The organism is Massilia sp. Dwa41.01b, assembly GCF_014171775.1.
GTDB lineage: Bacteria > Pseudomonadota > Gammaproteobacteria > Burkholderiales > Burkholderiaceae_D > Telluria.
Map to the genome: position 1 here is coordinate 3,527,728 of NZ_CP050454.1, position 458,570 is coordinate 3,986,297.

A 458,570-nucleotide genomic window follows, 5' to 3' on the forward strand; every position below is an offset into this window, starting at 1 on the left:
ACGGCGGTAATGCCCGCTACGAATGGGTGAGCAGCTTCCCGCAGGCCAGCCGCCACCTGGCCGAAAGCGTCTTCGCCGGCATCCAGACCTTCGGCCGCTGGCTGACCGGCGGCCTGCTGCCGCCCGCACGCATCGCGTTTGCCCATGCGCCCGACGCCGGCACCGACCCGGACGAATACCTGCGCGTATTCGGCACCCTGCCCGCCTTCGGCCAGGAAGCCAATGCCGCGCTCTTCGATGCCGCGCTGCTGGCGCTGCCCGTGCCGAACGCCGACACAGGGCTCTATCCGGTATTGCGCGAGCACGCCGAACGCAAGCTGGCCGCGCGCGCTCCCGATGCCCCGGTCATCGTCGGCCAGGTTCGCGCCGCGATCGAACGCAGGCTGGCGCAGGGGAGCGTGCGCCTGGCCTCGATCGCGCAGGAACTGGGGCTGTCCCCGCGCACGCTGCAGCGCCGCCTGCTGGAGGCCGGCACCAGCTTCGGCGGGTGCTCGACAGCGTGCGCTACGCCCTGGCACGGGATTACCTGCGCCAGCGCAGCCTCTCGCTGGCCGACATCGCCTTCCTGCTCGGCTACCAGGAGCAGAGCGCTTTCACCCACGCCTTCAAGGAATGGTCCGGGGTGAACCCGGGCGCCTGGCGCGACCGCGATTGACCCCTGGCGGCAACACTCCTCTGGCGGCAGGCGGTTTTATCGGCGTTATAATGACCCTTTCGCAATCGCTTTTCGGTATCGTCGTGAATCCACATCTCGCACAACTCCATCCCTACCCCTTCGAAAAGCTGCGCGAGCTGTTCGCCGGCGTGACGCCGAATGCGGCGCTGGCGCCGATCAGCCTGGGCATCGGGGAACCGAAGCACCCGACGCCCGCCTTCATCGAAAAAGCCCTGATGCATGCGGTGGCGGGACTGTCGAATTATCCCAGCACCGTCGGCAGCGAGCCACTGCGCGTGGCGATCGCCGGCTGGCTGGAACGCCGCTACGGCATTCCGGCAATCGATCCAGCGAGCATGGTGCTGCCCGTGAACGGCTCGCGCGAAGCGCTGTTCGCGATCGCCCAGGCCGTCATCGACGCCTCCCGCCCGGAGCCGCTGGTCGTCTGCCCCAACCCCTTCTACCAGATCTACGAAGGCGCGGCCATTCTCGCCGGCGCTGCCCCGTATTTCGTCAACTCCGACCCGGCGCGCAACTTCGCCTGCGACTACGCGAGCGTGCCCGAGGAGGTGTGGGCGCGCGTGCAGCTGCTGTATGTCTGCTCGCCGGGCAACCCGACCGGGGCGGTACTCGGCCTGGACGACTGGCGCGAGCTGTTCGCGCTGTCGGACCGCCACGGCTTCGTGATCGCCGCCGACGAATGCTATTCCGAGATCTACACCGCCTCCACCCCGCCATTGGGTGCGATGGAAGCGGCGCACGCGCTGGGCCGCAGCGAGGGCGAGCGTCCGTATGCGAACCTGGTCGTGTTTTCCAGCCTGTCGAAGCGCTCGAACGTGCCGGGCATGCGTTCCGGTTTCGTCGCCGGCGATCCGGCCGTGCTGAAGAAATTCCTGCTGTACCGCACCTACTGCGGCGGCGCCATGTCGCCCGTGGTGCAGGCGGCATCGATCGCGGCCTGGAACGACGAGACCCACGTGCACGACAACCGCACCCTGTACCGCGAAAAATTCACCCTGATCACGCCGCTCCTGCGCGAGGTGATGGATGTCGAACTGCCCGACGCCGGCTTTTACCTGTGGGCCGACGTGCGCCGCAGCGGTTTGTCGGACACGGAGTTCGCACGCCGCCTCTACGCGGAATATAATGTGACAGTTCTGCCTGGCAACTATCTCGCACGCGACGCGCACGGGATCAATCCAGGCCGCAATCGTATCCGCATGGCACTGGTGGCGGGCGTCGACGAGGGGCTGGAAGCGGCCAATCGCATCGTCCAGTTCTGCCAGGGCTTGCGAGCATCCTGAAACCGAGATCCAAGACCATGACCCAACAACTGCAGAACATCATCGACACCGCGTGGGAACAGCGCGCGGAGCTCAGCCCGTCAAGCGCCCCCGTTGAGGTGCGCGACGCCGTCGCCCACGTGCTCGCCGGCCTCGATGCCGGCACCCTGCGCGTGGCGCAGAAGGAAGGCGGCGCCTGGCAGGTCAACCAGTGGATCAAGAAGGCCGTGCTGCTGTCGTTCCGCCTCGAGAATAACGTACCCGTCGAGGGTGGTGGGATGCAGTTCTACGACAAGGTACCGACCAAGTTCGCCAACTACACGGCCGAGGATTTCGCCAAGGGCGGTTTCCGCGTGGTGCCGCCGGCGGTGGCGCGCCGCGGATCCTTCATCGGCAAGAACGTGGTCCTGATGCCGTCCTACGTCAACATCGGCGCCTACGTCGACGAAGGCGCGATGGTCGACACCTGGGCCACAGTCGGTTCCTGCGCCCAGATCGGCAAGAACGTGCACCTGTCGGGCGGCGTCGGCATTGGCGGCGTGTTGGAGCCGATGCAGGCCAATCCGACCATCATCGAAGACAACTGCTTCATCGGCGCCCGTTCGGAAATCGTCGAAGGCGTGATCGTCGAAGAGAACTCGGTGATCTCGATGGGCGTGTACATCGGCCAGTCGACCAAGATCTACAACCGCGAGACGGGCGAAGTGAGCTACGGCCGCGTCCCTGCCGGTTCGGTCGTGGTGTCGGGCAGCCTGCCTTCGGCGGACGGCAAATACAGCCTGTACTGCGCCGTGATCGTCAAGCAGGTCGACGCCAGGACGCGCGCCAAGACCGGCGTCAACGAACTGCTGCGCGGGATCTGATTCGCGTTTGATCGAGCTGCATTGGACGTAGGGTGGACGGCTTGCCCGTCCACGCGTTCAAGCACCGCCTGAACCGTCGCACCACTACAAGCAACACCAGGGAGACCGCCAATGGCCATGGACCGCCTGTTCCAACTGATGAAAGAAAAAAACGCGTCGGACATGTTCTTCGCGGTTAATTCTCCTGTCCACATCAAGATTAACGGGAATCTTATCCCGATCAACCAGAACAAGCTTTTCCAGGACAATATCGCTTCGCTGCTGGCCGAGGTGACGACACCCGAACAGCGCGAGGAACTCGAGCGTACGCACGAACTGAACATGGGTATTTCCGTGCCCAACCTCGGTCGCGTGCGCATGTCGGCCTTCCTCCAGCGCGGCAGCATCTCGGCCGTGTTCCGCTTCGTGCCGGCCACCATCCCGCCGCTGCCGAGCCTGGGCCTGCCGCCGGTGCTGGCCGAGCTCATCATGGAAAAACGCGGCCTGCTGCTGATCGTGGGCGCCACCGGTTCGGGCAAGTCGACCACCATCGCCTCGATGCTCGACCACCGCAACGAACACCGCACCGGCCACATCCTGACGCTGGAAGACCCGATCGAATACCTGTTCAAGAACAAGAAGTCGATCGTCAACCAGCGCGAGATTGGCAGCGACGCCCCCGACTTCGACCTGGCCCTGCGCAACTGCCTGCGCCAGGCGCCGGACGTCATCCTGATCGGCGAGATCCGCGACCAGCGCGGCATGGGCGCGGCGCTGGCCTATGCGCAGTCGGGCCACCTCGTGGTCGCTACCTTGCACGCCAACAACAGCTACAACGCGCTGAACCGCATCATCGGCTTCTATCCGCTGGAAAACCGCCCCGCCCTGCTGCAAGACCTGGCCTCGTCCACGCGCGCGATCATTTCGCAGCGCCTGGTGCGCGCGGCGGCCGGCGGCACGCGCCAGGCGGCCGTCGAAGTGATGCTCAATACCCGCCACATCGCCGACCTGATCGAGAAGGGCGAGATCGGCGAAATCAAGGACGCGATGGACAAGAGCCTGTCGCCGGGATCGCAGTCCTTCGAAACGGCCCTGCTGCAGCTGGTGAAGGAAGGCCTGATCAGCGAGGAAGAGGCGCTGGCGAACGCCGACTCGGCGACCAACCTGCTCTGGCTGCTCAACAACAACAGCGCAGCCGTCAAGCAGACGCCCGAGGAACCGCGCCGCGACGACGACGAGCCGCCCAGCACGACCTTCACCGAGTTCACCCTCAATTCCTGAGCACGCCAGCACGGGCGAGAGACCGGCAGCCGTGCCGCGCAATCTTGCGTGGCACGGCCCCCTTGTCGCCTGTGCTATTCTCGGCGCATCCCAGGTAGGCTTGATCGCAATCTTCTAAGGCAACGACCAGTTTGCCTTGCATTATTTACGTCCATGAAAAAAACCCTCTACGGCATTCCCAACTGCGACACCGTCAAGAAAGCCCGCACCTGGCTGGCCGACAACAAAGTCGAGTTCAGCTTCCACGACTTCAAGAAGGCGGGCCTCGACCGCGCCACGGTGGCGCGCTGGCTGGACGAACGCGACTGGGAAATCCTGGTCAACCGCAAGGGCACGACCTGGCGCAACTTGCCCGAGGAGCGCAAGGCAGCGGTAACGGACAAGGCCTCCGCGCTGGAATTGATGCTGGAAAACACCTCGGTCATCAAGCGTCCGGTACTGGAAGGCGCCGGGCCGCTCGCGGTCGGCTTCACACCTGACGCCTATGCGCGCCAGTTCGGGAGCGGCGCATGATGAAGACGTCGCGTACCCAGGAATTGACCGAAGAGCTGATCGCCCTCGATTCGATCACGCCGAACGACCGCGGCTGCCAGCGCCGCCTGGCCGAGCTGCTGGCGCCGCTGGGCTTCACCTGCGAGACCATCGAGTCGAATGGCGTGACGAACCTGTGGGCGCGCCGCGGCCGCACGTCTCCCGTGTTCGTGTTCGCGGGCCACACCGACGTGGTGCCGACCGGGCCCGTCGAGCAGTGGGAGTCCGCCCCTTTCACGCCCACCGTGCGCGACGGCAAGCTGTACGGGCGCGGCGCGGCCGACATGAAGACCTCGATCGCGGCCATGGTCGTGGCCTGCGAAGAATTCGTCGCCAGCCATTCCGACCATAAAGGGTCGATCGCCTTTCTCATCACGAGCGACGAGGAAGGCCCGGCGACGGATGGCACCGCGATCGTCTGCGACCTGCTGGAAGAACGGGGCGAGACGCTCGACTATTGCCTCGTCGGCGAGCCGACCTCGAGCCACATCCTGGGCGACACCATCAAGAACGGCCGCCGCGGTTCGCTCACGGGCCACCTCGTGATCAAGGGCGTGCAGGGCCACGTGGCCTACCCGCAGCTGGCGCGCAACCCGATCCACCAGGCGGCGCCCGCCCTGGCCGAGCTGGCAGCGCAAGTCTGGGACGAAGGCAACGAGTACTACGCGCCGACCACGATGCAGATCTCGAACCTGCACTCGGGCACCGGTGCGTCCAACGTGATCCCTGGCCACATGACGATCGACTTCAACTTCCGCTTTTCGACCGCGAGCACGGCCGAAGGCCTGGAAGCGCGCGTGCATGCCATCCTCGACCACCACCTGCTCGACTACACGCTCGAGTGGACCCTGTCGGGCCTGCCTTTCCTGACCCCGAAGGGCACGCTGTCGGACGCGGTCTGCAAGGCCATCCATGACGAGTCGGGCGTGACGACGGAACTGTCGACCACGGGCGGCACCTCGGACGGCCGCTTCATCGCCCGCATCTGCCCCCAGGTGATAGAATGCGGGCCTCCGAACGCCAGCATCCACAAGATCGACGAGCACGTCGAACTGCGCTTCATCGATCCGCTCAAGAATATCTACCGCCGGACCCTGGAAAACCTGCTGGCCCGATAGCCCGGCATACCGACCGAGAACCGCGAGAACACGCCATGAACCCGACCACTTTCAGCACCCCGCGCGACCTGCTGCGCTACGCCGTCACCCGTTTCAACGCCGCCAAGCTGTTCTTCGGCCACGGCAGTGCCGAGGCCTTCGACGAAGCGGCCTACCTGGTCCTGCACACGCTCAAGCTGCCGCTGGACCGCCTGGAACCCTTCCTCGACGCGAAACTGCTGCCGGAAGAAGTGCTGGCGGTGCTCGCCGTGATCGAACGCCGCACCAACGAGCGCGTGCCGGCCGCCTACATCACCAACGAAGCCTGGCTCGGCACCTATGCCTTCTACGTCGACGAGCGCGTGCTGGTGCCGCGCTCCTTCATCGCCGAGCTGATCCCGAATTTCTTCAGCCCCTGGGTGCAGGATCCGTATGCGGTGGAGAACGTGCTGGAACTGTGCACCGGTTCCGGCTGCCTGGCGATCATGCTGGCCGACGTCTACCAGAACGCCGTCGTCGACGCGGTCGACATCTCGAAGGATGCGCTGGCCGTGGCCGAGCGCAACATCCGCGACTACAAGCTGGAAGGCCGCGTAAACCCGATCGAGTCGGACCTGTACGAGAACGTGCCCTTCAAGAAGTACGACCTGATCGTCACCAACCCGCCCTACGTGAATGCCGATTCGATGGGCAAGCTGCCGCCGGAGTACCTGCGCGAGCCGCAGATCGCCCTGCACGGCGGCCAGGACGGCATGGACCTGGTGCGCAAGATCGTCGCCGGCGCCGCCGAGCGCCTGACGCCGGAAGGCATCCTGGTCGTCGAGATCGGCAATGAGGCGGAATACGCCGAAGCCGCTTTCGGCCACCTGGGCCTGACCTGGCTGACCACCAGCGCCGGCGACGACGCCGTGTTCCTGCTGACCGCCGAACAGCTGCAGGCGCAATAATCGATGCCCGGCCCGGCCGCTCCCGCGGCCCGGGCCCATGCGGCGGTTCGCCCACGCCGCTTCACCCCGCACCAACCTCTCGCTTTCCACCATGATCCGTTTCCAGAACGTCAGCCTGATGCGCGGCACCAAGCCGCTTTTCGAAGGCACCGACCTCACCCTCAACCCCGGCGACAAGATCGGCCTGATCGGCGCGAACGGCGCCGGCAAATCGAGCCTCTTCGCCATGCTGCGCGGCGAGCTGCATGCCGACGGCGGCGAGATCGACTTCCCGTCCAGGTGGCGCATGGCCTATGTGGCGCAGGAGACGCCGGCGCTCGACCGGCCGGCACTGGAATACGCGATCGACGGCGACGTGACGCTGCGCCGCCTGCAGGCCGAATTGGAAAGGCTGGAAGCGGCGCCGCACACCGACGAAAACGGCGTCGCCATGGGCAACGTGCACGGCGCGCTGATGGATGCCGACGCCTACACGGTGCAGTCGCGCGGCGAACAGCTGCTGCTGGGCCTGGGCTTCTCGCTCGACCAGATGCAGCAGCCGGTGGCAAGTTTTTCCGGCGGCTGGCGCATGCGCCTGAACCTGGCGCAGGCGCTGATGTGCCCTTCCGACCTGCTGCTGCTCGATGAACCGACCAACCACCTTGACCTGGATGCGATCATCTGGCTGGAAGACTGGCTGAAACGCTATCCGGGCACCCTCGTCATCATTTCCCACGATCGCGATTTCCTCGATGAGATCGTGAACGTGGTCGTGCACATCGACGAGCGCAAGCTGAAACGCTACTCGGGTAACTATTCGTCCTTCGAGCGCCAGCGCGCCGCGGCCCTGGTGCTGGCGGCCAGCGCCCAGGAAAAGCAGGCACGCACCCGTGCCCACCTCGAATCCTTCATCAACCGCTTCAAGGCGCAAGCCACCAAGGCACGCCAGGCGCAAAGCCGCATGAAGGCGCTGGCGAAGATGGAAGAACTCGCGCCCTTGCGTGCGGCGGCCGAATTCTCGTTCGAGTTCCGCGAGCCGCTCGCCGCGCCCAATCCCCTGCTGGTGATGGAAGACGTCGATGCGGGTTACCCGATCCTGGACGGCCACGGCGACACGGTCGGCGGCAAGACCATCGTCAAGCGCATCAACTTCTCGCTGCAGATCGGCCAGCGCATTGGCCTCTTGGGCGTGAATGGCGCCGGCAAGTCGACGCTCATCAAAACCATCGCCGGCGAACTGGCGCCGCTGACGGGCAACGCCACGCTCGGCAAGGGCCTGTCGATTGGCTACTTTGCCCAGCACCAGGTCGAGATGCTGCGCCACGACGAATCGCCGCTGTGGCACCTGGCGAAGATCGCGCCGACCGTGCGCGAGCAGGAACTGCGCAACTTCCTGGGCAGCTTCAATTTCCCCGGGACGATGGTGACCAGCCCGATCGCGCCCTTCTCCGGCGGCGAAAAGGCGCGCCTGGCGCTGGCCCTGATCGTGTGGCAGCGCCCGAACCTGCTGCTCCTGGACGAACCGACCAACCACCTGGACCTGGAGACGCGCGAAGCGCTGACGCTGGCCCTGGCCCAGTTCGAAGGCACGCTGGTCGTGGTCTCGCACGACCGGCACCTGCTGCGGGCGACGACCGACCAGTTCATCATCGTCGCCGAAGGCCGCCTGCAGCCTTTCGACGGCGACCTGGACGACTACAAGGAGTGGCTGTTCCAGACCAAGCTGGGCAAGGGCAATGACGCCTTGCCTGGCGCCGCGAAAGCAGCCAGGGCCGCGGCCCCTGCTCCCGTCGCCGCGCTGCCTGTGCCCGCCGCGGACCGCAAGGAACAGAAGCGCATGGGCGCCGAGGAGCGCCAGCGCGTGGCAGCCTTGAGGAAGCCGATCGAGAACCGCATCAAGCGCATCGAGGAACAGATGGCCAAGCTCAATGCGAAGAAGGCCGACATCGACGCGCGCCTGCTCGAGCCGGGCATCTACGACGCGGACAAGAAGGACGCCTTGAAGACCCTGGTCGCCGACCAGGCCTTCTGCGCGCGCGACCTGGGGACGCTGGAGAACGAGTGGCTGGAGTTGCAGGAGCAGCTGGAGGGCTTGGCGGCCTGACGTGTTCGTCGTAGGGTGTGCGGCTCCGCCCGGGTGCGTGGAATCAGCAGCTTTAGCGCCGCACACGCGTTCAACCCAGGTTAGCGTCCACGCGGCCTTACATGCATTCAACCGCGTTGTGTAGCGTCGCGTGTATGCCGCCGTGGTTTGAACGCGTGGGCGGCGCACGCACCATCAATGATCGCACGCCCAAGTGGAGCCGCCCACCCTACGCCACTCGGCGCTGCGCTGATCTATCGATATCAGTAATGTAGGGTGGGCACCCCGTGCCCACCCTACGTTCGTCTCACGCCACCTGGCGCTCGGCGCTGCGCCGATCGATCGACATCAGCCGGTCGATGTCCACCAGGATCAGGCGCCGGCCCTCGCTCACGCCCAGGCCGATCAGGTAATCGATGGCGCCGCCGTGTGAACCGGGGATCGGCGAGATCTGATCAAGCCGCAGGTGCACGACGTCGGTGACGCCGTCGACCACCATGCCCATCACGCAGCTCGACAGCTTGAGGATGATGACGTCGGTATTCGGCGTGGTGGCCACCGGGCGGCCGCTGAAGGCGGCGCGCATGTCGACGATGGGCATGATCACGCCGCGCGACAGGGCGACGCCCTCGACGACCTCGCCGCGCGAAGCGAAGCGCTCCAGCGACTTGAGCACCCGCAGTTCCTGCACCTGGCCGAAATCGAGCCCGTATTCGAGACCGCCGAGCGTGAAACTGAGGAAGTCCTTGCCCGCCGTGCCGCGTGTTTCCTTCTGCATGATCGGTCCTTTCATGAACAGACACCATGCTAGGGCGGCGGCCCCCTGCCCTCGTTGAGGACAGTCAATATTTCCTAAGTGAATATTTTCTGCAAGGTCAGACCGCTCCCGCCGCCTCCGGCGCCGCCACGTTGCTCCAGGAATAGCTGCCGCTGGTGACCGACCCGAGCCGCTCGCCCTCGCTGCCACGCAGCCACAGGCGGATCTCGCGCGCACCCTGGCGATAGGGTGGCGGTCCGTCCGGATCGACCGCACAGCGGCGCACGCCCGTCTCGCCCTGCGCGAGTGCGATCCGGACTTCGCTCGTGCCCGCCCGTTCGGCGCGCTCGGCCGTGAAGCGCGCCAGCAGCGCCTGGCCTTGCGCCAGCTCGGCCTCAGCCGCCTTGCGCGCCGCACCGAGTTCGCCGATCTTCTGCAGGTCAGCCGCGACGGCCTGCCCGATCTGGCGGAACTGCCCGTTCTGGGCGGGCGTCAGCGTCATCTCGCCGCTGCGCACGCGTCCGGCGATGTCGAGGTATTGGCGCACCGCCGGCTGGGAGCACAGCTGCGCCTGCGCGCTCTTGTGGCGGGCAAGGAGCGCATCGAACTCCGCCAGGCGGGCGCCCACCTGCGCGATCACCTCGTCGATGCGTCCGCAATCGGCGCACAGGACATAGACCAGCATCTCGCTGTCGCGCCAGGGCGCGCTGCTCTCGATATCAAGCTTGCGCGCCGCCACCGCACAGCCTTCCGCCAGGCCGATCGTCACCTCGTCGGCGACGATCTCGCAGTTGATGGCCACGTCGATGTGCACGCGGGTGCCGGAGACGACGCAGTTCTCGGCGCGCGCCGGGTCACGCTGCCGGCACTGGCCGCGATCACGGCGTTCGAGGTGACGCCGTCGACGCGGATGTCGCCGCGCTTGTTGTGGGCGCTGCCGCCGACCAGGTTGGCGCACAGGCGCACGCTGCCGCCGCGCGAGACGACTTCGCCGTAGACGTCGGCATGCACCGTGATGCTGTTGCCCTCGATGACGCGCTTTTCCTGGACCTCGCCGAATTCCTCGTAATCGCCGCTCAGCTGCAGGTTGCCCGTCGTGCGGGCGCTAACGCCGTCGCGGCTGATGACCTTGTCGTCGATCGAGACCTGGTGCGTCTTCGGGTCGACGTTGAGAAAACCCGTGCGGGTGGCGACGAGGTACTCGCCGCCGGCAAGGCGTTCGATGCGGGTACCCGCGCCTGTGTAAGCTGCGAAATCGAGTTCGTTCGGCGCGGCCGGTTCGATGCGGATGCCCGACAGCTCGAAGCCGGGCGCGCCCGGGCGCGGGGGCAGCTTCTGCAGCAGGCAGGCGCCGGCAGGCACCTGCGGAAAGCGGTTCTGGAAGCTCATCAGGTCGAGCTTGCCGTTGGCGAGCTGGCGCGGCGCGTCGCTGCGGTGGATGTCGTCCGAAACCTCGACGACGGTGGCGTCCTGTCCGGCCTCGGGCTCCAGGCGGCGCGCCACCACGATCCGCCCCGTGTTCGGATGGTCGATGCCCTGCTTGACGGCGGCGATGTCGATGCCGAAGCGAATCCCCTTCTGCCACATGTCGGCCACGAACTCGTCGACGTCGAGCCGGGTCGGCTGCTCGCCCATGCCATCGGCTGCCGTCGCGAATACCGGCTCGAAACAGTATTCGGCCTGGCCATCGCGGATCTTGACCGAGCGGTACAGACCGCGCCGGCTGGCGTCGAAAGGAAGGATGTCATCCGCCAGCCGGACCAGGGCCTCGCCGCCGGGTCCCACCGGCAATGCCGGGCCGCTGTCGTACAGCGCCTTGATCAGGACCGGGTAGTTCAGGCCGCGGAAAAAGGATCCGCCGCGCAACAGGGCGTCGACCGCCGCAAGCAGGGTCGTGCCCAGTACGGCCGGGTCGGCATAGACGCCGTCGGCACGGTGCGCGATACAGTGCTCGGGACCGGCGCCAGCGAAACGCGTGGCGGGGGCGGCATGGGTAGCGGGTGACAGGACGGGGTCGGACACGTTGATGCTCCAAGGGGTTGACTGGAGCCCCGACGGTACGACGAGGTCAGCCACGCATCAGCCTAGCACGTTGTCAAAAATAAATAAACGCTGCCATAAGATAAATTTCTGGAATGGGCGACAGTCCGTTCGTTTGCGCGCGGGCAAACAAAAAGCCGGGACAGACCCGGCTTTCCTATCCTGCCTCGATGCAGCGCTGTTTAACGACGGCGCGCGTTCGGGTAGATGTCCATCCCCGCCTCGTTGATCTGGCGACGCAGATCGCGCCGCTCGTCAGGCGTGAGGCGGCCACCGCGGCGCTCCGGCGGAGCTTCCTGCACCTGGCGGCGCTGCTGCTCCTCGGCGGCGCGCTGCTGGTCGTAATAGCGTTGCTGGTCGGGATGCGCGGTCGCGCGGCGCTTCAGGCGGCGGCAGGCGTTCGGCGCGCGGCGACGGTGGCGGCTGCATCTGGGCCTCGTCGCGACGGCCGTGATACTGTGCCTGGCGGCACCGATGCCGGCGCAAGCCAGCACGCACACGGCAACACCCTGGCGCGCCACGCGGGCAAGCCGCGGGCCCATGGCCTCGGTTCCTGCATAGATTTTGGTGAGCGCGTGTTTCATGGTGTTCCTCTTCCGCGATGCCGGATAAACAGATAAGCTGTACTTCACTGGTGCCCAGTGTATGTGGATTGGCCCTGGGGTATAAGCCTAATTGGGTAAAGTTTGTAACACATTGTAATGCCCCGTTCACGACACCTGCAGCTCCAGCCATAAGAAGTTACCATAGCGACATGATTCTGACAATTGCATAACCTATGAACCCTTCCTCCTCTACCAATTCGGGCAGCACGGGCACCGGCGCGGGCGGCCATAGCGCCAAGATCATGGTCGTCGACGATGACGTGCGCCTGCGCGACCTGCTGCGCCGCTACCTCACGGAACAGGGTTTCCAGGTCGTGACGGCCGAGAGCGCGCCCGCGATGAACAAGCTGTGGCTGCGCGAGCGCTACGACCTGCTGGTGCTCGACCTGATGCTGCCGGGCGAGGATGGCCTGTCGATCTGCCGCCGCCTGCGCGGCGCGGGCGACCAGACGCCGATCATCATGCTCACCGCCAAGGGCGAAGACGTCGACCGCATCGTCGGCCTGGAGATGGGCGCCGACGATTACCTGCCCAAGCCCTTCAACCCGCGCGAGCTGGTGGCGCGCATCGGCGCGGTGCTGCGCCGCAAGGGCCCGGACGAGATTCCCGGCGCGCCGTCGGAAACCCCGCAGACTTTCGAGTTCGGCCAGTTCGTGCTCGACCTGGGCACGCGCACGCTGAAGAAGAACGGCGAAACCGTGCCCCTCACCACGGGCGAATTCTCGGTACTGAAAGTGTTCGCGCGCCACGCGCGCCAGCCGCTGTCGCGCGAAAAGCTGATGGAACTGGCGCGCGGCCGCGAATACGAGGTGTTCGATCGTTCGCTCGACGTCCAGATCTCGCGCCTGCGCAAGCTCATCGAACCCGACCCATCGAGCCCGCTCTACATCCAGACCGTCTGGGGCCTGGGTTACGTGTTCATTCCTGAAGGCCAGCCGCGCTAGTGCTTCCCTCGTTGTCAACGGCGCCCGGCTCCCCGCAGCCGGGCCATTCGCGGCCCGGCCAATCGCGGCCCGGCCAATCGCGCCCCGGCGGCAAGGGTTGGTTCCGCAGCGGCCTGTTCTGGCGCACCTTCTTCCTGCTGTCGCTGCTCACGACCGTGTCGATGGGTTCGTGGATCGGCCTGATGAACGTGTTCCAGCGCGGCCCGCAGGTGCAGCAGACGGCCGAACTGGTGGTCTCGGTCGTCACCATCACCAAGGCGGCATTGACCCACTCCGCGCCCGACCTGCGCCGCGAACTGCTGCTCGAACTGGTCTCGAACGAGGGCATCCGCATCTTCGCGCTGGAAGACAGCGACCAGGTCGATCCGCCGCCAGCCAATCCCCTGATGCCGGAAATCGCCGCCGCCGTGCGCGAAAAGCTCGGCCAGCAGACGCGCTTTTCCAGCCGCGTGAACGGCGTCGCCGGCTTCTACATCAGCTTCAACATCGAGGACGACCAGTACTGGCTGATGCTCGAACGCGAACGCATCGTCGGCCTGACCCGCATCCAGTGGCTCGGCTGGGCCAGCGTGGTGGGCGTGCTCTCGCTGCTGGGCGCGGCGCTCATTTCCAGCCTGATCAACCTGCCGCTGGCGCGCCTGACCGCGGCCGCGCGCGCCATTGCCAAGGGCGAACGCCCTCCCCCTCTGCCGGAAAAAGGCTCGCAGGAGATCATCGAGGCCAACCGCAGCTTCAACCAGATGGTGGAGGACCTGGCCCAGGTCGAGAACGACCGCGCCGTCATCCTGGCCGGCATCTCGCACGACCTGCGCACGCCGCTGGCGCGCATGCAGCTCGAACTCGAGATGGCCAATCTATCGACGGAAGCGCGCGACGGCATGCAGTCCGATATCGCCCAGATGGACGCGATCATCGGCCAGTTCCTCGACTATGCCAAGCCGACCGAAAGCGCGAGCTTCGTGCCGGTGGACCTGTCCGGCCTGCTGCTCGATTGCGCCCAGCACGCGACGCGCTTGCCGAAGGTGCGCGTGAGCACCGATATCGAGGAAGGCGTGCGCGTGATGGGCAACGAGATCGACCTGCGCCGCGTCATCAACAACATCGTCGAGAACGCGCGCCGCTATGCACGCAATCCCGACACCGACCTGGTCGAGATCGACTTCGCCTGCCACGTGCGCAGCACGGCAAAGGGGCGCCGCGCCGTCGTCGAGATCGGCGACCGCGGACCCGGCGTGCCGCCCGACCAGATCAACCAGCTCCTGAAACCCTTTACCCGCCTCGACACGGCACGCGGCCAGGCCAATGGTGCAGGCCTCGGCCTGGCCATCGTCGAGCGCGTGGTCAGCCGCCACAATGCCGACCTGGACGTGCGCAACCGCGAAGGCGGCGGGCTGCTGGTCGCCCTCAACCTGCCGCTGGCGCCCTGAACCCATCACTTCGAACGAACATGACCGATACCGCCCTCCTCCAGTACAGCGACGTCGAACAGGCCGCAGCCCGCCTCGCCGGCGCCGCCCACCGCACGCCCGTGCTGACCTCGAGCACCGCGAATGCGCGCACTGGCGCCGAGCTGTTCTTCAAGTGCGAGAACTACCAGCGCATGGGCGCGTTCAAGTTCCGCGGTGCCTGGAACGCCATCGCGCGTTTTAGCGACGCGCAGCGCATGGCGGGCGTACTGACCTTCTCGTCGGGGAACCACGCGCAGGCGATCGCGCTGTCGGCGCGCCTGGCGGGCATCAAGGCAACGATCATCATGCCGCAGGACGCCCCGGCCCTGAAGGTGCAGGCGACGAAGGAATACGGCGGCGAAGTGATCTTCTACGACCGCTACACGGAGAACCGCGAAGAGATCGGCCGGCGCCTGGCGCAGGAGCGCGGCATGACCCTGATTCCCCCTTACGACCATCCGGACGTGATCTGCGGCCAGGGCACGGCGGCGAAGGAGCTGTTCGAAGACGTCGGCCCGCTCGACCTGCTGCTGGTGCCGCTCGGCGGCGGTGACCTGCTGGCCGGCAGCGCGCTGGCCGCCAGCGGCCTGGCGCCCGATTGCAAGGTGATCGGCGTCGAGCCGGAAGCCGGCAACGATGGCCAGCAGTCGCTGCGCAAGGGCGAGATCGTGCACATCGGCGTGCCGAACACGATCGCCGACGGCGCCATGGTCACCCATGTGGGCGAGCACAATTTCGAAGTCATCCGCCGCCGCGTCGACGATATCGTGCTTGTTTCCGACGCCCAGCTGGTCGACACCATGAAATTCTTTGCCGAACGGATGAAGATGGTGGTCGAGCCGACCGGCTGCCTGGGCGCGGCGGCTGCGCTCAACGGCATCGTGCCGGTGGCCGGCAAACGCGTGGGCATCCTGATCAGCGGCGGCAACGTCGATTTGTCGCGCTTCGCCCAGTTGGTGGCTTGACAGGATTCGTCCAGTCGGACGGGCTGCCCACGACCTGCCGGACATGATTCGCAGGCATGCCGTCGCCGGCCTGGTTCGCCCGGAAATATGTTTCTTATATTCAATACAGCTTGAAGAGCTAGCCCATCCGTGGTTTTTTTGACAATGGCCACGCACCGTGCAGCACCGAACAGAGTGAGGCGATCTCGGCCAGGACAATGGTTCCATCGTAACGATGGAGGTGACCATGAAGCGCCTGGCCTCTCAGCTCAGTCTTGCCCTTGCGGCCCTTGCCGCTGCCCCCGCCGCGTTGGCGGGTTCCGACATCCTGAAATGCGTCGACCGCGCCGGCCACGTCACGCTGACCGACCAGCCCTGCGAAAGCAATGCGCGCGCCTCGAAGCTGGTGGCGGCGTCTGCGCTCAATAGCGCGGGCGACAGCATGCATGGGTCCAGCAGCGCCGGCGCGACGGGCTCCGGTGGCGGCGACGCAGTGCCAGCCGAGGCCGTCCCCCTGGAGACGGCGCAAGGCACCGTGACCGTGCAGCGCTATGCGGCGACGCCGGCGATGGAACGCCAGCACGACTGGCGCCCGCGCGTGCCGCGCCGCGACCGGCCGCTGGCACGCGACGTTGCCACCCTGAAGGCAGCCCGCGCACAATTGCTGTTGATCGATGCGGACCGCCATCCAAGGCCGCAGCTGGCGACGATCCAGTAATATTTTCAGAGCAGGCGCAATGACGTTCGTAGGGTGGACGGGTTCCCCGTCCACACGTCCACACAGTGCCGGCACAAAGAACGCTCCGATATTTTCCGTGTGCATGAACGTGTGGACGGGAGACCCGTCTCCTCGGCCACGTCCACCCTACAGCTTGACGATCCCGCGCAAGTCCAGCGCACCGATGCTGCCCAGCGTCGGCAGCAGGTCCAGCAATTCCTGGTCCTGGATGAAGCTGGCGGACGAGCTTGCGGCGAGGATGCGCTCGGGCGGCTGCGAGCGCGCCACCGCCCAGCCCTGCACGTAATCGACGCCGATCTCGGCCAGGGTCTGCACCGTGGCCGCATCCTCGGCCCACTCGGCAATGGTCTTCATCCCGAGGTTGACGGCCAGGCTGACGATGGCCTCGACGATGGCGACGTTGGCCGGATGGGCGTTGATGTTGACGATGAAATTGCCGTCGATCTTCAGCACGTCGGCGGGGAGTTCCTTCAGATACGAGAACGAGGTGTAGCCTGCGCCGAAGTCGTCGAGCGCGACCTTCACGCCATAGGCGCGCACCTGGTCGATGAAGCGGCGCGTATTGTCCAGGTCGTGCAGGGCCACGCTTTCCGTGATCTCCATGCACAGGCGGCTGGCCACGTGGACGTGGCGCCCGAGGATCTCGATCGTGTCGGCAATGAAGCGCTCGTCGTTGAGCGAGGCGCCCGACAAATTCATGCAGACGAAGCGGGTATTCGGCAGGCGCGCGATGTTGTCCGCGATCCAGGCCAGCGTGGTCGACAGCACCCAGCGGTCGATGACCCCGGCCCGGCCGGACTTTTCCGCCGCCCCGATCAGCGGGCCGGCCGGCATGATGCGTCCATCGGCGCCGCGCATGCGCAGCAGCACCTCGAAGTTGAGCGAGTCGTGCGGGTTCTTCAGCGACATGATCGGCTGCATCTCGACGAACAAATCGTCCGTGGCCTGCGGCCCCTGCAGCTTGGCCACCAGGTTCAGTTCGGCCTCGCGCTCGTGGAAGGCAGCGGCATTGCGTTCGTACACCACCAGGCCGTCGCTGGATTCCTTGGCTTCGCGGCAGGCGCGGTCGGCGGTGGAAATGGCATCCTTCATCGGCATGCCCGTGGCCACCTCGATCAGGCCGATCGAGCCGCGCACGTGGAAGGCCTTGTCGCCGACGCGGTAAGGCGTGCCGCCGAGGCGTTCGACGATGCCGCGGCAGATCAGCGACGCGAGCGGAATGGCGGTGTCGGGCATGACGATCACGAATTCGTCGCCGCCGACCCGTCCCAGCTGCTGGCCGCCGGCCAGCATCATCGCCATGCGCTCGCACACCTGCTTGAGCACCTCGTCGCCGGCCGCGTGGCCGAACAGGTCGTTGATCAGCTTGAAGCGGTCGAGATCGACGTAGGCCAGCGCCATCGGCCGGCCGGCGGCCTGCGAGGCTGTCGCGGCTTCGAACATGTTCTCGATGCCGCGCCGGTTGTATACCTTGGTGAGGGGATCGTTATCGGCCATGAAGCGCAATTGCTCGGTGGCCTTGTACTTTTCGGTGATGTCCTGCAGCACGCCTTCGATGCGCCCGCGCGCCAGCGTGGCGCTGACCAGGAAACGCTGGCTGCCGTCGCGGTTGGCGATTTCCAGCTCGGCATCGCTGCGGCCGCGCACCTGCTCGTGCAATTCCATCCACACGTTTTCATTGAAGAAATGACGCCACGAAGTGCGGCCGGGTTCGAAGCCGCGCGCGCCGAGCATCTTCAGCACCGCAGGGTTGGCGCTCTGGAAGTGGCCGAACATATCGAGGGTGAACAGGCCAACCGGCATGACCTCGTAGGCCTGCTCGAGCTTGCGCTGGGCTTCTTCGCGCTTCTCGGTCTCGGCCCGCATCTGCTCGGCCACGGCCAGGGCTGCCAGCAGGCTCGAGGCCAGGGCCGCAGTGACACTGTTGAGGACGTCGAGGACGTCGCGTATGCCGAGCGCAGCCGACACGACTTCGGCCAGCGAGGCGACGAAGGTCAGCGCAAACGAAGCGGCGAACCAGCCGGCGACGCGGTTGCGCGAGACGACGATGACCTTGAACAGGCCGACCGTCATCAGGGACAGGCAGCAGGCGCAGATCACCCACAGTATCGGCAGGTACAGGCGGTAGGGCAAGAGGACGGCCGCGGCCAGCATCGGCATGCACAGCCACTGCATGACGCGCATCGGCAGCACATAACGCAAACCGGCCAGGCTGTCGCGCAGCAGCGTCTGATACAGGGTGAGCGTGGCGATGCCGTACAGGGTGATGGTCACCGAACGGCTGACCAGCAGCCAGTCGGCCGGTATCGTCTGGCCCAGCCACTGGATATCCCAGCCGGCCGACAGCGCGCCCACCCGCAGGTTCAGGATCAGCCAGCCGGCAAAGAGCACGTACAGCGGCTGGCGGTTGATGAGCGCGGTCAGCAGCACGAACAGCGCGAGCACGATCATGCCGCCGTCGAGCAGGCCCGACTTGCGATGGTACTGCTCGACCGACAATTCGAACTGCGCCGAAGGCCATTGCGCCACCATCAGCCGCGCCGGGCCGGCGAAGCGGCCGCTGCACAGCACTTGCGCCGGCAGGCGCGGCATGCGCAGCGCAAAGCCCGCCTTCACGGCATCGATCGCCCCGCTCGAATGGCCGCGCGTGGCGTCGCCCAGCGGACGCAAGCTTGTCGCATCCCAGCAACGGACGGCCAGTGCATGGCGCGACGGAAATTCGATGACGTCCTGGTCGACCGAGGCCGTCATCGGTGCAAAGCTGAACCAGATCGGCTGCTCGGCGAGCTGGGTTTCGTAACTCGACACGGTGGGGTAGGACTGCAGGCGCGACAGGATGGCGACCGGGGTGGCGCCAGCGGAGGTGCTGTCGGCATCCTGCACGAGAACGCGCAGCGGCAGCTTGGCCGGCTCGCCCACGTTGTACTGGTTGTGCCAGAACAGCAGTGCGACGAGGGAAAACAGGCCTATTGCCAGGGGAATCAGGTAATACGCGAACACGCCCAGCACTTTTTCGACGGCGACATGGACCGTGGTCCGGGAAGCGCTGGGCGTGGAAGCGGGAGTGTTAGGCATAGGCGGTATCGAGAGCAACCTGCAGCTTACTGCAGCAAACAGCAAAGGCCGCGCACGTCGTGCACAGCCTCGTCAGGCGCAAGGATACAAGCTTAGCGCGATTCCGTGTTGCAATATCGAGTCAGGCCAGGGCCAGAGCGCGCGGCGCCAGGCCTGCCGTGGCGATTGGCACCTGCGGCGCGGAGCACACGCGCGGACGGCTCGGGTCGGGCTTGGGGCCGACGTCGATGTCGGGATGCGCGGTGTTGAAGAAGAAGTTCAGCAGCGGATGGCGCGCGGCCGCCCAGCGCGCCTCGAAACTGGCGATCTCGAAGGCCATGACGCGATGCGCGATGTTGCCGACGTGGCCCAGCGGGATCGGGCCCTGCCCCGGGAAGACATCGACGAACATCAGCTGTTCGTACTGGCGCGCCACGGTCGGACGGCCGGTCGCGACCGACCACTCGATGTCGTTCTGCTGGCAATACAGGTAGCAGGCCTTGATCAGCGCCATCTTGACCATGCGGCCGGTGCGGCCCTCGTCGATGCCGAGGCGGGTCGCTTCGACCAGGCGGCGTCCCTGCAGCCAGTCCGGCAGCTCGACCGATTCTTCCACGCCCAGCGGCCGGAACAGGTTGGTGCGGATGCGGGTGCTGCCCAGCGGCGTGCCGTCGAGCCTGGACTCGGCCAGCAGCACGATGGTGTCGCTTTCGTAGTCGGCCGCTTCCGGCAGCGCCAGCGAGCGGGCGAAGTCCGGCACATGGCGCGCATAGGCGGCATGGCGGATGCGCACGGCCTTGAGCAGGTCGTCTTCGGTCTCGACCCGGCGGATCGTGAACGGCAGGCGCTCGACTGCGCCGCGTGCACCCTGCTGAGCACCCATGTGTCGAATCGCGGGCGCGGTTCCTCCGGTAGCGACGTTTGCGTGGCACAGCTCCATGACCGATAACTCCTAAAGATTGCGTAATTAAGTAAGCCCAAGCAAGAAAACTTGGCACCCGACAATTATCGATCTCCAGGAGAAATATCTAACTGCGGAGCAGGAAGGCTTTTGCCCTTTACTTCCAAATTGACAAAACTCGCGAGTCAGTAAGCATATTGCATAGCATCAATTTGGCAGGCGCGCCGCGCCAGGCGCACCCATGAGTGCAGGCCATACCCCTATTCCAAAGCGGCATCCGCTGCCTGCACGATCGGCGTATGCTCGCATGTTCAGTTGCAACATCACGGGCCGGCCGATGCGAAGATTTCACGCACGCCGCCGTAGGCCAGGCGTGCAGTGTCCGGCACTACAGCGGCCGCGCCGTCCCCGAGACCCGGATCGATCCACCCGCTTCCGCGCCGATGGCGGCACGCAGGCGCGAGCGCATGCCCATGTCTTCGCCCTGCACCACGTCGATGCCGCCGCCGTGCGGCCAGCCGATGTCGCGCAGGTAACCGGCGAGCGCGGCGGTGCCGGCCCCGGTGGCCGGGTCTTCATACACGCCGCCTGCCGCGAACGGGTTGCGCGTATGGAACAGCCGCTCGTTTTCCGCCCAGACAAGCACCACGGTGACTATGCCGAGCTCGCGCATGAAGGCACGGCCCGCATCGAGCTCGTAGCGCATCGCCCCCGGCTTCCCGGCTGCGCAGGGCCAGCACCAGTGTGCGTCGCCCCGCCATGGGCCAGGGCCGGCGGGATGCGCGGGTCGAGATCCCCGCCGCGGTAGCCGAACAGGGCGAGCGCGCGCGCCACCACGTCGGCAGGCGCCGGCGCACTGCGCGTCGGCGGCGACTGCAGGGCGGCCGAGGTCAGCGCTGCACCGTCCGCACTGTCTGCCTCGCGCCGTCCCTCGACGGTAATTGCCGCATCGTTCAGCTGCAAGGCATAGACGCCGTCGCCGCAGCGGGCCGCCAGCGCGGCGCCGAGGGCGATGGTGGCATGGCCGCAGAACGGCACTTCCGCTTCCGGCGAAAAATAGCGCACACGCCAGCCCTCGCCCAGCGGCGCGGCGAATGCGGTTTCGGGTAGCCGATTTGGTGGGCGACGGCTTGCATGCTCGTATCTGGCGGCATGGTTTCGCCGATCCAGACGCCGGCCGGATTGCCGCCCTGAATCCCGTCGGAAAAGGCGGCGATGCGCTGGACTTCCGCGGCGTTCATCGCTGCACCCGCATGCCGATGCTGCGAGCATGCCGCCTGTACGTGGCGCGCCGCAAGGCCGGCACGGCACTGCCGCGGGGCGGTCCGGACGGGTCGTCGAAGGGAGGGTGTGGCGCACGGCTTGCTCCTTTTGCATGGTAGAGCTCAGATGATAGCGCGGCCGGTGACGGCCTGCTCGAGCCGGTCAGGAACGCCGAGGCCATCGGCCGGGGCGTCGGCGCACCGGACGTCTCTGCGCGGGCCTTGCCGAAACATGGGCGTAAACTCGCCGGCGGTGGGCGCGCGCCAGCGAGGCCGGCACGGCTGGCCGCGTCAGGGGTAGCGCACCGGCCTGCCCCGGGATTCGGGCAGCGGGATGAATTCGTGCTCGCCGGGCACCTGCGGGAAGCGCCCTTCCTGCCAGTCGCGCCTGGCCTGTTCGATGCGCTCCTCGGAACTGGCGACGAAATTCCAGACAGGTAGCGCGGCCCGTCCATCGGCTCGCCGCCCAGCAGCATCAGGCGGGTACGGCCGGGCCCGGCGGCGGCAAGCACGACCTCGGCGCCGGGCTTCAATACCACCAGCTGGCCGGCATCGAAGCTGCCGTCGCGGCCCAGGTCGAGCCGTCCCTCGACAATATAAATGGCCTGCTCGGGATACTCGGGCGGCATCGCGATGCGCGCACCGGGATCGAGCATCACGTCGACGTAGAACATGTCGGACAAGGTGGCGACCGGCGCGCGCCGGCCCCAGAAACTGCCGGCGACGACGCGCGCACTGATGCCCTCGCCTTCGAGCACGGGCAAGGCGCCGGCATCGAGGTGGGCAAAAGCGGGAGCGGTTTCCTCGAAGCAGCCGGGCAGCGCCACCCAGCATTGCAGCCCGAACAAAGCGGAGCCGCCCTCGCGCAGCGCGCTGCCGGTGCGCTCCGAATGGACGATGCCGCTACCCGCCGTCATCCAGTTGACTTCGCCCGGACGGATCGCCTGCACGCTGCCCAGGCTGTCGCGATGGAGGATTTCGCCGTCGAACAGGTAAGTGACGGTGGCCAGGCACACATGCGGGTGCGGACGCACGTCGAGGCCGCGCCCGGGCTGGAATACGTGCGGCCCCATCTGGTCGAGGAAGACGAAGGGGCCGACCATGCGGCGCTGGCGGCTGGGCAGTGCGCGCCGCACCATGAAGCCGTCGCCCGGGTCATGCGTGGGCGGCACGATCACGATGTCGAGCGCGCCGATGTCGTCGGTATCCAAACTGTCCTCCTGGCATGGGTAGTGGTTCGGCGCGGCGCCGGCCCGCGGTCCAGTCTACGTGGCCCTTCGCGCTTGCGCAAATGCCCGCGTTCAGCGTGAGGCGGCCGCAGCGGGTTACGGTCGCGGGCCGGCACCGATGAGCGGCTCGCGTCCCCTGCGCCTACGGTACAATATCGCCATCCATTGGGGGAGTAGCCTGCTGCCGCCAGCACCGCTGTGCGTGCAGTGCCCGTATCAACATGCTCGGCGCCAGCGCGCCGTGGTGCGGGCAGCCGTCCGGTTGGCAAGACCTTTGGCATGTCCGCGTGCGTTCGGGCCACGCGGGCCTGCCCTCGCCTCCGCCCGATGGAAGGTTTTCATGAATATCGCCGCTACCGCCTCGCTCGCCCTTGCCATGTCCACCGATGCGTTTGCCGCCGCCGTCGGCAAGGGTGCGGCCCTGCAGCGGCCGCAACTGCGCGAGGCACTGCGCACCGGTGCCATCTTCGGCGTCATCGAAGGCTTGACGCCACTGCTTGGCTGGGCCCTCGGCCAGGCCGCCGCGCCCTACGTGCAAGCCTGGGACCACTGGATCGCCTTCGTACTGCTGGGCCTGCTCGGCCTGCGCATGATCCACGAAGGCCTGCAGGCGCCCGAGACCGGGGAAGACAAGCCCAGCAGCCACGGTTTCTGGCGCCTGGCCCTGACCGGCATGGCCACCAGCATCGACGCGCTGATCGTCGGCGCCGGCCTGGCCTTTATCGACGCTAACATCCTGGTGGTCGCGGCCGCGATCGGCTGCGCCACTTTCGTCATGGTGACGATCGGCGTGATGCTCGGACGCGGCCTCGGCGCGCTGGTCGGCAAGCGCGCCGAGCTGGTGGGCGGCCTCGTGCTCATCGTCATCGGCAGCCTCATCCTGTACGAACACCTGCACGCGGCTGCCGCGTAGCGCGGGCGACCCGCCGCGGCACGCGGCGCGGCTGGGCCCGAACACCCCGGGCCATGCGCCGCGGCCAGGCCAGGACAGCGCGGGCATGCAACGCGGCCAGACCGCACACGCCCGCCGCATGCGCCGCGGCCAGGCCAGGCCCGGCCCGGCCCGGTCAGGCCGGCGTCTGTGCGCACTCCTGCTGTTGGCGCATCATGTCGTCCATCGCCTGCTGCATCTCCTCGGGCGAGACGTCGCGCACATGGGTCGCCAGCGACCAGCGGTGGCCGAAGGGATCTTCCAGCTGGCCATAGCGGTCGCCCCAGAAGGCGTCGGCCAGTTCCATGCGCACGGTGGCGCCGGCTGCGGTGGCGCGCGCCCACATCTCGTCCACGTTCGGAATCGACAGGTGGATGACGACCGGCGAGCCCTTCAGCGCCAAGGGGCTGAGGGAACCGTAGTCGGGGAACTCGTCGGCCAGGAATAGCGGCGAATCGCCGATGCGCAGCATGGCGTGGCCGACGCGGCCATCGGGCATGGGCATGCGCATCACTTCCTCGGCCCCGAAGGCCTTCTTGTAGAACTCGATGGCTTCGCTGCAGCGGGCACACACCAGATGCGGGGTGATGGTGTGCATGCCGTCTTCGACTGGCTTGACCTTAAGACTCATGTTGCGCTCCTTTCAGGGTGAACGAACGTTTTTTTACGGTCCTGTAATACTCTTCTGAGCTTAGCGCCAGACCGAAGTTCGGGCAATCATTCTCGACCTTGCGGTGCACTAAAATGCGCTGCGCATCGCTTGCGCCTGGTCGACCCGGATTTCGCGCCGCCCTGGGATTGAAGCGCTGCACCGGTGCTACGCATCCAGTTCCGGATAGTGCCGGAAGACCCCTTCCTCGCTGAACGGCAGGCGCCGGTGCGACGCCAGGTAGGCGCCAATGCGCGGCCGCCCGGCCACCCGCTGGCGCAGCAGCTCCAGGTTTGGATACGCGGCCAGGGCGCGGGCCGTCGCTTTCGGAAAGGCATAGCGCAGCCCTTCCAGGGTCTGGAACAGCGACAGGTCGGCATAGCCGAGCGCCTGCCCGAGCAGGTAGTCGCCCTCGCCCAGCACGTGCGAGAAATAACGGAGGAACTTGGGAATGCGCGCGGCCGTGAATTCCTGCGCACGCCGCCGCGCTTCCGGCTTCTGGTCTTCGTAATACAGATTGCTGCCGACCGGATGGTGGGTCTCGTGCGCCTCGCCCACCAGGTCGCCGATCGTCAGCTGCAGCTGGTGGGTCCACAGCCGGCCCTGCACATCCTGAGGCGCCAGGCCATGGCGTTCGCCGAGGAACATCAGGATCGCCGCGGTCTGGCCGATCATCATGCCGCCGGCGCGCAGGAAAGGCGGAGCAAAGGCCGGCGTCGGGCCTTCCTTGAGCGCGGCCATCATGGCATCGACGCCACCGGGACCGCGCGCCACGTCCTCGTAGTCTTCTCCCGCTTCCTCCAGCGCCAGGCGGACATATTCGCCGCGTCCCTGGATGCCCGGCCAATAGAACAGTTCGTACGATTGCGCCATGATCGGATCCTCAAGGTTGATCGAAAGGCCATCATGAGCCGGAAACCGGGATCAGGTAAAGCGGCCGCCCCGCACCCGGGCAGGCCTGTCCCGCCGGCGCAACGACCGCCTATCCTGTAGGCAACGTTTGCCGTCAATATGTTACGATCGGGAATCATTCATGCGGACGGCATGCGCGCTGGGGCGACCGGAAACCGTGCTGGCGAGGAACTGTCGGCAGCTGTTTAGCGCGTGATAATCTTGCAATACGGGAACCCGGCGTTCCGCTATAAACCACACCTGAGAGAAGATGCATGTTGACCTTGCGTGACCGTGGCGATAAGAATATTGCCTCAGAGAACTTATTTCCCTTGAGCAATGTCACCGCCGGTAGCAGCCAGGTAAGCCACCATGAACCTGCCTGCAACCCGATGCCTTTAACGGAGCGCCCCATGATCTTCGCTCAACTGACCCGCCATTGGCGGGCCGGCCGCCGCCAGTTGCGTTTGTCATCCTGGCTGATGTCGATCCTGCGCAGCGCCCGCGTGCTGATGTTCTATCGCGATCACGCGGCCCTGTGCCAGCTCGACGTCTACCGCAACTACGTGATGCTGCGGTCCCACGACGACCCCTTCCACCACCTCAGCCACCGCGGCTACCTGGTGCGCGGCCTGAGCGCCAGCGATCGCGTGCGGTGCGTCCTGTCTCACTACCGCTTCGAGGAAACCACCTTCAACGCCGCCTACAAGCAGGCCGTGTACGCGGCCGGCGGGCTGGCCCTGTGGCGCCAGACCGTGGGCGAAAACGAATTCGTGATCCGCCTCGAGATGGCTTCGCGCATGAATGCCGAAGGCGACCTGACCATTGCCCTGGTCGCCGACGGCAAGGTGCTGCACCGCCTGTCGTTCTCGTGGATCGAGGGCGCGGTCGCCGGCGTGCCGTCTCCATTGGTCCCCTTCATCGCCCGCAACCAGGGCCGCTGGACCGATTCGGGCGAAGCCTTCGACGCCTTCGAACGCTGCTTCCCCAACAATTCGCCCAGCTTCTTCACTTTCGCCGCGATGCAGGGCGTGGCGCAGGCGGTCGGCATGGAGCAGGTGGTGGCCGTGAAATGCAGCTCGCACATCGCCTTCGACCCGGACCAGCTGAAGCACTTCACGAATGCCTACGACGGCTTCTGGAAGCTGCTCGGCGGGGTCGAGATGGCCGGCCACGCCTGGCTGGTGGCGCTGCCCTTCTACCTCAAGCCCCTGGCAGACATGCCGTCGAAGCACCGCAAGCGCGCCGCCCAGCGCCGCGAATACTGGCGCGCGATCGGCGACAGCACCCGCGCCACCCTGCAGCGCCACCTGCAGCACGCACGCGCCCACCACGAGCACGCATCGCCGCTGCACGAAGCGGCCGAAGCCTGAGGTCTCACGCGTCCAATTCGCTTTGCCACGCCGCGCCAGCGCGGACGCCTGTTGAACGCGTGGACGGCGCGAACCGGACGGCTCGGGCCCTTGCCCGGTCGAGCCGTCCACCCCACGCCCCTTGACAGAATTACCACGGCCGTCCCCGGCCGTGGTACACTCGCGCCTCGCTAGGGGTCCTGAAGCTTCGCTTCGGGTGAGAGATACCCTTCGTACCTGATCTGGATAATGCCAGCGAAGGAAAGCGCAACGCAGTTCCCCCTTGTTTGCCCTTCCCCCACGTTGGCTCCGGCTTTTTGAAGAAGCGGCGCGCCCATCGTGGCGCGCGAAAACGAGCAAACCCATGAAACCAGTTTTAAAGCACACCTTACTTGCCTGCGCCCTCGCCCAGGCTTTCACCATCGACGCGTCCGCACAGACCCAGGAGCCGGTCGCCTCGGTGCTTGTCACCGGCAATAAATGGACGGTCAGCGACCGTGCCGGCATCGGCGGCTTCGCCGACCTGCCGATCGTCGAGACCCCGGTCTCGGTCTCGGCAATCACCCGCGAACAGATGCAGAACCTCTCGATTCGCAGCGCTACCGATGCGCTGGCCTACGACGCCTCGGTGGGCGATGCCTACAACGCGGTCGGCTATGCCGAGCAGTTCTCGGTGCGTGGCTTCATGCTGAACAATAACTCGGGCTATCGCAAGGACGGCATCGTCATCCCCGCCGATACCCAGATCCCGCTCGAGAACAAGGAGCGCCTCGAGCTGCTCAAGGGCGTGGCCGGCATGCAGGCGGGCCTGGCCGCGCCGGGGGGCATCCTCAACTTCGTGACCAAGCGTCCGACCAACACGCCGCTCCGTTCCGTGACCTTCGAAGCGCGCGAGCGCGGCACGCTCTATGGCGCGCTGGACCTGGGCGGACGTTTCGACGACCGCCGCTTCGGCTACCGCGTCAACGCCGCCGCCGAGCGCCTGCGCTCCTACGTCGACGGTGCCGACGGCAAGCGCCAGTTCGTGTCAGGCGCCTTCGACTGGCAGATCACACCAGACGCGCTGCTGCAGCTCGACATGGACTTCCAGCACAAGGAACAGATCACCGCGCCCGGCTACCAGCTGATCCGCGGCGTGGCGCTGCCGGCGAACATCTCGGCCAAGACCCTGCTCAACGCCCAGCCCTGGACCAGACCGGTCGACACCGACAGCGCCAACTTCGGCCTGCGCTTCGACTATCGCATCAACAGCGACTGGCGAGCGACGGTCGCGGCCAACAAGCACTGGTTCAAGCGCGACGACTTCACCGCCTTCCCCTACGGCTGCAGCAACGAGGGCGAGGGCTTCTATCCGGGCTACTGCTCGAACGGCGATTATGACGTCTACGACTACCAGAGCGTCGGCGAACGCAAGACCCCGTTCGGCATCCAGGCGCAGCTGCAGGGACGCGTCGCCACCGGTGCGCTGCGCCACGTGCTGACGGTCGGCACCAGCTACAGCGAGCGCCATAACCGCTACGGCGACTACGTCTACGACTACGCCGGCTCGAGCAACATCTACCAGAACCAGGTCGTCGATCCGGCGCCGGGCAACCCGGCGACCGGCCCGGTCAGCGAACGCTTCACCGAGCGCGAACGTTCGCTCTTCGTCCAGGACATCCTCACGCTCACGCCCGAGCTGGCGCTGCACGCCGGCCTGCGCTACGTGAAGATCGACACCACCCAGTTGCCGGAACCGGAACTGGGCTGGGTCAATAGCCGCGGCGCGTACGTCCTGCCGAGCGTATCGCTGGTGTATGGCGTCACCCCATCCTGGAACGTGTACGCTACCTTCGCCCGCGGCCTGGACGCCGGCGGCGTCGCCGACATGGGTACCAACAACGAGAACACGGACCTGGGCCAGAACCGTTCGAAGCAGGTCGAACTCGGCACCAAGGGCAGCTTCGGCGACGTCGCCTTCACCGCCGCCCTGTTCCAGATCACCAAGGGCTTCGAGTTCGACGAGGATACCGGCTTGCCCAAGCCGACCTTCGTGCGCAAGGGCGAGCAGGTGCACCGCGGCTTCGAGCTGGCGGCCCAGCGCACGAACGGCGCCCTGACCTATGGCGCCACCCTGATGGCACTGCGCGCGCGCCAGGAAGACACCGGCTCGGCGCGCTACGACGGCAAGCGCGTCACCAACGTGCCGGAACTGAAGACGACGCTGTGGGCGGATTATGCGGTGGCGGCGGTGCCGGGCCTGAAGGTCAGCGGCCAGTGGCAGTACGCGGGCGAAAAGTCCTTCGATCCGGAAAACACCGTCAATGTGCCGGGTTACCACGTGTTCGGCCTGGGCGCGAGCTATGGCGTGAAGATGGGCGCGACGAGCGTTACGCTGCGTGCACGGGTGGACAACCTGACCGACAAGTTCTACTGGCGCGACGTCACCCAGGAACTGGGCGGCTACCTGCTGCCGGGCGCACCGCGCACCTTCCGCATGTCGGCGCAGTTCGACTTCTGAACATGTTCTGGAGCGCCTGAAACGTTTTTCAGGCGCTCCTAATCGATCCCCAGCACATGTAGTGCCCGTTCGACCTGCCGCACGCGCTGCGGCAGGTCCCCCTGCACCAGCACGAACGGGATCCTGCGCCCGGTCAACTCCGCCAGCAGCATCTCGTACACCATCTGGCGCACTTCTTCCGATTCGCGCATCAGGCCATCGGGCATCCAGGGCGTATCCGGTGCGGTGACCAGCGTCAGCGCGTACTCGTGGCGGCTCGCCAGCAGCGCCAGCTCCTCGTCCACCCGTTCCCAGTACACGCGGCTGTACAGGGCCGTCATCAGGGGCGTGGTGTCGCAGAACAGCACCCGTTTCGCCCCGGCTTCGGCAAGGGCGGCCGCCGCATCCTCGCGCGCGCGCTGGGTGCGGGCAATGCCGAACTGGTCGCCTTCGAAAGGCACGCGGCCATGCGTGTCGACGAATTCGCGCAGGTATTCCGGTACCCACGCGGTCGCATAGCGCGCCGCCAGCGCCGCACACAGGGTCGATTTGCCCGACGACTCGGCGCCCAGCACGGCAATGCGGCGCACCGTCATGGCTTCACCCCCGCGATATTGCTCCAGGCGCGCAGGCCGCGCGCGGCCAGCACCACGAAGACCGCATACAGCACCGCCGTCACGTGCAGGTCCTTGAAGATGTACAGGCCCACGTAGAGCACGTCGACCACCAGCCACACATGCCAGTTCTCGACCTTCTTACGCGCCAGCAGCAGCTGGCCGACCAGGCTGCCGGCGGTGAGGAAGCCGTCCGTATGCGGCACGTCGGTGTTGGTGAAGGTTTGCAGGAACCAGGACAGCGCCAGGTAAGCCAGCGCCCAGCCGCCCAGCATCCACGCCCAGCCCGTGCGGTCGAGCCGCGAGACCGCCAGGCGCGTGTCGCCCGCGCCGCGCAGCCACTGAACCCAGCCCCAGATCGAAGCCGCGATGAAGACCAGTTGCAGGCCGCTGTCGCCGTACAGGCGCGCGTCGAAGAAGACGACCGCATAAGTGCTTGATGCGGCGATCGAGAACAGCCAGGCCCAGTGGTTCTGGCGGATGTTGAGCAGGACGGTGGCGACCGCCAGCGCGAAGGAGATCAGTTCCAGTGGAGTCGTGCTGAAGCCGAAGATGGCGAGCGTGTCGAGCATGCGAGGGTGGCGATGGTGGCGGGGATGGTGGCGTTGCCGTGGCAGGTCAACAGTCGATTATGCGAGAGCGCGCCCGAATGCGCAAGCGTACTGTCCGGATCCGGACACCGCTGCCCGCTGGCGGGCAGCGCGGCATGCACATCGCCCTGTTCTCACCCGGGAAAAGGCGCTGGCACGGCGCTTGCAAGGAGAGGAGCACGACCTGCCAGATTTCGCCATGGACCAAGCAATCGACCCTGTTTTCCTGCGCCGCCGCCAGCGCATTCGCCTCCTCGCCGGCCTGTCCCTGTTCGCCGCCGTGGCCGGCGCCGGCTGGGGCCTGAACCGCGCCCTGCGCCCGAGTATCGACGCGGCCGACATCGTCGTCTCGACCGTGCGCCGCGCCGACATCGCCAATACCGTCAACGCCGCCGGCATCGTCATCCCGGTGCACGAGGAAGTCGTGGCCAGCCCGGTCGCCAGCCGCGTGGCCAGGGTGCATGCCAAGCCGGGGCAGCAGGTGGCGCCCGGGGACCTGCTGCTCGAGCTTGACGACCGCGACATCCGTCTCGCGCTCGACGCCCTGCAGGAGCAGCTGGCGCAGCAGGAAAACCGCATGAAGGCGCTGACCGTCGAACTCGAACAGAAGCAAAAAGGGCTGGTCAGCGCCATCGAGCTGCTCGAACTCGACCTGCTGTCGGCGCGCGCCCGCCACGAACGCAACCAGAAGCTGCGCCAGAGCGGCCTGGTCTCCGGCGAAGACCTGCTGGGCGCGGAACTGAACGTCAAGCGCATCGAGGTCCAGCTGCGCCAGCAGCGCGAGCAGATCGTCGACAGCCGCCGCGCCACGGCCAGCGGGATCGACGGTGTCCGCCTGCAGATGGACATCCTCAGGAAGCAGATCGCACAGCAGGAAAGCCTGCTGGCGCGGGCACGCGACGGCGCCGCGTGCCGGCATGCTCACTTCCCTGCTGCAGGAAGAAGGCGCCAGCGTGGCGGCCGGCCAGTTGCTGGCGCGCGTGTCGGAACTGAACAACTACCGGGTCGAAGCGACCCTGTCGGACTTCCATGCGCGCCTGCTCGCGGCCGGCCAGCTTGTCCGCGTCGAACAGAACGGCGAGCGCCTGGCCGGCCGCGTGCAGACCATCCTCCCCGAAATCCAGAACGGCACCGTCAAGCTGCTGGTCGAGCTGGCGCAGCCGCACAACCCGCTGCTGCGCAACAAGATGCGGGTCGACGTCAACATCGTCACCGCGCAAAAAACCGGCGCGCTGGTGCTCGACAGCGGCGCCGCCTTCAACGGCAGCGGGCGCCAGGCCGCATTTGCCGTACGCGACGGCGTCGCACGGAAAACCACGCTGGAACTGGGCGCCAGCGACGGCAAGCTGGTCGAGGTGGTGGCCGGTGCGCGTCCCGGCGAACGCTTCATCGTTTCCGACATCCGCGCCTTTGCGGAACGGGACAGCATCCGTATTGCGGACTAACTCAAAAAAATATAGGGGAAGACATGATCAAGCTCAGCAAAGTCAGCAAGACCTACCGCACCGACAAGGTGGAAACCCTTGCCCTGAAAGACATCGACCTGCACGTGCGCCAGGGCGAATTCGTCGCCATGATGGGCCCGAGCGGCTGCGGCAAGAGCACCCTGCTCAACCTCATCGGCCTGCTCGACCGTCCCGGCCAGGGCGCCATCGAAGTCGGCGGCGTGCCGATCACGCGCTACAAGGACAAGCAGGTTGCCCAGCTGCGCAACAGCACCTTCGGCTTCATCTTCCAGAGCTTCCACCTCATTTCCGACCTGCGCGTGATCGACAACGTCGAGCTGCCGCTGCTGTACCGGAAGATGGCGGGAAGCGAACGGCGCCGGCTGGCGCGCGAGGCGCTCGAAAAGGTGGGCCTGGGCGCGCGCATGGACCACTACCCGAACCAGCTGTCGGGCGGCCAGCAGCAGCGCGTGGCGATCGCCCGTGCCATCGTCGGCCGGCCGCAGGTACTGCTGGCCGACGAGCCGACCGGTAACCTCGACAGCAAGATGGGGGAGGAAGTGATGGACATCCTCCTCAAGCTCAACGCCGAAGGCACGACCGTGGTGATGGTGACCCACGACGAACGCGAGGCGCGCCGCACCAACCGCATCGTGCGCGTCTTCGACGGCCAGCTGGTGGCATAAGGAGAGGCCATGATCCGCAACTACCTCCTCACCGCGTGGAAGGTCTTCATGCGCCGCAAGCTCTTCACGCTGATCAACCTGCTGTGCATCGTCATCACGCTGCTGGTACTGATGGTGATCGCCTCGCTGCTGGAAACGGCCTTCCGTCCCTCCGGCGTCGAGGGCAGGAGCGAGCGCTTCCTGCAGGTCTACGCGATCCGCATGGAGAGCGCGGACCACACCAGCCGCAGCAACAGCCCCCTCGGCTACAAGCTGATCGACAAGTACGTGAAACCGATGCCGGGTGTCGAGCGGGTCGCCGCACTGACCATGCCGGCCGCGGTGTCGGTGTACCAGGGCGGCAGCGTCAGCGAGCTGCAGATGCGCCGCGTCGATGCCGACTACTGGAAGATCCTCGATTTCCGCCTGTTGGCCGGACGTCTCCTCACCCCCGCCGACGATGCCGCCGGGCGCATGGTCGTGGTGCTCAACGCCACCAGCGCGCGGCGCCTGTTCCCGGGCCAGCCGCAGGCCGCCATCGGCCAGCGCATCGACGCCGGCGGGCAGCTGTTCGAGGTCGTCGGCGTGGTCGAGGATGCGATGCACCTGAACGCCTACGCCGACATCTGGGCGCCGATCTCCACCTTCGCGTCGAGCGAGTACCGCAACCAGCTGACCGGAATGTTCACCGCACTGGTGCTGGCCCATCGCACCGGGGACCTGCCGCGCATCCGCGAGCAGGTGGCGGCGATCGCCAAAGGCGTGGTGGCGGACGACCCGAAACAGTGGCCAACGATCTTCTTCTGGGCCGACAGCAAGCTCGATCTGTTCGCGCGCATCCTTCTCGGTAACGACGACAAGCCCGATCCTGGTTCGGGCAAGCTGATCGCCATGGTCGCCGGCGCGATGCTGGTCTTCATGCTGCTGCCGGCCCTGAACCTGGTCAACCTGAACACTGGCCGCATCCTCGAGCGGCGCGCCGAGATCGGCGTGCGCAAGGCCTTTGGTGCCACCAGCGGCCAGCTTGCCGTGCAGCTGATCGTCGAGAACGTGCTGCTGTCGCTGGCCGGCGGCCTGCTGGCGCTTGCCGCCACTGCCGCGGTGCTGTCCTGGATCGAGGGTGCCGGCCTGATTCCCTACCTGAAGGTCGACCTGAATCTCGCCGTGTTCGGCTGGGGCATGCTGATCGCCACCGTATTCGGCCTGCTCTCGGGCGTGCTGCCCGCACTCAAAATGTCGCGCCTCGATCCCGTCCATGCCCTGAAGGGAGCCAACTGATGTTCCGCCACCTGTTGAAACTGACCTGGAAACGCAAGTCCAGGAACCTGATGCTGAGCCTGGAGATCCTGCTCGCCTTCGCCATCGTCTTCGCCGTCGCCGCCTGCGCTGTGCGCTATGCCCAGCTCTACGCCATGCCGCTCGGCTTCGACGGCACCGACGTCTGGTCGGTCAACATCCAGGCCGGCGACGACGGCCAGAAGCGCTTCGACGACAGCACCTACGACAGCCTGCGGCGCGGCCTGGCCGAGCTGCCGGAAGTGCGCGCCGTTGCCTTCATGAGCTTCGAGCCCTACTCGCGCTCCACCATGACGAGCGACCTGCGGCGTGCGAACGGCAAGTCGGTCGATACCGACCTGCTGGAAGCGGACGACACCCTCCCCGCCACACTCGGCCTGCACGTGGTCGAGGGCCGCTGGTTTTCGGCGCTGGATAACGGCAGCGCCGACCGCCCGGCCGTGATCAACCGCCGCATGGCCGATGCCATGTTCGCGGGCGAACGGGCAGTTGGCCAGCGCTTTTCCGACGGCGAAAGCGCCAAGGATTCCATCAGCTACCGCGTGGTCGGCGTGGTCGATGCCTACCGTCCCAAGGGCGAGCTGTCGGCGCCGGTCAACCTGGCCTTCCTCCGGCTCGCGCCCGGCAAGAATGGACGCGACGCGCGCACCATCCTGCTGAAGGTGAAGCCGGGGACGGAGCGCAGTTTCGAGGCCAGCCTGAACCGCCGCCTGAAGCTGATCCGCAACGACTGGTCCTTCCAGATCTCGCCGCTCTCCTCCAGCCGCGCCGGCATGCTCAAGTCGCAGACCACGCCCCTGGTCGTGGTGGCCGTGATCGCCGCCTTCATGCTGCTGATGGTCGCCTTTGGCCTGTTCGGCGCGCTGTGGCAGAACACCACCCAGCGCATCCCGGAGATCGGCCTGCGCCGCGCAGTCGGCGCCAGCGCCGCCAGCATCTACCGCCAGATCGTCGCCGAACAGTTCCTGCTCAGTTCAATTGCCATTGCCGCCGGCCTGGCCCTGCTGGTGCAGCTGCCCGTCACCGGCGTGTTGGGGGAGAGCCTGAACTGGACCGTCTTCACGACGGCGGCACTGCTGTCGATGGCCCTGATCTATCTGATATCCTTGCTGTGCGCCGTGTACCCGGGCTGGCGCGCCAGCCGCCTGAGCCCGACCGAAGCGCTGCATTACGAGTAGCACCCGTACGACTAGCCGAAGAAAGAATCACCAAAGATGCACCTAACCCGCCCCCCGCGCATCCTCGTCGTCGACGACGACGGCGCGGTCCAGGTGTCGCTGGCCCTGCTGCTCAAGCAATCCGGATACGAGCCGCTGCGCGCCGCCAGCGCACCCGAGGCGCTGGCCCTGCTGGCACGCGCCCGGGACGAACGCCATCCGGTCGACCTGGTCCTGCAGGACATGAACTTTTCGCTGCAGACCAGCGGCGAGGAAGGCCTGGCCCTGCTGGCGCAGGTGCGCGAACGCCACCCCGGCCTGCCAGTGCTCTTGATGACGGCCTGGGGTTCGATCGGGCTGGCGGTGGCCGGCATCAAGGCCGGCGCCGCCAACTTCTTTACCAAGCCACGGGACAATGCGCAGCTGGCCGAACTGGTGCGCGCCACGCTGGAGCTGAACAGTTCCATCGGCGACGCCGCCGGCCGCCAGCCGCGGCGCGACCTCGACGCCGGGTTCGACTTCGGCGGCATCGTCGGCGAACACCCGAAACTGCTGCGCGTGCTGGCCACGATCGGCCAGGTTGCGCGCACGCGCGCACCGGTGCTGATCCTCGGCGAAAGCGGCACCGGCAAGGAACTGGTGGCCGACGCCATCCACCGCAACAGCCCGCGCGCGGCGCAGCCCATCGTCAAGATCAACATGGGCGCGATCACGCCGACGCTGTTCGAAAGCGAGATGTTCGGCCATGTGCGCGGCGCCTTCACCGATGCGCGTAGCGACCGCAAGGGCCATGTCGCCAGTGCCGAAGGCGGCACCCTCTTCCTCGACGAGATCGGCGAGCTCGGTCGCGGCGACCAGGTCAAGCTGCTGCGCGTGCTGCAGGACGGGCGCTACCAGCCGGTCGGTGCCAGCCGCAGCGAACAGGCCGACGTGCGCGTGGTGTCGGCGACCAACCGCGAACTGGCCGAACTGGTCGCGACGGGCGAGTTCCGCGAAGACCTGTTCTATCGGCTGAACCTGATCACGATCCGCCTGCCGCCGCTACGCGAGCGTCGTAGCGACATCCCGCTACTGGCACGCCACATCGTCGCCACGGTCGCCAGCGGCTATGGGCTGGGCGAGATCACGCTCACCAGCGGCGCCCTCGAGTGGCTGTCGTCCCAGCCCTGGCCCGGCAATATCCGCCAGCTCAAGCAGACGCTCGAGCGCACGATGCTCCTGGTCCGGCAAGGCGCAGCTGACCCAGGCCGACCTGGCTGCCGCCGGCGGTTTCGACGATGCCGCCGCGCCGTCCAGCCTGCGCCCTGGGCCTGGACGGCATGACGCTGGAACAGGTCGAGCGCCGCATGATCGAACAGGCGCTCGAGCAGCACGGCGGGAACATCTCGCGCGTGGCCAAGACCCTGGGGCTGTCGCGTACCGCCCTGTATCGCCGGCTCGAACGGCACGGCCTGTGCGAACCCGGCGCCGGCGACAGCCAGGAGACCGGCCTGTGACGCTGCGGCTGCGGCTGGGCGGCTACCTGCTCGGCCTGCACGTGCTGCTGTTCGTGCTGGCGGCCGTGCTGCTGCTCGATCGTCCGCTCCTGTTTGTCGGCGCCGAACTGGCGCTGCTGGCGAGCCTGGCGGCCGGCCTGGCGCTGCTGCGCCGCGCGCTCGAGCCGCTCGGCTACACGCGGCGCTTCCACGACCTGCTGCAGGACCAGAACTATGCCAACCGCCTGGCCGCACCGGACTCGCCGGAACTGGCGGAACTGGTCGGCATGTTCAACGCGCTGCTGGCCACGCTGCACCGCGAGCGCCTGGCCGCCGGCGAGCAGCAGGGCTTCCTCGACCGCCTGCTGGAGGCCACGCCGAGCGCCGTGCTGGTCTTCGATTTCGACGGCGCGGTCACCCTCCTCAATGCCAGCGCCCATGCCTTGCTCGGCGTCGACGCGGCGCATGGGCGGGCGCTGGCGGCATGGCTCGACGGCACGGCGCCGCTGGCGCCAGGGCTGGACGCGCGCGGGCGCGAACGCAGTCTCGACCTGATCGCCCAGCTCGACGCCCTGCCCCAGGGCGAAAGCCGCCTGCTGACCGATACCGAAGGCCGCCGCTACCGCGCCCAGCGCGGCCAGTTCTACGACCGCGGCTTCGCACGCCACTTCCTGATGGTCGAGGAACTGACCGCCGAACTGGAAGACTCGGAACGCGCCACCTATGCCAAGCTGGTGCGGGTACTGGCGCACGAGGTCAACAATACCGTGGCGGCCACGCGCTCGGTGCTCGATTCGCTGCTGTTCTACCGCGGCCAGCTCACCGCGCCCGATGCTGCCGACTTTTCCACCGCGATCGACGCCGTCAAGCGGCGCAACGTCAGCCTCGGCGAATTCATCGACCGCTTCACGCGCGTGGTGAAGATGCCGGCGCCGGAGCTGCGCCCGGTGAACATCAGGGACATGGTCGACGACATCCTGTGGCTGAACCGCGAACAATGCGCCAGCCGCGGCATCGGCATCGGCTGGCGCCGTTGCGACGCGGTCGCGCCCCGGCCGATGGACGCCCAGCTGATGGAACAGGCCCTGCTCAATATCGTCAAGAACGCCATCGAGGCGGTGCTGGCGCGCCAGGCTGCGGGCAGCGAAGGCGGGCATGTGGAATTCGCCCTGGACGCGTGCGACGGCGGCGCCCTGCTGTCGGTCAGCGACTCGGCCGACCTGCTGGGCGAACAGTCGCCGCGCCAGCTGTTCACGCCCTTTTTCAGTACCAAGCCCGGCGGCCAGGGCATTGGATTGATGTTCGTGCGCGAGGTGCTGACGCGACACGGGTTTCCGTATGCGCTCGGTTCGACCGGCGCCGGCGAGACGAGGTTCGAGATTCGGTTTCCGTAAGGGCGGCGCAATAAAAAACCGCGGCGGGATCGCTCCGGCCGCGGTTCCGAGACCATCGATCCCCCTTATTTCTTCGGGTACTTGATCGTCATTTCCTTGAGCAGGTTGTCGGCATGGTCGACTTCCTTCATCACCCACAGCATGTAGCGGATGTCGACGTGGATCGCGCGCGTGATCGCCGTGTCGAAGTACCAGTCCTTGGTGATCGACTCGTAGGTCGAATCGAAGTTCAAGCCCACCAGTTCGCCGCGCTTGTTCATCACGGCCGAACCCGAGTTGCCGCCTGTGGTGTCGGCGCTGGACAGGAAATTCACCGGCACGGTGTTCAGCACCGGATCCTTGAACACGCCGTAGCGCCTGGCTTTCACCGCATTAAGCAGCGCCGCCGGCACCAGGAACGGATCCTTGTCGGTCGCCTTCTCGACGATGCCCTCGACGGTCGTGAACGGACCCTTCACCAGCCCGTCGCGCGGCGAGTACGGCGACACGGTCCCGTAGGTCACGCGCAGCGTCGAATTCGCGTCCGGGTAGACCGGCTTGCCCTGCGATTTTTTATACGCGATGACGGCCGCCATGTACTGCGGGATGGTGCGGTCGAGGTTGCCGTCGACTTCCTTGCGGCGCTCCTCCAGGCCATTGGCCACGTCGTTCAGGCGCACGGCAAGCGCGATGAAGGGATCGTTCGACTTGCGGAAGGCGTCGGCGCTTTGCTCCATCCAGGCCAGGCGCCTGGCGGTGTCGGCCAGTTCGGTCTTCTGGTAGAAGGCGTCGAGCTGGCTGGCGTTCGGCAGCAGCGCGTCAAGACCCTGCGGATGCAACTTGGCGTCCACTTTCGCGTAGCGGCCCAGGGCGGCGGCCCAGCGCGCACGGTCCACGCTCGGCACGAAGGACTGTTCGAGGCGGGTCAGGCGCGCCTTGATGAACGACAGGTCGCGGTCCTGGTAGCCGCTTTCGCGCTGGGCGTCCGGCTTGGCGCGCTCCTGGGCCAGGCGGTACAGGATGCGTGCGCTCTTCAACAAGTCGCTGTGGGTGGCTTCCGCATAGGCGCCCTCTTCGCGCGAGAGTGCCATGTCGAGCCCGATGACGGCATCCAGGTCGGTCAGCAGCTTCGGTCCGCTGCCGGTGATCTTGCCACTGCGGGCATACCAGCTGCGGAACTCGGCATCCTGCACGTCCTTGATGGCGGCGATGTCCTTGCGCGCGAAGCCGTCGAGCAGGCCCTGGGTCTTCTTGAGCACGTTGTTCAGGCTTTTCGCCACGCTGGCATAGCGCACGTCCCAGGCCGCATTGCCGCGCGTAGCTTCCGCGATCACGGCGAGATCCGCGGTGATGGTGGCGACCTTGCCGGGGAAGTCGACGTCGCGCGCGAAGCGGATTTCAGACGGCAGCTTGTAGCGGCTGGTGCGGCCCGGGTAGCCGGCCAGCAGGATCGGATCGCCGTTTTTCAAGCCTTCGGCGGAGAGAACGAGGAAGTCCTTCGATTTGTAGGGCACGTTGTTCGGCGACGGGTCGGCCGGGCGGCCGTCCGGGCCGACATAGGCGCGGAGAAAAGAATAGTCGCCGGTCTGGCGCGGCCACTCGTAGTTGTCGATGTCGCCGCCGAAGTTGCCGATCTTGTCCGACGGCGCATACACCAGGCGCACGTCGCGGATCATCAGCTGCTTGATGCGGTAGTACTCCAGGCCGCGGTGGAAGGCCGGCACAGAGCAGCGGTAGGCCTTGTCGCTCTCGCATTCGGCGATGAGCGCCTTGATGCGCGCGGAGATCGCCTCGTTGCGCTCGCGGCCGGACATGTTCTCGCCCAGGCCCTTGAGCACGCGATCGGTGACGTTCTCGACCTTTTCCGTCACGTACACGAGCGTGTTCGGGCCGCCCGGCAGTTCCTCGGCGCGGGTCCTGGCCAGGAAACCGTCGACGATGTAGTTCTTCTCGGGCGTCGAATTGCGCTGGATGGCGTTGTAGCCGCAATGGTGGTTGGTGACCACCAGGCCGTCCGGCGACACGAAGGATGCCGAGCAGCCGCCCAGCGAGACGATCGCGCTCATCGGATGCTTCGACAGGTCGGCCAGCTTCTCGGCCGGCATCGTGATACCGATGCGTTTCAGTTCGGATTTCAGCTGCGGCAGCTGGTGCGGTTGCCACTGGCCTTCGTCGGCGGCGGCATTGGCGGCGGCGCCCAACAGAACGGCGGGCAGGACGATGTACTTGAACAAGGCGGGACCCCGGATGAGTGAAAACAAAGCGCGAGTATAGCCCGGTTGCCACAGCCGCAAAACGGTTTTTTGGCCCGAGGGCAGACGTCAATACAGGGCTTTCTCCGCAAGCGCTAGAATGGCCGTTTTGCCCGCAAGGCCTGCTCTTCGAAAGACCGTCATGGCATCCGTCTCCACCCTCATGCGCCAGATTGCGCACCGATTCGCCATCGAACCCTACACAGTGGCGCTGCTCGGCATGGTCGTGCTGGCGAGCTTCCTGCCGGCGTCCGGCCGGGTGGCCGCCGTTCTCGGCGACCTCACCACGCTGGCGATTGGCCTGCTGTTCTTCCTGCACGGCGCCAAGCTCTCGCGCGAGGCGGTGGTCGCCGGCCTGCTGCACTGGCGCCTGCACCTGCTGGTGCTGGCCTCGACCTTCGTGATGTTCCCGCTGATGGGCATCGCCTTGAAACCGGTGGCACTGACCCTGCTCACGCCCGACCTCTACCTGGGCATCCTGTTCCTGTGCGTGCTGCCCTCCACCGTGCAGTCCTCGATCGCCTTTACCGCGATGGCGCGCGGGAACGTGGCGGCGGCCGTCTGCAGCGCGTCGGCCTCGAACTTCCTCGGGATTTTCCTCACGCCGCTGCTGGCCGGTGCGTTGATCGTCCGTGGCGGCGGCGGCGCCGGCTTCGGCTGGTCGGCGGTAGCGGCGATCGTCGAACAGCTGCTGCTGCCTTTCCTCGCCGGCCAGCTGCTGCGTCCCTGGATCGGCGCCTTCGTCGACCGCCACAAGCCGGCGCTGCGCTATGTCGACCAGGGCTCGATCCTGCTGGTGGTGTACACGGCGTTTTCGGAATCCGTCGGCCAGGGGCTGTGGCAGCAGATCTCCGGCACGACGCTGGCCGCGCTCATCGTCCTGTCCTGCGTCATGCTGGCCATCGCACTGGCCCTGGCAACCTGGACCAGCCGGCGCCTGGGCTTTTCGCAGGAAGACGAGATCACGATCGTGTTCTGTGGCTCGAAAAAGAGCCTGGCTACCGGCGTGCCGATGGCGAAAGTCCTGTTCGCACCCGGCGCGCTGGGGATGATCATCCTGCCGGTGATGCTGTTCCACCAGATCCAGCTGATGGTGTGTGCGGTGCTGGCGCAGCGCTGGGCGAGGCGCCAGGCAGGCGCCTACCGTTGAGCAGCACGCCGACAAAGGTACGGCGCACGAACAGCTGGTAGCTCAGCAGGCATGCGGCGGTCGTTGCGGCCACATTGATCAGCATCTTGACGAGGGGTCCCGCCGGCAGGCTGTAGACCAGGATGCCGAAGCCGATCGTTCCCAGCATGTGTACCAGGAAGACCCAGTAAGAACTCTCGGATACATAGCGCAAGACCCGGTTCTGGCGTGGCAGGTAACGCAGGAACAGCCCGATCAGGGCAAGGCTCCAGAGCCAGCTGGCCAGGTTGTAGAGGAAGGCGATCCACACTTCGATATGGGGCACCGCGCCGGGCCTGGTCACGAAGGTCTTGAACAGGCCGAGCACGACGACGAACACGGCCAGGCCCACGATCGCATGGATCGGCCAGGTCTTCACGAAACGCGGGAACAGGCTGTCCTGGTGGCGGTAGGCGAGCAGGCCGAACACGAAGAACAGGCCGTTGTGCACGGTCTCGGGCAGTTGCGGCATGAAGGAGCCGCTCGAGGCCAGCATGCCGGCGCGATAGAAGGAACCCACGACCGCCAGCGGGATGGCCAGGAGCAGCAGGCCCCACCAGTTGCGCGCCAGCGCCAGGTAGACCGTGTCGACCGCCTGGCGCAGCGCCGGCGAGGCGCGCTCCCACAGCGGTGCCAGCGCCGCCGTCAGCACGCAGAACCAGGTCAGGTAATACAGGAACCACATGTGCATGGTGTTGAAGGGGCTGGCACCGGCGCCTTTCCGCGCCAGCAGCGAGACGTCGATGCCGATCGTTCCGCGTGCCATCACGTGCACGTACACCAGCATCAGCAGCGTCGTGCAGACGATGAGGATGGGCCAGAAGACGACGAAGGGCAGCAGGAGCCGGCGCAGCCGCTGGCGCAGCATGCCCGCATACCCGCGCCGCGCGACCAGTAGCGCGACAAAGAATCCGGCAAGGATGAAAAACACCGGCATGCGGAAGGCGTGGATGAACAGCAGGACCAGGTCGGCCAGCGGCGTGGTCCGGGAATCGCGCCACGGCAGCGGCGACGGACCGGTCGTATGGTTGATGGCGACATGCAGCAGGATGCCGAGCCACATCATCACGGCGCGCAGGTTGTCGAATGCGTGAAGTCGGTCGGCCCCGTTCATGTGTCCCTTTCAAGGTCCCCGTCGCTTGCGGCGAACGGTCGTTTAGCGTGCGCTAATTCTACTTGGAAATGTTTTCTCTTTAGACAATTTTCCGATACATATGCCTGCATGATAGACGAAGTGTTTATGATGGGAAGATGGGAGCGCCAGGCGCTCGAGGTGCACGCTTTTTCGGGGGAAGAGATGACGCAACCACGATTGACCATCGCCGCCATGGCTGCAAGCACGGCCTGCAGCGTGCCGACGATCCGCTATTTCGAGCAGATCGGCCTGTTGCCGCGTCCGCAGCGCGGCGCCAACGGCCACCGCTATTACCGCCCTGCCGACCTGCGGCGCCTGGGTTTCATCAAGCGCTGCCGCGACTTCGGTTTCCCGATCGAACAGGTGCGCGCGATGGCCGCATTGTTCGAGGACGGCGGGCGGCCCTGCGCCGAAGTGCGCAGCCTCGCCCAGTCGCAGCTGGACGAGGTCCGCCACAAGATCGGCGAGATGCGCCGGTTGGAGAGCAGCCTGGCCGCTTTCGTGAACCGCTGCGACGCGAGCTGCAGCGGCGCGCCTGCAAGCGATTGTTTCACCGTCGAGGACATGGCGCTGGCAGGCACCTGCCGCGCGGACTGTGCCTCCGCACTGGCTGCCGCGGCGGCCAGCCTTCCACCTGCCGATGGCGCCGCGGGAGTCGACGGCGCCGGCGCAACAGGGCATGCATGACCCTTGACCTGCCGACGCTGGCGCGCGGCTTCGGCCTGTTCTTCGCGACAGCCGTCGCCGAGCTGGTCGGCTGCTACCTGCCGCTGCTCTGGCTGACCGGTAAAGCGGCGCCCTGGGTGCTGGTTCCGGCCGCCGCCAGCCTTGTGCTCTTCGTCTGGCTGCTCACCCTCCACCCCACCGCCAGCGGCCGCGTGTATGCGACGTATGGCGCCGTCTACATTGCCACCGCGCTGGCCTGGCTCTGGCTGGTCGACGGCCTCACCCCGCGCTGGAGCGATGTTGCCGGGGTGGCGCTGGCCCTGTGTGGCGCCGCCGTCATCGCGGCCGGGGATATGCGCGCCTGATCAGCCGGCCGCGGCACGCACGAAATCGCAGTAGGCCGCCCCCGCGCCGGGGGCATGCAGGGCGCCGTTATGGCCGGCGTCCTCCAGCAGCAGCCAGCGCTTGTCGCTGCGCGGTACGGCATCGAACACGGCCTTGCCCATGCGCGGCGGCGTCGTGCGGTCCTTTCCTGCCGCGATGACGAGCGTCGGTGCCGCAAAGCGTGCCGCGGCCGCGAGGTTGTCGGCCTGGCGCAGCGGCGCGGCCATCTCGATGCTGACGAAGGGCCGGGCATACCACGGCAGCTGCGACTCGACCAGGCCGGTCGCGTTCGTCGCCGTGGTCTCGAGTACCGCCGCCAGTACCGGCCGCGCCTGGGGCCACGTTCGCGGCCATGAAGCCGCCCAGCGACTGGCCATGCACGATGACGCGGCCCGGATAGCGGGCGTTGAGCGCGTCGAAGATGGCGAGGGCGTCCAGCCCCATGTTCTCGACGGTCGGCTGGCCGGGAGTGCGGCCATAGCCGCGGTAGTCGAACATGGCGACATTCGTGCCGCACGCAGCCAGCACCGGCAGCAAGGCGTCCAGGTGCTGGTCGAGGTGGAACATGTTGCCGCCAAAGTAGACGAGCGTACTGCGTGCGCCCGGCTGCTCGAACAGGACCCCATTCAGTGCGACGCCATCCGCTGCCCGCACCGACAGGTCTTTCACCCCTTCGACGGCCATCCGTTCATCCGGCGCCCGGCCGGGCGCATCGGGCCGGATGAACTGGCGTTCCGTCACCCGCACCTGCATGCAGCCCGTCAGTAATGCCCCCGCCAACAAGCCTGCCGCCATGAATCCGATTCGCATCCCGCCTCCTGTTATACTGATTGTCATTAAATAATAAATTAATGTTAAACGATAATAAGTTAATGAATAACAATAAGTCAATGACAAGATACGTCCGCGTCGTGCGCGCGCTGGCGGGCTTGCTGGCCCTGCTGCAGCTGGCCTATTTCATGCTGTCCTGGATGTTCCCGGAACCGCTGCATGCCGGGCCCATCGCGATGCAGTTCTTTCCGCGCGGGCTGGCGCCGGGCGCGGTGGCCGGCCTGGCTCCCCGTTGCGCTGGGCCGGGCTCGCCTGTGCGCTGCCGGTCCTGCTGACGTTCGCTTATGCGCTCTGGCGCCTGGACCGCATGCTGCGCGCCTGCGCCGCCGGGAGCATGTTCGCGCTGCGCACGGTGGGCGACATGAAGGCCTTCGTCGCCGGTATTCTCACGGCCCTGCTCCTGACCGGCATCGAACCGGCGCTGCGCGTGCTGGTATGGCGCCATGGTTTCGGCGCGGCGGCCCGGCCCCTGAATCTCGGCGTGTCGTCGGAAGAGCTCCTGCTGCTGCTCGTCTGCGCCCTGTTCTTCGTGGTCGCGGCGATGATGCACGAGGCGCGCCGCATCGCCGAAGACAACGAGGGCTTCGTCTGATGGCGATCGTGCTGCACCTGGACGTGATGCTGGCCCAGCGCAAGGTGAAATCGAAGGAACTGGCCGCCTATGTGGGCATCACGGAACAGAACCTGAGCCTGCTGAAATCGGGGAAGGTGAAGGGCATCCGCTTCTCGACGCTGGAGAAGATCTGCGAGCGGCTGGCCTGCCAGCCGGGCGACATCATTCGCCATGTGCCGGGCGAGCCCGGCGAGGGCGAGGGGCCCGAGATGTAAGGCGCCGGCGTGGCCCATGCACGCGGATCAGGCTGCGGGCCGCTTGTCGTTCGCAGACGGCGTGTCTGGCATGCCGGCCTTCCCGGCTCCCGCAGGCGTATCGACCACCAGCACCGCATGCGAGGTCTCGCGCGTGGCCTTCTGCTGCACCACCTGCACGGCCACGGCGCGGCCATCGATGACTGGCCTGGGATGGCGGAAGAAGAACATGGCGGGCCCTGTCGTATGGATGAGCACTCGATATGGGCCCGATCCGCCCGCTTTCAAGGATGCGCCGGCGCCTGCCAGCCTCCGCCGAGCGCCTGGATCAGCGCCACCGCCACCGTCTGCCGGTCGGACTGCACCTGCAGCAGCGCGCGGCGTGCGTTCAAGGCCGTCACCTGCGCCTGCACCACTTCCGTATAGCCCACCTGGCCGGCGCGGTAGCGGTTCATCACCTGCTGCTCGACCAGGTCGGCCGCCTGCGATGCCTGGCGCCGCAATTCCTGCTGCTGCGCCAGCACGCGCGTCGCGGTCAGCTGGTCCTCGACATCGGCAAAGGCGTTCAGCACCGTCTGGCGGTAGCGGGCGACCGCCGCCGCATGGCGCGCCTCGGCCGCGGCCACGCCCGCGCGCGTCGCGCCGGCATTGAAGATCGACTGCGCCGCCGACAGGCCGAAGGACCAGGCGGCGTTCGACACCGAGAACAGGTCGGCCACGCGGCTGGCCGCCGTGCCGCCGGATGCGGACAGGCCGATGTTCGGAAAATACGCCGCGCGCGCGATGCCGATCTCCGCGTTCGCGGCGGCGACATCGCGCTCGGCCGCGGCGATATCCGGACGGCGCTGCAGCAGCGTGGCCGGTACGCCCACCGGCACATCGGGTACCGTCACCTGCCATTCGGGCAGCGGCGCCAGCGCGAACGCGCCCGGCGCGCGCCCGAGCAGGATCGCGATCGCATGCTCGAACTGGGCACGCTGGCGCACCAGGGTCAGTTCGTCGCCGCGGGCGCTGGCCAGCTGGGTTTCGGCTTGCAGCACGTCGGTGCGGGCATTGATGCCGACCTTGAAGCGGTTCTGGGTGATCTGCAGTTCGCGCTCGTAGCCGGCGATCGTGCGCTTAAGTAAGGCATGCTGGGCGTCGAGCGCGCGCAGGCTGAAGTAGTTGGCGGCGACTTCGCCCCGGGCCGACAGCCGCGCGTTCGCCAGGTCGGCGGCGCTCGCCGCGGCGCCGGCCTGGGCGCTCGTCACGCCGGCGCGCAGGCGCCCCAGACGTCCGGCTCCCAGCTGCCGCCCAGGTTCAGGCGGTAGCTGCTGCCGGCACTTTCCCCGCGCACGCCGGAGCGGTTGCCGGAGAGGGTGGCATCCAGGGTCGGGAACAGGGTCGCGCGCGCTTGCGCCACCTGGGCGCGCGCCTGCGCATAATTGGCGGCGGCCAGCGCCACGTTCTGGTTCGAGACCTCGACCCCGGCCGCGAGACTGTCCAGCACCGGGTCCCTGAACAGCTGCCACCGGGGCCCGCGCTCGAGCGCGTCCGCCGGTGCCGCCGGCACCCAGCCATCGAGCGCCTTGAAGCTGGCCGGTGCCGGCGTTTCCGGAACGCGGTAGGCCGGGCCCACGGCGCAGCCGGCAAGGCTCAGGGCCAGTGCCAGCAGGGTCAGTCGAAACGGCGTGGTTCTCTGCATACGGTGTCTCATCGTGAAATGGAGGGGACGGCTTCGTCGATCGGATGGCGTGCCAGTTCGCGCTCGCCCGGCGTCTTGCGGCGCAGCTTGTCGAGCAGGACATAGACCACCGGCGTGGTCAGCAGGGTCAGCAACTGGCTGGCGATCAGGCCGCCGATGATGGCAATGCCCAGCGGCTGGCGCAGCTCGGAGCCTTCGCCGAAGCCGATCGCCAGCGGCAGCGCGCCCAGCGCCGCGGCCAGGGTCGTCATCAGGATCGGGCGGAAGCGCAGCAGGCAGGCTTCGCGCACGGCGGCCAGGGCCGGCACGTCCTTCGAGCGTTCCAGTTCGAGCGCGAAGTCGATGATCAGGATGGCGTTCTTCTTGACGATGCCGATCAGGAGGAACACGCCGATCAGCGCGATGATCGAAAACTCCATGTTGAACATCAGGAGGGCCAGCACCGCGCCCACGCCGGCCGAGGGCAAGGTGGACAGCACGGTGATCGGGTGGATCAGGCTTTCGTACAGGATGCCCAGCACGATGTAGATCACGACGATGGCCGCAGCGATCAACAGCGGCTGCTGCTGGTTCGATTCCTGCGCCGCGCGTGCCGTGCCCTCGAAGCTGCCGCGCACGTTGGCCGGCATGGCGATATCGGCTTCGGCCTGGCGTACCGCCGCCTGGCCATCCTCCAGGTTGAAGCCTTCGGCGAGGTTGAACGACACCGTGGTCGCCAGTTCGCCATCCTGGTGGTTCACCGAGGTCGGGGTGGAGCTTTCGGCGAAGCTGGCGATGGCGGACAGGGGCACCATGCTGGCGGCGCTGCCGGACAGGGCGGCGCCGCTGGACGCATCGCGCGTGCCACTGAGCGTGGACGCGGGCGCCGGGGTGCTGCCGCTCGCCGCCGCGTTGGATGCACCGGCGCTGGCCGACGCCGTGGCGGCATTGGCGCTGCCGCCGCTGCCGCGCGCCGGCACATACACATCCTTGAGCGCTTCCGGCGACTGCGCATACTTCTGCGCCACGCCCATGATCACGTGGTACTGGTTCAGCTCATCGTAGATGTTGGCCACCTGGCGCTGGCCAAAGTTGTTGTAGAGCGCATTGTCGACGTCGCGCGTGCTGATGCCCAGGCGGGCGGCCGTCTGCTTGTCGATCGAGACATACATCTCGACCCCGTTCTCGGCCTGGTCGGTATCGACGTCGACCAGCGCGTTCTGGCGTTTCATGGCGTCGGCCAGCTTGCCGGCCCATTCCTTCAGGTCTTCGCTGTTGTCGCTTTTCAGGGTGTACTGGTAGGTGGAATTGCTGGAGCGCCCGCCCATGCGCAGGTCCTGCACCGGATTCAGGAACAGCGACACGCCCGTCACGCGCGCGAGTTTCGGGCGCAGGCGCGCAATCACGGCCTGGCCCTTGTCAAGGCGCTCGGAGGCGGGCTTGAGGTTGATGAACATGAAGCCGCCCCCTGCCCTGCCGCCACCGGTGAAACCGACCACGGTGTCGACGGCCGGGTCGCGCTTGATGATGTTCACCAGCTGGCGCATTTTTGCCTGCATGGCCTGGAAGGAGATACTCTGGTCGGCGCGGATGCCGCCGCTGATCTGGCCCGTGTCCTGCTGCGGGAAGAAGCCTTTCGGCGCGCTTGAAAACAGGTACACGTTCAGGCCGATGACGAACACCAGGATCACCATCACCAGGCCCATGCTGCCCAGCGCCCAGTCGAGCGCGCGCTCGTACACGCGCAGCAGGCGGTTGAAGCCGCCCTCGGCCCAGCGTGCCAGGCGGCCCGGCGGACGCTCGATGGTGTGGCCTTTCTTGAGCAGCCAGGCGCACATCATCGGCGTGGTCGTCAGCGAAATGACCAGCGAAATCATGACCGCGCTTGATAAGGTGACGGCGAACTCGCGGAACAGGCGCCCGACCTGGCCGCCCATGAACAGGAGCGGGATGAAGACGGCCACCAGCGACAGGCTGATCGACAGCACGGTAAAACCCACTTCGCGCGCGCCCAGCAAGGCGGCTGCCATGCGGTCCATCCCCGCCTCGATGTGGCGCGCCGTGTTCTCCAGCACCACGATGGCATCGTCGACGACGAAACCGGTGGCCACCGTCAGCGCCATCAGCGACAGGTTGTTCAGACTGAAGCCCAGCATGTACATGACGCCGAAGGTGCCGAGCAGCGAGACGATGGTTGCCACCGCCGGGATGATGGTGGCGCGCACGCTGCGCAGGAAGACGCTCACCACCAGCACCACCAGCAAAATCGAGAGCATCAGCGTGAATTCGATCTCGTGCAGCGAGGAGCGGATCGAGTTTGTGCGATCGGACGCCACCTGCAGGGTGACGTCGCCTGGCAGTTGCGCCTGCAGGACTGGCAGCAGCGCGCGCACGCCGTCGACCGTTTCGATGACGTTCGCCGCCGGCTGGCGCGTGATCAGCACGATCACGGCCGGCTCGCCGTTGAACAGGCCCAGGGTGTTGATGTTTTCCGGGCCGTCGATGACCTCTGCGATGTCCTGCAGGCGGATGGCCGCGCCATCGCGCCAGGCGACCACCAGGCCGCGGTAGTCGGCGGCGGTCCTGCCGTTCGTCGCGGTGTCGGCCTGCGAATAGATCTGCAGGCGGCGGCCGTCGCCTTCGATGGCGCCTTTCGGGCGGTTCGGATTACTGGCCTGGATGGCCGCGCGCACGTCCTCGGCCGAGACGCCGTAGCGGTTCAGCGCATAGGGATTCAATTCGACGCGCACCGCCGGCAGCGAGCCGCCCCCGATCTCCACTTCGCCCACGCCCGGCACCTGGGCCAGGCGTTGCTGCACGATGTTCGACACGGCTTCATAGATCTGGCCCGGGCTGCGCGTCTTCGAGGTGAGCGCCAGGATGATGACGGGCGCATCCGACGGGTTGACCTTGCGGTAGGTGGGGTTGCTGCGCAAGGTTGCCGGCAGGTCGGCACGGGCCGCGTTGATGGCGGCCTGCACTTCGCGCGCCGCGGAGTCGATCTTGCGGTTCAGGTCGAACTGCAGGCTGACGCGGGTGGAGCCATTTCCCGAGTTCGAGGTCATTTCGTTGACACCCGCGATCACCCCCAGCCGGCGTTCGAGCGGCGTCGCCACGCTGCTGGACATGGTTTCCGGGCTCGCACCGGGGAGCGACGCCGACACCGAAATCGTCGGAAAATCGACCTGCGGCAGCGGCGAGACCGGCAGCACGAAGAAGGCGGCGATGCCTGCCAGCGCCAGTCCGAGCGTCAGCAGGACGGTCGCGATCGGGCGCTGGACAAAAGGCTTCGACAAATTCATGCGCCGACCTCATGCGGTTTGCTCGGCGCACGTCCGGACCAGCGCCGCGACACCCGGTCGAAGGCCAGGTAGATCACCGGCGTCGTGAACAGCGTGAGCAGCTGGCTGACGATCAGGCCGCCGAAGATGGCCAGGCCCAGCGGCCGGCGCAGTTCGGCGCCCTCGCCCCAGCCGAACATCAGCGGCACGGCGGCGAACAGGGCCGCCAGCGTCGTCATCAGGATCGGCCGGAAGCGCAGCAGCGCCGCCTGGCGGATCGCCTCGAGCGGGCTCTTGCCCCCGTCGCGCTCGGCCTCGATGGCGAAGTCGATCATCATGATCGCGTTCTTCTTGACGATGCCGATCAGGAGGATGATGCCGATGATGCCGATCACGCCCAGGCCCTGGCCCGTGATCCACAGGGCCAGCAGCGCGCCGACGCCGGCCGAGGGCAAGGTCGACAGGATCGTCAGCGGGTGGATGTAGCTCTCGTAGAGCACGCCCAGCACGATGTAGACGCACACCACTGCCGCCAGGATCAGCCAGAGCTGGTTCGACAGCGAGTTTTCGTAGGCACCGGAAGCGCCGAGGAAGTTCAGCGTCACCGAGGCGGGCAGCTTGATGTCGCTTGCCGCCTCGCGAATGGCGTCGACGGCCTGGCCAAGCGACGTGCCGGGCGCGGTGTCGAAGCCGATGGTGGTGGCCGGGTACTGGGCCACGTGGGTCACCTGCAGCGGCGCTTCTTCCTCGCGGATGGTGGCCACGGCGGACAAAGGGGTCGGCTCGCCGGAACTCGTGCGCAGTTGCAGGCGGCCGAGTGCCGCCAGGGACATGGCCTCGTCCTGTTGCGCTTCCAGGATCACGCGGTACTGGTTGGTTTCGGTGAAGATGGTCGAGACGATGCGCTGGCCGAACGCGCTGTAGAGGGCGTCATCGATGGAGGACGCCGTGATACCAAGACGGGAAGCGGTGTCGCGGTCGATGTGCACCACGGCGGCCATGCCCTTCGCGCCGGCGTCGGTGGTGACGTTGCGCAGGCGCTTCTGCTGGCCCATCTGCGCGACCAGTTTGTTTGCCCAGTCGATGACCATGGCATTGTCGGCGCCTTCCAGCGACACCCGGTACTGGGTAGGCCCCGTTTCGGCATCGATGGTCAGGTCCTGGGTGGGCTGCAGGTAGAGCGTGACGCCCGCCACGTTCGCAACGCGCTTCCGCAGCCGGTCCATGATCTCATCCAGATCCCCGTCGCGATCGCGCTTGAGGTTGATCAGCATGGTGCCCGTGTGGAGCATCGTGTTGTTGGCGGCATCGACTCCGACATTGGATGCCAGCGACTCCACTTCTGGATCCTCGAGTATGGCTTTGGCCGCCGCCTGCTGCATCTCGGCCATGCGCGCATATGAAATCGCCTGGCGCGCTTCCACCCGCGCCTGCAGCTGGCCCGTGTCCTGGGTCGGGAACAGGCCTTTCGGGATCACCACCCACAGCAAGGCGGTGAGCCCCAGCGTGGCAAGTGCGACGATCAGGGTCAGGCCCTGGCGCGCCAATACCCACTCGAGGCCACGGTCGTACTTGTGGATCACGCGCTCAAAAAAGGCCTGGGTCTTGCGCGCCCACTTGCCCGGTTTTTCTTCCTCATGGCTGCGCAGCCAGCGCGCCGACATCATCGGGACCAGCGTCAGCGACACCAGGCCCGAAATCAGGATGGTAATGGCCAGCGTCACGGCGAACTCGCGGAACAGGCGGCCAACCACGTCGCCCATGAACAGCAGCGGAATGAGCACGGCAATGAGCGACACCGTCAGCGAGATGATGGTGAAACCGATCTGCGCCGCGCCCTTGATGGCGGCCGCCATTGGCTTTTCGCCCTCTTCGATATAGCGCGCGATGTTCTCGATCATGACGATGGCGTCGTCGACGACGAAGCCGGTGGCGATCGTCAGCGCCATCAGCGACAGGTTGTTCAGGCTGTAGCCGAGCAGGTACATCACGCCAAAGGTACCGACCAGCGAGATCGGCACGGCCAGGCTGGCGATCACCGTGGCGCGCACGCTGTGGAGGAAGGCGAAGATCACCAGCACGACCAGCACCACGGCCAGCAGCAGCTCGATCTGCACGTGTTCGACCGAGGCGCGGATGCCCGTGGTGCGGTCGGACAGCACGTCCAGGCGCAGGGCGCTTGGCAGGCCGGCCTGCAGTTCCGGCAGGCGCTCCTTGATGGCGTCGACGGTGGCGATCACGTTCGCGCCGGGCTGTCGCTGCACGTTCAGGATGATCGCGGGTTTCAGGTTGGCCCAGGCGCCCAGGCGCACGTTCTCGGCCGAGTCGACCACGCGCGCCACGTTTTCCAGGCGCACCGGCGCGCCGTTGCGGTAAGCGACGATCAGGTTCTTGTAATCGTCGACGGTGACCAGCTGGTCGTTGGCGTTGATCGCATAGGCGCGCGTCGGGCCGTCGAAGCTGCCCTTGGCACTGTTGGCATTCGCCGCCGTGATCGCACTGCGCAGCGTGTCGAGCCCCAGGCCGTGCGAGGCCAGTGCCTCGGTATCGGCCTGGATGCGCACCGCGGGGCGCTGTCCGCCCGAGAGCGAGACCAGGCCCACGCCCGAGACCTGGCTGATCTTCAGGGCCAGGCGCGTGTTGACCAGGTTCTGGATTTCCGTGAGCGGCAACGTATCCGAGGTAATCGCCAGCGTCAGCACGGGGGCGTCGGCCGGATTCACCTTGGCGTAGACGGGCGGCGCCGGCAGGTCGGCCGGCAGCAGCGAGCCGCCGGCATTGATCGCGGCCTGCACTTCCTGTTCCGCCACGTCCAGCGTCTGGCCGAGGCCGAACTGCAGCGTCACCACCGACACGCCCGCCGCGCTGGTCGAACTCATGCGCGTCAGGCCCGACATCTGGCCGAACTGGCGTTCGAGCGGGGCGGTGACGGTGCGCGACATGACCTCGGGACTGGCGCCGGGATACAGGGTCTGCACCTGGATGGTCGGGAAGTCGACCTGGGGCAGTGCCGACAGGGGCAGGAACTTGTAGCCGACCAGGCCGGCCAGCACGATGGCCAGCATCAGGAGCGCTGTGGCGACCGGGCGGCGGATGAAGGGGCCGGAGGGGCTCATGGGTGCACCATTGACCCGTAGGGTGGGCACTCGTGCCCACGCGGATTGAACGGATGATCGACCACGACCGTGTTCGCACACGACGCGCGCGCGATGCGGGACGGTTTCGACATGGATGCGTCATACCGCGTGGGCTCGAGAGCCCACCCTACGAAACCCATCATTGGCCCGCTCCTTCGCGCTGGCGGCGCGGACGCTCGCCCTGGGCACCCTGGCCACGTGCAGCGCCCTGCCCGCGCTGCCCGCCCGCAGCTCCCTGCGGCCGATCGCCCGGCAGGGTCACCTTCGCTCCATCCTTCAGCCGGTCGGCCCCTTCCGTGATCACTTTCTCGCCCGCCTTCAGGCCCTCGCTCACCTGGATGCGATCGACAGTCGCCTGCCCGCGCTTGACCTTGCGCAGCGAAACCGTGCGCGCGGCTTCATTGAGCACGTAGACGAAGTCGCCGTCGGCGCCGTGGCGCAGTGCGTTCACGGGCACCACCACGGCGTTCTCGATGGTGCGGATCTGCAGGCGCAGGTTGACGAACTGGCTGGGGAAAAGCTTGTTGTCGGCATTGTCGAAACGGGCTTTCGCGCGCACGGTGCCGGTCTGGGTATCGACCTGGTTGTCGAGCGCGGCGAAGCGGCCCGTGGCGAGCGTCGTGCTGCGGGTGCGGTCCAGGGCGGTCGCCGGCAGCTTCGCGTTCTCGGCGATGCGGCCCTGCAGTTCGGGGACCTGGTCCTGGGGCACGGCGAATTCGACGTCGATCGGCGAGAACTGGGTGATGACGGCGATGCCGTTGGCGTCGCCGCTGCCGACCAGGTTGCCGATGTCGACCGTGCGCAGGCCGACACGGCCCGAGATCGGCGCCTTCACCTGCGCGTAGGAGAGGTTCAGGCGCGCCAGGTTCTCGGCCGCGGTATCGGTTTTCACGGTCGCTTCCAGCTGGCGCACGAGCGCGGCCTGGGTGTCGACTTCCTGGCGCGCGATCGAGTCCTGTTCGAGCAGCGTGCGGTAGCGCGAGAGCAGCAGGCGCGCGTTTTCCAGCTGGGCTTCGTCGCGCTGGCGCTGGCCCGTGGCCTGCAACAGGGCGATTTCCGACTGGCGCGGGTCGATCGTGGCCAGCACCTGGCCGGCGCGCACCATCTGGCCTTCGGTGAAGAGGATCTTTGCAGCACCCCGAGACCTGGGGGCGCACGGTGGCCACGGCCGCCGGCGTCACCGTTCCCAAGGCCTCGAGCGTGACCGGAATGTTCGCCTGCTCGGCCGTCGCCACGCCGACGGTGGTGGCCGGCGCCCCGCGCCCGCCGCGGCCGCCGCCCCCGCCAGGTGCGCCGCCGCCACGTCCCCCGCCAGCAGATCCTTGGGTGCCGGCCGCACCCGGTCCGCCCGCGCCCTGCGGCGTGCGATGGGTCAGGTACCAGGCCAGTGCGGCCAGCGCCGCCATCGCCAGCACGGCGACGATGGTGCCGATGCGCTTGCCGCGGCGGCGTTCGGTGTCGGTTTTCGGAGCCTTGTTGGGGGAAACGTTCGAATCCATGCTCATCCTTGTTATTCGGTCTGCGACCGAGCGCGCCTGAGAAAGGCTCCAGTGCAAGGCGCACCGTCGAAGACAGTACGAAAGTACGCCGAGACGATGCAACGCTGCAATGGGGCCTTTATCAGGCGCGCTGAGTGCTATGCAATGAGCTTGGAATGTAGCATGACGAATCGGCACACTATGTTTCGTAACGTACATAGTGCAACCGACATCCGGAGCGGTAAATACAGGCAGGTCGACGTTCTTTACGCCGCTTTACGCCCTGCCTGCCATAGGCCGGATGCTGGAAGCGCAGACGAAAAAAGCCCCGGATTACCCGGGGCCCTCTTCTTACAATTGTAACAACGGATACAAACTCGCTACATGAATCGAGTCGACCTTACGGCATTTCGCACAGGCAGTGCGTCACGGCGGCAAATGGCTTCTTGCCATCGGCCAGCTCGGACAGCCAGCCCAGGTCCCTGGCGACATGCGCCGCCGCGCCGGCCGGCAGCGCGTTCGGCAGGCCGTCGGGGAGCAGGCCCAGCTTCACCGGATGGTGAACACCTGTGCCGCCGACACCCCAAACATGGACAGGAAACGCTCCAGCGCCGTGCCCGGCCGCTCGACGTAGGTGACGCGGAAATCGTCGCCGAGCTTGGCGCGCTTGGCAGCCGAACGCAACGCGTCGTCATAGCTGCCGAGGCGGTCGACCAGGCCGCGCTCCTGGCCTGGGCGCCGGTCCAGACGCGGCCCTGGCCGACTTCGTCGATTTTCGCCGGGGTGGTCTTGCGCGCGACGGCGGCCCCTGGTGGTGAATTCGCGGTAGACGTTGTTGATGCTGGACTGGACCAACTGGCCGAAGCGCGGGTTGAGCGGACGCAGCGGGTTGTAGGCGTCGCCCAGCCAGGTCGTGGTCACGCCGGCAGTGTGCACGCCCAGCTTGTCAGCTACCTTGTCGGCGGTCGGCAGCAGCGCGAACACGCCGATCGAGCCGGTGATGGTGGCCGGGTCGGCGATGACCTCGTCGGATGCCATCGACATCCAGTAGCCGCCCGACGCGGCGACGTTGCCCATCGAGACCACGACCGGCTTGCCGGCCGCGCGCGTGAGTTCCAGTTCGCGGCGGATCAGCTCCGAACCGTAGGCGCTGCCGCCAGGCGAATCGACGCGCAGCACGACGGCCTTGATGCTGTCGTCCTCGCGGGCCTGGCGGATCTGGTTGGCGGTCGAGCGGCCGCCGACCGTGCCCGGGCCGCCCTGGCCGTCGGTGATTTCGCCGGCGGCGACGATCACGCCGACCGCGTCGCCGAAGGCCGGCTGCGGATGGCGCGCGAGGTAGTCGCCATACGACACCTGGCGGAAGCTCTTGGCCGCCTCGTCATAGACGCCGCGCTTGACCATCATGCTGCGCACTTCGTCGCGCGTCTTGATGCCGTCGATGAGCTTCAGGTCGAGCGCGACCTTGGCGGCGTTGCCGCCGCTCGCGTCCATCAATTGCGGCAGCTGGTCGATGCCGCGCGCCAGGGCGCCGGCAGCCATCTTGCGGTTCTTCTCGACGGTGCCCGTATAGTTCTGCCAGAGAGCGCCATACAGGTAGGCGTCGGCTTCGCTGGCGGCCTGCGAAGGGCCGTTGGCGATGAAGGGCTCGGCGGCGCTCTTGTAGGTGCCGACCTTGATCAGGTTGACCGTCACGCCCAGCTTGTCGAGGGCGTCGCGGTAATAATTGCGGTGGTGGCCGAAGCCTTCGATCAGGATCATGCCCATCGGGTGCATGTACACCTCGGTGGCGTGCGAGGCCAGCAGGTAGCGTTTCTGGTCGAAGCTGCCGCCCCAGGCGACGACGGGCTTGCCGGCGGCCTTGACGCGGTCGATCGCGGCGCCGACCTCGTGCAGCATGGCCATGCCGCCGCCGTCGAGTTCGTCGAGCAGCAGCACGACGCTGCCGATGTTCTCATCCTTGCGCGCCGCTTCGAGCACGTTGAGCAGGTCGCGCAGTTCGACGGTACGGCGCACTTCGCCGCCGACGTTCGACAGCAGCGCGTCGCGCAGGTCGCCGCTGTGCTCCTCGACCAGGTCGCCGCGCAGCTCGAGCACCAGCGCGGTCTTCGCGCCCAGCGGCTTCGGACCGCCGCTGCTCAGGGCGACGATCAGGATCACCAGCACCAGCAGGAACAGGGCATTGAGCACGAAGCGCCGGGTGGCGTCGAGGCCGCGCCAGAACGCGCCGAAGCCGCGGCGCAGGGTAGACATGGGCTTGAAGGACATCAGGACTCCGCTAAATGAAATAAAAGGTCAGGCCGTGAGCGCCAGGTTGTCCGCGCTCTCCGCCTTCGAGATTGCGAACAGGCCGGCGAATACGAGTATGCCATTGAGAATCAGCAGTTCAAGGCCCAGTCGGTAGCTTCCGAGCAAATATTGCTGATAAAACTCAAGAACCGCGCAAAGAATCGGTGCGCCGATTGTCACGAAGGGCACCAGGCGGTCGTGCAGCGTACGCCGCGTCAGCATGCCGAAGGCGAACAAGCCGAGCAGCGGGCCATAGGTATAGGCCGCCAGCTTCAGGATGATATTGATCATGCTCGGCTCGTCGATCAGCTTGAAGCCCAGCACCAGGAACAGGAAGGACGCGGCAAAGCCCAGGTGCACGCGCCGGCGCAGGCTTTCCTGGGCGGCCGGACTCAGGTCCGCGCGGCGCTGGATGCCGAGGATGTCGATGCAGAAGGTCGAGGTGAGCGCGGTAATGGCCCCGTCGGCACTCGGAAACAGGGCCGACACCAGCGCGATCAGGAAGATGATCTGCACCGCGCCTGGTAAATGCCCCATCACCACGGCCGGGAAGATCCTGTCGCCGGTGGCCGCCACGCCGACGGTGGGCGCATACAGGTACAAGAGGCCGCCGAGGAAGAGGAAGGCCGACAGCACCACCACCAGCACGGCGGTCAGGCTCAGGAGGTTTTTCTGCGAGTCGGCCAGCGTCTTCACCGAGATCGTCTTCTGCATCATTTCCTGGTCCATGCCCGTCATCGTCAGCACGATGAAGACGCCGGCGACGATCTGCTTGAGGAAGAAGTTGGGACTGTCGAAGTCCGTCGTGAAGATGCGCGCCAGGCCCTCTGAGCGCATCGCGTCCAGGCTCTGGGGCACCGACATGCCCAGCGCATCGAGCAGGAACCAGGCGCAGGCGAAGAGGCCGAACAGCATGCAGGAGGTCTGCAGGGTATCGGTCCAGACGATGGTCTTCACGCCGCCCTGGTAGGTGTACATCAGGATCATGGCGAGAATCACCAGCGTGGTCAGCCAGAACGGAATGCCCAGGCCGTCGAGGATCAGCGCCTGCAGGATGTTCACCACCAGGTAAAGGCGCGCGGTCGAGCCCAGCAGGCGCGAGACGATGAAGAAGCCGGCGCCGCTCTGGTAGGCGCGCCGTCCGAGGCGCACCTGCAGGTAGTGGTAGATCGAGGTGAGCTTCAGGCGGTAGTACAGCGGCAGCAGGATATAGGCCACGGCGATGTAGCCGATGACGTAGCCGATCAGGATCTGGCCATAGCCGAAGCCATCCTTGCCGACCGCGCCCGGCACGCTGATGAAGGTCGCGCCGGAAAGCGTGGTGCCGACCATGCCGAAGGCGACCAGCATCCAGTTGCTGCTCTTGTTACCGATGAAGAAGCTGTCGTTGTTGGCGTTGCGCGAGGTGGCCCAGGCCACGCCCAGGAGCAGCGCGAAATAGGCGATGAGGATGCAGAAGAGGAGAACCGGGGACATGTGTGCGTGGGTGATATACGTTTCGCACAGCAATATACACCCTCGCGCGGTACCCGACTACCGCGGCCGGTGATGATCGTTGGCGGGCGATGCACCGCCATACCCAGGGTGGACACGTCATTGCATTGAAGCTCCCAGCTTCAATGCCCCCCGGCTTCAATGACTCCACGCGGTCTTTCGTGTCGCGGAATACCCGACCAGTTCTCCCTGACGACATGGGTGAGAGCGATTTCGCCGCCATGCACACCGTGATACCGCGTGGACTCGGGGAGTCCACCCTACGGACTGCCGCGGCCAACGATACTCGCGATACGTAGGGTGGACACCTGTGTCCACGCGGTCTTTCGTGTCGCGGAACACCCAATCGGTCAACGCGGACGACAGGTATCGGAGCGATTTCGCCGTCATGCACACCGTGATACCGCGTGGACTCGGGGAGTCCACCCTACGGACTGCCGCGACCAACGATACTCGCGATACGTAGGGTGGACACCTGTGTCCACGCTGTCTTTCGTGTCGCGGAACACCCCATCGGTCAACGCGGACGACACGTATCAGAGCGATTTCGCCGCCATGCCACCCGTGATCCCGCGTGGGCTCGAGAGCCCACCCTACAACCGCCGGAGCCGTCAGCCAGGAATCAGGTCTCCTCCCCCTCCACCCGCTCGAACGGCCCGATACAGGCCTGCATCGTCTCGTCGCTGCACATCAGGAACAGCGCTCCCGACGGATGGAAGCGCACGAAATTCGTCGCCTGGGTGCCCACCTTCATGATCTCGCCGGCGCAATCCTTCTTGCCGTTGTCCTTGACGATGCGGTCTTCCAGCTTGTAGAAGCCCCTGGCGCTGGGTTTGTCGGGGATGCGGTATTCGCTTTCGGACACCTCCTCGGCGGAGGTCACCAGGGTGGTGCCGTCGCCGCGGAAGCGGTAGGTTTCCGAGCAGCGCAGGTCGGGCAGGCTCAGTTTCCAGATCCCGAGGATGGGATGGCTGGCCGCCGGCGCGGGCGGGGCGGCCAGCGCGGGCTGGAGGACGGCAATCAGGGACAGCAGCAATCCGGCAAGCACACGCATGGCGACTCCTTTGTCGACGACGGTTGAACGACCTTCCCTGTACTGCCCGGCCGGTCAGGGCCGCGCCTTGACGCGCGGCCGGGAGCGGTCAGGAATTACCCGACGATCCCTTCGGCTTGGCGGGACGACGGCTGCGCACAGCCGGCTTGCGTGCCGGACGCGCGGGTGCGCCGCGGCCGGCTTTCGCACGCGTGGCGTTCTCGCCGGGCGCCACGTTGCCGTTGACGTCGTCCGGCAAGGCGTGTTCGTCTTCCTCGTCCGCATCATCCATCGCCATCGCCGCCACCGGCGCTGCGACCTCGGCCACGGGCACCTCGGCCGCCGGGGCCTCGTCCGCAGGGGCATCGGCCGGAGCAAGGTCGGCCGGCGCGGCATCCGCCGCCGGTGCTTTCCTGCCCGCCGCCTTGCGTGGCGCACGGCGCTTTTCCTTCTTGGCCGGCTCGGCAGAAGCCGTCTCCGGCAGCGGTGCTGCCTCTTCGGCAACCGGCACCTCCGCCTCGTCGGCCACTGGTGTGGGCCACGACTGGGCAATGTCGAACGCGGCCTCTTCGACGATGGGCTCGAGCACTTCCTGATCGTCCGACGCCTGGACGGCCTCGTCCGGCGTCACCGCCACGAAGGGCACCTCGCCGCGCGTGTTCTTGCGGCCACGGCCGCCACGGCTGCGGCCCTTGGCCTTGTTCTCTTCCCTGGCTTCGACCGGTGGCGCGGCATCCTCGCCAGGAGCTCCCGGCAAGTCGGCCACGCTATCGGCGCTGGCCATCCCTTCCAGCGCCGGCATGGCCGGCGCACTGCTGCTGCGGAACACATAGGTGCCCGACTTCTCGTCGCGGCCGAATTCGAACAGGCCGCGCGCCTGCGCTTCCTCCAGCAGGTTGCCGAAGGTGCGGAAGCCGAAGTACACCTCGGAGAATTCCGGACGGCGGCGCTTGAGGGTGTCCTTCAGCAGCGAAGCCCAGATCTTGCCGGTGTCGCCACGCTCGGAGACCAGCGCGTCGAAGGTCTCGGCGACCATTTCCAGGGCTTGCGTCTTGCGCGCGTCGAGTTCTTCCTTGCGGCGGTCGTCGCCCGGACGCTTGCTTGGCTGCGCCTTGCGTTCATCGCGTTTCGCAGCCGCGCGGCGCACTTCGCGCACCAGGTCGTCGTAGAAGATGAATTCGTCGCAGTTCGCCACCAGCAGGTCGGAGGTTGACTGCTTGACGCCCACGCCGATCACCTGCTTGTTGTTTTCGCGCAGCTTGGAGACCAGCGGCGAAAAGTCGGAATCACCGCTGATGATGACGAAGGTGTTGACGTGCGACTTCGTGTAGCAGAGGTCGAGCGCGTCGACCACGAGGCGGATGTCGGCCGAGTTCTTGCCGGACTGGCGCACATGCGGGATTTCGATCAGCTCGAAGTTCGCTTCGTGCATGGTCGACTTGAAGCCCTTGTAGCGATCCCAGTCGCAATAGGCTTTCTTGACCGTGATGCTGCCCTTGAGCAGGAGCCGCTCGAGCACGGGTTTGATGTCGAACTTTTCGTAATTCGCATCGCGCACGCCCAGTGCGACGTTTTCGAAGTCGCAGAAGACCGCCATGCTGATGTTTTCGGATGAAGCCATGTTTGTTATTTTCTAATTAAGAAGGACGGTTACCCGCCGGATTATACGCACAACGTGAAGCGCTCCCGCGCATGTCCCATCAAGCGTGCCGCCGCGTGCGCCGTGCGCTACGCCCGGCGTGCTGTAAAACTTGCCATGCCCAAAAAAATTTTCCAATCGTAACGTGCATACGTCGCTCGACGGTATACACTTGACCCGCACCGGGTAATCTTTCCGCACCGCAATCAAGATTACCACCGGGTGCGAAATCAGTACCGCAACCTTCACCTGCGAGCCTGCATGACCCCATCGAAGCGCCTTGTCGTCCGTTTACGCCACACCTGCCCACGCTGCCCGCCGCGTGCCGGCGCGGTGGCCTGATCCGTTTCCCCAGCATCCCGGACCCATGCAATCCTGCCTCGACGAGCTCGCCGCTCCCGTCACATCGCCCACGCGCCTGCCTGGCGCAGTGCAGCGCGCGCTGCCGCTGCTGCTGACGGCCCTGCCCCAGGCCGCCGCCATCCTCGCCGGTCCACCGGGCACGCGCGCCTGGCAGATGCTGGTGCTGGCGCTGCCTGCCTGGTTCTGGCTGTGGTGGCCGCTGGGCACCCCGCGCCGGCGCAGCGTGCAGGGCCTGCTCTGCTGCTTCGCCCCTCGGGCTGGGCTTCGTGCTCGACGGCGCCGTGCGCGGCTTCCTGCTCGCCGCCTACGACGCCCTGCCGAACAGTTCGATGGTCCTCTCCGCCGTCGCCAACACCACAGGCGAGGAATCGCGCGAATTCGTCAATATGTACTGGCGCGACCTGCTGGCCTGGGGCGCGTTCGGGCTGTTGTGGAGCGCAGCGCTGGGGCTGGGACAGGTGCTCTGGTGGCGCTCGCCGCCGAAGTTGCCCGGGCCGCGCGGCTGGACCATCGTGCTCGCCATCCTGCTGTTCGCGCTGGTGGTGGGCAGCCTGGTCAGCAAACCCTGGCGCCGCCACCATCCGCTGCTGTTCTGGCCGCAATGGGCCCGGGACGTGGGCGACCTGCGCCAGCAATGGGCCAGCCTCGGCCGCCAGCGCAGCGAACTGCTGGCCGGCGCCGCCGCGATCAAGCCCGTGCTGTCGGCCGACGGTCCCGACACGCTGGTGCTCGTCATCAGCGAGAGCATGAACCGCAGTAACCTCAGCAGCTATGGCTACCCGCGCCCGACCTCGCCCGCCCTGTTCGAGCGCCAGCGCGTGCTGGGCGGGCAGATGCAGGTGTTCCGCCATGCCTGGTCGGTCAACGCCTCGACGGTGCCGGCCCTGCGCAACCTGTTCTATTTCGGCGCGCCGGAAGCGCAGGAGCGCGTGCACCTGCTGGCGCTGGCACGGGCCGCCGGCTACCGCACCTTCTGGATCAGCAACCACAACGACCTCGCCATCGAGCAGGAGCATGCGCGCCTGGCCGACCAGGTGAGCATCCTGAACAACATGCCGGGCCGCGGCTCGCGCGCCCTCGACGAACAGGTGCTGCCGGTGGCACGCGCGGCGCTGGTCGATCCGGCGCCGCGCAAGTTGATCGTGCTGCACATGCTGGGCTTGCATCCGCACTACCGCATGCGCCACCCGGCCGGCCTCGAGCCCTTCGCGGGTGCCAGCGACGGCGTCGACGCGCGCCTGCGCGCAGCCGGGCGTCCGGCCTGGCTGCGCGAACTGCGCAACGACTACGATTCGGCGGTGCGCTACCACGACAGCACCGTGGCGGCCACGCTCGACCTGTCGCGCCAGGCTTCCGGCAAGCAGGTCTGGGTCTACCTGTCCGACCACGGCCAGGAAGTGGGCCATACGATCGACCGCGCCGGCCACAGCGCGACCACGCCGGACGGCTACCGCATCCCGCTGATGCTGTGGAGTTCGTTCGACCGGGCGGCGCCGGCGCAAGGGCTGAGCGCCCCGGTACGCGGCGACTGGCTCGGCTACAGCCTGACCCGCCTGCTCGGCATCGACTGGCGCGGCGCCGAACCGAAACGCGACGTGCTCGACCGCCGCTACCGCTGGCAGGCGCCGAGTTTGCCCCTGAAAATCGACTTCAAGAATTCCTGACACCGCGGCTTCAAAGGCGTTCCAGCGTGGCGGCATCTGGCTCGCCATCGAAGAAGGTGTCGAGGCAGCCCCGGAACACGGCTTCGTCGGGCGCGACGTCGGCGAACAGGGTCATCGAGGAATGGAATTTGCGGTCGTCCGGGCTGTCGAAGATCTCGCCGATGGCGCGGTCGTCGTGGATGGCGACCAGCCTGGCGCACTCGCGCAGGCGCGGCCCCAGCACGGGATGCGCCAGGTAGGCGGCGGCTTCGTCGCTCGAGGCGATCGCATAGCGGCGCGCCATCTCGCTGCTGCCCAGGCCCTGGATCTGCGGGAACACGAACCACATCCAGTGGCTGCGCTTCCTGCCCGTGCGCAGCTCGGCGAGGACGGTGGAATACACGGGGTCCTGGGCGGCGACGAAGCGGTCCAGGTCGAAATCTTGGTTCATGACGATTCTCCCAGTCGAGCGTTCGTAGCGTCCATGCTACGCCTTTCGCACTCTTTGCTAAAGTGGCACCACGATGACACCCGAACACCTGCTCCTGCTTCTCACGCGCGAGATGCCGTACGGTAAATACGAGGGCCGCAAGATCGCCGACCTGCCCGGCCACTACCTCGGCTGGTTCGCGCGCGAAGGCTTTCCGCGCGGCGAACTGGGCGAACTGCTGTCGCTCATGTACGAGCTCGACCACAACGACCTGCGCGGCCTGCTCGACCCGCTGCGTGGACGCTAGCCGCGGCACCCAGCCCTGCGTTGCCAGTCAGCAACGGAAATGACGAATTTGAGTATATTTCCAAGAGGCTGCCCGGCTGGCGCGCCCGGCACCATGCGGGTTGGCTATAATGTTGCCGCAGTCAACCATTGCACTATTCCCGAATCCGTCAGCGCATGCACACAACAGCGGGCCCGGCGCCCACCGTCCTCATCGTCGAGGACGACGAACACATCTCGCAAGTCCTGCGCTTCATGCTCGAGCGCCAGGGCTACCAGGTCGTGCACATGGCCGACGGCCGGGCCGCGTCTGCCCATATTGCGCAGGCCGAGCCGCCGGCGCTGGTGCTGCTCGACGTGATGCTGCCGTATGTCGACGGGTTCGAAATCGTGGCCCTGATCCGCGCCCAGCCGCTCTGGCGCGATATCCCCGTGCTGATGCTCACCGCAAAGAACACCGAGCGCGACACCGTGCGCGCGCTCGACGCCGGCGCCAGCGACTTCGTCATCAAGCCGTTCCAGCCCCGGAGCTGCTGGCGCGCGTGCGCCGCTACCTGCGGCCGGGGGCCTAGCCCGCCTGGACCGGCATTGACGCCGTCCTCCGATGCCTTCATCGCTGCCGCCATCTGGACCGGCCTGGGGCGCTGCTGCTCACGATCCTGCTTGCCCTGCAGATCGTCGGCATGCGCATCGTGCTGCGCCGCAGCGAACGCAACGAGGCGCGCGTGCTGGCGCGCTGGCGCCCGCTGCTCAACGCCGCCATCGTCGGCGAGGCACCCCTCTCCCTGCCGCCGCTGCACCCCGCCGAGCGCCTGCCTTTCCTGCGCCTCTGGGCGCACCTGCAGGGTTCGCTGCGCGGCGAGGCCAGCGATGCGCTCAACGAGGTCGCGCGCCGCCTCGGCATCGACGCCCACGCGCGGGTGCTGCTCGAACGCGGCACGCGCACGGCGCGCCTGCTGGCCGCGCTCGTGCTCGGCCACATGCGCGACAAGGACGCCTGGCCGGCGCTGCTGCGCATGGCCGGCCAGGCCGACAACACCGTCGCCCTGACCGCGCTATGGGCGCTGGTGCGCATCGATCCGCGCGCCGCCGCCGACTACATGGTGCCCTTGTTCATCCAGCGCGAGGACTGGGCGCTGTCGCTGGCGGCCGGCATCCTGCAGCAGGCCATCGCCCCGGCCACCGTCGCGCTGGCGCGCATCCTTCCCGACCTCGAACCGGCGCGCCTGCCGCGCGCGCTGCGCATCGCCGAGGCCCTGCACGTGACCCTGCCGGCCGGCGTGCTGCGTACCGCGCTCCTGAGCGAAGCGATGCCGGTGGTGATCGCCGGCCTGCGCAGCGTGCGTACGCCGGAGACGATCGCGGAAGTGCGCGCGCTGCTGGCGCATGCCGACTGGCAGGTGCGCGTCCAGGCTGCGCGCGCGCTGGGCCGGGTTGGCGGGCGCGCCGATGCCGACCGCCTGCTGGCCCTGCTCGCCGACCGCGAATGGTGGGTACGCTACCGCGCGGCCCAGGCGCTGCTGGAGCTGCCCGCCCTGTCGCGCGCCGAACTCGAAAGCCTGCGCGCTTCCCTGACCGACCGCTTCGCCGCCGACATGCTGTCGCAGGCGATGGCAGAAAGCGGGATGACATGAACACGGGCAACCTCCTCGTCGCTTTCATCACCTGGTTCGTGCTGTGCTTTTTCATCGCACTGAACGGGGGCTATCTGCTGCTGAACCTGTTCTCGCTGCGCACCTTGCGCCGGCGCGGCCAGGAGCAGTTCCTCGACAACCTGCCGCGCGCCTATTCCGGCCTGGAGCCGCCGGTCAGCATCCTGGTGCCCGCGTACAACGAGGAAGCGACGATCGCCGCCTCGATCCGCTCGATGCTGCAGCTGACCTATGCCGAGTTCGAGATCGTCGTCATCAACGACGGCTCGAAAGACGCCACCCTCGACGTATTGAAGCGCGAATTCGCGCTGCTACCCTTCCCCGAGGCCTACCGGCGCCAGATCGCCACCAAGGAAGTGCGCCAGATCTACCGCTCGACGCGCTACCCGAACGTGCGCGTCATCGACAAGTTCAACGGCGGCAAGGCCGACTCGCTCAACGCCGGCATCAACGCCTCGCGCTACCCGCTGTTCTGCGGCGTCGACGCCGATTCGATCCTGCAGCGCGACAGCCTCTCGAAGGTCACCGAGCCTTTCCTGCGCGACCCGACCATGGTCGCCACCGGCGGCACCGTGCGCGTGGCGAACGGCTGCGAAGTATCGGGCGGCTTCCTCACCCGCGTGGGCCTGCCGACGAACGCCTTAGCCCTGTTCCAGGTCGTCGAATACCTGCGCGCCTTCCTGTTCGGCCGGCTCGGCTGGTCGTCGCTGAACGGCATGCTGATCATTTCCGGCGCCTTCGGCGTCTTCCGCAAGGACGCGGTGGTGCTGGCCGGCGGCTACCGCCCCGACACCATCGGCGAAGACATGGAGCTCGTCGTGCGCATGCACCGCACGCTGCGCGAGAAGCGCCAGCCCTACCGCATCGAATTCGTGCCCGACCCGGTGTGCTGGACCGAGGCCCCGGAGGACATGGCGACGCTGAAGAACCAGCGCGTGCGCTGGCAGCGCGGCCTGGCCGAAAGCCTGAACGCCAACTGGGGGCTGATGTTCTCGCGTAACGGCGGCGTGGCCGGCTGGCTCGCCTTTCCCTTCATGCTCTTCTTCGAGTGGCTGGGACCGGTGATCGAACTGGGCGGCTACATCTTCATGACTTACGCCTTCCTCACCGGCCTGGTCTCCTGGGTGGCTTTCGGGGCGTTCCTGTTCGTCGCCCTGGGACTGGGCATCCTGCTGTCGGCCTCGGGCCTGCTGCTGGAAGAGATGTCCTTCCACCTCTACCCGCGCGGCAAGCAGCTGCTGATGCTGGGCCTGATCGTGATCCTCGAGAACTTCGGCTACCGTCAGCTCAATACCTGGTGGCGCCTGATCGGCCTGTGGCGCTGGCTGCGCGGGAAAGAGTCGACCTGGGGCGCGATGAAACGCAAGGGCAACTGGGCGGCAGAGAACGCGCCGGCGCCGGCCACCGCTGCGCCGCCGGCCCCATCCGATGACCCCCTGCCGGCCGACAAAGGGCGCGACGCGCCATGAAACGGCTGCTGCCCGCGCTGCTCTTCCTGATGTCTTCCTGCGCCCACGCCGCCCACCTCTACCGGTGCCCGCCCGATGCCGCGCCGGCCGAAGGCGTGCGCGCCAGGCTGCCTGGCGGCGACGTCCCGTGGTGGCCACCGCCTCCCCGCTTGCCGCGGCCTTGCGCTCGGCGTCGAGGCTGCCCAGGTTGCCGCGCTCTACCCGCTGCCGCCGCAGGAGCGCCCGGCGCGCACCATCCTGCTGTATGGCCCACATGGCAAGCTGCCCTTCGCGCCGTCCAGCCACGAACTGCCCCAGCCCGACCCGCCGGGCGCGACGCCGCCGCGGCGGCCGCAGCCGATGGGCGCCAACCTGCTGGCCGACGCCCGCATCCGTCCCTTCGGCGTCGAGGAACGCGTCCGCGTGGAGCAGGCCGATGGCCGCCTGCGCCTGCAGTGCGCGGCCGGCACGCGCGCCGCCGGGGTGCTGGTCGATGGCCCCTGGACCCTGTCGCGCGCGAACGTGCTTCTGGTGGCCAGCTATGCCGCAACGGGCGTCTTTTCCGTCCAGGCGGCGGACGCCGCGTCGGCCGCGCGCGAAGCCTCGCATCCCCGGGCGAACTGGCCCCCCAAGGCATCGCGGCGCGCACAGCTGGCCTTGCCGGCGGCGCTCGACCGCGCCAGCTGGCGCCAGTTCGTGATTCTCTGCCCGCAGGAGGAAGCAACCCTGGTGCTCGACACGCTGGCGCTCGAAGCCCAGCCGGCCGCGGCGGTCGCGTCGCGTTCGTCCCCGGATCTGGGAGCGCGCCGCCTGGCGCGACGATGCCGAGGGCCTGCTGGCCTGGGCCGGGCGCGAAAAGATCAAGGAATTGTTCATCGTCGTTACCCTCGACGGCGCGCAGGTACGCGAGCCTGCGCGCCTGGCCGCATTCGTCCGCCGCGCCGGGCGCGCAGGCATCGCGGTGACGGCCGTCGAAGGCGACCCGCACATGGTGCTGCCCAACCATCGCGCCGCCACCGTCGACCGCGCCCGCGCTTACGCCGCCTACAACCGCGCCGTCGCGCCGGACGAACGGCTGCGCGCGATGCAGTTCGATATCGAACCCTACCTGCTCGACGACGACGTGCTGGCACCGCGGGACCGCGACCACGTCTACCTCGACACGGCACGCGCGCTGCATGAGGCCGCGGCGGGCACGCCGCTCGAATTCGTGGTGCCCTTCTGGTGGTCGGACAAGACCGAGCTGCTGGACGGCCTGGCCAGCGCGGCGGACGCGATCGCGGTGATGGACTACCGTACCGATCCGGAACAGATTGTCCGCTTCGCCGTCCCCTTCCTCGACTGGGGTGCCCGGTACGGCAAGCGCGTGCGCATTGCGCTGGAAGCGGGCAAGGTGGGGGCCGAAGTGCAGCGCCGCTACGTGCGCGCCGATGATGGCGAAGCGGGCGAACTGCTGCTGGCCGAGCTGGACGGAGCGCGCGCTGCTGGTGCTGCGCGCGCCGGTGAAGGAGGTCACCCTGCCCCGGTATCGCCTGAGCGGCGAGCGCACGCTCGATGGCAGCGCAACGAGCTTTTACGGCCAGCGCGACGCCCTGCGCAAGCTGCTGCCTGGCCTCGAGCGCGATTTTTCGGCCTGGCCCGGCTTTGCCGGAATCGCCCTGCACGGCTGGCGCTAATCCGGCTTCGGCGCTTGCGGGCAAATAGCAGCGCAACGCGAGCGCTAAAGAGGATATATTCCAGGAATGTACGCAATAATGACGCTCGCGGCGGCCGCTTGCCCGTCGCCCTGGCTCATTTTCTTCATTCGACGTCCTGTATCCGGGGGATTGATGCGGCACGGCATTCACCCTCGGATATCTGGCTCGCGATAATCCGGTATCGTTGCAGAATAAAAAAACCGCGGCAATATGCCGCGGTTTTTTATTCGGCGATATGGCTATCAGCCGCCGCTACCACCAGTGGTTCCGCCGGTGCCACCAGTCAAGATGTTTTCACTAGCGTCCTTGCGCACGCTTTCGAGCAGGGTCGCGATCGGGGCGCCATTGGCACCGACCACCTTGGCCGTCTTCAGGGCTTCCAGCACCGCATCCTGGGCATTGCCAGGATTGGTGGCGCTCTTCGGCACCAGCGTGGCCGACAGGAAGTCATTCGGTACGGACACGCCGCCGGCAGCCGTCGAGACGAGCTGGACCACGCGGTTGGCGGTGGCGGTCATCATGGTGGCGTTACCGACGATGACGCGCACATTGGCGTTCTGCGCCAGCTGGGTTGGCGTGGCAGCAACGCCGGCGCCCGACGAGGTGGAAATATAGGCAACGAACATCTCGGTCAGCGGAGTGATGTTGGCCTTGGCGCCATCGCCGGCGGCGATCGAGCGCAGGGTCACGCCGTTTTGGGTGAGCGACAGGATGCACGGACCTTCACCCGGTACCGCCACCTTGACGGTATAGGAGCCGTCGGTGCCGGTGACGGCGGTGGCAGTACCGGTCTTGCAGGTCGCGGTCACAGTGGCACCCGCGATGGCGGCGCCGGTAGCGGCGGTCCCGCTCATCGTGATCGCATAGCTGACCGTCGGCGGCGGCACGACCACAACCGGAGGAGGTGGCACAACCACCACCGGTGGCGGCGCGCTATCGCCACCGCCGCCACCACAGGCTGCCAGGGCAGAGACCATGCCGGCCATCAGCACCAGTTTGCAAGCGGCGCTCAATTGAAAGCTCTTGTTCATCCAATACATCCTTTTTGTGTTGTTATACTTAATTAACGAAGTCGTGCGCGCTGCACTCCGGCAAAAACCGGCTTTCGAACAAATGCGTGGTACCGCCCAGCCAGCCAATCAGCGACAACACTATATAGCAGTGCATTTCTGACAGCAACTTTCCAATTGCCTGGCAATAGACAAGCGATCAATTCTCACCCAAATGTCACCTGCCTCTTTGCCGGCCCAAATGCGCGGAACCGGCGAGGCTATTATTTAAAACTCCTGATTCATCAAGTCCGTATATTCCAGGAATGCATTTCGCATCCGCGGCATCTGGCGCACGATATATTCGCGCCCGATTCGGCCCTGATTGAAATAGTTCGCCCGCGTGCCATATACCATCGGTAATTCTTCCACCACACCCATGTTGATGCAGTTGCACTCCCCGCGGCGTGCGTATTTGGTTTCCACCCGGGCCATGTAACTGCCCGTGCCTTCCACGTGGGTCCAGCCCGGCTTCATGCCCTTGCGCGGCGTCAGCGGCATGGCCAGGCCGAAGCCGATGCGCATTTCGACGTCGCTCTTCTTGAGATAGGCCTGGGCCTGGACATCGCCGAACCAGCGGCTCACCTGCAGGAAGGGCCCTTTGTCCTCCCCACGGTAGCGCTGGTAGCCGGCCTCGACCGACGCATTCAAGGGGGCGTAGTTCCACATGTATGAGACCAGACCCGCTTCGATGTGGTCCGAGCGGTAGCGGAATTGTTCGCGCAGGTGGCTGTATTGCACGCGCACCTGATCGCCAGTACCCGGCACGAACCAGGTCGACTCATTCTGCACGCCGTCGAGGTCGTACATGTACTTGCCGGCCGAGGTGACGTTGACGATGCTGTCGGTCAGCCAGATCGCCTGGCTCAGCACGGCGGTGCGCAGGCCGTTGCGTTGCTGGGCCCACCCCAGGAAACCATGCGCCACGTCGTCGGACTCGGCCACCGTCTGCACATAGTTGGTGTAGACCTCGGCGCCCGTCCATGCCGGCACGATGGTCTGGACACTCGCGGCAAGGCTGTAGTCGAGCAGGCCCTTCTCGGTGCCGACGAAATGCACGGTGCGCGGTTCGACCCGGATGCGGGAATAGCCGCGTGGCCCTTCTTCCACGTCGAGCCACTGGACGCCCCTGCCCGCCTTCGGGCGGAACTGGAAGGACAGCGCCGATTGCGCTTCACGCCACTGGCCGTTCCCCAGGAAACGCAGGTAGCTCGCCCTCTCCACGGACGTCCCGTACAAGGCCAGTCCCGCCCTTTTGGTCACGACGGACACCGTGCGAATGTCGGCCGGCGCCAGCCTGACAGCCGCGCCCAGGGCGACGCCGATGGCATCGACTTCATTCTGGTTATAGCGATGGTTCTCGTATTCGACCACCATCTCGGCGCCACGCTTGCCGATGCGCACGCGCTCCAGGCCAGCCGCCACGAGTGCGTCACGGATACGCGCCATGGCATCGCCGGCAAGCGCGGGCGGCGCCACCGGTGGCAAGACTGGCTGCTTCGATGCGTACGCCGCGTTCGCGTCCATGCCGGCACGGCGCGGCGGCGCGGCCAGCACCGGCCCGGGCGCGGCGGCCGCCGCCGCGGGCGCAGGCTCGGGCGCTGCGCCGGCCTGGGGATAGGCCTGGGCTACGGCAACCGCCGACGGCGCCGGGCGTGCCGGGACATCCCATATCCTGCCGTTCTCGCCGACGGGAATCACCAGGTTGATACCGAAGGCCGAGCGTGCGTAAGGCTTGCCCGCCGGTGTGGAGGTGGCGAAAGCGCGCTGGGCGGTGGCGACGAAGCGCGCATTCGCCAGCACGGGAACAGCCGGACTTTCGTAACGCAGTCCGACATTGTTGGCCGCGCCGTTACGCTCGAGGATCACCGATGCGCCGCTGCGCCACAGCGGCACTTCGGCACTGGCAAAATAATTGCCCAGGTAATCCTCGCCTCGGGCCACGCCGGCAATCCAGCGCACAGGACCGAGGCGGTCGCTCGCCACCAGGTAGGTCGACTTGAAATAGGCCGCACCGCCACTGACGTCGTTGACGCCGAGGGCAATGTCCGGCTGCCAGCGGAAGAAGCGCGGCAGCATGAACTTGACGTTAGCGGACAGGTCGCGTGCGCCGCGCTTGCCGGACTCGACTGGGCTCATTTCCGCAAGGCGGGCTGAAATCTCGAGGTGCGGCAGCAGGCCCAGTGCGAACTGATAGTTTTCCGCGTCGCCGAACTGGGCGAAATTGGGGCCCAGGTAATTGTTCACGCCGAACACCATGGCGCCGTCAGGCAGCGTGCGCCCGTCGGGAAGGTTCAGGGTGCCTGACGAGCCGGATGTCGCCAGCGAGGTCCCTCCCGTGGACAGCCATGCTTGAGGCGGGGTCGCAGGCTGGGCGGCCGCAGTGGCGGTGATGAGCGGCGAAGCAAGTACCGCACAGTAGAGATTACGTCGGGATGTTTTCAATTCGATCAACTTGGCAAAGTATCTAACTAACGAAACCGTAGTGGGCACGCGGACAGCCGAACCGGACGTGATGTTTCCGTACAACAACTGTCAAATTCGAACGGTGCGTGCGACATCAAACGGCTGAGTTCATGTAATATCGAAACTGTGTGCACGCGTGAGAATGTGTGTACATGTTGCAATATTATTTCTAACAGTAACTATCAATTCACAGCAGGAAATCATGGACAAGATCGGACGGCTGCGCTGCATGGCACAGGAAGCCCTTCAGGAATACCAGGCCGCGGTCAGCGCGGGTGGGGAGCCTTCCTTTCCGCAATGGGCCGACGACTTGATGGCCGTCTGTGAAATGGCCGAGTCTGCTACCAGCCCGACGCCGCGCCTGACCCGAGCTGCTGAACACTACAGCCTGCGCCTGAGTTGACACGCCTGCCAGGGCGTCTTGCCGCCACCGCGTCCCTATCCGCTTCTCCTGCACCATCCTGCATTCAGCTGTTGGCAACCAGGTCCGCCTCCTCGCCCTGCCGCAGCTGTTCCAGGTGCACCCAGTCGACAATCTCGTCCGCAGGCCGGTAGCCCGCGACCAGCCCGTGCAGGATCAGCCTGATCTGGGCGACGTTGTTCGCCGCCAGCGCCGCTTCCAGCGTCGCCATCTTCGTCATCAACTGGTCCCAGGCAATTGCATCTTCACGCGCACGCATCACGCGCGGGTGGGCGGTGCCGGTCGGGTTATCGCCAATGAGCAGCTCTTCATAGAGTTTTTCGCCTGGCCGCAGCGCCGTAATGACGATCTCGATATCGCCCTCGGGCTGGTCTTCGTTCCTGAGCGACAGTCCCGACAACTCGACCATGCGCCGCGCCAGGTCGATGATGCGCACCGGCGTTCCCATGTCGAGCACGAAGACGTCCCCGCCCTCGGCCATCGCACCAGCCTGGATGACCAGCTGTGCCGCTTCAGGAATGGTCATGAAGTAGCGCGTGATGTCGGCATGGGTCAGCGTGATTGGCCCGCCGCAGCGGATCTGCTCGCGAAACAGCGGCACCACCGAGCCGCTCGAGCCGAGCACGTTACCGAAGCGCACCATCGAAAAGCGTGTCGCGCTGCCACGCAGCGCCATTCCCTGCAGCACCAGCTCGGCAAGCCGCTTGCTCGCTCCCATGACGTTGGTCGGCCGCACCGCCTTGTCGGTACTGATCAGCACGAAATCACGCACGCCGTATTCCGCCGCGGCCTTGACCGTGACGAGGGTGCCGAGCACGTTGTTGCGCACGCCTTCGGCGGGGTTGTGTTCCACCAGCGGCACGTGCTTGTACGCGGCCGCGTGATAGATCGTGTCGGGCCGCCAGGTGCGCATGATCTCGCGCATGCGCGCGTCGTCGCGCACCGACGCCAGCATCGGCAACACGCGCACGCCGCTGCCAGCCGCGATTGCCTGCAGTTCCTGATGGATGGTGTACAAGGCGAATTCGCTCAGTTCGACGAGGATCAGCGTGAGCGGCTCGAGCTTCAGGATCTGGCGGCACAACTCGCTGCCGATGGAGCCGCCCGCGCCCGTGACCAGCACGATCTTGTTGCGGATATTCCGGTGCAGCAGGTCGTCGTCGGGCGGCACCGGATCGCGGCCCAGCAAGTCTTCGATATCGAGCTCGTGCAGATCGCGCACGCGCACCTTCCCCTGCGCCAGGTCAGCCAGGCCAGGCAGGGTACGCACGTGCAGCGGCAGCTTCATGTCCTGGATGACGCGCATGATCTCGGCGCGCCGGGAGCGGCCCACTGCCGGCAGTGCCAGCAGCAGATCGGTGACGCCTCGTTGCTTCACCAGCGCCGGCAAACCCGCCACCGCGTGCACGCGCAGGCCGTCGATCGTCCCGCCCTGCAGGTTGCGTGCGTCGTCGATGAAGCCACGCACCACCATTTCCTGGCCGCTCGCAAGCGAATTGGCAAGCTGACGCCCCGCCGAGCCGGCGCCATAGATCATCACCTGGGGTAGCGCGCGCCGTCCGGGATTGCGCACGTAGCGCGCACCCAGCAGGTAGCGTACCGACAGGCGGCTGGCGCCGACCGTCACGAACAGCATCAGGGGAATGGCCAGTCCAATGCTGCGAGGCACCCCTGGAATGCCGATAAAAGTGAACAACAGCAGGAAGAACAAGCAGATCGCCGTGCTGGCCTTCACAAGCGCCATCAGTGCGTCGGCACCCGAAAACCGGAAGATCGCACGGTACATGCCCGAGATAACGTAGATCGGCACGGACAGGCCCACGGCAGCGATCAGGACACGCACCTGCGGCTCGGTAGGGAAGGTCCACTCCTCCAACCTGAGGCCGAAGGCAATCCAGACACACCCGACGCACAAACTTACATCCACCAGCAGTGCAAGCCCTCGCTTGACCGAGCGTGGCAGCGCAAGCAATCGATCTACAAACTTACTCATCATCACTTTCAGGGAGGCTTGCGCCTCTTCTATTTATTGCACCTGCCAGCCAGCACAGGTGTTTACCGGTATGTCGGCTGGGTTCGCACGCAGCCGGGTTTTGCTAGAGCGGAGCCGCCTTGCCGGCAGCGGCCGTGAACACCTCGTGGATCGCCGTGCAGGTGCGGTCGATCTCCTGGCCGGTGAGCGTCGGGTGGACCAGGAACATCAGGCTGGTTTCGCCCAATTCCTTTGCCACCGGCAAGCGCTCGACAGGACGGAAACCGGTATCGTCAAAGGCTTTTTCGAGATAGACCTCGGAGCACGAGCCTTGGTAACAAGGCACGCCCAGCTTATTGATGGCCTCGACGATGCGGTCGCGGCTCCAGCCGGGGGCCAGCTTCTCGGGACGCACGTACACGTAGCACTTGTAGTGCGCGTGCGTGAGGTCGTCCGGCAGCTGCGGCACGCGCACGACCTGGTGCATGCGGCAGGTGTTCCAGACCGTGCGGGCGTGCGTCGTGCGCGCCACAGTCCAGGCGGACATTCGCTGCAATTGAATGCGGCCAATCACAGCCTGCATTTCGAGCATGCGCCAGTTGGTCCCGAAGCTTTCGTGCAGCCAGCGGAAACCGGGCGCATGTTCGCGCTCGTACACCGCTTCATAGCTCTTGCCATGGTCCTTGAAGGCCCACATCTGGCGCCAGAGCGCTTCGCTATTGGTCGTGACCATGCCGCCCTCGCCGCCGGTGGTCATGATCTTGTCCTGGCAAAAACTCCAGGCGCCGACATGACCAATGGAACCGAGCATGCGGCCTTTGTACATCGCACCATGGGCCTGCGCGCAATCCTCGATGACCTGGAAGCCGTGCTCCGCGGCCAGGGCCATGATCGGATCCATGTCGCAGGGCCAGCCCGCCAGGTGGACGCAAATGACCGCCTTGGTATTGGGCGTGATGACCTTGGCGATCGTGGCGGCCGACAGGTTGCCGCTGTCGGCTTCCACATCGGCGAACACCGGTGTCGCGCCCGCGTTGGCGACGCAGGAAATGCTGGCGATGAAGGTGCGCGGGGTGACCACGACTTCGTCGCCCGGACCGATGTTCATCGCTGTCAGGGCGACGTCCAGCGCCAGCGTTCCATTGGCGACCGCAACGGCGTGCGCCGTGCCGCACCAAGCGGCGAATTCCTTTTCGAACTGGCGGGTTTCAAGGCCGGTCCAGTAGTTGACTTTGTTCGACAGCAGGACTTGATGGACTGCGGAAGCTTCCTCGTCCGTGAAGCTGGGCCAAGGGGAAAACTGAGTATTGAGCATGTGAACCTGATCTATCTTTTCTGAGCTGTACTGCGTCAATCAAAACGCCATGGCACCAATCGGCCTGGCTGGATTACCAACTACGGTTACCCCATCAGGCACGGGATTCACCACGACCGCCCCGGCCCCGACCATTGCACCTGCGCCGATACGGATGCCCTGGCGCACTGCCGCGCCCACGCCGATCCAGCTGGCGGCGCCCACGTGGACATTTCCGGACAAATGCGCGCCCGGGCTGATATGCACCGCCGTGCCGAGCATGCAGTCGTGGTCGACCGTTGCGCCTGTGTTGACGATTCCGGCGTCGCCAATGCGGGAATCGATGTTCACCACCGCCCCAGCCATGACGACACACCCTGCACCAAGAACCGCATGTGGGCTGACCCAGGCGCGCGGATGAATGATGGTCGCGCACCGTCCTCCCGCGGACAGCAGAACGTCATGCTTTTCCATCCTGACCGTGCAGTTTCCGATCGCGACGATCGCGCCATCGAATTCGCCAATGCGCGCGAGCAGCTGTGCTGTATCGCCGGCCACCTCCCACGGGCCGATCCGCGTCAAGCCAGGCCAGGCATCGTCGAAGAAAACAATTCTTTCCCAGCCGGCCGCAACGGCCGTGTCGGCCACGACCTTGCCGTGACCGCTTGCTCCAAGTATCGCCAGTTGCATGGTCGTTCTTCCCCTAGTCCGCGCCGCCGGTGAAGCGCGGCATGCTGGCATCGCCTGCCGCACTGATTCCTTCGCGGATCAGCACCTTCTTCACGGTGAGCCAGAGGATTTTCATGTCGAGCCAGATCGAGCGGTTATCCACGTACCAGACGTCAAGCCTGAACTTTTCATTCCAGCTCAGGGCGTTGCGACCGTTGACTTGCGCCCAGCCGGTGATGCCTGGCCTTACCTCGTGGCGACGGGCCTGGTCCTGCGTGTACAGATCGAGGTACTCGACCAGCAAGGGCCGCGGCCCGACCAGGCTCATCTCGCCTTTGAGCACGTTCCACAATTCGGGAAGTTCGTCGATGCTGCTCGAGCGGAGAAAGCGCCCGAATCGCGTCAGCCGCACGGAATCGGGCAGAAGCTCGCCTGCTTCGTCACGCGCATCGGTCATCGTGCGGAATTTCACCATCTCGAATACCTTGCCATCGATGCCCGGGCGCTTCTGCCGGAACAGCACCGGCGAGCCCAATTTCCGGCGCAGAACCAGCGCAAACAGCGCCAGCGGCACCGCCAGGACGAGCAAGGCAGTCGCGGCAACCAGTAAGTCAAACAGCCGTTTCAATTCATTTCTCCGTCACGCAATCAGTATAAAAAGACCTCATCCGCTCCCAGTGAGCCGTCCTTTCGAAACGCTCCTGTACGACGCTGCGCGCCCGCTGCCCCATCTGCGACAGGACCTGAGGTTCGACACCCATCGCCTCCTTCATGCAGCTTGCCAGGGCGTCGGCAGAGCGAGGCGGCACAAGCCATCCGTTACTTTCAGGCGAAATCACTTCATTGCAGCCGCTGATATCCGACGCGATCGAAGGAACACCCATCGCACCGGCCTGCAGGACCACATTCGGAAAGCCTTCCCGATAACTCGGCAGGACCAGGACGTCGGCAGCGGCCAAGGCCGGACGCACATCGTTCTGGTATCCGAGGCGATGGATACGCCGGTGCGTCGATATCGCCGCAAGCGCACCCGTTTCTGCAGGCGCCGACAGGTCGACCGCACCGACGATGAGCAGGTGCGCGGACTCCGGCAGCGTACCGAATGCCTCGACGAGCTCCGCAATACCCTTGTCCCGATTGAGGCGCCCAATGAAGCAGAATACGAAGGCGCCGTCGCCGATGCCCAGGTCGCGTCGTAACACGTGCGCCTGGCCCGTGACCGCGCCGGCCTCGGGGGAAAAGAACTGCGTGTCGACCCCCGCAATGTTGCCGTGTCCGATCACCTCCAGCCGCTTGCCGGTGATGCGCGATCCCGTGAGATCCCTGCGCACGCCCTCCCCTTCAGGCACCACGCGCGTGGCACACATGCAGATCAATTTGTCGAGTGCGATGTACAACAATCGCTGCATGCCAACCGCGGTCGGGAAAAGCAGTCCGGTAAAGGTGTGCACGCGCACCGGAACGCGGCAAACCCAGGCGGCAAGCATCGTGATCAAGCCGGCTTTGGGCGTGTACGAGTGAATGACGTCCGGCCGCAGCTTGCGGATATGCGCGATCATCGCCAGCAAGGCCTTCATATCGGCCACCGGATCGATACGCCGCACCATGGGCACTTCGGCGACCGGCACGCATTCGCGCTCGCGAATCGCGTCGACCGTATCGCCAGCGCTCGTCGCCAGCGACACGTCGAAATACGCCGACAGGAAACGGGGCTGGAGACCGAGGATCGAATGCAGGGTTTCGGGGACGGTGGTCGTGATCAGCAGTTTTTTTACATTGCTGCTTGTTTTTTCGACTCGCGAAGTGTCACCTGAGGCACGTTTAACCACAAACAGGTCGCGAAAAACCCTGAGCAATATGGCCGTACGTGCATGAGTTATATGTTTCACTCACCCTACCTTTAAGCAATTGCCGGCAGCAGGAAGGACCCCATTGCAAGCGTAAGAAAGATAGGCAGAATTACCTTGGAGAAGCGGCGAAAGCGTCCTGAGGAAAACAAGATCAATCCGAGTATGACAGACATAAAAATCCAGGCCGGGTACAAGTAGCGATCCGAATAGCCGACGTAGCCGAAAGCGACAAACGGAACCATCAATACCAGATAAACTTTCAAGTTTTCTCGAATGAATATCCGCAAATTGGATTCACTAACCAACCGTGACAGTGCATACATGACTCCAAAAGCACACCAAGTAAAAAGAAGAAAGTCCAGTCGAATCCCCCCTTGGTATTCAGATTCCGCGCCATATGTCAGCATGGCGTTTAGAAACGACAGACCCAACTGTTCGGCCAAAAATACCACTATTATTTGAGTTACGCCCGAGATATACAACACGGAACCCGCGAACACGAATATTACCAAACGCCGGAAACTCAACGCCAGCAAAAAGCATGGCAGCACATACAAGCCGCTGCTGAAGTGAAAGGCGCACGCCAATGCCGAGCTAATCGCAAACCAAGTCCATTGTTTTCGCAAAAATCCTAGCGTCGCCATATATAGAAGAACCGACGCAATACCTTGGCGCAAAATATTGATATGTGAAGAAAGAAAGAAAGGCGAACATAAAAGCGCGCTAGCAATCGAATAGAAAAGGACGCTTCGATCCTGCTTCGATAATGTACTACCTTGTGTGAGTTGGGTGACATACGCCATGTAAAGAGCCCACAAGGTCAACGATATCGCCGAAAAATAGAACTCCGTCCCGAAGCCAAGGCCGGCGATCATAAGCGTGAGATATTGGAAGCCGGGCTCAAATCCTTCGTGAAGACACATGCAACCGCCGATGACACGGTATAGCTCAGCATAATTCTCAGTATCAGTACCCACATCTAAACTGCGCGCACCAATTATTTTTGCGGCCAGTACCAAAATTGACAGAAGAAGTAATGGCATCCGGATTGGCCATAGTATGCTACGCATAGAATTTCCGGAAACGATTACGGATACCAGAGACAGCTATCCGTCTTAACAACTTCAAGCACGAAAATGTAACTGCGAGCGACAATTCGATTGCCGATATATATTTCTGCTTGCGCAAACGCTTCAGCGTCTCTAACTCAGCAGCCTGCATGCTCAACAAGTTACCGCTCAAGCCTGCTTCTCCGAAAGGGGCAGCGAATCTGCTTCCTAACGGTTGGTGGATCAGGGCTGCCTCGAATCCAGAAAACAGCAGCGTCAACCAGAGCAAGTAGTCTTCCGAACGACGCTTCTCAGCATCGAAGCGCACGGGCAAGTCCTTCTTCAACATAACTGAAGACGTTGCAAAACAGTTTCGCAATAAGAGTTTTCTTGCACCGATTAATTCGATACCCTTTTTTTCAGATAATTCTGAAGCTGTTCGCTGAACCTGCGTCATCACGGACACGAGATGGCCCGAAAAGGCGACGTTCGGAATCTGCTCCATCAAGTTAAATTGAACTTCGATCTTCTTCGGATGCCAACAATCATCTGCGTCAAGAAATGCCACATATTTTGTTGCGACCTCGCTCCAGCCGTAATTTCTGGCAACTGAAGCACCACCGTTGACCGGGTTCTGTAAAACTTTTACCGACGAATGAGCGAGCGAAATTGCCGTTATCACATCGTAGGTCTGATCAGTACTTCGGTCATCGATCAAGATGATTTGCTCAGGCAATACCGTCTGTTCTAACACAGAGGTGACTGCGCGACCAATTGTGTCTACGCAGTTATAGCATGGGATCACGACCGTTATCGAAACTGTATTTTTCATCATTTGTTCGTCGCAATCCACGGAGCAGCTGTAAAGTTCCGTTGTGCCTGCAACCGGTATTCTGAGACAGCCATACTCGGTAGATTTCCTGTTGAGCTGAGATGCTCCAATGCGTTACAAATGTCTGTAGCGTTACTTTCAGCATTGAGCCTTAAGCTCACGGACTGCCCGATGTCATCGAGAAAGTCGCTGCATTTCCGGTGATACTCAAGCAGAACAAAAGGCACGCCGCTTAGATAGGCGGCTATTGCACCATGAAGCCGCACACTCACGAACCATGCACACGCTGCAATTTCCCGAAGCGATGCCTCAACACCTTGTCTATTGTTGTAACTGATAACACAATCAACCTTGGCCTCAACCAGGCGCATCTTTAACATTGATGCCAGCTTATCGTCGCCGTCGTTTGCATGGTTATTCAGACTAAAAATCTTAACGGAACAACCTATCTTCTTAGCAGTTCTAACTATCTCACTGATGAGCCGGTCGTTTACTTGAGATCGCACCGATCCAGGAAATTCACACAGCGAAACTCCCAAGACCTTGCATTCACTTCTAGCGAGAAAAATACTTCTTTCAAATCGATCAGCAGCAACGGCGCCAGCGAGATCGGCGGCAAGGACAGTGGTACTCAGCCCCATTTCGATTCCTGCCTCGTAAGACACACGGTCGCGCACGCTCAGAAATTCAAAGGCGGACAGGAAGGTCTTCATTCGGCGCTCTGCGATGAGAGAATCGAACGGTCCGATCGACACCCCCACTGCAGCAAGTCGGATCCCACCAATTTTCAACGCATGCTTGTAGAGGCGAAAGACTCCAGAGTCAGAGTTAACAAAAAGCGATCCTCCTCCGAAGACAACCATCTGGTTATGAATGATCTCTTTCAACACAACCGCAGCGCGTACCAGGCCGCCGGTTTTGGTCTTTGCACAATATAGCTCTGGCGGAAGGATCCGGGGTAATGCTGAGGGAGCGTCGAAGTCGAGCTGCGGTCCAATTACACGGGCACTAGTTCCTGGCCAATACCGCCTTGCACCGTCAACGCAGGCGTATGCGAACAAGTCGTCCCCGAAATTCTGCATGCCATAATAGCCAGCAAACGCTACCGAAAGTGGTTTGGTCATGTTACTTCTCCACATCGTATTTCGTTTATTTGTTTGCCCGTCGTTGGACCTTTACTCAGCAACTGGGATTTCAGCGCGCGGTGGATAAACGCAATCAGTATCACGTACTCGCCAAGAATAGTTGCGGCGACGCCTGCAACTGCTCCGTACTTACTAGCGAACGCTGCCGTGGTTATGGCCACAACAACGGCGGCAGCTGTGAAACAGGCCGCTCGATCTCTCATCTGACCCCTGTCCAGAAATGCCGCGCCAAAAGCGGTCGACAGGTACCTTGCGGGGACACACAGTGCAAGAAGAAGCATTAAAGACGCGGACTCGAGATAAGAATTACCAAATAACAAGGGCATGATCAATGGGCAAATAAAACCCACAAGAGCGCCCACTACGATTCCAAAGATCAACATCAGCTTGATCCCGTTTCGATAAAGGGTCACCAATGTTTGCATATCAAAATGGCGGAGCCGGTGAAATTTTGGTATCAAAAACTTTTGGTAGATTACGGTTGGAAGAAGATATGCAGCCGAGAGTACAGTAACGGACGCGGCAAACACACCCGCCTGGTGCGAACCCGATAATTGAGAAATTATGACGATCGCCGCTTGGAAATAAACCATGTAGATAAAGGGCTCGACACCATAAGGCCACGCAACATGCGCAACGGATAAAATCCTTCGCCAGATGGGCATGGCACTTCCGGCATAGTCTTTTTCGACATTCGAACGCACGGAGGCTGCAAGCTTCGAGATCGGCTTGCAACTCATAGCAACCAGCATTACCGCCACCAAAGAGTAGGCAATAGCAAAATGCATTGCGTTGACTGATGGTGCTAGCAGAATAACTACCCCAACTGCGACGAGCCTCGCGAGATGAGGGAGCGAATTCCAAACCGAAAGTTCAGTATGACGCTCAGCCAATATCAATCTCAAACTAACCAGGTCGTTTGTAGCAGACGCAACAACGATCGACCCCAACACGAGAGAAACAACCAATGAGTAGCCGCCGGCCGACAACGCCGTTGCAGCCAACACAAGAATCGTGCAGCTCACTGCTGTACTTGCGATGACGAAACTGAGGCTATCCGCTAACTTATTCGCTAAGTAACTCGGACCTTGACCAGAGACTTTAACGAGGTAGGTATGCTGGCCGAATCCAGCAAGCGGCGATATCGCAGTGACCAAGGCGAGAGCAGATGCAAACACTCCAAACTCAGCAGGCGTCAGCGCACGCGCTATCATCACTTGCGAGGAAAAGCTCGCCAATGCGCCCAGAATGGCGCCTAGCCACAAGATGACCACGGCCGCTATTGCTCTACGATTCAACAGCAGGGCAGAAAACGGCCGAGCAAAATATTTCATCACTTCTTAATACTTATAGTTGGCGTATCGATATTTACCATGGCGCATCCTGGTACCGAACCGTCGCTCAGAATGGCGCAAGTCATTGAATATCCAGCTCGATACCTTTGCGCCGACAAGCGCGACGCGTTTTTGCGTTTCTTCGATTTCCCCTACCGAGGTCACTTTGCTGCGGACAATATTGATGACCGTGCCCGCGTAAGGCGCAATGATTAAAGCATCAGTTACGGCCAATATTGGGGCAGTATCAACAACAATGAAATCATAACTATCCTCGACCGCAGCAAATACGGATGCAAGATTCGCGTGCTCAAGCAGTTCTGCAGGACGCAAGGGTAAGATTCCTGTCGAGATAAAGTCAAGATTACCCAGAACTTCGCGATGCACGGCACTTTCCAATGGGATCCTGTTAGAAAGAACGTCGGAAAGACCATTCTGACGCTCCAGACCAAAATACCTTTGCAAATATCCTCGTCGAATGTCAGCGTCAATAAGTAATACTCGTTTTCCGGTAGAGGCCAGGACCGCCGCTAAATTGACGGAGACAAAAGATTTGCCAACCCCTGGTGTGGGACCGGAAATCATCACCACCTTATTGTGAGCAGACAACATCAAAAACTGAAGAGACGTTCTGAAGCTTCGTAAACTTTCAATCGCGAGTTCAGTCGCGTCCTCTTCAGCGAGTACCGGTAGTTTGCGCGCGCTAGCCTTGATTTGTAGGCTCGTGGAGCTTTGCTGCGCGCTATGAGGGATCGCGGCGCTAACGGTCAAACCAAGATGCTGTTCGAGCTCGTGCGGATCCTCAATGCCACCGAATAGGAGTTTCCTCGCCAGAGCATACATAACGCCAAGCATCACTCCCGCGATCGCAGCGCCAGCAATAATATACGACTTCCTAGGTCGGATCGGTTCGCGGGGAATTACTGCCTCGTCCAGTACCCGCGCATTTCCAACCTTACTCGCTTTAACCAACTTCAGCTGTTGGGCGCTGTTCAGCAGAGCAGTATACAGATCCGTATTGACCTTGATGTCTCTCGTTAGCCGAACGACATCCTGCTCAATCGCTGGCATTTTTCGAATCTTCGAATTGACGGCCTCGATTTCACGGCTCAACGAGCCAATCTGCTCCTCCACTCCTCGAACAATTGGATTTGCTGGCTGATAGTGCACAAGCAATTCTTCCCGCTTCTGCCTCAATTCGCTTAGTTTGACTTGATTCGCGACTGACTGCTGAAGGATGGATTTCGCTTCTTCCGATAGGTCCACCGTACCACGGCTGTTTCTTAGCTCGTTATATTTCGTTTCTGCCGACTCTAAACTCTCCTTCATACGAGGGAGTTGAGCCTCTAGAAAAGTCAGCGATTTTTGCGCCTCCTCGGACTTGCGATCAATATTTTGGCTTGTATACTCCATACCGATCTCATTCAACGTCCGCACAATAAGCTTTTGATCGACACCGTCCAAGGCGATCCCGATGATTCCGGACTGCTTTCCGCGCTCTGCGATCGAAAGTGAACGCTGCAGAGTCTCCACGGTTTCTAGCATTGGGGCACGCGATATGACGAACTGAGCGCCTGGCTGCGCAACTAGTGACGCCACAGTCAATTCGATTTGGCCAAATTCGGTCTTTGCGGACAAGGGCGCGCCAACGACGCCGATGATGGCGAGACCTCGCTTGCTCGATTCCAGCTTGTATCGGTTCACAGTCATCGCTGTGATCAGGAAGTCTTCCCCTTCCAGCGATTCAGGGACCTTGAATGCCGTTACTGTTGCGGACTCTCCGCCCCATGTATAGCCATCCAGACCTAAAAATCCAGGCTTACTAGGTGTTTCACTTCCGCGTGCAATCCAGTCACCCAACAGCGGTACGCGCTTCGGCTGCAGCGAGAGGTAGAGCTGAGCGTTTTCGACCGCGCGGCCAACAACCGTGCGTGATCGAAGGATTTCGATCTCCGCTGTTGCAGCTGACTTCATATCAAAAGCCCCAGCCAGATCCCCGAACATATTAGCTGGCGATCCTGCACTATCCTCGACCTGAATCAGCATATTCGCCTGGTATATTGGCGTCGCTACGAAGGTATAAAAGATAGCGAGTGCAACTACCAATGCGGCAACGACGATTATGCGCCCACGGTTGTCGATGATTGCATCAATATACGAAGCAATATCCAGTGCAGCATCATCACGTGTGCTCTCTGGATTTTTCAAGATAGTTGTTGAGGCTGATTGATTCATAGAGTTTTTCACCAGTGAGTAAGCAGAGCCGTCAGATCAACTCATTTTCTTAATATTTTTCGCCCATACGTCCGCGCCGATTTTGATCAGCTGCAGTGCGTGCCTGAAGCTTTCAATCCCTTCACGATATGGGTCGGGCACATCGATCTCCTGCTGCTCGCAAATCCGGAAAACCTTACCTCTCGCAGACGTGAATCGAGATTCGATCCAACGTTTCTGCTCTTTATCCATCACAAGAATTAAATCCGCTTGGGACACGTCCAGGACGCTAATTTGCCTAGCGACATGACCGCGTATGTCAATCAGCTCCTCACTCATCAACTGCACCGCATTTGGATCTGCAGATCGCCCTTCGAGAGCACCTACACCTGATGACGTGACGCGGGAACCGGGCAACTTTGCTTGTAGATAAGCCTCCGCCATCGGACTCCGGCAAATATTGCCAATACAAACCACCAGAATATTGTTCATCGGTTGATCTGCCCCACGGAGCTCGCCGCCGTCGCCGCGGTTGGCAGGATCAGGTTGACGATGCGGTTGTAGCGCGCCAGGCCGGCGGCGTCGACATACACCACGTCGCGCGGGTCGAGCTCGAAGCCTTCTGCCATGGCCAGCGCCACCGGCGAACTGGCGTCGAGGTTGTAGACCACTGGTTCGGACAGGTTGGCGCCACGGATCACGTACACCTGGCGTGCGGCGCTGCTCAGCTGGTTCAGGCCGCCGGCCTCACCCAGGGCTGCCGCCAGCGTCAGCTTGCCGTTATGCATGGTCAATGCGGCCGGGCGGTTCACTTCCCCCAGCACATACACCTTGTTCTCGTCGCGGCTGGGCACGCGTACCACGTCGCCCGAGGCCAGCATCAGACGTGTCATGTCCGCGCCCTGGCGCACGAGTTCCGGCACATTGACCGGATAGGACACGCCCTTGCGTGCCACGATCACCTGGCTCTGGTCGGCGGTCGGCAGGAAGCCACCGGCACGGCTCACGCCTTCGAACAGGGTCATCGGCACGTCGTCGATTGCCTGGCTGCCCGGGATCTTGACGTCGCCGTCGATATAGACCCGCTTGCTGCGGTAGGACAGCACGCGCAGCGTCAGGTCGGGGTTCTTGATCGACTCGATCAGGCGCTTCGACAGCAGGCTGCGTGCTTCCAGCTCGGTCATGCCGGCCACCTTGATCGGGCCGACGAAGGGAAACTGGATGATGCCCTGGCTATCGACGACAAAGGCTGCCGGCGACTGGGCGCCAGAGCTCGACAGCGCTTGGGCGCCCGTTGCGGCGATATTGAGTTCAGGGTGGTTCCACACCAGGACCGATAGCAGGTCGCCCGGCCCGATCACGTAGGGGCGGGCATCGGCGAACAGGGCTTGCACGCGCTGGTCGGCATTCTGCTGCCTGGCCGCGCGCTCGCTCTGGATCAGCTCTGGGGTGATCAGCTTGATGACGGGATCGGGCATCGGTGCGGAATGCGTGCTCGGCACGCGGTCCACGTCGATGCGCATGCCTGGCTCCATATTGGCGCAGGCAGAGACGAAAATGGGAAGTACGGCGGCGAAGCCAAGCAGCTTCATCGCCCGAAACAGGGTGACAGACATTGTTTTTCCGGTGACGCTAGGGCTAACAGAATGGAAGATATGCTGGTCTTTTTCTATGTACTACTTTCACCAGCGAACCATTGCAGAGCAAGCGACAGGAAAAGATGACTGAACCAACAAGCCGGTTATTGTACACATGCAAATTTCCACAGTCCAAGCTTTGTTGGCTATGGTTCATTCATTGCATTTCGAAAAATGGCATGCCGAGATGCTTCTGACAGGGCGCCGTGTCACATTTCAACGAATAGTGTGAAATTCCACTTTCGCGGCCGGATAGCCCTGTGATTCGTGAAAAGGCCGGTTCAATACGCTCTCCCGGCATGCAATTTGTGAAATCAGAGATATTAACGCACGGAAACAATCACACAATGTAACGGCCAGATAATTCAAAAACAATTCAATGTGTCGCATTTTTTCCAAAAACTTGGGGCGTATTCCCTCATATTAAGGAGGGAATGCGCCCCAATATTGCGGGTCCGATGGTTCCACACCGGCAGTCCCGTGTACGAGGTTGTAACGGGCGCCGCCCTCCCGCTCTTAATTAGTCCGTTTCGGCAGCCGCGTCCTTGTAGTTCTTCTCGAAGTTGAGCGCGAGCTTGTCCAGCAGCTTGGCGTTCAGTGCGTTGCCAAAATAGGTGTCGCGCGCATCGCGCACCTGTTGCGCGTGGCGGTCGAAGGACGGTCTGTCCTTTTCCAGAAAGGCGATGGTGGCCAATACGAAGGCGTTCCAGCGCAAGGACTTCTGCTGAAGTCCTCGGTATCGAGCAGCGACAGTTTCGCGTACCTGATCGCCTGCGGCCTGTCGTCCTGTAGCGCCCGTTGCTGGGCCACGTGCCAGACCAGGGAATTGCGATTGTCCTTGTTCTTTTCCATATAAGCGAGGATCAGGTCGGCCGCCTCCTTGGCGCAACCGGCGTTCGCCAGCGGCCGCATGCCCTTGCCGAGGGTCTGGTCGAACTCTTCGTAGGACAAGCTGAGCTCAGTTGCGAGGTGACGCTGGTATTCGGCCTCGCAGTCGACCGCGTGCGACGGCATATGAAACAGCGCGAGCAAGACCGCGAACAGGCAGGTGACGATCCTGGTTTTCATGACATCCTTGTTGATTGAATGGCGTGCGGCACACGGCGGCACATTCGCCCATCGCTCCTGCCGATCGCTTGTGAGCCTCACGCTTGCGCGCGCGGAAGGTCGACCAGGAAGGTCGTGCCTGCGCCTGGCGCGGTCTCGAAGCTGATCGTGCCGCCATGTTCTTCCACCAGGCTCTTGCTGATCGACAGGCCGAGCCCGGTCCCGCCCTTCTGGCGCGTATCGGCACCATCGGCCTGGGCGAAGCGCTGGAAGACGCGCGGCCGGAAGGCCTCGGGAATGCCCGGCCCCTGGTCGCGCACGGCCAGCCGCGCGCAGTTGCCGTGCGGCGCCAGCGACAGCGTGACGGTGGCGCCGCGCGGCGTGAACTTGATCGCGTTCGACAGCAGGTTGGTCAGCACCTGCACCAGGCGGTCGCGGTCGATCGCGGCGGCGAGCGTGCGCGCGCCGTCGTCGCCTTCGAGCCGCAGGGCCACGCCCATCTGGTCGGCATAGGCGCGCATGCTGTCGAGCGCCTGGCGCGCCACCGGCAACAGCGGCTGGGCGTGGCGTTCGAAGTGCATGCCGCCCGCTTCGATCTTCTGCAGGTCGAGCACGTCGTTCACCAGGCGCACCAGGCGTTCGCAGCTCTCGTTGGCGATCTGCACCAGGCTGGCAATATCCGGCGGCAGCTCGCCGGCGATGCCGTCGGAGAGCATCGACAGCGAGGCCCGGATCGAGGTCAGCGGCGTGCGCAGTTCGTGAGAGACGGTGGCCACGAACTCGCTTTTCATGCGCTCGACCTTCTTGCGTTCGGAGATATCGCGCAGGAAGACAGCGAGGAAGGCGCCCTCGCCGCTGCTGACCAGGCCGGCCGTCATCTCGATCGGAAACTCGACGCCATAGCGGTTGATGACGATGCGTTCGACGTGCTGGTCGAACAGCGGGCTGGAACCGGTGCTGCGCACGGCGTCGATGGCCTTGTGGGCGCTGGGGCGGAAACGCTCGGGGATGAGCAGCTCGGCCATCGGCCAGCCGAGCACCTCGCTGCGCTCCCAGCCGAACATCTGCTCGGCCGCGCTGTTCCAGTCGGTGACGAGGCCGCGCAGGTCGACGCCGACGAAGGCGTCCTGGGCGGCTTCGACGATGGCGTTGATGCGCTGTTCGCTTGCGCGCACCGAGGCCAGCGCACGCTCGAGTTCGCGGGTGCGCGCCTCGACGCGCGCCTCCAGCGTCGCATTCACGTTCTTCAGTTCATGGCGGCGCTGGGCCAGGTCGGTCAGCAGGGCGTTCAGGGTGTCCGACAGCGTCGCCACCTCGACATAGCTGCCGCGGCCCGAGGCCATGCGCAGGCTTTCGCCGCTGCGGATGCGCTCGGCCTCGCCCACCAGGCGCCCGAGTGGACGGGTGATGTAGCGCGCCAGCACCACGCCGACGATCGAGAACAGGACCGCGAGCAGGATGCCGCTGACCAGGCACGCTGGCGCAGCGCGCGTGCCGGCGTATAGGCTTCTTGCTGGGTCTGGCGCACCAGCACCGTCCAGCCCAGGCCGGGATAGGAATCGAAACCCTTGCTGCGCCCGAAACCGACGAGGTAGGAGGTACCGTCCGGCCAGCGCTCGACCAGGTGCCCGGTTTCCTGGTGCTGCGCCAGGCGCAGGCTGGGCAGGTCCAAGGTCTTGCCCTGCAGCCCTGGCGGGCCCAGCAGCACGGTGCCGTTGCTGCCGATGATCAGGGCATCGACGTGGCCACGCTTGGCCAGCGGCGCGATCACCGAGCGCTCGACGGCGCGCGCCCATTGCCGGGACAGGTGCACGCCGAGCACGCCGGCGGTGCGGCCGTCGGCATCCTGGTAGGGAAAGGCGACATCGACGAAGCGACGCGGCTCGTTGCCCCGGCGCGGCAGCAGCTTGGCCAGCAGCACCGCCTCGTGCACGTCGCCGACATTCACGCCCTGCAGCGCATTGCGGTACCGGGGACGCTGCGCGACGTTGGCGCCCTCCAGCAACCCGCGGCCGGCAACCTGCACCCGCCCGTCGAGCCCGGCCATGCCGATCCAGTCGTAGAAACCGTAGGATTGCTGGATGCTGTCGAGCACGGCGCGGCGCGAGGCCAGATCGGCATTCCCGGGCGCCAGGTCGCGCCGCTGCGCCAGCAGGCGCACCTCGCGGTAGCGTTCGTACATGCCGCGGTCGAGCTTATCGGCGGCCTGCACGGCCAGGTCGCGCAGGTCCGTTGCCGATGCTGGCCTCGACTTCGCGGGTGGCCGCCACGTCGATCACCTCGACCAGCAGCACGGTCAGGAAGATCGACAGCAGCGAAAACGCCAGGGCCAGCCAGGTACCGAGACTGTGGCGGGGCTTGCCCTGCGGCGCCGTCTCGGGCGCGGTGCGCCCATCCTGCGGCGGAGCGACTTCGTGCGGTATGTGGTTCATGGAAGCTGGCTGGTGGCAATGCGACAAGCGTAGCACGGGGCGCTCGCCTCCTCAATTGCCGAGGTGAATCAGTCCTCTGCAGCACCTGGCGCGGCAGGCGCGCTCCCGCGATCAAGGCGCGTTCCTGCGCGGCGCATGGCCGGCCGGTTTTCCCGACGCACACGGCCAAGGCCGATTTCCCGTATACTTACGCGTTACAACCATCCGCACGCCACCACAGCATGTCCGACACCACGCCCGCCACCGCTCCCCTGCTCGACTACGTCACTTCCTGCGCGCTGCCCACGCCCCGGGCCCAGTTCACGCTGCACGCCTTCGTCGAGCATGGGCCGGGCTATGGCCCGGCCGGCAAGGAGCACCTGGCGATGGCGCTGGGCGACATCGGCAACGGCGAGCCGGTATTGGCACGCGTGCATTCGGAATGCCTGACCGGCGACGTGCTGTTCTCGCAGCGCTGCGATTGCGGCGCCCAGCTCGAGGGCGCGCTCAAGCGCATCGCCGCCGAGGGCCGCGGCGTCCTGCTTTACCTGCGCCAGGAGGGCCGCGGCATCGGCCTGGTGAACAAGATCCGCGCCTACCGCCTGCAGGAAGCCGGCGCCGACACGGTCGAAGCCAACCTGCAGCTGGGCTTCCACGCCGATGCCCGCAACTACGAGCTGTGCCGCCCGATGCTGGAACAGTTCGGCATCAGGCAGGTCAAGCTGATGACCAACAACCCGCGCAAGATCGACGCCCTCACCCGCCTGGGCATTGCCGTGACCGAGCGCGTGCCGCTGCTGGTGAACCGCAACGCCTTCAACAACGGCTACCTGAACACCAAGCAGGCCAAGCTGGGCCACATGATGACGGCGCAGCTGGATGCCGTTGCCGAAGATGGCGAACTGTAACGTTCTGCAGACAAACTAGGGTGGTGGCAAGATGGTAGTCATCTACTGCCATCCGCTGACGATCAACGTGGGCATGGCGGCCCGGGCAAGGACGGGCCGCGTGCTCCTTCGCCGCCATGAAACGAGCCGTTCCGTCCCTGCCGCCTGAGCTTCCCTTCTGCCTGCGGCTGTCCTGGCCGCGTTGCCTGGCGCATGCCGCGCTGTGGCGCCTGGCGCGATTCTTCCTGCGGTGCTTGCCGTTCCGCCCCAGGCGGTTCCCGGCCCCCTGCCTCGCGCTTTGCCTGTCGCTCCCTCTTGTTGCAGCGGCCGCCGCGCCGCCCGCCGGCAAACCGGCCGCGGGGCTGGAGCGCACTTCGGCACCGTCGCCGGGCAAGGACAAGGCGGCCACGCCGCCCGTCCCGCCGCTGGTGACGCCGCCCGCGGCGCCGCCGGCCACCACCCCGTCGGCGCCCGGCCCGGCGAAACCGACGAGACCACCACCCTGCCGCCGCCCTCATCGAGCGCCCAGCAGCTGTATTCGTCGGCCCAGGCCGACCTGCTGCAAATCCGCATGCTGCTGAGAAACGGGCGTACCCAGTCGACAGTGGGTTCGGGGTTTCTGGTCGGCACCAGCAATCTCGTCATCACCAACTACCACGTGGTGTCGCAGATGGCGCTCGATCCGGGCGTGTATGTCGGCGAATACGTCGACACCGACGGCAGGCATGGTCCGGTCGAACTGATGGCGGTCGACGTGCTGCACGACCTGGCGGTGCTGCGCGTGAACCGCAACGGCAGCGGCTTTTTCATCGTGCCCGACAAACCCGTCAAGCTCACCCAGGGCCAGGATTTGTATTCGCTCGGCAACCCGCTCGACCTCGGCTTCGCGATATCCGAAGGGGCCTATAACGGCGTGGTCAGCCGCAGCTTCTACGACCAGCTCATCTTCAGCGGCCCGATCAATTCCGGCATGAGCGGCGGGCCCAGCGTGACCGCCGGCGGCACGGTGGCCGGCATCAACGTCTCGAAGCGGCGCGACGGCGAGGCGGTCAGCTTCCTGGTGCCGGTCAAGTATGCGCAGGAACTGCTGCGCCGGGTCGTCGGGGGAGGCCCGCCGCCGAAGGACTTCAATCCCCTGATTGCCCAGCAACTGCTGGCGCACCAGCGCGCCATGGTGGGGAGGCTGCTCGATACCCCGCTCTCGATCAAGAACATGGGGCCGTACCGGGTGCCCGTGCGCGAGTCGGGCCAGGTACGCTGCTGGGGCCGTTCGAACGTGAAGGCCGAGGCCAGCTATAGCTCGGACACGATGAGCTGCGCGATGGAATCGGCGATCTATGTATCGGACACCCAACAGACGGGGCACGTGTCGATGACGCACCAGTACCTGCGCTCGGCCACCCTGCATCCACTGCGCTTCGCCGCGCTGGCCAGCAGCGAATTCGGCCTCGACCGCCTGGGCAGCACGCGCGACACCCGGCTCACCGGACCACTGTGCCGGGAGCGTTTCGTGCGCACGAACACGCTGCCCCTGCGCGCCGTGACCTGCGTGCGCGCCTACCGCAAGTTCCCGGGCCTGTACAACTTCACGCTGCTGACCGCCAGCACCGACAACCCCAGGCCAGCCTGCAGAGCCGCCTGGACGTGGCCGGCGTGTCCTTCGACAACGGCATGCGCGTCACGCGTGCTTTCCTCAGCGCGCTCGGGCGCAGCGGGAAACTATGACGGGCCCCTGGTTCATCGAAACCCTTGCGCGCAACGGCGACGTGCTGCACCGTCACCGGGTCGACCGCCTGCCGATCCGGATCGGCCGCGGCTACGACAACGACTACATCCTCGACGATGCCTACGCGGCACCGCGCCACGCGATGGTGGAACTGGGCGAGGATGGCGGCCTGGTGCTGCGCGACCTCGGCACCCGCAACGGCGTCGTGCATGGGAGGACGCGGCGCACATCGCTGCCGGTCGACGGCAACACCGTGGTCCGGCTCGGCCATACCAGCCTGCGCATCCGCGCCGCCGATTTTCCCGTGCCTGCCGAACTGCTCGACCGTACCATGCACGGCTGGGAGGGCGCCCTGCCCGGCCTGGCCGGCACGGTGCTGGTGGCGCTGGTGGCCTTGTTCACGATGTGGCTGGCCGACACCCAGGCCTATCGTCCCTTCCGCTACCTGCTGGCCCTGGCCTATGGCATGGGCGCGGCGCTGGTGTGGAGCGGCCTGTGGGCCTTCGGCAACCGCCTGTTCGGCCGCCATGCGCGCCTCGGGCGGCATTTGTTCATATTCGGCTGCGGCATCGCCGCGCTCATGCTGTTCCGGCTGCTATCGAGCGCGCTCGGCTATGCCTGGTCGATCGAGGTGTTCACGCGCTATGGTTCGCACGTGGCGATCCTGCTGGTGGCCGGGATGGTGTACTTCCACCTGACCACCGTCAAACCCGAGCCGCGGCGCCGCTTTGCGGTGATGTGCGCCGCGCTCGCCGTGCTCGGTTCCGGACTGGTGTTGATCAGCAATGAACAGCGCAATGGCCGCCTTGCCGACGAACTCTACATGTCGGTGCTGCTGCCGCCGGACATGCGGGCCACCCCCGACGGCAGCGTCGACGAATTCATGGCCGACGTGGCGGCCATGAAAGCCGAGCTGGACCGGGAGCGCCAGGATGGGGACGAGAGCGGCACCGACGGGAGGGAGGGTGCTGCAAACTAGGCCGGGACGCCCCCGCCCCCTCCGGTGGCTGCTCAAGCGTTATGCGATGCCCTGCCGGCCTGGCTGCTTTCGCCGCGCGAGCTCAAGCCGCCTGGCGACTGGCCGGAGTTTGCGCCCTGCGAACCGACGCCGATGCCGCCGTTGCCCTGCGACTGGGCGTGACCGTTGCCGTTGCCGTTGCCGTTGCCGCCGGCCTGCGCGTGCCCGTTGCCGCGGCCGGTGAACGGATCGACGAACTGCTGGACGATTTCCTGCTGCTTGCGCAGGCCGCGCTCGGCCTCTTCACTGGTGGTACGTGCAACCTCGTCGGCCAGCGCACGGGCCGTGCGGGCCGTGTTCTGGGCGTGCTGCTCGGTCACGCGCGCCAGTTCGACCTGGGCATCGGCGGCCAGGCGCGAGATGTGCTGCTGGTAGGCGCGCAGCTTCTCGCTGGCGGGCTGGGCGCGCGACGCGGCTGCGCTGAGCAGCTCGGTCTGGCGGTCGGCGGTGAGGAGCTGCTGGCTTGCCAGCGTCGTTTCCTCGAGCATCGTCTGGGCCAGCTTGATGTTCAGGTCGCACATCTGCTGGAAGGATTGGAACAGGGACTTCGACATGTCGTTCACGAAAGCCGTTTGCGCGTCCAGGTGGGTGCGCACTGCCGGGTTAACCGATTGGGAAAATGGATACATGCGTGCCTCGTTCATGGGAAAAGGTTGTAAGTGTGTCCCGGCAGGGCAAGGCAAACTGCGCACCGCCGCCGCCGGGGAATTCGCCCGGAAACGGTAGAGCCCGGTAGCGGCAAGCTGGCGGGTTCAAGCGTTTTCGCGCGAAGCCTCAAGGCTAGGGGAGCACGGCCATAAACGTTTGCGCTAGATCAAAAGTGCGAGCCCAGCGGCCCAGCTTGCCCCGCGGCATCACCCTCCCGCCATCGGCTTCCGCTCGCTCATGTTTCCGTCAGAATCATGCACGCAGGATTGCCCGGCGCGGCACGGACGCCCCCTGTCAGGCGGCATGGCGCTCGATCCAGGCGGCAAAGCTGTCGACGAAGCTCTGCAGGAAGCCGCGCAGCGACTCGTCGGCCAGCCGCTCGCCATCGAACTTGGCCGCGATGCCGCCGAGATAGGCTTCCGGCGCGGGCATGGCCGGCATGTTCAGGAAGGGCAGCGTCTGGCGCAGGTGGTGGTTGGCACCGAAGCCGCCCAGCGCCCCGGGCGACTGGCTGACGATGGCGCAGGGCTTGCCGGTCCAGGCAGCCTTGCCGTAGGGACGCGAACCGACATCGATCGCGTTCTTCAGCGCCGCCGGGATCGACCGGTTGTACTCGGGCGTGACGAACAGGATGGCGTCGGCCGCGCGGATACGGTCGCGGAAAGCGGTAAAGGCCGGCGGCGGCGAGGCGGTCTCGTCGTCCTCGTTATACAGCGGCAGGTCGCGGATCTCGACGATCTCCATCTCGAGCCCTGCCGGCGCCATCTCCATCATGGCCCTGGCGAGCTTCCTGCTGAACGACTCCTTGCGCAGGCTGCCTACGACGATTGCGATTTTTCTCGTTGCCATGGGAATTCCTTTCCTTGTGCGATCGGGAAGTGTCCATACTAACGAGTGCGGCAGGCATGGCGCGCGCGGCTCCCGCTCAGATGCGCCCGCGCCGGAAGGCTGCCAGGAACTTGCGCGCCTGCGCCGCGCTCAATACCTGTACCGCGTCGCCATGCCGGGCGTAGAGGAAAGGCGTGCCGCCGAGGCGGTCGGTGAGCTTGGCGCGGAGCAGGAAGCGGGTACCGGGCGGATATTGTTCGGGGTCGCTCAGGGCGCGCGCGCACTGCACCCGCATCGTCGGCGCGAAGGCCTGCCCGGGCATCGGCGCGATGCGCAAGCGCCCGCTGCGCGGGTCCGGCACCGAGTGCACGGCCACCTCTCGGTAGGCCCGGGGTCGCGCGCCACCTCAGGCCTTCGCCGCCGGCGCCACGCCGCGCGGCACCGGCGCCTCGCGGATCGGCAGGTTGATCGCGGCGGCGGCCAGCGCCAGGGGCGATGTCGGCGTACCACATCCAGCTGTAGTCGCCAAAGCGCACGAAGGACAGGCCGCCCAGCCAGGCGCCGAAGAAGCCGCCAACCTGGTGCGACAGCAGCGTCAGGCCGAACAGCGTGGCCAGGTAGCGCGTACCGAACAGCTTGCCCACCAGGTCCGGCGGTGGGCGGCACCGTGGCCAGCCAGGTAAAGCCGAGCGCCGCGGCCAGCACGTAGAAGGTGAGCGCCGTCTTCGGCGCCAGCAGATACAGGGCGATGATCACGGCGCGGGCAAAGTACATCAGCGCCAGCAGGTTCTTCATCCGGTAGCGCGTCGATAGCGCTCCGGCGGCAAGGCTGCCGGCAATGTTGAACAGGCCGATGAGGCCCAGCGCGGTGCCGGCCACGCCCACCGGCAGGCCGCACAGTGCCACTTCGCCTGGCAGGTGGGTGACCAGGAAGGCAATGTGGAAGCCGCAGGTGAAAAAGCCCGCATGCAGGAACAGGTAGCTGCGGTCGCGCAGCGCCTCGCGCAATTGCTGGGTCAGGCCGATGCCAGCAATCGGCGCGGCGCCCGCGGCGGCGACGCTTCCCGCGGCCGCCCTCCGCCCTTTCATCAGCCAGGCCAGCGGGATGGTCAGCAAGGTGGTGGCGGCCATCGTGAACATGGCGACGATCCAGCCCGGCCCCGCGATGAGGAACTGCATCAGCGGCGAAAACACGAACTGGCCGAACGAGCCGCCGGCATTGATGAAGCCGGACGCGAAGGGACGACGGCAGGGGCAGGCGCTGGGCGGTGGCACCGATCAGGATCGAGAAACTCCCCGCCCCCGCCCCTGCCGCCGAGAGCACGCCCATGGTGAGCAGCAAGCCCCATTCGGAACTGACGAAAGGCGTGGCCGCCAGGCCGCCGGCCAGCAGCAGCGCCCCGAGCACGATCACGCGCGCCGGGCCGTATTTGTCGGCGATCGCGCCGAAGACGGGCTGCGAGGCGCCCCACATGAACTGGCCGACCGCCAGCGCGAAGCTGATGGTGGCCACGCCCAGGCCGGTCGCGCTGTTGAGCGGCGAGAGAAACAGGCCCGTGGTCAGGCGCGCGCCCATCGTGATCATCAGGATCGCGCTGGCGGACAGGATCAGGAGCCAGGCGGCGCGCGGAGACATGTCGGTGTGGGTGGTCATGGTCGTGGAGGTGAGCGCCGCGCGCCGGCGGGCGCGGATCGAAATGAGGATTCTAGCAACGATGTGGCAAGCATGCTGGCGGCCCCCGACACCACCGCGTGCTACTACTGCCAGTTCGGACGTGGCGAATGGACGCTCGAAGAAGCCGAACTGGACGATCCCAGGCATGGAGCGGCCGTTGTGGACGGCTGGGATGGCCTCGTTCGCCTCATCGGGCGCGTTCGACAGTTCTTCGATCATCCATGGAGCGAACAATGAGCGACACAAAAGCGAAAGGCCCGGCATCCTGTTTTCCGTCCATCGAGCAGAAGTATGGCCATCCCATCGCATACTGGCTCGCGCTGCTGCGGCAGAGGGGCGAGCAGAAGCATATGCAGCTGCTCGCATGGCTGAAAAGCGAGCACGGGATGGGCCATGGGCATGCGAACGCCCTGGTAGCGCACCACATGGGGCTGGCATCGGCGCATGGCGCTGCCAACACCTGGCACGCACTCCACAATTGCCGGGCCGCGGAAGCGAGTGTGGTAGCCCAGCCACCAAAGAGACGACGCGACCAACGTCCGGGCCGCCGCCCCTCGCGAAAGGTGCTTTTCCCCCGCAAATCTGGCATTATTGCTGCAAATAAACATCGGGGCGCTCCGCCCACCTTGCCATGCTCAAACTTGAAGTCGCTTCTTACGACAACGCAGCGCCGGCGGCGCCGTTGGCCGCGCTCTTCGGCCGCGAGCGCCTGACGCTCGGGCGTGGTGAGGACAATTTCTTCGTCCTGCCCGATGCGCGCCATGAAGTCGCACGCACCCAGGCGGCGCTCTGGCATGACGGTACGCGCCACCGCATCGTCAACCTGAGCGACGCCATGCCGCTGTCCGTGAACGGCGAGGAACTGGCGCGTGGCCAGGATGCGCCCATCGGTCCCGGCGACCAGATCAGGATCGGGGTGTACCTGATCGGGGCGCACGCCGCGCCGATTGCCTCGAACGAATTGCAGGCGCTGAAAGAGGCCTTCCTGCGCGGCGCCGGCATCGCGCCCGACGCCATTTCGGCCGAGCTGACGCCGCAGATGATGGAAACCATCGGCAAGCTGATGGCTACCTCGATCCAGGGCACGATCGACCTGCTGGCCCTGCGCTCGCTGGTCAGGCAGGAAGTGAAGGCGGACGTGACGATGGTTGTCGTGCGCAACAATAATCCGCTCAAGTTTTTCAGCGACAGCCAGACCGTGCTGACGCAGATGCTGCGCAAGAAGATGCCCGGCTTTATGGAGCCGCTCGAATCGCTGGAAGACGCCTACCTCGACTTGCGGGCGCACCAGATGGGCGTCGTCGCCGGCGTGCGCACCGGCATGCAGGCGATGCTGGCGCGCCTGAAGCCGACCCATATCGACAGTGGCCTCGGCGCCCCCTCGCTGCTCGACAAACTGCTGCCATGGCGGCGCGAAGCCGGCATGTGGCAGGCCTATGCCGGGCAGCATGCGGCCGTGGCCGGCGAATCCCAGGACCAGTTGTTCGGTCCGGCGTTCCTCGAGGCCTACGAGGCCGAAATCGAGCGCGTGAACGCTCATCCCGGTGCCCATCTCACCGTCAACCGCGCACCCGCGTCACGCGCCAACGCACATGTCGTCCCCGCCAAATAAACCAGTCCAGCTCGAGTACGCAGCGATCAGCGAGATCGGCATGCGCTCGTCCAACCAGGATCACATCGGCCTGGCCCAGCGCGACGGCTTGCGCTGCTTCGTCGTCGCCGACGGCGCCGGCGGCCATCACGGCGGCGAGATCGCCTCGCGCGTGGTGGTCGACGCGCTGCTGGCCAGGTTCGACGCCGAAGCGTCCTTTGGTCCCCGCGCCCTGCTCTCCTATGTGGAACACGCCTCCCGGCAGCTGGCGCTGGCGCGCCGGGGCAAGCCTGAACTGGCCGACATGAGCACCACGGTGGCGGCGCTGCTGGTCGACGGAGCCAATGCGCGTGCCGTGTGGGCGCACACGGGCGACACCCGGCTCTACCTGTTTCGCGGCGGGCGCGTGCATGCCGTCACGCGCGACCACAGCCTGACCCAGCAACTGATCGACGCCGGCTATGCGCGGGCCGACCAGCTGCGCGTCCACCCGCAACGCAACATCCTGCTCGCCGCCGTCGGCACCGAGGGCGAAAGCGCCGCCAGCGCGACCGAAACGGCGGTCGACCTCGTGGACGGCGACGCCTTCCTGGTCTGCACCGACGGCCTGTGGGAATGGGTGCTCGAGCACGAGATGGAGCAGGCACTTGCCGCGGCAAGCGACAGCCAGGCCTGGCTGGCGGCGCTATGCGCCATCGCCGACAATGCAGCGGTCCGGTCGGGCGGCAAACGCGACAATTACTCAGCGTACGCGATCCGCGTGCGATGACAGGAACTCATTACATGAACGCAGACACGCGCAGCACAGCCGCGCGGCACATCAACGCCGGATCGGAAAACTGCCTCCCGATCGGCACCCGCCTGTCCGACTTCGAGATCACGGGCGTGCTGGGCGAAGGCGGCTTCGGCATCGTCTATGTGGCCTATGACCACGCGCTGCAGCGCACCGTCGCGATCAAGGAATACATGCCGGGCGCGCTGACGATGCGCGCCGCCGGCGACGCTGTCTCCCTGCGCTCGGAGCGCCACCAGGAGACCTTCCGGCTCGGCCTGAAAAGCTTCATCAACGAGGCGCGCATCCTGGCCCAGTTCGACCACCCCGCACTGGTGAAGGTCTACCGCTTCTGGGAGCAGAACAACACGGCCTATACGGCGATGAAGTTCTACGATGGCCGCACGGTCAAGGACATCGTCACGAACAGCCCGGAGCTGGTCGACGAAGCCTGGTGCCGGCGGGTGACGGAGCAGATCCTGGGCGCGCTCGACATGCTCTACACGATGCGCATCCTGCACCGCGACATCTCGCCCGACAACATCATCGTGCAGGAAAACGGCGACGCCGTGCTGCTCGACTTCGGCTCGGCGCGCCAGATCATCGGCGACGCGACGCGCGGGCTGACCGTCATCCTCAAGCCAGGCTACGCGCCAGTCGAACAGTATGCGGGCGACGCCTCGCTCGAACAGGGCCCCTACACGGACCTGTACGCGCTGTCGGCGGTGCTGTATTTCGCGATCACGAAGACGCCGCCGGCGACCTCGATCGGCCGCATGATCAACGATCCGATCGTGCCCCGGGGGTGCAGGCGCCGGCGGGCTATGGCGCGGCGCTGCTGGCCGCCATCGACAAGGGCCTGGCGGTGATGGCGCAGGACCGTCCGCAGACGATCGACGCCTTCCGCGCGCTGCTGGGCATTGCATCGGGCGGACCGCTGGCTCCGCGAGGTACGAGCGCCCCGCCGCCGAGCCCGGCCCCGGCCCCGGCCCGGCCGCCACCCAGGCCGAGGCGCCAGCCACGCCGGAGAGCGCGCCGGCTACCAGCGACAAGGCGACGCCAGCTCGGCGGCTGAGCGACCAGGTCGCGCCAGCGGCGACACCGGAGACGGCGCCAGTCCAGGCCGTACCGAATTTCACTCCCGCGCCCGACCGGCGCCGCCTGTTCCCGGCGCCGGCGCGGCGGGCCTGCTGGCCATCGGTGCCGCGGGCCTGTATGCGCTGGTGGAATCCTCGCGCCAGGATACGTTCGTGCTGGCGCAACCGCAGCCCCGCCCGCCCGTGGCGGCGCCCGCTCCCTGACCCGGCCACGCCGGCCGCGGCCGCAGCGCCCCTGGCGGACGCGGAGGCGGCCCCGGACAGCGCAGCACCGACGCCGGGCGCTGCCCACGGCTCGGCGGTCGCTGGCGTGGCAAGTCCGATGCCGGTCGACGGCGTGGCAGCTGCAAGCGCGCCTGCGGCCGCGATCCCCGGCGGGAATGGCGGCGCCGCTGCGAACACACCAGCGGCGACGGCCTCGCCCGCAGTCGCCGGCTCGGCTCCGGTCACGACCGTGTTGAACACGGAACTGGCGATGTTGGAGGACACGTCCCCGAGCGCGGCGCAGAAGGCGGACGCCAGGCGTCCGGCCGCGCCGGTGAGCGCGAGCTACAAACTGCGCATCAAGCCCTGGGGCACCCTGTACGTCGACGGCAAACCGCGTGGCGTCTCGCCGCCGCTGAAACAGATCGTGCTCACGCCGGGCAAGCACACGATCCGCGTCGTCAATCCGGGCTTCCCCGAGTACGTGACGACGATCCAGGTCGGCAAGAACAAGTCCGGGGCCATCGAGCACGATTTCGCTGCCCACTGATGGCCGGCGCCTGGCCAGGCGCCCCGTCGTTCACCAGGGCTTGAAGTACACGACCTCGAATACCGGCCCGGTCTTTTCCTGGCCAAGGGCATTCCTGTACGTGGTAATGGCCGAATAGCGGCCTACGAGATCGAAGCCGCCTTCGATGCGCGCGTTGGCAAAGTACGCTTCCTGCAAGGCCTTCGGTACCAGCACCTTGAAATAGTCCGTGCTCTCGGGGACGTTCAGCTGGCGGCCGATGCCGCGCAGGTTGTACACGGCAAGGTTCATCTGGTCGACCTGCGACATCGTCGGCACGGCAAAGAACACCGGCCTGGCGTCGGCATGCTTGATGCGTCCGTGCAGGTAGTACAGCGCGCCGTCGGGCCTGAGCTTGGGCGAGCTGACGATGCCGTCGCCCGGACGGGCGCCATGCACGATCGCCGCTTCCTCGAGGTTATCCGGCTTGACGCGGCCCGACTTCAGGTCGGCATGCCTTTGCGCGATGGCCTGTTGCTTTTCCAGTTCCGCCGTCCGTGCGCGCTCGGCCTGCGCGATGCGCTCGCGCTCGGCCTCCTGCTGTCCCTGTTTGCGGCTGTCGAACGCGGCGGCGAAGTCCGCTTCACAGGTGTCGAAACAACTGGCGCGCAGGGTGCCCGCCTCTTGCCGGACAGCGGCGCAGAACGACGCGATCGTGTCTTCCGGCTCGATGCGGGTGCGCTCCAGCGCCGACTTCATCACGCCCTTGGCGACGTAGGCGTGTCCTTCGCTGCACTGGTTCGATTTGTCGAAGGTATTGGCGAGCCATTTTCCCACTGGGGATGCCTGCGCGCCGAATTCGAGTGGGGATGCCTGCGCGCCGGAAGGGAGCGACGCCGCTGCCAATGCAAGCATGACGGCCGATGTGGTGATGGATTTCATGGTGAGCTTTCGATGATCGTGAAACGCGCCGTGGCGCGCTGCCGGCAGCCGGCTTACTGCGGCGCCGGCGCCGGATACAGGGCAAAGTGCTTCGGCAGCGTGTCGATGCTGCCGGCACGGTCGAACACGCCCAGGTCGCCCGACGCGGTGACCTGGTAGTAGTCGCCATGGGCGCTGCCGATGACGGCATAGCGCCCGTTCGAGCGCGCCCGCAGCAGCTCGCCACGGTCGCCGCTGGCGCAATAGGCGCTGCGGTCCACCTTGTACACCTTGCCGCCCACGCGTTCGAGACTGGTGGTGAGGTTGAAGCCGAAGGTCACCCAGGTGCCGATGATCTCGCGCTGGCGCACCGGCGGCAGCTTCGTCCCGTCGGTCGATCCGATCCCCGGCTCTTTCGCGTCCACGCAGGCATAACGGTCGCCGCGCTCGTCCTTGAGAAGGCGCCGGTTCAGGTCGATCTTGCGCTCGCCATCTTCTTCCATGCGCGCGATCCAGTTGCCGCTCTCCCCCGCCGTCACGCCTGCGGGATACAGGAACAGCTTCGAGCGTGTCATGCGATACGAGCGGCAGGTCTCGCCTATCCTGCCGGCGAGGTGTTCGAGCGCCGCCGTCACCTGGCTTTCGGTCGGGCGCAAGGCCGGGTCCTGCAGCGTGAAGGAGGCATTGACCCAGGACTGGTCCGCCGTATCGCGCGAGAGGTACTCCGATACCGTCACCCCGCCGAGGCCCGGTACCTCGACGGTGAGCTGGGGGTGCAGGGAGTCGGCACAGGTCGGGGTCGCCGCCACCTGGCGCGGCACCGCGTCTTCGCCATCGACAGAGGCGACAAAGCGGCAGCGCCCTTCCGGCTCGACGCTGCACGAGAAGGTCGTCAGGCCAAGCTTCCTGTCGGCGCCGCCCCGGTCTTCCATCACATCGGCGTGACAGTTGCGCGTCGCCTCGTCGGTTGCGCCCTCGTCGCAGTAACGCGGTTCATAGCGGGTCGCGCGGGTTTGCAGGCCGGCGACGTGGGTGACCAGGTTCGCGCGGGCCGTCTCATCGGCGGTCTTCGGCGGCGGCGCGGGCCGGTCGCAGCCCAGCAATGCTGCGCCAAGGAGGAGTGCTGCGACAAATTTCAGGGCTGGCATCGGTATCGTGGAATGATGCATTCCCGGACGCGGGATGGCCAGGATGATGCGGGAGCAGCATCATACTCGATAGTTTCTCTTGCAAAACTATCGAATTCTCGTGGCAACGATTTTTAGTCGCTGAAACGCCTGGGCGGATTCGGCATCTGGAACCGCGCCGAAGCTCGGCCTGGCGGCCGATGGGTGCCAACCGACTTGATCCGGTTGTACGTTTCATGCGCGTTGTGGCCGGACCGGCCGTGGCAATCCGACTGTCCGGCCAGACTGGAACCTATTCAGGCATGCTCGTCGTGTCGGCGGCAGGCCTGGCGCGCTCGAGCGCAGCGGCCACCACGGCAAGCGTGGGGCAGCTCTCGGCATTGCGGACGATGCTCGTTAGATCAGGATAGAGATCCTGGGCCTGTGCAAAAGCGCTTCCGCCCGTTTCGATATCCTCGGGAGCCTGCGCCCATTTCCGGTACAGGGCGGCAGCGAGCCAATAACGGCCAGCGCCGTAGTCCATGATGTCGAGTGCCTGGCGCCCGTGAATGATGGCGCCTTCGAAATCGGCTTTCCAACACAGCAGGAATTGCGCGTAATCGCCGTGGGTCCAAGCCATATGCGGACGGAATGCAATGCGCTTCCTGTACATCGCATCAGCCTCGTCGAGATTTCCGATGTTGAGGTAATACGTGGTCATGCCCACCAGTGCGGCGCTCATGGCCTTGGTGTTGCGTGTCCCGCTAGCGAGCACGCGCCGATAGCGTACCGCTGCGTCTTCATACTTTTCTTCGTCATTGAGCAAGTCGGCCCAGTTGTTCTCCAGCCATGGATCAGTGGTACCTAGTTTTTCCGCCTTTGCCAGTGCAGCTAGCGCGTCCTGGTGTCGCCCCATCAGCTTGTAGAGATGCCCGTATAGCACGAACGCTTCGGCATAATGGGGACGAATGCTGATTGCTTTCTGCAGTGCCGCGTCGGCTGCCTCCAGTGCACCCGGCTTGAAACGCAGTGAATGCAAGTGGCCTTCCAGCATGAAATACCTTGCCATCTCCCGGTATGCGGGAGCATAGCGAGGATATACCCTCAGTACCTCTTCCAGTTCCTTCCGCACCGCTACCAGCGCTTCGCCATCGCCGTGATATTCGTCGATCAGGTTCACAGCGCGGTCGAACTTCGCGGCATAGGATCGCTTCAATGGAGCGGGTTCGGCAGCCGTTGCGCTTGCGAGCACACAGGCGAACAGCGCCGCAGCGGCGAGACATTTCTTCATATAGATCCAGGTAAAATCCTGCAGGTTATCAGTAGTTTCTGCCAATATGGTAACCTAAAGTAGACTACAGTTAACCATCACTACAGTTGCGCCGGTTCGTTGAAGGCGGGCAGCAGCCTTGCCAGCGCTGATAGCGGATACAAGCTCACCTTCAAGCGCGCTAGCGCCCCGTCCGCCCTGGCATGCCATCTGGTGTACTCTTGCGTAGTCCTTCGATTCCACCGTCTCCCGGTGCCGCCCATGTCCAGCCATTTGATCACCGACCTTGCCGCGCTCGAGTCACTGTTCGGCCCGGTCGCTCCCCCATCCATCGCCAAGGAAACCGACCGTCTGCATCCGGTGTATGCGCGCTGGATCGAACAGGCGCGCTTTGCCCTGCTGTCAACCAGCGGGCCGCAAGGCCTGGACGTGTCGCCCCGGGGCGACGCGGGTCACCTGGTGCGCATCGTCGACGAACACACCCTGCTGCTGCCCGAGCGGCGCGGCAACAACCGCATCGACAGCCTGCGCAACCTGATTGCGGACCCACGCATCGGCTTGCTCTTCCTGATCCCGGGTGTAGGGGAAACCCTGCGGGTGCGCGGCCAAGCGGAAATCAGCGTCGCGCCGGACCTGCTTGATTCGTTCGCGGTGGAGGGCAAGCGGCCGATCTGCGTGCTGCGCGTCGCCGTCGAGAAGGTATTCTTCCAGTGCGCGCGCGCGATCCTGCGCTCGCGGCTCTGGCACGTGGACGAGCACGACAGGTCGAAGGTTCCGACGCCTGGCAAGATGCTGGCGGAACTGACTGCAGGCTTCGACGGCGACAGCTACGACCGTGCCTTGCCGCAGCGCCAGCGTGACTCCCTCTATTGACACCCAGCCGCCGGGCTGCGCCTGGAGGTGGGAAGAATCATGTTCCGCGGAAGCGGATCGGAACGAAAGGATGGTCATGCGCCTGCCGCAACGAGCAGCACTGCTTGCCGTGGTCCTGGGGGGCAGTCCTGTCGGGGCGTGGCCCGCGCCGGCGCCCGAGCCTGTAGTTGCTCCCGCCAAGCGCAATGTGTGCAAACCCTGTGTCATGCCGAGCCTGCCTTCTCCCCTGCCCCGGCGAGGAGCCGTGCTGTCGTACGGCGCGGTCAACAGCCAGGTGTCGACCTGGTACGCGGTCGACCTGGATCGCGGAGAAGCAACGCGCATGCTGGCTCGCCTCGACCGCAGCATGGGCAAGCACGGCGTGCTCGAGCGCGTCACGGGGCGCTTGTCCGCCGCGCAATCGTCGGCGCTGTCGCAACTGACCGCCCGCATCTGGGCGAGCAGCAACCCGCTGCCGACGCAGATGGCGACCGATGTCGTCTGGGATCTGTGGCTGCTGGACGGCGGTGATGTGCGACGGGAGTTCGGTCCGGGCCGGCCCGCTGGCATGGCCCAGGATCTTGCCCGGACCATGCAGGAAGTGGTCGGGCTGTAGAACGCGGCTGTCCAGGAAAACGTTCCGGACTAGCAGACTCATGTAGCGTGGGCGCGAGAGCCCAGCCTACGCAAGCCGGGGTCGCAAGGCTTCGGAAGAATGGATGGCGCAGCGCCAGCTACGCGGCCTTGATCAACAAAGCCACGGCCTCGGCCGCCATGCCCTCTTCCCGCCCCAGGTAACCCAGCTTCTCGTTGGTCTTGGCCTTGACATTCACCTGCTGCGGCGACACGCCCAGGTCTTCGGCGATGCGCGAGACCATTTGCGGGATGTGCGGCGCCATCTTCGGCTGCTGGGCAATGATGGTGGCGTCGACGTTGCCGATGGTGTAGCCGGTGGCGAGCACGCGGTTGGCCGCCTCGCGCAGCAGCACGCGCGAATCGGCGCCTGCGAACATGGGGTCGGTGTCGGGGAAATGCTTGCCGATGTCGCCCGGGGCGGCCGCGCCCAGCAGCGCGTCGATGATCGCGTGCAGCAGGACGTCGGCGTCCGAGTGGCCGAACAGGCCGAGCCGGTGCGGGATGGTCACGCCGCCGACGATCAGCTTGCGGCCCTCGACCAGCCGGTGGCAGTCATAGCCGGTGCCGATGCGAAACGGCGGGGTCGGGTTGTAGGATGCGAGTGCCATGATCGGTTACAGTAATTCGGGTTGGGCGGTCGCCAGGTACATTTCGGCGATGCGCACATCGCCCGGCAAGGTCACCTTCATGTTGCGCGGATGGCCTTCGACCAGTTGCGGCGACAGGCCGAGCGCCTCCACGGCGGAGGCGTCGTCGGTGACCTGGCGCGGGTCGCGCGCCGCATTGCTCACAAAGTCAAGGGCGTCGCGCAGCAGCTTGTAGCGGAACATCTGCGGCGTCTGCGCCAGCCACATCCCTTCGCGCGAGACGGTGCCGACTTCGCCGGCGATGCTGCGCTTGACGGTGTCGACCACCGGCAGCGCGAGCAGGCCGCCGACCGGGTGTTCGCCCGTGTTGGTGATCAGCTTCTCGATCAGCGCTTCGTCCAGTCCCGGGCGCGCGGCGTCGTGCCAGCACCCAGTCGTTCTCGCGCAGGGTGCCAGCCAGGGCCGCGAGGGCGTTGCGGACAGTCTCCATGCGGGTGGCGCCGCCGCAGCGCAGCACGGTCACGCCATGGCTGGGCACGACACTGTCGATGACCGGGTCGTCGGCGCTGACGACGACATAAGTATGGGCGATGAGTTCGCTGAAGAGGAAGGCGTCGATGGCGTGGCGCAGCATCGGCTTGCCGCCGATTTTCAAATATTGCTTCGGCCCGCTCGCAGCCATGCGTGCTCCGACGCCGGCTGCGGGAATGAGGGCGAAATACCGTGGTGCTTGAGGATTCATGTTTTTGTGCGTGTGCTCTTGTTCGGTTTTGCCGGTCTGATAAGAGACTGTACCTCACCTGCGCAAACTTTGCCGAGACGCGCGTATTCAATCGGGGTATCGATTGCCGCCTGTAAACGCTCGACTTTGCCCATTTCCGTCTTGATGAAGGGCATCCAGGTGCTGTCGATTTCGCGCTGCAACAAATCGCGGGCGCGGCCGGCGGGTGCGTACAGCGGCTTGCCCCCGAAGCGGCGGGTCAGCGCGTCGCCGACCGTCTTTTCAGCGCTGGGCAGGAAGCGCAGGTAGGTGTCGAGGTGGCGCATCTCGTGCGCCAGGATTTCGCGGTAGGCGCAGCTGCCCGGCGCGAACTCGCGCCCGACGTAGATGACGATCTGGGGGTAGACCAGCTTGACATCGAGCTGGGGCATGACGCATTCGTAGCCGCTCAGCGGGTCGCGCAGCATGCGCCCGCGGATGCCGATGTTCACGCGCGACTCGGTGCGCGTCAGGCCCAGCACATAGCTGCCGGGCGCACGGTCGCCCTTCAGGCGGGAAAGGCCATGGAAGGAATAGCTGTTGTCGACGCGGTAGCCGTTTTGCTGCGAGGACAGTGCGGCCACGCCGGTGCCGATGCTGTCCTCGCAGCGCGCCTGGAAGGCGGTGCGTGCCTGTGCGCCCGTGGCCGCCATCATGCAGGCCAGCGCGCAGGCCGACACCCGCACGGCTTTCATTCTCAGGCGGGCGACCAGGTCCCGCCCGTGATCTTGTCGAGCCAGAAGGCGCCGATGATGGTTTTCACGTCGGTAATCTCGCCGCGCTTGACCATGTCCAGCAGCTCGGGGACGGTGACGGTGAAGGTTTCGAGGAATTCGCCCTCGTCGAGCTTGGGCGTGCCCGCCGTCAGGCCGCGCGCGAGGAAGATTTCCAGGTGCTCGTCCGAGTAGGCAATCGCGTTGTGGATGGTGCAGACGAAATCCCAGCGGCTGGCGCTGTAGCCGGTTTCTTCTTCCAGCTCGCGTTTGGCGCAGGCGAGGTGTTCCTCGCCCGGATCGATCTTCCCGGCCGGGAACTCGATGAAGACGCGGTCGTTCGGATAGCGGAACTGGCGCTCGAGCAGCACGCGGCCGTCGTCGAAGAGCGGCAGGATCACGACGGCACCCGGATGGCGGATGTATTCGCGGTGGGTGATTTTGCCGTCAGGCAGCTGGATGCGGTCGCGCGAGACTTTCAAGAACTTGCCGTCATAGGCAACCTCGCCGTCCAGGCGGATTTCCTTCAGATTCGAATCCATTCGACTCCTGGGTAAAGCGTTGATCGGAACAATCAGTGGCGCTTACGCAGGTATTGGAAAACGAAGCCCGGAAACGCCAGCACGACGAACAGGCAGCTTGTCACCGCATAGAACTCCCAGCGCTGGGCAAACACGTTGCCGATGCGGGATTCGAGCAGCCAGGCCAGTGCGCCGACGAGGAAGTATAGAACAAGGAGCTCGAGCAGGCGCGCGAGGAAAGGTTTCGTGCGCTCCTGCCCGGTCTGCGCTGGCTTCAGGTGAATGAAGCCGAACACGCGCTCGCTTGCGAACGGCAGGTTCGCCGCCGCGAGCGCGACGGCGATGACCAGCCAGCTGGCAAGCGAGAGATCCACCGCTTACGAAGCCAGCGTCAGCTTGATCGCCTGCAGGCAGGCGCCGAGCAGCGCGCCCGGGACCAGGCCCAGCACGACGATCATGATGCCGTTGATCGACAGCGCCACGCGCATGTCGGTCGGCGCATGGATCGGGCTCGTATCCGCCGCTTCGTCGAACCACATCGTCTTGACGACGCGCAGGTAGTAGAAGGCGCCGATCAGCGAGAACAGCACGGCCACCACGGCCAGCCAGACCATGCCGGTGTTGGCGACGGCCTGCAGCACGGCCCACTTGGCCATGAAGCCCATCATCGGCGGCACGCCTGCCAGCGAGAACATCAATACCGTCATCACGACCGCGAACCACGGTGCGCGGCGGCCCAGGCCCTTGAAGTCGGCGATCTGCTCGGCTTCGAAGCCCGAACGCGCCAGCATCATGATCATGCCGAAGCTGCCCAGGGTGGTGAGCACGTAGGTGATCGACGCGTACATGGCCGACGAATACGCCGCCGGCATGTTGCTGGTGTCGGTGCCGACCACGCCGGCCATCATGCCCAGCAGGACAAAGCCCATCTGGGCGATGGTCGAATAGGCCAGCATGCGCTTGAGGTTGGTCTGGGCGATCGCGGTCAGGTTGCCGATCGCCAGCGACAGCACGGCCAGCACCATCAGCATCTGCTGCCAGTCCTTGGCCATGCCGGGCATCGCTTCGACCAGCAGGCGCATGACGATGGCGAAGGCCGCCAGCTTCGGCGCGCCACCCAGCAGCAGGGTCACGGCCGTCGGCGAACCCTGGTAGACGTCCGGCGCCCACATGTGGAAGGGTGCGGCACCCAGCTTGAAGGCGATACCGGCGACGAGGAAGACCAGGCCGAAGGTGAGGATGGTGTCGTTCGCGCCAAGGGTGGCCGCGCGGGCGGCGATCTCCGGGATGTTCAGCGCGCCGGTGGCGCCGTAGATCATCGAGATACCGTAGAGCATGAAGCCCGAAGCCAGCGAACCGAGGATGAAGTACTTCATCGCCGCTTCGGTCGAGACCGCGTGGTCGCGGCGCAGGGCTACCAGGGCATACAGCGAGAGCGACATCAGTTCCAGGCCCAGGTAGACCGACAGCGTGCTGTTACCCGAGATCATGATCATCTGGCCGAGCGTGGCCAGCAGTGCGATCACATAGAACTCGCCGCCCAGGTTACCGGACAGCATGCCCCGCTCACCGGCGTACTGGCGCGAATACACCAGCGTCAGGCCGACGGCCAGGTAGGTGAACAGCTTGAGCAGGTTCGACATCGGGTCCGACACGTACATGCCATTGAAGGTGTACACGGTCGCGCCCGAGGTGAAGTCGGCCATGGTGATGACCGCGCAGCCGACCAGGGTCAGCAGCGACAGGTAATAGGTGACGTTGCGGCGCGCCCCCTTCAGGTACATGTCGATCAACAGGATCGCGGAAGTCGCGATCAGCAGGAAGATTTCGGCGTACACCGGCACCAGGTTGGTGTCGACGGCCGGTAGCAAAGTGTTGTTCATGGCGTCTATTTCAAATTATTGAGGCAGCTGCGGCAGCTTGCTGACGGACACGTGTTGCAGCAGGTCGGCCACCGAGGTCTGCAGCGTCTCGGCGATTGGCGCCGGGTACAGGCCCATGTACAGGGTGGCAATCGCCAGCACGGCCAGGATCGCGAACTCGCGGCGGTTCAGGTCGACCAGTTCGGCAACGTGCTTGTTACCGATCGGACCGAACACGACACGCTTGACCATCCACAGCGAGTAGGCGGCGCCCAGGATCAGGGCGGTACCGGCTGCCAGGCCGGTCCAGAAGTTGAACTGCACGGCGCCCAGGATGACCATGAACTCGCCGATGAAGCCGGAAGTGGCCGGCAGGCCGGCATTGGCCATCGAGAACAGCACGGCAAAGGCGGCGAACTTCGGCATCGTGTTGACGACGCCGCCGTAGTCGGCGATTTCACGCGAGTGCATGCGGTCGTACAGCACGCCGATGCAGAGGAACATCGCGCCCGACACGAAGCCGTGCGAGATCGACTGCATCAGGCCGCCCTGCACGCCCATCTCGTTGAAGATGAAGAAACCCAGGGTAACAAAACCCATGTGGGCGATCGACGAATAGGCCACCAGCTTCTTCATGTCCTTCTGGACCAGGGCCACGAGGCCGATGTAGATCACGGCGATCAAGGAGAGCACGATGACGACCGGCGCCAGGTAGTGCGAGGCGTCCGGGGCGATCGGCAGCGAGAACCGCAGGAAACCGTAGGCACCGAGTTTCAGCATGATCGCGGCCAGCACGACGGAGCCGCCGGTCGGCGCTTCCACGTGGGCATCCGGCAGCCAGGTGTGCACCGGCCACATCGGCACTTTCACGGCGAAGGCCATGAAGAAGGCGATGAAGATCAGGATCTGTTCCTTCATGCCCAGCGGCTGGACGTGCCATTGCTGGATGTCGAAGGTGCCCGACACGTTGTACAGGTAGATGATCGCGATCAGGGTCAGCAGCGAGCCGAAGAACGTGTACAGGAAGAACTTGAATGCCGCATACACGCGGTTCGGGCCACCGAAGACGCCGATGATGATGAACATCGGGATCAGGGTCGCTTCGAAGAAGAAGTAGAACAGCACGCCGTCGAGCGCGGCGAACACGCCGATCATCAGGCCCGACAGCAGCAGGAAGGAACCCATGTACTGCGCGACGCGGTCCTGGATGACTTCCCAGGCGGCCAGCACGACGATGACCGTAATAAAAGCGGTCAGCGGCACGAACCACAGCGACAGGCCATCGACGCCGAGGCGGTAGAAGATGTTGAAACGCTCGATCCACGGCGCGGTTTCGGCGAACTGCATGCCGTGGGCCGCGCTGTCGAAGTTCATGATCAGCGGAATCGTCGGCAGCAGGCTGACGACGGCGCCAAACAGCGACAGCATGCGGACAAAACCCGCATTCCTGTCGCGGCCGACGGCGAGCACGAGCACGCCGAAGAGGATCGGGAGCCAGATCGCCAGGCTCAGGTAAGGAATAGTTGACTGCATCATTTGTCTTTTTCTTTGCCTGTGATTAGCGCCAGAACGGGAAGAAGTACAGCAGGGTCGCCATGACGCCCACGATCATCACGAACGCGTAGTGATAGATGTAACCGGTCTGGAAAGTACGGGTCAGCAGCGAGAACCAGCCGACCACCTTGGCGCTGCCGTTGACCAGCAGGCCGTCGATCAGCGCACGGTCGCCCACCTTCCACAGGCCGCCACCGAGGGCGCGCGCGCCGCCGGCGAACACCGCCTGGTTGAACTTGTCCATGTAGTACTTGTTGTCCAGCAGGGTGTGCAGGAACTTGAAGTGGCGGTAGAACCAGGCCGGAATCGACGGTTTCAGCATGTAGCAGACGTAGGCGCAGATCACGCCGAGCGCTGCCAGGCCGAACGGCAGGGTCAGGAAGCCGTGGGCACCCATGCCGGCCGCGTTATGCAGGTGGTGGAATTCTTCGCGCAGCGCTTCCATCGCCGTGTGGTTTTCGCCGACGAAGATCACGTTCTTGAAGAACTCGCCATGCAGCATCGGCTCGATGGTGAAGTAGCCGATCAGCACCGACGGGATCGCCAGCAGAACCAGCGGCAGGGTCACGACCCATGGCGACTCGTGCGGCTTCTGGCCAGGTGCCAGGCCGTGGTGGTGGTCACCATGCGAGTCTTCCTCGTGGTGCGCGTCCGAGTCATGGGCAGCCAGCGGGTCGTCGTGCTCGTGGCCGGCAGCGACGGCCTGCTTGTGGTCATCGTGCGGGTGCGCATCGTGGGCGTGGGCCTGGCCGAAACGCTCTTTCCCGTGGAAGACCAGGAAATACATGCGGAAGGAGTAGAAGGCGGTGATGAACACGCCGGCCACGACCGCGAAGTAGGCAAAGCTTGACCCCGGCAGGTTCGACGCGTGCACCGCTTCGATGATCGAATCCTTCGAGTAGAAGCCCGAGAAGAACGGCGTGCCGATCAGGGCCAGCGAGCCGGCCAGCGAGGTCAGCCAGGTGATCTTCATGTACTTGCGCAGGCCGCCCATGTTGCGCATGTCCTGGTCGTGGTGCATGCCGATGATGACGGAACCGGCGCCCAGGAACAGCAGTGCCTTGAAGAACGCGTGGGTCATCAGGTGGAAGACGGCGACCGAATAGGCCGAGGCGCCCAGCGCGACGGTCATGTAGCCCAGCTGCGACAGGGTCGAGTAAGCGACGACGCGCTTGATGTCGTTCTGGATGATGCCGAGGAAGCCCATGAACAGCGCGGTAATCGCACCGATGACCATGACGAAGGACAGCGCGGTGTCCGACAGTTCGAACAGCGGCGACATGCGCGACACCATGAAGATGCCGGCGGTAACCATGGTCGCGGCGTGGATCAGTGCCGAGATCGGGGTCGGGCCTTCCATCGAGTCAGGCAGCCAGACGTGCAGCGGGAACTGCGCCGACTTGCCCATCGCGCCGATGAACAGGCAGATGCAGGCGGCGGTCAGCAGCGGCCAGCCGATGCCCGGCACCGTCATGCCGACCAGCTTGTCAGCTTGCGCAAAGGTTTCGCCGTAGTGCATGGTGCCGGATGCGGCCAGCAGCAGGCCGATGCCGAGGATGAAGCCGAAGTCGCCGACGCGGTTGACCAGGAAGGCCTTCATGTTGGCGAAGATCGCGGTCGGACGGGTGTACCAGAAGCCGATCAGGAGATACGACACCAGGCCCACCGCCTCCCAGCCGAAGAACAGCTGCAGGAAGTTGTTCGACATGACCAGCATCAGCATCGAGAAGGTGAACAGCGAGATGTACGAGAAGAAGCGGTTGTAGCCTTCGTCCTCGGCCATGTAGCCGATCGTGTAGATGTGGACCATCAGCGACACCGAGGTGACCACGCACATCATCATCGCCGACAGCGCATCGATCTGGAAGCCGACGGCCAGTTTCACCGTGCCGACCTGCATCCAGGTATAGATGTCTTCGTTGAAGGTGGCGCCGTCCAGGACCTTCATCAGGGTCATGATCGAGATGACCATGGCGATCGCCACGCCGAGAATGGTCGCGGTATGCGACACCTTGCGGCCGACGACGTTACCCAGGAACTTGGTACCGAGCAGGCCGGCAATCGCCGAGCCTGCCAGCGGCGCCAGGGGCACCGCCAGTAAGAGTGAGGAAGAGAGCTGCTCCGCCATAATAATCTTTAACCCTTTTTATTTATAGCCGAGACCATCAACCCTTGAGGGTATCGAGGTCTTCCACGTTGATCGTGTCCAGATTACGGAACAGAACCACCAGGATCGCCAGGCCGATCGCCGATTCGGCGGCCGCGACGGTCAGGATGAAGAACACGAAGATCTGCCCTGCCGCGTCGCCCAGGTAATGCGAGAAGGCGATGAAGTTCAGGTTCACTGCCAGCAGCATCAGTTCGATGGCCATCAGCAGGATGATGATGTTCTTCCGGTTCAGGAAGATACCGACGATCGAGATCGCGAAGAGGATCGCGCCCAGGACCAGGTAGTGTGCGAGCGATAAAGTCATGGGGTCTCCTTCGTGTCCTGCAGGCTTGATGCGCTGTTGGCGTCATGGCCGGCTGCGCTCACCGCTGCCATCTTGACGATGCGCAGGCGGTCGTTACGCTTCACGCGCACGGCGGCGCCCGGATCGATCGCCTTGCTGTCCTTACGCTTGCGCAAGGTCAGTGCAACGGCGGCGATGATGGCCACCAGCAGGATCACGGCGGCGATTTCGAAGCCGTAGATGTACCTGGTGTAGATCAGGCGGCCGAGTTCGCGCGTACCGCCGATGTTCAGCGCGGCCGCTTCCGGCGTCTGGGCGAAGTTGCCGTAGCCATTCCACAGCACCAGGGCCATTTCGATGACGACGATGGCGCCGATCAGGAGGGCCATCGGCAGGTAGCCGAGGAAGCCTTCGCGCATGCGGTCGACGTTAATGTCGAGCATCATGACGACGAAGAGGAACAGCACCATGACGGCGCCGACATAGACCAGCACCAGCACGATGGCGAGGAACTCGGCCTTCAGCAGCAGCCAGATGCCGGCCGCGTTGAAGAACGCGAGCACCAGGAACAGCGCGGCGTGGACCGGGTTCTTGGCGGTGATGACGCGCAGCGCGGACAGCACCATGATGGCCGCGAAGACGTAGAACAATCCAGTTGTAAATTCCATGACTGACAGGGACCTTTTCTTGTTATTGCCGATTACCGGTACTTCGCATCGGCCGCACGGGCGGCGGCGATGTCGGCTTCGTAGCGGTCGCCCACGGCCAGCAGCATCTCTTTCGTGTAGTAGAGATCGCCACGCTTTTCGCCGTGGTATTCCAGCACGTGGGTCTCGACGATCGAGTCGACCGGGCACGACTCTTCGCAGAAGCCGCAGAAGATGCACTTGGTCAGGTCGATGTCATAGCGCGTGGTGCGGCGGGTGCCGTCCTCGCGCTGCGCCGACTCGATCGTGATGGCCATGGCCGGGCACACCGCTTCGCACAGCTTGCAGGCGATGCAGCGCTCTTCCCCGTTCGGGTAGCGGCGCAGCGCGTGCAGGCCGCGGAAACGGTTGGAGATCGGCGTCTTCTCTTCCGGATACTGCACCGTGATCTTGCGCGACAGCGCATAGCGGCCCGTCAGCGCCAGCCCCTTGAACAGCTCGGTCAGCATCAGGCTGCCGAGGATTTCCTTGATTCGGTTCATTGAATGCGCTTCCTTACTTCCAAATATTCCAGGACGTCTGCATGACGCCAGCGACGAGCACCAGCCAGACCAGGGTCACCGGGATGAAGACTTTCCAGCCCAGGCGCATGATCTGGTCATAGCGGTAACGCGGGAAGGTGCCGCGGACCCAGATCATCAGCGAAACGAGCAGGAACATCTTCAGGAACAGCCAGAAGAAGCCGCCGAATGCGCCGCCGAATTCCAGGAAGGAGAACGGTGCGTGCCAGCCGCCGAGGAACATGATCGATGCCAGGGTGGAGATCAGGATCATGTTGGCGTATTCGGCCAGCATGAACATCGCGTAGGACATGCCCGAGTATTCCACCATGTGGCCGGCGACGATTTCCGACTCGCCTTCCACCACGTCGAAGGGGTGGCGGTTGCATTCCGCCAGGCCCGAGATGAAGTAGATCGCGAACAGCGGCAGCAATGGCAGCCAGTTCCACGAGAACAGGTTCAGGCCATGGCTGGCAGCCATGCCGACGGCCTGGCCGGCGACGATGTCCGAGAAGTTCAGCGAACCCGACACCATCAGCACGACGACCATCACGAAGCCCATCGGGATTTCATACGAAATCATCTGGGCCGAGGCGCGCATTGCGCCCATGAAGGCGTACTTCGAGTTCGAGGACCAGCCGGCGATGATGATGCCGTACACCTCGATCGAGGTGATCGCCAGCAGCAGCAGCAAACCGGCGTTGACGTTGGCCAGCGCCGCACCCGGGCCGAAAGGCACGACCGACCAGGCGGCCAGTGCCGGCATGATCGTCATGATCGGGCCCAGCACGAAGAGCTTGGTGGTGGCTTTCGCCGGGATCACGATCTCTTTCAGCAGCAGCTTGAGCGCGTCGGCGATCGGCTGCAGCAGGCCGGCCGGACCCACGCGGTTCGGGCCGACGCGGATCTGGATCCAGCCGATGAGTTTACGTTCCCACAGGGTGGCGTAGGCGACCAGGCCCATCAGCGGCAGAAGCACGCACAGGATCTTGATCACGGTCCAGATGACTGGCCAGACCGGCGCGATCGGGCTGGACGCGCCGAACTCGTAGAAACTATCGATATAACCGGGCGTTGCCATTAGTTGCCCTCCCCTGCTTTTTCAACTTGGATGGCGCCGAACATCGCGCCCAGACTTGCGGTTGCCGGATGGGCGGCGGCCACGCGCACGACGTTCGCCGGCAATCTAGCGTCGATGTCGGCGACCAGCAGCGCGCTGCCATTGCCTTGCGTGACCTTGACGACGTCGCCGGCTTTCACGCCGAGGCGTTCGGCCAGGGCGCGCGGCAGGCGTGCCAGCGGCTGCTGGCCGTCGGCCGTACGCAGCAGCGGTTCCGAGCGGCGCGCGATGGCGTCGGCGAAATAGATCGGCACGTCGGCGAGGCGTTGCAGGCTGCCCTGCTCTTCAGAGCGTGCAGCAGCTTGCGGCGCCAGCTTGGCCACGTTGTTCAGCTTGGCCGAATGGTCCGTTACACCTTTGCCCAGCGCTTCGTCGCGGATCGATTCGGCGGTGTCGAACTCGAAGCCCGAGAGGCCGAGCAGGTTGCCCAGCACGCGCAGCACTTTCCAGGCCGGACGGGTTTCGCCCAGCGGCTTGACGGTGCCGTTGAAGCTCTGTGCACGGCCTTCGCAGTTCACAAACGTACCGGCGGTCTCGGTGAACGGCGAGATCGGCAGCAGCACGTCGGCATAGTCCATGCCGTGCTTGAACGGCGACATGGCCACGACCATCTCGGCGCCCTGCAGTGCGCCCAGGGCCTGCTGCGGGTTGGCGGCGTCGAGTTCCGGCTCGGCGTTCAGCAGCACGAAGGCTTTCTTCGGCGTGGCGAACAGGTTCTGGCTGGTGGTGGCACCGACCAGGTAGCCGCCGACGGTATTGGCCGCTTCGACGAAGGAACCGAAGCTGGCGCCGACGGCGTTGGCGATCCATTGCGCGGCGGCGTGGATTTGCGAGGCTTGCGGGTGGTGCGTGGCGGCGTTACCCAGCAGCACGGCGCCCGGCAGCTCGCTACCCACGGCAACCAGCGAAGCGGCGATGGCTTTCGCCACGTCGCCGGCCTGCACGTTCTCGAAGCCGGCAGGGGCCTGGACCTCTTTCGCAGCGGCGACAGCCGAGACGATTTCCGACAGCGCAGCGAGCCAGTCGGTCGGCGCGGCGATCATTTTCGCGGCGGTCGGGATCAGGTTGTCCTCGTCCGAACCATGCAGGATCGACAGCTTGGCGCCGCCCTTGACTGCCTGGCGCAGGCGGGTCGCGACCAGCGGGTGATCCTTGCGCAGGAAGGAACCGATGACCAGCACGCGCTTCAGGTTCGACAGTTCGGCGATCGGCATGCCCAGCCATGGGGTGACCTGGCCGTCCAGGGCGAAATCGCTCTGGCGCAGGCGGAAGTCGACGGCATTGACGCCGAAGCCGCGCATGGCCTTGTTCAGCAGGTGCAGTTCTTCGACGGTCGAGTGCGCGGTGGCGACCGCGGCGATGCTGTCGGCGCCGTGTTCATGGCGGATGTTGCGCAGGCCGTGGGCGACGTATTCCAGCGCCGTCTGCCAGTCGGTTTCCTGCCACTGTCCGCCCTGCTTGATCATCGGGTTGATCAGGCGGTCGGCATTGTCCAGCGCTTCGTACGAGAAGCGGTCCTTGTCGGACAGCCAGCACTCGTTGATCTTTTCGTTTTCCAGCGGCAGCACGCGCATCACTTTACCGCCCTTGACCTGGACGATCAGGTTGGTACCGAGCGAGTCGTGCGGGGAAATCGACTTGCGGCGCTGCAGTTCCCATGGACGTGCCGAGAAGCGGAAAGGTTTACTCGTCAGCGCGCCGACCGGGCACAGGTCGATCATGTTGCCCGACACTTCAGAGTCGACGGTCTTGCCCACAAAAGTAGTGATTTCCGAATGCTCGCCGCGGCCGACCATGCCGAATTCCATGACGCCGGCCACTTCCTGGCCGAAACGCACGCAACGGGTGCACTGGATGCAGCGGGCCATCTCTTCCATCGAGATCAGCGGACCGGCTTCCTTCGGGGTGACGACGCGCTTTTCTTCCTGGTAGCGCGAGTTGCCCTTGCCGTAGCCGACGGCCAGATCCTGCAGCTGGCATTCGCCGCCCTGGTCGCAGATCGGGCAGTCCAGCGGGTGGTTAATCAGGAGGAATTCCATCACCGACTTCTGCGCCTGCACGGCCTTGTCGCTGTGGGTGCGCACGATCATGCCGGGCGAGACTGGCGTGGCGCAGGCAGGCATCGGCTTCGGTGCCTTCTCGACCTCGACCAGGCACATACGGCAGTTCGCTGCGATCGACAATTTCTTGTGATAGCAGAAGTGCGGGATATAGGTCCCGAGTTTGTTTGCGGCGTCCATCACCATGGAACCTGGTGCGACTTCGACTTTCTTGCCGTCTAATTCAATTTCAACCATTTGATCGTTACCTGACGGGGCTTAAAGGTAGGTGGGCACGAGGCATTGCTTGTGCTCGATGTGATGAATGAATTCCTCACGGAAGTTCTTGATCATGGCTTCCACAGGCATCGCGGCGGCTTCGCCGAGCGCGCAAATGGTACGGCCCTTGATGTTGAACGCCACATTGTTCAGGAGTTCGATGTCTTCCGGACGGCCTTGTCCGTTTTCGATACGGTGCACCATGCGGTACAGCCAGCCGGTGCCTTCGCGGCAGGGCGTGCACTGGCCGCAGGACTCTTCGTAATAGAAATAGGACAGGCGCAGCAGCGACTTGACCATGCAGCGGGTCTCGTCCATGACGATGACGGCGCCGGAACCGAGCATCGAGCCCGCTTTCGCGATCGAATCATAGTCCATGTCGGTTTCCATCATGACTTCGCCACGAATCACCGGTGCCGACGAACCGCCTGGAATCACGGCCTTGATCTTCTTGCCGCCGCGCATGCCGCCGGCCAGCTCGAGCAGCTTGGCGAACGGCGTGCCCAGCGGGATCTCGTAGTTGCCTGGACGCTCGACGTCGCCCGAGATCGAGAAGATCTTGGTGCCGCCGTTGTTCGGCTTGCCCATGCCCATGTAGTTCTCCGGGCCGACGTTCATGATGAACGGCACGGCGGCGAAGGTCTCGGTGTTGTTGATCGTGGTCGGCTTGCCGTACAGGCCGAACGAGGCCGGGAACGGCGGCTTGAAGCGCGGCTGGCCTTTTTTACCCTCGAGCGACTCCAGCAGCGCGGTTTCTTCGCCGCAGATGTAGGCGCCGTAACCGTGGGCGGCGTGCAGCTGGAAGCTGAAGGTCGAACCCATGATGTTATCGCCCAGGAAGCCGGCGGCACGCGCCTCTTCCAGCGCTTCTTCGAAACGCAGGTATTCCTGGAAGATCTCGCCGTGGATGTAGTTGTAGCCCACGGTGATGCCCATCGCGTAGGCGCCGATGGCCATGCCTTCGATCAGCGCATGGGGGTTATAACGGATGATGTCGCGGTCCTTGAACGTGCCCGGCTCGCCTTCGTCGGTATTGCAGACGAGGTATTTCTGGCCCGGGAACTGGCGCGGCATGAAGCTCCACTTCAGGCCGGTCGGGAAACCGGCGCCGCCGCGGCCGCGCAGGCCCGAGGCCTTCAGGTCGGCAATGACCTGTTCCTGGGTGATGCCGCCTTCGAGGATACGGCGCAGGGCCGAGTAGCCGCCGCGCTTCACGTAATCGTCGAGACGCCAGTTGTCGCCGTTCAGATCCTTCAGGATCAGCGGATTGATGTGACGGTCATGCAGGCTGGTCATTGCTTCTGTTCCTTCAATTCATCCACCAGGGCGTCGATCTTCTCGTTGCTCATGAACGAGCACATGCGGTGGTTATTCACCAGCATGACCGGCGCATCGCCGCAGGCGCCCATGCACTCGCCCTCGAGGACGGTAAACTGGCCGTCTTCGGTGGTGCTGCGGAACTCGACGCCGAGCTTGTCCTTCAGGTGCTTGGCGGCGCGCTCGCCACCGGACAGGGCGCACGGCAGGTTGGTGCACACGGTGATCTTGTGCTTGCCGACCGGGCGGATGTTGTACATGTTGTAGAAGGTCGCCACTTCCTGCACGGCGATCGCCGGCATGCCGATGTAGTCGGCGACTTCCTGCATGGTTTCGGGCGACAGCCAGCCCAGTTCGACCTGGGCGTGGGCCAGCGCGGCCATCACGGCGCTCTGGCGCTGGTCGGCCGGGTACTTGGCCAGCTCGCGATCGATTTTTTTATAGCACTGCTCGGATAACAACATAATCTTTTCTGCCTTTGAGCTTTATCGGTCAATAGAGCCGAACACGATGTCCTGGGTACCGATGATCGTGACGGCGTCGGCGATCATGTGGCCGCGTGCCATCTCGTCCAGGCTCTGCAGGTGCGCATAGTCGGGCGTGCGGATCTTCAGGCGGTAGGGCTTGTTGGCGCCGTCGGAGACGATGTAGATGCCGAACTCGCCCTTCGGGTGCTCGATGGCGGCATACGCCTCGCCTTCGGGCACGTGGAAGCCTTCGGTAAACAGCTTGAAGTGGTGGATCAGCGATTCCATGTTCGACTTCATGTCTTCGCGCGCAGGCGGGACGATCTTGTAGTTGTCGATCATCACCGGGCCCTGGTTCGCACGCAGCCAGGTCACGCACTGCTTGATGATGCGGTTCGACTGGCGCATCTCTTCCACGCGGACCAGGTAGCGGTCGTAGGAGTCGCCGTTGGTGCCGACCGGGATATCGAAGTCGAGGCGGTCGTAGACTGCGTACGGCTGGGTCTTGCGCAGGTCCCAGGCCACGCCCGAACCGCGCAGCATGGCGCCGGTGAAGCCCATGGCTTTCGCGTCTTCCGGCGACACCACGCCGATGCCGACGGTACGCTGCTTCCAGATACGGTTATCGGTCAGCAGGGTCTCGTATTCGTCGACATAGCCGTCGAAGCGCTTGGTGAAGGACTCGATGAAGTCGAGCACCGAACCCTGGCGGTCTTCGTTGAGCTGGTCGATCGCCTTCTTGCTGCGAATGATCGATTCCTTGTGCTTCGGCATGAAGTCCGGCAGGTCGCGATACACGCCGCCCGGGCGATAGTATGCCGCGTGCATGCGTGCACCCGAAACAGCTTCGTAGACGTCGAACAGGTCTTCGCGGTCGCGGAAGGCGTACAGGAACGGGCCCATCGCACCGATGTCGAGCGCGTGCGCGCCCAGCCACATCAGGTGGTTCAGCAAACGGGTGATCTCGTCGAACATGACGCGGATGTACTGGGCGCGCAGCGGTGCTTCGATGCCCAGCAGCTTTTCCACCGCCAGCACATAGCCGTGCTCGTTGCACATCATCGACACGTAGTCGAGGCGGTCCATGTAGGGCACGGACTGCAGGTAGGTACGGGTCTCGGCCAGTTTCTCGGTGCCGCGGTGCAGCAGGCCAATGTGCGGGTCGGCACGCTGGATCACTTCGCCGTCCAGTTCCAGGACCAGGCGCAGCACGCCGTGCGCTGCCGGGTGCTGCGGACCAAAGTTCAGGGTGTAATTCTTAAGCTCAGCCATTATTTCATCCCGTAGGTTTCTTCGCGGATCACGCGCGGGATGTTCTCACGCGGCTCGATCGTCACGGGTTGGTAGATCACGCGCTTCTGCTCGGGGTCGTAGCGCATTTCGACGTAACCCGAGATCGGGAAGTCCTTGCGGAACGGGTGGCCGATGAAGCCATAGTCGGTCAGGATGCGGCGCAGGTCGCCGTGACCGTCGAACAGGATGCCGAACAGGTCGAACGCTTCGCGCTCGTACCAGTTGGCGGCACGCCAGATGCCGGTGATCGATGCGATCAGGGGCATGTCGTCGTCCGGGCAGAAAGTACGCACGCGCACGCGCCAGTTATTGGCCAGCGACAGCAGGTGCACGACGACCGCGTAGCGCGGGCCGTCGTAAGTACCTTCCCCATATTGGGAGTAGTCGACGCCGCACAAGTCGATCATTTCCTCGAATGCGAGCGAAGGATCGTCGCGCAGGGTCTGCATCGCTTGCGCATAGTCGGCGGCCTTGACCACCACGGTCACTTCGCCAAGCGCCGCGCTAATGGCGGCGCCCTCGCCCAGTGCTTTTTCCAGGGCGAGTTGGAGGGCTTCGATTTTCGTTGTCATGGTGAACCCGGCTGTGTTAACGCGCGATGGTGTTGGTGCGCTTGATCTTGTTCTGCAGCTGCATGATTCCGTACAGCAGGGCTTCGGCGGTCGGCGGGCAGCCCGGCACGTACACGTCGACCGGCACGATGCGGTCGCAGCCACGCACCACCGAGTACGAGTAGTGGTAGTAGCCGCCGCCGTTGGCGCAGGAACCCATCGAGATGACCCAGCGCGGCTCGGCCATCTGGTCGTAGACCTTGCGCAGTGCCGGTGCCATCTTGTTGCACAGCGTGCCGGCCACGATCATCACGTCGGACTGGCGTGGCGATGGACGGAACACAATGCCAAAGCGGTCGAGGTCATAGCGGGCTGCGCCCACATGCATCATCTCGACCGCGCAACAGGCCAGGCCAAACGTCATCGGGAACATCGATCCCGTGCGCGCCCAGTTGATCAGCTTATCGGCTGTGGTGGTAATGAAACCTTCGTTTAAGACGCCTTCATGAATAGCCATGGCTTATTCCCAATCAAGGGCACCTTTCTTCCAGATGTACCAGAACCCGACGACGAACTCGGCGATGAACACCATCATCGTCACGAAACCGGTCCAGCCCAGTTCGCGCATCGAGACGCCCCATGGGAAGAAGAATGCCGTTTCCAGATCAAACAAAATAAAGAGGATCGCCACGAGATAGTAGCGAACGTCGAACTTCATGCGCGCGTCTTCGAAGGCTTCGAAGCCGCATTCGTAGGGGGAGAGTTTTGCCGCATCAGGGCGATTCGGACCGAGCAGGTAGCCGAGCACCTGGGGCGCGACACCAACGCCGACACCGATCAGGATGAAGAGAAGAACGGGGAAGTAATTTTCGAGGTTCACGATGGAGCCTATTTGAACGATCGGTTAATGAAACCACTGCATGCCTGCAGCGCCGTATCGCGCAATCCTGGCTGTAAAGCACCCGCCACGGAGCACTTGGCCTGCCACCAGGACCGTACGACTGATCCTCGTAAAAAAGCCAGCTCAGGCATGAGAGCAATCGCTCGTTTGCCCTTGCTGGCTTTTCTGTATCTTGGTGCCGACGGCGAGACTCGAACTCGCACAGCTTGCGCCACTACCCCCTCAAGATAGCGTGTCTACCAATTTCACCACGTCGGCTGGAGACCAGTATTCTACCCTGCCTTAGCACCTTTTTTCAATGCACAAATTGAGGCGTCGCAAGGAAAAACAGGGAATTTTTCAAACTTTCTTCCGTGCAGCCGTCAAAACCACGGCGGAAGGGGCTTGAACACCGGATAAACGCCCAGTTGAGGGCGTCAGCCGGGTACTACAAGGAGGAAACGAGGCGGCTCGACCTGTTTACTCCACGGCCTTGCGGCCGGTTTTGCCTGCGGTGCGGGGCGGGGCTGGGGCGAACCGACCTGCGGTCCGTGCTCCTGCAGGCACCCTGCCTTCCACACCTTGCTGCGATATTGCTTACTGCGCGCTCGCCCCGGGCGCAGCATCAGGCCAGGGCGAACGAACCATCTGGAATTACTGCTGCGTAGCCGGAGCTGCCGGAGCAGCTGGCGCCGGTGCGCTCTGCGCAGGCGCGGCCGGCACCTCGCTCGCCGGGGCGACAGGCACGCCGGCGGTTGGGGACGGGGCGGTCGTGGCAGGTGCCGTCGTGGCGGGAACATTCGCGCCGCCAGGTGCCGGCACGCCATTGCCTGGCTGAGCCATGCGCTCCATCACGCCGCCGCTCGGTGCTGCGCCCGTGCGGTTGTTGGCCATCGAAGCCAGGCCGAGGGTCGACGCGAAGAAGATCGCGGCGGCCAGGGCGGTCGACTTCGACAGGAAGTTCGACGAACCGCTGGCGCCGAACAGGCTGCCCGATGCACCGGAGCCGAAAGCGGCACCCATGTCGGCGCCCTTGCCATGCTGCAGCAGCACCAGGCCGATGATGGCCAGGGCGGAGATGACCTGCACGATCACTACGAGATTGAACAACACGTTCATACCAGTTCCATTCCAAGTTGTACTACGTTGCAAATTCTTTTCAGGCGGCACCTTGGGTGGCGCCTCGGGTCATGCTTCAGGCAGCGTTGACGATCGCCAGGAAATCCGCCGCCTTCAGCGCGGCGCCGCCGATCAGGCCGCCGTCGATGTCGGCTTGCGCCATCAGTTCGGCCGCGTTCTCCGGCTTCATGCTGCCGCCGTACAGGATCGCGACCTGCGCCGCCGCCTCGCTGCGCTGGCGCAGCTGGGCGCGCAGTTGCGCATGCACTTCCTGGGCCATGGCCGGCGTGGCCGTCTTGCCGGTGCCGATCGCCCATACGGGTTCGTAGGCCACCACGATACGCGCGACAGACGCTTCGTCAAGCAGTTCGAGCACTGCCGACAGCTGGCGATTGACGACGGCGGTAGTCTGGCCTGCTTCGCGCTCTTCCAGGGTTTCGCCGACGCACACGATCGGGGTCAGGCCGGCTTCGAGGGCTGCAAGCGCCTTCTGCGCCACCAATTGATCGCTCTCGCCATGGTAGGCGCGGCGTTCCGAGTGGCCGACGATGACGTAGCGGCAAGCGAAATCGACCAGCATCGACGCGGCGACTTCGCCCGTATAGGCACCGCTGGCGTGCTTCGACACATCCTGCGCACCCCATGCGAGGGGCGTGCCGGCAAGGGTGTCGGCACATTGCTGCAGATAGGGAGCGGGAACGCAGACCGCGCAGGCCGCCTTCGCGCCTTCGAGTCCAGCGACGATTCCAGCGAGCAGCGACGCATTGTTCGCGCGGCTGCCATTCATCTTCCAGTTACCTACGACGAGCTTGGGACGCATATTACCCCACAGTCAAATAACCCGCTATTCTAGCTGCCGTTCAGGGGTCGGTCAAACTATGGCTGAGCAAGCGTATTACAAAGGCGTCAATGAGATCCCGAATTCCGGGACGGCCGATCGAGGCCGCCCTAAAACAGGACAGGCGGCACTTGCCGTAGGGTGGACTCTCGAGTCCACGCGGTCTCACCGCATGCAGATGGCAGCGCGGCCACCGGCCAATGTCGTTCGCGTACCCGCCAGCCTCACACCACCTGCAACACGATCTTTCCCACATGCGTGCTCGACTCCATCAGCGCATGCGCCGCCGCGGCTTCCTCCAGCGGGAAGGTCTTGTAGATCACCGGCTTGATCCGGCCCTGCTCGATCAACGGCCATGCCCGCTCGCGCAGTTTCTGCGCGATCGCCGCCTTGAACGCCACCGGCCGCGGCCGTAGCGTCGAGCCGCTGATGGAGAGGCGCCGGCGCAGCACCTGGCCCAGGTCGACGTTTGCCTTCGCCCCGCCCAGCAGCGCGATCAGCGCGATGCGGCCGTCGTCGGTCAGGCAGTCGATCTCGCGCGCCACGTAGTCGCCCGCCACCATGTCGAGCACGACGTCCACGCCACGCCCGCCGGTCAGGTCCTTGACGACGGCAACGAAGTCTTCATTCCGGTAATTGATGCCGCGCTCGGCGCCGAGTGCTTCACAGGCGCGGCATTTCTCATCGCTGCCGGCAGTGGCAAATACCCGGTGGCCAAGGGCACTGGCGAGCTGAATCGCAGTCACGCCGATGCCGGAAGTACCGCCCTGCACCAGCAGCGTCTCGCCCTCGGAGAGTCCCGCGCGGTCGAACACATTGGTCCACACGGTAAAGAAGGTTTCCGGAAGCGAGGCGGCCTCGACGGCGCTGAGTCCGCCTGGCACCGGCAGGCACTGTGCCAAGGGCGCGGCGCAATACTCGGCATAGCCGCCGCCCTGCACCAGCGCGCATACCATGTCGCCCTTCGCGAAGCCGCTGCCGGCAAGAATGCCGTCGACGATCTCGCCCGCCACTTCCAGCCCCGGCAGGTCGGATGCACCCGGCGGCACCGGATAGTGGCCGAGGCGCTGCAGCACGTCGGGACGGTTGATGCCGGCCGCATGCACGCGGATCAGGATCTCGCCATCCTTCAGAACCGGCAGGGGCCGCTCGCAGGGCTGCAGGACCTCGGGTTTGCCGGGCTGGGTGATTTCGATTGCGCGCATGGTTCGGCTCCATGAAAAAGCGCCATTGTACGTCAGCCTTTTCCCCGCCGTTTTCGTTGCTGAGCAACCACTTCCGAGCTCCTCTATTTCCAATTCCTGTGCTCAAACGCAAGCAAATGCTTTGACGCATGAGCTTTTTGGGGAACTTTAGAGCTGGCACAACGAACTCGACTGTAACCACCTTGTCGCCCCTATTCGCGCCGCATAGATTGGAGGACGCGAGCTCAGGCATACGAGCCGTCCCGACCAACCATCGAAGGAGCGAGATCATGTACTCTGCCCTGCTTGACGTCGTCCGCCGCACCGCGGCGCTGTTTTCCCAGCCCCTGCCGGCCGACCGGCGCCGCCGCGGCATGCTGCTTGGCGGCGCTGCGCTGGCCATCGCCCTCACCCTGCCCGTCCCGCGCGCCGGCGCCCAGGACTGGACGAGCGAGCGCTGGGTCGGCACCTGGGGGCACGGCCCCGGCCGGCCCGCCACCCGCCGCCAGCCTGCAGACCTTCAGCAACCAGACCCTGCGCCTGATCGTCCACACCAGCATCGGCGGCAACCGCGTGCGCATCCGCGTGTCCAACGAGTTCGGCACGGTGCCGCTGACCATCGGCGCGGCGCGCATCGGCGTGCGTGCCTCCGGCTCCGACGTCGCCCCAGGCAGCGACCGCGCCCTCACCTTCAGCGGCCGCAGCACGATCACGATTCCGGCCGGCGCCCCGGCGCTGTCCGATCCGGTGGAGCTGAACGTGCCGGCGCTGGGCGACCTCGCCATCAGCCTTTACCTGCCAGGCACGGTTGAGGCGAACACCATCCACGGCACCGCCCTGCAGACCAATTACGTCTCGCTGCCGGGCGATTTCACGGGCGCCGCCACCCTGCCCGTGCAGCGCACCATCACCAGCTGGCCTTTTCTCACCGAGGTCGACGTCGAAGGCAGCGGCCCGGCCATCGTCGCGCTGGGCGATTCCATCACCGACGGCACCCGCAGCACGGTCGACACCAACAACCGCTGGCCCGACTGGCTGGCGCGGCGCCTGCAGACCGTGCGCGACCCGGTGGCCGGCCTGAACGGGCGCATCGGGGTCGTCAACCGCGGCATCAGCGGCAACCGGTTGCTGAGCATTAACCCGGCCAACCTGGTGGCGGGCCGCTCCATCCTCGAGCGCTTCGACCGCGACGTGCTGGCCACAGCGGGCGTGCGCTACCTGACCCTGATGATCGGCATCAACGACATCGGCAACAGCACGGTGACGGGTCCCGGGTCGCTTTCGATTACGGCCGAGGAACTGATTGCCGGCTATCGCCAGGTGATTGCCCGTGCCCACGCGAAAGGCATCGCCGTGTTCGGCGCCACGCTGACGCCCTTCGAAGGCGCCGGCTACTTTTCGCCCGAAAAGGAAGTCGTGCGCCAGGCCGTGAACAACTGGATCCGCTCGAGCGACGAGTTCGATGGCGTCATCGATTTCGACCTCGCCACCCGCGACCCGGCCCACCCGAGCCGCTTCCTGCCGGCCTATGACAGCGGCGACCACCTGCACCCGAGCGACCTCGGCTACCAGGCAATGGGCAATGCGGTGCCTCTGGCCCTGTTCCGTTCGGTGGGCACGGCGGCCTTGAAACCGGCGCAAGCGAAGTAGGGCGATAAGGTAGAAGACGATCAGCTGCCGGAGGCGCGCATGCCTCCGGCAGGCTCCGGCTGTGTCGAAAATGCCAACAGCCGCGCCTGCCTTGCGCGGCTGTCTTGACGCAAATCATTGGCAACCTCGGATGCTTTCCCGGGGGAACATGATCGCTATATGGTAGCCCGGCCAGGAGCGTCCGCCGACACCGCCGCAGCGACGCGGCAAGCTTGCGCAGGACGTGCCGATTCCCTTAACCCGCCAGGAACCATATGAACATCAAGCCATTGATCACCGCTGCCATCTTCCTGCTGATGGGCTCCGCCGCCCAGGCCGGCACCATCCACTACGGCACCGGCACCAACGACCCCTGGAACTCGGCCACCAATGACAGGGCCATGGACAGCGCCTTCGGTGCCGGCAACTGGACCAAGCGCTGGGGATTTTCCACGGGCGTATTCGAGGATGCCGATTTCGTTTTCCTCGATGGCGGCGACGGCAATGCGGTCGACTTCGCCAGCTTCCTGGCCAATAACAGCGCCGTCATCGCCAACTGGGTCGCCGCGGGCGGGCGCCTGTTCCTGAACGCGGCACCGAACGTCGGCGGCTCCTTCGACATGGGCTTCGGCGTGCGCCTGAACTACCCTGGCTATGCCGGCAGCGTGACGGTGACCGACGCCGGCGTGGCCGCCGGCCTGACCGAGGGCGGCTTGACCACCTCGTACTGGGGCACCTCCTTCGCCCATGCCACCGTCAGCGGCGAGATCAGCAAGCTGATTGCCAGCGGGGACGGCGGCACCGTGTTCGGCGCCATGCAGTTTGGCAAAGGCTTCGTTGCCTTCGGCGGCGAGACCACGACCAACTTCCACGGCCCCTACGCCGATGCACAAGCGCTGCGCGTCAACGCGTTGCGCTACGTCGCCCATGCCGCAACGCAGGGGGGAGAGGTGCCGGAACCGGCAACGGTCGCGCTGGTCGGCATGGGTCTGCTGGCCGTCTGCGCCGTACGGCGAAAAGCCGGGCGCGACTGACCGGCGCGTACGATACCTGGACGGGGTGCGCCTGGGCTCCCCCTTTGTTCCTCAGGCGTCGCGCGGCGGCCAGCAATGCACCGCGCCGCCGGTTTCCCCCATCGCCGCGCGCCAGGTCTGTTCGGGGAAATGGCCGCGGCCGATCAGCCTGGCCAGCAAGGCGTCGGCGCCACGGGCCTCCATCGGCACGATCACCGGCCGCCTGCCCTCGCCGAGTTCGATGACCAGGATGTCCGATGCGTAGATGCCTTCGTCCTGGAAGCAGACGCGGCTGATATCGCGCCAGCCGAAACGCTGGGTCCACTCGGCCTGGGCGGTGTCGAGCGCAATCACCCGTGCCTCGTTCGCGTCGAACTCGACGGCAATGAGTTCATCGAGCCGCCGCGGCCGGCGTGCGTTCCACCAGGCCTGCAGGCGCGCCAGCCAGGTGCCGGGTGTCGTTTCCATCTAGCTTCCGCCTGTTTTCGATTGGGTCGGCAGGCTGGTACCCACCTTCCAGGTGCGCGACAGCGCCTGCGCTTCCTCGATCTGCTCGGGCGTCATCTGCCTGGTAATCGCCGCGCGCTGGCTGACCGCGTTGTTGTTGCCGCTGGCCGCCGCGAGGTTCCACAGCATGTAGGCGATGACGGGATCGGCCGGGACGCCCGCGACGTGGTAGCGGTACATCAGCCCCAGCGCATGCTGGGCTTCGGCATGGCCCTGCTCGGCCGCCTTGCGGAACCAGGTGACGGCATGCTTCTGGTCGACCGGCACGGCGTTGCCGGTGTAATACATGGCGCCGACGACGTACTGGGCATCGGCCTTGCCCTGCTGGGCCGCCTTCAGGTGCCAGGCAAAGGCCTGCTTGTAGTCGCGCGCGACGCCGCGGCCCATGTAGTACATCAGTCCCAGCAAATGCTGGGCCTCGGGGTTGCCGGCCCGCGCCAGGGGCGTGACCTCTTTCAGGGCGAGCGCATAGTTGCGTGCGTTATAGGCGCTCGCTCCTTCGGGAAAACCGGCCTGCGCCGCCCCGGCCAGCCCGAGCGCCAGCAGGATCGCTACGGTAAGTTTTTTCATTGTCTCGTGCGTGATACCGGTCACTTCGCCTCATCCATGTCGCCGCCGGCGACGGTGCTCTCCTGCCCTTTCGGCTGCTGCCGGTTACTTCCAGCTGACCTTGCCCAGGCCGTCCACGCTCACCTTGCGGTTGAGCGGCTTGCCGTAGACTGTGACCGAGCCCATGCCCGACAGGTTCAGGTTCGCGCTCTGGTGGGCCGTGACGGTGGCGTTGCCCAGGCCCGAGAGCTCGAGGGTGACGCTGTCGGCGGCAAAGGCCTGCGCGTCCAGCCCGCCGAGCCCGCCCAGCTCCGCTTTGAGCCAGCGGCTGCGTCCGCTTAGGGTGACATAGCCAGCGCCCTGCAGGTCGAGGCTGATGCCTTCGCTGCGCAGGCCGACCAGCTTCATGCTGCCGACGCCGCTCAGGGTGGCCGTGATCATGCGGTAGTCGCTGTTGACGTGCATCGAGCCGGCGCCGTCCAGCGAGAGCTCGAGCTCCTCGCCGCGAAAGCCCGTGATCTCGGTGACGCCCAGGCTTTCGGAGCTCACTTCGCGCAGGTTCGGCAGCACCAGGTCGGCGCGCACCGGGCTCTGGCGCGACATGCGCACGCCTTCCATCTCGCTGCCGAGGTTCAGGGTGTCGCCGCTTTGCATCGCTGTCAGGCGCGCGATCCAGCGCGGGTCGCCGCTCAGCGACAGCGTCGCCGGACTGCCCTGGCGCACGCGCAGGTCGATCACGCCATCGACGCGCACGCGCACGATGCGCGCATCGAGCTGGCGCTGTTCGCCCGCGACCTCGGGCGCGCGCTCGCCGAAGGGCGCGGCGCCGGCCAGGGGCGCCAGCGCCAGGGCCGCCAGGCCGAGGCCCGCCAGACGGGGTTTGAAAGACTTGATCATGCGATGTTCTCCGTATCTGCTGTGACGCGACTGCCCGCACGGCCGGCCAGATCGAGCCTGGCCATCCTTGAACAGTTTGACAATATCTGCATTATGACAACCGCCCCCTTGCGGCGCGCGCAAATGCGACAGACTGCAGAATTGGCGGACCAGACGACAGAAACGGCGCCGGAATCCGTCGTCTTACCTTTCTCTACACTAACATGCATACGTAAAAAATTACTTTTTAGCATGCCGCTACGCTAAGATGGATGACGCCGCGCGTTCGCCGTTGCGGCCGTTTTTCGACTCAACCCATTATTCGACTCAGCTCTATTTCCGAGGTCATCAATGCGCATGCGCCAACTTCCCGCCCTGCTGGCCGGGCTCAGCCTCTCGGTGTCAGCGGTATCCGCGACACCTTCCGCCACGCCTTCGGCTGCACCTTCGGCCGCCAGCGACCGCTGGGACCTGCCCGTCCACACCAAGAAACTCGACAACGGCCTGACCGTGATCGTCACCGAAGACCATAGCTCGCCGACCGTCGGCGTCTCGGTCGTCTACCACGTCGGCATGCGCCTCGAGCCGAAGAACCGCACCGGCTTCGCCCACCTGTTCGAACACCTGATGTTCCAGGGCACGCCGAACGCGCCGAAGGGCGTCTTCGACAAGACGATCACCGGCGGCGGTGGCCGCAACAACGGTTCGACCCGTCCCGACTTCACCAACTACATCGAGACCGCACCGGTTTCCTCGCTCGAGCCGATCCTGTGGCTGGAAGCGGACCGCATGAAGACGCTCGACTTCAACGCCGCGACGCTGAAGAACCAGCAGGACGTGGTCAAGGAAGAAATCCGCGTCAACGTGAAGAACCAGCCCTACGGCGGCTTCATGTGGATCGACATCAGCCAGCATGCGTTCCAGAAGTGGGAAAACAACCATGACGGCTACGGCAGCTTCGAGGACCTCGAAGGCGCCAGCCTGGAAGACGTGCGCAGCTTCCACCGCGACTACTACGGTCCGAACAACGCCGTGCTGGCCATCGCCGGCGACGTGACCCCGGCCCAGGGCTTCGCACTGGCCCAGAAGTACTTCGGCGGCATCAAAGCCCGTCCGGTGCCAAAAAGCGGCGACTTCTCCGAGCCGCTGAACAAGGCCGAAAAGCGCATCGAGCAAAGCGACGCGCTGGCCCAGGTGCCGGCCGTGGCCGTGGCCTGGAAGGTGCCGGAACGCGGCAGCCGCGACCAGGCACCGGTGGCCGTGCTGGCCGAACTGCTGGCCGGCGGCGACGCGTCGACCATGTACCAGGGCCTGGTCAAGGGCCGCGAACTGGCGCTGAACGTCGACGCGCTGTTCGGCCTGGTGAGCCCGTGGGAATACGGCGGCCCGACGCCGCTGACCATCTACGCGATGTACAAGCCCACCACCAACGCCGACGCCATCCTGGCGGCGATGGACGAGGAAATCGCCAAGGTCGTCAAGGACGGCGTCGACGATGCAACCTTGAAGCGCGTGAAGACGCGCATGCTGGCCGACTGGAACAACGGCCTGGAAAGCTTCATCAACCGCGCCGATACCGTCGCCCGCCTGCAGACCATCTGGGGCGACGCGAACGTGGTCAACAAGATCCCGGGCTGGATCGAGGGCGTGACTTCGCAGGACCTGCAGCGCGTGGCCGCCACTTACCTGGTCAAGACCAACCGCACCGTCATCGACCGCAAGCCGGCAGCCAAGCCGGCGCCTGCGGCACCTTCCACCACGCCAGCTGCCGCAACGGCCGCCGGCGACAAGAAATAAGGAGCGCATCGATGAACAAACTGATGCTGACACTGGCGATCTCGATGATGTTCGCCCCCGCCGCCTTTGCCGCGCCTGCCGCCGATGAAGCACAGTCCAGCGCGAAAGCCGCCGCACCGGCAGCCAAGCTGGCCGCCATGCCCGCCTACGGCAAGGACAAGCCGATCCCGACCCCGAAGATCGCCAAGAAGACCCTCGCCAACGGCATGACCGTCTGGGTGGTGCCGCGCCGGGCCTGCCGCGCGTCGACTATGTGCTGGCCGTGCGCGGTGCCGGCTTTGCCGCCGACGACAGCGCCCATCCCGGCTTTGCCAACCTGCTCGCCGGGATGATCAACGAAGGCAGCGCCAAGCGCGATTCGCGCGCGATCGCCGAAGCGGCCCGGGGCATGGGCGGCTCGGTGGCCGCCGGCCCGGCGTCGGACGGCATCGTCGTCCAGGCCAATGCGCTCGCTTCGCAGGCTGGCCCGATGATGGCGCTGCTGGCCGAAGTGGCGCGCACGCCGAGCTTCCCGGAAAAGGAAGTCGAACTGACCAAGGCCAACGCGCTGCAGCAGCTGCGCGCCGCCGAGGCCACGCCGCGCTTCCGCGCCGAGCGCGCCATCAGCCAGGCCGTGTACGGCCAGCACCCCTACGGCCACACCCAGCCGACCGCGGAAGCGATCACCTCGACGACGCGCGAGATGATGGTGACCGAACATGCGAAGCGCTTCCGTCCCGACCGCGCGCTGCTCGTGATCACCGGCCGCATCAGCGAGGCCGAGGCGATGAAGCTGGCCCAGGCTGCGTTCGGCGACTGGAAGGCCGAAGGCGCGGCACTGGCCGACGTGGCGGCCCCGAGCCAGCCCGCCAGGCCGGCGCGCATTTTGCTCTCGCGCGCAGGCAGCGTGCAGTCGACCATCCGCGTCGGCGGCCCCGGGATTGCCGCCAGCGCCGACGAGCAGGTGCCGCTGCGCCTGGCCAGCACCATCCTCGGCGGCGGCTTCTCGAGCCGCGTGAACATCAACCTGCGCGAGCAAAAGGGTTATACCTATGGCGCCTCGGCCGGCGCACGCATGAACCGTGCGGGCGGTGCCATCGTCGGCGGCGCCGATGTGCGCAACGAAGTCACGGGTGCGGCCCTGCTTGAATACCTCAACGAGTACAAGCGCATCGGCAGCGAGATGGTGCCGGCGGACGAAATGACGATGAACAAGCGTTATGTCGCCGGCGGTTACCTGATCAGCAACCAGCTGCAGGGCGCGGTGGCCGGCACGCTGGCGCAGAACTGGCTGGTCGGCCTGCCGGCGGAATTCCTCGGCCAGTACGTGCCGCGGATCCAGAAGGTCAGCCCGCAGCAGGTGCGCGACGTGTCGAAGAAGTACTTCGCGCCGGAGTCGCAGTCGATCGTCGTGGTTGGCGATCCGCAGGCAGTGAGCGCCCAGCTCAAGCAGTTCGGCGAATTCACCGTCACGGAAAAGTAAGGCTCGTTTTGCTCCCTTCGAACGCCCGCCTCGCGCGGGCGTTTTTCGTTGAGGCGTCGGCAAGCAAGGGTAGAATACGGCTTTTGCCCCCTCCCCTGCCGCCATGGAACCGCTCGACCAACGTTATCTCGTCCAACAGAACAAGCTTGCCGACGACGGCAGGAAGCCGCCCGTGTTTGCCAAGGTCATGCGCAGCAAGGAAGGCAAGTTCGAGGGCGTCTCCTTCATCCGCAACAAGGAAAAGGCCACGGTCATGACGATCGAAGAGGCGCAGGAAGTGATCGACTGGGCCAACCGCAAGAAGGAAAACGCGCGCGAGTACGCGACGAAAATCATCTGCCTGGGCCAGTAAACAGGCCCGCTACTGCAGCATCGCCAGCGCTGGCCGCCCGCGCAAACCGGCAAGCACTGTCCGCACCGGCAAATGGCAGGCCAGGTCGGTGTTCGTATGGTGCCAGGCTTGCGCCGGGCGCACCTCCACGGTGATCGCCGGGTCCGAATTCATCGCGCCGAACCAGTCGAGTTCTCCCATCACGTCGATGATGCGGCGGTAGCGCGGCGGCATGGCAATGGCCGCCGAGATCGTGACGATCGCGGTCTCGGCCAGGTCGCCGTCCATCCCTGTGCCCTGGAGCGCATACAGCGCTTCCGAAATCACCAGGTTGCCCTTCGAATGCCCGGTCAGGAGGGCGAAGCGGAAACGCCGGTCGGCCAGCAGCTGGCACAGTGTGCGCGTGTCCAGGCTGGTACGCGCCAGGTTGAAGGGCCGCGGATGGGTGATCTCGAAGGCGGTGCCGCGCGTCAGGTCGTCGAACTGCTCGAACAGATGGCGCACGCGGTTGAGCGTGCCGAACCAGTACCAGCCGCCCGCCGCTTCGGCGAGCATGTCGGCCAGGCCGTAGCCGGATACCAGCGCCGCCACCGGCTCGCCGAACGCGTCGGCCACGTTGCGCGCGAACGCCGCCGTTCCCAGCGCCGAACTGCCGACGCCGGCCACCGCGAGGATGCGCATGCCGGTTCCGCCGCTGGCGGCGAAGTCCTCGATATCGGGACAGATGCGCAGACGCCCGGCCTGCGATGGTGGCACGATCAGGAGCGCTCCCCTCGCGCGCCAGCCAGGGCGCGACGGCAGCCGCCTCGGCAGGCGTGATCACGCCGATGTCGTAGAACAGCGCGTCGAGCGTGGTGTTGCGGCGCCGGTAGCCTTCGAGCACCGCTTCGCGCCAGGGCGCCTTGGCCTGCACCACCTCGGCCGCGGAATTGCGGCGCAGCTGCGCCGATGCGAGCACGAGCGGCGTGCTGTTCCTGCCTGCGTCTGCCATGACGGTCCCCTGGTCGTTGCGGGCCATGGCAATCCGCGGGCCCGTTCGCTTAAGAGCCGGGCGCCGGCCGAAAGTTCACGGCCGCGCTCCCGGCGGGCTGCGCGTCCTCAGGGCAGGAAGCCGCGCAGGTTGTCCAGGTAAGCGTCGGGGATGACGACCGGATACAGCAGGCCGCCAAAGGCCGCCAGGATCAGTCCGGCCACGACAAGGCCCAGCACGGCGCCGGCCTGTCCCATGCGTACGCGCGTTGCGGCAACGACGCGCCCGCGCACCAGCAGGTGCAGCGCGCCGGCCAGGTGGACGAACAGCGCCAGCACCGCCAGGCCATAGTAGGGCACGAAGAAAAAATGGAAAGGCGCCAGGTGCAGGCCGGCCGCGGCGTAATGGAAGTTGGTATCGAGCTTGAACACGAAGCGCCCCGCCAGGACCGAGGACACATGCACCAGCAGGAAGAAGGCCAGGTAGGCGCCCGAAACCGCCTGCATGCGCAGGAAGGGCGGCATCGGCCCGCCGCGGCGGCGCAGCAGGAATGCCAGGCCCGTCCCCACCTGCACCAGCACGCAGGCCAGCAGCAGCGCTTCGACGGCCGGCACCCGGGTCAGGCCACGCACCGCGTCCATGAAGGCGATGTGGCTGGCGACGCCGTCCAGCGCGGCGAGATGGTTCGCCAGGTGCACCAGCGCATACAGCGCCAGCACGATGGCGCTGCCGCGATGGACGCGGCGCAGGCCGTTCATGAGGGCGGCGTGGAAAGGACAGGCCCCCTGCGCCCGCTGCGGCAGCGCGAACTGGCACCGCTGCCGGCTGCCCGCTCGACACGCGCCGTTCCAGCAGCAGGCGCAGCCCGCCGGCCGGCCGCATCGTCACGCCCATGCGCGGCACCGGGACATCCTGGCCCGGCGCCGGGCGCAGGGTGAAGCGCTGCAGCAGCATGGCCAGCGCCAGCGTCATCTCGACCGTGGCGAAGCTGCTGCCGATGCAGACGCGCGGGCCGGTACCGAAGGGCAGGTAGGCGCCGCGCGGAATGCCTTTCGCCGCCTCGCCAGGAAAGCGGTCGGGGTCGAAGTGCTCCGGTTGCGTAAACCAGCGCGCGTCGTGATGCGGCAGCACCGACAGGATCGAGACCACTCCCCTGCGGCACCAGCCAGTCGCCGATGCGGACGTCGCGCGTGGCGCGGCGCGCCAGCACGCCTGGCGAGGGCGAATACAGGCGCATCACTTCCTTCACGACGCTGCCGAGACAGGGCAGTTCCGCAACATCCTGGTAACCGGGCACGCGATTGCCGAGCACCCGGTCGACTTCCTCCGTGGCACGCGCCGCCACGTCGGGATGCGCGGCCAGCGCCCAGCCGGCCCGGGTCAGCGCCGCCGCCGTGGTCTCGTGGCCGGCCAGGAAGGTCGTCATCAGCTGGTCGCGCACGCCATCGTCGCCGAGCATGGCACCGCGCTCCTCTCCCTCCCCTTCCTCGTCGCTTGCCGCCAGCAGCATGCCGAGCAGGTCGTCGCCCAGGTCCGGCGCGGCGCGGCGGCGCCCGATGTGGGCACGCACCAGGTCGTCCAGCAGGGCCAGCGCCGCGCGCTTCTCGTTGCGTCCCGGGTAAGGCAGCCAGCCGGGCAAGGCGAAGGGCAGGGAACATCTCGCGGTAGCCGGCATCGACCAGCGTGCGCACGGCGCGCTCGACTTCGCGCGTACCGATGCCGTGGTCCGCGTCGGCAAAGCGGGCGCTGAACATCGTGCGCAGGATGACGTCCGCGGCCAGCATGTTCATCGTGTGCTCGAAGTCGACCGCGCCGCCGGGCAGCGCATCGAGTGTGCCCGCGATACCGTCCGTCATCCGTCCCGCGTAGGCATCGAAGCGCCGCGGATTGAAAGCCGGCTGCAGCATGCGGCGCTGCCGGCGCCACTCTTCTCCCTCGGAGACGAGCACGCTCTGGCCGTGCAGCTGGGCCAGGATCTCGACGTGACGTTCCCAGCGCACGAAGGCGTCCGCCTCCTCGACCAGCACCGCGCGGATCTGGTCCGGATGCCGGAACGAGTAATAGGGAATGTGGCCCAACTTCACGTACACGGCGTCGCCATGGCGCGCATGCTCATCGCGCCAGAAGCCGAGGAAGTCGCGGCCCATGCGGCGCAGGCTGCGCATGCCGAAGGCGTGGTCACGCGGGCCGGGGGCCGTGTCGTCGGGGGTGTCGTCAAGCGGGTCGTCAGGTGTGTCTTCATCAAGGGGAGCTCCAGTCGGTAGATCCAGTCGGCTTCTTCCAGCGCGACGTCGCGCGCGAGCTGCATCGGCGTGCGTCCGGTCTGGGCCTTGCAATCGCGGACCATGTGCGACTGGTCCGCGTAGTCGTTGGCGAGCGCGTGGTCGGCCATGTCGACCTTGCGCCCGGCGAAGTAGGCGCGTTGCGCAAGCAGGAAGCTGCGCTGGCCACGCCACAGGCGCAACGTGGTCTGGAGGCTGGCGCCGGCCTGGCGCAGCGCCACCCGCTGCAGCTGGCGCGGGCCTACCCCAAGGAGTTTGCTGGCCAGCGCCAGCGTGAGCCGGCCGCCGAGGCGGCGCATGCGCGTCCAGACCGGCAGCGCCGCGGCCTGGCCGTGGCGGGCGACGAAGTCCTCGATGGCGCGGCGGCGCGCGTCGTCGTCGCCCGCCGCGAATACGGCGTCAAGCAGTGCCGGGCATGCACGGGCAGCACCTCGAGGGCGTCGACGAAACGGTTCTGCAGCGCCGCGAGGTCGACCCCGAACAGCGCATGAAAGGCATCCGGGTAGAACATGGCGATGAAGGCGTGCACGTCTCCCTCGTTCTCGCTGGCGAAAGGCGCCGTCTGGCAACCGCCGACCGCGCAGCGCGCGACCGGCCGGCGCACGGTATCGCCGCCATGCGCGACGATGTCGACGCGGCCGTCAAGGAACCAGTTGATCGAACAGTAGGCGCCGGCCGGAAAGCGGTTCAGGCGCGCCGCCCCTTCCAGGTCACAGCCGCGCGCATCGCGGGCGATGAAGGCATAGACGAAGCCGGCCGCGCCGGCGCCGGGCAGCCAGATGCGGGTGACTGGTGAGCGCAGGCTCGGACGGGCGGCGTGGAAAGCGGTCGGATGGCGCATGAAGCCATTCTAACCGTGTCAGCAAGGCAATATAGAACAAAGGCGACATGGCCGCCCTCGCTTGCCCCCATCCACCCAAGCGTCTGGGAACAGCTTCAGAGCAAGGGGCGGCCAGGCGCGCTAGCCGCGCAGCGCCTTTCCAGGTCTTCCAGCTCGGCCGGCTTGACCAGGTGCGCATCGAAGCCCGCCTCCAGCGCGCGGCGGCGGTCTTCGGGCGAGCCGTAGCCGGTGTGCGCGACCAGGCGGATATGGCGCAGCTGCGGATGCTGCTTCAGCATGCGCGCCAGCTCGTAGCCGTCGGCGCCGGGCAGGCCGATGTCGAGCACGATCACCTGCGGCTTGTGCTCGAGCGCCATCGCCTCGATGCGGTCCGGCGTCGAAGGTGGTCCAGGTTTCGTGCCCCATCTCGGCCAGCAGGAAGCCCATCATCTCCATCGCGTCGACATTGTCGTCGACCAGCAGCACGCGCAGGCCGGCGGCGCTGCCCGTTTCCGGTTGCGCCTCGCTGTCGGCGCAGTCGTTGCGGCTGGTGCGCAGCACCGGCAGTTCGGCCGTGAAGGTGCTGCCCATCCCGATGCCGGGGCTTTCGGCGCGCAGTTCGCCGCCATGCATCTCGAGCAGGCGCGATACCAGCGACAGGCCGATGCCCAGGCCTTCGGGTGCGCGGTCCGGCGGCACCGCCGCCTGCGCGAACATGCCGAAGATGCGCGGCAGGTTGTCCTCGGCGATGCCGATGCCATTGTCGCGCACGTCGATGCGCACACTGTCGCCGTCCGGGTGACTGCCAGGCCGATCTCGCCGCCCTTGGGCGTGAACTTGGCGGCATTGTGCAGCAGGTTGCCCACCGATTGCGCCAGGCGCACCGGGTCGCCCGCGATCCACACCGGCAATCCGGCTGCTGTACCGGAGATGGTGCTCGCGCGCGCCGATCAGGGGCGCGGCGGTCTCGATCGCCTGGGCGATGACGGCGCCCAGGTTGACCTCTTCGCGGCGCAGCACGATCTTGCCTTCCGAGATGCGGGCGACGTCGAGCAGGTCGTCCACCAGGTGCGCCAGGTGGTCGACCTGGCGCAGGATGACTTCGCGCGCCCGCGCCTGGCGCTCGGATCCGCTGTCGGCCGTCACGCCCAGCAGCGCGGCCGCGTTGCGGATCGGGCTCAGGGGATTGCGCAGCTCGTGCGCCAGCGTGGCGAGGAACTGGTTCTTGTTGGCGTCGGCCGCGCGCAGCAGCGCTTCCATTTCGCGGCGCGCCGAGATGTCGCTGGTGACGCGGGCCACGCGATAGACCTCGCCACGGAAGTTACGCACCGCGAACAGGCGGTCGCGCACCCAGCGTGTGGCGCCGTCGGGCAGCACGAGGCGGAATTCCTCGTCGTAGTGCGGCTGGGTCGCCAGCGCGGCCCAGCGCCCCTGCATGCGGGCGCGGTCGTCCGGGTGGACGGCGTCGAGCCAGCTGGCATGCTGGCGCCGCAGCGAGTCGACGCTGCGGCCCCAGATGGCGGCGTGGTCGGGCTGACATCCCGAGCGCGCCGTCCGGCGCCGAGAACATCCAGAACACGTCCTCGATGTTGTCCGTCAGCTGGCGAAACCGCTCCTCGCTCTCGCGCAGCTCGTCCTGGGTCTGGCGCATGCGCAGCAGCGCGTTGACGTTGGCGATCAGCTCGTCGGCTTCGATGGGCGCGGCCAGGTAGTTGTCGGCGCCCCCTTCCAGGCCGCGGATCTTGTCGGCGCGCCCGGTCAGCGCGGCGGAGGTCTGCAGCACCAGCACGCAGTTGGTGTCGGGATCGGCCTTGATGCGCCGGCACACCTCGATGCCGTTGATGTCGGGGAGTTTGACGTCCAGCAGCACCAGCGCCGGGTCTTCCTCGCGCACCATCGCCAGCGCGTCGGTGCCGCTGGACGCCTCGAGCACCCGGAAACCGGCACTTTGAAGGATGCGTGTCTTGGCGTAGCGGGCGCCGTCGTTGTCGTCGACGTTGAGGATGAGTGGATTGACAGTCATGGTTCGGCTTTGTCGGGCGCGGCTCAGGAATCGAGGTGCGGCGGATGGGGGAAGCGACGCGGCAGCGTCAGCGTGAAGGTCGAGCCGACGCCGGGACGGCTGGTGACGTCGACGCGCCCGCCCAGCAGTTCGGCCAAACGCCGGCACAGCGGCAGGCCCAGGCCCGTGCCCTTGCTGCGCCGCTGCAGGGGATTTTCCACCTGAGTGAATTCCTCGAAGATCAGCTGCAGGTGTTCGGCATCGATGCCGATGCCGGTGTCGGTCACGGCAAAGGTGATCGTACCGGGCGCCTCGTCGGCGCTGGCAACCACGCGCACCGAGCCGCGCTCGGTGAACTTCAGCGCGTTCGAGATGAAGTTGCGCAGGATCTGGGACAGCATGCCTTCGTCGGAGTCGAACGGCGTGTCGATGCCGCCGTTGTCGAACACCAGCTCGACGCGTTCGGCATCGACCAGCGGGCGCATCATCCCGCGCAGGGCGCGGAACAGGTTGTCGACCACCACCGGCGCCGGCTGGGCTTCCACCCGGCCCGCTTCGATCTTGGCCAGGTCGAGCAGGTCGTTGACCATCTCCGACATCTCGGTGGCGGTGCGTTCGATGAACAGCACCTGGCGTTCCTGCTCGGGCGTGAGCTCGCCGTCCATGCGGTCGAGCAGGAGCTTGGACAGTGCCCGGATCGACGACAGCGGCGTGCGCAGCTCGTGGCTGGTATTGGACAGGAAGCGCGACTTCATCTCGTCGGCGCGGCGCAGGCGCTCGGCCTTGTCCTCGATCTCGGCATACAGCGCGACGATGCCGCGGTTGGTGTCTTCGAGTTCGCGCGTGAGCGAAAGCAGGTCTTCCTGGCGCTCGCGCAGTTCGGCCAGGGTCTCGACCAGCTCGCGGTTCTGCTGCTGCACTTCCCCGAACGAGTTGGCAACCGGCGTCGCCGCCAGCTCGGCGGCGATTTGCGCCAGCCGCGCCGCGCCCACAGCTTGCTGGGGCGGCAGCGTCTTGCGCATCCGTATCGCCGGCTCGTCCGCGCCGCCACCGGAACAGGCGTCCATCAGGCGGTGCGCCGTCACCACCGCGGCATCGGCGAGCGCGGCCGCTTCGCTATAGGGCGGCGGGACGCACGAAGCCGACACCGTCACCTCGAGCTGCTGGCGCGCGTGCTCGTCCAGCAGGGCAAACGTGACCCGTGCCGCCGCCCCGCCGTGGCAAGCCGCGCGCGCCACTTCCGACACCGCGGTGGCGATGCGCACCTGGTCCTGCTTGGTGAAACCGAGCACCATCGACACCTGGCGTGCGCGCTGGCGCACCAGCACCACGTCCATGTCGCGTTCGACCGCCACGACGAGGATGCGCTGGCTCATGCGCGCCTCGCGCGGCGGCGCACGACGAGCACCATGGCATCGTCGCGGCGGCGGATGAAGTCGCGCATCAGCACCGCGGCCACCAGCGCCGGACTGCGCGCGAGCAGGCCCGGGTATTTGTCCAGGTCCCACTGGGTCTGGATGCCATCCGAGTGCAGGATGCACAGGGCGCCCGGCGGGCATGGCACCGAAAACTCCTGCACCTTGCGCATGTTGTGGCCGACGATGCCGTTGTGCGAGACCAGCGCACGGCGGCTGTCGCCGTCGATCACATAGGCGCCGATATTGCCCACGCCGGCAAAGCGGATGGTGTCATGTTCGAAATCGATGCGGGCGGCCGCCAGCGCGGCGCCGCGCGTGACACGCAACGCATGGTGCGCGGCCTCGACCAGGGCCCCCGGTTCCGATTGCGGACGGTGCGCCAGTTCCGCCAGCGCGGCCCGGGAAGCCGCGGCCGCGTCCGGCCCATGGCCGAGGCCATCGGCGGCGAGCAGGGTGGCGCCGGTCGGGCCGCAGGATACGCCCCAGCCATCGCCGCACTCGTCTTCGCCGGCCAGCGGCACGGTCAGGGCGCCGACATCGACCCGGCACAGCCCGGGACCGGCCTCGTCGCGCCACAGGCGCATGAAGAACAGGGCCCCGTTGCCGGGCACGGACCAGACGTCGAACTCGTCGGACAGGCGTCCGAGCGCGCCCAGGCCGGTGCCTGCCGTGCCCGCCGTCGACATGCCGTCGCGCAGGCAGGCATCGAGGTCGGCGATGCCGGGGCCGTTATCGACAGCGAGCACGTCGACACCGGGCACGCCTTCGGACTGCGCCACGTTCAGGTAGAGCGTGCCCTCGCCCGCATGCTTGAGCAGGTTGGTGCCGGCTTCGGTGACGATCAGCGCCAGCGCGCCGGCCCGGGTCTCGCTGAAACCGAGGTTCGTGGCCAGCCTCTGGCCGGCGCGGCGCGCCGCCGCAATGTCGCTGGCGTGCACCACAGGGAAGCTCAGCTGGGTGTCGCGCGAAGTAATCAGCGTTTCCATTTCACGACCGCGATCGCGGTTCCCTCTCCCGTGCGGGTGTCGATGGCGAATTCGTCGACCAGGCGCTTCGAGCCGCCCAGTCCCAGGCCCAGGCCGCCGCCGGTGGTGTAGCCGTCGCGCAGCGCCAGGTCGAGGTCGGGGATGCCGGGGCCGGCATCGACGAACACGAGGCCGACACCGCTACGCAGGCCGTCGACGAGCTTGTCGAGGTGGACGGCCCCCGCCGCCGCCATACTTGATGACGTTACGGGCCAGTTCGCTTGCCGCGGTGATCAGCTTGGTCTGGTCGACCAGCGACAGGCCGATGGCGACGGCGCGTTCGCGCACGTGCCTGCGCAGCCCGACGACGTCCTCGTCGCCACGCAGCGGCAGGCTCGCACGCTCGACGCGGTAGCGCGCATGATGGTCGAGCAAGTGGGTGTCGAACGCAACTGCGGAATCAGTCGCTGAACTCATCTATTCAGGTTCTTTCCGAGCAGGGCCATGCCTTTCTCGACGTTCAAGGCGGTTTTCACGCCGTGCAAGGTCAGCCCCAGCTCGACCAGGGTGATGGCCACCGCCGGCTGCATGCCGACGACGACGGTCCGCGCGTCGAGCACGCGGGCCATGGCCGCGGTATTGCTGATCATGCGTCCGATGAAGGAATCGACCAGGTCGAGTGCCGAGATGTCGATCAGCACACCCTTGGCGCCATCGCGCACGATACGCTCGGTCAGGTCGTCCTGCAAGGTCATCGCCAGGCGGTCGTGCATGTCGACCTGGATGGTGACCAAGAGCAGGTCGCCCATCCTCAGGATAGGAATGCGTTCCATGTCGTTCCGCTTCGATCAGTGCTTGTTGGTGACGACAACCGAGGTGCCGGTACGCTCGAGCGCTACCAGGAACGCGTCGGCCAGGGTCGCCTTGGTGACCACGTCTTCCAGGTTCACGCCCAGGTGCACGATGGTCTGCGCGATCTGCGGACGGATGCCGCTGATGATGCAGTCGGCGCCCATCAGGCGCGCGGCGGCGATGGTTTTCATCAGGTGCTGGGCAACCAGGGTGTCGACCATCGGCACGCCGGTGATGTCGATGATGGCGATCACGGCGCCGGTGTCGACGATCTTTTGCAGGATGTTTTCCATCACCACCTGGGTACGGGCCGAGTCGAGCGTGCCAATCAGCGGCAGCGCCAGGATGCCGTTCCACAGCTTGACGACCGGGGTCGACAGTTCCAGCAGCTCCTGCTGCTGGCGCACGATGATCTGGTCCTTGGCCTTCTGGAACACCTCGATCGTGTACAGGCCGAGCTTGTCGAGCAGCATGCTGATCGACCAGGATGCGGCGGCCAGCGCGCCGGCGTCGTCGCCCAGGCCGGCAGCCATCTGGCTGAACAGCGCCTGCTTCAGCGAAAAGACGAAGGTCGCCGTTTCGCTCGGCGTGGAACCGGTCTTGGCACGGTTCGACGAAATCTCGGCCAGCAGGTCGCGCGCTTCATCCCACGAACGGTGCTCGATGTTTTCCAGCTCGCCGGCACGGGTCGCCTGGGCGAACACCGACAGGAACTGCTGGCAATGGGTACGCAGCTGCTCCTTCGCGCTGGCGCTGCCGCGCATGGTCAGCGCTTCCAGCTGTGCAATCCACTGCGAACCGATCTCGGCTTCGTGTTCGGAGATGAGCTGGCTGATGCGGGCGGCGTTGTCCTTCGTGGTCATCGATTCGTTCCTTGCGTCGTCGGTAGAGGGAGTGCTGCCCGAATCGCACACGAGCAGTTCCAGATTAAAGAATTATTAACTATAACACTTCTTGCCCTGGATTCACGTGACACTTCAGCCGTGCGCGGGTAGCGCGCCATGCGGCGGGCATGAAAAAAACGCCGGGCTCGCGCCTCGGCGGTTCCTTGTAAAGCCGGGTTCGGCGCAGCCCTTTGTCACAGGCCCAGGCTGGCCAGCTCCGGGAAGCGCGACACGCGGTAGCGCACTGGATAGGTGTCCGGCTCCGGCGTCATCAGGTGCCCTGCCGCTGCCACGACCTGCTCCCAGCCCACGATGCCGGCGTGGTGGCCCTTGCCCCCCTCGTCCAGGCGCCCGAACGCGACCCGGTCGGCGCAAGGCAGCAGCGTCTCCACTCCCTCGGTCCAGACCGTTACGCTGAACAGGCGTTCGTCGTCGCCCTTGTAGAGCATGTAGCTCGCCACGAACAGGTCGACGCCCTCCTTCTCGTAGTGCTGGTCGAGCAGGTGCTTCTGGTCGGCATAGTCTTCCTGCAGCGCCTTGCGCCGCAGGTCATCCAGGGCGCGCGCGACCTCCTCGTCCTCGGGCACGAAGCGCTCGGCGCGGCCATCGATGAACGCGTACATCACCGTCGACACGCGCCGTCCTTCATCGTCGATCGCCATGCCGGCGCAGCGCACCAGCTCGAGCAGGTCCTCTTTCGTGCGCGAGGCCGAAAGCAGCATGCGCCCGCGCGTGGGAATCATCGCCACCGGCTGCGTGCCGGCCACGCGGTGCACGAGGTCGGGCAGCAGCAGCCTGGACGAGTCGTAGGCATCGTTCCAGTCGCTGGCGAACAGGGCCGGCGATATCTGGACGAATTTCTCGGCGCCGAGGTCGCGCAGGTTATCGAGCGCAACCGCGTTCGCCTCGGCGACCGCCACACCCCATTCGACGAGCTGCCCGGCGCCGAGCACGTGCGTGACGTGTTCGCTGTCGTAGGCCAGCATCAGCACCGTATCGTCGCTGAAGGCGGTCGTGGCAAAGCCGCCCTCGGCGCCGCCGCGTGGGGGCGCAGGTCCGAGGCCGGCCGCCTGCTGAAAGGCGCGCGTGCGCAGTACCGGCAGCAGGTTGCGCCGGGCCGCGGCGAAGGATGCGGGAATCTCGTTACGAACGAACAGATTGGCATACTTGGCCATCACGTTCGCCCGTCCGGCACGGCTTGCCTGGCAGTAGTCGTGATAGTAATTGTGCAGGTTGACGACGTTATCGCTGCCCATGAGGATGCGGAAATTCGCTTCGTCGAACTCCATGGGGCCGTCGAATCCGCGCTTCCTGGCTTCCTTCATGACGATGTCCGCGAATGCGGCGGGAGTTGGTTTGCGCTTGAAAAAGTCCAGGATTCCCACGGCGTGCTCCGAAATGACGATAGCCCGGCAGTCTAGTGGCTTGCCGCACCGCCGTCCATCGAAGCATGGCAAAAACAAAAAACCGCCAGGCTCACGCACTGGCGGTTTTTGGTTTCAACAGCGGCAGCACCGCTTGCGAAGACTGGTTACTGCGCCGCGCCTTCCACAGGATCGGCAGCCTTCATCGACAGCTTCAGGCGGCCGCGCTCGTCGGTCTCGAGGACCTTCACGCGCACTTGCTGGCCTTCCTTGAGGTAGTCGGCGACGGCGTTCACACGCTCGTTGGCGATCTGCGAGATGTGCAGCAGGCCGTCCTTGCCAGGCATGACCTGCACGATGGCGCCGAAGTCCAGCAGTTTCAGCACGGTGCCGTCGTAGGTCTTGCCCACTTCGACCGATGCGGTCAGTTCTTCGATGCGGCGCTTGGCTTCCTGGCCGGCGGCAGCGTCGACGGACGCGATGGTCACGACGCCTTCGTCGGTGATGTCGATCTGGGTGCCGGTCTCTTCGGTCAGCGCGCGGATGACGGCGCCGCCCTTGCCGATGACGTCACGGATCTTGTCCGGGTTGATCTTGATCGTGATCAGGCGTGGTGCGAAGTCCGACAGTTCGGTCTTCACGCTCGGCACGGCCTTCTGCATCTCGACCAGGATGTGCTGGCGGGCTTCCTTGGCTTGCGCCAGCGCCACCTGCATGATCTCCTTGGTGATGCCCATGATCTTGATGTCCATCTGCAGGGCGGTGATGCCCGCGGTGGTACCGGCGACCTTGAAGTCCATGTCGCCCAGGTGGTCTTCGTCACCCAGGATGTCGGTCAGGACGGCGAACTTGCCGCCTTCCTTGATCAGGCCCATGGCGATGCCGGCGACGTGCGCCTTCATCGGCACGCCGGCGTCCATCAGTGCCAGGCAGCCGCCGCAGACCGATGCCATCGACGAGGAACCGTTCGATTCGGTGATTTCCGACACCAGGCGCACCGAATAGCTGAACTCTTCAGGCGATGGCAGCGCTGCAACGAGTGCGCGCTTGGCCAGGCGGCCGTGGCCGATTTCGCGGCGCTTCGGGGTGCCCACACGGCCGGTTTCGCCGGTGGCGAACGGAGGCATGTTGTAGTGCATCATGAAGTCGTCGGTGTACTCGCCCATCAGCGCGTCGATCTTCTGGCTGTCGCGGGCGGTGCCGAGGGTGGCGATGACCAGCGCCTGGGTTTCGCCGCGGGTGAACAGGGCCGAACCGTGGGTACGCGGCAGCACGCCGGTACGGATAGCGATCGGACGCACGGTGCGGGTGTCGCGGCCGTCGATGCGTGGCTCGCCGTCCAGGATCTGCGAACGCACGACCTTGGCTTCCATGTCGAACAGGATGTTGCCGACTTCGGCCGCATCGGCGCTGACGCCCTGCTCGGCCAGCTGGGCCATGACTTCCGACGACAGCGATTTGAGCTTCTGCTGGCGCGCCGACTTTTCGCGGGTCTGGTAGGCGTCGCGGATCTTTTCCGAGGCCAGCTGGGCCACCTGGCCGATCAGGGTTTCGTTCTTGGCTGGTGCGCTCCACTCGACTTCCGGCTTGCCGCCTTCTTCGACCAGGGCGTGGATGGCGTCGATGACGGCGCGCATCTGCTCGTGGCCGAAGACGACCGCGCCCAGCATGACTTCTTCGGACAGCTGCTGCGCTTCGGATTCGACCATCAGCACGGCCGTTTCGGTACCGGCGACGACGAGGTCCATCTGCGAGGTCTTGAGCTGGGTGGTGCTCGGGTTCAGGATGTACTGGCCGTTGGCGTAGCCGACGCGGGCGGCGCCGATCGGGCCATTGAACGGGATGCCGGCGACGCACAGGGCGGCCGAGGCACCGATCATCGCAGGGATGTCCGGATCGATTTCAGGATTGACCGACAGTACGTGGATGATGACCTGGACTTCGTTCAGGTAGCCTTCCGGGAACAGCGGACGGATCGGACGGTCGATCAGGCGCGAGGTGAGGGTTTCCTTTTCGGAAGGACGGCCTTCGCGCTTGAAGAAACCGCCCGGGATTTTACCGGCAGCGTACGTTTTCTCGATGTAATCGACGGTCAGCGGGAAGAAGTCCTGGCCTGGCTTCGCGTCTTTCTTCGCGACGACGGTAGCGAGCACGACGGTGTCTTCGACGGACACCATGACGGCGCCGCTTGCCTGACGGGCGATTTCACCAGTTTCCAGGGTGACGGTATGTTGGCCGTACTGGAAGGTTTTCGTAACTTTATTAAACATGGGTAATCCCTTTCTATTTGCCGACAGATTTTCAGGGGCTGTCGTTCACCTCTCACCACGCACGGCCAACGAAGTTCCCGCCAAGGGCGCCTCGCAGGCCGCTTATTGCCTTACAAAAACAACAAACGCGCAAACAAAAAATGCCCGCGACAGTCAAACTGACGCAGGCATTTCTTTGACTAAACCGTCTGGCGCAAAAATTACTTACGCAGGCCGAGTTTGGCGATCAGGTCACGGTAACGATTTGCATCCTTACGCTTCAGGTAAGCCAGCAGGCTCTTACGACGGTTGACCATCATGATCAGGCCGCGGCGCGAGTGGTGGTCTTTCTGGTGGGCCTTGAAGTGGCCGTTCAGTTCGTTGATGCGTGCGGTCAGCAGTGCGACCTGGACTTCCGGCGAACCGGTATCGTTCTGGGCACGTGCGTTATCCGCGATGATCGCGGACTTGTTGATGTTTTCTACGGTCATGATGTTACCTTTCACATGCGGTGCAAGAGTCGGAACCCAGCGCACCGTGATTATGTTAAAAAAACCTGCCCTTGCGGACAGACCCGCCAGTATATGCGAAAACGGTGGGCGCCACCAGCCTTTGCGAAGGGTTGGCGGCCGCATCCTGGGTTGTCGATGTGTTTTCGGGGGCGTTTCATGCAGAACCTGACAAGAATGGCAATACTATGCGGCGCGTTGGCCCTGGGCGGCTGCAGCGCGCCGCTCTTCCGCCAGGCACCGGCCGTGGGCGATCCGGTCGCCAGCGTCACCGCGAAGATGGGGCAGCCGACCAACGTGTATCCGCTGCCCGATGGCCAGCTGTTCGAATACGCCACCGGACCGATGGGCCAGTTCACCTGGATGGCGCGCATCGGCGCCGACGGCCGGCTGCAGTCCTATGAACAGGTGCTCACTGGCGAGAAGTTCGCGGCCATCAGGATCGGCAAGGCCACCAAGGACGAGGTGCTACGCACTGTCGGGCGCCCCGCGGAGCATTCGCGCGTGGCCTCGCACGACTACGAAGTGTGGTCCTACCGCTACCGCGAGGCGGGCGTATGGAATTCGCTGATGCACGTGCACTTCGACGCGCACGGCGTGGTGCAGCAAATGCTCAACGGCCCGGACCCGTTGTTCGAAGTGCGCGACAGGAACATGTGGTGAGCCAAGGTTCTTGCTCTATGCAATTTTTTACATATGCATGATCTAAAGGGCAACAACGGCACGTATACTGCCGTGCCATGAACCTGGCACACCCATCGCCGCAAAAACAGCGCTACCTGGCCGGCATCGGCGTCTCGCTGGCTGTCCATGGCCTGCTGATCTCGCTCTGGCAACTGTCGAAGCCACCCCGCGTCCATGAGAACAGGGCGGAGACCGCCATGCTGCTGCGCCTGATACCGGCGCCGCTGCGTGACCAGAGCGTGCAGCGCACCCCTGCCCTGCCCGCCTCGCCCTCGACGGTCCAGGGGCGGGCGAGGCCCGCAGCCGCGAACACGCCCGCTACAGGAAGACCCGCAGCCGGTTGCGATCGCGCCAGACACGTCGGCGGCGTCCGCGCTACCCCCGCCAGCAGCGCCAGAACCGGTGGCGCCCACCGCGCCGGGCGGCAGCGTCCTCGACAGGGCACGCGCCGCCGTGGGTGACATCGACCGCGACCTGCGTAGCGAACGCCCGCGGCGCGGCATCGAAGCGCCGATCGAGACGAAGCAGATGAAGCTGGAACGAGGGATTGCCCGGGCTGCCGAGCTGGCGCCGAACCGCTGGTACCAGGCAGCGAAAACCGAGGAAATCCTCGACCCGGGCGGCTATGGGCGCAAGCGCTACCGCGTGGTGGGCGCCGCGGGTACCTATTGCGTCACCTACGAATCGCACCATGCACCGGACGGCATCGATTCGATGAGCCGCGGCCTGAAGCCGAAAATCACCAGCTGCGAGGAAAGCGAACAGCCGGCAAGGTCCCAGAAATGGAACGACGCGCCCCCGCCCTCGACCCGGCGTCCGCCGCTACGGAACTAGCAAACGCGCCGCTCCACCGGGAGCGGCGCGGCATTTACGCAACCGGCTCGTCGTCGGTCGGGATGATCGATACTTTCTTGCCGCGCGCCCGCTGCAGCACGAACACGACATAGCCCGACAGGCCATAGACGACGAAGATCGGCCACAGCACCTTCGGCGGATCGATCGCCACCAGCGCGAAGCCCAGCGCGATCAGGAACACGACGATGAAGGGCACCGACTTCTTGAAGTTGACGTCCTTGAAGCTATAGAAGGGCACGTTCGAGACCATCGTCAGGCCGGCGAACACGGCGATGCCCCAGCTCACCCAGTCCACCTGGCGCGCGCTGACGTTGATGTCCGGGTCGATCATCATCATGATGAAGCCGACCACCAGCGCGGCCGACGCCGGGCTGGGCAGGCCCTGGAAGAAGCGCTTGTCGACCACTTCGATATTCGTGTTGAAGCGCGCCAGGCGCAGCGCGGCGCCCGCGCAATAGACGAAGGCCGCGATCCAGCCGAGTTTCCCCAGCCCCTTGAGCGACCACTCGTAGATCACCAGCGCCGGCGCGGCGCCGAAGGAGACCATGTCCGACAGCGAGTCGTACTGGGCGCCGAATTCCGACTGGGTATTGGTCAGGCGCGCAATGCGTCCATCGAGGCCGTCGAGCACCATGGCGACGAACACGGCCCAGCAGGCGTACTCGAAGCGGTGGTTCATTGCCATCACGATCGCATAGAAACCGCAGAATAGGGCCCCGGTCGTGAAGGCATTCGGCAGCAGGTAGATGCCGCGCCCGCGCGGTCCTTGCTTGTCCTCGGCGCGGCGGCCGAAGCGCCTCAGGCGGGAGAAACGTGGCGTCCGGGGCGCACCTGCGGTTTTCTTGCGTCGTGGGAAGGCTGGCATAAAGTTCCGTATTCAAATGTTCGCGCAACAGCGCCGTTCTCCGCATTATAGAGGCGGGAACGGCTTGTTAGCGAACGGATACTATTGGAACCTCATCGGAAACGCTCCAGGCGCGCGGCCAGGACGCCGGGGCTGGCCAGGAAAGCCCGGCGCCTGCTCCATGCTGGTCATGTACGCCATGCTTTGTTCGTTCCGACGCCAATGTGGCGGCGCTTACTCTTCCGGGAATGATGCACAGACCTTTAGGGTGGGCGGCTCCACCCCTTCGGCTAGCGAACCGGCAAGGCTGGTGCCGCCCACGCGTTCAACCAGCCGGCGATTCGTCGCGAGGTTTCATAGTGTGCTTGCACGCGTGGGCGGCATTCCAGCAGCGGGCGGGCACGCGTTCGGGTTTAGCCGCCCCCCCTACAGTTCTGTGCATCGTTCCTGGAAGACGTCGTCTTTACTGACTGGCATCATGCGCCTGCCGCTCAGCGGAACTTCACCTTTCCCACCAGGCGCATCTGCAGCGTCGTATCGCCGGGCTCGAAGCTCGGTTCCGGCATCTCCCCGCCCCGCGCCCTTGCCTTCATTTCGGGTGCCGCCATCATCGCCATGTCGTTGCGGCCGCCGCCGTAGTTGCCGGAGGCCTCGAAGTCCACCGTCTCGAGCACGGCCTCGCCGGGCTGGCGTCCCATGGCGCGCGCGATCGAGACGATGCGTTCGTTCAGGTTGCGATAGGTCTCGTTGATGCGCCGGTCGTCCAGCATTTTTTCGCTGGCCGGACTGAGGCCGAACTCGATGCCGTCGATCGCCAGCACTTTCTGGGCGGCCGCCGCCATTTTCGGCAGCCCCTCCAGGTTCAGGGTTTTTACCTGCAGGTACTGGCCCACGCGCCAGCCGATCGGCACCGGTTTCAGGGGCGCGCGGCCGGCAGGCAGCGGTTCGACCGGCGGCTCAGGATACACGGGGTAGGTGAAATAGCCCTGGGTTTTCAGTTCCGCCTTCGGATCGAGGCGGCGCACGATCTCGGTGCCCTCCTTCATCTTCCGGTTCACGCGCGCCGCGGCGGCGTTCTTGTCCTTGTCGTGCTCTTCGACGATGAACATGAGGGTCGCCTGGTCGTTGGCGGCGCGCACTTCGCCCACCGCCGGGACGATTACCAGGGTGCCGCTAGTTGCCGGCGCCGTCTGCGCGCCCACCGGGGCGTGGGCGGCCAGCACCAGGGCCGCGATCAGGAAGGTTCTTGGAAGGGACATGTTTTCTCCTTGTTGGTCATGCGGGACAGGCATGACTTATACGATACCGCTCCCGCAACTTCCATCGTGTTTTTGTAATGGAAAGTTGCAAAAGCGTGCGAACGGAGAAAACGGCGCATGCCGATCACGACACACGCGCAGGGCAGCGGCGGGCCGGCGAGCCGCCGATACCCGCACGACAGGCTACTTGAACTTCACCTTGCCGACGACGTCTATTTCCACCGTCGGACGAGACGTTTTTTCTCCATATAAATAATGCAAATTTGCATCATCCATATCTTATCGCCATGGCGACGCCTGTCGGGCTTTTTGTTGGGAACATCGCATTGCCGCCATGCCGATTTCATATCGCTTACGGATTGCCTTCGACTGGCGTGATCGCACCTGGCGCTGTCGCATTCGGACAAGACAGTGGCAAATTCGTCAACTAAATTGGCCGCTCCACTTCACGAGGAGCCCACCATGTCGGACCGCAGCGTCGAACGGCGTCACTTCATGGCTGCATTGGGAACCCTGGTCGCGGGCGCCAGCCTGCCGACCGGTTCGCAAGCGGCAAGCCTGCCCCCACGCACCGCCTTGAGCCGCAGCGCGGGCGAGCTGCGCGATACCTACGACGTGGTGGTTGTCGGTTCCGGCTACGGGGGCGCCGTCATGGCAGCGCGCCTCGCGACCGGCCGCCGCCTGTGCGTGCTCGAGCGCGGCAAGGAGTGGGCTCCCGGCGACTTCGCGGTCGGCCTGGCCGACACCCTGGCCCAGTTCCGTTCGTCCGCCAAACCCGATGGCTTGTTCGACTACCGCATTGGCGCCACCGTCGACGTCCTGAGCGGCAACGGCATCGGCGGCACCTCGCTGATCAACTGCGGCGTCGTGCTCGCGCCCGACCGCGACGTCTTCAACCGCTGGCCACAGGCGATCCAGGTCGCCTACGCCAGCGGCGCGATGGACGCCTACGAGACACGGGTACGCACCATGCTGGGCGTCGACAGCGTCGTCGAGGGCGATGCCCTGCGCAAGAACTGGTTTCACCTCTCGAGCGCCAAGGCACGCCAGCGCCGGGGGATCGCCGTCACGCCACGCGCCATGCCGATCGCCGTCAACCTGCGCCGCTACCGCGACGCACCGAATGCGCAAGGCGTCTGGCAAGCCGCATGCACCGGTTGCGGCGACTGCGTCACCGGCTGCCGCGTCGGCGCCAAGAACACCCTCGACGTCAACTACCTGCCGCTGGCGCGCAGCGCCGGCGCCGAGATCTTCTCGCGCATGGAAGTCGACTGGATCGAGCGCCTGCCTGACGGCCGCTGGCGCCTGCACGTCCTGTACCGCGCCGATGGTGGCGCCACGGTACAGCGCCAGGTGATTGCCGCCAGCGTGGTGCTGGCCGCCGGCTCCCCGGGCAGCACCGGGATCCTGCTGCGCTCGCGGGCACGGGGCCTGGCACTCTCGCCCGCCCTCGGCACCCGCTTCTCGACCAACGGCGACCTGCTCGGCCTGGCCTACAACACGGCCATCCAGACCAACGTCATGGGCTTCGGCACGGCCCCCGCGCCCTTCGGCGAAGCCAGGGTTGGCCCGACCATCACGACAGCGGCCGACTACCGCAAGCCAGGCACCGCGCTCGAGCAGCGCTTCCTGATCCAGGACGCCGCCATCCCGAGCGCGCTGGTCGACGCGCTGCGCGTCAGCCTGCCGCTGGCGGCCGGGCTGATGCCGGAATTTGCCGCGACCCAGCGGATCGCCCGCGACGCGACCGCGCGCCGCACCGACGGCGCCCTGAACCACAGCATGGTCTATCTCGGCATCGGCCACGACAGCGCCGGCGGCAGGGTCGAACTCGACAGCGCCGGCAACCCGCGCGTGGTCTGGCCGGGCCTGGCCAAGGAGCCGTTTGTCGCGCGCATGCGCGCCGAGATGACCCAGCTGTCGCAGGGTTTCAATGGCAAGTTCACCGACAGTCCGCGCACCAGCCCGATCTTCGGCGGCGCGATGACGACCGTCCATCCGCTGGGCGGCTGCCCGATGGCCGACCGGGTCGAGGACGGCGTCGTCAATGCCGACGGCCAGGTCTTCAATCCGCATGGCGGCGCGCAGGCCGTGTACGCGGGGCTGCGCGTGATCGACGGGGCGATCGCGCCCGCCTCGATCGGCGCCAATCCCTTGCTTACCATCGCGGCGCTGGCAGAACGCGCCGCCGACCACTATCGCCTGTGAGGAACGGATCATGAAACGACTTCTGATACTGGTTGCAATGCTGGTGCTGCCTGTTCTGGCGTGGGCACGCGGCCTGTCGTTCACCGAAGAGATGCATGGCTACGCTTACCATGGGGGCGAATACCGCAAGGTGAGCGTGTATTTCGACATCGTCATCAAGGACATCGACGCCTGGCGCAGCAACCAGAACTACGCGGCCACCGTCAGCGGCAAGGCGGTTCTCGATCGCCTGCCCGCCGTCCCCGTCACGGGAACGCTGCAGATCCTGGCACCTGCGCCGGGCGCGAATTTGACAGGTGATCCGGGTCGCCTGCTGACCTATCGCTTTGCCGGCCCCGGCCTGCAGTTCGTCGGCGTCAAGCACGTCTACAACAACGCCGGCATGGACATGATCGACGACATGACCACGCTGCACGGCGTGTTCCAGGCGGCGGGCCAGCCGCAGCCGACCGTGCAGGAGCTCCTCTACGGCAGCGCCTGGACGTCCGAGCTGCACTTCGAATGGTGGAAGCCGGCGACGATGGCGAGCTTCTCGTTCTCGTTCAAGACCATCGCCACGCCCTGGTACGAAGACCTGGCGGTGCGGATCCTGTTCCTGAAGACGGTGTTCGGCGACCTGGCGAAAACCTTCTTCCCCTGGGCTGTCTGAGGTGAGGGGCACCATCGGATCGAAAGGGATCGGGCGCGGCACGCCCAGCGTGTCGACACTGTATGCCGACGCGCTGGGTGCCTTCCTCGGTGAGCGCGGTTTGCCGCCCGCCACCGCGCCTGCGCGCGTTGGCAGCGATCTGCCCACGCCGCCGCGCCTGTGCGGTAGCAGCTATGACACGCTGATGGGGCGCGCCTCGCGCGAACTGGGCGACAACGCGCTCGGCCTGCGCTTCGGCACCCGCGTGGGCGGCGCCGGCTTTGGCATGCTCGGCATCGCCGCCGCCAGCGCCGCGACCCTGGGCGAAGCGATTCGCCACCTGACCCAGCTCGAATCGATTACCAGCACCCTGGGCCGCGCCACGGTACGCCGACGCGGGGACAAGCTGCACCTGAACTGGCAACCGGTGCTGGCAGTCTCGCCAGCGGTGGTCGAAGGCATCCTGTCCGGCTGGGTGTCGTTCGGGCGCTACCTGCTGGGTGAACACGTCGACGTGGTCCAGGTGTCGCTGCGCCACCGCCGCATCGCGCCGATGGAAATCTACGACGGCGTGTTCGAGTGTCCGGTGCGTTTCGAGACCTGCAGTTATGGCGTGACGATCGCGGCCGAGCTGCTCGACGCCCGCCCGCGCTTTGCCGATCCGGTACTGAGCGCTGCCATCGGCGGCTGGCTCGGACACTGCGCCATCGCCGCCCTGCACGGCCCGGTGGCCGACGGCATGCGCGCCACGCGCCAGGTCGCCGCACTGCTGGGCGGCGCCCTGCCGCTGGCCGATGCCGACGAGGGCAGCGTCGCCGCGCGGCTGGGCATGGGACCGCGTTCGCTGCAGCGCGCCCTGCGCCGTGAGGGCAGCTCGTTTCGCCAGATCCTCAACGCCGCGCGCGCCCAGCATGCCGTGATTGCGCTGATGCGGGGCGAGGCCGCCTTGCCCGACCTGGGCGCCGAGATCGGCTTCGACGAGCAGTCCTCGCTGTGCCGCGCGTTTCGCAACTGGACCGGCTATGCGCCGCTGGCCTTCCGCCAGCGGATGGCGGGCGTGTTCCGGCCGCTGCGCGGCGCGCGGGACGGCTGGACTGGCGGGATGAGCGCATGATGCAGCGTTCGGAAGCAAACCGCTGCCGCTTCGAGCCGGGCACGCCCGCGGGACATTACGAAAGCTATTTCGTGCGCGCCAACCATCCCGAACGCCCGCTCGCCTTCTGGATCCGCTATACCCTGTTCAGCCCCGGGGTGGCCCGACGACGCCAGCGGCGAGCTCTGGGCCGTCTATTTCGACGGCGAACGCGAACGCATCACGGCGGCCCGGGACTGCTTCCCGCTGGCGGACTGCGAGATCGGCGCCGAGGGTCCCGATCTCCGCATCGGCGGCTCCCACCTGGCGATGCCTGCCTGGTCGGCGGCGCAAGCTGCGGCACCAGCACTGGCGGCACTGGAGGCGCGATCGCCTGGATGCTGGGTTACGCGAGCCACCAGGTGCCGCTGCTCCTGATGCCGGAAGCCCTGTACGCGCGTGCCTTCCCGCAGGCGAAAGTGCTGGTGCCGTCGCCAGGCGCGCGCTTCGATGGCGAGCTGCAGGTCGACGGCCAGCAGATCGACATCGACGGCTGGCACGGCAGCCAGAACCACAACTGGGGCAGCCGCCACACCGACAGCTACGCCTGGGGACAGGTGGCCGGCTTCGACGATGGCCTTGACGTCTTCCTCGAATGCGCGACCGGGCGCGTGAAGGCGGGGCCGTTCTGGACGCCGTCGATGACGCCGCTCGTGCTGCGCATCGGCAGCCGCGAGTTTGCGCTCAACGGCATCACCCGGGCATTGCGCACGCGCGGCCGCTTCGACTTCTTCAGCTGGGAGATCGCAGCGGCGACGAAGGAGGTCAGGATCGCGCTGCGATTCTCCGCGCCGCCGGCGCGCTTCGTCGGCCTGCGCTACCCGAATCCGCCGGGCGGCGCGAAGACCTGCCTCAATTCCAAGCTGGCCTCCTGCGAGCTGACCGTCGAACGGCCCGGCCAGCCGCCGCGCCGCTACCACGCACGCCACCGGGCCGCCTTCGAGATCCTGACCGACCGCCATGACCACGGCATCGCCATGCTCGCCTGAGCGGCGCCGCATTTTCACGAACACGACACCCGCCATCACAAGGAGAACCATGAACATCGGATTGACCCGCACCGCCATCGCAGCGACTGTCGCAGGCGCCCTGACCTGGACCGCGCCGGCCCAGGCCTGGCATGGCGAAACGCACCGACGCATCGTCCTCGACGCGGTCGGCTACATGAAGGCCCATCCGGACACGACCAACTACGCCAGGCTGGTCGCGGGGGTGACGAAAGCCGGCTACACGATCGACGGCTTCGCAAAGGCCCTCGCACAGGCGGCAGTCGACGTCGACGACTTCCAGGACACCTTCATCTGCGGCGCCACCACCGGCAACTGCCAGCCGGCGCCGGTCTGGGGCAACCTGAAAGCCGGCGCCTACAGCTCCTACTGGCACTTCCAGAACCACACGGCGGGCAAGGACGTGCACGGCAATCCCTTCGGCGGCTACGACTACGCGAGGAACGCGGTGCACGGCGACGTCGACAAGATCGCCGCGTCCTGGCTGGCCAACGACTACCTCGACGACGGCCCCGGCGGCATGGACGGCTGGTTCGGCGACGGCAGCAAGTACAACAGCTACGGCAAGACCGAAGCGAACTACCGCCTGGGCGGCTACTCGACCCCTGGAATGTACCAGGACTTCCAGACCATGCCCTTCCAGCCGATCGACAACCTGGCCCAGTACTGGTTCGCACGCTTCCTGGCCGCGCCCTCGGCCCAGGCCCTGGGCTTTGCGCTGCATGCGACCGACCTGCTGCAGCCGCACCATACCTGGAGCACCTCCGGCTCGAACCACACCGGCTGGGAAGAATGGGCCGAGGATTACTATTACAGCGAGGGCCTGAACAATCCGGCACTGGTGCAGGCGGCCCTGGGCGACTTCACGCCGCTCGCCGCCACCGCGCAGGACCTGCGCCCGCTGCTGCGCCAGGGCGGCAGCTATTCCTATGCGAACGGCGGCGCGGTGCTCTCGTCGACCGACCATGCCGTTCGCCGGACGGCCGGCCGCAAGATGATCCCGCACGCGATCGCCATGGTCGTGCATGTGCTCAACCGCGCTGCGCTGCGCCTGTAAGCCATGAAGGGATCCTCTTTCGTCCACCCGCTGCGCGCGCTGATCGGGTTGTTCGGCTGCGCCCTGATGCTATCGGCCACCGCGTCCACCTTGCGCACCCTCGACGATCCCGCGCTGGCGGCGCGCGTCAATGGCGAGGCCATTCACGCCTTTACCTTCCAGGCCATGCTGCATGCGAGCCAGGACAGCAAACCACGGCCGACGCCCGCTGCGGTGCTCGACGAACTCGTCGCCGAGCGCCTGTTGGCAAGCTGGGCACGCAAGCGCTTTACCAGCGAGGAGCTGTATCCGGCCACCCGCGTCGGCTTCGCGCGCGAGGCGGCCCTGGACGACAAGCTGGTCGGCCTGCTGCGCAGCATGTACCCCCGCGAGCTGGAAGCGGCGCTGCACGCCCTGCCCGGCGGCGACCTGAATGGCTTGGTCGCCGATAGCCCACGGCTTGACGCGGCCACGCTCGAGCGGCTGTTCGGCAAACCGGGACGGATGCGGCTCGACTACACCCTCGACGCCGGGCAGGAGGCGCTTGCCGCCAGGGTGCCGCTGCTGCGCTACACGCTGGGTGGCCAGCCCGGCACCTTGACGGTGCTGGACGTGCTGCGGCGCCAGAACGTGCAGGGCCGGATGGAGTTCTTCAACCACAACGTCGACTTCATGCAGCAGGGAGCGCGGACCGCGCTGGCGGGCCTGTTCGTCCAGGACTGGGCGGCGCGCCGCTTCGGCGCCCCGGCGCTGGCCGACCTGCGCCGCGCGCTGTCCGACCAGGACGATGTGCACGCAGTGCGCGCCCTGTATGGCCTGGCCGGGCATGCCGAGAGCGAGAGCCGGGTGCAAGCGGGCCTGGCGCAGGGGGTGACACGCGCCGAAATCGGCGCCTATTACGCCGCCAACCGCGAGCAGTTCCGCCGCACGCTGCGGGTCAAGGCGCGCCACATCCGCGTGCCCGACGAAGCGACGGCCGCGCAGGTCGTGGCGGCCGCCAGCAAGGGCCAGGATTTCGCCGGGCTGGCGCGGCGCTTCTCGATTGCGCCCGACGCGCAGTCAGGCGGGGATCTCGGCTGGGTACACCAGACCGGCAACCCCGACTGGCTGTCCTCGCTGGTGCTGCTCCAGCCCCGGGGAAGGTCTCGAGTCCCTTCCGCGCCGCCGTCGACAGCGACCAGGAAGCGACCTGGGAAGTGCTGTTGGTCGAGGAGCGCGTCGAGGGCTTCCACCCGCCGCACTCGGAAACGGTGCGCTACCTGGCGCGCCAGGCGATCGCCCATGACAAGGCGCGGCGCCAGTTCGCCGCCGTGCGCGCCCAGGCGCTGCGCCGGGCCGCCATCGAGATCAACCCCGGGCTGTTCAAGGGCGGCACGCGCCAGGCGCAGCGGGCATCCACGGTAGGGAGCGCATCATGAAGCCGGAAATCCAGCTGGCGGCCGTGGTGGCCGCCGTCGTCTTCGCCACCTGGGTGGCGTGGCCGGACGGCGAGGACGCGCCTGCCTCCGCCGTTACCGTGCACCCCGCCGGCGCCACGGCCGCCGCCAATGCCGCCTCGAACGCAGCGTGGCCCCCGCCCTGGCCCGATCCGGGGCCCGCCGGCGCGCCGCGCACATCCGGCGCCGGCGAACCCAAACCGGCTGCCGTCAGCCTGGCCGAGACACGCCTGCATGGCGACCCCGAAGCGCCGCCAATCGCGCGCGACGAGACGCCGCGCGAGCGTCCGAGTGAAGCCGAGCTGGCCGACCCGAAGGCCTATGCGGCCTACGAATCGCGCCAGCAGGCGCGCCTGTACGCGGCCTATGTCGATGCGGTCAACAAGGAATTGCCGCGCCTGCGCGAAGACATCGAACGCGGCCGCGCGATGGGCATCGCGGCGGACAAGATCGCCAGGGCGGAGGAGAAGGCGCGCGGGCTGGAGGCGATGCGTGCCCAGCTCCTGAAAGATCATCCCGAGCTGGGGAGATGACACGGCCGCCCGCGGCCGTGAAGACCAGCAGACCGGTTGCCGCATGCGCGGCACCGACAACACCAACCTGCGTTGCACATAAAAAGGAAAACACATGAAAACTGCATTCAAGCTGGCACCGGTTGCGATCGCGCTGATCGCCTGCCTGCCCGCGAAAGCATGGAACACGGAAACCCATCGTCGTATCGCCATGGACGCGATCGAATTCATGAAGACGCATCCTGCCCAGACTAAATACGCGAAGCTGCTCGCCGGCGTTACCAGGGCCGGCTACACGATGGAGCAATTCGCCGCGGCGATCGGCCAGGGCGCGCATGATGTCGATTACTTCGAAGATACCTACATCTGCGGCGCGACCACCGGCAACTGCGCCAACGCGCCGCTGTGGGGCCTGGCATCGGACGTGGCCCACTACACCTCGTTCTGGCACTTCCAGAACCGCACCGCGGGCCAGGACGCGCATGGCAACCGCTTCGGCGGCTACAACTATGCCAAGCTGGCCAACCCGGGCGACATCGACAAGCTGGCCGCGACCTGGCTGGTAAACGACTACCTCGACGACGGCGCGGGCGGCATGAACGGCTGGTTCGGCGACGCCACCAGGTACAACAGCTATGGCGTCACCGAGGCGCACTACCGCCAGGGCAGCAGCTCGACGCCGCAGATGTACGAGGACTACCAGAAATTCCCCTTCCAGCCGATCGACAACCTCGGCCAGTACTTCTTCTCGCGCTTCCTGCAGGCGCCGTCGGCGCAGTCGCTGGGCTTCTCGCTGCATACGACCGACCTGCTGCAGCCGCACCATACCTATGGCACGCTGGGCAATGGCCACTCTTCGTGGGAAGGCTGGGTGGGCGACAACTACGACCGGGAAAAGCTGAACGACGGCGCGCTGGTGCTGGCGGCGCTGAACGACTTCACGCCGCTGGCCGCGAGCGCGACCGATATCCGCCCCTTGCTGAACCAGGGCGGCGCCTACTCGTACAAGTATGGCGGCGCGGTGCTGTCGTCGTCGGATAACGAGGTGCGCAAGGCGGTGGCGCGCAAGATGGTGCCGCATTCGATCGCGATGGCGGTGCGGATCCTGGATCGGGCGGCGGAGAGACTGGCGCAGTAAGGCACCGCGGCGCTGCAACGTAGGGTGGGCGGCTCCATCGGTACAGTCGGGCATTCGTGGCGTCGACGCCGCCCACGCGTTCAACCGGCCGTGGAAACCCCGCGACCATGCCCGCGTGCGTTGAACGCGTGGGCGGCGCAGGCCTCGCGTTCTCTCACGCGTTCCCGCTTTAGCCGCCCACCCTACGAGAACACCATCAATTCTTCGACTGATCCACCAGCTTGTTCTTCGCGATCCACGGCATCATCGCGCGCAGCTTGGCGCCGACTTCCTCGATCTGGTGCTCGCTGGTGAGACGGCGGCGCGAGATCAGGGTCGGGGCGCCCGCCTTGTTCTCGAGGATGAAGCTCTTCGCGTACTCGCCGGTCTGGATGTCCTTCAGACACTGCTTCATCGCTTCCTTGGTCGCCGAGGTGACGACCTTAGGCCCCGTCACGTACTCGCCGTATTCGGCATTGTTCGAGATCGAGTAGTTCATGTTGGCGATGCCGCCCTCGTAGATCAGGTCGACGATGAGTTTCAGTTCGTGCAGGCACTCGAAATAGGCCATTTCGGGCGCGTAGCCGGCTTCGACCAGGGTTTCGAATCCCGCCTTGATCAGTTCGACGGTGCCGCCGCAGAGCACGGCCTGTTCGCCGAACAGGTCGGTCTCGGTCTCTTCGCGGAAGTTGGTCTCGATGATGCCGGCGCGACCGCCGCCATTGGCCATCGCGTACGACAGCGCGATGTCGCGCGCGGCGCCGGACTTGTCCTGGTAGACCGCGACCAGGTGCGGCACGCCGCCACCCTGTTTATAGGTGTTGCGCACGGTGTGGCCGGGGGCCTTCGGCGCGATCATGATCACGTCGAGATCGGCGCGCGGCACGACCTGGCCGTAGTGGACGTTGAAGCCGTGGGCAAAGGCGAGCACGGCACCCTGCTTGGCGTTCGGCTCGACGTTTTCCTTGTAGACCTGGGCGATGTTTTCGTCCGGGAGCAGGATCATGATGATATCGGCGTTCTTCACGGCCTCGTCGACCTCGGCGACCTGCAGGCCGGCCTGTTCGACCTTGTTCCAGGAAGCGCCGCCGCGGCGCAGGCCGACGGTGACCTTCACGCCCGATTCGGAGAGGTTCTGGGCGTGGGCGTGGCCTTGCGAGCCATAGCCGATGATGGCGACATTCTTGTTCTGGATGAGGGAGAGGTCGCAGTCTTTGTCGTAGAAAACTTTCATTTTTTGTCCTTTAGTATTTGGCGTTATGGCTGTTCTGTTTGTACGGCAGGTGGCCGATCGGGCGTTCGCGTGGGCAGTTGAGATGGCCGGGGCCATCTCAACGAAGCGCCCACCCTACGATGTTGATCGAAGCCGGTGGCGGATCAGACCTTGAGGATGCGCTCGCCACGGCCGATACCCGAGCCGCCGGTACGGACGGTTTCGAGGATCGAGGCGCGGTCGATGGCGTCGATGAAGGCGTCGAGCTTGCTCTTGGCACCGGTCAGTTCGATCGTGTAGGTCTTTTCCGTGACGTCGATGATGCGGCCGCGGAAGATGTCGGCGGTGCGCTTGATTTCCTCGCGCTCCTTGCCGACCGCCCTCACCTTGAGCAGCATGAGCTCGCGCTCGATGTGCTGGCCTTCGGTCAGGTCGACCACCTTCACGACTTCGATCAGCCGGTTCAGGTGCTTGGTGATCTGCTCGATGATGTCGTCCGAGCCGGAGGTGACGATGGTCATGCGCGAGAGCGTCGCGTCTTCGGTCGGCGCCACGGTCAGGGTTTCGATGTTGTAGCCACGCGCCGAGAACAGGCCCACCACGCGGGACAGTGCGCCGGCTTCGTTCTCCAGCAGGACCGAGATGATGTGTCTCATTTACAGGTCCTCCGAGCCGAGCAGCATTTCGGACAAGCCGGCGCCCGCCTTGACCATCGGCCAGACGTTTTCGCTCTGGTCGGTGATGAAGTTCATGAACACCAGGCGATCCTTCATGGCAAAGGCTTCGCGCAGCGAGCCTTCCACGTCGCCCGGCTTCTCGATGCGCATGCCGACGTGGCCGTAGGCTTCGGCCAGCTTCTCGAAGTCCGGCAGCGAATCCATGTAGGACTCGGAATAGCGCGAGCCGTAGTCGATCTGCTGCCACTGTCTGACCATGCCGAGGAAGCGGTTGTTGAGCAGGATGATCTTCGGGGTCAGGTGGTACTGCTTGCAGGTCGCGAGCTCCTGGATGCACATCTGGATCGAGCCTTCGCCCGTCACGCAGGCGACCGTCGCGCCGGGGTTCGCCATCTGCACGCCCATCGCATACGGCAGGCCGACGCCCATCGTCCCGAGGCCACCGGAATTGATCCAGCGGCGCGGTTTTTCGAAGGGGTAGTACTGGGCTGCCCACATCTGGTGCTGGCCGACGTCGGAGGTAACGAAGGCGTCGCCGCCCGTCACCTGCCAGAGCTGTTCGATGACCGACTGCGGCTTGATGACGAGATCGGACTTCTCGTACTTCAGGCAATCGCGCCCGCGCCACTCGGCAATCTGCTTCCACCAGGGAGCCAGCGACGGCGAGCTGCTGCGCGGACCGGCTGCGTCGAGCTGAGCGAGGAATTCGGTCAGCACTTCCTTGACGTTGCCGACGATGGGAATGTCGACCTTGACCCGTTTCGAGATCGAGGACGGATCGATGTCGATGTGGATGATCTTGCGCGGGTGGCTGGCGAAGTGCTTGGGGTTGCCGATCACGCGGTCGTCGAAACGGGCGCCGATGGCGATCAGGACGTCGCAGTGCTGCATCGCCATGTTCGCTTCATAGGTTCCGTGCATGCCCGGCATACCGACGAAATGCTCGTCGCTGGCGCGCGAGCCGCCCAGGCCCATCAGCGTGTTGGTGACCGGCGCGCCGAGCTTGTCGACCAGGCGATTCAATTCGTTCGAGGCATTCGCCAGGATGACGCCGCCGCCCGCATAGATCATCGGCCGTTCGGCGCCGGCCAGCAGCTGCACGGCCTTGCGGATCTGGCCCGCATGGCCCTTGTCGACCGGCTTGTACGAGCGCATCTCGATCTCGCGAGGGTAGTCGTACACGCACTTGTGCATGCTGATGTCCTTCGGGATATCGACCAGCACGGGGCCGGGGCGGCCGGTGCGCGCGATGAAGAAGGCTTTCTTCATCGTCGTCGCCAGGTCCTTGACGTCCTTGACGAGGAAATTGTGCTTGACCACCGGACGCGTGATGCCGACCGTGTCGCATTCCTGGAAGGCGTCCTGGCCGATCGCGTGACTGGGCACCTGGCCGCTGATGACGACCATCGGGATCGAGTCCATGTAGGCGGTCGATAATCCCGTGACGGCATTCGTCACGCCCGGACCGGAGGTGACGATGGCGACGCCGACGGTGTTGGAGCTGCGCGAATAGGCATCGGCCGCGTGCACGGCTGCCTGTTCGTGGCGCACGAGGACGTGCTGGAATGCGTCCTGCTGGAAGATGGCGTCGTAGATATACAGCACCGCGCCGCCGGGATAGCCGAAGACGTGTTTCACGCCCTCCTCGGCCAGGCAACGCACGACAATTTCAGCGCCCGTCAGTTGACCTGTCGGACCTGAGGCTTCGTTATTCATGAATCGTTCCTTTCAAAACCCATGGGGAGATTGATCGGATGCTCGTTCCTAACGAAATGCGGATTGCCCTACAGCGCTCGAGCTTCCCTTCTTTCTGCGTGCACACACATGCGTTCGGTTACCCATAGATAACCTGCGGACACGGTGCTGGACGCAACTCGTTTGGCTGAGTGTCTGTAGCGGCTCGGCGCATCTCTCGCGCTTGTGGCGCGGGTTGGAGCAAACTGCCTACAAATGAAAGCGTGTCATGCCTGGCGGGCTTTGTGTGCGCGTCTGACTGACGATGGAGCTTCGAGGGTGCAAAGCGTAAGAAACACCTTACTGCGTTGCACCATTTTGGTCAAGAACAAAAATGGAAGAGATACAACGCACGGTGTTGGTGCGCTGTGGGGAGGGTTGAGGCGGGGATATCGTGCAGTGCAATGATGAGTGGCGAAAGTAGGGGCCGGGGGACGCGTTGCCAATGTGCCGACGGTCAGACCGCGTGGAGTCAAGCCTCCACCCTACGTTTCACGACGGCCAACGGTTGCGCGAACTCGCCCGGATCGCTCGATCTCCGTAGGGTGGAGGCGGCCGGCGAGGCTCCCGACTCCACGCGGTCGTGCTCACGCATACCCCACGGCGTGAACTCGCCACGCACCCACGCCCTCACCGCTCCATCCCCCACCTTCTCACCGTCACCCGCTCGAGCGTATGAAACACCAGATGCTCCACCGCCAGCCCGATGATGATCACCATCGCCAACCCGGCAAACACTTTATCGGTGAACAGTTCGTTGCGGCTCTGGAAGATATACCAGCCCAGTCCGCCCTTCCCCGAGGTGGTGCCGAACACGAGCTCCGCGGCAATCAGCGTGCGCCAGGCAAAGGCCCAGCCGATCTTCAGGCCCGACAGGATGGCGGGCAAGGCCGCCGGGATGAGGATCTGCAATACCAGCCGCAGGCCCGTCAAGCCATAGTTGCGCCCGGCCATGCGCAGCGTCTCGGGCACGGCGCGAAAGCCGGCGCAGGCATTCAGGGTCAGCGGCCACATCACCGAATGCATCAGCACCATGACCAGGCTACCCTTGCCCAGCCCGAACCACAGCAGCGCGATCGGCAGCAGGGCAATGGCCGGCAGCGGGTTGAACATCGAGGTCAAGGTTTCGATCAGTTCGCGCCCGATGCGGTGCGACACCGCCAGCCAGGTCAGCAGGAATGCTGCGCCGATGCCCATCAGGTAGCCCTGGGTCAGCACGGCAAACGAGACGGCCACGTAGCCGGGCAGTTCGCCCGACACCAGCCCCTCGCACAGCGCCTGCGCCGTGTGCCAGGCGGTCGGCAGCAGGAGTTCGTTGTCGAACCAGCGCGCCAGCGCTTCCCAGACAATGGCCAGCACCAGCAGGATGCCGGCCTTGCGCAGCCAGGCCAGGTTGGCGGGAACGCGGGTGGCTGCCGCCCCCTGCTGCGTAGGCGCGGCCGCCGGTACGGGCGCGGCCAGCGCCAGTTCGACTTCGGGACGGATGGGTGGTGCGCGGAAGGCGTTCATACATGCAAGACACAGGGTTGAGGAAGCTCGGCAGCAGGGGCGGCATCGGTTTTCGCCTCGCCGAACAGCAGACGGTGAATGCGCGCCGTGGCGGCGCCGAACTCGGCGCTACCGGCATTGCCGAGGTCGAACTGGTGACTGTTCAGCTCGGCACGCACACGGCCCGGATGGGGGCTGAGCAGCAGGATGCGGTTGCCCACCACCAGCGCTTCCTCGATCGAGTGCGTCACGAACAGCATCGTGAAACCGATCTCGTCCCACAGGCGCTGCAGTTCTTCCTGCATCGTGCGCCGGGTGAGCGCGTCGAGCGCGGCAAAGGGTTCGTCCATCAGCAGGATGCTTGGTCCCATGGCCAGCGCCCGCGCAATCGCGACGCGCGCCTTCATGCCGCCGGACAAGGTGTGCGGGTAGGCGTCGAGGAAGCGCGCCAGGCCCACCTTGCCCAGCCAGTGGCGGGCGCGTTCGCGTGCTTCGGCTTTCCTGATGCCGGCGGCGAGCATCGGAAACATCACGTTGCCCTCCACCGTCTTCCAGGGCGGCAACTGGTCGAATTCCTGGAAGACGACGATGCGATCAAGTCCCGGCCCGGTGATCGGCCGTCCGCCCAGGCGCAGGCTGCCTGCGCGCGGCGCGATGAAACCGGCCACGGCTTTCAGCAGGGTCGACTTGCCGCAGCCGGACGGCCCCAGCAGGACGAAACGGTCGCCGCGGTGCACGTCGAAACTCACGTCATCGGTGGCACGCACCACGCCATGGTCGGTCGCGTACTCGAGCGTGACATGTTCGGCGCGCAGCAGCGCGTCCTGGGGCACGACTTGCAGGGTGGACAGGTTCGCGGGCGCATTCATGGGCGGAATCAACTCAGCTTCCCGAGGCCAGCGCCGGGTGGTCGAAGAAATAGTCGCGCCACGAGGCCGGCTTGTTGCGGATCGCCCCGACCTGGTGCAGGAACTGGGCCAGGCCCAGGGTGTTCTGCGGCGCCACCTTGAACTGCACCTTCGGATCCTTGATCACCTTGATGAGCAGGGCGCGGTCGATGCTGCCCTTGTTCACGCGCAGGTAGGCGTCGGCCGCCGCTTCCGGATTGCTGGTGGCCAGGCGAGCCGCCTCCACCAGCGCGTCGAGGAAAGCGCGGTAGGTCTTCGGATTCTCCTTTACATACCTTTCGGTGGCATACAGCACCGTGGCCGAGCTCGGCCCGCCCAGCACCTGGTAGGAGTCGAGCACGATTTTCGCGTTCGGGTTGCCGGCCAGTTCCTGATCCTGGAACGGGGGATTGGCGAAGTGGGCATTGATTTCGGTCTTGCCGGCGATCACGGCGGCGGCCGCATCCGGGTGTGGCAGCGCCTGGGTAAGCGGGTCGAGCTTGCGGAACTCGGCGGGGCCCCACTGCTTGCTGGCCGCCATCTGCAGGATGCGCGCCTGCACCGATACCGTCACGGCCGGTAGCGCGATGCGGTCCTTCGGGCCGAAGTCGGCGATCGATTTCACGGCCGGGTTGGTGCTGATCAGGTAGTACGGGAAATTGCCGAGCGAAGCAACGGCGCGCACGTTCTGCTTGCCGGCGGTACGATCCCAGACCGTCATCAGGGGGCCGAGTCCGGCGCCGACCACGTCCACGGAATTGGACAGCAAGGCGTCATTGGTGGCGGCGCCGCCCGAGAGCTTGACCCAGTCGACATCGATGTCGACGCCGTATTTCTTGCCATGCTTTTCGATGAGCTTCTGGTCCTGCGCGACATTGAGCAGCAGGTAGACCACGCCGAACTGCTCGGCGATGCGGATCTTGCCTTCGGCATGGGCACCGCCGGCGCCCGCCAGCAGGGACAGGGCGACGAGGGCAGCGGCAAACTTTCTGGTATTCAAATCGATTCTCCTGGTCAGAACGGGACGTCGCCCGCGATCGTGGTGCGGTAGAGCTTGCGGCGCTGCTCGGGCGGACAGCCTGCCGCCAGGTGCAGCAGCGAGCGGTTGTCCCAGAACACCATGTCGTGCGGCTGCCAATGGTGGCGGTAGATGAATTCGGGGCGTGTCGCGTGTTCGAACAGCGCCGCCAGCAAGGCGCGGCTGCGCGCTTCCGGGATGTCGACGATGCGGGTGGTGAAATGTTCGCTGACAAACAGGGCGCGGCGCCCGGTTTCCGGATGGGTACGCACGACCGGATGGCGCACCGGCACCACCTCGTCGATCTGCGCCTGGGTCAGCGCGGGGCGCCAGGGGTTCAGCTTGCGCAGGTCCTCGTAGCGTGCCAGGTAGCTGTGCTCGGCCCAGGCGCCTTCCACTTCGCGCTTGAGCGCATCGGGCAGCGTGTCCCAGGCCAGGTGCTGGTTGGCGAACAGGGTGTCGCCTCCTTCGGCTGGCAGCTCCTGGGCGTGCAGCATCGAACCCAGGCTGGGCACCGCCTTGTAGGACAGGTCGGAATGCCACAGGTGGCCAGCGTCCCCCAGGCCGATGGGTTCGCCGTTCTCGCGGATGTTCGAGACGATCAGTACCTCGGGTTCTTCCTTGAGCTGGAACTGGCGCAGCACGTGGATCTGCAGTTCGCCGAAACGGCGGCTGAAGGCGACCTGCTGGGCCGGCGTGATGCGCGCGTCGCGAAACACGAGCACGTGGTGGTCGAGATGGGCGCGGTGCACGCGCGCCAGGTCGGCGGTGGACAGCGGGCGCGACAGGTCGAGTCCGAGCACCTCGGCGCCCAGCGGTGCGTGCAGGGGGCGGATGTCGAAATCCTGGCGGGCAGGTGATCCTGCGGAAAGCGTGTCGAGCGGCATGGTGGGGGCGTTGAGTTGGAACGTGCGATCCAGATTAAGGCCGCGATGTCGGGGCGACAACGAATCGTTTCGACTATCCTCATGCGTTTTTTGACGGCCCGCCTGGCGGCCCCGCCGCGCATTGCTGAGCAATTACGGTGCATGTACGGTGGTTTTTTGCTAGGATTCGTGGGTTTTCCATAAAGCACGGGCTACGTACCCGGAGCGCACCACCCCTTTCCAGCGCATGGCGACAGACAAAGAACTCAACGACTTCCTCGAGAATGTCGAACGGCGCGCCTTCAAGCAGGCCGTGTACGCGGTGCGCAAGGACGAGTCAGCGCTCGACATCGTGCAGGACGCGATGATCAAGCTCGCCGAAAAATACGGCGACAAGCCCGCTGCCGAGCTGCCGATGCTGTTCCAGCGCATCCTGCAGACGACCATCCTCGACTATTTTCGCCGCGAAAAGGTGCGCAACGCCTGGGTCAGCCTCTTCGGGGGGCTGGGCCGCCGCGAAGGCGAGGACGAGGACTTTGATATACTCAATTCGTATGAAGCGGAAGAAGGATCCGCCGCGGCCGAGTCCAGCATGGACCAGGTCGAACGTGCCCAGACCTTGCGCCTGATCGAAGCGGAGATACAAAAACTCCCGGCGCGTCAACGCGAAGCCTTCCTTATGCGTTACTGGCAGGATATGGACGTGGCCGAAACGGCCGCAGCGATGGGATGCTCCGAGGGCAGTGTCAAAACACATTGCTCTCGCGCCACGCATGCTCTCGCCGATGCCCTGCGGGCCAAGGGAATACAATTATGAATACCGACGACATCAACCTGGCGTACAAGCTGCGCCGTGCACTGGACGAGAACCTCGAGGCGCTGCCGGCTTCCACGGCCGAGCGCCTGGCAAGCGCGCGCGCGCAGGCATTGGCACGCAAGAAAGCCGATGCGCCTGCCGCTGCCCGCAAGGAAACGCGCCGCCGCTGGTTCGATGTCGACTTCCATTTTTCAAACGGCGGCCTCGGCCGCCTGGGCGTGGCCATCCCGCTGCTGGCGCTGGCCGTCGGCCTTGGCGGGCTGTACCAGTATGAACAGCAGGAGCGTATCGCCGAGCTGGCCGAACTCGACGCGGCCGTGCTGGCCGACGAACTGCCGCTGACGGCTTACCTCGACCATGGCTTCAATGCCTATCTGGAGTCGCAACAGCGCCGCCAATGACGAGACCTCCTTCCAAGCCCCGCCGCTACGGCTGGTTGGCCGTAGCGGCGGTGGTGGCCGCCATCCTGGCCTGGGCGATCTTCTCGCGCGTACGCACCGACGACCCCGATGCCGCGGTCCCGCGCACGGCCAGCGTGGCCGGTACAAGCAAGGACATCGCCGGCAAACCGGGCGCACAGTTGCTCGATAAACCCCTGTGGCGCGAACTGACGCGCGCACAGCAACTCGCCCTTGAACCCCTGCACCCCGAATGGGACGCGATGGATGGCACGCGCAAGAAAAAATGGCTGGAAATGTCGCGCCGCTTCGCCTCGATGAACCCGGCAGAGCAGGCACGCGTGCACGAACGCATGCGCCAGTGGATCCGCCTGACGCCCGAGCAGCGCAACCTGGCGCGCGAGAACTACAACAAGGCGCGCAAACTCGCCCCCGGCGAAAAGGCCGCCACCTGGGAAAGCTACAAGCAGTTGACGCCGGGCGAAAGGCAGCGCCTGGCGCAGACGGCCGCGCGCAGGAACGCGGCCGGCGCCAAGACCCCGGCGGCCGGCGGCATCGTCGCGCCCACCAGCTGCCCGGCCGGCACCACGCGCCGCGGCGCCTCCTGCATCGCGCTGCAGGCGCCGAACGCCATGCCGCCGGCACCGGCGCTCAGTCAGCCCGGCCTTCAGCCCGGCCTTCAGCCCGCCCCCTCAGTCCGCCCCCGCGGCACCCTCCTCGCCCGCCGCCCCGGCGGCACCGAACCTGTCCACGCCCGCTACTCCTGCCACCGCCGCTCCCGGCGCATCGAATGCAAACGGCTAATCCTCCCGTCGTCGCCACCCCGACCGTCAAGCGCCGCGTCATCGCGATGGTCTACGAAGCGTTCCTGCTGATCGCGGTCGAAGCGCTGGCCGTCTTCCTCTACCTGATCGCCACCGGCAACCGCCAGGGGCCTGCCTACCAGGCGGGTCTCAGCGCTTTCATGTTCCTGGTAGCGGCGGCGTATTTCGTGCATGCCTGGAGCGGCAGCGGCTTCACGCTGGCCATGAAAACCTGGCGCATCAAGCTCGTCAAAGTGGGGCATGCGAAGGTGCCCTTCAAGAACGCGGCGATCCGCTACCTGCTGGCCTGGGGCTGGTTCGCGCCGGCGCTGCTGGTTGGCGGCCTGCTCGACCTGCACCACGTGAAGGAGTGGAGCATTGCCTTCACGCTGGGGCTGGTGGCCTGGGGGCTGACGGCCTTCCTCGACAAGGACCGGCAGTTCCTGCATGACCGGATTGCAGGGACGCGGCTGATCGCCCTGCCCAAGCCTGCCAAGAAATAGACCTTACCGGTTCACCTGTCGGTCGCGGCTGCGTTCGCCGTCGCCGCTGCGCGGGTGCGCCAACGCGTGGAATCGGGACTCCACCCTACGAACGACCAGGGCCGGAGACCATTCGTGGCCACACGTAGGGTGGAGTCCTGACTCCACGGGGTACAAGGCATGCGAGCCCGGATCGCCAACCCTGCGCGGCCGTCATTTCAGAAGCGCTCGTACTCCGCCAGGTAGCGCCACTGCCCCTCGGGCAGCCCGGCCAGCGGGATGCGGCCGACGCGCAGGCGCTTGATGTCGCTGACGGACAAGCCCACCGCGGCGCACATGTGCTCGAGCTGGCCGGGACGCACGCCCTTGGCGGCGAAGCGCAGGCGCCCTTCGCTCTGCCAGCTGACCTTCATCGGGTTGATCGGCTTGCCGTTGAAGGTCAAGCCATGGTTCAGCAGCGCCAAGCCGCCTTCCTTGATGCCGCCCGAGACCTCGACCACATACTCGTGCTCGACGCGCTCGCCGTCGTCGACGAGCTTCCTCACGATGCGAAAGTCCTGGGTGAACACGAGCAGGCCGCTGGCATCGGTTTCCAGCGGCGTGCACAGGGTCAGGCGCGCCAGATGGCGTTTGAGGAAATGCGGGGCGCCGTGGGTCACGAACAAGCTTTCGGGCACCAGGCAGTCCAGCGCAGGACTGCCGCGCATGCCGACGCCGGCATTGCTGCCGGAGGGCTTGTGCAGCAGGATCGTCACCGGCGGCGCCTCCTGGGCGCTGGCGCCCGGCAGCAGCGTCACGGCCTGGCTTGGGGTCACGCGGCTGGCCGGGTCCTCGACCACCGCGCCATCGACGCTCACGCCGCCGTTGGCGATGTAGCGTTCGGCTTCGGCACGCGAACAGCCTGCCAGTTCGGCCACGCGTTTGGCCAGGCGAATTGCGTTGTCGCTCATCAGGCGCGCCAGTCTTTGAAGAATGCCTTGAAGGCGGCGACGACTTTGGCCACATCGTCCCTGGAGACGTCGAGGTGGGTCACCAGGCGCATGCGCGGGCCGACCGTGGCGCGGATGCCCTGGCTGGCCAGCGCTGCGCGCAGCGGCTCGCAGGCCGCGACCGGGACGTCCAGCCAGAAGATGTTGGTCTGCGGCGTAGTCACGCGCAGCACTTCGATCTCCGCCAGCCCTTTTGCCAGCGCGAAGGCGTTGTCATGGTCTTCCGCGAGGCGCTCGACATTGTGCTGCAGCGCGTGCTGCGCGGCCGCGGCGATGACGCCGGCCTGGCGCATACCGCCACCCAGCATCTTGCGCCAGCGCTTGCCCTGCTCGATAAAGGCCTTCGGACCCAGCAGCACCGAGCCGACCGGCGCGCCCAGGCCCTTCGACAGGCAGACCGAAACGGTGTCAAAACCCTTTACGGCTTCGCGCAGGCTGATGCCCTGCTTCACGGCCGCATTGCAGACACGGGCGCCGTCCAGGTGCGTCGCCAGGCCTTTCGCATGCGCCAGCGTGGTGGCAGCGGCAATGTAATCCTGCCCCAGCACGCGGCCGCCGATCGTGTTTTCCAGCGCCAGCAGGCGGGTGCGGGCGAAGTGCATGTCGTCGGGCTTGATGTAGGCTTCGATGTCAGCAAGCGCAATCGAGCCGTCCGCCTGGTTGGCGATCGGCTGCGGCTGGATGGAACCCAGCACCGCGGCGCCGCCGCCTTCGTATTTGTAGGTGTGCGCTTCCTGGCCGACCAGGTACTCGTCGCCGCGCGCGCAGTGCGTCATCAGGGCGATCAGGTTGGTTTGCGTGCCGCTGGCGGCGAACATGCCGGCTTCATGACCGAACAGGTCGGCCGCGAAGTCCTGCAGGCGGTTCACGTCGGGGTCGTCGCCGTAGACGTCGTCGCCGACTTCGGCAGCGGCCATTGCCGCGCGCATGGCTTGCGATGGCTGGGTTACGGTGTCGCTGCGCAGGTCAATCCAGGTGGTGGTATCGCTCATGGTATTCAATCGTCGGTTGAAACGGTGTCGGCCCGGGCCGCGGCGTTTGCTTCCGCTTGCGAGGTATAGAAACGCTGGCCCATCTCTTCCAGTCCCAGCGTGGACAGCACTTCCTGCAGCCGCTCGCTCGGGCGGCGGCGCGGCAGGTTCTTGTAGGTCGCCACGATCAGTTCGTTCTTCATCGAGTGCTCCCAGCCGACCAGTTCCGTCACGGTGACCTGGTAGCCGTGGGCTTCGAGCTGCAGGCAGCGCAGCACATTGGTTACCTGGCTGCCGAATTCGCGCGTATGGATCGGGTGCCGCCAGATCTCGGTCAGCGCGCTCTTGCCCAGGTCCTTGCCCTTGTTCTTGCGCAGGAAGGACGCCACTTCCGCCTGGCAGCACGGCACCAGCACCATGTGCTTCGCCTTCTTCTTCAGCGCGAAGTCGATGGCGTCGTCGGTGGCCGTGTTACAGGCGTGCAGCGCGGTGACGATGTCGATCGATTCGGGCAGCAGGTTCGAGGTCGTCGATTCGGCCACCGACAGCGGCAGGAAGGACATGTGGTCAAAGCCCAGGCGTGCCGCCAGCTCGGTCGATTTGCTGACCAGTTCTTCGCGCGTTTCGATGCCGTAGATGTGGGAGGCGTCGCCCAGGCTTTTCACGAACAGGTCGTACAGGATGAAGCCGAGATAGGACTTGCCGGCGCCGTGGTCGACCAGCGACACGGCACCCTTCTCCGCACGGACGTCATTGAACAGCGGCTCGATGAAGTTGACCAGGTGGTAGACCTGCTTGAGCTTGCGCCGGCTGTCCTGGTTCAGCTTGCCGTCGCGCGTGAGGATGTGCAGCTCTTTCAGCAGCTCGATCGACTGGCCGGGACGGACTTCTGGTGGCAGTTCAAGGCTTGCCACCGGCTTCTTGACGGTGTTCTCGGCGCGCTTCATGGCAATCCTGGTTTCAGTGGTTCTTTTCAGCCGCGTGGTTGATCGTGTACTTCGGGATCTCGACCACGAGGTCTTCGGTGGCGACGATCGCCTGGCAGGACAGGCGCGAATGCGGCTCCAGGCCCCAGGCCTTGTCCAGCATGTCTTCTTCTTTTTCTTCCAGCTCGTTCAAGGATTCGAAGCCTTCGCGCACGATCACGTGGCAGGTGGTGCAGGCGCAGACACGGTCGCAGGCGTGTTCGATCTCGATGTCGTTTTCCAGCATGACGTCGCAGACCGACTTGCCGGCCGGGGCTTCGAGCACGGCGCCTTCGGGGCAGAAGAGCGGGTGGGGCAGGATGACGATTTGTGGCACGTTGTTTACCTCTTAATGATGATCTTGGCCGTAGGGTAGGCGGGTCTCCCGCCTACGCGTCCAACGATCGTATGATCGGTCGGGGCGGCGCTTGTTGTCGAGCGGTGGTACTGATCGCGTTATGTTGACGCTGGCACGGTTTGAACGCGTAGGCGGGAAACCCGCCTACCCTACGTCAAACCTCGTCGAGCGACTTGCCCGCCAGCGCGCTGCGCACGCTCTTGTCCATGCGGCGCGCGGCGAATTCCTCGGTGCCATGGGCCAGCGCCTGCACCGCGTCGTGCAGCGCGTTCTGGCGCGTGTCCGGCTCGAGCGACGTGTCGTTCGAATGGTGGATCGCATCGCGCACGCCGTGCACCAGCTTCGCCAGTGCGTCCTGTTCCTCACCGTTGAGCAGATCGGCATCGCTATCGAGCGCCGACTGCGTCGCCAGCAGGATGCGCTCGGCCTCGACCTGCTCTTCGCGCAGCGCACGCATCTGCATGTCGACCTGCGCGGCGCCATACGAATCCTGCAGCATGCGCGCGACCTCGTCGTCGCCCAGGCCGTAGGACGGCTTGACGGTGATCGAGGCTTCCACGCCCGAACGCGTCTCGCGCGCCGACACCGACAGCAGCCCGTCGGCGTCGACCTGGTAAGTCACGCGGATGCGCGCCGCGCCCGCGGCCATCGGCGGAATGCCGCGCAATTCAAAACGTGCCAGCGAACGGCAATCGGAAACCAGTTCGCGCTCGCCCTGCACCACGTGCACCGCCAGCGCGGTCTGGCCATCTTTAAACGTGGTGAACTCCTGCGCCCGTGCACATGGAATCGTGGAATTGCGCGGGATGATTTTTTCCACCAGCCCGCCCATCGTTTCGATACCGAGCGACAGCGGCGTCACGTCCAGCAGCAGCCAGTCGTCGCCGGCCGCGCGGTTACCGGCCAGCAGGTTCGCCTGGATGGCGGCGCCCAGCGCCACGACCTTGTCCGGGTCGATATTCGCGTGCGGGATGGTGTGGAAGAACTCCGACACGGCACGGCGCACGTGCGGCATGCGCGTCGCGCCGCCGACCATCACCACGCCATCGACGTCTTCCACCGACACGCTCGCGTCGCGCATGGCCTTGCGGATGGCGTTCATGGTCTTGCCGACCAGGTGCTTCGTGATCTCGGCGAACGTCGCGGCAGTGATTTTCACCTGGACGATCTCGCCGGACTTCAGGATGGCGTCGATCGTCGTTTCATCGTTGCTCGACAGCAGTTCCTTGGCCTGACGCGCCTTGACCATCAGCGTGGCCGTGTCTTCTTCCGACAGCGGCGACAGCCTGGCCTGCTCCGTGATCCAGCAGAACAGGCGGTGATCGAAGTCGTCGCCTCCCAGGGCGGAATCGCCGCCGGTGGACAGGACTTCGAACACGCCTTTCGAAAGCTTCAGGATCGAGATGTCGAAGGTGCCGCCGCCCAGGTCGTAGACGGCGTAGACGCCTTCGGAGCCATGATCGAGCCCGTAGGCGATCGCGGCGGCGGTGGGTTCGGACAGCAGGCGCAGCACGTTCAGGCCGGCCAGCTGGGCCGCGTCCTTGGTGGCCTGGCGCTGGGCATCGTCGAAGTATGCGGGAACGGTGATCACGGCGCCGACCAGTTCGTCGCCCAGCGAATCTTCCGCCAACTGGCGCAGCGTGGCCAGGATCTGGGCCGAGGTCTCGACCGGGCTTTTCACGCCGGCGACGGTCCTGATCTGCACCATGCCGGGCGAATCGACGAAGTCGTACGGGAGGTTCTCGGCGTGGGCGATGTCAGCCAAAGCCCGGCCCATGAAGCGCTTGACCGAGACGATCGTGTTCTTCGGGTCGGTGGTGCGGTGGGCCTGCGCCTTGTGGCCGATGTTGGCATTGCCGTTCGCGAGGTAACGCACGACCGATGGCAGCAGCGCGCGGCCGTCCTCGTCGCTCAGCACTTCTGGGATACCGCTGCGCACCGTGGCGACGAGCGAATTGGTGGTACCCAGGTCGATGCCCACCGCCAGCCGGTGCTGGTGCGGTGCGGTCGACATGCCGGGTTCGGAAATCTGCAAAAGTGCCATGTTCGTGTTACCTGGTTGTTATTGTGCTGTAGGGTGGGCGCCCTGTGCCCACGCGGAACGATGCGCCACGTTGACGCCTATATCCGCGTGGGCTCGGGGCGCCCACCCTACATATTCATCCGTCGGTTGAACGCGCGGACGGGAGACCCGTCCCCCCTACGATTTACCCCTCGACCGCCTCGTACGCGTACTGCACTTCGTCCCCGAATTTGTCGAGGAACATCAGCGCGCGCACGCCTTCGGCCGCTTTCTGGAAGTCGCCCGCATCCAACTGCTTGCCGACTTGCGCCAGCAGCGCCTTGCGTTCCATGCGCACCTGCTTGTCCAGCGCGTCGAGCGCGTCGGCATCCTTCGCCGCGCGCGCGTCACCGAGTTCTTCGCGCCACTCCATCTGCTGCATCAGGAAGGCCATCGGCATCGCCGTGTTCGACTCGGTCTGCAGGTCGACGCCGTTCAACTCGCACAGGTACTGCGCGCGTTTTTGCGGGTGCTTGAGGGTTTGATAGGCTTCGTTGGCGCGGGTCGCCCACTGCATCGCGACGCGCTTTTCGGCGTCGGTGGCGTTCACGAAACGGTCCGGGTGCACGCGGCCCTGGACCTCGCGGAAGGCCCTGTCCAGCGCGGCCATGTCGACATCAAACCGGGCCGGCAGGCCGAACAACTCGAAGTGGTTTTGCATCAAGGCTCAGCTCTACATGCGTCAGATACGGAAGCTCTCGCCGCAACCGCAATTGTCCTTGACGTTCGGGTTGTTGAAGCGGAAGCCTTCGTTGAGTCCCTCGCGGGCGAAATCGAGTTCGGTACCGTCGATGTAGGGCAGGCTTTTCGGGTCGACGAAGACCTTCACGCCGTGCGACTCGAAGACATTGTCCTCGCTTGCCGCCTCGTCGACGTACTCCAGCTTGTAGGCCAGGCCGGAGCAGCCGGTGGTGCGCACACCGAAGCGCAGACCGAGGCCCTTGCCGCGACGCTCGATGTAGCGGTTGATGTGCTTCGCCGCTTTTTCGGTCAGTGTGATTGCCATGCGTTCTTCTCCAGCTTGAGTCTAAAACTTACGCGGTTGCGTGCTTCGTCTTGTAGTCGGCGACAGCGGCCTTGATCGCGTCTTCGGCCAGGATCGAGCAGTGGATCTTCACTGGCGGCAGCGCCAGTTCTTCGGCGATCTGCGTGTTCTTGATGGCCAGCGCCTGGTCCAGGGTTTTACCCTTGACCCACTCGGTCACGAGCGAGCTCGAAGCGATGGCCGAACCGCAGCCATAGGTCTTGAACTTCGCGTCTTCGATCAGGCCCTGCTCGTTGACCTTGATCTGCAGCTTCATCACGTCGCCGCAGGCCGGCGCGCCGACCATGCCGGTGCCGACCGACTCGTCGCCCTTTTCAAAGGCGCCGACGTTGCGTGGGTTCTCGTAATGGTCGAGTACTTTGTCCGAATATGCCATGGTAGTGCTCCTTGAATTCTTTAGTTAAGTGAATCGCGAGAAACCGTAGCGAGCGGCAGCAATGTTGGCCGAGAAGCGCAGCTGTACGAGTAGTACAGCGAGCATCGCAGGCCGACAGTGCAACGCGCAGTAGGTTTATCGCGGTTCATTAATGGGCTGCCCACTGGATCGAATTGAGGTCAATCCCTTCCTTGAACATGTCCCAGAGCGGCGACAGTTCGCGCAGCTTGCCGACCTTCGACTTCAGCAGTTCGATCGTGAAGTCGATGTCTTCCTCGGTCGTGAAGCGGCCGATGGTGAAACGGATCGAGCTGTGCGCCAGTTCGTCGCTGCGGCCCAGGGCGCGCAGCACGTAGGACGGCTCCAGCGAGGCCGAGGTGCAGGCCGAGCCGGACGACACGGCGATGTCCTTGATCGCCATGATCAGCGACTCGCCCTCGACATAGTTGAACGAGACGTTCAGGTTGTGCGGCACGCGGTGTTCCATGTCGCCGTTGATGTAGACCTCTTCGATCTCCAGCAAGCCCTTGGCCAGGCGGTCGCGCAGCGCCTTGACTTTCACCAGCTCGGACTCCATCTCTTCCCTGGCGATGCGGAAGGCTTCGCCCATGCCGGCGATCTGGTGGGTCGGCAGCGTGCCCGAACGCAGGCCGCGCTCGTGGCCACCGCCGTGCATCTGCGCTTCCAGGCGGATACGCGGCTTGCGGCGCACGTACAGGGCGCCGACGCCTTTCGGGCCGTAGGTCTTGTGCGCGGTGAAGGTCATCAGGTCGCACTTGGTGGTCGACAGGTCGATATGCACCTTGCCCGTCGCCTGGGCGGCGTCGCAGTGGAAGACGATGCCTTTCGCGCGGCACAGTTCGCCGATCGCGTCGATCGGCTGGATCACGCCGATCTCGTTATTGACCAGCATGACCGAGACCAGGATGGTGTCCGGGCGGATCGCCGCTTCCAGCTGCGCGATCGTGATCAGGCCATTGTCCTGCGGCTCGAGATAGGTGGCCTCGAAGCCCTGGCGTTCCAGTTCGCGCACGGTGTCCAGTACCGCCTTGTGTTCGGTCTTGACCGTGATGATGTGCTTGCCCTTCGTTTTATAGAAGTGGGCGGCACCCTTGATGGCCAGGTTGTTCGATTCGGTCGCGCCCGAGGTCCAGATGATCTCGCGCGGATCGGCGCCGACGAGGGCGGCAACGTGGCCGCGCGCCTCTTCGATGGCGGCCTCGGCCGACCAGCCGTACATGTGCGAGCGCGAAGCCGGATTGCCGAACTGCTCGCGCAGGAACGGAATCATCTTGTCGGCCACGCGCGGATCGACCGGCGTCGTTGCCGAATAGTCCATGTAGATCGGAAAATGCGGCGCGGTCACGAAGCTCTGCTCGATTTGTTTGTCCAAAGGCGCGTTCATCAGTTCACTCCAGTTCTGCTTCAGTTGTGCTCGGTATTGTTCGGTGCGGCTCAGTTCTGTACCGCGACGGCGGCGGGCGTGCGGTGCACCACCACGACGCTCTGTTCCTTCTGCTTTTGCTGGTCGACCAGGTCTTGCAGCGAGACGGAATCGAGGTAATCGACCATCTTGGCGTTGAGCGTGGTCCACAGCTCGTGCGTCATGCAGCGGGTGCCGCTGGCGGCGTCGGCCCCGTGGCAGTTTTCCTTGCCGCCGCACTGGGTCGCGTCGAGCGGCTCGTCGACGGCAATGATGATGTCGGCCACGGTGACTTTTTCCGCCGGGCGGGCCAGGCTGTAGCCCCCGCCCGGGCCGCGCACGGAGTCGACGATGGCGTGGCGGCGCAGCTTGCCGAACAGCTGCTCCAGGTAGGACAGCGAAATGGCCTGGCGCTGGCTGATGCCCGACAGCGTGACCGGACCCGTGCCCTGGCGCAGGGCAAGATCGATCATCGCAGTAACAGCAAAACGGCCTTTGGTGGTCAGACGCATCACAACCCCGGTAATGTTAAAATATTGCTCTTGCTCACTTTTCCCGGTTGTTCTTGCGCTTTCGCAAGCATTTGCATGAAAACCGGATTAGTTGAACGAATTAGTCAAGTATAGCAAATTCCGGGATGCTTGTCTCGGGCGCCCCAAAAACGGCGGGAGCGTCTGCGCCAGGTTTCGTAGGGTGGACAGCTCCACCTCTACCGCGTGATCAATCGATACGCATGCGCTGCCCACGCGGTGATACGCGACCTCCGAAACACCGCGCCCGCGCCTCCACCCGTCTGCAACAATCACCCCGCTCGCAACAGCCGCATCGGCCCGAACAGCGCCTGCATCTGCGCATTGCCAATAAAGCTCAGGTTATACGGATGCTCCGCCGCCACCTGCGGCAACTTCTCCGTCTCCGGCAGCTTCCTCAATTCCTCGGCAATCTTTCCCCACAGCACCAGGGTCGGCGGCGCCGCACGCCCGGCCAGGGTCGCCAGCACCACCTGCAGGAAAGGCAGCCAGGCACGCGCATCGATGACCGGCTTGACGTGGGAACGGAATACGAGCGAGGCGTTCAGCAGCAGGAAGCCCTGCCCGGTCAGCCGCTCCTGCAACTGCGCCAGCGTCCGGATCGCCGCGCCATCCCGCGCCGCCGCCGCGACCGGTGCCAGCGCAGCGCCGCCGGTGTCGCCCGCCTGCAGCTGCCCATCGGCTACCAGCAGCATCTTCATGAAGTTGCGCAGCGAGGTGGCGCGGTTGACGGGTTTTGACAGCCCGGCCTCGCTCCAGAGTTCGCCCACGGCACCGTCCATGAAGCAGACGCCGGTTGCGCTTTCCGCGCGCGGATACGGCCCCTCCCCCACCAGCACGTAACGCACCCGGTCCAGGGGCTGGGCGAAGGCGGCGAACAAGCGGCCCTGGGTGGGCAGGTAATCGTCGTCGACAAGCGTCGGCAGGTAGCCAGGGTTGGCGCGGCTAACCGCTTCCAGCCCGCGCAGCAGGTGGGGACGCCATGAGAGGTCGGCAAGATCCAGCATGGACAGGATGGCGGCGGGGATGGCAACTGATGAAACGGTCTCGGTCATGGCGCGCAAGCTGGCGATAGGGGCAAAAGGAAGCGGATTGTACCCGCCCGGGGCCAGGACGAGCGCAACCGTTCCAGCAGTCAATCTGGCGAGCCCGATCGCGGAAACGCGGCATGATTCGGGCATCCGGAGGCGGCGCCAGGCATGTGCTGCCGGCCTCCACTTGCGCCAACCACACCACAAGGAGAATGCCATGCAAACGATCCAGGACGTGATGACCCGCGACGTACAAACCATTTCGCCGCAGGAAACCGTGCAGCGCGCCGCCCAGCTGATGGATGAACTGAACGTCGGCGCCATTCCCGTCACCGACGGCGACAAGCTGGTCGGCATGATCACCGACCGCGACATCACGGTGCGTTCGGTGGCGGCCGGCCAGAACCCCGTGTCGACCATGGTCACGGATGTGATGAGCACCGACGTGCGCACCTGCACCGCGCGCCAGACGATCGACGAGGTGCTGGGCCAGATGGGCGACGTGCAGATCCGGCGCGTGCCGGTGATCGACGAGGAGTCGCAGCAGATCGTCGGCATCGTGTCGCTGGGCGACATCGCGACCAAGCATGCGGGCGAGGTCGAGAGCACCCTGGACGAGATCTCGACGCCGTCGGAGCCGGACCGGTCGACCCAGCATTGAGGAGCGAGGGGCGGATGGCTTCCCATCCGCCCCGGCGGTTCATTCCGCGTCGGGCTGCTGCGACGGATGCGCTGCCGCGAAGGCGGGCAGCTCGGTGCACATCGCATTGATGCGGGCGATGTTCGGGTAGGCCGGGATGTCGATGTCGAAGCGCTGGGCGTTGAAGACCTGCGGCACCAGGAAGCAGTCGGCCATGGTCGGCGAATTGCCGTGGCAGAACGGGCCGGCGGCCGGGTCGCGCGCCAGGTGGGCTTCGAGCGAGGCCAGACCTTCGCGGATCCAGTGGCGGGTCCAGTCCATCTTGGCGTCTTCGCTCAGCTCCAGCGGGCCGACCAGGTATTTCAGCACGCGCAGGTTGTTGAGCGGATGGATGTCGCAGGCGACGATCTGCGCCAGTTCGCGCACGCGCGCGCGCCCCGCGCAGTCATGCGGCATCAGCGGCACGGCCGGGAACAGCTCATCGAGGTATTCGATGATCGCCATCGACTGCGTCAGCGTGATGCGGTCGTCCTGGAAGGCCGGCACCAGGCCGCTCGGATTGATCTTGCGGTACTCTTCCTGGCGCTGCTGGCCGCCATCCTTGAGCAGGTGCACGGGCACCGCGTCGTAGGTCAAGCCTTTCAGGTTCAGGGCGATCCGCACGCGGTAGGCGGCGGAGCTGCGGAAATAGGTATAGAGCTTCATTCCTTCCTCCCGTGGTAATGCGCGACCTCGTGGTCGATGGCGCCGAAGATGCTGGCGCCGGACGCGTCAAGCATCTCGATGCGCACGCTGTCGCCGAAGCGCAGGAACGGCGTTTTCGGGGCGCCGTGTTCGATGGTTTCGTACATGCGCAGCTCGGCCAGGCAGCAATAGCCGACGCCGCCGTTGGCGATGCTCGAGCCGTGCAGGCTGCCCTGCTTGTTCGACACCGTGCCCGAGCCGATGATGGTGCCGGCGCCCAGTTCGCGCGTCTTTGCCGCGTGCGCAACCAGTTGCGCAAAACTGAAGGTCATGTCGTCGCCCGCGTTCGGCTTGCCGAAGGCCTCGTCGTTGAGCGTCACCAGCAGCGGCAGGCGCAGCTTGCTGTCCTGCCAGGCGTCGCCGAGTTCGTCCGGCGTGACCGCCACCGGCGAAAAGGCGCTGGCCGGTTTCGACTGGAAGAAGCCGAAGCCCTTGGCCAGTTCGTTCGGAATCAGGTTGCGCAGGGAAACGTCATTGACCAGCATCACCAGGCGAATCGCCGCCGCGGCCTGTTCGACGCTGGCACCCATCGGCACGTCGCCGGTGACGACCGCCACTTCCGCTTCCAGGTCGACGCCCCAGTCCTCGCTCATCACGGCGATCGGGTCGCAGGGGCCGATGAAGCGGTCGGAGCCGCCCTGGTACATCAGCGGGTCGGTATAGAACGAGGCCGGCACCTCGGCGTTGCGCGCCTTGCGCACCAGCTCGACGTGGTTGATGTAGGCCGAGCCGTCGGCCCACTGGTAGGCGCGCGGCAGCGGCGAATGGCATTCCATCTCGATGAAGGACTCGGCCTTGTCGGCGGTGCCGGCGTTGAGTTTCTCGTAGACGGCCTGCAGGCGCGGCGCGACCGCATCCCAGTCGTCGAGGGCGCACTGCAGCGTACGCGCGATTTTCGGGACGGCCTGGCAGGTGACGAGGTCGCGGCTGACGACGACCAGGGTGCCGTCGCGGCCGCCGGTCTTGAGGGTGGCGAGTTTCATGGCGTACTCCTTCCGATGTTTTGATTGTTTTAGAACGCCTGACAAAATCGGCATAGCGGCGTTACAGCTCCTGGCCGTACAGTCGTACTGTCTTCGCGGTCCGCCGATGCGGCGCTGCGTCGGTCGGCCGCATCCCTTGCCCTGCCGTTTTTGTCAGACGTTCCTGGTTGCCGCCATTACAAATGAATTCGGACTATCATACAAACAATATTTTCCGCCTGATTTATCAGACTATCTTATGAATCCCACCCTGCGCCAGATGCGCGCCTTCGTGGCATTGGCCAAGACCGGCAACTTCACCTCGGCCGCCCAGGTCATGCACGTGACGCAATCGGCACTGTCCGGGCTGATCAAGGAACTCGAGCAGACGCTGGGCGCGCGCGTCGTCGACCGCTCGACAAGGCGCATCACGCTCACCGACATCGGGCGCGAGCTGTACCCGCTATTTAGCCAGATGATCGATGATCTGGACGGTGCGCTGGCGAACGTGGCGGACCATACGCAGTTGCGCAAGGGCGTGGTGCGCATCGCCGCGCCGCAACTGATGTGCTGCACCCTGGTGCCCGAGGCCATGGCGGCCTACCGCGCGCAGCAGCCCGACATCGATGTGCGCGTGGCCGACAGCGCCGTCGAAAACGTGATCGCGCGCGTGCTCTCGGGCGAGTCCGACATCGGCATCGGTCCCGAGCGCGAGCCGACGCCGCAACTGCAGGCCCAGGAACTGTTCGAACTACCCTTCGCGCTGGTGTTCCCGGAAGGCCATCCGCTCGAGCTGCTGCCGCGCGTCACCTGGCAAGACCTGGCGCGCTATCCCTTCATCGCGCTGCAGGGACAATTCACCGAGCGCCTGCTGGCCGACATGCATGCACTGCCGCGCGCGTTCCCGGTCGAGGTGCCCCTGAAACCGGCCAATGAGGTGACTTTCATGACCACCGCGCTGGCCATGGTCAGTGCCGGCCTGGGCGTGACGGTCTGCCTGCCGTATGCGGAGCCGCTGGTCAGCCTGTACAAGCTGCGCATGCGTCCGCTCGAGGAACCCGTATTGACGCGGCGCTTTTTCGTCTACACACGCGCCGGCCGCTCGCTGTCGCCGGCGGCCGAGAGCTTCATCGACTTCCTGTTTCCGTATGTGGCCGGCAAGCGCGGGCAAGGCTGACCTGCGCCCGCCACGCCACACGGAAGGGCTGCGCTACAATCGGCCATCGTCTTTCTTGATCGCCGCGCCATGTCTCTCAATACCATCGCCATCAACCAGCGCATGGACAAATTCGCCGGCCAGGACCGGGTCTGGCTGTTCGGCTACGGCTCGCTGATCTACAAGGCCGACTTCCCCTACCTGGAACGGCGCCCGGCCCACATTCGCGGCTGGACGCGGCGCTTCTGGCAGGGTTCGCACGACCACCGGGGCACGGAAACGGCGCCCGGCCGGGTGGTGACCCTGGTGCCCGACGAAGGCGCGCTCTGCCATGGCATGGCCTACCTCGTCACGCCCGAGGAATTCGCCCACCTCGACCACCGCGAAAAGAACGGCTACCTGCGCCTGGCGACCACCATCGTGTTCGAGGACGGCAGCGGCGTCGAGGGCCTGGTCTACATCGCCACGCAGGAGAACGCGGCTTTCCTGGGACCGGCCAGCGAGCACGACATTGCATTGCAGATCGCCCGCTCCTGCGGGCCAAGCGGACCGAACAGCGAATACCTGCTGGAACTGGCGCAGGCGCTACGGGAACTGGGCAAGAACGACCCGCATGTGTTCGAGATCGAGCGGCATTTGATGGCCATTGCTGCCGCTGGCGGGCGCCAGGACTCCTGACGTTCCTGGCAAGGAGACCCGCGCAGGTTTGCGCTATCTCATCGCTCCTCTAACGGCCGCGTTCGTACCCTGAGGTCAGCAATTCGGGGGAAACGCACGATGCTGTCCGCCTGGCTCCATTTCTTCGATTCCGTGCCCGCGGCGACGCGCGAGCGCATTGCGCAGGCGCTGGCAGGGGCGCGCGTCGCCACCGTGAGCGTCGCCGACCGTTCGGCGCCCTACGGCCTGGCGGTACTGACCGAGGTCGACGGCGCCGCGCTGGCGCAACTACGGCTGCTGTCGGCGCAGTCCACCGTGCTCGCCATTGCCGCCGGGCCTGACGCGCCGGCCACCAGCGACAGCTGGGCCCTGCTCGGGGCCGGCGCCGCCGACGTGCTTTGCTGGCCGGATGGCGCGATGCAGGTGGAGCAAGTCACGGCCCGGCTGACGCGTTGGGCGGCGGTGCGCAAGCTGGTCGACACGCCGCCGTGCGTTCCACCCTGGTCGGCACCAGCCCGGCATGGCGCACGCTGGTGCGCAATGTGGTCGAGATCGCCGCCTTCACCGATTCGCCGGTACTCATCACCGCTGATGATGGTGAACGACGTGCACAACAAAATCCAGAAGAATTAAACGGGCTGAGCGTGGCTCCGGCCACGCCAGGACAGCTTGCCGATCGCTGGCTGAAGGTCGCTGCGTATCCCCGATGCCACCGCCTCTCATTCTTTCCTTCGCCGTCACCAAATCTGTGAATACCATCCTGCAATTCTTGAGTCCTTACCTGCAGCTATGCTATCTGGCTGCATGGGCATCGCCCAAAATCTCGAAGGGCTAAGAGCCTATCCCGGTAGTCCGGAGTCGCTGCTGGCGCGCCTGACAAACGCGTGCTGCGTTGCTCGTCGTTGCATGGCCAGCCATGCGGCCTCCTCGCGCCTTGCCCGCGCTTGCCATGCATCGCCACCAGCTTTCCCCGGACTACCGGGATAGGCTCTAAGTACTCGACCGAAAATAAATGGGAATTTTGGCAAACAGAACCGGACGTGCCGGTTCGGATGCGGTGCAAGACGGCGAGAGCGCCACAGTGCGAGCACTGCCCCGCAAGCGGACGCGAGCCGACGCAGCAACGCGCCGGTTCTGGAAGCCGAAAACACATTTATTTTGGGGTGAGTACTTAGGTCGATTCGCCATGTCGATACAGCTGTCCAAACGAAAGGCCAAGTACCCGGATCAGGACAATCGTTCCGGCTCGTACGACTGAAAGCCAGCCGACCTAATGCGCTGCTGCTAGAACAGATCGAGCTGCGCGGTCGCCTTTGCCGTCGCCTTGCCCGTCCCCGCCGGCACCACCAGCGGACGCCGGAACTGCGAGGTGTCGAGCCCGGCGAAGCGGCCGCCGAAGCCGCCCAGGTCGAGCCGGTCGACCGTCTTGTTGAAACGCTGGCGGATCAGGTCTGCCCAGACGCCTTCGCCGTGCATGCGCTTGGAGAAGTCGCTGTCGTAGTCTTTTCCGCCGCGCATTTCGCGCACGCGGTTCATGACGCGCCGCGCGCTCGGGGAAATGCGCTTCGAGCCACCCTGGAACAGCGGGTTGACCTCGAAAGGCAGGCGCAGCACCACGTAATGGGCGCCGACGGCGCCGGCGTCGCGCGCGGCCTCGAGGATGCGTTCGATCTCGGGCTCGGTCACGAACGGAATGATGGGCGCGACGCTGACGCTGACCGGGATGCCGGCGTCGGTCAGCGTGCGAATGGTGCGTAGCCGGCGCGCGGGTGCGGCGGCGCGCGGTTCGAGCGTGCGCGAGATTTCCGAGTCGAGCGTGGTGAGCGTGATGGCCGCGCAGGCATGGCCAGCCGCCGCCATCGGGGCGATCAGGTCGATGTCGCGCTCGATCAGCGCCGACTTGGTGATCAGGCCGACCGGATGCCGGCACTCGCTCAATACTTCAAGCACCTCGCGCGTGAGGCGTTTCTCGCGCTCGCAGGGCTGGTAGGCGTCGGTATTGACACCGATGGCGATGTGCTCGGGCTTGTAGCCGGGCCGCGCCAGCTCGCGCCGCAACAGCTCGGCCGCGTTCACCTTGGCGAACAGGCGGCTCTCGAAATCGAGGCCGGGCGACAGGCCGAGGTAGCTGTGAGTGGGCCGCGCGAAGCAATAGATGCAGCCGTGCTCGCAGCCGCGGTAGGGGTTCAGCGAAACGTTGAAAGGCACGTCGGGCGAGGCATTGCGCGACAGGATGCTCTTGGCGATTTCGTCGGTCACCTGGGTCTTGAAGGGCGCGGCGCCGAATGCGGCCCCGGCCTCGGCCTCCCAGCCATCGTGGAAGGCCTCGCGGCCGTTCACTTCATAGCGGCCCTGCAGGTTGGTGACGGCGCCGCGGCCCTTCAGGGCGGCGAGCGGACGCACCTGTACCGGATGCTCGGCACTGTATTCGCGGTCGATAGTTCGTTGGCGCTGTTCCATGGCTCGGCCTTATACTGTATGTTTATACAGTATGGTACGCCGCTATGGTCGAGAATTCAAGCGCGCGGTACGTAGTCGAGTTGTTGTTGTACGAATCCATCGAAGGCGTCGAACAACGCAGCGAAACGCGCCGGGTCACCTTCCACTTGACCCAGCGCATGGGCACCCGCTTCCAGCGTCGACAGCTGGCCGGGAGCGTGCGCCTTGCGAATGCGGTAGCGTGTATCCACATCCTGCAAGCCCAGGCGCGGCAACGCCTGCAGGGCGGGATTGAGGTAAAGCATCTTGCGGCTCTTGCGCCAGGTGGCGTCGAGCAGCACCAGACGCAGATCGCGCGGCGGCGGCAAGGCGGGTCCCGGCGCGGCACCTCGCGCGTCCGGATACAGCAGCAGCGGCTGGCGGCCGCCGGCATGCAGCAGGGCGTGCAGTGCGGCGGCATCGAAGGCCTCCCCCACCGCCAGCACGCTGTTCCCCACGCACAGGTGCAGCAGGCGCGCGCTGTTCTTCGCATTCGCCACCTCCAGCGGATGTTGCAGGATCAGCAGTGCGGCCTGTGCCTCCACGGGACACACCCAGCGGCAGATGCAGGCCGACTGCGCGCGCAGGCAGGTGGCGCAGCTGGGGCGACGGGAGGGAGAGGATTCAGGCATCGGGATTGGTAGCAGAGCCAAAGCCGGAAACGCAAGCGGGCAATTTCCGCCGATTCTAGCAGCCCGGCGCTGCGGCCCGGCGGCAGCGCGGTGAATGCCCGGCCTGGCTAGCGCTCCCCGGCAAGACCGGCCAGCACGCGTACCAGCTGCTCGATGTCGTAGGGTTTGGCGAGGATCTGCACGCCGGGCAGCGCCACTTGCCGCTCGGTATAGCCCGTCGCCAGCAGCACCGGCAGGCCGGGCCAGCGCCGCCTGACGATGCCGGCCAGGTCGATGCCGCTGACCTTGCCGGGCATGACGACGTCGGAAAGACGATGTCGAACGTGGCCCCTCCTTCCAGCCGCGCCAGCGCTTCTTCGCCATTGACGGCGATCTGCACGTCGAACCCGGCCTGGCGCAGCCCCTCGGCTACCGCCTCGCGTACCGGGGCATCGTCCTCCACGAACAGCAGCCTGCCGCAGGCCTGCCCCAGCCCGGTGCCGGCTGCCGGCAGCTGGACAGGCGCGGCCGCCGCGGCGGCGCGCGCAGGTAGATATGCACGCGCGTGCCCGCGCCGGGCGCGCTGTCGAGCAGCAGCAGGCCGCGCGCCTGGGCGGCAAAAGCATAGGCTTGCGGCAGGCCCAGGCCGGTCCCCTCGCCCGGCGCCTTGGTGGTGAAGAAGGGGTCGAGCGCGTGTGCCAGCACCTGCGCGTCCATGCCCCGCCCTTCGTCGCCCACCGTCAGGTGCAGGTAATCGCCCGGGGCCAGGCCCTGCAGCGGCGCGTCCAGCCTGAGCTTGCGCGCCTCGATGCGCAGCACGCCACCGGCCGGCATGGCGTCGCGCGCATTGATGGCCAGGTTCAGCAGCGCCAGGTCGAACTGCAGCGGCTCCACCGTCACCGGCCACAGGTCCGGGTCGAAGGCGGTGTCGATGCGGACCGTTTCGCCCACGCCGCCCCGGATCAGCTGCAGCGCGCTTTCCAGTTGCGCCTGCGCATCCACCGTCACCAGGCGGCCTTCCTGCACCCGCCCGAAGGAGCCGAGCTGGCCGGTGAGCGTGGTGGCGCGGGCGACGGTGCGCTTGCAGGTGTCGATCAGCCCTTGCAGCTTCGTTTCCTTTGCCGTCATGCCGGCCAGCTGCAGCGCCGTGGTCAGGGTTTGCAGCAGGTTGTTGAATTCGTGGGCGATGCCCGCCGTCAGGCGCCCCAGCGATTCGAGCCGCTGGCTGCGCAGCAGCGCTCCCTGCGCCTGCTCGGTGGCATGGATCGCCTCGCGCACGCGCAGCTCGAGTTCGCGCTTCGACCGGCGGATCTGCTTGCTCGCCTCGGCCATGCGCCAGGCCACGTTGTCGACCTCGGACAAGCCGTGGGCGCGGTAGCTGATCTCTTCGCCATTGCCGAGGCGGTCGGCGCAGCGTCCCGGTATTCGATCGGCGCCACCGCGCGCCGGGCGAACCAGCTGCCGGCCGCCACCGCCATCACCAGCAGTACCGTCATGATGGCGGCCAGCAGCGCGGCCGCCTCCAGCGGCACGCGCCGGATCTCGGCTGTCGGCAGGCTGATCAGGACCTTCCAGCCGATGTCCGGCACGCTGTTGACGATCGCCCGCACCGGGATGCCCTCGAGCGTGCGGCTGGTGAAGACCAGTTCGCCATCAAGCTTGCCGATGCGCTCCCGGGTCTCCGCGCGCAGCAGGGTTCCGATGAACCTGTCCGCTTCGCGCGAGCGGGCCGCGACGCGGCCATTGCGGTCGACCACCGAAGCGATCCAGATCGACGGGAATTTCTGGCGCGCGAGCAGCTCCTGGAGGATGCCCACATGCAGGCCCAGCACCAGGTGATAGCGCAGTACGCCGTCCTGGCGCACGGGAACCTGCATGGTGAAATCGTAGCGCTTGAGCGGCGGCGCATAAAAGATATCGGATACCAGCGTGCGCTCGGCGCCGTAGCGCTGCATCAGCGCGGGCAGGTTCGACGGATCGCGTCCGGCCAGGGGCGCGCCGGGCGGGCGCAGGGTGTGCAGCATGAGCTTGCCCGTGCTGTCGTACAGGGCCACGACCGCATGCATGTTGTCGGCGGCGCGGCGGGCATGGTCGTAGAACTCGTCCAGGTCGCCCTCGGCCAGCGCCGGTGAGGCGGCAAGGGTGCGCAGGATGCCCTCCTGGTGCCGCATCTCGTTATCGACGAGTAAGGCAAAGGCCCGGCCTGTCTCGGCGATACCACGCTCCTGGTCCTTTTGTTGTTCAGTGTAGACATAGGCCACCGCCAGCGCGGCACCGATGAAAGACGGTACCAGGATGGCAAGGACCAGGATCAGCAGCCGGTTACGGAATCGCATCGCAGGTTATTCCCTCCAGTAACAAATCTTTTGCGAACAGCTGTCTCGCCCCATGCGCCCGGGCGGTGTCGAGCGCCACTGCACAGCCCAGCCACCCACGCCTTCCGACGGTCTCGCCAGGGCAATCTTGATGCCTTTGCCACGCTTGTTGTGTCTGTCGCACGACGCTTACCCGATCCGTTATTGATGTAGATAAGCATCTTCACCACACACAAAAATTTAGCTCTGGAATTGCCGATTCGGATATTGCCCTGAGCCATTGAGCTGCCTAGAATCAACTTATTCCTTCAAGCAATTCTGTCGCACCGGCAGGCACTTCCAGAGTCTCCCATGTTTAGAGTTCGCGTATCTGTTCGCAAGTTCACCACCGCCCTCCTCGCCAGCCTGGCGCTGCTGCCGGCGCTCGCCATCGAGCAGGAGCTGCAGCTCGACCACCGCATGAACGAGCACATCGTCCAGGTCCCGGCCGGCGACGACGGCCGTGCCATGCTCGAGACAACGGTGTTCCAGCCGAACGGCCCCGGCCCCTTCCCGCTGCTGATCATCAACCACGGCAAGGACCCGGGCCGCCCGAATGCCCAGCCGCGCGACCGCTTCTATTACATGGCGGCCGCCTTCGTGAAGCGCGGCTACGCCGTGATGGTGCCGATGCGCCAGGGCTTCGCCAACTCGACCGGCTATTACCGCGACCGCGGCTGCGACATGACCGCCAACGGCTACCTGCAGGCCGAGGACATCCGCTCGACGGTGGACTACGCGCGCGGCCAGCGCTGGATCGATGCCGGGCACATCGTCGTCGCCGGCCAGTCCTACGGCGGCCTGGCGACGATGGCTCTGGGTACCGAGGAGCTGCCGGGCGTGCGCGGCCTGATCAACTTCGCCGGCGGCCTGCGCGACGACAGCGACCGCTGCGCCTGGCGCTCGGCGCTGGTGGCGGCCTTCGGCGAATACGGCGCCAAGAGCAAGGTGCCGAGCCTGTGGATGTACGGCGAGAACGATTCGCTGTTCGGCCCGGACCTGGCGAACCGCCTGCACGCCGCCTATGAGGGCGCCGGCGGCCGCGCGCGCCTGGTCGAATTCCCGTCGTTCAAGCGCGATGCCCACGGCATGCTGGCCAGCCGCGACGGCGAGAAGATCTGGCTGAACGACACCATGCGCTTCCTGAAGGGCGTCGGCATGCCGACCGAAGTGCTCTAAACGTGCCGCCGCCACCGCTGCCTGCGCGTACCGATTTCGCCCGCGTCGACGATGTCGAGGCCGTGCCCTTCCTGTCGGAAAACGGCCGCCGCGCCTATGCCGACTACCTGACCAAGATGACCCCGCGCGCTTTCGCCGTGTCCCCGAGCGGCGCCTGGACCTGGGCCGAGGAGGGCGAGTCGCCGGAAGCGCGCGCGCTGGCCACCTGCTCGGCGAAAAGCACCGAGGCGTGCAAGCTGTATTCGGTCGACGATTATGTGGTGTGGAATGGCAACCGTGTCGATGCTGCGGAGAAGGCCTCGATGACGGCCTCGATCGCGCCGCCGCCGGACGCGAATGCGCCGGGTGCCGTGGGTAGCACGGTACCGGCGCCGGCGGCCAGGCCGACGGCGCCCTGAGCGCCACGCGCAGACCAGCCGCGGCCGGAGCACCATGGCGGTGCGCCCGCCGCGGCCTTTTTTTTAGCGATTCGTTTTGAAAAGCCGCGTCGAACGCCGCCGCTGTTGCTTTCCTCCCGCCTGTCCCATACGCTCGACATTGCGCAAACCGGGCAGGCGCACCCGCTCCGACAATGAGGCAGTCGACCTCCCGGAGCCCGCGATGCCGCCCCTGATTTGCCCCGTTTTCCGCGTTTTCCTTGCTGCGCTGGCATTCATCCTGGCACTGCCGCCGGCCGCGCACGCCGCCAATAACGATCCCATCGTGCTCGTGCATGGCTTCCTCGGCTTCGGCCCCGACCAGTTTCCGGCCAGCGGCTTCCTGTACTGGGGCGGCTATGGCGACATCGCCGACCACCTGCGCCTTTACAAGGGACCGCATACGGTGCTCACCGCCACCGTCGGCGCGATCGCCTCGAACCGCGACCGCGCGGCCGAACTCTATGCCCAGATCAAGGGCGGCTGCGTCGACTATGGCCGCCGCCATGTGCTGGCGGACGAGGCGGCAAAGCCGGGCGCCGCCTGCTGGGCCGCCGACCCGGCCGACAACCCGCTCGGGCTGCCGCTGGCGCTGTATCCTGCCTGGGACGCGCGCCACCCGCTGCACATGATCGGCCATAGCCAGGGCGGCACGACCATCCGCGCGTTGGTGGAACTCCTGGAACATGGGGATGCCGAAGCGGGCGATGGCGAGCTCTATCGTGGCGGCAAGACCGGCTGGATTCGCAGCGTGACCACGCTGTCGGCGCCGCACAATGGCACCACGCTGCGCGACGCCGTGCTCGACATCCTGCCCGAGCTGCGCACGCCGCTGCGCGCCCTTGTTCGAAGCCGACATGGCGAACTGGGAGCTGGCGCCGGACGGCGCCCGCAGCTTCAACGCCTGGGCGCGCACCTCGCCGCACGTGGTTTACTTTTCAGTGGGAACGCTGGCGACCGAAGCTGGCGCCTGGTGCTGCAACGGCACCGACCGCGCCATCGCGCCGGTCCAGACCTCGAACTACCAATATGCGCGCGCCGACATGATCCCCTACTTCAAGACCTATGCCGGCGAATGGATCGTGCCCTCGATGCGCCAGCACGGCATGGGAGGCTATACCCAGGGCGCGCCGGGCCGGGTACGGGTCGACAGCAGCTGGTTCGCCAACGACGGCGTCGTCAACACGGCAAGCATGCGCGCGCCGAACGGCCACCCGGTGCGCGACTACGACGGCACGGCCATCAAGGGCAGCTGGAATTTCCTCGGCAACTACCCCGGCTACGACCACTTCGACATCCTGAACTGGCCGAACAAGGGGCCGTCGGCCGATCCGGTCTACGAGCGCATCAGCGACATCCTGTTCGCGCTGTAGCCGGTGCCGGACAATCAGTTGGCGGTACGCAGCGCCCGTGCCAGGTCGGCCAGGCGGTAAGGCTTGCTGACGAAGACGTAATCTTTCAGGCAATCCTTGTCGAGCGCCAGTGCCGGCAGGGGATAGCCGGAAGCGAGAATGATCTTCACCTTCGGATAATGTTCGCGCGTGAAGCCCGCCAGCTCGATCCCATTCATACCGTTCGGCATGATGATGTCGGTGAACAGGATGTCGACGTCGCGGCTGGCCAGCAGGTCCATCGCCTCGGCGCCGTTCGACGCGGTGAGCACCTCGTAGCCCATGCTGATGTAGAGGGCGGCGGCCACGTCCATGAGGTCAGCCTCGTCCTCGACGATCAGTACCCGTTCGCTGCCATTGCGCTGCTCTTCCTCGTGGGAACTGGAGGGGGCGGGCAGGAAGATGCGCATCGTCGTGCCTTCGCCGGGCGCCGTGCCGATCACGATCTCGCCGCCCGACTGCTTGATGAAGCCGTAGACCTGGGACAGGCCCAGGCCCGTGCCCTTGCCTACTTCCTTCGTCGTGTAGAAAGGCTCGAAGGCACGCGCCGCCGTCTCAGCCGACATGCCGGTGCCGGTGTCGCTGACGATCACGCGTACATAGGCGCCCGGCGCCAGGCCGCGGACCTCGTTCTCCGCCAGCTCGACGTCGGCCGTTTCGATGCGCAGGTAGCCGCCTTCAGGCATGGCGTCGCGCGCGTTCACCACCAGGTTGAGCAGGGCCGACTCGAAGCGGGCGCTGTCGATGACTGTGGAGCGCACGTCGGGGTCGAGGCGCACCTCGAAGTCGATGTCGGCGTTGACGGCGCGCCGCAGCACCGATTCGAAGCCCGAGATCAGGCGGTTGACGTTGCGCGTTTCGGGCTGCAGCGGCTGCTGGCGCGCGAAGGCCAGCAGTTGCTGGGTAAGCGTGGCGCCGCGGTCGATCGCGCGGCGCATGCTGTCGAAGGTCTTGGCGTCGGCGCCCTGGCCGCGCCCGAGCGCCAGCACCTCGAGGCCGCTCGCCAGTACCGACAGCAGGTTGTTGAAGTCGTGCGCGATGCCGCCGGTGAGCTGGCCGATCGATTCCATCTTCTGCGCCTGGAACAGGGCCGCGTTGGCCTCGGCCAGGGCATCGGCGGCGGCCTTTTTCTCGGTCAGGTCGCGCGTGATCTTGGCAAAGCCGATCAGTTCGCCCATGTCGTCGCGGATGGCGTCGATGATCACGTGGGCCCAGAAGCGCGTGCCGTCCTTGCGCAGGCGCCAGCCTTCGGCCTCGTAGCGGCCTTCGCGCTCGGCCGTGGCCAGGGCGTGGCCGGGCATGTTGATCTCGCGCTCTTCGGGCGTGTAGAACTGCGAAAAATGCGTGCCGACGATTTCCTGCTCGCGGTAGCCCTTGATCCGCTCGGCGCCCACGTTCCAGTTGCTCACCTCGCCCGTCGGCGAGAGCATGTAGATGGCGTAGTCGGTCACGCCTTGCACCAGCAGGCGGAAGCGCTCCTCGCTGGCGCGCAGTTCCTGCTCGGCGCGGCGCTTGTCGGTGATGTCGCGCGTGATCTTGGCGTAGCCGAGCAGCGTGCCCTCTTCGTCGTAGATCGGGTCGATGACGACACTGGCCCAGAAGCGCGTTCCGTCCTGGCGCATGCGCCAGCCTTCGGCTTCGTACTTGCCGTCCTTGAGCGCGGTGGACAGCGCGCGTGCCGGCAGGCCGGTTGCCTGGTCCTCGGGCGTGTAGAAGCGCGAGAAATGCTTGCCGAGGATTTCCGGCGCGAGGTAACCCTTGAATCGCTGCGCGCCAGTGTTCCAGCTGCTGACGTTCCCTTCCGGGTCGAGCATGTAGATCGCGTAATCGCTGATACCCGCGATCAGGTACTGGAAGCGCTGTGATTCGGTTAGTTTTTGCCTCCTGGCAATTTGCTTGGTCATGGGCGGCGAGCGCTATCGTCCGTGTCGTGAAGCGCACCATCATACCTCCATTTCGTTTCCTGCTGCCACGCACAGTTCACAATGTAGATAAAGTGTTTACACACTCGTCAAGCACCGATCCGCCCAAAAAATTAACGATTCGTCACATGGTGCTGTTGCCCCTGCCTGGCCTTGTCTCTTCGCCGCAAGCGCATGTCTTTCAGGCTAGAATAGCGGCTTTGTCACCCCCGCCGTGCCTGCTTGCGCCTCATGACCCCAGCCCCTCTCGCACCGCTCGACCTGTCCGCTTGCGGCAGTGAACCCATCCGCATTCCCGGCAGCATCCAGCCACATGGTTTCCTGCTGGCCTTATCCAGCGACTTGCGCATCGTGCAGGCCAGCGCCAACCTGGCGCACTGGACGGGTGTCGAAGCCGAAGCGGCGCTTGGCCGCGGCCTGGACAGCGCCATCGGCGCCACGGCAAGCGAGCGCCTGGCGAGCGAACTGGGCAAGGAACTGGGCAACCGCCCGCTCTACCTTGGTACGGTCACGGTATCGAACGGCAAGCACTTCGACGTGCTGGGCCATGCCTGGGACCGCCTGCTGCTCATCGAATTCGAAGCGGTCGACCGCGCCGGCCCGGCCGACTTCCGCCACCTGTATCCGCTGCTGGGCGACTTCCTGCTCAGGGTCAACGAGGCGCCGTCGGTCGAGTTGATGGCGGAACTCGCGGCGCAGCAGGTGCGCGCCGTGACCGGCTTCGGCCGTGTCATGGTCTACCAGTTCGACCGCGACGGCCATGGCCACGTGATGGCCGAATCGAAGCAGGACGACTACCACTCCTATCTTGGCCAACGCTTTCCGGGTTCCGACATCCCCGCCCAGGCACGCGAGCTGTATGCGCTGTCGCGCATCCGCCTGATCCAGGACGCCCACTACGTGCCGGCGCCGCTGCTGCCGGAACTGAACCCGCTGACGGGCGGGCGCACCGACCTGTCGTTCGCGGCGCTGCGCAGCGTCTCGCCGGTACACCTGCAGTACATGCGCAACATGGGCACCCTGGCCTCGATGTCGGTCTCGCTGATGGTCAAGGGCAAGCTGTGGGGACTGATTTCCTGCCATAACGAGGAGCCCTGCCCGCTGTCGTTCGAAAAGCGCACCGCCTGTGAACAGCTGGGCCAGGTGCTGGCGCTGTGCATCGAGTCGCGCGAGGATGCGAGCGAATTGCAGTTCCGCCTCGAGGTGCGGCGCATGATGGTGACCATGCTGGGCAACCTGACCAAGGGCGCCGACGTCGTCGAGAACATGAGCGGCGTCTTTCCCGAGCTGCTGCGCTTTGCGCGTGCGGGCGGCGTCGCCATCGTCGCCGACGAGCGCGTGCTGACCTATGGCGACACGCCCGAACCGCACGCGATCGACGCCCTGGTCGGCTGGCTCGAACAGCAGGGCCATGGCGACGAAGTCTTTCATACCGACCAGCTCTCAAGCCTGTATCCGGGCGCGGATGACATCAAGCGCAACGCCAGTGGCCTCCTGGCCATGCCGATCTCGCGCGTGCACAAGCACTATCTGCTGTGGTTCCGGCCGGAGCTGGTGCACACCATCGAATGGGCCGGCAATCCGCATGAGAAGGCCTCGCGCGGGGAAGCCGTCCGGGGCGCGCCAACGCAACTGAGCCCGCGTACCAGCTTCGCTACCTGGCGCGAGGAAATCCATGGCGTCAGCCTGCCCTGGCACGTTGGCGAAATCGAGCTGACCGCCGAATTTCGCAGCGCCCTGCTCGGCATCGCCCTCGAGCGCGCCGAGCAGATGGCGGAACTGGCCGAGGAACTCGGCCGCGCCAACAAGGAACTCGAGGCGTTTTCGTATTCCGTATCGCACGACCTGCGCGCGCCCCTGCGCCACATCGTCGGATTTTCCGACCTGCTGCTCGAGTCCGCGGGCAGCGAGGACAGCGCGATGCGCCAGCGCTTCCTCACCAACATCAAGGAATCGGCGCGCCTGGCCGGCAAGCTGGTGGACGACCTGCTGAGCTTTTCGCAGATGGGCCGCGCGGCCCTGCGTCCGGTCGACGTCGACATGAGCAGGCTGGTCGCGTCCTGCGTCGACAAGCTGGGCATGGATGTCCAGGGCCGCAACATCGAGTGGGAGCTCCCAAGCCTGCCGCGCGTCACCGCCGACCCGACCTTCCTGCACCTGGCCGTGTTCAACCTGTTGTCGAACGCGGTGAAGTTCACCGGCGGACGCGACCCGGCGCGCATCCGCGTCTGGGCCGAACAGGACGAACGCGAAACCGTGTTCCACGTGGCCGACAACGGCGCCGGCTTCAACATGGACTATGTGCACAAGCTGTTCGGCGTGTTCCAGCGCCTGCATCGCATGGAAGACTTCCAGGGCACGGGCATCGGCCTGGCCAACGTGCGCCGCATCATCGAACGCCATGGCGGTCGTGCGTGGGCCGAATCCACGCTCGGCCAGGGCGCCGTTTTTTCCTTCAGTATCCCGCGAAAACTCGCACTTTAACGGACAGCGAGACCAACCATGCTAAAACCCATCCTGCTCGTCGAGGACAATCCGCACGACCTCGAACTGACCCTGGTGGCCCTGGCCAGGAGCCAGCTCGCCAACGAAGTCGTGGTGGTGCGCGACGGTGCCGAGGCGCTCGATTACCTGCTGCGACGCGGCGAATTCGCCGGGCGCCCGGAAGGCAATCCGGCCGTCACCCTGCTCGACCTGAAACTGCCGAAAGTCGACGGCCTGGAAGTGCTGGCGAAGATCCGCGAGACGGCCAGCATGAAGAGCATGCCGGTAGTGATGCTGACTTCGTCGAAAGAGGAACAGGACCTGATCCGCAGCTACGAACTGGGCGTGAATGCCTATGTCGTCAAGCCGGTGGATTTCAAGGAGTTCGTACGCGCGATCGCCGATCTCGGCATCTTCTGGGCGGTGCTCAACGAACCGCCACCGGGTTCGCACCGCTACGTACCGCCGGCCTGAGCCGGCCGGCGATCACGACGTCTGCGCGGGCTGGGCTGTAGCGCCGCCCGCATCGACCTTGCGGTTGCGGCGCAGCAGGTGGCGGATGCGCGCGCTGAGCGCGTCCGGATGATAGGGCTTCTGCAGCAGGTGCACCGAGGCGTCGAGCTTGCCCTCGTGCGCCAGCACCCCTTCCGCGTAGCCCGAGGTATACAGGATCTGCGCTGCCGGCAAATGCCGATGCAGCACGTCCGCCAGTTCAGTACTGCTCATCGGTCCGGGCATGATCACGTCGGTGAACACCAGGTCGATATGGCGCCCGCTCTCGATGATCGCCGCGGCGGCGGCGGCGTCGCCCGCCTGCAGCACGTCGTAGCCGAGCGCGGACAGGATCGCGCAGGTCGCGTTGCGCACGTCTTCCTCGTCTTCCACCACCAGGATCGTCTCCAGCCCGCCGTAGAGCGGCAGGTCGGCATGCACCTCGGGCTCGGCGGCCTCGGTTGCGCTGCGCGGCAGGTAGATGCGCACGCTGGTGCCGCGCCCGACCTCGCTGTCGAGCACGATCTCGCCCCCTGACTGCTTGACGAAACCATAGGCCATCGACAGGCCCAGGCCCGTGCCCTGTCCCACCGGCTTGGTGGTGAAAAAAGGTTCGAAGGCGCGCTGCAGCACTTCCGGCGCCATGCCGCGGCCGGTATCGGCCACTTCCAGCATGACATAGTCGCCCACTGGCAGTGTCCCGTGGCGGTCGGCGCAATGGGCGTCGACATTGCGGGCGCGGATCGTGAGGGTGCCTACGCCCGCCATGGCGTCGCGCGCGTTGATGGCCAGGTTCAGCAGCACGTTGTTGAGCTGGTTGGGGTCGGCCGTGGTGCTCCACAGGCTCGGGTCGATGTCGGTGAGGACGCGCGCGCTCGGGCCGATGACGCGGCGCATCATGTCGTCCATCTCGCGCAACAGGTGTCCCGGGTTGAGCACGATCGCCTGCAGCGGCTGGCGCCGCGCGAAGGCCAGCAGGTGCGAGGACAACTTGGCACCGCGCTCGACACCAGCGAGCGCCATCTCGACGCGGGTGCGCGCGGCATCGTTCAGGTTGCCGACCAGTTTCAGCAGTTGCAGGTTGCCGCCGATGATTTGCAGGACGTTGTTGAAATCGTGGGCGACGCCGCCGGTCAGCTGGCCGATCGCTTCCATCTTCTGGGCCTGGTGCAGCGCCGATTCGCTGGCGGCCAGCTGCTGCTGGCTCACGCGCAGCGAGGCAAACGCCGTGTCGCGCTCGCGCCGGGCCACGCAGGCATCGCTGTGGTACTGCACCCGGGCGACGAGTTCGCGCGGATCGGGCCACTTGACCATGTAGTCGTTGACGCCGGCCGCAAAGGCCATCGCCTTGATCTCCGGATCGTCTTCGGAGGACAGCATGATGACGGGGATGTGTTCGGTCTCGCGTACGGCGCGCAGGCGCCGCGTGAACTCGAAGCCGTCGAGGTCGGGCATGCGCAGGTCGACCAGCACCACCGTGACGTTGAGCTCGCGCGCCAGGTCGACCGCGCGTGCCGGGCTCGACTCGTAGCGCAAGACATGCTTCACGCAGGTCTTCAGCCCGTGCTCGATGATCTGCTGGGCAAACGGCTCGTCATCGATCAGCAGGATCGAACAGGGATGGGAAGCGTTTTCGATCATGGAAGTGGGAGTCTCATCCGTCGTTGCCGACGGCGCCTGCTTGCATTTTGTAAAAAATTTATTCTACACCAATGTTAACGGCTATTTCATCAATTTCACGATTTCGCTTGATAGTCCGGCCCGCGCCTCCATCTACGGCCCATCCGTATTGACAGGCCATCCGGCGAAGCGAGGCATTCCGTGCAGGATCCATTGTGCCCCTTGTGCGGGCGTGAACTGGGGAAGGTCAACATCGACCGCCACCACCTGGTTCCCAAGACCTTCAAGGGCAAGGAACAGTTCCCGATCCATAAGATCTGCCACCGCAAGATCCACTCGGCCTTCACCGAGCGCGAACTGCTGCGCACCTACCATACCTGGGAGGCGCTGCGCGGCCACGAGGACATCCGCGCCTTCATCGCCTGGGTGGCAAAGAAGCCGCCCGACTTCTATGCGCGTACCTGCACTTCCAACAGCAAGAAGAGCCGGAAATGACAGATTTGATTCCAGCTTGACAAGCCCGTACCGCAGTGCGCATGCTGGGCGCTTCGCCTTCCTGGACTGCGCATGAACTTTTCCGATTACCTGCAACACGACGCCACCGCCCTCGCCCAGCTGGTGGCGCGCGGCGAGACCAGCGCTACCGAACTGCTGGACCTGGCACTGGCGCAGCACGCGCGGGTGCACGGGCGCGTCAATGCCCTCGTACGCTCGCTCGAACCGCAGGCGCGCGCGCAGCTTGCCCGTCCTCTCTCCGGGCGTCTAGCCGGGGTCCCCTTCCTGATCAAGGATGGCGTCCAGGATTACGCGGGCGTGCCGACCAGTTTCGGCAGCCGCTCGATGCAGGGCTATGTGCCGGCCGAGCATGCCGCCGTCGTACGGCGCTACCTGGAGGCCGGCCTCGTCATCTTCGGCAAGACCAACCTGCCCGAATTCGCCCTGAAAGCCGTTACCGATCCGGCGCTGTACGGCCGCGCCAGCAATCCCAGCACCTCGGCCATACGCCGGGCGGCTCCAGCGGCGGCGCGACCGCGGCGGTGGCGGCGGGCATCGTGCCCATGGCGGCCGGCAACGACGGCGGCGGCTCGATCCGCATCCCGGCGGCCTGCTGCGGCCTGTTTGGCCTGCGCCCTTCGCGTGGACGGGTGTCCTCCGGGCCTGCCATCGGCGAAGTCTGGTTCGGCGCGTCCAGCGAAGGCGTGTTGTCGCGCAGCGTGCGCGATTCGGCGCTGGCGCTGGACATCTGGCAGGCCGCGAGCCGGGTGACCCTTTCGATATCGCCGCACCCTCTGCGCCGTATCGCGAGCTGATGTTGCGCGCCCCCGGCAAGCTGCGCATCGGCTTTTCCACCGTCTCGCCGATCGGCACCGAGGTCCATCCGGAGGCAGTCGCCGCGGTCGAGCGCACCGTGCTGCTGCTGCGCGGACTGGGCCATGAGGTCGAGGAGGCGGCGCCCGACGTCGACGGCGCGGCGCTGGCGCAGAGTTTCCTGCACGTGTATTTCGGCCAGGTGCCGGCGATGGTCGCGCGCGGCCGTGCACTGGGCGCGCGGCCGCGCGATATTGAACTGATGAGCCGGCTGCTGGCGACGCTCGGCGGCAGCGTCTCGGCGGGGCGGCTGACGATGGAGATGGCGCACTGGAACGGTTTTGCGCGGGCGCTGGCGCGCTTCCACGCGCGCTACGACCTGCTGCTCACGCCCACGCTGGCGCATCCGCCGATCCGCCACGGCCAGGGCGACCCGGGCAAGGGCGAACAGTTCGTGCTCGACCTGCTCGAGCGCAGCGGCCTGTTCGGCATCCTGGCGCGCCGGGCCTGCTCGAAGGCACGGTCGACAAGATCGCGCGCGACAGCCTGCGCTATGTGCCCTTCACCCAGCTGGCGAACCTGACCGGCACGCCGGCGATGTCGGTGCCGCTGCATTGGACGGCCGACGGGCTGCCGCTGGGCGTGCAGTTCGTCGGGCGTTTCGGCAGCGAAGACACCCTCTTGCAGCTGGCGCACCAGCTGGAAGGCGCGGCGCCATGGTTCGACAGGCTGTCGCCGCTGGCGAGGGAAGGCGTGGAGGCTGCAAGCGGGTTGATGCCGGCTTGACGGCAACCGTAGGGTGGACTCCTGAGTCCACGCCGTTTCGCCGGGTAATCAGTGTTGGCTGAGGCAAAGAAGCAGCCCGCTCGACCAGTGCGACGGGGCGTAGGCCTGGCCCGAAACGCAACCGTACAAGCGCGTGGACTCAGGAGTCCACCCTACGTCAACCACGGTCTTGCTGGCGCTGAAAAAACAAAAGGCCACGTTTTCACGTGGCCTTCTGCTTACTACATATTCTGGCTCCCCGACCTGGACTCGAACCAGGGACCTGCGGATTAACAGTCCGTCGCTCTACCGACTGAGCTATCAGGGAATTGAGGCAACATTATAGCGGGTGGCGTGGCGTTTGGCGAGTCCTGTACGAAAATTCAACTTTTGCCCGTCATGCGGGGCTTTGTTAGAGTCGCAGTACGCGCAAGGCCGATAGAGCGCCGGGCTTCCTGACCGAGGAGACGACCATGAACGTTCACCCAGCGTCAAGCAGTGTCCTTGCCCTGTTGCCCCTGTTGTGTTGCCCGGGCCTTGCCAGCGCCGCGCCACCCGACGTCGACAATCCCGCCTGGGGTTGTTATGACGCCATGCCGAAGCACCCCAGCATGGGCGAGAAAGACGCATTCATTGCCGAGCTCGCTCCTGCCGCAGTCGCCGCCGAGGCAAAGGGCGGCCCACCGGCGGCCGGGCTGCTGGCGATGAGCGCGCTCGAGTCCGGCTTTGGCTGGACGCGGACAGCCGTCTTTGCCAATAACCTGTTCGGCTGGAAGTTCGTGTCCCCGGCTGCGGCCGGTGGCCGTGCCAGCTGGACACTGCAGTGTCAGCCGGCCTTCGACAAGAACAAGCGCTACATCGTCTTTCGCGACCGTACCGACGCACTGTCCTTCGTGGCGGAGCGCTTGAGGACGAACGACAGGTACCGCGGCATTACCGCCCGCTACCACGCCGACAAGGCGGCAGGCGTGGATGCGCCCGATGCCGTGGGCACGTGGGTGAAGGGCATCGCGGCGGCCGGCTACAACCCCTTTCCCGACTACCCCGCCAAGGTGCTGCGCCTGGCAGGCAATTACCGGCACCCCGGCTCGGCGCCCTCCCGGACAGTTCCCTGCTGCGCTATTCCAGTGCCCGCGGCGAAGCCGCCGCAGCCACGCCGCCGCCATCCTCCAGCGCACATGACGCGGCCCTGGCCGTGCTGGCGAAACGGCTGCCCGCGGCGCGCTACCTGTCGGCCGCATGCGATCCGCGCCCGCTGAGGGATTGGCCCGGTTACGAAGGCCGCAATGTGACGCGCTGCCGGTACGGTGTCACGAGCGGCGGCAAGACGCTGGGGGCCCTCGTCTACCTGCTCAATCCTTCGGCGGACAATATCGCCTTGCGGGTGCGGGACGCGTGCAGCCACGTCAAGCTGGCGGGCCATGCCGGTTGTGGCCGCTACCTGGCGTCCATGATCGTCAAGCAGAATGGCGGCCAGTTTCCGGTCGCCGGTTTTGTCATCGAGCGCAAGCGCGACGCCGGCGGCACCGGCGAAGATCCGGTGTATCTCGAGTTTCGCGACGGCACCACGATCCAGAGCACGGACCGGCTCAACTTTACCGATCGGCAGCTGACCGTGGAAGCGATGGAACACGCGGCGCGCGCCCCGGTACGCGATAGCCGCCGGATCGCGCGGATTGCCAACGCGACCCGTGCCGACTACCGCAGCGCAGGAGGAACCGAGCCCGTTGGCAGCACTCCGGACGACGACCGGCTCAAGCGCTGGCCGGCGGCAATCCGGGCGAACGAACTGCATGCCCAGGACACCGGCGAGGACCTGCTCTTGCGCGGCGTTGCCGTGCGACTGCGGGCAAGCCTGGAAGGAGCGAAATGAGAAACCCTGCCCTGCGTGAAGCTCAACGAAAAAAGGGCCGCGTGATGAACGCGGCCCTTTTTTTCGACTTCGTATTCTGGCTCCCCGACCTGGACTCGAACCAGGGACCTGCGGATTAACAGTCCGTCGCTCTACCGACTGAGCTATCAGGGAATTGAGGTAGGCATTATAGCTGCTCAGCCGTATTGCGCAAGGGCTGCACGAAACTTTGTCGTGAAAGCAAGGGCAGCCCGATGAAACATGCACGCTGCACGGGGACGAAAAAAAAGCGCCGATTGCTCGACGCTTTTTTCGTATTCTGGCTCCCCGACCTGGACTCGAACCAGGGACCTGCGGATTAACAGTCCGTCGCTCTACCGACTGAGCTATCAGGGAATTGCTTGCTCTTCGATTCAAACTTGCGTTCAAGTTCGAAGAGCCAAGATTTTAGAGGACTTTGGCGATGGCGTCAACGACGAGATCGATGTTTTTCGAATTCAGCGCGGCCACGCAGATGCGGCCCGTGTCCACCGCATAGATCGACTCCTCGCGGAGTTGTCCGACCTGCTCTTTCGTCAGGCCCGAATACGAAAACATGCCGACCTGCTCGCGCACGAAGGCGAAGTCGCGGCCAGGGGCTTTCTCTGCCAGCTTCTGCACCAGCGCCTCGCGCATTTCCTTGATGCGCACGCGCATGCCGGCCAGTTCGTCTTCCCACAGCTGGCGCAGTTCCGGCGTTGACAGGACCGTTGCCACGACCTTGCCGCCGTGGATAGGCGGGTTCGAGTAATTGGTGCGCACCACGCGCTTCAGCTGCGACAGCAGGCGCCCCGCTTCTTCGCTGCTGGCCGCGACCACCGACAGCGCGCCGACGCGCTCGCCGTACAGCGAAAACGATTTCGAGAACGAGTTCGATACCAGCAGCGGCCCGCCCGCGTCGACGAAACGGCGCACGACGGCGCCGTCCTGCGCGATGCCGGCGCCGAAGCCCTGGTAAGCCATGTCGAGGAAGGGAACCAGGCCGCCCTGCTTGACCGCCTCGATTACCTGGCCCCACTGCTCTTGCGTGAGGTCGGCGCCGGTCGGGTTATGGCAGCAGGCGTGGAGAACGACGATGGAACCCGCATCCATCTTGCGCAGGGAGGCCAGCATGCCCTCGAAATCCACACCGTGGGTAGCCGGGTCGTAATAGGTATAGTTGTTGACGATGAAACCTGCCGACTCGAACAGCGCGCGGTGGTTTTCCCAGCTCGGGTCGCTGATGAACACTTCGGCGTCCGGCGCGAAACGCTTGAGGAAATCGGCGCCGATTTTCAGGGCGCCGGTGCCGCCGATGGCCTGCACGGTAATCGCACGCTTCTCTTGAATTACGGCGCTGTCGGCCCCAAATACGAGTTCTTGCACAGCCTTGTCATACGCAGCCAGGCCGTCGATCGGCAGATAGGTGCGCGGCGACAGCTGCTCCATCAATTTCGCTTCCGCCTTCTGCACGCACTGCAGCAGAGGCACCTTGCCATTATCGTCGTAGTACACGCCGACACCCAGGTTGATCTTGGCCGGATTGGTATCGGCGTTGAATGCTTCGGTGATGCCCAGGATCGGGTCGCGCGGGGCCATGTCGATGGCGCTGAAGAGGCTGGCGGAGGCTGTGGAAGTCATCGTGATAAACTGAATTGTCGGTGGGTTCGCAGCAGTTGTATAGAACAGCAGCAGAGATGTTGCAGTGCCGCAGGCGGACTCCCATTCTAGCAAAGGTCTGACAACATGGCTGATATATCCATCGCAACCGGTCCGGAACCGACTGTGATCACCTACCCGAATTCGCCCTTCAAGCTGCACCAGCCTTTCCCACCGGCGGGCGACCAGCCGACGGCAATCGAAGGCCTGGTCGAAGGCATCGAAGACGGCCTGATGTACCAGACCCTGCTGGGCGTGACCGGTTCCGGCAAGACGTACACGATGGCCAACGTGATTGCCCGTGCCGGCCGTCCGGCGATCGTGTTCGCGCCGAACAAGACCCTGGCGGCCCAGCTGTATTCGGAGTTCCGCGAATTCTTCCCGCAGAATGCGGTCGAGTATTTCGTGTCCTATTACGATTACTACCAGCCGGAAGCCTATGTGCCCCAGCGCGACCTGTTCATCGAAAAGGACTCGTCGATCAACGAGCACATCGAACAGATGCGCCTGTCGTGCACCAAATCCCTGATGGAACGGCGCGACGTGGTGATCGTCGCCACAGTCTCGGCCATCTACGGTATCGGTAATCCGAACGAATACCACAAGATGATCCTGACGCTGCGCCACAAGGATAAAGTGGCACAGCGCGACATCATCGCGCGCCTGATCCAGATGCAGTATTCGCGCAACGAGATGGACTTCGGCCGCGGCACCTTCCGCGTGCGCGGCGACACCATCGACATCTTCCCGGCCGAGCACGCGGAACTGGCGATTCGTGTCGAAATGTTCGACGACGAAATCGAATCGCTGCAGTTGTTCGACCCGCTGACGGGCCGCGTGCGCCAGAAGATCCCGCGCTTTACGGTGTATCCGGGTTCGCACTACGTGACGCCGCGCTCGACGGTCCTGCGCGCGATCGAATCGATCAAGGCCGAGCTGAAAGACCGGCTGGAAGAATTCCGCCAGCAGAACAAGCTGATCGAGGAGCAGCGCCTGGAACAGCGCACCCGCTTCGACCTCGAAATGATGGCCGAAATCGGCTTCACGAAAGGCATCGAGAACTATTCGCGCCACCTGTCGGGCGCGATGCCGGGCGAACCGCCGCCGACGCTGGTCGATTACCTGCCGAAGGATGCGCTGATGTTCATGGACGAGTCGCACGTGCTGGTCGGCCAGCTGTCGGCCATGTACAACGGCGACCGTTCGCGCAAGACCAACCTGGTCGACTACGGCTTCCGCCTGCCGTCGGCGCTGGACAACCGGCCGCTGAAATTCGAGGAATTCGAAGGCAAGATGCGCCAGACGATTTTCGTCTCGGCCACGCCGGCCGATTACGAGAACTCGCATGCGGACAACGTCGTCGAGCAGGTGGTGCGCCCGACCGGCCTGGTCGACCCGATCATCATCGTGCGCCCTGCCCTGTCGCAGGTGGACGACCTGATGAGCGAGATCAACGACCGCATCAAGAAGAACGAGCGCGTGCTGGTGACGACGCTGACCAAGCGCATGGCCGAGCAGTTGACCGAGTACCTGAGCGACCACGGCATCAAGGTGCGCTACCTGCACAGCGATATCGAGACAGTCGAGCGGGTGGAAATCCTGCGCGACCTGCGCCTCGGTACGTTTGATGTGCTGATCGGTATTAACCTGCTGCGCGAAGGCCTGGACTTGCCGGAAGTGTCGCTGGTGGCCATCCTCGACGCCGACAAGGAAGGCTTCCTGCGTTCGGAACGCTCGCTGATCCAGACCATCGGCCGCGCGGCGCGTAACCTGAACGGCGTGGCGATCCTGTATGCCGATCACGTGACCGATTCGATGCGTCGCGCCATTGACGAAACCGAACGCCGCCGCGCCAAGCAGATCGCCTTCAATGCGGCCAACGGCATCACGCCGGTGGGTGTGCAGAAGAAGATCAAGGAGCTGATCGACGGCGTCTACAGCAATGCCGCGCAGAAGGCCATGCTCGAGGGTGCGCAGAACCTGGAAGAAGCGGCGGCCGCGGCGAAGGTCGAATCGATGAGCGAGAAGCAGATCAGCAAGGAGATCAAGCGCCTCGAGAAGCTCATGGTCGACCATGCCAAGAACCTCGAGTTCGAAAAGGCGGCGCAGGTGCGCGACCAGCTGCATGTCCTCAAGCAGCAGGCTTTCGGGGCGCCGGGGGCGGACAACGTGGTGTCAATGCTGGGCAAGTAAGCCCGGTATTCCAGGACGGCGCTGCGGCGCCGTTTTTTTTCGCCAATGGGCCGTGACAGACCCCGCCAGTGCGCATACGATGAGACTGCGGGAACCGTCGACGTCGGCTGCGACACCTGACGAGATGAATAGGCCCGATCGGATGAATCGATGTGCACAGGAGTGATCGATGAGCGATCGCGAAAAGAAGCCGTATGCCCTCGATGCAATGGCCGTCGCCCTGACGGTTGCGCTGACCTCGGCTTTGATCCCGCTGATGTTTCCAAAAGAAATATCAGTCTCCCCATTTCTCCTATTCGGCATCATTTTCCTGACGAATCTCGTGCCGCTTTTCTTGCCGGAAGACGCTCCTCACAATGGGCAACAACGCCTCACGCGTTTGTTTTTCACCCGGTTACTGGTCTCCGTGGTCTTTGCTGCGCTACTCATCCTGGTGTGGAAAATTGCGCGTAGTTTCTAGATAGTGGCGCGCAGGATCTACCGAAACAGGTAGCGAGATGCAGGACGAAGCCGGCTGGGCGTATCTTTGGATAGCTGGATTGTTACTCGCCCGTTTTCCTTCGCGGCTTTCACTACTTGCCAGGGCGAATGCGTAGACCGACAATTGTCCGAAACCACCCTCACCCAATACGCATGGCCATTTTCGAACTCGACAATCAACGACTCGCACCACTCGCCGAAGCGGACTTCCACGCCGAAGGCATTTATGAACGGGAGCTGCAACACCATTTAAGGCACAGCATCGGTATCCTGTCGCCCGATCTCATGGTCGTGGCCGAGGAGTATGGCAACTGGGTGGACAGCCAGCGGCGTATCGACCTGCTTTGCCTGGACAAGGAAGCGAACCTGGTCGTGGTCGAAATCAAACGCACCCGGGACGGCGGGCATATGGATCTGCAGGCGATCCGTTACGCTGCCATGGTGTCGGCCATGACTTTCGAGCAACTCGTGGACGGGCATGCGCATTATCTCCGGGCCAATGGACACCCTGCGGATGCCGCCAGGGCGGCAATCCTGCAATTCCTGGACTGGACCGAAGCGGACGAAGAAGCATTTGCGCAGGACGTGCATATCGTTCTCGCGGGTCCCGATTTTTCCAGGGAAGTCACGTCGACTGCCTTATGGCTGAACGAACGCAAGCTCAACATTCGCTGCATTCGCATGAAGCCTTATCGGTCCGCCGACGGGCGCTTGTTCATCGACATTCAACAGATCATTCCATTGCCGGAATCGTCCGATTACCAAACGAAGATTCGCGCCAAGGAACAGGCCGAGCGAGAACAGCGCAGCGAACGCCTTGGCAACCGCGAGCACTTCTTCGCAGGCCTGCTCGACTACGTCAAGCCCCGAATGGGTCTCTTTGCGTCCAAGAGAGCCGCGCATGGCCGCGGATTCAACGCCAATGCCGGCAAACCAGGGCTGCTGTTCGGCTTCCTCGACAAGGGCGACCGCATCGTCATCGAACTCGAAATTTCGCACAGCGAAGAGCGGGTGCGCGCGCTTCGCACACTGTTCTGGAAGGATGCCGACGCTATCGAAACGGCTTTCGGAGAGTCCTTGCACTGGGACGAGGTCGATGGACGGCGCGCAGTCTTCATCCGCCATTATGTGGACGCTTCCTGGAAGGCAGCCGAGAGCGAGTGGCAGCAGATTTACGCGACGCTGACGGAGGACGCAATCAGGATGCAGCGGGCACTGCAGCAAACGATCGACGCGGCTTGAGGCATCGGCGCATCGTCGTGCCAGTGCGCGATCGGCGATGCGTCCTCAGCGCTTGAACATTCGCGGATCGAACCTGAAGCTGCGCGCAATGCTCAGCTTTACGTGCTCGTACGCATGGTGCGCCGGGTTGATCACGACGTTGACGCCCTCGCCCACGATCACCGATGGCACACGCATGTAAAGGTATTCGCGCTTCTTGAGAAAAGCGGTACCGAAGGCGGTGGCGCTGCCGCCGTCATCAAGACTGTCCCAGCCTTCGGGCAAGTCCTCGCGCGGCACGTCGAGGCAGAGTGCGGGATCGTCCGGCAAGTCGATGGCGACCAGCACCAGCGGTTCCTCGTCGACTTCCTCGGTGTGGACGAACTTTTCCAGTACGGCCAGCTCGACGGTCATGGCGGCGTACAGGGCCGGCTGCCCTTCGCTATGCCAGTGGCCGCCACTGGCGCGGGCGCCTTCGCAGTTGCGGTCGAGTGCCGCTTTTTCGATTGCAATTCTCCAGGTTCTCATGCGCTTGCTTGTCAGGTGGCCAATGTCCTTAGCATACAACGAGGCCCGCCCGCAGCTCCGCACGGCTTGCGGGCAGCTTGCGGGCAGCTTGCGGGCAGCTTGCGGGCAGCTTGCGGGCAGCTTGCGGGCAACCCAAAAACAAGAAACGGCCCTTAGGCCGTTTCTTGTCGTGCTATGCGCCGCAGCGCCGCAGGATTACTTCTGCTTGCGACGACGGCTGGCGCCGAACATCAGGCCGCCCAGGCCCAGCAGTGCGATGCTGGTTGGTTCCGGGACCATGGTGATGTTGCCGCCGGTGGCGTTGTACAGGAAGTCCTTGTACGAACCCATGATGATGCCGCCGAAGTAGGTGCCGAAGGTACCGGGGACCTGGTCGCCGAAGCGGCCGCTGAAGGTGTTGTTCGCCACCAGCATCAGTTCGCCGTACATTTCGACGAAGGATGGGCCGCCCGAATCGCCGCCGCCGATGCCGGCTTCGCGGTCGTTCGGCAGCACCGGGGTGCAAACGCCGAAGTCGTCGCAGAAGGTGTCGATGCCTGCGCCGTCGAAGTCGGCGTAGAAGACTTCGCGCTGGCCTGCGAAGCCTTGCTCGTCGTCCCCATCGAACAGGTCGACGTAGTTTTCGCCGCTGCGCTTGACGGTGAAGTCCGGGCCGATGTAGTAGCCGTTGACGCCGTCGCCCGAGGTGCCGTAGCCGGCCATGGTGATGTGGGTGCCGGCGTTGAGCGGGTTCACGGCGACCTTGTAGATTTTGGCGCTGGCCGGGGCGTCTTCACCCAGGGTCAGCACGGCGACGTCGTCGTTGACGCAGAAGCTGTCGACGCCGGCCGGGCAGTTGCCGAAGCCTTTGTATTCCTGGTGCACGTCCACCCTGGTGGCGTTGATCAGGGCGTTGACACTGCCGTTGCTGTTGAAGACGACGCGCACGTCGGTACCCGGCTTATTCAGGTCGACGAAGGTGCCGTTGCCATCGGTGTCGACGCAGTGGCCGGCCGAGACGACCTGGCGCTTGCCTACCAGGGCGCCCGAGCAGATGTAGGATTGGCCGTCGTAACGGATATTGATGCTGACGACGCCGGAGAACTTCGACGACGGCACGTTCGGATCGATGCGGTTGGTCGGGCTGTCTGGCAGTGCACCCGAGGTGATGGCCGGGGTGATGATCGCACCAGGCATGCCGGCGATCGACGCCTGCGCCGAACCCGTACCGAATGCCATACCGATGACGATGATGCTGCCTGCGACTTTTTTCAGCGACAATTTCCGATTCAACATTTCTTTTCCTTTTATGTGAGGTCTCTCTTCACGGGCATTTCCGTCTTCCGTGCAGGACCTTACAAAGCAGTAACTATGCCAGAGGGAAAATAATGCATAAATTCAATATGTTAGATAGCTAACACAGGGGGATCAGGTGTCGGATGTAAGGATTTTCGACACCCCGTTCGAGCCGGGATGTCGAAGTGCTTTGCAGGGCCAGGGCGGGCGCCCCGGCAGGCAGGCCTTTACTGTACGTCGAGGAGTTCGACGTCGAAGATGAGGTTGGAATTCGGCGGGATCGGACCGGCGCCACGCGCGCCGTAGCCCAGTTCCGCCGGGATGATCAGGGTGCGCTTGCCGCCGACCTTCATGCCGACGACGCCCTGGTCCCAGCCCTTGATGACGGTCCCCATGCCAAGCGGGAAGGTGAACGGCGCGTTGCCGACCGAGGTGTCGAATTGCGGACCGTGGCCTTTCGGCGATTTTGGCGCGTACAGGTAGCCGGTGTAGTTGACAGTGACGGTCTTGCCGGCGACGGCTTCCTTGCCCTTGCCGACGACGGTATCGATCTTCCGAAGACCCTGCGCGTTGGCGGCGGGTGCCTTGGTGGCGGTAGCGGTGGCGGGTTTGGTGACGGCGATTGCGCCGCCGGCGAGGCCAAGGCCGAGGATCAGGCCGAGCCCGAGGAATGCGTGTTTCATCGTTGTACCTTCATAGAGTAAAGCGGGGAGTCAGCCACCGGCTGCTGCCGGGCAATAATGGCTGTGCAGGCAGTATTCCCTACTCGGGCGGTTCGCACAAGCTCAGCGGCGGGAACGCTGGGCGGTGGCGAGGATCTCGCTCACCTGGGCCAGGTCGGCCGGCTTGACCAGGTGATGATTGAAACCCGCTTCCTCGGCCAGGCGGCGGTCCTCCTGCTGCCCGTAACCAGTCAGCGCCACCAGGGTCGCCGAGGCCAGTTCGGGAATGGCGCGCAACTGGCGCGCCAGCGCATAGCCGTCGGTATCGGGCAGGCCGATATCGAGCAGCATGACTTGCGGGCGCTCGATGCGCGCATGCCGCAGCGCGCTCTGGCCGTCGTAGGCGACCGACACCGCATGGCCCTGCACTTCGAGCAGGGTTGCCAGCATCTGCGCCGCGTCCTGGTTGTCGTCGACCACCATGACGCGCAGGGGCGCGATCCTGGGCGCATCGCTGCCGCCTTCGGCCAGCGGGAGCGCGAGCGGATCCCGGTCCAGGCGCCGCAGGCGGACCTCGAATTCGCTGCCCTGCCCCGGCGCCTCGCTGCGCACGCCCACGCTGCCGCCGTGCAGCGCCACCAGGCTCTGACCAGTGCCAGGCCGATCCCCAGGCCGCCTTGCGAGCGGTCGGGCGTGCGCTCGGCCTGGGTGAACAGGTCGAAGATGTAGGGCAGCACGTCGGGCTCGATACCGATCCCGTTGTCGCGCACCGTGACGACCACCTCGGTATCGAGGGCGTCGACGCGCAGCGAAATCTGGCCGCCCACGGGCGTGTACTTGGCAGCATTGTTGAGCACGTTCGACAGCACCTGCACCAGGCGCGTGCGGTCGCCCAGCACGTGCACCGGCTCGCCCGACAGCTGGAGCGTCAGCGCATGGCGGCGCCCTTCGATCAGCGGGCGCGCCTGCTCCACGGCGCCGGAGACGACGGCGTTCACGTCCAGCTCTTCCTTTTCCAGCTCGACCAGGCCGCGGGTGACGCGCGAGACGTCCAGCAGGTCGTTGACGAGATCGGTCATGTGCTCGGCCTGGCGCGCGATGATTTCGCTGGCATTGCGCACGGCGCCCGGCTCGAGCGTGCCCATCTTGAGCAGGTGGGCGGCCGTCGTGATCGGCGCCAGCGGATTGCGCAGCTCGTGCGCCAGCATCGCCAGGAACTGGTCCTTCTGGCGGTTGGCGGCGCGCAGCTCGTCCTCGATCTGCTTGCGCGGGGTGACGTCGCTGCCTTCGACGAAGATGCCGACGACCTGGCCCTGCGGATCGCGGATCGGCTGGTAGATGAAATCGAGGTAGCGGCGTTCGAGCGGCCCGCCCGGTTCGCGCGCCAGGTCGAAAGGCACCGCATGGCCGACGAAAGGCTTGCCGGAACTGTAGACGTGGTCGAGCAGCTCGAAGAAGCCCTGCCCTTCGACGTAAGGCAGGGCCTCGCGCGCGGTCTTGCCGACCAGGTCGGTCCGCCCGATCAGCTGCATGTAACTTTTGTTGGTGATCTCGAACACATGTTCAGGGCCGCGCAGCACGGCGATGATGCCTGGCGCCTGCTCGAACAGGGTGACGAGCCGTTTGTTCTCTTCGTCGCGGTAGCGCTCCGCGTGCACCTGGCCGGTGACCTCGACGCAGGCGCAATACACGCCGGCGATGGCGCCATCGTCGTTGCGCACAGGGGAATAGGAAAACGTGAACCAGGTCTGCTCGTCATAGCCATGACGACGCATCAGCAGCGGGAGTTTTTCGAAATAGGTCGCCTCGCCGTCCAGTGCGCGTTGGCTCAACGGCTCGAGCTCGGCCCAGATTTCAGCCCAGATGTCCCCGAACGGCTCGCCCAGCGCGGCCGGGTGCTTGCCACCCAGTACATCGATGTAGGCGTCGTTGTAGAGGAAGGCCAGCTTTTCGCCCCAGGCGCAGAACATCGGAAACTTCGAGTTCAGCATCAGCGACACGACCGTACGCAGGGCCTGCGGCCAGCCGGAGGGTACGCCCAGGGGCGAGGCGGACCAGTCATGCGCACGCATCAGGGCGCCCATCTGCCCGCCGCCGCTGAGGAACATCGGCGACGCAGGAGAGGTATCGCCCTGTGTGCCAGGGCCGGCGCCGCCGCGGTGCGCTTCGTTCATCTCAAAGGGTCTTTACGAATTCGCGTATGCCACCGAGCAGCATCTCGACCGACATCGCCGTCAGGATCAGGCCCATCAGGCGCTCGAAGGCCGTCATCACCTGGGGCCCCAGCTTCTGCTGCAGGCGTTCGGCACTGAGGAACACGGCCAGCCAGACCACGCCCACGGCCGCCAGCGCCGCCACGTGCACGAGCGTTTCGGAGGTACTGCCGGAACTGAACAGCAGCACGGTCGCCAGCGCCGAGGGCCCCGCCAGCGCGGGAATGGCCAGCGGCACGATGAAGGGTTCGCCATGCTCGCTACGCCCGAGCACGCCATCAGGGTGGGGAAAGATCATGCGGATCGCGATGATCAGGAGAATGACGGCGCCGCCGATACGCAGCGCGATCGGCGTCAGGTGCAGCGCGGCCAGGAAGTGCTGGCCGAAGAACATGAAGACCAGCAGCAACAGGAAGGCGATCGCGCACTCGCGCACGACAATGCGCGGACGGCGGTGGACCGGAGTGTCCTTGAGAGCGGTAGCGAACAAGGGAACGTTGCCGAAAGGATCAGTGACGAGGATCAGGAGGATGAAGGTCTGGAAGAAGCTTTGGGTCATGGTTCTTATTGTTCTGAAATACTATCGATCAAGAGCGGCTGACAAAGCCTTCAGGGGCCTAGAGGCCGGGGGCCCCAAGGCGAGGCGCAGCGCCGCATCGGCGGACCGCGAAGACAGTACGCCGGTACGGCGAGACGCTGCAACGCGGCCATGAAGGTTTTGTCAGGCGCTCGAAAGCATTTTTGCAATCTTAACCGATCTGCATGGGTCGCGTTTTACATTTGAAAGAATGAAAAAAGCCGGGGCATGCCCCGGCTTTCTCGTTCATGCACGGCATGGACGGCCGCTGGCGATTACTTCTCGAACTTCTTCATCCAGGCCGACAACTGGTGCGGACGCAGGCCATCGTAGTCTTCGAACGGCTGGTGGATCCACGGGTTGTGCGGCAGGTCTTCCAGGTGGTAGTCCGGCTTGAATGCCGAGGTACCTTTCACCCAGATGACGGCCGAGCGCACTTCGCTCACTTCCGGATAATTCGTCTGCAGGTGCTCGCGTACGCGCTGCAGGGTCACGCCGGAGTCGGCCAGGTCGTCGACCAGCAGGATGCGGCCGGCCAGCGGACCCTTGGTCATCGTCATGTACTTGGCGATGTCCAGGTTGCCCTGCTTGGTGCCGGCTTCTTCGCGGTAGGAGCTGGTCGACAGGATCGCCAGCGGCACGTCGAAGATGCGCGAGATGACGTCGCCAGGACGCACGCCGCCGCGCGCCAGGCACAGGACCATGTCGAACTTCCAGTTTGACTCATAGACTTGCAGCGCCAGGCGCTCGACCAGGCGGTTGTACTCGTCCCAGGAAACCCAGAGGTCGTTGTCGGTCGATGCAGGGGTATTCATTTCAGGCTATTCCTATTATGGGAACCTCGACTGCCGCTCGCGACGGTTGATCGAGGTCCCTGTTGTATTAAGCTGCGAACGGATGACGCAGCACGATCGTTTCCACGCGGTCCGGGCCGGTCGAGACCATGTCGACCGGGATGCCGACCAGTTCTTCGATGCGCTTGATGTAGGCACGGGCGTTGGCCGGCAGCTCTTCCATCGTCTTGGCGCCGACGGTCGATTCGGTCCAGCCCGGCATTTCCTCGTAGACCGGCACGCAGGCGGCGGCTTCTTCGGCGCCGACCGGGAAGATATCGACATCGCGGCCGTCGATCTTGTAGCCGGTGCACAGCTTCAGCGACTCGATGCCGTCCAGCACGTCAAGCTTGGTCAGGCACATGCCCGACACGCCATTGATCTGGACCGAGCGGCGCAGCAGCGCGGCGTCGAACCAGCCGCAGCGGCGGGCGCGGCCGGTGACGGTGCCGAACTCGTGGCCCACGCGCGAGAGGTGCTCGCCCCACGCCGGCATCGGTTGGCAGTTCCGACGGGAACGGGCCCGAACCGACGCGCGTCGTATAGGCCTTGGTGATGCCCATGATGTAGTGCAGCATGCCAGGACCGACGCCGGCGCCGGCGGCGGCGTTGCCCGCCACGCAGTTCGACGAGGTGACGAACGGATAGGTGCCGTGGTCGACGTCGAGCAGCGAACCCTGCGCGCCTTCGAACAGCAGCTTGCCGCCGGCTTTATGCGCCGCGTACAGTGCGGACGACACGTCGCCGACCATCGGACGCAGGCGCGGCACGAGTGCCATCGCGTCGTCGAAGGTCTTCTGGAAGTCGATCGCTTCGCCGCCCAGGTAGTTGGTCAGCACGAAGTTGTGGTACTCGAGGTTTTCCTTGAGCTTCTCGGCAAATCGAGCTTCACTCAACAGGTCGGCGATGCGGATCGCACGGCGGGCGACCTTGTCTTCGTAGGCCGGGCCGATGCCCTTGCCGGTGGTGCCGATCTTGTTGACGCCGCGCTTGGCTTCACGTGCCTGGTCGATGGCGACGTGGTAGGGCAGGATCGCGGGGCAGGCTTCGGAAATCATCAGGCGCGACACGACTTCGACGCCCGCCAGGGCCAGCTTGTCGATCTCCTGCATCAGGTGGGGCACCGAGGCCACCACGCCGTTGCCGATGTAGCAGGCCACGCCTTCGCGCATGATGCCCGACGGGATCAGCTGCAGCGCGGTTTTGTGGCCGTTGATGACCAGCGTATGGCCGGCGTTATGGCCGCCCTGGAAACGGACGACGCCCGCTGCGTGATCGGTCAGCCAGTCGACGATCTTACCCTTGCCTTCATCGCCCCACTGGGTGCCGATGACAACGACGTTCTTTGCCACGTTTGTATTTGACATCACTTAACCTAAGTTTTTGAGAATCCAATTTCCATCTTCGAGGACGAGCACGCGGTCGCACTCGAACTCGTCCTGAACATTATCGTGACCCGGCATGGACTGGATCACGACTTCGCCTGCCTTGCGCAGGTCAGCGATTTTTTCGCGCAGCTCCGGCGCATTGCCCCAGGGGGCGCGGATCGAATGCTTGCGTTCGGCCGTCGGCAGGAGGCGCGCGAGCTCGCGCAAGTCCAGCGAGAAGCCGGTGGCCGGACGGGCGCGCCCGAAGGCTTCGCCCACGTGGTCGTAGCGGCCGCCACGCGCCACGGCGTTCGGCAGGCCCGGCACGTAGAGGGCGAACATGGCGCCGCTTTCGTACTGGTAGCCGCGCAGGTCGGCCAGGTCGATGGCCACTTGCGCGCGGCCAATGGCGCCGGCCGCCAGCGCCGCCAGTTCGGCCAGCGCGCGGGTAATGCCCGGCAGCGCAGGCAGCACCTCTTTCGCGCGGGCCAGCACGTCGACGTCGCCATACAGGTTCGGCAGCGCCAGCAGCGCGGCGCGGGTGGCCGGGGCATAGGCGCGGGTCAGTTCGTCCAGGCCGGGCGTGTCTTTCGCGCGCAGCAGCGCCGTGATCTGGGCTTCGTCTTTTTTCGCCAGCGGGTCTTCGTTCAGCAGTGCGCGCAGCACGCCGACGTGGGCCATGTCGAGGCGCACGTCGAGGAAGCCTGCCAGGGCGACGGACGCGAGGGCCAGTTCCTGGATCTCGGCATCGGCCTCGAGGCCGGCGTGGCCGTAGATCTCGGCGCCGATCTGGATCGGTTCGCGGGTGGCGTGCAAGCCCGACGGACGGGTATGCAGCACGCTGCCGGCGTAGCACAGGCGGGTGACGGAATCGCGGTTGAGCAGGTGGGCATCGATGCGCGCGACCTGGGTGGTCATGTCGGCGCGCAGGCCGAGCAGGCGTCCGGACAGCTGGTCGACCAGCTTGAAGGTGCGCAGGTCGGTATCTTCCCCGGCGCCGGCCAGCAGCGACTCGACGTATTCGAGCAGCGGCGGCATCACGAGCTCGTAGCCGTACAGGCGGAAGGCGTCGAGCATCAGGCGGCGCAGCTCTTCGATCTTGCGCGCTTCGGACGGCAGGACGTCGGCGATATTCTCAGGCAAAAGCCAGTTCGGCATGGGCAACAGCTAATGGATTGTTAAGAACGGAGCAACAGACAAAGCAAGGGCGCGTGCCTGTGCAGTACGAAGCGGGCGCCGAATCGGCAATTTTACCTGAAATTGGGCCGGGACAGGGGGTGGATGATGGCTGATCGGGCAATAGGTTGCCGGATTGCCACTCGAACTTGGTAGGGTGGGCACTCCGTGCCCACGCGGAACGATGACAATTGTTAGCGCGTCTGATGCGCAGAGTTAGCCTGTTCGTCGGGACAACACTGTGCCGAAACACCGCGAACACTGGTCAGACTTCCCCGTGGGGTAACTCGGGCTAAATGCCCGAGTTACGGTGCCCGCCCTGCCGTGCCCCTGCTTCTACCGTAGGGTAGGCGGCTGCGCCGCCTACGCGTTCAACAGCCGTATGCCAACTGCTCTGCGATTCTTCATCTGCTAACCGGTCTGCGATCCTTCAACTGTCCGTTGAACGCGTAGGCGGGAAACCCGCCTACCCTACGCGGCGCGGTGCACATAATCGATCGCGTTGCGGGCGCCTCTAGCGTAGGGTAGGCGGCCATGCCGCCTACGCGTTCAACAGCCGTATGCCAACCGCTCTGCGATTCTTCATCTGCTAACCGCTCTGCGATCCTTCATCTATCCGTTGAACGCGTAGGCGGGAAACCCGCCTACCCTACGCGGCGCGGTGCACATAATCGATCGCGTTGCGGGCGCTTCTACCGTAGGGTAGTCGGCTATGCCGCCTACGCGTTCAACAGCCGTATGCCAACCGGCCTGCGATTCTTCATCTGCCAACCGGTCTGCGATCCTTCATCTGTCCGTTGAACGCGCAGGCGGGAAACCCGCCTACCCTACGCGGCGCGGCGGCCATCGCTCGGTCGCAAAAAAAACGCCGCGGAGTACGCGGCGCTTTTTGCTCACTGGCGGCTTATTTGCTGCCCTGGTTCCTGAAGTACTTGAAGAACTCCGAATTCGAGTCGATCACCATCACGTCGCCGTGGGCCTTGAAGCTGGCGCGGTAGGCTTCGAGGGAGCGGTAGAAGCGGTAGAACTCGGGGTTCTTGCCGAAGGATTCGGCATAGATCGCGGACGCCCTGGCGTCGCCCTCGCCCTTGATCTTCTCGGCTTCGCGGAAGGCTTCGGCCAGGATCACGGTGCGCTGGCGGTCGGCGTCGGCGCGGATCTGCTCCGATTCGGCCGAACCGGTCGAGCGCAGTTCATTGGCCACGCGGGCGCGCTCGGCGCGCATGCGGTCGTAGACCGAGGCGTTGATCTGGTCGATGTAGTCCACGCGCTTGAGGCGCACGTCGACGATGCCGACACCGATCTGCCTGGCTTCGGCGATGACCTTGTTGCGCACCGCGTCCATCACCGCGCCACGCTCGCCGGAAATCACTTCGCGCACGGTGCGCTTGGTGATCTCGTCGTTCAGGGCAGCCTTGACGATCTGCGACATGCGGTTCACGGCAGCACGCTCGTCGCCGTTGAAGCTGACGTAGTACAGGCGCGGCTGTTCGATGCGCCACTTGACGAAGGCGTCGACCAGGATGTTCTTCTTCTCGGCCGTGATGAAGCGGTCGGCATCCGGCGTATCCAGCGTCAGGATGCGCTTGTCGAGATAGATCACGTTCTGGAACGGCGGCGGCAGCTTGAAGTGCAGGCCCGGCTCGGCAATCACCTCGCGCACTTCACCCAGGGCGAAAACGATGGCGAAGCGGCGCTGGTCGACCACGAAGACGGTCGAGGACAGCAGCATCAGGGCAATGAAGCCCGCCACGAAAATGGTTACGAGGCGGTTCATCAGCGGCTCTCCCGGTCACGTTGGGAATCGCGGCTGCGGCTGTCGCGCTGGCGCACCGATTCAATGGTTTGCATCACTTCCTGCGTCGGCGTGGCGGCGTTGGCCCCCTCCTGCGGCACAGCCACGGGACCGGAACGGGCGCTGCCGGTGGCGGCGTCGTTGGCGGCAACCTGGGCGATCAATTTATCGAGCGGCAGGTAGAGCAGGTTCGAACCCGACTTGGCATCGACCATGACCTTGCTGGTGCTGCTGAAGATCTGCTGCATCGTGTCGATGTACATGCGGTCGCGCGTCACGCCCGGTGCCTTGGCGTATTCCACCACCACCTGGTTGAAGCGCGCCGCGTTACCGGTGGCGTTTTCGACCACCATCGAACGGTAGGCTTCCGCATCCTGCAGCAGGCGGAAGGCGGCGCCGCGTGCGCGCGGGATCACGTCGTTGGCATAGGCTTCGCCTTCGTTGCGGGCGCGGGCACGGTCCTGGCCGGCCTTCACGGCGTCATCAAAGGCGCTTTGCACCTGCTCGGGCGGCTGCACCGCCTGCATCGTCACGTTCGTGATCAACACGCCAAGGTTGTAGCGGTCGACGATCTTCTGCATCATCGTGTGGACGTCGACGGCGACCTTCTCGCGGCCTTCATACAGCACGAAGTCCATCTTGCTTTTACCGACCACTTCGCGGATCGCCGTCTCGGCAACCTGGTGCACCGTCAGGTCCTGGTCGCGGTTGTTGAAGACCCAGGCGACCGGATCCTTCAGCGTGTACTGCACCGCGAACTGGATGTCGATGATGTTTTCGTCGTCGGTCAGCATCAGCGCCTCGGCGCCCTGCTTGTTGCGCACGTTGTCGCGGTAGCCGATTTCGGCGGTGCGCACCTGCGAGACGTTGACCGTTTCGTGCGACTGGATCGGCGCCGGCCAGCGCCAGTTGAAACCGGCCCCGGTGGTGTGGGACAGGCGGCCGAAGGTGGTGACCACGCCGACCTGCCCTTCCTGCACGATGAAGGCGCCGCTGGCGAGCCAGATCAGGAGCACGATGAAGCCGATGACGGACGCCGTGATGCCGACGCCCCGGCCTTCGTTGCGGTACGGTGCGCCGCCATCGCCATTGCCACGGCTGCCGAACAGGCGGTTCAGGCGCGCATTGAAATCACGCCACATTTGATCGAGGTCGGGCGGACCTTCGCCCGGGCGGCGGCCCTCCTGGGCCTTGGGGTCACCCTGGGGAGTTTTCCCCCAGCGCGATGGTGCGGCAGACCGCGCGTTCAGCGACAGTTTGACGCCGAACTTCTTGAATAAAGAAACGAGCATAGGCTTTTAGTGGGGCCCGACATGGGTGGAGGTTGGATTACTTTCGCCGGCATCGCTGGACAAGTCGTCCATCGAAAGGTCCGGCGCTGCATCGTCCTGCTCTTCGTTTTTAGGGGTCAGACCGCGGTCGGAGCTGGCCGCCTCGACAATCGCATCGCGCAGCAAATCGAGGCCGGCGCCGCTCCTGGCGCTGATAAAAACGCGGCTGATTTTATCATATTCATCACGCTCGACCCCAGGCTGAAGGTCGGCCGCATCAATCTTGTTCCATACGAGGATTTGCGGAATGTGGTCGGCGCCGATTTCGCGCAAGACCTCGTTGACCTGCTCGATCTGCTCCATGCGGGTCGGCGAGGAACCGTCGACCACGTGCAAGAGCAGGTCGGCGTGGATGGTTTCTTCCAGCGTCGCGCGGAAAGCGGCCACCAGCTGGTGGGGCAGTTCGCGCACGAAGCCGACGGTATCGGAGATGACGACGCTGCCGGTCTCGTCGCCGAGATACAGGCGGCGGCTGGTGGTGTCCAGCGTGGCGAACAGCTGGTTCGCGACATAGACGCCGGCCTTGGTCAGCGTGTTGAACAGGGTCGACTTGCCGGCATTGGTATAGCCGACCAGCGACACCGAGAAAGTGGCATTGCGGTTGCGCGCGCGGCGCTGGGTTTCGTGTTGCTTGCGGAGCTTGGTCAGGCGGGTGCGCAAGGCTTTCACGCGCTCGCCGATCAGGCGGCGGTCGGTCTCGAGCTGGGTTTCGCCAGGACCGCGCAGGCCGATACCGCCCTTCTGGCGTTCCAGGTGAGTCCAGCCGCGGATCAGGCGCGTGGCCAGGTGCTGCAGCTGGGCCAGCTCGACCTGGAGCTTGCCCTCGTGGCTCTTGGCGCGCTGCGCGAAGATGTCGAGGATCAGGCTGGTACGGTCGATGATGCGCAATTCCAGGCGGCGCTCGAGGTTACGCTGCTGCGCCGGGGATAGAGCGTGGTTGAAGATGACGAGTTCCGCGCCAAGCGCCTTGGCGGCAACGCCGATTTCGTCGGCCTTGCCGCTGCCGACGAAATAGGCCGGGTCGGGGGCGTTGCGCTTGGCGGTAATCGTGTCGATCGGTTCCGCGCCGGCAGAGCTGGCCAGCAAGCCCAGCTCTTCGAGGCTGGCCGTGAAATCGACGGCGCCGAAATCGACGCCGACGAGGACGGCGCGGGTGCTGTTGTTGCCGGGGGCGTCAGCCATCGGCCTTACTCGGCTTCGGAGTCGAGGTTGAGGTTGACGGCCCGGGCCGGGACAACGGTCGAAATGGCATGCTTGTACACCATCTGGGTCACAGTGTTGCGGAGCAGGACGACGTACTGATCGAACGACTCGATATGGCCTTGCAGCTTGATCCCGTTGACCAGGTAGATCGAGACTGGGACATGCTCCTTGCGCAAGGCATTGAGGAATGGGTCTTGTAACAGTTGCCCTTTGTTGCTCATAACAGCTCCGTAATGTTGTTGTAGTTTAAAAAATGGAGGCGAGCGCCCCCTTTTCAAGTGCACGGGGCAAGATTCAGCGGATGCGAACGATGGCCTTGAGGTACTTTAACCTGTTTTGCCGCTCCCTGTCGTACTGCTAGGCTTGCGTTTCCAGCAAAACCGCTGCGCTTAAGGATGGGATAAGTTTCCCGCGCAGCGGCTGGACAATCACGCCTTATGCCTTGTCCCTGGCGAACGGGTTCTTGCCGCTCTTCAATTCAATCCGCAGCGGAGTGCCGATCAGGTTGAAGGTGTCGCGGAAGTGCTTTTCCAGGTAGCGCTTGTAGGGCTCGGTGATGCCGTCGAGCGCATTGCCGTGGATGACGATGATCGGCGGGTTCTGGCCGCCCTGGTGGGCGTAGCGCATCTTCGGACGCGAGGTGCCCTTGCGCTTCGGCTCCTGCTTCTCGACCGCTTCCTGGAGTGCGCGCGTCAGGCGCGGCGTCGACAGGTTGGCCGTCGCCGCGGCATAGGCCGTGTCCACCGACGCCATGAGTTGCTTGATGCCGGTGCCCTTCAGCGCCGAGATGAAGCGCGTTTCAGCAAAGCCCAGGAAGTCGAGCTTGCGGTCCATCGTGTTCTTGACCTCGTCGCGCTGGTCGGAGGTCAAGCCATCCCACTTGTTGACCGCCACCACCAGGGCGCGGCCCGACTCAAGGATGAAGCCGGCGATGTGCGCATCCTGCTCGGAAATATCTTGCTGAGCGTCGAGCATCAGCACGACCACATTCGCCTCGGTGATCGACTGCAGGGTTTTGACGACCGAGAACTTCTCGATCGCTTCGAACACCTTGCCGCGGCGGCGGATACCGGCCGTGTCGATCAGCGTGTACTGCTTGCCGTCGCGTTCGAACGGCACCTCGATCGAGTCGCGGGTGGTACCCGGCATGTCGAAGGCGATCACGCGCTGCTCGCCGACCAGGGTGTTGATCAGGGTCGACTTGCCCACGTTCGGGCGGCCGACCAGGGCGATCTTGACGCCGCGGTCCTGGTTTTCCAGTTCTTCCTCATCGGCGGGACGCGCCGCGAAGGCCAGGTCGAGCGCCTCGTTGACGAGGTCGGTGACGCCGTCGCCGTGGGCGGCCGAGATGACGTACGGGTCGCCCATGCCCAGTTCATAGAACTCGGCGGTGACGGACGTGTACTTCATGCCCTCGCTCTTGTTAATGACGAGCATGACGCGGCGGCCGGACTTGCGCAGGAAGTCGGTGATGGTCTTGTCGTGCGGAGTCAGGCCCTGGCGGCCGTCGACGATGAAGACGACGATGTCGGCTTCTGCCACGGCCTGCTTCGTCTGCAGGGCCATCTCGTGCATGATGCCGTCCTTGGCGACCGGCTCGAAGCCGCCGGTGTCGATGACCAGGAACGGGCGCTCGCCGATACGCCCTTCACCGTAGTGGCGGTCGCGCGTCAGGCCAGGAAGATCGGCCACCAGCGCGTCGCGCGAACGGGTCAGGCGGTTGAATAGGGTCGACTTTCCGACGTTCGGGCGACCAACGAGTGCAATTACCGGCTTCATGTAGTGTGTTATTCGACCGCGATGGCGGTCACTGTTCCGTTTTGTGTTTGAAAAATCAGGTTCGATCCGGCGACGACCGGCGTGCCGGTGATGGCGCTGCCGTCGGTGGCGGCGCGCGCCAGGAAGCTGCCGTCCTCGCGCGACAGGAAGTGCACATAGCCCTCGTAATCGCCGACCGCGACCGCGCGGCCATACGAGACCGGGGTCGACAGGCTGCGGAAGGCCAGCTTGTCGTTCTTCCGGCGCTGGCGCCGCCGTCGCGGACGAAGGCGTTCAGCGCGCCCTTGTCGTCGGCGGCGAAGACGAAGCGCTGGTCGACGGCGACGCCCACCAGCGAGGAGATGTCGCGCGTCCAGCGCGGCGTGCCCGAGCTCAGCTCGTAGCAGGCGACACGCCCCGGTAGCTGGCGGCGCAGACGTCGGTTTCGAAGATGGTCGGGGCGCCACCGATGTCGGTCACGCGTTCCAGTTCGGTGGCGCCGCGCGCCTGGCCGACTTCGACTTCCCAGCGCGGCGCGCCGGTGGCGAGTAGGAAGGCGCCGAGCTTGCCAGCCGGCTGGGCGATGATCACGTCCTTGTCGTAGACCACCATGCCCGGCGCGGTGCGCAGCGTGAGCGGCGGCGTTGCACGCTGCACGGTCCACTTCTTCTGGCCGGTGGCGGCGTCGATGCCGACGATGCGGTTGTCGATCGAACGTGCCACGACGATGCCCTGCCCCACTGCCGGGCTCGAGAGGATTTCGCTCGACAGCTGGGTTTTCCACAGTGTCTTGCCGTCCATGTCGAAGGCCATCAGGACGCCATCGGCACCGCCGACGGCGATCACGTTGCCGTCGGTGCCGACGCCGGCGGTCAGCTCGGAATCGGCCTTCACGCGCCAGAGCTGGCGGCCGTCGGCCGCTTCGACGCGGGCGATGGTGCCGTCGGTGCTTGCGACGATCACGGTGTTACCCGCCAGCGCAGGCGAGAACTGGTTGCCGTGCGCCTTGCCGATATCGAGCTTCCACGCGGTGCGCACCGCCATCGTGCCTTTCAGCTCGACGAGGGGCGCAGGCTCGTTGCCTTTCGACTTCGACGAAAACGGATTGAGCGAGCTCAGGGTCGAGCAGCCCGTCATCAGGGCCAGGACACCGGCACCAAGCAGCTTACGGGTAATACGCATTTTTCTTTTTACCTTGTTCTAAGTCTGTTGAGGACGTAAGGGAAACAAAAGATCCAGCAAAGGGCATGAAAGCCACAAAGCCCGCGCTCGCCAGAACGGCGGGCGCGGGCCGCTCCACCGGCAATCGCTCAGGCGGCGGCTTTCGCGGCATCCTTCGCTTCCGGCGCGGTTCCGCCGATGGCTTCGAGCTTGATACGCACCAGCTGGCTGCCCGGATGCTTCGGACCCATCGCGGCCAGCGCCTGGACGTAGGCGGCGCGTGCTTCCGTGATCTTGTTCTGCGCGACCAGCACGTCGCCCTTGCGGTCGGCCACTTCGGCGCTGAACTGTGGCAGGTATTGCGCGTCGAGCAGTTTCATGGCGCCCGCGTAATCCTTTTCGTCCAGCAGCACGCCGGCCAGGCGCAGCTGGGCCACCGATTTGTACTCGTCGTTGCCGTTGTCGATCACCCACTGCAGCTGGGCGCGCGCGGCTTTCAGGTCGTTCGCCTCGAAAGCGGTCTTGGCGGCGGCCAGCGCGCTCATCTGCGCGTAGGCGGTGCGCTTGAATTTCGACTGGATATCGCCGGCGATGCGCTGGGCCTTGGCATTGTCCTTCGCGCCAGCGGCGTCGGTCATGCTTTCGTACAGAGCCGATGCCTCGACCGACTGGTCGCGCTGCATCTTCTTCCAGTAGTTATAAACGGCGAAGGAGCCCAGCGCCAGGATCAGTACCCACATGATCAGGTTGCCGTACTTGGACCAGAATGCCTTGAAAGTTGCAATCTGTTCTTGTTCTTCGAGGTCGTATGCCATGAGTCGCTTCTTCTAATAATGATGGAATGGTGAGTCGGTGGTTCGAATGCCGTCGGCCGCCTGGCTTACGGGTGGTAATGCACGTGATCGTGGTCGTGATCGTGATCGCCGACGATGGCATCGACGACGTGGTCGACCACTTCCAGGAAGGGCACGCTGGCCTGCTGCTGTTCGCCAGCCTCGCCACGCAGCGACTTCACCGCCGCCACGCCCTGCGCCACTTCGTCTTCGCCCAGGATCACGGCAAAGGCCGCGCCACTGGCGTCGGCCTTCTTCATCTGGCTCTTGAAGCTGCCCGCGCCTGTTGGCGTTGCGCAATGTAACACAACGTCCAGGCCTGCATCGCGCAGGCGCTCGGCCAGGATGAAGGCCTGCACCTGCGCTTCCTCGCCCGCGTGCACCATGTAGACGTCGCACTGGCTCGGCTGTGCCGGTTCGCCCAGGCCTTTCATCAGCTCGATGATGCGCTCGATGCCCATCGCGAAACCGACGCCCGGCGTGGCCTTGCCGCCGAAGGTTTCGATCAGCGGATCGTAGCGGCCGCCGGCGCAGATCGTGCCCTGCGAGCCGAGTTCCTCGGTGACCCATTCGAACACGGTGCGGTTGTAGTAGTCGAGGCCGCGCACCAGGCGCGGATTCACCGTGTATTGCACGTTGTTGCGGTCCAGCAGGCGCTTGACGCCTTCGAAGTGCGCGAGCGATTCCTCGCCGAGATAAGACAGCAGCTGCGGCGCGCCGTTCACCATTTCCTGCATGGCGGGGTTCTTGGTGTCCAGGATGCGCAGCGGGTTGGCATGCAGGCGGCGCTTGGCCTCGGCGTCGAGCACGTCCGTGTGCTGTTCGAAATAGGCGATCAGGTCGGCGCGGTGGCGGTTGCGCTCTTCCGCGTTACCGATCGAGTTCAATTCCAGGCGCACGTTCTGCAAGCCCAGGTCGTCCCACAGGCGACGGCACAGCATGATCAGTTCGGCGTCGATGTCCGGGCCGGTAAAGCCGACGGCTTCTGCGCCGAACTGGAAGAACTGCCGATAGCGGCCGCGCTGCGGACGCTCGTGGCGGAACATCGGGCCCTTGTACCAGAGGCGTTTCGGGCCGTCGTACACGAGGTTATGCTCGAGCACCGCGCGCACCACGCCGGCCGTGCCTTCCGGACGCAGCGTCAGCTGGTCGCCGTTCATCGAATCGGTGAAGGAATACATTTCCTTCTCGACGATGTCGGTGACGGCGCCGATGGCGCGCGCGAACAGGCCGGTTTCCTCGACGATGGGCGTGACGATCTTCTGGTAGCCGTAGCTTTTGAGGATGGTCTCGGCGGTGTTCTCGAACAGCTCCCACAGCGGCGCGTCAGCCGGGAGGATGTCGTTCATGCCTTTGATGGCAACGATTTTTTCTGGTTTGGACATATGTTCTTCTACTTTCCGCTTATAGGCGGGGTTGCTTTTCGTAGGGTGGGCATTCATGCCCACGCGGTACGGTATGCGAGCTGTCGGGCTGTCTGAGACATTGCGGCATGCACAAGCACGACCGCGTGGGCTCGAGAGCCCACCCTACAAGATCAAATCGCGACTTCGTTTTGCGTTCCGTAATTCTTCTTCACATATTCCAGCACGATGTTCTGGAACTCATCGACGATCCGCTCGCCGCGCAGCGTCGCCACCTTCTGCCCATCGACGAACACCGGCGCCGCCGGCGATTCGCCCGTACCGGGCAGGCTGATGCCGATGTTGGCATGCTTCGATTCGCCGGGACCATTGACGATGCAGCCCATCACGGCCACGTTCATCGCTTCCACGCCGGGATAGGACTTCTTCCACTCCGGCATCGAATCGCGCAGGAAGGTCTGGATGTTGTCGGCCAATTCCTGGAACACGGTCGACGTGGTGCGGCCGCAGCCCGGGCAGGCGATCACCATCGGGGTGAACTTGCGCAGGCCCATGGTCTGCAGGATTTCCTGCGACACGATGACTTCCTTCGTGCGGTCGCCGCCCGGTTCCGGGGTGAGCGACACGCGGATGGTGTCGCCGATGCCTTCCTGCAGTAGCACCGACAGCGCGGCGGTCGAGGCGACGATGCCCTTGCTGCCCATGCCCGCCTCGGTGAGACCGAGGTGCAGCGGGTAGTCGCAGCGGCGCGCCAGCTCGCGGTAGACGGCGATCAGGTCCTGCACGGCCGAGACCTTGCACGACAGGATGATCTTGTCCTTCGCCAGGCCGATCTCTGCGGCGCGCACGGCGTTCTCGATCGCCGAGGTGATCAAGGCTTCGTACATGACGGCCTGGGCACTGAACGGGTTCGCGCGTGCCGCGTTCTCGTCCATGATGCGCGCCAGCAGGCTCTGGTCGAGGCTGCCCCAGTTGACGCCGATGCGCACCGGCTTGTCGTACTGGATCGCCACTTCGATCATCTGGGCGAACTGGGCGTCGCGCTTGGCGCCCTGCCCCACGTTGCCCGGGTTGATGCGGTACTTCGACAGCGTGCGCGCGCACTCCGGGAAGTCACGCAGCAGGATGTGGCCGTTGTAATGGAAGTCGCCCACCAGCGGCACATCGACCTCCATCCTGTCGAGCTGCTCGCGGATGGCGGGCACGGCGGCGGCCGCTTCCGGGTTGTTGACGGTGATGCGCACCATCTCGGAGCCGGCACGGGCCAGCTCCTTGACCTGGATCGCGGTACCGATGACGTCGGCGGTGTCGGTGTTGGTCATCGACTGCACGACCACCGGGGCGTCGCCGCCGATCCAGACCTTGCGCTCGCCGTGCTGGACCAGCACGCGGCGGCTGGCGCGGCGCGCCAGGGGGCCGGACGGAATTGGCAGGTTCATAGCATTCATTGCATTCATCGTTAAACGTTGGCGTGGGAGCCGCCGGCACACAGGCCAGCCAGCTCCGCGGCTTGTCCGATCCTTACTTGATCGTAATGCGGGAGATCGTCTTGCCCGGCACCGGCGGCAGCGCCACCGCCGCGCCGCGCAGGGTGGCCGTCACGCCTGTCGGATTGCCGACGACCAGGGTCGCCGTGCCCGGAATCTCGACCGTCTCGGTGCTGCCTGCACGTACCAGGCGCGAGATCAGCGCCTTGCCGCCCTGCGGACGCACTTCGATCCGGAATCGGCGTTCACCTTCAGCACCGGGTGTTGGCGCCCGTGGGAGCGGCAGCCGGCGCCGCCGGTGCGGTCGCCGCCGGTGCGGTCGCCGCCTGTGCCGTCGCGGCCGGCGTGGCGGTGGCCGGGGTGGTCGTGGTCACGGTGCCGGTGGCGCCCGGCGTGGCAGCCGGCGCCGCGCCAGTGCCGGCGGCCGGGGCGGCAGGCGTGCCAGCACCGGCAGCAGCGCCGTCGGCAGGCGCCGGCACCGAGATCAGCGGCACCGAGGTATCGTGTTCGGGCACGGCGGCCGGCGCGGCCACGGTGCCGTTCTCGGCCGGCGTGCCCATGCCCGCTTCGTTACCGGCAGGCGTACTCGCGCTGCCCGGCAGCGAGACCAGGCCGAAATGCCAGGCGGCGCCTGCGGCGGCAGCGAGGACGATGACGCCGGCGATCCAGCCCAGCGGCAGGCTCGAGCGCTTGCCGTGGGTCGGATAGCGCGAATGCGAGAACGAGGTCGGACGCGAGGAGGCCCGATCGCGGCGCAGCGCGGCGCCGTCGTCGCTGACGACAGGATTATCCATCGGGATCATCGCCACCAGCGGAGCCGGGTCGAGGCGCAGGATCTTGGCGTAGGCGCGCACGAAGCCGCGCGTCACGGCCGGACCGGGCAGCGAAGCATAATCGGCTGCTTCGATCGCCACCACCTGGCGCACGGTCAGCTTGAGCTGCTCGGCCACCTGCTCGACGCTCCAGCCCATGGCTTCGCGTTGGGCTGCCAGCGTCGCGCCCGGATGGCTGTGGTGGTTGCCTGGCGTGGCGCTCTGGTCTGTGCGCTCAGAAGTCATTCTCGTCTCACTCATCAAAAGCCCCGCGCTCGTACGCCAGGTATTCGGGCGAGCCGGGGAAGCGCCGCCGCAGCTGCGCGACCAGGCTGGCTTCCATCGAGCGTTCGCCCAGTTTACGCTGGACCCGCAGGGCGAGCCACAACGCATCGGCGGGCAGGTTGTCGAGTGTCGACAACTCTGTCAGGCGGTGTATGAAAAAACCGGCGCGCTGGTAGTCGCGCCGCTCGTAGTAGACCCGGGCCAGGCCAGCGTTCACTGCCGGCAGGTCCGGGTTGATGCGTACCGCATTGAGCAGGTAGCGCTCGGCGGCATCGACATTGCGGGTCTTGAAGCTGCACTGGGCGGCGTTGACCTGGGCGCTGACGGGCGTTGCATAGCTGCGGTTGTTCAGGGCCTGCTCGAAGTAGCGCATGGCATCAAGCGGGCGGTTCGCCGACTGGCACAAGAAGGAGCCGTAGTTGTTGGCCAGCTCGGGATTATTCGGCGCCAGGCGCAGCGCCTGTTCGTAGTTGCTTTCGGCCAGGCGCAGCTCGTTCATGGCGGTATAGATCAGCGCGCGCATGCCGTAGGCCTCGGCATAGTTCGGGTCCGCCTTGAGGGCCTGCTTGATCTCGTCCAGGGCGATCTCGTACTTGCCCTGCTGGTAGTAGCCGACGGCCAGCTGCACGCGGATGAAGGCGCGCTTCTCGGCCGTGGTCTGGTCGGACGCGGTCTTGAGCTCGCCGCCGCCGGTGCCGGTGCCGGCACAGGCCGTCAACAGGGCCAGCACGGATGCGGCCACCAGGCGTGCGGCCAGGGCCTTGCCCTTCACGCGCTTCGCCCTTGCGCCAGCTGCCGCGCCGTTCAAGAATCAATCTCCACGATGCGGCCGAAATCGGCGCCGAACTTCTTCTGGTACTCAGCCATTTTTTCCATGCGTTGGGCAACCCGGGTACGGTCCTGCACTTCGCCTGCCAGCTGGCCGCAGGCGGCATCGATGTCGTCGCCGCGCGTCTTGCGCACGGTGGTGACGATGCCGGCATCCATCAGCACCTGGGCAAAGGCCTTGATGCGCGGATTCTTCGAGCGGAACAGGCCCGACTCCGGGAAGGGATTGAACGGAATCAGGTTGAACTTGCAGTTGATGCCGATAGCCGGGTCGTTCACCAGGGCGATCAGTTCGCGCGCATGTTCGTCGCTGTCGTTGAAGCCGTCGAGCATGCAGTACTCGAAGGTGATGAAATCGCGCGGGGCGAATTCGAGGTAGCGCTTGCACGATGCCAGCAGTTCGCGCAGCGGGTATTTCTTGTTCAGCGGCACCAGAATGTCGCGCAGCTTGTCGTTCGAGGCGTGCAGCGACACCGCCAGCGCGACCGGGCAATCCTGGCTCAGCTTGTCGATGTTCGGCACCACGCCCGAGGTCGACAGGGTCACGCGGCGGCGCGACAGGCCGTAGGCGTTGTCGTCGAGCATGAGCTTCAGCGCGGTGACGGTCGGCTCGTAGTTCAGCAGCGGCTCGCCCATGCCCATCATCACCACGTTGGTGATCTGGCGCTCGCCCTTCGGACCCGGTTCGATGCCCTTGGTACGGCGCAGTTCGAACTCGGCCATCCACAGCTGGCCGATGATCTCGGCCACGGTGAGGTTGCGGTTGAAGCCCTGCTTGCCGGTCGAGCAGAAGCGGCAGTTGACGGCGCAGCCGGCTTGCGTGGAAATGCACAGCGTGCCGCGGTTTTCTTCCGGGATGAACACGGTTTCCACGGCATTGCCGTCGCCGACGTCGACCAGCCACTTGCGCGTGCCGTCGGTCGAGGTGTGGTCGCTGATGATGCCCGGCGCGCGCACTTCGGCGCGGGTTTTCAGTTTTTCGCGCAGCGACTTGGCCAGATCGGTCATGTCGTCGAAGCTGCTTGCTCCGAACTGGTGGATCCAGCGCTGCAGCTGCTTGGCGCGGAACGGCTTCTCACCCAATTCGGCGCAATAAGCGACGAGCTGCGCGGGATCGAAGTCCAGCAGGTTGGTGAGAGTCGTCATGATGTTCTTGAAACCTTAAAAATAATGCAGGAAACGTGGTACCGACCCGCTCGCCGGGCCCGGGGCACTGGGCGAGCGGTTCTTGATGCGAAAGTCATGCTTCGGCCGACGTCGTCGACCGGTTACTGCATTACTTCAGTTCTGGGAAGAAGAAAGCGATTTCCACTTTTGCAGCTTCGACAGCGTCCGAACCGTGGACGGCGTTGGCATCGATCGAATCGGCGAAATCGGCGCGGATGGTGCCTTTTTCAGCTTTCTTCGGATCGGTCGCGCCCATCAGGTCGCGGTGCTTCAGGACGGCGTTCTCGCCTTCCAGGGCCTGGATCATGACAGGGCCCGACACCATGAAGTCGACCAGGTCCTTGAAGAAGCCGCGCTCTTTGTGAGCAGCGTAGAAACCTTCAGCCTGTTCGCGCGACAGCTGGGTCATGCGAGCGGCGACGATCTTCAGGCCAGCGCCTTCGAAGCGGCTGTAGATTTGGCCGATCACGTTTTTTGCAACTGCGTCTGGTTTGATGATCGACAGGGTGCGTTCGATTGCCATGAAAAAACTCCAATAAAAAGAAAGGTTTAAATCGAGAAGTTGAAAACTCAATCAACCTTTGATTTTACCATACCTCGCCCCATATAGCCGATATTGCGACGGGGCCCGCCCAGGTGGTAGAGTGGCGGCGAAAAACCGCCTTGTCAATCTGGCGTGCGCTTGTTTGCCACGTGGTGCAAGATCTGGAAACCCCGGAAAACCGTAGCGAGCGGAAGGAGTGTTGCCCGAGAAGCGCAGCTGTACGACGGTACAGCGAGCATCGCAGGGCGACAATCCGACGCGCAGCAGGTTTGCCGGGGTTTCCTGCAGTGTCCGCCGGGAGTTGCCTTATGCATTGCTTAAGGACGTGCTCCCGGTGGGGCCAGCATGCTATGCTGGACGCATGGCTGCATCGACATCGCAGCATGCAAGGCGATCAATCAATCGAACCGGAGGCATCATGAACCCTATCCTGCAAAAGCAACCTGCCTATGACGTGGCCGTCGGCCAGGTCGCGCGCAACAAGGTATTGCGCAACACATTCTGGCTGCTGGCGCTGTCGATGATCCCGACCGTGCTCGGCGCCTTCGTCGGCGTATCGATGAACCTGCCCATGTTCAGCGGCTTCATGGGCTTCATCGTCTTCATGCTGATCGCCTTTGGCTTCATGTTCGCCATCGAAAAGACGAAGGAATCGACGCTCGGCGTGTTCGTCCTGCTCGGCTTCACCTTCTTCATGGGCCTGATGCTCACGCCGCTGCTGCGCCACACGCTCGGCTACTCGAACGGCGCCAGCCTGATCATGACGGCCTTCGGCGGCACGGCCTGCGTGTTCGCCGTCATGGCAAGCATCGCCACCACCACCAAGCGCGATTTCTCGGGCATGGGCAGCTGGCTGATCGCCGGCACGGTCGTGATCCTGCTCGCGGCCGTGGCGAACATTTTCCTGAACATGCCGCTGCTGACCATCGTGATCTCGGTGCTGGCCATTGCCATCTTCTCGGCCTTCATCCTGTACGACGTGCAGCGCGTCGTCAACGGCGGCGAAACCAACTACATCACCGCCACGCTGGCGATCTACCTGGACGTGTTCAACGTCTTCACCAGCCTGCTGCGCCTGCTGGGCATCTTCGGCGGCGACGACTGATTCGGGTTCCTGAACGAAAAAGCCGACCCGCGGGTCGGCTTTTTTTCGTTCGTCATTCGTAGGGTAGGCACTCCGCGCCCACGCGGTGCGATGCATGGGCAATCGAGAGGCATCCCTTGGCTGCACGATTCGGCCGACGAGATGCTCTACAGCGTGGGCACAGGGCGCCCACCCTACGTGGCGCGAATGCCAGCGCAGTGAATCAGGCCTATGCCAGCTCGAACACTCCGATCGACTCGACGTGCGAGGTATGCGGGAACATGTTCACCACGCCCGCCTTCTGCATCACATAGCCGGCGCGGTGTACCAGGATGCCGGCATCGCGTGCCAGCGTCGACGGGCTGCACGACACGTAGACGAGGCGCTGCGGCAGGAATTCGGTCTTGCCGCTTTCGCGCAATTCGGCCAGGGCCAGCGCCAGCGCAATCGCACCGTCGCGTGGCGGGTCGATCAGCATGCGGTCGAAACGGCCCAGCGCGACGAGGTCATCGGCCGTGACTTCGAACAGGTTGCGCGTGTAAAAGGTCGTCTTTTCCGATAGCCCATTCGCCTTGGCATTGTCGAGCGCGCGCGCGCTGAGCACGGTGCTGCCCTCGATGCCGACGACTTCGCGCGCCTGCGTCGCCAGCGGCAGCGTGAAGTTGCCCAGGCCGCAGAAGAGATCGGCCACGCGGTCCTGCGGCTGCACCTCCAGCAGGGTCAGCGCCTTGTGCACCAGGGCGCGGTTGATCTGGTGGTTCACCTGGGTGAAGTCGGTCGGCTTGAAGGGCATGCGCACGCCGAACTCGGGCAGCGTGTAGTACAGCTCACGGTAGTTCGGATCCCCTTTGAGCGGGTAGAACTCGTGGACCGTGTCCGGCCCCTTCGGCTGCAGCCACCAGTGGATGCCCCACTCGTCGGCAAAGGCCTTGACCAGTTCCTCGTCCTTGGCCGACAGCGGCGCCATGATGCGCAGCACCAGCGCCGTGCTTTCCTCGCCGACGGCCACTTCGATCTGCGGCATCTGGTTGTAGATCGACAGCGAACCGACCAGTTCGCGCAGCGGCATCAGCATGCCACCCAGGTGGGGCGGCAGGATGTGGCAATAACGGATGTCGGCGACATACGAGGACGCGCGCTCGTGGAAGCCCACCAGCACGGTGCCCTTTTTCTCGACGTGGCGCACCGACAGGCGCGCGCGGTAGCGGTAGCCCCAGGTCGGTCCGTACATCGGCCGCATGATGTTCTCGGCCTTCACCTTGGACAGGTGCCAGAGGTTGTCTTCCAGCGTGCGCTGCTTGATCGCCACCTGGGCGGTCGGCTCCAGGTGCTGCATCGAGCAGCCGCCGCAATAGCCGAAGTGCTCGCAGCGCGGCTCGACGCGCATCGACGAAGCGCGCTGCAGCGTGACCATGCGGCCGGCTTCCCAGTTCTTCTTCTTGCGCTTGACCTCGTAGCTGACGCGCTCGCCCGGCAGCGCATCTTCGACGAAGATCACCTTGCCCGGGGTGCCGTCTTCGTTCTCGAGGTGGCCGACGCCGCGCGCATCCGCGTCGAGTGACTTAATTTCGATAAAGGTTTCTTGCATAGGTAGCGTGGAGCGGAGACGTATAGGTAGGGTGGGCGCGGCCGGCAAGGCACGCTGTGCCCACGCGGAAGGGTAAACAATGGAAAGCGGATCAGACGATAGACTCGATGGCCCGACCCTGGTCAGCTGCCGCGGCGCGGGACCGCACCACGGCAATATTCAGCTCACAAGACCGGCCGCATCATAGCAAGGAATCGCGCACGACGCCACGTGCCGCCATGGCCCGCTTGAGCTTGACTAGGGCTTCCTGCTGGATCTGGCGCACCCGTTCGCGCGTGACGCCCATCTGCTCGGCCAGGGTTTCCAGCGTGGCCGGATCGTCGTTGTCGAGCCCGAAGCGGCGCATCACGACCAGGCGCTGCTTTTCCGGCAAGCGCGTGAGCCAGTCGCGCACCAGTTGCGTCATCTCGTGCTGCTCGGCACGCGCATCGGGACTATCGTCCATTTCCCCTGGCAACATGTCCATGAGGCTGGAACCGGGATCGTTGTCGAGCGGCGCATCGAGCGAGGCGGCATGCTCGGACAGCGCCAGGATGTCCTGTACCTCCTCCACCGGGCGGCCGACCAGGCTGGCGATATCCTCGCTACTTGCTTCCTTGCCGTCGTGGTGCTGGGCTTCCAGGTGGTATTTGGCGCGCAGCACGGCGTTCAGCTCGCGCACCATGTGCACCGGCAGGCGCACCGTGCGCGCCTGGTTCATGATGGCGCGTTCGATGCTCTGGCGGATCCACCAGGTGGCGTAGGTCGAGAAACGGAAGCCGCGCTCGGGCTCGAACTTGTCGATGGCACGCATCAGGCCGATGTTGCCTTCCTCGATCAGGTCGAGCAGGACGACGCCGCGGTTGATGTAGTGCTTGGCGATCGAGACGACGAGCCGCAAGTTGTGCTCGATCATCTTCTGGCGCGCGTCGAAATCGCCCGCCTTGGCCAGGGTGGCGTAATGCGCCTCTTGCTGGGCCGATAACAGCGGCCGGGTGCCGATCTGGTTCAGGTAGTGCTGGGTGGTATCGGTCGAGAGTTCGGCCGCGAGGACCGTCTTGAGTTCGTCGACACTGTCGGTCTCGCTCGCCGCGCCGGGCGCCAGCGTTTCGGCACCCGCGCCATCGGCCGGCGTGTCGGCTCCGAAGCCGGCGGACGCGCCCTCGCCGTCCAGTTCCTCAGGCAGCTCGTCGGAAGCGTCTTGATGTCCTGAATGCGGCGGCAGCGTCATTTGCCCTCTCTAACGGCTGGGCAAGAACCTCGACGGATCGACTGGCTTGCCCTGCTGGCGAATCTCGAAATGCAGCTTCACCGTCTCGGCATCGGAATCGCCCATTTCGGCGATCACCTGGCCCTTGGCGACGTTATCGCCTTCCTTGACGATAATGGCGCGATTGTGGGCGTAAGCCGACAGCAAGCTGTTGCTGTGTTTGACGATGACGAGGTTACCATAACCCCGGATGCCGCTACCAGCGTACATTACTTTGCCGGCACCTGCCGCCATCACCTGCTGGCCGGCGCGGCCCGCGATGTCGATCCCCTTGCTCTTGCCTTCGTCGAACGTAGCGATGATACGCCCGTCGGACGGCCACATCCAGCTCAGCTTCTCGTCGTCGGTGGTGGCTCACGGTGGCACCGACGCGGGCGCCGGTCGCCAGGCTGGCCGGCGCCGGCACCGCGGCCACGACATTTTCCGCCCGCTCCCCTGCCTTGTCGCGCGGTGCCTCGGCAACCGACTCTTCATAAGGCTTCTTGTCGGCACGCGGGGTGGTCTTGCGCGGTACCGAAGGCCGGTTTTCCGGCGGCATCGGCACCGGCTGGGTCACGACTGCCTTGCTCTCGCGCTCGTTCGGCAGCACGCGCAGCACCTGGCCGACCTTGATGTCGTCAGGATCGGCCAGGTTGTTCCAGGTAACCAGGTCGCGGTAGTTCTGGCCATGGTCGAGCGCGATGCGCACCAGCGTGTCGCCACGGCGCACGGTGTAGGTGCCGCGCGCGTCCTTGCGTTCTTCGGTGCGTACCGGTGCCGGACGGGACTGGCTGCTGGAAGTGGACATCGGCCGCTCGACGATGGGCGCCTGGCGGGTGGTACTGGTACAGCCGGCAACCAGGCCGAAAGTGAGGGTCAGCAGGGCTAAACGGGTTCGTTGTTTCATTCTCATCTATTATCTGTGGCGCCCCTGGCAAGATTCATACAATACCAGGGCGCAAAGGTACGAAATGGCAGGCTTCCAGCGTCTCGCTGGTCCACTCGGCCTTGCCAATGCGGGTTATCCGCTGCAGGTGTTGCACCTGGCCGCCGACCGGGGCCACCAGGCGGGCACCGATAGCCAGCTGCTCGAGCAGGGCGCGCGGCACTTCCAGGCCGGCTGCGGCGAGGATGATACCGTCGAAAGGCGCAACCTGCGCGAGCCCGAGCATACCATCTCCGTAGTGCAAGCGCAGGTTGGACAGGCGCAGGGGCCGCAAATTGGCCTTGGCAAGCTCGTGGAGAGGCTTGATGCGCTCGATGGAATAGACCTCTTTGGCCACGCGTGCGAGCACGGCAGCCTGGTAGCCGCAACCGGTGCCGATCTCGAGCACGCGGTTCATGGTTTTGCCGTCACGCATGGCCTCGATCATGCGGGCGACGATGTACGGCTGGGAAATCGTCTGATGATGGCCGATCGGCAGCGAGGCGTCGATGTAGGCCTGGCCCGACAGGGCCGGTTCGATGAACAGGTGGCGCGGCACCGCCTCCAGGGCGCCCAGCACGAGGCTGTCCTGCACGCCTTGCGCCGCGACCCGCGTGACCATGGCGCGCCGGATCGCCTCGGTGGCCATCATGTCCGAGCTGCGCGGCCGGCGCCGGCTGCGCGGCCGGCAAGGCGTAGCCCGGCAGCTTCGGACCGGGCGCCGGCGCTTTCGTCGGCGCGGCGGTTCCGGCCGCGCGCGCGGCATTCCGGGTTGCCGTCTGCGGCGTGGCGACCGGCGCCGGCGCCACCGTCTTGCGCCCCGCGGGGCTCGTTACCGAAGACAGGGGCAAGGGGAAGGTACTGCGCTCCGGGGTCTTGGTCGGGTCTTTCATGCGAGCCCCCGCGCCAGCAGCTCGAGCTGCGATTTGTGTGTCAGGTCGACCTGCAACGGCGTGATCGACACCATGCCCTGGCTGGTGGCGTGGAAATCCGTGCCCTCGCCGGCATCGCGGCAGGCCCCGGGCGCGCCAATCCAGAAGATCTCGCGGCCACGCGGATCCTGTGCACGGATCACCGGTTCGGCCTGGTGGCGGCGACCGAGCCGGGTCGGCGTCAGGGCGCCCATGGCCTCGACGGGCAGGTTGGGAATATTCACGTTCAGCAAATACGGCGAGGCCAGCACGTCGAAACCGCGCAGCACCACGTCGCGGGCGACCTTCGCGGCGGCGTCGAGATGGGCCCAGCCGTGCTGGACCTGCGAGAAGGCGATGGCCGGAATACCGAACAGGAAGGCTTCGGTTGCCGCCGCCACCGTGCCCGAGTACAGGGTGTCGTCACCCATGTTCTGGCCATTATTGATGCCGGAAACAACAAGGTCGGGCGGCGCGTCGAGCAGCGCCGTCAAGGCAATATGGACGCAATCGGTCGGTGTTCCATTGACAAAATAGAAACCGTTAGCAGCCTTGGTGACCGACAGCGGACGGTCCAGGGTGAGCGAATTCGACGCGCCCGAGCGGTTGCTGTCGGGTGCGACCACGGTAATATCGGCTACCCCGGCAAGGGCATCGGCCAGGGCCTTGATACCAGGGGCGAGGTAGCCGTCGTCGTTACTGATAAGAATTCGCATCACGCGATTTTACCTGAAGCAACGCTTTGATCGCGCGTCCGGGGGAGATAATTTATGGGCTGCGGGGCGTGGCGCCGTTGCCCGAAAACGACGCCACCGCGTTGGCGCTTCCTGTTTTCCTACTGTGGGCGCCTGTTCCAAAGCATGGCCGGCAACGCAAACCTGTCACCTGTTTTCGTGTCCTGACACCGCAGCCGTGTCAATAAAATATGGCGCGCTGCATATGGGGCCGGCAGCAGCGACAGGACGATGGCGCCCTCGGCTGCTGCCCTGGAGCGCCCATCTCCGGCCCCTCCTCCCCGCGAACCGGTCCCGGCGCCTTCCTTGCCGCATCGGCAACAGACACTAGCGCATGGCCAGCGGCCTGCCCCCGGCGGCTTCGATCAGCGCGCCCTCGAGCGCGGCCACCTCGTCCTCGGCGAAGGCCAGCAGCGCGTCCTTGTCGCCATCGTCGAGGTAAACCTGCTTGATCAGGGCTACCCCGCGCCGCCGCAGGGGCCGTGCAACGGTCGGACGCAGGATACTTTCGCGCAAGCTGTCGGCCAGCACACGCGCTTCGCGTGCGCGTCCGCCTTCGACCAGCTTGTGCAGTTGGCCGAGCTTGTGCTCGAGCGGGTCGGTGCCGCCTGGCACAGATGTGGAAGGCGCCCCACCGGGCTCGCGGGTGCCGCGCGGCGCCGGCGGCCGCCCGCCGGCCAGGGGCGCTGCGAAGCCGGCGCCGGCCATGTCGTGCAGGCCGGACGACATGGCACGCAATTGCCGCAAGCGGCTGCCGCCCTCCTCCACGCTCTGCTCGAGACGGCGGGCGGCCAGGCTGTGCCCCTGGCTCGACAGGGTCTGGGCCAGCATCTGCTTGCTGCGCAGGGTTTCATGGTCGTCCATGCCGCGCAGGCGTTCGTGCAGGTTGACGACATGCTGCTGCAGACGCCGCGCCTCTTCGAGTTCGCCCTGCTGGCTGAGGGTGGAAGCGAGCCGCAGCAGGATGCCCGTGGTGTCCGGATGATCCGAGCCAAGACGGCGCGCGCGCCGTCGCCAGCGACTGCTGCATGTCGCGCACGGCGCCGAGATCGCCCTGGGCGGCAAAGATTTCGGCAAGCGCCTCGCGCGCGCCTGCAGGGTGACGGTGGCCTCGATCCCGGCCTGGCGCTCGCGCACCCGCACCACGTTTTCCTGCAGCTTGCGCGCATTGCCGAGGTCGCCCATGTCGCGCAGCAGGGTCGCCAGCTGCTGGGTGCAGCGCAGCGTGTCCTCGTGCTCGGTGCCGAGCACGCGCTGGCGTCCCTCGAGCACGCGCTCGTAGAGCATGCGCGCACGCGAATATTCGCCCTGGTGCGCCAGCGTGCGCGCCTGCCCCGCGAGCGCATCGAGCGTGACGATATGCCCGGGTCCGTACTGGCGCTCGCACAGGGCAATCACCTCGTCGTGCAGCGCCAGCGCGGGCGCGAACTCGTCGAGACGGGCCAGCGTTGCGGCCAGGCCGGAGCGGGCCGCCAGCGTTTCCGGATGCGCCGGGCCGACGCCCGCAAGGCAATGCTCGAGCAGGAGCTCGTATTGCTGGCGCGCCTCGTGCAACTGGCCGGCATCGCGCAGGGCAGCGGCCAGCGCCGCGCGGCCGGCGCGGGTGTCGGGATGGCGCTCGCCGAGCAGTTGCTGGCGCAGCAGGCAACTCTCCGGAAACACTCCTGCCCTTGCAGCGCACGCCCCGCCCTGGCGGTACAGTTCGCCCAGCCGCAGCAGTTCGCGCGCGAGCAGCACGCCGTTCGGGCCGGCGCCGCCGGGCGCATCGGCGGCCAGCGCGGCACGCGCCGCGGCTACCGCATCCAGGAGGCCCAGCTCGGTACGCGACTGCCGGGGAAGCGGCTGTCGGCCGCCCAGGCGAGCAGGCCCTCGATCCCGCGCGTGAGCGACAGGCGGTCGGCATCGCGCTCCGCCGTGAAGCCGGGGTGCTCGACCATGCACGCTCCCGCTTGCAGCTGGACCTCGTCGAGATAGCTGTCGAGCGACACCTGCGACAAGCCGTAGCAGTTGCGCAGCAATTGTTCGAGCACGGGCTGGTAGCCCGCCGGGGCCCGCTGCGGATCGCCACGGCGCCACAGCAGGCGGCGTTCGGCGTCCATGCCGTCGCCGCCGTACGGCACCGGATACACCAGCAAGGGACGCTGTGCTTCCTCATGGCTGCAGCGGTATTCGATGGCGCGCGCGACCACGCCGGCCAGGCCATCGAGGCTGCGGGCCCCGGGGCCGAAGATGCCCACGAGCTTGTCGGGCAGGAGGGTCGTGCAGACGCTGACGGCGGCGGAACGGCCGCTGCGGCAGTCGATGAGGATGTGGCGGAACTGGCGCGCCAGGTGGGCGGCGAAGGCGCGAAACAGCGCCGGGCAGGCGGCGAACAGGCCGTCCCAATCCATGCGGTCGGCGCGTTCGCCATAGCTGTCGTCGAAGCGCCCGGCACGCATCAGGTACAGCGTGCGGCTCTGGTCGACGCGTTCGACATAGGCTTCCCAGTCGATGGCTTCGAGCGTCAGGCGCGCGCGTTCGTCGTCGTCGGCATGGGCGCAGGTGCGCGAGAGCGTCTCGAGCTGCTCGCGGCAGGCCTCGAAGTATTCGAGCAGGCCGGGACGCATGGCGGGCGGGCGCATTCCCGGACGGCTCGCCTCGGGGCGGGCGCTGTCGGGCCGGACCACGTCAGGCCGGGCCACGTCAGGCCGGGTCACGTCAGGCCGGGCCACGTCAGGCCGGGCCACGTCGGCCCGGGGCGTGTCGGGCCGCAGCCCCTCGGGCCGCGCGGTATCGGGGTGCTCGTTTTCGAAGCGCTCGTCACGTGTGGGAAACAGCAAGTGCAGGCCTGGCGCTTCGAGATCCCAGTCGATCATCAGCACCGGCAAGGTGGCATTCTGGCGGCCCGCCAGCAGCACGGCCGTGTTCGCGAGAGCGGCGCTGCGCGCGGCCCCGCTCTCGAACGAATAGAAGGCCGTCACTTCGCCGGGTCCGGTGATGGGCGGAAGCGTTATACGGTTGATTTCCATGTAGCTCCTCATTTTTTTGGGAAGGTGAGATCCGGGACGGCACGCCACTCGGGTGGGACATCGGGGAGCACGAATTGGTTGCAATCATGACCAGCCGGCATATACATTTTCTGGTACTGGTAATGGGTGGCGATGCGCTTGACCATCTTGTTTATGTCAGGCAGGAAGTCGGGGTTCGACTTCAGGTCGGCGGTGGCCATGGTGAAATGCGAAAAATCGACATAGAAGGTGGACGACGCGATCTGCGGCGGCAAGCGGTCGGGGTGCTGGGTCATGATGACCGGGATGATCAGGTGGCTGGGCAAGGTGTACCACTGGCTGCGCTCGGTTTCGAGCTGGCGCATGGCCGCGTATTCCCGGCGCGTGTACGCGTGCGCCTCGTACTTCGGGGTGTAGATGAGGATCATGCAGACGCTCTCGCACATCGCCTTGGCGATCTTGCGGTCGAGGTCGTCGCCGCCGCCGAGCTGTTCGGTATCGACGAAGAGTTCGTCCTCGTTGTCGAAATACGGCTCGAGGTAGCAGCGCAAGGCGTCGGCCAGTGCGGTCTTGAAGCGGTTCATCAACTCGTGTCGCCCATGGGCATAGCTGAAGAAACAGCCGTACCGAATCGTCATTGCCATTCCCCCAGTCAATACGCTCGCTGGCGCGTGCGCATCCATCACTCTAGCGCCGCGTTACCTCGTCATTTTGCGTGCGCACAAACGGGTCCGGGTCGAGGCGGGGTGGCGGCACCCTGGAGAGCCCGACACAGTCTGCAAGGCAAGTAGTGGCGGCCCAGGATCAAACGGCAAGCCTGGAAACTGTCCCCCCTGCGGGCCTGGTCTGGTGCTGTAGGGCATAATCCTGCCTATTCGACAAGCAAAACCACACAGGAGAAGTCATGAAAGCGATCGTATGCAAGGACTGGGGACCACCGGACAGCCTCGAACTGCAAGACCTGCCTGATCCCGCACCTGGCGCCGGCGAAGTCGTGGTGGAGGTGCGCGCGGCCGGCGTCAACTTCCCCGACGTGCTGACCGTGCAGGGCAAGTACCAGGTGCGCCCGCCGCTCCCCTTCACGCCCGGGAATGAATTCGCCGGCGTCGTGCGCGCCCTCGGCGAAGGCGTACGCGGCTTTGCCGTGGGCGACCGCGTGATCGGCTTCACCCGCACCGGCGCTTTTGCCGAACAGGTCGTGGCCCCGGTCGACGCGCTCATGCCCATGCCACCCGGCATGGACTTCGATACCGCCGCCGCCATTACCCTCACCTACGGCACCTCGCACCACGCCGTGGTCGACCGCGGCGCCCTGAAGGCCGGGGAGACGATGCTGGTGCTGGGCGCGGCCGGCGGCGTCGGACTGGCCGCCATCGAGATCGGCAAGGCACTCGGCGCGCGCGTGATCGCGGCGGCCTCCAGCGCTGAGAAGCTCGACGTCTGCCGCGCACACGGGGCCGACGTGCTGATCGACTACACGCGCGACGACCTGCGCGAAGCCTTGAAGGCGGCAACCGAAGGGCGCGGTCCGGACGTGATCTACGATCCGGTCGGTGGCCCCTACAGCGAACCGGCGCTGCGTTCGATCGCCTGGCGCGGCCGCCACCTGGTGGTGGGTTTTGCCGCGGGCGATATCCCGAAACTGCCCTGGAACCTGATGCTGCTCAAGGGGGCATCGGTGGTGGGCGTGTTCTGGGGAGAGTTCGTCAAGCGCGAACCGAAGGCGAACCTGGCGGCGATGCGCGAGATGCTGGGATGGATGGCAGAGGGCAAATTGAAGCCGCTGGTATCGAAGCGCTACCCGCTGGCGGATACCGCCGAAGCGCTCAACGACATGGCGGCGCGCAAGGTGACCGGGAAGGTGGTGATCGTGCCGTGATGGGACGTAGGGTGGAGTCCTGACTCCACGCGGTTGTGCCGATGCGTACCCGGCACTTTCCGTGGATTGCAACACTAGCAATCAGAGTCAAGCGTTGCTGCGGCTCCAGCGCCGTACCGCGTGGAGTCGGGACTCCACCCTACAACGACGCGTGCGGCAACGGCGGGATATGCCGCGTTGTATCAAGAATCCGTTGGACGCGTAGGCGGGGAACCCGCCTACGCTACCTTCAAGCCTCTGGCTTGAAAAACCGGATCACGTCTTCCTGCACGCGCGTACGCTTGAACGGCGGCAGGCTCTGCCAGATGCGGCGGCCGTAGGGTTTACTGATCAGGCGCGGGTCGCAGATCATCAGCACGCCGCGGTCGTCGACATCGCGGATCAGGCGGCCGGCGCCCTGCTTCAGCGTGATGATCGCCTCCGGCAGCTGGTGGTGCATGAAGCCGTTCAAGCCCTGCTTTTCCATCACTTCGATGCGTGCGGCCAGCACCGGGTCGTCCGGCGGCGCGAATGGCAGCTTGTCGATGATTACCAGCGACAGCGCCTCGCCGCGCACGTCCACGCCTTCCCAGAAGCTCTGGCTGCCCACGAGCACCGCGTTGCCGGCATTGCGGAAGGAGTCGAGCAATTCGGTGCGGCCGCGCTCGCCCTGCACGAACAGCGGGAAGTCCAGCCCCCGGTCGGCGAATTCCGCGCGCAGGCGTTCGGCCACCCGGTTGACGGCGCGAATCGTCGTGCACAGGAAAAAGGTGCGCCCGCCGGCCGCTTCGATCACCGGCAAGGCGGCATCGACGACGGCATCGGTGTACTGGAAGGAATTTGGTTCCGGCATGCCAGTGGGTACGTACAGGATGCCCTGCTCTTCGTAGTTGAACGGGCTCGGCCAGGTCAGCGCGGGCTCGCCGCTCAAGCCCATCTGGTCGGAGAAATGCTTGAAATCGTTTTTTACGGCCAGCGTGGCCGAGGTAAAGATCCAGCTGCGCGGCGTGCCCTCGCGCTGGTTCTGGAAGATTGGCGCGATCGACAGCGGCGTCTTGTGAAGCTGCAGCGAGGAATTGAAGGCCTCGACCCAGAGCACGGCCTGGTCGCCTTCGACGAGCTTGCCCTTGGGCGCGGCCTTCCAGGCGTCGTAGGCGGCTTTCAGTTCGACCGCGCGCACGCGGCAGGCTTCCAGCGTCTCGGCACGCGCCGCCTGCTCTTCCAGCACCTCGATCATGCCGTCGAGCTCTTCCTTCAGCTTGTCCAGCGCCGGGAAAAAGGCCGAATTCGGCAAGATCTGCGGCAGCGACATGCGCGTACCGCCCTCGGGGAAGGTCAGGCGCAGGTCGCGCGCGGCCTTTTCGACCACGGTGACGACTTTCGCCCAGTCCACGCCCGCGCGCGCATGCGCCAGACCCTCGGCCAGCACGTCGCGGCACAGTTCCAGCACCTGCGAGGTCGAGACCGACTGGCCGAAGAACAGGGTCGCGGTATCGGGCAGCTGGTGCGCCTCGTCGAAGATGATGGTATTCGCCGACGGCAGCAATTCGGCCACGCCGGTGTCCTTCAGCGCCACGTCGGCAAAGAACAGGTGGTGGTTCACCACCACCACGTCGGCCTGCTGGGCTTCCCTTCTCGCCTTCATCACGAAGCAATCCTGGTAATACTGGCACTCGGCACCCATGCAGGTGTCGCGCGTGGACGTGACCAGGTTCCAGACCGAGGCCGTTTCCGGCACCTTGGCCAGTTCCGCCTTGTCGCCCGAATTGCTCATCTTGATGAAGCGGGAGATCTCGCGCAGGTGGCCGACGTCGTCGCGCGAGGTCAGGCGCCCGTTCTGCAAGGTACGTTCGAGATGGAAATGGCAGACGTAGTTCGAGCGGCCCTTGAGCAGGGCCACCGACACCGGGGCCTTCAGGGCTTGGCGGATGGTCGGGATATCGCGCAGGAACAACTGGTCCTGCAAGTTCTTGGTCCCGGTCGAGACGATGGTCTTGCCGCCCCACAAGAGCGCCGGCACCAGGTAGGCGAAAGTCTTGCCGGTGCCGGTGCCGGCTTCGGCCATGAGCACTTTCTGGCCGTCGATGGCGCTGGCGATGGCTTTCGCCATCTCGGTTTGCGAGGTGCGCGGCTTGAAGGTGCCGACGGCCGGCGCAAGCGGGCCGCCGGTGCCGAACAGTCGATCGAGCTCGGCATCGTACTTGCCTGCGGGCGCAGCCGCAGGGGCGTCGACACCGGAGGCCTCGGCTGCGGCGACAGGCGGGTCGGCGCGCGAGGCGCCGGGCACGGGAAGTTGGTCGGTCAAAATGGGCGGACAGGAAAGCGAAGACTGTTCAGGCCGGGACATCCGGCACGAGTTGCATTTTCAGCAGGGTGATATGGTCTTTCAGTTGCAGCTTGCGCTTCTTGAGGCGGCGCAGCTGCAACTGGTCGGCATGGCCATCGGCCGTCAGTACTGCGATGACCGCGTCGAGGTCCCGGTGTTCCACGTCAAGTTCAATAATGCGGCGCTGGATGTCTTGGACATCGGTCATGATGGCGGTTCCGGACAAGTATTTCGACAAGGTGGGGCGGTGGCGCGCGGCGGTGAGAAGAAGCTTATAACTTGCAACACGGAGGCTTCTCAGTGCATAGTTTAATCTACCCCGACGTTGCCGCCAACAAAGATTGGCCCCTGAGCCACGGAAAGCATCAAAGTTTATGAATCTCTTCAAGATCGAAGCGGGTACCGCGCAACACATCGGTAACCGCCCGCGGCAGAACGATCGCGTCGCCCTGCTGACCGGCGCACGCGCGCCCGGCTACCTGCTGGCGGTGCTGTCGGACGGCCTGAACGGCCCATCTGCCGCCGACCAGGTATTGCATACGGCTAAGCTCATCTTCGATGAGTTCAAGCCGAGCGATACCGCCAATCCCGAACGCCTGGCGCAACTGCTGCGCGACATCGTCCACGAAACCCATCTCGTGGTCCAGATCAATGCCGTGACCGCCGGCGAGGAAACCCATGCCAGCTTTGTCGGGCTGGTGATCTCGCCCCACGGCGAGGCGGTCTGGGCCCACGTGGGCGACTCGCGCCTTTACCGCTTCGAGAACGGCGAACCGAAGCTGCGCACCAACGACCAGGCCTATATCGAGCACCTGGTCGCCCTCGACAAGCTGCCGCTGGAGGCGGCGCGCAACCATCGCCGCTCCAAGCTGCTGGTCAACGCTGTGGGCAATAGCCGCAAGGAGCCTTACGTGACGGTCGGCTGGCAGATGGGCATGGCGCCGGGCGACCAGTTCCTGCTCTGTTCGGACGGGCTGTGGCACTTCTTTACCGACGCCGAACTCGGTGCCGCGCTGGCACGATCGACGCCGCGCCTGGCCGCGGAAAAGCTGATCAACAAGGCTGCCGAGCGCTCCCAGGGCAAGGGTGGCAATTGCTCGATGGCGATCGTGAAGCTGGTCAAGCCGGTGCAGGAGTTCGCGCCGATCTAGCCGGGCCGCGCTGCCTGCCTTGCGGCAGGCCGGCGTGCCCTTCCACCTTATCGACGTTTCAGCGCGCCGGCACCGCCGCCTTTTGCTCGGCCTGCGTCTTCTCGCGTTCGGCCTGCTGGGCCGTGCGCTTGGCGGCGCGCTCGGCCTTGCGCTGCGCCACGGCGCGCTGGCGTTCTTCCGACTTGCGCCGCCGCTCCTCGTAGGCGGCCGCACTGGCCGCGCGCCTGGCGGCGTTCGCCGGCTCCTGCGCGGCTTCCTCGGCCATGCGCGCGTTGCGGCTGGCAACGCGCTTCGCCGCCGGCGAAGGCCGGGGCGGCGGCAGCGGCGTGGTCGCCTTGGGAGTGGGCGGCGCCGTGGTCGCGGTGCGCGCTTCCTCAGCCTGGAACTTGGCCTCGGCTTCGGCAATCGCGCGGTCGCGCTCCTCGACCTTGTTCTTGCGTTTGAAATACTCCGCTTCGATCTCGATTGCGCGCTGGGGGGCGAGCGCCGCGCGGCGGCCTTCTTTTGCCTCGTCGAGACAATGATTGACAAAGAATTTCTTGTAGCACCCGGCTTCGCGCTCGGCGTAACGCGCTTCGATCGCGGCGCGTTCGGCGGCCACGCTTGCCAGGCGCTCGTCAGCCTGGACCACCGACGTGGTCGGCGCGAGCGGGGTCGCGACCTGGGTCGGGCCGTCTGCGGCGCAGGAAGCCAGCAGGGCCGCCAGCAGGCCGGCAATGCCCGCGCGCCGGATGGACCGGGCCATGGTCAGGTTCATGGTGTTCCCTTCTTCATCTTGTTTCCTTCTTCTTGTTCTGTCCGGTCAGCTTGTTATGCGATGGCGGCGGCGGCACCGCGCCGTTCGGCAAGCATGTATTCGCGCGACTGCATCTCAATGATACGCGAGACGGTGCGATGAAATTCGTTTGCGAGCATGCCCTGGGTGTAGAGCGCTTCCGGTTCGACGGCGGCCGACATCAGCAGTTTCACCTTGTGGTCGTAGAAGACGTCGATCAGCCAGGTGAAGCGGCGCGCCTCCGACGACTGCCCTGCCGACATCGCCGGGATGCCGGACAGGACCACGGTGTGGAAGCGCGTCGCCAGTTCCAGGTAATCGTTCTGCGAGCGCGGGCCGCCGCAGAGGGTCGCGAAATCGAACCAGATCACGCCGCCAGCGCGGCGCAGCGCGCGGATCTCGCGGTTCTCGATGTGCACGATCGGGCTTTCGTCGGCGGTATCGGCCACCTTCGCATAGGCTTCGCGCAACTGGCGGTCGGCGGCCGCGTTCAGGGGCGTGTAATAGGCCTGCACCTGCTCGAGGGCGCGCTTGCGGTAATCGTTGCCGGCGTCGACATTCAGGACGTCGAGCTTGTCCTTCAGCAGGGCAATGGTAGGCAGCATGCGGTCGCGGTGCAGCCCGTCCGGATACAGCGTGGACGGCTCGTAGTTCGAGGTCATCACGAAGCTGACGCCGTTATCGAACAGGGCCGTGAGCAGGTTGTACAGGATCATCGCGTCGGCGATGTCCGAGACGTGGAATTCGTCGAAGCAGATCAGGCGGTATTTGCGGGCGATGCGTTTCGCGACCTCGTCGAGCGGATCGGCGACGCCCTTGAGCTCATCGAGTTGGCCATGCACGGCGCGCATGAACTCGTGGAAGTGCAGGCGCGTCTTGCGCACCACCGGCACCACGGAATAGAAGGAATCCATCAGGAAGGACTTGCCGCGCCCCACCCCGCCCCACATGTAGACGCCCTTCGGCACGTCCGGACGGTTGATGAGGCGCTTGAAAGCGGACGACCGCTGGGCCTTGTACTGGACCCAGTCGTCGTACGCCTGCTGCAGGCGGTCGACCGCGGCCTGCTGGGCGGGGTCGGACTGGAAGCCGCGCTCGTTGAGGGCGTGCTGGTAATACTCTTGGACGTTCATGGATGCGATTGCGTTAGCGCTACGGGTGTTAACGTAGGGTGGGCGCCCCGAGCCCACGCGGTGGTCGGCATGCGCACCAGACCGCGTGGGCACAGGGCGCCCACCCTACAAGACCGCCCATTTCGCTGCGCAAGCTTCGCGCACGAACGAGCGGTCTCGATAAAGCAATTAGAAATTCAGCGAACGCTTGTCCACCGCCAGCGCCGCTTCCTTCACGGCTTCCGATAGCGACGGGTGCGCGTGGCAGATGCGGGCGATGTCTTCCGACGAGGCCTTGAATTCCATCGCGACGACGGCTTCCGAAATCAGCTCGGAAGCGACCGGGCCGACGATGTGCACGCCCAGGATTTCGTCGGTCGTGGCATCGGCCAGGAATTTCACCATGCCCGAGGTGTCGCCCAGCGCGCGCGCACGGCCGTTGGCCATGAACGGGAAGGTGCCGGCCTTATAGGCCACGCCTTCGGCTTTCAGCTGCTGCTCGGTCTTGCCGACCCAGGCGATTTCCGGCGAGGTGTAGATCACCCATGGAATCGTGTTGAAGTTGACGTGGCCATGCTGGCCGGCGATGCGCTCGGCAACTGCCACGCCCTCTTCCTCGGCCTTGTGCGCCAGCATCGGGCCGCGCACGACGTCGCCCACCGCCCACACGCCCGGCAGGCTGGTACGGCATTCGTCGTCGACGACGACAAAACCACGCTCGTCCAGCTGCAGGCCAACGGACTCGCCATTCAGGCCGGTCGTGTTCGGCACGCGGCCGATCGAGATGATCAGGCGGTCAAACGTGGCGCTCTGCTCGGCGCCGGTCGAATCGGCGTAGGCCACCGTGACGTTGTTCTCGCCCTTGGTGATCGCGCCGATCTTGCAGCCCAGGTTGATTTTGAGGCCCTGCTTGGTGAACAGCTTGTGCGCTTCCTTGGCGATCTGCTCGTCGACGGCGCCGAGGAAAGTCGGCAGGCCTTCGAGCACGGTCACGTCCGCACCCACACGGCGCCACACCGAACCCATTTCCAGGCCGATGACGCCGGCGCCGATCACGCCCAGCTTCGAAGGCACGGCGTCGATCGCCAGTGCGCCGGTGTTCGACAGGATCAGCTTCTCGTCGAATTCCGCGCCCGGCAGCTGGCGTGCGTTCGAACCGGTGGCAACGACCACGTTCTTCGCCGTCAGGGTGTCGGTCGTCGGACCGGTCACGTTGATGGTGTAGCCGCCTTCCGCCTTGCCGGCGAAGGAGCCGCGGCCGTGGAAGAACGAGACCTTGTTCTTCTTGAACAGGAACAGGATGCCGTCGTTGTTCGCCTTGACGACCGAATCCTTACGCTTGAGCATCTGCGGCAGGTTCAGTTCCAGGCCGCTGACGTTGATGCCGTGCTCGGCAAACGCGTGGCCGGCGTGCTCGAAGTGTTCCGACGACTGCAGCAGTGCCTTCGACGGGATGCAACCGACATTGGTGCAGGTGCCGCCCGGGGCAGGTTTGCCGGCGGCGTTGCTCCATTCGTCGATGCAGGCGGTCTTGAAGCCCAGCTGGGCTGCGCGGATGGCCGCGATGTAGCCGCCGGGACCGCCGCCGATGACGACGACGTCGAATTGTTTTTCGTTACTCATGAATTAATCCTTAGTTATTCTTCGGGCACGAATATCCACATCAGCAGATAGACGAGCAACCCGAACCCTGAAGTAATGAGGGCAAACACGCAGAAGACAAGGCGCCAGACCCAGGCCTCGATGCCCATGACGCCATGCAGGCCGCCGCACACGCCACCGAGCCAGCGGTCGCGGCGCGAACGGCGCAGCGCGCGCAACTGGGTCTCGACATTGCGGCTGGCGGACTCGAAGCCGCTGCCGCTGCCGCTGTAGGCCGTGCCCTTGCCCAGGTTGACGCGCTCGTTCGGCGCCGCGCCGGCAAGGACCTTGGCCTTGGCCTGTTCGAATTCGGCGTCGCTGAGCGCGCCGGCCTGGTGCAGTTCGTGCAAACGCCGGATTTCATCGGAGATCATGGCTGTCCTCACTACGCTTGGGTATTTCTTGACCGTTCGAAAAGGACATGCCCGCACGCGCAGGCATGTCCCCGGTACCGCCGGACCGCTTACAGGTCGAGCAGCAGGCGTGCCGGATCTTCCAGCGCGTCCTTCATCGCCACCAGGCCGAGGACGGCTTCGCGGCCGTCGATGATGCGGTGGTCGTACGACATCGCCAGGTAGTTCATCGGACGGACGACGATCTGGCCGTTTTCGACGACGGCGCGGTCTTTCGTTGCGTGCACGCCCAGGATGGCCGACTGCGGCGGGTTGATGATCGGGGTCGACAGCATCGAGCCGAACACGCCGCCGTTCGAGATCGAGAACGTACCGCCCGACAGGTCTTCCAGGGTCAGCTTGCCGTCCTTGGCTTTCTGGCCGAATTCGCCGATCTTCTTCTCGATCTCGGCGATCGACATCTGGTCGGCGTTGCGCAGGATCGGCACCACCAGGCCGCGCGGCGAACCGACGGCGATACCGATGTCGAAGTAGCCGTGGTAGACGATGTCGTTACCGTCGACCGAGGCGTTCAGGATCGGGTACTTCTTCAGCGCGGCAACGGCGGCCTTGACGAAGAAGGACATGAAGCCCAGCTTGACGCCGTGCTCTTTCTCGAATTTGTCCTTGTACTTGTTGCGCAGGTCCATGACCGGTGCCATGTTCACTTCGTTGAACGTGGTCAGGATCGCGTTGGTCTGCTGCGACTGCAGCAGGCGCTCGGCGATACGGGCGCGCAGGCGGCTCATCGGCACGCGCTCTTCCGGACGGTCGCCGAGTTGTGCGACCGGTGCGGCCACCTGTTGAAGCGCTGGCTTGGCCGCCGCTGGAGCGGCAGCCTGCGCCTGCGCAGGCTTGTTCGCCACGGCGTTCAGGGCGTCGCCCTTGGTGACACGGCCGTCGCGGCCCGAGCCGTCGATGCCGGCGGCAGTCATGCTGTTGTCGGCCAGGATCTTGGCGGCGGCCGGCATGGCCACGCCAGAGTGCGATCCGCCAGCAGCGGCAGGCGCTGCGGCAGTCGCCGGCGAAGCGATCGGCGCGTTCGGCGCAGCCGACGGGATGGCTTTCACTTCCAGCGGGCTGGTCTGTGCCGAAGCTTCGGTGTCGATCACGGCGATGACTTCGCCGGCGACGACGGTCGCGCCGTCGGCCTTGAGCAGTTGCACGATCACGCCAGCCGATGGCGCCGGCAGTTCAAGGACCACCTTGTCGGTTTCGATGTCGATCATGTTCTCGTCGCGCGAGACCGGCTCGCCGACCTTCTTGTGCCAGGACAGCAGGGTCGCTTCGGCGACGGATTCCGACAGTTGCGGGACCTTGACTTCGATTTGTGCCATGTAAAACTCCGTTAAATTGTTCTGTAGTCTTGAAAGACGAAGGCGCTAAAACCGGGCGTCTTGCGACGACCGGTTTGCGCTGACATTTATTTCGTCAGGATGAAGCCCTTGAGCTTCGAGAACGCCGTGTCGAGCAGTTCCTTCATCTGCGCCACGTGCTTGTCGGAGTAACCGACGGCAGGGGCGGCCGATGCCGGACGGCCGGCATAGGCCAGGCGCTGACCTTCTTCCATGTTTTCGAAGATGTTGTGCTGGATCTGGAACCAGGGACCCTGGTTTTGCGGCTCGTCCTGTGCCCAGACGATCTCGACCGCGTTGCTGAACTTCTTCAGCTCGGCCGCGAACGACTTGTGCGGGAACGGGTACATCTGCTCGACGCGGATGATGGCCACGTCCGAGACGCCGCGGGTCTTGCGTGCGCCGACCAGGTCGTAGTACACCTTGCCCGAGCAGGCGATGACGCGCTTGACCTTCGAGGCTTCGATCTTGTCGTCGGTCTCGCCGATGACAGTCTGGAAGCCGCCCTTGGCCAGGTCGGTCAGCGGCGAGCCGGCGTCCTTGTTACGCAGCAGCGACTTCGGCGTGAAGATCACCAGGGGCTTCCTGAACTGGCGCACCATCTGGCGGCGCAGCAGGTGGAAGATCTGGGCGGCCGTGGTCGGCTGCACGACTTGCATGTTGTTGTCCGCGCACAGCTGCAGGAAGCGCTCGATACGGCCCGACGAGTGTTCCGGACCCTGGCCTTCGTAGCCGTGCGGCAGCATCATGGTCAGGCCCGAAGCGCGGCCCCACTTCACTTCGCCCGAGGCGATGAACTGGTCGATGACGACCTGGGCGCCGTTGGCGAAGTCGCCGAACTGGGCTTCCCAGATGGTCAGCGTGTTCGGTTCGGCGGTCGAGTAGCCGTACTCGAAGCCGAGCACCGCTTCTTCCGACAGCACCGAGTCGATGACGGTGAACTGTGCCTGGGTTTCCGACACGTTGGCCAACGGCAGGTAGATGCCCTGGTCCCAGCGCTCGCGGTTCTGGTCGTGCAGCACGGCGTGGCGGTGGACAAACGTACCGCGGCCGGCATCCTGGCCCGACAGGCGGATCGCATAGCCCGAGGACAGCAGCGAAGCGAATGCCAGGTGCTCGCCCATGCCCCAGTCGAGGTTCATCTCGCCGCGGCCCATGGTGGCGCGGTCGGCCAGCACTTTTTCGACCAGCGAGTGCGGCTTGAAGCCTTCCGGCACCTTGGTGATGCGTTCGGCCAGGCGCTTCAGTTCGGTCAGCGGCACGGCGGTGTCGGCCGCATCGGTCCACTTCTTGTTCAGGAACGGCGCCCAGTCGACGGCGTACTTGTTCTTGAAGTTGGTCAGGATCGGGTCGACCGTGTGCTTGCCGGCGTCCATCGCGTCGCGGTAGGCGGCAACGAGCTTGTCGCCTTCGTCGGCCGGGATCGTGTTCTGGGTGGCCAGCTTCTCCGCGTACAGCTTGCGCGTACCCGGGTGCTTGGCGATCTTCTTGTACATCAGCGGCTGGGTCAGCGCCGGGGTGTCCTGCTCGTTGTGGCCCAGTTTGCGGTAGCAGACGATGTCGACGACGACGTCCTTGCCGAACTCGGTGCGGTAGTCCATCGCGATCTGCGAGGCCAGCACGACCGCTTCAGGGTCGTCCGCGTTCACGTGCAGCACCGGTGCCTCGATCATCTTGACGACGTCCGAGCAGTAGATGGTCGAACGGGCGTCGCGCGGGTCGGACGTGGTGAAGCCGATCTGGTTGTTGATGACGATGTGGATGGTGCCGCCGGTACCGTAGCCGCGGGTCTGCGCCAGGTTCAGGGTTTCCATGACCACGCCCTGGCCGGCGAAGGCTGCGTCGCCGTGCACCAGGATCGGCAGCACTTCCTTGCCCTTGCGGTCGCCGCGGCGTTCCATGCGCGCCTTGACCGAACCTTCGACGACCGGGTTGACGATCTCGAGGTGGGACGGGTTGAAAGCCAGCGACAGGTGGACCGGGCCGCCCGGGGTCGAGATGTCGCTCGAGAAGCCCTGGTGGTATTTCACGTCGCCCGACGGCAGGTCGTCGGCGTGCTTGCCTTCGAATTCCTCGAACAGTTCCGATGGCGCCTTGCCCAGGGTGTTGACCAGGACGTTCAGGCGGCCGCGGTGAGCCATGCCGATGACGATTTCCTGGACGCCCTTTTCACCGGCGCGCTGGATGGTTTCGTCCATCGAGGCGATGAAGGATTCGCCGCCTTCGAGCGAGAAGCGCTTGGCGCCGACGTACTTGGTGTGGAGGTAGCGTTCCAGGCCTTCGGCAGCGGTGAGGCGCTCGAGGATGTGGCGCTTCTTCTCGGCCGAGAAGGTCGGGGTCGAACGGATCGACTCGAGGCGCTCCTGGATCCAGCGCTTTTCGGTCGGGTCGCTGACGTACATGAACTCCGCACCGATGGAGCGGCAGTAGGTGTCGCGCAGCATGTTCAGCAGGTCGCGCAGCGAAGCGCTTTCCTGGCCGAAGTAGGTATTCGAGATGTTGAACTTGGTGTCGAGGTCGGCGTCGGTGAAACCGTAGAACGACGGATCGAGTTCCGGGATCGGCGCTCGCTCCTGGCGCTGCAGCGGATCGAGGTTGGCCCAGCGCGAGCCGAGGTAGCGGTAAGCCGCGATCAGCTGGGTGACGGCGACGCGCTTGCGTGCCAGTTCCGGATCGGCTTCGGCAGCGGCGCTGACGGTGCGGATGGCACCCTGCTTGGCGCGCTCGGCGAACGAGGCGATGACGGACGAGTGCACGACGTCCGGACGGGTGCTGCCGTCGACCGCAGGCACGTGCTGCATGTTGTCGAAGTAGGCGCGCCAGTTCTCCGGCACCGAACCTGGGTTGTTCAGGTAGGCTTCGTACAACTCTTCCACATACGGCGCATTACCGCCGAACAGGTACGAGTTGGCGTTATATTGCTGCATCATTGTTGCTCACCTTTCTTCGCGCTTCGCGAGTTTGGCGGGTTGGTTTAACCTTCCGCGACACGGCCTGACCGGTTAGCGGATTGCACACTTCAAGACATCAAGTTGTGAGGGAAGGCCTCTCGGGGTGGCAATAAAGCTACTGCGCGTCGAATTTCCAGCCTGCGGTGCTCGCCGTACTCAAGTACGGCTGCGCGCCTCGGCCGGAACTTCTTCCGCTCGCTACGCTTTCTTGCCATCCCGTGTTGTGTTACCAGGAAGGATCTCTCGATTCTTCGCAAAGTGGCGGGTATTGTAACGCAACATCCGGCGCGCATAGGGGGTGGGGTAAATTTTGTTGACCGGCTAAATGATAATAGTTATCATTTGCGTTGTGTACTCAACAGGAAATTGCATGTCTGCCCAGAACCCGCCGGGTTTACCGTCCAACCCGTCCCAGGGCGGTGCCGCCGCCCTTCCCGGTGCGCGGCGGTCGCTATGGCTCAAGACGCTGCACCAGTGGCATTGGATCAGCTCGGCGATCTGTCTGATGGCGATGCTGCTGTTCAGTATTACCGGGTTCACGCTGAACCATGCGGCGCAGATCGAGTCGAAACCGCAGGTCACGCGCCTCAAGGCGACGGTGCCGGCGGCGCTGCTGCCGGAACTGCGGGCCTATGCCGAAGCGCATGTCGATGGCGAGGCGGCCGTGCCGCCGGCGCTGGTGGCATGGGCGAATGGCGCCTTGCCGGTCGACCTGCGCGGACGCACGGCGGAATGGAGCGAGGAAGACGCGTATATCGCCCTGCCCCGTCCGGGTGGCGATGCCTGGCTGCGAGTCGGGCTCGACGGCAAGGCCGAATACGAACTCACCAGCCGCGGTACGATCTCCTGGCTGAACGACCTGCACAAGGGCCGCAATACCGGGCCGGTCTGGAGCTGGTTTATCGACATCTTCGCCCTGGCCTGCCTGGTGTTCTGCATTACCGGCTTCCTGATATTGAAAATCCACGCGGCCAACCGGCCGTCGACCTGGCCCGTGATCGGTTTCGGCATCGTCCTGCCGGCCGTGCTCGCGCTGCTGTTCATCCATTAATCGTCTCTATATAGAAGGCTCTGCATGAAACTGTCTCCCTCGCTCGCCGCCCTGACCCTGCCGCTGCTGTCCGGCGGCGCCGTGGCCGCGGACTTGTCCGTGAAGTTCGAATTGCCGCAGCTGAACGTGGCCGAGTACCACAAGCCGTATGTCGCGATGTGGATCGAAAAGGCCGACGGCTCCGTCGCCTCGACCCTGGCCGTGCTCTACGACGTCAAGAAAAAGGACAACGCCGGCGAGAAGTGGGTGAAGGACATGCGTACCTGGTGGCGCAAAGTGGGCCGCGAGACCACCCTGCCGATCGACGGCGTTTCCGGTGCCACCCGCGCCGCCGGCACCCATACGTTGAGCTTCGGCCCGGCACGCACCGGCATCGACAAGCTGCCGGCCGGCGATTACAAGCTGGTCGTGGAAGCGGCGCGCGAAGCGGGCGGACGCGAACTGGTGCGCGTGCCCTTCGCCCTGCCCGCCAAGGGCAAGGTGGCGGCCAACGCCGTCGGCAAGGAAGAACTCGGCGCCGTGTCCATCAACATCCAATAATAAAGAGGCAGATCATGCAAAACTCCTTCATCAAGCACGGCGTACTGGGTCTGGTCCTGCTGGCCGCGGCCGGCGCCGCCAGCGCCCACCGTCCCTGGATGTTGCCGACCTCGACGATCGTCGAGAGCAAGGACGCCTGGGTCACGATCGACGGTGCCATCTCCGAAGGCCTGTTCGACGTCGACCACATGCCGCTGCGCATGGATGGCGCGCTTGTTACCGGCCCGGATGGCAATACCGCCCCGGCCCCCGCCGCCGTGATGGGCAAGATGCGCGCCTCGATCGACCTGCCCCTGCCCAAGGAAGGCACCTACCGCATTGCCCTGGTCAGCACCAACGTCATGGGCAGCTACAAGGTCGGTGAAGAGGTGAAACGCTTCCGCGCCAGCGAGGCCGATTTCGCCAGGCAGGTGCCCGCCGGTGCCCAGGACCTGCGCAAGACCATCACCCACCAGCGCATCGAGACCTTTGTCAGCGCCCACAAGACGAATGACGCGGCCCTGAAACCGACGGGCAAGGGCCTGGAGATGGTGCCCCTGACCCACCCGAACGACCTGCGCGCCAACGAGACCATGCGCGTGCGCTTCCTGCTCGACGGCAAACCGCTGCCGAACCTGCCGTTCAGTCTGGTACCAGGTGGCGTGCGCTACCGCGGCGTGGCCGGCGAAATCCGCCTGACCACCGACGCCAAGGGCGAAGCCAGCTTCAAACTACCGGCCGCGAACATGTACTGGATGAACGCGGCCTACCCGCCGAATCCCGGCAAGGGCCCGGCGCCGGACAACGGTCCGGCGGAGACCCGCCGTTATGCCTACACGGCCACTCTCGAAGCGCTGCCGGAGTAAGAAAGCTTGTACCCGGGCGCGCCACATTCGGCGCGCCCGTTTGCTCCCCCCTTTGGCACCCATGCGCGACGTCCTCGTCCCTCTCACCATCGATCCTGCCCCGCCGCCGGCCGGCAGCGCGCTGTTCGACGCCGCTGGTTCCACCATGGGCACGCGCTGGTCGGCACGCCTGATGCTGCCGTCCGGCGTGCGCAGCGAATTGGGCAGCCAGATGCAGCGCGAGCTCGACGGGATCAATGCCGAGATGAGCCACTGGCAAGCCGATTCCGATCTTGGCCGCTACAACCGCGCCGCGCCCGGCAGCTGGCATGCCCTGCCGCCGCGCTTCCCGGAAGTCGTCGACTTTGCGATAGGTGTGATGGGTGAAAGCGGCGGCGCTTACGACCCGTTTGCCGGCGCACTCGTCAACCTGTGGGGTTTCGGCCCCGAGCGTCGTTTTGACCAGCCGGGCTTTTATGCCCCGGCACCGGACGCGGTACAGGCAGTGCTCGCCCGACGCGCGGCGCTGCGGCCCGTCCGTGATGATGAGAACCGCCTGCTGCAGCCGGGCGGCGCCCTGCTCGACCTGTCCTCGATTGCCAAGGGCTATGCCGTCGACCGCCTGGCCTGGTGCCCGGAACAGCACGGCGTCGGCCACTACCTCGTCGAGATCGGCGGAGAACTGCGCGGCGCCGGCATGAAGCCGGACGGGCAGCCCGGTGGGTGACGCTCGAAGGCGTGCCCGGCGCCGACGACATTCCGGCGGTCGTCGCCCTGCATGGCCTGGCCGTGGCCACCTCGGGCGACTACCGGCGCTTCTTTCATCACGGCGCCCGCCGTGCCTCGCACACGCTCGATCCCCGCAGCGGCTACCCGGTGGCGAACGACATCGCCTCGGCCACCGTGGTGGATGCGCGCTGCATGCCGGCCGACGCGCATTCGACGGCGATTACCGTCCTCGGTCCCGAGGCGGGCCTGGCCTATGCCGAAGAGCGCGACATCGCCGCACGCCTGCTGCTGCGCCGGGCCGGGCGCCTCGAAGAACGCGTGAGCAGCGCCTGGCGCGCGCTCCTGCAATGACCCTGCCGCCACCATGATGACCATCGACCCTGTCCGCTGGACGGCCGCCGCCACCCCGGTCCTGGCCTGGGGCGGCCTGTGCGGGGCCATGCTGGGCCGCCGGCGCCAGCCCGCGCAGCCGCAGGACGCCGACTGGCTGGTGGTGCATGCCAGCCAGACCGGCAATGCCGACTACCTGGCCCGGCAGACCGCCGCCACGCTCGCAACCGGCGGCCTGTCTGCACGCACCATCGACATCGCCGACCTCGACGCCGCCATCCTGCAGGGCGCCACCCGGGTGCTGTTCGTCGCCAGCACCTACGGCGAAGGCGACGCGCCCGATGCCGCCGCGCGCTTTGCCGCCGTGACGATGGCAGGGGATGTCGACCTGGCGCAACTGCACTACGGCGTACTGGCACTGGGCGACAGCAGCTACACGCACTATTGCGGCTTCGGCCGCGCCCTCGACGCCTGGCTGCGAGCGCGCGGGGCCACGCCACTGTTCGAACGCATCGATGTCGACCGCGGGAATGCCGACGCCATCGCCGCCTGGCAGCATCAACTGAGTCACCTGGCCGGTACCAGCGACCTGCCCGACTGGGAAGGCCCGGCCTATGGCGAGTGGCGCATCCTCGAGCGTACCCTGCTGAACCCCGGCAGCGCTGGTGCCCCGCTCTACCGCATCGTCCTGATTCCTGCGGCGGGCGGCTTGCCCGACTGGGAAGCAGGCGACCTGGTGCAGGTAAGCGCCCCCGGCGACCCCGACCTGCCGCGCGAATACTCGATCGCCTCGGTGCCGGGTGAAGGACGCATCGAACTACTGGTGCGCCTGCAGCGCCACGAGGACGGCAGCCTTGGTGCAGCCTCCGGCTGGCTATGCCTGCAGGCGACCGGGCACGACATCATCGCCCTGCGCATTCGCACCCATCCGCGCTTCCGCCTGGGCGAGAACGCCGCGCGGCCGCTGATCCTGGTCGGCAATGGCACCGGCCTGGCGGGCCTGCGCGCCCACCTGAAGGCGCGCATCGACGCCGGCATGGATGAGAACTGGCTCGTTTTCGGGGAGCGCAATGCCAATGTCGACTTCCTGCTGCGCGAGGAGCTCGAAAGCTGGCACGCGGCCGGCAAGCTGGCGCGCCTGGACGCCGTGTTCTCGCGCGACACCGCCGAGACGCGTTATGTGCAGCATGCGCTGCTCGAGCAGGCTGACACGGTGCGGGCATGGGTCGCACGCGGCGCCGCGATCTATGTCTGCGGCAGCCTGCAGGGCATGGCGACCGGGGTGCATGAAGCCTTGTGCGCCGTGCTCGGCAGTCAGGCCGTCGACGATTTGGCCGCCGACGGACGCTACCGGCGCGACGTCTACTAAGCGCCCGACAACAGCCCTTGCTTGTTCAGACAGCAACATCGTACACTGAGCCGTTCTGGGCGTCTGCTTTCGGCCACAACCGGGCATTCGAAGGCTTGCAACGTTTGGGCATGGGCCGCTCTTCACACTGGATAGCAAACCATGAAACGAAGTTTGAAGGCTGCCAGGGACGTCTTTGACTACATCGAGATGTTCTACAATCCAAAGCGCCGGCACGGCTTCAAGGAAAAGCTGTCGCCAATCGATTTTGAAAAACGATAAGGTGAACGGCGCGCGAGTGTCCAGGGAACCGTAGTCGATTCAAAGCTTACTTGCGCACGCCATTTTTTTGACCACGAAAATGTTCAATCCGCGGCCCCTCATCCGGTCCATTTCACTGCCTGGCTTCAAGCCATGCGTGGTAATCGACGACTTTCTGCTGGACCCAGAAAAAATGCTGGCATTTGCGGCTGCACGACGTGCTGCTTTCGCTGTCGATGCCGGAAACTACTTCCCTGGGCCCGAGGTGGCCATGCCATCAGACTTTACTGCACTCCTCAGTGAGTTTTTCACGCTACATATACGGCCTCTGCTGGGCGGGCGGCGTACATTGCAAGCTACAAGCCGACTTTCCATGGTCACCAAACCCCCAGGCACATTGCAGCCGCTCCAGCGCATTTGCCACAGCGATACGATGGTGGGTACCCGACGTGTCGACTCACAGGCCGGCGAAGCCATGGCCGCCTCGGTTCTTTACTTGTTCCGTGATCCCGACCTTGGCGGTACGAGTTTTTACAAGCCACGCAGGCCGCCGGAAGAGATCGCCGCCCTTAACTGGGAGGCACGTGCGTTGACCGGAGAGGCGTTCAGTCGGCTCCTGGGTGGGCCACCCGGCTACCTTACGTCAAGCAATGGCTATTTTGAACAGATTGGCACAGTCCCGGCCGCCTACAACCGGGCTATTTTTTACGATGGGGCTATTCTGCATTCGGGGCAGATTGACCGCCCGGAACGCTTATCCAATGACCCGGAAGAAGGCCGCCTTACGCTAAACGGTTTCTTCCTGCATCGTCTTACTGCCTCTGAGGCCGCACGACACCTCTTCAGGTAATTGTGACTGTTTGCGTAAATCCCAGCAGCGTGACACGTTCGTACAAACGGGTGGCCAATGGTGGCAGGCGCTAGCCTTCCACCTGCCACTCATCCGACCGCGAGGGGCCGATTTCGGCCAGACGCGGCTGTCGATAATTTTCATTAACTATGACCCTGTCTGCCTTCACCAGGACCAACCCGCGCATTGTCGGCCTCACCGGCGGCATTGCCAGCGGCAAGTCGCTGGCGTGTACGATGTTTTCATCCTTGGGCGTGCCGACGCTATGCATCGATCTCGTCGCGCGGTCCATGCATCAGGACCCGTCCCATCCCGCCACACGTGCGCTCGCGACCGCAGTTCCTCAGGCGATGACAGCCGATGGTGCACTACGGCGCGGTTCCCTGCGTACACTGTTTGCCCGCGACGAGACCGCCAACACGGCTTTGAAAGAGATTTTCCGCCCCTACGTCCAGCAGGCCGTCAGACAATGGACTGACGCGCAGAGCGCCCTTTACGTGGTGTGGGAGGCAGCTCTCCTGGCTGACCTCGGTCTCTCGGTCGACCGAATCCTGGTCATCGAGGCGCCACCAGAGCTCCGCACAAGTCGCATGCTTACCCGTAGCCCCGGCTGGTCTCGCGACGATGCCGAACACCTCATCGCGGTGCAGGCCGCAACCCCGCTCCCCTTCGCTTCGCCCACCGACATTCTCATGAATACCGGTACGCGGGATGACCTCAGCCAGCGCGTGCGCGCCCAACACGCCTGTTACCTTGCCCGTTGGAGCTGACATGAAAGCAATTGCCTTCTCGGGTACGCTTGACCCCATCACCAACGGTCACATGTGGGTCATCGGCGAAGCCCGCGCCCTGGCGGACGAAGTGATTGTTTTTCTGTCCGAAAATCCGTTCAAGAAACCTCTGTTCCCCGCTGAAGATCGGCAACGGATCGTGGAACGCAGCGTGGCAGAGCGAGGCTGGACGAACGTCCGGGTAATCGTCGTGCGCGGCGACTACACAGCACGCGCGGCCAAGCGGCACGGCATTGACTACCTGATCCGCGGGATTCGCAACACGGCCGACTTCGACTACGAAAACCTGATCCAGCAGGCGAACGTCGACGTTTTACATGGAGCCAAGACGATTTTCGTGATGCCGCCGCGTGACCTCGGCTCGGTCAGTTCCAGTTTCGTTCGCGGCCTGCAGGGCCCAGTCGGCTGGCACTGGATGACGCGACAGTTCATCCCCGGTCCCGCCTACCAGGAGTGGGTTCTGGCGTGGCTGCGCACGGAATGGCGGGCGCTATGGCCTGGCGAGGACCAATGGTTTGAGCGCCTTACCGGCCCCACAGCTTATGGTGGGCCGGACCGGCCCTACCACAACCTCGATCACCTCGTGCACGGCCTGACGGAAATCCGAATCTGGGCTGAGAATACAGGTAGCACTCCGGAAGACATGGCAGTGTTGAAGAAAGCGTTCTGGTTCCACGACGCCGTCTACATCCACGGCCCTCAGGAGGTCAGCAACGAGGAAGCGAGCGCGCGGCTCTGGCTCGGCAGCGGGCTGCCCGACGCGCGGGCGGACGAGGTGGCGGCACTGATCCGCGCGACTGACCATTTCCAGACCGAAGCTATCAACCATCCGCTCAAGCCGGCGATGCTCGGCGCCGATCTGGCGATCCTGGGACAGGACCCGCAACAGTACGACTCCTACGCCGCGGCCATCCGCCAGGAATACGCGGTGGTGCCCGACCCAGTCTACCGAGAGCACCGGACGCGAGCGCTTCGTACGCTGCGAGACAAGGCTGCGCGCGCCGAACTCTTCACGGATGCCTGGTTTGCCAGCCTGTACTCTGAACGGGCACGCGAGAATCTGGAGCGCGAGCTGCACAGCCTGGAGTGACAGATCCCACACGGTAGCTTCCACTTGGCAAGCTGGTATCATCGCTTGACAGGCCGGTTTCGGCCACAAGCGGTCTTTCGCAACTCGAAACGTCTTAAGCGCACCATGACGCGAAAACTAGGTTTCTTATTAGTCGTTGTCGGTTTTGGATGGATGGTTTTATTGCAAGGGGGGCAGTCCCTGCGCGGTGGAATCAGACCAATTCTCGAAGTCGCATACGCTCAGGTAGATTACGGCGGACGCTCGGCCATTCCTTCCAAAGAGGTCATAGAACTGCTAAGCGAAACGGCACGTAGATGCTACGATGCTCAGCCGCTATTTCTGCTACCTGGTGTAACCATGTTAATCGGCGCCATTTTGATTGGGCGACGAAGCGTCGGCATCTCAGATGACAAGCGAACCCATTTTTAAAACCGTCCGCTCAGGGTCGATTCCGGCCGGTCGTCATAGCACAGAGATGTTTTCCATTGGCAAGCTGCTATCATCGACCGACAGGCCGATATCGGCCAGAAGCTGCCCTTCAACATGCATATGAAAATATACCGCTACGTTCTGCTGTGTTCCTACCTTTTGCTAACTCTCCCACAAGCCCTCGCGCAAGATATTGGAGTCCTACATCTCTCTCCGCTTCATTTGGAGTTGCCAGCAACCTGGAGCTTCGACCAGTCAAAGCAGCCAATCGAAGGTCACGGTCTAAATGGTGAAAAGCTTCTTATCTCGGTCATGCGCAAGCGTGCAGGCCCTGCAACCGAGGCTGTGCCGAGCGTAAAAGAAATAGCTCAAAAGTTTGCTCACGGACAGATGAGCAAGCTCGCATCGAAAGGTGGTGCAACGATTGTGCGGCCTCTCAGCGAGTTCCCAGTCCCGGAAGGAAAGGCCGCTTATTCAGTCGCGTCTGAAAAATCAAGCCCGTTCGGCGGGAAAAAATATTTCATCCAGTACATTTTTGCTACTCCGGAAGTGATTATCTTTCTAACGTTCGAGGGAAATGGCGAAGCGCTGAGTGCTATGCGTCAATCAGATACGCTTCTTAATACGCAACGCTGGGATGACTAGACTTGGCTCGCCAGTCGGACCGACAGTCATAGTTGCGACTGTTGGGATAGCGATGATTATGATGCTGATATTGCCGATCATCTTAAAGCGCCGCACCAGCCACAGGTATGACTGCTTTGGGTCGTAAGCGGACGCTACCATAGGTCCGCTAACGACCAGAAACGGACCGACACCAAATGATGTCTGTAAATCTATGATGGTTACTCGAACTGCAAAGGTTTTCGTGCCTTTCGTGCTTTCCACTGTCGCCCTTTGGACGTGGACAGCTTTCGCTATTCAATGGCTGCTTCCGGACTACACCGCATTTGAAATTGTGATTGCCGACGTTTTTGTCACGATTGCTGCAATCGTCGCGTGGTCTGAGCCGGATTTTGCCGACATTACTGAGGCTGGATGGTTGGGTGTCTCTTTGGGTGGGCTGCTCGCCTCGCTTCTCTTCGTGGAGATTAGCTGCTCTGGTGGCTTGCAACTTCGCGCGTCCGGGCCGTACTGCGAGTCTTACAAGCCAGGTGGGATTGGGATGATTTTCGATATCGCGGCTATCGCGCTTACATTGGCCGCGCCGGCATGCGCTGTACGTAAGGCGCTGGAACGAATGGCTTTATAAGGTCCATTCGATACCCAGAGGTTCGTCCACTGAAGGTCTGCAATGGGTCTATTGTGTTGAAAAAGTCGCCAAGCAACTTTTTTGACCTGTTTTCGGCCGGTTAAGAGTCCAACCAGCTGGCGTTCGTTGAACAGGCGCGGTTTTGTGTAGTCGAGGTAACGCTCTTTCGTGGACGGAAGGCAAGCGCTCCGAGTTTTTCAACACAATAGGTCCAGAAGCAATGGGATGGACTCCCCTCCCCCTGAGGGCACGTAAGTGCCAAACTGGAGTTTCCACACAACCAGTTCAGAAAGAAGGAGTCCACCATGAAGATTATCCGTGTTGGGGTCGTTCGACAAGAGTCTGCACTTAACGCACCAAATATTTCGTTAGGCATCTATGCGTCAACTCCGGGGTCCTACCGCTATCTTGCTCTGCGTCGTAGCTGCGCTATTGTTGGCATCCCCACTTGGGCTGTATTGGCTGGGCTTGAGCGGCATAGATGGCTTCCCGCAAAAGCCATTGCAGCTTGCCTCCAAAGAGCAGCAGGTACTTGTTTGGAGAGACGCTCGTGGCGATGGTGCGCCCCGTATCGAAGCAATGAACCCTTACTCGTTCGCCATTACGCTACTAGTTGACAGAAACCCGAGCGCACCTCCTGATCAGCAGATTGTCTGGCGGGTTGCCTCCAGCTATCTCGCAGGCCATCAGCGAAACAAGGGGATGGGCTGGTGGCATCTGTCAGGTGCCGCGCTCACCATTTGGCTGTCACGCAACTGGACTAGCGAGGAAATCTTGTCTGCCGCTGCTCTGTCTCGATAGTCTGCTTCGGGGTCGGTAGGAGACGTTCATTAAGCGCAGCGTGCTCCCCGCAATAATTTCCTTGTCGAAAACCGATCCTGTACACTGACCGCTTACGAACGTGTGCAATCAGCCGGAACGGAGCTTGTCCGTCTATCGATCCGTTGGATGCGGTCTGGAGCTCGGCCTGTGCGATCTGGCTAGCGACTTAATTACGTCAAGGCGGACTGGCCGGGAACGGCGCGGTTCATTGTTCATGTTTCGGGCAGCCGCCGCTTACCTCAACATTAGGTGCGCATGACAAATTCCATCAAACTCCAAAGCTACAAGCAGCACATGGCGGCGAAGGGCGTGGGTGAGTCCACGGCTTTCCCGCCTGCCTGGAGCATGCTCTGGTCCATCGGCTTCAAAGTCCCACCACCTCCTTTCCTCGGTTTCGTTTCGCTCGTCCTGATCTGTGGCGGCTTTTTCGGGCCGGTGTTCGGGATTGGCGTTTGGTTGCTGGGTAATCGCGGTATGCGGGAAATGCCGGCTAATAAGGCTATGTGGGTGGCGCTCATCACTGGCGCCGCGTTCGGCATAATCATGGCCGCGTACTATCGCCACATTGCACGCAGGCATCGGCTGGGCTCTTGGGCTGCGTTTTCGCTTGGAGCGGTGCGCAGCTGACGATAACGAGCGCTTACAAAGCCCTTTGCTTGCCCTCGCAGTAACACCGTACAGTGAACAATTCTGACCGGCCTTCCACCATCGCCTCGACGACGGCCTACTTCTTCACCCACCCATCCACCGCCGCGCGCCCCACCGCCGGATCATCGGTAAAGAACCCATCGATCCCCGCATCGAGATAGGCACGGATCTCGGCCACGGCATTGCCGCGCTGGCTGGCCGAGGCTACCGGCTCGGCGCGCAGGCCGGTCGGCAGGAAGGGGTTCTCTGGCCGCAGGGTCCAGGTGTGCACCAACAGGCCGGCCGCGTGCGCGTTGGCGACGAACCCCGTCGGCGCGGCGAGCTCGTTGGCGCTCGTGCGCGGGATGATGATTTCCTTGTAGGGCGAGACCACGTTGGCATATGCCGCCACTTCCTTCAGGCCCGCCGCCGTGATCATGCTGGCATAGGTGCGGCCGTTCCCGGCCGCGACAAAATCGTAGGGGGCATTGCTCGGGCTGTCGATCAGCTGCACTAGGCGGATATCCGTCATGCTGCGCAGTTCCTTCAGGTTCTCGGTTTCGAAGGACTGGATGAACACCGCCGCCTCCTTGCCGCGGTAGCCGTTGGCGGCCAATACATCGACCAGGCGCTTTTCCAGCGGCAGGCCGATCGACTTGAAATAGCTCGGGTGCTTCGTTTCCGGGTAGAGGCCGATCACCTTGCTGCGGGCGCGGCTCTCCTCGCGTACCAGGTCGATCACTTCCTGCAGGGTCGGGATCTCGAACTGGTCGTTGTAGGCGACATTGGCGGGCCGGTTGGCGGGAATGCGTTCGCGCGCGCGCAGGGTCTTCAGTTCGGCCAAGGTGAAGTCTTCCGTGAACCAGCCGGTGATGGGCACGCCATCGATGGTCTTGATCGCCTTGCGCGCGGCGAACTGCGGCAGTGTCGCCACATTCGTGGTGCCGGAGATCTCGTTCTCGTGACGCGCCACCAGCACGCCATCCTTCGTCGCCACCAGGTCCGGCTCGACGATATCGGCCCCGTCCTCGATCGCCTTGCGGTAGGACGCCAGCGTGTGCTCCGGACGCAGCGCCGAAGCGCCGCGGTGCGCCGTCACCGTCGACCGCGGCGGCCAGGATGCGCCGGGATTGGCGAGATCGGTGTCGCTGCCGCCGCAGCCGGACAGCAGCGCGATGGCGGCGGCAAGGGAAGCGACAGCACAACGGAAACGCGATGGGACGGGTTGCTGCACGGTAGGCTCCTGTTGAGTAATCGTGCAAAAAATATAAGTCCTGAATGTGACACCGCCGTGACGAACGGTGTCGAATCGGTGGCATCGCCTGTGAGCGTCCATCCGGGAGCCCGCCACAGTCGAAGGCTTGGGCCTTTCAAACCACCGTTTTCTTGCGATTGCTCAATCCTGAAGCAGCAACAAAATTACGCTCAAAATCAATGACTTGAGCGATACGGTTCACAGTGCCTCACAGAATTATCCACAGTTTCTGTGTAGAACTTGGGGCGCGCGTCGGCGCTTACCCCTGCGCCGGACACCGGATGAGCTCGAGCCTCGCTGACTCCTACCCGCATTAAATAATGAATACGAATGATAACGATTCTCGTTTACATATTCGAAAACGCTCTCTAGAATGCTGGTCAGTTCAACAACACGGCGCCCCAAGCTTCCTGGGTGAGCGCCATCAACGAGAGAAGAACCGAAGACCATGCAAGCCATCAAAAGCCGCAAGCACGCCCGCTCCCGATCCCACCATGCCGTGAGCGCTGCGCTCGCCGCCATGCTCCTGCCCCTGTCCGCGCAGGCCGCCGAGACCACCCCGCCGGCACTCGACGACACGGCCAGCGGCGCCATCTCGAAAGTCGAAGTTGTCGGCCGCACCGAGAACGATTTCCTGGCCGAGCGTGCGGCCTCGCCGAAGTACACGGAAAAGCTGGTCGACACGGCGCAGTCGGTGCAGGTCATCAAGAAGGAACTGATCGAGCAGCAAGGCGCCCTCACCCTGACCGAGGCGCTGCGCAACACCCCGGGCGTGGGCGCCTTCTTCCTCGGCGAGAACGGCAATACCAATACCGGCGACGCCATCTTCATGCGCGGCTTCGACACCTCCGGCAGCATTTTTGTCGACGGTGTGCGCGACATCGGTTCGATCTCGCGCGACGTCTTCAACCTCGAGCAGATCGACGTCGTCAAGGGTCCGGCCGGCACCGACAACGGCCGCGGCGCGCCCACCGGGTCGGTCAACCTCGTTACCAAGCGCGCGGCGCTGACCGACGCGATGAGCGGCTCGCTCACGGGCGGTAGCGCGAAGCAGAAACGGGCAACGGCCGACCTGAACCGGGTGCTCAGCGACGAACAAGGCATCGCCCTGCGCCTGAACGTGATGGCCCAGGATGCCGGCCGGCCCGCACGCGACGTCGTCAAGGACAAGCGCTGGGCCGTGGCGCCCAGCCTGGCTTTTGGCCTGAAGGGTCCGACCCGGGTTTACCTGGACTTCCTGCACGTCGACCAGGACAACGTGCCGGACGGCGGCGTACCAACGGTCGGCCTGCCGGGCTATTCCAGCCCGGATGCGCGCAGCTTCCTCAACGGCGCGGCGCCTGTCGATCCGCAGAATTTCTATGGCTCGCTGAGCGACTATGACCGCGTGGAAGCCGACATGGCGACCGTGCGCGTCGAGCATGCGTTTTCGCCCAGCCTGAAGCTGAACAACATCAGCCGCTACGGCCGCACGCGCCAGGACTACCTGCTCACCGCCTTCATGAGCAACAGGGCCAATCTGCTGACCCCGAACGAAGCCGATCCGTCGACCTGGACGCTTGCCCGCAGCACCCGTACCTCGAAAGACCAGACCAATAAAATCCTCACCAACCAGACCGTGCTCACCGCGCAGTTCGGCAGCGGCGCGCTCCAGCACACCCTGGTCACGGGTCTCGAACTCACCCAGGAAAGCCAGCTTGCCTACGGACGCACCGGCCTGGGCGCCCCGCCCGCCGCCAACCTCTACCGCCCGAACCCGGCCGAGCCGATTCCTGCGCTCGATGTGCGCCGCAGCGGTGCCTATAACGATGGCGCCGTCGACACGCAAAGCCTGTATGCCTTCGACACCATCAAGCTGGGCGAGCGCTGGATCTTCAACGGCGGCCTGCGCGCGGACCACTACAGCGGCGACTACACCGCCGTGGCGCTGACCAGCAATGTGCTGGTACCGACCCACTTCACGATCAAGGACACCATCGTCAACGGCAAGCTCTCGGCGCTCTACAAGCCGAGCGCGAACAGCAGCGTCTACGCGATGGTGGCCAGCTCGAAGCTGCCGCCGGGGTCGAGCTTCAGCGTCTCCGCCAGCGCCGGCAGCGCGCAGAATCCGAAATACGATCCGCAGTCGACGGTCACGACGGAACTGGGCGGCAAGCTCGATTTACTGAAGCAAAAGCTGGCCCTGAGCGCGGCGCTGTTTCGCACTACGGTGAAAAACGAACTGGAACAGGATCCGGTCGACCTGCAGTGGTACCAGAACGGCGAAAAGCGCGTGCAGGGCGTGGAACTGGGCGCCACCGGCGAGCTCGCGCGCGGCTGGCTGGTCAGCGCGGGCTACCTGTACATGGACACGAGCGTCGAGAAGGGCAAGGTGCTGACCACCCTCGGCGAGAACAACCTCACGTACACGCCGAAGCAGTCGTTCACGCTGTGGACGTCCTACCAGCTGCCGATGGGCCTGAAGCTGGGCGGCGGCGCGCGCTACGCCGACCGCCTGCTGCGCGGCCTGGACGGCGCCATCGGCACCCCGGCCTATACCGAGGCCCACTGGGTGTTCGACGCGATGGCGTCTTGGGAGCTCAACCGCAACTTCGATATCCGCCTGAACGTCTACAACCTGGGCGACAAGGCCTATGTCGCCAGCATCAACAAGAGCGGTTATCGCTACACGCCGGGCACCCCGCGCTCGGCCAGCCTGACGGCGAACCTGCGCTTCTGAGCGGCGTGTTTCATGGTCCCGCCGTTGGCGCGGCCGTGCACCCGCATGCCGGCACCCCGGCCGATGCGGCGCATGGATGACCTGCGCCCCGGCTTGGCCTAGAATGGGCGGCTTTCACCCTTTCCCGGCACACCTTGAAGATATCGATCGGCCTGCGCCTGTTTGCCTCGGTCTTGCTGGCCATCCTGGCGGTGGCCGCCAGCGCCGTCTTCCTGCTGCGCCAGGACGTGCTCGAACGTTTTGGCGACTACGCCGCGCAGGTCGAACTGGACCGCCTGGAAGAACTGTCGGCGACGCTGGCCCGGCGCTATGCGCGCAGCGGCAGCTGGGACTTCATCCCGGCCGCGCACAAGCGCGCGTGGCTGGCCGACGAACTGGCGCGCCTGGAACAGGAACGCGCGATGCGGGTCATGGCGGCGCCCGCACCGCCTGCACCGCCTGCACCACCGGCGGCACCGGCGGCACCGGCGCCGCGCGCGCCGGTGTCCGTGGCGCCGCCTCGCTCGGCCCTGCCGGTAGTGCCGGTCGCGCCGGCGGCGCCGGCGGCTCCCTCAGCCCCGCCGCTGCCACCCCTGCCGCCACCTCCCTCATTCGCGATGCCCCATCCAGACGACCTGGCGCCGCGCCTGCAGGCGCGCGCCAGCCTGCTCGGCCCCGACGGGCGCTGGCTGGCCGGACGCGAGCCGGGCACGCTGCCGCTGGTGCGCCGCGCCATCCTCGTTGACGGGAAAACGGTCGGCTACCTGGCGGTGGCGCGCAGCGCACGCCCGACCGATGCCCTCGCCTACGCCTTCCTGCAGCAGCTCGGCGCCAGCCTGTGGCCGATCGCCGCGGCCGGCGTGCTGCTCAGCGCCCCGGTGGCCACCGCGCTGGCAATCCACTTCCGCCGTCCGATCGGGCGCCTGGCCGCTGGCGCGCGCCTGCTGGCCGAGGGTCGCTTCGACACCCGCCTGCCGCTTGGCCGCAGCGACGAACTGGGCGAACTGGCGGGCCACTTCAATGCGCTCGCGGCGCGGCTGGAAGCAGCCGAGGCCACACGCCGCCAGTGGGTGGCCGACACCTCGCATGAGCTGCGCACCCCGCTGGCGGTGCTGCGCGCGCAGATCGAAGCCATCCAGGACGGCGTGCGTAATAGCGACCCGGAGCACGTCGCCGCGATGCTGCGCCAGTGCTCGCCTTGAACCGCCTGATCGACGAGCTCTACGCGCTGGCGCGGGCCGATGTCGGCGCGCTCGACTGCCGGCGTGCGCCGCTCGACCTGTGGGCGCTGGCGCTGCAGGAAGCCGATGCCTGGCGCGACCGCTTCGAGGCAGCCGGGCTGACCTTCGAGACCGGCGCGGCGCCCGTGCGCACGCGCGCTGGCCGACGGTGAACGCATGCGCCAGGTGCTGGGTAACCTGTTCGAAAACTGCCTGCGCTATACCGCTCCCGGCGGGCGCGTTCGGCTCGATGCAAGCGAAGACGACGGCCGCCTGTGCCTGGTCGTGGATGACAGTGCTCCCGGCGTGCCGGATGCCGCGCTGGCGCGCCTGGGCGAACGCTTCTACCGCGTCGACGCCTCGCGCAGCCGGGCCAGCGGCGGCGCCGGCCTTGGCCTGGCGCTGTGCCTGCGGCTGGTCGAGGCGCAGGGCGGCAGCATCGCCTTTGCCCACTCGCCCCTGGGCGGACTGCGCGCCACGATCGCATTCGACCTGGAGGGAGCATGAACACGGACATCGCCATCGTCGAGGACGAACCGGAACTGGCGGCACTGGTGGCCGACTATGCGCGCGCCGCCGGCTACACGCCGGCCGTGTTCGCCGACGGCGCCGTGGCCCTGGCCGCGCTGCGTGAACACATGCCGGCGCTGGTCGTGCTCGACCTGATGCTGCCCGGGATGGATGGCCTGGCGCTGTGCCGCGCCCTGCGCGCGTTCTCGAACGTCCCGGTCATCATGGTGACGGCGCGGGTGGAAGAGATCGACCGCCTGCTGGGCCTTGATGCCGGCGCCGACGACTACCTCTGCAAGCCCTTCAGCCCGCGCGAACTGGTGGCGCGCATCAAGGCGGTCCTGCGCCGTAGCTGCCCTCCTGTGGAGGCGCCGGTACTGGCAATCGACAAGCAAGCGCACCGCGCCAGCGTGCACGGGCGCCCGCTCGACCTGACGCCCAGCGAATTCGCCTTGCTTGCCGCCCTGGCGCGCCGTCCCGGCCAGGTGTTCTCGCGCGCCCAGCTGCTGGAACTGGCGCACCAGGACCACCTGGACGTGACCGACCGCGCCATCGACAGCCACATCAAGAACCTGCGGCGCAAGATCGATGCGATCGCCCCTGGAGTCGATCCGATCCGCTCGATTTACGGGGTGGGCTACCGGTTCGAGCTGTAGAACGCCTGACTCCCCCGGGAAAGGAGCTTTGCATCGTCTGCCCAGCCTTCCATCAGCGCTGCCGCACGCTCGACGACCCGGGGCAATCTTTCCGTTGCCACCAGGCCAACGCCCGTTTTACACTGGACCAGAGGAAGAGTCCAGCATCGCGGCCCGGGTCTTGACCGCGATCGGCAACACCGCCTACCTCAGTGGCGACTTCAAGACGGCGAGAAAAGCGCTTGCAGCTGGAATGCGTTGTCCCGATGCACCTGGAAATCCGTTCATGCTTCGCACGATACGTGTCAGAAGGAGAACACGAGCGCCGCCGCGGTTTTCGTCCCGTCCGACGTCGGCTTCTGGACCTCGACGCGTCCCGACAGCGCCGGCGTGAACGCGTAGGCCAGGCCGATGCCGTAGACAGCGCCGGTATCGGTCGTGCTGTCGCTGAAGCCATTGCCCTTGCCCTCGGAGGTGATGCTGCTGATGCCCGCGCGGCCGAAAGCGCTCAGCGAGGCGCTCAGCGGCAGGCTGCCGATGACCGACAGCTCGGCCTGGTCGACCGTCAGGTCGACCGGCAGGCTGCCGACATTCGTGTAGGCGCGGGCATCGAGCAGGCGGTGGTAACCCGCTTCGATGGCGACATGGGCGTTGAAGCGGTATCCGGCGAAAGCGCCGAACCCGGTATCGCGGTCCAGGTTGTCGAATTTGGTCGAAGCGGCATCGACGCCGGCATAGAAATGCGAGGACTCGGCGGCGAACGCCTGGCTGGAGACGAGCAGGAGTGCGGTTGCTGCAATGTGCTTGAACATGTAAGGGCCTTGAAGTGACAGCATCAGGAGGACACGGAATTTCCGCAACTCATGATTATTGCATAACAAGATTGCATGAAATGAAGTAGCTTTGCGTTTTCGGCAAAACGCGCGCAGCTGCATCGGCTTGCATTCGTGGCGCGCGATCACCCACCGGCGCGCTGCCACGTCTCCATTTTTCCTCCACATTCGGGGCCTAGCATGCCTTTGCTCGCGCACGGGTCCGTGCGCGCCACACCGAAAGGAAAATCCATGCTTTTACGTTACGTCATCCTGGCCGGCCTGCTGTGCGGGGCCGCCACCGCGCAGGCCGCCGTCCACATCGAGTGCAAGGGCGCCAAGGGCGGCAACTGCGCACTGTCGCCACCGGCCCCACCGCCCGCGCCACCTGCACCGCCTGCGCCACCGGTACCCCATGTCAGCGCGCCTGGAGAGGTCGCACCGCCCGCCTTGCCAGCCGTCCCTGCCCTGCCCGCCATGCCCGCCATGCCGGCCATTCCCGCGCCGCCGCCACCGCCGGCACTGCCCCATGTTCCTGCCGCGGCCCACGCCGCCTGCGCCGGCAAAACCGCCGGCAGCACGGTGTCGTTGCAACCCGGGCCGAAGGAATCGATGAGCGGCGTGTGCGAAAAGGCACATGGACGCATGGTGTTCCACCTGCGCAGCTACCACCGCGAGGACTGAGCACCTATCGGACGGCCGTTTGTTAGCAAAATGATTAGAATGACTCATCAGCTAGCGAGCGGCCGGAGGAATCATGTTCGATATGGATTTGCCGTGGTGGGAGTTCATCGTGCGCGGGGTGGTGGTCTATCTCGTGCTGCTGGTGATGGTGCGCCTGTCGGGCCGGCGCACGGTCGGCCAGTTCACGCCCTTCGACCTGCTGGTCATGCTGCTGCTGTCGGAAGCGGTGTCGAACTCGCTGTCGGGCGGCGACGATTCGCTTGGAGGCGGCCTGATCCTGGCGGCCACGCTGATCGGCCTGAACACGGTGGTCGCCTTGATCTCCGCCCATAGCCGGAGCATGGCAACGGTGCTCGACGGTACCGCCATCCTGATCGGGCGCGACGGACAGTTCTTCGACAAGGTCGTGCGGCGCTGCCGCATTACCGAGGGCGATCTCGAGCAGGCCCTGCGCGCCAACGATTGCGCGCGCCAGGACATGCAGTGCGCCTTCCTCGAGGCAGATGGCGAGATCACGATCCAGAAGAAGAAATAAGCCCGCGCAAGCGTGTTACTACGCTTCTGCGCAACAAGGCGGGCTTCAGCAGCGCCGCCGCCGCCGGGCCCCGGCGGTATGCGGACGTTTGCCCATGCCGTACCCGCACTGCCAGCGGTCCTTCTTGCCCCCGTTCAGTTTCCTTATGAGCGCTTTTGCTCAGCGGCTCCTGCCCAGCCGTATGGTGTGCGCACCTGATGGCCAACATGCTAGTTTTTTGGGCAGCGTCACTCCCGTGGCGCGTTGGATTCTTTCCTGATCAGGAGGTATGCCATGAAACGCAGCTTGACCATACTGGCGCTGGCCGCCGCCGCCGCCTGCGCGCCGGCACTCGCGCAGGATGACCTCATCCGCGCCGTCGCCAGCGGACCGGGCGAAAGCCCGCCGAACGGCTCGCCCGGCTCGAGTGTCGCGACATTCGAAATCGACGGCAACATCATGCGGGCCGAAGTGCCCTTCCGCGACCTGCTGGCCGACACCGTCGCCGGCCACATCCACTGCTGCACGACCGCCGCCTTTACCGGCGTGGCGCCGATCGCGATTCCCTTCGTCGACTTTCCGACCGGCGTCACGGCCGGCGTCTACACCCACGCCTTCGACCTGACCGACGCGGCGATCTACGATCCGGCCTTCCTCGCCGCGTTCGGCGGCACACCGGCCTCGGCCAGTACCGCACTGATCGAGGCCATCAATGCCAACGAGGCTTACCTGAACATCCACACCACGCGCTATCCGCAAGGGGAGATCCGCGGCTTCCTGGTGGCGGCGCCGATTCCGGAACCGGCGACCTGGGGCATGCTCGGGCTGGGCCTGGCGGGGCTCGGACTGAGCGCACGCCGGCGCCGGGCCTAGACGGCGTGCGCTTGCGACCGCCCTTCCCGCTCGGCCAGCATGGCTGACCAGGCGGGGATGGCCGCCCGCCAGAAGCTGGCGAGCGAGCCGGGGCGTTCGAGCTGCAGGCCGAGAAACTGCGCGGCCTGCAGCAAGGCCTCGACCGACGCCGGTTCATCCCCGGGCAGTACCGCCAGCGCACCGGTCTGCTTCGAGAGTTTCTCGCCGTTCGCGTTACGCACTACCGGCACATGCAGGTAGCGCGGCGTCGGCACGCCGAGCAGGCGCTGCAGGTAGATCTGGCGCGCGGTCGAGTCGATGAGGTCGGCGCCGCGCACGATGTCGGTCACGCCCTGGTCGGCATCGTCGACCACCACCGCCAGCTGGTAGGCCCAGTAGCCGTCGGCGCGCTTCAGGACGAAGTCGCCGGATTCGAAGGCAAGCTGCTGGCTGACCGTGCCGGCGAAGCGGTCGTGGAAGGACATCGTGTCCGCGCCGGCGTCGGGCACGCGCAGGCGCAGGCTGCGCATGCTGCGACCGGGCGCGAGGCCGTGGCGGCAGGTGCCCGGATAGATCGCAGCCCCGTCCGGCCCCACGCCCGGGCGCGAGTCGATGATTTCGCGGCGATTGCAGCCGCAGGGATAGGCGTGCGCGTCCAGTTGCCGCGCGGCCGCCTCGTACAGCGGTTTGCGCCGGCTCTGCCAGACCACCTCGCGGTCCGATTCCATGCCGAGCGAAGCCAGCAGCGACAGGATGGCTTCGTCGGCGCCAGGCACGCTGCGGCCTTCGTCGATGTCCTCGATGCGCACCAGCCACTCGCCGCCATGGGCGCGTGCGTCCAGGTAGCTGGCCACGGCCGCCACCAGCGAGCCGGCATGCAGCCGGCCGGTGGGCGACGGCGCGAAGCGGCCGACATAGGGTTTGCCGCCGGCAGGCGGGCTCGTTTCAGTCGTGCCAGGAGCGGTATTGCCAGGATCGGTGTTGCTGCTTGCGGGCGCGTTCATTGCGATACGTCGGTACCAGAAGGGGCATCACGATACCACAGGCCCAGGGAAGCCCTGATCTATTCACGGCGGCGTCTCGGCCACGAGAAAATGCGCCCTGCGGCGTTGCAAATCCTCGCGATACCACGCGGTATCGCTGCGGTTTGCGCCTTGCAAGGCACATTTTTCGTGACCAAGTCCGTCCAGCCGGAATAAATCAGCGCTTCCCTAGCGCGGACCGCCCTTCCAGCCATCCTTCTCTTCGAAGTCGCGGATCAGCTTGGTCACCTGGCTGCCGACCTCGTTCGGCACCGCCATCGACAACTGGTAATGGACGATCTCGAAACTATCGCCCTTGCGCCGCAGGACGCCGCTGGCCTGGCAAATGCCCATGCGGGTGTCGAGCAGCTCGTCGAACCAGACGATGGCGCCGTCCTCGGAGGCGTAGACATGGCGCCGCATCGGCTTGAGGACCCAGGCTGACTTGCGCTTGAAATGGGGCTGTGCCCAGGCCTTGAATTCGTCGCGGCGCCAGCGCTCGCCCTTGTCGGTGCCGATATAAATGCCATCCCTGGCGATCTTGTCGAAATAGACGGGGCGGGAGTGGGCGGCATCGTCGTGCCAGCGGTCGACGAAGGCGTCGACGTGCTTCGTCAGGGTGGAATCGGCGTGCGCGGCCCAGGCGCACAGCAGCATGCAACAGGCAAGGAGCAATCGCTTCATGGTCTGGCTGACTGTTGACTTAAAAGCCGGATTGTACACAGATGTATGTACATCCTTGTAACTAATCGTATGAAGCGGAGAAAACTCCTCCGTTATCGTGTACATTTGGCAACGAGTCATTTCCTTGCCCACTATGCGCACTCTTTCGACCCTGCTGCTCTGTGTTGCCCTCGGCGCCCGCGCCGAGCCGCTCCCTCCTTCCACGTCGCCAGCGCCCGCGCCAAAAGGGCGCACGGCACAGGCCAGCGCGCAGGACGGCCGCCTGCAGCCGCAGGACGAGAACCACGCCGGCGAGGCTGCCTCGCTGCGGGCCCGCATCGACAAGGAGGCGATCCGCGCCGCCATCGCAGGCCTTCCGACGGAGGCCGACGCCTATCCCCGCCGCCACGAGGCCGACACGCTCAGTGCGACGCCTGCCCAATCCTTCGCGCGCGACTTCGCCGCCTCACGGCTGCCGGACTGCCTGCACTCCGAGGGCTTGCGCAACCAGCCGACCTTCTTCCTCACCGGCTTCCTCGCCCTGCCCTTCATCGCCGTGGCGAAGGTACGCGGCGTGTGCCGCTGACGCCCCTGCCCGAGACGCGACCGCCATGCCGGCACACTTCTTCGCCATCCTGCCAATGATGTTCATTGTCCTGGCGGGCGTGCTGCCGCCCCGTGCCGCCGCGGCGCCGGCCCCGATGGCACCGGCCTCGCCGGAGGCACCCCTGCCGCTGCGCGCGCGCCTGGACGACGAGGCGATCAGGCAGGCGGTACGCGAGACGCTGGCCCAGTCCCCGGACCAGTCGGCATCCCCGGCCTCCGGCGACGTCCTCAGCGGTGACAGGTACCAGGCCTTCTCGCGCGACTTCAAGGAAGCGAAGAAGCCCTCGTGCCTGGGCCCGGACGCACTCAAGTTCCAGCCGTCGAGCATCGGCACCAGGAACTGGAATATCGGCCTCGGTGGCCTGTTCGCGCTGCCGTTCTGGGCCGCGGCGATCGCGCGCGGCAAGTGTCAGTAACCGCGTCCCGCCGCGAGGCGCCGGAGCCGTCGTATGGCAGCTCCGATGTGGTCGCGGATCGCCGTGCCCTGGTGCCGCGTCGTGCTGCGTGACGGTCCCCACCGCGCTGGACGAAAAAAAAGCGGGCCGCAGCCCGCTCTTCTCGAAACGATCTACACCGTATTAACGCTTGTCGATCGATGCCACGTCGCGCACCGGCGAGCCGACGAACAGCTGGCGTGGACGGCCAATCTTCTGCTCCGGATCGGCGATCATTTCGTTCCACTGGGCGATCCAGCCGATGGTGCGGGCCATCGCGAAGATACCGGTGAACAGCGAGACCGGGATGCCCAGGGCCGACTGCACGATGCCCGAGTAGAAGTCGACGTTCGGGTAGAGCTTGCGCGAGACGAAGTATTCGTCTTCCAGGGCGATGCGTTCCAGTTCCATGGCCAGCTTGAACAGCGGGTCGTCCTGCAGGCCCAGTTCGTTCAGCACTTCGTGGCAGGTTTCGCGCATCAGCTTGGCACGCGGGTCGAAGTTCTTGTAGACGCGGTGACCGAAGCCCATCAGCTTCACGCCCGAGTTCTTGTCCTTGACCTTGGCGATGAAGGCCGGGATGTTCTCGACCGAGCCGATTTCCTTCAGCATCGTCAGTGCCGCTTCGTTGGCGCCGCCGTGGGCAGGGCCCCACAGGCAGGCGATACCGGCAGCGATACAGGCGAACGGATTCGCGCCCGACGAACCGGCCAGGCGGACGGTCGAGGTCGATGCGTTCTGCTCGTGGTCGGCGTGCAGGATCAGGATGCGGTCCAGGGCGCGCACCAGCACGTCGTTGACCTTGTACTCTTCGCACGGGTTGGCGAACATCATGTGCATGAAGTTGGCGCTGTACGACAGGTCGTTGCGTGGGTACATGAACGGCTGGCCGATCGAGTACTTGTAGGCCATCGCGACCAGGGTCGGCAGCTTGGCGATCAGGCGGATCGCCGAGATTTCGCGCTGCTTCGGATCGTTGATGTCGAGCGAGTCGTGGTAGAACGAGGCCAGCGCGCCGACGGTGCCGACCAGGACCGACATCGGGTGCGCGTCGCGGCGGAAGCCACGGAAGAAGAAGTTCATCTGCTCGTGGACCATCGTGTGACGGGTCACGGTGGTTTCGAACTCGGCCTTCTGGGCCGCGTTCGGCAGTTCGCCGTTCAGCAGCAGGTAGCAGGTTTCGAGGAAATCGCAGTTCACTGCCAGCTGCTCGATCGGGTAACCGCGGTACAGCAGCTCGCCCTTGTCGCCGTCGATGTAGGTGATGCTCGAGTTGCACGCGGCAGTCGACATGAAGCCTGGATCGTAGGTGAATTTGCCAGTCTGGCCATACAGCTTGCGGATGTCGATGACGTCCGGGCCGATCGTGCCCTTGTAGATTGGCATGTCGACCGATGGGCTGCCATCCGAGAACGACAGAGTTGCTTTGGTATCAGAAATATTCATGGCACTTCCTTCTTGGGAGTGGATCTACAAAATATAAAACGAAAATGTGTCGCTTCGGCTTTCGGCTTGCCGTTCGGCTCCAGCGCTTATGCTTGCCGCAGGCGCGCCAGCAGCGCGCGCACATGCGGCAGGTCGACGTCGCCTTCGGGCTCGGCGCGTCCCAGCAGCAGGTCCATCAGCGGGTTGTCCGCCAGGTCCAGCAAGCGGGTCAGCGCATCGACCTCGTCGTCGCTCAGTTCCTGTTCATGCGCATCGAGGAAGCGCGTGAGGATCAGGTCGTTTTCGAGCAGGCCCCGGCGCGCGCGCCAGCGCAGGCGGGCACGGTTGGCGGGGTCGGCTTGATGTGCACCTGGATGCGCACCTTGTTGCGCGGTGTTACGTGGTTCCACACTAGAGTCCGTTGTTCGGTCAACACTATACTCCGGCTGCCATCATTCGGCAGTACCGTACTTTTACTGTATTTATGGCAATACTCGGGACGCAATGAGGCGGAGGATATCCGATTTTTGCGACCGAAGACGGACGTCTGGCTGGTGTCCGTGGTCCTTGTTGCTTCGCGGGCGACGGGTTCAGGCGTCGCCGGATTTCATGCCGTGTACCGCGGAGTCATCCAGGCCAGTGGCCTGAATGACGCGTCCGCCATGCTGGCTGCGGACAGCGTGGGCACGGAGTGCCCACCCTACGGTTGACGTGCCGACTTCGGCGCAGACAAGAGAGCATCGAAGTCCTAACCTCAGCAAACGCATTCAGTAACCGAAGGGCGTAGGGTGGGCACTTGTGCCCACGCTGTCTCACGGCCGGCAAATACGGCGCCGGCCGCAAACAGTTAACCTTAAATCGCCCGGCGAACCAGCAATTCCTTGATCTTGCCAATCGCCTTGTTCGGATTCAGGCCCTTCGGGCAGACTTCCGTGCAATTCATGATCGAGTGGCAGCGGAACAGGCGGTACGGGTCTTCCAGGTTGTCCAGGCGCTCGTTGGTGGCTTCGTCGCGCGAGTCGGCGATGAAGCGGTAGGCCTGCAAGAGGCCGGCCGGACCGACGAACTTGTCCGGATTCCACCAGAACGACGGGCACGAGGTCGAGCAGCAGGCGCACAGGATGCACTCGTACAGGCCGTCGAGCTCTTCGCGCTCTTCCGGGGTCTGCAGGCGCTCCTTCTCCGGCTTGATCGAGTCGTTGATCAGGAACGGCTTGATCGAGTGGTACTGCTTGAAGAAGTTGGTCATGTCGACGATCAGGTCGCGCACCACCGGCAGGCCCGGCAGAGGACGCAGCACGATCGGCTGGGTCAGCTCGTTCAGGTTGGTGGTGCAGGCCAGGCCGTTCTTGCCGTTGATGTTCATCGCGTCCGAACCGCAGACGCCTTCGCGGCACGAGCGGCGCAGGGCCAGCGAGTCGTCGACGTCCGACTTGATGCGCTGCAGTGCGTCGAGCAGCATCTTGTCGGTGTCCTGCAGTTCGACGGTGACGTCTTGCATGTAAGGCTTCGTATCCTTGTCCGGATCGTAGCGGTAGATCTTGAGGTGGACTGTGCGTGCCATGTTTTACCTATGGGTTTTTAAAGCCTGGGAGGAGGTTGAAGCCCTCCTCCCGGCAAAAATCTTTAGAAAGTACGTGCCTTCGGCTTGAAGGTCTCGACGGTCAGCGGCTTCTGGTTCACGGCCTTGTACTCGAGGCGGTTGCCTTCCGAGTAGAACAACGTGTGCTTCATCCAGTTGGCGTCGTCGCGCTGTTCGTAGTCGCTGTGCGCGTGGGCGCCGCGCGACTCTTTACGGGCTTGTGCCGACACGATGGTCGCTTTCGCCGTCTCGATCAGGTTGTCCAGTTCCAGGGCTTCGACGCGCGCGGTGTTGAAGACGCGCGACTTGTCCTTGAACGAGACGTGCTTGCGACGCTCATCGAGCACCATGATTTCCTTGACGCCTTGCGTCAGCAGCGCATCGGTACGGAACACGCCGCAGTACTTCTGCATTGTGGCGCGGATGTCGTTGGCGACGCCCTGCACTTTTTCCGAGCCGGTCGAGGTTTCGAGGCGGTTCAGGCGGTCGAGCGCGAAGTCGGCGGCGTCTTTCGGCAGCGCCTTGTTCGAACGTTCCTTCAGCTTCGAGGCGACGACGTGGTTGCCGGCGGCGCGGCCGAACACGACCAGGTCGAGCAGCGAGTTGGTACCCAGGCGGTTGGCGCCGTGCACCGAAACGCAGGCGCATTCGCCAATCGCGTACAGGCCGTTGACCACTTTCTGGCCGCCGGTACCGTCAGGCGTGACCACCTGGCCGTGGATGTTGGTCGGGATGCCGCCCATCTGGTAGTGGATGGTCGGGACGACCGGAATCGCTTCCTTGGTCGCGTCGACGTTGGCGAACTTGTGGCCGATTTCCAGGATCGAAGGCAGGCGCTTCTTGATGGTGTCGGCGCCGATGTGGCGCAGGTCCAGCAGCACGTGGTCCTTGTTCGGACCGCAGCCGCGGCCTTCCTTGATTTCCTGGTCCATCGAACGCGAGACGAAGTCGCGCGGCGCCAGGTCTTTCAGGGTCGGCGCGTAGCGCTCCATGAAGCGTTCGCCGTTCGAGTTGATCAGGATACCGCCCTCGCCGCGGACACCTTCCGTGATCAGCACGCCCGCGCCGGCCACGCCGGTCGGGTGGAACTGCCAGAATTCCATGTCCTGCAGCGGCAGGCCGGCGCGTGCCGCCATGCCCATGCCGTCGCCGGTGTTGATGAAGGCGTTGGTCGATGCGGCGAAGATACGGCCGGCACCGCCGGTGGCGAAGATGGTGGTCTTCGCTTCCAGGATCATGACGTCGCCGGTTTCCATTTCCAGGGCGACCACGCCGATGACGTCGCCCTCAAGGTCGCGCACCAGGTCCAAAGCCATCCACTCGACAAAGAAGTGGGTACGGGCGCGGACGTTACGCTGGTACAGCGTGTGCAGCAGTGCGTGGCCGGTACGGTCGGCCGCGGCGCAGGCGCGCTGGACCGGCTTTTCGCCGAAGTTGGCGGTGTGGCCGCCGAACGGACGCTGGTAGATCGTGCCATCCGGGTTACGGTCGAACGGCATGCCGAAGTGTTCGAGTTCGTACACGACCTTTGGTGCCTCGCGGCACATGAATTCGATTGCATCCTGGTCGCCCAGGTAGTCGCCACCCTTGACGGTGTCGAACATGTGCCAGTACCAGTCGTCTTCGCTCATGTTGCCGAGCGAAGCGCCGATGCCGCCCTGCGCCGCCACGGTGTGCGAACGGGTCGGGAAGACCTTCGACAGCACGGCGACGTTCAGGCCGGCTTCAGCCAGCTGCAGCGATGCGCGCATGCCGGAACCGCCGGCGCCAACGATGACCGCGTCGAAGCGGCGGGAAGGGATTGCAGTTTTGATTGCTGCCACGATTACACGCTCCAGAGAATTTGCACAGTCCAGGCGGCGCAGGCGAGCAGCCAGAGCACCGTAGCAAACTGCAAGACCAGCTTGATGCCGGCCGGTTTGACATAGTCCATCCAGATATCACGAATGCCGACCCACACGTGGTAGTACAGGCCGAGGAAGGTGACGAGGGCGAACAGCTTGAACCACTGGCGCGCGAACAGCGACGCCCAGCCTTCATAGCTGAAATTCTGTGCGCTCAGGAAGGTGCCGAGCAGGACGAGGGTGAAGACCGCCATCAGGATTGCGGTCACGCGCTGGGCCAGCCAGTCGCGCACGCCATAGTGGGCGCCGACGACGAGGCGGCGCGGGCCGATGTTGTTCTTGGTTGCCATTTTTCAGAATACTCCAAACAGTTTCAGGCCGACGATGACGGTCAGCGCCAGGCTGATCACCAGCACCCAGCGGGCGGTGCGCTGTGCGGCGTCCTTGTCCAGGGCCAGGTGGTTGTCCATGAACAGGTGGCGGATACCGGCGACGAAGTGGTGCAGGTAAGCCCACGACAGGCCCAGCAGCAGGATGCGGACGAAGAGGTTGTTGACGATGTCCTTGAAGTGATAGAAAGACGTCTCCGAAAGCAGGCTCTGCTGCAGCAGGTACAACAGGAACGGCAGCATGAGGAACAGCCCGAAACCGCTGATGCGGTGCAGGATCGACACGATCGCCGATGGCGGCTGGCGATAATTCATCGTAATGTCGGTGATGCTGACATTACGGATCGGCTGTCCTCTCTTTTGCTGCTCTCTTATGGCTTCGGACATACAACACCTCCCTTAACTGACAAAATGTGATTAACCCTTAATTTTCGCCGATTTTTTGAGACACACCAAGATCTCGACCCGCAATATCGGCATATCTTGCACGGAACCGGGTTTTGTTCGGTGCTTTCTGGCAAACAACATATTTTAAACGCATAAGCACGATCGTGCAGAAACCCTGTTCGTTCTGCCGTTGTATCGTAGGGTGGGCACTCGTGCCCACGCGGTCGTACTGGTGCAGGCCGCAAAGCGAGCCGGCTTCCACCTCATTCCCGCTGATGCGATCCGCCCGACGTTTCGATATTCGAATGCTGTTTCGCGTGGGCACCAGTGCCCACCCTACGAAACCCGGACGTCACGACAAATCGTTCTGGTAATGATGCTTCGCCGTCAGATACAGCCCGCGCCGCAACTCCACCGCCTTGTCGCCATAGGTGAACGAGACCCGGTCCGCGCACAGCAGCGGCGTCCCTTCCTCCACGCCCAGGTACTGCGCCGCCGCCGCGTCCGCCGCGACTGCACGGATCTTCTCGGTGGCGCGGATCATGCGCGTCCCGAACTCGGATTCGAACAGCCCATACATAGGACCCTTGTACTCGACCAGGCGTTCCGCGGTCAGGCCCTTGAACAGCTGCCCGGGCAGCCAGAGCTCTTCCAGGATCGTGGGCGCGCCGTCGAAGGACTGCAGGCGCTTGATGTAGACGACCGCGTCGCCCGACTTCAGCTCGAGCAGGCGCGCGACCTCGGCCGGCGCACGGATGCGCTTGACTTCGATGAGGCGGTTGTCGGGATGGTGGGGAACGCCCTCGTCGGGCATCAGCTTGAGGAAACGGAAGTGCGCGCGTTCTTCGTGGTGGGTGGCGACAAACGTGCCCTTGCCCTGGCGGCGCACGACCAGGTTCTCGGCCGCGAGTTCGTCGATGGCTTTGCGCACCGTGCCCTGGCTGACCTTGAAGCGCGCGGCCAGCTCCACTTCGCTGGGCATCAGCTCGCCCGGCTTCCACTCGCCCGACTGCAGGCTTTGCGTGATCAACGCCTTGATCTGCTGGTACAGCGGCCGGAACGATGGCGAGGCATTGTTGCCTGTGCCTTCGCTGGACGGGTTGGTTGGCGCGGGATTCATAGACCACGATTTCACCACAAAACGCCCCTGCCCGTCCAGTGTACGCACGGCAACATATCTGTCTTATATAAGACATATGATATCAATTGACAGGGCCGTTGGCCGAGGACTACACTCGCGGTCGACCGGGCATCCGCTCCCCTGTGCGACTCACGCCACAACACGCTGGATACCCCTCTGGACATGGCGGTTTTGGTATCATTGCGGTTTTCTTCGGCCCACGCCGGGGAAACAGGCGTATCCTCGGCTTCGACCGTTTTCATTCCCACTTTTGGAGATTCATCATGGCTAAAACCCCAATGCGTGTTGCCGTTACCGGCGCCGCCGGCCAGATCGGCTACTCGCTGCTGTTCCGCATCGCTAACGGCGACATGCTGGGCAAGGACCAGCCGGTCATCCTGCAGCTGCTCGAAATCGACAACGAAAAAGCACAGAAGGCGCTCAAGGGCGTCATGATGGAAATCGACGATTGCGCATTCCCGCTGCTGGCCGGCATGACCGCCCACTCGGACCCGATGACCGCCTTCAAGGATGTCGACGTCGCCCTGCTGGTTGGCGCACGTCCACGCGGCCCTGGCATGGAACGCAAGGACCTGCTGGAAGCGAACGCACAGATCTTCACCGTGCAGGGCAAGGCGCTCGACGCCGTCGCTTCGCGCAACGTGAAAGTGCTGGTCGTCGGCAACCCTGCCAACACCAACGCCTACATCGCCATGAAATCGGCGCCTAACCTGCCGGCGAAAAACTTCACCGCCATGCTGCGCCTGGACCACAACCGCGCCCTGTCGCAAGTTGCCGCCAAGCTGGGCAAGCCAGTCGGTTCGATCGAGAAGATGGCCGTCTGGGGCAACCACTCGCCAACGATGTACGCGGACTACCGTTTCGCGACGGTGGATGGCCAGTCGGTCAAGGAGCTTATTGCTGATGACGTCTGGAACCGCGACACCTTCCTGCCGACCGTCGGCAAGCGCGGCGCCGCCATCATCGAGGCACGCGGTGCATCGTCGGCTGCATCGGCCGCCAACGCCGCCATCGACCACGTGCGCGACTGGGTGCTGGGCACCAACGGCAAGTGGACCACGATGGGCATTCCGTCGGACGGTTCGTACGGCATCCCTGAAGGCGTGATGTTCGGCTTCCCGGTTACGACCGAGAACGGCGAGTACACCATCGTCCAGGGCCTGGAAATCGATGAATTCTCGCAAGAGCGCATCAACCTGACGCTGAAAGAGCTGACGGAAGAGCGTGAAGGCGTGGCGCACCTGCTGGCTTAAGCTGCAGATCAGAACCCGAAGGCGCGCATGACCGGCAAAGCCGGGCGCGCGCACCTTCCCTGTGCCGCCGCGTCCCGGCGGCACGGTCGTTTCCAAAGTTCACTTCAACTTCACGCGTTTCGGTAGAAACACCCATGCATCCTTCCGAGGTTTTATTCCAGGGCAAACGCCAGCCGCTCCTGCTTCCCGCCTGCGACCACTACGCCGGCTCGGAGAAGCTGATGCGCAAGTCGATGGCCCTGCAACAAGAGCTTGGTCCCGTCTTCGACATCACCTTCGACTGCGAGGACGGTGCCGCCGCCGGCAACGAAGAGGCGCACGCGCAACTGGTCGCCAGCCTCGTCGATTCAAGCGACAACCGCTTCAACCGCATCGGCGTGCGCCTGCACGACATCGACAGCCCCCATTTCGTGCAGGACGTCGTCACCATCGTTGGCGCAGCGCCGCGCCGCCTGGCCTATGTCGTGCTGCCGAAACCGAACGGCGTCGAGGACGTGCGCCGTGCGCTCGAGATCATCAACCGCGTCGCCATGCCCAACGGGCGCCTGGTGCTGCCGGTGCATGTGCTGATCGAAACCCACGGCGCCCTGCGCGAGGCCTGGCAGATCGCCGCCCTGCCCCAGGTCGAATGCCTGTCCTTCGGCATCATGGATTTCGTCTCCTCCCACTTCGGCGCAATTCCCGCGAGCGCGATGCGCACGCCAGGACAATTCACGCATCCGTTGGTTGCACGCGCCAAGCTGGAGATGGTTGCGGCATGTCATGCGCACGGCAAGGTGGCCTCGCATAATGTGACGACCGATATCAAGGATAGTGCGATTGTGGCAAACGATGCACAGCGCGCTGCCGCCGAATTCGGTTTCACGCGCATGTGGAGCATCCACCCGGACCAGGTCAAGCCGATCATCAAGGCGTTTACGCCACGTTTGTCGGAAGTGAACGAGGCCGCCACCATCCTGCACGAGGCCATGGCGGCGAACTGGGGACCGATCGCCCAGCATGGGCGCTTGCACGACCGCGCCAGCTACCGATATTATTGGACCGTTTTGCAGCGCGCGAAGCTGGCCGGCCTGGCGCTGCCTGAATCCGCGGCGGCAATCGTCAACCAAACGGACTCTCACTGATGGCCATCTCCACCCCAAAACTGCTCTCCGCCGGCGCATTCGTGCTCGCGGCCCTCGGCCTGTGCGCCGCCACCGCATCGGCTGCTCCCGAAAAGAACCATCCGCGCGCCGAAGACGTGCTGAAGGCGAAGGCGAAAAAGCCGGCCTCCTCTTCCGCTGCGAAATCGAAGAAGGCGAAAGCCGCCGCGCCGGCCGCGGCCGCTGCCTTTGTCGACGAACCGGAGCCGGACATCACCGACACCAAGGTGACCGAATACGCTTGCGAGCTCAACAACAAGGTCACGATCTATACCAACGACACCGACGACGCGCACATCGCGCTGCGCTGGAAGAAACGCCTGCACCGCCTGACCCGCGTCGGCACCACCACCGGTGCGCTGCGTTTCGAAAATCCGAATTACGGTCTCATCTGGATCGGCATCCCCTCGAAGGGCATCCTGCTCGACTCGAAGCTGAACCGCCAGCTGGCCAACGAATGCAAGAACGCCGAGCAAAGCAAGCCGATCGTGGCTGCCACGCCGGAAACGAAGAAATCCTAACGCCTACGTTAGCACCCGTAGAGCGTGTGAAAAAAGCCTTCAGGGCAAGGCGCATCGTCGAGACAGTACGTTAGTACGGCGAGACGATGCAACGCAGCCATGGAGGATTTTTTCACACGCTCGAAGCAATAACAAGAGACCCTACTGAAGGAGAGCTTATGTCTCGCAACACCCTGAACACGCTGAAGGACTTCCCGCTTGCTGGCGGTCAGTCCGGCCAGTTCTATTCGCTGCCGGCGCTGGGCGAAAGCCTGGGCGTGAACCTGTCGCGCCTGCCGGTGTCGATCCGTATCGTCCTCGAATCCGTGCTGCGTAACTGCGACGGCAAGAAGGTCACCGAAGAACACGTGCGCCAGCTGGCCACCTGGGGCGCGACCGCCGAGCGCACCGACGAGATTCCTTTCGTCGTTGCCCGCGTCGTGCTGCAGGATTTCACCGGCGTGCCGCTGCTGGCCGACCTGGCCGCGATGCGCAACGTCGCCGCCAAGACCGGTGCCGACCCGAAGAAGATCGAGCCGCTGGTGCCGGTCGACCTGGTCGTCGACCACTCGGTCACCATCGACCACTTCCGCGAGCCGAACGCCCTGGACCTGAACATGAAACTGGAATTCCAGCGCAACAACGAGCGCTACCAGTTCATGAAATGGGGCATGCAGGCCTTCGACACCTTCGGCGTCGTGCCACCGGGCTTCGGCATCGTCCACCAGGTCAACCTGGAATACCTGGCGCGCGGCGTCATGAAGCAGGGCGACACCTACTACCCTGACACCCTGGTCGGCACCGACTCGCACACCACCATGATCAACGGCGTCGGCGTCGTCGGCTGGGGCGTGGGCGGCATCGAAGCGGAAGCCGGCATGCTGGGCCAGCCAGTGTACTTCCTGACCCCGGACGTCATCGGCGTGAACCTCACCGGCAAGCTGCGCGAAGGCTGCACCGCGACCGACCTGGTGCTGACCATCACGGAAATGCTGCGCAAAGAGAAAGTCGTCGGCAAGTTCGTCGAGTTCTTCGGCGCGGGCACCCGTTCGCTGTCGACCACCGACCGCGCGACGATCGCCAACATGGCACCGGAATACGGCGCGACCATGGGCTTCTTCCCTGTGGACGAAGCCACCGTCGACTACTTCCGCGGCACCGGCCGTACCGAAGAAGAACTGGCTGCCTTCGAGAATTACTACAAGGCGCAGGGCATGTTCGGCATCCCGCAAGCCGGCGAGATCGACTACACCCGCGTGCTGGAACTGGACCTGTCGACCGTCACCCCGTCGCTGGCCGGCCCGAAGCGTCCGCAAGACCGTATCGAACTGGGCAACGTCAAGAACAACTTCACCGAGCTGTTCAGCAAGCCGACCACCCAGAACGGCTTCAACAAGGCGCCTGAAGACCTGTCGAAAGTCTACGAGACGACCAACGGCGTGCGCGTGAAGAACGGCGACGTCCTGATCGCGGCGATCACCTCGTGCACCAACACCTCGAACCCGAGCGTGCTGCTGGCGGCAGGCCTGCTGGCCAAGAAAGCCGTCGAACGCGGCCTGACCGTCGCCCCGCACATCAAGTCCTCGCTGGCCCCTGGCTCGCGCGTGGTCACCGAGTACCTGACCGCTGCAGGCCTGCTGCCTTACCTGGAAAAGCTGGGCTTCGGCGTGACCGCCTACGGCTGCACCACCTGCATCGGCAATGCCGGCGACCTGACCCCGGAACTGAACGCCGCGATCGTCCAGAACGACATCGTCGCCTCGGCCGTCCTGTCGGGCAACCGTAACTTCGAAGCACGCATCCACCCGAACATCCGTTCGAACTTCCTGGCCTCGCCTCCGCTGGTCGTCGCCTACGCGATCGCCGGCAACATGACGCGCGACCTGATGACGGAACCGGTCGGCAAGGACACCAACGGTGTCGACGTCTACCTGGGCGACATCTGGCCGACCTCGCAGGAAGTGGGCGAACTGATGCGCTTCGCGATGAACTCGGAAGTGTTCAAGAAGAACTACGCGGACGTCAAGGGCAACCCGGGCGAACTGTGGGAGCGCGTCTCCACCACCGAAGGCCAGGTGTACAACTGGCCCGAGTCGACCTACATCGCCGAGCCGCCGTTCTTCGCCGACTTCGAGATGACCCCGAAAGCGGCCGCCACCGGCATCCAGGGCGCGCGCGCACTGGGCGTGTTCGGCGATTCGATCACCACCGACCACATCTCCCCGGCCGGTTCGATCAAGGAAGACGGTCCTGCAGGCAAGTGGCTGAAGGATCACGGCGTGCTGAAAGCCGACTTCAACTCCTACGGCTCGCGCCGCGGCAACCACGAGATCATGATGCGCGGCACCTTCGCCAACGTGCGTATCAAGAACAAGATGATCCCGGCCAAGCCTGACGGTTCGGCAGTCGAAGGCGGCATCACGATCCACCAGCCGACCGGCGAACAGATGTCGATCTACGACGCGGCGATGAAGTACGTGGCGGAAGGCACCCCGACCATGATCTTCGGCGGCGAAGAGTACGGCACCGGCTCCTCGCGCGACTGGGCAGCCAAGGGCACCCAGCTGCTGGGCGTGAAGGCCGTCATCACCCGTTCGTTCGAGCGTATCCACCGTTCGAACCTGGTGGGCATGGGCGTGCTGCCGCTGCAGTTCATCGGCAACGACAGCGTCGAGACCCTGGGCATCACCGGCAAGGAGACCTACGACCTGAAGGGCCTGGAAGGCGAGATCAAGCCGCAACAACTGGCGACCCTGGTGATCCACCGCGAAAACGGCCAGACGCAGGAAGTCCAGGTACTGCTGCGTATCGACACCCCGATCGAAGTCGACTACTACAAGCATGGCGGCATCCTGCCGTTCGTGCTGCGCCAGCTGCTGGCTGCGTAATCGATGGTCCGTCCGCCGCGCACGCGGCGGATGCAAAAAAAGCCGGATGCCGCACACGCGGATCCGGCTTTTTTTTCACCTGCCACCTTGCTACTTCGGTGCGAGCAAGTGGTTCTGGATATCGACCAATGCCTTGTCCGCTTCGACACAGGTCTTCGGCGCCGTGGACAAGCGCATGAATTTCTCGCGCGTATGCTTGTCGTTCGTACGCGCCAGCCGGGCCAGCAGCCTGGAGAGGATATCCGGGTTCACCTTCTCCTTCTTGAGATAGAGGCACGCGGCGTTCGGCTTGACCGATTCCGGATCGAATCCTCCGGTGCCGAGCATGGAGGCGTACAGCACCTTTCCCAAAGGCGCTGCGGCGTCGAACCGTTCGAGTTCCGTAATATTCCCGCTCGGAACTTCGAGAACCTCGATCTGCCGGAACAATTCGCGTTCGGCGGCACGGCTTTGCAGTGCCAGCGTCACCTCCTCCACGCCGGAAATCAGCCCCTGCTGGGATTTACGTTGGGACAGCTCAGCCACGAAACGCTCGTACGTGAACGCATCCTGGATCCGTCCCGCATCGGCACCGGCATTCTTGACCAGCGAGATCACGACGTAATTCAGTTTTGGGGGCAGCTCGTCGATGATCGTCTTGTCCTGTTCCTTGGGTATCCGCTCATACAGTTCGGCAGTATGCGGCCTGTAGCAGAGGGTATCCCAGGGAATGGCCCTGGCACGGTCGGATTGCCTGATGAAGACGATGTCGCCGGTGCGCAAGGGGGAAGTCGGTTCGTTGTTGGCGCCGGTGCGGTCGTCGAGGACAAAGGTGATCTGCCCAAACAAATCGTCCTTGCTGCGCGCGCCCTGCAGCGCCGACTGGAACAGGGAAGTCAGCGGTTCCTGCAGGTAGCCGGGAACACCGGACGATGCCCGCGTGCCGAGCTCGGCAATGCTCTTGAGCAGGGTATCGGCGAGTTTGTCGCCCTTTTCCTGGTCGAACTCGAGCAGGGACAGTTTCACGCCCAGGCCGCCCCCGCTGTAGAGCACGGGCCCGTAGATGTTCGTGTTGACATCGGGGAGGCGGCGCTGGTTGAGCTGGTGATCGTCGCTGAAGAAAACGCGGCGGCCGGGAATACCAGCGCCGTCGGCCACCGTTACTTTTTGTTTCACCTCGATAATAACCGAGGGGAGTCCAGGAGTTAGCTTTTTTGCATGAACAGTCGACAGGGTCCTGTCGGGCAGCTCTTGAAGGACGGGGAACCCGTTACGGCGGCGCCGATTCCGCGGCAGGGCGATGCCGCTCGAAATGCAGCCGGTCGTGCCAGGCGCCGCCGTGCTCGAAACTGCGGCGCGAATGTCCGTACTGGACGAAACCGTTGCGGGTGAGTACACGTATCGAGGCAGCGTTGTCGATCCGGGCATCGGCCTCGATGCGCATCAGGCCGAGCTCGCCGAAAGCGCGCTCCAGCATCTGGCGCACGGCCACGCTCGCATAGCCCTTGCCGCAGGCAGACTCGGCAATACGGTAGCCCAGCGTCGCCGATTGAAAATGCGCGCGGCGCACGCCGCTCAGGTTGAACCGTCCGACGATCTCCCCGCCCTCTTCCTTCAGCAGGTATTGGTAGCCACGGTCGGCGCGTGCATCGGCGAGGGCCTGCGCCACCGCCGCCTCTACACCGCCAGGCGCGTAGAAGGCCGGCGGACGCGCATTGATGCTCGCTTCGAAGAAAGCGCGGTTGCGGGTTTCGAATATGCCCAGGGCGGCGGCGTCAGCCAGGGCGAGCGGCACGAGGGAGGGCGGCAAGAGAGGCGGGGTCATCTGGCAGGACGGAACGGGACAGCCTTATCCTCGCACGATTCAAGGTGTCAACACAACAATTCTGGAGTGTATCGCCTAATCCACGACTCCCTATGCCGGGTAACTATTGCTTGCCAATGCATAACGAATGGATATGATGAGTTGTCGGTACAAGTGACACATCGGCAATCCGACACCGTGACATTCATTCAGGGGATAACAACAATGACGAAACAGAAGCATCAGCGCACGCTGTTGGCAACCGCCATCATCGCCGCATTCGCGTCGGCACCGGTGGCCGCGCAGCAGACGCAGGACACCCAGAACGCAGAGCAGCCGGCCCAGGTGGTCGTGCTCGGTTCCCGCACTCAGCCCAAGAGCGCGCTCGACACGACGGTACCGGTCGGCCTGGTCAACCTGAAGGACATGCAGTCCACCGGGATGCAGGAGCTGGGCAAGGTGCTGCAAGACCTCGACCCCTCGTTCAACTTCAGCAGCACCTTCATCAGCGACGGCACCGACATCATCCGTCCGGCCACGCTGCGCGGCCTCGGTCCGGACCAGCTGCTGGTGCTCGTCAACGGCAAGCGCCGCCACCAGCAGGCGCTCGTCAACGTGCAGCAGACCATCGGCCGCGGCTCGGCCGGTACCGACATCAACGCCATTCCCCTGTCGGCGATCCAGAGCATCGAGGTGCTGCGCGACGGCGCCGCTGCCCAGTACGGCTCCGACGCGATTGCCGGTGTCATCAACATCATCCTGAAGAAAGGCGCGAACCTCGGCCAGGTCAGCGCCAACGTCGGCACGACCAGCGAAGGCGACGGCGACACCTATTCGACCAGCGTGCACAAGGGCTTCGCGCTCGGCAGCGATGGTTCGCTCAACCTGACGGCCGAATGGCGCAAGCGCAACGAGACCAACCGCGCCGGCCCGGACAGCGCGCGCGTGGATCCGCCGCGCGTCACCCAGCGTATCGGCGACAGCAACGCAACCGACAAATACCTGTGGGCGAATGCCGCGCTGCCGCTGTCGGACAAGGGCGAGTTCTACGTCTTCGGCGGTGCCTCCAAGCGCAAGGGCGATGCCGCCGGCTTCTTCCGTTCGGCCGGCGACGCGCGCAACGTGCCCGAGGTGTACCCGAACGGCTACCTGCCGAACATTGTCACCACCGTCAAGGACGCCTCGCTGGCCGTCGGCTACCGCCACGAACTGGGCAAGGACTGGAGCGCCGACCTGAGCGTGAACCACGGCCGCAGCCAGCTGGGCTTCCACGAGCGCAATTCGATCAACGTCAGCTACTGGTACGAGAACAACGTCCATGAGTCGCCGCGCGAAGCCGACACGGGCACCCTGAAATTCAACCAGACCACCGTCAACCTCGACTTCAAGGGTCCGGTCGACCTGTGGGGCGGCCCGCTGTTCGTGGCCACCGGCTTCGAGTGGCGCCGCGACGCCTACCAGATCGTGGCGGGTGACCCGGTCTCCTACCAGTATGGCCGTACCAATAATCCGGCCATCGTGATCCGCGACGCCACCGGTGGCATCGCCGCCTCCGGTATCCAGGGCTTCCCGGGCTACACGCCATCGACCGAAGTCGACGATGGCCGTCATAACATCGCCCTCTACCTCGACCTGGAACGCAAGTTCGGCGACAAGTTCACGGTCGGCGCCGCCGCGCGCCACGAGCGCTATTCCGACTTCGGCGCCACCACTACCTTCAAGCTGAGCTCCCGCTTCGACCCGTCGCCGATGGTCGGTATCCGCGGCAGCCTGTCGACGGGCTTCCGCGCACCAGGCGTGCAGCAGAAGTTCTACAGCTCGGTGTCGACCAACCTGAACGGCGCCGGCGTGCTGACCGAAACCCTGACCGCGCGCGAGAACAGCGCCGTGACCCAGGCCTTCGGCATCGCCCCGCTGAAGGAAGAAACCTCCGCCAACGCCAGCATCGGCCTGGTGCTGCGCCCGACGAAGAACCTCAACGTCACGGCCGACCTGTACCGCACCGACATCGACGACCGCATCGTCTTCTCGAGCAATATCGCACCGGAAGCCCAGTCCGCCTGCTTGACCCCGGCCGGTTGCCCGATCCGCGGCATTCTCGATCCGCTGCGCGTCGGCCAGGCCCAGTTCTTCACCAACGCGATCGACACCGAGACCGACGGCTTCGACCTGGCGGTCCAGCACACCACGCGCGGCCAGGGCACGACCCTGGTGCTGTCCGGCCAGCTCGGCTTCAACCGCACGAAAGTGAAGGACCGCAAATCGCAGTCGCCGGTCTTGAGCGGCGAGCAGCTCTTCGACGACACCCAGGTGACGCTGATCGAACGCGGCCAGCCACGCCAGCACCACGTGCTGGCAGCCGACTACACGACCGGCCCATGGAACGTGACGGCACGCGCCAATTACTACGGCAAGGTGCAGGGCCAGGGCTTCACCCCGGGCTTCGTCCAGACCTGGGAAGCGAAGTGGATCGTCGACCTGACCTCGCGCTATTCGTTCAGCAAGGCACTGAGCGTGTCGGCCGGCGTCAATAATCTGTTCGACACCTACCCGACCCGCTGGGATACCGAGCGGGCAGCGCCCTTCCCGCAGCTGGGCTTCACCCACTGTTGGGAAACCTGCCCGTTCGGCGTGAACGGCCGCTCGTTCTACGCGCGGGTGGATTACTCGTTCTAAGTAACGGGGGTGGAGATCCGCCTGGTAGGTAGGCGGGTTTCCCGCCTACGCGTTCAAGCGGAAGATGAGAAGACGCGACATTTCATACGGCGCTTGAACTAAGCGCCTAGGGTGGAGGTCCGCCAGGTAGGGTAGGCGGGTTTCCCGCCTACGCGTTCAAGCGGAAGATGAAAAGACCCGACATTTCATACGACGCTTGAACGCATAGGCGGCGCGCACGGCACGTCTGCTCCCCTGTATGGGTGTAGCCGCCTACCCTACGGGAACTACGCGTTCAAGCGCCCGATGAAAAGCCGCGTTTTCTCATGCATGATTTGAACGCGCAGGCGGGAGACCCGCCTACCCTACACCTCCGCCCACATCGCGTAGGGTAGGCGGCTATGCCGCCTACGCGTTCAAGCGCCCGATGAAAAGCCGCGTTTTCTCATGCATGATTTGAACGCGCAGGCGGGAGACCCGCCTACCCTACACCTCCGCCCACATCGCGTAGGGTAGGCGGCTATGCCGCCTACGCGTTCAAGCGCCCGATGAAAAGCCGCGTTTTCTCATGCATGAATGGAACGCGCAGGCGGGAGACCCGCCTACCCTACACCTCCGCCCACATCCTCAGCAGGTTATGGTAGTGCCCGGTCAAGCCGACCGTCGCCTCGGATTCGCCGTGCGCGGCGCGCAGGGCCTGGATGTGGGTATCGAGCTCGTACAGCATCGCCCGCTTGCCATCGTCGCGCACCATGCTCTGGGTCCACAGGAAGGAGGCGACACGCTCGCCGCGCGTCACCGGCAGCACCTGGTGCACGCTGCCGGCCGGGTAGACGATGGCGTCGCCCGCAGGCAATTTCACTTCGTGGGTACCGTAGGCATCCACCACGACCAGCTCGCCTCCTTCGTATTCGTCCGGCTCGCTCAGGAACACGGTCGTCGAGACGTCGGCGCGTAGCGGCGGCAGGCCGGCGCGCTGGGCGCGGATGGCGCCGTCCACGTGCAGCCCGTAATGCTCGCCACCGCCATAGCTGTTGAAGTACGGCGCCAGGATGCGCAGCGGCAGCACGCTGGAAAAGAACAGCGGGTGGGCCATCAGCGCGGCGCTGACGATCTGTCCCAGCTCGAGCGCCAGCGGCGACCCCCTCGGCCAGCTGGCGGTTGCGCTTGACCTGGGCACCCTGCGGCCCGACGCTGGCGCGGCCGTCGACCCAGTCCGTCTCGGCAAGGCGCCGCCGCGCTGCGGCCACTTGTTCCGGATTCAGGACGCCAGGGATGTGCAGCATCATGGTGTGTTTCCCTCCAAACGTGACACGACCCTCCCCGCTTCAAGCAGGGAGGGCCGCTGTAACTTTGATTGCGCTTAGAACTTCAGGTTTGCCGTCAGGCTCGCCGAACGGCCCGGGCCCACGCCCGCATAGTGCGGCGAGGACACGCGGTCGAAATACAGCTTGTCGGTCAGGTTCTGGACGTTCAGCTGGAAGGACACGCTCTTGTTCAGGTTATAGCTGGCCATGGCGTCGAAGCGGGTGTAGCCGGGCGCATGCTTCGTGTTGTTGACGTTGGCGTAGACCTTGTCCACATAGTTCATGCCGATGCCGAAGCTGAAGTCCTTGTTCACGGCATACGAGCTCCACAGCGAGGCGCTGTGCTTCGGTGTGCTCGGGAACACGTTGCCGCTGTAGGGCGAGGCCACGTATACCGGCGCGGCCGTGGTGCCGACGTTCAGGTAGCCGTTGTCGACCAGGACCGCGTCCAGCCAGGTGTAGCCGCCAAAGACTTGCCAGGCATTGGTCAGCTTGCCGGAGAAGCCCAGTTCCACGCCCTTCAGTTCCTTCTTGCCGACATTCTGGGTGGTGCCGTCGGGTGCGGTGACGCGGGCGTTGTTCATCTTGCTCTGGAACAGGGCAGCGTTGAGCGACAGGCGTCCACGCAGCACTTCCCACTTCGTGCCCAGCTCCCAGTTCTTGCTCTCCTGCGGCTGCAGGTTCTGCACGGCGACGCTGAGCGCGTCCAGGCCGTCGCCGCCATCGTTGCCCGGCGGCGTGGCCGAAGTTGCATACGACACGTAGATGCTGCCGTTGCTGGAAGGCTTGAACACCAGGCCGGCCTGGTAGGTGTCGAAGCTGGTATCGACCCGGGCGTGCGTGGCGGCTGCCGTGGCGGTGGCGTTGACGTCGAGCGCCGTCTTGAAATCGTCCCAGCGCGCGCCCAGGTTCAGCAGCCACTGCGGATTGAATTCAATGGTGTCGAAGCCGTACACGGCGCGGGTATCGGTCTTTACCTTGGTGAGTGCCGGCGATACGCTGCGGGTGTAGACCCACGGATCGTAAGGGTTCGGGTTGTGCAGCGGGGCGCAGTTGTAGAGCGTGTTCGCACCCGAGGTCGGGCAGGTGAAGGTGCCGGTCAGCGGGTTGTTGGTGCCCGGCGTAAACAGGTAGGAGCTGCGCTCGACTTCTTCGCGGCTGAACTCGACGCCGATGTTGTAGCTGTGCTTGATGCCGGCGGTAGTCAGCTTGCCGGACAGGGCCGTCGTATTGGCTGCCGTTTCCGTCTCGGTGACGCGGGTGTTGGCGCGGCGCCAGACCGTGCCGTACAGGACCGTGTTGCCTTTCGAATCGTCCGGTTGGGTCCAGACGAAATCGTTTTTCGTCTTGCCGTAGCGGGTGACGTTGCGCAAGACCAGGTTCGGGCTGAACTCATGACGCAGGTCGACCGTGCCGATGTCGCTGCGGGTGTCGCGGAAGTCGCGGTTCGCCAGGCCGTAGAAGGTCTCGCGGTCGACGTTCAGGGGCGTGCCGTTGCCGTTCAAGGGAAGGTTCGGGCCGCTGGCGAAAGGGTTGTTGAACGGGATGCCGGTGTCCGGGATCTCGCTCGATTCCATGTGGTAGTAGCTGAGGGTCGCTTTCGTCGGTCCGTTCAGGCCGAAGCTGACGGTGGGCGCGATGCCCCAGCGTTCGCCGCCGACGACGTCGCGTCCCGCCACGTCGTTCTCGTGCGTCATCAGGTTCAGGCGGAAGGCGGCGTTGTCGCCCAGCGAGCGGTTGATGTCGGTGGTGATGCGGCGGTACTGGTCGGTGCCCAGGCCGACGGTCGCGTTGCTGAAGTTTTCCAGCTTGGCCGACTTGCTCACCAGGTTGATGCCGCCGCCGGCCGAGGAACGGCCGCCGTAGGCCGAGTTCGGCCCCTTCACCACTTCCACCTGCTCGAGGTTGAAGATCTCGCGCGACTGCGAGCCGGCGTCGCGGATGCCGTCGACATAGGTGTCGGTCTGGGCGTTGTAGCCGCGGATGAAGACGTTGTCGCCGACCGGATTGCCGCCTTCGCCCGCGCCGATGGTGATGCCCGGCACCGTGCGCAGGGCGTCGGTAAGCGTCACCGCGGCCGTTTGCGAAATCACTTCCTGGCCGATGACGGTGACCGACTTGGGCGTATCGAGCAGCGGCGCCGTGAATTTATCCGAACTCGACATGACCGGCGCCTGGACGTCGCGGCGGTTCGCACCCGACACTTCGACGACGGGGATCGTCGGATCAATGTCCTTGGCGCCGTCGGCATGCGCCAGCGGCGCGGCCAGCGAGGCCAGCACCGCGAGCGCCGAACCGCCCAGGCAAGGCGCCGCGAGGCGGACGTGCTTGCGGCTGCGGATGAAGGAGTTGGCGCGCGGGACTGCTGGGCTTGCTGTCTTGGTCATGGTGTCGGTCGGAAGGGTTTGCCTGTCCGGTAGCGCTTGTACAAGCGCACGCCCGGAGAAGAAATGAGAACGATTCGCATTATGATTTCTATTGGCGGATTTGGCAAGTATTGTTCAGCCGACGTGCCGGGCTACCACGCTTCTGCTGCCTGCGCGAACGCCCGGCGCCGCTCCTTGCGCCCTCCCCTTGCCCTTCCCGCGTGTTCATGGCATGTAGCCGAATCAACTACAATACCGGGGATATAGGTTTATCATTGACCCCTTGGACTTACGATCCTCACCTTTACAAAGAGACTCTTTCAGCGCCATGCGTCGTCCCTCCAAAGATTCATCCAACAAACTTTCCGCAGAAAGCCAGCGCCTTTCCAGCATTGCCCAGGCCATCGTGCAGTCTGCCAGCCGCGTTGAAGAACGGACCTGGGAGCGCCACCTGGACACGCAGCTGCAAAAACTGCTCAAGACCAATCACCAGGAAAGCATCGACGCCGCACTCAACGCCCTGTTCAAGGACGACCTGGCCGCCTACGACGTGCTGATGGACGGCGTCGAGGCCGTCAGCGAATCGTCGACCATGGTCGAGCAGCAGGACGGCGCCGACGTCGCCTGGCAAGCCCTGCTGGTGGCCGCGCCCATCCTCGCCTGGACCCGTTTCTCCATCGGCTCGGGCACGATCCCCGCGGACTTGCTCACCACCCTGTCGGCGCATTTCTCGGCTCACCTGCTGGCCGAAGGCGTGCAGATGTCGATGGCGCCGACGCTGTACGCGATCGACCAGCTGCCGCGCAGCCATGCCGAGACCTATGCGCTGACCCACAAGCTGGCCCAGGCTGCGCACAAGGGCGGCGGCGTCAAGCCGGCGGTGCGCACGCCGGAAACGGCGCCCTTCCTGGCCGATACCCGCTACCTGCTGGTCGCCGTCGTCGCGCCCGCGGGCGCACCGCTGTTCCGCTGGCAGGAGCCTCAGCACCATATGCACGTCGAAACCGAGCGCGCCAATGCACTGGCCGCCTGGCGCGAGCAGGCCACCAGCAACGTGGCACGCCTGCTGCCGGGCTGCGGCGTCGAACTGCTGCTGCCGGAAGCGTATTACGTGGCCTGCCGCGAAGCGGACAAGGCCATCCGTCCGGTGTCGATCCGCGCCGCCGTGCACTACCTGACCAACACGCTCGACCTGGAAGCGTCGGACCTGCGCGCCGTGATCGCCGGTTTCGGCGAAGAGCCGGCCGACGGCCAGATCGACGAGTACCGCGTCGGCTTCACGCTGCGCCAGAGTTCCGAGGTGGTGTATGGCATCGTCTGGCCCTTGTATGGCCAGGAAGACGAGGAAGGCACGCCGGCCGACGGGCTTGAAGCCGGCCTGCTGCCAGCACCCTTGAGCCCGATCGACGAGATTGTCGCCCTGCTGAACGAGGCCGGTGTCACCCACATCAAACGCATCAACGAGCGCTACGTTGCCGAGTATTGCGACGACTGCGGCGCGCCCCTGTTCGCCGATCCGGTCGGCGACCTGGTGCATGCGGAAATGCCGGAAGACACCCCGGCCGGTACCGAGCACTTCCATTGATCGGCGGGCGGTGCCTTGCCGGGCGCCGTGGAGTCCTGCGCGCGTGAGTACCAGCTTTCTCGGGTTCGCCCCCGGTCCTGCTACTTGCAATCGCAGTGCTTTACAGTCACTTTTCAGGCAACGACAAGGCAGCCTTCCTCGTGTTGTTCGTGCTCGCACTCGATGCCGTTTGGGTGCTGATATTGCTGGCCAGGGCGCTGGGCGGGCGGGCGCCCGGTGCGCTGCGCCATCTGAGGCTCGCGATCCTCCCTGTCCTGTATGGCATGGTTGTTCTGACGCTGGCGCGCCTCGGCCTGGTGGACCAGGCCTTGTTCCTCGGTTTTCGGTGACCTGTCGCGTCGGGAGACACCATGTCTCGACCGGCTGGGCAACGCGGCCAGCATAGGGCCTGTCGCGGCCGGCCGGGCATTGTCCCGTCCAAGAAATTCCCACGAGCAATCATCGCAGTGCATAATCGGCAGGTTTTCAATACCGACCTTGCCCATGATGAAGTCCTGTTTCCTTGCCGCGCTCACCGCCGCAGCCTTCTGCTGCAGCCCGCTCATGGCCGCCGAAGGCACGCCCTTCCAGATCGATCAGTCGCAGCAACGCCTGTCAAACGAGGCCATGGCTTCGCTGCAGGAACAGTTGAAGGTGATCGAATCCGTCGGGCTGCCGCCACAGGTGCTGGCGGCGATGAAACGCACGGTGGTCGTGGTCGATCCGGACCTGCGCGACGGGCAACTTGGCGCCTTTGCCGTCCGCCGCGGCGTCGGCGCCGTGCGCGTTCGTCCGATGGTGTTCGAAGCGGACCGGCCGGTCCTGCTGCATGAATTCCTGCACGCCTACCACGTCAACGTCCTGGGCCGCGACCGGCCGGAGATCAGGCAGGCTTATACCCAGGTGATGGCGTCGAACGTCTTCCCGCCCCTTTTCCGCTCGGCGCACTTCCTCGAGAACGAGAAGGAATTCTTCGCCGTCACGGCCGTCATCTACCTGTTCGGCGATATCCGCCAGCCGCCTTTCCGCTGCGCGGCCCTGGCCAGGCTCGATGCGGCCTACCTGGCCTTCCTGGGCGCCCAGTTTGGACCCGGCGTGTGTGGCATGGGGCGTGCGCAGGTGCCTGGTAGCGCCGATGCCGGCGATCCGGGCGCAGGCGCGCTCAGCGAATAGCCGCGATCACCCGCCTGGTGAACTCGGCGGCATTGCCGCCATGCCAGCGCCAGACCACCACCAGGTCGTGGTCGGGCGAGACGACGATCGTGTTGCTGCCGGCACCGAGTGCCGCGAAGGCGTTGGCCGGCAGGCCCGGCAAGGTCTTGCCCCCGGTGTTGAGCCACCACAGGTAGCCATAGTCCGGACCATGCGCGCTCGGCGTCAAGGCTTCCTTCACATAGCTTGACGGCAGCACGGTACGGCCGTTCCATTGACCGCCGCGCAGCCACAGGTAGCCGAAACGCGCCATGTCCCAGGAATCGATCCACATGCCGCCACCCCAGCGCGTGCCGCCACTGACCGATGGCACCTGCTTGCCGTGCAGGTCCACATAGCTGTTGTGGTAAGGCACCCACTTCCAGCTGTTCGAGGCGCCGATCACGTCCATCACCTGTTCCTGGAACACTTCCGGCAAGGGCTTGTCGAACACGCGCAGCAGCGACAGGGCGAAACGGTTGATGCGCACGTCGTTGTACTCGTAGTGGCTGCCCGGCGCCCCGAGCGTGCGCGGCTTGCGTTCGCCCGCACCGAACGCCGCTTTGCCGACGAAATCGGCATCCTTGCCCCACATGCTGCCTTCCCACTCGCTTTCCTGTTGCAGGTGCTGCTTCCAGGTGACGGAGGCATTGTGGGCGGACGCGTAGCCGCCGTCCTGCACGCGCGCGGCCACCGGTTCGTCGAGCTTGCCGATGCGTCCGTCGCGCTGGGCAACGCCCGCCAGCGTCGAGAGCATGCTCTTGGCCACCGAATAGGTCGGGTCGACGAAGCTGGTATCGCCGAACTCGGCCACCACATAGCCCTTGTAGATCACCAGGCCATTCGTGCGGGCGCGCCGCGTCGGCATGGAACCGAGACGGGTGCCAAAGGTCGCTTCCTGGTCGGAAAAATCAAGCGCGCGTTCGGTTTCGTGCGCCTGCGCGTAGGCGACGGCCGCGGTCAGGGCGGCCGGATCCATGCCGAGCGCGGCGGGCTGCTTGCGTGCCCAGTCCCCGGCCGGCGGGAAGTAGCCCGGCCTGGCGACGGCACGCTTGATGACGCCGGCGGGCGCGGCAGCGGCAGTACCCACAGCGAGGACCAGGGCAAGGCTGGAGACGAGCGCGGTGCGCCTTGAAACGAGGGTCATGCGTGGTCCTTCCAGGTGGAATACGGCTGGCGTATCAGGTTCGAATTGAAGTAGCGGGCGTCGCTTGTCACTTCGCGGCCGACCCAGTCGGGCTGCTCGAAGGCCTCGTTCTCCGAAGCGAGTTCGATCTCGGCCACCACCAAGCCCGCGTTCACGCCAAGAAACTCGTCGACTTCCCAGGTATGGGCACCAACGCGGAGGCGGCGGCGGTATTTTTCGACCAGAGGCTGCTGGCACAGGCCATCGAGCAGTTCAGCCGCTTCCGGCACGGGAATCGGATATTCCCACTCGCCCCGCGTTGCGCCCCGGCTCTTGCCCTTGATCGTGAGGAAAGCCCGCTCGCCGTCGATGCGCACGCGCACCACGCGTTCGGGATCGGCGCTGAGGTAGCCCTGGCGCAGCAGCACGGGCTCGGCCAGGTCGCGCCAGGCTTCGCCCCGCACCAGGAACTTGCGTTCGATCTCGACGCCCATTTACTGGTCCAGCGATTGCAGGATCGGCTGCAGCATGGCCGCACCCAGCGCCGCGCTGCGCGCACCGTTCCAGCCCGTGTAGGGATTGGGCAAATCGGCGTTGTCCTTGAACGGCATTTCCAGCGTCAGCGACAGGCACTTGAAGGTGTGGCCGATGTATTTCGATGCCAGGGTCAGCAGTTCTTCGTTGTACTTGCTGGCAGCATAACCATGGACGTTCTGGAAGTCGGGACTGGCCGCCATGTACTGCGCGACAAAGGCTTTCTGGCGCGCCTCGCGTTCCGGCGTGAAATCGGCCAGCATCTCGTTGCCGGCCACGAAGTTGTAGGGCAGCGCCTCGTCGCCATGGATGTCGAAGAACATGTCGACCCCTAGCTCGTGGATCTTGTTCTTCACGCACAGCACTTCCGGGCTGCGCTCCGGCGTCGGGTTCATCCACTCACGGTTCAGGTTGGCACCGGCGGCATTCGTGCGCAGGTTGCCGCGCACGGAGCCGTCCGGATTCATGTTCGGCACGATGTAGAAGACGGCGCGTTGCAGGAGCTTGTTGGCGATCGGATTGGCGTCGTCGAGCAGCGCATCCATCATGCCTTCGACGAACCATTCGGCCATCGTTTCGCCCGGGTGCTGGCGCGCGATGACCCAGATCTTCTTCTCCGCCTGCGGGTTGCCGATCACGACCAGGTTCATGTCGCGGCCGTCGAGCGTGGTGCCGATGTCATGCACGCGCGCGATCGGATTTTCGGCCACTTCGCCCAGCAGGCGCAGGTGGCGCTCCCAGGTGTAGGGCTCGAAATAGGCGTAATAGATGCTGTCGAGTTCAGGCGTGTGCCTGACCGTCATGACCTGGCCGTCAAAGCTGGTCGGTACCCGGAACCAGTTCTCGGTGTCGTAGCTGGCCGCGACCTGGTAGCCTTCGAAACCCTTGGGATAGGTGGCCTGGCCGGCATTCAGAAAACGGATCGTGCATGCCTGGCCACGCGCGCCCTGCAGGCGGAAGTGAAACCACTGGTGGATATCGGCGTTGTTGTCGCGGCGCAGGTTCAGATCGATCTGCTGCGCGCTCTGTGCGGACACGACCTCGATGGCACCCGAGTCGAAATGCTGGCTGATTTTGATAGGCATGCTGATCCTCTTGTTGGCCTGGTCACAAAGAAGAGAATCATAACGGATTTGCCGTGCCCGACGAAACTGCACGGCAGCACCGCACGGTCGCCGGCGCCACCCTGCGGCCAGGCCTGCGCGGTATCAGGCGTCGAGGTCGATCAGCTCGCGGCTGTACAGCACCAGGATCTGGCGCATCAGTTCGACGTTGCTGCGGTCGAGGATCACGACCACGTCGGGGCCCTGCTCCATCGTGAAGGCCATGCGCAGCTTGCCCGGCAGTTCACGGCAATTCAGGTAGAGCGCGCGTCGGTTCGCCGGATTGCGCCAGTCCTGCTCGGCGATGACGGGCGGTGCCGGCGGCGGTTGCAGGGTCGGGTCCTGGTTGACCGGCAGGTGCTTGAGCAGCCAGAACACGATACTTGCCGGAATATGCAGGCCAATGTCGGCGGCGCCCTGGTTGGAGAACTTGACGAGCAGCGAGTTGCCGACCTTGTCGCACGACATGGCCAGGCTTTTCACTTGACGAATGACCTCTTGTTTCACGACGATAATCCTTGCGGGTTGGTTGAAAAGGCGCAGCGATTCTACCCCATCCCCTGCACGATTTGTGTACGTTCGGAAATAAAACAGGGAGCTCGCGGCTCCCCGTTTCTTTCCTGCCGCACCGTCACGCGGACGGTGCACAAGCGCGTGGTCGCTTACTCTTTCGAGCCGCGGCTGCCGCCTTTCGACGAGCTGCGCGAGCTGCTGCCCGAGCCTGCGTTTGCCGACTGGCGGTTGCCATGGCTCATGCTGCCGGCGCGGCGCGCTTCTTCGGAAGTGAATTCGTGTGCAGTGCCTTTCTGGTGAGCGGCCTTGCCGCCCTGGCTGGCGATTTCGCGCTGGCGCTGCGGATCCATCGATGCGAAACCACGGTTGCGGGTGCCGCCACCAGCGCTCTGGCTGTTGGACTGGTTGCCGCCTTGTTTGTTGCCTTGATTACTCGAAGCCATGATCGTGTTCTCCCTGTTCACTTGTAGAACCGCCGCGTCGTGCGGCAGGCTTTCCCTCCACTCACCCGCTCTCATGCCGATGAGCGATCGGATGAATTCATCTTAGGCATGCGAATTAGATGAGGGTATAGGACGTTTTCAGATGACTTTGTAGGACTTTAGGCGAAAGAAAATGCATGAGTGAAATAGCGCTTCCCCTGATCAATATACCCATCAGTTTTAGTCCTACACACTACCGCTGCGTCTTCCTATACTGAACCCACACGTGCGCGCGCATCATGGTGGAATCATGGGGCAAAGATCAGGCTTCAAGCAATAGCCCGCCCGCGAAATCGTTTTTGAAAGGAACAGACATGGACGCGAACCAACGCAGCGAAATGAATAACCAGACGAATAACGGCGCCAACGAAAAGTGGAACAAGAACGCCAAGGGCAAGACCGCACCGGACGCCCCGCTCGACCACACCTATCCCCAAGGCGCATCGCAGCAGCAGGGCCACCAGGGCGTCGACCAGATGGGCACCCAGCAGAGCGGCATGGGGCCGGACGCGGCGGGCCGGGGCGAGCATTGGGAAATACCCGGCGGCTCGATGCAGTCGCAGCAGAACGGCGGCAGCGGCCCGGTCCAGGGGATTACCGACAGCCACCAGCGCCAGATGGAACAGCATTCGTCTGCCTATGGCCAGCTGGAGCAGCCGGTAGGCCGCCGTCCCGCCGGCACCGGCACCTCGCTCCTCGATCTGCAAGGCGAACGCGCAGGCCATACCGATGCCACCAACCGCATGAATCCCCAGGACGCGCGCCAGCCTGAACTGCAGGGCGGCTCGCTCGGCCACCATCATGGCGTGGGCATGTCGATGCAGTCCGATACCAGCGGCCAGTCGCAGCAGCGCGGCGGGTACAGCAGCGGCACGGGCAGCGCCGGCATGACGGGAGGTCCGGGCGCCGCGGGTGCCACATCGAGCACCGACCGCGGCGGCTCGCAGACAGGTGCCGGCGGACGCGAGACCGGTACCACGGGACGCCAGCCGCACGATCCGGGCACCAGCCTGCAGCAGGAACCGAATGCCGTGCGCGAATCGAACGAGGGACGCGGCATGCCGGCCAGCCCCGGCAACAACGACCCGCAGAACGCGAACGGCGGCTGGCGCGATGCGTCCGCTGCGCGCGCAGACGAAGACATCGTGCACGAATCGAACGACATGGCCGGCGGCCTGCCGCGCAGCCCGGGCAACACCGGTTCGCGCGGCGATGATCCGGGCTGGCGCGCCGGTGCCGGCGCCCAGCAGGACCAGCCCGGCGTGCACGATTCGAACGACGCCGCTGGTGGCTATCCGAAGAGCCCGGCCGGTGCCAACCGCCTGGCTGGCGACCGCAAGATGGACGACGACACCGGTTTTTCGCGCGGCTGACCAGGGGCGTGGCGGGCGCGCACGGCACATGTTGCCGGCGCGCCAGTGCGCCCTGCCGGGGCTGCGGCCGGTGCATCCCGTGCGTACCGGCTGCAGCAATTCCGCGCGCTCCGCCGTAGGACTGATCCTTCTCATTCAATGCAATGTCCCGTCGCGATACCGGCGACGGCGCGCGCGCTTGTCGTGGCACTGCCTGGCGGGTTCCCGAAAAAAACTGAGCCGTACTTGACCCAGCACAGCTAGGGGATGTAACCCAGGCGTTCCATACCTGTCCAACGACCATCGTCTTCGAGGATCGGTCAATGGCGGGCGCTACCGGCAACAATGGGCAAACACGCATCAGCACCGAACTCTGGCAGGTGCTGGCCCGGCACCGTCCACGCATTGCCGCCGCCGTCGGCCTGCTGTTGCTGGCGAAACTCGCCACCGTGGCGGTGCCGCTGCTGCTCAAGCGCATCATCGATGCCTTTCCCGCTGGCGCCATGCCGCTGCATTTGCCCGTTTACCTGCTTGCGGGCTATGCCGTACTGCGCTTTTCGGCAACGCTGTTCAACGAGTGGCGCGACCTGCTGTTCGTACGCGTCACGCTCGGCGCCGTCTCCGCCTACGCCCAGAAGACCTTCCGCCACCTGCATGCGCTCGGCCCGCGCTTCCATGCGCGGCGCAAGCTCGGCAGCTTGCTGCCCGACATCGACCGCGGCACGGGCGGCATCGCCTTCCTGCTCGGCGTCGGACTGTTCACGATCGTCCCCACCCTGGTCGAGATCATCCTCGTGCTGGCCATCATGCTCAGCCGCTACGAGGCCGGCTTCGCCGCCATCATCCTCGTCACCTTCCTCGTCTACACCGGCTTCACGCTGGTCTTCACCGCGCGCCGCGTCGTCTACCAGCGCCGCGTCAACAAGCTCGATTCGCGCGCCAAGGGGCAGCTGGCCGATAGCCTGATCAACTACGAAACCGTCAGGAATTTCGGCAACGAAGCCTTCGAGGCGGGCCGCTTCGCTGCCATCATGGACGACTGGCGCGGCGCCGGCATCGGCAACCAGCGCGCCCTGTTCACGCTGCACGTGGGCCAGAGCGCGATCATCGCCGTGGGCGTCGCCGCCATCATGCTGCTGGCCGGCCAGGTCGGCCGCTGGCGGGCCGCATGAGCGTGGGCGACCTCGTCCTGATCAATGCCTATGCGCTGCAGGTCTGCCTGCCCCTGAATGCCCTCGGCTTCGTCTACCGCGAGGCGCGCGACGCCTGGGTCAACGCCGAGCGCCTGTTCGAACTGCTGCGCGAGCGGCCGGAAATCCAGATGCGCCACAGGCGCCGCCGCTACGCGCCGGCCCCGGTGAAGTCGTGTTCGACCACCTGAGCTTTCACTACGAACCCGAGCGCCCGGTTCTGGTCGATCTCAACCTGCGCATTCCGGCCGGCACCACGCTGGCCGTGGTCGGGCGCAGCGGCTCGGGCAAGTCGACCCTGGCGCGCCTGCTGCTGCGCTATTACGAACCGTCCAGCGGGCGCATCCTCATCGACGGCCAGGACATCCGCGGCGTCACGGCGGCCAGCCTGCGCGCAGCGATCGGCGTGGTGCCGCAGGACACCGCCCTGTTCAACGACACGCTCGGCAACAACATCGCCTACGGGCGCATCGGCAGCACGCGCGAGGAAGTCGTCTTGGCCTGCCGCGCCGCCCAGCTGCACGAGCTGATCGCCGCCCTGCCGCAGGAGTACGACACCCCCGTGGGCGAGCGCGGCGTGAACATCTCGGGCGGTGAGAAGCAGCGCATTGCGATTGCCCGCGCCATCCTGAAAAATCCGCCCATCCTGATTTTCGACGAAGCGACGTCTGCACTTGATTCAGATTCAGAGCACGCGATCACGCAGGAACTCGACCGTTTGTCGCGCAATCGAACCACTCTCATCATCGCGCACCGGCTCTCGACGATCGTCAACGCCCACCTCATCGTCGTCATGGAGCGCGGCCGCATCGTCGAAACCGGCAACCACACCGAGCTGCTGCGCCGCAAGGGCTTGTACGCGAGGTTGTGGCTGCTGCAGCAGCGGATGGACGAGGACATGGTTCCAGGGGAGTAATTCAAAGCGTCTGGCAAAACCGCTATGGCAAGGCGGCGACGAAGACAGTACGACGGGTACGGCAAGGAGCTGCAACGCGGCGATGGCGGTTTTGCCGGCCGCTCTTAGTGGAGAGGAGCATGACCAGAACGACTTCTGCGACAACCAGCGGCACCATCCGCGTCTCGGTCGTGGTGCCCACCTGCGGCCGCATGGACCTGCTCGACCGCTGCCTCGATGCGCTCACCCGCCAGACGCTCGCGCCCGGCGCTTACGAGGTCATCGTCGTCGACGACGAGCCGAACCACAACACCCTGCACCTCGTGGCTGGCTGGCGCGCACGCACGCTCGAGCGCGGCCCGCGCCTGGTCTATCTGGCCAACGCCGGGACCCACGGGCTTGCCGCCGCCCGCAACCTCGGCTGGCGCGCGGCCCAGGCGCCGGTCGTCGCCTTTACCGGCGACGACGCCGTTCCCTCGGGTGCCTGGCTGGCCGAAGCGCTCGACCTGTTCAGCGACGACGTCGACGTCCTGTGCGGCGGCGTCGACGCGCCCCAGTCGGCGGCGCGTCATGGAGCGGCTCCGGCGCAGCCGTCCGTCACCCCGCCCACGCTGTGCCTGGCGAACTGTTTCTGCCGCAAGAGCGTGCTCGAAGCACTTGACGGATTCGACGAGCGCTTCTCGGAAGCCTGCCACGACGATGCCGACCTGCACTTCCGCCTGCTGGACGTCCATGCCCGCATCGTACACGCGCCGCAGGCACGGGTGGTACAGCCCGTGCTGCCCCCGCGCTGGGGCGAAAGCCTGGGGCAGGCACGGCGCGCGGTGTTCGACGCGCTGCTCTACAAGAAGCATCCACACCTGTACCGTGCCCACATCGGCGCGGCCCCGCCATGGGACGACTACCTCGCCACCGCCGCCCTGCTCGTCACACTTGGCGCCTTTCTGTTCCGGCATGACGCCATCGCGATCCTCGCCGGCCTGGCCTGGCTGGGGTTGACGGCGCGCCTGTGCCGGCGCCGCCTGCACGGCCATACCCGCGGCGCCACCCATGTCGCCGAGATCGTCGTCACCTCGGCGCTGCTTCCCCCACTGGCGGTGTTCTGGCGCCTTGCCGGCGCCATCCGCTACCGCGTCCGTTTCACCTGAGGCTCCCATGCGCCGACTCAATGTCCTGACCTGGCACACCCACGGCAGCTACCTGTACTACCTGTCGCAGACGCCGCACGAATTCTTCGTCCTGTCCAAGCCCGGCCGTCCCCCAGGCTACGGCGGACGCTGCGGGCATATTCCCTGGGGCGACAACGTGCATGACCTGCCCGTCGACGCTGCGCGCGACATGGAATTCGACTGCATCCTGTTCCAGGACGACCATCAATGGGAGCACGACCAGTACGCCTGGCTGACGCCGGCCCAGCGCGCGCTGCCGCGCATCTATCTCGAGCACGATCCGCCACGCGCGCATCCGACCGACACGCCCCACCTGGTCGACGACCCGAACGTGCTGCTGGTGCACGTCACGCCATTCAATTGCCTGATGTGGGACAACCGGCGCACGCCGACGCGCGTCATCGAACACGGGGTCCTGATTCCCGATGGCGTGCGCTACCTCGGTGGGCTCGATCGCGGCCTCGTCATCAGTAACCATCTCGGGCGCCGCGGCCGGCGCATGGGTCCGGATCTCTTCCTCGCTGCGCGCGAGCAGGTACCGCTCGACCTGATCGGCATGACCGCCGAGGAGCTGGGCGGCATCGGCGAAGTGCAGCATGCGCAGCTGCCCGCCTTCGCCGCGCGCTACCGTTTCCTGTTCAGCCCCATCCGCTATTCCAGCCTGGGCCTGGCCGTGATCGAGGCGATGATGGTGGGCATGCCCGTGGTCGCGCTGGCGACGGCCGAAATGGCCACCGTCATCGACGACGGCGCCAACGGCTTTGCCGATACCCGCGTCGAACGGCTGGTCGACTGCATGCGCGAATTGCTGCGCAGTCCGTCGCTGGCGCGCGACCTCGGCCAGGCCGCGCGACGCCGTGCCCGGGAGCGATTCTCGATCGACCGCTTCAGCGCCGACTGGGATGCCGCGCTGCGCCATGTCACAGGCCACATGGCGCCTGCCATGGTGGCCAGCCGGGAGCGCCCATGAAACTGAACGAACACCCCGTTCACCCGGTCGGCGGCGTCCTGCGCCGCATTGCCCTCGTCAGCGACCACGCCTCGCCACTGGCGGCGCCCGGCAGCGTCGATTGCGGCGGCCAGAACGTCTACGTGGCCAACCTGGCGCGCGAACTGGCGCTGGCCGGCTATCTCGTCGACGTCTTCACCCGGCGCGACGCGCCGGCGCAAAAACGGCTGGTTGCGCTGTCCGACAACATTCGCGTCATCCATGTACCTGCCGGACCGCCACAGCATGTGCCGAAGGAGCAGATGCTGCCCTACATTCCGCAGTTCGCCCGCTTTGTCGCCCGCTTCGCGCGCCGCCAGCAAGCCCCCTACGACATCGTGCATGCGAACTTTTTCATGTCAGGCATGGTGGCCCAGCACCTGAAGCAGGAGCTCGGGATTCCCTTCGTGATCACTTTCCATGCGCTCGGCCAGGTCAGGCGCCTGGCACAAGGCGCGGCCGACGCCTTTCCTCCGGCGCGTGCACGCATCGAAAGCGCCCTGATGCGCCAGGCGGACCGCATCATCGCCGAGTGCACCCAGGACCGCCTCGACATGGAGCAGCTCTACGGCGCAACGCCGGCACGCATCACCATCGCACCCTGCGGATTCGACCCCGAAGAATTGTGGCCGGTGCCCCAGGCCCAGGCCCGTGGGCGTCTCGGCCTGCCGCCCGATCGTTTCATCGTCCTGCAGCTCGGCCGCATGGTGCCGCGCAAGGGTGTCGACACCGTGATCCGGGGACTGGCAATGCTGCGCGAGCGCCACCATGTCGACGCCGAGCTGCTCGTGGTCGGCGGCGAACATGGCCAGCCGGGCGCCGCGAGCGACCCCGAACTGGCGCGCCTGCGCGCGCTGGCGCAGCAGCTCGGCGTGGAGGAGCAGGTGCGCTTTGTCGGACAGCAGCCGCGCGACGCCCTGCGCTACTACTACAGCGCCGCCAACGCCTTCGTCACCACGCCACGGTACGAGCCTTTCGGCATCACCCCGGTCGAGGCGATGGCCTGCGCCCGCCCCGTGATCGGTTCCGAAGTAGGCGGCATCAAGAGCACCGTGGTCGACGGCGTGACCGGCTTCCTGATCCCGTCGCGCGACCCGCGCGCCCTGGCCGAACGGCTTGCCCTGCTCGCCGCCGATCCGCCGCTCGCCAACCGGATGGGCGAAGAAGCCTGCGCCGCGCCTACCGGCACTACACCTGGCGCTCGGTCGCCCAGCAGGCCGCCGCCATCTACGCGGCGGTACTCGCCGAATACCGCGCAGCTACCCCAACCAGCCTTCCCACCCTCTAGGAGCCACCATGGGATCGACGCAAGACCTTCGCCAAACGCAGCCGACGCAGCCGACGCAGGACGCCGTCGCCGCCGGTCACACGCTGCAAGGCAAGACCGCCTTCATCACCGGGGCCGCCAGCGGACTCGGCGCAGCGCTGGCCACCGTGCTGGCCGCGGCCGGCGCCGCCGTCGTCGCCACCGACATCCGCCCGGCGCAACTCGACGCCAGCACCGAGCGCCTGCGCCAGGCCGGAGCGCGCGTACACACGATCGGCTTCGACGTCGCCGACCCTGAAGCGGCGCGGCGTGCCATCACGGAAGCGGTCGACACCATGGGCCGCCTCGACATCCTCGTCAACAATGCCGGCACCGATGTCACCCTGCCGATCGCCGAGCTGTCCGAGGAAGACTGGCTGCGCGTCATCGACACCAACCTGAACGGCCCCTTCCTGCTGGCCAAGCATGCCAGCGCCCACATGCGCGCACAGGGTGGCGGCCACATCGTCAATGTCGCCTCGACCGCCGCCAAGCGCGCCTGGCCGAATGCCTCTGCCTACCATGCCAGCAAGTGGGGCCTGCTCGGGCTGTCGCATGCGCTGCATGCCGAACTGCGTCCCCACAACATTAAGGTCACCGCCGTCATCGCCGGCGGCATGCGCACGCCTTTCCTGCTCGAGCGCTTTCCCGAACTCGATCCGTCGGCGCTGCAGGACCCCGTTCATGTCGCCCAGGCCATCCTGGCAGTGCTCGCCATGCCGCCCGAGACCGTGATCCCGGAACTGACCGTGCTGCCGATGCGCGAAACTTCCTGGCCCTGACATGAAGGCCATCTTTCTCGACAAGGACGGCACGCTCGTCGACAACCTGCCCTATAACGTCGAGCCGCGCCGCATTCGCCTGAGCAGCGGAGCCGGCCCGGCCCTGCGCCTGCTGGCACGGCTCGACTATCGTTTCTTTGTCGTCAGCAACCAGTCCGGCATTGCCGAGGGCCGCTTTCCGGAAGAGGCGATGGTGGCCGTCGGCGACCGCCTGACGGACCTGCTGTTCCGGGAAAACCTGACGCTCGACGGTTTCTATTACTGTCCCCACCATCCGGGCGGCACCGTGGCGCCGTATGCGGTCGAGTGCCATTGCCGCAAGCCCTTGCCGGGCCTGTTGCTGAAGGCAGCCGCCCTGCATGACATCGACCTGCGCGCATCCTGGATGATCGGCGACATCCTCCATGACGTCGAGGCCGGCAACCGCGCCGGCTGCCGCACGGTCCTGCTCGACAACGGCAACGAAACCGAATGGCGGCTGGGACCGCGCCGCGTCCCGACCCGGATGGCGCCCGACCTGTACGCCGCGGCTGTCCTGATCGCCAGCCACCATGGAGCCTGACTGATGGCCGACAGCGCAGTACTCGCCAGCATCGGGACCGGCTGCATGGCACTCGACAGCACGGCAATCCACGTCATCGGGCCCGATGCCCCGGGGTTCGATGGCGTGGCGCCCGACGACATCGCGTTCGATAGCGTCAGGCTCGACGGCGCGAGGACAAGATGACGACGCCATGGCACACCGCGCGGCACCTGCTGTGCGTCCGGCTCGACTCGCTTGGCGATGTGCTGATGTGCACGCCGGCACTGCGCGCCCTGCGCGCGCAATATCCAGGACGCAGGCTTACCCTGCTGACCTCGCCATCGGGAGCGGCGCTGGCCCCCTATCTGGCCGACGTCGACACCGTCCTTGCCTACGAGGCGCCGTGGATGAAGAGCAGCGCGCCGGAGACTCGGGAGCATCACCTCGCGCTTGTCGAGGCACTGGCGGCACAGCGTTTCGACGGCGCCGTGATCTTCACCTGCTACAGCCAGAACGCCCTCCCCGCGGCACTGCTGTGCCAGCTGGCCGGCATTCCCCTGCGCGCGGCCTACTACCGCGAAAAACCCTACCAGCTGCTGACCGATGGGATCAGCGACCCGGAACCGGGTACGCTGGTGCGCCACGAAGTGCAGCGCCAGCTCGACCTGGTACGCCACCTCGGTGCCGAGACCGCCGACGAACGGCTGGCATTCACGCCGAAGCGCGAGGATGTGGCTAAGGTGCATGCGCAACTGCGCGCAGCCGGCATCGACCCGGCCGGACGCTGGTTCGCTTTGCACCCGGGCGCCAGCGCGCCGGCGCGGCGCTATCCGCAGCGCCACTGGAGCACGCTGCTGCACGAGCTGCAGGAACGCATCGGCTGCCCACTGGTACTGACCGGTGGCGCGCACGAACTGGAACTCATCGAAGGCATCGCGCGCCCGGCCGGCGCACGTGTCTACTCCTTTGCTGGCCGCCTGCACCTGGGCGAACTCGGTGCCCTGCTGGCGCAGGTCTCGCTGGTCGTGAGCAACAACACGGGGCCGGCCCACATCGCCGCCGCCGTGGGCACCCCGGTGGTCGACTTGTACGCGCTGACCAATCCCCAGCACACGCCCTGGCGGGTGCCGAACCGGGTGCTCAACCACGACGTCGACTGCCGCTACTGCCACCGCAGCGTCTGCCCCCAGGGCCACCACGACTGCATGGAAAAGCTGGCGCCCGCCCTGGTGGCCGAGGCCGTGTGCAGCCTGCTGGAACAGACGGAGCCTTATCGTATCCGGGAACCAGCCCTCGGCTGAGCCCGGCATGGAGACGCGACGGCAAATCACGGCGAAGCCGCCGGGGCACGGCTACCAGGACCAGCGCCCCCGGTAGCCGACCTGCTTCACGCGGCCTGTCGCCGTGGCCCGCTTACTTGCCCTGCTTCGCCGCAGCGGGTGCGCTTGACGCGACAGCGCCGCGGAACAAGTCGAGCGGAATCGCATTCGCCATTGCCTGCATGCCGAGGTCGTTCGGATGCAGGTGGTCGCCGCTGTCGTAGGCCGGCAGCATCCGCGTCGGGTGGGCCGGATCGCGCACCACGCGCTCGAAATCGATGACGGCATCGAATTCGTCGCTGCTCCGGATCCAGTTGTTCACCGCCTGGCGCACCGTTTCCTTCTCGGGTGTGTAATACCCCGGGAACACAGTGCCTTCAAAGGGCGTCAAGGTCGCGCCGTAGACAGGAATGCCCTTGGCATGGGCACGCGCGATCAACTGGCGATAGCCGGCGATCAGGTCTTGCGCGCTGACCGCTTCGCTCGCCGGAATGGTACCGGTGCCCGGGTGGCCGATGTCGTTGATGCCGATCAGGACGATCAGGTAGCGCAAGCCGGCAGTCGCCAGGACGTCGCGGTCGAAGCGTGCCAGTGCAGCGCGGCCGAACAACGGCTGCTCGCCCGGATCGCGCAGCAGGCGGTTGCCGCCGATGCCGCGGTTGACGATGCCGAGACGGCCGTTCAGGGCGCGCAGCGCGGCGACAGCCCGGGCACCGGCCTGGTCGCGCGTTGTCTGCAGGCGCAGCGCCAGCAGGTCGGGCCAGCGGCGGTTGGCGTCGACGGTGGTGACGGCGCCGTCGGTAATCGAGTCGCCGAGCGCGACGATGGCACCGGCCCCGGGCGCGCTGACGTCCACTTCCGTCAGGAAGGGCCAGGACGTGGTGGTCCGCTGGGTCGGCAGCGTTTCGGCGTCGGTGAAGTTACCCGGCAGCGAAACATAATTGGTCTGGAAGGCGGAACCGTGGATGGTGGTGGCCTGCACCTGTCCAGGCAGGTACAGGCTCACGGCCAGGTCGGACAAGGCCGGCACGTCCAGGTCGACCGGGTCGGATAGCACCGGTGCCCCGGCGGGAATCGTGATCGATGGCGAGCCGCTGAAGGTCAGCACGCGGTCGGTGCCGGCAACGATCTGCGCACCGGCCCCGGCGCCGGTACTGCGGCGCGCGATATGGGCCGCACCGATCCGCAGCGGCGTCGCGCCGTGTTCGTTCGACACGCGGATGCGCACCTGGCTGCCGCCAATGCTGGTGTGGACGATCAGGCGCAGGGTCTGGTCGTTGAAGGTCTGCGTCTGCGCCGGCAGCGGCGGGCCTGCCGGGGCGGTCCCCCGGTGCCGACCCACTGCTGGCTGGGGTCCCGGGACTCGGCCCGCACCACGTTCGGCGCCGGGCAAGGCTCGACAGGGCAATTGCGCCCGCCGCCAGTAGCGCACGGCGCGTCCGCCGCAGTGCCGCCAGCGATTCGCTGCGCGGGCGTAGCAGTTCGGACAAGGACAGCAACATCGTCTTCATCTTGAGGCTCCTCGAGTTGGATGCCGCCAGCGCCGCGGGCGCGGTCTGCGACAGCAGGCACCAATCTAGCGAGCCCGGCTGTGCCAAACAAGCCGGCCGCGGCACCGATCCTTGCGCTGGATCGCACTCAGGAGGGAAAACTGATGAGTATCGGGAACTTTCTTTAACAAGCGCAATAAAGGACGGTCCGCGGACCTGGCGGCAGACTGGGCGGGCGCCGCGCGCCCAAACGAAAAAGGCCAGCTCGAGAGCTGGCCTATCCGATGATTCTGTTGGTCGGGGCGAGAGGATTCGAACCTCCGACCCCTTGCACCCCATGCAAGTACGCTACCAGGCTGCGCTACGCCCCGACTAGCCAGCAATTATACCTGAGGCAGAAATTTTTTCTCAGGTTTTTATGGTCCCTCAGGCAAGTTTCCCTCATGCCCGCGATCAAAATCAAGCCAGAACCGTTCCCCGCGTAGAGGAAGGCGGGCTCGGCGGCCTGCCTTCCCCAATCTCGCCTATTTCCACTCGCCCCGCAACACCTTTACCTGCTCGTACAGGTATTCCGGCGTTGCCTGCTGCGGCGGCACCGGCAGACCCACCGCCAGTGCCAGCTTCGAGCGCAGGCCGCGCGAGAATGAGCGCTCGAACAGGTTGCCCGGATCGCGGGTGAACACGCTGCCCCACAGGCCGCGCAGCGCCATCGGGATCACGGGCACCTTGTTGCGCTCGACGATCTTGGCGATGCCGCCGCGGAACTCGCTCATCTCGCCCGTGGAGGTCAGCTTGCCTTCCGGGAAAATGCAGACCAGGTCACCCTGGTGCAGCGCCTCGGCGATATCGATGAAGGCACGCTCCATCATGAACGGATCTTCCTTGGCCGGTGCGATTGGGATCGCCTTGGCGGTGCGGAAAATCCAGCCGAGCAGCGGCATCTTGAAGATGCGGTGGTCCATCACGAAACGGATAGGCCGGGGGCTGGCCGCGCCGATCACGATGGCGTCGACGTAGCTGACGTGGTTGCACACCAGCACCGCCGGGCCCTCGTCGGGAATGTGCTCGACATCGACGGTATGCACGCGGTGAATCGTGTGGATCAGCAGCCAGGCCAGGAAGCGCATCAGGAATTCCGGTACCAGCGAGAAGATGTAGACGGCCACCACCGCGTTCAGCAGGGCGGTGACCAGGAACATTTGCGGAATCGTGAAGCCCTGCCCCAGCAGCAGGATGGCGACGCCTGCGGCAGCCACCATGAACAAGGCGTTGAGGATATTCATGCCGGCGATCGTGCGCGAGACGTGCTTCGGGTCGCAGCGGGTCTGGATCAACGCGAACAGCGGCACGATGAAGAAGCCGCCGAAGACGCCGATCAGCACCAGGTCGGCAACGATGCGCAGCGTGCCCGGCAAGGCCAGCAGCGCGAAGGCGTCGACAGTTGCCGTGTTGGCGTAGGCCTGGCTCGCGAAATACAGGTCGATGCCGAACACCGACAGGCCGATCGAGCCAAAGGGCACCAGCCCGATCTCGACCTTGCGGCCCGAGAGCTTCTCGCACAGCAGCGAGCCCACGCCGATGCCGAGCGAGAACACCGTCAGCAGCATGACGAAGACGCTGTGGTCGCCGTGCAGGTAATCCTTGGCATACACCGGAAATTGCGACAGCATCAGGGCGCCGTAGAACCAGAACCAGGAATTGCCCAGCATCGACAGGAAGACCGTGCGGTTCTTGCTCGAGAAACGCAGGTTGCGCACCGATTCGGCCGCAAAATTCGGGGCAACGCGCAGTTCCGGCGCTGGTGCCGGCGAAGCCGGGATGCGCCAGCTTGCCGCCAGGCCCAACAGCGCCATGAACAGACTGGCCGCTGCCACCAGTTCGATGCCGAATGGCTTGTGCGCCACCAGCACGGCGCCGGCCACCTCGCCCAGCAGGATGCCGACAAAGGTGCCCATCTCGATGACGCCATTGCCGCCGACCAGTTCTTCCTGCTTCAGGTGCTGGGGCAGGTAGGCGTACTTCACGGGACCGAACAGGGTCGAATGGACGCCCATGCCGACCACAGCCGCGATCAAGAGCCACAAGGTATGGGTCAGCCAGCCGATGCCGGCAACGAGCATGATCGCCACTTCCAGCAGCTTGACGAAGCGCGCCAGCCTGCCCTTCTCGACCTTGTCGGCGATCTGGCCGGCCGTGGCGGAAAACAGCACATAAGGCAGGATGAACAGGCCCGGGATCAGGTTGTTGAGTAAACCCGGATCGAGCGTGGTCCAGGACAGCGCGTCATAGGTGAGCGCCACCAGCAGGGCCGTCTTGAACAGGTTGTCGTTGAAGGCGCCGAGGAACTGGGTCCAGAAAAACGGCGCGAATCGACGCTGGGACAGCAGGGAAAACTGGCTCGACTGGCTCATGCGATGGGCTGGAAATGAAGAGATGGATAATCTACAACAGCACCCGGGGTGGCACAATCGATATTGCCAACAAACATCATCGGCGCGCAACACTGCACCCGAAGTACCGCCCCTTGGCCCCTTCAAGGGCACCTCGGGCCAGGGAAGGCGCGTGCAGGATCGGCAGAACCGGACTGTTGATTCGCTTTGGAAACCCGTTTGACCACGCACAAAGGAGACGGCCGGCGCCGTTTATTGTGCACTGCAGCGTGAGTAGAATGCTCGGATGAATTCGCCCATCCTCCACACTATCCAGCTCGGCGCGCCTGACGCGCTGTACGACGACATCGAACACGCGCTGCTCGATCTCACCACCGCTTCGCTCGACGACGGCGCCTTGACTGGCGCCATCGTCGACGAGTTCGAAATCGACTTCCTGATCGGCGGTAGTCCCCCGCCGGGCTCGGGCTATTCCTGCTGAGCGCCCTGCCTTAGCTCAGCGTTTCCAGCCTGATCCGGGTTACCTTGCCGACGACGGACGCCAGCGCCTCGATCCGTTCGATGGCGGCGATGACGTTCTTCTCGCGCGTCTCGTGCGTGATCATGATGATGTCGGTGCGGGCGTCGCCACGCGTGCCTTTTTGCAGCACGGCGTCGATCGAAATACCGGCATCGGCCAGGATCCGGGTCAGGTCGGCCATAACGCCGAGCTGGTCGTTGACGTACACGCGCAGGTAGTAGCTGGTCGTGATGTCCGACATCGGCAGGATCGCCACGTCGGTCATCTCGTTCGGCTGGAAGGCCAGGTGCGGCACGCGGCAATACGGGTCGACCGTGGCCAGGCGCGTCACGTCCACCAGGTCGGCGATCACGCTTGATGCGGTCGGTTCGGAACCCGCACCCTTGCCATAGTAGAGGGTGGAACCGACGGCATCGGCCTCGACCAGCACCGCGTTCATCGCGCCTTCGACGTTGGCGATCAGGCGCTTGGCCGGGATCAGGGTCGGGTGCACGCGCAGCTCGATGCCCTCGACGCCGTCGACCTTCGCCCGGCGCGTGATGCCGAGCAGCTTGATGCGGTAGCCGAGCTCTTCCGCGTAGCGAATGTCGTCCGCCTGCAGCTGGCTGATGCCCTCGACGTGGGCCTTGTCGAACTGCACCGGAATGCCGAAGGCGATCGCCGACATGATGGTCAGCTTGTGGGCCGCGTCCACGCCCTCGATGTCGAAGGTCGGGTCGAGTTCGGCGTAGCCCAGGTCCTGGGCCTGCTTCAATACCGTATCGAAGTCCAGGCCCTTGTCGCGCATCTCGGACAGGATGAAGTTGGTCGTGCCGTTGATGATGCCGGCCACCGATTCGATGCGGTTCGCGCTCAAGCCTTCGCGCAGCGCCTTGATGATCGGTACGCCGCCGGCCACGGCCGCCTCGAAGGCCACCATCACGCCCTTCTCCTGAGCGGCGGCGAAAATCTCGTTGCCGTGCAAGGCCAGCAGCGCCTTGTTGGCGGTCACCACGTGCTTGCCGTTGGCGATGGCGCGCAGCACCAGCTCGCGCGGCAGCTCGTAGCCGCCGATCAGCTCGACGACGATGTCGATGTCGGGGCTATCGACGACGAGATAGGGGTCGTCCACGACCTGGCAGCTGCCGCCGGTGATGCGCGCGGCGCGCTCGACGTTGCGGGCGGCAACCATGCGGATCTCGATGCCGCGGCCGGCACGGCGGCGGATGTCTTCGCCGTTGCGCTGCAGGACGTTGAAGGTGCCCGCACCGACGGTGCCGATGCCGAGGAGGCCAACTCTGATGGGTTTCATGGTCATTCGCATAAGTGCTAGCGTGCGTGGCGCCGGCGGTAGCCGTCGAGGAAGCGGGCAATGCGGCCGCAGGCGTCGCCCAGGTCGTCCGAATTGGGCAGGAAGACGAGGCGGAAGTGGTCGGGCGAGGTCCAGTTGAAACCCGTACCCTGCACCAGCAGCACCTTCTCGTCGCGCAGCAGTTCGCAAATGAACTGCTGGTCGTCGGCGATCGGGTAGAGTTTCGGATCGAGGCGCGGGAACATGTACAGCGCCGCCTTCGGCTTGACGACCGAGACCCCGGGGATGTCGGTCAACAACTGGTAAGCGAGGTCGCGCTGTTTCAGCAGCCGTCCGCCAGGGCCGACCAGGTCGTTGATGCTCTGGTAGCCGCCCAGCGCGGTCTGGATCGCGAACTGGCCCGGCGCGTTCGCGCACAGGCGCATCGAGGCCAGCATGTTCAGGCCATCGATGTAATCTTTCGCGTGGCGCTTCTCGCCCGAGACCACCATCCAGCCGGCACGGTAGCCGCAGGAACGGTAGTTCTTCGACAGGCCGTTCAGGGTGACGAACAGCACGTCGTCGGCGAGCGAGGCGATCGACTCGTGCTGATGGCCGTCGTACAGCACCTTGTCGTAAATTTCGTCGGCATAGACGATGAGGCTATGCTGGCGCGCCAGTTCGATGATGTCGAGCAGCACTTCGCGCGGATAGAGCGCGCCGGTCGGGTTGTTCGGGTTGATGACGACGATGGCGCGCGTGTTCGGGGTGATCTTGCGGCGCATGTCGGCGATGTCCGGCATCCAGTCGGCGCCCTCGTCGCAGATGTAGTGCACGGGCGAGCCGCCGGCCAGGCTGACGGCCGCCGTCCACAGCGGATAATCGGGCGCCGGCACCAGCACCTCGTCGCCATTGTTGAGCAGGCCCTGCATCGCCATCACGATCAGTTCCGAGGCGCCATTGCCCAGGTAGATGTCGTCGATGCCGACACCGGCAATCTTCTTTTGCTGGGTGTAGTGCATCACCGCCTTGCGCGGTGCAAACATCCCCTTCGAATCGGTATAGCCGGCCGCGCCGTGCATGTTGCGGATCATGTCCTGCATGATCTCGTCGGGCGGATCGAAACCGAACACGGCCAGGTTGCCGATGTTGAGCTTGATGATCTTGTGACCGTCATCCTCCATCTGGCGCGCCTGCTCCAGCGCCGGCCCGCGGATCTCGTAGCACACGTCGTCGAGCTTGTTCGATTTCAGGATCGGTCGCAAATTGTCACCCCTCGGTTGCCCGCGTTTTGTACGCGCTGGTTGCCTGCATTGTTGCAGTGCGAAAAATACCATTCTGCCGAAAGCGCAGGATTTAAGCAACCTTGCGGCGGGCGAGCACGCCCACAGGGCCGCGCTACTGGAATCTTGGCGAAAAGCTTACAATGGCAGCCCATCTTGCCACCCTGCCCGACTGCGAGCCACGATGAAGCTTCACTCCGACAACACCCAACAATACCAGACCATCACCGGCTACGATGCCTCCGGCGTCGAGGTCAATGCCCAGCGGTTCAACCACAGCCTGCTCGTGATGCCGGAAACGCCGCCGCGTGCCTGGGACGTGCGCCGTTTCGAAGACCTCGAAGCGCGCCACTTCGAACAGATCGCCGCCGACAACCCGGATGTCGTCATCCTCGGCACCGGCGAGCGCCAGCGCTTCGTGCATCCGCGCCTGACGGCCAGCCTGTCGGCGCGCCACGTCGGCGTCGAATCGATGGACAGCCAGGCTGCCTGCCGTACCTATAACGTGCTGATGGGCGAAGGCCGCAAGGTGACGCTGGCCCTGATCCTCGAAGGCAGCGCAGCCGGCTGAACCGATATGCTGCCTCCGCTGATGGTTCCCTATTGAAACTTTCGCGCTTCGTCCTCATATCGGAACAGCCATTGACAAGTTGACATGCTAGACTGGCAGCGTCGTCGATGGCCGATTATGATGACGGGCATGCGGGATGGTACGAGGCCGATCCCGCTCCCCGAATCTGTTCAATCCAGCCCCGATACCAGTCAGGAGAACCCCGTGGCCGTCAGCCCCAGCGCAGCAACCGTAGAGAACTTTTCCGCCGCCATGACCGGCGACCAGACCTTCCAGCTCGGCGGGCGACCGGCCAAGTACACGGTGCTGTATTTCTATCCCAAGGACAATACCCCGGGCTGCACCACCGAGAGCATCGCCTTCCGCGAGAAGCACGAGGAATTCAAGGCGGCCGGGGCCGAGGTCTATGGCATCAGCCGCGACTCGCTGCGTTCGCACGAAAACTTCAAGTCCAAGCTGGGCCTGCCTTTCGAGTTGATCTCCGACCCCGACGAACTGGTCTGCAACCAGTTCAATGTCATGAAGATGAAGAGCATGTACGGCAAGCAAGTACGCGGGGTCGAGCGCAGTACGTTTGTCGTTGACGCTCAAGGCAGATTGGTGAAAGAATGGCGTGGGGTGAAAGTCCCCGACCACGTCGACGAAGTGCTGGAATTCGTGAAGCGCCAGCCCTGAATGCTGGCCCCAGACGCACAACTTGCTGGTCCATACCTTCATTTTGAGTCAACCCGTTTTATCTCAGCATCCATCAATCTGGGAGCCTGCCAGGCCGGCCCCACCGGCCCTGGCCCGCGCCCCGCAATCTGTACCCAGTTGCATCGAACCCGCCCGGCAGCGTGTCCCGCGACCCGCTGGCGCGAGGCGTCCTCCACTTTTTTAGATTGAGAACCTGATGCCACTACCAAAAATGCCAACCCAGCCGGCCACGCTGCTGCCGGTGAACGATTACCCGAAAGCCGAAGCCGGCAAGTCTCCCGTGCGCGCCGTTGCCGCAGCGGCGGTCGAGGCTGATCCGGTCGAAGACCTCATCAGCGGCAAGGCCGTGCCTGCCGCCAAATCCAGCCGCGCCCGCAAGGGCAAGGCCGCGCCGCTCGCCGCCGTGCCCGCCACCACCCCGGCACCGAACGCCCGGCAAGCCGCTCCCGAACGCCCGGGTGGCCGCCAGGACACCCTTGCCAAGCTCAAGGAAAGCGACATGGGCGAGCCGCATCCGGTCAAGCACAAGCCGGTCGAGGTCAACGTCAAGTCCTCGGCCAGCCGCAAGGCCGACCGCGCCGGCGGGACCAAGGTCTTCGTGCTCGACACCAATGTCCTGATGCATGACCCGACCTGCCTGTTCCGCTTCGAGGAGCACGACGTCTACCTGCCGATGATGACGCTCGAGGAACTCGACGACCACAAGAAAGGCATGTCGGAAGTGGCGCGCAATGCCCGCCAGGTCTCGCGCACGCTCGACGCCCTGATCGCCGACATCGACGACGACGCCATCGAGGCCGGCATCGAGCTGGCCAAGCTGGGCAACAAGGATGCCAAGGGCCGCTTGTACTTCCAGACCAGCCTGCTGAATGGCCCCACCCTGCCTGAAGGCCTGCCGGTCGGCAAGGCCGACAACCAGATCCTCGGTGTCGTAAAAGCCCTGGCCGCCGAGCGCGCGAACCGTGCCATCGTGCTGGTGACGAAAGACATCAACATGCGCATCAAGGCGCGTGCGCTTGGCCTGGCCGCGGAAGACTATTTCAACGACCACGTACTGGAAGACACCGACCTGCTGTACTCGGGCATCGTCCAGCTGCCGGACGACTTCTGGGACAAGCACGGCAAGGACATGGAGTCCTGGCAGGAAAACAAGAACGGCAACAGCGCCACTTTCTACCGTGTGACCGGCCCGTTCATCCCGAGCCTGCTGGTGAACCAGTTCGTGTTCCTCGAGCCGTCCGGCGGCGAAGCACCGCTGCAGGCGCAGGTGCGCGAGATCAACGGCAAGACCGCCGTGCTGCAGGTGCTGCGCGACTACAGCCACACCAAGAACAGCGTCTGGGGCATCACCGCGCGCAACCGCGAGCAGAATTTCGCCCTGAACCTCCTGATGAATCCGGAATGCGACTTCGTCACCCTGCTCGGCCAGGCCGGTACGGGTAAAACCCTGCTGGCCCTGGCCGCGGGCTTGGCGCAAGTGCTGGAAACGAAGCTGTATAACGAGATCATCGTCACCCGCGTGACGGTGCCGGTCGGCGAAGACATCGGCTTCCTGCCGGGTACCGAGGAAGAAAAGATGTCGCCGTGGATGGGTGCTTTCGACGACAACCTGGAAGTGCTGAACAAGTCCGACACCGACGCCGGCGACTGGGGCCGCGCAGCGACGCAGGACCTGATCCGCTCGCGCATCAAGATCAAGTCGCTCAACTTCATGCGCGGCCGTACTTTTGTGAACAAGTTCCTGATCATCGACGAGGCGCAGAACCTGACGCCGAAGCAGATGAAGACCCTGGTCACCCGTGCCGGTCCCGGCACCAAGATCCTGTGCCTGGGTAACATTGCGCAGATCGACACGCCTTACCTCACCGAGGGGTCGAGCGGCCTGACCTATGTGGTCGACCGCTTCAAGGGCTGGGCCCACAGCGGCCACGTGACCCTGGCACGCGGCGAGCGTTCGCGCCTGGCAGACCACGCGAGCGACGTGCTGTAAGCCGTTTCGCGTCCGCGAAAACCTGCGCGCCGCAAGGCCCGCAGGTTTTTTTACGCCCGCAGCAGATGCGTAACGTAGGGTGGGCACTTGTGCCCACGCGTTATGTCGGCTGAGCAGTAACGTAGGGTGGGCACCCGTGCCCACGCGGTACGCCGGCTGAGCAGTAACGTAGGGTGGGCACTCGTGCCCACGCGGTATGTCGGCTGAGCAGTAACGTAGGGTGGGCACCCGTGCCCACGCGGTACGCCGGCTGAGCAGTAACGTAGGGTGGGCACTCGTGCCCACGCGGTATGTCGGCTGAGCAGTAACGTAGGGTGGGCACTTGTGCCCACGCGGTACGTCGGCTGAGCAGTGTTTCGGTCCAGTCAAATCCGGATTCGCCAGCGTCCCGGCTTGCGCTCCAGGACCTCACCCGTCATCGGCCGAGACCGCGTGGGCACGAGTGCCCACGCTACGGCACTGCTGTCGACCGTCTCGCCTATGCATGGCATTTGATGCAGATGGTTGCATGCAGGCAACTAGTCGACGAAACTTTGTGTCTTCCGGGTCCGCATGTGCGCCCGGCCTTTCCACCGTTCTCGACCGAGGAAATCGCATGGACACCTTCATTCAAGAGGTCACGCACAGCTTCAAACGCCTCGCGCAGCCTTACCGGCTGCTCGTCTGGTGCACCTTTGGCATCCTGCTTGCGAACCAGGCACTCAACCTCGGCCGTGAGATCGGCCAGATGGCCTACTGCCTGACCCACTAACAGGGGCGATCAGTACTGCAGGGTGGGCACGGGTGCCCACCCTACGGAACAGCAAACAAAAACGCCCGGCACATGGCCGGGCGTTTCCACGTTCAAACGAACGCAATTACATGATCTGCTTGCCGATCCACCAGGCCACGGCCGCCATGAAGGCCGAGGCCGGAATGGTGAAGACCCATGCCCAGACGATGCTGCCGGCCACGCCCCAGCGCACGGCCGAGGCCTTCTGCGAGGCGCCGACGCCGACGATCGCGCCGGTAATCGTGTGGGTGGTCGAGACCGGGATGCCCCAGAAGCTCGACATCAGCAGCGTCATCGCGCCGCCGGTTTCGGCGCAGAAGCCGCCCACCGGCTTGAGCTTGGTGATCTTCTGGCCCATGGTCTTGACGATGCGCCAGCCGCCGAACAGCGTACCGAAGCTGATCGCCGCATAGCACGAGATGATGACCCAGGCCGGGGGATGCGCGTCGGCCGCATTGACATAGCCGGCCGCGATCAGCAGCATCCAGATGATGCCCATGGTCTTTTGCGCGTCGTTGCCGCCGTGGCCCAGCGAATAACCAGCGGCCGAGATCAGCTGCAGGCGCCGGAACCAGACGTCAACCTTGCGCGGTGTCGACTTCACGAAGATCCATGCGACCAGCAGCATGATGATCGATCCGAGCACGAAGCCCAGCAGCGGTGCGATGACGATGAACAGCACGGTCTTGGAGAGGCCGCCCGACACGAGGGCGCCGGTGCCGGACTTCGCCACTGCCGCGCCCACCAGGCCGCCGATCAGCGCGTGCGAGGACGAGGACGGGATGCCGTAGTACCAGGTGATGATGTTCCAGACGATGGCCCCGACCAGGGCCCCGAAAATCACGTACTGGTCGACGATGTGCGGGTCGATGGTGCCCTTGCCGATCGTCTGCGCCACCTTCATGTTGACGACGAAAATCGCCACGAAGTTGAAGAAGGCAGCCATGGCGACCGCGCTCTGCGGCTTCAGCACGCCCGTCGAGACGACGGTCGCGATCGCGTTCGCCGAATCGTGGAAGCCGTTCATGAAGTCGAAGATGAGCGCCAGGACCACCAGCGTACCCAGCACCCACAGGCTGATGTGTAAAGTTTCCATGTTTATTTTTGTTATGCGGAAGCTTACGCGTTCTCGACGATGATGCCTTCGATGATGTTCGCCACGTCTTCGCAGCGGTCGGTGACGGTCTCGAGGATCTCGTAGATCGCCTTCATCTTGATCAGGTTGCGCACGTCCGGTTCGTCACGGAAGAGTTTGCTCATGGCGGCGCGCATGACATGGTCGGCGTCCGATTCCAGGCGGTCGATCTCTTCGCAGATGGCAATGATCTTCTGGGCGTTGCCCATGTCGTGCAGCATGGCGACGGCCGCCTGCACGCGTTCGCAGCAGGCCAGGCACAGTTCGGCCAGGCGCTTCGCTTCCGGAGTCACAGCGTGCAGGTCGTACAGCGAGATGGTCTGGGCCGCGTCTTCCATCATGTCGAGGATGTCATCCATGCGGGTGATCAGCTTGTGGATGTCGTCGCGGTCGATCGGGGTGATGAAGGTCTTGTGCAGCAGGTCGACGCAGGCGTAGGTGATCTTGTCCGCCTGTTTTTCGATGCTTTCCACCGCATGCGTGCGGTTTTCCAGGTCGTCGAAGTTGGTCATCAGGCCAACCATCTCGTGCGCACCTTTCACGCACAGCGCGGCGTGCTGGTTGAACAAATCAAAAAACTTGCCCTCGGTGGGCATCAGGCGTCCAAACATGTATTTCTCCGTTGTAAAACTCTTGGGACTGCGGGGGCCGTGGACCAGTCGGTCCCGGCGACGCAATATCGGCTTAGTCGCCCTGGTAGACGGCGAGGTTACCGCTGTAGTTACCGAACTTGGTGTACTGGCCGATCCAGGTCAGGCGAATCGCGCCGATCGGACCGTTACGCTGCTTGCCGATGATGATCTCGGCGGTTCCCTTGTCCGGCGAATCGGGGTTGTACACCTCGTCGCGGTACAGGAAGATGATCACGTCCGCATCCTGTTCGATAGCGCCCGATTCGCGCAAGTCGGACATCACGGGCCGTTTGTTGGGGCGTTGTTCCAGCGAGCGGTTCAGCTGCGACAACGCGATCACCGGGCAATGCAGCTCCTTCGCCAGGCCCTTCAGCGAACGCGAGATTTCGGAGATCTCGGCGGCGCGGTTGTCGCCCGGCTGGCTGCCCTGCATCAGCTGCAGGTAGTCGACGATGATAAGGCCGAGCTTGCCACACTGGCGGGCCAGGCGGCGCGCGCGTGCGCGCATCTCGATCGGGTTCAGTGCCGGCGTCTCGTCGATGTAGAGCTGGGCATCGTTCATCTTCTGGATGGCGTGCGTCAGGCGCGGCCAGTCCTCGTCGTTCAGGCGGCCGGTGCGCAGGCGGTGCTGGTCGAGCTGGCCGACCGAGCCGAGCATACGCATGGCCAGCTGGGTGCCGCCCATCTCCATCGAGAACACGGCCACCGGCAGGCCCGCCTCGATCGCGACGTTCTCGCCGATGTTGACCGAAAACGCGGTCTTGCCCATCGACGGACGGCCGGCGACGATCACCAGGTCGCCCGGCTGCAGGCCGGAGGTCATGCGGTCGAGGTCGATGAAGCCGGTAGGCACGCCGGTGATCTCGCCCTGGTTCTCGCGCGAATACAGTTCGTCGATGCGTTCGACAACTTGCGTGAGCAGCGGCTGGATCGGATTCCAGCCTTGGGCGCCACGCGCGCCCTGCTCGGCGATGGCGAAGATCTTCGATTCGGCTTCGTCAAGCATCTGCTTGACTTCCTTGCCTTGCGGATTGAACGCGTTACCGGAAATTTCGTCGGCGACGGTGATCAGTTTGCGCAGCACGCCGCGGTCGCGCACGATTTCCGCGTAGCGGCGGATGTTGGCGGCGGACGGCGTGTTCTGCGCCATGGCATTCAGGTATTGCAGGCCGCCGACATCGTCGGCTTTGCCGAGCGACACCATGGCCTCGTAGACCGTGATCACGTCGGCCGGCTTGCCGCTGTTAATCAGACGCACCATCTGTTCGAAGATGATGCGGTGGTCGTAGCGGTAAAAGTCGTCCGCGTGCATGAAGTCGGCAATACGGTCCCATGCCGCATTGTCGCGCAGGAGACCGCCAATGACGGACTGCTCTGCTTCGATGGAATGCGGGGGGATGCGCAGCGATTCGATTTGCGGATCTGCGGGGGTATTCATGGCGGGCATTATACCTGCTCCGGTCATCCGGCTGAAATAATTGGCGAGTTTCCGGGCATAAAAAAAGCCGGGCGAACCCGGCTTTTTCCATATTACAACAGATGCAACTTGTTTGTTACTTAGGCAGCTTCACCCACGACAGCGATCGTGATTTCCACGACGACGTCGGTGTGCAGTGCGACGGCAACAGGGTGCTCGCCGGTGGTCTTCAGCGGGCCGGTCGGCAGGCGCACTTGTGCCTTTTCGACTGCGAAACCTTGCTTGGTCAGCGCTTCGGCGATGTCGAAGTTGGTGACCGAACCGAACAGACGACCGTCAACGCCGGCTTTCTGGGCGATGGTGATGGTCATGCCGCTCAGCTTGTCGCCTTGGGCTTGCGAAGCGCCCAGCTTTTCAGCAGCGGCTTTTTCCAGCTCGGCGCGCTTGACTTCGAACTCGGCCACAGCGGCCTGGGTTGCGCGGCGGGCCATCTTTTGCGGGATCAGGAAGTTACGTGCGTAACCGTCCTTGACCTTGACGACGTCGCCCAGGTTGCCGACGTTAACAACTTTTTCCAAAAGGATAACTTGCATATTTTTCTCCAGGAGTTTCTGATCTGTACGACGGGGATTAACCGTGGTGCAGGTCGGTGTACGGCAGCAGCGCGAGGTAACGTGCGCGCTTGATCGCGGTGTCGACCTGGCGCTGGTAGTGCGCCTTGGTACCGGTCAGGCGTGCCGGCATGATCTTGCCGTTTTCCTGGACGAAGTCCTTCAGGGTGTCGACGTCTTTGTAGTCAACCTGTTCCACGTTTGCAGCGGTGAAGCGGCAGAACTTCTTGCGCTTGAACAGCGGGTTCTGCTGTTTGCGCTTGAGTTTTTCTTTAGCTTTGTTTTTGTCGAACTTTTTACCGAATGCCATTTTGAGGCTCCTGTATATCTAAATGGTGGGCCGCTGTGAAATTAAGCGGCGGCACTGAAATCAATGATGTGAAACACCAGGGCTTTGCTGTTGCGATTCTTCCTGGCCAAAAATCCCGTGAACTGGTGGGCGGAGCCCAGCTCGGCGCCGGCGAAGCGTCCGGAGATTTCGCCCGCGGCAAACGCGGCAATCTCGAACTCGACCAGCCGCTCTTTCCCCGCTTCGACCTGCTGCGAACTGTGCATCAGGATGGCCGAAACAATCGGCACGCCGGCCGGGGTAAAGCGCAGTACGTCGCGTTCAGCGATGGTAGCGACGACTTGTAACTGGTTCACTTCTTTGGGCGCTCTTGCGAGCGTTCACGATTCCTGGCGAAAGAAATTAGGCAGCAGCTGGGGCCGGGGCTGCAGCAGCCGGGGCTTCTGCGCGGTGGCTCTTGGCTGCGTCTTCGCGCTGGACCGACTTCATCATTGGCGATGGAGCGGTTTCAGCTTTCTTCATCTTCACGGTCAGGTGACGCAGCACGGCATCATTGAACTTGAATGCGGTTTCCAGCTCGACCAGGGTCTCGTTGTCGCACTCGATGTTCATGCAGATGTAGTGTGCCTTCGGCAGCTTCTGGATCTGGTAAGCCATCTGGCGACGGCCCCAGTCTTCCACGCGATGGATGTTACCGCCGCGTGCGCTGACGCTGGCCTTGTAACGCTCGATCATCGCCGGGACTTGCTCGCTTTGGTCCGGGTGGACGATAAAAACGATTTCATAATGACGCATGCAACACTCCTTGAGGACGTTTAAACAAATGCCCACCTCGGCGTCAAGACGAGTGTGGGAAGGGAAAGCCGGCAATTATAACGTGAATACGCTGCCCGCGCAATCGCCGGGCAGCGTCGCCTCCCCGCGACATCCTGCCGGGCAGAAATAAGAAAAAAGCGTAGGTTTCCCTTGCATTTGGCCGAGTACTGTACAAAAATACAGGTTGAATCGATAACCCGTGGTACATCCATGCTCAAGCTCACTGCAAGGCAAGAACAGATCCTTAACCTGATCAAGGAAGCGATCGACAACACCGGCTTCCCGCCGACCCGCGCCGAAATCGCGAAGGAATTGGGCTTCAAGTCGGCCAACGCGGCCGAGGAACACCTGCAGGCGCTGGCCCGCAAAGGGGCGATCGAGATCGTCTCCGGCACCTCGCGCGGCATCCGCCTGATCGGCGCTTCGCTGCCGGCCGCGCTGCCGCCCATCCCGCCTGCCCTCCTGATGCCGCTGCCGCTGGTCGGTCCGTGTCGCCGCCGGCTCGCCCATCCTGGCCCAGGAACACGTCGAAGCCACCTACAACGTCGACCCGGCCATGTTCGGCGCCCGTCCCGATTTCCTGCTGAAGGTGCGCGGCTGGTCGATGCGCGACGCCGGCATCATGGACGGCGACTTCCTTGCGGTCAAGAAGGTCGACAGCGCCAAGAACGGCCAGATCGTCGTGGCCCGCCTGGGCGACGACGTCACCGTCAAGCGCTACCGCAAGACGGGCGAGCTGATCGAATTGCTGCCGGAGAATCCGGACTTCAAGGTCATTCGTGTCGAACCGGACGACGAGTTCGCGCTCGAAGGGCTGGCTGTGGGCTTGATGCGCAGCTGGCATTGAGCCGCAAAACGTAAAAAAGGCCGCAGATGCGGCCTTTTTCGTAGGGTGGGCTCTTGAGCCCACGCGGTGGGGCCTCTGCGAAGCCACCAACTCTACTGCCCAGCTGCTTCTGCACAGTGGGCCGCGAACATGTGGTCAAACGGCCAACATCGTAGACCGCAAACGCTTTACCGCGTGGGCACAAGTGCCCACCCTACAACAAACAAAGGCCGCGGATGCGGCCTTTTTCATGCATCGTGCTACCGCCCCGCCCCATCCTTCGGCGCCTTGTTCACGATCGCGTTGTGTTCGGCAATATACGCCTCGGTCGCGGTGCGCCAGACGGCGATATCGGCCAGCACCATCTTCGAGCCCACCTTCGCCTCTTCCGACATGTTCTCCTGCAAGGCGGCCAGACGCGTTTTGGCACGCGCCATCTCGGCCGCGTTCATCAGCTTGGCCACATCCGCCGGAATCTTGTCGGCAAGCGGCGAATGCGCGTTCAGGTTCTGGACGAAAGCGTTGTAGCAGTCCTGCCACTTGTTGATCGCATTCGTGACGCGCTCGATCTCTTCCGTCTGCTTCGAGATCGGCGGAATGCGGGGCGCCGGACAGGCGAACTTGCCGCTCCTGAGGTCGGCGCCATCGTAATCCTTCAGCCAGTAGTCGATGTCGGCGCGGCGCGTCACCCGCTGCTCCATGATCGCGAGCGACTCGACAGCGACCTTGTTGCCCTTGGCCGCGGCCTTGCGGAACCAGGCTTGCGCCTTGGCCTCATCCACCGCGCCGGCCTCGCCATACCAGTACATCTGGCCCAGGTTCTGCTGCGCCTCGACATTGCCCGCATTCGCCAGCTTGGTGTACAGCTTGAGCGCTTCCGGATATTTCTTTTGCTCGAACAGGGATTTGGCGTCTTCCAGTTCGCCGCCGTGGGCGGCGCCCGCCAGCATCAGTCCCAGGCCCAGTGTGATCAACAGTCTCTTCATGCTTGTTCGTTGTTTTGTCGATAAAAAAGCGCGGACGGCGCCGCGCTTGTGACTAAGCTTCCAGTGCCGCCCTGAAGTCGGCCAGCAAGTCCTCGGTTTCCTCGATGCCCACCGACACCCGGATCAGCGACTCGGCGATGCCCATGCTGGCGCGGCGCTCGGCGCCCATCTCGAAGAAGATCGTGTGCGCAACCGGGATGACCAGGGTACGGTTGTCGCCAAGATTACTCGCAGGAATTGCCAGCTGCAAGCGGTTCAGGTAATCGAAGGGATCGATGTCGTCCTTCAGCTCGAAGCTCAGCAGCGAACCGCCGGCCCGGAACAGTTCGCTCACGATGCCGTGCTGCGGGTGCGAAGCCAGGCCGGGATAGTGAACCGCAGCGACCCGGTCGTCGCTTTCCAGCATCCGCGCCAGCGCCAGCGCATTCGCGCAGGTGCGCTCCATGCGTAGCGCCGGGTCTCGGCGCCGACCGCGATATGGTGGGCCGCTTCCGGCCCCAGCGCCGCGCCGAAGTCGCGCAGGGCTTTCGCACGCAGCTGCGCCATGCCCTGGGCGGCGGGTGCCTGCTTGCGGAAGTTGGCGGCGATGTTCGGGTAGGCGCTCCAGTCGAACAAGCCGGTGTCGGTCAGTGCACCACCCAGCGCGATGCCATGACCGCCGATCGATTTGGTGAGCGAATTGACCACCAGGCCGGCACCCACCGCCTTCGGACGGAACAAATACGGCGTGGTCATGGTGTTGTCGACCACGTACAGGATGCCGCGCGCGCGGCACAGCTCGCCGATGCGCGCGAGATCGGCCACCTGGGTACGCGGATTGGCAATCGTCTCGACGAAGACCATGCGCGTGTTCGGCGTCAAGGCCGCTTCGACGTTCGCGGCATCCGTGGCATCGACGAAGTCGACACCGACACCCTGCCCCGCCACCGTCTGCCACAGGCTGTTGGTGTTCCCGAACAGGAAGGAGGACGACACGATGTGGTCGCCTTCGCGCAGCAGCGCCTGGAACAGGGCGCCGATCGCCGCCATGCCGGTGCCGAAGCACAGGCTGGCGACCCCGCCTTCCATCCTGCTGATCTTGTCTTCCAGCGCCGCCACCGTCGGGTTGCCCTGGCGGCCGTAACGAAAGCCCGGCTCCTTGCCCTGGAACACCGAGGCCAGCTGGCGCGCGTCGCCGTAACCGAAGGCGACGGAGGTGTGGATCGGCTTGTGCAGCGAGCCCTGCTCGATCGCCTTGCGGCGGTCGTTGTGCAGGATGGTCGTCGTGAAGCCGTATGCTTTCTTCTCGCTCATGGCCGGACTTACTCCGCCGCGACGGGCGGGTTCAGGTTGAGCTGGGTACGCACCACGTCCTCCGAGGACTTGCCCGAACTCTTGTGGCGCGTCGTTTCCAGCTTGTCGAGATAGGCCGGGGTGACGTCGCCCGTCACGTAGACGCCGTCGAAGCACGAAGCCTCGAAGTTGGTCAGCGCCGGATTGACGTCGGAAATCGAGCGCTTCAGGGCGTCGATATCCTGGTAGACCAGGCGGTCGGCCGTGATTTCGCGGCAGACTTCGTCGACGGTGCGGCCGTAGGCGATCAGCTCGTCACGGGTGGGCATGTCGATGCCGTAGACGTTCGGGAACAGCACCGGCGGCGCGGCCGAGGCGAAGAACACCTTGCGGGCACCGGCGTCGCGCGCCATCTGCACGATCTCGCGGCTGGTCGTGCCGCGCACGATGGAATCGTCGACCAGCAACACGTTCTTGTCCTTGAACTCGGAACCGATGGCGTTGAGTTTCTGGCGCACCGATTTCTTGCGCATGCCTTGCCCAGGCATGATGAAGGTGCGGCCGATGTAGCGGTTCTTGATGAAGCCTTCGCGGTATTCGATACCGAGTTTCAGCGCCAGCTGGATCGCCGCCGGACGCGAGGAATCGGGAATCGGCATGACGACGTCGATTTCCTCGACCGGAATTTCCTTGCGGATCTTGTCGGCCAGGTATTCACCCATCTTCAGGCGCGTGGCATACACCGAGGCGCCATCGATGACCGAATCGGGACGGGCCAGGTAGACGTATTCGAAGGCGCAGGGATTGAGCGACGGATTCTCGGCGCACTGGCGCTCGTGGAAGCTACCGTCCTCGCCGATCCAGACCGCCTCGCCCGGCGCGATGTCGCGCACGAAGCGGAAACCAATGCCTTCCAGGGCCACCGATTCGCTGGCCACCATGTATTCGACGCCGTTCTCGCCCTCGTTCATGCCGAGGCACAGCGGACGGATGCCGTAGGGGTCGCGGAAGGCCAGCATGCCGTGGCCGGCGATCTGGGCGACCACCGCGTAGGCACCGCGCACGCGGCGGTGCACGATGCCGACCGCCTTGAACACGGCTTCGGCGTCGAGCGAATAGCCATTCGCCGCTTCCTGGATCTCGTGCGCCAGCACGTTGAGCAGCACTTCCGAGTCGGAATTGGTGTTGATGTGGCGGCGGTCGTTGCGGAACAGGGCTTCCTTCAGCTCGGCCTGGTTCGTCAGGTTGCCGTTGTGCGCCAGTGTGATGCCGAAAGGCGCATTGACGTAGAAGGGCTGCGCCTCTTCCTCGCTCGAGGAACCGGCGGTCGGATAGCGGCAGTGGCCGATACCGGTATTGCCTTGCAGCGAGCGCATGTTACGGGTGCGGAACACGTCGCGCACCAGGCCATTGGCCTTGTACATCGAAAACATGCTGCTGTGATTGGTTGCGATACCTGCCGCGTCCTGGCCGCGGTGCTGCAGCAGCAGCAACGCGTCATACAGCAACTGGTTAACGGGAGTTTGCGAGACGACGCCGACGATGCCACACATGGTGTGCTCCTAAGAACAGATGACTGTTACGGACAATTTCAAAACGAGGGATTCAAACCGGGAATTCAAAATTTCACGTGCTGCGCCAGGGCAGCAGGGAGAAAGGGCTTGACGGTGCGGGCGCCGGCTTCGGCCAGCGGGGACAGCAGCGCGTCTTGCCAGAATGCTTGACGGGGGATGGCGGTCATTCCACACAAGATGACGACGGCGAGCACGATGACAAGCCCACGCGCCAGGCCGAACAGGCCGCCGAGGCCGCGGTCGGCCAGCGAGAGGCCGGAAGCCTCGATCAGGGCGCCGAGCGCCAGTGCCAGCAGCGCCATCAGGATGCGTACGCCAAGGAAGAGCACGACATAGGCGACGATCAGCCTGGTCGCCTCACCCGGTATCATATCCGGTAACAGCGGCCCGAGGCGCGCGCCATACGCATTGGCAACCACGAAGGCCACGATCCAGCCCAGCAGCGACAGGATTTCCTTGACCAGGCCGCGCATGGTGCTGATCACGACCGACGCCACCAACACGAAGAGCACCAGGTAATCGAAGATCGTCACGCCTGGACCACGTGCATCACATTGGCACCAGGAAGCCGCCGAAGCCCTGGGCGACGAGTTTCGCACGGGCCTTCTCGGCTTCCTCGCGGCTGGCGAACGGGCCGACCTGCACCTTGATCAGCTCGCCCGACTTGCGGGTGCTGGCGCTGACGCCGGCCGCGCGCAGGCGCGATTGCAGGTCCGCGACCTTGTCCTGGCTGGCGAGCGCGGCAACCTGGACCACAGCGTCGGCCCGCGTCCGGGTGGACTGCGTCGGCGCCCTTGTCGGTTCTGGCGACCGTTTCAGCCTTTTCGTGTTTTTCCGGCTTGGGCGCGCTCTTGCCTTCGAGCAGGGCCAGCGCACGGGCGGCCTCGTCGTCGCGCGCGCGGCGCCGGTTTGTCTTCGGTTTTCCGGAGCGGGCTTGTCGGCCTTGCGTTCGGCCGGCTTTGGCTCGGGTTTCGTTTCCGGCTTGCGTTCCGGCGCCTTCGGCTCCGGGCGCGCCATCTTGATCTCGGGTTCGGTGCGCAATCCATCCGGCGACTTCTCCGGCGCGATCTCGATGCGCGGCGCGGGCGTTGCCGGGCGCGTGGGCGGGGTCGCTGCCGAATTCGTGGCGGCAGGCGTCACGATTTCCTCGTCCTGGTCGACGCTGTCGCCGATCGGCACGGGATTGGACGGCACCGGCAGCGGCGGCGCCTTTTCCTTCGACGGGATCTGGATCGACATGTCGGCCACCAGCGGGCGCGGCTCGGAGTCGAGCAGCATCGGCAAGCCTACCGCGGCGCCCAGTGCCAGTGCGATCGCGCCGACCAGGCGCCGGCGTGCCCGCTTCTTTTCCGGCAACATCGGGTCGCCGCCGCTGCGGCTGCGGCTCGAGCCGCCCCGCCCGGCTTCATTGGCATGCGAGGCGCGCTTGGCACGCGCCTGCTTCGAGAAGTCGTCGTCGTCGCGGGAGAAACGGCCACTGTCCTGGGCGGTGCTTTCTTGCTTGTTTTTACTGAAGATCGAGAACAAGCCCATGCGTCTGTATGTCAGTGAAGAGAGTTTTTTCGGGCCGCCATCACGCCGGCGACGGTATAGAACGAGCCAAAGACCACAATTCTATCATTCTCCTCGGCACGGCTCATCGCATTTGCGAATGCCGCTGCCGGATCGGGGAAGCTGGTGACGGAAAAATCGCTCTCTTTCGCCCCTGCCGGACGCAGGGCCCCCAGTTGCTGGACCAACGCATCGCCAGGAGCGGCCCGCGGCGAGTCCAGGTCGGCCACGCACCAGTGGTCGATGTACTGGGCCATCGGTGCCACTACGCCGGCGATGTCCTTGTCGGCCATGATGCCGAACACGGCATAGGTGTAGCGATGAAAGCCCATGTTGCCCAGGTTCTGGGCAAGCGTGGCCGCCGCATGCGGATTGTGCGCCACGTCGAGGACGACGGTCGGGCGGCCTGGCAGCACCTGGAAGCGCCCCGGCAACTCCACCAGGGCCAGGCCCGTGCGCACTTCCTGTGCACCGGCCGGCAACTGCATGCGCAGGGCTTCCAGCGCGGCCAGCGCGGCCGAGGCGTTGAGCAGCTGGTTGGCGCCGCGCAGGGCCGGATAGGCCAGCGAATTGCGGCGCTGGGTGCGTCCGCCATAGCTCCACTGCTGCTGGTCGCCCTGGTAGTTGAAGTCGCGTCCGATCAGCCAGAGGTCGGCGCCGATGTCGGCCGCATGTTTGACGAGCGTGCTGGGCGCCAGCGGATCGCTGCAGATCGCCGTCTTGCCCGGCCGGAAGATACCCGCCTTCTCGAAGCCGATTTCCTCGCGCGTGTCGCCCAGGTAGTCGGCGTGGTCGATGTCGATGCTGGTGACGATAGCCACATCGGCATCGACCACGTTGACCGCGTCCAGGCGCCCGCCCAGGCCCACCTCGAGGATGGCGACGTCGACGCCGGCTTTCGAGATCAGGTGCATGATCGCCAGCGTGGTGAATTCGAAATAGGTCAGCGCTATGTCGCCGCGCTGCGCCTCGACGACATTGAAGGCCTCGACCAGCATGGCGTCGCTCGCCATTTCGCCATTGATGCGGGCGCGCTCGTTGAAGTCGAGGAAATGCGGCTTGATGTAGAGGCCGACGCGGTAGCCGGCATGCAGCAGGATCGATTCGAGCATCGCGCAGGTCGAGCCCTTGCCGTTGGTACCGGCAACCATGATGACGGGGCAACTAAATTGCAGATCCATGCGCTCCTTGACGGCGCGCACACGGTCCAGGCCCATGTCGATATGGGTTTCGGCATGGCGCGACTCGATCAGCGCGAGCCAGTCGGGCAAGGTGGTGGGAAGGCTGGACATGGGATGACTTTGGTGAGGGACAAAAGGGAACGGCCCGCAGTGCGGGCCGTCGGCCGAAGGGGCTTCATGGAGCGCAGCCTGAGACGGGGCTGCGCGCGAATTACGCTACGGCTTCAGCGGCCTGGTTCTGCAGCAGCGCCAGCAGGCGGGCGATTTCTTCGCGCATCTTGCGGCGGTCGACGATCATGTCGACGGCGCCCTTTTGCACCAGGAACTCGGCGCGCTGGAAGCCTTCCGGCAGTTTTTCGCGCACGGTGTTCTCGATCACGCGCGGGCCGGCAAAGCCGATCAGGGCCTTCGGCTCGGCGATCACGACGTCGCCCATGAAGGCGAAGGAGGCGGAGACGCCGCCCATGGTCGGGTCGGTCAGCACACTGATGAACGGCAGTTTCTTCTCCGACAGCTTGGTCAGCATGGCCGTGGTCTTTGCCATCTGCATCAGCGACAGCAGGCCTTCCTGCATGCGCGCGCCGCCGGTGGCGGTGATGCAGATGAAGGGCACCTTCTGCTCGAGCGCAATCTGGGCGCCGCGGGCGAAACGCTCGCCGACGACCGAGCCCATCGAGCCGCCCATGAATTCGAATTCGAAACAGGCCACCACGACCGGCATGCTCATGATCGAGCCGCCCTGGACGATGAGGGCATCGGTTTCGCCGGTGGCTTCCATGGCTTGCTTGAGCCGGTCCGGATACTTCTTGCTGTCCTTGAACTTGAGCGTGTCGACCGGCAGGGTTTCCTGGCCGATCTCGTAGCGGCCGCCTTCGTCGAGCAGGCCGTCGAGGCGCTCGCGGGCACGGATGCGCATGTGGTGGTCGCACTTCGGGCACACATGCAGGTTCGACTCGAGGTCGGCGCGGTAGAGCACCGCTTCGCACGACGGGCACTTGACCCACAGGCCTTCGGGCATGGTCTTGCGGTTGGCGGCATCGGAGCGCTGGATTCTAGGGGGCAGCAGTTTTTCCAACCAACTCATGTTCTCTCCTTTGCGGCATGTCTTAAGTTGCGCGTAGTGTATCTGCTAGCGCCCGGCTTGTCACCGCTTGCCAGTCTGGCAATCAATGGGGCCGATGTCCGCGGCCGTGCACGCCAGGCCGTCGGGACGGCCCCCAACAGGTTATACACCCATCGCCGAAGAGGGTGAGCACGAATCCGAACGTGGTGCAGAGCAAGCGCCAGCGGGAAGGATCGGCATCCTACCCCGTCCGGCATTTTTCTCGCACGGCGGTCAGCGAACGGAATTCTCGGGCGGCGACCATGTCCAAACAGGAGAGCCCCGCTCCGCCCCCGATCGGTGCGGCCGGCCATACAAGGCGAGTGACATGTCACCATCGAAGCAGGCGCTGCTCGGGTGCATGTGCGTGCTCCTGCTGTCGGGGTGCCGCACCGTGCGCGAAGGCGGCGCGCCCGAACCTTCCTTCGACCTGGAAGCCGACCTGCGCATGCTCGACCAGGAGTTTCGCTCGACGGCCAGCATCAAGGACTACTACAGCATCGGCGACCCGGCCCAGAAAGTGACCGCACGCAACCGCTTCGTCATGGGCCGCATTGCCCAGATCGACCTGCGCTATATCGCCTTCATCCGCGGCCTGACTGCCGACAGGCAGAAGCTCGATGCGGCAACCGACCTCGCTTCGCTGTCGATCAACCTGGCCGGCACGCTCGTCGGCGGCGTACGCTCGGGGAAAAACCTCGCTGCGGCCGCCGCGGCGATCGGCGGCGCGAAACAGACGATCGTCAAGGACTTCTATTACGACAAGAGCCTTGATGCGCTGGTGGGCACGATGAATGCCCAGCGCAAGGCGGTGCTCGTCGGCATCCTGCAAGGCCTGAAGACGCCCAGCGTGGAACAGTATCCCTTCGAACTGGCGCTGACGCAGCTGCACGACTACTACATGGCAGGGACGATCAACGGGGCCCTGCGCTTCATTAACAGCGCCTCGGCCGAGCAGGAAAAGAGCAGCGACGCGGCCATCGAGCGCCTTGCCGTGTTGCCGGCCTCGAGTCAGAAGATCTACGAATCGGTCACGCGTCTCGGCGGAGCAGTCAGGGCTGCGGGAGCAAAGGACGCGGCCGCGCTCGACGGGGCCCTGCTGTCTTTCGGCATTCCCTCCAGGGAACTGGAGGGCCTGGACCTGGAGGCGAAGAAGCTGCGCCTGCTGGGCAGGCTCGACGCGATCATTTCCGACCCGAAGACCGCAACCGGGGCCAAGGAAGCCGCGCTCGGCCAGCTCATCGACAAATTCACGGAAAGCGGCCTGTTGAAATAGAGGCGAAGGTGCTGGGAGGCATGACATGGACTTCGATATAGAGTGCAACCATGACCTGCGCGGTTTCGCGCTGATCGTCGGCGGCAAGGAGCAGGTCGGCTTCAGGTTCGTCGACTGCAAGGTGCTGACCTTACCGGGCGGCGGACACATCAACCGGGTGCACTTCGAAGGGCCGACGCTGGATCCACCTTCCTTGCCGCTCGTGTTCGGACCGAGGCCGCCGCATTTCAGCGGGAACAAGCCGGACTGGACGGGGGAAATCTGCGTTTCCGGGCAAGCGCTCGCCGCCGTCGCCTACCGACAAAAGTTCTAAACGATTGATGGCTTTCCAGACGCGCTACAGTCCGCGCCGTTGGACATGGACGTGAAAAACCGGCCCGGGAACAGGTCCGGGGCCGGCTTGGACACGGTTTGGCACATACCGGCCACGACCGACCCGGCCTTGCCGGAGGTCAGCGGGGCACGAGTGCCGGCACCTACTGGCCGTCGAGCGCCGCGCGGATGCCTGCGCAGAAAGCGCGCACCGCCTCCGGCCCCTGCTCCTTCGGCGTATTTTCCAGCTCCTGGATGATGCGGCTGCCGATGACGACGGCGTCGGCCACCGAGGCCACCGCCTTCGCCGTCTGGGCATCGCGGATGCCGAAGCCGACGCCGATCGGCAGGCTGACGTGTTCGCGAATCGCCGCCACGCGCTGGGCAACGTCCTGCGTATCGATGGTGCCGGCGCCGGTGACGCCTTTCAGCGACACATAGTAGGAGAAGCCGCTGCCGTAGCGCGCCACCTGCTTCACGCGCTCGACCGTCGAGGTTGGCGCCAGCAGGAAGATCATGTCGAGGCCGTTGTCGCGCATGGCGTCGGCAAAGGCTTCGCACTCTTCCGGCGGATAGTCGACGACGATGGCGCCGTCGGCACCGGCTTCTTTCGCGCAGCGGATGAATGCGTCGGGGCCGATGCGTTCGATGGGATTGGCGTAGCCCATCAGGACGACCGGGGTATCGGCATTCGTCTGGCGAAATTCGCGGACGTAGTTGAACACGTCGGGCAGGCCGATGCCGAATTTCAATGCGCGCTCGCAGGCACGCTGGATGACCGGGCCTTCGGCCATCGGGTCGGAAAACGGCACGCCGAGTTCCAGCACGTCGGCGCCGCCCGCGACGAGCGCGTGCATCAGCGGGACGGTCATGTCGGGACCGGGGTCGCCGGCGGTGATGAAGGTGACGAGGCCGGTTTTGTTGTGCGCGCGCAGGGCGGCGAAGGTTTGTTCGATGCGGGACATGGTGAGTTCTCTATTCTTGGATGACGGTGGGTACGCAGGGAATCGTTGGATCCGCCTGCGCTACGACTCAGCTGAAGTCCAGCCCCATCCTCTGCGCCACCGTGTGCATGTCCTTGTCCCCGCGCCCTGACAAATTGACCAGAATGTTCTGGTCCGCCGGCAGCGTCGCCGCCAGCTTCACCGCGTAGGCAATCGCGTGCGAGGATTCCAGCGCCGGAATGATGCCCTCGATGCGGCAGCAGTCGTGGAACGCGGCCAGCGCCTCCTCGTCCGTGATCGACACGTACTCGGCGCGCTGCGAGTCCTTCAGCCAGGCGTGCTCGGGACCCACGCCCGGATAGTCCAGGCCTGCCGACACCGAATGGGTCTCGATGATCTGGCCGTTCGCGTCCTGCAGCAGGTAAGTGCGGTTGCCGTGCAACACCCCCGGGAAGCCGGCCGTCAGCGAAGCGGCATGCTTGCCCGAATCGATGCCCTCGCCCGCCGCCTCGACGCCGACCAGCTTCACGCCCGCCTCGTCGATATAGGGATAGAAAATGCCCATCGCGTTCGAGCCGCCGCCGATGCAGGCCACCACATAATCGGGCTGGCGACCGGTCATGGCCGGCATCTGCACCCGGCATTCCTCGCCGATCACCGACTGGAAGTCGCGCACCATCATCGGATACGGGTGCGGTCCGGCGACGGTGCCGATGATGTAGAAGGTGTTTTCGATGTTGGTGACCCAGTCGCGCATCGCTTCGTTGAGCGCGTCCTTCAGGGTCTTGCTGCCGGATTCGACCGGTACCACGGTCGCGCCCAGCAGTTTCATGCGGTAGACGTTCTGGGCCTGGCGCTTGACGTCCTCGCTGCCCATGTAGACCACGCATTCCATGCCGAAGCGGGCGCAGATGGTGGCGGTGGCCACGCCGTGCTGGCCGGCGCCGGTCTCGGCGATGATGCGAGGTTTACCCATGCGCCGCGCCAGCAGGGCCTGGCCGATCACGTTGTTGATCTTGTGGGCGCCGGTATGGTTCAGGTCTTCACGCTTGAAGTAGATCTGCGCGCCGCCGGCCAGCTCCGACCAGCGCTTGGCGTGGTAGACCGGCGACGGGCGGCCGACGAAGTGCGCCAGCTCGTAGCGGAATTCTTCCAGGAATTCCGGATCGGCCGCATAGCGCGCGTAGGCCTCGTTCAGTTCGGCCAGCGCATGCGAAAGCGTCTCGGCGACAAAGCTGCCGCCGTAGGGTCCGAAGTGGCCGCGCGTGTCCGGCAGCTGGTAGTCAGGAGTCTGGAACAGGGGTGCGGCGGCGTCAGGCGCCTGGCCGCGGATGGGAGAACGGTCGTGTGTCATGTGGGTGCTCGCTGTCGATGGTGGCATCGCCCGCCCGCACCGCCGCCACGAAAGCGGCGATCTTGCGGGCGTCCTTGATCCCCTTGCCGGCTTCGACACCACTGCTGATGTCGACGGCATAGGGGCGTACCGAGGTCACCGCCTCAGTCGCGTTTTGCACGCTCAAGCCACCACTCAAAACGACCCGAGGCGCGAGCTCTTTTGGAATGACAGACCAATCGAAGACCTTTCCTGCACCGCCGTAGGACGCCACATGGGTGTCGAGCAGGAGGCTCGAGAACCAGGGGCTGGCGGCGCGGTATGCGAGTTCGCATTCTAGCAGTTCAAGCGGCGTCGTGTCCGGCTCGACGCGGAAGGCCCGCACGAACGGGCGCTTCACGGCCGCGGCAATCGTCGCGCATTCCGCTATCGTTTCGTCGCCATGGAACTGCAGCAGCGCCACCGGTGCGGCGTCGACCACCGCCCTCACCTCTTCCAGCGTGGCGTTGACGAACAGCGCGACCGCACTGACGTAAGGGGGCAGGTGCGCACCGAGCACGGCGAACGCGGCGGGGTCAAGGTAGCGCGGGCTCTGCGGATAAAAGACGAAGCCGAGCGCGTCGGCGCCGCAGGCCACGGCGGCGCGCAGGTCTTCTTCTCGGGTGATGCCGCAGATCTTGATGCGGGTGCGTTGGAGCATTGTTATAACCAGGGCAGTGGCGAGACCGCCTCCTGCGGCAGTCCCCACTTCGGATCGTAATCGATTTTCGCGAAGTACAGGCCGTCCGGCATGAAGGTGGGCGCGGCGGCGTCGCGGTCGCGCGCCGTCAGCACCTCGGCCATCCAGTCGGGCTCGTTGCGCCCCGTGCCCACGTAGACGAGCGCGCCGACGATGTTGCGCACCATGTGATGCAGGAAAGCGCTGGCACGCACTGTAAACACGATGATGTCGCCGCGGCGCTCGATGCTGATCTCCTGCATGTCCTTGATGGGCGTGTTGGCCTGGCAGCCGGACGCGCGGAAGGACGTAAAGTCGTGCAGGCCGATCAGGTGGCGGGCGGCCGCCCGCATGCGCTCCACATCGAGCGGGCGGAACACCCAGCCGGCGCGGCCGGCCAGCAGCGCCGACGGGTTCGGATTGTTGTACAGGACGTAGTGGTAGGTGCGGGCGCGGGCTGAGAAGCGCGCATGGAACTCCTGGCCGTCGGCGTCGGGCGGCACCGCGGCCGCCCAGCGCACCGAGACCGAATCGGGCAGGAAGGTATTCGTGCCGCGTACCCAGCTCTGCATCGAGCGATCGAGTTCGGTGTCGAAATGGACGACCTGCTCGACCGCATGCACGCCCGCATCGGTGCGGCCGGCGCAGGTGGTGGCAAGCCTGGTGCAGGCAAACTTCTCGAGGGCGATCTCGAGGGCGTCCTGCACGGTGTCACGGCTGGGCTGCTTCTGGTATCCGTTCCAGCCGGTGCCGACGTACTGGAGTCCTAAGGCAATACGGGTCACGCGGCCTGCAACCTCACGCGAGCTGGGCGCGCATGGCGCTGGCACGGCTGGACTGTTCGACGTTGCCACCCTTGATGACTTCGTCGAGCAGCTCGCGCGCACCTTCCTTGTCGCCGATTTCCTGGTAAGCGATCGCCAGGTCCAGCTTGGTTTCCATTTCCATCTGGGCCGGGGTCAGCTCGGCGCGCTCGCTGCTTTCCGCGGCGATGCTGTCGGTGCCGGCGTCAGGCAGCGGCTGGGCGGTGATCTCGCTGTCGCCAGATGGCAGCTCGAGGTCGAGGCCGCTCATGTCGAAGCGCGGCACCGGGGTGCCGGGGTTCGGGATGGCTGGCACCTCGTCCAGCGCGAACGGCTCGTCCCGGGCGCGGCCGGTGCTGCAGGCTGGCCGAAGTCCAGGTTGTCGAGGTCGAACATCGCGTCCTTGCCGGCCGCGGCAGGCGCGTCGGCTAGCGGAGCCTCGTGGGCCGGCGCGGTGAGTTCGAGATCGGTGGAGCCGAAGTCGAACACCGGCTCTTCGGCCTGGCCGACCGGGGTCACCGGCGTGGTATCGGCCAGGCCGAAGTCCATCGCGTCGAGGTCGAACAGCGCGTCCTTGTTGTCAATGGCGGCCGGGGTCGCGGTGTCGCTTGCCAGGTCGAATCCGGTCGACGCCGCGTTCGTGTCGACGCCGCCCTGCTGCGCATCTTTCGACAGGTCGAGCACGAAGCCGTCGTCGGCCGCTGCGGTGTCTTGCGCCGCGGCAGGCGCGCTGGCCGGCGCGTCGAAGTTCATGTCGAAGGCCAGGTCGTCCAGGCTGCCGGCGGCTGGATCGACGACCGGCGTACCGGATGCCGGTTCGAGCGGCGCGAATGGCTCCATCTCGAATTGCAGGTCCGGCACCGCGGTCGCGTCGGTGTGGAGGACGGCGGCGCTGTCGGTGGCGGCAACCGGCTCGAAGCTCAGGCCACCCAGGTCGAAGTCGAGCAGGCTGTCGCCCGCTTCGGCGTTGGCGTCCAGGGACGCCGGCAAAGCGGTGGCATCCTGGCCGAGACCCATGCTCTCGAGGTCGAAACGGCTGTTGAGCGGCGCACCGGTCACGGCGTCGACCGTCGACGAAGGCATCAGGAGTTCCGAGTCGCCGCGGTTACGGAAAGCCTGTTCGAGCTGCTGCGACAGCACGGTCTGCGGACCGCCGTCGAGTATCGTTGCCGGGCCGGTCGTCGTTGCGGCAGCAGCAGCGGCGCCGGCGATGGCGGCGGCGCCGGCACCCCGGGCGTACAGCGGGTTGGCAGGATCGAGCGTGTGGCCGAGTGCCGCGGCTTGCGCCCATTCCTCGCCCTGGCCGGCGCTCAAGCTGTAGAGCTCGGTAGCCTGCGCTTCGAACGCGCGCACATCCTTGCGGTTGGCGTAGATCTCGAGCAGCTTCAGGCGCACCGGATGGCGCGTCGGATCGTTGCGCAGGGCTTCCTTGAGGATGTCCTCGGCCTGGGTGTCGAAGTTATAGGCCAGGTACAGTTCGGCCTCGGCCAGCGGATCGACCTCGTTGGTGTCGAGCTGGCTGGCCGAAGGCGCGAAGCTGGAATTGAACACGCTGTCGTGGGTGTCGACCTTCTGGCCGCCGGTCTTGGCGAACAGCGAATTCGACGGCTGCGCGGCGCTGCCGAGGATAGTGGTCGTGGCGGGAGCCGACTTCGGCACCGGCTTTTGCTTGCGGCGCTGCGCCACGCCGAGCGCGGCCAGCAGCAGCACGCCGGCACCGGCGGCGAGATAGGCGATGTTATCCATCAGCATGTCGCCAAGGCCAGGCTCGGCCGGAGCAGCCTTCGGCGCGGTCTTGATTTTCGGGGCAACCGCGGGCGCGGCAGGTGCGGCCGTATCGGCCGCCGGCGCTTGCGCAGCCGGCGTTCCGGCGGCCGGCGCCCCGGCCGCCGTTGCCGGCGCCTTCGCCGCTTCGGCCGCGCGCTGGGCGGCGTCGGCACCGGCACCGTTCTTCACGGTGACGATCTTCTCCAGAGCGTTGACGTTGTTCTCGAGTTCCTTGACGCGCTGCTGGGCGTCGGCCAGTTCCTTTTCCTTCGCTACCGTGTCCTCGGCGGTCGTGGTCGCACCGCTGCCGCTGGCCTTCGTCGGCGGTGCCTTCGACAGGCGCAGCCGGTCGGCCGCTTCGTTGGCGGCGGTCGGGCGTTCCTCGACCTTGGCGGTGATGCGGCCGGTCGCACTCTGGCCGGCGGCGCTCTCGCGCGCCGGGGCGCTGGTGGCCACCTGGCCGGCCAGCTTCGAGCGGTAGGCGTTGAAGTCGGCCGCGTGGGCGACCACGGTACCGTGCGCTTCGCCGGCATCGAGGCCACGCATCGTGTCGGCATCGGGTACCGACAGGATCTGGCCCGACTTCAGGCGGTTCATGTTGTTGCCGATGAAGGCGTCCGGGTTGGCGCGGTACAGGGCGACGAGCATCATGTCGAGCGAGACATCGACAGGCTTCAGGCGCCCCGCGATACGGCCGAGCGTATCGCCGGCGCGGACGCGGTAGCGCGACGGCGTGCCGCCGGCAGCGCTGGCAGTTGGTGCACCAGCCGGGGCGGCAGCGCCCTCGTCGGCACGGGCGGCGCGCGGTGCGCGTGCGGCCGGGGCACCACCGGCGGCCGGCGACGCGGCTGCACCCTGGCGGGTGGTCGCAGCGCCCGCGGCCGCTGCGACCTGGGCCGACTGGGTCGTGCGCAGCTCGGCCGGGTCGAGGAGGAAGGTGTATTCGCGTACCAGGCGGCCGTTATTCCACGACAGCTCGAGCAGCAGGTCGACGAAGGGCTCGTTCAGCGGCTGCGGCGAGCTGATGCGCACGAACTGGCGGCCATTGCGCTGCTCGACCACGAAACGCAGCGACAGCAGGGCTGGATTGAATTCGATGTTGGCGGCGCGGTAGGCTTCAGGGCTGGCGAGTTTGGCGCCGAGACCGGCTGCTTCGTCGTTCGACACCGAGGTCAGTTCGATCTCGGCGCGCAGCGGCTGGCCGAGCGCGGACAGGACGGTCAGCTTTCCCAGTCCCGCAGCCGATGCCGCCGACGACAACAGCACTGCACTGGCGACCGCGGCGGTAATGGTTTTCAACGCGGACGACATGATCTGAGGGCGGCGATTCAATGGCATAGTGAAGTGCGAGATGGTTAGCTGGAGGAAACTACGGTTTCCGGGAGGTCTCAACATATCATCATGCACTGGAGCATGCAAGCTCTGCGGGGCGTAGGAGTCTGAAACTGTCGGTTAAGCGCGCAACCGCTGTTGTTTAGACAACAGCGGCGCGCTCCAAGCTTACTTCGGTGATAACAGATGTGATCAAAATTTTATTAGTCATTTACTCCGCTCAGCCTGTGAAAACGCCGCGAAACATCGCGGCGTCGGGAGGCTGGGCGGCGCCCTGTTTTACTTGTCCAGCACGATGCGCAGCATGCGGCGCAGCGGCTCGGCGGCGCCCCACAGCAACTGGTCGCCAACGGTAAAGGCCGACAGGTAGCTCGGTCCCATCGACATCTTGCGCAGGCGGCCGACCGGAATCGTCAAGCTGCCGGTCACGGCGGCCGGCGACAGGTCCCGCATCGAGGCTTCACGCGTGTTCGGCACCACCTTCACCCAGTCGTTGTGGGAGGCGATGATGTCGTTGATTTCGTCGAGCGGCACGTCCTTCGTCATCTTGATGGTCAGCGCCTGCGAATGGCAGCGCATCGCGCCGATGCGCACGCACAGGCCGTCGACGGGAATCGCTTTGGTGCCGAAACCGTCGCCGCGGCCGAGGATCTTGTTGGTCTCGGCGCCGGCCTTCCACTCTTCCTTCGACTGGCCGTTGCCCAGGTCCTTGTCGATCCAGGGAATCAGGTTGCCGGCCAGCGGCACGCCGAACTGCTTGGTTTCCTCAGGCGACAGGCCATGCTGGGTCGCCAGCACGGTGCGGTCGATTTCGAGGATGGCCGAGGCCGGGTCGTCCAGCAGCGGTTTCACCGCGCCGTTGATGGTGCCGAACTGGGTCAGCAGTTCGCGCATGTGCTGGGCGCCACCGCCGGAGGCTGCCTGGTAGGTCATGGAGGTCATCCACTCGACCAGGCCCTGCTCGAACAGGCCGCCCAGGCCCATCAGCATGCACGACACCGTGCAGTTGCCGCCGATGTAGTTCTTCACGCCGCGCGACATGGCGTTCTTGATGACGTCCTTGTTGACCGGGTCGAGCACGATGACGGCGTCGTCGTTCATGCGCAGGGTCGAGGCGGCATCGATCCAGTAGCCGTTCCAGCCGGCCGCGCGCAGCTTCGGGAAGACCTCGCTCGTGTAGTCGCCGCCCTGGCAGGAGATGATGATCTCGCATTTCGACAGCTCGGCGATGTCGCTGGCGCTCTTCAACCTGGTTTCGTTCTTCGCCATCTTCGGGGCGTCGCCGCCCGGATTCGACGTCGTGAAGAACACCGGCTCGATGAAGGCGAAATCGCCCTCGTCCTGCATGCGCTGCATCAGGACCGAACCGACCATACCGCGCCAACCTACCAGGCCTACTAATTTCATTTTTCGGAATTCCTATAACTATGATCGTCGTTTACTACATCATCGTTCACGCGTGGGGTCATCGAGGCCGGCGGCCTCGATGACGGTGCCCATCCTACGCGAGCACCGGCTTTACCTTAGTGCCTGCACCACCGCGTCGCCCATCTGTTCGGTGCCAACGCGCTGCGTGCCATCCTCAAATATATCCGGAGTCCGCAATCCTTGCTGGAGGACGCGCTTTACCGCCGCCTCGATGCGGTCAGCCTGCTCGGGCTTGCCGAGCGAATAGCGCAGCATCATCGCGCTTGACAAAATCGTCGCCAGTGGATTGGCAACGCCCTTGCCGGCAATGTCCGGTGCCGAGCCGTGCGAGGGTTCATATAGCCCCTTGTTGTCCGCGTCGAGCGAAGCGGAGGGCAACATGCCGATCGAGCCGGTCAGCATCGCGGCCGCGTCCGACAGGATGTCGCCGAACATGTTGCCGGTGACGATGACGTCGAATTTCTTCGGCGCGCGCACCAGCTGCATCGCCGCGTTATCGACATACATGTGTTCCAGCTGGACGTCCGGATAGTCCTTGTGCACGTCGGTGACGATGTCGCGCCAGAACTGGAAGGTCTCCAGCACATTGGCCTTGTCGACGCTGGTGACACGCTTGTCCCGCTTCCGCGCGGCCTGGAAGGCGACGTGGGCGATGCGGCGGATTTCGCCTTCGGCATAGCGCATCGTGTCGTAGCCTTCGCGCTGGCCCTTGAAGGGGCCGTCGGGGCATTCGCGCACGCCGCGCGGCTTGCCGAAATAGATGTCGCCGGTCAGTTCGCGGATGATGAGGATATCCAGCCCGGCCACGATCTCGGGTTTCAGGCTGGAGGCGCCGGCCAGCTCCGGATACAGGATGGCCGGACGCAGGTTGGCGAACAGGCCGAGCTCGCGGCGCAGTCCCAGGATGGCCTGCTCGGGGCGCAGCGCGCGCTCGAGCGTGTCGTATTTGAAATCGCCCACCGCACCGAACAGCACGGCGTCGGCCTCTTTCGCCAGCTTCAGCGTGGCTTCCGGCAGCGGATGGCCGTGCGCGGCATAGCCGGCGCCGCCCACTTCCGCACGCTCCATCTCGAACGATTCGCCCAGCGCATCGAGCACGCGCACGGCTTGCGCCATGATTTCGGGACCGATGCCGTCGCCCGGCAGGATGGCGATCTTGGTCATACGTGTAGCTTCCTAAATGGTGTTGACCAGCCAGGGCTGGCGTGCCAGGTGGCGTTCTTCGAAAGCGCGGATCTCGTCGGCGTGGCGCAGGGTCAGGCCGATGTCGTCCAGCCCATTGGTGAGGCAGTATTTGCGGAAGTCGTCGATGGCGAATTCGCACTTGACGCGCCCATCCGGCGTGCGCAGGACCTGTTGCGGCAGGTCGACGATCAGCCTGAAACCGATGGCGGCCTTGACCTCGTCGAAGAGGTGGTCGATCTGGGTATCAGGCAGCACGATCGGCAGCAGGCCGCTCTTGTAGCAGTTGTTGAAGAAGATGTCGGCAAAGCTCGGCGCGACAATCGCACGGAAGCCATACTGCTGCAGGGCCCAGGGCGCGTGCTCGCGCGAGGAGCCGCAGCCGAAGTTCTTGCGGGTCAGCAGGATCGAGGCGCCGGCATAGCGCGGCTGGTTCAGCACGAAGTCCGGGTTGAGCGGGCGATTGCTGCAATCCTGGCCCGGCTCGCCGTGGTCGAGATAGCGCCACTCATCGAACAGGTTCGGGCCGAAACCGGTGCGCCGGATCGACTTCAGGAACTGCTTCGGGATGATGGCGTCGGTGTCGACATTGGCGCGGTCGAGCGGCGCCACCAGGCCTTCGTGTACGGTGAATGTGTCCATGTTTGCGCGCGCCCGTCGTGTGGGTGGATTGGTGTGGGTGGATTATTTGCCGCCGGCGCCGGTGACGACCTTGCCGACCTTTTGCACGTCGCGGCCGAAACCGGAGACGGTGTTGCAGCCGGCGAGAACGAGGGCGATCAGCGAGAGAGCGAATACTTTTTTCATGGTGGTCCTGTATTACTTGTTCAGTGTGTGAAAATCGGCGGCACTCACAGTGCGCGCACGTCGACGAAATGGCCGGCGATGCCGGCGGCGGCGGCCATGGCCGGCGATACCAGGTGGGTGCGTCCGCCCTGCCCTTGCCGCCCTTCGAAATTGCGGTTCGAGGTCGAGGCGCAACGCTCGCCCGGCTCCAGGCGGTCGGCATTCATCGCCAGGCACATCGAGCAGCCCGGCTCGCGCCATTCGAAACCGGCGGCCTTGAAGATCTGGTCGAGGCCTTCGCGCTCGGCCTGCTCCTTCACCAGGCCGGAACCCGGCACGACCAGCGCCAGCTTGACGTTCGCGGCGCGCTGGCGCCCGCGCACGACGCTCGCCGCCGCGCGCAGGTCCTCGATGCGCGAATTCGTGCACGAGCCGATGAAGACCTTGTCGATGCGGATGTCTTCGATCGCCGTGTTCGGTTTGAGGTCCATGTAGAGCAGCGCTTTTTCGATGGCGTCGCGGCGTACGGCATCCTGTTCGCGGTCGGGGTCGGGCACGTGGCCGTCGATCGCCGTCACCATCTCGGGCGAGGTGCCCCAGGTGACCTGCGGGCGGATCTGCGTGGCGTCGAGCGTGACGACCAGGTCGAAGCGGGCGCCGGGGTCGGTGTGCAGCGTGCGCCAGTAGGCACAGGCCTGCTCCCACTGCTCGCCCTTCGGCGAGAACGGCCGGTCCTTGACGTAGTCGATGGTGGTCTGGTCGACGGCGACCATGCCGGCGCGCGCGCCCGCCTCGATCGCCATGTTACAGACCGTCATGCGCCCTTCCATCGACAGCGAACGGATGGTCGAGCCACCGAATTCGATGGCATACCCGGTGCCGCCGGCGGTGCCGATCCTGCCGATCACGGCCAGCACGATGTCCTTGGCCGTGACGCCTTTCGGCAGCGCGCCGTCGACCTGCACCAGCATCGCTTTCGATTTCTTTGCCAGCAGGGTTTGCGTGGCCAGCACGTGCTCGACTTCCGAGGTGCCGATGCCGTGGGCCAGGCAGCCGAAAGCGCCGTGGGTGGAGGTGTGCGAGTCGCCGCAGACGACCGTCATGCCCGGCAGCGTCGCCCCCTGCTCGGGCCCGATCACGTGGACGATGCCCGGCGGCGGTCGTTCATGTCGAAATAGGTGAGACCGAAGCGCTTCGCGTTGGCATCGAGCGTTTCGACCTGCAGGCGCGAGGTGGGGTCAAGGATGCCGGCGCGGCGGTCGGTGGTGGGCACGTTGTGGTCGGCCACGGCCAGGTTGGCACTCGTGCGCCAGAGCGGGCGGCCCGCCTCGCGCAGGCCCTCGAAGGCCTGCGGGCTGGTCACTTCATGGACCAGGTGGCGGTCGATGTAGAGCACCGTGGTGCCGTCCGCGTCGGCACGGACGACGTGCGATTCCCAGAGTTTGTCGTAGAGCGTCTTCATGCTGTGGTCCCTTGCGCCAGCCCCCTGTTTTGAAGGCGAAATTGATTATGCCATATTTGTGCAGTGCGGCAGTAATCGGGCCATTTTGCATCTTCCTGCTTATTTTTACCACTCCTTGCAAACAAAATTTGCATATAGCTCGCGTAATGCAAATAAAAAAAGCCTGCACAGAAGCTGTGCAGGCTTTTATTGCCAAGGCGCCGGAGCACCTTTTTTTACGCGGTTACCAGGTCAAGCGGCCATGCGCACGTTGCTGCGGCAGCCGTCCATCAGGAAGGACAGGCCCACCACCAGCACCAGTTCGCCTTCGGCCGAACGCGCGGTACCGGTGATGCCTTCGACGGTCAGCGCCGTCATCGGCTTGATCACCAGGTCGGCCGTGCCATCGACCGCTTCCACCGCCAGGATGTAGGGCTGCGGCGCATTGATGACGATGCCGACGCGTTCGACAGCTTCCTCGTAGCCGAGCGAACCGGCCAGCGAACGCACCGGCAGCGGACGGCCCTGGTCCTTCAGCACCGGGGCGCCGCCGACCATCGAGAAGGTTTCCGGCAGCTCGACCACGCGCTCGACCACGGCCATCGGCAGCGCCAGCGAAGCGCCGGACGTGGAGACCAGCATGGTCGGCACGATCGACAGTTCGATCGGCAGGCGGATCGCGAACTTGGTGCCGTGGCCGAGCGAGGAATCGATGCGGATCGCGCCGCGGTTCTTTTCCACCGCGGTCTTCACCACGTCCATGCCGACGCCGCGGCCCGAGACCGAGGAAGCGACTTCCTTGGTCGAGAAGCCCGGCAGGAACACCAGCTGGTAGGCGTCGTCGTCGTTCGGGGCGCCGTTCTCGCCGATCAGGCCCTTGTCGATGGCCTTGCGACGCAGCTTGACCGGGTCCATGCCCTTGCCGTCATCCTGCAGCACGATCATGACGCTGTTCGCTTCCTGCCAGGCTTTGAGCAGGATGAAGGCCTTGGCCGGCTTGCCCGCGGCGACACGTTCTTCCGGCGACTCGACACCGTGGTCGAGCGCGTTACGCAGCATGTGCACCAGCGGGTCGTACAGGCTGTCCACGACGACGCGGTCGACTTCCGTCTCGGCGCCTTCGATGGTCAGCTCGACGTCCTTGCCGAGGTCCTTCGCCAGTTCGCGCACGAGGCGCGGGAACTTCTGGAACAGGCGGCCCACCGGCTGCATGCGCGTTGCCAGCGTGGCACGCTGCAGTTCGGCCGAATAGCGTGAAGCACGTTCCAGCGTTTCGGTCAGCGTCGCCATCAGCGTGGCGGCCTGGCCTTCGAACTTGAACTGCGACAGGCGTTCGAGCAGCACGGCAGCCTGGTTGGCGGCCTGCACCGATTCGCCGGCCACTTCCAGCAGCGCGTCGAGCTTGACGGCATCGATACGGATGCTTTCGTCCTTGGCCGGCGCCGCCGCGGCACGCGCTTCGGCGACCTTGGCGTCGCTACGACGCTCGGTGCCGTCCCAGCCCGGCCGGGCACCGGCAGGGGCCGATGCGGTAACCGACACGGCAGCGGGAGCGGCAGCGGCGGGGGCATCGGCCGGCGTGCTGGCCGGTGCAGGGGCCGCTGGCGCGGCGCCAGTCGGGATCGCGGCGCTGGCCGGCACGACGGCGTTGAACATCGCCGTCCAGTCAAGGCCATCGGCGCCAGGGGCAGGCACGGCGGCAGGTGCGGCCACTACGGGAGCAGCGGCAACCGGGGCCGGCGCAGGCGCTGCCACCGGTGCAGGCGCGGCTTGCGCCTTGCCTTCGATCGCCTCTTTCAGGATGCGTTCCGTGGCTTCCGGCATCGGTGCCAGCGCTTCCGGCGCGGTGCCGTTGTTCAGGTCGTTCAGCTGGTCGGCAACGAAGCCCGATGCCTCCAGCGCCGCTTCGATCGACAGCGGCGTGACCGGCGCGGCGCCGGTGCGCAGCGCGTCGAACAGGTTCTCGGTCAGGTGGCAGGCTGCGACCAGCGCAGGCAAGCCCATGAAGCCGGCACCGCCCTTGATCGTGTGGAAGGACCGGAACACCGCGTTCAGCGTTTCCTTGTTCTCCGGATCGCGTTCGAGGCGCAGCAGGTGCTCTTCAACATTGACCGCCAGATCCATCGCCTCGACGACGAAATCCTTGAGCATATCGTCCATTAGAATCCCAGATCGGCAAGAAGATCGTCGACGTTATCCTGGTCCAGCGCCGCTTCCGGCACCGACGGTCCTTGCATCAGTTGCACGGGCGCGGCTTCTTTTTCGGCCAGCTTGGCGCGGGTTTCTGGCGGCGCGTTGTCGCGCAGCAGCTGGGCCAGCTCGTTCTCGACCGTCTTGGTGATGGTCACGACTTTCTTGATCAGCTGGCCGGTGATGTCCTGGAAGTCCTGCGCCATCATGATTTCCAGCAGGCGCGACTTCTCCAGTTCGGTCGCTTCCGCGACGGCGGCGGCAAACTGGCGCGAATCGCCGGCCAGGGCCTTGAACTCGTCCAGGCTGAGCTTGCCGGAGAACAGGTCGGCCCAGCGGGTCTCCATGTCGGCGGCCTGCTTCGACAGCTTGTCCTGTGCCGGCATGCCTTCGTCCAGGGTGTTGAGCACCTTGTTGGCGGCCTGCTCGGTCAGGGTGGCGACGTATTCCAGGCGGTCCTGGGCATCGTTGATCTGGCTCGACGCCTCGGTCAGCGCGCGGTCGTAGCCGAGCTCGCGCAGCGAGTCGTGCAGCAGACGCACGATGCCGCCGAGGCGCTCGTACATGTTCTTGTCGCCCTCGCCGCCTTCGGTGGCGGCAGGCGCGGCGGCCTGCGCTGCCGGGGCAGCGGCGGCGGGTGCGCTGGTCATTGCCACCTGGTCGAACAGGGCTTCCAGGTCGTCCTCGTCGGCTGCGGGCGCAGCCGCGGCAGGCGCCGGCGCAACCGCAGGCGCACTATCGCGCTGGGCTGCCACTTCCTCGAATAAGGCGTCGAAATCGTCGGCGGCGTCGGTCATAATCCCTGCTTCTCCATAATAAATAAGTGTCGCGTTCAGCGGCTTCGGTCCGGTGGATGCGGACTTCCGTGCGCGTCATGCGTATCGCTGGAAGCCCCAAAATTCAGTAAGCGAGTGTAGCAGCGTAGTTGCCGTAGGTAAATCTCCTAAAACGCACTACACCAAAATGGACAAGGAATCTTAATTCCGGGACAATAAAACCGCGCAGTTCCTGAATATTTTCGCAAGCAAGGTGTTGTTTTGTGGTCGCACCGATTGTGCATGCTTTTTCGGCGTGGCCAGAAGTAGCGGACTCATGTTTGAGCGAAGTCAACTGCTTGCGCCATCACAATCGCCGCGCTGCATAGGACGGGCCACAATATCGTGGCGTTTTCGGAGGGCTCATCATGTACCGGAAGATCCTGATCACCACCGACGGTTCCACCGTGTCGCAGCACACGGCCTGCGCCGGCGTCAAGTTCGCGCACCAGATGGGGGCCGAAGTGCTGGCCCTGTTCGTGGCGCCCGAATACCAATATCCCGTGTATGTCGAAATCATTCCCCCCTCCTACCCCAGCGAGGAGGAATACATCGCCCAGATGCGCCGCACCGGCGAGGAATACATGGGCCGCATCATGCGTTCCTGCGCCCAGGCCGAGCTGCAGCACAGCTGCATGACCGCCTTTTCCGACGCCACCGCCCTCAAGATCGTCGACGTCGCCGAGCAGGAAGGCTGCGACCTGATCTTCATGGGCTCGCACGGGCGCAGCGGCTGGGGCCAGATCCTGCTGGGCAGCGTCACCAACAAGGTGCTGTCGCATACGACCAGGCCGGTCCTGGTGCACCGCCTGATCAACGAACCGGTCGCAAGCTGACCGCCGCTGTTAGCCCATGATTTGCACGCCACCCCGGCGTGCTTGCCATATCGAGCGCGGCCGTCCCGCGCGGGAGAGTAACTCATGATAAGAATCGTCATTGCGGATGACCACACCATCATGCGCGAAGGCCTCAAGCGCATCCTCGACGGCGCGCTCGACGTCGAAATTGTCGGCGAAGCAACCAATGGATTCGAGGTGCTGACCCTGGTGCGCCAGGGCGGCTTCGACCTGTTGCTGCTCGACTTGTCGATGCCAGGCCGCAGCGGCGTCGACCTGATCCGCCAGGTGCGCAGCGAAGCGCCGAAACTGGCGGTCCTGATCCTGACCATGCACGAGGAAGAGCAATACGCGGTACGGGCAATCCGCGCTGGCGCCCAGGGCTATCTCACCAAGGAAAGCGCGGGCACCCAGCTGGTCGGCGCCATCCGCAAGGTCGCCTCCGGCCGCCCGTATATCAGTACCGAAGTGGCCGAGCAGCTGGCGCTGAACATCATGGCGCCAAACGAGCAATTGCTGCACAAACAACTGTCGGACCGCGAGTTCGAGGTCTTTTCGCTACTGGTCGGCGGCAAGTCGATCACCGAAATCGCGAACAACCTGCACCTGTCCGTGAAAACGGTCAGCACCCACAAGACCCGGATCATGCAGAAGATGGGCATGACCTCCTTGTCGGAAATGGTGCAATACGCCGTGGCGCATCGCCTGCTGTCGCCGATGAAGGCCTGACGCGGGGCACGCCGCCGCTGCGGGCGGTCGGGGCACGGTAGGGGGACGCCCCGCGCCCTGCCCCGTACTGCGCCGCCGGACGACGCCTGCGCCGCTGCCAGGCTGCTGGTATCCTTGCTGCCGGTAAACGCGCTGCCCGTGTGCCCTGCCGGTGTCGCCGCTGCCGCGCTTCCGACCCTGCTCCTGCCCGCCGCTGCAGGGTGCCCCGCGTAGGAGTACGCCGTTGAGCGCCCGCCCCACCCGGAAGTCGGGCACGCGCTAACAGTATTGGACACCGCTGCGTGGCATTTTGTGCCATGCCAGCCACGCACTCCTCGGCGCCATGGCCCGCCCAGGGCAACAGGATGCAGCCTCGGGCACCCGGCGACGCCCCGCACCGGTCAGACGATTCCTACAGTCCTACCTACTCTCCTACCTACACATTCAGGCATTGCTGATACCAATGCCGAACTCGTGTTGGCATACTGAATTCAGCGTATCGACTTGCTTGCGATCTAATTTCTCTCCGTAAGCCAAGCCTGCCGCTTGATGAATCCTATTGAAGCACCCGGTAGCGGCTCCCATCCGAGGGTTGCACCAGACAGATTTCTTCACTGGAGAAGAGCATGCAGTCCCAGCAAACGCCAGAACAACGCAACGCCTCGTCGACCATGCATTCCACTCCGATGGAAGCCGGCCGCCAACGCCAGGGCCGCCTGTGGTCCAACCTGAAAGAAGTCTGCGACCTGCTCCATATTCCGGCCGCCGTTTCGATCAATTCCGAAGAGCTCCTGTTCCAGCACGTGCAGTTCAAGACGGGCCAGCGCGTGCACACCATCGGCCAGGCCTTCGACACCCTGTACATCGTCAACTCCGGCTTCCTGAAAACGGTGCTGATCGACGAATTCGGCAACGAACAGGTGCTGAGCTTCCCCATGAAGGGCGACATGCTCGGCGTCGACGGCATCCACACCCGCCACTATGCTTCCGAGGCCGTGGCCCTGTCCGACTGCGACCTGATCCTGCTGCCGTTCAAGAAGCTGACCGCCCTCGGTCGCGTCCACATGGAGCTGGAAAACCTGATGTACGGCGTCATGAGCCGCGAACTGGTGCGGGAACAGGCCATGATCGGCATGCTCGGCGCCCTGTCGGCCGAGGCACGCGTGGCACGCTTCCTGGTCTCGCTGGCGGACCGCTTCGCCGCGATGGGTTACTCGAGCAAGCTGTTCAACCTGCGCATGACGCGCCACGAGATCGGCAGCTACCTGGGCCTGACCCTGGAAACCGTCAGCCGTACCTTGTCGGCCTTCAACGAAATCGGGCTGATCACGGTCGACCAGCGCACCATCGGCATCAAGGATGCGGAAGCACTGAAAACCCTGCGCCGCCTGCCACCTTCGCGCTCGCGCACCAAGGCGGCCAATGCCAAGAAGGCCGAGATGGACGCGGCCGGCGGCGACCAGGTACTGGCCACGGCCTGACCGGGGCAGCGCCGGGTTCGCCCGGCAGGCCGGAACGGCTCCGGCATGGCGGTTTCAATCGAAGCCGCCCTGCCGGAGCCGTCGTTTTTTGTCCGTGCCGCGTGGGAGCGGTTTTACCGCGGCTGCGCCGGCGCGCGCCCCGCCGTGGCCGCAGTGGCTGCGGGCGCGCCTGGCGGCAGACCGGCCAGGTGTTTCTGGACCGCCGTGCTGAACGCAGGCATGTCGAAGTGCTGCGGGTCGTCGTGCCCGTCAGCATAGGCTTGGTCGATCACCGCATGGAAGGCAGGAATAAGCCACACCCCGCTACGCGCGCTTGCCACCACATAGAGCAGCGCGAGCCGTTCATATTGCCGCGGCGTGAAGCCGGGCGTGGGCGCGTCGAGGTCGTTCGGCTCCTTGCCGGGCGCAGGGATCCTCGGCCTGCCGATCCGTGGCTGGATGTTTTCCACGCCGACGAACACACCTGCTTTCGCCGGCACATCGACGCAGGTTTCGAATTTCGTTGTCGCAATCGGGTCGGCAAAGTCGACCTCGGTGATCGAGTCCCCGACGCGGTTGGTGAAGGCATGCGCGATGCGATCGGGAGCCCGCTTTGGATGACCGAGAAAATCCTTGTTGGAAATCCAGCTGGCCTCGTCCCGGTTCGGCGGAAATTCGCCCTGGGTCGGACAGGCAGCCGAGCGCTTTTTCTTCGAACAATTCGGCGCGCTGGTATCGTGAATGATGAAGTAGTTCGCCTGTATCCGCCTGCCAAGGGGCCCGCCGAGGATGCCCGCCCCGGTGCCTTGCGCATCGAGCAGGGTTTGTACCGCACGGATATCCGGCGCGGGCGTGCCGGCCAGTTCCTTCAGGAAGGGCGTGATGGTCTCGCCGCCGATGCTGGCGCCGCGCTTCACCTCGCGCGTCAGGCAGGCGGCCTGCTGCGCCGGCGTTCCCGCGAAGCGTTTCGTGGCGGGGTCGAACTTGCACAAGCCGGCCCTTGCCTGCTGTGCATTGATGCCGGCCTTGAGATCGCATTTTTTTGCGGTCGACGCCGTGGCGTCGATTGCCAGCGCCAGTAGCGCCGCCGCGCCTGCGAGCCGCCCTATTCCCAGGATGCCTGCCATGTCGCCTCCCTGTGTCCGATCGGTGGAATTCCTCTCCGCTCGGCTAGCCAGTGGATCGCGCGCCCGGCGGAACCTGCCAACGCTTGCTCGACTTCCATGGGCGAATACGGCTGCGTCTGCCCACCCGAGCAGTATAGCAGCGAGGCTTATCGAAAAGACCAGAGAACGAGCCCTGCCTGGCCCGAAAAAAGACAGATGGGCAGGCGCATGCATGCGCAGGCACCCTGCTGCGCCACGCCTGGCCGGCGAACCCGGGAACGGCTATCGCCACAGGGCAGCGTGCCGTGCCATGATTTTCCCGCCCGGCGGCGCTCCGCGCTTTTATTGATCGCGCGACAGCACCCCGTTGTTCACCCGCACCGCATCGCCCACGCGGAAGCCGGGATCGTTGTCGTATTTCAGGGTTTGCGTGGCATTGTTCCCGCCGTAGCGCACGACCACCTCGTAGCGCTGGCTGCGGTGCGCATTGCGTTCGATGTTGCGGCCGACGATGCCGCCCCCGACCGCGCCGGCCACCGTCGCCGCCGTACGGCCGCTGCCGCTGCCGACCTGGTTGCCCAGCAGGGCACCGACCACAGCGCCGCCCGCCGTTCCCATCATGCCGGCCTCGCCTTGCACCTGGACGACGTTGACCGCCTCCACGGTTGCGCAATTGGTACAGTAACGCGCCGTCTGCGGCGTTGCGGTCGCGCGTTGCGCCGCCAGCTCGCGTCGCGTCGGCGGGGTCGCACCCTCGCGTACCAACGGCTCGCGCAGGGTGGCGCTGACGAAACGCGGCCCCAGACGCAGGTCGGCACTGGCCGTGCCGCCATTCCTGATCCGGTCGTGCGCGCCGACCGTGTAGCTGCCGACGTAATGGCCGGGATCGAGCTCGGAGAGGCGCAGGTTGCGCGTGGCACCCTCGATTTTCACCGTCGCCTCGGCGCCGGACGTGCCCACCAGATCGAAACGCAGCTCGACTCCAGGGGCGATGCGCCCGACCTCGTCGACGCCGAAACCGCGGATCTCGGGCACCGGCAGCTGGTCGCGCGCGTGCTGCTGGGCCAGGGCCGGCAGCGGCGCCAGCGCCATCGGGCCGAGCGGAAGCAGCGCGCACAGCAGGCTGGACAGGATTGCACGACTTTTCATTATTTCCTCCAACACATAAGCCAGGTCCGGGAGGACCCCAATGAGAGGAAATTACGCCTGTAGGGTTGCGCTCACCGTGCGGGAACGTACCCTGCATGACCGGCAGCGCCATGGCAGGCCGCTTCGCCCGCGTCCGCAACGCTACATCTGCCGGAACAGGTGGGCATAGACCGGGCTCACGCGCAGCTTCTCCGGCCGGTTGCGCACATTCAGCACCACCTTGCCCATGCTGTCGCGCGAGGCGGCAAGGACGTGGCGCAGGTTCACCACCGCGCTGCGGCTGATCTGGCAGAAGCATGCCGGATCGAGCTGGGGCAGCAGCTCTTTCAGCGGCAGGCGGATCAGCGCCTCGCCGTCGGCGGTGACGACGTTCACGTACTTGTCGAGCGCCTGGAAGAACACGACCTCGTCCACCGGAATCATGCGCACCAGGTTGCCGACGGCGGCGCGGATCGTCGTCAGCCGTGCCATTGCCGCCGGCGCCGGCAGCAGGGCCTGGATCTGGGCGACCAGGCTGTCCAGCCCGCCAGCGTCCTGGCGCGCCGCCGGAGCCACCCGGCGCCCACCTCCAGGCGCGCACGCAGGCGCTCGACGGTGCGGGCCAGGCGCGCATCGTTGACGGGTTTCAGGATATAGTCCGCAGCGGCCTGCTCGAAGGCCTGCAGCGCGAATTCGTCATAGGCGGTGACGAACACCACCTGGGGGAACGGTGCCGGACCATCCCAGCGCTCGGCCAGCTCTTCGGCCGCCTCCAGCCCGCTCTGCCCGGGCATCTTGATGTCAAGGAAGAGCACATCGGGGCGCAGGGCCAGGGCCTGCTCGACCGCGGCCACACCGTTCGCGATCGTGGCGACGATCTCGAGTTCCGGCCAGAGCCGCTCGAGGCTGCGTGCGAGGATGGTGGCCAGGATGGGTTCGTCTTCGGCAATCAGGGCGCGGACATGCATGAAGCCTCCAGTGGAAAACGCAGTTGGACAACCGTGCCCTGCCGGGCCGGCGTCAGCTCGACGCTCGCGCGCTCGCCATACAGCACTTGCAGGCGTTCGCGTGTGGTGTGGATGCCCACTCCGCCGCCACGATGGCTGCCGGCCTGCGCCGACTGTTGCAGGCCGAGCCCGTTGTCGGAGACCGTCAAGGTCAGCAGGCCGTCCTGCGCCTCGGCCTGGATGCACACTTCGCCGCCGTCGATGCTGGGCTCCAGGCCATGCACGATGGCATTCTCGACCAGCGGCTGGAGCAGCAGCGGCGGCACCCGCACCGTGCGCAAGTCCGGGGGCAGCTCCAGGCGATAGGCCAGGCGCTCGCCCATGCGCACCCCCATCAACCCGAGATAGGCCTGCATCGCCGTGAATTCCGCTTCGAGCGTGGTGCTGTCGAGGCGCGACGCGCCCAGCGTGGCACGCAGGAACTGGATCAACCCGTCGAGCATCACGCCGGCCCGCTCCGGGTCGAGCGCAATCAGGCCCTGCAGGTTGGCCAGCGTATTGAACAGCATGTGCGGCTCGATCTGGGCTTGCAGCAGGCGCAACTGGGCCTGTACCGCCTGGCGTTCGACGACCTCCGCGCGCAGGCGCGCTTCCTCGTGCTCGCGCCGGATGCGCACACTGCGATCGCGGTATTCGACGATCAGGACCATCGTGCACATGCCCAGGAAAGTGAACAGGATCATGCTGACGCGTCCGATCGACGGATACTCGGCCAGGGTCGGCAAACGGTCGTGCAGCACCGCGGCGCCGATGTGCATCCCGCTGAAATGGCCCAAGGCGGCCGCCGCCAGCATCACACCGAGGAAGGCGAGCCACTGGTGCGCCCGCCGCTCGGAGGCCGGCCACACCAGCAGGCGGGCGAGGTCGACAATGGAAAAGGCGATCAGGCCGATACAGACCGAATAGACCAGCTGTCCATGCAGCATCTGCGGTTGGCCATTCGCCAGCGTGATCATGACGCCGGCGACCAGGCTGACCACCAGGCCGACGCGCAGGTCCGCCAGGAAGCGGCGCAGGAAGGACGGCGCCGGCAAGGCGCGCGCAGCGGAAGGATGGTCATGGACATCGAATGCGTTTCCTGATTGGCAACGCAGCGATTGTGCCGCGCCCGGCAGGCGCCGGCAAGCCGGCTGCGACGAAACCGGTTTCGCGGGGTGCGAAACGGCTGGCACGCGGCGCGAGTCTGGTATGAAACCGGTGCGCAGCCAGCGCGCATCCGGGGCAAATGCGGCGCGGACGGCTCAGCGCACGCCGTGCACGGCTTCGCCCGAGGTCACGAAGATGGCGTCGCCCGGCTCGCGCGAAACCACATGCCCCCGGTGAACGAACCGAAGGACGGCAGGATCATGCGCCCCCTGCCGACCACGAAGCACGGCAGGCGCAGGGCGTCGAAGCGGGTCGCCAGCACCCAGGCCGGGTGCACGTGGCCGGTCAGCGCATAGCCGCCGCCATCGAGGTCGGGGTGGTGGCAGAAGTCGAAGGGGCCAATGCGGTGCGGCTCGTCCACGAGCTCGATGCCGAGCGCGGCGGCCGGGTCGCCCGCATGCTTGTCGTGGTTGCCGCGCACGAGCGTCAAGAGCAGCTCCGGGCGCGAGTGGCGCCAGGCCAGCATCGCCTGCTGGGTGCTCGACGCATGGGCCGCGCGCGCATGCAGGAAGTCGCCGAGGAACACGACGTGGCGGGCGCCATGCCGGTCGATCAATGCGCCAAGCCCGGCCAGGTTCTCTGTCGTCGTCCCGCGCGGCACGGGAATGCCCTGTGCACGGAAGGAGGCCGCCTTGCCGAAGTGGATGTCGGCAATGATCAGCATCGCCTGCGCCGGCCAGTACACGGCCTTTTCCGGCAACAGCAGCAGCGTTTCGCCTGCGACCTCGACAGCGTGAACACTCATACCGCGGCAGCTTTCTCCAGTTCCCTCACCATGCGGGCGACACGGTCGTTGAGCTTTTCGGTACTCACCTTTTCGCGGAAGCGCTCGACCATCAGCGCGAAACCGAAAGGCGTGGCGCGTTTCACCTCGCGGTAGGCCACTTTACGCGCATGCAGTTCCGATAGCGTGTCGCGCAGGCGCGTCAGTTCCAGTTCCTGCTCGAGCACTTCGCGCTGGGCTTGCGTGAGCAGCAGGTTGCCGGCGTCGTGCTTGCGGAAGACTTCGAAGAACAGCGAGGACGAGGCCTGCACTTGCCGGTTCGATTTCGGCTGGCCCGGATAACCCTGGAATACCAGCCCGGCAATGCGCGCCACTTCGCGAAAGCGCTGCTGCGACAGCTGGGTCGCATTCAGGCTCTCGAGCACGTCTTCCAGCAGGCGCTCGGTCTCGAACAGCGGCACATCGACGCCAGTGGCGCCGGCAAATTCAGCCGCCCAATCCACCGGTTCCGCCGACATCAGCTCGAAACCATAATCGTTGATCGCAATCGAAAACGTGATCGGCTGGCGCCGCCCGACCCGGTAGGCGAACAGCGAGGCCAGGCCCATGTGCACCGAGCGCCCGGCGAACGGGTACACGAACAGGTGCCAGCCCTCGCGGCTTTTCATCGATTCCAGCACCAGGGTGTCGATCGTCGGTAGCGCCGACCATTTTTCCTGGATCTCCAGAAGCGGCCGGATCGCCTGCATCTCCGGGCCCTCGAAGCGTCCTTCCGCGGCTTGCCGCAGCTGCTCGAGCGCGGCGTGGGCCAGCTCCGAAGACATCGGCATCCTGGCGCCCTGCCAGCGCGCAATCGCGCCGCGCGAACCGGTGGCACGTTTCACGAAGGCCGTCATCTCGTGCACGCGGATGAATTCCAGGATGCGCCCGCCGAACAGGAAGTGGTCGCCCTGCTTCAGGCGCGAGATGAAGGACTCCTCCATGCTGCCGATGCGCCCGCCGCCCATGTACTTGATCTGGATCGTCGCGTCCGAGACGATGGTGCCGATGCCCATGCGGTGGCGGCGCCCAATCGCGGTATCGGGCACCCGGTACACGCCCTCCTCGTCGGGCAAGACGCGCCGGTATTCCGGATACACCGTCAGGCTCTGGCCGCCGCGCGCAACGAAGTCCAGCGCCCACTGCCATTCCTCTTCGCTCAGGTGGCGGTAGGACCAGGCGGTGCGCACCTCCTGGTAGAGCTCTTCGGAGCGGAAACCGCCCCCCAGCGCCACCGTCACCAGGTGCTGCACCAGCACGTCGAAGGGCTTGTTCGGCACGTAGCGACCCTCGATGCGGCGCTGCGCGACCGCCACCTTGGCGCCGGCCGCTTCCGTGGATCTCCAGGCTGTTGGTGGGAACGAGGGTCACGCGCGAAACCCGCCCCGGCGCATGGCCGCTGCGCCCGGCCCGTTGCAAGAGGCGCGCGATGCCCTTCGCGCTGCCGACCTGCAGCACGCGCTCGACCGGCAGGAAGTCCACGCCCAGGTCGAGGCTGGCGGTACAGATCACCGCTTTTAGTTCTCCCTTTTTCAGGCCCATCTCGACCCAGTCGCGCACCTCGCGCGCGAGCGAACCGTGGTGCAGCGCGATCACGCCGGCCCAGTCGGGACGGGCATCGAGGATGTTCTGGTACCAGATCTCCGACTGCGAGCGGGTATTGGTAAACACCAGTGTCGCGTCGTAGTGCTCGATCTCGTCGATGACGGGTTTGAGCATCTGCATGCCCAGGTGGCCGCCCCAGGGGAAGCGCGCCACGTCCTTCGGGATCAGCGAATCGACGACGATCTGCTTGCGGGTGTCGCCTTCGACCAGCACGCCGCGCTCCTCGCCATTCTCCTCGCCCACGCCCAGCAGCACCTGGCGCGCCAGGTCGAGGTCGCCCATCGTCGCCGACACGCCCCAGACCACCAGTTCCGGGCGCCAGGCCCGCAGCCGCGCCAGCGCCAGCTGCACCTGCACGCCGCGCTTGCTGCCCATCAGTTCATGCCACTCGTCGATGACGATCGTGTCCAGGTGCCTGAACTGCTCCTGGCTTGCGGCGTGGCTGAGCAGCAGCGACAGGCTCTCGGGTGTGGTGATCAGCGCCGTGGGCCAGCTGCGCGACTGGCGCGCGCGCTCGGCCGAACCGGTGTCGCCGGTGCGCGCGCCGACCGTCCAGCCGGGCGCGAGTTCGGCGGCGGATTCTTCCAGCGCGCGCTGGGTGTCGGCCGCCAGCGCGCGCATCGGCGTGATCCACAACACGCGCATGCCGGAGAGGCGCCCTTTCGCCAGCGACCCGCGCTGCAATGCCGCGAACCAGACGGCAAAGGTCTTGCCGGCGCCGGTATTCGCATGCAGCAGGCCAGACTTGCCGGCCAGCGCCGCCTTCCACACTTCTTTCTGGAACGGAAAGGCCTTCCAGCCGCGCGCGGCGAACCAGTCCTTCACGACCGTTGGCGTGGGGCCGCTCGCCAGTTTGCTCGCTGGCGCCTTCATGCACCCGTGGCGGCCGGGATGGCACCTGCGTCGCGGCCGCCACGCCGCGGATTGACCGTGGCACCGGCCTGGTGGCCCGGTTTCGCCATACTGGAACGATCGCGCTTCAAGATTCAGGCCTCATGTTCAACTTCCCCTCGAAAAAGTGCACTGCCGTCCACTTGCGTGCCGTCGTGGCGGTTCGCGCTGCGATGCACGGCCTGCCTGTCCAGTTTAGCAAATGCCTTGCAGGCGAAGCGCCCCCCACCCTGCCCATGCCGCCGCGCCCCCGTTTGTTCCGCCAAAAGGGTTAGGTGATGCGGGACGATGGGTGTATTGTCGTTTTGAAGCCAGGGGTGAATGGGTTGTCGTTCTGGTTTTTCTCGAAAGCCGGTATGCGTGCATGTGCGCGGGCATCGGCGGGCAGGACTCCGTCCCGTGCAGCGTCGAGGCGGGTTTGTCTCGCCATGCAGCCCATCAACCAGGAGCCCAGCAAAATGAACAAGCACACCTCGCCACTGCCGCAAAACGGTAGCAATCAGCTGCGTCAGTTACTGACACTGTCGCGCGAGCTGCTCCAGACCGACGACTACAGCGGCTCACTGTCCCTGATTGGCCGCACCCTGGTCCGGACGGTCGAATGCGACTCCGCCTTGCTCCTCGTACGCGACGGCAGCCTGGATCTCTGCGGCTTCGACTGCAATGGCAATGCCTATCTGGCCCGGACCGAGCATCCCTTGTATTCCGCCGGCGCCGCCCTGTTACCCCATCGGGCAAGAAGGATGGGCCAGGATGACGATGGCGGGCCGCCCGAACCGAGTGAGCGCATACTCGCGCTCGCGGTGCCTGCGCCTGCCGCGATTGCCATCCTCGTCGCCGCCTGGGACAATGACCTGCCCCCTGCCGCCGCCCGTGCCTGCCGGCGCACCATGTCAGCCGTCCTCGAACTGGCCGCGGCGGCCTTGGGCAAGATCAAGGCGCGTGGTGCGCTCGAGCAGCTCGTCAAGGACCTGCGCGAGGAGCTTGCGAACAACGCGATGGTGCATGCCGCCGAACTGAGCCAACGCGATGGAGCCGTCGGCGAAATGCACGTCCTGGCGCTGACCGACGTGTTAACGGGCTTGTACAACCGGCGTGGTTTTTTCCTGCAAGCCGAGCAGATCTTCCGGATTTCGCGGCGCCAGCGCACACACAGCGCCGTCATCTTCGCCGACATCGACGGCCTGAAGCGTGTGAACGACGAACTCGGTCACGACGCCGGCGACGCCTTGCTGAGGGATGCGGCGCACGTGTTTCGTCAGTCGTTCCGCCAGGCCGACGTCGTGTCGCGCCTCGGGGGCGACGAATTCGTGGCCTATACGCTGGACGACGAACAGCCGCAGGTCATCCTTGAGCGTCTGGATGCCAACCTGCGCGCCCACAACCTGATGCAGGAACGGCCCTACATGGTGTCGATGAGTGCCGGGGTCGTGCAGTGCGATCCCGCCAGCGAGCAACCCTTGTCCGACTACGTCCAACTGGCGGATGAGCATATGTATACACACAAGCGCAACCGCCTGCACTGAGCACGTCTGACAAAACCATCCGATTCGGTGCGGACGCTCAGGGACAGCGACTCAAAGAATATGTCGAATCGAGTGGACATCAATCCATTGACGGGCGAAAGAGAACGCTCGCGTCGTCGCTTCAAGCTCAGTAGAAAAATCCTGGTCATCTGCCCCGTGGTGATGAGCCAGAGGACAGCTGACATCGTGCCCGTGGTAGATCGCGAACGTGGACAAGTAGCGCCTTCGAAAAGTCTGAACCGGATTTGCTGCAATCGTGTAACCCTTGTATTGCTCGGTAGGTGTGCTTTGCATGAGGTCTCCGATAGTCAAGCAAGGACCTTAACACGGACGCAGCAGATTCGGTCGCCTCACCGGAAGGTAGTAAGGAACCTGACAACACCCTGGTTTGCACCCTGAATGAGCAAGTGTCCTTGGGCACGAAAGGATCCGATATGGCGCCGGAAGGCGCTGTGGGGGAATGGCTGCGAAGGCTCATCGTGCCCATCCCGGCGTCGCGTCCAGCAGTCGCTATCCGTTGCGCTCCTGCGGCTGGCCGGTATCACTGCTTCTTTCGACTGTTGCGCACTCCGCGCTGTCGCGCCGGCTCTGCATGTCGTCGTCGACGACTTCCGGGGGGTCCAGCATGTCAGTGAGCATGCCCTGCAGCTCGGGTGTATCCCATTCCTTGCCACAGCGCTGTTTTGCATGGATGTAATGCCTGACTTCGCTTTCCTGCGCATCGGTCAACGGAAGACCGCGGAATGTCGATCCGGGATTGCCAATATTCATGGTGTCCACGCTTTCGATAACGCCATGCAATGGATGATCAGGGCCGAGGGAATGGCATGGCGCCGGCGGCAACGAAACGGTGCTGATGCACCATATATAATCAATTTATACCCTATCCACAGGCGCCGGCGCACGCTAGGCTGCGGTGACCGCACTGGCAACTCCCCCGCGCTCGAAGAGGACGATGCTCAGACGCCGGCGGCCAGCAGGCCCTTCAGGGTGTCGAGGGTGTCGGCATCATCGACTGTCTTGTCGTCGCGGCGGCGCAGGATGCGTGGGAAGCGCACGGCAATGCCGGCCTTGTGGCGCGAGGACAGCGCGATGCCCTCGAAGCCGATCTCGAACACCATCGTCGGCTTCACGGCGCGCACCGGGCCGAATTTTTCGATCGTGGTCTTGCGGATCGCGTTGTCGACCTGGGCGATCTCGGCATCGGTCAGGCCCGAATAGGCTTTCGCGAAGGGCACCAGGCGGCGCTCGCCATGGCCTTCATCGTCGTCCCAGACGGCGAAGGTATAGTCGGTGTAGAGCGAGGCGCGGCGCCCGTGGCCCGCCTGGGCATAAATCAGCACCGCGTCGATCGAATACGGATCGACCTTCCACTTCCACCAGGTACCGACATCCTTGGTGCGGCCCACGCCGTACTGCGCGCTTTTCGCCTTCACCATCATGCCCTCGACACCGCGGTTGCGCGACTCGGTACGCAAGGCTGCCAGGGCTTCCCAGCTCTCGGCCTGGACGACTGGCGAGATCTTCAACTGCGCCTGGTTGACGGCAGCGACTTGCGTTTCCAGCAGCGCGCGCCGTTCGTGCTGGGGCAGCTGGCGCAGGTCGACGCCATCGAGTTCGAGCAGGTCGTAGCAGACCAGCACCGCCGGCAGCTCGGCCAGCAGCTTGGCGGACAAGCTCTTGCGGCCGATACGGCGCTGCAGTTCGGCGAAAGGCGCGGGTGCGTCGTTGGCGTGATCCCAGACCAGCACCTCGCCGTCGACCACCGTGCCCTCTGGCAGGCGCACGCTGCAGAGTTCCGGGAAGCGCTCGGAGATCAGATCCTCGCCGCGCGACCACAGGTAGTTTTGCCCGCCGCGCCGCACCAGCTGGGCGCGGATGCCGTCGTACTTCCACTCCACTTGCCAGTCATGCAGTTCTCCGAGCGCAGCCGGGTCGCCTTGCAGCTGGTGCGCGAGGAAGAAGGGATAGGGCTGGCCGCCGCGCAGCTTGTGTTCTTCATCGGACTGGGCGGCGATCAGCTGCAGGAACTTGGTCGCAGTCGGGCGCACGCTGCCGTCGGTCCAGCCCATCAGGCGCTGGGCGATCAGCTTGCTGTCCACCGCGGCGATGTTGGCCAGTGCGCGCGTGACCAGCAGTTTCGACACGCCGACGCGGAAACCGCCGCCGATCAGTTTGCAGAACAGAAAGCGCTCGGGCGTGGTCAGCTCGTCCCAGTAGGTGAACAGGGCTTCACGGATGACTTCAGGGGCGGCTCCTCGGAGCGGCCCGATCCTTTCCATCATCCATTCGGCCAGGCCGACGTCGCTGCGTCTGGTCGGCGGCGGAAGGATGTGGGCGATGGTTTCGGCCATGTCGCCCACCGCATGATAGGACTCGTCGAACAGCCATTCGTCGAGCACCGCGTATTCGATCGCATACTGGCGCAGCAGCTTGGTCGGCACCGCCTGGCGCGGCTTGCCGCCGGCGAGGAAGTACACGGCCCAGGCGGCGTTCTCCGGCGCGGCGGTCGAGAAGTAGCCCTGCAGGGCTTCGAGCTTGCGGTTGGTGGCGGTGGTTTCGTCGAGCTCGGCAAAGAGGCGGGCAAACTCACGCATCGCGCGCCCCCTGCACCTCCGGCTGTTCCCCGGCTGTCTCGGCCGCCTGCGCCGCTTCCTTCACCTCGGCCGGCTGCGGCGCAATGCCGACGTCGTCATCGTCATCGCCGTATTCGGTATCGAAGCCGGCCGCGTCCAGCCCCTGCTGGCACAGCCACTTGACCATCACGGGGATCGAGCCATGGGTGACGATGATGCGCTCGGCCCCGGTGGCGGCAATGGCGCTCATCAAACCCGGCCAGTCGGCATGGTCGGACAGCACGAAGCCGCGGTCGACACCCCTGCGCCGGCGCGCCCCGCGCAGCTGCATCCAGCCGCTGGCAAAGGCGTCGGAGTAATCGCCGAAGCGCTTCATCCAGGCCGAACCCGAGGCGGACGGTGGCGCCACCACGATGGCCTGCTTTAACGCGGCCTTGTCGAGGTCGCTCACCATCAGGGTGGGCGGGAGAATGACGCCGCCCTCGCGGTAGACGCGGTTCAAAGGTTCCACCGCACCATGGCAGACGATCGGCCCGATGGACGGATCCAGGCCGGACAGGATGCGCTGCGCCTTGCCGAAGGAGTAGCCGAAGATGACGCTGCAGCGGCCCTCGGCGGCGTTCTTGCGCCACCAACTGTTGATGTCGTCGAAAATGCGCTGCTCGGGCTCCCAGCGGTAGATGGGCAGCCCGAAGGTCGATTCGGTAATGAAGGTGTGGCAGCGCACCGGCTCGAAGGGCGCGCAGGTTTTATCGGGCTCGATCTTGTAGTCGCCCGAGGCCACCCAGACTTCGCCCCCGTATTCCATGCGCACCTGAGCGGAACCGAGCACATGCCCGGCCGGATGCAGCGAGATGGTGACGCCGTTGTGGGTCGTCGTCTCGCCATACTCCAGGCCATCGACGGAGATCTCGCCCAGGCGCGAGCGCAGCACGTGCACGCCGCTGGCGGCAGTCAGATAGCGGCCGTGGCCGTAGCGCGCGTGGTCGCCGTGGGCGTGCGTGATGACGGCACGCTCCACCGGCCGCCATGGATCGATGTAGAACCCGCCCGGGACGCAGTACAGTCCTTCCTTGCGCACTACCACCATATCTGCCATGCGGGCCTTTCAGCGTTCAGACGAGTTCTACAAAGTCTGCCATAAAGCTCCGCTGTTCGCCGTCCGGGAAGTCGATGGCAACCTGGTCACCCGCTACTGACACGACAACGCCCTCCCCGTACTTCGGCACCTTGACGTGCATGCCCGCTTCGAAATGCGGGCCGCTCGGCTCGGGTTCAGGCGTATGGTCGAATTCATCGTCGCGAATCTCGATGTCTTCCAGCAGCGCCGCCGGCGGGTTCAGGCAGTTATCGCAGCGGCAGCATTTTTCGAAGCCCTCGACCTCGTCGCCAAAGTAATCGAGCATCAGCTTCCAGCGGCAGAAGCCGCTGACGGCATAACCGACCATCTGCTCCAGCGAGGCGCGGTCGTGGTCCTGCTTCTGCACATAGACTTCAGCCAGGCCTTCGAAGGTGGCCGCCTTCGGCTCGGCATTGGTCACGACGAATTCGAGCTTGCGGTTCTGGCGCACCAGCTTGCCGTCTTTCAGCAGCTTGAGGCAGACCTTGATCTTCGCTTCGTTCAGGTCGACCAGCTTTTCCTCGATGCGCTCGGTCGTCACGGCGCCGCTTTCGGCCAGTTCGCAGGCTGCCTCGTACACCGAACGGATCTCGGCTGCGTCCGGGTAGTGCTTCACCAGGAAGAACTGCTGCAGGCGCTTGTCGTCCTGCAGGAACAGCAGCGTGCACTGCGCATCCTTGCCGTCGCGCCCCGCCCTGCCCGACTCCTGGTAATACGATTCGAGATTGGCGGGAATCTGCAGGTGAATGACGAAGCGGGTGTCGCTCTTGTCGATGCCCATGCCGAAGGCGTTCGTCGCGACCATGATGCGCCGCTCGTCGTTCATGAACAGGTCCTGGTTGGCGCGCCGCTCGGCGGCCGGCAATTTGCCGTGGTAAATCGTGACCGACTCGCCCGCCTCTTCGAGCATGCGGTGCATTTCCTCGGCCGCCTTGACAGTGGCCGCATAGACGATGCCCACGCCCGGGGTCTCGGCCACCAGGCGGCGCGCTTCCAGGAATTTGTCCTGCACGTTCGTCACCTGGCGCACGCTGTAATGCAGATTCGGCCGGTAGATGCCGGTGTTGATGACCTTCATGCGCGGGCGGTTGAGCTGACGCCCGATGTCTTCCATCACCTCGTCGGTGGCGGTGGCCGTCAGCGCCAGCACCGGCGGCTGGCCGAGCGCGGCGATCGCTGCCGCCATCTCGATATAGGCCGGGCGGAAGTCGTGGCCCCACTGCGAGATGCAGTGCGCCTCGTCGATGGCGACCAGCACGATCTTCGCTTGCTTGAGTACGGCGAGGAAGTCGGGCGAGGCCAGTCGCTCGGGGGTGCAGAAGACGATTTCGCACTCCCCTGCCGCAATGCTTTCTAACGCCGCGTGCTCTTCCTCGGCATTCAGGCTGCTGTTGACCTGGCAGGCACGGATGCCCAATTCCTCCAGTTTTTCCAGCTGATCCTTCATCAGGGAGATCAGCGGCGAGACGACCACTGTCGTGCCCTTCAGGATGTGGGCCGGAATCTGGTAGCACAGCGACTTGCCGCCGCCAGTGGGCATGATCGCCAGCGTGTCCTTGCCGTCCAGGACACTGTCGATCACGCGTTGCTGGCCTTCGCGCAGGCGTTCGATGCCGAACACGGAGCGCAGCAGCTTGCGGATGGTATTGCGGCGCACCGCGAGGAGGCCGTTATGGAGGAGTTGGGGGTCATGTCGGGTCATGAGGAAACTGTAAGGCGCGCGCGCAAGCCGGACTATAGGACGCCAGCCAAGACCGCCGTAGGAGCCCCACTTTAGAGCACCTAAAAAACCTCCATAGCCGCGTTGCATCGTCTCGCCGTGCAAGCGCACTGTCTTCGCCGACGCGCCTTGCCATCAAGGTCTTGTAGCGTGCCTGACAAAAACCCCATGGCTGCGTTGCGGCGTCTCGCCGTACAGGCCTACTGTCATCGACGCTGCGCCTCGCCCTGAAGGTTTTGTCAGGCACTCTTTAGGCGCTCGCGAGGTGCCTTCCAGCCGTTGAGACAGCTCCGCAAGGTGTTTTCCTACAGAACGGCGGAGTCCTCGCCGATGTCGCAAAAGCGACAGCAGGCCTAAGATGGCACCATACACGAACGAAAAGACAAACAGACGACAGCCCCGGAGAACCATCATGATGCGCTCGATCCCCACTACCCTGACCGCCCTCCAGCTTGCCCTCGCCAGCGTCGCTGCCTGGCTGGTCTATGAAACGAACGCGCTGCAGGGTGCGGCGGTGTTGATGTTTCACTGATCGAAGCACGCATTTGCCGCACGATGCGGCCCTGATGCCGGCATGTAGCCGATATTCGCATTCTACTCAGCCGCGGTAAAAAGCCGCGCACGATAACAAAAGCGCCGTACCACAGCAGTGGCACGGCGCTTTTTCTTTGCTTGCGTGGGGTGGACGGGTTTCCCGTCCACGCTCCCAGCATTGTGCTGGCACCGACGGCATACGGCCGTGAACGCGATCGTTCAAGGCGTGGACGGCAAGCCGTACACCCCATGAAAAACGCCACCCGATTTGCATCGGATGGCGCTTTGTTCATGCATGCTCCGTCAAGCTCAGGCTGCCTTGGCTTCCGCCTCGGCAATTGCCTCGGTCTCGGCCGTCGGCAAACGCATCAGGTAGTCGAAGGCTGCCAGCGACGCCTTGGCGCCCTCGCCTACCGCGATCACGATCTGCTTGAACGGTACCGTCGTCACGTCGCCGGCGGCGAATACGCCCGGCAGCGAGGTTTCGCCGCGCACATCGACTTCGATCTCGCCGTAGGGCGACAGCTCCAGCGTGCCCTTGAGCCATTCGGCGTTCGGGACCAGGCCGATCTGGACGAACACGCCGGCCAGTTCGATGGTCTTCGTTTCGCCGCTGATGCGGTCCTTGTACGAAATGCCGGTCACCTTCTTGCCGTCGCCATGGATTTCCGTGGTCTGGGCACTCTTGATGACGTCGACGTTCTTCAGGCTGTAGAGCTTGCGCTGCAGGACCGCGTCGGCGCGCAGTTCGGCGCCATATTCGATCAGGGTGACGTGCTCCACGATGCCGGCCAGGTCGATCGCCGCTTCGACGCCCGAGTTACCGCCGCCGATCACCGACACGCGCTTGCCCTTGAACAGCGGACCGTCGCAGTGCGGGCAATAGGCCACGCCGTGGTTCTTGTATTCCTTTTCGCCTGGCACGTTGATTTCGCGCCAGCGGGCGCCGGTCGAGAGGATCACCGTTTTCGACTTCAATACCGCGCCGTCGGCGGTCGTGACTTCGAACAGGTTCTCCGCATTGCGCTCGAGCTTGGCGGCGCGCTGCAGGTTCATGATGTCGACGTCGTAGTGCTTGACGTGCTCTTCCAGCGAGATGGCGAACTTCGGCCCTTCGGTCTCCTTGACCGACACAAAGTTCTCGATCGCCAGGGTGTCGAGCACCTGGCCGCCGAAGCGGTCGGCGACAACGCCGGTACGGATGCCTTTGCGGGCGGCATAAATTGCCGCGGCCGCGCCGGCAGGACCACCGCCGACGATCAGCACGTCGAAGGCTTCTTTCTTCGACAGCTCGGCGGCCTTGCGCTTGCTCGCACCGGTATCGAGCTTGGCGAGGATTTCCTCGGCGCTCATGCGGCCCTGGCCGAAGTGCTCGCCGTTGAGGAACATCATCGGCACGGCCAGGATCTGGCGCGCTTCGACTTCCTCCTTGAACAGGCCGCCGTCGATGGTGGTGACCTTGATGCGCGGGTTGATGATGGACATCGAGTTCAGCGCCTGCACGACTTCCGGGCAGTTATGGCAGGACAGCGAAATGAAGGCTTCGAAGACGTAATCGCCGTCGAGGTTCTTAATTTGTTCGATGACGGCGTCGTCGAACTTGATCGGGTGGCCGCCCACCTGCAGCAGGGCCAGCACGAGCGAGGTGAATTCGTGGCCGAGCGGGATGCCGGCGAAGCGCACGCCGATATCGGTGCCGACGCGGTTGATCGCAAACGAGGGCTTGCGCACATTGTCGTCGCTCGCTTCGACGTACGAAATCTTGGCGCTCAACGAGGTGATTTCCCGGAGCAGCTCTTCCATTTCGCGCGCCTTCGGCGACGCATCCAGGGATGCAACGATCTCAATCGGCTGCACCACTTTTTCCAGATAGGCCTGCAACTGCTTCTTGAGATTTGCTTCCAGCATGATGTTTTCCTTGTATTCGGTGAAGAATGGATGCCGGCGGTCTTCCCTGCCAGGCATCCGGGTACTACTGACTACTGACTACTTAGATCTTGCCGACCAGGTCCAGGGAAGGCGTGAGCGTTTCAGCGCCTTCGGTCCACTTGGCTGGGCAGACTTCGCCCGGGTGCGAAGCGACGTACTGGGCAGCCTTGACTTTGCGCATCAGTTCCGACGCGTCGCGGCCGATGCCGTTGTCGTGAACTTCCATGACCTTGATCTGGCCTTCAGGATTGATGACGAAGGTACCGCGCAGTGCCATGCCTTCTTCTTCGATCATGACTTCGAAGTTGCGGGCCAGGGTGCCGGTCGGGTCGCCGATCAGCGGGTAATTGACCTTCTTGATCGCGTCCGAGGTGTCGTGCCATGCCTTGTGGGCGAAGTGGCTGTCGGTCGACACGCCGTAGACCTTCACACCCATCTTTTCGAATTCCGGCTGGAATGCGGCCAGGTCTTCTAGTTCGGTCGGGCACACGAAGGTGAAGTCGGCCGGGTAGAACATCAGCACCGACCAGGTGCCACGGAACTGCTCGTCGGTCAGGTCGATGAACTTGCCTGCGTGGTAAGCGGTTGCCTTGAACGGTTTGATCTGGGTATTGATAAGGGACATGGAAGCTCCTGTTGTGTTGTGTATCAAAGTTGATAAATGCAAGTGTAAAGCGCTTGCTGTCGCTTGTAAAATTAATTGATCGGATAGGATCGATTGATTTCTACTATCGAGAGGATGAGACAAATCCTGCCAGGCAGGGATGTCAGTCTCGCAAGAGACCTGTCAGTGTGCGGGAAACGCACGCGCTTTGCAACCGCGCGCCGTGTAAGGTTTTACATCCAAAACCGCAACCTCCGAAGTGCTGGGGTCAGGTCTGACATTCGGACACAGCCTCGACAGTTCCGAAGTGCTGGGGTCAGGTCTGACATTCGGACACAGCCTCGACAGTAAACCGCTAAAACAGCCGAGCTCGTGTCCAAATGTCAGACCTGACCCCAGCTTTTTTCGTTCAGGCCGGTAAGGCCGCGCAGGTGACGACTTCGTCGCAGGGCAGTGCCAGGCAGAAGGTCGAGCCCTGTCCCGGGGTGCTGGTGACCGACAATTCGCCGCCGTGGGCCGTCGCCAGCTGGCGCGAGATGTACAGGCCCAGGCCCAGGCCCTTCGGTTCGCCGTTGCGGGCGCCGCGTTCGAAGGGCTGGAAGATGCGCTCGACATCGTCCGGCGAAATCCCCTTCCCCTTGTCCGCCACCTTGATGCTGGCCTGACGGCCTTCCACCTCGACGCTGACCTCGACGTCGCAGCCGCCGCCATAGCGCAGCGCATTCGTGAGCAGGTTGACCACGACCTGCTCGATGCGGAACTCGTCCCAGCAGCCGGTGACCGGCGGGTGCGGCGCGAGGGTAATCGCGCAGCCGCTGGCGGCAGCCTGCAGCGACAGGTCGCTCACCACCCGCTCGAGCATGCCCATCAGTTCCACCGGCGCCGGGCGCACCGACAGGGTGCCGTTCCGCATGCGGGTGACGTCGAGCATGTCGTCGATCAGGCGGATCATGGCCTTGATCTGGCGCTCGTCGCGCTTGATCATCGCGCCCATCTGTTCGCCGGAAAAGGCGGCCAGGTTGCCGCGTTTCAGGTGCAGCGTGCGCATCTGGGTTTCCAGGAACAGCGTGTTCAGGGGCGTACGCAGCTCGTGGGCGACGAGCGACATGAATTCGTCGCGCATCTTCAGGGAGCGCTGCAGCTCCGCCTGGGTAGCATTCAGCTCGGCCAGCAGGATTTCCTGTTCGCGCCGGCTCTTTTCCAGCGCTTCCATCTGGCGCCGCGTCTCGCGCCGCTGCTGGTCGAGGGCGACGAACACATTCACCTTGCCGCGCACCGCGTCCGGGTCGAGCGGTTTATACAGGAAGTCGACCGCGCCCGTCTCGTAGCCCTTGAAGGCATAGTTCAGCTCGCGCCCGGCGGCGGAGACGAACACGATCGGGATGTGGCGGGTGCGTTCCGTTCCGCGCATGAGCTCGGCCAGCTCGAAGCCGTCCATGCCCGGCATCTGCACGTCGAGGATGGCGAGCGCGAACTCGTGTTCCAGCAGCAGCGCCAGGGCCTCCTCGCCCGAATGGGCATGGAAGACGAGCCGCTGTGGATCCCGGATCAGGGCATCGAGGGCGCGCAGGTTGTCCGGCAGGTCGTCGACGATCAGTAACTTGCTTGGTTCATTGGTGCTCATGGTGTCTCCAACAGGGGCAGCAGTGCGCGAATGCCGGCCAGCGGCAGGACCAGGTGCGGCTCGCACCGCCGGATCGCCTCAAACGGCATCGTGGCCGCCTGCGCTTCGCCCGGGTCCTGCACGACGGTCAGGCCACCGCGCTGCCTGATCCTTTGCATGCCTTCGGCGCCGTCATGGTTGGCGCCGGTCAGCAGGATGCCGGCCAGGGCCGCGCCATAGGCATCGGCGGCCGACTCCATCAGCACGTCGATGGCCGGGCGCGCATAGTGCACGGGCGGCTCGCAGCTGAGTGAAAATACGCGATCGTGTTCGATCGACAGATGATAGCCGGCGCCGGCGAAGTACACCGTGCCGGGCTCGACGGATTGCTTGTCCCGGGCTTCCACGACGGGCAGTCCCAAGCGCGCATCGAACAGTTCCGCCAGGCGGCTTTCGCGGTCGGCCGGGACGTGCAGGATGCAGACGGTGGCCGGCGCGCCCTCGCGCGGCAGCGCCGGCAACAGCTCGACCAGGGCGTCGACGCCGCCGGCCGAGGCACCGATCACCAATGCCTCGATGCGCCGGCCCGCGAGCGCGCGCGACCGGGTCCGGTGCATCGCCAGGGACGTCGAGGTGCGCGGCGACCTTCATTCGACCGCCTTGCGGAAGATGCGCTCGCGCCGCGCCAGGCTTTCGAAGCGCTGGGCGTAGGTGGAAAAGTCGATGCTTTCCTTGCTGCCCAGCGCCAGGAAGCCGCGGTGGCAGAGCGACTCGTGGAAAAGGCCGAGCACGCGGTTCTGCAGGCGCCGGTTAAAGTAAATCATCACATTGCGGCAGCTGATGAAATGGGTTTCCGAGAACACGCTATCGGTGGCCAGGCTGTGGTCCGCAAAGGTCACGTTCTCGACCAGCCAGCGCTCGAACAGGGCGCCGCCGTAGGCCGCCGTGTAGTAATCGGAAAAGGCGCGCTTGCCGCCGGCCTTCTGGTAGTTCTCGGTGTACAGGCGCATGCGGTCGAGCGGAAACACGCCGCGGCGCGCGTTTTCCAGCGACTCGGGATTGATGTCGGTCGCGTAGATGATGCTGCGTTCGAGCAGCCCTTCCTCGTGCAGCAAAATGGCCAGCGAATAGACTTCCTCGCCGGTGCTGCAGCCGGCCACCCAGAGTTTCAGCGACGGATAGGTCCCCAGGTGCGGGATGACCTGGCTGCGCAGCGCCGCATGGTAGTCGGGATCGCGGAACATTTCGGTGACGGGGATGGTCAGGTATTGCAGCAGCTGGGCAAAGCTTTCCGGCTTGTGCAGCACCCTGGCCTGGAGCTCGGACACGGTGGCGCATTCCATCTCGCGCATGGCCACCAGCACCCGGCGCTTTTGCGATGCGCCAGTGTAATCGCGGAAGTCGTAGTTGTACTTGAGGTACACGGCCTCGATCAGCATCCGCAATTCGATATCGATGTTGTCCGGGGGATGCTTCATGGGCTCGCTCATCGGCTGTCTTAAACGCGTTCCATGGTGGGCATCCAGACCCGCAGCAGCGAGTACAGGCGCGCCAGGTCGATCGGCTTGGCAAGGTAGTCGTTGGCGCCGGCGGCCAGGCATTGCTCCTGGTCGTCCTTCATCGCCTTGGCGGTGATGGCGATGATCGGCAGGCGGTTGAAGCGGCCGTCGGCGCGGATGCGGCGCGTCGCTTCCAGGCCGTCCATGCCCGGCATCATGATGTCCATCAGCACCAGGTCGATGGCCGGCACCTCGTCGAGTTTCGCGATCGCTTCGAAGCCGTTCCGGCCGACCTCGACGTTGGCGCCGCGCTGCTCCAGCGCGGACGTCAGGGCGAACACGTTGCGCACGTCGTCGTCGACGAGCAGGATGGTGCGGCCTTCGAACACGCGGTCGCGTCCGCGCACGGTTTTGAGCATGTGCTGGCGCTCGGTCGACAGCTGCGACTCGACCTTGTGCAGGAACAGCGTCACCTCATCGAGCAGGCGCTCGGGCGAGCGCGCCCCCTTGATGATGATCGAGCGCGAGTACTTCATGAGCTCGGCTTCCTCGTCGCGCGTCAGGTTCCGTCCAGTGTAGACGATCACCGGCGGGAAGGACACCAGCTCTTCCTGCGACATGTGTTCCAGCAATTGTTTGCCCTGCATGTCGGGCAATTTGAGATCGATGATCATGCAGTCGAAAATCTGGCTGCGCAAGAGCGCCAGCGCTTCCCCGCCCGAGCCGACCGCGTCGATGTGCACGTCTTCGTCGGCGATCAGTTGCACCACGCTGTCGCGCTGGCGTTCGTCGTCCTCGACCAGCAGCACGCGCTTGATCTGCTGGGAGGATTTTTCCTGCAGCTTGCGGAAGACTTCTTCGAGCTGTTCGCGCGAGGTGGGTTTCAGGGCGTAGCCGATCGCGCCCAGGTGCAGCGCCTCGCCGCCGTTTTCCATCGAGGACACCACATGCACCGGAATGTGGCGCGTGGCCGGGTTGTCCTTCAACTGCTGCAGCACCGACAGGCCCGAGCTGTCCGGCAGGCGGATGTCGAGCAGGATCGCGTCCGGATTCTCGCTGGCAGCCAGTTGCAGGCCTTCGCCGGCAGTGAGCGCCACCAGGCAGCGGTATTCGAGATCGTGTGCCAGGTCGAACAGGATGCGCGCGAAGTCGGGCTCGTCCTCGATCACCAGCACGGTGCGGGCGCCCTCCGCTTTTTGGCCGCGGTCGTCCGGGAAGCTGGCCTTCGGCGCCACTTCCTCCGGCGCTGGCTCGGGTGCGGACTCCGGTGGCGGCAGCGCGCGCGCCAGGCGCGGCGACAGCGGCGCACCGGCCGCGCTGGCGCGGGGCGCGGCAGCCCGCGGCGCCGGCGGCGTGGCCGCCACGGTGCCGTTCCTCGGCATGCTGAGGGTGAAGGTACTGCCCTCGCCGGGGTGCTCGACACCACCAGCGTGCCGCCCAGCAGGCCGGTCAGGTCGCGCGAGATCGACAGGCCGAGTCCCGTACCGCCGAAGCGGCGGTTGGTGGTGCCGTCGGCCTGGTGGAAGGCCTCGAAGATGCGCTCGTGCTGTTCAGGCGGAATGCCGATGCCGGTGTCGGTCACGGTGAACTGGATCCAGCCTTCCTGGGTGGCGCTGACCGTCATGTTCACTTCGCCCTGTTCCGTGAACTTGACGGCGTTCGACAGCAGGTTCTTCAGCACCTGCTCGAGGCGCTGGCGGTCGGTGTGCAGGGTCGGCGGCACGTTCGGCTCGACCGCCACGGTGAAGCGCAAGTCCTTCTGCTTGGCCAGCGGCTCGAAAGTGCGGCCCAGGCCCTCGACGGTGCGGCGGATCGGCAGGTCTTCCGGCAGCAGCTCGAGTTTACCGGCCTCGACCTTCGAGATGTCGAGGATGTCGTTGATGAGGTGCAGCAGGTCGTTGCCGGCCGAATAAATCGTCTGGGCGAAGCGCACCTGCTCTTCATTCAGGTTGCCCGGCACGTTATCGGCCAGGAGTTTCGCCAGGATCAGCGAGCTGTTGAGCGGCGTGCGCAGTTCGTGCGACATGTTCGCCAGGAATTCCGACTTGTAGCGGCTGGCGCGTTCCAGGTCCAGTGCGCGGGCGCGCAGCTGTTCCTGGGCCTCGACCAGGGCCGCATTCTTCATGTCCAGGTTCATGGCCTGCTCGGCCAGCTGGTCGTTGGTCTGCTCCAGTTCCGCCTGCTGGTTTTCGAGGCTGGACTGGGATTCCTCCAGCGCGCGCGACTGTTCTTCGAGTTCCTCGTTGGCCGTGCGCAGTTCTTCCTGCTGCACCTGCAGTTCCTCGTTCAGGGCCTGGCTTTCGGAGAGGGCGTCCTGCAGGCGGCTGCGGTAGACGATGGCCGCCACCGAGGCGCCGACGGCGTCGCCCACCAGCCGCAGGAATTCGAGGTCGCGCTCGCGCACAGGCTGCAGGAAGCCAACTTCCATGACGCCCTTGACCTTGCCGAAGTTGGAGAACGGCGCGATGACGATCTCGCGCGGCGCCGTCTCGCCCAGGCTGGATGACACCTTGATGTAATCGCCCGGCAGTTCCTTGACCCGCAGCAGGCGGTTCTCGTTGGCGGCCTGGCTGGCGAGCGAGCTGCCCGATTCGATGGTTTTCGCGTGCTCGTCCTCGTTCGAGAAGCCGAAGGCGCCGATGCGGCGCAGCGTGCCATCCTCGTTGCGCACGTACATGGCGGCGACCGCGCCGCCGAGGTAGCGCACCACGTGGTCGAGCACGGCCTGGGCCAGCAGTTCGAGGCTGTTCAGTCCCAGGCTCTTGGCGGCCAGCTCGGCCTGGCCGGTACGCAGCCAGCTCAGGTGGCGCAGTTCGGCATTGTGTTCGCTCTCGTGCTTGAGCACCTCGTCGTAGGAAGTGGACAGGCGCAGCAGTTCACGCCGGCCAAAGGCAGCCAGCAGGCCGCCCCCGATCAGCGTGAACAGCAGGAATGCGCCCACCGACCAGGTGATGACGGTGCGCGCCGACTGGCTGCGTTGCTGCAACAGGCTGCGTTCGCTGGCAATGAAGCTGCTGAACTGGCTGCGCATCTCGTCGGTGAGGACCTTGCCGCGGCCACCGCGGATCGATTCGACCACATCCCGCCCGGTGCGGCGGCGCTCGATCATCTCGGTGGCAAAACCCAGCCACTCGCGGTGCGCGGAACGTACCTGGTTGAGCCGGTTGGCCTGGTCCGGATTGTCGTTAATGAGGCGCTGCAGGTTATCGAGTTCGATCTCGACCTTCGGCCTGGCCACCGTGTACGGACCCAGGAAACTTTCGTCGCCCGAGATCAGATAGCCGCGCATGCCCGCTTCCATGTCGGAGACGAGTTTGCTCACTTCGTTGGCGTTGCCGATCACCTGCTGGGAGTGCTCGACCCAGTTGAGCACATTGATCATGAACGCGACAATCGCGACGAAGACACCGGCACTCAGTACGCTCATGCCGAGCGGCAGCGCGACGTTACGCTTGAGGATGCGGTGGAACTGCCTGTTATCGAGCGAGGAGCCGGTCATGTGTTGCGTTTATTTTAAGGAAAAATATCCTAAGTGTAACGCAAACGACACTTTCCGGCGCGCGCAAGCGTGCGCCACAATTGTCTGTACAAAGGCGTCAATACACCAATGGTGGCTGGCATGCCGCGTCGCGCGCCGCCTTGCTAGGCCCCGAGCACAGGCCTCAGATAGGGAGCCGTGCGGCTGCCCTTCGCCGCGGCGACCAGTTCCGGCGGCCCGGCCGCAACCACGGTACCGCCCTCGTCGCCCGCGCCCGGGCCGATGTCGATCACCCAGTCGCAGGTGGCGATCACGCGCATCGTGTGCTCGACCACGACGACCGTGTTGCCGGCGTCGACCAGGCGCTGCAGCTGGGCCACCAGGCGGTCGGCGTCGAGCGGGTGCAGGCCGGTGGTCGGTTCGTCGAGGACGTACAGGGTGTTGCCGCGCCCCGCACGCTGCAGTTCGGTCGCCAGCTTGATGCGCTGGGCCTCGCCTCCCGACAGTTCCGTGGCCGGCTGGCCCAGGCGCAGATAGCCCAGGCCCACTTCGCGCAAGACTTCCAGCGAGCGCTCGACAAGCGGCTCTCCGGCGAAGAATTCGGCCGCCCCGTCCACCGTCATGCCCAGCACCTCGGCGATGTTCCTGTCCTTGTAGGTCACTTCCAGCGTCTTCGCGTTGTAGCGGGCGCCGGCGCAGACCGGGCATGGCGCGTAGACGCTGGGCAGGAACAGCAGCTCGACCATGACGGAGCCTTCGCCGGCGCAGTTTTCGCAGCGGCCCTTGGCGACGTTGAAGGAAAAGCGGCCGGCGTCATAGCGGCGCGACTTCGCCATTTTTGTCGCCGCGAAGAGTTTGCGTACCTGGTCGAACAGGCCCGTGTAGGTGGCCAGGTTCGAACGCGGCGTGCGCCCGATCGGCTTCTGGTCGACCCGCACCATGCGCCGGATCGATTCCATGCCGGCGACGATGCGTCCTTCCAGCGGCAGCGCCGTCTCCTGTTCCAGTTCGTCCGGTTCCTCCTCCGGTACGGGCGCGCCCTGCCCCAGCTCTCTGGCCACCAGCTCGACCAGCACCTGGCTGACCAGGCTCGACTTGCCCGAGCCCGAGACGCCACAGACGCCGGTGAGCACGCCCAGCGGGAAGGCGACGGAGAGATTGTCCAGGTTGTTGCGGGTGACGCCTTCGAGCTTCAGCCAGCCGTTCGGTTGGCGCCGTGGGCGGGCTTCGGTGCCCGTTTCGCCTACGCGCATGTCGTCGAACAGGTAGCGCCGCGTCTGCGACGCTTCCACTTTCCTGAGCCCTTCGGGTGGGCCGCTGTAGAGCACTTCGCCGCCGCGCTCGCCCGCGGCCGGGCCGACGTCGACGATCCAGTCGGCGCGGCGGATCACGTCCAGCGCATGCTCGACCACGAAGAGGGAATTGCCCGAGGCTTTCAACTGGTCGAGTGCCGTCAGTAGTGCCTCGGTATCGGCCGGGTGCAGGCCCGCCGAAGGTTCGTCGAGCACGTAGACGACGCCGAACAGGTTCGAGCGCACCTGGGTAGCCAGGCGCAGGCGCTGCAATTCGCCGGGCGACAGCGTCGGCGTGCTGCGTTCCAGCGCCAGGTAGCCCAAACCCAGCGCCAGCAGCACGTCCAGGCGCGCGACCAGGTCTTCGGCGATGCGCTGGGTGACGATCAGCTGCTCGGGATGCAGCCTGGCCTGCTTCGCATTTTTCGGCGCGGCGCCGCTGGCATGAGGCAGCAGCAGTTGGTGCAGGCGCGCCAGCGGCATGCGCGCGATGTCGGCGATGTCGACGCCGGCAAACGTCACCGACAGTGCCTCCTGGCGCAGGCGCTTGCCGCGGCAGACCGGGCATTCGGTACTGACCATGTAGCGTGCCACGCGCTTCTTCATCGAGGCGCTCTCGGTGGTGGCGAAGGTCTGCAGCACATAGCGGCGCGCGCCGGTAAAGGTGCCCTGGTAGCTGGGCGTGTCCTTGCGTTTGAGGGCCGCTTTCGTTTCCTCGGGCGTGAGGCCGGCGTACACCGGGACAGTGGGCGTCTCGTCGGTGTAGAGGATCCAGTCGCGGTCCTTCTTCGGCAGGTCGCGCCAGGGTGTGTCGACGTCATAGCCCATCGTCACCAGGATGTCGCGCAGGTTCTGGCCGTGCCAGGCCGGCGGCCAGGCGGCCACCGCGCGCTCGCGGATGGTGAGCGAGTCGTCCGGCACCAGCGATTTTTCGGTCACCTCGTAGACGCGGCCAAGGCCCGAGCACTGCTGGCAGGCGCCTTCGGGCGTATTCGGCGAGAACGACTCGGCATACAGCAGCTCCTGCCCCGGCGGATACTCGCCGGCGCGCGAATACAGCATGCGCAGGAGTTCGACAGCGTGCTGACGCTGCCGACCGACGAGCGCGTGGTGGGCGAGCCGCGCTGCTGCTGCAGGGCGACCGCCGGCGGCAGGCCGTCGATCTCGTCGACTTCCGGCACCGGCATCTGGTGGAACAGGCGGCGCGCGTAGGGCGAGACCGATTCCAGGTAGCGCCGCTGGGCTTCCGCGTACAGGGTGCCGAAGGCAAGGGAGGATTTACCGGAGCCGGACACGCCGGTGAAGACGACGAGCGCGTCGCGCGGGATGTCGAGGTCGACGTTCTTCAGGTTGTGTTCGCGCGCGCCGCGTACGCGCATATAGCCGGGCCGGTCCGGCTCCGCCCGGAACCGTATCGGCCTCCCTGCCCCCACCCGCCTCGCCTTTCCTGCGCATACATCCTTCCCACTCTTTCGCCGTCGATGCCCTCATTGAAACGCACCCGGCTGAACGAGACGGTGCGCTGACACACGTAGGTTGCGGCTCCACCCGACGCCATGCGCCGCGCCTTCGCGTGCGCCTGCTTCGCGTAACCCGGGCATTCAGCCCGGGGCAGCCCACGCGTTCAACGCACGGGTGATGGTCGAAGCGCGGGCTTGCATCGGCTTGTTGAACGCGTGGGCGGCAGCAAAGCCACGGGTTCGCGCGCACCCGGGTGGAGCCGCACACCCCTACGTCGCTGTAGGGTGGACGGCTCCACCCGAGGACATGCGCCGCGCCTGCGCGTGCGCCTGCTTCGCGTAACCCGGGCACTCAGTCCGGGTCACTCCACGCGTTCAACGCACGGGTGATGGACGAAACGCGAGTTTGCACCCGCCTGTTGAACGCGTGGGCGGCGGACAAGCCGCGGGGGCACGTACCCGGGTGGAGCCGCCCACCCTACGAGCGCAGCCTGTCCCCCGCCAGCTCCTCCAGCGCATGCACCACCGCCTCCATCCCTGCATCGGCGCCGAAATGGCGCGCCACGGCGTGGCACCGGCCGGGCAAGGCCTCGTCGTCCAGCAGGGCTTCCAGACAGGACAGCAGGCGCGGCGTCGTCAGGCGCGCAGCCGGCAGCGAGCGCCCCACGCCCAGCGCCTGCACCCGTGCGCCATTGTCGAACTGGTCGTGCGCCAGCGGCACCACCAGCTGCGCCGTGCCGGCATGCAGGGCCTCGGCCGTGGTGCCGATGCCGCCGTGGTGCACCAGGACCGCAACCTGCGGCAGCAGCGCGCAGCGGCACGTACTCTTGCCAGAGCACGTGGTGCGGCAGTTCGGCCGGCAGCTGGTCGCGGTGCGGGGTCAGGAAGACGGCGCGTTCGCCCAGCAGGCGCGTCGCTTCGATCGCATGCTCGAAATACGCGCGCGCCTGGCGGTTGCCGGTGCCGGGCGTGAAGACGAGCGGCCGCCCGCCCTGCCCCAGAACTGCTGCAAGGCCGGCGAGAGCGCGGCCTGCGGGTCGGGATCGAACAGGGGAAAACCGCTGCGCACCATGGGGCGCGGCCAGTCCGGCTGGGTCGACGCGAACCAGTCGGGAACAGCGCGACCGACAAGTCGGCAATCGAGAACATGGTGTCGATCAGCGCCCGCACGGGCGCCAGCCCGGCCGCCGCGCGCGCCGCGTTCACGTCCGGCAGCGCAACCGGGTCGACAAAGCGGGCAGCGAGAAAGCGCCAGAGGCGGCGGCGCACGCCATGCGGCACCCAGCGCGGCACGCGCCAGGGCCCCAACAGCAGCGGGTCATGCACGGTCGGCAAATTCGATGGCGCGAGAAACGCGCCGGCGATGCGCAGACCCGGACGCGCGGCACGGCACAGGTCCGCCTCCGGCAGCGCCAGCGGATGCACCAGCATGGTGCAGGGCTCGTCGGGCGGCAGCGCCGCCATGAAGGCCGGCACCGCCGCCATGGCCGGCCGCGTCGCCTGCCAGACCACGCCGAAGCCGCGCGTCGGGTGCCACAGGTCGGGATGGTCCAGCACCGCCGGGTCGGCCGGCAAGCCATGGAACGGCAGGCCCGCCGCCTTGACAAAAGGTTCGTGCTGGACCGGGCCGAAAGCTCACCCGGTGGCCGGCTGCAGGAGGGCGAGCGCAATGCGCAGGAAGGGAAACAGGTCGCCCGCCGACCCGATCGTGACGAGCACGAAGCGATGCGGCTTGCGGGCGGCGTCCATGATCGTGCCCGGCACCCTCAGGGAATGAGGCGCTCGGCGCGCAGGCGCGCGAACAGGTCGAAGAAGGAATCGTCCGTCGCCTGCCAGGCAGCGAAGCCGAGGCGGCGGCTGTTGGCCATGTCGCTCATCACTTCGAGCGGGCGGCCGAGATCGAGGTCCGTGTGCCAGCTTGACGCCAACCGGTCCAGGTCAGGCTCGACCAGGCCATGACGCGTCGCGATCTCGCGCCAGAGCGGCGCGTCATTCGCCATCGCGGCTTCCAGGGGCTGCACCTTCCCGCTGTAGCCGGCCGCCTGCACGCCGAACCAGTCCGCCAGCCGTGGCCACAGCCAGCTCCAGCGGAAGACGTCGCCGTTGGCGATGTTGAAGGCCTCGTTCTTGGCTGCGTCAGTATCGGCTGCCCACACCAGCTGCCTGGCCAGCATGCGGGCGTCCGTCACGTCCGACAGCCCCTTCCACTGTGCCTCGGAACCGGGGAACTGGAAGGGCCGTCCGGTTTCCTTGCAGAGGGTGGCATACACAGCCAGCGTGGTACCCATGTTCATGGCGTTGCCCACTGCCAGCCCGATGATCGAGTGCGGCCGGTGCACGCTCCAGGTGAAGCGGTCGCGCGCGGCGGCGGCATACACCTCGTCTTCCTGGGCGTAATAAAAGTTTTCCAGCGGCAGGCGCGGCTGGCTTTCGCGCAGCGGCGTATCGGGCAGCGTGCCCGAACTGGCATAGGCCTCGAAGGGTCCCAGGTAATGCTTCAGGCCGGTGACCAGGGCGACATGGCGCACGCTGCGCCCCGGCGCCAGGGCGTCCAGCAGGTTGCGTACCAGGGCGGCGTTGACGCGGATGTTCTCGCTTTCCGTGTCCTGGCGCATCCAGTGGTGATGAAGACGTGGGTGGGCGCCAGGCCGGTCAGTGCCGCCGCCAGTCCCGCCGGGTCGAGCAGGTCGGCTGCAATATGCTGCACGTCCGGCAGGTCGCGTGGTGCGCGCCGCGACAGGCCCGCCACCTTCCATCCCCGAGCCAGCAGTTCGCGCGCCGTGTAGTTGCCGCCGATGCCGGTAACGCCGACGACCAGAGCCGTTCGTTGCATGTGTTTCCCCTGTCTGCTTTCAATGCAGCCGATTCTAACCGTGCCGGGGAAATGGGGCGCGCCGGTGGGGAAACGGCGCGAACTTACGGCAGCAGGCGGCCCTCGATCGAATCGTCGAGCGTGCGCCCGATGGCGGCGCCGACGAGCATCCTGGCGCCGGCGACGGCCTCGCCGTGCTTCGTATCCCAGTAGTAGCCGGCGCGTGGCGTGACGTCGATGAGGGTGATGCGCGGATCGTCCTTGCCTTCGGTGAACCAGGTTTTCAGGGTCAAATCCCAGAGCTCGTCGATCTTGGCGGGGTCGCGCGACACCCTGGCAACCCCGTCGAGTTCCAGGAAGCCGGAGTGCGTCCCGACCTGGAAGTAGAGCTTGACCTCGCTGTCGTCCGCGAGCTCGGCGTTCTTGTAGCTATCGGCGGCACTCATGAACCACAGGTGGCCGGCCTCGTCGGCCTGCAGTACGCTCATCGGCCGCACGCCGCGGCTGGGGCCCTCGCCGCCGCGGGTGGCGAAAAAGCAGGTCTTGGCCGCTTGCGCCATGGCGCGGATGCGGGCGATGGCGTCCATGCCGCGCAGGTCGCGGCGGTTCTCTTCAGGCTGGTTCTTGTTGATCGAATCCATGGTCTCTCCTCGAGGCAATGGACCGACTGTAGATGAGGGCTGGCGTACCGTCCGTGCGGGCCCTCACGCAGGACGGGAAGCGGGGATGAAAGCTTGGACCAAAGAAAAACGGCGCCGTGGGCGCCGTTGGTTCCGATGCGGGTGTTCGGTTGCCCTCAGACGACCGCGCCGGCTGGCACGCCGTAGCGGTTCGGACGGCTTTCCTGGGCCAGGAAGACGATCAGGATGATCCAGCCGACCAGTGGAATCAGCCAGATCAGCTGCATCCAGCCGCTGCGGTCGGTATCGTGCAGGCGGCGGCAAGCGACGGCGATCGACGGTACCAGGGTGGCGATGGCGAAGGCAAAGGACAGGAAACTGCTCATCTGGCCCAGCACGAAGTTGCCGACGATGACGAACAGGAAGAACCACCAGTATTCGGAACGCGAAGCGGTACCGTCAAAGGTGGCGTATTTCTTGAAACACAGCGAAACTGCTTCGATAAAGTTCATGTATGGCTCGCAATGGAAAAATGGTGGGACAAGTGCTGGGCGCCCTGGCACAAAGTTGCCAACGAGAGTATGTCATTGCGCAATATTTTTCGCTACGAAAAGTTTTTATTCATCTGTCGCGCATAACTGACAGTCAGGAGTTCCCATTGGTGCCCTTCGGGAAGGTTCCAATAGATCCCGCGTCCGCCGTAATCGGTATTGACCTGCTGGTTGACCGGGCCGCGCACATGGCTGCGGTAGGAAATGCCCGCTTCCACGATGCGCTTGAAGATGGCATCGAACTCGTCGTCGCTGACGCGAAAGCAGAAATGCTCGACGGGAAAGGGTTCGCTCGTCTGGATAAAATCGAGCGTCAGGCCGGCGTTGATGTAGACCGGCGAGAAGACGCCGAATGCGCTCTCTTCCCAGGGCACGCCCAGCAAATGCGCAAGCTGCCGGGCCGCGGCGACGCGGTCGCGCGCCGGCACGATGGCATGGTCGAGTTCCATGGGATCAAATCGAAGGATCCGCTTCGGCGCCGCCTTCGCTGCGCGTGCGCGGGTAGGCAGGCAGGCCGTCTTCGATACGCATCCAGCCCAGGCGGTCCTTGGTGAAAGTATGGTCTTGCGGCGGCGCGGCTTCGGGATCGTCCAGGCTGGCCGTGGCGACGTCGATTTCCTCGGGATAGCGGTCGTCCTGGAAAGTCAGCGTGGTGCCGCACCTTGCGCAAAAGCCGCGCAGTACGTGCTCGCTCGAGCGGAAGGTGGCGGGATTGCCCTGTGAGAAGCGCAGCGCGTCCATGCGCGCGCTGAACCAGGCCACGGCCGGCGCCCCGGCGATGCGCCGGCAGTCGCTGCAATGGCACAGGGTTTGGTGGAAGAGTTCGCCCTCGACGACATAGCGCACCGCGCCGCAGTAACAGCCACCTTGCAATAGCATGAACGCCTCCGTTCGAAATCGGGTTGGTAAGAAGAGCATAAACGCGGCGACGCGGCGCTTCAAGCGGAGCACGGCTGCCGTGTGTACCACTTGCGTCGGCTCCTCAGCCCAGGTCCTCCTGCTCGGACAGCACCAGCGCCACATGGTTCAGCCAGCGCGCAACGACGGCCGTCTCGTCCGCCGAAAAGCCGTCCAGCAGGCGCGCATTGAGCGCGTCGAGCACCTCGTGCGCCCGCGCACTGGCCTGCCGCCCATCCTTTGACAGGCGCAGGCGCGTCAGGCGGCCATCCTGGGCGTCGCCGACACGCTCGACCAGCGCGGCCGCCTGCATCCGCTTCGACAGGTTCGTCACGGCCGCCGGCGCCACCTCCAGCGCCGCGGCGATCTCGCCGACCGAGGCGTCGTCGCGCTTGTCCAGCAGGAACAGCAAACCCACCTGCGCCGAGCTGATGCCCTCCCAGGCTTGCGGACGCCGCTCGATCCAGCGCGCCACCGCCCGCTGCGCGCGGTTGAGCAGGAAGACGAAACGCGGCGGTTTTACGGCCGCCGTCATGCCTGCCCCTGCCCGGCCGCCTGGGTCGCTGCCACCCCGGGTGCTGCGCCGGCCTGCGCCAGCAGCCATTGGCCGACCTCAGGCCAAAGCGCCTGCGAACGCTTGCGGAAAAAGCCCATGTGGCCGATGCCGGGTAACCCGGCGTCACGCGGCGCGATCTGGCGGCGCGCGATCGGGGCGGCGCTGGCGCCGGCCAGCAGGATGTCCATCGCATGCGGATTGGCCCGGGGATCGTCGTCGAAGCCGAGCGCCAGCAGCGGCGTGCGCAAGGCGGCCGTCCGGCGCGCCGCATCGAGCGTGGGATCGTCGTAGAAATAGCGCGGCAAGGTGGTCCAGCGGCTCCATTCGAGCATCACCCCGCGCGGCAGGTCTTCGCCCAGGCCGATCCGCGCGCCCGGCATGTAGCCAAAGACGCGGCACAGCAGGGCGCGAGCACGCGCATCACCAGCCACACCCGCATGCGCTCGGCGCGGCCGCGGATGGTGCGCGTGATGCCGGCATGGCAGGCAACCAGCACCGCGGCGCGCACAGGCGTGTCGGCCCCGGTCAGCAGCAGCGCATGGCCGCCGACGCTGTGGCCGACGGCCAGCAGCGGCACATTCGGCCAGCGCGCCGCGGCCCAGCGCGTCACGGCCGGGACGTCGCCCGTCATCCAGCCGGTCATCGTGACGGTTTCAATCTGCAGGCGTGCGCCGCGCGAGCGGCCGGTGCCGCGGTAATCGTAGGTCAGCACGGCAAAGCCGAGGTTTGACAGGTAGCGCGCGAAGTGCTCGTAGAAGGCTTGGGTGACGGCGGTGGCCGGGTGGATCAGGACGATCCCTTGCGGGTTGGCGACGGGCCAAAGGCTTGCCGCGAGCTCGCCATTGGCCGAGGGGATGGTGATGGATTCGGGCATCGCAGCCTCCATATCGTTAACGTGTTAACGACATTAGCACCGAATTGCGTGGATGGGCCAAAAAGGGGCATGCTTTAGAGGAAACGCTCGAAGGTCGGTCTTCCGTAGGGTGGGCTCTTGAGCCCACGCGGTACAGCGGTCGTACAGCTGAAAATGCACTGCATGTCGCAGCGCGCGCGTCCTCGGTGTCATGGAAGATGCAATGTGCAAGCTGGACCCCGCGTGGGCTCGAGAGCCCACCCTACGGTTCTACCCTGGACTTCGCCGCCAGCCCGTTACAAGAACCGGTCCAGGATCTTCCTGCTGTGCTTATCGATCCTGAACATGTCCCGCACCAGGAAGTTGATCCCGTGGCTGTCGGAAATGAGCAGCGAGGCCTCGCCCACGCGGCGGATGTCCTCGTCCACCTTGAGTACGAATTCGGTGTCGCCACGGTCCGTTTTCACAGTCCAGGTGCAGGGCGTGGCGAAGCTCGACACGCTGGCGATGTGGGCGATTTCGGGGATGAACTCGCGCCCTTCCAGCTCCTCCGTCACCAGGGCGCGGATCGTGTCCGGCGCGCTGGCCAGGTCGTCGATCCAGGCCACTTCCTTGCCGCCGTCGCGCACCAGCGAGATGCCGCGCGTGGGCGCCTGGATCGGGAAAGCGCGCACGGGAATCACGCCGACATGCTCGATTCCATCCTCGCCCGTAAGCACCAGTTTGCCGAAATTGTCGCGGCGCAGTTGAAAAGTCGTGCTCATGTCAGTCGTCCTTGTCGGCGTCGTCGTCCATGTCCTGGTCGACGTTGCGTGCCTGTGCTTCGTACAGGCGGTGGTAGGCGCCTTCGCGCGCCATCAGTTCGTCGTGGCTGCCCTCTTCCACGACCACGCCGCGGTCCAGCACGACCAGGCGGTCGGCCCGGTGCAGCGTGGACAGACGGTGGGCAATCGCAATCGTGGTGCGGCCCTGCACCAGGTTGTCGAGCGCCTTCTGGATTTCCTTCTCGGTTTCCGAGTCCACCGAGGACGTCGCTTCGTCCATGATCAGGATCGGCGGGTCGATCAGGAGGGCGCGCGCAATCGAGATGCGCTGGCGCTCGCCGCCCGACAGGCCCTGGCCGCGCTCGCCCACCATCGAATCGTAGCCCTGCGGCAGGCGCAGGATGAATTCGTGGGCGTGGGCGGCCCTGGCCGCGGCGATGATTTCCTCGCGCGTCGCGCCTGGCTTACCGTAGGCGATGTTCTCGGCAATCGTGCCGAAGAACAGGAAGGGTTCCTGCAGCACCAGGCCGATGTTGCGGCGATAGTCGGCCACGGCGAACGAGCGGATATCGACGCCATCGAGCAAAATCGCGCCTTCGGCCACGTCGTAGAAGCGGCAGATCAAATTCACCAGCGTGCTCTTGCCGGAACCGCTGTGGCCGACCAGTCCGACCATCTCGCCGGCGCGGATATTGAGCGAAATGCCGCGGTTGACGGCCCGGTTGCCGTAGCGGAAACCGACTTCGCGCAGCTCGATATTGCCCTCGACTTTCGGCACCTGCACCGGGTTGACCGGGTCCGGCACGCTCGAGACGTGATCGAGGATGTCGAAGATGCGCTTGGCCGCCGAGGCCGATTTTTGCGTGACCGAGACGATGCGGCTCATCGAATCGAGGCGAACATAAAAACGGCCCGAATAGGCGATGAATGCCGACAGGGTACCGACCGTGATCTCGCCGCGCGAGACCTGCCAGATGCCGAAGCACCAGATCACCAGCAGCCCGAGTTCGGTGAGGAAGGACACCGTCGGCGAGAACAGCGACCACACCTTGTTCAATTTATCGTTCACCGCCAGGTTGTGCTTGTTCGCCTCGCGGAAGCGTACGGCTTCGCGCTTTTCCTGGGCAAAGGCTTTCACCACGCGGATGCCGGGGATGGTATCGGCCAGCACGTTGGTGACCTCGCCCCAGACGCGGTCGATCTTCTCGAAGCCGGTGCGGAGTTTATCGCGCACGACGTGGATCATCCAGGCGATGAAGGGCAGCGGCACCAGGGTGATGAAGGCCAACCAGGGATTGATGGAAAACAGGATCACGCCCGTCATGATGATCATCAGGACGTCCGACAGGAAGTCGAGCAGGTGCAGCGACAGGAACACGCAGATACGGTCCGACCCGCTGCCGATGCGGCTCATCAGGTCGCCGGTGCGCTTGCCGCCGAAAAATTCCAGCGACAGCTTGAGCAGGTGTTCGTAGGTGGTCGAGCGCAGGTCGGCGCCCATGCGCTCGGATACCAGCGCCAGCACATAGGTCTTGCCCCAGCCGAGCGCCCAGGCCAGCACGGCCGAGGCCAGCAGGCCGCCCATGTACAGGTAGACCAAATCGTTGTCGATCTTCTGCCCGTTCTGGTAAGGAATCAGGACATTGTCCATCAGCGGCATCGTCAGGTAGGGCGGGATCATGTGCGCGGCGGTACTGGCCAGCATCAGCAGGAAGCCGAGCAGCAGCTGGCCCTGGTAGGGCACGGCAAAGCGCCACAGGCGCAAGAGCGTCCAGGTGGACGGCGGCGTATGCAGCACCTTGGTGCAGATTGGGCAGTCTTCCTGGTCGGGTTCCAAGGGCGCCTTGCAGCTCGGGCAGGTGTGCTGCTCGGGCGGTAGCACCGGCAGGCCCGTCTCGGCGGACTTCACCTGGTCGGCAAAAGCGTCGACCACGCGGATCGCGTGCAGGTTCTGGCCGAGGGTGAAGCGCCAGCTGGCCAGCAGGCCGCCCGCGTCCACCAGTTCGAGGTGACCGACGCCGGCATGGTCGTGGTGGCGCAACTGCAGACCAGGAATGATCGGCCAGGCGCGCCAGGCGGTTTCGCCGGGCGCGCGCGACAGCAGGCGGCGGCTTGTTACCACCACCACACCCTTGATGAAACGTAATTTTGCGTCGAGGTCAACCTCCACGCCGGTCAGCGCGTTTTCCCCTGGTGCAAGCTGTTTCCGAACATCATCCTGCCAGGCGTCGGGCAAGAAACCGGCGGCGGCCGCCAATGATGTCGGAGAAACAAGTTGTTGAGTCGTCATTATGTTGAGGCTGCCCGTGACGGGCGTGTTCTGGATACAGGGGTAACGCGGAAACCGGCTCAGCGGTTTACATGTACGAGAGGAAAAAGTCCGATGTGGTGCACGCTATGCGACGCGCTACGCGACGCGCCAGGCGACCCGCCCGGCGAAGCGCGGCAGGTGCGGAAGCGCCATTTGGCAGAAATCGGCACGGCGCTGTAAGCTTCGGTCCGGCAAGTATATAACAATGTGCGCTGCATAATTACGCCGATGCGCGGTAGGTATGCGCGTGGGTGCGGTAGCGCACAGGCAGGCAAACATAGGCAACGCCATCATGGTGCACCAGACCTTGGCGGCAAGACATCATTACATGACAAAGAAGAAAGACATCAAGTTCCTCCGTGTAGCGCACCTGCGCGGCCCGAACATCTGGACCTACCGTCCCGTGATCGAGGCCTGGATCGACATCGGCGAACTGGAAGACTTCCCCTCGAATAAATTGCCGGGCTTTAACGAGCGCCTGACCGCCCTATTGCCGGGTCTGGTCGAGCACCGTTGCGGCGTCGGCGAGCGCGGCGGCTTCATCGAACGCCTCGAAGGCGGCACCTGGGCCGGCCACATCCTCGAGCACGTCGTGCTCGAACTGCAGAACATGGCCGGCATGAAGACCGGCTTCGGCAAGACCCGTTCGACCGGCGAGCACGCCGTCTACAAGATGGCTTTCCGTACGCGCGACGCGGTCGTCGGCCGCGCGGCCCTCGAAGCCGGCCACCGCCTCCTGATGGCCGCGATCAACGACGAAGCCTTTGACATGGCCGCCACCGTGGCGCAGCTGACCGAGCTGGTCGACCGCTACTGCCCGGGCCCGTCCACCGCCCACATCGTCGACGCCGCCACCGACCGCCGCATCCCTTCCATCCGCCTGACCGAAGGCAACCTGGTGCAGCTGGGCCATGGCGCCGCGCAGCGCCGCATCTGGACCGCCGAGACCGACCGCACCAGCGCCATCGGCGAATCGATCGCCAGCGACAAGGACCTGACCAAGGAACTGCTCGCGTCATGCGGCGTGCCGGTGCCGGAAGGCGCCACGGTGCGCAGCGCCGACGCCGCCTGGGAAGAAGCGCAGGACATCGGCTTGCCGGTGGTGCTGAAACCCGTCGACGGCAACCACGGCCGCGGCGTGACGCTGAACCTCATGACGGAAGGGGAAGTACGGACGGCCTATGCCATCGCCTCGGAAGCGGGCGACAGCACTGCCGTGCTGGTCGAGCGCTTCATCCCCGGTAACGAACACCGCCTGCTGGTGGTCGGCCGCCAGGTCGTGGCCGCCGCCAAGGGCGAGTCGCTGTGGGTGACGGGCGACGGCAAGGCCAGCGTGACCGATCTCGTCGCTTCGCAGATCAACACCGACCCGCGCCGCGGCGAGAGCGAAGAGCATCCGCTGGGGCGCGTGAACGTGCAGGACAGCGAGATCCTGCTCGACCTGCGGCGCCAGGGCCTCACGCCCGAATCGATTCCGCAGGACGGCCAGAAGGTACTGATCCAGGTGAACGGCAACGTCGCCGATGATGTCACCGACCGCATCCACCCGGAAGTCGCGCACGCAGCAAGCCTGGCCGCGCGCGTGGTGGGCCTCGATATCGCCGGCATCGACCTCGTGTGCGAAGACATCTCGCGCCCCCTGTCGGAACAGCGCGGCGCCATCATCGAAGTCAATTCCAGCCCAGGCCTGCTGGCCCACATCAAGCCGGCTTCGGGCGAGCCGCGCAACGTCGGCCGTGCGATCGTCGACCACCTGTTCGGCGATGGCGAGAATGGCCGCATCCCGATCGTCGGCGTCACCGGCAAGCTCGGCGCCAGCCTGATCGCGCGCCTGATCGGCTGCCTCCTGAATGCCGGCGGCAAGCATGCGGGCGTGGCCAATGGCGAAGGCCTGTACCTCGACGGCCGCCAGGTGCACAAGGGCGACTGCACCGGCTTTGCCGCGGGCGAGCGCCTTCTCATCAACCGCAACATGGAAGCGGCCGTGTTCGAATCGAATGCGCGCAGCATCCTGGCCGAGGGCCTGCCCTACGACCGCTGCGCGGTGGGCATCGTCACCGACATGGGAGGCCTGGAGGACGTCGCCGAATTCCATATCCGCGACAGCGAGGCGCTGGCGAACGTCATCCGCAGCCAGGTCGACGTCATCCTGGGCGACGGCAGCGCGGTGCTGAACGCGGCCGATCCGGAAGTGGTGAAGCTGGCCGAATTCTCGGACGGACGCGTGATCTTCTACGCGATGGACGAGCAGCTCGCGGTCATGCGCGAGCACCGTGCGCGCGGCGAACGCGTGGTCTTTGCCCGCAACAACCACATCGTGCTGGCCGAAGGCGAGATCGAAACCTCGCTCCTCGACCTCGGCAAGATCAAGCCCGCCACCGTCAAGCATCCCGCCAGCGTGCTGGCCGCCACCGCCGGCGCCTGGGCGCTGGGCCTGCCGCACGACCTGATCTGCGGCGGCCTGCGCGCCTTCGACGCCACGCCCAAGAAAACGAATTATTAAACATGTGTCCCCGCCGGCCGGGACACCAGTGCACACATTGTCCCGGTCCGCCGGGATATCGGCGCCGCCGCTTCCACGGACGGGGCGGCCCTCATAAAGGAATACAGGTTTATGGAAGTATCTCGCGTAAGGGCCCTGCGCGGCCCTAACCTCTGGAGCCACCACACCTCGGTCGAGGCCATCGTCGCCTGCACCCCGGACGAGGAATCGATTGCCGCCCTGCCCGGCTTCGAGACGCGCCTGCGTTCGCGCTTTCCCCAGCTCGGCGACCTGCAGCCGCAGGGCCATGAAGAGGACACCCTCGACCCGGTGCCGCTGGCGGAAGTACTGGAAATCGTCGCCCTGGCCCTGCAGGTCCGAAGCCGGCTGCCCCGTCACCTTCAGCCGCACCACCGCCACCGTCGACAGCGGCATCTACCAGGTCGTGGTCGAATACAGCGAGGAAGCAGTCGGGCGCCTGGCGCTCGAACTGGCCCGGCAACTCATCGACGCCGCGCGCAACGATGCGCCTTTCGACCTGCAGGCCGCGCTGGTCCAGTTGCGCGACCTCGACGAAGACGTGCGCCTCGGCCCGTCCACCGGTTCGATCGTGCAGGCCGCCGTCGAGCGCGGCATTCCCTACCGCCGCCTGACCGAAGGCAGCCTCGTGATGTTCGGCTGGGGCAGCAAGCAGCGCCGCATCCAGGCCGCCGAGATCGACGCCACCGGCGCGATTGCCGAAACCATCGCCCGGGACAAGGAATTGACCAAGCGCCTGCTGGACGCCGCCGGCGTGCCCGTGCCGCTGGGCCGTACCGCCGTCGACCCCGACGACGCCTGGGCCGTGGCCCGGAGAGATCGGCCTGCCGGTCGTGGTCAAGCCGAAGGACGGCAACCCGGGCAAGGGCGTCACCGTCAACATCATGACGAAAGAGCAGATCACGGCCGCCTTCCATTCGGCGTCCGAGTTCCGCGACGATATCCTGGTCGAACGCTACCTGCCGGGCCACGACTACCGCCTGCTCGTCATCGGCGACAAGCTGGTGGCCGCCGCGCGCCGCGATCCGCCGAACGTGGTGGGCGACGGGGTGCACACGGTGCGCCAGCTGGTCGAACAGGTGAACCTGGACCCGCGCCGCGGCAACGGCCACTCGACCTCGCTGACCAAGATCCGCTTCGACGACATCGCCCTGGCCAGCTTGAGCAAACAGGGCCTGCAGGCCGACTCCGTGCCCGAGAAGGGCCGCCGCGTCATCCTGCGCAACAACGCCAACCTGTCGACCGGCGGCTCGGCCACCGACGTCACCGACGACGTCCATCCGGAAGTGGCGGCGCGCGCAATCGCTGCGGCGCACATGGTGGGCCTGGACATCTGCGGCGTCGACCTCGTCTGCGACAGCGTCCTGAAACCCATCGAGGACCAGCACGGCGGCATCGTCGAAGTGAACGCCGCGCCGGGCCTGCGCATGCACCTGTCGCCTTCGTTCGGCAAGAGCCGCGACATCGGCTCGGCCATCGTCGACATGATGTTCAAGGACGGCGACGACGGCCGTATCCCGGTAGTCGCCGTCACCGGCACCAACGGCAAGACGACCACGGTGCGCCTGATCGCCCACCTGTTGACGGCTTCCGGCCTGCGCACCGGCATGACCAACACCGATGGCGTCTACATCGAAGGCCGCCGCATCGACAGCGGCGACTGCAGCGGCCCGCGCAGCGCGCGCAACGTGCTGCTGCACCCGGACGTGGACGCGGCCGTGTTCGAGACCGCGCGCGGCGGCCTGCTGCGCGAAGGCCTGGCCTTCGACCGCTGCCAGGTGGCGGTGGTGACCAATATCGGCGCCGGCGACCACCTCGGCCTGAACTACATCACCACGCTGGAAGACCTGGCGGTGCTGAAGCGCGTGATTGTCCAGAACGTCGTCGAAGGCGGCATGGCGGTGCTGAACGCGGCCGATCCGATCGTTGCCGAAATGGCGGATTACACCCGGGGCGACGTCACTTTCTTCGCCCAGGATGGCGGCCTGCCGCTCATCGCCATGCACCGTGCCCAGGGCCGGCGCGTGGTCTTCGTCGACAATGGCTTCCTGGTCTGCGCCCGGGGCAGGCAGGAGACGAGGATCGCCCTGGCGGAAGTGCCGATCACCCGCGGCGGCGTGATCGGGTTCCAGGTCGAGAACGTGATGGCCTCGGTGGCCGCGGCCTGGGCCGTCGGCCTGGACTGGGACAAGATCCGCCTCGGCCTCAAAACCTTCGTCGGCGAAAGCGACAACGCGCCCGGCCGCTTCAATGTGTTCGATTATCGGGGCGCCACCCTGATTGCCGACTACGGCCACAATCCGGACGCGATCGCGGCCCTGGTGTCGGCGGTGGAGAACATGCCTGCCAAGCGCCGTCTGGTCGTGATCAGCGGCGCCGGCGACCGCCGTGACCAGGACATCACCCAGCAGACCGAGATCCTCGGCAAGTCCTTCGATGACGTGCTGCTCTACCAGGACCAGTGCCAGCGCGGCCGCCCGGACGGCGAAGTCGTCGCCCTGCTGCGCCAGGGTCTGACCGGCGCCACCCGCACCACCCACATCGAAGAGATCAACGGAGAATTCGTCGCGATCGACCGCGCGCTCGCGCGCTTGAACGCGGGCGACCTGTGCCTGATCCTGATCGACCAGGTGGACGACGCATTGGCGCATATCGCCAGGCGGGTCGCGGAAGCATGATTCGTAGGGTAGGCGGGTCTCCCGCCTACGCGTTCGACAGCGGCTCGCATATCCGTACCGGTAATTTCTTGCCGTGGTTGAACGCGTAGGCGGGGAACCCGCCTACCCTACGTCCGCATCATTATTCGAATAAGAAAACCATGCTCGCACCCGACCAGTTCCTCGCCTTCCTGCTCGCCGCCATCCTGCTCACCGCCTCTCCCGGCCCGGACAACCTGATGGTGCTCGGCCTGGGCATGTCGAAGGGACGCCGACCCGGCATGGTGTTCGGACTGGGATGCGCGCTGGGGTGCCTGAGCCACACGCTGCTGGCCGTGGTCGGCGTCAGCGCGGCGATTGCCGCCAACCCGGCCGCCTTCGACGCGCTGCGCATCGGCGGCGGCGTCTATCTGGTGTGGCTCGGCATCGGCGCGCTGCGCAGCCAGGGCGGCGCTACCGCCAGCAAGGACGTTGCCCCGCACTCGCTGCGCAAGCTGTTCATGAAGGGCCTGCTGGCGAACGCCATCAACCCGAAGGTGGTGCTGTTCTTCCTGTCGCTGCTGCCGCAGTTCGTGGTGCCCGCCAACGGCAACGTGCCGGGCCAGATGCTGGCGCTGGGCGTGACCTTCACCGTGCAGGCGGCGGTCCTGTTCGGCCTGCTCGGCTATTTCGCGGGCGCCATCGGGGCCTGGCTGGAGCGTCAACCAGGTGCCGGCAAGTGGCTCGACCGTCTTGCCGGCACCGTGTTCATCGGGCTTGGCGCCAAGCTGATCCTGTCGCGCTGAGCACCTGGCCCGGCTGCCGCCATGGACGATTTACGCGGCCGCGCGCCTGCGCCGTGCCGCGCCGATCCCGCACAGGCCCAGGCCCAGCATCGCGAGCGTCGCCGGCTCCGGCACCTGGACGGCGCCGTTGGCGTCGGGCGTAATCGCCACGCGGGCACGGAAGTATTCGAGCGGATCGCTCGGGAAGAAATCCTGCATGTACAGGGTCCAGCTGCCGTACATTTCCATCCCGTCGAAGGCCGACAGCGCCTGCTCGGGCCGGAACACGCCGGCGCTGATGCGAGGACCTGGGCGGTTTGCCGCTTCATCGTCGAAGCTCACGCCAACGCGGCCGGCGCCGCTGCCCGCCCGGTTTCGTTGTAGGTACCGTAGGCACGGACCAGGTCGACGCGCCGGCCGTCCGGCGCAATCAATGCGAACGAGAACTCGTCCTCATACGGAATGCCGCGTCCGATGCAGCGGCTGCCGTCCGCGCCGATCGGCGGGTCGTCGCATTTCGAAAATTCAAGGTAGATGTTCAGGTCGGAAATAATGCCGCGCGCATTGACCCGGAGCTGACGGGTCGCTTCACTGCCATCGACGAGCGCGTATCGGGAGTTGGTGCCGATAACGGTGGCCGAAGCGGAGGCGCAAAACAGGAAGGTCGCGATGGCGGGGGCGAGACGTCGGGCAGCGTGGCGCATGGGCTCTCCTTATTGTTGGAATAAACCATGAAGCAAGTTTCGCGCCGCATTCGGAATCTGCGCGATATCAAGCGCTTGGCAAGCCGCCAGCAAAGGCCAGCGCGGCGCCTGTAAAGCATATCGACAAGGCACGGCCGGCGCGCCTTGTCTTCGCTACGCCCTGCCGCGTTCAGTCCTGCCCGGCGCCGGCCACGCGCCGCGGCAGCAGTTCATGGATGATCGCGTGCAAGCCGTCGATCGACACCGGTTTGCCGAGGTGGGCCGAAAAGCCGGCACTGCGCGCCTGGGCGATATCGATGTCGCGCTGCATGCCGCTGACGGCGATCGCCGGCAGTGCCGCTAGTTTCGGATCCTCGCGCACGCGGCGCAGCAATTCGTAGCCATCCATTTCCGGCATCGAGATATCCGAGATCAGGAGATCGACCGGTTCGTGTTCGAGAATCTCGAGCGCCTCGCGCGCGCCGGTGGCTTCGAACACGGTCGCGCCGCCCATCTCGAGCAGGGACTTGAAGACCATCAGCATCTCTTCCATGTCGTCGACGGCCAGGATGCGCAGCCCGGCCATGGTGTCATGGATGTCGCCTGTGGACTCGTCCTGGGGAATCGCGCGGCCGTCGAGCAGCGGTAGCCAGAAGCTGAAACGGGAACCTTTGCCCACGCCTTCGGAGTAGGCCTCGACCCGTCCGCCGTGCAGCGCCACGATCTCGCGCACCAGCGCCAGGCCGATACCCAGGCCGCCCTTCGAGCGCGTCGTCACCGAGGTGCTCTGGCCATACATGTCGAACACGTGCGGCAGGAAAGTCGGTGCGATGCCCTGGCCGTTGTCGACCACGTCGACGCGGGCGTGCCCGTCGTCGCGCCCGATGCGCACTTCGATGCGCCCGCCGGCCGGCGTGAATTTCACCGCGTTGCTCAGCAGGTTCATCATCACCTGTTCGATGCGCACCATGTCGGCCAGCACATAGGCATCGTCGGCATCGTTGACGACGTCGATGCTGACGTCGCGCGTGGACGGGTCGGCACGCTGGACCTCGGCGATGCCCTGCAGCATCGGGCCCAGCGCCGCCGGGGCCATCGCCAGCGACAGCTTGCCGGTGCGTACCCGCGACATGTCCATCAGGTCGTCGATGATTTTCGCCTGGCTGATCACCGCGTTGCGGATCGTGCTGGCGGCGCGCGTGAAGACCGGGGACTTGCGGATCTCCGGCATGCGCGCCAGCAGTTCGACGTTGATGTTGATCATGTTCAGCGGATGGCGCAGCTCGTGCGACATCACCGACAGGAACTCGTCCTTGAGGGCGACCGCGTTCTGCACTTCCGACTCGCGCGCCGTGGCGTCGCGCGCGATCTTCACGTAGCCATGGAATTCGCCATTGCGCAGCGGTGTCGTCACGCCGCTGCAGTAGACGCGCTTGCCGTCCCTGCGCATGTGCCAGCGCTCGTCCTCGGCGCGACCCTCGGCGCGGGCGCGCCGCAATTCGTCGACCGGCACGCCGGCGACCACGTCTTCCGGCGCGAACAGGCGCACCGTGCTTTGCCCCTCCATCTCCTGGAAGTTCCAGCCGAACAGGCGCGTGGCGCCGTTGTTCCAGCTGGTGACGAGTCCCTCCTCATCGAGGGTGATGATGGCATAGTCGTCGGTGCTCTCGGCAACCATGCGCATGCGCGCCTCGCTGGCGCGTGCCTGCTCCTCGGCCTGGCGCCGCGCCGTGATGTCGAAGAAGGTCATCACCGCGCCTTCGATGCGGTCTTCGTTGGTACGGTAGGGCAGCAGGCGCACGATATAGCAGCGCCCCTCGGTGCTGCGCACCTCGCGCTCGACCAGGCGCAGCGTCTCGAAGGTGGCGCTGACGTCCTCGGCCAGTCGGTCGTAGTCGAGGCGGTGCGTCAGGTCGAGCAGGGAGCGGCCGATGTCGGTGGAAATGATCGAGAACAGGTCGGCCGCGCGCGGCGTGAAGCGCTTGATGCGCAGGCCGCTGTCGACGAAAATCGTGGCGATGTCGGTGGAGGCGATCAGGTTGTTCAGGTCGTCGTTGGCCTTGCCGGTTTCTTCGACCTTCACCTTCAGTTCATAGTTGACGGTGACAAGCTCCTCGTTGACCGATTGCAGCTCTTCCTTGCTCGTTTCCAGCTCCTCGGTGGCCGAACGCAGCTCTTCGTTAATTGCCTGCAGTTCCTCGTTCGATGCGCGCAATTCCTCGGTCGAGATTTCCGAATTCTCTATCGTTTCCTGCAACTGCTCGCGCTTGCGCTGCAGTTCCGCTTCGAGCTGGGACAGCACCACGTCGTGGCTGCCATACGTGGTCGACACGGCGGTGCGTTCGGCCGCCGGTTCGGCGCGCTTGAACAGCACCAGCAGGAAGTCGGTGTCGGCCTCCTCGTCACGGAAGGGCCGCACCGTCATGGCGACGGTGCCAAGCTCGGGTTTCTCATGCAATTCGATCGGCCGGCAATCGACGTTGTTGCCATTCTGCGAGGCCTGGTACATCGCCGAGCGCAGTTCCAGGCGCAGTTCCGGCAGCACCAGGGTCAGCAGGCTGCGCGAGGGCTCGCCGCCGGCAAGGCGCAGGAACTGCCCCGCCTGCTCCGACATGTGCACGATATTGCCTTCGGCGTCGACGATGGCCGACGGCGGCGCTGGGCCAGCGCGCTGGTGCAGCTCGGCATAGGAATACTGGCGCTTGCCCGTGGTCTTGGAACGGACCGTCTCGACCGGGCGCGCACCGGCCGCAGCCGAGCTCGAGGGCTGGTAGCTCACGGTGCGCATGCCGCCGCGGGCGCGGTAGATCCGGTTCTTCTTGTCTACCGGAACGAAATATTCGGACACCGACTCGGCCGACTCGGAACTGCCGAGGAAGAGGTAGCCCCCGGGTTTCAGCGCGAAATGGAAGATCTGCAGTACGCGGGTCTGGACTTCGCGGTTCAGGTAGATCAGCAGGTTGCGGCAGGAAATCAGGTCGAGCCGGGAAAACGGCGGATCGCGCAGCAGGTTGTGGGAAGCGAACAGGATATGGTCGCGCAGCGACTTGCGGATGCGGTAGCGGTCTTCTTCCTTGGTGAAGTACTGGCGCAGGCGCGCCGGCGCCACGTCGGTAATGATCGCGGAGGAGAAGGACCCCGAGCGCGCGCTGGCGATGGCGCGATCGTCGATGTCCGATGCGAACACCTGGTAGCTCGGCGGATGGTCGGACTGCGCGGCCTGGTCGGCCAGCAGCATCGCCAGCGAATAGGCTTCCTCGCCGGTGGCGCAGGCCGCCGTCCAGACACGCACCTCGTCGCTAGGGCCCTTGTCCTTGAACAGTTCCGGAATGATCTCGCGCTCGACCGCCTCGAAGGCCTCGCGGTCGCGGAAGAAATTGGTCACGCCGATCAGCATGTCGGCCAGCAGGGCCTTGTGCTCGGCGGCGTCGGAGGCGAGCAGGTCACGGTATTCGGGCAGTGTGCGCATGCCGCGCACCTGCATGCGGCGCTCGACACGGCGCAGCACGGTAGCGCGCTTGTAATGGCGAAAATCGTGGCCGGTATTGTTCAGCAGCCCGGCAAGGATGTCGCGCAGGGCGTGCTCGGCGTCGGCGGTATCGACCGGGCTGGTCGTCAGCGCGAGCGGCGCGTCGCCATCGTCCACCGGCGGCAGCTCGATGCTGCGGGCATTGTTCCACAGGTCGATCAGCCTTTGCGGCATCTCGATTACGGGCAGCACGAAATCGACGGCGCCGGTGAGAATGGCCGCGGCCGGCATGCCTTCGTGTTCCGCGTCAATCGGCGCCTGCACGATCGTGACGCCGCCCTGCTCCTTGACCCGCGCCAGGCCGACCGCCCCATCGGCACCGGTACCGGACAAGACGATCGCCACCGCGCGCTCGCGGTGCACTTCGGCCAGGGTACGGAAGAACATGTCGATGGCGATATGCTTGCCGCGCGGCCGGTCGAGCTGGTCGACCACCAGCAAGCCGTCCATCATCGACATCTGCTGGTTGGGAGCAATCACGTACACGTGGCCACGCTCGATGTGGACGCGCGAACTGACTTGAATGACAGGCATGCGGGTGGCACGCTGCAGGATCGCCGCCGCCGAGCTCGGATGCCTGGGCGAGAGGTGCAGGATCACCACGAAGGCCATGTCGTTTACTGCTGGCATGTTTTCGAACAGCTGCACCAGTGCAGGCAGACCGCCGGCGGAGGCACCGATGCCGACTACCGGAAAATCGAGGTTGCTGCGCACGACCCCGGGGTGGGTGGGCGTGCTGGGCGCGTTAGTGGAATCGTACATCGTAGCCATCGAGGAAAAGGATACGCAAGTCTAAACGATCCGCCATCGCACAGGGAAAAGTTATGAACATAATTAACACATTATCCCGTACGCATGCCCCCACTCGTCAGCTTCCGAAGTAGCGCAGGTCGAAGTCGAGTACCCACTGGATCTTGGACGTGGACAGCGGCTCGGCCACCGTCGCGTCGCATTGCGCCTGCCACGCTTCGTTGGCGGCCGGAGCGCCGGGGGCTCGATGCCGACAATAGCGGCGCCCGGCGCCAGCGCCCGCAGCTTCTGCACATAGCCGCTCGCCTCGCCCTCCGCGCTGCCGGACATGGCGGTGAAGATGACGTCAAAACGCACTGTGCCGAGCAACTTCAGCGCCGCTTGCCGGGTGACGGTCACGGCGATGTGGCCCATGCTCCCCAGCAAACTGCGGATGTCGGCGGGGGTGTGGTCCGATGAATGGATCACCAGGATCGTTTTTCGTTGAGTTGCCATGCTACTTGGGTTACGTCGTTCAGCGATAAATCAAGACCAGCTCCCTATTTTATTTTCGTGCCGTTCCTTTTGGAACGGTTTCGGACCGGCAAAAAGACCGGCTTGGATGGGCGAGCGACCGCGCGGGCAATCGTTCGCTGCGGATTCACCGTTTGCTTCATACTGAAGCCTGTTCCGTACCCGAACAGGAAAGGCGGGTTGGTATGCAATCGATCGGGAAAATTGCAATGCAGGCTACACTGAATGTCGACTGGTCTTTTTCCAGCATGACGAAGCCACGCGCCATGCCCGCGCATGGCGAGCGAGAGAACGAACACGCCCAGTCCGGCAGCCTGGTCCGCAAGGTGATGGTGGTCGACGACGAGGAAGACCTGGCCAACCTAGCCGAGGCCTTGCTCAGCAGCGAGGGGCTGGAGGTCATGGTCGCCAACTCGGCCAGGGACGCGCTGGACCTGCTCGGGCAACACGACGACATCGACGCCATCTTCTCCGACGTGATGATGCCTGGCATGACGGGGCTGCAGCTGGCCGACGCCGTGAGCGATATGTATCCGCGCATTAAAGTGGTGCTCACTTCCGGCTACACGCTGCCGGCCCTGCTGGCCGACCGCAAGCGCCAATACCTGTTCACGCCCAAGCCCTACCGGCTGGAGACGATCATGAAGCTGCTGCGCAGTTAAAGGACAAAGGGCCCTGAGCTGGGGCCCGCACCATTTTCAACACACTTGGGGGAAGCACCATGCGACACATCCAGCTCGAACGACGCAACGACCTGCACCGCGAACACCTTGTCGATGTCGGCCTCATGCTCAAGAATGCCCACGGCGCCGACTTCGCGCGCGACTACCTCGAGGAAGCCGAGGTTCCCGAATCCCTGATCAGGCGAGTGCTCACGGTGTCGAAGATGCGCGCATCGGACGCGGTGACGCCGAGCGGCTTCGACGATTTCATCTGATGTCGGCCCCACTGCCACCCGTCTTGCATAAAATGCATTGTTGATCTTGCCACCTTTACTGGATGGATATACAGTTGTGCGCTCTATCCGCACGACACATCCATCCAGGGAGGATCACATGCTCGACCACATGACGTTTCGCGTGACCGATATCGGCCGCACCAAGGCCTTTTACAGCGCGGCGCTCGCGCCACTGGGCTACAGCCTGCATGCCGAGGGCAACTACGGCATGAACGTACTGGGCTTTGCGCGTCCCGACGCGCTTGAGCCCGACGGCAAGAAGACCGATGTCTGGTTTGTCGATGGCCCCTCGCCCTACGGTGGTCCCGCGGCCACGACCGGCTGCCACCTGGCCTGGCGTGCCGCCAGCCGCGCGCAGGTCGATGCCTTCTACGAGGCGGCCATTGCTGCCGGCGGCAAGGACAACGGCGCACCCGGCCTGCGCCCGGACTACCACCCTCATTACTACGGCGCCTTCGTGATCGACCCGGAGGGCAACAATATCGAAGCGGTGTGCCACCAGCCGCGATAGCGGACACCGGCTGCCGGGTGCGCTCGCCGCCCCGGCGCTATCACTTCGCCATCTCCAGCCCAGCCGATGGTTGTAGAATGTCGGTCCTGGCCCGGCGCCGCCGCCCGGCCTCCCAGAACCCGATCGACATGACCACCGTCCCTACCGAAATCAACGCCGCCGCGGCAAAAGCAGCGTCGGAGAAGCACACGCCCATGATGCAGCAATATCTGCGCATCAAGGCCGACTACCCCACCATGCTGGTGTTCTACCGCATGGGCGACTTCTACGAGCTATTCCACGACGACGCCGAAAAGGCCGCGCGCATCCTCGGCATTACCCTGACCGCGCGCGGCGCGTCGAACGGCAATCCGATCAAGATGTGCGGCGTGCCTTTCCACTCGCTGGACGGCTACCTGGCCAAACTCGTGAAACTGGGCGAATCCTGTGCGATTTGCGAGCAGATCGGCGACCCCGCAACGTCCAAGGGTCCGGTCGAGCGCAAGGTAGTGCGCGTGGTCACGCCCGGCACCCTGACAGATTCCGACCTGCTGCCGGAAAAGGCCGAGCGCCCGCTGCTGGCTTTGTACTCTCTGCCCGCGCGCAAGAACGTCACGGTCGGCCTGGCCTGGCTGTCGCTGGCCAGCGGCGCGCTGCGCCTGATGGAATTTTCCGGCGACGCGAAAACCGTCGACACGCGGCTGGCCCAGGAACTGGAACGCATCGCCCCGGCCGAGATCCTGCGCGCCGACGATGGGGCGCATGGCGGATTCTTCGACGACGATCCGATTGCACACACCCAGCGCGTGCCCGACTGGCATTTCGATGTCGTCAAGGGCCACAAGGCCCTCCTCGACCAGCTGAACGTGGCCACCCTCACCGGCTTCGGCGCCGAGGGACTCGGTGCCGCGTTTGGCGCGGCCGGTGCGCTGCTGCGCTATGCCCAGGCGACGCAAGGGCGCGGCCTGCAGCACGTGAACAGTCTTTCGGTCGAAAGCGAAAACGAATTCATCGGCCTGGACGCCGCCACCCGCCGCAACCTGGAACTGACCGAGACCATCCGCGGCCAGGGTCGCCCACGCTGTTCTCGCTGCTGGACGGCTGCAAGACGGCGATGGGTTCGCGCCTGCTGCGCCACTGGCTGCACCATGCACGGCGCGACCAGGCGGTCGCCCGTTCGCGCCATGAAGCCATCGCCGCACTGGCCCAGGCGGACGCGGGTGCGGGCTTGTCCGGGACGCTGGGCGAGGTGCCCGATATCGAACGCATCACCACGCGCATCGCCCTCCTGAGCGTGCGTCCGCGCGACCTGGCCAGCCTGCGCGATGGCCTCAAGCAGCTGCCGGCACTGCGCGAGCAAGTGGCGCGCTGCTTCATCCCCGGCGACTCCTGCCTGCTGCGCGCACTGCACGACGCCATCCAGACGCCGACGGCCTGCGCGGATTTGCTGGCGCGTGCGGTGGCCCTTGAACCGGCCGCGATGGTGCGCGACGGCGGCGTGTTCGCACCCGGGTTCGATGCCGAGCTGGACGAACTGCGCGCGCTGTCGGAAAACGCCGGCCAGTTCCTGGTCGACCTGGAAACGCGCGAGCGCGCCCGCACCGGGATTGCCAACCTGCGCGTGGAATACAACCGCGTGCACGGCTTCTACATCGAGGTCACCAACGGCCAGGCCGACAAGGTGCCGGATGACTACCGCCGCCGCCAGACCCTGAAGAACTGCGAGCGCTACATCACGCCGGAACTCAAGGCCTTCGAGGACAAGGCGCTGTCGGCGCAGGACAAGGCGCTGGTGCGCGAGAAGCAGCTCTACGACGAGCTGCTGGCCTGCCTGGCACCGCACATCGGCGAGTTACAAAGCGTGGCCGCCGGCCTGGCGCAGATCGACGCGCTGGTGGCACTCACCAACCACGCGCTGGCCCACAACTGGTGCGCCCCTGCCCTGGTCGACGCGCCCTGCCTGAGCATCGTCGAGGGCCGCCACCCGGTGGTGGAGCGCCAGATCGAGCGCTTCATCGCCAACGACTGCAAGCTCTCGAACGACCGGCGCCTGCTGTTGATCACCGGCCCGAACATGGGCGGTAAATCGACCTTCATGCGCCAGACCGCGCTGATCGTCCTGCTGGCCTATGTGGGCAGCTACGTGCCGGCGACCAGCGCCACCATCGGCCCGATCGACCGCATCTTCACCCGCATCGGCGCCAACGACGACCTGGCCGGCGGGCGCTCGACCTTCATGGTGGAGATGACCGAATCGGCCGCGATCCTGAACGGCGCCACCGAGCACTCGCTGGTCCTGATGGACGAAGTCGGGCGCGGCACGTCCACGTTTGATGGCCTGGCGCTGGCCTGGGCGATTGCGCGCCACCTGATCGACAGCAGCCGCAGTTTTACCCTGTTCGCCACCCACTATTTCGAGCTGACCCAGCTTCCCGAGACCCACCCGAGCGCGGCCAACGTGCACCTGTCGGCGGTCGAGCACAAGGACAGCATCGTCTTCCTGCACGCGGTGCAGGAAGGCCCCGCGTCGCAGAGCTACGGCCTGCAGGTGGCGCAACTTGCCGGCGTGCCGCCGGGCGTCATCAAGGCTGCGCGCAAGCACCTGGCGCGGCTGGAATCGCAGGCGGTGGGCAGCACACCGCAGCTCGATCTGTTCGCGCTGCCCTGCGACGAGCCTGAGGACGCCGATGCCGCGGCTGCTGCCGCTGCGCCGGAGCCCCAGCTTGCGCCCGCGCTGCTCGACGCCCTGGCCGAACTCGACCCGGATGCGCTGACGCCGCGCGAAGCCCTCGCGCGCCTGTATGAACTGAAGCGTCTCGCTGCCGACAGTTGCGCCGTGAGCGGCACCGCCTGATGGGGCGCCCGCGCGTCGCCGCCCTGCTGGCCGCCGCGCTGTGCGTGGCGGCGTGCGCGTCGTCTGCCGTCGCAAGGGACGGGGTACCGGACAAGAAGCACGAACTGGCCCGCCACGGCGCCCGCCTTGACGCCCGCAAGGCGCGGCCTGACGGCGCCGCGCACCGCTTCGGCATCATTGGCCACAGTTTCGCCGTGCCCGGCGACACCCGCTTCAAGAAGGCCCTGGCCGACACCAACGACAGCTCGCTCGCCTTTGTCGTCGTCACCGGCATCAAGGGCGTGCAGGAACCCTGCGGCGACAAGCTGTACCAGGAACGGCGCGAACTGCTCGAGCGCGCGAGGCGTCCCGTCATCGTGCTGCCGGCGGGGAGCGACTGGACCGAATGCCGCAACACGGCGGGCCGCACCAACGCGGCCGAACGCCTGAACCGCATGCGCGAGCTGTTCCACGGCGAGCCGGAGTCGCTCGGCGCGAAGAAGCTCCCGCTCACGCGCCTGTCGACCAGCCCGCGCTTTCGCAGCTATGCCGAGAATGCCCACTGGACGGTGGACCGGGTGATGTATGCCACCGTCAACCTGCCGGCGAATAACAACCACTACCTGGCCGCAGCGGGTCGCAACAGCGAGTACGAAGACCGGCAGGTGGCCACGCGCTTCTGGCTGAACCGCCTGTTCACGCTCGCGCGGCGAGACAAGGTCGATGCCATCGTGCTGTTCTCCGAAGGCGACCTGAAACCCCTGGCCGAACCCACGGGCTTGCGTAGCCTGCTGCGGCGTGCTCCCGCCACCTTCGACGGCTTCGCCTCCGCGCGCAAGCAGGTCCAGGCGCTGGCGCAGCGCTTTGGAGGCAAGGTTTTGCTGGTCGACAGCGCGGCACTGCCGAAGAACGGCCATCCGGCGATCGAATGGCGCGAGAATGTGGGGCACCTGTCGGTGGGGGGCGAGGCGGTCGAGGTGGATGTCAGGCCGGGGGAGAAGAACCTGTTCAGGCTGAAGGAGGCGGGGGAATAAGCCCTTCAGGCGCCGTTTCGGTCAGGGCGAACGAAACGCCGAGCGTTGCGGCATGTCCCGCGTGGGCACAGGGCGCCCACCCTACGAAAGTTGGCACGCGTAGGGTGGGCGCCCCGTGCCCACCGCGCATGTTCGATTCGCCTTGGTTCGTAGGGTGGGCGCCCCGTGCCCACCGCGCATGTTCGATTCGCCTTGGTTCGTAGGGTGGGCGCCCCGTGCCCACGCGGACATCGGATTCGTCACCTCGCCCGTTCGTCCCGCATGTCGAAACCGTAGGGTGGAAGGCTCCACCTCGATGCCTGCACCGAGGCAGCGCATGCGCCGTCCACGCGTTCAACCACCACCCGAAACCTCGCGACCGGCATCCGGCGCTTGAACGCGTGGACGGCATCACGGCAGCGTGCCTGCCCATGCTCGGGTTCAGCCGTCCACCCTACGCAAGGCCCAATGCAAAACCGGGGACACCAGGTTCCCGGTTCTCGACTACTTAATGCAGCGGCTGGCTACGGAAATGATCGCCCGGCTCGCCTTCGTCGCCGCCCTCTTCCTCTTCACCATGGTGGTGACCGTGGGCGCCGTGCACGTGGCCGTGGGCGATTTCTTCGGCGGTGGCTTCGCGCACGTCGATCACCGACAGCTCGAAACGCAGGGCCATGCCGGCCAGCGGGTGGTTACCGTCCAGCACGACCTTGTCGTCGGCGATTTCGGTGACGGTGAAGATCAGCGGCTCTTCGTCCGGCGCGCCGTCGGCCATGCCCTCGAACTGCATGCCCACTTCCAGCGGCTCGGGCAGGACCTTGCGGTCTTCGACCTTGACCAGCTCGGCGTCGTAGTCGCCGAATGCGTCTTCCGGCTCGACCTGCAGGGTCGAGGTGAAGCCGACTTCCTTGCCGTCGAGGTGTTCTTCGATTTTCGGCAGCGTGTTCTCGTAACCGCCATGCAGGTAGACCATCGGCTGCACGCCTTCTTCGATCAGGTTGTTCTGCGCATCCGACAGTTTGTAGTTGACCGACACGACCGTGTTCTTGGCAATCTTCATCGCACTTCCTTTCGTTGTAAGCTGCGGATTATACCCCTGCCCCAGCCTTGCCTGCGCATGGGCCGTGCATGGCCCTGCTTTGGCCTCCACGGGGCTCGCTCCGCTATAATGAAGCATGAAAAATTTACCGCTCCTGGGGAACCTCACCCCCGCCCAGTTCCTGCGCGATTACTGGCACAAGAAGCCACTCTTGATCCGTAACGCCATCCCCGGTTTCAAACCCCTGCTCAAGTTCGACAAGCTGGTCGAAGCCGCCGCCAGGAATCACGTCGAGTCGCGCCTGGTCACCCTGCAGGACGGCCAGTGGGACATGCAGCACGGCCCCTTGCTTGAGCTGCCGCCGCGCACCCAGCGCGAATGGACGCTGCTGGTGCAGGGCGTGAACCTGTTCGACGAACGCGCCGACGCGCTCCTGCGCGAATTCCGCTTCCTGCCCGACGTGCGCCTGGACGACCTGATGGTCAGCTATGCCACCGATGGCGGCGGCGTCGGCCCGCACTTCGATTCCTACGACGTCTTCCTGCTGCAGGCGCACGGCCGCCGCCGCTGGAAGATCAGCGCCCAGCAGGACCTGTCGCTGGTCGAGGGCCTGCCGCTGAAGATTCTGTCGAACTTTACGCCGGAACAGGAATTCGTGCTCGAACCGGGCGACATGCTGTACCTGCCGCCGCACTACGCCCACGACGGCGTGGCCGAGGGCGAATGCATGACCTATTCGATCGGCTTCCGCTCGCCCTCTTACCAGGAACTTGGCGAAGCTTTTCTCCAGTTCATGGCCGACTCGATCGACCTGCCGGGCCGCTATGCCGACCCCGGCCTGCAGCCGGCGAAAAACCCGGCCGAGATCCCGAAGGAGATGCTCGCCAGCGTCACCGAGGAACTCAACAAGGTGCGCTGGGACCAGGAAGACGTGACGATCTTCTTCGGCGAGTACATGTCCGAGCCGAAGCACAACGTCTTCTTCACGCCCCCGGGCAAACCGCTCGTCGTCGGGCGCTTCATGGAGGCTGCCGCCAAGCGCGGCCTGAAGCTGTCGCCCAAGACGCTGATGCTGTATCGCGGCAAGCATGTATTCATCAATGGCGAGTCGTTTGCCGTCAGCCGCGCCGACAAGCCCGTGCTGGACCTGCTGGCGAACGAGCGTCGCCTGGAGGGTGCCGCGCTGGAGCAGGCGTCCGACGATGTACTCGAGGCGCTCTACACCTGGTACCAGGACGGCTGGATCGAACTGGGCTGACTGAAAGGAACCGAACATGCTTGAACCGGCAAGCCTGCGTTTCGACACCCGCCGCGACTGCGAAGCGCACTGGCGCCAGGTAGTGGGGCTGGCGCGCATGCGGCTCGACATGTTCGATCCGGACTGTTCGGTCTTTCCCTTGGGCGCGGTGGATGTCGAGACGCTGCTGCGCGGCTTTCGCGGCCGGCGGCCGGCTGCGCCTGGCGCTGCACGACAGCCGCCACATCGAACGCCATGCGCCGCGCTTCCTGCGCCTGCAGCGCGACTACGGCCACCTGATCGAGTGCCGCCAGACACCGCGCACGCTGCGTCACCTCACCGATTCCTTCACGATCGCCGACGATCTGCATGTGCTGCGCCGCTTCCATAGCGACCACATGCGCGGGGAAGCTGCCTTTGCCATGCCGAGTGCCGTCGAGCTGCCCGCGCACCGTTTTGGCCTGCTGTGGGAAGAGGCGCATCCAGCCCTGAAAACGACGCTGACCGGCCTTTAATTGTGTATACATTTCAACAAGTTAGGCCTAATTCTTGTTGCTGTAGCATCTTGTAACAAAATGAACCTTAACAAGTCACAAAATACTTACATTTTGGCATGCTTTTTCTATTGCGATTCGGTAAATTTGGCTATAATATCGGGTTAGGAAGGTTCCGTTGTCTATCAGGCACTGTTACCAGTATGAAAGTACACGAGAATTCCGACGAGCGATAATTACCGGTAATTATTAATCGCGACAACAAGAGTACTTACTTAATTAAGGAAAAAATCATGAAAAAATCCCTGCTGATCATCTCCCTGATGGCTGTTGCCCTGGCTGCTTGCTCGAAGAAAGAAGACGCTGCTACCACCACCCCAGCTGCGACCGAAGCTCCTGCTGCAACCACCACCACGACCACCACCGACGCTGCTGCTCCTGCTGCTGCACCGGCTGACGCTGCTGCTACCACCCCAGCTGCTGACGCTGCTGCTGCTGCCGCTACCGCTTCGGCTGCTGCTTCGGAAGCCGCTTCGGCTGCTTCGACCGCTGCTGACGCTGCTGCTGACGCTGCCAAGAAGTAATCAGATTTTTTCTGATGCGAAAGCCGGCCTACGGGCCGGTTTTTTTTCGCCTGGCGGTTTGTGGACGGTGGGCTCGGGGCGCCCACCCTACAGCTGCACGCATGTCAATTGGGGCGTAGGGTGGAGTCCCGACTCCACGCGGTGCGCCGGATGCACAGTGTTCCCATTCTCCTGGAGCGGTACCCGTGCAGCCCGGTGCTCTTTACCGTCGGGCCGGCGCAGGCACGGCCGCGTGGAGTCAGGACTCCACCCTACGGATGGGTGCCACTGGCGCACTCTGCCTTTGCGTCACTTACGTAGGAAACCCAGCGTCTGAAGGTTCGCAGGGTGGAGTCCCGACTCCACGCGGTACAGCACATGCATCGCGCTCAGGACGCGTCGCCCAGCACGCAGGCATTCCGATGCTCTTTACCGTCGGGCCTGCGCAGGCACGGCCGCGTGGAGTCGGGACTCCACCCTACGGATGGGCAGCACCCGTGCTCTCTTTCCTGGGGGCGCGAACGTAAAAAAGCCGGCCACACGGGCCGGCTTTTTGCTGAGCATGATTGACGCTTACTTCAGCTCGTCGTTCAGCTGCGTCAGGATCTTGGTCGCGGTCGCCGAGGTATCCGGCTGGCCGGCGTTGTCCTGCACCGTCACCGTGCTGCTGGTGCCGGTGTCGGCGCCCTTGACGATCACGCGGTAGCGCTGCGCTTCCTTGGCCTTCTCGGACTCGCCGAAGCTGAACAGGCGCGAGAAGAAGCCTTCCTTGTTCGAGCCGTCCGGATCGACGTAGCGCACGAAGTAGACGCCCTGGACGCGGTCGCGGTCTTCGACGGTGAAGCCGACGCGGTCGAGCGCCAGGCCGACGCGGCGCCATGCGCGGTCGAAACCCTCGTCGACTTCGACAGCGTTGCCCACCAGCTTGGCGTGCAGCGGCGCCTGCGTGGCGTTGGCAACCGTTTCCTGCGCGGCCTTTTCCTGCGCCGGCTCGGTGGCGCCGGTCAGGCGTGCCACCAGGCGGCCCAGGAACTGGGCTTCCAGCGCCGGATCGTTCGGACGCACGGTCCAGACCGTGGTTTCCTTCTGGGCGCCGCTCAGCACCTCTTCGGCGCCGCGGTGGCTGATGTAGATTTCGGTCGAGCCGTCCGGCAGGCGCTCGAGGCGGGTGCGGTATTTGTCGCGCTCGCCGGTCGAGTAGGCATTGCCGAACACGCGGCCCAGGGTGCTGCGCAGCATGTCCTGCGGGATCTTCGAGCGGTTTTCCTGCCACTCGGTTTCCATGGTGCCGGTCGTCTGCGATTCGCTGGCGATCGTGAAGCCGGCCTCTTCCCAGAACTGGCGCAGTTGCGGCCAGAGCTGCTCGGGGGTCTGCTTGACCACCAGCCAGCGCTGGTCGCCGGCGCGCTCGACGCGCACAGCCTCGGTCGAGACCGGGCCGATCGTGCCACTGGCGGCGGCAAGGCCCGCGCCGGAGCGGCCTGCGTGCCCGCGCCCATGCCGGACGCGGTGGCCACGCCACGGCCTTCCGGCACGGCATAGCGATTGTCCTTCTGCAGTTGGGTCAGGTCCGGCGGCACGTCCAGCGGCGCCGCTTTCTTGGAGGACTTGTAGTCCACCCGGTCGGATTCGAAAATGGTGGTGCACGCCGCCATCGACAGCGCCAGCGCGGTCAGGGCGACGACGCGTGCGGCAGGCGCGGAAACGTTCGCAAGCGGGAAGGTCATCTTGTTGCTTTTAGTCATATCGCAAATCACTATTTCAGATCGGTAAACCAACACCCTTGCGGGACTCAGGATTGTGGGAGCAGGCCCGCGCCAACCAGCGCGCCGCGAACGGTGTCGTGGAAGGAGCTCGACAGGGGTGCCAGCGGCAGGCGCAGGCCGGCGGGCATCTTGCCCATTTCCGCCAGGGCCCACTTGACCGGCACCGGGTTCGGCTCGATGAACAGCTTGGCGTGCAATGCCATCACGCGTTTATTGATCTCGATGGCGCGGGCGATGTCGCCGGCCATGGCGGCCGCGCACAGTTCGTGCATCGCGCGCGGGGCGACGTTGGCGGTAACCGAGATATTGCCGGCGCCGCCGCAGAACATCAGCGCCATCGCGGTCGGATCGTCGCCCGAGTACACGGCGAAGGACTTGTCGACCATGCTCAGCAGCTCGATGCCGCGGCCGATGTTGCCGGTGGCATCTTTCACGCCGACGATATTGTCGATCTGCGCCAGGCGCGCGATGGTCTCGTTGCTCATGTCCGCGACCGTACGGCCGGGCACGTTGTACAGGATGATCGGGATGTCGACCGCTTCGGCAATGGCCTTGAAGTGGCGGTACATGCCTTCCTGGGTGGGACGGTTGTAGTACGGCACCACCTGCAGCGAGGCGTCGGCACCGACTTCCCTGGCGTGACGGGTCAGCGCGATGGCTTCGACGGTCGAATTGCCACCGCTGCCGGCGATCACCGGGATGCGGCCGGCGGCATGGTCCACCGCCAGCTTGATCAGTTCGCCGTGCTCTTCCGGGCTGACCGTCGCCGATTCGCCGGTGGTGCCAACGATGACGATGCCGTCGCTGCCTTCGTCCACATGCCAATCGATCAGTTTGCGCAGGCTGTCCTGGTCGAGACTGCCGTCGTCGAACATTGGCGTGACGATTGCTACAATGCTGCCCTTAATCATATTCAGTGGAACGTGCCGAAAAATAAAAATCTGATTGTAGCGGATCGTCCGCCAATATGGTTCATTCCCGACCAGATAAATGGTCGAGCTTCGCCCCGGAGAATGCATACGCCCACCCTGCCGCGCACAGGCGCTGCACCCGCGCCGGCTTCGGATCGGCAATGACGCCGTCCTCGTAAGCCAGCACCTGCAGGCAGTTTGCCCCGGCCAGTTCCAGCAATTCGCCGGGACGCAGCAGGAAGGCGGGATTCGACGGCTTGCCAAAGGCTTCGTTGCCAAGGGCAAAGGTTTCGTAGATCAGGAGGCCGCCCGGCGCCAGGCCCGACAGCAGTGCCGGCAACAAGGGCCGGTGCAGGTAATTGGTGACGACGATGCCGGCGAAGCGGCCGGGGGCGAAGGGCCACGGTGCACCAGGGGCTTCCAGGTCGTATTCGAAGGTCGCGATGCCGGGCCCGGCGCTCGCGGCCAGGGCAGCGGGGTCGCGGTCGACCGCCAGTACGGCATGCCCGAGGGAAGCGAACAGGCGCGCATGGCGCCCGCCGCCGCAGGTCAGGTCGAGCACCTCGCCCGCCGGCACGCAAGGCGCGAAGCGGCGGACCCAGGCGGACGGCTTGTCGAGCGGCGCGTGCATCAGCTCAGCAGCAAGGTGAGCGGGGTCGCCAGCAGTTTCACAGCCTGGCCGCCCAGCCACATCACGGGCTGCACCCAGAACGAGAGCACGTTCAGCCACAGCAGCGCCAGCAGGATGAAGAATCCGTACGGCTCGAGCTTCGCGAACTTGTAGGCCAGGCCGTGCGGGAGCATGCTGGTCACCACACGGCCACCGTCGAGCGGCGGCAGCGGGAACAGGTTGAAGGCGAAGATCAGCAGGTTGGTGACGACGCCCGCCTGCGCCACCTTGTGCGGGAATTCCTCGCCCACGTTCAGCGCCACCAGCACCATGGCGAAGATCAGCCACAGCAGCGCCATGACGAAGTTCGCGCCGGGACCCGCGAGCGCCACCCAGGCCATGTCGCGTTTCGGGTTGCGCAGGTTACCGAACTGTACCGGCACCGGCTTGGCGTAACCGAACACGAAGCCGGACGTCATGTACAGGGCGATCGGAATGATGATGGTCCCGAACAGGTCGATGTGCGACAGGGGATTGAGGGTCATGCGTCCCTGTGCATAGGCCGTGTTGTCGCCGAAGTAGCGGGCGGCAAAGGCGTGGGCAGCTTCGTGCAGGGTAATCGCGAACAGAACGGGCAGCGCGTAGACTGCGATATTGCGAATGATTTCATCCATAAGGGAACGATTCTAGCAGAGCCGGGCGCAATGGCCCGGCCTGGTGGGCGGCCTGTCAGAGGCCGAAGGCGGCGGGATCGCCCCTGCCCTCGCGCACGAGCTCGGGCTCGGCGCCGGTGAGGTCGATGACCGTGGTCGGTTCGAGCGTGCCGGCGCCGCCGTCGATGACGAGGTCGATCTGCTTTTCCAGGCGCTCGCGCACCTCGTCCGGGTCGGACAGCATGTGCTCGTCGCCCGGCAGCTGCAGCGTGGTGCCGATCAGCGGCTGGCCCAGTTCTTCGAGCAGCGCCAGCGTGATCGCGTTTTCCGGCACGCGCAGGCCGATGGTCTTGCGGGACGGATGCGACAGGCGGCGCGGCACTTCCTTCGTTGCTTCCAGGATGACCGTATAGGGCCCGGGCATGGTGGCCTTCAGCAGCCGGTACTGGACGTTGTCGACGCGCGCGTACTGCGCGATTTCGGACAGGTCGCGGCACAGCATCGTCAGGTGGTGCTTGTCGTCGATGCCGCGCACGCGGCGCAGCTTTTCGACCGCGCCCTTGTCGTCGAGCTGGCAGACCAGCGCATAGGCCGAGTCGGTTGGCAGCGCGACCACACCGCCGGAGCGGATGATCTGCGCCGCCTGCGCGATCAGGCGCTTCTGGGGATTTTCCGGGTGGATCTGGAAGAATTGACTCATGCGGTCGCTCCCTGGCGCAAGGCCTGCAATGCCGCGATGCGTTCTTCCATCGGCGGGTGGGTTGAAAAGAGTGCGCCCCAGCCGCCGCCGCTGCCGGAAATACCGGATGCCGTCATCGACGAGGGCAAGGCGCCGGGCTGCAGGCCGCCCAGGCGGGCCAGCGCGTGCTGCATCGGTACCGTGCTCCCCAGCAGTTTAGCGGAACCGGCGTCGGCGCGGAATTCGCGCTGGCGCGAGAACCAGGCGACGATGATCGAGGCCACCAGGCCGAAGGCGATCTCGCACACGAACACGGTGGCCATGTAGCCGATGCCGGGGCCGCGGTTGTCGTTCCTCAGCAGGACCTTGTCGACAAAGAAGCCGACCACGCGCGCGAGGAAGACGACGAAGGTATTGACCACGCCCTGGATCAGGGTCAGCGTCACCATGTCGCCGTTGGCGATGTGCGCGACCTCGTGGCCGAGCACGGCCTCGACCTCGTCCTGGTGCATGCCTTGCAAGAGGCCCGTGGACACGGCGACCAGCGCGGAATTCTTGAAGGCGCCGGTGGCGAAGGCATTCGGTTCGCCCTCGTACACGGCCACTTCCGGCATGCCGATGCCGGCGCGCTCGGCCAGCCTGCGCACCGTATCGACCAGCCAGCGCTGGGTGCTGTTTGCCGGCTGCGCGATGACGCGCGCACCAGTCGACCATTTGGCCATCGGCTTGCTCATCAGGAGCGAAATGATGGCGCCAGTGAAGCCCACTACCAGCGAGAACACGGCCAGGGCGCCCACATCGATTCCCTGGGCGCTCACCGCCCGCCCTACCCCCAGCAGGTTGAGGACGACCGTCAGCACGAGCACAACCGCGAGGTTGGTCGCAAGGAATAACAGGATGCGTTTCATGGGGTGCTCCAGGGGCTTGATGGCATTAAGAGGCTGCCAAGATATGGCTGCGCAGCGGGAAATTCAAGCGTGGAGGCTTATGGCGGGCTTAAACGTAGGGTGGGCACTCCGTGCCCACCCTACGCCTGGCGTATCGGCCCCTCAGAACCAGTCGTGCCAAACCGGCGTCACGCCGCTCGGCAAGGGCGGCAGGGCATCGAACTCCACCCGCGACTCCCCCGGTGCATGAAAATCCGTCCCGCGCGATGCGAGAAAGCCATACCGCCGCGCCACTTCCGCGTACGTGGCGTACTGGTCCGGCGTGTGGCTGCCGGTGACGACCTCGATGGCATTGCCGCCCAGCTGGCGGAAGGTGTCGAACAAGGCGTCCTCGCCCGTTTGCGTGAACTTGTAGCGGCCCGGGTGGGCGATCACGGGGATGCCGCCGGCGCTCTTGATCCAGCCCATCGCGTCTTCCAGCGAGGCCCAGCGGTGCGGCACGTAGCCTGGCTTGCCTTCGGTGAGGTATTTCTTGAACACTTCCGCGGTCGTCTGGCAGGCGCCGCACTCGACCAGGTAGCGCGCGAAGTGCGTGCGCGAGAGCAGGTCCGGGTTGCCGACATATTTCACGGCGCCCTCGTAGGCGTTCGGGATGCCGGCCGCGTCCAGCTGGCGGGCGATCTCGCGCCCGCGCGCGTCGCGGCCATGGCGGGTGGCCGCCAGGCCGGCGAGCAATGCCGGGTCGTCCTCGTCGATCTGCAGGCCGACCAGGTGCACGGTCTGGTTGGCCCAGGTGACGGAAATCTCGACGCCGGACACGAAGTGCATGCCCAGCTCATCGGCCGCGACCCGCGCCGCCTTGATGCCGCCGACCTCGTCGTGGTCGGTCAGGGCCCATACACCGACGCCGGCCTTGCGTGCATAGGCGGCGACGGCGATCGGCGCGAGGACGCCGTCGGACACGTTCGAGTGGCAGTGCAAATCGACTTTCAACGAATCATTCAACATGGTACTGAGGCGGTGCTTTCCTGGAAGAGCAAACATTGTACGCCGCATCCTTGCGCGGCGCATTCCGGGCCAGGCGCGGCTGCATAGTCATGCCACCAGGAATGATAGAGTTGGCATTTCGGCCAGGGGAAACGACAGATGAAGACCTACCACGGCAGCTGCCATTGCGGCGCGGTGCGTTACGAAGCGGACATCGATTTCAGCCGCGGCACGATCAAGTGCAACTGCACGGTCTGCACCAAGATGCGCTTCTGGGCGGCGCAGGTGCCGCCGGAGGCGTTCCGCCTGCTGAGCGGGAACGACAGGCTCGGCGAATACCGCTTCGGCGCGCGCCGCGACGGGCACCATTTCTGCCGGCAGTGCGGGATCAACCTGTTTTCGACCGGGACGTCACGCAGTGGACGTTTTGTTGCGGTGACGGTGGCGAGCCTGGATGATGCGAGTGTTGCCGAGATGATGAGCGGGCCGGTGCGATATATCGATCGGCGCAATGATGAGTGGGATGTGGCACCGGAAGAGATTCGGCATTTGTGAGGCGCGTTTGGATGCCGTGCAGAGGAAATTTGCATTGGAGGCTGGCGAGGCAAATATTGTTTGCATTGTGGGCAGAGGCGATGTCGCCGAAATGCAGGTGATGAGACCGCGTGGGCTCAAGAGCCCACCCTACGTACCACGGCAGATCGTAGGGTGGGCTCTTGAGCCACGCGGTATGACACTCTCCATACCGCTCGGCATCCGACACCACGAGAAGCTAATCGGCGATACCGCTATTTGGCTCACTTCGCCAAAAACGCCTCGATCAAGCGTGCCAGCACCTCCGGCGAGACCGCGTGGGCTCAAGAGCCCACCCTACGTACCACGGCAGATCGTAGGGTGGGCTCTTGAGCCCACGCGGTATGACACTCTCCATACCGCTCGGCATCCGACACCACGAGAAGCTAATCGGCGATACCGCTATTTGACTCACTTCGCCAAAAATGCCTCGATCAAGCGTGCCAGCACCTCCGGCGAGACCGCGTGGGCTCAAGAGCCCACCCTACGTACCACGGCAGATCGTAGGGTGGGCTCTCGAGCCCACGCGGTATGACACTCTCCATACCGCTCGGCATCCGACACCACGAGAAGCTAATCGGCGATACCGCTATTTGACTCACTTCGCCAAAAACGCCTCGATCAAGCGTGCCAGCACCTCCGGCTGATCATGGTGCACCATATGCCCGGCATCCGCCACGATATGCGGCTCGACCGAGGCCATGTGCGCCAGGCGGCGGTCGACCTCGGCGCGCATTTCTTCCTGCGGCCCCATCCACTTCCACATCTCGGTATCACGCGCCTCGATCCACAGCACCGGCGCCGTGATGCGCTTCCACGAAGCGATCATCTCGTCCAGGTGGTAGAGCAGCGGCCCGCTCATCTTGTGCGCCGGGTCGCCGAGGATCTCGTATTCGCCCGCCGCGTTCTTCGCCGACCAGTGTTCGGCCAGGAAGGCCGCCCGCTCGGCAGGCAGGCGCGGATTGGTTTTCGTCAGGCGCGCCGCCACCTCTTCCAGGCTGGCATAGCTGCGCATCGTCGGCGGGTTGCGCAGTTCTTCCAGCCACTTCGCCATGCGCTTGGGCGCCTGTTCCGGCCGCGCACCCATCAGGCCGATGCCCTCCAGGTTGATCAGCCTGGCAACGCGCTCGGGCCGCGCACCGGCGTACAGGCTGATGACGTTGCCGCCCATGCTGTGGCCGAGCAGGTTCACCGGCTGCCCAGGCGAGTAGTGTTCCAGCAGCGCGTCGAGGTCGGCCACGTAGTCGGGGAACCAGTAGGTGTCGGAATGCGTGCGCTCGGACAGGCCGAAGCCGCGCCAGTCGTGCGCGATCACGTGCCAGTCGCCCTCCAGGGCGTCGACCATGAACTGGAACGAGGCGGACATGTCCATCCAGCCATGCGCCATGAAGAGCTTGGGTGCGCCCTCGCGGCCCCAGTGGCGCACGTGGGTGCGCAGGCCGCGAATGGTGAGGAATTCGGAACGGGAAGGTGTCATGGCGGGCTCGAACGGTAAAAAAGGCAGAAAAAAAGAACGACCGTTCGCATTATACGGGAGCCGTTGAATTCCTGCCGGCCGCCCCCATTTGCCGTCAATCGACAGCAGGACGGCGCCGGCGAGCGGACCGAAGGGCGTAAAATAGCGGCAACTTCACCCTTTACGCGATCACATCCATGGCGATTTACCAGCTGGGCGAGCATGCGCCCCAGATCGATGCGTCGGCCTTTGTCGCCGATACGGCCAGCCTGATCGGCAAAGTGACCCTCGAGGCGAACGCCTCGGTATGGTTCGGTGCCACGCTCCGCGGCGACAACGAGCGGATCACGATCGGCGAGAACAGCAACGTCCAGGAGGGCACGGTGATGCACACCGACATGGGCTACCCGCTCGTGCTCGGCAAGAACGTCACCGTCGGCCACCAGGCGATGCTGCATGGCTGCACGGTGGGCGATGGTTCGCTCATCGGTATCCAGGCCGTGATCCTGAACGGCGCGAAGATCGGCAAGGGATGCCTGGTCGGGGCCGGTGCCCTGGTTACCGAGGGCAAGGAGTTCCCCGACCATTCGCTGATACTCGGTTCGCCCGCCAAGGTGGTGCGTACCCTCACGGAAGAAGACCTGCAGCGCCTGCAGGGCAGCGCCGCCAGTTATGTGGCGCGCGGCCAGTTGTTCAAGGCGCAGCTCAAGCAAATCGGATAAACAATGACGACAGTAGAAACCCGCGACACCCTCCAGAAATTCATCTTCGACAACGCCGCCGTACGCGGCGAGCTGGTCGAGATCTCCGACACCTGGCGTGAAATCCAGGCGCGCCACGGCTACCCGAAAGCGGTGCGCTCCATGCTGGGCGAAATGGTGGCGGCCGCGGCCCTGCTGTCGGCCAACCTGAAATTCAACGGCTCGATCGTGATGCAGATCCACGGCCACGGGCCGGTGCGCCTGATGGTCGTCGAGTGCGACGCCGACCTGCGCATCCGCGCCACGGCAAAACTGGCGCCGGACGTGGACATCGCCGACGACGCCACCATGACCGAGCTGCTCAACGTGAATCGCCTCGGGCGCTTCGTGATCACGCTCGACCCGCTGGAAAAGATGCCGGGCCAGCAGCCCTACCAGGGCATCGTCCCGCTCGACGGCGACAGCATGGCCACCGTCATCGAAAACTACATGCTGCGTTCGGAACAGCTCGACACGAAACTGTGGCTGGCGGCCGACGACCAGGTCTCGCGCGGACTGCTGCTGCAAAAACTGCCGCGCCACAGCGGCAAGGAAGACCAGACGGCGCAGGCCACCGTCGAGGAAGACCTGGAAACCTGGAACCGCGCTGTCGTGCTCGGCAGCACGCTGAAGCAGGAAGAACTGCTGAGTACCGATATCCAGACCCTGCTCACTCGCCTGTTCTGGGAAGAGACGATCCGCGTCTTCGATCCGCAGCACCCGCACTTCCACTGCAGCTGCACCCGCGAAAAGGTCGGCAACATGCTGAAAATGCTGGGCCAGGACGAAGTGGAATCGGCACTGGCGGATCTCGGCGAACTGGGCATCAACTGCGACTTTTGCGGCAAGCACTACGCCTTCGACAAGGTCGATTGCGCGCAACTGTTCGCCACCCCGACGACGGCCGACGCGATGGTGCCGGCCGGCGAAGCGAAACATTAATCGAGGAACCCGTTGACGATGCGCGACACGCCCCGCTCCGCCTTCCCCCACTTCCTGGCGCTGCCGACGCGCTGGATGGACAACGACAGCTACGGGCATGTCAACAACGTCAACTACTACAGCTTCTTCGACACCGCGGTCAATCGGTTCCTGATCGACCGCGGCGTGCTCGACATCCACAAGGACGAGGTCGTGGGCTTTGTCGTCGAGACCAGCTGCTCCTACTTCAGTTCGATTTCCTTCCCCGACACCGTCCACGTCGGCGTGCGTGTCGCCAGGCTCGGCAATTCCAGCGTGCGCTACGAACTGGCCCTGTATCGCAACGACGAAGCCCTGCCCTCGGCGGCCGGGCATTTCGTGCATGTGTACGTGGACCGGCGCACGAACAAGTCGGTGCCGATTCCGGAACCGGTGCGCGCCCTCCTGGCGACCATCGCACCGGCCTAAGAGCCTATCCCGGTAGTCCGGGGAAAGCTGGTGGCGATGCATGGCAAGCGCGGGCAAGGCGCGAGGAGGCCGCATGGCTGGCCATGCAACGACGAGCAACGCAGCACGCGTTTGTCAGGCGCGCCAGCAGCGACTCCGGACTACCGGGATAGGCTCTAAGTACTCGCCCAGAAATAAATGTGTTTTTGGCTGCCATAACCGGCGCGCTGCTGCGTTGGCTCCCGCTTGCAGTGCTCGCACTGCGGCGCACTCGCCGCCTAGCATCGCATCCGGTTCTGTTTGCCAAAACTCACATTTATTTCTTGTCGAGTACTTAGCCCGCGCCGCAGCCGGCATGGCCGGCCGCACGCCACCCATCGGCCCGGCTGTCGATTCGTCGCATGCCGCTTTGCCGCCCGGCTTGCCGCCCTTAAAATGCGGCAATGAAACTTTCTTCCACCCTTGCCGCCGCCTGGGACTCGCTCTGGGTCCTGCAGAAGCGCCGCAGCCAACCCGCCTGGGCGCGCGTGCTGGCATGCAGCGGCGTGGCGGCCGGGCTGGGTGCGGTCATGATGCTGCTGACGGGCCTGTTGACAGGCCTGGCCAGCGACGGCAACTGGTGGCGCCTGATGGGGCCGGTCAACCTGACCATCTGCATCGTTACCGCCAATACGGTGCTGGCGCTGTTTCGCCTGCTCGAACTGCTGCTGCCGGCGCGTGTGCTGGCCGCCATGGCCGAGGGCCGCTACTGGAGCACGACCGTCATCCTCAACACCGTCGGCCTGGCCGGCCTCGTGCTCGGCTTCGTGCTGGCCCTGCTGGTGCTGGTCGGGGCGACCGGGCTGGGCCTCGAGGGTGTACGGCGCAATATCGGCGTTGGCGGCATCCGGCTGCGCATCCTGCTGTTCTTTGTCGTGGTCGGCATCGCCAACTGGGCTTGGTGGCGCCTGCGCGCCCGTGCCCGGGCCCAGCGGCGGCAAGCCACGGAAGCGCAGCTGCGCCTGCTGCAGGCGCAGATCGAACCGCACTTCCTGTTCAATACCCTCGCCAACGTGCAAAGCCTGATCGCCCACGACCGCGCGGCCGCGCGCCAGATGCTGGCCGACTTCAGCGGCTTCCTGCGCATGGGCCTGGAGCGCCTGCGCCACACCGACAGCACGCTGGCGCAGGAACTGGACATGGCACGCAGCTACCTCGACCTGTTCCGCATCCGCATGGGCGAACGCCTGCGCTACAGCATCGATGCCGATGCCGCCGCGCGCGCCGCGATCCTGCCGCCGCTGCTGCTCCAGCCGCTGATCGAGAACGCCATCACCCACGGCCTCGAGCCAAAAGTCGACGGCGGCACGGTGCACATCCATGCCCGGGTGCGCGATGGCCGGCTCGAAGTCTCCGTCAGCGACGACGGGCTGGGCCTGGATGCGCCCCGGCGCGCAGGCAAACCCCGCGGCAACGGCATGGCCCTCGAAAACATCCGCGCGCGCCTGCGCACCCGCTACGGCGCCAATGCGGCATTGAACCTGGCAGCGCGCGCCATGGGCACCCACGCCGCCATCCACCTTCCCTACACCGCGACGCCATGACACGTGCCCTGATCGCCGACGACGAACCCCATCTTGCCCAGCACCTGAAGGAGCAGCTTGCGCAGCTCTGGCCGGAACTCGACATCGTTCACGTGGCCAGGAACGGCTTTGACGCGGCCGAGCGGATCGCCGAGCTCCGGCCCGACCTGGCCTTCCTCGACATCCAGATGCCGGGCCTTTCCGGGCTCGAAGTGGCGCAGGGCATCGAAGGACCGACGCGCGTGGTATTCGTCACGGCCTACGACGAGTATGCCGTGCAGGCTTTCGAGCATGCCGCGCTCGACTACCTGCTGAAACCCTTGAAAACCGAGCGCCTGGCGCGCACGCTCGAGCGCGTGAAGGGAGCCCTGGTCACCCCCGCCGGCGACCGACGCCCAGCTCGCGCAGGCCCTGCAGAAGCTGCTGGCGCCACCTGCCCCGGCACCCCAGCGCCTGCGCTACGTGCGCGCCGCGCAAGGGCCGCTGACGCACCAGGTCCCGGTCGCCGACGTCCTGTTCTTCCATGCGGACGACAAGTACACGGTCGTGCGCACCGCCGCCGGCGAGCACCTGATCCGCACGCCGATCGCCGAACTGGCCGCCCAGCTCGACCCCGACCGGTTCTGGCAGGTGCACCGCTCTACCCTGATCAACCTCGATTTCCTGGCCGGCACCCGCCGCGACGAGACCAGCCGCCTGTTCGTGCGCATGGTCGGCATCGAGGCCGAACTGCCCGTCAGCCGCGCCTTTGTCCACCTGTTCAAGGCGATGTAGGGCGTGCGCGTGAACGCGGGCAAGGCATGGGCGGCATTCTGGACCTTGCGCAAGGCGCGGGGCGAGCCGGCATGGATGCGCGTAGCGATCGCCAGCGCGCTTGCCTGCGCGGTCAGCCTCGCGCTGGTCCTGCTGGCGGGCCTGCTGCGGCTCGCCCTGTTCGAGCCGGCCTGGTGGCGCGCGAATGCCCTGCCCTTCGTCTGCATCGGCGTCGTCACCGGCAACACCCTGCTGGCCCTGTTCCGCCTGCTGGAATTGGGAGTTCGGAAGCCAGGCTCGCACGCCTGCGGGTCGATACCGGCTGGAGGACGGGCCTCCTCTTCATTGCCCTTGCCCTGCTCGGCATCGTGCTGGGCTGCGCGCTTGGCCTGGGGCTGGTCCACGTCTTCCATGACCCGGCCGCCTGGGGGCGCCTGGCCCAGCCAGGCCAGCGTATCCGTTTCGCGCTGTTCATGCTGGTGCTGGCGGGAGCGGGTGCCGTGGCATGGCTGCTGCGGGCGCGCCGGCTGGCGCGGCGGCGCAGCACGCTCGAAGCGCAGCTGCAGCTGCTGCAGGCGCAGATCGAGCCGCAATTCCTGTTCAATACGCTGGCCGATGTGCAGATTCTCCTCGAGCTCGACCCGGACGGTGCGCGCCAGATGCTCGAGGAGTTCACCGACTACCTGCGCGCCAGCCTGGGCCAGCTGCGCCGGGCCGACAGCACCGTCGCCGCCGAGCTGGACATGGCGCAATGCTACCTGCAGCTGCTGCGGCTGCGCATGGGCGAGCGCCTGCGGTTTTCGATCCAGGCGAGCACGGGGGCGCGCGCCGCAACCATGGCGCCGCTGCTCCTGCAGCCGCTCGTCGAAAATGCGGTCAAGCATGGGCTGGAACCGAAGCCAGAGGGAGGCTGCGTGCAGATCCATGCCGATGTGCGTGACGGCCGGCTGGAAATCGCCGTGATCGACGACGGCGCAGGCTTGCCCGCAACACCGGATCGGGCCGGGCTGGCACTCGAGAATATCCGCGCACGCCTGGCGGCGCGCCATGGCCCGGATGCGGCGCTGACCCTTGCGCCGCATGGCGCCGGCACGCGTGCGATGATCGTCTTGCCGTTGATCGGCGCTGCTGTCGATTCGTCGCAAGCCATGTAGCTTGCAGCCGGCGCCCTGCCATCCTTTGTCCTGTTCACACCACCATGACAAAGGATCCACAGCATGCCGGCCCCTCGCTTTAACCTGGTTTTCGCTTTTCTCGTCCTGACCGGCCCTGGAGCCCATGCGCTTGCCGCCGACGACAAACCTTTCGAACCCGAGACGATGGCCATTCCGGCCGGCAGTTTCACGATGGGCTCGAACTACTGGAAAAGCACCTCGCCCGAGCGCGCCGTGCAGGTCAAGGCGTTCAGGATGGGCAAGTACGAAGTGACGGTGCGGGAATTCGGGCGCTTCGTCAATGCCACCGGCTACCGGGCGCCGCGCCAGTGCATCCAGATGGCCGGCAACCCCTGGTTTGCCAGCATGGCCGGTAGCTGGAACGCCAACACGCTCTCGCGCAGCCGCTACGAGCCCGTGACCTGCATCGGCCCGAAGGATGCAGAGGCCTACCTCGCGTGGATGTCGAAGGAAACGGGCAAGAAATACCGCCTGCCGACCGAAGCGGAATGGGAGTACGCGCACCGCGCCGGCAGCACGCGCAAATACCCTTTCGGGAACAACGAGGAGCTCGCCTGCCGCTACGGGAATATCGCCGACCGCTCGGCGGAAGCCGCCTTCAAGCGCGACTACGACGGCCTCGATTCGAAGTCGCACGTGGGCGTGGCACCCTGCGACGACAAATCGGAGTATGCGAGCATCGTCGGCATGTACGAGCCGAATGCGTTTGGCCTGCATGACACCCTGGGCAATGTGTCGGAGTTCGTGCAAGACTGCTTCAAGCCCGGTTACACGGGTGCCCCGGCGGACGGTTCGGCCGCCGTCGAGGCGAAGTGCGTGGCGCGGGTGAACCGCGGCGGCAACTGGCACTGGGAGGGCTGGGCCGCGTATCGCCGCGGCGACATGCCGGAAGACCTGGTCGGCGCACTGGAGGGCTTCCGGGTCGCGCTCGACGTGGACGATGCGGACGATGTCGTGGCCACGGCTGCGACGAGCGAGTTCGCGGCCGAGCTCGCGGACGCCCGGCAGAAGGAGCGCGACAGGCGCAGCCAGCGCGCAGCCATCAAGGCGGACTGATCCAGTTGCGCCGTGGGCGCACCGGCCACCCGGGGCCGACCGCAAGACCCCGCTAGCGCAGGTGCGCGATTTCGACGGAACCTTTTTCGTCGAAGATCGGCGAGGCCTGCGCCAGCCGGACGGCGTCGTTGAAGTCGCTTGCCGCGATGACGCAGTAGCCGGACAAGGGGCTGCTGCTCAGCTTTGCACCGACCAGCCGGGTGGGCACCTCGACGCTGCCGTGGCTGAGCGCGCCCCGGTCGAGCAGGGCCTGCCCCAGCCCCTCGAACCAGCTGTCCCAGCGCAGGGGATCATGACGCGGACCTTCCGCCTCCCCGACCGTGGCACCCCGAAAAACGACCAGAAATTTTTCCATGCCGACTCTTCTCCGATGAAGTGCGGGGCCGCGCCCCTGCTGCGTTTGTACCCAACCGTAGCACAAGGCCCAGGCCGGCGACGCACGCAAGCGCGCCGGCGCGCGCAGGCAGAAGCCGCCTTCCGGCGCGGCCGCGGCGGTCCCGCAATCGGATCGTGCTTCAGCGATTTGCCGGCGGTGCTAAGCTGCTTCCTTCCTGATAGTGTTGCATTTTTAGCAAACACTAACATTTCACTTCTGGAGAATCGCAATGCACATGGATACTGGAATCAATGCGGAAGACCGTGCACGCATCGTCGAGTCGCTCTCGACCGTACTGGCGGACGCCTACATGCTGTACCTGAAAACGCACAACTTCCACTGGAACGTGACGGGCCCGATGTTCTCGACCCTGCACGTGATGTTCGAAGAGCAGTACACCGAGCAGTGGAACGCCCTCGACGACATCGCCGAGCGCATCCGCTCCCTCGGCCACTTCGCCCCGGCCACCTCGCGCCGCTATGCCGAACTGTCGAGCATCAAGGAAGAACCGGACGTGCTCTCGGCCAAGGAGATGATCCGCCAGCTGGTCGACGGCAACGAAACCATCGTGCGTACCCTGCGCGCCGGCGTGAAGGTCGCCGACGACCTGGACGACTACCCGACCGCCGACATGCTCACCACCCGCATGGAAGTGCACGAGAAGAACGCCTGGATGCTGCGCTCCTTCCTCGAGCAGGGTGCGGGATCGACGCAGGGCGAAGCCTCGTCGGATTGACGACGCCCGGCGGCAGACGCCGCCTTGCCCACCCTCGCCGGCACGCTTAGCGGATGCCGGCTGCCGAGGTATCGCTCGGCCGGCGATACGGCTCCGGCTGGCTGGTCTGTGGGGGCGTGTAGTAGTAGGGCGTGGAGCGGCGCTCCTCGGCTTCCTCGCGCTGCTGCTTGCGTTCAGCGACGAGTTCGTTGTACCGGAGAATATACCGGTTCACCGCCTCCAGCCCTTCGTCTGCCTCGTCGATGGTGTTTTCGACAGTTTTTTCTGCGGCGTCAACCATCGCGACATTCGACCGGCTGCCGAGACGGCGCAGCTTGTCCAGGTCACGGTCGGACAGGCATCTGGCCGACGAAGTGGTACCGCAGGCGAAGCGTCGCAGGCGGGCGGCAAATGCTTCACCTTCTGCGAGCTGACCGCTCCCGAGCTCCCAGTCCCTGTCTTTCTTCATTTTTTCCGCACAGGCACGATAACTGTCGATACGTGCGATGAGCCTATCGCGCGCCGCGTCATCGAAATTGCCGGATGGTTCCGAATAGGGCCAGTCGCCGCAAGCTGCCGCCACGGAGCGCACCTTGCGCGCATCGTCCAGGTCCTTCTCGGCCTCCGTGATCAGTTCGGCGAGCAGCGGCTCAAGATATCGCAACGGGTCGGCCTCGACCCGCGCCATCGCAGCATCGAGTTGCTGCGCGACAAACGCATCGTTTTTTGCAAGCAACGGGGCGGCCTTTGCCTTGTTGAACGAAACCTCCTCGTTAATGCACATTTCGCGGTCGGAACGCGCTGACTTGAGCAATGCCGCCTTTTCCTTGCGCAATTCGCTCGCGTCATTCCAGACCAGCATCTCGGCGACCTTGCCCTCCAGCGGCGCGTTGCAGGCAGTCGCAACGGGCGGGGCGGGGGCAGGCTTGCGCGCCGCAGGCGCTGCCTGGACGGTGCCGGCGGCAAGGAGGAAGAGAAGAAGAGTACGGGTGAGTGTCATGAATATCTCGATTGGCGTGGGCGGACAGGGAAGGTAGCGCTGCGACAGGACTTGCCGCTGGATTGCTTGGCAAACCGCTACCATCCCTTGCAAACCAGTCATTATCGTGACGCGAGGAAAGTTAGTAAAGAAAGAAATTCCCGCCCGGTTCCTCGCGTTGTAATGACACATCGCGTGCATGGCCAGCTCAGGCCGGCCTGGCCACCGTCATCTTCTCGAGCAATTGCGCGACGCTTCGCACTTCAGGAACGGCAATGAAACCGTGGTTCGTCGTCTGCTGGCGTCCCCTGCTGTCCCGGACGGATTCGCGCTCGAAGATCACGTCGCCCGAGCCGTCCGCATGTTCGGTGCGTTCGAGCTCGCCGATGTCGGCAATCTGATAGGACTTGACGGTAATCGAGTCCTTGCCGGCGATGATGAGGGCGCGCCGGTTGGTGAGCCCATACACGATCCATGCCGCTTTTCTCCGCAACCAGAACGGAGAGCTCAGCCCGGCAATCCCGATCAGCAGGAAGGGCAAGCCGAACAGCGGAAACAGGCTCCAGCCGTCCTCGAACGAAGGCAGGCGAAAGCCCGACGCGCCGGCCATCCAGAAGAGGGAAAAGGCGGTCCAGGGGATGAAGAAGAACCAGAGCTTGAAGGCATCCTTCATGTAGCGCCGAGGCGAGGGCTGGCCAGTCCAGAGGAGGCTTTCGCCGGTGTTGAGTTCCGCGCGCAGGCGCTGCTGCAAGGGTTCGGGTAATGCGGCCAGGTGTGCCATGTGCTTCCTCTATGTGCTGCCGTGGGTCTGTCAGGTGCTGCTGCTCGACGGTATTGCCGCTGAGTATGAATATGTATTGCCAAGCTCAAATCGTGACGAGCCAGAGCCAGCGGCGGCGGTACCGGCGTTCAGTCGGCCGCTACTTTGTTGGCATGCAGCGCCACCAGTTCGCCGACCGTCAGCCCCTGCCTGCAGGTTGCCCGCTCGCCCGCGATGTCGTAGTGGCTCGCGCGCTCCATCGCCATCGCCTGCGCCAGGCGCGCCTGGAGCTGCGCGGCCGGGACCTCGACAGCGGGCGCGAAGTCGACACGATGCACGGCCTGAAGGAGTTCAGGGCTGTCCCGCTCGGGCAGCTCGGTTCCGGTGCTGCATGAAGCCCAGTTGCCGTCCCGCGTCGGATACACGAAGGAATACGGATAGCGGACGTGAACATACGCGCCCGCCCCGTCCTTCTTCACATACAGCAGCACCGGGTTTTGCTCGGCAAAGCGCGGACGGCCGTAATGGTCGACCGCGATGAACTCGATCGTATCCTGCGTGTGCTGGCCCGCCACGACCTTGAGGACCCGATATTTCGCCTTCAGCCTGGTGTTGAGGCGCATGCTGACGCGCTGCATGCCGCGCTCCTTCATCACGCGTTCATCCTCGGCTTTCCTGGCGGCGATCTCCTCCGGCGTGTCCGGGAAGACCTCGACCGAGATCTTTTCGCCGACGAAGGCGACGACGTCCGCAGCCAGCTGCGAGGCCGGGGCAGGCGTGGCGCCGGTGCCGGCCAGGACGGCCAGCGGCAAGCAGCCGAGTGCGATCAGGACGCCCGACAGATGGTGTTTGTTGAGCAAATCGGCCTCCTCTTTCAGTATGGTCTGGCGTTTCCGGACTGGCGATGCAGCGCGCGCCGCTGCGGACTCAAGGCGTACCGAGGAAAGCCTTGACCTCGCCCTGGAAGCGCTGGGGCTGGTCCCACATGATGAAGTGGGCGCTGTCCTCGATGCGCTTCAGGTTCAGGCTTTTCACGGGTGCGTAGGCGGTTTTATAAAAGCCATCGAACATCGCCGCGGGAATCGGCACGCTCTTCGGCTGGACATACAGCACGGTGACCGGGACGGTGATCTTCGCCAGTTCGGGCGTGAGGTCGGTGACGATCAGTTCGCGGTAGGCGCGCACGCCCACGTCAGGGTCGCTGGCCAGCGAATCGGCGGTCGCGCCGGCGCGCATCGCCTCGGTGTTGACCATGCCGGCGATGGTGTCGCCCGCCCGCTTGCTGCGTTGTTCGGGAGTGGCCGCGCGCATGCCGGCGGCGATGCCGTCCGCGACCGACTCGACCTTCTGGGCGCTGGCGCCGGGCCCGGCGAACAGCGGACCCATGTAGGGCACCATGTCGACCACCATCAGCCGCGACAGGGCTTGCGGATGGCGCGCGGCCAGCATCATGCCCATCGTGCCGCCCATCGAGTGGCCGATCACGGCCGGCTTGCTCAAGCCGGATTCCGCGATGTAGCGGGCAATCTCTTCGGCGACGGGCGCGGCGACCAGGCCCTCCTTGTTTGCGCCGGCAGGCTGGTCGGCGAAGCCCGCAACCTGCACCGGTGGTAGCGGTAACCGGGCACCGCGGACACGGTCGAGGCCCAGGCGCGCGGCGAGGAGTTCAGGCCGGGGATCAGGATGACATCCGGGCCCGTGCCCTCGGTGCGCACGGTGATGCGTTCGGAAGCAAAGGGTGCGGCCAGGGCGCCGGCGATCGGCAGCGCCGTCGCGACAGCCGCCAGCACCGCCATGAACCCGCGGCGCGAAAATTTGCTGCTTCCCATCCCTGCTTTCATCCCGTCTCCTCGGCATTATCGGTGGCATCGCGGCAGGCTCCCCGACGGGGACGCAGGCTGCCGGTCAATACACGGGCTAGGTTAGCTGATAATGCTGAGCAGAAAACTATCGCATTGTCACAACGCAATACGATACCGGTCCAGGTGTGCTTCAGGCCGTCGGCAGCGTGTAGTCGAACTCGTAGAAATGGTTGCGCTCCTCGATGCGGATGCGCATGGTGCCGCTGATGCCGGTGAGCTTGCCGGTGCCGGAATCCGGTACCACAGTGATCGACAGCTGCTGGGCACCGCGCGCCATGGTGCCCGAGTGCTGCAGCACGAAGCTGCCGCTCTTGCCGTGCAGGGTGCCGGTCACGCGTTCGATGGCGACGTAGCCGGCCGAGCCTTCGGTGACGGTCATGGCGGACAGCATTTCACCGGAGCCGCGGCCGTTCAGGTCGCCGTGATAGAGCTTGTCGATCGCCATGCGGCCCGTGGTGGCGTTGTCGACGACGACAGGCTCGCCTTGCGGGGTGACGGTGACATCGAACGGTCCGGCGGCGTGGAGCTGGCTCATGGTGCGATTCCTTCAGGTATGAAAAAGATATGACACATTCTAGGGGAATGTGGGCGGTAAATCACCCGTCGTGCGCATCTGCGCTGCCCTTGACCCGGACGGCGGCGCCAGATCCGGCCAGCGCGCCCAGCCAGGCAGGCGCTCTCCGGGTGCGGGAGCAAGGCTTGTCGTTGTATGATTGGCAAGCACCCGTTTCCGGAGACTGAAGACCATGTGGAAGACCTTGTCGATCGTGCTGCTGTGCTGCTCGTCCCTGCCCGCCTGGGCGTTTGATCCCTGGTGCAGCCCGCGCGGCAAGCAGGCTTACCGCTTCGAATGGGTGGTCAAGGGCAAGGCCGAGGACCTGGACGGGTCCTTTGTCGGCGAGGTGCGCATCCGGAACGCATCGGGCAAACTCGTGCAGGTACTCGGGAACGTCAGCAACTACTACGGGGAAGACAGCGAATGGCTCCCTGGCGCCCGGGATTACAACAACGACGGCTGCCCTGACCTGGTGATGACGAGCCAGGTTGCCGGAATCGGCAACGCAAGCGTCGAGGCCTACCTGTACAACCCCCGGCGGCGACGGTTCGAGCTCAACGAGGCCTTGTCGAACATCGGCGGCCTGGATGTCGATCCGCGCGACAAGAATTGCGTGACCGGCGGATGGAAGAGCGGTGCCGACAGTGTGTATGCGTCCCGGCATTGCTGGAAGAAAGGCAAGCTCGTCCTCGTCAGCGAATACAAGATTTCGCCGCGCTACAAGGAGGGATCGGAGTCCTTTTGCTACGAGCACATCGAGACGACCTACCGCGGCGGCAGGAAGCGCACGCGCACGAAGTGTACGAAGACATTCGAGTAAAAATTCCCCCGGAGGCCGAAGCTGATGTGGAAGACCCTGTCGATTGCCGTGCTGTGCTGCTCGTCCCTGCCCGCCTGGGCCGCCGATCCGTGGTGCAGCCAACGAGGCAAACCCGCCTATCGCTTCGAGTGGGTGCCGGAGAAAGAAGCTGACCGCACCCGCGGCAGCGTGCACATCAGCGACGCGTCCGGCAAGACGGTGCAGGTGCTCGCCAATCTCGGGAACGAGCGCGCAAACAGCGAATCGCTCGATACAAGCCGCGATTTCAACTACGACGGCTGCCCTGACCTGGCCGTCACCAGCGACGTCGGCGATACCGGCAACGAGAGCCTGACGGTGTTCCTTTACAAGCCCAAGGGGCGCCAGTTCGAACTGAGCAAGGCTTTGTCCGAGATCGGCGGCCTGGATATCGACAACCAGCATGGCAAGTGCGTCAGCGGCGCCTGGAATGTCGGCGAAGCGGAATATTATTCGTCGCGACACTGCTGGCGCCAGGGCAAGCTCGTCATCGACCACGAATACGACAGGACGACACGCGTCAACGAGGATGGCGAGTTCGTCTGCATGCTCCACGTCGAGACGACCTACCGTAACGGCAAGAAACGCACGCAAACGAAGTGTACGCAGGAGCCTTCCGTGCTTTGGTAGGGTGGACGGGGAACCCGTCCACCCTACGGATTGGATCGATTGACGCTAGTGGGCCTGCCCCGGCAGGTGCAGGTCGATCACCTTCATGATGGCGAGCGTCGTCGCCATGCTCATTTCGCCGCGGGCGAAGGCCTGGCGTAGTTCAAGCTGGGGCAGGCCGGCGGCGGCCGCCAGGTGGGTGGTGCCCTCGGCCTGCGCCGCCACTGCCGGGGCCTCCGCCAGCTGGGCGCTGTCGCCGCTCTCGAAAGCGGCGGCCAGGTAGGCGGCAAGCGCCTCGAGCGTGCTCAGGCCCGTTGCGGGATCCTGCGGGGATGCGCCATCGGCGCCATGGTCGGCTTGCATGATGTCAGTGGGTAGGACCGTTGCCGCGGCCGGCGTCCTGGCCGCCCTTGCCGGGTTTCGGCGGCGGCGGCGGCGGCGGGACGGTCATCGATTCGGTCGGTTGTTCGTCCTTGCGCAGGACCTGGACGAAGATTTCGTTCTGCTTGATCATGCCCAGTTCCAGGCGCGCACGTTCCTCGACGGCGCCCAGTCCTTCGCGCAGGTCGCGCACTTCCGATTCGAGCTTGGCGTTGCGGGCCTGCAGCTTGCCGGTGTGGACCTGGGCCAGGTCGACCTGGTCGCGCAGGTCGGAAACGGCCAGCATGCCGCCCTTCCCCAGCCATAAAGGGTATTGGATCAGTACCAGCAGGGCGGCGAGAACGAGCGTAATGAGGCGCATGGGGACAATGTTACGCCGGCCAGTCAGGGTGACCGGCCGGGTGGATACTTACTTGATGTGCTTCAGCTGATGCCGAGCCGTTTGTTGCGGCTCTGCATTAACTTATTTCAGATTATAGAACGCATCGCGGCCAGGGTAGCTGGCAACGTCGCCCAGGTCTTCCTCGATACGCAGCAGCTGGTTGTACTTGGCCATGCGATCCGAACGCGACATCGAGCCGGTCTTGATCTGCAGCGCGTTCAGGCCGACCGCGATATCGGCAATGGTCGAGTCCTCGGTTTCGCCCGAACGGTGCGAAATGACGGCCGTGTAGCCGGCGCGCTTGGCCATCTCGATGGCGGCGAAGGTCTCGGTCAGGGTGCCGATCTGGTTGATCTTGATGAGGATCGAGTTGGCGATGCCCTTCTGGATGCCTTCTTTGAGGATCTTGGTGTTAGTGACGAACAAATCGTCGCCGACCAGCTGCACGCGCTTGCCCAGGGCCGCGGTCAGCGTCGCCCAGCCTTCCCAGTCGCCCTCGTGCATCGCGTCCTCGATCGAGATGATCGGGTACTTGTCGACCCAGGTCGCGAGCATGTTGGTGAAGTCGGTCGAGGTCAACTGCAGGCCCTCGCCTTCCAGGTGGTACTTGCCGTCCTTGTAGAACTCGCTGGCGGCGCAGTCCAGGCCGATGGCGATCTGGGTGCCGGCTTCATAGCCTGCCTGCTCGATCGCCTGCATGATCAGCTTGATCGCTTCTTCATGGTTCGCCACCGATGGGGCAAAGCCGCCTTCGTCGCCGACCGCGGTCGACAGGCCCTTCGAGTGCAGGATTTTCTTCAGCGTGTGGAACACCTCGGCGCCGTAGCGGATGGCTTCCTTGAACGAAGGCGCGCCGACCGGGATGATCATGAATTCCTGGATGTCCAGGTTGTTGTCGGCGTGGGCGCCGCCGTTGATGACGTTCATCATCGGTACCGGCATCTGCATCGCGCCCGAACCACCGAAGTAGCGATACAAAGGCAGGCCCGCTTCCTCGGCGGCAGCCTTGGCGACGGCCATCGACACGGCCAGCATGGCGTTCGCGCCCAGGCGGCTCTTGTTCTCGGTGCCGTCCAGGTCGATCAGGGTACGGTCCAGGAAAGCCTGTTCGTTGGCGTCCAGGCCCATGATTGCTTCGCTGATCTCGGTGTTGATGTTCTCGCAGGCCTGCAGCACGCCCTTGCCGAAGTAACGCTTCGGGTCGCCGTCACGCAGTTCGATCGCTTCGCGCGAACCGGTCGACGCGCCCGACGGCACGGCCGCACGGCCCATCACGCCCGATTCCAGCAGCACGTCGCATTCGACGGTCGGATTGCCGCGCGAGTCAATGATTTCGCGGCCGATAATATCAACGATAGCACTCATGTCTCAAATCTCCAGAAGGTAAAAAATCCTGTCGCACATGAAAGTCGAGGCGCCATATGAGGCGCCTCGACTTGCAAGCTAAATAATCCCAATAAGCAATTATGCCTTGAAACTGTTCTCGAGGAAGCCCGCACGCTTGACCACGCGGTCCAGTTCGACCAGGGTCGTCAGCAATTCCTTCATGCGGCCCAGCGGCACCGCGTTCGGGCCGTCCGACATGGCGTTGGCCGGGTCCGGGTGGGTTTCCATGAACAGGCCGGCGACGCCCACGGCAACCGCCGCGCGCGCCAGCACCGGCACGTGTTCGCGCTGGCCGCCCGAGGACGTACCCTGCCCGCCCGGCAGCTGAACCGAGTGGGTGGCGTCGAACACCACCGGGCAGTTCGATTCGCGCATGATGGCGAGCGAACGCATGTCGGACACCAGGTTGTTGTAGCCGAAGGAAGCGCCGCGTTCGCAGGCCATGAAGTTGTCCTCGTTCAGGCCCGCATCGCGAGCTGCCGCGCGTGCCTTGTCGATCACGTTCTTCATGTCGCCCGGCGCCAGGAACTGGCCCTTCTTGATGTTGACCGGTTTACCCGAACGCGCGCAGGCGTTGATGAAGTCGGTCTGGCGGCAGAGAAAAGCCGGCGTCTGCAGGACGTCCACGACGCTGGCCACTTGCGCGATCATCTCTTCGTCGTGCACGTCGGTCAGCACCGGCACGCCGATTTCGCGGCGCACGTCGGCGAGGATCTCGAGGCCCTTGTCGATGCCGGGACCGCGGAAGGTCTTGCCCGACGAGCGGTTCGCCTTGTCGAAGGACGATTTATAGATGAAGGGGATGCCCAGCGCGCTGGTGATTTCCTTCAGCGTGCCGGCCGTGTCCATCGCCATCTGGCGCGACTCGATCACGCAGGTGCCGGCGATCAGGAAAATCGGGTGTTCCTGGCCTACTTCAAAACCGCAGAGTTTCATGCTGCGTCTCCTTGCAAAGCTTGTTCGTTGGCCGCGGCCGGGGCGCTGCGCGCCTGGTGCGCGAGCGCGGCCTGGATGAACGAGGTGAACAGCGGGTGGCCGCTGCGTGGGGTCGACTTGAATTCAGGGTGGAACTGCACGCCCATGTACCACGGGTGCGCGTTCTCTCCGCTGCGCGGCAGTTCCATGATTTCGCACAGGTCTTCGTTCGGGGTGCGCGCCGCGACGACGAGGCCGGCCGCTTCCACCTTCGGCAGGTAGAAGTTGTTGGCTTCGTAGCGGTGGCGGTGGCGCTCGGTCACGACGCTGCCGTAGATCTCGGCCGCCAGCGTGCCCGGTTTCACGGCGCAGGTCTGCGCGCCCAGGCGCATGGTGCCGCCCAGGTCCGAGTTCTCGTCGCGCTTTTCCACTTTGCCGTCGTGGTTCTGCCATTCGTTGATCAGGGCGACGACCGGCTGGTCGGTTTCCAGGTCGAATTCGGTCGAGTTCGCGTTCGGGAAGCCGGCCATGTGGCGTGCGTATTCGATCAGCGCCACCTGCATGCCGAGGCAGATGCCGAGGTAAGGGATCTTGTTTTCGCGTGCATAGCGCGCGGCCATGATCTTGCCTTCCACGCCGCGCTTGCCGAAGCCGCCCGGCACCAGGATGGCGTCGTACTTGGCCAGGTGCTCGCAACCTTTCGTTTCGATCTCTTCCGAATCGAGGTACTCGATGTTGACGCGGCTTTCGGTATGGATGCCGGCGTGGCGCAGCGCTTCGGTCAGCGACTTGTACGATTCGGTCAGGTCGACATATTTGCCGACCATGCCGATGGTGACTTCGTGCTTCGGGTTTTCCAGCGTGTGGATCAGTTTCGTCCACATCGACAGGTCGGCCGGCGGCGCCTGGATATCCAGCGCTTCGAGGATGATGTCGTCCAGGCCCTGGTCGTTCAGCACCTGCGGCACCTTGTAGATGGTGTCCACGTCCCACACCGAGATCACGGCCTGCTCTTCGACGTTGGCGAACAGCGAGATTTTCGCGCGCTCGTCGTCGGGAATGCGGCGGTCGGCGCGGCACAGCAAGGCATTCGGCGAAATGCCGATCTCGCGCAGTTTCTGCACGCTGTGCTGGGTCGGCTTGGTTTTCAGTTCGCCGGCCGACGCGATATACGGCACCAGGGTCAGGTGGACGAAGGCCGTCGACTTGCGGCCGGCGCGCAGCGACAGCTGGCGCGCCGCTTCCAGGAAGGGCAGCGATTCGATGTCGCCGACGGTGCCGCCGATCTCGACCAGCGCGACGTCGACGCCTTCGGCGCCGCGGCGGATGTAGTCCTGGATCTCGTTGGTGATGTGCGGGATCACCTGCACGGTCTTGCCGAGGTATTCGCCGCGGCGCTCCTTGCGGATCACGGACTCGTAAATCTGGCCGGTGGTGAAGTTGTTCACCTTCTTCATGCGGGTGCTGATGAAGCGCTCGTAGTGGCCCAGGTCGAGGTCGGTCTCGGCGCCGTCGTCGGTGACGAATACTTCGCCGTGCTGCATCGGGCTCATCGTGCCCGGATCCACGTTAATGTAGGGATCGAGCTTGAGCATGGTGACTTTGAGGCCGCGCGATTCGAGGATCGCGGCGAGGGAGGCGGCTGCGATCCCCTTGCCCAGGGAAGACACGACGCCGCCGGTGACGAATACAAATTTGGTCATTTGCTGAAGGTGCCGAACGGCACGCGCGGGAAATTGAAATTATACCCTAAACGGGCTGAAACTTTCTCTTATCAAGAGGATAAGGGCGGTTTTCGCCGATGTTGGGGGCATTTCATGCTGAACAATTGTTTTTGCGCAGCAAACAGAAGTTGGCATGGTCGGCCCAGCGCATTCCCTTCGCGTCATGCCGGTTGTGAAAACGCGTGGAGTCGGGACTCCACCCTACACCACGGCGGATAGTCCCTCGTTCGCATGCGCAGCGACCGCGCATAGGCCGTACCGCGTGGGCACGAGTGCCCACCCTACGCCAATTCACAGGTTGCGTGCCGAAAAAATGGCGGCGCCTTGCCATCGTAGGGTGGGCACTTGTGCCCATGCCGTCTCACCATCTGAACATCGGCGCCGCCATCCCGTACCGCGTGGGCACGAGTGCCCACCCGACGCCAATTTACAGGTTGCGTGCCGAAAAAATAGCGGCGCCTGCCATCGTAGGGTGGGTACTTGTGCCCACCCCACGCCAATTCACAGGTTGCGTGCCGAAAAAATGGCGGCGCCTTGCCATCGTAGGGTGGGCACTTGTGCCCACGCCGTCTCACCATCTGAACATCGGCGCCGCCATCCCCTACTTCGCCTGCCCCGGCTTCAACAAATCCAGCAACACCGCCGTCTCCGCCGCGATGAAGGAACGCACGGTCGGCTTGAAGTCCGGCGCCCACTGTGGCGAGTGCGTGCCCGGCGGGTACTTGCCGGCGGCGCGCGCATCGGCCAGTTTCTTCGGCTCGACCGCGCCCACGTGCAGCAGGATGGACTTGATCCCGGCCTGGCCGTAGTTGGCGAAGTCTTCGGAGGTCATCTTGGCCGGCATCTCGACCACCCTGTCGGCCCCCAGCGCGCCCTGGATCGCGGCGACCGCGCGTGCGGTCAGCTGCGGATCGTTATAGACCGAATCGGCGCCGGGCACGATGTCGACCTGCGGCTTCTTCGGCGCGCCCGCGGCCATGGCTTCGCCCTCGACTTCGCGCACGATGCTGGCCAGCACGCGCTTGCGCACTTCCGGCTTGAAGGTGCGCACGGTCAGCAGCAGCTTGACCTGGTCGGGCACGATGTTCGCCTGGGTGCCGCCGTGGATGCTGCCGACGGTGATGACGACCGGGTCGGCCGGATTGTTCTCGCGCGAGATCAGGGTCTGCAGCGCCATCACGACGCGCGCCGACATGACGACCGGGTCGCGCGTTTCCTGGGGCGTCGCGCCATGTCCGCCCTGGCCGTGGATGGTGATGGTGATGGTATCGGCCGAGGCGCGGAAGTGGCCGGCATGCCAGCCCACCGTGCCGGCCGGCAGCGTGCCTTCGTCGTGCATCGACATCGCGTAGTCGGGCTTCGGGAAGCGCTTGAAGAGACCATCCTTGATCATCGCGTTTGATCCCGTCAGCGGCTCCTCGGCCGGCTGGCCGAGCAGCATCAGCGTGCCGCTCCAGGCCTTGCGGTTCTCCGCCATCAGCTTGGCGGTGGCGAACCAGGCCGACATGTGCACGTCGTGGCCGCAGGCGTGCATGGTCGGTACCGTTTCGCCCGCCGCGTTTTTCGTCGTGACGGTGCTGGCGAACGGCAGGCCGGTCTTTTCCTGCACCGGCAGCGCGTCCAGTTCCGTACGCAGCATCGCGGTCGGGCCGGGGCCGTTCTTCAGGATGGCGACGAAACCGGTGCCGCCGATGCCGGTGGTGACCTCGTAGCCCAGCGCCTTGACGCGGTCGGCAAGCTTCTTCGCGGTCTGGTGTTCGTTGAATGCCAGTTCCGGATTGCGGTGCAGGTCCTGGTAGAGCGCTTCGATGGCCGGATAATCCTTGTCGAGCTGGGCGGCGAACTCCGGCGGCAAGGCGGCAGCCTGGAGGGTTCCAGCGGCGCCCAGGCCGGCCAGCAGGAGGGGAAGAAGACGGGTGGAGGGGTTCATGAGCGTCTCGGCAAAGGGCGTCACGGAGGGCGCGGGTGAGACAGAATCTAGTGCAGATTCACGGGGGCTGCAAGAAGCACACTTCCCTTGCCCTGCTGGGCGATTTAACAATTGATGGCTTAACCATGCGGCCAAAAGTGTCGTAAAAATTTCCCTGCGTCACTTTTTCTCTGGCGCAGCATGGCCCGCACGCCTTAGAATTCGTCATCTCCGGAGCGCTTCCAGGGACGCTCCCCGGCCGCCCTGCGCGTCCATCGCCAGGCCTGCCGCCGCCCTCTTCCACCAATACCTGAAGGAATGCTGTAATGGGTTTCATTTCCAACATCAAGATCGGCAAGCGCCTCGGTCTCGGCTTCATGCTGATCCTGGCCATGACCGTGCTGATCGCCTGCGCCGGTGTCTGGCGCCTGGGCGAAGTGGCCGAAGCCACCCGTACCATGATGGCCGCGCCCCTGACCAAGGAACGCCTGATCACCGATTGGTATAGCCTGAACTACGCTTCGATCCGCCGCACCGCGGCCATCGTCAAGAGCACCGACCCGGCGCTCGGCCCGTATTTCAAGGAAGACGCGGCCGCCTCGGTGAAGAAGGCTGCCGAACTGCTCAAGCAGATCGAACCGCTGATCGACGGCGGCGAGGAAAAGGCGCTGTTCGCGCGTATCCTGGAGCAGCGCAAGGCGTATTCGGCTTCGCGCGACGGCGCCGTCAAGGCCAAGGCCGCGGGCAACGAGGAAGAAGCGGCGCGCCTGCTCGACCAGAACTTCACCCCGGCCTCGAAGCTGTACCAGGAACTGCTGCAGGAACTGGTCGTCATGCAGCGCACCAGCATCGACGCCACCGCCAAGGCGATCGACGCCAGCGCCGCCCACAGCACGAAACTCATCGCCGGCCTGACCGCCCTGGCCGTGCTGCTCGGCGCCTGGCTGTCCTGGCTGCTCACGACAAGCATCACCCGTCCGATCCGCGCCGCGGTGGACCTGGCCGAAACCGTGGCCGGCGGCGACCTGACGCGCACCATCGACGCCACCTCGCGCGACGAAACCGGTGCCCTGCTGCGCGCCCTGCGCCACATGAACGACAGCCTGGTCACGATCGTCGCCCAAGTCCGCAGCGGCACCGACACGATTGCCACCGGCTCGGCCGAAATCTCGGCCGGCAACCTGGATCTGTCGGCCCGCACCGAGCAGCAGGCCGGCGCGCTCGAAGAAACCGCCGCCTCGATGGAAGAGTTGACCACGACCGTGCGCCAGAACGCCGACAACGCCCGCCAGGCCAACGAGCTGGCGATCACGGCATCGACCGTCGCAGCCGAAGGCGGCGCCGTAGTCGGCGACGTCATCACCACCATGGGGTCGATCAACGAGTCGGCACGCAAGATCGTCGACATCATCGGCGTCATCGACGGCATCGCCTTCCAGACCAATATCCTGGCGCTGAACGCGGCCGTCGAAGCGGCTCGTGCGGGCGAACAGGGCCGCGGCTTCGCCGTCGTGGCGTCCGAAGTGCGCACGCTGGCCCAGCGTTCGGCCGCCGCCGCCAAGGAAATCAAGTCGCTCATCGGCGACTCGGTCGAGAAGGTCGACATGGGTGCCAGGCTGGTCGACCAGGCCGGCGCGACGATGGAGCAGGTGGTGGAATCGATCCGCCGCGTCACCGACATCATGGGCGAGATCACCCACGCCAGCGCCGAACAGACCGGCGGCATCGAGCAGGTCAACGCGGCCATCGGCCAGATGGACCAGGTCACGCAGCAGAACGCGGCCCTGGTCGAGGAATCGGCCGCCGCCGCGGCCTCGATGCAGACCCAGGCCGCCACGCTGGCGCAGGTGGTCGGCGTCTTCAAGCTGGCCGGCACGGCAGCGGCGCCGCAGGCGGCACGCACGACGGCACCGGCGGCCCGCCCTGCCCTGGCCGTGCGCGCCGCCAGGCCGGCCGTCAAGCCCGTGATCAAACCCGCTGCGGCGAAAGCGACCGTGCGCGTCGGCGGCGAGGAGTGGGAAGCCTTCTGACCGCTTCCGACAGAGCGGCATCGCCAGCCAAACCGCCCGCCAGCCGGGCGGTTTTTTTTCGCTGACTGGACCGCAGTCCCCGCGCGACCGCCCGCGAGCGCCGCATTGCGGGGGCACGCCGCGCTCGGGTATGATCGATCTGCCAAGTCCTTCGAAAGCGTCCGTGACCGCCGCCCGCAATCTCCTCGCCCTATGCATCGGTACCGCCCTGCTGGCGCCCCTGTCCGCCGCCGCTTGCGCCATCGCGACACCGGAACAACGTGCCGAGTACCAGCGCAAGGCGATCATCAAGGCGAAGGAAGACGTGCTCGCGCTGCGCGACCGGGCCGACCTCGTCTTCACGGGATGGCTGAAACGCCTGGACGTGCATGAGGAAACCCGCGACATGGGACCGGGCAAGAAACAGGACCTGCTGGTACACGAGGCGGTCTTCGATTCGGTCACCGAGATCAAGGGCAGTTACGTGCCCGGGCAATTGCTGTCGTTCACGACCATCAAGGACCGTATCGTGATCGGCTGCGGCACCGATTTCATGGACAGCCTGCCGCAGCAGAACGGCGCCGGCGAGCGCTACCTGGTGTATGCGAAGGACGGCGTGATCCTGCGTACGAACCACATGCCGGACAAGGCCCCGGTACTGCGCGCGTACGAAGAACTGGAAGTGATGCGCGAGAATAGATAAGGCGCTGAAAGCCGGGCGAAAGTCTGGTCAGGATGGCCATGCTTTGACGACAGCGCGCGACAACCGGCCTCGTCAGGGCATGCGCGCCTTGACGCTTACCCTGCGCTGGGGCAAAGTTGCGCCATGGCACTGCCAGAGCGCAGTGCGTCCTTCCGTTTCCGACCTCTTTTCCATGCCCATCGACTTCCAGCCGCCTCCCACGTCCGCCCAAACCCAGCCGGCCAGCGCCCCCTCCTTCGACGAACAGTACGAAAAAGCCCGCAATCTGGCCAACGGCGGCCAGCCGGCGCTTGCCGTGGCCGCCTACAACGCGCTGCTGGCGCAATCGCCCGGCAATGTCGACGTCCTGCTGGGACGCGGCATCGCCTACACGCGGCTGGAGCGCTGGGAAGATGCCCAGGCCGACCTGGAAGCGGCAAGCAAGGCCTCGCCCGACTACGCCGACGTCTGGCAGGCGCTCGGCAACCTGCACCAGTGGAATGACCGGCCGCAGCAGGCGGTCGATGCCTACAGCCGCCTGGTCGCGCTGCGCCCTGATGACGCTGCCGCCTGGATGGCACGCGCGCGTGCTTACCGCGCCCTCGGCCGCAGCGCCGAAGCGAAGGCCGACCTGGTGAAAGCGCGCGCTGCCGGCGGCAATGCCGCCGAGATCGATGCCTTTGAACAGTCGCTGCAGCCGAAGCCGCAGCCGGCGCCCCAGGAACAGCCGCAGCCACGCGCAGGCAATCCGGAAGCGGTCATGGCCGAGGGCTATACCTGGGCAACGAGCCTGTCGGGCAGCTGGACGGATGTCGGCAGCGGCCCTGCTTGGAACGACCAGACCGCCAGCGTGCGCCACTACACGAAGCGCGGCTCGCTCGGCTTCGAAACCCTGCGCGCGCACCGCTTCGACCAGACGGGCTACGCCTGGGCGCTCGACGCCTATACCGACCTGTGGGAGGGCGCGTATGCGAATATCCGCTACCAGCGCGCCCCGGCCGCTCGCCTGTTCCCGGCCAATTCCGGCCGCATCGAAATCTACCAGGCGCTTGGCAACGGCTGGGAAGCCGCGCTCGCCGACGACGTGCTCGGCTTCGATGGACGCGTCAACATCTATGGCATCACCCTCGGCAAGTACGGCGGCAACTGGTATGTGCAGCTGCGCCACCAGAACATCGTCACGGCGGATTCGCACAGCAACGGCCAGCGCCTGATGGCGCGCTACTACTATCGCGGCGACGCCGACAGTTATCTCGAAGGCACCATCAACCGTGGCCGCAGCGACGATCCGCTCTCGCTCTCGGGCGGGCGCAGCCGCTCGGGCGGCGGCAGCGTGAGCTGGGTGCGCTACTGGTCGGACAACTGGGGCACCAAGGCCAGCGCCAGCTTCTCGCGCGACGGCCAGGACGCGCGCGAACGCGGTGTCTCGGTCGGACTGTACCGCCGATGGTAAGCGGCAGCACCACGCCTGAGCGCCCGCGCGCCGCGCTTGCCTGGCTGGCGCGCGCCTTCGCCTTCCCTGTCGATGCGCTGCCGGCGCTGGTGCTGGCCTGGCTGTGCCTGCGCATTGCCGAAGCCATCCACGCCAGCAGCGCCGGCGTGCCGCAGGCGACCCTGTTCGGCGCGGGCCTGGGCAATGACCTGCTGTCGCTGCTGCGCCCGGGCTTCGTGTTCATCGCCGGCGCCCTGCCGCTGGCCCTGATTCCCTCGCTGCGCTGGCGCACGCTGGCGCTGGGCATGCTGTGGAGCGTGCTGCTGGTGGTGCATACCGGACTGCTGCAGTACCACTGGATTTCCGGCGTCCCGCTCGGGGCCGACCTGTTCGCGTATTCCAGCGACGAGGTTCGCACCACGGTCGGCGGCGGCTGGCAGGTCAGTCCGCTGCTGGGCCTCGCGCTGGTGGCGGCTTTGGCGGTGCTGTGGACGCTGCTGTCGATGAGCGTGCGCTCCTGGTGGCCGCGCGCCGGCGGACGCACCGTACTGGTCGCGGCCATGGCCAGCGCCCTCGCCTTTGCGCTGCTGCCGGTGCGCTTCGCGCCGAAGGTGGCGCGCACCGATGCCGACCTGGCCTACCTGACCAACAAGACGGCGTACTTCGTCGACAGCAACCTCGCGCACCTCTGCGGCGCGGGCGAGGAGCGCGCGCCGCAGAACGCGCAGGCCGCGCAGGCGCTGACGCCCTGGGGCCGGCAGCGATCCGCGCTACCCCTTCCTGCATGCCGAGCGCACGCCCGACACCCTCGGCCCGCTCTTCAACCCGCAGGCTGGCAAACCGCCGAAGATCGTATTCATCATCGTCGAGGGCCTGGGACGCACCTTCTCCGGACCCGGCGCGCGCCTGGGCAGCTTCACGCCCTTCCTCGACGAACTGGCGGGACGCAGCCTGTACTTCGAGAACTTCCTGGCCGGCCAGGGCCGTACCTTCGGCGTGCTCACCACCGTCTTCGGTTCGCTCCCCTTTGGCGAAAACGGCCTGACGGCCCTGGGCGAGCGCCTGCCGCGCCACGAATCGCTGCTGTCGATCCTGAAACGCCAGGACTACCGGCTGCGCTTCTATTCCGGCTCGAACCTGGAGTTCGACAACGAGGGCCTGTTCCTGCGCCGCCAGGGCGTCGACACCTTTGTCAGCGAAAAGGATTTCAGTGCGCCTTACGAACGTGCCAACGACTGGGGCTACGCCGACCGCGACCTGATGGAAGTGGCTGTGGCGCGCGAGGCCCAGGCCCCGGCGGGACCGGCGGTCGCCGTCGTCCAGACCACCAGCATGCACAGCCCCTTCACCTTCCCCGGCAAGGAAGCGTACATGCGGCGCGCGGCCGAACGCGTGGCGCAACTGAAGCTGCCGGCCGCTCCCGTGTACGAGAACGACCGCGCCATCTTCGCCAGCATTCTCTACACGGACGATGCGCTGCGCATGTTCTTCGAGCGCGCCGCCAAATGGCCGGACTACGACAACACGATCTTCGTCATCACCGGCGACCACCGCCTGCCCGAGCTGCCGATGGACACGCGCATCGAGCGCTACCACGTGCCGCTGATCGTGTACTCGCCGCTGCTGAAGGCGCCGCGCGCGATCAAGGCGATCTCCTCGCAGTTCGACATCGCGCCTTCGCTCCTGGCCTACCTGGCAAACAACCATGGCCTGCAGTCGCCGCGCGACGTCACCTGGATCGGCACCGGCCTGGACACCGAGCCGTCCTTCCGCAACCTGCACGTCATCCCGCTGAAACAGACCAAGAGCGAGATGAGCGACTTCGTCTCCGGCACGGCCTACCTGGCGCAGGGCCAGCTCTACACGATCAGCGACGGCATGCAGGCCGACCGCGGCGACGACGCGCAGGCGCTGGCACGCGCCCAGGCGCAGTTCCGCGCCTTCCTGACCGACAACGGTGCCGCCGGCCGCAGCGCGGCGCTCGGGCCCGCGCAGGCGCAGCTGGCCAGCTACGGCGGCGAGCGCACCCTGCGCACGGCAACGCTGGCGGCGGCTGCCGGCGACATTGGCGTGACCGGCCTGCGCCGGGTTGCCGGTGCGGACGGCGCGCCGGCCTTCGAGGCGACGTTCACCAACCACGGCGCCACCCGCTCGCCCGAATTCATGCCGCTGCTCGTCATCGCCAACGAGCACGGACTGGAACTGGGCGAAACGGCGGGCGCCCCGCGCACGCTGGCACCCGGCGAGCGCGCCGTCATCACCCTGCGCCCGGACCTGCGCAAGGTGGCACCGGGCAGCTATTTCGTCTCGGTCCTGCCCTCGCATCCCGACACCGGGCGCTCGATCGGCATGGGCCAGTACCACGTGGAAGCGAAGCTGTGAACATGGCCATGAAACGCTTCGCCGCGGCCCTGCTGGCCTGTGCCTGCACCCTGGCGCAGGCTGCCCCTGCCGCGCCTGCCGCCGCTACGGCGCCGCGCGCCATCTGGACCTGGGAAGAAGATTCCTATGACATGCTCGAGCAGCCCGCCGCCGCCGGACGCGCCATCGACTTCCTGAAATCGAAATCGGTCGATACCGTGTTCCTGTATGCGGACGCCTTCGGCGGGCGCAACCTCATCGTGACGCAGCCGCAGCTGTACCGGCGCCTGGTGCGGCGCCTGCACGCCTCCGGCATGAAAGCCTATGCCCTGCTCGGTTCGGGCTACCTGCACACCGAGCGCTACGTGCTGCCCCAGCACCGCGCGCAGGCGCTGGCGATGCTGCAGCGGGTGCTCGACTACAACAAGAGCGCGGCGCCCGAGGAACGCTTCGACGGCATCAACGTCGACATCGAACCGCACATCCTGGCCGAATGGTCGACCCGCAAGATGGAGCTGCTGGCGCATTTCGTCGATTTGTCTGGCGCGCTGATGCGGGCGAAACACGCATCCGGCCAGGATCTGCCGCTGGGACCGGCGATCCCCTTCTGGCTCGACGGCATCCTGCTTGACCACGGTGGCGAGAAAAAGCCCGTCAGCGAGCACGTGCAGGACCTGTACGACTACGTGGCCCTGATGGACTACCGCGACCACGCACTCGGCGGCGACGGCATCGTCAGCCACGCGATGGACGAACTGGCCTACGCCGACAAGGTCGGCAAGCGCGTGCTGATCGGCGTCGAGACGCTACCGAACAGCATCAAGAAGGTGTCGTTCGAGCACCTGAAGGAGGCCGACATGGAACGCGAACTGGGGCTGACGGCGCAGCAGGTCGGTGCCATGAAGCCCTTCGGCGGCTTCGTGATCCATCATTACGGGCAGTACCGCAGGTGGCTGGGGCTGGACTAAAGTACTCACCCAAAATAAATGTGTTGTTGGCTTCCATAACCGGCGCGTTGCTGCGTCGGCCCGCGTCCGCTTGCGGCGCAGTGCTCGCACTGCGGCGCTCTCGCCGTCTTGCACCGCATCCGGTTCTACACGCCCCCCAGGCGCGCGGCCACCTCCTCGTTGATGAGGCGGTAGTATTCGGCCCGACTTTTTCAGCTCAGACCGCCGATGAGGCCGATGACCTGCGACGAAGCGGTGGGGACAGCGGCTGGCGGCATGCGGGCTCCTTCGGGGTCGTGGGTTGACCCCGCCAGTATGGTTCCCCCTCTTCAGTCGGCCACCACGTGCCACACCTCCTTGACCTTGTCGCCCTTGCGCTCGCCCGGCTTGGTGTCGTTGGCGAACAGGTAGAGGGGCTTGCCCTTGTAGGCGAGCTGCTTGCTGCCGTCCTCGCGCGTGACGACGGAATACGGCGCCGCCGCCGGCGTGCTGCCCGCGGGTACGGGCGGCCACATCTTCACGCAGCCGTCGTTGCAGGCGCTCTTGCCGGAGCCGGCCGTATCCTTGTCGAAGGTGTAGACGGTCATGCCGGCGGCATCGACGAGCACGCCGTCGGCCTTCTTCAGGGCGGACTGCGCACCCGCCGCGGTGGCGGCCAGCAGGAGCACGGCGCCGAGCAGCGCAGGGACAGGGTGGAACGCTTTCATGGCAATCTCCCGGGGATGGTCCTGGGCTGAGTATAGACCTGGACAGTGTGCCCATTGCCGTGCGCGCGCCGTATGCGCAGATAAACAACACCCTTGTGCGTTGCCTGCTGTTCATGTTTTGAAAGCCATGTCCCGGATACACGGTACGCGGCGCCATTTCTGGCGGGAGCCAGGGATAATGGTGGCCTACCACACCTGCGCGCGTCTCACGATGATCTCCGCTCCCCTGTTCAGCCGCGCCGATGCCTTTCGCCAGCGCCTTGCCGACCACGACTGGGCGGCATCGGTGCTCGGCCCTGTCGACACCTGGCCGCTGGCCATCCGTACCGTGGTGCGCCTGATGCTCGATGCCAAGCATCCGATGTTCGTCTTCTGGGGACCTCGGCTGGGCTTGCTGTACAACGAGGCCTATACCGACTTCCTGCAGGACAAGCATCCCGCCGCCATCGGCCAGCCCTTTTCCCGGGTATGGCCGGAAATCTGGCCGGCACTGTCGCCCCTGATCGCGCGCGCCCTGGCGGGTGAATCGATTTATGTCGAGGACATGCCTTTCGTCATGTTCAGGAATGGCCGGGACGAGCAGACCTGGTTCACGTTCTCTTATTCGCCGATCTACGACGACGGCGGCCGCATCGTCGGCCTGTACGGCACCGGCGTCGACACCACGGCCAGGGTCACGACCGAGCGCCGCCTCGCCTTCCAGGTGCGCCTGGGCGACGAGCTGCGGGACCTGGCCGATCCCTACGCGATCTGTGCGCGCACGGCTGCCCCCTGCTGCGCGCCGAGCTCGCTGCCAGCCGCGTCGTGTTCAGCGAAATCGCGGCCGACGGCGAACACGGGATCTTGCACTCGAATGCGCTCGATGGCGCCTTGCCCGGGCTGACCGGCAGTGTCGCGGCGGACGACTTTGGCGACGCGGTGTTGCCGACGCTGCGCAGCGGCGAGGCCAGGGTGCACAACGACATCGTGGCCGAACTCGGCGCGCGCGACCCGCGGGCCGCGGCGCGTTTCGTCCAGGCCGGGATCAAGGCCGAATTGAGCGTGCCGGTGATGCGCAACGGACAGCTCAGCAGCGTCCTGGTCGTGCACCAGGACAAGGCGCGTGCCTGGGCCCCGCACGAGATCACCCTGGTGCAGGACATTGCCGAGCGCAGTTGGAGCGCCGTCGAGCGCGCCCGTACCGAGGCGCGCCTGCAGGACGCCCGGATGCAACTGGAACAGCTACTGGGCGAGCGCACGGCCGAGCGCGACCGCATCTGGGACATCGCCCAGGATATCCTCGCCATCGCCAGCACGGACGGCTATTTCCTGGCCTGCAATCCGGCCCTGACGCGCATGCTCGGCTGGACCGAAGCCGAACTGCGGTCCACGCCGTTCACGGCCTTTGCCCATCCCGAGCAGCTGGCGGAACTGGGTGCCGTCCTGGCACGCCTCGTCGCCGGCGAGACCGTCAATCAGTACGAGATCCGCAGCCGCCACAAGGACGGCTCCTACCGCTGGCTGTCCTGGACGGTGGTGCCGCAGGGCCCGACCCTGTACATGGCCGGGCGCGACGTCAGCGAGGCCCGGGCCCAGCAGGAAGCCTTGCGGCAGGCCGAGGGAAGCGCTGCGCCAGGCGCAGAAGATGGAAGCGATCGGCCAGCTGACCGGCGGCGTCGCCCACGACTTCAACAACATGCTGGCCGGTATCGTCGGCAACCTGCAGCTGGCGAGCCTGCACCTGAAAGCCGGCAGGACCGAACAGATCGCGCGCTACCTCGAAGGCGCCGAAAGAACGGTCGATCGCGCCGCCACGCTGACGCATCGGCTGCTGGCATTTTCGCGGCGCCAGACGCTCGATCCGCGGCCCACCGATGTCGAGCAGCTGGTCGATTCGATGCTGGACCTGATGACGCGCACCGTCGGGCCGGCCATCGGCATCGAAGTCGCGTACGGGAGCGCTTTCCGCAGTACGTATTGCGACGCCAACCAGCTGGAAAACGCACTCCTGAACCTGGCCATCAACGCGCGCGACGCCATGCCCGGCGGCGGCCGCCTCCTGATCCGCACGAGCGATATCGCGGCCACGGCAAGCGGCGGCGCCGAGGGGCAGGACTTCGTGCGCATCAGCATTGCCGACAACGGCAGCGGCATGCCGCCCGAGGTGGCGGGGCGCGCCTTCGAACCCTTCTTCACGACCAAGCCGCTCGGGCAAGGCACCGGCCTGGGCCTGTCGATGGTGTTCGGCTTCGTCAGCCAGAGCGGCGGCCGGGTGCACCTGGACTCCACGCCGGGCGCCGGCACGACAATACACCTCGACCTGCCGCGCCACCACGGCAGCGTTGTCGCCGCTGCGCCACTGCCCGCCCTGGCGACCCCGGGGCCGGCACCGCGCGCCACCATCCTGCTGGTGGACGACGAAACGGCGCTGCGTGAAGTCCTTGCCGAGCTCCTGCGCGGCGCCGGCCACGAGGTGGTCGAAGCGGAGGACGGCCCGGCCGCGCTGGCGCAGCTGGCAAGGATGAGGGAAACGCTGGCGGAGATCGACCTGCTCGTCACCGACGTCGGCCTGCCCGGCATGAACGGGCGCCAGCTGGCCGACGCTGTGCGCGAGACCGCGCCCGCCACCGCGGTGCTGTTCATTACCGGCTACGCCGAGTCGACCCCGGGCAAGGACTTCCTCGATCCTGGCATGCACATCATGGTCAAGCCCTTCCACCTCGATGCGTTCGCGGCCAGGGTGGCGGCGCTGGTCGGCGAGCAGCGCCAGGCCGCGCCGGCGGGCACGGCGCAGGATCGCCTGTAGCAGCGCCTGCTCAGGATTGCAGGATCCCGAAGTGGCCGCGCCTGCGCTGCCCGGACCTTCGGGATCGCACCGCAGGCATTACAGGAAAGTGAAAACCTGTTCCTGCGGCAGGCGCGACTTCGGCAGCCTGGCATTGAAGTCGCCCTCGGCGTGGTAGCCGACACTCAGCAGCGCCAGGCTCGACAAGCCCTGCTCGTGCAAGCCCAGTTCCGCATCCAGGGCGGCCACGTCGATGCCTTCCATTGGCGTCGTATCCACGCCCAGCGCCGCGGCGGCCAGCATGGCCTGGCCCAGCGCGATATACACCTGCTTCTCGTACCACTGCGGCAGGTCCTTGTAGGTGTAGCGGTGCAGGTTGGTGAAGTGCAGGCGGCCCTTGGCGCCACCGGCTTTGGCGGCTTCGTCGGCATAGCGGCCGTCGCGGTCTTCCTGCTCGAGCAGGCGGTCGAGGTGGCCGCCTTCGGCGTCGACGCGGGTGCAGAACAGGATCACGTGCGAGGCATCGCGAACCTTCCCTTCATTGAAGCTGTAGCCGCCCTGCACACCCTTGGCCAGGCGCGCCTTGCCTTCCGGGGAACTGGCGACGATGAAGTGCCATGGCTGGGAGTTGACCGACGAGGGGCTGTTGCGCAGCACTTCATAGATCTGCTGCATGGTCTCTTCCGGGACCTGGCGAGTCGGGTCGTAGGCCTTGGCCGTATAACGTTGTCGGGATGCTTTGACGATGTCCATGGATTCCTTGTGTTCGGATGAAGCCTGTTGAAGCAATCGCTCAACAATGCTTAACCGCACATTATTACAGGAAGCCGCAATTCGCGTGCGGAGCCGGCACTATTCCTTGCGTACTTTGCTGTTTGCGTACACCCAGGTGTATTCAGCGCCAAACAGGAAAATCTGCGCGGAATAATAGAACCAGGCGACGAGAATCACGAACGAGCCGGCCGCGCCGAAGCCCGAGGCCACGCTCGATTTCGCCAGGTACAAGCCGATCAAGGACTTGCCTACGTTGAAGAGCAAGGCTGTTACCGCGGATCCCATCCAGACGTCGTGCCAGGAGATCTTCGCGGTCGGCATGATCTTGTAGATCATCGCAAACAGCACGGTGAAGAGGGCAAACGACGCGATGAAGTTCAATACGGATGCCAACACGCTTTCCGCTGCGCCGCCCCCGCCCAGCCATTCGCCCGTCGCTGCCAGTGCCGCGCTGACGACGAGCGAAATCATCAGCATGAAAGCGAATCCAAGAACCAGTCCGAAGGACAATACCCGGCTGCGCAACCAACCCCAGATGCCCGACGGTTTCGCTTTCGCCGGCACCCGCCAGATGCGGTCCAGGTCAGTTTGCAGCTCGGCGAAAATCGCCGTTGCGCCCAGCAGCAAAAGAAAGCCGCCAACGATACTGGCGACGATTCCAGTAGATGGTTCACGCGCAGCTTTCAGCAAGCCCTGCACAGCGGTCGCCCCTTCCTGACCCATGATGCCTTGCAGCTGCGCGATGATGGCGCCTTCCGCAGCATCCTGTCCAAATACCATCCCGGCAATCGCGATGATGAGAACCAGTAACGGTGCCAGGGAAAACAGCGTGTAGTACGACAGTGCTGCCCCCATGCTCGGCGCGTAATCATCGATCCATGCGTTTGCCGCAGCCTTGAATATTTGCCACTCCCTGCCGATCCAGCTTGTCGAGGTGTGCTCGAATTGCGGGAGCGCAGGCGTGCTGATGGCTGGTTCCGCGTCCTTCGCATCGGGTTTGGCGTCCTGTGAAGGTTTGCCGTCCTGTGAATGCGTCGGAAAATAATCTCTTTCTTTCTGCACCGCGGCGGGTGTGTCGACGCTGGCATTGTTCCTGGCCGAAGCGAGAGACGCCAGCAGGGAGACAAGCACACCACCCGCCTTCAGAAAATCGCCGTTATCGTGGCTGCGTACTGGTACAAACTTCGTTACAGGCTTTTTCTTGCGTTTGAAGACCGCATAGCCCGCCGCGGCGATGCCCAGTACGGCGGCGCCGCGCACATAGGGAGAGGAAAACGCGTCCGAAGCCCTGGATTTCAACACCTCGAACTGTGCATTCATTGTCGACTCGGGAGCAGCTACGCTGGCTTCGGCTTCATGCGTTTCGTGAGCGGTAGTGGTCATATTGTCCTCATGTGGTCGATATCCGTGCCAGGCCGCCTTGGCGTGACGGCAAAATGGCGCGTTTCTTCGATTTCTTTGCTTCGTTGGCTGACTGTTTCGGTGGCCTGCCCACCGTAAGCCTTCCATCGGTAAGTTTCAGTACGGTGACTCACCATCTGCAGAAGCAAAAGAGGATTGATGCAGCTGAAAGTGCCACGGCCTTACCGAGGCCGCATTATTCAAGAACTGCAGCCCAGAAAACCTGTTTCGTCCCAGCGTAGACTTCAAGATACACTCCTGGATGCGTAGGGCCGCAGCGCATCCATCAGAGCAGCGACATTGCCTGCTGGGACGATAGTCAAGTTCGGCTGGGGCAACAGGCCACAAGCCGGCGTTGCAATGACGGGAATCCCAGCGTCGAGCGCCGTCAGTAATAGCGTGGGCCGGACTTGAACCCACGCAGGCAGCACCAGGACAGCGGCGTCGGCCATCGTCCCCATCCGCACCTCCACTCCCTCCCAGAAGTCGGACGACTCCAGCACAGGTCCCATCAAGGTAAGGGGCAGCCCCAGTTCGCGTACGCAGGCACGCAAGTCGTAGGCGCCTTTGCGGCCAAGCGTAGGTGCCGGGAACACGACATGTTGCCCCGGGGATGTGCGGGCCGGGACCGGCCGTGCCCAGTAAAGCCGGACCGTCTGTGCAAACGCGGCGGCAACCTCGGAATGCGGGGTCAGGATCTGCCCTGCCTTTTGCAAGGCCTGCATCTCGCTTGCCGCCAGTGCCGATGGCGCGCGAAAATCGCCCAGTGTCGTACTCTCGGGATGGCGCGCATGGGCGTCGTCGAGCACCGTGTGCAGTGCAGAAATGGTAGGCCCTGTCATCAGGACGTCGAAGCTTCGCCCTTGCAGCGCCCCCGTCTCCCACACGTAAGGCAGCAAGTCTTGTGAGACCACCACATGTTCGTCGAGGTAGGTGAGCGATTCCACGTAGCGGTGCGCC

The 458,570-nt window shown here is 65.2% G+C and carries 412 protein-coding genes, 5 tRNA genes, 38 pseudogenes and 1 riboswitch (2 of these 456 only partly in view); of the genes and pseudogenes, 175 read left to right on the top strand and 280 right to left on the bottom strand.

The features are described from left to right. The 9 genes and pseudogenes from G4G28_RS28500 to G4G28_RS16200 all read left to right on the top strand — a co-directional run. Positions 1–203, top strand: a pseudogene (locus G4G28_RS28500) (AraC family transcriptional regulator ligand-binding domain-containing protein) (its annotated part extends 394 nt beyond the left edge of the window); the annotation flags it as partial. Positions 204–499: 296 nt separating this feature from the next. Beyond that, a complete protein-coding gene (locus G4G28_RS28505; RefSeq protein WP_308600806.1) occupies positions 500–655 on the top strand; it encodes a helix-turn-helix domain-containing protein in 156 nt (51 codons plus the stop codon). 83 nt (positions 656–738) lie between these two features. Further along, positions 739–1,959 carry a succinyldiaminopimelate transaminase gene (gene dapC, locus G4G28_RS16170; RefSeq protein WP_182989039.1) on the top strand — a complete coding sequence of 407 codons (1,221 nt, stop codon included), beginning with the start codon at positions 739–741 and terminating at the stop codon, positions 1,957–1,959. Positions 1,960–1,976: 17 nt separating this feature from the next. Then, a complete protein-coding gene (gene dapD / locus G4G28_RS16175) occupies positions 1,977–2,801 on the top strand; it encodes a 2,3,4,5-tetrahydropyridine-2,6-dicarboxylate N-succinyltransferase (protein ID WP_182989040.1) in 825 nt (274 codons plus the stop codon). 111 nt (positions 2,802–2,912) lie between these two features. Next, the gene (locus G4G28_RS16180) at positions 2,913–4,061 is read left to right on the top strand and encodes a PilT/PilU family type 4a pilus ATPase (protein WP_182989041.1); all 1,149 of its coding nucleotides are present in this window, start codon (positions 2,913–2,915) and stop codon (positions 4,059–4,061) included. Between the two features lie 153 nt (positions 4,062–4,214). Further along, positions 4,215–4,574 carry an ArsC family reductase gene (locus tag G4G28_RS16185; RefSeq protein WP_182989042.1) on the top strand — a complete coding sequence of 120 codons (360 nt, stop codon included), beginning with the start codon at positions 4,215–4,217 and terminating at the stop codon, positions 4,572–4,574. Next, complete coding sequence (dapE, locus tag G4G28_RS16190; protein ID WP_182991848.1) at positions 4,574–5,710, top strand: succinyl-diaminopimelate desuccinylase; 1,137 nt, start codon at positions 4,574–4,576, stop codon at positions 5,708–5,710. The genes G4G28_RS16185 and dapE overlap by 1 nt, the downstream gene beginning before the upstream one ends. A gap of 35 nt (positions 5,711–5,745) precedes the next feature. After that, a complete protein-coding gene (prmB, locus tag G4G28_RS16195) occupies positions 5,746–6,636 on the top strand; it encodes a 50S ribosomal protein L3 N(5)-glutamine methyltransferase (RefSeq protein ID WP_182989043.1) in 891 nt (296 codons plus the stop codon). Positions 6,637–6,727: 91 nt separating this feature from the next. Then, positions 6,728–8,719 carry an ATP-binding cassette domain-containing protein gene (locus G4G28_RS16200; protein ID WP_182989044.1) on the top strand — a complete coding sequence of 664 codons (1,992 nt, stop codon included), beginning with the start codon at positions 6,728–6,730 and terminating at the stop codon, positions 8,717–8,719. Positions 8,720–9,005: 286 nt separating this feature from the next. Here G4G28_RS16200 and G4G28_RS16205 read toward each other — a convergent pair whose 3' ends face one another. The 4 genes from G4G28_RS16205 to G4G28_RS16215 all read right to left on the bottom strand — a co-directional run bounded on the left by G4G28_RS16205 (position 9,006) and on the right by G4G28_RS16215 (position 12,079). Then, complete coding sequence (locus G4G28_RS16205) at positions 9,006–9,476, bottom strand: chemotaxis protein CheW (RefSeq protein ID WP_229425130.1); 471 nt, start codon at positions 9,474–9,476, stop codon at positions 9,006–9,008. 97 nt (positions 9,477–9,573) lie between these two features. Next, entirely contained in the window at positions 9,574–10,269 is a 696-nt protein-coding gene (locus tag G4G28_RS26575) for a hypothetical protein (protein ID WP_229507680.1), read from the bottom strand. Then, positions 10,221–11,477 (bottom strand): flagellar assembly protein A, encoded by a 1,257-nt coding sequence (locus tag G4G28_RS26580; protein WP_229507681.1) that lies wholly within the window; start codon positions 11,475–11,477, stop codon positions 10,221–10,223. Before G4G28_RS26580 ends, G4G28_RS26575 begins: the two co-directional genes overlap by 49 nt. Before the next feature lie 200 nt (positions 11,478–11,677). Then, on the bottom strand, positions 11,678–12,079 hold the full coding sequence (locus G4G28_RS16215) for a hypothetical protein (RefSeq protein WP_183108516.1): 402 nt from the start codon (positions 12,077–12,079) through the stop codon (positions 11,678–11,680). A 263-nt stretch (positions 12,080–12,342) separates the two neighbouring features. Here G4G28_RS16215 and ompR point away from each other — a divergent pair, with 263 nt between their 5' ends. From ompR to G4G28_RS16235, 4 genes are all read left to right on the top strand, one after another. Then, positions 12,343–13,044 carry a two-component system response regulator OmpR gene (gene ompR / locus G4G28_RS16220; protein WP_229425647.1) on the top strand — a complete coding sequence of 234 codons (702 nt, stop codon included), beginning with the start codon at positions 12,343–12,345 and terminating at the stop codon, positions 13,042–13,044. Between the two features lie 161 nt (positions 13,045–13,205). Further along, positions 13,206–14,471 carry an ATP-binding protein gene (locus tag G4G28_RS16225; protein ID WP_182991849.1) on the top strand — a complete coding sequence of 422 codons (1,266 nt, stop codon included), beginning with the start codon at positions 13,206–13,208 and terminating at the stop codon, positions 14,469–14,471. A 20-nt stretch (positions 14,472–14,491) separates the two neighbouring features. Further along, the gene (locus G4G28_RS16230; RefSeq protein ID WP_183107585.1) at positions 14,492–15,457 is read left to right on the top strand and encodes a threo-3-hydroxy-L-aspartate ammonia-lyase; all 966 of its coding nucleotides are present in this window, start codon (positions 14,492–14,494) and stop codon (positions 15,455–15,457) included. A 226-nt stretch (positions 15,458–15,683) separates the two neighbouring features. Next, positions 15,684–16,154 carry a DUF4124 domain-containing protein gene (locus G4G28_RS16235; RefSeq protein WP_183107586.1) on the top strand — a complete coding sequence of 157 codons (471 nt, stop codon included), beginning with the start codon at positions 15,684–15,686 and terminating at the stop codon, positions 16,152–16,154. A 147-nt stretch (positions 16,155–16,301) separates the two neighbouring features. Here G4G28_RS16235 and G4G28_RS16240 read toward each other — a convergent pair whose 3' ends face one another. The 4 genes and pseudogenes from G4G28_RS16240 to G4G28_RS16255 all read right to left on the bottom strand — a co-directional run bounded on the left by G4G28_RS16240 (position 16,302) and on the right by G4G28_RS16255 (position 22,531). Continuing rightward, entirely contained in the window at positions 16,302–19,250 is a 2,949-nt protein-coding gene (locus G4G28_RS16240; RefSeq protein WP_229425131.1) for a bifunctional diguanylate cyclase/phosphodiesterase, read from the bottom strand. 121 nt (positions 19,251–19,371) lie between these two features. After that, a complete protein-coding gene (locus G4G28_RS16245) occupies positions 19,372–20,112 on the bottom strand; it encodes a hypothetical protein (protein ID WP_229425132.1) in 741 nt (246 codons plus the stop codon). 406 nt (positions 20,113–20,518) lie between these two features. Beyond that, positions 20,519–21,371 (bottom strand): annotated as a pseudogene (locus G4G28_RS16250) (PhzF family phenazine biosynthesis protein). Positions 21,372–21,683: 312 nt separating this feature from the next. Beyond that, a pseudogene (locus G4G28_RS16255) lies at positions 21,684–22,531 on the bottom strand (pirin family protein). Positions 22,532–22,961: 430 nt separating this feature from the next. On the opposite strand from G4G28_RS16255, the gene mntP reads away from it, so the two are divergent. Next, the gene (gene mntP, locus G4G28_RS16260) at positions 22,962–23,534 is read left to right on the top strand and encodes a manganese efflux pump MntP (protein WP_183107587.1); all 573 of its coding nucleotides are present in this window, start codon (positions 22,962–22,964) and stop codon (positions 23,532–23,534) included. Between the two features lie 154 nt (positions 23,535–23,688). Here the strand turns inward: mntP and G4G28_RS16265 are convergent, their stop codons facing one another. Continuing rightward, positions 23,689–24,183 (bottom strand): VOC family protein, encoded by a 495-nt coding sequence (locus G4G28_RS16265; RefSeq protein ID WP_182989052.1) that lies wholly within the window; start codon positions 24,181–24,183, stop codon positions 23,689–23,691. A gap of 186 nt (positions 24,184–24,369) precedes the next feature. Further along, complete coding sequence (locus G4G28_RS16270; protein WP_182989053.1) at positions 24,370–25,074, bottom strand: glutathione S-transferase; 705 nt, start codon at positions 25,072–25,074, stop codon at positions 24,370–24,372. 431 nt (positions 25,075–25,505) lie between these two features. Between G4G28_RS16270 and G4G28_RS16275 the strand changes: the two genes are divergently transcribed. Next, positions 25,506–26,465 (top strand): DUF535 family protein, encoded by a 960-nt coding sequence (locus G4G28_RS16275; protein ID WP_182989054.1) that lies wholly within the window; start codon positions 25,506–25,508, stop codon positions 26,463–26,465. Between the two features lie 162 nt (positions 26,466–26,627). Next, positions 26,628–26,725, top strand: a riboswitch (TPP riboswitch). An 83-nt stretch (positions 26,726–26,808) separates the two neighbouring features. Continuing rightward, on the top strand, positions 26,809–28,944 hold the full coding sequence (locus tag G4G28_RS16280; protein ID WP_182989055.1) for a TonB-dependent siderophore receptor: 2,136 nt from the start codon (positions 26,809–26,811) through the stop codon (positions 28,942–28,944). Between the two features lie 38 nt (positions 28,945–28,982). Here G4G28_RS16280 and G4G28_RS16285 read toward each other — a convergent pair whose 3' ends face one another. Together G4G28_RS16285 and pnuC are read right to left on the bottom strand one after the other, a co-directional pair. Continuing rightward, the gene (locus tag G4G28_RS16285; protein WP_182989056.1) at positions 28,983–29,519 is read right to left on the bottom strand and encodes an AAA family ATPase; all 537 of its coding nucleotides are present in this window, start codon (positions 29,517–29,519) and stop codon (positions 28,983–28,985) included. Continuing rightward, positions 29,516–30,109, bottom strand: a complete 594-nt coding sequence (gene pnuC, locus G4G28_RS16290) for a nicotinamide riboside transporter PnuC (RefSeq protein WP_182989057.1) — start codon at positions 30,107–30,109, stop codon at positions 29,516–29,518. Before pnuC ends, G4G28_RS16285 begins: the two co-directional genes overlap by 4 nt. 217 nt (positions 30,110–30,326) lie before the next feature. Between pnuC and G4G28_RS26585 the strand changes: the two are divergent. From G4G28_RS26585 to G4G28_RS16320, 8 genes and pseudogenes are all read left to right on the top strand, one after another. After that, positions 30,327–30,629 (top strand): annotated as a pseudogene (locus G4G28_RS26585) (ABC transporter permease); the annotation flags it as partial. A gap of 415 nt (positions 30,630–31,044) precedes the next feature. Further along, positions 31,045–31,572, top strand: a complete 528-nt coding sequence (locus G4G28_RS26590) for an efflux RND transporter periplasmic adaptor subunit (RefSeq protein WP_229507682.1) — start codon at positions 31,045–31,047, stop codon at positions 31,570–31,572. Between the two features lie 23 nt (positions 31,573–31,595). Beyond that, a complete protein-coding gene (locus G4G28_RS16300) occupies positions 31,596–32,258 on the top strand; it encodes an ABC transporter ATP-binding protein (protein WP_182989058.1) in 663 nt (220 codons plus the stop codon). Between the two features lie 9 nt (positions 32,259–32,267). Beyond that, positions 32,268–33,515 (top strand): ABC transporter permease, encoded by a 1,248-nt coding sequence (locus G4G28_RS16305; RefSeq protein ID WP_182989059.1) that lies wholly within the window; start codon positions 32,268–32,270, stop codon positions 33,513–33,515. Beyond that, positions 33,515–34,711 carry an ABC transporter permease gene (locus tag G4G28_RS16310; protein ID WP_182989060.1) on the top strand — a complete coding sequence of 399 codons (1,197 nt, stop codon included), beginning with the start codon at positions 33,515–33,517 and terminating at the stop codon, positions 34,709–34,711. Before G4G28_RS16305 ends, G4G28_RS16310 begins: the two co-directional genes overlap by 1 nt. 36 nt (positions 34,712–34,747) lie before the next feature. Then, complete coding sequence (locus G4G28_RS16315; protein ID WP_229507683.1) at positions 34,748–36,013, top strand: sigma-54 dependent transcriptional regulator; 1,266 nt, start codon at positions 34,748–34,750, stop codon at positions 36,011–36,013. Next, positions 36,010–36,186, top strand: a complete 177-nt coding sequence (locus tag G4G28_RS26595) for a helix-turn-helix domain-containing protein (RefSeq protein WP_229507684.1) — start codon at positions 36,010–36,012, stop codon at positions 36,184–36,186. The genes G4G28_RS16315 and G4G28_RS26595 overlap by 4 nt, the downstream gene beginning before the upstream one ends. Then, positions 36,183–37,559 carry a PAS domain-containing sensor histidine kinase gene (locus tag G4G28_RS16320; RefSeq protein ID WP_182991852.1) on the top strand — a complete coding sequence of 459 codons (1,377 nt, stop codon included), beginning with the start codon at positions 36,183–36,185 and terminating at the stop codon, positions 37,557–37,559. Before G4G28_RS26595 ends, G4G28_RS16320 begins: the two co-directional genes overlap by 4 nt. Before the next feature lie 65 nt (positions 37,560–37,624). On the opposite strand, the gene G4G28_RS16325 is transcribed toward G4G28_RS16320, so the two are convergent. Further along, positions 37,625–39,772 carry a S46 family peptidase gene (locus G4G28_RS16325; protein WP_182991853.1) on the bottom strand — a complete coding sequence of 716 codons (2,148 nt, stop codon included), beginning with the start codon at positions 39,770–39,772 and terminating at the stop codon, positions 37,625–37,627. Positions 39,773–39,932: 160 nt separating this feature from the next. On the opposite strand from G4G28_RS16325, the gene G4G28_RS16330 reads away from it, so the two are divergent. Further along, on the top strand, positions 39,933–40,940 hold the full coding sequence (locus G4G28_RS16330; RefSeq protein WP_183107588.1) for a bile acid:sodium symporter family protein: 1,008 nt from the start codon (positions 39,933–39,935) through the stop codon (positions 40,938–40,940). Here G4G28_RS16330 and G4G28_RS16335 read toward each other — a convergent pair. Continuing rightward, positions 40,843–42,072 carry an acyltransferase family protein gene (locus G4G28_RS16335; protein ID WP_182989061.1) on the bottom strand — a complete coding sequence of 410 codons (1,230 nt, stop codon included), beginning with the start codon at positions 42,070–42,072 and terminating at the stop codon, positions 40,843–40,845. The two genes, G4G28_RS16330 and G4G28_RS16335, sit on opposite strands and share 98 nt — an antisense overlap. 126 nt (positions 42,073–42,198) lie before the next feature. Between G4G28_RS16335 and G4G28_RS16340 the strand changes: the two genes are divergently transcribed. Both G4G28_RS16340 and G4G28_RS16345 read left to right on the top strand, forming a co-directional pair. After that, a complete protein-coding gene (locus G4G28_RS16340) occupies positions 42,199–42,780 on the top strand; it encodes a MerR family DNA-binding protein (RefSeq protein WP_202033662.1) in 582 nt (193 codons plus the stop codon). Then, the gene (locus G4G28_RS16345; RefSeq protein WP_183107589.1) at positions 42,777–43,124 is read left to right on the top strand and encodes a YnfA family protein; all 348 of its coding nucleotides are present in this window, start codon (positions 42,777–42,779) and stop codon (positions 43,122–43,124) included. Before G4G28_RS16340 ends, G4G28_RS16345 begins: the two co-directional genes overlap by 4 nt. Here G4G28_RS16345 and G4G28_RS26600 read toward each other — a convergent pair whose 3' ends face one another. Together G4G28_RS26600 and G4G28_RS29375 are read right to left on the bottom strand one after the other, a co-directional pair. Further along, the gene (locus G4G28_RS26600) at positions 43,125–43,520 is read right to left on the bottom strand and encodes an alpha/beta fold hydrolase (RefSeq protein ID WP_229507685.1); all 396 of its coding nucleotides are present in this window, start codon (positions 43,518–43,520) and stop codon (positions 43,125–43,127) included. Between the two features lie 16 nt (positions 43,521–43,536). After that, a pseudogene (locus tag G4G28_RS29375) lies at positions 43,537–43,980 on the bottom strand (hypothetical protein); the annotation flags it as partial. A 53-nt stretch (positions 43,981–44,033) separates the two neighbouring features. Here G4G28_RS29375 and G4G28_RS16355 point away from each other — a divergent pair. The 3 genes from G4G28_RS16355 to G4G28_RS16365 are packed head-to-tail and all read left to right on the top strand — an operon-like array spanning position 44,034 to position 44,802. Continuing rightward, positions 44,034–44,249, top strand: coding sequence for a hypothetical protein (locus tag G4G28_RS16355; RefSeq protein ID WP_183107591.1), 216 nt, complete (start codon positions 44,034–44,036; stop codon positions 44,247–44,249). 32 nt (positions 44,250–44,281) lie between these two features. After that, complete coding sequence (locus G4G28_RS16360; protein ID WP_183107592.1) at positions 44,282–44,566, top strand: hypothetical protein; 285 nt, start codon at positions 44,282–44,284, stop codon at positions 44,564–44,566. Beyond that, on the top strand, positions 44,566–44,802 hold the full coding sequence (locus tag G4G28_RS16365; protein ID WP_182989064.1) for a helix-turn-helix transcriptional regulator: 237 nt from the start codon (positions 44,566–44,568) through the stop codon (positions 44,800–44,802). The genes G4G28_RS16360 and G4G28_RS16365 overlap by 1 nt, the downstream gene beginning before the upstream one ends. 27 nt (positions 44,803–44,829) lie before the next feature. On the opposite strand, the gene G4G28_RS16370 is transcribed toward G4G28_RS16365, so the two are convergent. From G4G28_RS16370 to G4G28_RS16410, 10 genes and pseudogenes are all read right to left on the bottom strand, one after another. Then, positions 44,830–45,012: a hypothetical protein gene (locus G4G28_RS16370; RefSeq protein WP_182989065.1), complete on the bottom strand. Its 183-nt coding sequence runs from the start codon at positions 45,010–45,012 to the stop codon at positions 44,830–44,832. 53 nt (positions 45,013–45,065) lie between these two features. After that, positions 45,066–46,465 (bottom strand): annotated as a pseudogene (locus tag G4G28_RS16375) (efflux transporter outer membrane subunit). Between the two features lie 8 nt (positions 46,466–46,473). Next, positions 46,474–49,746: an efflux RND transporter permease subunit gene (locus tag G4G28_RS16380; protein WP_183107593.1), complete on the bottom strand. Its 3,273-nt coding sequence runs from the start codon at positions 49,744–49,746 to the stop codon at positions 46,474–46,476. After that, the gene (locus G4G28_RS16385; RefSeq protein WP_182989066.1) at positions 49,743–52,841 is read right to left on the bottom strand and encodes a multidrug efflux RND transporter permease subunit; all 3,099 of its coding nucleotides are present in this window, start codon (positions 52,839–52,841) and stop codon (positions 49,743–49,745) included. Before G4G28_RS16385 ends, G4G28_RS16380 begins: the two co-directional genes overlap by 4 nt. A gap of 160 nt (positions 52,842–53,001) precedes the next feature. Then, positions 53,002–54,361, bottom strand: a pseudogene (locus G4G28_RS16390) (efflux RND transporter periplasmic adaptor subunit). Positions 54,362–54,740: 379 nt separating this feature from the next. Further along, the gene (locus tag G4G28_RS26610) at positions 54,741–54,893 is read right to left on the bottom strand and encodes a hypothetical protein (RefSeq protein ID WP_229425135.1); all 153 of its coding nucleotides are present in this window, start codon (positions 54,891–54,893) and stop codon (positions 54,741–54,743) included. Continuing rightward, positions 54,890–56,608: a signal peptide peptidase SppA gene (gene sppA, locus G4G28_RS16395; RefSeq protein ID WP_229507687.1), complete on the bottom strand. Its 1,719-nt coding sequence runs from the start codon at positions 56,606–56,608 to the stop codon at positions 54,890–54,892. Before sppA ends, G4G28_RS26610 begins: the two co-directional genes overlap by 4 nt. A 27-nt stretch (positions 56,609–56,635) precedes the next feature. Beyond that, positions 56,636–58,105, bottom strand: a complete 1,470-nt coding sequence (locus tag G4G28_RS16400) for a sodium:solute symporter (protein ID WP_182989067.1) — start codon at positions 58,103–58,105, stop codon at positions 56,636–56,638. A 640-nt stretch (positions 58,106–58,745) separates the two neighbouring features. Further along, complete coding sequence (locus G4G28_RS16405; RefSeq protein WP_229425137.1) at positions 58,746–59,177, bottom strand: hypothetical protein; 432 nt, start codon at positions 59,175–59,177, stop codon at positions 58,746–58,748. A gap of 88 nt (positions 59,178–59,265) precedes the next feature. Beyond that, on the bottom strand, positions 59,266–60,777 hold the full coding sequence (locus tag G4G28_RS16410) for an NYN domain-containing protein (protein ID WP_183107594.1): 1,512 nt from the start codon (positions 60,775–60,777) through the stop codon (positions 59,266–59,268). Positions 60,778–61,424: 647 nt separating this feature from the next. On the opposite strand from G4G28_RS16410, the gene G4G28_RS16415 reads away from it, so the two are divergent. Next, complete coding sequence (locus tag G4G28_RS16415; RefSeq protein WP_183107595.1) at positions 61,425–62,822, top strand: phosphoethanolamine transferase; 1,398 nt, start codon at positions 61,425–61,427, stop codon at positions 62,820–62,822. A gap of 10 nt (positions 62,823–62,832) precedes the next feature. Here G4G28_RS16415 and G4G28_RS16420 read toward each other — a convergent pair whose 3' ends face one another. Then, positions 62,833–63,252 (bottom strand): DUF1810 domain-containing protein, encoded by a 420-nt coding sequence (locus tag G4G28_RS16420; protein WP_183107596.1) that lies wholly within the window; start codon positions 63,250–63,252, stop codon positions 62,833–62,835. A gap of 73 nt (positions 63,253–63,325) precedes the next feature. On the opposite strand from G4G28_RS16420, the gene G4G28_RS16425 reads away from it, so the two are divergent. The 6 genes and pseudogenes from G4G28_RS16425 (at position 63,326) to G4G28_RS16450 (ending at position 68,292) form a co-directional block, all read left to right on the top strand. Beyond that, positions 63,326–63,538 carry a DUF3820 family protein gene (locus tag G4G28_RS16425; RefSeq protein WP_182989071.1) on the top strand — a complete coding sequence of 71 codons (213 nt, stop codon included), beginning with the start codon at positions 63,326–63,328 and terminating at the stop codon, positions 63,536–63,538. Positions 63,539–63,771: 233 nt separating this feature from the next. Then, positions 63,772–63,984, top strand: a pseudogene (locus G4G28_RS26615) (response regulator); the annotation flags it as partial. A 215-nt stretch (positions 63,985–64,199) separates the two neighbouring features. Continuing rightward, the gene (locus G4G28_RS16435) at positions 64,200–65,150 is read left to right on the top strand and encodes a HEAT repeat domain-containing protein (RefSeq protein WP_183107597.1); all 951 of its coding nucleotides are present in this window, start codon (positions 64,200–64,202) and stop codon (positions 65,148–65,150) included. Continuing rightward, positions 65,147–66,637 (top strand): glycosyltransferase family 2 protein, encoded by a 1,491-nt coding sequence (locus G4G28_RS16440; RefSeq protein WP_182989073.1) that lies wholly within the window; start codon positions 65,147–65,149, stop codon positions 66,635–66,637. Before G4G28_RS16435 ends, G4G28_RS16440 begins: the two co-directional genes overlap by 4 nt. A gap of 75 nt (positions 66,638–66,712) precedes the next feature. Continuing rightward, positions 66,713–67,798 (top strand): hypothetical protein, encoded by a 1,086-nt coding sequence (locus tag G4G28_RS16445; RefSeq protein WP_183107598.1) that lies wholly within the window; start codon positions 66,713–66,715, stop codon positions 67,796–67,798. Between the two features lie 248 nt (positions 67,799–68,046). After that, the gene (locus tag G4G28_RS16450) at positions 68,047–68,292 is read left to right on the top strand and encodes a hypothetical protein (RefSeq protein WP_183107599.1); all 246 of its coding nucleotides are present in this window, start codon (positions 68,047–68,049) and stop codon (positions 68,290–68,292) included. 263 nt (positions 68,293–68,555) lie between these two features. Here G4G28_RS16450 and G4G28_RS16455 read toward each other — a convergent pair whose 3' ends face one another. Then, positions 68,556–69,344 carry a hypothetical protein gene (locus G4G28_RS16455; protein WP_182989076.1) on the bottom strand — a complete coding sequence of 263 codons (789 nt, stop codon included), beginning with the start codon at positions 69,342–69,344 and terminating at the stop codon, positions 68,556–68,558. Positions 69,345–69,590: 246 nt separating this feature from the next. After that, a complete protein-coding gene (locus G4G28_RS16460) occupies positions 69,591–71,891 on the bottom strand; it encodes a YjbH domain-containing protein (RefSeq protein ID WP_183107600.1) in 2,301 nt (766 codons plus the stop codon). A 139-nt stretch (positions 71,892–72,030) separates the two neighbouring features. Here G4G28_RS16460 and G4G28_RS16465 point away from each other — a divergent pair, with 139 nt between their 5' ends. Beyond that, on the top strand, positions 72,031–72,231 hold the full coding sequence (locus G4G28_RS16465; protein ID WP_182989078.1) for a hypothetical protein: 201 nt from the start codon (positions 72,031–72,033) through the stop codon (positions 72,229–72,231). A 64-nt stretch (positions 72,232–72,295) separates the two neighbouring features. Here the strand turns inward: G4G28_RS16465 and G4G28_RS16470 are convergent, their stop codons facing one another. From G4G28_RS16470 to G4G28_RS16530, 13 genes are all read right to left on the bottom strand, one after another. Then, complete coding sequence (locus tag G4G28_RS16470; protein ID WP_182989079.1) at positions 72,296–74,245, bottom strand: nucleoside-diphosphate sugar epimerase/dehydratase; 1,950 nt, start codon at positions 74,243–74,245, stop codon at positions 72,296–72,298. Positions 74,246–74,345: 100 nt separating this feature from the next. Next, positions 74,346–75,536 (bottom strand): DegT/DnrJ/EryC1/StrS aminotransferase family protein, encoded by a 1,191-nt coding sequence (locus tag G4G28_RS16475; protein WP_182989080.1) that lies wholly within the window; start codon positions 75,534–75,536, stop codon positions 74,346–74,348. 39 nt (positions 75,537–75,575) lie between these two features. After that, on the bottom strand, positions 75,576–76,205 hold the full coding sequence (locus G4G28_RS16480; RefSeq protein ID WP_182989081.1) for an acetyltransferase: 630 nt from the start codon (positions 76,203–76,205) through the stop codon (positions 75,576–75,578). A 13-nt stretch (positions 76,206–76,218) separates the two neighbouring features. Continuing rightward, a complete protein-coding gene (locus G4G28_RS16485) occupies positions 76,219–76,812 on the bottom strand; it encodes a sugar transferase (RefSeq protein WP_182989082.1) in 594 nt (197 codons plus the stop codon). A gap of 1 nt (position 76,813) precedes the next feature. Continuing rightward, on the bottom strand, positions 76,814–78,040 hold the full coding sequence (locus G4G28_RS16490) for a glycosyltransferase family 4 protein (protein WP_202033663.1): 1,227 nt from the start codon (positions 78,038–78,040) through the stop codon (positions 76,814–76,816). A 44-nt stretch (positions 78,041–78,084) separates the two neighbouring features. Next, complete coding sequence (locus G4G28_RS16495; RefSeq protein ID WP_182989083.1) at positions 78,085–79,077, bottom strand: EpsG family protein; 993 nt, start codon at positions 79,075–79,077, stop codon at positions 78,085–78,087. Positions 79,078–79,096: 19 nt separating this feature from the next. After that, the gene (locus G4G28_RS16500) at positions 79,097–79,915 is read right to left on the bottom strand and encodes a glycosyltransferase family 2 protein (RefSeq protein ID WP_182989084.1); all 819 of its coding nucleotides are present in this window, start codon (positions 79,913–79,915) and stop codon (positions 79,097–79,099) included. Then, entirely contained in the window at positions 79,915–81,039 is a 1,125-nt protein-coding gene (locus G4G28_RS16505; RefSeq protein ID WP_182989085.1) for a polysaccharide pyruvyl transferase family protein, read from the bottom strand. Before G4G28_RS16505 ends, G4G28_RS16500 begins: the two co-directional genes overlap by 1 nt. Continuing rightward, the gene (locus G4G28_RS16510) at positions 81,036–82,394 is read right to left on the bottom strand and encodes an oligosaccharide flippase family protein (RefSeq protein WP_182989086.1); all 1,359 of its coding nucleotides are present in this window, start codon (positions 82,392–82,394) and stop codon (positions 81,036–81,038) included. Before G4G28_RS16510 ends, G4G28_RS16505 begins: the two co-directional genes overlap by 4 nt. Before the next feature lie 6 nt (positions 82,395–82,400). Next, a complete protein-coding gene (locus G4G28_RS16515) occupies positions 82,401–84,629 on the bottom strand; it encodes a polysaccharide biosynthesis tyrosine autokinase (protein ID WP_182989087.1) in 2,229 nt (742 codons plus the stop codon). Between the two features lie 36 nt (positions 84,630–84,665). Beyond that, positions 84,666–85,100 carry a low molecular weight protein-tyrosine-phosphatase gene (locus tag G4G28_RS16520; RefSeq protein WP_182989088.1) on the bottom strand — a complete coding sequence of 145 codons (435 nt, stop codon included), beginning with the start codon at positions 85,098–85,100 and terminating at the stop codon, positions 84,666–84,668. Beyond that, complete coding sequence (locus tag G4G28_RS16525; RefSeq protein ID WP_229425140.1) at positions 85,097–86,131, bottom strand: polysaccharide biosynthesis/export family protein; 1,035 nt, start codon at positions 86,129–86,131, stop codon at positions 85,097–85,099. Before G4G28_RS16525 ends, G4G28_RS16520 begins: the two co-directional genes overlap by 4 nt. 634 nt (positions 86,132–86,765) lie before the next feature. Continuing rightward, a complete protein-coding gene (locus tag G4G28_RS16530) occupies positions 86,766–86,960 on the bottom strand; it encodes a hypothetical protein (RefSeq protein ID WP_182989090.1) in 195 nt (64 codons plus the stop codon). A gap of 95 nt (positions 86,961–87,055) precedes the next feature. Here G4G28_RS16530 and G4G28_RS16535 point away from each other — a divergent pair, with 95 nt between their 5' ends. Continuing rightward, positions 87,056–87,331, top strand: coding sequence for a hypothetical protein (locus G4G28_RS16535; protein ID WP_183107601.1), 276 nt, complete (start codon positions 87,056–87,058; stop codon positions 87,329–87,331). A gap of 59 nt (positions 87,332–87,390) precedes the next feature. Here G4G28_RS16535 and G4G28_RS26620 read toward each other — a convergent pair whose 3' ends face one another. Genes G4G28_RS26620 through G4G28_RS26630 form a run of 3 tightly spaced genes read right to left on the bottom strand, consistent with a single transcriptional unit; the run spans position 87,391 to position 89,724 of the window. After that, positions 87,391–88,635 (bottom strand): cell wall metabolism sensor histidine kinase WalK, encoded by a 1,245-nt coding sequence (locus tag G4G28_RS26620; RefSeq protein WP_229508100.1) that lies wholly within the window; start codon positions 88,633–88,635, stop codon positions 87,391–87,393. Beyond that, positions 88,581–89,504: a cache domain-containing protein gene (locus G4G28_RS26625; RefSeq protein WP_229507688.1), complete on the bottom strand. Its 924-nt coding sequence runs from the start codon at positions 89,502–89,504 to the stop codon at positions 88,581–88,583. Before G4G28_RS26625 ends, G4G28_RS26620 begins: the two co-directional genes overlap by 55 nt. Next, positions 89,488–89,724, bottom strand: coding sequence for a hypothetical protein (locus G4G28_RS26630; RefSeq protein WP_229507689.1), 237 nt, complete (start codon positions 89,722–89,724; stop codon positions 89,488–89,490). Before G4G28_RS26630 ends, G4G28_RS26625 begins: the two co-directional genes overlap by 17 nt. Before the next feature lie 221 nt (positions 89,725–89,945). Between G4G28_RS26630 and ribA the strand changes: the two genes are divergently transcribed. The 3 genes and pseudogenes from ribA to G4G28_RS16555 all read left to right on the top strand — a co-directional run bounded on the left by ribA (position 89,946) and on the right by G4G28_RS16555 (position 93,295). After that, complete coding sequence (ribA, locus tag G4G28_RS16545) at positions 89,946–90,611, top strand: GTP cyclohydrolase II (protein ID WP_183107602.1); 666 nt, start codon at positions 89,946–89,948, stop codon at positions 90,609–90,611. Positions 90,612–91,161: 550 nt separating this feature from the next. Continuing rightward, positions 91,162–91,608, top strand: a pseudogene (locus G4G28_RS28510) (serine protease); the annotation flags it as partial. A 703-nt stretch (positions 91,609–92,311) separates the two neighbouring features. Beyond that, positions 92,312–93,295 (top strand): FHA domain-containing protein, encoded by a 984-nt coding sequence (locus G4G28_RS16555; protein WP_182989093.1) that lies wholly within the window; start codon positions 92,312–92,314, stop codon positions 93,293–93,295. 32 nt (positions 93,296–93,327) lie between these two features. Here the strand turns inward: G4G28_RS16555 and G4G28_RS16560 are convergent, their stop codons facing one another. The 4 genes and pseudogenes from G4G28_RS16560 to G4G28_RS29380 all read right to left on the bottom strand — a co-directional run bounded on the left by G4G28_RS16560 (position 93,328) and on the right by G4G28_RS29380 (position 96,464). Then, on the bottom strand, positions 93,328–93,978 hold the full coding sequence (locus G4G28_RS16560; protein ID WP_229425143.1) for a phasin family protein: 651 nt from the start codon (positions 93,976–93,978) through the stop codon (positions 93,328–93,330). A 298-nt stretch (positions 93,979–94,276) separates the two neighbouring features. Continuing rightward, positions 94,277–94,831 carry an NADPH-dependent FMN reductase gene (locus G4G28_RS16565; protein ID WP_182989094.1) on the bottom strand — a complete coding sequence of 185 codons (555 nt, stop codon included), beginning with the start codon at positions 94,829–94,831 and terminating at the stop codon, positions 94,277–94,279. A 76-nt stretch (positions 94,832–94,907) separates the two neighbouring features. After that, a complete protein-coding gene (locus tag G4G28_RS16570) occupies positions 94,908–95,105 on the bottom strand; it encodes a hypothetical protein (RefSeq protein WP_229508101.1) in 198 nt (65 codons plus the stop codon). Positions 95,106–95,216: 111 nt separating this feature from the next. After that, a pseudogene (locus G4G28_RS29380) lies at positions 95,217–96,464 on the bottom strand (MFS transporter). A 254-nt stretch (positions 96,465–96,718) separates the two neighbouring features. On the opposite strand from G4G28_RS29380, the pseudogene G4G28_RS26635 reads away from it, so the two are divergent. The 5 genes and pseudogenes from G4G28_RS26635 to G4G28_RS16600 all read left to right on the top strand — a co-directional run. Beyond that, positions 96,719–96,907, top strand: a pseudogene (locus G4G28_RS26635) (DUF4287 domain-containing protein); the annotation flags it as partial. A gap of 209 nt (positions 96,908–97,116) precedes the next feature. Continuing rightward, on the top strand, positions 97,117–98,097 hold the full coding sequence (gene tagH, locus G4G28_RS16585; RefSeq protein WP_229425144.1) for a type VI secretion system-associated FHA domain protein TagH: 981 nt from the start codon (positions 97,117–97,119) through the stop codon (positions 98,095–98,097). Beyond that, positions 98,078–98,845 carry a PP2C family serine/threonine-protein phosphatase gene (locus G4G28_RS16590; protein WP_183107604.1) on the top strand — a complete coding sequence of 256 codons (768 nt, stop codon included), beginning with the start codon at positions 98,078–98,080 and terminating at the stop codon, positions 98,843–98,845. The genes tagH and G4G28_RS16590 overlap by 20 nt, the downstream gene beginning before the upstream one ends. A gap of 14 nt (positions 98,846–98,859) precedes the next feature. Beyond that, positions 98,860–99,717, top strand: a complete 858-nt coding sequence (locus G4G28_RS16595) for a serine/threonine-protein kinase (RefSeq protein ID WP_183107605.1) — start codon at positions 98,860–98,862, stop codon at positions 99,715–99,717. 538 nt (positions 99,718–100,255) lie between these two features. Beyond that, a complete protein-coding gene (locus tag G4G28_RS16600; RefSeq protein ID WP_183107606.1) occupies positions 100,256–100,699 on the top strand; it encodes a PEGA domain-containing protein in 444 nt (147 codons plus the stop codon). Between the two features lie 30 nt (positions 100,700–100,729). Here the strand turns inward: G4G28_RS16600 and G4G28_RS16605 are convergent, their stop codons facing one another. The 3 genes from G4G28_RS16605 to G4G28_RS16615 all read right to left on the bottom strand — a co-directional run bounded on the left by G4G28_RS16605 (position 100,730) and on the right by G4G28_RS16615 (position 104,020). Beyond that, positions 100,730–101,599 (bottom strand): hypothetical protein, encoded by an 870-nt coding sequence (locus G4G28_RS16605; RefSeq protein ID WP_182989101.1) that lies wholly within the window; start codon positions 101,597–101,599, stop codon positions 100,730–100,732. 53 nt (positions 101,600–101,652) lie between these two features. After that, complete coding sequence (locus tag G4G28_RS16610) at positions 101,653–102,726, bottom strand: hypothetical protein (RefSeq protein ID WP_182989102.1); 1,074 nt, start codon at positions 102,724–102,726, stop codon at positions 101,653–101,655. A 271-nt stretch (positions 102,727–102,997) separates the two neighbouring features. Beyond that, positions 102,998–104,020, bottom strand: a complete 1,023-nt coding sequence (locus tag G4G28_RS16615; protein ID WP_182989103.1) for a tetratricopeptide repeat protein — start codon at positions 104,018–104,020, stop codon at positions 102,998–103,000. A gap of 195 nt (positions 104,021–104,215) precedes the next feature. Between G4G28_RS16615 and G4G28_RS16620 the strand changes: the two genes are divergently transcribed. Next, positions 104,216–104,827 (top strand): pyridoxamine 5'-phosphate oxidase family protein, encoded by a 612-nt coding sequence (locus G4G28_RS16620; protein ID WP_182989104.1) that lies wholly within the window; start codon positions 104,216–104,218, stop codon positions 104,825–104,827. Positions 104,828–105,071: 244 nt separating this feature from the next. Next, positions 105,072–105,422, top strand: a complete 351-nt coding sequence (locus G4G28_RS16625) for a hypothetical protein (protein WP_182989105.1) — start codon at positions 105,072–105,074, stop codon at positions 105,420–105,422. A gap of 118 nt (positions 105,423–105,540) precedes the next feature. Here G4G28_RS16625 and ispF read toward each other — a convergent pair whose 3' ends face one another. The 23 genes and pseudogenes from ispF to G4G28_RS16740 form a co-directional block, all read right to left on the bottom strand. Continuing rightward, positions 105,541–106,050: a 2-C-methyl-D-erythritol 2,4-cyclodiphosphate synthase gene (ispF, locus tag G4G28_RS16630; protein WP_182989106.1), complete on the bottom strand. Its 510-nt coding sequence runs from the start codon at positions 106,048–106,050 to the stop codon at positions 105,541–105,543. Between the two features lie 6 nt (positions 106,051–106,056). Further along, positions 106,057–106,771: pseudogene (gene ispD, locus G4G28_RS16635) on the bottom strand (2-C-methyl-D-erythritol 4-phosphate cytidylyltransferase). Continuing rightward, positions 106,768–107,484, bottom strand: coding sequence for a hypothetical protein (locus G4G28_RS16640; RefSeq protein ID WP_229425146.1), 717 nt, complete (start codon positions 107,482–107,484; stop codon positions 106,768–106,770). The pseudogene ispD and the gene G4G28_RS16640 overlap by 4 nt, the downstream one beginning before the upstream one ends. A 2-nt stretch (positions 107,485–107,486) precedes the next feature. Beyond that, the gene (locus G4G28_RS16645; protein WP_182989108.1) at positions 107,487–108,044 is read right to left on the bottom strand and encodes an NUDIX domain-containing protein; all 558 of its coding nucleotides are present in this window, start codon (positions 108,042–108,044) and stop codon (positions 107,487–107,489) included. 32 nt (positions 108,045–108,076) lie between these two features. After that, positions 108,077–108,397 (bottom strand): DUF2818 family protein, encoded by a 321-nt coding sequence (locus G4G28_RS16650; protein ID WP_182989109.1) that lies wholly within the window; start codon positions 108,395–108,397, stop codon positions 108,077–108,079. 3 nt (positions 108,398–108,400) lie between these two features. After that, positions 108,401–109,906, bottom strand: a complete 1,506-nt coding sequence (gene nuoN, locus G4G28_RS16655) for an NADH-quinone oxidoreductase subunit NuoN (RefSeq protein ID WP_182989110.1) — start codon at positions 109,904–109,906, stop codon at positions 108,401–108,403. Between the two features lie 15 nt (positions 109,907–109,921). Next, positions 109,922–111,421 carry an NADH-quinone oxidoreductase subunit M gene (locus tag G4G28_RS16660; protein ID WP_182989111.1) on the bottom strand — a complete coding sequence of 500 codons (1,500 nt, stop codon included), beginning with the start codon at positions 111,419–111,421 and terminating at the stop codon, positions 109,922–109,924. A gap of 22 nt (positions 111,422–111,443) precedes the next feature. After that, complete coding sequence (gene nuoL / locus G4G28_RS16665; protein ID WP_182989112.1) at positions 111,444–113,567, bottom strand: NADH-quinone oxidoreductase subunit L; 2,124 nt, start codon at positions 113,565–113,567, stop codon at positions 111,444–111,446. A 37-nt stretch (positions 113,568–113,604) separates the two neighbouring features. Beyond that, positions 113,605–113,913 (bottom strand): NADH-quinone oxidoreductase subunit NuoK, encoded by a 309-nt coding sequence (gene nuoK, locus G4G28_RS16670; RefSeq protein WP_182989113.1) that lies wholly within the window; start codon positions 113,911–113,913, stop codon positions 113,605–113,607. Beyond that, a complete protein-coding gene (locus tag G4G28_RS16675) occupies positions 113,910–114,560 on the bottom strand; it encodes an NADH-quinone oxidoreductase subunit J (RefSeq protein WP_182989114.1) in 651 nt (216 codons plus the stop codon). The genes nuoK and G4G28_RS16675 overlap by 4 nt, the downstream gene beginning before the upstream one ends. A 32-nt stretch (positions 114,561–114,592) precedes the next feature. Then, complete coding sequence (gene nuoI / locus G4G28_RS16680) at positions 114,593–115,081, bottom strand: NADH-quinone oxidoreductase subunit NuoI (RefSeq protein WP_182989115.1); 489 nt, start codon at positions 115,079–115,081, stop codon at positions 114,593–114,595. A gap of 13 nt (positions 115,082–115,094) precedes the next feature. After that, positions 115,095–116,180, bottom strand: coding sequence for an NADH-quinone oxidoreductase subunit NuoH (nuoH, locus tag G4G28_RS16685; RefSeq protein ID WP_182989116.1), 1,086 nt, complete (start codon positions 116,178–116,180; stop codon positions 115,095–115,097). Continuing rightward, positions 116,180–118,516 carry an NADH-quinone oxidoreductase subunit NuoG gene (gene nuoG, locus G4G28_RS16690; protein ID WP_182989117.1) on the bottom strand — a complete coding sequence of 779 codons (2,337 nt, stop codon included), beginning with the start codon at positions 118,514–118,516 and terminating at the stop codon, positions 116,180–116,182. The genes nuoH and nuoG overlap by 1 nt, the downstream gene beginning before the upstream one ends. A 21-nt stretch (positions 118,517–118,537) precedes the next feature. Further along, the gene (gene nuoF / locus G4G28_RS16695; RefSeq protein WP_182989118.1) at positions 118,538–119,833 is read right to left on the bottom strand and encodes an NADH-quinone oxidoreductase subunit NuoF; all 1,296 of its coding nucleotides are present in this window, start codon (positions 119,831–119,833) and stop codon (positions 118,538–118,540) included. Continuing rightward, positions 119,830–120,318, bottom strand: a complete 489-nt coding sequence (nuoE, locus tag G4G28_RS16700) for an NADH-quinone oxidoreductase subunit NuoE (RefSeq protein WP_182989119.1) — start codon at positions 120,316–120,318, stop codon at positions 119,830–119,832. Before nuoE ends, nuoF begins: the two co-directional genes overlap by 4 nt. Positions 120,319–120,339: 21 nt before the next feature. Then, positions 120,340–121,593: an NADH-quinone oxidoreductase subunit D gene (locus tag G4G28_RS16705; protein WP_182989120.1), complete on the bottom strand. Its 1,254-nt coding sequence runs from the start codon at positions 121,591–121,593 to the stop codon at positions 120,340–120,342. After that, positions 121,593–122,186 carry an NADH-quinone oxidoreductase subunit C gene (locus G4G28_RS16710; protein ID WP_182989121.1) on the bottom strand — a complete coding sequence of 198 codons (594 nt, stop codon included), beginning with the start codon at positions 122,184–122,186 and terminating at the stop codon, positions 121,593–121,595. Before G4G28_RS16710 ends, G4G28_RS16705 begins: the two co-directional genes overlap by 1 nt. A gap of 16 nt (positions 122,187–122,202) precedes the next feature. Next, positions 122,203–122,682, bottom strand: a complete 480-nt coding sequence (locus G4G28_RS16715; RefSeq protein ID WP_056333529.1) for an NADH-quinone oxidoreductase subunit B family protein — start codon at positions 122,680–122,682, stop codon at positions 122,203–122,205. 3 nt (positions 122,683–122,685) lie between these two features. Further along, positions 122,686–123,045: an NADH-quinone oxidoreductase subunit A gene (locus G4G28_RS16720; RefSeq protein ID WP_182989122.1), complete on the bottom strand. Its 360-nt coding sequence runs from the start codon at positions 123,043–123,045 to the stop codon at positions 122,686–122,688. 194 nt (positions 123,046–123,239) lie between these two features. Then, positions 123,240–123,324: transfer RNA gene (locus tag G4G28_RS16725), tRNA-Leu, on the bottom strand. Positions 123,325–123,699: 375 nt separating this feature from the next. Then, complete coding sequence (gene secG, locus G4G28_RS16730) at positions 123,700–124,164, bottom strand: preprotein translocase subunit SecG (RefSeq protein WP_182989123.1); 465 nt, start codon at positions 124,162–124,164, stop codon at positions 123,700–123,702. Positions 124,165–124,240: 76 nt separating this feature from the next. Beyond that, positions 124,241–124,984 carry a triose-phosphate isomerase gene (tpiA, locus tag G4G28_RS16735; RefSeq protein WP_182989124.1) on the bottom strand — a complete coding sequence of 248 codons (744 nt, stop codon included), beginning with the start codon at positions 124,982–124,984 and terminating at the stop codon, positions 124,241–124,243. A gap of 242 nt (positions 124,985–125,226) precedes the next feature. Continuing rightward, positions 125,227–126,207, bottom strand: a complete 981-nt coding sequence (locus G4G28_RS16740; RefSeq protein WP_183107607.1) for an NAD(P)H-quinone oxidoreductase — start codon at positions 126,205–126,207, stop codon at positions 125,227–125,229. Between the two features lie 360 nt (positions 126,208–126,567). On the opposite strand from G4G28_RS16740, the gene G4G28_RS16745 reads away from it, so the two are divergent. Together G4G28_RS16745 and G4G28_RS16750 are read left to right on the top strand one after the other, a co-directional pair. Then, the gene (locus tag G4G28_RS16745) at positions 126,568–127,836 is read left to right on the top strand and encodes an SGNH/GDSL hydrolase family protein (protein ID WP_229507690.1); all 1,269 of its coding nucleotides are present in this window, start codon (positions 126,568–126,570) and stop codon (positions 127,834–127,836) included. Positions 127,837–128,090: 254 nt separating this feature from the next. After that, positions 128,091–128,849 carry a PEP-CTERM sorting domain-containing protein gene (locus G4G28_RS16750; protein ID WP_182989127.1) on the top strand — a complete coding sequence of 253 codons (759 nt, stop codon included), beginning with the start codon at positions 128,091–128,093 and terminating at the stop codon, positions 128,847–128,849. 51 nt (positions 128,850–128,900) lie between these two features. On the opposite strand, the gene G4G28_RS16755 is transcribed toward G4G28_RS16750, so the two are convergent. From G4G28_RS16755 to G4G28_RS16765, 3 genes are all read right to left on the bottom strand, one after another. Next, the gene (locus tag G4G28_RS16755; RefSeq protein WP_183107608.1) at positions 128,901–129,296 is read right to left on the bottom strand and encodes a hypothetical protein; all 396 of its coding nucleotides are present in this window, start codon (positions 129,294–129,296) and stop codon (positions 128,901–128,903) included. Then, positions 129,297–129,905 (bottom strand): tetratricopeptide repeat protein, encoded by a 609-nt coding sequence (locus G4G28_RS16760; RefSeq protein WP_182989128.1) that lies wholly within the window; start codon positions 129,903–129,905, stop codon positions 129,297–129,299. It abuts the gene before it with no gap. An 84-nt stretch (positions 129,906–129,989) separates the two neighbouring features. Next, entirely contained in the window at positions 129,990–130,781 is a 792-nt protein-coding gene (locus G4G28_RS16765; protein ID WP_183107609.1) for a GIN domain-containing protein, read from the bottom strand. Between the two features lie 336 nt (positions 130,782–131,117). Between G4G28_RS16765 and G4G28_RS16770 the strand changes: the two genes are divergently transcribed. From G4G28_RS16770 to G4G28_RS16780, 4 genes are all read left to right on the top strand, one after another. Beyond that, positions 131,118–132,557, top strand: coding sequence for a pitrilysin family protein (locus G4G28_RS16770; RefSeq protein WP_229425147.1), 1,440 nt, complete (start codon positions 131,118–131,120; stop codon positions 132,555–132,557). 11 nt (positions 132,558–132,568) lie between these two features. Then, complete coding sequence (locus G4G28_RS26640) at positions 132,569–132,889, top strand: hypothetical protein (protein ID WP_229507691.1); 321 nt, start codon at positions 132,569–132,571, stop codon at positions 132,887–132,889. After that, a complete protein-coding gene (locus G4G28_RS16775; protein ID WP_229507692.1) occupies positions 132,811–134,019 on the top strand; it encodes a pitrilysin family protein in 1,209 nt (402 codons plus the stop codon). Before G4G28_RS26640 ends, G4G28_RS16775 begins: the two co-directional genes overlap by 79 nt. A gap of 103 nt (positions 134,020–134,122) precedes the next feature. Next, complete coding sequence (locus G4G28_RS16780; protein ID WP_182989131.1) at positions 134,123–134,371, top strand: hypothetical protein; 249 nt, start codon at positions 134,123–134,125, stop codon at positions 134,369–134,371. 9 nt (positions 134,372–134,380) lie between these two features. Here G4G28_RS16780 and G4G28_RS16785 read toward each other — a convergent pair whose 3' ends face one another. From G4G28_RS16785 to rpsO, 18 genes and pseudogenes are all read right to left on the bottom strand, one after another. Next, a complete protein-coding gene (locus G4G28_RS16785) occupies positions 134,381–135,106 on the bottom strand; it encodes a hypothetical protein (protein WP_202033852.1) in 726 nt (241 codons plus the stop codon). A 342-nt stretch (positions 135,107–135,448) separates the two neighbouring features. Further along, complete coding sequence (locus G4G28_RS16790) at positions 135,449–136,078, bottom strand: hypothetical protein (RefSeq protein ID WP_183107610.1); 630 nt, start codon at positions 136,076–136,078, stop codon at positions 135,449–135,451. Between the two features lie 175 nt (positions 136,079–136,253). After that, positions 136,254–136,469, bottom strand: a pseudogene (locus G4G28_RS29385) (cytochrome P450); the annotation flags it as partial. A gap of 58 nt (positions 136,470–136,527) precedes the next feature. Then, positions 136,528–136,995 (bottom strand): annotated as a pseudogene (locus tag G4G28_RS29390) (cytochrome P450); the annotation flags it as partial. Between the two features lie 106 nt (positions 136,996–137,101). Further along, positions 137,102–137,485, bottom strand: a pseudogene (locus tag G4G28_RS29395) (cytochrome P450); the annotation flags it as partial. Further along, a complete protein-coding gene (locus tag G4G28_RS16805; protein ID WP_183107612.1) occupies positions 137,401–137,901 on the bottom strand; it encodes a helix-turn-helix domain-containing protein in 501 nt (166 codons plus the stop codon). The gene G4G28_RS16805 and the pseudogene G4G28_RS29395, both read right to left, overlap by 85 nt. Continuing rightward, positions 137,844–138,443 carry a DUF6597 domain-containing transcriptional factor gene (locus G4G28_RS16810; protein ID WP_183107613.1) on the bottom strand — a complete coding sequence of 200 codons (600 nt, stop codon included), beginning with the start codon at positions 138,441–138,443 and terminating at the stop codon, positions 137,844–137,846. The genes G4G28_RS16805 and G4G28_RS16810 overlap by 58 nt, the downstream gene beginning before the upstream one ends. A gap of 95 nt (positions 138,444–138,538) precedes the next feature. Beyond that, positions 138,539–138,799 carry a response regulator gene (locus G4G28_RS28525; protein WP_308600863.1) on the bottom strand — a complete coding sequence of 87 codons (261 nt, stop codon included), beginning with the start codon at positions 138,797–138,799 and terminating at the stop codon, positions 138,539–138,541. 241 nt (positions 138,800–139,040) lie between these two features. Then, positions 139,041–139,940, bottom strand: a pseudogene (locus G4G28_RS28530) (histidine kinase dimerization/phospho-acceptor domain-containing protein); the annotation flags it as partial. Between the two features lie 208 nt (positions 139,941–140,148). Continuing rightward, positions 140,149–140,445, bottom strand: a pseudogene (locus G4G28_RS28535) (response regulator); the annotation flags it as partial. A gap of 23 nt (positions 140,446–140,468) precedes the next feature. After that, complete coding sequence (locus G4G28_RS16820; protein ID WP_183107614.1) at positions 140,469–141,800, bottom strand: sensor histidine kinase; 1,332 nt, start codon at positions 141,798–141,800, stop codon at positions 140,469–140,471. After that, a complete protein-coding gene (locus G4G28_RS16825; RefSeq protein WP_183107615.1) occupies positions 141,797–142,828 on the bottom strand; it encodes an ATP-binding SpoIIE family protein phosphatase in 1,032 nt (343 codons plus the stop codon). Before G4G28_RS16825 ends, G4G28_RS16820 begins: the two co-directional genes overlap by 4 nt. After that, a pseudogene (locus G4G28_RS16830) lies at positions 142,816–143,284 on the bottom strand (anti-sigma regulatory factor). Before G4G28_RS16830 ends, G4G28_RS16825 begins: the two are co-directional and overlap by 13 nt. Next, positions 143,281–143,640, bottom strand: a complete 360-nt coding sequence (locus G4G28_RS16835) for an STAS domain-containing protein (protein ID WP_182989141.1) — start codon at positions 143,638–143,640, stop codon at positions 143,281–143,283. The pseudogene G4G28_RS16830 and the gene G4G28_RS16835 overlap by 4 nt, the downstream one beginning before the upstream one ends. Positions 143,641–143,655: 15 nt before the next feature. Further along, entirely contained in the window at positions 143,656–144,522 is an 867-nt protein-coding gene (locus G4G28_RS16840; RefSeq protein WP_182989142.1) for an STAS domain-containing protein, read from the bottom strand. A gap of 215 nt (positions 144,523–144,737) precedes the next feature. Further along, positions 144,738–145,928, bottom strand: a complete 1,191-nt coding sequence (locus G4G28_RS16845; protein ID WP_183107616.1) for a hypothetical protein — start codon at positions 145,926–145,928, stop codon at positions 144,738–144,740. 146 nt (positions 145,929–146,074) lie between these two features. Continuing rightward, complete coding sequence (gene pnp, locus G4G28_RS16850; RefSeq protein ID WP_182989144.1) at positions 146,075–148,177, bottom strand: polyribonucleotide nucleotidyltransferase; 2,103 nt, start codon at positions 148,175–148,177, stop codon at positions 146,075–146,077. 200 nt (positions 148,178–148,377) lie between these two features. Next, complete coding sequence (gene rpsO / locus G4G28_RS16855) at positions 148,378–148,647, bottom strand: 30S ribosomal protein S15 (protein ID WP_182989145.1); 270 nt, start codon at positions 148,645–148,647, stop codon at positions 148,378–148,380. A 195-nt stretch (positions 148,648–148,842) separates the two neighbouring features. Between rpsO and G4G28_RS16860 the strand changes: the two genes are divergently transcribed. From G4G28_RS16860 to G4G28_RS16870, 3 genes are all read left to right on the top strand, one after another. Further along, positions 148,843–149,328: an outer membrane protein assembly factor BamE gene (locus G4G28_RS16860; RefSeq protein WP_229425151.1), complete on the top strand. Its 486-nt coding sequence runs from the start codon at positions 148,843–148,845 to the stop codon at positions 149,326–149,328. A gap of 77 nt (positions 149,329–149,405) precedes the next feature. Next, on the top strand, positions 149,406–149,810 hold the full coding sequence (locus G4G28_RS16865; protein ID WP_183107617.1) for a hypothetical protein: 405 nt from the start codon (positions 149,406–149,408) through the stop codon (positions 149,808–149,810). Continuing rightward, entirely contained in the window at positions 149,803–150,183 is a 381-nt protein-coding gene (locus G4G28_RS16870; RefSeq protein ID WP_183107618.1) for a hypothetical protein, read from the top strand. The genes G4G28_RS16865 and G4G28_RS16870 overlap by 8 nt, the downstream gene beginning before the upstream one ends. A 34-nt stretch (positions 150,184–150,217) precedes the next feature. Here G4G28_RS16870 and pssA read toward each other — a convergent pair whose 3' ends face one another. Together pssA and G4G28_RS16880 are read right to left on the bottom strand one after the other, a co-directional pair. Then, positions 150,218–151,069 (bottom strand): CDP-diacylglycerol--serine O-phosphatidyltransferase, encoded by an 852-nt coding sequence (gene pssA / locus G4G28_RS16875; protein WP_182989148.1) that lies wholly within the window; start codon positions 151,067–151,069, stop codon positions 150,218–150,220. Positions 151,070–151,539: 470 nt separating this feature from the next. Beyond that, positions 151,540–152,307 (bottom strand): SIMPL domain-containing protein, encoded by a 768-nt coding sequence (locus tag G4G28_RS16880; protein WP_182989149.1) that lies wholly within the window; start codon positions 152,305–152,307, stop codon positions 151,540–151,542. 462 nt (positions 152,308–152,769) lie between these two features. Between G4G28_RS16880 and G4G28_RS16885 the strand changes: the two genes are divergently transcribed. From G4G28_RS16885 to G4G28_RS16920, 8 genes are all read left to right on the top strand, one after another. After that, on the top strand, positions 152,770–154,515 hold the full coding sequence (locus G4G28_RS16885) for a GMC family oxidoreductase N-terminal domain-containing protein (RefSeq protein WP_183107619.1): 1,746 nt from the start codon (positions 152,770–152,772) through the stop codon (positions 154,513–154,515). 10 nt (positions 154,516–154,525) lie between these two features. Beyond that, positions 154,526–155,164: a hypothetical protein gene (locus G4G28_RS16890; protein WP_182989153.1), complete on the top strand. Its 639-nt coding sequence runs from the start codon at positions 154,526–154,528 to the stop codon at positions 155,162–155,164. 1 nt (position 155,165) lies between these two features. Further along, positions 155,166–156,257: an AraC family transcriptional regulator gene (locus G4G28_RS16895; protein WP_182989154.1), complete on the top strand. Its 1,092-nt coding sequence runs from the start codon at positions 155,166–155,168 to the stop codon at positions 156,255–156,257. A gap of 356 nt (positions 156,258–156,613) precedes the next feature. Then, entirely contained in the window at positions 156,614–157,264 is a 651-nt protein-coding gene (locus G4G28_RS24810) for a hypothetical protein (RefSeq protein ID WP_202033853.1), read from the top strand. A gap of 49 nt (positions 157,265–157,313) precedes the next feature. Further along, positions 157,314–158,339 carry a phospholipase gene (locus G4G28_RS16905; protein WP_229425152.1) on the top strand — a complete coding sequence of 342 codons (1,026 nt, stop codon included), beginning with the start codon at positions 157,314–157,316 and terminating at the stop codon, positions 158,337–158,339. Positions 158,340–158,342: 3 nt separating this feature from the next. Beyond that, a complete protein-coding gene (locus G4G28_RS27620; protein ID WP_183107620.1) occupies positions 158,343–159,722 on the top strand; it encodes a peptidylprolyl isomerase in 1,380 nt (459 codons plus the stop codon). A 10-nt stretch (positions 159,723–159,732) separates the two neighbouring features. Next, on the top strand, positions 159,733–160,287 hold the full coding sequence (locus G4G28_RS16915; RefSeq protein ID WP_183107621.1) for a hypothetical protein: 555 nt from the start codon (positions 159,733–159,735) through the stop codon (positions 160,285–160,287). Positions 160,288–160,381: 94 nt separating this feature from the next. Continuing rightward, complete coding sequence (locus G4G28_RS16920) at positions 160,382–161,404, top strand: phospholipase (protein WP_182989158.1); 1,023 nt, start codon at positions 160,382–160,384, stop codon at positions 161,402–161,404. Between the two features lie 196 nt (positions 161,405–161,600). On the opposite strand, the gene ilvC is transcribed toward G4G28_RS16920, so the two are convergent. The 7 genes from ilvC to G4G28_RS16955 form a co-directional block, all read right to left on the bottom strand. Continuing rightward, positions 161,601–162,617 carry a ketol-acid reductoisomerase gene (ilvC, locus tag G4G28_RS16925; protein ID WP_182989159.1) on the bottom strand — a complete coding sequence of 339 codons (1,017 nt, stop codon included), beginning with the start codon at positions 162,615–162,617 and terminating at the stop codon, positions 161,601–161,603. A 143-nt stretch (positions 162,618–162,760) separates the two neighbouring features. Beyond that, on the bottom strand, positions 162,761–163,252 hold the full coding sequence (gene ilvN, locus G4G28_RS16930) for an acetolactate synthase small subunit (RefSeq protein WP_182989160.1): 492 nt from the start codon (positions 163,250–163,252) through the stop codon (positions 162,761–162,763). Then, positions 163,253–164,989 (bottom strand): acetolactate synthase 3 catalytic subunit, encoded by a 1,737-nt coding sequence (locus tag G4G28_RS16935; RefSeq protein WP_182989161.1) that lies wholly within the window; start codon positions 164,987–164,989, stop codon positions 163,253–163,255. 648 nt (positions 164,990–165,637) lie between these two features. Further along, on the bottom strand, positions 165,638–166,516 hold the full coding sequence (locus G4G28_RS16940) for an ABC transporter permease (RefSeq protein WP_183107622.1): 879 nt from the start codon (positions 166,514–166,516) through the stop codon (positions 165,638–165,640). Then, positions 166,513–167,364, bottom strand: coding sequence for an ABC transporter ATP-binding protein (locus G4G28_RS16945; protein WP_182989162.1), 852 nt, complete (start codon positions 167,362–167,364; stop codon positions 166,513–166,515). The genes G4G28_RS16940 and G4G28_RS16945 overlap by 4 nt, the downstream gene beginning before the upstream one ends. Before the next feature lie 13 nt (positions 167,365–167,377). Next, complete coding sequence (locus G4G28_RS16950; RefSeq protein WP_374011265.1) at positions 167,378–168,382, bottom strand: ABC transporter substrate-binding protein; 1,005 nt, start codon at positions 168,380–168,382, stop codon at positions 167,378–167,380. Between the two features lie 14 nt (positions 168,383–168,396). After that, positions 168,397–169,287, bottom strand: coding sequence for a TauD/TfdA family dioxygenase (locus G4G28_RS16955; RefSeq protein ID WP_182989163.1), 891 nt, complete (start codon positions 169,285–169,287; stop codon positions 168,397–168,399). Positions 169,288–169,513: 226 nt separating this feature from the next. On the opposite strand from G4G28_RS16955, the gene G4G28_RS16960 reads away from it, so the two are divergent. The 4 genes from G4G28_RS16960 to G4G28_RS16975 are packed head-to-tail and all read left to right on the top strand — an operon-like array spanning position 169,514 to position 171,787. Then, complete coding sequence (locus G4G28_RS16960; RefSeq protein WP_182989164.1) at positions 169,514–170,083, top strand: RNA polymerase sigma factor; 570 nt, start codon at positions 169,514–169,516, stop codon at positions 170,081–170,083. Continuing rightward, entirely contained in the window at positions 170,080–170,484 is a 405-nt protein-coding gene (locus tag G4G28_RS16965) for a DUF3619 family protein (RefSeq protein WP_182989165.1), read from the top strand. Before G4G28_RS16960 ends, G4G28_RS16965 begins: the two co-directional genes overlap by 4 nt. After that, positions 170,481–171,356 carry a DUF3106 domain-containing protein gene (locus G4G28_RS16970; RefSeq protein ID WP_183107623.1) on the top strand — a complete coding sequence of 292 codons (876 nt, stop codon included), beginning with the start codon at positions 170,481–170,483 and terminating at the stop codon, positions 171,354–171,356. The genes G4G28_RS16965 and G4G28_RS16970 overlap by 4 nt, the downstream gene beginning before the upstream one ends. Further along, positions 171,332–171,787 (top strand): RDD family protein, encoded by a 456-nt coding sequence (locus G4G28_RS16975; RefSeq protein ID WP_229507693.1) that lies wholly within the window; start codon positions 171,332–171,334, stop codon positions 171,785–171,787. Before G4G28_RS16970 ends, G4G28_RS16975 begins: the two co-directional genes overlap by 25 nt. Before the next feature lie 197 nt (positions 171,788–171,984). Here the strand turns inward: G4G28_RS16975 and G4G28_RS16980 are convergent, their stop codons facing one another. The 11 genes from G4G28_RS16980 to G4G28_RS17030 form a co-directional block, all read right to left on the bottom strand. Beyond that, positions 171,985–172,716, bottom strand: a complete 732-nt coding sequence (locus tag G4G28_RS16980) for an rRNA pseudouridine synthase (protein ID WP_183107625.1) — start codon at positions 172,714–172,716, stop codon at positions 171,985–171,987. Further along, complete coding sequence (gene ltaE, locus G4G28_RS16985; RefSeq protein ID WP_183107626.1) at positions 172,716–173,747, bottom strand: low-specificity L-threonine aldolase; 1,032 nt, start codon at positions 173,745–173,747, stop codon at positions 172,716–172,718. The genes G4G28_RS16980 and ltaE overlap by 1 nt, the downstream gene beginning before the upstream one ends. Positions 173,748–173,752: 5 nt before the next feature. Continuing rightward, complete coding sequence (locus tag G4G28_RS16990; RefSeq protein WP_182989168.1) at positions 173,753–174,673, bottom strand: SAM-dependent methyltransferase; 921 nt, start codon at positions 174,671–174,673, stop codon at positions 173,753–173,755. 13 nt (positions 174,674–174,686) lie between these two features. Next, positions 174,687–175,028 (bottom strand): ISC system 2Fe-2S type ferredoxin, encoded by a 342-nt coding sequence (gene fdx, locus G4G28_RS16995; RefSeq protein WP_182989169.1) that lies wholly within the window; start codon positions 175,026–175,028, stop codon positions 174,687–174,689. 175 nt (positions 175,029–175,203) lie between these two features. Then, positions 175,204–177,093 carry a Fe-S protein assembly chaperone HscA gene (gene hscA, locus G4G28_RS17000; RefSeq protein WP_182989170.1) on the bottom strand — a complete coding sequence of 630 codons (1,890 nt, stop codon included), beginning with the start codon at positions 177,091–177,093 and terminating at the stop codon, positions 175,204–175,206. A 163-nt stretch (positions 177,094–177,256) separates the two neighbouring features. Further along, positions 177,257–177,772 (bottom strand): Fe-S protein assembly co-chaperone HscB, encoded by a 516-nt coding sequence (hscB, locus tag G4G28_RS17005; RefSeq protein WP_182991863.1) that lies wholly within the window; start codon positions 177,770–177,772, stop codon positions 177,257–177,259. 21 nt (positions 177,773–177,793) lie between these two features. Next, positions 177,794–178,117 (bottom strand): iron-sulfur cluster assembly protein IscA, encoded by a 324-nt coding sequence (gene iscA, locus G4G28_RS17010; protein ID WP_182989171.1) that lies wholly within the window; start codon positions 178,115–178,117, stop codon positions 177,794–177,796. A 28-nt stretch (positions 178,118–178,145) separates the two neighbouring features. Then, positions 178,146–178,532 carry a Fe-S cluster assembly scaffold IscU gene (gene iscU, locus G4G28_RS17015; protein ID WP_182989172.1) on the bottom strand — a complete coding sequence of 129 codons (387 nt, stop codon included), beginning with the start codon at positions 178,530–178,532 and terminating at the stop codon, positions 178,146–178,148. Between the two features lie 148 nt (positions 178,533–178,680). Beyond that, entirely contained in the window at positions 178,681–179,937 is a 1,257-nt protein-coding gene (locus G4G28_RS17020) for an IscS subfamily cysteine desulfurase (RefSeq protein WP_182989173.1), read from the bottom strand. A 50-nt stretch (positions 179,938–179,987) separates the two neighbouring features. Further along, positions 179,988–180,467, bottom strand: a complete 480-nt coding sequence (gene iscR, locus G4G28_RS17025; protein ID WP_182989174.1) for a Fe-S cluster assembly transcriptional regulator IscR — start codon at positions 180,465–180,467, stop codon at positions 179,988–179,990. Positions 180,468–180,757: 290 nt separating this feature from the next. Then, a complete protein-coding gene (locus tag G4G28_RS17030; RefSeq protein ID WP_182991864.1) occupies positions 180,758–181,540 on the bottom strand; it encodes a uracil-DNA glycosylase in 783 nt (260 codons plus the stop codon). A 193-nt stretch (positions 181,541–181,733) separates the two neighbouring features. On the opposite strand from G4G28_RS17030, the gene G4G28_RS17035 reads away from it, so the two are divergent. Next, positions 181,734–182,177 (top strand): CBS domain-containing protein, encoded by a 444-nt coding sequence (locus G4G28_RS17035; protein WP_182989175.1) that lies wholly within the window; start codon positions 181,734–181,736, stop codon positions 182,175–182,177. 39 nt (positions 182,178–182,216) lie between these two features. On the opposite strand, the gene maiA is transcribed toward G4G28_RS17035, so the two are convergent. After that, on the bottom strand, positions 182,217–182,861 hold the full coding sequence (gene maiA / locus G4G28_RS17040) for a maleylacetoacetate isomerase (RefSeq protein WP_182989176.1): 645 nt from the start codon (positions 182,859–182,861) through the stop codon (positions 182,217–182,219). Beyond that, on the bottom strand, positions 182,858–183,883 hold the full coding sequence (locus G4G28_RS17045; RefSeq protein ID WP_182989177.1) for a fumarylacetoacetate hydrolase family protein: 1,026 nt from the start codon (positions 183,881–183,883) through the stop codon (positions 182,858–182,860). The genes maiA and G4G28_RS17045 overlap by 4 nt, the downstream gene beginning before the upstream one ends. Before the next feature lie 238 nt (positions 183,884–184,121). Between G4G28_RS17045 and G4G28_RS17050 the strand changes: the two genes are divergently transcribed. The 3 genes from G4G28_RS17050 to G4G28_RS17060 all read left to right on the top strand — a co-directional run bounded on the left by G4G28_RS17050 (position 184,122) and on the right by G4G28_RS17060 (position 186,308). Further along, a complete protein-coding gene (locus G4G28_RS17050; RefSeq protein WP_182989178.1) occupies positions 184,122–185,039 on the top strand; it encodes a LysR family transcriptional regulator in 918 nt (305 codons plus the stop codon). Between the two features lie 69 nt (positions 185,040–185,108). Next, positions 185,109–185,696: a gamma-glutamylcyclotransferase gene (locus G4G28_RS17055; protein WP_182989179.1), complete on the top strand. Its 588-nt coding sequence runs from the start codon at positions 185,109–185,111 to the stop codon at positions 185,694–185,696. A gap of 99 nt (positions 185,697–185,795) precedes the next feature. Continuing rightward, a complete protein-coding gene (locus G4G28_RS17060) occupies positions 185,796–186,308 on the top strand; it encodes a hypothetical protein (protein WP_182989180.1) in 513 nt (170 codons plus the stop codon). Between the two features lie 651 nt (positions 186,309–186,959). On the opposite strand, the gene G4G28_RS17065 is transcribed toward G4G28_RS17060, so the two are convergent. From G4G28_RS17065 to G4G28_RS17085, 5 genes are all read right to left on the bottom strand, one after another. Then, a complete protein-coding gene (locus G4G28_RS17065; RefSeq protein ID WP_229507694.1) occupies positions 186,960–188,135 on the bottom strand; it encodes a PA0069 family radical SAM protein in 1,176 nt (391 codons plus the stop codon). A gap of 56 nt (positions 188,136–188,191) precedes the next feature. Then, positions 188,192–188,785 carry a tRNA-uridine aminocarboxypropyltransferase gene (locus G4G28_RS17070; protein ID WP_183107627.1) on the bottom strand — a complete coding sequence of 198 codons (594 nt, stop codon included), beginning with the start codon at positions 188,783–188,785 and terminating at the stop codon, positions 188,192–188,194. Between the two features lie 107 nt (positions 188,786–188,892). Then, positions 188,893–189,081, bottom strand: a complete 189-nt coding sequence (locus G4G28_RS17075) for a hypothetical protein (protein WP_183107628.1) — start codon at positions 189,079–189,081, stop codon at positions 188,893–188,895. Positions 189,082–189,193: 112 nt separating this feature from the next. Then, a complete protein-coding gene (locus G4G28_RS17080) occupies positions 189,194–190,042 on the bottom strand; it encodes a sensor histidine kinase (RefSeq protein WP_183107629.1) in 849 nt (282 codons plus the stop codon). Then, positions 189,961–191,100: a cache domain-containing protein gene (locus G4G28_RS17085; RefSeq protein ID WP_183107630.1), complete on the bottom strand. Its 1,140-nt coding sequence runs from the start codon at positions 191,098–191,100 to the stop codon at positions 189,961–189,963. Before G4G28_RS17085 ends, G4G28_RS17080 begins: the two co-directional genes overlap by 82 nt. A gap of 330 nt (positions 191,101–191,430) precedes the next feature. Between G4G28_RS17085 and G4G28_RS17090 the strand changes: the two genes are divergently transcribed. The 3 genes from G4G28_RS17090 to G4G28_RS26655 all read left to right on the top strand — a co-directional run bounded on the left by G4G28_RS17090 (position 191,431) and on the right by G4G28_RS26655 (position 194,086). Beyond that, a complete protein-coding gene (locus G4G28_RS17090; protein WP_229507695.1) occupies positions 191,431–192,297 on the top strand; it encodes a dienelactone hydrolase family protein in 867 nt (288 codons plus the stop codon). 2 nt (positions 192,298–192,299) lie between these two features. After that, positions 192,300–192,695, top strand: a complete 396-nt coding sequence (locus tag G4G28_RS26650; RefSeq protein ID WP_229507696.1) for a hypothetical protein — start codon at positions 192,300–192,302, stop codon at positions 192,693–192,695. A gap of 794 nt (positions 192,696–193,489) precedes the next feature. Next, entirely contained in the window at positions 193,490–194,086 is a 597-nt protein-coding gene (locus G4G28_RS26655; RefSeq protein ID WP_229507697.1) for a hypothetical protein, read from the top strand. Between the two features lie 14 nt (positions 194,087–194,100). Here G4G28_RS26655 and G4G28_RS17100 read toward each other — a convergent pair whose 3' ends face one another. Next, positions 194,101–196,008 (bottom strand): PAS domain-containing sensor histidine kinase, encoded by a 1,908-nt coding sequence (locus G4G28_RS17100; protein WP_183107631.1) that lies wholly within the window; start codon positions 196,006–196,008, stop codon positions 194,101–194,103. Positions 196,009–196,257: 249 nt separating this feature from the next. Here G4G28_RS17100 and G4G28_RS17105 point away from each other — a divergent pair, with 249 nt between their 5' ends. Together G4G28_RS17105 and G4G28_RS17110 are read left to right on the top strand one after the other, a co-directional pair. Further along, positions 196,258–198,510: an ATP-binding protein gene (locus G4G28_RS17105; protein ID WP_182989187.1), complete on the top strand. Its 2,253-nt coding sequence runs from the start codon at positions 196,258–196,260 to the stop codon at positions 198,508–198,510. Between the two features lie 18 nt (positions 198,511–198,528). Then, positions 198,529–198,984: a response regulator gene (locus G4G28_RS17110; protein ID WP_182989188.1), complete on the top strand. Its 456-nt coding sequence runs from the start codon at positions 198,529–198,531 to the stop codon at positions 198,982–198,984. 12 nt (positions 198,985–198,996) lie between these two features. On the opposite strand, the gene G4G28_RS17115 is transcribed toward G4G28_RS17110, so the two are convergent. Further along, positions 198,997–200,643, bottom strand: a complete 1,647-nt coding sequence (locus G4G28_RS17115) for a response regulator (protein ID WP_183107632.1) — start codon at positions 200,641–200,643, stop codon at positions 198,997–198,999. A 180-nt stretch (positions 200,644–200,823) separates the two neighbouring features. Here G4G28_RS17115 and G4G28_RS17120 point away from each other — a divergent pair, with 180 nt between their 5' ends. The 4 genes and pseudogenes from G4G28_RS17120 to G4G28_RS27635 all read left to right on the top strand — a co-directional run bounded on the left by G4G28_RS17120 (position 200,824) and on the right by G4G28_RS27635 (position 202,716). Continuing rightward, on the top strand, positions 200,824–201,117 hold the full coding sequence (locus G4G28_RS17120; RefSeq protein WP_182989189.1) for a hypothetical protein: 294 nt from the start codon (positions 200,824–200,826) through the stop codon (positions 201,115–201,117). A gap of 72 nt (positions 201,118–201,189) precedes the next feature. Next, positions 201,190–201,932 (top strand): annotated as a pseudogene (locus tag G4G28_RS27625) (amidase). Next, on the top strand, positions 201,932–202,513 hold the full coding sequence (locus tag G4G28_RS27630) for an amidase family protein (protein WP_267875251.1): 582 nt from the start codon (positions 201,932–201,934) through the stop codon (positions 202,511–202,513). The pseudogene G4G28_RS27625 and the gene G4G28_RS27630 overlap by 1 nt, the downstream one beginning before the upstream one ends. After that, positions 202,486–202,716 (top strand): amidase family protein, encoded by a 231-nt coding sequence (locus tag G4G28_RS27635; RefSeq protein ID WP_267873679.1) that lies wholly within the window; start codon positions 202,486–202,488, stop codon positions 202,714–202,716. The genes G4G28_RS27630 and G4G28_RS27635 overlap by 28 nt, the downstream gene beginning before the upstream one ends. Before the next feature lie 231 nt (positions 202,717–202,947). Here the strand turns inward: G4G28_RS27635 and G4G28_RS17130 are convergent. Further along, positions 202,948–203,023, bottom strand: a tRNA-Asn gene (locus G4G28_RS17130). Between the two features lie 145 nt (positions 203,024–203,168). On the opposite strand from G4G28_RS17130, the gene G4G28_RS17135 reads away from it, so the two are divergent. Both G4G28_RS17135 and G4G28_RS17140 read left to right on the top strand, forming a co-directional pair. Continuing rightward, positions 203,169–203,954, top strand: coding sequence for a glucosaminidase domain-containing protein (locus G4G28_RS17135; protein ID WP_183107633.1), 786 nt, complete (start codon positions 203,169–203,171; stop codon positions 203,952–203,954). Beyond that, positions 203,891–204,568, top strand: coding sequence for a hypothetical protein (locus G4G28_RS17140; RefSeq protein ID WP_183107634.1), 678 nt, complete (start codon positions 203,891–203,893; stop codon positions 204,566–204,568). Before G4G28_RS17135 ends, G4G28_RS17140 begins: the two co-directional genes overlap by 64 nt. A 77-nt stretch (positions 204,569–204,645) precedes the next feature. Here G4G28_RS17140 and G4G28_RS17145 read toward each other — a convergent pair. The 3 genes from G4G28_RS17145 to G4G28_RS17155 all read right to left on the bottom strand — a co-directional run bounded on the left by G4G28_RS17145 (position 204,646) and on the right by G4G28_RS17155 (position 206,206). Next, positions 204,646–204,721 (bottom strand) — tRNA-Asn (locus G4G28_RS17145). Between the two features lie 146 nt (positions 204,722–204,867). Next, positions 204,868–204,943 (bottom strand) — tRNA-Asn (locus tag G4G28_RS17150). Positions 204,944–204,994: 51 nt separating this feature from the next. Beyond that, positions 204,995–206,206, bottom strand: coding sequence for an amino acid aminotransferase (locus tag G4G28_RS17155; protein ID WP_182989192.1), 1,212 nt, complete (start codon positions 206,204–206,206; stop codon positions 204,995–204,997). Positions 206,207–206,311: 105 nt separating this feature from the next. Here G4G28_RS17155 and uvrB point away from each other — a divergent pair, with 105 nt between their 5' ends. The 3 genes from uvrB to G4G28_RS17170 all read left to right on the top strand — a co-directional run bounded on the left by uvrB (position 206,312) and on the right by G4G28_RS17170 (position 210,139). Continuing rightward, positions 206,312–208,417, top strand: coding sequence for an excinuclease ABC subunit UvrB (uvrB, locus tag G4G28_RS17160; protein WP_229425157.1), 2,106 nt, complete (start codon positions 206,312–206,314; stop codon positions 208,415–208,417). Between the two features lie 169 nt (positions 208,418–208,586). Continuing rightward, positions 208,587–208,877: a hypothetical protein gene (locus G4G28_RS17165; RefSeq protein WP_182989193.1), complete on the top strand. Its 291-nt coding sequence runs from the start codon at positions 208,587–208,589 to the stop codon at positions 208,875–208,877. A gap of 173 nt (positions 208,878–209,050) precedes the next feature. Further along, complete coding sequence (locus G4G28_RS17170; protein ID WP_182989194.1) at positions 209,051–210,139, top strand: DUF4268 domain-containing protein; 1,089 nt, start codon at positions 209,051–209,053, stop codon at positions 210,137–210,139. Positions 210,140–210,184: 45 nt separating this feature from the next. On the opposite strand, the gene G4G28_RS17175 is transcribed toward G4G28_RS17170, so the two are convergent. From G4G28_RS17175 to ndk, 24 genes and pseudogenes are all read right to left on the bottom strand, one after another. After that, positions 210,185–210,646, bottom strand: a complete 462-nt coding sequence (locus G4G28_RS17175) for an RES family NAD+ phosphorylase (RefSeq protein ID WP_182989195.1) — start codon at positions 210,644–210,646, stop codon at positions 210,185–210,187. A gap of 195 nt (positions 210,647–210,841) precedes the next feature. Continuing rightward, a complete protein-coding gene (locus G4G28_RS17180; protein ID WP_182989196.1) occupies positions 210,842–211,921 on the bottom strand; it encodes a serine protease in 1,080 nt (359 codons plus the stop codon). 227 nt (positions 211,922–212,148) lie between these two features. Continuing rightward, positions 212,149–212,604 (bottom strand): FKBP-type peptidyl-prolyl cis-trans isomerase, encoded by a 456-nt coding sequence (locus G4G28_RS17185; protein ID WP_182989197.1) that lies wholly within the window; start codon positions 212,602–212,604, stop codon positions 212,149–212,151. A gap of 102 nt (positions 212,605–212,706) precedes the next feature. Next, positions 212,707–213,066: a response regulator gene (locus tag G4G28_RS17190; RefSeq protein WP_308600881.1), complete on the bottom strand. Its 360-nt coding sequence runs from the start codon at positions 213,064–213,066 to the stop codon at positions 212,707–212,709. 209 nt (positions 213,067–213,275) lie between these two features. Then, positions 213,276–214,757, bottom strand: a pseudogene (locus G4G28_RS17195) (PAS domain-containing protein); the annotation flags it as partial. A gap of 1 nt (position 214,758) precedes the next feature. Further along, on the bottom strand, positions 214,759–215,355 hold the full coding sequence (locus G4G28_RS17200) for a MarC family protein (RefSeq protein ID WP_182989199.1): 597 nt from the start codon (positions 215,353–215,355) through the stop codon (positions 214,759–214,761). Between the two features lie 293 nt (positions 215,356–215,648). Beyond that, positions 215,649–216,188: a phosphoribosyltransferase gene (locus G4G28_RS17205; RefSeq protein ID WP_182989200.1), complete on the bottom strand. Its 540-nt coding sequence runs from the start codon at positions 216,186–216,188 to the stop codon at positions 215,649–215,651. Between the two features lie 67 nt (positions 216,189–216,255). Further along, positions 216,256–217,573 (bottom strand): annotated as a pseudogene (locus tag G4G28_RS17210) (adenylosuccinate synthase). Between the two features lie 3 nt (positions 217,574–217,576). Next, on the bottom strand, positions 217,577–218,731 hold the full coding sequence (locus G4G28_RS17215) for an ATP phosphoribosyltransferase regulatory subunit (RefSeq protein WP_182989201.1): 1,155 nt from the start codon (positions 218,729–218,731) through the stop codon (positions 217,577–217,579). Between the two features lie 922 nt (positions 218,732–219,653). Then, positions 219,654–220,526, bottom strand: coding sequence for a protease modulator HflC (hflC, locus tag G4G28_RS17220; RefSeq protein WP_182989202.1), 873 nt, complete (start codon positions 220,524–220,526; stop codon positions 219,654–219,656). After that, a complete protein-coding gene (gene hflK, locus G4G28_RS17225) occupies positions 220,526–221,836 on the bottom strand; it encodes an FtsH protease activity modulator HflK (RefSeq protein WP_182989203.1) in 1,311 nt (436 codons plus the stop codon). Before hflK ends, hflC begins: the two co-directional genes overlap by 1 nt. 6 nt (positions 221,837–221,842) lie before the next feature. Further along, positions 221,843–223,057: a GTPase HflX gene (gene hflX, locus G4G28_RS17230; RefSeq protein WP_182989204.1), complete on the bottom strand. Its 1,215-nt coding sequence runs from the start codon at positions 223,055–223,057 to the stop codon at positions 221,843–221,845. A gap of 5 nt (positions 223,058–223,062) precedes the next feature. Next, positions 223,063–223,299: an RNA chaperone Hfq gene (gene hfq / locus G4G28_RS17235; protein WP_026354376.1), complete on the bottom strand. Its 237-nt coding sequence runs from the start codon at positions 223,297–223,299 to the stop codon at positions 223,063–223,065. Positions 223,300–223,513: 214 nt separating this feature from the next. Continuing rightward, positions 223,514–224,857 (bottom strand): ribosome biogenesis GTPase Der, encoded by a 1,344-nt coding sequence (gene der / locus G4G28_RS17240; protein ID WP_182989205.1) that lies wholly within the window; start codon positions 224,855–224,857, stop codon positions 223,514–223,516. 8 nt (positions 224,858–224,865) lie between these two features. Next, positions 224,866–225,012, bottom strand: coding sequence for a hypothetical protein (locus G4G28_RS28540; RefSeq protein ID WP_308600886.1), 147 nt, complete (start codon positions 225,010–225,012; stop codon positions 224,866–224,868). 217 nt (positions 225,013–225,229) lie between these two features. Next, the gene (locus tag G4G28_RS17245; protein WP_308600888.1) at positions 225,230–226,018 is read right to left on the bottom strand and encodes a PQQ-binding-like beta-propeller repeat protein; all 789 of its coding nucleotides are present in this window, start codon (positions 226,016–226,018) and stop codon (positions 225,230–225,232) included. 128 nt (positions 226,019–226,146) lie between these two features. Beyond that, entirely contained in the window at positions 226,147–226,812 is a 666-nt protein-coding gene (locus tag G4G28_RS17250; protein ID WP_182989207.1) for a tetratricopeptide repeat protein, read from the bottom strand. A 65-nt stretch (positions 226,813–226,877) separates the two neighbouring features. Beyond that, positions 226,878–228,215 carry a histidine--tRNA ligase gene (gene hisS, locus G4G28_RS17255; protein ID WP_182989208.1) on the bottom strand — a complete coding sequence of 446 codons (1,338 nt, stop codon included), beginning with the start codon at positions 228,213–228,215 and terminating at the stop codon, positions 226,878–226,880. Between the two features lie 152 nt (positions 228,216–228,367). Next, entirely contained in the window at positions 228,368–229,633 is a 1,266-nt protein-coding gene (ispG, locus tag G4G28_RS17260) for a flavodoxin-dependent (E)-4-hydroxy-3-methylbut-2-enyl-diphosphate synthase (protein ID WP_374039741.1), read from the bottom strand. An 82-nt stretch (positions 229,634–229,715) separates the two neighbouring features. Further along, positions 229,716–229,907: a RodZ domain-containing protein gene (locus G4G28_RS26665; protein WP_229507699.1), complete on the bottom strand. Its 192-nt coding sequence runs from the start codon at positions 229,905–229,907 to the stop codon at positions 229,716–229,718. A 25-nt stretch (positions 229,908–229,932) separates the two neighbouring features. Beyond that, a complete protein-coding gene (locus tag G4G28_RS17265; protein WP_229507700.1) occupies positions 229,933–230,739 on the bottom strand; it encodes a helix-turn-helix domain-containing protein in 807 nt (268 codons plus the stop codon). A 7-nt stretch (positions 230,740–230,746) separates the two neighbouring features. Continuing rightward, entirely contained in the window at positions 230,747–231,550 is an 804-nt protein-coding gene (gene pilW, locus G4G28_RS17270; protein WP_182989211.1) for a type IV pilus biogenesis/stability protein PilW, read from the bottom strand. Positions 231,551–231,582: 32 nt separating this feature from the next. Then, positions 231,583–232,752: a 23S rRNA (adenine(2503)-C(2))-methyltransferase RlmN gene (rlmN, locus tag G4G28_RS17275; protein WP_182989212.1), complete on the bottom strand. Its 1,170-nt coding sequence runs from the start codon at positions 232,750–232,752 to the stop codon at positions 231,583–231,585. 130 nt (positions 232,753–232,882) lie between these two features. After that, the gene (gene ndk, locus G4G28_RS17280) at positions 232,883–233,296 is read right to left on the bottom strand and encodes a nucleoside-diphosphate kinase (RefSeq protein ID WP_182989213.1); all 414 of its coding nucleotides are present in this window, start codon (positions 233,294–233,296) and stop codon (positions 232,883–232,885) included. Between the two features lie 439 nt (positions 233,297–233,735). Between ndk and G4G28_RS17285 the strand changes: the two genes are divergently transcribed. Further along, positions 233,736–234,422, top strand: coding sequence for a Bax inhibitor-1/YccA family protein (locus tag G4G28_RS17285; protein WP_182989214.1), 687 nt, complete (start codon positions 233,736–233,738; stop codon positions 234,420–234,422). Between the two features lie 208 nt (positions 234,423–234,630). On the opposite strand, the gene rlmD is transcribed toward G4G28_RS17285, so the two are convergent. The 8 genes and pseudogenes from rlmD to G4G28_RS17325 form a co-directional block, all read right to left on the bottom strand. Beyond that, positions 234,631–235,989 carry a 23S rRNA (uracil(1939)-C(5))-methyltransferase RlmD gene (rlmD, locus tag G4G28_RS17290; protein ID WP_182989215.1) on the bottom strand — a complete coding sequence of 453 codons (1,359 nt, stop codon included), beginning with the start codon at positions 235,987–235,989 and terminating at the stop codon, positions 234,631–234,633. A 181-nt stretch (positions 235,990–236,170) separates the two neighbouring features. After that, positions 236,171–237,199 (bottom strand): RNA polymerase sigma factor RpoS, encoded by a 1,029-nt coding sequence (gene rpoS / locus G4G28_RS17295; RefSeq protein WP_182989216.1) that lies wholly within the window; start codon positions 237,197–237,199, stop codon positions 236,171–236,173. Positions 237,200–237,208: 9 nt separating this feature from the next. After that, positions 237,209–238,124: pseudogene (locus tag G4G28_RS17300) on the bottom strand (peptidoglycan DD-metalloendopeptidase family protein). 34 nt (positions 238,125–238,158) lie between these two features. Beyond that, positions 238,159–239,035, bottom strand: a pseudogene (locus G4G28_RS17305) (protein-L-isoaspartate(D-aspartate) O-methyltransferase). Further along, positions 239,032–239,769, bottom strand: a complete 738-nt coding sequence (surE, locus tag G4G28_RS17310; protein ID WP_182989217.1) for a 5'/3'-nucleotidase SurE — start codon at positions 239,767–239,769, stop codon at positions 239,032–239,034. Before surE ends, G4G28_RS17305 begins: the two are co-directional and overlap by 4 nt. 345 nt (positions 239,770–240,114) lie before the next feature. After that, positions 240,115–241,524 (bottom strand): tetratricopeptide repeat protein, encoded by a 1,410-nt coding sequence (locus G4G28_RS17315; protein WP_183107637.1) that lies wholly within the window; start codon positions 241,522–241,524, stop codon positions 240,115–240,117. A gap of 56 nt (positions 241,525–241,580) precedes the next feature. After that, entirely contained in the window at positions 241,581–242,795 is a 1,215-nt protein-coding gene (locus tag G4G28_RS17320; protein WP_183107638.1) for a hypothetical protein, read from the bottom strand. Between the two features lie 8 nt (positions 242,796–242,803). Then, complete coding sequence (locus G4G28_RS17325) at positions 242,804–243,412, bottom strand: toll/interleukin-1 receptor domain-containing protein (protein WP_182989219.1); 609 nt, start codon at positions 243,410–243,412, stop codon at positions 242,804–242,806. A 266-nt stretch (positions 243,413–243,678) separates the two neighbouring features. On the opposite strand from G4G28_RS17325, the gene G4G28_RS17330 reads away from it, so the two are divergent. Beyond that, entirely contained in the window at positions 243,679–244,653 is a 975-nt protein-coding gene (locus tag G4G28_RS17330; protein ID WP_183107639.1) for an NADPH:quinone oxidoreductase family protein, read from the top strand. A gap of 229 nt (positions 244,654–244,882) precedes the next feature. On the opposite strand, the gene G4G28_RS17335 is transcribed toward G4G28_RS17330, so the two are convergent. Both G4G28_RS17335 and G4G28_RS17340 read right to left on the bottom strand, forming a co-directional pair. Beyond that, positions 244,883–246,979, bottom strand: coding sequence for an ATP-dependent DNA helicase (locus G4G28_RS17335; RefSeq protein WP_182989220.1), 2,097 nt, complete (start codon positions 246,977–246,979; stop codon positions 244,883–244,885). After that, entirely contained in the window at positions 246,966–247,166 is a 201-nt protein-coding gene (locus G4G28_RS17340; protein WP_182989221.1) for a YdcH family protein, read from the bottom strand. The genes G4G28_RS17335 and G4G28_RS17340 overlap by 14 nt, the downstream gene beginning before the upstream one ends. 166 nt (positions 247,167–247,332) lie before the next feature. Here G4G28_RS17340 and G4G28_RS17345 point away from each other — a divergent pair, with 166 nt between their 5' ends. Beyond that, positions 247,333–248,109, top strand: coding sequence for a PP2C family serine/threonine-protein phosphatase (locus tag G4G28_RS17345; protein ID WP_182989222.1), 777 nt, complete (start codon positions 247,333–247,335; stop codon positions 248,107–248,109). Positions 248,110–248,167: 58 nt separating this feature from the next. Here the strand turns inward: G4G28_RS17345 and G4G28_RS17350 are convergent, their stop codons facing one another. The 6 genes from G4G28_RS17350 to G4G28_RS17375 all read right to left on the bottom strand — a co-directional run bounded on the left by G4G28_RS17350 (position 248,168) and on the right by G4G28_RS17375 (position 256,314). Continuing rightward, positions 248,168–248,866, bottom strand: a complete 699-nt coding sequence (locus G4G28_RS17350; protein ID WP_229507701.1) for a hypothetical protein — start codon at positions 248,864–248,866, stop codon at positions 248,168–248,170. Positions 248,867–248,919: 53 nt separating this feature from the next. Then, positions 248,920–250,017: a cell division protein ZapE gene (gene zapE / locus G4G28_RS17355; protein WP_182989223.1), complete on the bottom strand. Its 1,098-nt coding sequence runs from the start codon at positions 250,015–250,017 to the stop codon at positions 248,920–248,922. Between the two features lie 168 nt (positions 250,018–250,185). Next, complete coding sequence (gene lpdA, locus G4G28_RS17360; RefSeq protein WP_182989224.1) at positions 250,186–251,619, bottom strand: dihydrolipoyl dehydrogenase; 1,434 nt, start codon at positions 251,617–251,619, stop codon at positions 250,186–250,188. 14 nt (positions 251,620–251,633) lie between these two features. Further along, positions 251,634–252,011 (bottom strand): PspC domain-containing protein, encoded by a 378-nt coding sequence (locus tag G4G28_RS17365; RefSeq protein WP_182989225.1) that lies wholly within the window; start codon positions 252,009–252,011, stop codon positions 251,634–251,636. 89 nt (positions 252,012–252,100) lie between these two features. Continuing rightward, entirely contained in the window at positions 252,101–253,366 is a 1,266-nt protein-coding gene (gene odhB / locus G4G28_RS17370) for a 2-oxoglutarate dehydrogenase complex dihydrolipoyllysine-residue succinyltransferase (protein ID WP_183107640.1), read from the bottom strand. An 86-nt stretch (positions 253,367–253,452) separates the two neighbouring features. Beyond that, positions 253,453–256,314 (bottom strand): 2-oxoglutarate dehydrogenase E1 component, encoded by a 2,862-nt coding sequence (locus G4G28_RS17375; RefSeq protein WP_182989226.1) that lies wholly within the window; start codon positions 256,312–256,314, stop codon positions 253,453–253,455. 391 nt (positions 256,315–256,705) lie between these two features. Here G4G28_RS17375 and G4G28_RS17380 point away from each other — a divergent pair, with 391 nt between their 5' ends. The 13 genes and pseudogenes from G4G28_RS17380 (at position 256,706) to G4G28_RS17435 (ending at position 267,261) form a co-directional block, all read left to right on the top strand. Continuing rightward, positions 256,706–257,386, top strand: coding sequence for a PepSY-associated TM helix domain-containing protein (locus G4G28_RS17380; RefSeq protein WP_182989227.1), 681 nt, complete (start codon positions 256,706–256,708; stop codon positions 257,384–257,386). A gap of 24 nt (positions 257,387–257,410) precedes the next feature. Next, positions 257,411–257,926: a DUF2271 domain-containing protein gene (locus G4G28_RS17385; RefSeq protein ID WP_182989228.1), complete on the top strand. Its 516-nt coding sequence runs from the start codon at positions 257,411–257,413 to the stop codon at positions 257,924–257,926. Between the two features lie 14 nt (positions 257,927–257,940). After that, a complete protein-coding gene (locus G4G28_RS17390) occupies positions 257,941–258,771 on the top strand; it encodes a DUF4198 domain-containing protein (protein ID WP_182989229.1) in 831 nt (276 codons plus the stop codon). Between the two features lie 61 nt (positions 258,772–258,832). After that, complete coding sequence (locus G4G28_RS28550) at positions 258,833–259,477, top strand: FAD:protein FMN transferase (RefSeq protein WP_308600905.1); 645 nt, start codon at positions 258,833–258,835, stop codon at positions 259,475–259,477. Continuing rightward, positions 259,474–259,830, top strand: coding sequence for an FAD:protein FMN transferase (locus G4G28_RS28555; RefSeq protein WP_308600907.1), 357 nt, complete (start codon positions 259,474–259,476; stop codon positions 259,828–259,830). Before G4G28_RS28550 ends, G4G28_RS28555 begins: the two co-directional genes overlap by 4 nt. A 13-nt stretch (positions 259,831–259,843) precedes the next feature. Then, positions 259,844–261,178, top strand: coding sequence for a sulfite reductase subunit alpha (locus tag G4G28_RS17400; protein WP_183107641.1), 1,335 nt, complete (start codon positions 259,844–259,846; stop codon positions 261,176–261,178). 156 nt (positions 261,179–261,334) lie between these two features. After that, positions 261,335–261,439 (top strand): annotated as a pseudogene (locus G4G28_RS17405) (IS3 family transposase); the annotation flags it as partial. Positions 261,440–261,506: 67 nt separating this feature from the next. Next, entirely contained in the window at positions 261,507–262,268 is a 762-nt protein-coding gene (locus G4G28_RS17410; protein ID WP_182989230.1) for a DUF6445 family protein, read from the top strand. A 149-nt stretch (positions 262,269–262,417) separates the two neighbouring features. Continuing rightward, entirely contained in the window at positions 262,418–263,038 is a 621-nt protein-coding gene (gene coaE, locus G4G28_RS17415; RefSeq protein ID WP_182989231.1) for a dephospho-CoA kinase, read from the top strand. Between the two features lies 1 nt (position 263,039). Continuing rightward, positions 263,040–264,149: a pantetheine-phosphate adenylyltransferase gene (gene coaD / locus G4G28_RS17420; protein ID WP_182989232.1), complete on the top strand. Its 1,110-nt coding sequence runs from the start codon at positions 263,040–263,042 to the stop codon at positions 264,147–264,149. Positions 264,150–264,674: 525 nt separating this feature from the next. Beyond that, positions 264,675–265,205 carry a hypothetical protein gene (locus tag G4G28_RS17425; RefSeq protein WP_182989233.1) on the top strand — a complete coding sequence of 177 codons (531 nt, stop codon included), beginning with the start codon at positions 264,675–264,677 and terminating at the stop codon, positions 265,203–265,205. A gap of 223 nt (positions 265,206–265,428) precedes the next feature. After that, positions 265,429–265,812, top strand: coding sequence for a hypothetical protein (locus G4G28_RS17430; protein WP_183107642.1), 384 nt, complete (start codon positions 265,429–265,431; stop codon positions 265,810–265,812). Positions 265,813–266,889: 1,077 nt separating this feature from the next. Beyond that, entirely contained in the window at positions 266,890–267,261 is a 372-nt protein-coding gene (locus G4G28_RS17435) for a DUF6404 family protein (protein WP_182989235.1), read from the top strand. Between the two features lie 97 nt (positions 267,262–267,358). On the opposite strand, the gene G4G28_RS17440 is transcribed toward G4G28_RS17435, so the two are convergent. After that, positions 267,359–268,495: a glycerophosphodiester phosphodiesterase gene (locus G4G28_RS17440; protein ID WP_229425163.1), complete on the bottom strand. Its 1,137-nt coding sequence runs from the start codon at positions 268,493–268,495 to the stop codon at positions 267,359–267,361. Positions 268,496–268,964: 469 nt separating this feature from the next. On the opposite strand from G4G28_RS17440, the gene G4G28_RS17445 reads away from it, so the two are divergent. From G4G28_RS17445 to G4G28_RS17465, 5 genes are all read left to right on the top strand, one after another. After that, complete coding sequence (locus G4G28_RS17445) at positions 268,965–271,235, top strand: catecholate siderophore receptor Fiu (protein ID WP_182989237.1); 2,271 nt, start codon at positions 268,965–268,967, stop codon at positions 271,233–271,235. Positions 271,236–271,369: 134 nt separating this feature from the next. Next, entirely contained in the window at positions 271,370–272,416 is a 1,047-nt protein-coding gene (locus G4G28_RS17450; protein ID WP_183107643.1) for a HAMP domain-containing protein, read from the top strand. Next, complete coding sequence (locus G4G28_RS17455; protein WP_183107644.1) at positions 272,404–272,607, top strand: hypothetical protein; 204 nt, start codon at positions 272,404–272,406, stop codon at positions 272,605–272,607. The genes G4G28_RS17450 and G4G28_RS17455 overlap by 13 nt, the downstream gene beginning before the upstream one ends. Before the next feature lie 4 nt (positions 272,608–272,611). After that, on the top strand, positions 272,612–272,941 hold the full coding sequence (locus G4G28_RS17460) for an ATP-binding protein (RefSeq protein ID WP_183107645.1): 330 nt from the start codon (positions 272,612–272,614) through the stop codon (positions 272,939–272,941). Next, on the top strand, positions 272,938–273,600 hold the full coding sequence (locus G4G28_RS17465) for a response regulator (RefSeq protein WP_182989240.1): 663 nt from the start codon (positions 272,938–272,940) through the stop codon (positions 273,598–273,600). The genes G4G28_RS17460 and G4G28_RS17465 overlap by 4 nt, the downstream gene beginning before the upstream one ends. Positions 273,601–273,884: 284 nt before the next feature. Here G4G28_RS17465 and G4G28_RS17470 read toward each other — a convergent pair whose 3' ends face one another. After that, complete coding sequence (locus tag G4G28_RS17470) at positions 273,885–274,391, bottom strand: porin family protein (protein WP_182989241.1); 507 nt, start codon at positions 274,389–274,391, stop codon at positions 273,885–273,887. Between the two features lie 252 nt (positions 274,392–274,643). On the opposite strand from G4G28_RS17470, the gene G4G28_RS17475 reads away from it, so the two are divergent. From G4G28_RS17475 to G4G28_RS17485, 3 genes are all read left to right on the top strand, one after another. Beyond that, positions 274,644–275,075 (top strand): hypothetical protein, encoded by a 432-nt coding sequence (locus tag G4G28_RS17475; RefSeq protein WP_182989242.1) that lies wholly within the window; start codon positions 274,644–274,646, stop codon positions 275,073–275,075. 73 nt (positions 275,076–275,148) lie between these two features. After that, positions 275,149–275,610, top strand: a complete 462-nt coding sequence (locus G4G28_RS17480; protein ID WP_182989243.1) for a DUF421 domain-containing protein — start codon at positions 275,149–275,151, stop codon at positions 275,608–275,610. A 273-nt stretch (positions 275,611–275,883) separates the two neighbouring features. Further along, positions 275,884–276,462 (top strand): CHRD domain-containing protein, encoded by a 579-nt coding sequence (locus G4G28_RS17485; protein WP_182989244.1) that lies wholly within the window; start codon positions 275,884–275,886, stop codon positions 276,460–276,462. On the opposite strand, the gene gluQRS is transcribed toward G4G28_RS17485, so the two are convergent. Continuing rightward, complete coding sequence (gene gluQRS / locus G4G28_RS17490) at positions 276,459–277,445, bottom strand: tRNA glutamyl-Q(34) synthetase GluQRS (protein WP_183107646.1); 987 nt, start codon at positions 277,443–277,445, stop codon at positions 276,459–276,461. The genes G4G28_RS17485 and gluQRS overlap by 4 nt on opposite strands. Positions 277,446–277,652: 207 nt before the next feature. Continuing rightward, the gene (locus G4G28_RS17495) at positions 277,653–278,147 is read right to left on the bottom strand and encodes a nuclear transport factor 2 family protein (RefSeq protein ID WP_182989245.1); all 495 of its coding nucleotides are present in this window, start codon (positions 278,145–278,147) and stop codon (positions 277,653–277,655) included. A 133-nt stretch (positions 278,148–278,280) separates the two neighbouring features. On the opposite strand from G4G28_RS17495, the gene G4G28_RS17500 reads away from it, so the two are divergent. Next, entirely contained in the window at positions 278,281–278,712 is a 432-nt protein-coding gene (locus G4G28_RS17500) for a hypothetical protein (protein ID WP_182989246.1), read from the top strand. A gap of 25 nt (positions 278,713–278,737) precedes the next feature. Then, a complete protein-coding gene (locus G4G28_RS17505) occupies positions 278,738–279,148 on the top strand; it encodes a hypothetical protein (protein WP_182989247.1) in 411 nt (136 codons plus the stop codon). 162 nt (positions 279,149–279,310) lie between these two features. Here the strand turns inward: G4G28_RS17505 and gltA are convergent, their stop codons facing one another. The 7 genes from gltA to G4G28_RS17545 form a co-directional block, all read right to left on the bottom strand. Beyond that, positions 279,311–280,612 (bottom strand): citrate synthase, encoded by a 1,302-nt coding sequence (gene gltA, locus G4G28_RS17510; RefSeq protein ID WP_182989248.1) that lies wholly within the window; start codon positions 280,610–280,612, stop codon positions 279,311–279,313. A gap of 86 nt (positions 280,613–280,698) precedes the next feature. After that, the gene (locus tag G4G28_RS17515; RefSeq protein ID WP_182989249.1) at positions 280,699–281,001 is read right to left on the bottom strand and encodes a succinate dehydrogenase assembly factor 2; all 303 of its coding nucleotides are present in this window, start codon (positions 280,999–281,001) and stop codon (positions 280,699–280,701) included. Between the two features lie 443 nt (positions 281,002–281,444). Then, the gene (locus G4G28_RS17520) at positions 281,445–282,155 is read right to left on the bottom strand and encodes a succinate dehydrogenase iron-sulfur subunit (RefSeq protein WP_182989250.1); all 711 of its coding nucleotides are present in this window, start codon (positions 282,153–282,155) and stop codon (positions 281,445–281,447) included. A gap of 62 nt (positions 282,156–282,217) precedes the next feature. Further along, positions 282,218–283,996 carry a succinate dehydrogenase flavoprotein subunit gene (gene sdhA / locus G4G28_RS17525; RefSeq protein WP_182989251.1) on the bottom strand — a complete coding sequence of 593 codons (1,779 nt, stop codon included), beginning with the start codon at positions 283,994–283,996 and terminating at the stop codon, positions 282,218–282,220. 2 nt (positions 283,997–283,998) lie between these two features. Next, positions 283,999–284,367 (bottom strand): succinate dehydrogenase, hydrophobic membrane anchor protein, encoded by a 369-nt coding sequence (gene sdhD / locus G4G28_RS17530; RefSeq protein WP_182989252.1) that lies wholly within the window; start codon positions 284,365–284,367, stop codon positions 283,999–284,001. 3 nt (positions 284,368–284,370) lie between these two features. Beyond that, positions 284,371–284,793, bottom strand: coding sequence for a succinate dehydrogenase, cytochrome b556 subunit (gene sdhC / locus G4G28_RS17535; RefSeq protein WP_182989253.1), 423 nt, complete (start codon positions 284,791–284,793; stop codon positions 284,371–284,373). A 352-nt stretch (positions 284,794–285,145) separates the two neighbouring features. Further along, positions 285,146–285,913, bottom strand: a complete 768-nt coding sequence (locus tag G4G28_RS17545) for a GntR family transcriptional regulator (protein WP_182989254.1) — start codon at positions 285,911–285,913, stop codon at positions 285,146–285,148. A 284-nt stretch (positions 285,914–286,197) separates the two neighbouring features. On the opposite strand from G4G28_RS17545, the gene G4G28_RS17550 reads away from it, so the two are divergent. The 4 genes from G4G28_RS17550 to acnA all read left to right on the top strand — a co-directional run bounded on the left by G4G28_RS17550 (position 286,198) and on the right by acnA (position 291,717). Next, positions 286,198–287,187 (top strand): malate dehydrogenase, encoded by a 990-nt coding sequence (locus tag G4G28_RS17550; RefSeq protein ID WP_182989255.1) that lies wholly within the window; start codon positions 286,198–286,200, stop codon positions 287,185–287,187. A 134-nt stretch (positions 287,188–287,321) separates the two neighbouring features. Further along, positions 287,322–288,311 carry a CoA ester lyase gene (locus tag G4G28_RS17555; protein ID WP_182989256.1) on the top strand — a complete coding sequence of 330 codons (990 nt, stop codon included), beginning with the start codon at positions 287,322–287,324 and terminating at the stop codon, positions 288,309–288,311. Continuing rightward, on the top strand, positions 288,311–288,850 hold the full coding sequence (locus G4G28_RS17560; protein WP_182989257.1) for a hypothetical protein: 540 nt from the start codon (positions 288,311–288,313) through the stop codon (positions 288,848–288,850). The genes G4G28_RS17555 and G4G28_RS17560 overlap by 1 nt, the downstream gene beginning before the upstream one ends. A gap of 158 nt (positions 288,851–289,008) precedes the next feature. Continuing rightward, a complete protein-coding gene (gene acnA / locus G4G28_RS17565; protein ID WP_182989258.1) occupies positions 289,009–291,717 on the top strand; it encodes an aconitate hydratase AcnA in 2,709 nt (902 codons plus the stop codon). A 90-nt stretch (positions 291,718–291,807) separates the two neighbouring features. On the opposite strand, the gene G4G28_RS17570 is transcribed toward acnA, so the two are convergent. Continuing rightward, positions 291,808–292,854, bottom strand: coding sequence for a hypothetical protein (locus G4G28_RS17570; RefSeq protein WP_182989259.1), 1,047 nt, complete (start codon positions 292,852–292,854; stop codon positions 291,808–291,810). 112 nt (positions 292,855–292,966) lie between these two features. After that, a complete protein-coding gene (locus G4G28_RS17575; protein ID WP_182989260.1) occupies positions 292,967–293,521 on the bottom strand; it encodes a GNAT family N-acetyltransferase in 555 nt (184 codons plus the stop codon). A gap of 204 nt (positions 293,522–293,725) precedes the next feature. On the opposite strand from G4G28_RS17575, the gene G4G28_RS17580 reads away from it, so the two are divergent. Continuing rightward, positions 293,726–296,176 carry a TonB-dependent siderophore receptor gene (locus G4G28_RS17580; RefSeq protein ID WP_182989261.1) on the top strand — a complete coding sequence of 817 codons (2,451 nt, stop codon included), beginning with the start codon at positions 293,726–293,728 and terminating at the stop codon, positions 296,174–296,176. A 586-nt stretch (positions 296,177–296,762) separates the two neighbouring features. Here G4G28_RS17580 and G4G28_RS17585 read toward each other — a convergent pair. Together G4G28_RS17585 and G4G28_RS17590 are read right to left on the bottom strand one after the other, a co-directional pair. Then, positions 296,763–297,444 (bottom strand): annotated as a pseudogene (locus G4G28_RS17585) (Fe2+-dependent dioxygenase). A 74-nt stretch (positions 297,445–297,518) separates the two neighbouring features. Beyond that, complete coding sequence (locus tag G4G28_RS17590) at positions 297,519–299,849, bottom strand: TonB-dependent siderophore receptor (protein WP_182989262.1); 2,331 nt, start codon at positions 299,847–299,849, stop codon at positions 297,519–297,521. Positions 299,850–300,156: 307 nt separating this feature from the next. Here G4G28_RS17590 and G4G28_RS17595 point away from each other — a divergent pair, with 307 nt between their 5' ends. From G4G28_RS17595 to G4G28_RS17605, 3 genes are all read left to right on the top strand, one after another. Then, complete coding sequence (locus G4G28_RS17595) at positions 300,157–301,413, top strand: DUF2863 family protein (protein WP_182989263.1); 1,257 nt, start codon at positions 300,157–300,159, stop codon at positions 301,411–301,413. A gap of 95 nt (positions 301,414–301,508) precedes the next feature. Then, positions 301,509–301,742: a hypothetical protein gene (locus G4G28_RS17600; protein ID WP_182989264.1), complete on the top strand. Its 234-nt coding sequence runs from the start codon at positions 301,509–301,511 to the stop codon at positions 301,740–301,742. Between the two features lie 157 nt (positions 301,743–301,899). Further along, complete coding sequence (locus G4G28_RS17605) at positions 301,900–302,565, top strand: hypothetical protein (protein WP_183107648.1); 666 nt, start codon at positions 301,900–301,902, stop codon at positions 302,563–302,565. On the opposite strand, the gene G4G28_RS17610 is transcribed toward G4G28_RS17605, so the two are convergent. The 5 genes from G4G28_RS17610 to G4G28_RS17630 form a co-directional block, all read right to left on the bottom strand. Then, the gene (locus tag G4G28_RS17610; protein WP_183107649.1) at positions 302,555–303,730 is read right to left on the bottom strand and encodes a serine hydrolase; all 1,176 of its coding nucleotides are present in this window, start codon (positions 303,728–303,730) and stop codon (positions 302,555–302,557) included. The genes G4G28_RS17605 and G4G28_RS17610 overlap by 11 nt on opposite strands. After that, complete coding sequence (locus G4G28_RS17615; protein ID WP_182989266.1) at positions 303,727–304,203, bottom strand: CYTH domain-containing protein; 477 nt, start codon at positions 304,201–304,203, stop codon at positions 303,727–303,729. Before G4G28_RS17615 ends, G4G28_RS17610 begins: the two co-directional genes overlap by 4 nt. Beyond that, entirely contained in the window at positions 304,204–305,328 is a 1,125-nt protein-coding gene (locus G4G28_RS17620; protein ID WP_182989267.1) for a carboxypeptidase family protein, read from the bottom strand. Between the two features lie 123 nt (positions 305,329–305,451). After that, a complete protein-coding gene (locus tag G4G28_RS17625) occupies positions 305,452–305,853 on the bottom strand; it encodes a hypothetical protein (protein WP_229425166.1) in 402 nt (133 codons plus the stop codon). Positions 305,854–306,008: 155 nt separating this feature from the next. Beyond that, positions 306,009–306,302: a KGG domain-containing protein gene (locus G4G28_RS17630; RefSeq protein ID WP_182989268.1), complete on the bottom strand. Its 294-nt coding sequence runs from the start codon at positions 306,300–306,302 to the stop codon at positions 306,009–306,011. A 353-nt stretch (positions 306,303–306,655) separates the two neighbouring features. Between G4G28_RS17630 and G4G28_RS17635 the strand changes: the two genes are divergently transcribed. From G4G28_RS17635 to G4G28_RS17675, 11 genes and pseudogenes are all read left to right on the top strand, one after another. Continuing rightward, entirely contained in the window at positions 306,656–307,714 is a 1,059-nt protein-coding gene (locus tag G4G28_RS17635) for a hypothetical protein (protein ID WP_182989269.1), read from the top strand. A 302-nt stretch (positions 307,715–308,016) separates the two neighbouring features. Next, the gene (locus G4G28_RS26670; RefSeq protein ID WP_229507702.1) at positions 308,017–308,865 is read left to right on the top strand and encodes an ABC transporter transmembrane domain-containing protein; all 849 of its coding nucleotides are present in this window, start codon (positions 308,017–308,019) and stop codon (positions 308,863–308,865) included. Then, the gene (locus G4G28_RS26675) at positions 308,862–309,074 is read left to right on the top strand and encodes a hypothetical protein (RefSeq protein WP_229507703.1); all 213 of its coding nucleotides are present in this window, start codon (positions 308,862–308,864) and stop codon (positions 309,072–309,074) included. Before G4G28_RS26670 ends, G4G28_RS26675 begins: the two co-directional genes overlap by 4 nt. After that, entirely contained in the window at positions 309,059–309,799 is a 741-nt protein-coding gene (locus G4G28_RS26680; protein WP_229507704.1) for an ATP-binding cassette domain-containing protein, read from the top strand. The genes G4G28_RS26675 and G4G28_RS26680 overlap by 16 nt, the downstream gene beginning before the upstream one ends. A gap of 119 nt (positions 309,800–309,918) precedes the next feature. Continuing rightward, the gene (locus G4G28_RS17645; RefSeq protein WP_183107650.1) at positions 309,919–310,926 is read left to right on the top strand and encodes a glycosyltransferase; all 1,008 of its coding nucleotides are present in this window, start codon (positions 309,919–309,921) and stop codon (positions 310,924–310,926) included. A 7-nt stretch (positions 310,927–310,933) separates the two neighbouring features. Further along, complete coding sequence (locus G4G28_RS17650) at positions 310,934–311,917, top strand: glycosyltransferase family 4 protein (RefSeq protein ID WP_182989271.1); 984 nt, start codon at positions 310,934–310,936, stop codon at positions 311,915–311,917. Further along, positions 311,914–313,044 (top strand): annotated as a pseudogene (locus tag G4G28_RS17655) (glycosyltransferase); the annotation flags it as partial. The gene G4G28_RS17650 and the pseudogene G4G28_RS17655, both read left to right, overlap by 4 nt. 187 nt (positions 313,045–313,231) lie before the next feature. Further along, positions 313,232–314,023 (top strand): SDR family oxidoreductase, encoded by a 792-nt coding sequence (locus G4G28_RS17660; protein WP_182989272.1) that lies wholly within the window; start codon positions 313,232–313,234, stop codon positions 314,021–314,023. A gap of 1 nt (position 314,024) precedes the next feature. After that, a complete protein-coding gene (locus G4G28_RS17665) occupies positions 314,025–314,585 on the top strand; it encodes an HAD-IIIA family hydrolase (protein WP_182989273.1) in 561 nt (186 codons plus the stop codon). Between the two features lie 3 nt (positions 314,586–314,588). Next, complete coding sequence (locus G4G28_RS17670; RefSeq protein ID WP_182989274.1) at positions 314,589–314,750, top strand: hypothetical protein; 162 nt, start codon at positions 314,589–314,591, stop codon at positions 314,748–314,750. Continuing rightward, on the top strand, positions 314,747–315,847 hold the full coding sequence (locus G4G28_RS17675) for a glycosyltransferase family 9 protein (RefSeq protein WP_183107651.1): 1,101 nt from the start codon (positions 314,747–314,749) through the stop codon (positions 315,845–315,847). The genes G4G28_RS17670 and G4G28_RS17675 overlap by 4 nt, the downstream gene beginning before the upstream one ends. Positions 315,848–315,959: 112 nt before the next feature. On the opposite strand, the gene G4G28_RS17680 is transcribed toward G4G28_RS17675, so the two are convergent. The 3 genes from G4G28_RS17680 to G4G28_RS17690 all read right to left on the bottom strand — a co-directional run bounded on the left by G4G28_RS17680 (position 315,960) and on the right by G4G28_RS17690 (position 319,766). Beyond that, positions 315,960–317,207 carry an SGNH/GDSL hydrolase family protein gene (locus G4G28_RS17680; protein ID WP_229507705.1) on the bottom strand — a complete coding sequence of 416 codons (1,248 nt, stop codon included), beginning with the start codon at positions 317,205–317,207 and terminating at the stop codon, positions 315,960–315,962. 442 nt (positions 317,208–317,649) lie between these two features. Then, a tRNA-Pro gene (locus G4G28_RS17685) sits at positions 317,650–317,726 on the bottom strand. Positions 317,727–317,879: 153 nt separating this feature from the next. After that, entirely contained in the window at positions 317,880–319,766 is a 1,887-nt protein-coding gene (locus G4G28_RS17690; protein WP_182989275.1) for an MFS transporter, read from the bottom strand. Between the two features lie 265 nt (positions 319,767–320,031). Here G4G28_RS17690 and G4G28_RS17695 point away from each other — a divergent pair, with 265 nt between their 5' ends. Further along, the gene (locus G4G28_RS17695) at positions 320,032–320,226 is read left to right on the top strand and encodes a hypothetical protein (protein ID WP_182989276.1); all 195 of its coding nucleotides are present in this window, start codon (positions 320,032–320,034) and stop codon (positions 320,224–320,226) included. A gap of 10 nt (positions 320,227–320,236) precedes the next feature. Here the strand turns inward: G4G28_RS17695 and G4G28_RS17700 are convergent, their stop codons facing one another. After that, a complete protein-coding gene (locus G4G28_RS17700; protein ID WP_182989277.1) occupies positions 320,237–321,556 on the bottom strand; it encodes a homoserine dehydrogenase in 1,320 nt (439 codons plus the stop codon). Between the two features lie 17 nt (positions 321,557–321,573). Beyond that, complete coding sequence (locus G4G28_RS17705; RefSeq protein WP_182989278.1) at positions 321,574–322,800, bottom strand: pyridoxal phosphate-dependent aminotransferase; 1,227 nt, start codon at positions 322,798–322,800, stop codon at positions 321,574–321,576. 202 nt (positions 322,801–323,002) lie between these two features. On the opposite strand from G4G28_RS17705, the gene G4G28_RS17710 reads away from it, so the two are divergent. The 4 genes from G4G28_RS17710 (at position 323,003) to G4G28_RS17725 (ending at position 326,826) form a co-directional block, all read left to right on the top strand. Then, the gene (locus tag G4G28_RS17710) at positions 323,003–323,389 is read left to right on the top strand and encodes an Mth938-like domain-containing protein (protein ID WP_182989279.1); all 387 of its coding nucleotides are present in this window, start codon (positions 323,003–323,005) and stop codon (positions 323,387–323,389) included. 252 nt (positions 323,390–323,641) lie between these two features. Further along, positions 323,642–324,064, top strand: coding sequence for a peroxiredoxin (locus G4G28_RS17715; protein WP_229425654.1), 423 nt, complete (start codon positions 323,642–323,644; stop codon positions 324,062–324,064). Positions 324,065–324,281: 217 nt separating this feature from the next. Continuing rightward, a complete protein-coding gene (locus G4G28_RS17720) occupies positions 324,282–326,075 on the top strand; it encodes a PhoH family protein (RefSeq protein WP_182989280.1) in 1,794 nt (597 codons plus the stop codon). 595 nt (positions 326,076–326,670) lie between these two features. Continuing rightward, positions 326,671–326,826 carry a hypothetical protein gene (locus G4G28_RS17725; protein ID WP_182989281.1) on the top strand — a complete coding sequence of 52 codons (156 nt, stop codon included), beginning with the start codon at positions 326,671–326,673 and terminating at the stop codon, positions 326,824–326,826. Positions 326,827–326,932: 106 nt separating this feature from the next. Here G4G28_RS17725 and G4G28_RS17730 read toward each other — a convergent pair whose 3' ends face one another. From G4G28_RS17730 to rpsF, 7 genes are all read right to left on the bottom strand, one after another. Continuing rightward, positions 326,933–327,943, bottom strand: a complete 1,011-nt coding sequence (locus G4G28_RS17730) for an inorganic phosphate transporter (RefSeq protein ID WP_182989282.1) — start codon at positions 327,941–327,943, stop codon at positions 326,933–326,935. 23 nt (positions 327,944–327,966) lie between these two features. After that, on the bottom strand, positions 327,967–328,593 hold the full coding sequence (locus G4G28_RS17735) for a DUF47 domain-containing protein (RefSeq protein WP_182989283.1): 627 nt from the start codon (positions 328,591–328,593) through the stop codon (positions 327,967–327,969). Positions 328,594–328,666: 73 nt separating this feature from the next. Next, positions 328,667–330,052 (bottom strand): replicative DNA helicase, encoded by a 1,386-nt coding sequence (locus G4G28_RS17740; RefSeq protein WP_182989284.1) that lies wholly within the window; start codon positions 330,050–330,052, stop codon positions 328,667–328,669. Between the two features lie 119 nt (positions 330,053–330,171). Beyond that, on the bottom strand, positions 330,172–330,624 hold the full coding sequence (rplI, locus tag G4G28_RS17745; protein ID WP_182989285.1) for a 50S ribosomal protein L9: 453 nt from the start codon (positions 330,622–330,624) through the stop codon (positions 330,172–330,174). 37 nt (positions 330,625–330,661) lie between these two features. Then, positions 330,662–330,952 carry a 30S ribosomal protein S18 gene (rpsR, locus tag G4G28_RS17750; protein ID WP_091874943.1) on the bottom strand — a complete coding sequence of 97 codons (291 nt, stop codon included), beginning with the start codon at positions 330,950–330,952 and terminating at the stop codon, positions 330,662–330,664. A gap of 41 nt (positions 330,953–330,993) precedes the next feature. Further along, positions 330,994–331,287 (bottom strand): primosomal replication protein N, encoded by a 294-nt coding sequence (gene priB, locus G4G28_RS17755; RefSeq protein ID WP_182989286.1) that lies wholly within the window; start codon positions 331,285–331,287, stop codon positions 330,994–330,996. Between the two features lie 46 nt (positions 331,288–331,333). Continuing rightward, positions 331,334–331,726, bottom strand: a complete 393-nt coding sequence (gene rpsF, locus G4G28_RS17760) for a 30S ribosomal protein S6 (RefSeq protein WP_182989287.1) — start codon at positions 331,724–331,726, stop codon at positions 331,334–331,336. Between the two features lie 231 nt (positions 331,727–331,957). On the opposite strand from rpsF, the pseudogene lexA reads away from it, so the two are divergent. Further along, positions 331,958–332,594: pseudogene (gene lexA, locus G4G28_RS17765) on the top strand (transcriptional repressor LexA). Positions 332,595–332,833: 239 nt separating this feature from the next. On the opposite strand, the gene G4G28_RS17770 reads toward lexA, so the two are convergent. The 7 genes and pseudogenes from G4G28_RS17770 to accD form a co-directional block, all read right to left on the bottom strand. Beyond that, positions 332,834–333,559 carry a tetratricopeptide repeat protein gene (locus G4G28_RS17770; protein ID WP_182989288.1) on the bottom strand — a complete coding sequence of 242 codons (726 nt, stop codon included), beginning with the start codon at positions 333,557–333,559 and terminating at the stop codon, positions 332,834–332,836. A gap of 52 nt (positions 333,560–333,611) precedes the next feature. After that, a pseudogene (locus G4G28_RS17775) lies at positions 333,612–334,852 on the bottom strand (cystathionine gamma-synthase family protein). Positions 334,853–334,860: 8 nt separating this feature from the next. Beyond that, complete coding sequence (purF, locus tag G4G28_RS17780; protein ID WP_182989289.1) at positions 334,861–336,384, bottom strand: amidophosphoribosyltransferase; 1,524 nt, start codon at positions 336,382–336,384, stop codon at positions 334,861–334,863. A 65-nt stretch (positions 336,385–336,449) separates the two neighbouring features. After that, positions 336,450–336,938, bottom strand: a complete 489-nt coding sequence (locus G4G28_RS17785) for a CvpA family protein (protein WP_182989290.1) — start codon at positions 336,936–336,938, stop codon at positions 336,450–336,452. Between the two features lie 16 nt (positions 336,939–336,954). Beyond that, the gene (locus G4G28_RS17790) at positions 336,955–337,938 is read right to left on the bottom strand and encodes an SPOR domain-containing protein (protein ID WP_183107653.1); all 984 of its coding nucleotides are present in this window, start codon (positions 337,936–337,938) and stop codon (positions 336,955–336,957) included. 11 nt (positions 337,939–337,949) lie between these two features. Next, entirely contained in the window at positions 337,950–339,248 is a 1,299-nt protein-coding gene (gene folC, locus G4G28_RS17795; RefSeq protein WP_183107654.1) for a bifunctional tetrahydrofolate synthase/dihydrofolate synthase, read from the bottom strand. Between the two features lie 100 nt (positions 339,249–339,348). Continuing rightward, positions 339,349–340,221 (bottom strand): acetyl-CoA carboxylase, carboxyltransferase subunit beta, encoded by an 873-nt coding sequence (accD, locus tag G4G28_RS17800; protein WP_182989291.1) that lies wholly within the window; start codon positions 340,219–340,221, stop codon positions 339,349–339,351. A gap of 346 nt (positions 340,222–340,567) precedes the next feature. Here accD and G4G28_RS17805 point away from each other — a divergent pair, with 346 nt between their 5' ends. Together G4G28_RS17805 and G4G28_RS17810 are read left to right on the top strand one after the other, a co-directional pair. Further along, positions 340,568–341,515 (top strand): hypothetical protein, encoded by a 948-nt coding sequence (locus tag G4G28_RS17805; protein WP_182989292.1) that lies wholly within the window; start codon positions 340,568–340,570, stop codon positions 341,513–341,515. 25 nt (positions 341,516–341,540) lie between these two features. Next, positions 341,541–341,828 (top strand): hypothetical protein, encoded by a 288-nt coding sequence (locus G4G28_RS17810; RefSeq protein ID WP_182989293.1) that lies wholly within the window; start codon positions 341,541–341,543, stop codon positions 341,826–341,828. 163 nt (positions 341,829–341,991) lie between these two features. Here G4G28_RS17810 and trpA read toward each other — a convergent pair whose 3' ends face one another. From trpA to G4G28_RS17875, 13 genes and pseudogenes are all read right to left on the bottom strand, one after another. Next, positions 341,992–342,792: a tryptophan synthase subunit alpha gene (trpA, locus tag G4G28_RS17815; protein WP_183107655.1), complete on the bottom strand. Its 801-nt coding sequence runs from the start codon at positions 342,790–342,792 to the stop codon at positions 341,992–341,994. Positions 342,793–342,859: 67 nt separating this feature from the next. Then, positions 342,860–344,125 carry a tryptophan synthase subunit beta gene (gene trpB / locus G4G28_RS17820; RefSeq protein WP_182989295.1) on the bottom strand — a complete coding sequence of 422 codons (1,266 nt, stop codon included), beginning with the start codon at positions 344,123–344,125 and terminating at the stop codon, positions 342,860–342,862. Then, positions 344,085–344,804 (bottom strand): phosphoribosylanthranilate isomerase, encoded by a 720-nt coding sequence (locus G4G28_RS17825; protein ID WP_182989296.1) that lies wholly within the window; start codon positions 344,802–344,804, stop codon positions 344,085–344,087. Before G4G28_RS17825 ends, trpB begins: the two co-directional genes overlap by 41 nt. 2 nt (positions 344,805–344,806) lie before the next feature. Beyond that, on the bottom strand, positions 344,807–345,607 hold the full coding sequence (gene truA / locus G4G28_RS17830) for a tRNA pseudouridine(38-40) synthase TruA (protein WP_182989297.1): 801 nt from the start codon (positions 345,605–345,607) through the stop codon (positions 344,807–344,809). Positions 345,608–345,620: 13 nt separating this feature from the next. Next, the gene (locus G4G28_RS17835; RefSeq protein ID WP_229507706.1) at positions 345,621–345,941 is read right to left on the bottom strand and encodes a FimV/HubP family polar landmark protein; all 321 of its coding nucleotides are present in this window, start codon (positions 345,939–345,941) and stop codon (positions 345,621–345,623) included. Then, positions 345,893–348,691, bottom strand: coding sequence for a FimV family protein (locus tag G4G28_RS17840; protein ID WP_183107656.1), 2,799 nt, complete (start codon positions 348,689–348,691; stop codon positions 345,893–345,895). Before G4G28_RS17840 ends, G4G28_RS17835 begins: the two co-directional genes overlap by 49 nt. Positions 348,692–349,003: 312 nt before the next feature. Further along, entirely contained in the window at positions 349,004–350,131 is a 1,128-nt protein-coding gene (gene asd, locus G4G28_RS17845) for an aspartate-semialdehyde dehydrogenase (RefSeq protein WP_182989298.1), read from the bottom strand. Between the two features lie 111 nt (positions 350,132–350,242). Continuing rightward, positions 350,243–351,316, bottom strand: a complete 1,074-nt coding sequence (leuB, locus tag G4G28_RS17850; protein ID WP_182989299.1) for a 3-isopropylmalate dehydrogenase — start codon at positions 351,314–351,316, stop codon at positions 350,243–350,245. A 12-nt stretch (positions 351,317–351,328) separates the two neighbouring features. Then, positions 351,329–351,976 carry a 3-isopropylmalate dehydratase small subunit gene (gene leuD / locus G4G28_RS17855; protein ID WP_182989300.1) on the bottom strand — a complete coding sequence of 216 codons (648 nt, stop codon included), beginning with the start codon at positions 351,974–351,976 and terminating at the stop codon, positions 351,329–351,331. Between the two features lie 42 nt (positions 351,977–352,018). Continuing rightward, entirely contained in the window at positions 352,019–352,141 is a 123-nt protein-coding gene (locus G4G28_RS17860; protein ID WP_182989301.1) for an entericidin A/B family lipoprotein, read from the bottom strand. Positions 352,142–352,185: 44 nt separating this feature from the next. Then, positions 352,186–353,582 (bottom strand): annotated as a pseudogene (gene leuC, locus G4G28_RS17865) (3-isopropylmalate dehydratase large subunit). Positions 353,583–353,813: 231 nt separating this feature from the next. Continuing rightward, positions 353,814–355,721 carry a chemotaxis protein CheA gene (locus G4G28_RS17870; protein WP_183107657.1) on the bottom strand — a complete coding sequence of 636 codons (1,908 nt, stop codon included), beginning with the start codon at positions 355,719–355,721 and terminating at the stop codon, positions 353,814–353,816. After that, positions 355,721–356,548 carry a protein phosphatase CheZ gene (locus G4G28_RS17875; protein ID WP_182989302.1) on the bottom strand — a complete coding sequence of 276 codons (828 nt, stop codon included), beginning with the start codon at positions 356,546–356,548 and terminating at the stop codon, positions 355,721–355,723. Before G4G28_RS17875 ends, G4G28_RS17870 begins: the two co-directional genes overlap by 1 nt. A 386-nt stretch (positions 356,549–356,934) precedes the next feature. Here G4G28_RS17875 and G4G28_RS17880 point away from each other — a divergent pair, with 386 nt between their 5' ends. From G4G28_RS17880 to G4G28_RS17890, 3 genes are all read left to right on the top strand, one after another. Then, positions 356,935–357,402 carry a universal stress protein gene (locus tag G4G28_RS17880; RefSeq protein ID WP_182989303.1) on the top strand — a complete coding sequence of 156 codons (468 nt, stop codon included), beginning with the start codon at positions 356,935–356,937 and terminating at the stop codon, positions 357,400–357,402. 84 nt (positions 357,403–357,486) lie between these two features. Further along, entirely contained in the window at positions 357,487–358,131 is a 645-nt protein-coding gene (locus G4G28_RS17885) for a response regulator transcription factor (protein ID WP_182989304.1), read from the top strand. 665 nt (positions 358,132–358,796) lie between these two features. Continuing rightward, positions 358,797–359,591 (top strand): Crp/Fnr family transcriptional regulator, encoded by a 795-nt coding sequence (locus G4G28_RS17890; protein WP_182991869.1) that lies wholly within the window; start codon positions 358,797–358,799, stop codon positions 359,589–359,591. Positions 359,592–359,704: 113 nt separating this feature from the next. On the opposite strand, the gene G4G28_RS17895 is transcribed toward G4G28_RS17890, so the two are convergent. The 6 genes and pseudogenes from G4G28_RS17895 to G4G28_RS17920 form a co-directional block, all read right to left on the bottom strand. Next, on the bottom strand, positions 359,705–360,697 hold the full coding sequence (locus G4G28_RS17895) for a hypothetical protein (protein WP_182989305.1): 993 nt from the start codon (positions 360,695–360,697) through the stop codon (positions 359,705–359,707). A 321-nt stretch (positions 360,698–361,018) separates the two neighbouring features. After that, complete coding sequence (locus tag G4G28_RS17900; RefSeq protein WP_183107658.1) at positions 361,019–361,825, bottom strand: glycine zipper 2TM domain-containing protein; 807 nt, start codon at positions 361,823–361,825, stop codon at positions 361,019–361,021. Positions 361,826–361,966: 141 nt separating this feature from the next. After that, a pseudogene (locus tag G4G28_RS17905) lies at positions 361,967–362,772 on the bottom strand (LytR/AlgR family response regulator transcription factor). After that, positions 362,754–363,845: a sensor histidine kinase gene (locus G4G28_RS17910; protein ID WP_183107659.1), complete on the bottom strand. Its 1,092-nt coding sequence runs from the start codon at positions 363,843–363,845 to the stop codon at positions 362,754–362,756. The pseudogene G4G28_RS17905 and the gene G4G28_RS17910 overlap by 19 nt, the downstream one beginning before the upstream one ends. A 239-nt stretch (positions 363,846–364,084) precedes the next feature. Then, the gene (gene pdeM, locus G4G28_RS17915; RefSeq protein ID WP_229425174.1) at positions 364,085–364,702 is read right to left on the bottom strand and encodes a ligase-associated DNA damage response endonuclease PdeM; all 618 of its coding nucleotides are present in this window, start codon (positions 364,700–364,702) and stop codon (positions 364,085–364,087) included. After that, positions 364,699–367,198: pseudogene (locus G4G28_RS17920) on the bottom strand (ligase-associated DNA damage response DEXH box helicase). Before G4G28_RS17920 ends, pdeM begins: the two are co-directional and overlap by 4 nt. 476 nt (positions 367,199–367,674) lie before the next feature. Between G4G28_RS17920 and G4G28_RS17925 the strand changes: the two are divergent. Continuing rightward, positions 367,675–368,742: a GGDEF domain-containing protein gene (locus G4G28_RS17925; protein WP_182989310.1), complete on the top strand. Its 1,068-nt coding sequence runs from the start codon at positions 367,675–367,677 to the stop codon at positions 368,740–368,742. A 510-nt stretch (positions 368,743–369,252) separates the two neighbouring features. Here G4G28_RS17925 and G4G28_RS17930 read toward each other — a convergent pair. The 23 genes and pseudogenes from G4G28_RS17930 to G4G28_RS18030 all read right to left on the bottom strand — a co-directional run bounded on the left by G4G28_RS17930 (position 369,253) and on the right by G4G28_RS18030 (position 395,900). After that, entirely contained in the window at positions 369,253–369,513 is a 261-nt protein-coding gene (locus tag G4G28_RS17930) for a hypothetical protein (RefSeq protein WP_182989311.1), read from the bottom strand. Between the two features lie 188 nt (positions 369,514–369,701). Further along, the gene (locus tag G4G28_RS17935) at positions 369,702–371,339 is read right to left on the bottom strand and encodes an ATP-dependent DNA ligase (protein ID WP_182989312.1); all 1,638 of its coding nucleotides are present in this window, start codon (positions 371,337–371,339) and stop codon (positions 369,702–369,704) included. Beyond that, on the bottom strand, positions 371,332–372,417 hold the full coding sequence (locus G4G28_RS17940; RefSeq protein WP_182989313.1) for a ligase-associated DNA damage response exonuclease: 1,086 nt from the start codon (positions 372,415–372,417) through the stop codon (positions 371,332–371,334). The genes G4G28_RS17935 and G4G28_RS17940 overlap by 8 nt, the downstream gene beginning before the upstream one ends. A 16-nt stretch (positions 372,418–372,433) precedes the next feature. Further along, positions 372,434–374,095, bottom strand: coding sequence for an ATP-dependent DNA helicase RecQ (locus G4G28_RS17945; RefSeq protein ID WP_308600945.1), 1,662 nt, complete (start codon positions 374,093–374,095; stop codon positions 372,434–372,436). Positions 374,096–375,001: 906 nt separating this feature from the next. Beyond that, complete coding sequence (gene ahpF / locus G4G28_RS17950) at positions 375,002–376,600, bottom strand: alkyl hydroperoxide reductase subunit F (RefSeq protein WP_182989315.1); 1,599 nt, start codon at positions 376,598–376,600, stop codon at positions 375,002–375,004. Between the two features lie 82 nt (positions 376,601–376,682). Then, positions 376,683–377,246 carry an alkyl hydroperoxide reductase subunit C gene (ahpC, locus tag G4G28_RS17955; RefSeq protein WP_182989316.1) on the bottom strand — a complete coding sequence of 188 codons (564 nt, stop codon included), beginning with the start codon at positions 377,244–377,246 and terminating at the stop codon, positions 376,683–376,685. 388 nt (positions 377,247–377,634) lie between these two features. After that, entirely contained in the window at positions 377,635–378,849 is a 1,215-nt protein-coding gene (locus G4G28_RS17960; RefSeq protein WP_182989317.1) for a hybrid sensor histidine kinase/response regulator, read from the bottom strand. Then, complete coding sequence (locus G4G28_RS17965; RefSeq protein WP_183107660.1) at positions 378,846–379,445, bottom strand: chemotaxis protein CheB; 600 nt, start codon at positions 379,443–379,445, stop codon at positions 378,846–378,848. The genes G4G28_RS17960 and G4G28_RS17965 overlap by 4 nt, the downstream gene beginning before the upstream one ends. A 30-nt stretch (positions 379,446–379,475) precedes the next feature. Further along, on the bottom strand, positions 379,476–380,306 hold the full coding sequence (locus tag G4G28_RS17970; protein WP_182989319.1) for a protein-glutamate O-methyltransferase CheR: 831 nt from the start codon (positions 380,304–380,306) through the stop codon (positions 379,476–379,478). Positions 380,307–380,326: 20 nt separating this feature from the next. After that, complete coding sequence (locus G4G28_RS28560) at positions 380,327–381,562, bottom strand: response regulator (protein WP_308600949.1); 1,236 nt, start codon at positions 381,560–381,562, stop codon at positions 380,327–380,329. Continuing rightward, complete coding sequence (locus G4G28_RS26695; protein WP_229425176.1) at positions 381,493–383,826, bottom strand: CHASE3 domain-containing protein; 2,334 nt, start codon at positions 383,824–383,826, stop codon at positions 381,493–381,495. Before G4G28_RS26695 ends, G4G28_RS28560 begins: the two co-directional genes overlap by 70 nt. Positions 383,827–383,969: 143 nt before the next feature. Beyond that, positions 383,970–386,476 (bottom strand): annotated as a pseudogene (gene uvrA, locus G4G28_RS17980) (excinuclease ABC subunit UvrA). A gap of 559 nt (positions 386,477–387,035) precedes the next feature. Continuing rightward, positions 387,036–387,341: a glycosyltransferase gene (locus G4G28_RS26700; protein WP_229507707.1), complete on the bottom strand. Its 306-nt coding sequence runs from the start codon at positions 387,339–387,341 to the stop codon at positions 387,036–387,038. Positions 387,342–388,323: 982 nt separating this feature from the next. Continuing rightward, a pseudogene (locus G4G28_RS17990) lies at positions 388,324–389,390 on the bottom strand (SDR family oxidoreductase). Positions 389,391–389,473: 83 nt separating this feature from the next. Continuing rightward, positions 389,474–390,010 (bottom strand): pyridoxamine 5'-phosphate oxidase family protein, encoded by a 537-nt coding sequence (locus tag G4G28_RS17995; protein WP_183107661.1) that lies wholly within the window; start codon positions 390,008–390,010, stop codon positions 389,474–389,476. A gap of 155 nt (positions 390,011–390,165) precedes the next feature. After that, entirely contained in the window at positions 390,166–390,501 is a 336-nt protein-coding gene (locus tag G4G28_RS18000) for a DUF805 domain-containing protein (RefSeq protein ID WP_182989321.1), read from the bottom strand. Positions 390,502–390,593: 92 nt separating this feature from the next. After that, the gene (locus G4G28_RS18005) at positions 390,594–390,989 is read right to left on the bottom strand and encodes a VOC family protein (protein ID WP_182989322.1); all 396 of its coding nucleotides are present in this window, start codon (positions 390,987–390,989) and stop codon (positions 390,594–390,596) included. A gap of 4 nt (positions 390,990–390,993) precedes the next feature. Next, a complete protein-coding gene (locus tag G4G28_RS18010; RefSeq protein WP_182989323.1) occupies positions 390,994–391,419 on the bottom strand; it encodes a GFA family protein in 426 nt (141 codons plus the stop codon). A 103-nt stretch (positions 391,420–391,522) separates the two neighbouring features. Continuing rightward, complete coding sequence (locus tag G4G28_RS18015; protein WP_182989324.1) at positions 391,523–391,972, bottom strand: MarR family winged helix-turn-helix transcriptional regulator; 450 nt, start codon at positions 391,970–391,972, stop codon at positions 391,523–391,525. After that, positions 391,969–392,325 (bottom strand): hypothetical protein, encoded by a 357-nt coding sequence (locus tag G4G28_RS26705; protein WP_229507708.1) that lies wholly within the window; start codon positions 392,323–392,325, stop codon positions 391,969–391,971. Before G4G28_RS26705 ends, G4G28_RS18015 begins: the two co-directional genes overlap by 4 nt. Then, complete coding sequence (locus G4G28_RS26710; RefSeq protein ID WP_229507709.1) at positions 392,325–392,867, bottom strand: alpha/beta fold hydrolase; 543 nt, start codon at positions 392,865–392,867, stop codon at positions 392,325–392,327. Before G4G28_RS26710 ends, G4G28_RS26705 begins: the two co-directional genes overlap by 1 nt. 275 nt (positions 392,868–393,142) lie before the next feature. Continuing rightward, a complete protein-coding gene (locus tag G4G28_RS18025) occupies positions 393,143–393,610 on the bottom strand; it encodes a DUF1854 domain-containing protein (protein WP_182989325.1) in 468 nt (155 codons plus the stop codon). A gap of 1 nt (position 393,611) precedes the next feature. Further along, entirely contained in the window at positions 393,612–395,900 is a 2,289-nt protein-coding gene (locus tag G4G28_RS18030) for an ABC transporter ATP-binding protein (RefSeq protein WP_182989326.1), read from the bottom strand. A 349-nt stretch (positions 395,901–396,249) separates the two neighbouring features. Here G4G28_RS18030 and cphA (G4G28_RS18035) point away from each other — a divergent pair, with 349 nt between their 5' ends. The 3 genes and pseudogenes from cphA (G4G28_RS18035) (at position 396,250) to G4G28_RS18045 (ending at position 401,884) form a co-directional block, all read left to right on the top strand. After that, positions 396,250–398,424, top strand: coding sequence for a cyanophycin synthetase (gene cphA / locus G4G28_RS18035; RefSeq protein ID WP_183107662.1), 2,175 nt, complete (start codon positions 396,250–396,252; stop codon positions 398,422–398,424). A 111-nt stretch (positions 398,425–398,535) separates the two neighbouring features. Continuing rightward, a pseudogene (cphA, locus tag G4G28_RS18040) lies at positions 398,536–401,120 on the top strand (cyanophycin synthetase). Between the two features lie 140 nt (positions 401,121–401,260). Next, positions 401,261–401,884, top strand: a complete 624-nt coding sequence (locus tag G4G28_RS18045) for a LysE family translocator (RefSeq protein ID WP_182989328.1) — start codon at positions 401,261–401,263, stop codon at positions 401,882–401,884. Between the two features lie 30 nt (positions 401,885–401,914). On the opposite strand, the gene G4G28_RS24835 is transcribed toward G4G28_RS18045, so the two are convergent. The 4 genes from G4G28_RS24835 to G4G28_RS18065 all read right to left on the bottom strand — a co-directional run bounded on the left by G4G28_RS24835 (position 401,915) and on the right by G4G28_RS18065 (position 407,320). Next, positions 401,915–402,205 carry a PEP-CTERM sorting domain-containing protein gene (locus G4G28_RS24835; RefSeq protein ID WP_229507710.1) on the bottom strand — a complete coding sequence of 97 codons (291 nt, stop codon included), beginning with the start codon at positions 402,203–402,205 and terminating at the stop codon, positions 401,915–401,917. Then, entirely contained in the window at positions 402,202–402,567 is a 366-nt protein-coding gene (locus G4G28_RS18055) for a hypothetical protein (protein ID WP_183107663.1), read from the bottom strand. The genes G4G28_RS24835 and G4G28_RS18055 overlap by 4 nt, the downstream gene beginning before the upstream one ends. Before the next feature lie 169 nt (positions 402,568–402,736). After that, the gene (locus G4G28_RS18060) at positions 402,737–406,837 is read right to left on the bottom strand and encodes a CheR family methyltransferase (protein WP_183107664.1); all 4,101 of its coding nucleotides are present in this window, start codon (positions 406,835–406,837) and stop codon (positions 402,737–402,739) included. Positions 406,838–406,909: 72 nt separating this feature from the next. Continuing rightward, entirely contained in the window at positions 406,910–407,320 is a 411-nt protein-coding gene (locus tag G4G28_RS18065; protein ID WP_183107665.1) for a hypothetical protein, read from the bottom strand. Positions 407,321–407,547: 227 nt separating this feature from the next. Between G4G28_RS18065 and G4G28_RS18070 the strand changes: the two genes are divergently transcribed. From G4G28_RS18070 to G4G28_RS18090, 5 genes and pseudogenes are all read left to right on the top strand, one after another. Continuing rightward, positions 407,548–408,000, top strand: coding sequence for a response regulator (locus G4G28_RS18070; protein ID WP_229425178.1), 453 nt, complete (start codon positions 407,548–407,550; stop codon positions 407,998–408,000). A 59-nt stretch (positions 408,001–408,059) separates the two neighbouring features. Continuing rightward, a complete protein-coding gene (locus G4G28_RS18075) occupies positions 408,060–408,275 on the top strand; it encodes a hypothetical protein (protein WP_182989331.1) in 216 nt (71 codons plus the stop codon). A 118-nt stretch (positions 408,276–408,393) separates the two neighbouring features. Next, a complete protein-coding gene (locus tag G4G28_RS18080; protein WP_182989332.1) occupies positions 408,394–408,807 on the top strand; it encodes a VOC family protein in 414 nt (137 codons plus the stop codon). A gap of 128 nt (positions 408,808–408,935) precedes the next feature. Then, positions 408,936–411,640 (top strand): annotated as a pseudogene (mutS, locus tag G4G28_RS18085) (DNA mismatch repair protein MutS). Continuing rightward, the gene (locus G4G28_RS18090; RefSeq protein ID WP_183107666.1) at positions 411,640–412,653 is read left to right on the top strand and encodes a hypothetical protein; all 1,014 of its coding nucleotides are present in this window, start codon (positions 411,640–411,642) and stop codon (positions 412,651–412,653) included. Before mutS ends, G4G28_RS18090 begins: the two are co-directional and overlap by 1 nt. 487 nt (positions 412,654–413,140) lie before the next feature. On the opposite strand, the gene G4G28_RS18095 is transcribed toward G4G28_RS18090, so the two are convergent. Further along, entirely contained in the window at positions 413,141–413,692 is a 552-nt protein-coding gene (locus G4G28_RS18095; protein ID WP_182989334.1) for a peptidylprolyl isomerase, read from the bottom strand. Between the two features lie 115 nt (positions 413,693–413,807). On the opposite strand from G4G28_RS18095, the gene G4G28_RS18100 reads away from it, so the two are divergent. The 3 genes from G4G28_RS18100 (at position 413,808) to G4G28_RS18110 (ending at position 415,986) form a co-directional block, all read left to right on the top strand. Then, positions 413,808–414,929 carry a cupin domain-containing protein gene (locus tag G4G28_RS18100; protein WP_182989335.1) on the top strand — a complete coding sequence of 374 codons (1,122 nt, stop codon included), beginning with the start codon at positions 413,808–413,810 and terminating at the stop codon, positions 414,927–414,929. 152 nt (positions 414,930–415,081) lie between these two features. Beyond that, on the top strand, positions 415,082–415,423 hold the full coding sequence (locus G4G28_RS18105) for a hypothetical protein (RefSeq protein ID WP_229507711.1): 342 nt from the start codon (positions 415,082–415,084) through the stop codon (positions 415,421–415,423). 272 nt (positions 415,424–415,695) lie between these two features. After that, a complete protein-coding gene (locus G4G28_RS18110; protein ID WP_182989337.1) occupies positions 415,696–415,986 on the top strand; it encodes a hypothetical protein in 291 nt (96 codons plus the stop codon). Between the two features lie 552 nt (positions 415,987–416,538). Here G4G28_RS18110 and bamC read toward each other — a convergent pair. The 7 genes and pseudogenes from bamC to G4G28_RS18145 form a co-directional block, all read right to left on the bottom strand. After that, positions 416,539–417,710: pseudogene (gene bamC / locus G4G28_RS18115) on the bottom strand (outer membrane protein assembly factor BamC). 47 nt (positions 417,711–417,757) lie between these two features. Next, complete coding sequence (gene dapA / locus G4G28_RS18120) at positions 417,758–418,642, bottom strand: 4-hydroxy-tetrahydrodipicolinate synthase (RefSeq protein ID WP_182989339.1); 885 nt, start codon at positions 418,640–418,642, stop codon at positions 417,758–417,760. Positions 418,643–418,703: 61 nt separating this feature from the next. Continuing rightward, entirely contained in the window at positions 418,704–419,273 is a 570-nt protein-coding gene (locus G4G28_RS18125) for a bifunctional 2-polyprenyl-6-hydroxyphenol methylase/3-demethylubiquinol 3-O-methyltransferase UbiG (RefSeq protein WP_183107667.1), read from the bottom strand. Then, entirely contained in the window at positions 419,273–419,926 is a 654-nt protein-coding gene (locus tag G4G28_RS18130; RefSeq protein ID WP_182989340.1) for a site-2 protease family protein, read from the bottom strand. Before G4G28_RS18130 ends, G4G28_RS18125 begins: the two co-directional genes overlap by 1 nt. 55 nt (positions 419,927–419,981) lie before the next feature. Beyond that, the gene (locus G4G28_RS18135; RefSeq protein WP_182989341.1) at positions 419,982–420,605 is read right to left on the bottom strand and encodes an L-threonylcarbamoyladenylate synthase; all 624 of its coding nucleotides are present in this window, start codon (positions 420,603–420,605) and stop codon (positions 419,982–419,984) included. Then, positions 420,602–421,492 carry a protease HtpX gene (gene htpX / locus G4G28_RS18140; RefSeq protein ID WP_182989342.1) on the bottom strand — a complete coding sequence of 297 codons (891 nt, stop codon included), beginning with the start codon at positions 421,490–421,492 and terminating at the stop codon, positions 420,602–420,604. Before htpX ends, G4G28_RS18135 begins: the two co-directional genes overlap by 4 nt. 141 nt (positions 421,493–421,633) lie before the next feature. Then, on the bottom strand, positions 421,634–422,479 hold the full coding sequence (locus G4G28_RS18145; protein WP_183107668.1) for a 3',5'-nucleoside bisphosphate phosphatase: 846 nt from the start codon (positions 422,477–422,479) through the stop codon (positions 421,634–421,636). Positions 422,480–422,617: 138 nt separating this feature from the next. Between G4G28_RS18145 and G4G28_RS18150 the strand changes: the two genes are divergently transcribed. Further along, complete coding sequence (locus G4G28_RS18150) at positions 422,618–423,013, top strand: GFA family protein (RefSeq protein WP_182989343.1); 396 nt, start codon at positions 422,618–422,620, stop codon at positions 423,011–423,013. A gap of 616 nt (positions 423,014–423,629) precedes the next feature. Here G4G28_RS18150 and G4G28_RS18155 read toward each other — a convergent pair. After that, a complete protein-coding gene (locus G4G28_RS18155; RefSeq protein WP_182989344.1) occupies positions 423,630–424,508 on the bottom strand; it encodes an alpha/beta fold hydrolase in 879 nt (292 codons plus the stop codon). A 176-nt stretch (positions 424,509–424,684) separates the two neighbouring features. On the opposite strand from G4G28_RS18155, the gene G4G28_RS18160 reads away from it, so the two are divergent. The 7 genes and pseudogenes from G4G28_RS18160 (at position 424,685) to G4G28_RS18190 (ending at position 431,141) form a co-directional block, all read left to right on the top strand. Continuing rightward, a complete protein-coding gene (locus G4G28_RS18160; protein ID WP_182989345.1) occupies positions 424,685–425,209 on the top strand; it encodes a gamma carbonic anhydrase family protein in 525 nt (174 codons plus the stop codon). A 3-nt stretch (positions 425,210–425,212) separates the two neighbouring features. Then, complete coding sequence (hslO, locus tag G4G28_RS18165) at positions 425,213–426,169, top strand: Hsp33 family molecular chaperone HslO (RefSeq protein WP_182989346.1); 957 nt, start codon at positions 425,213–425,215, stop codon at positions 426,167–426,169. Positions 426,170–426,187: 18 nt separating this feature from the next. Next, positions 426,188–426,616: a thioesterase family protein gene (locus G4G28_RS18170; RefSeq protein ID WP_229425659.1), complete on the top strand. Its 429-nt coding sequence runs from the start codon at positions 426,188–426,190 to the stop codon at positions 426,614–426,616. 422 nt (positions 426,617–427,038) lie between these two features. After that, on the top strand, positions 427,039–428,178 hold the full coding sequence (locus tag G4G28_RS18175; RefSeq protein ID WP_183107669.1) for a sensor histidine kinase: 1,140 nt from the start codon (positions 427,039–427,041) through the stop codon (positions 428,176–428,178). Then, positions 428,175–428,931: pseudogene (locus G4G28_RS18180) on the top strand (LytR/AlgR family response regulator transcription factor). The gene G4G28_RS18175 and the pseudogene G4G28_RS18180 overlap by 4 nt, the downstream one beginning before the upstream one ends. Positions 428,932–429,278: 347 nt before the next feature. Further along, the gene (locus G4G28_RS18185) at positions 429,279–430,064 is read left to right on the top strand and encodes a sensor histidine kinase (protein ID WP_183107670.1); all 786 of its coding nucleotides are present in this window, start codon (positions 429,279–429,281) and stop codon (positions 430,062–430,064) included. Between the two features lie 63 nt (positions 430,065–430,127). Further along, entirely contained in the window at positions 430,128–431,141 is a 1,014-nt protein-coding gene (locus G4G28_RS18190; RefSeq protein ID WP_182989348.1) for an SUMF1/EgtB/PvdO family nonheme iron enzyme, read from the top strand. Between the two features lie 52 nt (positions 431,142–431,193). On the opposite strand, the gene G4G28_RS18195 is transcribed toward G4G28_RS18190, so the two are convergent. Continuing rightward, entirely contained in the window at positions 431,194–431,496 is a 303-nt protein-coding gene (locus G4G28_RS18195; protein WP_183107671.1) for a hypothetical protein, read from the bottom strand. Between the two features lie 250 nt (positions 431,497–431,746). Here G4G28_RS18195 and G4G28_RS18200 point away from each other — a divergent pair, with 250 nt between their 5' ends. After that, the gene (locus tag G4G28_RS18200; RefSeq protein WP_182989349.1) at positions 431,747–432,253 is read left to right on the top strand and encodes a Dps family protein; all 507 of its coding nucleotides are present in this window, start codon (positions 431,747–431,749) and stop codon (positions 432,251–432,253) included. Positions 432,254–432,299: 46 nt separating this feature from the next. Here G4G28_RS18200 and G4G28_RS18205 read toward each other — a convergent pair whose 3' ends face one another. From G4G28_RS18205 to G4G28_RS18225, 5 genes are all read right to left on the bottom strand, one after another. Further along, positions 432,300–433,232, bottom strand: a complete 933-nt coding sequence (locus G4G28_RS18205; protein WP_182989350.1) for a hypothetical protein — start codon at positions 433,230–433,232, stop codon at positions 432,300–432,302. 187 nt (positions 433,233–433,419) lie between these two features. Further along, entirely contained in the window at positions 433,420–433,992 is a 573-nt protein-coding gene (locus G4G28_RS18210) for a hypothetical protein (protein ID WP_182989351.1), read from the bottom strand. 128 nt (positions 433,993–434,120) lie between these two features. After that, on the bottom strand, positions 434,121–434,831 hold the full coding sequence (locus G4G28_RS18215) for a hypothetical protein (protein ID WP_182989352.1): 711 nt from the start codon (positions 434,829–434,831) through the stop codon (positions 434,121–434,123). Between the two features lie 67 nt (positions 434,832–434,898). Next, positions 434,899–435,840 carry an alpha/beta fold hydrolase gene (locus tag G4G28_RS18220; RefSeq protein ID WP_202033855.1) on the bottom strand — a complete coding sequence of 314 codons (942 nt, stop codon included), beginning with the start codon at positions 435,838–435,840 and terminating at the stop codon, positions 434,899–434,901. Between the two features lie 123 nt (positions 435,841–435,963). Then, positions 435,964–436,368 (bottom strand): DUF3224 domain-containing protein, encoded by a 405-nt coding sequence (locus tag G4G28_RS18225; RefSeq protein WP_182989355.1) that lies wholly within the window; start codon positions 436,366–436,368, stop codon positions 435,964–435,966. 211 nt (positions 436,369–436,579) lie between these two features. Here G4G28_RS18225 and G4G28_RS18230 point away from each other — a divergent pair, with 211 nt between their 5' ends. Beyond that, entirely contained in the window at positions 436,580–437,209 is a 630-nt protein-coding gene (locus tag G4G28_RS18230; protein WP_182989356.1) for a hypothetical protein, read from the top strand. A gap of 24 nt (positions 437,210–437,233) precedes the next feature. Then, complete coding sequence (locus tag G4G28_RS18235; protein WP_182989357.1) at positions 437,234–437,857, top strand: hypothetical protein; 624 nt, start codon at positions 437,234–437,236, stop codon at positions 437,855–437,857. Between the two features lie 45 nt (positions 437,858–437,902). Here G4G28_RS18235 and G4G28_RS18240 read toward each other — a convergent pair whose 3' ends face one another. The 6 genes from G4G28_RS18240 to G4G28_RS18265 all read right to left on the bottom strand — a co-directional run bounded on the left by G4G28_RS18240 (position 437,903) and on the right by G4G28_RS18265 (position 444,554). Beyond that, positions 437,903–438,199 carry a hypothetical protein gene (locus G4G28_RS18240; RefSeq protein ID WP_183107672.1) on the bottom strand — a complete coding sequence of 99 codons (297 nt, stop codon included), beginning with the start codon at positions 438,197–438,199 and terminating at the stop codon, positions 437,903–437,905. A gap of 4 nt (positions 438,200–438,203) precedes the next feature. Next, positions 438,204–438,578 carry a cell division protein FtsB gene (ftsB, locus tag G4G28_RS18245; RefSeq protein ID WP_182989359.1) on the bottom strand — a complete coding sequence of 125 codons (375 nt, stop codon included), beginning with the start codon at positions 438,576–438,578 and terminating at the stop codon, positions 438,204–438,206. Positions 438,579–438,680: 102 nt separating this feature from the next. Further along, a complete protein-coding gene (gene eno, locus G4G28_RS18250) occupies positions 438,681–439,964 on the bottom strand; it encodes a phosphopyruvate hydratase (protein ID WP_182989360.1) in 1,284 nt (427 codons plus the stop codon). A gap of 99 nt (positions 439,965–440,063) precedes the next feature. After that, the gene (gene kdsA, locus G4G28_RS18255; RefSeq protein WP_182989361.1) at positions 440,064–440,921 is read right to left on the bottom strand and encodes a 3-deoxy-8-phosphooctulonate synthase; all 858 of its coding nucleotides are present in this window, start codon (positions 440,919–440,921) and stop codon (positions 440,064–440,066) included. Beyond that, positions 440,918–442,603, bottom strand: a complete 1,686-nt coding sequence (locus G4G28_RS18260) for a CTP synthase (protein ID WP_182989362.1) — start codon at positions 442,601–442,603, stop codon at positions 440,918–440,920. The genes kdsA and G4G28_RS18260 overlap by 4 nt, the downstream gene beginning before the upstream one ends. Before the next feature lie 622 nt (positions 442,604–443,225). After that, a complete protein-coding gene (locus G4G28_RS18265) occupies positions 443,226–444,554 on the bottom strand; it encodes an amidohydrolase (RefSeq protein ID WP_182989363.1) in 1,329 nt (442 codons plus the stop codon). Between the two features lie 305 nt (positions 444,555–444,859). Here G4G28_RS18265 and G4G28_RS18270 point away from each other — a divergent pair, with 305 nt between their 5' ends. From G4G28_RS18270 to G4G28_RS18280, 3 genes are all read left to right on the top strand, one after another. Continuing rightward, positions 444,860–446,563 (top strand): methyl-accepting chemotaxis protein, encoded by a 1,704-nt coding sequence (locus G4G28_RS18270; protein WP_183107673.1) that lies wholly within the window; start codon positions 444,860–444,862, stop codon positions 446,561–446,563. A gap of 163 nt (positions 446,564–446,726) precedes the next feature. Next, positions 446,727–447,245: a hypothetical protein gene (locus tag G4G28_RS18275; protein WP_182989364.1), complete on the top strand. Its 519-nt coding sequence runs from the start codon at positions 446,727–446,729 to the stop codon at positions 447,243–447,245. 172 nt (positions 447,246–447,417) lie between these two features. Continuing rightward, entirely contained in the window at positions 447,418–448,677 is a 1,260-nt protein-coding gene (locus tag G4G28_RS18280; RefSeq protein ID WP_183107674.1) for a YaiO family outer membrane beta-barrel protein, read from the top strand. Here G4G28_RS18280 and G4G28_RS18285 read toward each other — a convergent pair. Next, entirely contained in the window at positions 448,572–449,342 is a 771-nt protein-coding gene (locus G4G28_RS18285) for a hypothetical protein (protein ID WP_183107675.1), read from the bottom strand. The two genes, G4G28_RS18280 and G4G28_RS18285, sit on opposite strands and share 106 nt — an antisense overlap. A gap of 187 nt (positions 449,343–449,529) precedes the next feature. Here G4G28_RS18285 and G4G28_RS18290 point away from each other — a divergent pair, with 187 nt between their 5' ends. Next, on the top strand, positions 449,530–451,038 hold the full coding sequence (locus G4G28_RS18290; RefSeq protein WP_229508104.1) for an LTA synthase family protein: 1,509 nt from the start codon (positions 449,530–449,532) through the stop codon (positions 451,036–451,038). 8 nt (positions 451,039–451,046) lie between these two features. Then, entirely contained in the window at positions 451,047–451,985 is a 939-nt protein-coding gene (locus G4G28_RS18295) for a hypothetical protein (protein WP_183107676.1), read from the top strand. A 308-nt stretch (positions 451,986–452,293) separates the two neighbouring features. Here G4G28_RS18295 and G4G28_RS18300 read toward each other — a convergent pair whose 3' ends face one another. After that, on the bottom strand, positions 452,294–452,671 hold the full coding sequence (locus G4G28_RS18300; protein WP_182989369.1) for a hypothetical protein: 378 nt from the start codon (positions 452,669–452,671) through the stop codon (positions 452,294–452,296). A 178-nt stretch (positions 452,672–452,849) separates the two neighbouring features. On the opposite strand from G4G28_RS18300, the gene G4G28_RS18305 reads away from it, so the two are divergent. The 3 genes and pseudogenes from G4G28_RS18305 (at position 452,850) to G4G28_RS18315 (ending at position 455,456) form a co-directional block, all read left to right on the top strand. After that, positions 452,850–453,554 (top strand): PAS domain-containing protein, encoded by a 705-nt coding sequence (locus tag G4G28_RS18305; RefSeq protein WP_183107677.1) that lies wholly within the window; start codon positions 452,850–452,852, stop codon positions 453,552–453,554. Beyond that, positions 453,476–454,198 (top strand): annotated as a pseudogene (locus G4G28_RS29400) (PAS domain S-box protein); the annotation flags it as partial. The gene G4G28_RS18305 and the pseudogene G4G28_RS29400, both read left to right, overlap by 79 nt. Before the next feature lie 97 nt (positions 454,199–454,295). Further along, positions 454,296–455,456, top strand: a complete 1,161-nt coding sequence (locus G4G28_RS18315) for an ATP-binding protein (protein ID WP_183107678.1) — start codon at positions 454,296–454,298, stop codon at positions 455,454–455,456. 78 nt (positions 455,457–455,534) lie between these two features. Here G4G28_RS18315 and nfsB read toward each other — a convergent pair whose 3' ends face one another. From nfsB to G4G28_RS18330, 3 genes are all read right to left on the bottom strand, one after another. Continuing rightward, on the bottom strand, positions 455,535–456,188 hold the full coding sequence (gene nfsB / locus G4G28_RS18320) for an oxygen-insensitive NAD(P)H nitroreductase (protein ID WP_182989371.1): 654 nt from the start codon (positions 456,186–456,188) through the stop codon (positions 455,535–455,537). A 99-nt stretch (positions 456,189–456,287) separates the two neighbouring features. Then, positions 456,288–457,592, bottom strand: a complete 1,305-nt coding sequence (locus tag G4G28_RS26720) for a YihY/virulence factor BrkB family protein (protein ID WP_229425184.1) — start codon at positions 457,590–457,592, stop codon at positions 456,288–456,290. Between the two features lie 263 nt (positions 457,593–457,855). Beyond that, positions 457,856–458,570: the end of a VanW family protein gene (locus G4G28_RS18330; RefSeq protein ID WP_182989372.1), read on the bottom strand. The gene runs 1,022 nt beyond the window's last position; the window shows 715 of its 1,737 coding nt (coding positions 1,023–1,737); its start codon lies off the right edge, out of view; the stop codon is at positions 457,856–457,858.

Coding starts and splice junctions, on each gene's coding strand:
- dapD (WP_182989040.1), top strand. CDS start 1,977: ATGACCCAACAACTGCAGAACATCATCGACACCGCGTGGGAACAGCGC.
- G4G28_RS16180 (WP_182989041.1), top strand. CDS start 2,913: ATGGCCATGGACCGCCTGTTCCAACTGATGAAAGAAAAAAACGCGTCG.
- G4G28_RS16185 (WP_182989042.1), top strand. CDS start 4,215: ATGAAAAAAACCCTCTACGGCATTCCCAACTGCGACACCGTCAAGAAA.
- dapE (WP_182991848.1), top strand. CDS start 4,574: ATGAAGACGTCGCGTACCCAGGAATTGACCGAAGAGCTGATCGCCCTC.
- prmB (WP_182989043.1), top strand. CDS start 5,746: ATGAACCCGACCACTTTCAGCACCCCGCGCGACCTGCTGCGCTACGCC.
- G4G28_RS16200 (WP_182989044.1), top strand. CDS start 6,728: ATGATCCGTTTCCAGAACGTCAGCCTGATGCGCGGCACCAAGCCGCTT.
- G4G28_RS16205 (WP_229425130.1), bottom strand. CDS start 9,476: ATGCAGAAGGAAACACGCGGCACGGCGGGCAAGGACTTCCTCAGTTTC.
- G4G28_RS16215 (WP_183108516.1), bottom strand. CDS start 12,079: ATGAAACACGCGCTCACCAAAATCTATGCAGGAACCGAGGCCATGGGC.
- ompR (WP_229425647.1), top strand. CDS start 12,343: ATGGTCGTCGACGATGACGTGCGCCTGCGCGACCTGCTGCGCCGCTAC.
- G4G28_RS16225 (WP_182991849.1), top strand. CDS start 13,206: ATGGGTTCGTGGATCGGCCTGATGAACGTGTTCCAGCGCGGCCCGCAG.
- G4G28_RS16230 (WP_183107585.1), top strand. CDS start 14,492: ATGACCGATACCGCCCTCCTCCAGTACAGCGACGTCGAACAGGCCGCA.
- G4G28_RS16235 (WP_183107586.1), top strand. CDS start 15,684: ATGAAGCGCCTGGCCTCTCAGCTCAGTCTTGCCCTTGCGGCCCTTGCC.
- G4G28_RS16240 (WP_229425131.1), bottom strand. CDS start 19,250: ATGCCTAACACTCCCGCTTCCACGCCCAGCGCTTCCCGGACCACGGTC.
- G4G28_RS16245 (WP_229425132.1), bottom strand. CDS start 20,112: ATGGGTGCTCAGCAGGGTGCACGCGGCGCAGTCGAGCGCCTGCCGTTC.
- mntP (WP_183107587.1), top strand. CDS start 22,962: ATGAATATCGCCGCTACCGCCTCGCTCGCCCTTGCCATGTCCACCGAT.
- G4G28_RS16265 (WP_182989052.1), bottom strand. CDS start 24,183: ATGAGTCTTAAGGTCAAGCCAGTCGAAGACGGCATGCACACCATCACC.
- G4G28_RS16270 (WP_182989053.1), bottom strand. CDS start 25,074: ATGGCGCAATCGTACGAACTGTTCTATTGGCCGGGCATCCAGGGACGC.
- G4G28_RS16275 (WP_182989054.1), top strand. CDS start 25,506: ATGATCTTCGCTCAACTGACCCGCCATTGGCGGGCCGGCCGCCGCCAG.
- G4G28_RS16280 (WP_182989055.1), top strand. CDS start 26,809: ATGAAACCAGTTTTAAAGCACACCTTACTTGCCTGCGCCCTCGCCCAG.
- G4G28_RS16285 (WP_182989056.1), bottom strand. CDS start 29,519: ATGACGGTGCGCCGCATTGCCGTGCTGGGCGCCGAGTCGTCGGGCAAA.
- pnuC (WP_182989057.1), bottom strand. CDS start 30,109: ATGCTCGACACGCTCGCCATCTTCGGCTTCAGCACGACTCCACTGGAA.
- G4G28_RS26590 (WP_229507682.1), top strand. CDS start 31,045: ATGCTCACTTCCCTGCTGCAGGAAGAAGGCGCCAGCGTGGCGGCCGGC.
- G4G28_RS16300 (WP_182989058.1), top strand. CDS start 31,596: ATGATCAAGCTCAGCAAAGTCAGCAAGACCTACCGCACCGACAAGGTG.
- G4G28_RS16305 (WP_182989059.1), top strand. CDS start 32,268: ATGATCCGCAACTACCTCCTCACCGCGTGGAAGGTCTTCATGCGCCGC.
- G4G28_RS16310 (WP_182989060.1), top strand. CDS start 33,515: ATGTTCCGCCACCTGTTGAAACTGACCTGGAAACGCAAGTCCAGGAAC.
- G4G28_RS16315 (WP_229507683.1), top strand. CDS start 34,748: ATGCACCTAACCCGCCCCCCGCGCATCCTCGTCGTCGACGACGACGGC.
- G4G28_RS26595 (WP_229507684.1), top strand. CDS start 36,010: ATGACGCTGGAACAGGTCGAGCGCCGCATGATCGAACAGGCGCTCGAG.
- G4G28_RS16330 (WP_183107588.1), top strand. CDS start 39,933: ATGGCATCCGTCTCCACCCTCATGCGCCAGATTGCGCACCGATTCGCC.
- G4G28_RS16335 (WP_182989061.1), bottom strand. CDS start 42,072: ATGAACGGGGCCGACCGACTTCACGCATTCGACAACCTGCGCGCCGTG.
- G4G28_RS16340 (WP_202033662.1), top strand. CDS start 42,199: ATGATGGGAAGATGGGAGCGCCAGGCGCTCGAGGTGCACGCTTTTTCG.
- G4G28_RS16345 (WP_183107589.1), top strand. CDS start 42,777: ATGACCCTTGACCTGCCGACGCTGGCGCGCGGCTTCGGCCTGTTCTTC.
- G4G28_RS26600 (WP_229507685.1), bottom strand. CDS start 43,520: ATGGCCAGTCGCTGGGCGGCTTCATGGCCGCGAACGTGGCCCCAGGCG.
- G4G28_RS16355 (WP_183107591.1), top strand. CDS start 44,034: ATGACAAGATACGTCCGCGTCGTGCGCGCGCTGGCGGGCTTGCTGGCC.
- G4G28_RS16360 (WP_183107592.1), top strand. CDS start 44,282: ATGCTGCGCGCCTGCGCCGCCGGGAGCATGTTCGCGCTGCGCACGGTG.
- G4G28_RS16365 (WP_182989064.1), top strand. CDS start 44,566: ATGGCGATCGTGCTGCACCTGGACGTGATGCTGGCCCAGCGCAAGGTG.
- G4G28_RS16370 (WP_182989065.1), bottom strand. CDS start 45,012: ATGTTCTTCTTCCGCCATCCCAGGCCAGTCATCGATGGCCGCGCCGTG.
- G4G28_RS16380 (WP_183107593.1), bottom strand. CDS start 49,746: ATGAATTTGTCGAAGCCTTTTGTCCAGCGCCCGATCGCGACCGTCCTG.
- G4G28_RS16385 (WP_182989066.1), bottom strand. CDS start 52,841: ATGAGCCCCTCCGGCCCCTTCATCCGCCGCCCGGTCGCCACAGCGCTC.
- sppA (WP_229507687.1), bottom strand. CDS start 56,608: ATGTCCTTCAAGCCCATGTCTACCCTGCGCCGCGGCTTCGGCGCGTTC.
- G4G28_RS16400 (WP_182989067.1), bottom strand. CDS start 58,105: ATGTCCCCGGTTCTCCTCTTCTGCATCCTCATCGCCTATTTCGCGCTG.
- G4G28_RS16405 (WP_229425137.1), bottom strand. CDS start 59,177: ATGCGTGTGCTTGCCGGATTGCTGCTGTCCCTGATTGCCGTCCTCCAG.
- G4G28_RS16410 (WP_183107594.1), bottom strand. CDS start 60,777: ATGGCTTCATCCGAAAACATCAGCATGGCGGTCTTCTGCGACTTCGAA.
- G4G28_RS16420 (WP_183107596.1), bottom strand. CDS start 63,252: ATGAACCAAGATTTCGACCTGGACCGCTTCGTCGCCGCCCAGGACCCC.
- G4G28_RS16425 (WP_182989071.1), top strand. CDS start 63,326: ATGACACCCGAACACCTGCTCCTGCTTCTCACGCGCGAGATGCCGTAC.
- G4G28_RS16435 (WP_183107597.1), top strand. CDS start 64,200: ATGCGCATCGTGCTGCGCCGCAGCGAACGCAACGAGGCGCGCGTGCTG.
- G4G28_RS16440 (WP_182989073.1), top strand. CDS start 65,147: ATGAACACGGGCAACCTCCTCGTCGCTTTCATCACCTGGTTCGTGCTG.
- G4G28_RS16445 (WP_183107598.1), top strand. CDS start 66,713: ATGCCGCGCCGGCCGAAGGCGTGCGCGCCAGGCTGCCTGGCGGCGACG.
- G4G28_RS16450 (WP_183107599.1), top strand. CDS start 68,047: ATGATGGCGAAGCGGGCGAACTGCTGCTGGCCGAGCTGGACGGAGCGC.
- G4G28_RS16455 (WP_182989076.1), bottom strand. CDS start 69,344: ATGAACAAGAGCTTTCAATTGAGCGCCGCTTGCAAACTGGTGCTGATG.
- G4G28_RS16465 (WP_182989078.1), top strand. CDS start 72,031: ATGGACAAGATCGGACGGCTGCGCTGCATGGCACAGGAAGCCCTTCAG.
- G4G28_RS16470 (WP_182989079.1), bottom strand. CDS start 74,245: ATGATGAGTAAGTTTGTAGATCGATTGCTTGCGCTGCCACGCTCGGTC.
- G4G28_RS16475 (WP_182989080.1), bottom strand. CDS start 75,536: ATGCTCAATACTCAGTTTTCCCCTTGGCCCAGCTTCACGGACGAGGAA.
- G4G28_RS16480 (WP_182989081.1), bottom strand. CDS start 76,205: ATGCAACTGGCGATACTTGGAGCAAGCGGTCACGGCAAGGTCGTGGCC.
- G4G28_RS16495 (WP_182989083.1), bottom strand. CDS start 79,077: ATGCCATTACTTCTTCTGTCAATTTTGGTACTGGCCGCAAAAATAATT.
- G4G28_RS16500 (WP_182989084.1), bottom strand. CDS start 79,915: ATGAAAAATACAGTTTCGATAACGGTCGTGATCCCATGCTATAACTGC.
- G4G28_RS16505 (WP_182989085.1), bottom strand. CDS start 81,039: ATGACCAAACCACTTTCGGTAGCGTTTGCTGGCTATTATGGCATGCAG.
- G4G28_RS16510 (WP_182989086.1), bottom strand. CDS start 82,394: ATGAAATATTTTGCTCGGCCGTTTTCTGCCCTGCTGTTGAATCGTAGA.
- G4G28_RS16515 (WP_182989087.1), bottom strand. CDS start 84,629: ATGAATCAATCAGCCTCAACAACTATCTTGAAAAATCCAGAGAGCACA.
- G4G28_RS16520 (WP_182989088.1), bottom strand. CDS start 85,100: ATGAACAATATTCTGGTGGTTTGTATTGGCAATATTTGCCGGAGTCCG.
- G4G28_RS16525 (WP_229425140.1), bottom strand. CDS start 86,131: ATGCGCATCGACGTGGACCGCGTGCCGAGCACGCATTCCGCACCGATG.
- G4G28_RS26620 (WP_229508100.1), bottom strand. CDS start 88,635: ATGGCCTCGGGCCGCGGCAGCTATGTCGAGGTGGCGACGCTGTCGGAC.
- G4G28_RS26630 (WP_229507689.1), bottom strand. CDS start 89,724: ATGAACCACATACCGCACGAAGTCGCTCCGCCGCAGGATGGGCGCACC.
- ribA (WP_183107602.1), top strand. CDS start 89,946: ATGTCCGACACCACGCCCGCCACCGCTCCCCTGCTCGACTACGTCACT.
- G4G28_RS16555 (WP_182989093.1), top strand. CDS start 92,312: ATGACGGGCCCCTGGTTCATCGAAACCCTTGCGCGCAACGGCGACGTG.
- G4G28_RS16560 (WP_229425143.1), bottom strand. CDS start 93,978: ATGAACGAGGCACGCATGTATCCATTTTCCCAATCGGTTAACCCGGCA.
- G4G28_RS16565 (WP_182989094.1), bottom strand. CDS start 94,831: ATGGCAACGAGAAAAATCGCAATCGTCGTAGGCAGCCTGCGCAAGGAG.
- G4G28_RS16570 (WP_229508101.1), bottom strand. CDS start 95,105: ATGCGGGTGCAGTGCGCGCGCGCCCTGAGCGACCCCGAACAATATCCG.
- tagH (WP_229425144.1), top strand. CDS start 97,117: ATGCTCAAACTTGAAGTCGCTTCTTACGACAACGCAGCGCCGGCGGCG.
- G4G28_RS16590 (WP_183107604.1), top strand. CDS start 98,078: ATGTCGTCCCCGCCAAATAAACCAGTCCAGCTCGAGTACGCAGCGATC.
- G4G28_RS16595 (WP_183107605.1), top strand. CDS start 98,860: ATGAACGCAGACACGCGCAGCACAGCCGCGCGGCACATCAACGCCGGA.
- G4G28_RS16605 (WP_182989101.1), bottom strand. CDS start 101,599: ATGAAATCCATCACCACATCGGCCGTCATGCTTGCATTGGCAGCGGCG.
- G4G28_RS16610 (WP_182989102.1), bottom strand. CDS start 102,726: ATGCCAGCCCTGAAATTTGTCGCAGCACTCCTCCTTGGCGCAGCATTG.
- G4G28_RS16620 (WP_182989104.1), top strand. CDS start 104,216: ATGTCCAGCCATTTGATCACCGACCTTGCCGCGCTCGAGTCACTGTTC.
- ispF (WP_182989106.1), bottom strand. CDS start 106,050: ATGGCACTCGCATCCTACAACCCGACCCCGCCGTTTCGCATCGGCACC.
- G4G28_RS16640 (WP_229425146.1), bottom strand. CDS start 107,484: ATGAAAGCCGTGCGGGTGTCGGCCTGCGCGCTGGCCTGCATGATGGCG.
- G4G28_RS16645 (WP_182989108.1), bottom strand. CDS start 108,044: ATGGATTCGAATCTGAAGGAAATCCGCCTGGACGGCGAGGTTGCCTAT.
- nuoN (WP_182989110.1), bottom strand. CDS start 109,906: ATGAACAACACTTTGCTACCGGCCGTCGACACCAACCTGGTGCCGGTG.
- G4G28_RS16660 (WP_182989111.1), bottom strand. CDS start 111,421: ATGATGCAGTCAACTATTCCTTACCTGAGCCTGGCGATCTGGCTCCCG.
- nuoL (WP_182989112.1), bottom strand. CDS start 113,567: ATGGCGGAGCAGCTCTCTTCCTCACTCTTACTGGCGGTGCCCCTGGCG.
- nuoK (WP_182989113.1), bottom strand. CDS start 113,913: ATGACTTTATCGCTCGCACACTACCTGGTCCTGGGCGCGATCCTCTTC.
- G4G28_RS16675 (WP_182989114.1), bottom strand. CDS start 114,560: ATGGAATTTACAACTGGATTGTTCTACGTCTTCGCGGCCATCATGGTG.
- nuoI (WP_182989115.1), bottom strand. CDS start 115,081: ATGAACCGAATCAAGGAAATCCTCGGCAGCCTGATGCTGACCGAGCTG.
- nuoH (WP_182989116.1), bottom strand. CDS start 116,180: ATGGCAACGCCCGGTTATATCGATAGTTTCTACGAGTTCGGCGCGTCC.
- nuoG (WP_182989117.1), bottom strand. CDS start 118,516: ATGGTTGAAATTGAATTAGACGGCAAGAAAGTCGAAGTCGCACCAGGT.
- nuoF (WP_182989118.1), bottom strand. CDS start 119,833: ATGACCAGCCTGCATGACCGTCACATCAATCCGCTGATCCTGAAGGAT.
- nuoE (WP_182989119.1), bottom strand. CDS start 120,318: ATGTTGTTATCCGAGCAGTGCTATAAAAAAATCGATCGCGAGCTGGCC.
- G4G28_RS16705 (WP_182989120.1), bottom strand. CDS start 121,593: ATGGCTGAGCTTAAGAATTACACCCTGAACTTTGGTCCGCAGCACCCG.
- G4G28_RS16710 (WP_182989121.1), bottom strand. CDS start 122,186: ATGACAACGAAAATCGAAGCCCTCCAACTCGCCCTGGAAAAAGCACTG.
- G4G28_RS16715 (WP_056333529.1), bottom strand. CDS start 122,682: ATGGCTATTCATGAAGGCGTCTTAAACGAAGGTTTCATTACCACCACA.
- secG (WP_182989123.1), bottom strand. CDS start 124,164: ATGAACGTGTTGTTCAATCTCGTAGTGATCGTGCAGGTCATCTCCGCC.
- tpiA (WP_182989124.1), bottom strand. CDS start 124,984: ATGCGTCCCAAGCTCGTCGTAGGTAACTGGAAGATGAATGGCAGCCGC.
- G4G28_RS16740 (WP_183107607.1), bottom strand. CDS start 126,207: ATGCGCGCAATCGAAATCACCCAGCCCGGCAAACCCGAGGTCCTGCAG.
- G4G28_RS16750 (WP_182989127.1), top strand. CDS start 128,091: ATGAACATCAAGCCATTGATCACCGCTGCCATCTTCCTGCTGATGGGC.
- G4G28_RS16755 (WP_183107608.1), bottom strand. CDS start 129,296: ATGGAAACGACACCCGGCACCTGGCTGGCGCGCCTGCAGGCCTGGTGG.
- G4G28_RS16760 (WP_182989128.1), bottom strand. CDS start 129,905: ATGAAAAAACTTACCGTAGCGATCCTGCTGGCGCTCGGGCTGGCCGGG.
- G4G28_RS16765 (WP_183107609.1), bottom strand. CDS start 130,781: ATGATCAAGTCTTTCAAACCCCGTCTGGCGGGCCTCGGCCTGGCGGCC.
- G4G28_RS16770 (WP_229425147.1), top strand. CDS start 131,118: ATGCGCCAACTTCCCGCCCTGCTGGCCGGGCTCAGCCTCTCGGTGTCA.
- G4G28_RS26640 (WP_229507691.1), top strand. CDS start 132,569: ATGAACAAACTGATGCTGACACTGGCGATCTCGATGATGTTCGCCCCC.
- G4G28_RS16780 (WP_182989131.1), top strand. CDS start 134,123: ATGGAACCGCTCGACCAACGTTATCTCGTCCAACAGAACAAGCTTGCC.
- G4G28_RS16790 (WP_183107610.1), bottom strand. CDS start 136,078: ATGAACGGCCTGCGCCGCGTCCATCGCGGCAGCGCCATCGTGCTGGCG.
- G4G28_RS16805 (WP_183107612.1), bottom strand. CDS start 137,901: ATGCGCCGCCTCGGCGGCCGGCTCACGCTGGCGCTGGCCAGCAAACTC.
- G4G28_RS16810 (WP_183107613.1), bottom strand. CDS start 138,443: ATGCGCCATCCGACCGCTTTCCACGCCGCCCGTCCGAGCCTGCGCTCA.
- G4G28_RS28525 (WP_308600863.1), bottom strand. CDS start 138,799: ATGGCGCTCGAGCACAAGCCGCAGGTGATCGTGCTCGACATCGGCCTG.
- G4G28_RS16820 (WP_183107614.1), bottom strand. CDS start 141,800: ATGAGCCAGCGCATCCTCGTCGTGGCGGTCGAACGCGACATGGACGTG.
- G4G28_RS16825 (WP_183107615.1), bottom strand. CDS start 142,828: ATGGAAACGCTGATTACTTCGCGCGACACCCAGCTGAGCTTCCCTGTG.
- G4G28_RS16835 (WP_182989141.1), bottom strand. CDS start 143,640: ATGGAACGCATTCCTATCCTGAGGATGGGCGACCTGCTCTTGGTCACC.
- G4G28_RS16840 (WP_182989142.1), bottom strand. CDS start 144,522: ATGACCACGAAGGACAACGCCGCCCGCATCAGCCAGCTCATCTCCGAA.
- pnp (WP_182989144.1), bottom strand. CDS start 148,177: ATGTTTAATAAAGTTACGAAAACCTTCCAGTACGGCCAACATACCGTC.
- rpsO (WP_182989145.1), bottom strand. CDS start 148,647: ATGACCGTAGAAAACATCAACAAGTCCGCGATCATCGCGGATAACGCA.
- G4G28_RS16860 (WP_229425151.1), top strand. CDS start 148,843: ATGGCAATACTATGCGGCGCGTTGGCCCTGGGCGGCTGCAGCGCGCCG.
- G4G28_RS16865 (WP_183107617.1), top strand. CDS start 149,406: ATGAACCTGGCACACCCATCGCCGCAAAAACAGCGCTACCTGGCCGGC.
- pssA (WP_182989148.1), bottom strand. CDS start 151,069: ATGCCAGCCTTCCCACGACGCAAGAAAACCGCAGGTGCGCCCCGGACG.
- G4G28_RS16880 (WP_182989149.1), bottom strand. CDS start 152,307: ATGTCCCTTCCAAGAACCTTCCTGATCGCGGCCCTGGTGCTGGCCGCC.
- G4G28_RS16885 (WP_183107619.1), top strand. CDS start 152,770: ATGTCGGACCGCAGCGTCGAACGGCGTCACTTCATGGCTGCATTGGGA.
- G4G28_RS16890 (WP_182989153.1), top strand. CDS start 154,526: ATGAAACGACTTCTGATACTGGTTGCAATGCTGGTGCTGCCTGTTCTG.
- G4G28_RS24810 (WP_202033853.1), top strand. CDS start 156,614: ATGCTGGGTTACGCGAGCCACCAGGTGCCGCTGCTCCTGATGCCGGAA.
- G4G28_RS16905 (WP_229425152.1), top strand. CDS start 157,314: ATGAACATCGGATTGACCCGCACCGCCATCGCAGCGACTGTCGCAGGC.
- G4G28_RS27620 (WP_183107620.1), top strand. CDS start 158,343: ATGAAGGGATCCTCTTTCGTCCACCCGCTGCGCGCGCTGATCGGGTTG.
- G4G28_RS16915 (WP_183107621.1), top strand. CDS start 159,733: ATGAAGCCGGAAATCCAGCTGGCGGCCGTGGTGGCCGCCGTCGTCTTC.
- G4G28_RS16920 (WP_182989158.1), top strand. CDS start 160,382: ATGAAAACTGCATTCAAGCTGGCACCGGTTGCGATCGCGCTGATCGCC.
- ilvC (WP_182989159.1), bottom strand. CDS start 162,617: ATGAAAGTTTTCTACGACAAAGACTGCGACCTCTCCCTCATCCAGAAC.
- ilvN (WP_182989160.1), bottom strand. CDS start 163,252: ATGAGACACATCATCTCGGTCCTGCTGGAGAACGAAGCCGGCGCACTG.
- G4G28_RS16935 (WP_182989161.1), bottom strand. CDS start 164,989: ATGAATAACGAAGCCTCAGGTCCGACAGGTCAACTGACGGGCGCTGAA.
- G4G28_RS16940 (WP_183107622.1), bottom strand. CDS start 166,516: ATGAACGCCTTCCGCGCACCACCCATCCGTCCCGAAGTCGAACTGGCG.
- G4G28_RS16945 (WP_182989162.1), bottom strand. CDS start 167,364: ATGAATGCGCCCGCGAACCTGTCCACCCTGCAAGTCGTGCCCCAGGAC.
- G4G28_RS16955 (WP_182989163.1), bottom strand. CDS start 169,287: ATGCCGCTCGACACGCTTTCCGCAGGATCACCTGCCCGCCAGGATTTC.
- G4G28_RS16960 (WP_182989164.1), top strand. CDS start 169,514: ATGGCGACAGACAAAGAACTCAACGACTTCCTCGAGAATGTCGAACGG.
- G4G28_RS16965 (WP_182989165.1), top strand. CDS start 170,080: ATGAATACCGACGACATCAACCTGGCGTACAAGCTGCGCCGTGCACTG.
- G4G28_RS16970 (WP_183107623.1), top strand. CDS start 170,481: ATGACGAGACCTCCTTCCAAGCCCCGCCGCTACGGCTGGTTGGCCGTA.
- G4G28_RS16975 (WP_229507693.1), top strand. CDS start 171,332: ATGGTCTACGAAGCGTTCCTGCTGATCGCGGTCGAAGCGCTGGCCGTC.
- G4G28_RS16980 (WP_183107625.1), bottom strand. CDS start 172,716: ATGAGCGACAACGCAATTCGCCTGGCCAAACGCGTGGCCGAACTGGCA.
- ltaE (WP_183107626.1), bottom strand. CDS start 173,747: ATGAGCGATACCACCACCTGGATTGACCTGCGCAGCGACACCGTAACC.
- G4G28_RS16990 (WP_182989168.1), bottom strand. CDS start 174,673: ATGAAGCGCGCCGAGAACACCGTCAAGAAGCCGGTGGCAAGCCTTGAA.
- hscA (WP_182989170.1), bottom strand. CDS start 177,093: ATGGCACTTTTGCAGATTTCCGAACCCGGCATGTCGACCGCACCGCAC.
- hscB (WP_182991863.1), bottom strand. CDS start 177,772: ATGCAAAACCACTTCGAGTTGTTCGGCCTGCCGGCCCGGTTTGATGTC.
- iscA (WP_182989171.1), bottom strand. CDS start 178,117: ATGGCAATCACACTGACCGAAAAAGCGGCGAAGCACATCAACCGCTAC.
- iscU (WP_182989172.1), bottom strand. CDS start 178,532: ATGGCATATTCGGACAAAGTACTCGACCATTACGAGAACCCACGCAAC.
- G4G28_RS17020 (WP_182989173.1), bottom strand. CDS start 179,937: ATGAACGCGCCTTTGGACAAACAAATCGAGCAGAGCTTCGTGACCGCG.
- iscR (WP_182989174.1), bottom strand. CDS start 180,467: ATGCGTCTGACCACCAAAGGCCGTTTTGCTGTTACTGCGATGATCGAT.
- G4G28_RS17030 (WP_182991864.1), bottom strand. CDS start 181,540: ATGACCGAGACCGTTTCATCAGTTGCCATCCCCGCCGCCATCCTGTCC.
- G4G28_RS17035 (WP_182989175.1), top strand. CDS start 181,734: ATGCAAACGATCCAGGACGTGATGACCCGCGACGTACAAACCATTTCG.
- maiA (WP_182989176.1), bottom strand. CDS start 182,861: ATGAAGCTCTATACCTATTTCCGCAGCTCCGCCGCCTACCGCGTGCGG.
- G4G28_RS17045 (WP_182989177.1), bottom strand. CDS start 183,883: ATGAAACTCGCCACCCTCAAGACCGGCGGCCGCGACGGCACCCTGGTC.
- G4G28_RS17050 (WP_182989178.1), top strand. CDS start 184,122: ATGAATCCCACCCTGCGCCAGATGCGCGCCTTCGTGGCATTGGCCAAG.
- G4G28_RS17055 (WP_182989179.1), top strand. CDS start 185,109: ATGTCTCTCAATACCATCGCCATCAACCAGCGCATGGACAAATTCGCC.
- G4G28_RS17060 (WP_182989180.1), top strand. CDS start 185,796: ATGCTGTCCGCCTGGCTCCATTTCTTCGATTCCGTGCCCGCGGCGACG.
- G4G28_RS17065 (WP_229507694.1), bottom strand. CDS start 188,135: ATGGAACAGCGCCAACGAACTATCGACCGCGAATACAGTGCCGAGCAT.
- G4G28_RS17070 (WP_183107627.1), bottom strand. CDS start 188,785: ATGCCTGAATCCTCTCCCTCCCGTCGCCCCAGCTGCGCCACCTGCCTG.
- G4G28_RS17075 (WP_183107628.1), bottom strand. CDS start 189,081: ATGCCCGGCAAGGTCAGCGGCATCGACCTGGCCGGCATCGTCAGGCGG.
- G4G28_RS17085 (WP_183107630.1), bottom strand. CDS start 191,100: ATGCGATTCCGTAACCGGCTGCTGATCCTGGTCCTTGCCATCCTGGTA.
- G4G28_RS17090 (WP_229507695.1), top strand. CDS start 191,431: ATGTTTAGAGTTCGCGTATCTGTTCGCAAGTTCACCACCGCCCTCCTC.
- G4G28_RS26655 (WP_229507697.1), top strand. CDS start 193,490: ATGGCACCACGCTGCGCGACGCCGTGCTCGACATCCTGCCCGAGCTGC.
- G4G28_RS17100 (WP_183107631.1), bottom strand. CDS start 196,008: ATGACCAAGCAAATTGCCAGGAGGCAAAAACTAACCGAATCACAGCGC.
- G4G28_RS17105 (WP_182989187.1), top strand. CDS start 196,258: ATGACCCCAGCCCCTCTCGCACCGCTCGACCTGTCCGCTTGCGGCAGT.
- G4G28_RS17110 (WP_182989188.1), top strand. CDS start 198,529: ATGCTAAAACCCATCCTGCTCGTCGAGGACAATCCGCACGACCTCGAA.
- G4G28_RS17115 (WP_183107632.1), bottom strand. CDS start 200,643: ATGATCGAAAACGCTTCCCATCCCTGTTCGATCCTGCTGATCGATGAC.
- G4G28_RS27630 (WP_267875251.1), top strand. CDS start 201,932: ATGTTGCGCGCCCCCGGCAAGCTGCGCATCGGCTTTTCCACCGTCTCG.
- G4G28_RS17135 (WP_183107633.1), top strand. CDS start 203,169: ATGAACGTTCACCCAGCGTCAAGCAGTGTCCTTGCCCTGTTGCCCCTG.
- G4G28_RS17155 (WP_182989192.1), bottom strand. CDS start 206,206: ATGACTTCCACAGCCTCCGCCAGCCTCTTCAGCGCCATCGACATGGCC.
- uvrB (WP_229425157.1), top strand. CDS start 206,312: ATGGCTGATATATCCATCGCAACCGGTCCGGAACCGACTGTGATCACC.
- G4G28_RS17165 (WP_182989193.1), top strand. CDS start 208,587: ATGAGCGATCGCGAAAAGAAGCCGTATGCCCTCGATGCAATGGCCGTC.
- G4G28_RS17170 (WP_182989194.1), top strand. CDS start 209,051: ATGGCCATTTTCGAACTCGACAATCAACGACTCGCACCACTCGCCGAA.
- G4G28_RS17175 (WP_182989195.1), bottom strand. CDS start 210,646: ATGAGAACCTGGAGAATTGCAATCGAAAAAGCGGCACTCGACCGCAAC.
- G4G28_RS17180 (WP_182989196.1), bottom strand. CDS start 211,921: ATGTTGAATCGGAAATTGTCGCTGAAAAAAGTCGCAGGCAGCATCATC.
- G4G28_RS17185 (WP_182989197.1), bottom strand. CDS start 212,604: ATGAAACACGCATTCCTCGGGCTCGGCCTGATCCTCGGCCTTGGCCTC.
- G4G28_RS17190 (WP_308600881.1), bottom strand. CDS start 213,066: ATGGTGGTCGACGACAACCAGGACGCGGCGCAGATGCTGGCAACCCTG.
- G4G28_RS17200 (WP_182989199.1), bottom strand. CDS start 215,355: ATGACCCAAAGCTTCTTCCAGACCTTCATCCTCCTGATCCTCGTCACT.
- G4G28_RS17205 (WP_182989200.1), bottom strand. CDS start 216,188: ATGAATACCCCTGCATCGACCGACAACGACCTCTGGGTTTCCTGGGAC.
- G4G28_RS17215 (WP_182989201.1), bottom strand. CDS start 218,731: ATGCCGAACTGGCTTTTGCCTGAGAATATCGCCGACGTCCTGCCGTCC.
- hflC (WP_182989202.1), bottom strand. CDS start 220,526: ATGAACCGCCTCGTAACCATTTTCGTGGCGGGCTTCATTGCCCTGATG.
- hflK (WP_182989203.1), bottom strand. CDS start 221,836: ATGCTCGTTTCTTTATTCAAGAAGTTCGGCGTCAAACTGTCGCTGAAC.
- hflX (WP_182989204.1), bottom strand. CDS start 223,057: ATGGCTGACGCCCCCGGCAACAACAGCACCCGCGCCGTCCTCGTCGGC.
- hfq (WP_026354376.1), bottom strand. CDS start 223,299: ATGAGCAACAAAGGGCAACTGTTACAAGACCCATTCCTCAATGCCTTG.
- der (WP_182989205.1), bottom strand. CDS start 224,857: ATGAAGCCGGTAATTGCACTCGTTGGTCGCCCGAACGTCGGAAAGTCG.
- G4G28_RS17245 (WP_308600888.1), bottom strand. CDS start 226,018: ATGCGTATTACCCGTAAGCTGCTTGGTGCCGGTGTCCTGGCCCTGATG.
- G4G28_RS17250 (WP_182989207.1), bottom strand. CDS start 226,812: ATGGCATACGACCTCGAAGAACAAGAACAGATTGCAACTTTCAAGGCA.
- hisS (WP_182989208.1), bottom strand. CDS start 228,215: ATGTCCAAACCAGAAAAAATCGTTGCCATCAAAGGCATGAACGACATC.
- ispG (WP_374039741.1), bottom strand. CDS start 229,633: ATGAACCTGCCAATTCCGTCCGGCCCCCTGGCGCGCCGCGCCAGCCGC.
- G4G28_RS17265 (WP_229507700.1), bottom strand. CDS start 230,739: ATGACTTCTGAGCGCACAGACCAGAGCGCCACGCCAGGCAACCACCAC.
- rlmN (WP_182989212.1), bottom strand. CDS start 232,752: ATGACGACTCTCACCAACCTGCTGGACTTCGATCCCGCGCAGCTCGTC.
- ndk (WP_182989213.1), bottom strand. CDS start 233,296: ATGGCAATCGAACGCACCCTGTCGATCATCAAACCAGACGCAGTTGCA.
- G4G28_RS17285 (WP_182989214.1), top strand. CDS start 233,736: ATGAACCCTATCCTGCAAAAGCAACCTGCCTATGACGTGGCCGTCGGC.
- rlmD (WP_182989215.1), bottom strand. CDS start 235,989: ATGCAAGAAACCTTTATCGAAATTAAGTCACTCGACGCGGATGCGCGC.
- rpoS (WP_182989216.1), bottom strand. CDS start 237,199: ATGACGCTGCCGCCGCATTCAGGACATCAAGACGCTTCCGACGAGCTG.
- surE (WP_182989217.1), bottom strand. CDS start 239,769: ATGCGAATTCTTATCAGTAACGACGACGGCTACCTCGCCCCTGGTATC.
- G4G28_RS17320 (WP_183107638.1), bottom strand. CDS start 242,795: ATGGAAATCAACCGTATAACGCTTCCGCCCATCACCGGACCCGGCGAA.
- G4G28_RS17325 (WP_182989219.1), bottom strand. CDS start 243,412: ATGACGATTCGGTACGGCTGTTTCTTCAGCTATGCCCATGGGCGACAC.
- G4G28_RS17330 (WP_183107639.1), top strand. CDS start 243,679: ATGAAAGCGATCGTATGCAAGGACTGGGGACCACCGGACAGCCTCGAA.
- G4G28_RS17335 (WP_182989220.1), bottom strand. CDS start 246,979: ATGTCCCGGCCTGAACAGTCTTCGCTTTCCTGTCCGCCCATTTTGACC.
- G4G28_RS17340 (WP_182989221.1), bottom strand. CDS start 247,166: ATGACCGATGTCCAAGACATCCAGCGCCGCATTATTGAACTTGACGTG.
- G4G28_RS17345 (WP_182989222.1), top strand. CDS start 247,333: ATGAATCTCTTCAAGATCGAAGCGGGTACCGCGCAACACATCGGTAAC.
- G4G28_RS17350 (WP_229507701.1), bottom strand. CDS start 248,866: ATGAACCTGACCATGGCCCGGTCCATCCGGCGCGCGGGCATTGCCGGC.
- zapE (WP_182989223.1), bottom strand. CDS start 250,017: ATGAACGTCCAAGAGTATTACCAGCACGCCCTCAACGAGCGCGGCTTC.
- lpdA (WP_182989224.1), bottom strand. CDS start 251,619: ATGAGTAACGAAAAACAATTCGACGTCGTCGTCATCGGCGGCGGTCCC.
- G4G28_RS17365 (WP_182989225.1), bottom strand. CDS start 252,011: ATGATCTCCGATGAAATCCGGCGTTTGCACGAACTGCACCAGGCCGGC.
- odhB (WP_183107640.1), bottom strand. CDS start 253,366: ATGGCACAAATCGAAGTCAAGGTCCCGCAACTGTCGGAATCCGTCGCC.
- G4G28_RS17375 (WP_182989226.1), bottom strand. CDS start 256,314: ATGATGCAGCAATATAACGCCAACTCGTACCTGTTCGGCGGTAATGCG.
- G4G28_RS17380 (WP_182989227.1), top strand. CDS start 256,706: ATGTCTGCCCAGAACCCGCCGGGTTTACCGTCCAACCCGTCCCAGGGC.
- G4G28_RS17385 (WP_182989228.1), top strand. CDS start 257,411: ATGAAACTGTCTCCCTCGCTCGCCGCCCTGACCCTGCCGCTGCTGTCC.
- G4G28_RS17390 (WP_182989229.1), top strand. CDS start 257,941: ATGCAAAACTCCTTCATCAAGCACGGCGTACTGGGTCTGGTCCTGCTG.
- G4G28_RS28550 (WP_308600905.1), top strand. CDS start 258,833: ATGCGCGACGTCCTCGTCCCTCTCACCATCGATCCTGCCCCGCCGCCG.
- G4G28_RS17400 (WP_183107641.1), top strand. CDS start 259,844: ATGATGACCATCGACCCTGTCCGCTGGACGGCCGCCGCCACCCCGGTC.
- coaE (WP_182989231.1), top strand. CDS start 262,418: ATGACCCTGTCTGCCTTCACCAGGACCAACCCGCGCATTGTCGGCCTC.
- coaD (WP_182989232.1), top strand. CDS start 263,040: ATGAAAGCAATTGCCTTCTCGGGTACGCTTGACCCCATCACCAACGGT.
- G4G28_RS17425 (WP_182989233.1), top strand. CDS start 264,675: ATGCATATGAAAATATACCGCTACGTTCTGCTGTGTTCCTACCTTTTG.
- G4G28_RS17435 (WP_182989235.1), top strand. CDS start 266,890: ATGACAAATTCCATCAAACTCCAAAGCTACAAGCAGCACATGGCGGCG.
- G4G28_RS17445 (WP_182989237.1), top strand. CDS start 268,965: ATGCAAGCCATCAAAAGCCGCAAGCACGCCCGCTCCCGATCCCACCAT.
- G4G28_RS17460 (WP_183107645.1), top strand. CDS start 272,612: ATGCGCCAGGTGCTGGGTAACCTGTTCGAAAACTGCCTGCGCTATACC.
- G4G28_RS17465 (WP_182989240.1), top strand. CDS start 272,938: ATGAACACGGACATCGCCATCGTCGAGGACGAACCGGAACTGGCGGCA.
- G4G28_RS17470 (WP_182989241.1), bottom strand. CDS start 274,391: ATGTTCAAGCACATTGCAGCAACCGCACTCCTGCTCGTCTCCAGCCAG.
- G4G28_RS17475 (WP_182989242.1), top strand. CDS start 274,644: ATGCTTTTACGTTACGTCATCCTGGCCGGCCTGCTGTGCGGGGCCGCC.
- G4G28_RS17480 (WP_182989243.1), top strand. CDS start 275,149: ATGTTCGATATGGATTTGCCGTGGTGGGAGTTCATCGTGCGCGGGGTG.
- G4G28_RS17485 (WP_182989244.1), top strand. CDS start 275,884: ATGAAACGCAGCTTGACCATACTGGCGCTGGCCGCCGCCGCCGCCTGC.
- gluQRS (WP_183107646.1), bottom strand. CDS start 277,445: ATGAACGCGCCCGCAAGCAGCAACACCGATCCTGGCAATACCGCTCCT.
- G4G28_RS17495 (WP_182989245.1), bottom strand. CDS start 278,147: ATGAAGCGATTGCTCCTTGCCTGTTGCATGCTGCTGTGCGCCTGGGCC.
- G4G28_RS17500 (WP_182989246.1), top strand. CDS start 278,281: ATGCGCACTCTTTCGACCCTGCTGCTCTGTGTTGCCCTCGGCGCCCGC.
- G4G28_RS17505 (WP_182989247.1), top strand. CDS start 278,738: ATGCCGGCACACTTCTTCGCCATCCTGCCAATGATGTTCATTGTCCTG.
- gltA (WP_182989248.1), bottom strand. CDS start 280,612: ATGAATATTTCTGATACCAAAGCAACTCTGTCGTTCTCGGATGGCAGC.
- G4G28_RS17520 (WP_182989250.1), bottom strand. CDS start 282,155: ATGGCACGCACAGTCCACCTCAAGATCTACCGCTACGATCCGGACAAG.
- sdhD (WP_182989252.1), bottom strand. CDS start 284,367: ATGGCAACCAAGAACAACATCGGCCCGCGCCGCCTCGTCGTCGGCGCC.
- sdhC (WP_182989253.1), bottom strand. CDS start 284,793: ATGTCCGAAGCCATAAGAGAGCAGCAAAAGAGAGGACAGCCGATCCGT.
- G4G28_RS17545 (WP_182989254.1), bottom strand. CDS start 285,913: ATGAATCCCGCGCCAACCAACCCGTCCAGCGAAGGCACAGGCAACAAT.
- G4G28_RS17550 (WP_182989255.1), top strand. CDS start 286,198: ATGGCTAAAACCCCAATGCGTGTTGCCGTTACCGGCGCCGCCGGCCAG.
- G4G28_RS17555 (WP_182989256.1), top strand. CDS start 287,322: ATGCATCCTTCCGAGGTTTTATTCCAGGGCAAACGCCAGCCGCTCCTG.
- G4G28_RS17560 (WP_182989257.1), top strand. CDS start 288,311: ATGGCCATCTCCACCCCAAAACTGCTCTCCGCCGGCGCATTCGTGCTC.
- acnA (WP_182989258.1), top strand. CDS start 289,009: ATGTCTCGCAACACCCTGAACACGCTGAAGGACTTCCCGCTTGCTGGC.
- G4G28_RS17575 (WP_182989260.1), bottom strand. CDS start 293,521: ATGACCCCGCCTCTCTTGCCGCCCTCCCTCGTGCCGCTCGCCCTGGCT.
- G4G28_RS17580 (WP_182989261.1), top strand. CDS start 293,726: ATGACGAAACAGAAGCATCAGCGCACGCTGTTGGCAACCGCCATCATC.
- G4G28_RS17590 (WP_182989262.1), bottom strand. CDS start 299,849: ATGACCAAGACAGCAAGCCCAGCAGTCCCGCGCGCCAACTCCTTCATC.
- G4G28_RS17595 (WP_182989263.1), top strand. CDS start 300,157: ATGCGTCGTCCCTCCAAAGATTCATCCAACAAACTTTCCGCAGAAAGC.
- G4G28_RS17605 (WP_183107648.1), top strand. CDS start 301,900: ATGAAGTCCTGTTTCCTTGCCGCGCTCACCGCCGCAGCCTTCTGCTGC.
- G4G28_RS17610 (WP_183107649.1), bottom strand. CDS start 303,730: ATGACCCTCGTTTCAAGGCGCACCGCGCTCGTCTCCAGCCTTGCCCTG.
- G4G28_RS17615 (WP_182989266.1), bottom strand. CDS start 304,203: ATGGGCGTCGAGATCGAACGCAAGTTCCTGGTGCGGGGCGAAGCCTGG.
- G4G28_RS17620 (WP_182989267.1), bottom strand. CDS start 305,328: ATGCCTATCAAAATCAGCCAGCATTTCGACTCGGGTGCCATCGAGGTC.
- G4G28_RS17630 (WP_182989268.1), bottom strand. CDS start 306,302: ATGGCTTCGAGTAATCAAGGCAACAAACAAGGCGGCAACCAGTCCAAC.
- G4G28_RS17635 (WP_182989269.1), top strand. CDS start 306,656: ATGGACGCGAACCAACGCAGCGAAATGAATAACCAGACGAATAACGGC.
- G4G28_RS26670 (WP_229507702.1), top strand. CDS start 308,017: ATGGCGGGCGCTACCGGCAACAATGGGCAAACACGCATCAGCACCGAA.
- G4G28_RS26675 (WP_229507703.1), top strand. CDS start 308,862: ATGAGCGTGGGCGACCTCGTCCTGATCAATGCCTATGCGCTGCAGGTC.
- G4G28_RS17645 (WP_183107650.1), top strand. CDS start 309,919: ATGACCAGAACGACTTCTGCGACAACCAGCGGCACCATCCGCGTCTCG.
- G4G28_RS17650 (WP_182989271.1), top strand. CDS start 310,934: ATGCGCCGACTCAATGTCCTGACCTGGCACACCCACGGCAGCTACCTG.
- G4G28_RS17660 (WP_182989272.1), top strand. CDS start 313,232: ATGGGATCGACGCAAGACCTTCGCCAAACGCAGCCGACGCAGCCGACG.
- G4G28_RS17665 (WP_182989273.1), top strand. CDS start 314,025: ATGAAGGCCATCTTTCTCGACAAGGACGGCACGCTCGTCGACAACCTG.
- G4G28_RS17670 (WP_182989274.1), top strand. CDS start 314,589: ATGGCCGACAGCGCAGTACTCGCCAGCATCGGGACCGGCTGCATGGCA.
- G4G28_RS17675 (WP_183107651.1), top strand. CDS start 314,747: ATGACGACGCCATGGCACACCGCGCGGCACCTGCTGTGCGTCCGGCTC.
- G4G28_RS17690 (WP_182989275.1), bottom strand. CDS start 319,766: ATGAGCCAGTCGAGCCAGTTTTCCCTGCTGTCCCAGCGTCGATTCGCG.
- G4G28_RS17695 (WP_182989276.1), top strand. CDS start 320,032: ATGAATTCGCCCATCCTCCACACTATCCAGCTCGGCGCGCCTGACGCG.
- G4G28_RS17700 (WP_182989277.1), bottom strand. CDS start 321,556: ATGAAACCCATCAGAGTTGGCCTCCTCGGCATCGGCACCGTCGGTGCG.
- G4G28_RS17710 (WP_182989279.1), top strand. CDS start 323,003: ATGAAGCTTCACTCCGACAACACCCAACAATACCAGACCATCACCGGC.
- G4G28_RS17715 (WP_229425654.1), top strand. CDS start 323,642: ATGACCGGCGACCAGACCTTCCAGCTCGGCGGGCGACCGGCCAAGTAC.
- G4G28_RS17720 (WP_182989280.1), top strand. CDS start 324,282: ATGCCACTACCAAAAATGCCAACCCAGCCGGCCACGCTGCTGCCGGTG.
- G4G28_RS17725 (WP_182989281.1), top strand. CDS start 326,671: ATGGACACCTTCATTCAAGAGGTCACGCACAGCTTCAAACGCCTCGCG.
- G4G28_RS17730 (WP_182989282.1), bottom strand. CDS start 327,943: ATGGAAACTTTACACATCAGCCTGTGGGTGCTGGGTACGCTGGTGGTC.
- G4G28_RS17735 (WP_182989283.1), bottom strand. CDS start 328,593: ATGTTTGGACGCCTGATGCCCACCGAGGGCAAGTTTTTTGATTTGTTC.
- G4G28_RS17740 (WP_182989284.1), bottom strand. CDS start 330,052: ATGAATACCCCCGCAGATCCGCAAATCGAATCGCTGCGCATCCCCCCG.
- rplI (WP_182989285.1), bottom strand. CDS start 330,624: ATGCAAGTTATCCTTTTGGAAAAAGTTGTTAACGTCGGCAACCTGGGC.
- rpsR (WP_091874943.1), bottom strand. CDS start 330,952: ATGGCATTCGGTAAAAAGTTCGACAAAAACAAAGCTAAAGAAAAACTC.
- rpsF (WP_182989287.1), bottom strand. CDS start 331,726: ATGCGTCATTATGAAATCGTTTTTATCGTCCACCCGGACCAAAGCGAG.
- G4G28_RS17770 (WP_182989288.1), bottom strand. CDS start 333,559: ATGAAGAGACTGTTGATCACACTGGGCCTGGGACTGATGCTGGCGGGC.
- purF (WP_182989289.1), bottom strand. CDS start 336,384: ATGTGTGGCATCGTCGGCGTCGTCTCGCAAACTCCCGTTAACCAGTTG.
- G4G28_RS17790 (WP_183107653.1), bottom strand. CDS start 337,938: ATGGGCTTGTTCTCGATCTTCAGTAAAAACAAGCAAGAAAGCACCGCC.
- folC (WP_183107654.1), bottom strand. CDS start 339,248: ATGTCCAGCCTTCCCACCACCTTGCCCGACTGGCTCGCGCTGATCGAG.
- accD (WP_182989291.1), bottom strand. CDS start 340,221: ATGAGTTGGTTGGAAAAACTGCTGCCCCCTAGAATCCAGCGCTCCGAT.
- G4G28_RS17805 (WP_182989292.1), top strand. CDS start 340,568: ATGTCACCATCGAAGCAGGCGCTGCTCGGGTGCATGTGCGTGCTCCTG.
- G4G28_RS17810 (WP_182989293.1), top strand. CDS start 341,541: ATGGACTTCGATATAGAGTGCAACCATGACCTGCGCGGTTTCGCGCTG.
- trpA (WP_183107655.1), bottom strand. CDS start 342,792: ATGTCCCGCATCGAACAAACCTTCGCCGCCCTGCGCGCGCACAACAAA.
- trpB (WP_182989295.1), bottom strand. CDS start 344,125: ATGACACACGACCGTTCTCCCATCCGCGGCCAGGCGCCTGACGCCGCC.
- G4G28_RS17825 (WP_182989296.1), bottom strand. CDS start 344,804: ATGCTCCAACGCACCCGCATCAAGATCTGCGGCATCACCCGAGAAGAA.
- asd (WP_182989298.1), bottom strand. CDS start 350,131: ATGAAATTAGTAGGCCTGGTAGGTTGGCGCGGTATGGTCGGTTCGGTC.
- leuB (WP_182989299.1), bottom strand. CDS start 351,316: ATGACCAAGATCGCCATCCTGCCGGGCGACGGCATCGGTCCCGAAATC.
- leuD (WP_182989300.1), bottom strand. CDS start 351,976: ATGGACACATTCACCGTACACGAAGGCCTGGTGGCGCCGCTCGACCGC.
- G4G28_RS17860 (WP_182989301.1), bottom strand. CDS start 352,141: ATGAAAAAAGTATTCGCTCTCTCGCTGATCGCCCTCGTTCTCGCCGGC.
- G4G28_RS17870 (WP_183107657.1), bottom strand. CDS start 355,721: ATGGACGATATGCTCAAGGATTTCGTCGTCGAGGCGATGGATCTGGCG.
- G4G28_RS17875 (WP_182989302.1), bottom strand. CDS start 356,548: ATGACCGACGCCGCCGACGATTTCGACGCCTTATTCGAGGAAGTGGCA.
- G4G28_RS17880 (WP_182989303.1), top strand. CDS start 356,935: ATGTACCGGAAGATCCTGATCACCACCGACGGTTCCACCGTGTCGCAG.
- G4G28_RS17885 (WP_182989304.1), top strand. CDS start 357,487: ATGATAAGAATCGTCATTGCGGATGACCACACCATCATGCGCGAAGGC.
- G4G28_RS17890 (WP_182991869.1), top strand. CDS start 358,797: ATGGAAGCCGGCCGCCAACGCCAGGGCCGCCTGTGGTCCAACCTGAAA.
- G4G28_RS17895 (WP_182989305.1), bottom strand. CDS start 360,697: ATGGCAGGCATCCTGGGAATAGGGCGGCTCGCAGGCGCGGCGGCGCTA.
- G4G28_RS17900 (WP_183107658.1), bottom strand. CDS start 361,825: ATGAAAAGTCGTGCAATCCTGTCCAGCCTGCTGTGCGCGCTGCTTCCG.
- pdeM (WP_229425174.1), bottom strand. CDS start 364,702: ATGAGTGTTCACGCTGTCGAGGTCGCAGGCGAAACGCTGCTGCTGTTG.
- G4G28_RS17925 (WP_182989310.1), top strand. CDS start 367,675: ATGAACAAGCACACCTCGCCACTGCCGCAAAACGGTAGCAATCAGCTG.
- G4G28_RS17930 (WP_182989311.1), bottom strand. CDS start 369,513: ATGAATATTGGCAATCCCGGATCGACATTCCGCGGTCTTCCGTTGACC.
- G4G28_RS17935 (WP_182989312.1), bottom strand. CDS start 371,339: ATGCGTGAGTTTGCCCGCCTCTTTGCCGAGCTCGACGAAACCACCGCC.
- G4G28_RS17940 (WP_182989313.1), bottom strand. CDS start 372,417: ATGGCAGATATGGTGGTAGTGCGCAAGGAAGGACTGTACTGCGTCCCG.
- ahpF (WP_182989315.1), bottom strand. CDS start 376,600: ATGCTGGAAGCAAATCTCAAGAAGCAGTTGCAGGCCTATCTGGAAAAA.
- ahpC (WP_182989316.1), bottom strand. CDS start 377,246: ATGTCCCTTATCAATACCCAGATCAAACCGTTCAAGGCAACCGCTTAC.
- G4G28_RS17960 (WP_182989317.1), bottom strand. CDS start 378,849: ATGAGCACCAATGAACCAAGCAAGTTACTGATCGTCGACGACCTGCCG.
- G4G28_RS17965 (WP_183107660.1), bottom strand. CDS start 379,445: ATGCACCGGACCCGGTCGCGCGCGCTCGCGGGCCGGCGCATCGAGGCA.
- G4G28_RS17970 (WP_182989319.1), bottom strand. CDS start 380,306: ATGAAGCATCCCCCGGACAACATCGATATCGAATTGCGGATGCTGATC.
- G4G28_RS26695 (WP_229425176.1), bottom strand. CDS start 383,826: ATGACCGGCTCCTCGCTCGATAACAGGCAGTTCCACCGCATCCTCAAG.
- G4G28_RS17995 (WP_183107661.1), bottom strand. CDS start 390,010: ATGGATTCGATCAACAAGAACCAGCCTGAAGAGAACCGCCGCGACCTG.
- G4G28_RS18000 (WP_182989321.1), bottom strand. CDS start 390,501: ATGAACTTTATCGAAGCAGTTTCGCTGTGTTTCAAGAAATACGCCACC.
- G4G28_RS18005 (WP_182989322.1), bottom strand. CDS start 390,989: ATGGAACTCGACCATGCCATCGTGCCGGCGCGCGACCGCGTCGCCGCG.
- G4G28_RS18010 (WP_182989323.1), bottom strand. CDS start 391,419: ATGCTATTGCAAGGTGGCTGTTACTGCGGCGCGGTGCGCTATGTCGTC.
- G4G28_RS18015 (WP_182989324.1), bottom strand. CDS start 391,972: ATGACGGCGGCCGTAAAACCGCCGCGTTTCGTCTTCCTGCTCAACCGC.
- G4G28_RS26705 (WP_229507708.1), bottom strand. CDS start 392,325: ATGCTCGAATGGAGCCGCTGGACCACCTTGCCGCGCTATTTCTACGAC.
- G4G28_RS26710 (WP_229507709.1), bottom strand. CDS start 392,867: ATGCCCGAATCCATCACCATCCCCTCGGCCAATGGCGAGCTCGCGGCA.
- G4G28_RS18025 (WP_182989325.1), bottom strand. CDS start 393,610: ATGAGCACGACTTTTCAACTGCGCCGCGACAATTTCGGCAAACTGGTG.
- G4G28_RS18030 (WP_182989326.1), bottom strand. CDS start 395,900: ATGACGACTCAACAACTTGTTTCTCCGACATCATTGGCGGCCGCCGCC.
- cphA (WP_183107662.1), top strand. CDS start 396,250: ATGACAAAGAAGAAAGACATCAAGTTCCTCCGTGTAGCGCACCTGCGC.
- G4G28_RS18045 (WP_182989328.1), top strand. CDS start 401,261: ATGCTCGCACCCGACCAGTTCCTCGCCTTCCTGCTCGCCGCCATCCTG.
- G4G28_RS18055 (WP_183107663.1), bottom strand. CDS start 402,567: ATGCGCCACGCTGCCCGACGTCTCGCCCCCGCCATCGCGACCTTCCTG.
- G4G28_RS18060 (WP_183107664.1), bottom strand. CDS start 406,837: ATGTACGATTCCACTAACGCGCCCAGCACGCCCACCCACCCCGGGGTC.
- G4G28_RS18065 (WP_183107665.1), bottom strand. CDS start 407,320: ATGGCAACTCAACGAAAAACGATCCTGGTGATCCATTCATCGGACCAC.
- G4G28_RS18070 (WP_229425178.1), top strand. CDS start 407,548: ATGCAGGCTACACTGAATGTCGACTGGTCTTTTTCCAGCATGACGAAG.
- G4G28_RS18075 (WP_182989331.1), top strand. CDS start 408,060: ATGCGACACATCCAGCTCGAACGACGCAACGACCTGCACCGCGAACAC.
- G4G28_RS18080 (WP_182989332.1), top strand. CDS start 408,394: ATGCTCGACCACATGACGTTTCGCGTGACCGATATCGGCCGCACCAAG.
- G4G28_RS18090 (WP_183107666.1), top strand. CDS start 411,640: ATGGGGCGCCCGCGCGTCGCCGCCCTGCTGGCCGCCGCGCTGTGCGTG.
- G4G28_RS18095 (WP_182989334.1), bottom strand. CDS start 413,692: ATGAAGATTGCCAAGAACACGGTCGTGTCGGTCAACTACAAACTGTCG.
- G4G28_RS18100 (WP_182989335.1), top strand. CDS start 413,808: ATGAAAAATTTACCGCTCCTGGGGAACCTCACCCCCGCCCAGTTCCTG.
- G4G28_RS18105 (WP_229507711.1), top strand. CDS start 415,082: ATGTCGAGACGCTGCTGCGCGGCTTTCGCGGCCGGCGGCCGGCTGCGC.
- G4G28_RS18110 (WP_182989337.1), top strand. CDS start 415,696: ATGAAAAAATCCCTGCTGATCATCTCCCTGATGGCTGTTGCCCTGGCT.
- dapA (WP_182989339.1), bottom strand. CDS start 418,642: ATGATTAAGGGCAGCATTGTAGCAATCGTCACGCCAATGTTCGACGAC.
- G4G28_RS18125 (WP_183107667.1), bottom strand. CDS start 419,273: ATGCACGCGCCGCTCGACAAGCCGTCCGCCTGGGTCCGCCGCTTCGCG.
- G4G28_RS18130 (WP_182989340.1), bottom strand. CDS start 419,926: ATGGATGAAATCATTCGCAATATCGCAGTCTACGCGCTGCCCGTTCTG.
- G4G28_RS18135 (WP_182989341.1), bottom strand. CDS start 420,605: ATGAGTCAATTCTTCCAGATCCACCCGGAAAATCCCCAGAAGCGCCTG.
- htpX (WP_182989342.1), bottom strand. CDS start 421,492: ATGAAACGCATCCTGTTATTCCTTGCGACCAACCTCGCGGTTGTGCTC.
- G4G28_RS18145 (WP_183107668.1), bottom strand. CDS start 422,479: ATGTTGAATGATTCGTTGAAAGTCGATTTGCACTGCCACTCGAACGTG.
- G4G28_RS18150 (WP_182989343.1), top strand. CDS start 422,618: ATGAAGACCTACCACGGCAGCTGCCATTGCGGCGCGGTGCGTTACGAA.
- G4G28_RS18155 (WP_182989344.1), bottom strand. CDS start 424,508: ATGACACCTTCCCGTTCCGAATTCCTCACCATTCGCGGCCTGCGCACC.
- G4G28_RS18160 (WP_182989345.1), top strand. CDS start 424,685: ATGGCGATTTACCAGCTGGGCGAGCATGCGCCCCAGATCGATGCGTCG.
- hslO (WP_182989346.1), top strand. CDS start 425,213: ATGACGACAGTAGAAACCCGCGACACCCTCCAGAAATTCATCTTCGAC.
- G4G28_RS18170 (WP_229425659.1), top strand. CDS start 426,188: ATGCGCGACACGCCCCGCTCCGCCTTCCCCCACTTCCTGGCGCTGCCG.
- G4G28_RS18175 (WP_183107669.1), top strand. CDS start 427,039: ATGAAACTTTCTTCCACCCTTGCCGCCGCCTGGGACTCGCTCTGGGTC.
- G4G28_RS18190 (WP_182989348.1), top strand. CDS start 430,128: ATGCCGGCCCCTCGCTTTAACCTGGTTTTCGCTTTTCTCGTCCTGACC.
- G4G28_RS18195 (WP_183107671.1), bottom strand. CDS start 431,496: ATGGAAAAATTTCTGGTCGTTTTTCGGGGTGCCACGGTCGGGGAGGCG.
- G4G28_RS18200 (WP_182989349.1), top strand. CDS start 431,747: ATGCACATGGATACTGGAATCAATGCGGAAGACCGTGCACGCATCGTC.
- G4G28_RS18205 (WP_182989350.1), bottom strand. CDS start 433,232: ATGACACTCACCCGTACTCTTCTTCTCTTCCTCCTTGCCGCCGGCACC.
- G4G28_RS18210 (WP_182989351.1), bottom strand. CDS start 433,992: ATGGCACACCTGGCCGCATTACCCGAACCCTTGCAGCAGCGCCTGCGC.
- G4G28_RS18220 (WP_202033855.1), bottom strand. CDS start 435,840: ATGCCACCGATAATGCCGAGGAGACGGGATGAAAGCAGGGATGGGAAG.
- G4G28_RS18225 (WP_182989355.1), bottom strand. CDS start 436,368: ATGAGCCAGCTCCACGCCGCCGGACCGTTCGATGTCACCGTCACCCCG.
- G4G28_RS18230 (WP_182989356.1), top strand. CDS start 436,580: ATGTGGAAGACCTTGTCGATCGTGCTGCTGTGCTGCTCGTCCCTGCCC.
- G4G28_RS18235 (WP_182989357.1), top strand. CDS start 437,234: ATGTGGAAGACCCTGTCGATTGCCGTGCTGTGCTGCTCGTCCCTGCCC.
- G4G28_RS18240 (WP_183107672.1), bottom strand. CDS start 438,199: ATGCAAGCCGACCATGGCGCCGATGGCGCATCCCCGCAGGATCCCGCA.
- ftsB (WP_182989359.1), bottom strand. CDS start 438,578: ATGCGCCTCATTACGCTCGTTCTCGCCGCCCTGCTGGTACTGATCCAA.
- eno (WP_182989360.1), bottom strand. CDS start 439,964: ATGAGTGCTATCGTTGATATTATCGGCCGCGAAATCATTGACTCGCGC.
- kdsA (WP_182989361.1), bottom strand. CDS start 440,921: ATGAAACTCTGCGGTTTTGAAGTAGGCCAGGAACACCCGATTTTCCTG.
- G4G28_RS18260 (WP_182989362.1), bottom strand. CDS start 442,603: ATGACCAAATTTGTATTCGTCACCGGCGGCGTCGTGTCTTCCCTGGGC.
- G4G28_RS18265 (WP_182989363.1), bottom strand. CDS start 444,554: ATGAACCCCTCCACCCGTCTTCTTCCCCTCCTGCTGGCCGGCCTGGGC.
- G4G28_RS18270 (WP_183107673.1), top strand. CDS start 444,860: ATGGGTTTCATTTCCAACATCAAGATCGGCAAGCGCCTCGGTCTCGGC.
- G4G28_RS18280 (WP_183107674.1), top strand. CDS start 447,418: ATGCCCATCGACTTCCAGCCGCCTCCCACGTCCGCCCAAACCCAGCCG.
- G4G28_RS18295 (WP_183107676.1), top strand. CDS start 451,047: ATGAAACGCTTCGCCGCGGCCCTGCTGGCCTGTGCCTGCACCCTGGCG.
- G4G28_RS18300 (WP_182989369.1), bottom strand. CDS start 452,671: ATGAAAGCGTTCCACCCTGTCCCTGCGCTGCTCGGCGCCGTGCTCCTG.
- G4G28_RS18305 (WP_183107677.1), top strand. CDS start 452,850: ATGGTGGCCTACCACACCTGCGCGCGTCTCACGATGATCTCCGCTCCC.
- G4G28_RS18315 (WP_183107678.1), top strand. CDS start 454,296: ATGGAAGCGATCGGCCAGCTGACCGGCGGCGTCGCCCACGACTTCAAC.
- nfsB (WP_182989371.1), bottom strand. CDS start 456,188: ATGGACATCGTCAAAGCATCCCGACAACGTTATACGGCCAAGGCCTAC.
- G4G28_RS26720 (WP_229425184.1), bottom strand. CDS start 457,592: ATGACCACTACCGCTCACGAAACGCATGAAGCCGAAGCCAGCGTAGCT.